Source organism: Streptomyces sp. NPDC002386, assembly GCF_053593175.1.
In genome coordinates this window covers 110,048-530,726 of sequence record NZ_JBSFBX010000003.1, presented here as the reverse complement: position 1 = coordinate 530,726, position 420,679 = coordinate 110,048, and the positions used below count along the sequence as shown (strand labels likewise).

380 protein-coding genes, 5 tRNA genes and 2 riboswitches (1 of these 387 only partly in view) are annotated in these 420,679 nt (G+C 72.2%); of the genes, 167 read left to right on the top strand and 218 right to left on the bottom strand.

Annotated elements, in window-relative coordinates; genetic code table 11:
* Nucleotides 1-409: 409 nt before the first annotated feature.
* Entirely contained in the window at nt 410-1,417 is a 1,008-nt protein-coding gene (locus tag ACWCPN_RS09545; protein ID WP_451203801.1) for a stage II sporulation protein M, read from the bottom strand.
* Between the two features lie 143 nt (nt 1,418-1,560).
* Here ACWCPN_RS09545 and ACWCPN_RS09540 point away from each other — a divergent pair, with 143 nt between their 5' ends.
* Nucleotides 1,561-2,586 carry an RDD family protein gene (locus tag ACWCPN_RS09540; RefSeq protein WP_451203799.1) on the top strand — a complete coding sequence of 342 codons (1,026 nt, stop codon included), beginning with the start codon at nt 1,561-1,563 and terminating at the stop codon, nt 2,584-2,586.
* A 15-nt stretch (nt 2,587-2,601) separates the two neighbouring features.
* Here ACWCPN_RS09540 and ACWCPN_RS09535 read toward each other — a convergent pair whose 3' ends face one another.
* From ACWCPN_RS09535 to ACWCPN_RS09500, 8 genes are all read right to left on the bottom strand, one after another.
* Nucleotides 2,602-3,213: a hypothetical protein gene (locus tag ACWCPN_RS09535; RefSeq protein WP_451203797.1), complete on the bottom strand. Its 612-nt coding sequence runs from the start codon at nt 3,211-3,213 to the stop codon at nt 2,602-2,604.
* A gap of 176 nt (nt 3,214-3,389) precedes the next feature.
* The gene (gene ahcY / locus ACWCPN_RS09530; RefSeq protein WP_451203795.1) at nt 3,390-4,847 is read right to left on the bottom strand and encodes an adenosylhomocysteinase; all 1,458 of its coding nucleotides are present in this window, start codon (nt 4,845-4,847) and stop codon (nt 3,390-3,392) included.
* Nucleotides 4,848-5,097: 250 nt separating this feature from the next.
* Nucleotides 5,098-6,078, bottom strand: coding sequence for a cation diffusion facilitator family transporter (locus tag ACWCPN_RS09525; RefSeq protein WP_451203793.1), 981 nt, complete (start codon nt 6,076-6,078; stop codon nt 5,098-5,100).
* A gap of 132 nt (nt 6,079-6,210) precedes the next feature.
* Nucleotides 6,211-7,362, bottom strand: coding sequence for a mannose-6-phosphate isomerase, class I (manA, locus tag ACWCPN_RS09520; protein WP_451203791.1), 1,152 nt, complete (start codon nt 7,360-7,362; stop codon nt 6,211-6,213).
* A 136-nt stretch (nt 7,363-7,498) separates the two neighbouring features.
* A complete protein-coding gene (locus ACWCPN_RS09515) occupies nt 7,499-8,626 on the bottom strand; it encodes an SIS domain-containing protein (RefSeq protein ID WP_451203789.1) in 1,128 nt (375 codons plus the stop codon).
* 111 nt (nt 8,627-8,737) lie between these two features.
* Nucleotides 8,738-8,908, bottom strand: a complete 171-nt coding sequence (locus ACWCPN_RS09510; protein ID WP_007382472.1) for a Trm112 family protein — start codon at nt 8,906-8,908, stop codon at nt 8,738-8,740.
* Between the two features lie 153 nt (nt 8,909-9,061).
* Nucleotides 9,062-10,426, bottom strand: a complete 1,365-nt coding sequence (locus ACWCPN_RS09505) for a phosphomannomutase/phosphoglucomutase (protein ID WP_451203787.1) — start codon at nt 10,424-10,426, stop codon at nt 9,062-9,064.
* 165 nt (nt 10,427-10,591) lie between these two features.
* Nucleotides 10,592-11,071, bottom strand: coding sequence for a DUF3499 domain-containing protein (locus ACWCPN_RS09500; RefSeq protein ID WP_451203785.1), 480 nt, complete (start codon nt 11,069-11,071; stop codon nt 10,592-10,594).
* Nucleotides 11,072-11,404: 333 nt separating this feature from the next.
* On the opposite strand from ACWCPN_RS09500, the gene ACWCPN_RS09495 reads away from it, so the two are divergent.
* Nucleotides 11,405-11,788, top strand: a complete 384-nt coding sequence (locus ACWCPN_RS09495; protein WP_199210780.1) for a metallopeptidase family protein — start codon at nt 11,405-11,407, stop codon at nt 11,786-11,788.
* A gap of 132 nt (nt 11,789-11,920) precedes the next feature.
* Here the strand turns inward: ACWCPN_RS09495 and ACWCPN_RS09490 are convergent, their stop codons facing one another.
* From ACWCPN_RS09490 to ACWCPN_RS09480, 3 genes are all read right to left on the bottom strand, one after another.
* Nucleotides 11,921-13,429, bottom strand: coding sequence for a DUF5719 family protein (locus tag ACWCPN_RS09490; protein ID WP_451203783.1), 1,509 nt, complete (start codon nt 13,427-13,429; stop codon nt 11,921-11,923).
* The gene (locus ACWCPN_RS09485) at nt 13,426-17,049 is read right to left on the bottom strand and encodes a glycosyltransferase (protein ID WP_451203781.1); all 3,624 of its coding nucleotides are present in this window, start codon (nt 17,047-17,049) and stop codon (nt 13,426-13,428) included. Before ACWCPN_RS09485 ends, ACWCPN_RS09490 begins: the two co-directional genes overlap by 4 nt.
* A gap of 213 nt (nt 17,050-17,262) precedes the next feature.
* Nucleotides 17,263-17,526 (bottom strand): WhiB family transcriptional regulator, encoded by a 264-nt coding sequence (locus ACWCPN_RS09480; protein ID WP_003975777.1) that lies wholly within the window; start codon nt 17,524-17,526, stop codon nt 17,263-17,265.
* 669 nt (nt 17,527-18,195) lie between these two features.
* On the opposite strand from ACWCPN_RS09480, the gene ACWCPN_RS09475 reads away from it, so the two are divergent.
* The 4 genes from ACWCPN_RS09475 (at nt 18,196) to ACWCPN_RS09460 (ending at nt 22,103) form a co-directional block, all read left to right on the top strand.
* Nucleotides 18,196-18,702, top strand: coding sequence for a cysteine dioxygenase (locus ACWCPN_RS09475; protein ID WP_451203779.1), 507 nt, complete (start codon nt 18,196-18,198; stop codon nt 18,700-18,702).
* A 33-nt stretch (nt 18,703-18,735) separates the two neighbouring features.
* The gene (cofD, locus tag ACWCPN_RS09470; protein ID WP_451203777.1) at nt 18,736-19,695 is read left to right on the top strand and encodes a 2-phospho-L-lactate transferase; all 960 of its coding nucleotides are present in this window, start codon (nt 18,736-18,738) and stop codon (nt 19,693-19,695) included.
* Nucleotides 19,692-20,999 (top strand): coenzyme F420-0:L-glutamate ligase, encoded by a 1,308-nt coding sequence (locus ACWCPN_RS09465; protein ID WP_451203776.1) that lies wholly within the window; start codon nt 19,692-19,694, stop codon nt 20,997-20,999. The genes cofD and ACWCPN_RS09465 overlap by 4 nt, the downstream gene beginning before the upstream one ends.
* Before the next feature lie 81 nt (nt 21,000-21,080).
* Nucleotides 21,081-22,103, top strand: a complete 1,023-nt coding sequence (locus ACWCPN_RS09460; protein WP_451203774.1) for a DNA-3-methyladenine glycosylase family protein — start codon at nt 21,081-21,083, stop codon at nt 22,101-22,103.
* 223 nt (nt 22,104-22,326) lie between these two features.
* Here ACWCPN_RS09460 and ACWCPN_RS09455 read toward each other — a convergent pair whose 3' ends face one another.
* Together ACWCPN_RS09455 and ACWCPN_RS09450 are read right to left on the bottom strand one after the other, a co-directional pair.
* Entirely contained in the window at nt 22,327-23,409 is a 1,083-nt protein-coding gene (locus tag ACWCPN_RS09455; protein ID WP_451203772.1) for a sugar phosphate nucleotidyltransferase, read from the bottom strand.
* Between the two features lie 170 nt (nt 23,410-23,579).
* On the bottom strand, nt 23,580-24,902 hold the full coding sequence (locus ACWCPN_RS09450; protein ID WP_451203770.1) for a peptidoglycan recognition protein family protein: 1,323 nt from the start codon (nt 24,900-24,902) through the stop codon (nt 23,580-23,582).
* A gap of 128 nt (nt 24,903-25,030) precedes the next feature.
* Here ACWCPN_RS09450 and ACWCPN_RS09445 point away from each other — a divergent pair, with 128 nt between their 5' ends.
* From ACWCPN_RS09445 to ACWCPN_RS09430, 4 genes are all read left to right on the top strand, one after another.
* The gene (locus ACWCPN_RS09445; protein WP_451203768.1) at nt 25,031-25,786 is read left to right on the top strand and encodes a TIGR03089 family protein; all 756 of its coding nucleotides are present in this window, start codon (nt 25,031-25,033) and stop codon (nt 25,784-25,786) included.
* A 151-nt stretch (nt 25,787-25,937) separates the two neighbouring features.
* A complete protein-coding gene (locus ACWCPN_RS09440) occupies nt 25,938-27,116 on the top strand; it encodes an LCP family protein (protein ID WP_451203766.1) in 1,179 nt (392 codons plus the stop codon).
* Between the two features lie 233 nt (nt 27,117-27,349).
* A complete protein-coding gene (locus ACWCPN_RS09435) occupies nt 27,350-29,119 on the top strand; it encodes an LCP family glycopolymer transferase (protein WP_451203764.1) in 1,770 nt (589 codons plus the stop codon).
* A gap of 186 nt (nt 29,120-29,305) precedes the next feature.
* Complete coding sequence (locus tag ACWCPN_RS09430; RefSeq protein ID WP_451203762.1) at nt 29,306-30,898, top strand: LCP family protein; 1,593 nt, start codon at nt 29,306-29,308, stop codon at nt 30,896-30,898.
* Between the two features lie 63 nt (nt 30,899-30,961).
* Here ACWCPN_RS09430 and ACWCPN_RS09425 read toward each other — a convergent pair whose 3' ends face one another.
* Entirely contained in the window at nt 30,962-31,990 is a 1,029-nt protein-coding gene (locus tag ACWCPN_RS09425; RefSeq protein WP_199210789.1) for a glycosyltransferase family 2 protein, read from the bottom strand.
* Between the two features lie 127 nt (nt 31,991-32,117).
* On the opposite strand from ACWCPN_RS09425, the gene ACWCPN_RS09420 reads away from it, so the two are divergent.
* Complete coding sequence (locus ACWCPN_RS09420) at nt 32,118-33,671, top strand: LCP family protein (RefSeq protein WP_451203760.1); 1,554 nt, start codon at nt 32,118-32,120, stop codon at nt 33,669-33,671.
* 97 nt (nt 33,672-33,768) lie between these two features.
* On the opposite strand, the gene ACWCPN_RS09415 is transcribed toward ACWCPN_RS09420, so the two are convergent.
* Nucleotides 33,769-34,317, bottom strand: a complete 549-nt coding sequence (locus ACWCPN_RS09415; RefSeq protein ID WP_392295410.1) for an acyl-CoA thioesterase — start codon at nt 34,315-34,317, stop codon at nt 33,769-33,771.
* Between the two features lie 119 nt (nt 34,318-34,436).
* Here ACWCPN_RS09415 and ACWCPN_RS09410 point away from each other — a divergent pair, with 119 nt between their 5' ends.
* Complete coding sequence (locus ACWCPN_RS09410; protein ID WP_451203758.1) at nt 34,437-35,729, top strand: LCP family protein; 1,293 nt, start codon at nt 34,437-34,439, stop codon at nt 35,727-35,729.
* Here ACWCPN_RS09410 and ACWCPN_RS09405 read toward each other — a convergent pair.
* The 3 genes from ACWCPN_RS09405 to ACWCPN_RS09395 form a co-directional block, all read right to left on the bottom strand.
* A complete protein-coding gene (locus ACWCPN_RS09405; RefSeq protein ID WP_451203756.1) occupies nt 35,726-36,544 on the bottom strand; it encodes a class I SAM-dependent methyltransferase in 819 nt (272 codons plus the stop codon). The genes ACWCPN_RS09410 and ACWCPN_RS09405 overlap by 4 nt on opposite strands.
* 71 nt (nt 36,545-36,615) lie before the next feature.
* Complete coding sequence (locus ACWCPN_RS09400; RefSeq protein WP_451203754.1) at nt 36,616-36,978, bottom strand: four-helix bundle copper-binding protein; 363 nt, start codon at nt 36,976-36,978, stop codon at nt 36,616-36,618.
* 161 nt (nt 36,979-37,139) lie between these two features.
* Nucleotides 37,140-38,297 carry an acyl-CoA dehydrogenase family protein gene (locus tag ACWCPN_RS09395; protein WP_451203753.1) on the bottom strand — a complete coding sequence of 386 codons (1,158 nt, stop codon included), beginning with the start codon at nt 38,295-38,297 and terminating at the stop codon, nt 37,140-37,142.
* A gap of 180 nt (nt 38,298-38,477) precedes the next feature.
* On the opposite strand from ACWCPN_RS09395, the gene ACWCPN_RS09390 reads away from it, so the two are divergent.
* Entirely contained in the window at nt 38,478-39,821 is a 1,344-nt protein-coding gene (locus ACWCPN_RS09390) for a UDP-glucose dehydrogenase family protein (protein ID WP_451203751.1), read from the top strand.
* A gap of 93 nt (nt 39,822-39,914) precedes the next feature.
* On the opposite strand, the gene ACWCPN_RS09385 is transcribed toward ACWCPN_RS09390, so the two are convergent.
* Entirely contained in the window at nt 39,915-40,448 is a 534-nt protein-coding gene (locus ACWCPN_RS09385) for a CGNR zinc finger domain-containing protein (protein WP_451203750.1), read from the bottom strand.
* Nucleotides 40,449-40,562: 114 nt separating this feature from the next.
* On the opposite strand from ACWCPN_RS09385, the gene ACWCPN_RS09380 reads away from it, so the two are divergent.
* Nucleotides 40,563-40,919: a VOC family protein gene (locus ACWCPN_RS09380; RefSeq protein WP_451203835.1), complete on the top strand. Its 357-nt coding sequence runs from the start codon at nt 40,563-40,565 to the stop codon at nt 40,917-40,919.
* A gap of 28 nt (nt 40,920-40,947) precedes the next feature.
* Nucleotides 40,948-41,361, top strand: a complete 414-nt coding sequence (locus ACWCPN_RS09375) for a VOC family protein (RefSeq protein ID WP_451203748.1) — start codon at nt 40,948-40,950, stop codon at nt 41,359-41,361.
* A gap of 50 nt (nt 41,362-41,411) precedes the next feature.
* On the opposite strand, the gene ACWCPN_RS09370 is transcribed toward ACWCPN_RS09375, so the two are convergent.
* From ACWCPN_RS09370 to ACWCPN_RS09355, 4 genes are all read right to left on the bottom strand, one after another.
* Entirely contained in the window at nt 41,412-42,527 is a 1,116-nt protein-coding gene (locus tag ACWCPN_RS09370) for a dipeptidase (protein WP_451203746.1), read from the bottom strand.
* A gap of 626 nt (nt 42,528-43,153) precedes the next feature.
* Nucleotides 43,154-44,341 carry a dipeptidase gene (locus ACWCPN_RS09365; protein ID WP_451203744.1) on the bottom strand — a complete coding sequence of 396 codons (1,188 nt, stop codon included), beginning with the start codon at nt 44,339-44,341 and terminating at the stop codon, nt 43,154-43,156.
* Nucleotides 44,342-44,346: 5 nt separating this feature from the next.
* Complete coding sequence (gene purE, locus ACWCPN_RS09360) at nt 44,347-44,871, bottom strand: 5-(carboxyamino)imidazole ribonucleotide mutase (RefSeq protein WP_451203742.1); 525 nt, start codon at nt 44,869-44,871, stop codon at nt 44,347-44,349.
* Nucleotides 44,868-46,028, bottom strand: a complete 1,161-nt coding sequence (locus ACWCPN_RS09355) for a 5-(carboxyamino)imidazole ribonucleotide synthase (protein WP_451203740.1) — start codon at nt 46,026-46,028, stop codon at nt 44,868-44,870. The genes purE and ACWCPN_RS09355 overlap by 4 nt, the downstream gene beginning before the upstream one ends.
* Before the next feature lie 182 nt (nt 46,029-46,210).
* Between ACWCPN_RS09355 and ACWCPN_RS09350 the strand changes: the two genes are divergently transcribed.
* Nucleotides 46,211-46,732, top strand: a complete 522-nt coding sequence (locus ACWCPN_RS09350) for a GtrA family protein (RefSeq protein WP_365125915.1) — start codon at nt 46,211-46,213, stop codon at nt 46,730-46,732.
* A 115-nt stretch (nt 46,733-46,847) separates the two neighbouring features.
* Here ACWCPN_RS09350 and ACWCPN_RS09345 read toward each other — a convergent pair whose 3' ends face one another.
* Nucleotides 46,848-48,119 carry an ATP-binding protein gene (locus ACWCPN_RS09345; RefSeq protein WP_365125917.1) on the bottom strand — a complete coding sequence of 424 codons (1,272 nt, stop codon included), beginning with the start codon at nt 48,117-48,119 and terminating at the stop codon, nt 46,848-46,850.
* 42 nt (nt 48,120-48,161) lie between these two features.
* Nucleotides 48,162-48,839 (bottom strand): response regulator transcription factor, encoded by a 678-nt coding sequence (locus ACWCPN_RS09340; RefSeq protein WP_143631351.1) that lies wholly within the window; start codon nt 48,837-48,839, stop codon nt 48,162-48,164.
* A 490-nt stretch (nt 48,840-49,329) separates the two neighbouring features.
* On the opposite strand from ACWCPN_RS09340, the gene ACWCPN_RS09335 reads away from it, so the two are divergent.
* Complete coding sequence (locus tag ACWCPN_RS09335; protein ID WP_199210799.1) at nt 49,330-50,868, top strand: peptide MFS transporter; 1,539 nt, start codon at nt 49,330-49,332, stop codon at nt 50,866-50,868.
* Nucleotides 50,869-50,953: 85 nt separating this feature from the next.
* On the opposite strand, the gene ACWCPN_RS09330 is transcribed toward ACWCPN_RS09335, so the two are convergent.
* The 3 genes from ACWCPN_RS09330 to ACWCPN_RS09320 all read right to left on the bottom strand — a co-directional run bounded on the left by ACWCPN_RS09330 (nt 50,954) and on the right by ACWCPN_RS09320 (nt 52,973).
* A complete protein-coding gene (locus ACWCPN_RS09330) occupies nt 50,954-51,313 on the bottom strand; it encodes a hypothetical protein (protein WP_365125920.1) in 360 nt (119 codons plus the stop codon).
* Between the two features lie 439 nt (nt 51,314-51,752).
* Nucleotides 51,753-52,313, bottom strand: coding sequence for an ATP-binding protein (locus ACWCPN_RS09325; protein WP_451203736.1), 561 nt, complete (start codon nt 52,311-52,313; stop codon nt 51,753-51,755).
* A gap of 282 nt (nt 52,314-52,595) precedes the next feature.
* On the bottom strand, nt 52,596-52,973 hold the full coding sequence (locus tag ACWCPN_RS09320; RefSeq protein WP_199210801.1) for an STAS domain-containing protein: 378 nt from the start codon (nt 52,971-52,973) through the stop codon (nt 52,596-52,598).
* Between the two features lie 248 nt (nt 52,974-53,221).
* Here ACWCPN_RS09320 and ACWCPN_RS09315 point away from each other — a divergent pair, with 248 nt between their 5' ends.
* Together ACWCPN_RS09315 and ACWCPN_RS09310 are read left to right on the top strand one after the other, a co-directional pair.
* Nucleotides 53,222-54,115, top strand: a complete 894-nt coding sequence (locus ACWCPN_RS09315) for an RNA polymerase sigma factor SigF (protein ID WP_451203734.1) — start codon at nt 53,222-53,224, stop codon at nt 54,113-54,115.
* Nucleotides 54,116-54,408: 293 nt separating this feature from the next.
* The gene (locus tag ACWCPN_RS09310) at nt 54,409-55,947 is read left to right on the top strand and encodes a ricin-type beta-trefoil lectin domain protein (RefSeq protein ID WP_451203732.1); all 1,539 of its coding nucleotides are present in this window, start codon (nt 54,409-54,411) and stop codon (nt 55,945-55,947) included.
* A 22-nt stretch (nt 55,948-55,969) separates the two neighbouring features.
* Here the strand turns inward: ACWCPN_RS09310 and hutI are convergent, their stop codons facing one another.
* From hutI to hutU, 4 genes are all read right to left on the bottom strand, one after another.
* The gene (hutI, locus tag ACWCPN_RS09305; RefSeq protein WP_451203730.1) at nt 55,970-57,178 is read right to left on the bottom strand and encodes an imidazolonepropionase; all 1,209 of its coding nucleotides are present in this window, start codon (nt 57,176-57,178) and stop codon (nt 55,970-55,972) included.
* Between the two features lie 53 nt (nt 57,179-57,231).
* The gene (locus tag ACWCPN_RS09300) at nt 57,232-58,584 is read right to left on the bottom strand and encodes a formimidoylglutamate deiminase (RefSeq protein ID WP_451203728.1); all 1,353 of its coding nucleotides are present in this window, start codon (nt 58,582-58,584) and stop codon (nt 57,232-57,234) included.
* Nucleotides 58,581-59,783, bottom strand: a complete 1,203-nt coding sequence (locus tag ACWCPN_RS09295; protein ID WP_451203833.1) for an allantoate amidohydrolase — start codon at nt 59,781-59,783, stop codon at nt 58,581-58,583. The genes ACWCPN_RS09300 and ACWCPN_RS09295 overlap by 4 nt, the downstream gene beginning before the upstream one ends.
* A gap of 107 nt (nt 59,784-59,890) precedes the next feature.
* Nucleotides 59,891-61,555 carry a urocanate hydratase gene (gene hutU / locus ACWCPN_RS09290; protein WP_451203726.1) on the bottom strand — a complete coding sequence of 555 codons (1,665 nt, stop codon included), beginning with the start codon at nt 61,553-61,555 and terminating at the stop codon, nt 59,891-59,893.
* Nucleotides 61,556-61,648: 93 nt separating this feature from the next.
* Between hutU and ACWCPN_RS09285 the strand changes: the two genes are divergently transcribed.
* The 5 genes from ACWCPN_RS09285 to ACWCPN_RS09265 all read left to right on the top strand — a co-directional run bounded on the left by ACWCPN_RS09285 (nt 61,649) and on the right by ACWCPN_RS09265 (nt 65,374).
* Complete coding sequence (locus tag ACWCPN_RS09285; RefSeq protein ID WP_451203724.1) at nt 61,649-63,070, top strand: diaminopimelate decarboxylase; 1,422 nt, start codon at nt 61,649-61,651, stop codon at nt 63,068-63,070.
* A 179-nt stretch (nt 63,071-63,249) separates the two neighbouring features.
* Nucleotides 63,250-63,639 (top strand): hypothetical protein, encoded by a 390-nt coding sequence (locus ACWCPN_RS09280; RefSeq protein ID WP_199210805.1) that lies wholly within the window; start codon nt 63,250-63,252, stop codon nt 63,637-63,639.
* A complete protein-coding gene (locus ACWCPN_RS09275; RefSeq protein ID WP_365125938.1) occupies nt 63,636-64,454 on the top strand; it encodes a transcriptional regulator in 819 nt (272 codons plus the stop codon). The genes ACWCPN_RS09280 and ACWCPN_RS09275 overlap by 4 nt, the downstream gene beginning before the upstream one ends.
* 34 nt (nt 64,455-64,488) lie before the next feature.
* Entirely contained in the window at nt 64,489-64,989 is a 501-nt protein-coding gene (locus tag ACWCPN_RS09270) for a roadblock/LC7 domain-containing protein (RefSeq protein WP_451203722.1), read from the top strand.
* Nucleotides 64,990-64,999: 10 nt separating this feature from the next.
* Complete coding sequence (locus ACWCPN_RS09265; protein WP_199210808.1) at nt 65,000-65,374, top strand: roadblock/LC7 domain-containing protein; 375 nt, start codon at nt 65,000-65,002, stop codon at nt 65,372-65,374.
* 20 nt (nt 65,375-65,394) lie between these two features.
* On the opposite strand, the gene ACWCPN_RS09260 is transcribed toward ACWCPN_RS09265, so the two are convergent.
* The gene (locus tag ACWCPN_RS09260) at nt 65,395-65,979 is read right to left on the bottom strand and encodes a hypothetical protein (RefSeq protein WP_451203720.1); all 585 of its coding nucleotides are present in this window, start codon (nt 65,977-65,979) and stop codon (nt 65,395-65,397) included.
* A gap of 97 nt (nt 65,980-66,076) precedes the next feature.
* Complete coding sequence (locus ACWCPN_RS09255) at nt 66,077-66,940, bottom strand: MurR/RpiR family transcriptional regulator (RefSeq protein ID WP_199210809.1); 864 nt, start codon at nt 66,938-66,940, stop codon at nt 66,077-66,079.
* Nucleotides 66,941-67,116: 176 nt separating this feature from the next.
* On the opposite strand from ACWCPN_RS09255, the gene ACWCPN_RS09250 reads away from it, so the two are divergent.
* On the top strand, nt 67,117-67,548 hold the full coding sequence (locus ACWCPN_RS09250) for a hypothetical protein (RefSeq protein ID WP_199210810.1): 432 nt from the start codon (nt 67,117-67,119) through the stop codon (nt 67,546-67,548).
* 426 nt (nt 67,549-67,974) lie between these two features.
* On the opposite strand, the gene ACWCPN_RS09245 is transcribed toward ACWCPN_RS09250, so the two are convergent.
* Nucleotides 67,975-69,366: a cystathionine beta-synthase gene (locus ACWCPN_RS09245; protein WP_199210811.1), complete on the bottom strand. Its 1,392-nt coding sequence runs from the start codon at nt 69,364-69,366 to the stop codon at nt 67,975-67,977.
* A 161-nt stretch (nt 69,367-69,527) separates the two neighbouring features.
* Between ACWCPN_RS09245 and ACWCPN_RS09240 the strand changes: the two genes are divergently transcribed.
* From ACWCPN_RS09240 to ACWCPN_RS09230, 3 genes are all read left to right on the top strand, one after another.
* The gene (locus ACWCPN_RS09240; RefSeq protein WP_451203718.1) at nt 69,528-70,547 is read left to right on the top strand and encodes an SGNH/GDSL hydrolase family protein; all 1,020 of its coding nucleotides are present in this window, start codon (nt 69,528-69,530) and stop codon (nt 70,545-70,547) included.
* Between the two features lie 209 nt (nt 70,548-70,756).
* A complete protein-coding gene (locus ACWCPN_RS09235) occupies nt 70,757-71,977 on the top strand; it encodes an acetyl-CoA C-acetyltransferase (protein WP_451203716.1) in 1,221 nt (406 codons plus the stop codon).
* Between the two features lie 282 nt (nt 71,978-72,259).
* Nucleotides 72,260-73,042 carry a hypothetical protein gene (locus tag ACWCPN_RS09230; RefSeq protein WP_451203831.1) on the top strand — a complete coding sequence of 261 codons (783 nt, stop codon included), beginning with the start codon at nt 72,260-72,262 and terminating at the stop codon, nt 73,040-73,042.
* 25 nt (nt 73,043-73,067) lie between these two features.
* Here ACWCPN_RS09230 and ACWCPN_RS09225 read toward each other — a convergent pair whose 3' ends face one another.
* Nucleotides 73,068-73,379: a hypothetical protein gene (locus tag ACWCPN_RS09225; RefSeq protein WP_199210814.1), complete on the bottom strand. Its 312-nt coding sequence runs from the start codon at nt 73,377-73,379 to the stop codon at nt 73,068-73,070.
* A gap of 99 nt (nt 73,380-73,478) precedes the next feature.
* Between ACWCPN_RS09225 and ACWCPN_RS09220 the strand changes: the two genes are divergently transcribed.
* Nucleotides 73,479-73,709 (top strand): DUF4287 domain-containing protein, encoded by a 231-nt coding sequence (locus ACWCPN_RS09220; protein WP_020940491.1) that lies wholly within the window; start codon nt 73,479-73,481, stop codon nt 73,707-73,709.
* 109 nt (nt 73,710-73,818) lie between these two features.
* Here ACWCPN_RS09220 and ACWCPN_RS09215 read toward each other — a convergent pair whose 3' ends face one another.
* From ACWCPN_RS09215 to ACWCPN_RS09205, 3 genes are all read right to left on the bottom strand, one after another.
* Nucleotides 73,819-74,664, bottom strand: a complete 846-nt coding sequence (locus ACWCPN_RS09215; protein WP_451203714.1) for a Bax inhibitor-1/YccA family protein — start codon at nt 74,662-74,664, stop codon at nt 73,819-73,821.
* A gap of 145 nt (nt 74,665-74,809) precedes the next feature.
* A complete protein-coding gene (locus ACWCPN_RS09210) occupies nt 74,810-75,985 on the bottom strand; it encodes a 4-hydroxybenzoate 3-monooxygenase (protein WP_451203712.1) in 1,176 nt (391 codons plus the stop codon).
* Between the two features lie 154 nt (nt 75,986-76,139).
* Nucleotides 76,140-76,226 (bottom strand) — tRNA-Leu (locus ACWCPN_RS09205).
* Between the two features lie 392 nt (nt 76,227-76,618).
* Here ACWCPN_RS09205 and ACWCPN_RS09200 point away from each other — a divergent pair.
* Both ACWCPN_RS09200 and ACWCPN_RS09195 read left to right on the top strand, forming a co-directional pair.
* Nucleotides 76,619-77,389, top strand: a complete 771-nt coding sequence (locus ACWCPN_RS09200; RefSeq protein ID WP_199210817.1) for an ABC transporter ATP-binding protein — start codon at nt 76,619-76,621, stop codon at nt 77,387-77,389.
* On the top strand, nt 77,389-79,917 hold the full coding sequence (locus tag ACWCPN_RS09195; protein WP_451203710.1) for an ABC transporter permease: 2,529 nt from the start codon (nt 77,389-77,391) through the stop codon (nt 79,915-79,917). The genes ACWCPN_RS09200 and ACWCPN_RS09195 overlap by 1 nt, the downstream gene beginning before the upstream one ends.
* A 66-nt stretch (nt 79,918-79,983) precedes the next feature.
* On the opposite strand, the gene ACWCPN_RS09190 is transcribed toward ACWCPN_RS09195, so the two are convergent.
* Both ACWCPN_RS09190 and ACWCPN_RS09185 read right to left on the bottom strand, forming a co-directional pair.
* The gene (locus tag ACWCPN_RS09190; protein ID WP_451203708.1) at nt 79,984-81,273 is read right to left on the bottom strand and encodes a class I SAM-dependent methyltransferase; all 1,290 of its coding nucleotides are present in this window, start codon (nt 81,271-81,273) and stop codon (nt 79,984-79,986) included.
* A gap of 211 nt (nt 81,274-81,484) precedes the next feature.
* The gene (locus ACWCPN_RS09185) at nt 81,485-82,867 is read right to left on the bottom strand and encodes an NAD(P)/FAD-dependent oxidoreductase (RefSeq protein ID WP_451203706.1); all 1,383 of its coding nucleotides are present in this window, start codon (nt 82,865-82,867) and stop codon (nt 81,485-81,487) included.
* 678 nt (nt 82,868-83,545) lie between these two features.
* Between ACWCPN_RS09185 and ACWCPN_RS09180 the strand changes: the two genes are divergently transcribed.
* On the top strand, nt 83,546-83,818 hold the full coding sequence (locus ACWCPN_RS09180) for a type II toxin-antitoxin system Phd/YefM family antitoxin (protein ID WP_451203704.1): 273 nt from the start codon (nt 83,546-83,548) through the stop codon (nt 83,816-83,818).
* On the top strand, nt 83,815-84,084 hold the full coding sequence (locus tag ACWCPN_RS09175) for a type II toxin-antitoxin system RelE family toxin (RefSeq protein ID WP_006143791.1): 270 nt from the start codon (nt 83,815-83,817) through the stop codon (nt 84,082-84,084). Before ACWCPN_RS09180 ends, ACWCPN_RS09175 begins: the two co-directional genes overlap by 4 nt.
* A 37-nt stretch (nt 84,085-84,121) precedes the next feature.
* Here the strand turns inward: ACWCPN_RS09175 and ACWCPN_RS09170 are convergent, their stop codons facing one another.
* The 14 genes from ACWCPN_RS09170 to ACWCPN_RS09105 all read right to left on the bottom strand — a co-directional run bounded on the left by ACWCPN_RS09170 (nt 84,122) and on the right by ACWCPN_RS09105 (nt 100,602).
* The gene (locus ACWCPN_RS09170; protein WP_451203702.1) at nt 84,122-85,075 is read right to left on the bottom strand and encodes a Ppx/GppA phosphatase family protein; all 954 of its coding nucleotides are present in this window, start codon (nt 85,073-85,075) and stop codon (nt 84,122-84,124) included.
* On the bottom strand, nt 85,072-85,611 hold the full coding sequence (locus ACWCPN_RS09165; RefSeq protein ID WP_358928876.1) for a DUF501 domain-containing protein: 540 nt from the start codon (nt 85,609-85,611) through the stop codon (nt 85,072-85,074). The genes ACWCPN_RS09170 and ACWCPN_RS09165 overlap by 4 nt, the downstream gene beginning before the upstream one ends.
* Before the next feature lie 82 nt (nt 85,612-85,693).
* Nucleotides 85,694-86,170 (bottom strand): FtsB family cell division protein, encoded by a 477-nt coding sequence (locus ACWCPN_RS09160; RefSeq protein ID WP_451203829.1) that lies wholly within the window; start codon nt 86,168-86,170, stop codon nt 85,694-85,696.
* Between the two features lie 122 nt (nt 86,171-86,292).
* The gene (gene eno, locus ACWCPN_RS09155) at nt 86,293-87,600 is read right to left on the bottom strand and encodes a phosphopyruvate hydratase (RefSeq protein ID WP_199210824.1); all 1,308 of its coding nucleotides are present in this window, start codon (nt 87,598-87,600) and stop codon (nt 86,293-86,295) included.
* A 338-nt stretch (nt 87,601-87,938) separates the two neighbouring features.
* Entirely contained in the window at nt 87,939-88,631 is a 693-nt protein-coding gene (locus ACWCPN_RS09150; RefSeq protein ID WP_451203700.1) for a transglycosylase family protein, read from the bottom strand.
* 4 nt (nt 88,632-88,635) lie between these two features.
* A riboswitch (cyclic di-AMP (ydaO/yuaA leader) is annotated at nt 88,636-88,809 on the bottom strand.
* A 176-nt stretch (nt 88,810-88,985) separates the two neighbouring features.
* Nucleotides 88,986-90,017, bottom strand: coding sequence for a transglycosylase family protein (locus ACWCPN_RS09145; RefSeq protein WP_451203698.1), 1,032 nt, complete (start codon nt 90,015-90,017; stop codon nt 88,986-88,988).
* A gap of 148 nt (nt 90,018-90,165) precedes the next feature.
* Nucleotides 90,166-91,455, bottom strand: a complete 1,290-nt coding sequence (locus ACWCPN_RS09140; protein WP_451203696.1) for a cytochrome P450 family protein — start codon at nt 91,453-91,455, stop codon at nt 90,166-90,168.
* Nucleotides 91,452-93,329, bottom strand: coding sequence for a sel1 repeat family protein (locus tag ACWCPN_RS09135; protein WP_451203694.1), 1,878 nt, complete (start codon nt 93,327-93,329; stop codon nt 91,452-91,454). Before ACWCPN_RS09135 ends, ACWCPN_RS09140 begins: the two co-directional genes overlap by 4 nt.
* An 82-nt stretch (nt 93,330-93,411) precedes the next feature.
* Entirely contained in the window at nt 93,412-94,380 is a 969-nt protein-coding gene (locus ACWCPN_RS09130) for a nucleoside triphosphate pyrophosphohydrolase (RefSeq protein ID WP_392295436.1), read from the bottom strand.
* Nucleotides 94,381-94,476: 96 nt separating this feature from the next.
* Nucleotides 94,477-95,124 carry a SurA N-terminal domain-containing protein gene (locus ACWCPN_RS09125; RefSeq protein WP_451203692.1) on the bottom strand — a complete coding sequence of 216 codons (648 nt, stop codon included), beginning with the start codon at nt 95,122-95,124 and terminating at the stop codon, nt 94,477-94,479.
* A gap of 147 nt (nt 95,125-95,271) precedes the next feature.
* Nucleotides 95,272-96,099 (bottom strand): glycoside hydrolase domain-containing protein, encoded by an 828-nt coding sequence (locus ACWCPN_RS09120; RefSeq protein ID WP_451203690.1) that lies wholly within the window; start codon nt 96,097-96,099, stop codon nt 95,272-95,274.
* Nucleotides 96,100-96,223: 124 nt separating this feature from the next.
* Entirely contained in the window at nt 96,224-97,717 is a 1,494-nt protein-coding gene (locus ACWCPN_RS09115) for a protein kinase domain-containing protein (protein ID WP_451203827.1), read from the bottom strand.
* 38 nt (nt 97,718-97,755) lie between these two features.
* Nucleotides 97,756-98,385 carry a hypothetical protein gene (locus ACWCPN_RS09110; RefSeq protein ID WP_451203688.1) on the bottom strand — a complete coding sequence of 210 codons (630 nt, stop codon included), beginning with the start codon at nt 98,383-98,385 and terminating at the stop codon, nt 97,756-97,758.
* A gap of 147 nt (nt 98,386-98,532) precedes the next feature.
* Nucleotides 98,533-100,602 carry an N-6 DNA methylase gene (locus ACWCPN_RS09105; protein ID WP_451203686.1) on the bottom strand — a complete coding sequence of 690 codons (2,070 nt, stop codon included), beginning with the start codon at nt 100,600-100,602 and terminating at the stop codon, nt 98,533-98,535.
* A gap of 188 nt (nt 100,603-100,790) precedes the next feature.
* Here ACWCPN_RS09105 and ACWCPN_RS09100 point away from each other — a divergent pair, with 188 nt between their 5' ends.
* Together ACWCPN_RS09100 and ACWCPN_RS09095 are read left to right on the top strand one after the other, a co-directional pair.
* Nucleotides 100,791-101,492 carry a hypothetical protein gene (locus ACWCPN_RS09100; protein WP_451203684.1) on the top strand — a complete coding sequence of 234 codons (702 nt, stop codon included), beginning with the start codon at nt 100,791-100,793 and terminating at the stop codon, nt 101,490-101,492.
* A 192-nt stretch (nt 101,493-101,684) separates the two neighbouring features.
* Nucleotides 101,685-102,437 (top strand): hypothetical protein, encoded by a 753-nt coding sequence (locus tag ACWCPN_RS09095; protein WP_451203682.1) that lies wholly within the window; start codon nt 101,685-101,687, stop codon nt 102,435-102,437.
* Between the two features lie 25 nt (nt 102,438-102,462).
* Here ACWCPN_RS09095 and ACWCPN_RS09090 read toward each other — a convergent pair whose 3' ends face one another.
* The 5 genes from ACWCPN_RS09090 to ACWCPN_RS09070 form a co-directional block, all read right to left on the bottom strand.
* Nucleotides 102,463-103,206, bottom strand: a complete 744-nt coding sequence (locus tag ACWCPN_RS09090; protein ID WP_451203680.1) for an N-acetyltransferase — start codon at nt 103,204-103,206, stop codon at nt 102,463-102,465.
* A gap of 49 nt (nt 103,207-103,255) precedes the next feature.
* Nucleotides 103,256-103,975, bottom strand: a complete 720-nt coding sequence (locus ACWCPN_RS09085; RefSeq protein WP_392403325.1) for an HNH endonuclease family protein — start codon at nt 103,973-103,975, stop codon at nt 103,256-103,258.
* Nucleotides 103,976-104,190: 215 nt separating this feature from the next.
* Nucleotides 104,191-107,724, bottom strand: coding sequence for a transcription-repair coupling factor (gene mfd, locus ACWCPN_RS09080; protein WP_451203678.1), 3,534 nt, complete (start codon nt 107,722-107,724; stop codon nt 104,191-104,193).
* A gap of 292 nt (nt 107,725-108,016) precedes the next feature.
* Nucleotides 108,017-110,596, bottom strand: coding sequence for an ABC transporter permease (locus ACWCPN_RS09075; RefSeq protein ID WP_451203676.1), 2,580 nt, complete (start codon nt 110,594-110,596; stop codon nt 108,017-108,019).
* The gene (locus ACWCPN_RS09070; protein WP_451203674.1) at nt 110,593-111,381 is read right to left on the bottom strand and encodes an ABC transporter ATP-binding protein; all 789 of its coding nucleotides are present in this window, start codon (nt 111,379-111,381) and stop codon (nt 110,593-110,595) included. Before ACWCPN_RS09070 ends, ACWCPN_RS09075 begins: the two co-directional genes overlap by 4 nt.
* Before the next feature lie 600 nt (nt 111,382-111,981).
* Between ACWCPN_RS09070 and ACWCPN_RS09065 the strand changes: the two genes are divergently transcribed.
* Nucleotides 111,982-112,389, top strand: a complete 408-nt coding sequence (locus ACWCPN_RS09065; protein ID WP_451203672.1) for a DUF485 domain-containing protein — start codon at nt 111,982-111,984, stop codon at nt 112,387-112,389.
* 53 nt (nt 112,390-112,442) lie between these two features.
* Nucleotides 112,443-114,023, top strand: a complete 1,581-nt coding sequence (locus tag ACWCPN_RS09060; RefSeq protein ID WP_451203825.1) for a sodium/solute symporter — start codon at nt 112,443-112,445, stop codon at nt 114,021-114,023.
* A gap of 30 nt (nt 114,024-114,053) precedes the next feature.
* On the opposite strand, the gene ACWCPN_RS09055 is transcribed toward ACWCPN_RS09060, so the two are convergent.
* From ACWCPN_RS09055 to ACWCPN_RS09045, 3 genes are all read right to left on the bottom strand, one after another.
* Complete coding sequence (locus ACWCPN_RS09055) at nt 114,054-114,989, bottom strand: cellulose-binding protein (RefSeq protein WP_451203670.1); 936 nt, start codon at nt 114,987-114,989, stop codon at nt 114,054-114,056.
* A 202-nt stretch (nt 114,990-115,191) separates the two neighbouring features.
* Complete coding sequence (locus ACWCPN_RS09050) at nt 115,192-118,095, bottom strand: SUKH-4 family immunity protein (protein ID WP_451203668.1); 2,904 nt, start codon at nt 118,093-118,095, stop codon at nt 115,192-115,194.
* Between the two features lie 10 nt (nt 118,096-118,105).
* A complete protein-coding gene (locus ACWCPN_RS09045; RefSeq protein WP_451203666.1) occupies nt 118,106-119,131 on the bottom strand; it encodes an SMI1/KNR4 family protein in 1,026 nt (341 codons plus the stop codon).
* 263 nt (nt 119,132-119,394) lie between these two features.
* Here ACWCPN_RS09045 and ACWCPN_RS09040 point away from each other — a divergent pair, with 263 nt between their 5' ends.
* Nucleotides 119,395-119,904, top strand: a complete 510-nt coding sequence (locus ACWCPN_RS09040; protein WP_451203664.1) for a YwqJ-related putative deaminase — start codon at nt 119,395-119,397, stop codon at nt 119,902-119,904.
* An 80-nt stretch (nt 119,905-119,984) separates the two neighbouring features.
* On the top strand, nt 119,985-120,515 hold the full coding sequence (locus tag ACWCPN_RS09035) for an SUKH-3 domain-containing protein (protein ID WP_451203662.1): 531 nt from the start codon (nt 119,985-119,987) through the stop codon (nt 120,513-120,515).
* A gap of 185 nt (nt 120,516-120,700) precedes the next feature.
* Here ACWCPN_RS09035 and ACWCPN_RS09030 read toward each other — a convergent pair whose 3' ends face one another.
* Nucleotides 120,701-122,002 (bottom strand): sensor histidine kinase, encoded by a 1,302-nt coding sequence (locus ACWCPN_RS09030; RefSeq protein ID WP_392295455.1) that lies wholly within the window; start codon nt 122,000-122,002, stop codon nt 120,701-120,703.
* Nucleotides 122,003-122,162: 160 nt separating this feature from the next.
* Here ACWCPN_RS09030 and ACWCPN_RS09025 point away from each other — a divergent pair, with 160 nt between their 5' ends.
* The 8 genes from ACWCPN_RS09025 to ACWCPN_RS08990 all read left to right on the top strand — a co-directional run bounded on the left by ACWCPN_RS09025 (nt 122,163) and on the right by ACWCPN_RS08990 (nt 128,710).
* Entirely contained in the window at nt 122,163-123,059 is an 897-nt protein-coding gene (locus tag ACWCPN_RS09025; protein ID WP_451203660.1) for a hypothetical protein, read from the top strand.
* 7 nt (nt 123,060-123,066) lie between these two features.
* A tRNA-Gln gene (locus tag ACWCPN_RS09020) sits at nt 123,067-123,142 on the top strand.
* A 131-nt stretch (nt 123,143-123,273) separates the two neighbouring features.
* Nucleotides 123,274-124,722 carry a bifunctional UDP-N-acetylglucosamine diphosphorylase/glucosamine-1-phosphate N-acetyltransferase GlmU gene (glmU, locus tag ACWCPN_RS09015; protein WP_451203658.1) on the top strand — a complete coding sequence of 483 codons (1,449 nt, stop codon included), beginning with the start codon at nt 123,274-123,276 and terminating at the stop codon, nt 124,720-124,722.
* A gap of 141 nt (nt 124,723-124,863) precedes the next feature.
* Nucleotides 124,864-125,844: a ribose-phosphate diphosphokinase gene (locus ACWCPN_RS09010; RefSeq protein WP_199210839.1), complete on the top strand. Its 981-nt coding sequence runs from the start codon at nt 124,864-124,866 to the stop codon at nt 125,842-125,844.
* 205 nt (nt 125,845-126,049) lie between these two features.
* On the top strand, nt 126,050-126,649 hold the full coding sequence (locus ACWCPN_RS09005) for a 50S ribosomal protein L25/general stress protein Ctc (RefSeq protein WP_199210840.1): 600 nt from the start codon (nt 126,050-126,052) through the stop codon (nt 126,647-126,649).
* A gap of 70 nt (nt 126,650-126,719) precedes the next feature.
* The gene (pth, locus tag ACWCPN_RS09000) at nt 126,720-127,322 is read left to right on the top strand and encodes an aminoacyl-tRNA hydrolase (RefSeq protein ID WP_365126031.1); all 603 of its coding nucleotides are present in this window, start codon (nt 126,720-126,722) and stop codon (nt 127,320-127,322) included.
* 52 nt (nt 127,323-127,374) lie between these two features.
* Entirely contained in the window at nt 127,375-127,878 is a 504-nt protein-coding gene (locus tag ACWCPN_RS08995; protein ID WP_365126034.1) for a hypothetical protein, read from the top strand.
* A 136-nt stretch (nt 127,879-128,014) separates the two neighbouring features.
* Nucleotides 128,015-128,710 carry an LPXTG cell wall anchor domain-containing protein gene (locus tag ACWCPN_RS08990; protein WP_451203655.1) on the top strand — a complete coding sequence of 232 codons (696 nt, stop codon included), beginning with the start codon at nt 128,015-128,017 and terminating at the stop codon, nt 128,708-128,710.
* Between the two features lie 81 nt (nt 128,711-128,791).
* Here ACWCPN_RS08990 and ppc read toward each other — a convergent pair whose 3' ends face one another.
* The gene (gene ppc, locus ACWCPN_RS08985; protein WP_451203653.1) at nt 128,792-131,524 is read right to left on the bottom strand and encodes a phosphoenolpyruvate carboxylase; all 2,733 of its coding nucleotides are present in this window, start codon (nt 131,522-131,524) and stop codon (nt 128,792-128,794) included.
* A 304-nt stretch (nt 131,525-131,828) separates the two neighbouring features.
* On the opposite strand from ppc, the gene ACWCPN_RS08980 reads away from it, so the two are divergent.
* Together ACWCPN_RS08980 and ACWCPN_RS08975 are read left to right on the top strand one after the other, a co-directional pair.
* Nucleotides 131,829-132,836: an acyl-CoA desaturase gene (locus ACWCPN_RS08980; RefSeq protein ID WP_451203651.1), complete on the top strand. Its 1,008-nt coding sequence runs from the start codon at nt 131,829-131,831 to the stop codon at nt 132,834-132,836.
* Nucleotides 132,833-133,510 carry a TetR/AcrR family transcriptional regulator gene (locus ACWCPN_RS08975; RefSeq protein WP_250399399.1) on the top strand — a complete coding sequence of 226 codons (678 nt, stop codon included), beginning with the start codon at nt 132,833-132,835 and terminating at the stop codon, nt 133,508-133,510. Before ACWCPN_RS08980 ends, ACWCPN_RS08975 begins: the two co-directional genes overlap by 4 nt.
* Here the strand turns inward: ACWCPN_RS08975 and ACWCPN_RS08970 are convergent.
* Nucleotides 133,507-133,890, bottom strand: coding sequence for a VOC family protein (locus ACWCPN_RS08970; RefSeq protein WP_451203649.1), 384 nt, complete (start codon nt 133,888-133,890; stop codon nt 133,507-133,509). The genes ACWCPN_RS08975 and ACWCPN_RS08970 overlap by 4 nt on opposite strands.
* 3 nt (nt 133,891-133,893) lie before the next feature.
* On the bottom strand, nt 133,894-134,706 hold the full coding sequence (locus ACWCPN_RS08965) for a trans-aconitate 2-methyltransferase (protein WP_451203823.1): 813 nt from the start codon (nt 134,704-134,706) through the stop codon (nt 133,894-133,896).
* Between the two features lie 89 nt (nt 134,707-134,795).
* On the opposite strand from ACWCPN_RS08965, the gene tamR reads away from it, so the two are divergent.
* Entirely contained in the window at nt 134,796-135,293 is a 498-nt protein-coding gene (gene tamR / locus ACWCPN_RS08960) for a MarR family transcriptional regulator TamR (protein WP_069780386.1), read from the top strand.
* Here the strand turns inward: tamR and ACWCPN_RS08955 are convergent.
* On the bottom strand, nt 135,252-136,019 hold the full coding sequence (locus ACWCPN_RS08955; RefSeq protein ID WP_451203647.1) for a LuxR C-terminal-related transcriptional regulator: 768 nt from the start codon (nt 136,017-136,019) through the stop codon (nt 135,252-135,254). The two genes, tamR and ACWCPN_RS08955, sit on opposite strands and share 42 nt — an antisense overlap.
* Nucleotides 136,020-136,282: 263 nt before the next feature.
* On the opposite strand from ACWCPN_RS08955, the gene ACWCPN_RS08950 reads away from it, so the two are divergent.
* Nucleotides 136,283-136,738 (top strand): GNAT family N-acetyltransferase, encoded by a 456-nt coding sequence (locus tag ACWCPN_RS08950; protein WP_451203645.1) that lies wholly within the window; start codon nt 136,283-136,285, stop codon nt 136,736-136,738.
* 180 nt (nt 136,739-136,918) lie between these two features.
* On the opposite strand, the gene ACWCPN_RS08945 is transcribed toward ACWCPN_RS08950, so the two are convergent.
* The 6 genes from ACWCPN_RS08945 to galT all read right to left on the bottom strand — a co-directional run bounded on the left by ACWCPN_RS08945 (nt 136,919) and on the right by galT (nt 142,356).
* The gene (locus ACWCPN_RS08945; RefSeq protein WP_451203643.1) at nt 136,919-137,581 is read right to left on the bottom strand and encodes a hypothetical protein; all 663 of its coding nucleotides are present in this window, start codon (nt 137,579-137,581) and stop codon (nt 136,919-136,921) included.
* Nucleotides 137,581-138,129 carry a hypothetical protein gene (locus tag ACWCPN_RS08940; protein ID WP_451203641.1) on the bottom strand — a complete coding sequence of 183 codons (549 nt, stop codon included), beginning with the start codon at nt 138,127-138,129 and terminating at the stop codon, nt 137,581-137,583. The genes ACWCPN_RS08945 and ACWCPN_RS08940 overlap by 1 nt, the downstream gene beginning before the upstream one ends.
* A 303-nt stretch (nt 138,130-138,432) precedes the next feature.
* Nucleotides 138,433-139,113 (bottom strand): adenosylcobinamide amidohydrolase, encoded by a 681-nt coding sequence (locus tag ACWCPN_RS08935; protein WP_451203639.1) that lies wholly within the window; start codon nt 139,111-139,113, stop codon nt 138,433-138,435.
* 68 nt (nt 139,114-139,181) lie between these two features.
* The gene (gene galK / locus ACWCPN_RS08930; protein WP_451203637.1) at nt 139,182-140,336 is read right to left on the bottom strand and encodes a galactokinase; all 1,155 of its coding nucleotides are present in this window, start codon (nt 140,334-140,336) and stop codon (nt 139,182-139,184) included.
* On the bottom strand, nt 140,336-141,298 hold the full coding sequence (gene galE / locus ACWCPN_RS08925) for a UDP-glucose 4-epimerase GalE (RefSeq protein WP_199210851.1): 963 nt from the start codon (nt 141,296-141,298) through the stop codon (nt 140,336-140,338). The genes galK and galE overlap by 1 nt, the downstream gene beginning before the upstream one ends.
* The gene (gene galT, locus ACWCPN_RS08920) at nt 141,295-142,356 is read right to left on the bottom strand and encodes a galactose-1-phosphate uridylyltransferase (protein WP_451203635.1); all 1,062 of its coding nucleotides are present in this window, start codon (nt 142,354-142,356) and stop codon (nt 141,295-141,297) included. The genes galE and galT overlap by 4 nt, the downstream gene beginning before the upstream one ends.
* Nucleotides 142,357-142,535: 179 nt before the next feature.
* Here galT and ACWCPN_RS08915 point away from each other — a divergent pair, with 179 nt between their 5' ends.
* Together ACWCPN_RS08915 and ACWCPN_RS08910 are read left to right on the top strand one after the other, a co-directional pair.
* On the top strand, nt 142,536-144,227 hold the full coding sequence (locus ACWCPN_RS08915) for a sodium:solute symporter family protein (RefSeq protein WP_451203633.1): 1,692 nt from the start codon (nt 142,536-142,538) through the stop codon (nt 144,225-144,227).
* Between the two features lie 21 nt (nt 144,228-144,248).
* On the top strand, nt 144,249-144,602 hold the full coding sequence (locus tag ACWCPN_RS08910; protein WP_451203631.1) for a hypothetical protein: 354 nt from the start codon (nt 144,249-144,251) through the stop codon (nt 144,600-144,602).
* Nucleotides 144,603-144,706: 104 nt separating this feature from the next.
* On the opposite strand, the gene ACWCPN_RS08905 is transcribed toward ACWCPN_RS08910, so the two are convergent.
* From ACWCPN_RS08905 to rsmI, 10 genes are all read right to left on the bottom strand, one after another.
* The gene (locus ACWCPN_RS08905) at nt 144,707-145,393 is read right to left on the bottom strand and encodes a helix-turn-helix transcriptional regulator (protein ID WP_365126067.1); all 687 of its coding nucleotides are present in this window, start codon (nt 145,391-145,393) and stop codon (nt 144,707-144,709) included.
* Between the two features lie 229 nt (nt 145,394-145,622).
* Complete coding sequence (locus ACWCPN_RS08900) at nt 145,623-147,557, bottom strand: outer membrane protein assembly factor BamB family protein (protein WP_451203629.1); 1,935 nt, start codon at nt 147,555-147,557, stop codon at nt 145,623-145,625.
* Nucleotides 147,558-147,624: 67 nt separating this feature from the next.
* Nucleotides 147,625-149,403 carry an outer membrane protein assembly factor BamB family protein gene (locus tag ACWCPN_RS08895; RefSeq protein ID WP_451203627.1) on the bottom strand — a complete coding sequence of 593 codons (1,779 nt, stop codon included), beginning with the start codon at nt 149,401-149,403 and terminating at the stop codon, nt 147,625-147,627.
* A gap of 269 nt (nt 149,404-149,672) precedes the next feature.
* Nucleotides 149,673-151,481: an ABC-F family ATP-binding cassette domain-containing protein gene (locus ACWCPN_RS08890; protein ID WP_451203625.1), complete on the bottom strand. Its 1,809-nt coding sequence runs from the start codon at nt 151,479-151,481 to the stop codon at nt 149,673-149,675.
* A gap of 94 nt (nt 151,482-151,575) precedes the next feature.
* Nucleotides 151,576-152,469: a 4-(cytidine 5'-diphospho)-2-C-methyl-D-erythritol kinase gene (locus ACWCPN_RS08885; RefSeq protein WP_451203623.1), complete on the bottom strand. Its 894-nt coding sequence runs from the start codon at nt 152,467-152,469 to the stop codon at nt 151,576-151,578.
* Nucleotides 152,466-153,371: a 16S rRNA (adenine(1518)-N(6)/adenine(1519)-N(6))-dimethyltransferase RsmA gene (gene rsmA, locus ACWCPN_RS08880; RefSeq protein ID WP_451203621.1), complete on the bottom strand. Its 906-nt coding sequence runs from the start codon at nt 153,369-153,371 to the stop codon at nt 152,466-152,468. The genes ACWCPN_RS08885 and rsmA overlap by 4 nt, the downstream gene beginning before the upstream one ends.
* Nucleotides 153,372-153,420: 49 nt before the next feature.
* The gene (locus ACWCPN_RS08875) at nt 153,421-154,791 is read right to left on the bottom strand and encodes a ubiquitin-like domain-containing protein (protein ID WP_451203619.1); all 1,371 of its coding nucleotides are present in this window, start codon (nt 154,789-154,791) and stop codon (nt 153,421-153,423) included.
* 130 nt (nt 154,792-154,921) lie between these two features.
* Nucleotides 154,922-155,800 (bottom strand): TatD family hydrolase, encoded by an 879-nt coding sequence (locus ACWCPN_RS08870; RefSeq protein ID WP_392295469.1) that lies wholly within the window; start codon nt 155,798-155,800, stop codon nt 154,922-154,924.
* A gap of 48 nt (nt 155,801-155,848) precedes the next feature.
* A complete protein-coding gene (locus ACWCPN_RS08865; RefSeq protein WP_451203617.1) occupies nt 155,849-156,247 on the bottom strand; it encodes a hypothetical protein in 399 nt (132 codons plus the stop codon).
* 360 nt (nt 156,248-156,607) lie between these two features.
* The gene (rsmI, locus tag ACWCPN_RS08860; RefSeq protein WP_451203615.1) at nt 156,608-157,459 is read right to left on the bottom strand and encodes a 16S rRNA (cytidine(1402)-2'-O)-methyltransferase; all 852 of its coding nucleotides are present in this window, start codon (nt 157,457-157,459) and stop codon (nt 156,608-156,610) included.
* Between the two features lie 106 nt (nt 157,460-157,565).
* On the opposite strand from rsmI, the gene ACWCPN_RS08855 reads away from it, so the two are divergent.
* On the top strand, nt 157,566-159,314 hold the full coding sequence (locus tag ACWCPN_RS08855; RefSeq protein ID WP_451203613.1) for a dolichyl-phosphate-mannose--protein mannosyltransferase: 1,749 nt from the start codon (nt 157,566-157,568) through the stop codon (nt 159,312-159,314).
* Between the two features lie 61 nt (nt 159,315-159,375).
* Here ACWCPN_RS08855 and ACWCPN_RS08850 read toward each other — a convergent pair whose 3' ends face one another.
* Both ACWCPN_RS08850 and ACWCPN_RS08845 read right to left on the bottom strand, forming a co-directional pair.
* Nucleotides 159,376-159,681, bottom strand: coding sequence for a hypothetical protein (locus ACWCPN_RS08850; RefSeq protein ID WP_451203611.1), 306 nt, complete (start codon nt 159,679-159,681; stop codon nt 159,376-159,378).
* The gene (locus ACWCPN_RS08845; RefSeq protein ID WP_451203609.1) at nt 159,681-160,007 is read right to left on the bottom strand and encodes a hypothetical protein; all 327 of its coding nucleotides are present in this window, start codon (nt 160,005-160,007) and stop codon (nt 159,681-159,683) included. The genes ACWCPN_RS08850 and ACWCPN_RS08845 overlap by 1 nt, the downstream gene beginning before the upstream one ends.
* Nucleotides 160,008-160,190: 183 nt before the next feature.
* On the opposite strand from ACWCPN_RS08845, the gene ACWCPN_RS08840 reads away from it, so the two are divergent.
* The 4 genes from ACWCPN_RS08840 to ACWCPN_RS08825 all read left to right on the top strand — a co-directional run bounded on the left by ACWCPN_RS08840 (nt 160,191) and on the right by ACWCPN_RS08825 (nt 164,570).
* Nucleotides 160,191-160,433, top strand: a complete 243-nt coding sequence (locus tag ACWCPN_RS08840; protein WP_199210861.1) for a winged helix-turn-helix domain-containing protein — start codon at nt 160,191-160,193, stop codon at nt 160,431-160,433.
* Between the two features lie 61 nt (nt 160,434-160,494).
* Nucleotides 160,495-161,028: a chloramphenicol phosphotransferase CPT gene (cpt, locus tag ACWCPN_RS08835; RefSeq protein ID WP_451203607.1), complete on the top strand. Its 534-nt coding sequence runs from the start codon at nt 160,495-160,497 to the stop codon at nt 161,026-161,028.
* Between the two features lie 160 nt (nt 161,029-161,188).
* Nucleotides 161,189-162,820: a penicillin-binding transpeptidase domain-containing protein gene (locus tag ACWCPN_RS08830; RefSeq protein WP_451203605.1), complete on the top strand. Its 1,632-nt coding sequence runs from the start codon at nt 161,189-161,191 to the stop codon at nt 162,818-162,820.
* Nucleotides 162,821-162,914: 94 nt separating this feature from the next.
* Complete coding sequence (locus tag ACWCPN_RS08825; RefSeq protein WP_451203603.1) at nt 162,915-164,570, top strand: penicillin-binding transpeptidase domain-containing protein; 1,656 nt, start codon at nt 162,915-162,917, stop codon at nt 164,568-164,570.
* Between the two features lie 73 nt (nt 164,571-164,643).
* Here ACWCPN_RS08825 and ACWCPN_RS08820 read toward each other — a convergent pair whose 3' ends face one another.
* Entirely contained in the window at nt 164,644-164,982 is a 339-nt protein-coding gene (locus ACWCPN_RS08820; protein WP_451203602.1) for an SsgA family sporulation/cell division regulator, read from the bottom strand.
* Nucleotides 164,983-165,130: 148 nt separating this feature from the next.
* Between ACWCPN_RS08820 and ACWCPN_RS08815 the strand changes: the two genes are divergently transcribed.
* From ACWCPN_RS08815 to ACWCPN_RS08785, 7 genes are all read left to right on the top strand, one after another.
* On the top strand, nt 165,131-166,183 hold the full coding sequence (locus tag ACWCPN_RS08815) for an energy-coupling factor ABC transporter permease (protein ID WP_451203600.1): 1,053 nt from the start codon (nt 165,131-165,133) through the stop codon (nt 166,181-166,183).
* 1 nt (nt 166,184) lies between these two features.
* Nucleotides 166,185-166,946 (top strand): cobalt ECF transporter T component CbiQ, encoded by a 762-nt coding sequence (gene cbiQ / locus ACWCPN_RS08810; RefSeq protein ID WP_392295478.1) that lies wholly within the window; start codon nt 166,185-166,187, stop codon nt 166,944-166,946.
* On the top strand, nt 166,934-167,698 hold the full coding sequence (locus ACWCPN_RS08805) for an energy-coupling factor ABC transporter ATP-binding protein (protein ID WP_451203597.1): 765 nt from the start codon (nt 166,934-166,936) through the stop codon (nt 167,696-167,698). Before cbiQ ends, ACWCPN_RS08805 begins: the two co-directional genes overlap by 13 nt.
* Nucleotides 167,695-168,171 (top strand): MarR family winged helix-turn-helix transcriptional regulator, encoded by a 477-nt coding sequence (locus ACWCPN_RS08800; protein WP_365126108.1) that lies wholly within the window; start codon nt 167,695-167,697, stop codon nt 168,169-168,171. The genes ACWCPN_RS08805 and ACWCPN_RS08800 overlap by 4 nt, the downstream gene beginning before the upstream one ends.
* Nucleotides 168,172-168,300: 129 nt before the next feature.
* The gene (locus ACWCPN_RS08795; RefSeq protein ID WP_451203595.1) at nt 168,301-168,771 is read left to right on the top strand and encodes an organic hydroperoxide resistance protein; all 471 of its coding nucleotides are present in this window, start codon (nt 168,301-168,303) and stop codon (nt 168,769-168,771) included.
* Nucleotides 168,772-168,890: 119 nt separating this feature from the next.
* Nucleotides 168,891-169,112 (top strand): hypothetical protein, encoded by a 222-nt coding sequence (locus ACWCPN_RS08790; RefSeq protein ID WP_451203593.1) that lies wholly within the window; start codon nt 168,891-168,893, stop codon nt 169,110-169,112.
* 120 nt (nt 169,113-169,232) lie between these two features.
* Nucleotides 169,233-170,402, top strand: a complete 1,170-nt coding sequence (locus ACWCPN_RS08785) for a serine hydrolase domain-containing protein (protein WP_451203821.1) — start codon at nt 169,233-169,235, stop codon at nt 170,400-170,402.
* Nucleotides 170,403-170,412: 10 nt separating this feature from the next.
* On the opposite strand, the gene ACWCPN_RS08780 is transcribed toward ACWCPN_RS08785, so the two are convergent.
* The 7 genes from ACWCPN_RS08780 to ACWCPN_RS08750 form a co-directional block, all read right to left on the bottom strand.
* Nucleotides 170,413-170,688 (bottom strand): DUF1876 domain-containing protein, encoded by a 276-nt coding sequence (locus tag ACWCPN_RS08780; protein WP_199210868.1) that lies wholly within the window; start codon nt 170,686-170,688, stop codon nt 170,413-170,415.
* Between the two features lie 63 nt (nt 170,689-170,751).
* A complete protein-coding gene (locus ACWCPN_RS08775; RefSeq protein ID WP_451203591.1) occupies nt 170,752-171,177 on the bottom strand; it encodes a PPOX class F420-dependent oxidoreductase in 426 nt (141 codons plus the stop codon).
* Nucleotides 171,178-171,222: 45 nt separating this feature from the next.
* Nucleotides 171,223-172,113 carry an NAD(P)-dependent oxidoreductase gene (locus ACWCPN_RS08770; protein ID WP_451203589.1) on the bottom strand — a complete coding sequence of 297 codons (891 nt, stop codon included), beginning with the start codon at nt 172,111-172,113 and terminating at the stop codon, nt 171,223-171,225.
* A gap of 99 nt (nt 172,114-172,212) precedes the next feature.
* Nucleotides 172,213-173,058 carry an EamA family transporter gene (locus tag ACWCPN_RS08765; protein ID WP_451203587.1) on the bottom strand — a complete coding sequence of 282 codons (846 nt, stop codon included), beginning with the start codon at nt 173,056-173,058 and terminating at the stop codon, nt 172,213-172,215.
* Nucleotides 173,055-173,567, bottom strand: a complete 513-nt coding sequence (locus ACWCPN_RS08760; protein WP_451203585.1) for a YbaK/EbsC family protein — start codon at nt 173,565-173,567, stop codon at nt 173,055-173,057. Before ACWCPN_RS08760 ends, ACWCPN_RS08765 begins: the two co-directional genes overlap by 4 nt.
* A gap of 150 nt (nt 173,568-173,717) precedes the next feature.
* On the bottom strand, nt 173,718-175,934 hold the full coding sequence (locus tag ACWCPN_RS08755) for an MMPL family transporter (RefSeq protein WP_451203583.1): 2,217 nt from the start codon (nt 175,932-175,934) through the stop codon (nt 173,718-173,720).
* A 122-nt stretch (nt 175,935-176,056) separates the two neighbouring features.
* Entirely contained in the window at nt 176,057-176,656 is a 600-nt protein-coding gene (locus ACWCPN_RS08750) for a TetR/AcrR family transcriptional regulator (protein ID WP_365126131.1), read from the bottom strand.
* Nucleotides 176,657-176,880: 224 nt separating this feature from the next.
* Between ACWCPN_RS08750 and ACWCPN_RS08745 the strand changes: the two genes are divergently transcribed.
* Entirely contained in the window at nt 176,881-180,483 is a 3,603-nt protein-coding gene (locus ACWCPN_RS08745; RefSeq protein WP_451203581.1) for a S41 family peptidase, read from the top strand.
* A gap of 161 nt (nt 180,484-180,644) precedes the next feature.
* Here the strand turns inward: ACWCPN_RS08745 and ACWCPN_RS08740 are convergent, their stop codons facing one another.
* From ACWCPN_RS08740 to ACWCPN_RS08725, 4 genes are all read right to left on the bottom strand, one after another.
* Nucleotides 180,645-180,920, bottom strand: a complete 276-nt coding sequence (locus ACWCPN_RS08740) for a hypothetical protein (protein WP_451203579.1) — start codon at nt 180,918-180,920, stop codon at nt 180,645-180,647.
* An 86-nt stretch (nt 180,921-181,006) separates the two neighbouring features.
* Nucleotides 181,007-181,891 (bottom strand): SDR family oxidoreductase, encoded by an 885-nt coding sequence (locus ACWCPN_RS08735; protein ID WP_451203577.1) that lies wholly within the window; start codon nt 181,889-181,891, stop codon nt 181,007-181,009.
* Nucleotides 181,888-182,841, bottom strand: coding sequence for an alpha/beta fold hydrolase (locus tag ACWCPN_RS08730; protein ID WP_199210875.1), 954 nt, complete (start codon nt 182,839-182,841; stop codon nt 181,888-181,890). Before ACWCPN_RS08730 ends, ACWCPN_RS08735 begins: the two co-directional genes overlap by 4 nt.
* Nucleotides 182,838-184,367, bottom strand: a complete 1,530-nt coding sequence (locus ACWCPN_RS08725; protein WP_451203575.1) for a flavin-containing monooxygenase — start codon at nt 184,365-184,367, stop codon at nt 182,838-182,840. Before ACWCPN_RS08725 ends, ACWCPN_RS08730 begins: the two co-directional genes overlap by 4 nt.
* A gap of 189 nt (nt 184,368-184,556) precedes the next feature.
* On the opposite strand from ACWCPN_RS08725, the gene ACWCPN_RS08720 reads away from it, so the two are divergent.
* Entirely contained in the window at nt 184,557-185,177 is a 621-nt protein-coding gene (locus tag ACWCPN_RS08720) for a MerR family transcriptional regulator (protein WP_199213551.1), read from the top strand.
* A 27-nt stretch (nt 185,178-185,204) separates the two neighbouring features.
* Here the strand turns inward: ACWCPN_RS08720 and ACWCPN_RS08715 are convergent, their stop codons facing one another.
* Nucleotides 185,205-186,017, bottom strand: a complete 813-nt coding sequence (locus ACWCPN_RS08715; RefSeq protein ID WP_451203574.1) for an exodeoxyribonuclease III — start codon at nt 186,015-186,017, stop codon at nt 185,205-185,207.
* Between the two features lie 67 nt (nt 186,018-186,084).
* Here ACWCPN_RS08715 and ACWCPN_RS08710 point away from each other — a divergent pair, with 67 nt between their 5' ends.
* A complete protein-coding gene (locus ACWCPN_RS08710) occupies nt 186,085-186,561 on the top strand; it encodes a GNAT family N-acetyltransferase (RefSeq protein WP_451203572.1) in 477 nt (158 codons plus the stop codon).
* A 49-nt stretch (nt 186,562-186,610) separates the two neighbouring features.
* On the opposite strand, the gene ACWCPN_RS08705 is transcribed toward ACWCPN_RS08710, so the two are convergent.
* The 7 genes from ACWCPN_RS08705 to galU all read right to left on the bottom strand — a co-directional run bounded on the left by ACWCPN_RS08705 (nt 186,611) and on the right by galU (nt 192,235).
* A tRNA-Ala gene (locus tag ACWCPN_RS08705) sits at nt 186,611-186,684 on the bottom strand.
* 93 nt (nt 186,685-186,777) lie between these two features.
* Nucleotides 186,778-188,034 carry a divisome protein SepX/GlpR gene (gene sepX / locus ACWCPN_RS08700; protein ID WP_451203570.1) on the bottom strand — a complete coding sequence of 419 codons (1,257 nt, stop codon included), beginning with the start codon at nt 188,032-188,034 and terminating at the stop codon, nt 186,778-186,780.
* Nucleotides 188,035-188,219: 185 nt separating this feature from the next.
* Nucleotides 188,220-188,846, bottom strand: coding sequence for a GNAT family N-acetyltransferase (locus tag ACWCPN_RS08695; RefSeq protein ID WP_392295491.1), 627 nt, complete (start codon nt 188,844-188,846; stop codon nt 188,220-188,222).
* Nucleotides 188,847-188,866: 20 nt separating this feature from the next.
* On the bottom strand, nt 188,867-189,382 hold the full coding sequence (locus ACWCPN_RS08690; protein WP_451203569.1) for a MogA/MoaB family molybdenum cofactor biosynthesis protein: 516 nt from the start codon (nt 189,380-189,382) through the stop codon (nt 188,867-188,869).
* Complete coding sequence (moaC, locus tag ACWCPN_RS08685; protein ID WP_451203567.1) at nt 189,379-189,891, bottom strand: cyclic pyranopterin monophosphate synthase MoaC; 513 nt, start codon at nt 189,889-189,891, stop codon at nt 189,379-189,381. The genes ACWCPN_RS08690 and moaC overlap by 4 nt, the downstream gene beginning before the upstream one ends.
* 113 nt (nt 189,892-190,004) lie before the next feature.
* The gene (glp, locus tag ACWCPN_RS08680) at nt 190,005-191,327 is read right to left on the bottom strand and encodes a molybdotransferase-like divisome protein Glp (RefSeq protein WP_451203565.1); all 1,323 of its coding nucleotides are present in this window, start codon (nt 191,325-191,327) and stop codon (nt 190,005-190,007) included.
* Complete coding sequence (gene galU / locus ACWCPN_RS08675) at nt 191,324-192,235, bottom strand: UTP--glucose-1-phosphate uridylyltransferase GalU (protein WP_365126149.1); 912 nt, start codon at nt 192,233-192,235, stop codon at nt 191,324-191,326. The genes glp and galU overlap by 4 nt, the downstream gene beginning before the upstream one ends.
* A 95-nt stretch (nt 192,236-192,330) precedes the next feature.
* Here galU and ACWCPN_RS08670 point away from each other — a divergent pair, with 95 nt between their 5' ends.
* The gene (locus ACWCPN_RS08670; protein WP_365126150.1) at nt 192,331-192,951 is read left to right on the top strand and encodes a 5-formyltetrahydrofolate cyclo-ligase; all 621 of its coding nucleotides are present in this window, start codon (nt 192,331-192,333) and stop codon (nt 192,949-192,951) included.
* A 70-nt stretch (nt 192,952-193,021) separates the two neighbouring features.
* Here the strand turns inward: ACWCPN_RS08670 and ACWCPN_RS08665 are convergent, their stop codons facing one another.
* On the bottom strand, nt 193,022-195,841 hold the full coding sequence (locus tag ACWCPN_RS08665; protein ID WP_451203562.1) for a penicillin acylase family protein: 2,820 nt from the start codon (nt 195,839-195,841) through the stop codon (nt 193,022-193,024).
* A 181-nt stretch (nt 195,842-196,022) separates the two neighbouring features.
* On the opposite strand from ACWCPN_RS08665, the gene ACWCPN_RS08660 reads away from it, so the two are divergent.
* The 6 genes from ACWCPN_RS08660 to ACWCPN_RS08635 all read left to right on the top strand — a co-directional run bounded on the left by ACWCPN_RS08660 (nt 196,023) and on the right by ACWCPN_RS08635 (nt 201,846).
* Complete coding sequence (locus tag ACWCPN_RS08660; protein ID WP_451203560.1) at nt 196,023-197,555, top strand: potassium/proton antiporter; 1,533 nt, start codon at nt 196,023-196,025, stop codon at nt 197,553-197,555.
* Between the two features lie 277 nt (nt 197,556-197,832).
* Entirely contained in the window at nt 197,833-199,131 is a 1,299-nt protein-coding gene (locus tag ACWCPN_RS08655; RefSeq protein ID WP_451203558.1) for an MFS transporter, read from the top strand.
* Between the two features lie 67 nt (nt 199,132-199,198).
* The gene (locus ACWCPN_RS08650; protein ID WP_451203556.1) at nt 199,199-199,510 is read left to right on the top strand and encodes an FmdB family zinc ribbon protein; all 312 of its coding nucleotides are present in this window, start codon (nt 199,199-199,201) and stop codon (nt 199,508-199,510) included.
* Between the two features lie 99 nt (nt 199,511-199,609).
* Complete coding sequence (locus ACWCPN_RS08645; protein WP_451203554.1) at nt 199,610-200,443, top strand: S-methyl-5'-thioadenosine phosphorylase; 834 nt, start codon at nt 199,610-199,612, stop codon at nt 200,441-200,443.
* A gap of 167 nt (nt 200,444-200,610) precedes the next feature.
* On the top strand, nt 200,611-201,228 hold the full coding sequence (locus tag ACWCPN_RS08640) for a hypothetical protein (protein ID WP_451203552.1): 618 nt from the start codon (nt 200,611-200,613) through the stop codon (nt 201,226-201,228).
* 189 nt (nt 201,229-201,417) lie between these two features.
* Nucleotides 201,418-201,846 carry an MscL family protein gene (locus ACWCPN_RS08635; protein WP_451203819.1) on the top strand — a complete coding sequence of 143 codons (429 nt, stop codon included), beginning with the start codon at nt 201,418-201,420 and terminating at the stop codon, nt 201,844-201,846.
* Nucleotides 201,847-201,925: 79 nt separating this feature from the next.
* On the opposite strand, the gene ACWCPN_RS08630 is transcribed toward ACWCPN_RS08635, so the two are convergent.
* A complete protein-coding gene (locus ACWCPN_RS08630) occupies nt 201,926-202,102 on the bottom strand; it encodes a hypothetical protein (RefSeq protein ID WP_451203550.1) in 177 nt (58 codons plus the stop codon).
* A gap of 91 nt (nt 202,103-202,193) precedes the next feature.
* On the opposite strand from ACWCPN_RS08630, the gene ACWCPN_RS08625 reads away from it, so the two are divergent.
* The 4 genes from ACWCPN_RS08625 (at nt 202,194) to ACWCPN_RS08610 (ending at nt 206,883) form a co-directional block, all read left to right on the top strand.
* A complete protein-coding gene (locus ACWCPN_RS08625; protein WP_451203548.1) occupies nt 202,194-203,432 on the top strand; it encodes a low temperature requirement protein A in 1,239 nt (412 codons plus the stop codon).
* Nucleotides 203,433-203,497: 65 nt separating this feature from the next.
* Entirely contained in the window at nt 203,498-204,541 is a 1,044-nt protein-coding gene (locus ACWCPN_RS08620) for a P1 family peptidase (protein ID WP_451203546.1), read from the top strand.
* 216 nt (nt 204,542-204,757) lie between these two features.
* Entirely contained in the window at nt 204,758-205,978 is a 1,221-nt protein-coding gene (locus tag ACWCPN_RS08615) for a L,D-transpeptidase (protein WP_451203544.1), read from the top strand.
* A gap of 158 nt (nt 205,979-206,136) precedes the next feature.
* Entirely contained in the window at nt 206,137-206,883 is a 747-nt protein-coding gene (locus ACWCPN_RS08610) for a DUF6227 family protein (RefSeq protein WP_199210892.1), read from the top strand.
* A 54-nt stretch (nt 206,884-206,937) separates the two neighbouring features.
* Here the strand turns inward: ACWCPN_RS08610 and ACWCPN_RS08605 are convergent, their stop codons facing one another.
* The 6 genes from ACWCPN_RS08605 to ACWCPN_RS08580 all read right to left on the bottom strand — a co-directional run bounded on the left by ACWCPN_RS08605 (nt 206,938) and on the right by ACWCPN_RS08580 (nt 213,192).
* Complete coding sequence (locus tag ACWCPN_RS08605; RefSeq protein ID WP_199210893.1) at nt 206,938-207,219, bottom strand: hypothetical protein; 282 nt, start codon at nt 207,217-207,219, stop codon at nt 206,938-206,940.
* Nucleotides 207,220-207,330: 111 nt separating this feature from the next.
* Nucleotides 207,331-209,445 (bottom strand): PTS fructose transporter subunit IIABC, encoded by a 2,115-nt coding sequence (locus ACWCPN_RS08600; protein WP_451203542.1) that lies wholly within the window; start codon nt 209,443-209,445, stop codon nt 207,331-207,333.
* Nucleotides 209,442-209,714 (bottom strand): hypothetical protein, encoded by a 273-nt coding sequence (locus ACWCPN_RS08595; protein WP_451203540.1) that lies wholly within the window; start codon nt 209,712-209,714, stop codon nt 209,442-209,444. The genes ACWCPN_RS08600 and ACWCPN_RS08595 overlap by 4 nt, the downstream gene beginning before the upstream one ends.
* Entirely contained in the window at nt 209,711-210,658 is a 948-nt protein-coding gene (gene pfkB / locus ACWCPN_RS08590; RefSeq protein WP_451203539.1) for a 1-phosphofructokinase, read from the bottom strand. The genes ACWCPN_RS08595 and pfkB overlap by 4 nt, the downstream gene beginning before the upstream one ends.
* Nucleotides 210,655-211,416, bottom strand: a complete 762-nt coding sequence (locus tag ACWCPN_RS08585) for a DeoR/GlpR family DNA-binding transcription regulator (RefSeq protein WP_451203537.1) — start codon at nt 211,414-211,416, stop codon at nt 210,655-210,657. The genes pfkB and ACWCPN_RS08585 overlap by 4 nt, the downstream gene beginning before the upstream one ends.
* Before the next feature lie 252 nt (nt 211,417-211,668).
* A complete protein-coding gene (locus ACWCPN_RS08580) occupies nt 211,669-213,192 on the bottom strand; it encodes an MFS transporter (protein ID WP_451203535.1) in 1,524 nt (507 codons plus the stop codon).
* 62 nt (nt 213,193-213,254) lie between these two features.
* Here ACWCPN_RS08580 and ACWCPN_RS08575 point away from each other — a divergent pair, with 62 nt between their 5' ends.
* Complete coding sequence (locus tag ACWCPN_RS08575; protein WP_451203533.1) at nt 213,255-214,229, top strand: helix-turn-helix transcriptional regulator; 975 nt, start codon at nt 213,255-213,257, stop codon at nt 214,227-214,229.
* Nucleotides 214,230-214,391: 162 nt separating this feature from the next.
* On the opposite strand, the gene ACWCPN_RS08570 is transcribed toward ACWCPN_RS08575, so the two are convergent.
* Complete coding sequence (locus tag ACWCPN_RS08570; protein ID WP_451203817.1) at nt 214,392-215,072, bottom strand: TetR/AcrR family transcriptional regulator; 681 nt, start codon at nt 215,070-215,072, stop codon at nt 214,392-214,394.
* 473 nt (nt 215,073-215,545) lie between these two features.
* Nucleotides 215,546-216,544: a sigma-70 family RNA polymerase sigma factor gene (locus ACWCPN_RS08565; protein ID WP_451203531.1), complete on the bottom strand. Its 999-nt coding sequence runs from the start codon at nt 216,542-216,544 to the stop codon at nt 215,546-215,548.
* Between the two features lie 207 nt (nt 216,545-216,751).
* Between ACWCPN_RS08565 and ACWCPN_RS08560 the strand changes: the two genes are divergently transcribed.
* Nucleotides 216,752-217,288: an N-acetyltransferase family protein gene (locus ACWCPN_RS08560; protein ID WP_451203529.1), complete on the top strand. Its 537-nt coding sequence runs from the start codon at nt 216,752-216,754 to the stop codon at nt 217,286-217,288.
* 19 nt (nt 217,289-217,307) lie between these two features.
* Here the strand turns inward: ACWCPN_RS08560 and ACWCPN_RS08555 are convergent, their stop codons facing one another.
* A complete protein-coding gene (locus ACWCPN_RS08555; protein WP_451203527.1) occupies nt 217,308-218,120 on the bottom strand; it encodes a dioxygenase family protein in 813 nt (270 codons plus the stop codon).
* 137 nt (nt 218,121-218,257) lie between these two features.
* Here ACWCPN_RS08555 and ACWCPN_RS08550 point away from each other — a divergent pair, with 137 nt between their 5' ends.
* Entirely contained in the window at nt 218,258-218,767 is a 510-nt protein-coding gene (locus ACWCPN_RS08550; RefSeq protein WP_451203525.1) for a MarR family winged helix-turn-helix transcriptional regulator, read from the top strand.
* Between the two features lie 40 nt (nt 218,768-218,807).
* Here the strand turns inward: ACWCPN_RS08550 and ACWCPN_RS08545 are convergent, their stop codons facing one another.
* Entirely contained in the window at nt 218,808-220,346 is a 1,539-nt protein-coding gene (locus tag ACWCPN_RS08545; RefSeq protein ID WP_451203523.1) for an MFS transporter, read from the bottom strand.
* 258 nt (nt 220,347-220,604) lie between these two features.
* The gene (locus ACWCPN_RS08540; protein WP_451203521.1) at nt 220,605-221,249 is read right to left on the bottom strand and encodes a TetR/AcrR family transcriptional regulator; all 645 of its coding nucleotides are present in this window, start codon (nt 221,247-221,249) and stop codon (nt 220,605-220,607) included.
* Between the two features lie 256 nt (nt 221,250-221,505).
* On the opposite strand from ACWCPN_RS08540, the gene ACWCPN_RS08535 reads away from it, so the two are divergent.
* From ACWCPN_RS08535 to ACWCPN_RS08520, 4 genes are all read left to right on the top strand, one after another.
* Nucleotides 221,506-222,783 (top strand): M6 family metalloprotease domain-containing protein, encoded by a 1,278-nt coding sequence (locus ACWCPN_RS08535; RefSeq protein WP_451203519.1) that lies wholly within the window; start codon nt 221,506-221,508, stop codon nt 222,781-222,783.
* Nucleotides 222,784-222,918: 135 nt separating this feature from the next.
* Nucleotides 222,919-224,580 carry an IclR family transcriptional regulator domain-containing protein gene (locus ACWCPN_RS08530; RefSeq protein WP_451203517.1) on the top strand — a complete coding sequence of 554 codons (1,662 nt, stop codon included), beginning with the start codon at nt 222,919-222,921 and terminating at the stop codon, nt 224,578-224,580.
* A gap of 45 nt (nt 224,581-224,625) precedes the next feature.
* Nucleotides 224,626-224,701: transfer RNA gene (locus ACWCPN_RS08525), tRNA-Arg, on the top strand.
* Nucleotides 224,702-224,785: 84 nt separating this feature from the next.
* Entirely contained in the window at nt 224,786-226,435 is a 1,650-nt protein-coding gene (locus ACWCPN_RS08520) for a tyrosine-type recombinase/integrase (protein ID WP_451203515.1), read from the top strand.
* Nucleotides 226,436-227,678: 1,243 nt separating this feature from the next.
* Here the strand turns inward: ACWCPN_RS08520 and ACWCPN_RS08515 are convergent.
* Complete coding sequence (locus tag ACWCPN_RS08515; RefSeq protein WP_451203513.1) at nt 227,679-228,524, bottom strand: hypothetical protein; 846 nt, start codon at nt 228,522-228,524, stop codon at nt 227,679-227,681.
* A 112-nt stretch (nt 228,525-228,636) separates the two neighbouring features.
* Here ACWCPN_RS08515 and ACWCPN_RS08510 point away from each other — a divergent pair, with 112 nt between their 5' ends.
* Nucleotides 228,637-229,431 (top strand): MSCRAMM family protein, encoded by a 795-nt coding sequence (locus tag ACWCPN_RS08510; RefSeq protein ID WP_451203511.1) that lies wholly within the window; start codon nt 228,637-228,639, stop codon nt 229,429-229,431.
* Between the two features lie 51 nt (nt 229,432-229,482).
* Here ACWCPN_RS08510 and ACWCPN_RS08505 read toward each other — a convergent pair whose 3' ends face one another.
* Together ACWCPN_RS08505 and ACWCPN_RS08500 are read right to left on the bottom strand one after the other, a co-directional pair.
* Nucleotides 229,483-230,352, bottom strand: coding sequence for an ABC transporter permease (locus ACWCPN_RS08505; RefSeq protein WP_451203509.1), 870 nt, complete (start codon nt 230,350-230,352; stop codon nt 229,483-229,485).
* Nucleotides 230,353-230,369: 17 nt separating this feature from the next.
* On the bottom strand, nt 230,370-230,729 hold the full coding sequence (locus ACWCPN_RS08500) for an antibiotic biosynthesis monooxygenase family protein (RefSeq protein WP_451203507.1): 360 nt from the start codon (nt 230,727-230,729) through the stop codon (nt 230,370-230,372).
* 277 nt (nt 230,730-231,006) lie between these two features.
* Here ACWCPN_RS08500 and ACWCPN_RS08495 point away from each other — a divergent pair, with 277 nt between their 5' ends.
* From ACWCPN_RS08495 to ACWCPN_RS08450, 10 genes are all read left to right on the top strand, one after another.
* Entirely contained in the window at nt 231,007-231,432 is a 426-nt protein-coding gene (locus tag ACWCPN_RS08495; protein ID WP_451203506.1) for a GntR family transcriptional regulator, read from the top strand.
* Entirely contained in the window at nt 231,410-232,327 is a 918-nt protein-coding gene (locus ACWCPN_RS08490; RefSeq protein WP_451203504.1) for an ABC transporter ATP-binding protein, read from the top strand. Before ACWCPN_RS08495 ends, ACWCPN_RS08490 begins: the two co-directional genes overlap by 23 nt.
* Entirely contained in the window at nt 232,324-233,235 is a 912-nt protein-coding gene (locus ACWCPN_RS08485; RefSeq protein WP_451203503.1) for a hypothetical protein, read from the top strand. Before ACWCPN_RS08490 ends, ACWCPN_RS08485 begins: the two co-directional genes overlap by 4 nt.
* Before the next feature lie 285 nt (nt 233,236-233,520).
* On the top strand, nt 233,521-234,087 hold the full coding sequence (locus tag ACWCPN_RS08480) for a hypothetical protein (protein WP_451203501.1): 567 nt from the start codon (nt 233,521-233,523) through the stop codon (nt 234,085-234,087).
* 94 nt (nt 234,088-234,181) lie between these two features.
* Nucleotides 234,182-234,541, top strand: coding sequence for a PadR family transcriptional regulator (locus ACWCPN_RS08475; RefSeq protein ID WP_365479392.1), 360 nt, complete (start codon nt 234,182-234,184; stop codon nt 234,539-234,541).
* Nucleotides 234,538-235,488 carry a hypothetical protein gene (locus ACWCPN_RS08470; RefSeq protein ID WP_451203499.1) on the top strand — a complete coding sequence of 317 codons (951 nt, stop codon included), beginning with the start codon at nt 234,538-234,540 and terminating at the stop codon, nt 235,486-235,488. The genes ACWCPN_RS08475 and ACWCPN_RS08470 overlap by 4 nt, the downstream gene beginning before the upstream one ends.
* A gap of 180 nt (nt 235,489-235,668) precedes the next feature.
* Nucleotides 235,669-237,561: an alkyl/aryl-sulfatase gene (locus ACWCPN_RS08465; RefSeq protein ID WP_451203497.1), complete on the top strand. Its 1,893-nt coding sequence runs from the start codon at nt 235,669-235,671 to the stop codon at nt 237,559-237,561.
* A 288-nt stretch (nt 237,562-237,849) separates the two neighbouring features.
* Nucleotides 237,850-239,553, top strand: a complete 1,704-nt coding sequence (locus ACWCPN_RS08460) for a SulP family inorganic anion transporter (RefSeq protein WP_451203495.1) — start codon at nt 237,850-237,852, stop codon at nt 239,551-239,553.
* A gap of 547 nt (nt 239,554-240,100) precedes the next feature.
* Nucleotides 240,101-240,176: transfer RNA gene (locus ACWCPN_RS08455), tRNA-Arg, on the top strand.
* Nucleotides 240,177-240,695: 519 nt separating this feature from the next.
* Complete coding sequence (locus ACWCPN_RS08450; protein WP_451203493.1) at nt 240,696-241,049, top strand: hypothetical protein; 354 nt, start codon at nt 240,696-240,698, stop codon at nt 241,047-241,049.
* A 90-nt stretch (nt 241,050-241,139) separates the two neighbouring features.
* Here the strand turns inward: ACWCPN_RS08450 and ACWCPN_RS08445 are convergent, their stop codons facing one another.
* The 3 genes from ACWCPN_RS08445 to ACWCPN_RS08435 form a co-directional block, all read right to left on the bottom strand.
* Nucleotides 241,140-242,423, bottom strand: a complete 1,284-nt coding sequence (locus ACWCPN_RS08445; RefSeq protein WP_451203491.1) for a cation:proton antiporter domain-containing protein — start codon at nt 242,421-242,423, stop codon at nt 241,140-241,142.
* A 172-nt stretch (nt 242,424-242,595) separates the two neighbouring features.
* Complete coding sequence (locus ACWCPN_RS08440) at nt 242,596-243,114, bottom strand: SRPBCC family protein (protein ID WP_451203489.1); 519 nt, start codon at nt 243,112-243,114, stop codon at nt 242,596-242,598.
* Between the two features lie 63 nt (nt 243,115-243,177).
* Nucleotides 243,178-243,519 carry a YidH family protein gene (locus ACWCPN_RS08435; protein ID WP_451203487.1) on the bottom strand — a complete coding sequence of 114 codons (342 nt, stop codon included), beginning with the start codon at nt 243,517-243,519 and terminating at the stop codon, nt 243,178-243,180.
* A 200-nt stretch (nt 243,520-243,719) separates the two neighbouring features.
* On the opposite strand from ACWCPN_RS08435, the gene ACWCPN_RS08430 reads away from it, so the two are divergent.
* Together ACWCPN_RS08430 and ACWCPN_RS08425 are read left to right on the top strand one after the other, a co-directional pair.
* Nucleotides 243,720-243,896: a hypothetical protein gene (locus ACWCPN_RS08430; RefSeq protein ID WP_451203485.1), complete on the top strand. Its 177-nt coding sequence runs from the start codon at nt 243,720-243,722 to the stop codon at nt 243,894-243,896.
* A gap of 9 nt (nt 243,897-243,905) precedes the next feature.
* Nucleotides 243,906-246,077: an arylsulfatase gene (locus tag ACWCPN_RS08425; RefSeq protein WP_451203815.1), complete on the top strand. Its 2,172-nt coding sequence runs from the start codon at nt 243,906-243,908 to the stop codon at nt 246,075-246,077.
* Nucleotides 246,078-246,094: 17 nt separating this feature from the next.
* On the opposite strand, the gene ACWCPN_RS08420 is transcribed toward ACWCPN_RS08425, so the two are convergent.
* Complete coding sequence (locus ACWCPN_RS08420; RefSeq protein WP_451203483.1) at nt 246,095-246,382, bottom strand: hypothetical protein; 288 nt, start codon at nt 246,380-246,382, stop codon at nt 246,095-246,097.
* Nucleotides 246,383-246,615: 233 nt separating this feature from the next.
* On the opposite strand from ACWCPN_RS08420, the gene ACWCPN_RS08415 reads away from it, so the two are divergent.
* A complete protein-coding gene (locus ACWCPN_RS08415; RefSeq protein ID WP_180685965.1) occupies nt 246,616-246,882 on the top strand; it encodes a hypothetical protein in 267 nt (88 codons plus the stop codon).
* Nucleotides 246,879-247,325, top strand: coding sequence for a hypothetical protein (locus ACWCPN_RS08410; protein WP_451203481.1), 447 nt, complete (start codon nt 246,879-246,881; stop codon nt 247,323-247,325). The genes ACWCPN_RS08415 and ACWCPN_RS08410 overlap by 4 nt, the downstream gene beginning before the upstream one ends.
* Before the next feature lie 587 nt (nt 247,326-247,912).
* Here the strand turns inward: ACWCPN_RS08410 and ACWCPN_RS08405 are convergent.
* The 3 genes from ACWCPN_RS08405 to ACWCPN_RS08395 are packed head-to-tail and all read right to left on the bottom strand — an operon-like array spanning nt 247,913 to nt 251,743.
* A complete protein-coding gene (locus ACWCPN_RS08405) occupies nt 247,913-249,181 on the bottom strand; it encodes an acyltransferase family protein (RefSeq protein WP_451203479.1) in 1,269 nt (422 codons plus the stop codon).
* Nucleotides 249,178-251,346 carry a bifunctional polysaccharide deacetylase/glycosyltransferase family 2 protein gene (locus ACWCPN_RS08400; protein WP_451203477.1) on the bottom strand — a complete coding sequence of 723 codons (2,169 nt, stop codon included), beginning with the start codon at nt 251,344-251,346 and terminating at the stop codon, nt 249,178-249,180. The genes ACWCPN_RS08405 and ACWCPN_RS08400 overlap by 4 nt, the downstream gene beginning before the upstream one ends.
* A gap of 25 nt (nt 251,347-251,371) precedes the next feature.
* Nucleotides 251,372-251,743, bottom strand: coding sequence for a hypothetical protein (locus tag ACWCPN_RS08395; protein WP_451203475.1), 372 nt, complete (start codon nt 251,741-251,743; stop codon nt 251,372-251,374).
* A 225-nt stretch (nt 251,744-251,968) separates the two neighbouring features.
* Between ACWCPN_RS08395 and ACWCPN_RS08390 the strand changes: the two genes are divergently transcribed.
* From ACWCPN_RS08390 to ACWCPN_RS08360, 7 genes are all read left to right on the top strand, one after another.
* The gene (locus ACWCPN_RS08390) at nt 251,969-252,979 is read left to right on the top strand and encodes a glycoside hydrolase family 26 protein (protein ID WP_451203473.1); all 1,011 of its coding nucleotides are present in this window, start codon (nt 251,969-251,971) and stop codon (nt 252,977-252,979) included.
* 109 nt (nt 252,980-253,088) lie between these two features.
* Nucleotides 253,089-254,714, top strand: a complete 1,626-nt coding sequence (locus tag ACWCPN_RS08385; RefSeq protein WP_451203471.1) for an outer membrane protein assembly factor BamB family protein — start codon at nt 253,089-253,091, stop codon at nt 254,712-254,714.
* 374 nt (nt 254,715-255,088) lie between these two features.
* On the top strand, nt 255,089-255,652 hold the full coding sequence (locus ACWCPN_RS08380) for a fasciclin domain-containing protein (protein WP_451203470.1): 564 nt from the start codon (nt 255,089-255,091) through the stop codon (nt 255,650-255,652).
* Nucleotides 255,653-255,830: 178 nt separating this feature from the next.
* A complete protein-coding gene (locus ACWCPN_RS08375; RefSeq protein ID WP_451203468.1) occupies nt 255,831-258,164 on the top strand; it encodes a heavy metal translocating P-type ATPase in 2,334 nt (777 codons plus the stop codon).
* Between the two features lie 266 nt (nt 258,165-258,430).
* A complete protein-coding gene (locus ACWCPN_RS08370) occupies nt 258,431-261,421 on the top strand; it encodes a glycosyl hydrolase (protein ID WP_451203466.1) in 2,991 nt (996 codons plus the stop codon).
* A 154-nt stretch (nt 261,422-261,575) separates the two neighbouring features.
* Nucleotides 261,576-262,475, top strand: a complete 900-nt coding sequence (locus tag ACWCPN_RS08365; protein WP_451203464.1) for a slipin family protein — start codon at nt 261,576-261,578, stop codon at nt 262,473-262,475.
* A gap of 48 nt (nt 262,476-262,523) precedes the next feature.
* Nucleotides 262,524-263,033 (top strand): glutathione peroxidase, encoded by a 510-nt coding sequence (locus ACWCPN_RS08360; protein ID WP_199210925.1) that lies wholly within the window; start codon nt 262,524-262,526, stop codon nt 263,031-263,033.
* 146 nt (nt 263,034-263,179) lie between these two features.
* Here ACWCPN_RS08360 and ACWCPN_RS08355 read toward each other — a convergent pair whose 3' ends face one another.
* The 3 genes from ACWCPN_RS08355 to ACWCPN_RS08345 all read right to left on the bottom strand — a co-directional run bounded on the left by ACWCPN_RS08355 (nt 263,180) and on the right by ACWCPN_RS08345 (nt 265,436).
* The gene (locus tag ACWCPN_RS08355) at nt 263,180-263,371 is read right to left on the bottom strand and encodes a DUF397 domain-containing protein (protein ID WP_199210926.1); all 192 of its coding nucleotides are present in this window, start codon (nt 263,369-263,371) and stop codon (nt 263,180-263,182) included.
* Nucleotides 263,372-263,560: 189 nt separating this feature from the next.
* Nucleotides 263,561-264,418 carry a helix-turn-helix domain-containing protein gene (locus ACWCPN_RS08350; RefSeq protein ID WP_451203462.1) on the bottom strand — a complete coding sequence of 286 codons (858 nt, stop codon included), beginning with the start codon at nt 264,416-264,418 and terminating at the stop codon, nt 263,561-263,563.
* Nucleotides 264,419-264,680: 262 nt separating this feature from the next.
* Nucleotides 264,681-265,436 (bottom strand): GOLPH3/VPS74 family protein, encoded by a 756-nt coding sequence (locus tag ACWCPN_RS08345; protein WP_451203460.1) that lies wholly within the window; start codon nt 265,434-265,436, stop codon nt 264,681-264,683.
* Between the two features lie 331 nt (nt 265,437-265,767).
* Here ACWCPN_RS08345 and ACWCPN_RS08340 point away from each other — a divergent pair, with 331 nt between their 5' ends.
* From ACWCPN_RS08340 to ACWCPN_RS08330, 3 genes are all read left to right on the top strand, one after another.
* Nucleotides 265,768-268,593, top strand: a complete 2,826-nt coding sequence (locus ACWCPN_RS08340) for a D-alanyl-D-alanine carboxypeptidase (protein ID WP_451203458.1) — start codon at nt 265,768-265,770, stop codon at nt 268,591-268,593.
* A 184-nt stretch (nt 268,594-268,777) separates the two neighbouring features.
* A complete protein-coding gene (locus tag ACWCPN_RS08335; protein ID WP_451203456.1) occupies nt 268,778-270,733 on the top strand; it encodes an MFS transporter in 1,956 nt (651 codons plus the stop codon).
* 191 nt (nt 270,734-270,924) lie between these two features.
* Nucleotides 270,925-272,484 (top strand): sodium:solute symporter family protein, encoded by a 1,560-nt coding sequence (locus ACWCPN_RS08330; protein ID WP_451203454.1) that lies wholly within the window; start codon nt 270,925-270,927, stop codon nt 272,482-272,484.
* Nucleotides 272,485-272,503: 19 nt separating this feature from the next.
* On the opposite strand, the gene ACWCPN_RS08325 is transcribed toward ACWCPN_RS08330, so the two are convergent.
* Entirely contained in the window at nt 272,504-273,619 is a 1,116-nt protein-coding gene (locus ACWCPN_RS08325) for an ADP-ribosylglycohydrolase family protein (RefSeq protein ID WP_365126244.1), read from the bottom strand.
* A gap of 267 nt (nt 273,620-273,886) precedes the next feature.
* Here ACWCPN_RS08325 and ACWCPN_RS08320 point away from each other — a divergent pair, with 267 nt between their 5' ends.
* A complete protein-coding gene (locus tag ACWCPN_RS08320; RefSeq protein ID WP_451203452.1) occupies nt 273,887-274,423 on the top strand; it encodes a DUF2165 domain-containing protein in 537 nt (178 codons plus the stop codon).
* Here the strand turns inward: ACWCPN_RS08320 and ACWCPN_RS08315 are convergent.
* The 6 genes from ACWCPN_RS08315 to ACWCPN_RS08290 form a co-directional block, all read right to left on the bottom strand.
* Complete coding sequence (locus ACWCPN_RS08315) at nt 274,416-274,979, bottom strand: hypothetical protein (protein WP_451203451.1); 564 nt, start codon at nt 274,977-274,979, stop codon at nt 274,416-274,418. The genes ACWCPN_RS08320 and ACWCPN_RS08315 overlap by 8 nt on opposite strands.
* Nucleotides 274,980-275,049: 70 nt before the next feature.
* On the bottom strand, nt 275,050-277,635 hold the full coding sequence (locus tag ACWCPN_RS08310; protein ID WP_451203449.1) for a bifunctional FO biosynthesis protein CofGH: 2,586 nt from the start codon (nt 277,633-277,635) through the stop codon (nt 275,050-275,052).
* Nucleotides 277,636-277,878: 243 nt separating this feature from the next.
* Complete coding sequence (locus ACWCPN_RS08305; RefSeq protein WP_451203447.1) at nt 277,879-278,274, bottom strand: hypothetical protein; 396 nt, start codon at nt 278,272-278,274, stop codon at nt 277,879-277,881.
* Nucleotides 278,275-278,302: 28 nt separating this feature from the next.
* A complete protein-coding gene (locus tag ACWCPN_RS08300; RefSeq protein WP_451203445.1) occupies nt 278,303-278,788 on the bottom strand; it encodes a protease inhibitor I42 family protein in 486 nt (161 codons plus the stop codon).
* Nucleotides 278,789-278,800: 12 nt separating this feature from the next.
* Nucleotides 278,801-280,381 carry a peptidoglycan-binding protein gene (locus ACWCPN_RS08295; RefSeq protein ID WP_451203444.1) on the bottom strand — a complete coding sequence of 527 codons (1,581 nt, stop codon included), beginning with the start codon at nt 280,379-280,381 and terminating at the stop codon, nt 278,801-278,803.
* Between the two features lie 11 nt (nt 280,382-280,392).
* The gene (locus ACWCPN_RS08290; protein WP_451203442.1) at nt 280,393-280,767 is read right to left on the bottom strand and encodes a hypothetical protein; all 375 of its coding nucleotides are present in this window, start codon (nt 280,765-280,767) and stop codon (nt 280,393-280,395) included.
* 151 nt (nt 280,768-280,918) lie between these two features.
* On the opposite strand from ACWCPN_RS08290, the gene ACWCPN_RS08285 reads away from it, so the two are divergent.
* From ACWCPN_RS08285 to ACWCPN_RS08275, 3 genes are all read left to right on the top strand, one after another.
* Nucleotides 280,919-281,314, top strand: coding sequence for a nitroreductase/quinone reductase family protein (locus ACWCPN_RS08285; RefSeq protein ID WP_451203440.1), 396 nt, complete (start codon nt 280,919-280,921; stop codon nt 281,312-281,314).
* A 185-nt stretch (nt 281,315-281,499) separates the two neighbouring features.
* Nucleotides 281,500-284,463, top strand: coding sequence for a BTAD domain-containing putative transcriptional regulator (locus tag ACWCPN_RS08280; RefSeq protein ID WP_451203438.1), 2,964 nt, complete (start codon nt 281,500-281,502; stop codon nt 284,461-284,463).
* Nucleotides 284,464-284,665: 202 nt separating this feature from the next.
* A complete protein-coding gene (locus tag ACWCPN_RS08275) occupies nt 284,666-284,854 on the top strand; it encodes a sigma-like protein (protein ID WP_451203436.1) in 189 nt (62 codons plus the stop codon).
* A 76-nt stretch (nt 284,855-284,930) separates the two neighbouring features.
* On the opposite strand, the gene ACWCPN_RS08270 is transcribed toward ACWCPN_RS08275, so the two are convergent.
* The 3 genes from ACWCPN_RS08270 to ACWCPN_RS08260 all read right to left on the bottom strand — a co-directional run bounded on the left by ACWCPN_RS08270 (nt 284,931) and on the right by ACWCPN_RS08260 (nt 288,851).
* On the bottom strand, nt 284,931-285,500 hold the full coding sequence (locus ACWCPN_RS08270) for a hypothetical protein (RefSeq protein ID WP_451203434.1): 570 nt from the start codon (nt 285,498-285,500) through the stop codon (nt 284,931-284,933).
* 82 nt (nt 285,501-285,582) lie between these two features.
* Nucleotides 285,583-287,925, bottom strand: coding sequence for an outer membrane protein assembly factor BamB family protein (locus ACWCPN_RS08265; RefSeq protein ID WP_451203432.1), 2,343 nt, complete (start codon nt 287,923-287,925; stop codon nt 285,583-285,585).
* A gap of 191 nt (nt 287,926-288,116) precedes the next feature.
* Nucleotides 288,117-288,851: a VOC family protein gene (locus tag ACWCPN_RS08260; RefSeq protein WP_451203430.1), complete on the bottom strand. Its 735-nt coding sequence runs from the start codon at nt 288,849-288,851 to the stop codon at nt 288,117-288,119.
* A 134-nt stretch (nt 288,852-288,985) separates the two neighbouring features.
* On the opposite strand from ACWCPN_RS08260, the gene ACWCPN_RS08255 reads away from it, so the two are divergent.
* The gene (locus tag ACWCPN_RS08255; protein WP_365126304.1) at nt 288,986-289,621 is read left to right on the top strand and encodes a TetR family transcriptional regulator; all 636 of its coding nucleotides are present in this window, start codon (nt 288,986-288,988) and stop codon (nt 289,619-289,621) included.
* A 128-nt stretch (nt 289,622-289,749) separates the two neighbouring features.
* On the opposite strand, the gene ACWCPN_RS08250 is transcribed toward ACWCPN_RS08255, so the two are convergent.
* Nucleotides 289,750-290,211 carry an Lrp/AsnC family transcriptional regulator gene (locus ACWCPN_RS08250; RefSeq protein WP_451203429.1) on the bottom strand — a complete coding sequence of 154 codons (462 nt, stop codon included), beginning with the start codon at nt 290,209-290,211 and terminating at the stop codon, nt 289,750-289,752.
* Between the two features lie 82 nt (nt 290,212-290,293).
* Here ACWCPN_RS08250 and ACWCPN_RS08245 point away from each other — a divergent pair, with 82 nt between their 5' ends.
* Together ACWCPN_RS08245 and ACWCPN_RS08240 are read left to right on the top strand one after the other, a co-directional pair.
* The gene (locus ACWCPN_RS08245) at nt 290,294-290,911 is read left to right on the top strand and encodes a LysE family translocator (protein WP_451203427.1); all 618 of its coding nucleotides are present in this window, start codon (nt 290,294-290,296) and stop codon (nt 290,909-290,911) included.
* A gap of 90 nt (nt 290,912-291,001) precedes the next feature.
* On the top strand, nt 291,002-291,670 hold the full coding sequence (locus tag ACWCPN_RS08240) for a pyridoxine/pyridoxamine 5'-phosphate oxidase (protein ID WP_451203425.1): 669 nt from the start codon (nt 291,002-291,004) through the stop codon (nt 291,668-291,670).
* A 22-nt stretch (nt 291,671-291,692) separates the two neighbouring features.
* Here ACWCPN_RS08240 and ACWCPN_RS08235 read toward each other — a convergent pair whose 3' ends face one another.
* A complete protein-coding gene (locus ACWCPN_RS08235) occupies nt 291,693-292,556 on the bottom strand; it encodes a GNAT family N-acetyltransferase (RefSeq protein WP_451203423.1) in 864 nt (287 codons plus the stop codon).
* 153 nt (nt 292,557-292,709) lie between these two features.
* Between ACWCPN_RS08235 and ACWCPN_RS08230 the strand changes: the two genes are divergently transcribed.
* Nucleotides 292,710-293,903 carry a flavin-containing monooxygenase gene (locus ACWCPN_RS08230; protein WP_451203421.1) on the top strand — a complete coding sequence of 398 codons (1,194 nt, stop codon included), beginning with the start codon at nt 292,710-292,712 and terminating at the stop codon, nt 293,901-293,903.
* Nucleotides 293,904-294,116: 213 nt separating this feature from the next.
* Here the strand turns inward: ACWCPN_RS08230 and ACWCPN_RS08225 are convergent, their stop codons facing one another.
* Both ACWCPN_RS08225 and ACWCPN_RS08220 read right to left on the bottom strand, forming a co-directional pair.
* Complete coding sequence (locus tag ACWCPN_RS08225; protein ID WP_451203419.1) at nt 294,117-295,028, bottom strand: hypothetical protein; 912 nt, start codon at nt 295,026-295,028, stop codon at nt 294,117-294,119.
* 63 nt (nt 295,029-295,091) lie between these two features.
* Entirely contained in the window at nt 295,092-296,405 is a 1,314-nt protein-coding gene (locus tag ACWCPN_RS08220; RefSeq protein WP_451203417.1) for an MFS transporter, read from the bottom strand.
* 71 nt (nt 296,406-296,476) lie between these two features.
* Here ACWCPN_RS08220 and ACWCPN_RS08215 point away from each other — a divergent pair, with 71 nt between their 5' ends.
* On the top strand, nt 296,477-297,472 hold the full coding sequence (locus ACWCPN_RS08215) for a GlxA family transcriptional regulator (RefSeq protein WP_451203415.1): 996 nt from the start codon (nt 296,477-296,479) through the stop codon (nt 297,470-297,472).
* A 312-nt stretch (nt 297,473-297,784) separates the two neighbouring features.
* On the opposite strand, the gene ACWCPN_RS08210 is transcribed toward ACWCPN_RS08215, so the two are convergent.
* From ACWCPN_RS08210 to ACWCPN_RS08200, 3 genes are all read right to left on the bottom strand, one after another.
* On the bottom strand, nt 297,785-298,342 hold the full coding sequence (locus ACWCPN_RS08210) for an ATP-binding protein (protein ID WP_451203813.1): 558 nt from the start codon (nt 298,340-298,342) through the stop codon (nt 297,785-297,787).
* Between the two features lie 583 nt (nt 298,343-298,925).
* Nucleotides 298,926-299,438, bottom strand: coding sequence for an EF-hand domain-containing protein (locus tag ACWCPN_RS08205; protein ID WP_365127130.1), 513 nt, complete (start codon nt 299,436-299,438; stop codon nt 298,926-298,928).
* Between the two features lie 180 nt (nt 299,439-299,618).
* Nucleotides 299,619-299,999, bottom strand: a complete 381-nt coding sequence (locus tag ACWCPN_RS08200) for an STAS domain-containing protein (RefSeq protein ID WP_451203413.1) — start codon at nt 299,997-299,999, stop codon at nt 299,619-299,621.
* 333 nt (nt 300,000-300,332) lie between these two features.
* Between ACWCPN_RS08200 and ACWCPN_RS08195 the strand changes: the two genes are divergently transcribed.
* Both ACWCPN_RS08195 and ACWCPN_RS08190 read left to right on the top strand, forming a co-directional pair.
* A complete protein-coding gene (locus ACWCPN_RS08195; protein WP_199210953.1) occupies nt 300,333-300,914 on the top strand; it encodes an RNA polymerase sigma factor in 582 nt (193 codons plus the stop codon).
* Nucleotides 300,911-302,176 (top strand): maleylpyruvate isomerase N-terminal domain-containing protein, encoded by a 1,266-nt coding sequence (locus ACWCPN_RS08190; protein ID WP_451203411.1) that lies wholly within the window; start codon nt 300,911-300,913, stop codon nt 302,174-302,176. Before ACWCPN_RS08195 ends, ACWCPN_RS08190 begins: the two co-directional genes overlap by 4 nt.
* A gap of 33 nt (nt 302,177-302,209) precedes the next feature.
* On the opposite strand, the gene purU is transcribed toward ACWCPN_RS08190, so the two are convergent.
* The gene (gene purU / locus ACWCPN_RS08185) at nt 302,210-303,091 is read right to left on the bottom strand and encodes a formyltetrahydrofolate deformylase (protein ID WP_451203409.1); all 882 of its coding nucleotides are present in this window, start codon (nt 303,089-303,091) and stop codon (nt 302,210-302,212) included.
* Nucleotides 303,092-303,202: 111 nt separating this feature from the next.
* A complete protein-coding gene (locus ACWCPN_RS08180) occupies nt 303,203-303,703 on the bottom strand; it encodes an SCO4402 family protein (protein ID WP_199210956.1) in 501 nt (166 codons plus the stop codon).
* A 117-nt stretch (nt 303,704-303,820) separates the two neighbouring features.
* Here ACWCPN_RS08180 and ACWCPN_RS08175 point away from each other — a divergent pair, with 117 nt between their 5' ends.
* Nucleotides 303,821-305,149, top strand: a complete 1,329-nt coding sequence (locus tag ACWCPN_RS08175; protein ID WP_451203407.1) for an ABC transporter substrate-binding protein — start codon at nt 303,821-303,823, stop codon at nt 305,147-305,149.
* 30 nt (nt 305,150-305,179) lie between these two features.
* On the opposite strand, the gene ACWCPN_RS08170 is transcribed toward ACWCPN_RS08175, so the two are convergent.
* Both ACWCPN_RS08170 and ACWCPN_RS08165 read right to left on the bottom strand, forming a co-directional pair.
* The gene (locus ACWCPN_RS08170) at nt 305,180-306,808 is read right to left on the bottom strand and encodes a hypothetical protein (protein WP_451203405.1); all 1,629 of its coding nucleotides are present in this window, start codon (nt 306,806-306,808) and stop codon (nt 305,180-305,182) included.
* A gap of 201 nt (nt 306,809-307,009) precedes the next feature.
* Nucleotides 307,010-308,395 carry a transcriptional regulator gene (locus tag ACWCPN_RS08165; RefSeq protein ID WP_365127141.1) on the bottom strand — a complete coding sequence of 462 codons (1,386 nt, stop codon included), beginning with the start codon at nt 308,393-308,395 and terminating at the stop codon, nt 307,010-307,012.
* Nucleotides 308,396-308,671: 276 nt separating this feature from the next.
* On the opposite strand from ACWCPN_RS08165, the gene ACWCPN_RS08160 reads away from it, so the two are divergent.
* From ACWCPN_RS08160 to ACWCPN_RS08150, 3 genes are read left to right on the top strand one after another with little or no spacing between them, the layout of a single operon-like run.
* On the top strand, nt 308,672-309,334 hold the full coding sequence (locus ACWCPN_RS08160) for a bifunctional DNA primase/polymerase (RefSeq protein WP_451203403.1): 663 nt from the start codon (nt 308,672-308,674) through the stop codon (nt 309,332-309,334).
* A 60-nt stretch (nt 309,335-309,394) separates the two neighbouring features.
* The gene (locus tag ACWCPN_RS08155) at nt 309,395-310,171 is read left to right on the top strand and encodes an ABC transporter ATP-binding protein (RefSeq protein WP_365127143.1); all 777 of its coding nucleotides are present in this window, start codon (nt 309,395-309,397) and stop codon (nt 310,169-310,171) included.
* The gene (locus tag ACWCPN_RS08150; protein ID WP_451203401.1) at nt 310,168-311,757 is read left to right on the top strand and encodes a transporter; all 1,590 of its coding nucleotides are present in this window, start codon (nt 310,168-310,170) and stop codon (nt 311,755-311,757) included. Before ACWCPN_RS08155 ends, ACWCPN_RS08150 begins: the two co-directional genes overlap by 4 nt.
* Nucleotides 311,758-311,769: 12 nt before the next feature.
* Here ACWCPN_RS08150 and ACWCPN_RS08145 read toward each other — a convergent pair whose 3' ends face one another.
* The gene (locus ACWCPN_RS08145; protein ID WP_199210959.1) at nt 311,770-312,630 is read right to left on the bottom strand and encodes an alpha/beta fold hydrolase; all 861 of its coding nucleotides are present in this window, start codon (nt 312,628-312,630) and stop codon (nt 311,770-311,772) included.
* 303 nt (nt 312,631-312,933) lie between these two features.
* Entirely contained in the window at nt 312,934-313,626 is a 693-nt protein-coding gene (locus ACWCPN_RS08140) for a metal-dependent transcriptional regulator (protein WP_020940714.1), read from the bottom strand.
* A gap of 236 nt (nt 313,627-313,862) precedes the next feature.
* Here ACWCPN_RS08140 and ACWCPN_RS08135 point away from each other — a divergent pair, with 236 nt between their 5' ends.
* Nucleotides 313,863-314,618: an SIS domain-containing protein gene (locus ACWCPN_RS08135; protein ID WP_451203399.1), complete on the top strand. Its 756-nt coding sequence runs from the start codon at nt 313,863-313,865 to the stop codon at nt 314,616-314,618.
* Nucleotides 314,619-314,633: 15 nt separating this feature from the next.
* On the opposite strand, the gene ACWCPN_RS08130 is transcribed toward ACWCPN_RS08135, so the two are convergent.
* The 3 genes from ACWCPN_RS08130 to pdxH form a co-directional block, all read right to left on the bottom strand.
* Entirely contained in the window at nt 314,634-316,082 is a 1,449-nt protein-coding gene (locus ACWCPN_RS08130) for a PAS domain-containing protein (RefSeq protein WP_451203397.1), read from the bottom strand.
* Between the two features lie 113 nt (nt 316,083-316,195).
* Nucleotides 316,196-316,651: a GNAT family N-acetyltransferase gene (locus ACWCPN_RS08125; protein WP_451203395.1), complete on the bottom strand. Its 456-nt coding sequence runs from the start codon at nt 316,649-316,651 to the stop codon at nt 316,196-316,198.
* 353 nt (nt 316,652-317,004) lie between these two features.
* Nucleotides 317,005-317,691 (bottom strand): pyridoxamine 5'-phosphate oxidase, encoded by a 687-nt coding sequence (pdxH, locus tag ACWCPN_RS08120; RefSeq protein WP_199210962.1) that lies wholly within the window; start codon nt 317,689-317,691, stop codon nt 317,005-317,007.
* Nucleotides 317,692-317,857: 166 nt separating this feature from the next.
* Between pdxH and ACWCPN_RS08115 the strand changes: the two genes are divergently transcribed.
* Nucleotides 317,858-318,958 (top strand): citrate synthase 2, encoded by a 1,101-nt coding sequence (locus ACWCPN_RS08115; RefSeq protein WP_392295346.1) that lies wholly within the window; start codon nt 317,858-317,860, stop codon nt 318,956-318,958.
* Between the two features lie 63 nt (nt 318,959-319,021).
* Here the strand turns inward: ACWCPN_RS08115 and ACWCPN_RS08110 are convergent, their stop codons facing one another.
* The 12 genes from ACWCPN_RS08110 to ACWCPN_RS08055 form a co-directional block, all read right to left on the bottom strand.
* Nucleotides 319,022-320,053, bottom strand: coding sequence for an isopenicillin N synthase family dioxygenase (locus ACWCPN_RS08110; protein WP_451203392.1), 1,032 nt, complete (start codon nt 320,051-320,053; stop codon nt 319,022-319,024).
* Nucleotides 320,054-320,493: 440 nt separating this feature from the next.
* Nucleotides 320,494-321,099: a TetR/AcrR family transcriptional regulator gene (locus tag ACWCPN_RS08105; RefSeq protein WP_199210964.1), complete on the bottom strand. Its 606-nt coding sequence runs from the start codon at nt 321,097-321,099 to the stop codon at nt 320,494-320,496.
* On the bottom strand, nt 321,087-321,824 hold the full coding sequence (locus ACWCPN_RS08100; protein ID WP_451203390.1) for an enoyl-CoA hydratase family protein: 738 nt from the start codon (nt 321,822-321,824) through the stop codon (nt 321,087-321,089). Before ACWCPN_RS08100 ends, ACWCPN_RS08105 begins: the two co-directional genes overlap by 13 nt.
* Nucleotides 321,821-323,389, bottom strand: a complete 1,569-nt coding sequence (locus ACWCPN_RS08095) for a 4-coumarate--CoA ligase family protein (protein WP_451203388.1) — start codon at nt 323,387-323,389, stop codon at nt 321,821-321,823. The genes ACWCPN_RS08100 and ACWCPN_RS08095 overlap by 4 nt, the downstream gene beginning before the upstream one ends.
* Nucleotides 323,390-323,417: 28 nt before the next feature.
* Nucleotides 323,418-324,608 carry an acyl-CoA dehydrogenase family protein gene (locus tag ACWCPN_RS08090; protein ID WP_392295343.1) on the bottom strand — a complete coding sequence of 397 codons (1,191 nt, stop codon included), beginning with the start codon at nt 324,606-324,608 and terminating at the stop codon, nt 323,418-323,420.
* The gene (locus ACWCPN_RS08085) at nt 324,605-326,461 is read right to left on the bottom strand and encodes an ATP-binding protein (RefSeq protein ID WP_451203386.1); all 1,857 of its coding nucleotides are present in this window, start codon (nt 326,459-326,461) and stop codon (nt 324,605-324,607) included. Before ACWCPN_RS08085 ends, ACWCPN_RS08090 begins: the two co-directional genes overlap by 4 nt.
* Before the next feature lie 5 nt (nt 326,462-326,466).
* Nucleotides 326,467-328,065 (bottom strand): acyl-CoA carboxylase subunit beta, encoded by a 1,599-nt coding sequence (locus ACWCPN_RS08080; RefSeq protein ID WP_451203384.1) that lies wholly within the window; start codon nt 328,063-328,065, stop codon nt 326,467-326,469.
* The gene (locus tag ACWCPN_RS08075) at nt 328,062-329,738 is read right to left on the bottom strand and encodes an acyclic terpene utilization AtuA family protein (protein ID WP_451203382.1); all 1,677 of its coding nucleotides are present in this window, start codon (nt 329,736-329,738) and stop codon (nt 328,062-328,064) included. The genes ACWCPN_RS08080 and ACWCPN_RS08075 overlap by 4 nt, the downstream gene beginning before the upstream one ends.
* The gene (locus ACWCPN_RS08070; RefSeq protein ID WP_451203380.1) at nt 329,735-330,529 is read right to left on the bottom strand and encodes a TIGR03084 family metal-binding protein; all 795 of its coding nucleotides are present in this window, start codon (nt 330,527-330,529) and stop codon (nt 329,735-329,737) included. Before ACWCPN_RS08070 ends, ACWCPN_RS08075 begins: the two co-directional genes overlap by 4 nt.
* Nucleotides 330,530-330,667: 138 nt before the next feature.
* Complete coding sequence (locus ACWCPN_RS08065; protein ID WP_451203378.1) at nt 330,668-331,615, bottom strand: EamA family transporter; 948 nt, start codon at nt 331,613-331,615, stop codon at nt 330,668-330,670.
* Between the two features lie 293 nt (nt 331,616-331,908).
* Nucleotides 331,909-332,673 (bottom strand): metallophosphoesterase family protein, encoded by a 765-nt coding sequence (locus ACWCPN_RS08060; protein ID WP_451203376.1) that lies wholly within the window; start codon nt 332,671-332,673, stop codon nt 331,909-331,911.
* Nucleotides 332,670-335,504, bottom strand: coding sequence for an FAD-binding and (Fe-S)-binding domain-containing protein (locus ACWCPN_RS08055; protein ID WP_451203375.1), 2,835 nt, complete (start codon nt 335,502-335,504; stop codon nt 332,670-332,672). Before ACWCPN_RS08055 ends, ACWCPN_RS08060 begins: the two co-directional genes overlap by 4 nt.
* A 156-nt stretch (nt 335,505-335,660) precedes the next feature.
* Between ACWCPN_RS08055 and serC the strand changes: the two genes are divergently transcribed.
* On the top strand, nt 335,661-336,779 hold the full coding sequence (gene serC, locus ACWCPN_RS08050) for a phosphoserine transaminase (protein WP_451203373.1): 1,119 nt from the start codon (nt 335,661-335,663) through the stop codon (nt 336,777-336,779).
* A 133-nt stretch (nt 336,780-336,912) separates the two neighbouring features.
* Here serC and ACWCPN_RS08045 read toward each other — a convergent pair whose 3' ends face one another.
* Complete coding sequence (locus tag ACWCPN_RS08045; protein WP_451203371.1) at nt 336,913-338,430, bottom strand: cellulase family glycosylhydrolase; 1,518 nt, start codon at nt 338,428-338,430, stop codon at nt 336,913-336,915.
* 148 nt (nt 338,431-338,578) lie between these two features.
* Nucleotides 338,579-339,544, bottom strand: a complete 966-nt coding sequence (locus ACWCPN_RS08040; protein ID WP_451203369.1) for a WD40 repeat domain-containing protein — start codon at nt 339,542-339,544, stop codon at nt 338,579-338,581.
* Between the two features lie 88 nt (nt 339,545-339,632).
* Here ACWCPN_RS08040 and ACWCPN_RS08035 point away from each other — a divergent pair, with 88 nt between their 5' ends.
* The 3 genes from ACWCPN_RS08035 to ACWCPN_RS08025 all read left to right on the top strand — a co-directional run bounded on the left by ACWCPN_RS08035 (nt 339,633) and on the right by ACWCPN_RS08025 (nt 342,043).
* Nucleotides 339,633-340,316 (top strand): GDSL-type esterase/lipase family protein, encoded by a 684-nt coding sequence (locus tag ACWCPN_RS08035; RefSeq protein ID WP_451203367.1) that lies wholly within the window; start codon nt 339,633-339,635, stop codon nt 340,314-340,316.
* 88 nt (nt 340,317-340,404) lie between these two features.
* Nucleotides 340,405-340,998: a Uma2 family endonuclease gene (locus ACWCPN_RS08030; RefSeq protein WP_451203365.1), complete on the top strand. Its 594-nt coding sequence runs from the start codon at nt 340,405-340,407 to the stop codon at nt 340,996-340,998.
* 52 nt (nt 340,999-341,050) lie between these two features.
* Nucleotides 341,051-342,043: an aldo/keto reductase gene (locus ACWCPN_RS08025; protein ID WP_451203363.1), complete on the top strand. Its 993-nt coding sequence runs from the start codon at nt 341,051-341,053 to the stop codon at nt 342,041-342,043.
* A 141-nt stretch (nt 342,044-342,184) separates the two neighbouring features.
* On the opposite strand, the gene thpR is transcribed toward ACWCPN_RS08025, so the two are convergent.
* Entirely contained in the window at nt 342,185-342,757 is a 573-nt protein-coding gene (gene thpR / locus ACWCPN_RS08020; RefSeq protein ID WP_451203361.1) for an RNA 2',3'-cyclic phosphodiesterase, read from the bottom strand.
* A 104-nt stretch (nt 342,758-342,861) separates the two neighbouring features.
* Here thpR and ACWCPN_RS08015 point away from each other — a divergent pair, with 104 nt between their 5' ends.
* Nucleotides 342,862-343,449, top strand: coding sequence for a Uma2 family endonuclease (locus tag ACWCPN_RS08015; RefSeq protein WP_451203359.1), 588 nt, complete (start codon nt 342,862-342,864; stop codon nt 343,447-343,449).
* Nucleotides 343,450-343,468: 19 nt separating this feature from the next.
* Here the strand turns inward: ACWCPN_RS08015 and ACWCPN_RS08010 are convergent, their stop codons facing one another.
* Both ACWCPN_RS08010 and ACWCPN_RS08005 read right to left on the bottom strand, forming a co-directional pair.
* Complete coding sequence (locus ACWCPN_RS08010) at nt 343,469-344,734, bottom strand: MFS transporter (RefSeq protein WP_199213558.1); 1,266 nt, start codon at nt 344,732-344,734, stop codon at nt 343,469-343,471.
* Between the two features lie 104 nt (nt 344,735-344,838).
* A complete protein-coding gene (locus ACWCPN_RS08005) occupies nt 344,839-345,276 on the bottom strand; it encodes a MarR family winged helix-turn-helix transcriptional regulator (RefSeq protein ID WP_199210975.1) in 438 nt (145 codons plus the stop codon).
* A gap of 154 nt (nt 345,277-345,430) precedes the next feature.
* Here ACWCPN_RS08005 and ACWCPN_RS08000 point away from each other — a divergent pair, with 154 nt between their 5' ends.
* Complete coding sequence (locus ACWCPN_RS08000) at nt 345,431-345,613, top strand: ribbon-helix-helix protein, CopG family (RefSeq protein ID WP_199210976.1); 183 nt, start codon at nt 345,431-345,433, stop codon at nt 345,611-345,613.
* A gap of 10 nt (nt 345,614-345,623) precedes the next feature.
* Here the strand turns inward: ACWCPN_RS08000 and ACWCPN_RS07995 are convergent, their stop codons facing one another.
* Entirely contained in the window at nt 345,624-347,075 is a 1,452-nt protein-coding gene (locus ACWCPN_RS07995; RefSeq protein ID WP_451203356.1) for an NCS2 family permease, read from the bottom strand.
* 149 nt (nt 347,076-347,224) lie between these two features.
* On the opposite strand from ACWCPN_RS07995, the gene ACWCPN_RS07990 reads away from it, so the two are divergent.
* On the top strand, nt 347,225-347,494 hold the full coding sequence (locus ACWCPN_RS07990) for a DUF2530 domain-containing protein (protein ID WP_199210977.1): 270 nt from the start codon (nt 347,225-347,227) through the stop codon (nt 347,492-347,494).
* 101 nt (nt 347,495-347,595) lie between these two features.
* Nucleotides 347,596-349,992 (top strand): HAD-IC family P-type ATPase, encoded by a 2,397-nt coding sequence (locus tag ACWCPN_RS07985; RefSeq protein WP_451203354.1) that lies wholly within the window; start codon nt 347,596-347,598, stop codon nt 349,990-349,992.
* Nucleotides 349,993-349,995: 3 nt separating this feature from the next.
* On the opposite strand, the gene ACWCPN_RS07980 is transcribed toward ACWCPN_RS07985, so the two are convergent.
* From ACWCPN_RS07980 to ACWCPN_RS07960, 5 genes are all read right to left on the bottom strand, one after another.
* On the bottom strand, nt 349,996-350,826 hold the full coding sequence (locus tag ACWCPN_RS07980) for a hypothetical protein (protein WP_451203352.1): 831 nt from the start codon (nt 350,824-350,826) through the stop codon (nt 349,996-349,998).
* A gap of 224 nt (nt 350,827-351,050) precedes the next feature.
* Nucleotides 351,051-351,914, bottom strand: coding sequence for a hypothetical protein (locus tag ACWCPN_RS07975; RefSeq protein ID WP_392295329.1), 864 nt, complete (start codon nt 351,912-351,914; stop codon nt 351,051-351,053).
* 147 nt (nt 351,915-352,061) lie between these two features.
* Nucleotides 352,062-355,220, bottom strand: coding sequence for a sacsin N-terminal ATP-binding-like domain-containing protein (locus tag ACWCPN_RS07970; protein WP_451203350.1), 3,159 nt, complete (start codon nt 355,218-355,220; stop codon nt 352,062-352,064).
* A 69-nt stretch (nt 355,221-355,289) separates the two neighbouring features.
* Nucleotides 355,290-355,544, bottom strand: a complete 255-nt coding sequence (locus tag ACWCPN_RS07965; protein WP_451203348.1) for a DUF397 domain-containing protein — start codon at nt 355,542-355,544, stop codon at nt 355,290-355,292.
* A complete protein-coding gene (locus ACWCPN_RS07960) occupies nt 355,541-356,386 on the bottom strand; it encodes a helix-turn-helix domain-containing protein (RefSeq protein ID WP_451203346.1) in 846 nt (281 codons plus the stop codon). Before ACWCPN_RS07960 ends, ACWCPN_RS07965 begins: the two co-directional genes overlap by 4 nt.
* Before the next feature lie 126 nt (nt 356,387-356,512).
* On the opposite strand from ACWCPN_RS07960, the gene ACWCPN_RS07955 reads away from it, so the two are divergent.
* The 3 genes from ACWCPN_RS07955 to ACWCPN_RS07945 all read left to right on the top strand — a co-directional run bounded on the left by ACWCPN_RS07955 (nt 356,513) and on the right by ACWCPN_RS07945 (nt 358,690).
* A complete protein-coding gene (locus ACWCPN_RS07955) occupies nt 356,513-357,040 on the top strand; it encodes an ATP-binding protein (protein WP_451203345.1) in 528 nt (175 codons plus the stop codon).
* 155 nt (nt 357,041-357,195) lie between these two features.
* Nucleotides 357,196-358,044: a helix-turn-helix domain-containing protein gene (locus ACWCPN_RS07950; RefSeq protein ID WP_451203343.1), complete on the top strand. Its 849-nt coding sequence runs from the start codon at nt 357,196-357,198 to the stop codon at nt 358,042-358,044.
* Between the two features lie 52 nt (nt 358,045-358,096).
* Nucleotides 358,097-358,690: a Uma2 family endonuclease gene (locus tag ACWCPN_RS07945; protein ID WP_451203342.1), complete on the top strand. Its 594-nt coding sequence runs from the start codon at nt 358,097-358,099 to the stop codon at nt 358,688-358,690.
* Nucleotides 358,691-358,715: 25 nt separating this feature from the next.
* Here the strand turns inward: ACWCPN_RS07945 and ACWCPN_RS07940 are convergent, their stop codons facing one another.
* Entirely contained in the window at nt 358,716-359,171 is a 456-nt protein-coding gene (locus ACWCPN_RS07940; protein WP_451203340.1) for a DUF3592 domain-containing protein, read from the bottom strand.
* A 25-nt stretch (nt 359,172-359,196) separates the two neighbouring features.
* Complete coding sequence (locus ACWCPN_RS07935; RefSeq protein WP_451203338.1) at nt 359,197-360,123, bottom strand: DUF3027 domain-containing protein; 927 nt, start codon at nt 360,121-360,123, stop codon at nt 359,197-359,199.
* A 405-nt stretch (nt 360,124-360,528) separates the two neighbouring features.
* Here ACWCPN_RS07935 and ACWCPN_RS07930 point away from each other — a divergent pair, with 405 nt between their 5' ends.
* From ACWCPN_RS07930 to ACWCPN_RS07915, 4 genes are all read left to right on the top strand, one after another.
* On the top strand, nt 360,529-361,932 hold the full coding sequence (locus ACWCPN_RS07930) for an MFS transporter (RefSeq protein WP_199210984.1): 1,404 nt from the start codon (nt 360,529-360,531) through the stop codon (nt 361,930-361,932).
* Between the two features lie 62 nt (nt 361,933-361,994).
* Nucleotides 361,995-362,495 carry a DUF2771 domain-containing protein gene (locus ACWCPN_RS07925; protein WP_199210985.1) on the top strand — a complete coding sequence of 167 codons (501 nt, stop codon included), beginning with the start codon at nt 361,995-361,997 and terminating at the stop codon, nt 362,493-362,495.
* Complete coding sequence (locus ACWCPN_RS07920) at nt 362,465-363,214, top strand: futalosine hydrolase (protein ID WP_451203335.1); 750 nt, start codon at nt 362,465-362,467, stop codon at nt 363,212-363,214. The genes ACWCPN_RS07925 and ACWCPN_RS07920 overlap by 31 nt, the downstream gene beginning before the upstream one ends.
* Nucleotides 363,204-364,049 (top strand): 1,4-dihydroxy-6-naphthoate synthase, encoded by an 846-nt coding sequence (locus tag ACWCPN_RS07915; protein WP_451203333.1) that lies wholly within the window; start codon nt 363,204-363,206, stop codon nt 364,047-364,049. Before ACWCPN_RS07920 ends, ACWCPN_RS07915 begins: the two co-directional genes overlap by 11 nt.
* A 48-nt stretch (nt 364,050-364,097) precedes the next feature.
* Here ACWCPN_RS07915 and ACWCPN_RS07910 read toward each other — a convergent pair whose 3' ends face one another.
* Nucleotides 364,098-364,481 (bottom strand): cold-shock protein, encoded by a 384-nt coding sequence (locus ACWCPN_RS07910; protein WP_199210987.1) that lies wholly within the window; start codon nt 364,479-364,481, stop codon nt 364,098-364,100.
* Nucleotides 364,482-364,644: 163 nt separating this feature from the next.
* Between ACWCPN_RS07910 and ACWCPN_RS07905 the strand changes: the two genes are divergently transcribed.
* Nucleotides 364,645-364,908 carry a hypothetical protein gene (locus ACWCPN_RS07905; RefSeq protein ID WP_199210988.1) on the top strand — a complete coding sequence of 88 codons (264 nt, stop codon included), beginning with the start codon at nt 364,645-364,647 and terminating at the stop codon, nt 364,906-364,908.
* On the opposite strand, the gene ACWCPN_RS07900 is transcribed toward ACWCPN_RS07905, so the two are convergent.
* Both ACWCPN_RS07900 and ACWCPN_RS07895 read right to left on the bottom strand, forming a co-directional pair.
* Nucleotides 364,872-365,510: an HAD family hydrolase gene (locus tag ACWCPN_RS07900; RefSeq protein WP_392295319.1), complete on the bottom strand. Its 639-nt coding sequence runs from the start codon at nt 365,508-365,510 to the stop codon at nt 364,872-364,874. The genes ACWCPN_RS07905 and ACWCPN_RS07900 overlap by 37 nt on opposite strands.
* Before the next feature lie 50 nt (nt 365,511-365,560).
* Nucleotides 365,561-366,598, bottom strand: a complete 1,038-nt coding sequence (locus tag ACWCPN_RS07895; protein ID WP_451203330.1) for a hypothetical protein — start codon at nt 366,596-366,598, stop codon at nt 365,561-365,563.
* A 123-nt stretch (nt 366,599-366,721) separates the two neighbouring features.
* On the opposite strand from ACWCPN_RS07895, the gene ACWCPN_RS07890 reads away from it, so the two are divergent.
* Nucleotides 366,722-369,253: a helicase C-terminal domain-containing protein gene (locus ACWCPN_RS07890; RefSeq protein ID WP_451203328.1), complete on the top strand. Its 2,532-nt coding sequence runs from the start codon at nt 366,722-366,724 to the stop codon at nt 369,251-369,253.
* Between the two features lie 158 nt (nt 369,254-369,411).
* Here the strand turns inward: ACWCPN_RS07890 and ACWCPN_RS07885 are convergent, their stop codons facing one another.
* The gene (locus ACWCPN_RS07885) at nt 369,412-369,975 is read right to left on the bottom strand and encodes a hypothetical protein (protein WP_451203326.1); all 564 of its coding nucleotides are present in this window, start codon (nt 369,973-369,975) and stop codon (nt 369,412-369,414) included.
* A 149-nt stretch (nt 369,976-370,124) separates the two neighbouring features.
* On the opposite strand from ACWCPN_RS07885, the gene ACWCPN_RS07880 reads away from it, so the two are divergent.
* Nucleotides 370,125-371,774, top strand: a complete 1,650-nt coding sequence (locus ACWCPN_RS07880) for a DNA repair helicase XPB (RefSeq protein WP_451203324.1) — start codon at nt 370,125-370,127, stop codon at nt 371,772-371,774.
* Here ACWCPN_RS07880 and ACWCPN_RS07875 read toward each other — a convergent pair.
* Nucleotides 371,726-372,919, bottom strand: a complete 1,194-nt coding sequence (locus ACWCPN_RS07875) for a glycosyltransferase 87 family protein (RefSeq protein ID WP_451203811.1) — start codon at nt 372,917-372,919, stop codon at nt 371,726-371,728. The genes ACWCPN_RS07880 and ACWCPN_RS07875 overlap by 49 nt on opposite strands.
* Nucleotides 372,920-372,973: 54 nt before the next feature.
* Nucleotides 372,974-373,156: a hypothetical protein gene (locus ACWCPN_RS07870; protein WP_365127352.1), complete on the bottom strand. Its 183-nt coding sequence runs from the start codon at nt 373,154-373,156 to the stop codon at nt 372,974-372,976.
* Between the two features lie 306 nt (nt 373,157-373,462).
* Between ACWCPN_RS07870 and ACWCPN_RS07865 the strand changes: the two genes are divergently transcribed.
* Nucleotides 373,463-375,541, top strand: coding sequence for a HelD family protein (locus tag ACWCPN_RS07865; RefSeq protein WP_451203322.1), 2,079 nt, complete (start codon nt 373,463-373,465; stop codon nt 375,539-375,541).
* Between the two features lie 244 nt (nt 375,542-375,785).
* On the opposite strand, the gene ACWCPN_RS07860 is transcribed toward ACWCPN_RS07865, so the two are convergent.
* A complete protein-coding gene (locus ACWCPN_RS07860; protein WP_451203320.1) occupies nt 375,786-375,977 on the bottom strand; it encodes a hypothetical protein in 192 nt (63 codons plus the stop codon).
* On the opposite strand from ACWCPN_RS07860, the gene ACWCPN_RS07855 reads away from it, so the two are divergent.
* On the top strand, nt 375,976-376,563 hold the full coding sequence (locus ACWCPN_RS07855; RefSeq protein WP_451203319.1) for an LppU/SCO3897 family protein: 588 nt from the start codon (nt 375,976-375,978) through the stop codon (nt 376,561-376,563). The two genes, ACWCPN_RS07860 and ACWCPN_RS07855, sit on opposite strands and share 2 nt — an antisense overlap.
* Before the next feature lie 50 nt (nt 376,564-376,613).
* Here ACWCPN_RS07855 and ACWCPN_RS07850 read toward each other — a convergent pair whose 3' ends face one another.
* Nucleotides 376,614-377,324, bottom strand: a complete 711-nt coding sequence (locus tag ACWCPN_RS07850) for a copper homeostasis protein CutC (RefSeq protein WP_451203317.1) — start codon at nt 377,322-377,324, stop codon at nt 376,614-376,616.
* Nucleotides 377,325-377,415: 91 nt separating this feature from the next.
* Entirely contained in the window at nt 377,416-378,093 is a 678-nt protein-coding gene (locus ACWCPN_RS07845) for a maleylpyruvate isomerase family mycothiol-dependent enzyme (protein ID WP_451203315.1), read from the bottom strand.
* A gap of 50 nt (nt 378,094-378,143) precedes the next feature.
* On the opposite strand from ACWCPN_RS07845, the gene ACWCPN_RS07840 reads away from it, so the two are divergent.
* Nucleotides 378,144-378,788 (top strand): HD domain-containing protein, encoded by a 645-nt coding sequence (locus tag ACWCPN_RS07840; RefSeq protein ID WP_451203313.1) that lies wholly within the window; start codon nt 378,144-378,146, stop codon nt 378,786-378,788.
* 65 nt (nt 378,789-378,853) lie between these two features.
* Nucleotides 378,854-379,930 carry a GNAT family N-acetyltransferase gene (locus ACWCPN_RS07835; protein WP_451203311.1) on the top strand — a complete coding sequence of 359 codons (1,077 nt, stop codon included), beginning with the start codon at nt 378,854-378,856 and terminating at the stop codon, nt 379,928-379,930.
* Here ACWCPN_RS07835 and ACWCPN_RS07830 read toward each other — a convergent pair.
* The gene (locus tag ACWCPN_RS07830) at nt 379,912-380,190 is read right to left on the bottom strand and encodes a DUF4031 domain-containing protein (RefSeq protein ID WP_451203309.1); all 279 of its coding nucleotides are present in this window, start codon (nt 380,188-380,190) and stop codon (nt 379,912-379,914) included. The two genes, ACWCPN_RS07835 and ACWCPN_RS07830, sit on opposite strands and share 19 nt — an antisense overlap.
* A gap of 7 nt (nt 380,191-380,197) precedes the next feature.
* Nucleotides 380,198-380,581 (bottom strand): hypothetical protein, encoded by a 384-nt coding sequence (locus ACWCPN_RS07825; RefSeq protein ID WP_451203307.1) that lies wholly within the window; start codon nt 380,579-380,581, stop codon nt 380,198-380,200.
* 56 nt (nt 380,582-380,637) lie between these two features.
* Here ACWCPN_RS07825 and ACWCPN_RS07820 point away from each other — a divergent pair, with 56 nt between their 5' ends.
* The 3 genes from ACWCPN_RS07820 (at nt 380,638) to ACWCPN_RS07810 (ending at nt 383,189) form a co-directional block, all read left to right on the top strand.
* Nucleotides 380,638-381,543: a MurR/RpiR family transcriptional regulator gene (locus ACWCPN_RS07820; RefSeq protein ID WP_365127371.1), complete on the top strand. Its 906-nt coding sequence runs from the start codon at nt 380,638-380,640 to the stop codon at nt 381,541-381,543.
* Nucleotides 381,544-381,577: 34 nt separating this feature from the next.
* Nucleotides 381,578-382,501, top strand: a complete 924-nt coding sequence (gene murQ / locus ACWCPN_RS07815) for an N-acetylmuramic acid 6-phosphate etherase (RefSeq protein ID WP_451203304.1) — start codon at nt 381,578-381,580, stop codon at nt 382,499-382,501.
* A 112-nt stretch (nt 382,502-382,613) separates the two neighbouring features.
* Nucleotides 382,614-383,189 carry a hypothetical protein gene (locus tag ACWCPN_RS07810; protein WP_365127375.1) on the top strand — a complete coding sequence of 192 codons (576 nt, stop codon included), beginning with the start codon at nt 382,614-382,616 and terminating at the stop codon, nt 383,187-383,189.
* Nucleotides 383,190-383,370: 181 nt separating this feature from the next.
* On the opposite strand, the gene ACWCPN_RS07805 is transcribed toward ACWCPN_RS07810, so the two are convergent.
* From ACWCPN_RS07805 to thrC, 5 genes are all read right to left on the bottom strand, one after another.
* Nucleotides 383,371-384,495, bottom strand: coding sequence for an NADH:flavin oxidoreductase (locus tag ACWCPN_RS07805; RefSeq protein ID WP_365127377.1), 1,125 nt, complete (start codon nt 384,493-384,495; stop codon nt 383,371-383,373).
* A gap of 205 nt (nt 384,496-384,700) precedes the next feature.
* The gene (gene groL / locus ACWCPN_RS07800) at nt 384,701-386,323 is read right to left on the bottom strand and encodes a chaperonin GroEL (protein WP_143630975.1); all 1,623 of its coding nucleotides are present in this window, start codon (nt 386,321-386,323) and stop codon (nt 384,701-384,703) included.
* 295 nt (nt 386,324-386,618) lie between these two features.
* On the bottom strand, nt 386,619-386,822 hold the full coding sequence (locus ACWCPN_RS07795; protein ID WP_004929928.1) for a cold-shock protein: 204 nt from the start codon (nt 386,820-386,822) through the stop codon (nt 386,619-386,621).
* Nucleotides 386,823-387,265: 443 nt separating this feature from the next.
* Nucleotides 387,266-387,541 (bottom strand): MoaD/ThiS family protein, encoded by a 276-nt coding sequence (locus ACWCPN_RS07790; RefSeq protein ID WP_365127380.1) that lies wholly within the window; start codon nt 387,539-387,541, stop codon nt 387,266-387,268.
* Nucleotides 387,538-388,821: a threonine synthase gene (gene thrC / locus ACWCPN_RS07785; protein ID WP_451203301.1), complete on the bottom strand. Its 1,284-nt coding sequence runs from the start codon at nt 388,819-388,821 to the stop codon at nt 387,538-387,540. The genes ACWCPN_RS07790 and thrC overlap by 4 nt, the downstream gene beginning before the upstream one ends.
* Nucleotides 388,822-388,838: 17 nt before the next feature.
* Nucleotides 388,839-388,980: riboswitch (SAM riboswitch) on the bottom strand.
* Between the two features lie 160 nt (nt 388,981-389,140).
* Here thrC and ACWCPN_RS07780 point away from each other — a divergent pair.
* Together ACWCPN_RS07780 and ACWCPN_RS07775 are read left to right on the top strand one after the other, a co-directional pair.
* Nucleotides 389,141-390,112 (top strand): glucosyl-3-phosphoglycerate synthase, encoded by a 972-nt coding sequence (locus ACWCPN_RS07780; protein ID WP_451203299.1) that lies wholly within the window; start codon nt 389,141-389,143, stop codon nt 390,110-390,112.
* A gap of 106 nt (nt 390,113-390,218) precedes the next feature.
* Nucleotides 390,219-391,637: an alpha,alpha-trehalose-phosphate synthase (UDP-forming) gene (locus ACWCPN_RS07775; RefSeq protein WP_451203297.1), complete on the top strand. Its 1,419-nt coding sequence runs from the start codon at nt 390,219-390,221 to the stop codon at nt 391,635-391,637.
* A 24-nt stretch (nt 391,638-391,661) separates the two neighbouring features.
* Here the strand turns inward: ACWCPN_RS07775 and otsB are convergent, their stop codons facing one another.
* The 3 genes from otsB to ACWCPN_RS07760 form a co-directional block, all read right to left on the bottom strand.
* Nucleotides 391,662-392,495: a trehalose-phosphatase gene (gene otsB / locus ACWCPN_RS07770; protein WP_365127384.1), complete on the bottom strand. Its 834-nt coding sequence runs from the start codon at nt 392,493-392,495 to the stop codon at nt 391,662-391,664.
* A 67-nt stretch (nt 392,496-392,562) separates the two neighbouring features.
* Entirely contained in the window at nt 392,563-392,790 is a 228-nt protein-coding gene (locus ACWCPN_RS07765; protein WP_199211006.1) for a DUF3263 domain-containing protein, read from the bottom strand.
* Between the two features lie 35 nt (nt 392,791-392,825).
* Nucleotides 392,826-394,094, bottom strand: coding sequence for an extracellular solute-binding protein (locus tag ACWCPN_RS07760; RefSeq protein ID WP_451203809.1), 1,269 nt, complete (start codon nt 394,092-394,094; stop codon nt 392,826-392,828).
* Nucleotides 394,095-394,203: 109 nt separating this feature from the next.
* Here ACWCPN_RS07760 and ACWCPN_RS07755 point away from each other — a divergent pair, with 109 nt between their 5' ends.
* The 3 genes from ACWCPN_RS07755 (at nt 394,204) to ACWCPN_RS07745 (ending at nt 397,374) form a co-directional block, all read left to right on the top strand.
* Nucleotides 394,204-395,157: an ROK family protein gene (locus ACWCPN_RS07755; protein WP_451203295.1), complete on the top strand. Its 954-nt coding sequence runs from the start codon at nt 394,204-394,206 to the stop codon at nt 395,155-395,157.
* Nucleotides 395,157-396,326, top strand: a complete 1,170-nt coding sequence (gene nagA / locus ACWCPN_RS07750; RefSeq protein ID WP_451203293.1) for an N-acetylglucosamine-6-phosphate deacetylase — start codon at nt 395,157-395,159, stop codon at nt 396,324-396,326. The genes ACWCPN_RS07755 and nagA overlap by 1 nt, the downstream gene beginning before the upstream one ends.
* A gap of 118 nt (nt 396,327-396,444) precedes the next feature.
* A complete protein-coding gene (locus tag ACWCPN_RS07745; protein ID WP_451203291.1) occupies nt 396,445-397,374 on the top strand; it encodes a 1-phosphofructokinase family hexose kinase in 930 nt (309 codons plus the stop codon).
* Nucleotides 397,375-397,447: 73 nt separating this feature from the next.
* Here ACWCPN_RS07745 and ACWCPN_RS07740 read toward each other — a convergent pair whose 3' ends face one another.
* Together ACWCPN_RS07740 and cdgB are read right to left on the bottom strand one after the other, a co-directional pair.
* Nucleotides 397,448-398,386 carry a carbohydrate-binding protein gene (locus tag ACWCPN_RS07740; protein ID WP_451203289.1) on the bottom strand — a complete coding sequence of 313 codons (939 nt, stop codon included), beginning with the start codon at nt 398,384-398,386 and terminating at the stop codon, nt 397,448-397,450.
* 118 nt (nt 398,387-398,504) lie between these two features.
* Nucleotides 398,505-400,163, bottom strand: coding sequence for a diguanylate cyclase CdgB (cdgB, locus tag ACWCPN_RS07735; RefSeq protein WP_451203287.1), 1,659 nt, complete (start codon nt 400,161-400,163; stop codon nt 398,505-398,507).
* 397 nt (nt 400,164-400,560) lie between these two features.
* On the opposite strand from cdgB, the gene ACWCPN_RS07730 reads away from it, so the two are divergent.
* Nucleotides 400,561-401,079, top strand: coding sequence for a flavin reductase family protein (locus ACWCPN_RS07730; protein ID WP_451203285.1), 519 nt, complete (start codon nt 400,561-400,563; stop codon nt 401,077-401,079).
* A gap of 26 nt (nt 401,080-401,105) precedes the next feature.
* Here the strand turns inward: ACWCPN_RS07730 and arfB are convergent, their stop codons facing one another.
* Nucleotides 401,106-401,543 carry an alternative ribosome rescue aminoacyl-tRNA hydrolase ArfB gene (gene arfB / locus ACWCPN_RS07725; protein WP_451203283.1) on the bottom strand — a complete coding sequence of 146 codons (438 nt, stop codon included), beginning with the start codon at nt 401,541-401,543 and terminating at the stop codon, nt 401,106-401,108.
* Nucleotides 401,544-401,713: 170 nt separating this feature from the next.
* On the opposite strand from arfB, the gene ACWCPN_RS07720 reads away from it, so the two are divergent.
* The 3 genes from ACWCPN_RS07720 to ACWCPN_RS07710 all read left to right on the top strand — a co-directional run bounded on the left by ACWCPN_RS07720 (nt 401,714) and on the right by ACWCPN_RS07710 (nt 405,252).
* Nucleotides 401,714-402,289 carry a TerD family protein gene (locus tag ACWCPN_RS07720; RefSeq protein ID WP_061918604.1) on the top strand — a complete coding sequence of 192 codons (576 nt, stop codon included), beginning with the start codon at nt 401,714-401,716 and terminating at the stop codon, nt 402,287-402,289.
* A gap of 129 nt (nt 402,290-402,418) precedes the next feature.
* Nucleotides 402,419-403,363, top strand: a complete 945-nt coding sequence (locus ACWCPN_RS07715; RefSeq protein WP_451203281.1) for a GNAT family N-acetyltransferase — start codon at nt 402,419-402,421, stop codon at nt 403,361-403,363.
* Nucleotides 403,364-403,695: 332 nt separating this feature from the next.
* Nucleotides 403,696-405,252, top strand: coding sequence for a M4 family metallopeptidase (locus ACWCPN_RS07710; RefSeq protein ID WP_451203807.1), 1,557 nt, complete (start codon nt 403,696-403,698; stop codon nt 405,250-405,252).
* Between the two features lie 36 nt (nt 405,253-405,288).
* On the opposite strand, the gene ACWCPN_RS07705 is transcribed toward ACWCPN_RS07710, so the two are convergent.
* Nucleotides 405,289-406,680 (bottom strand): M1 family metallopeptidase, encoded by a 1,392-nt coding sequence (locus ACWCPN_RS07705; protein WP_451203279.1) that lies wholly within the window; start codon nt 406,678-406,680, stop codon nt 405,289-405,291.
* Between the two features lie 71 nt (nt 406,681-406,751).
* On the opposite strand from ACWCPN_RS07705, the gene ACWCPN_RS07700 reads away from it, so the two are divergent.
* Nucleotides 406,752-407,252 (top strand): hypothetical protein, encoded by a 501-nt coding sequence (locus ACWCPN_RS07700; protein WP_365127616.1) that lies wholly within the window; start codon nt 406,752-406,754, stop codon nt 407,250-407,252.
* A gap of 4 nt (nt 407,253-407,256) precedes the next feature.
* On the opposite strand, the gene ACWCPN_RS07695 is transcribed toward ACWCPN_RS07700, so the two are convergent.
* Entirely contained in the window at nt 407,257-407,940 is a 684-nt protein-coding gene (locus ACWCPN_RS07695; protein WP_451203277.1) for a pentapeptide repeat-containing protein, read from the bottom strand.
* A gap of 117 nt (nt 407,941-408,057) precedes the next feature.
* Here ACWCPN_RS07695 and ACWCPN_RS07690 point away from each other — a divergent pair, with 117 nt between their 5' ends.
* The gene (locus ACWCPN_RS07690) at nt 408,058-409,572 is read left to right on the top strand and encodes a DHA2 family efflux MFS transporter permease subunit (RefSeq protein ID WP_451203275.1); all 1,515 of its coding nucleotides are present in this window, start codon (nt 408,058-408,060) and stop codon (nt 409,570-409,572) included.
* Here ACWCPN_RS07690 and ACWCPN_RS07685 read toward each other — a convergent pair.
* Genes ACWCPN_RS07685 through ACWCPN_RS07675 form a run of 3 tightly spaced genes read right to left on the bottom strand, consistent with a single transcriptional unit; the run spans nt 409,561 to nt 412,181 of the window.
* Nucleotides 409,561-410,043 carry an N-acetyltransferase family protein gene (locus tag ACWCPN_RS07685; protein ID WP_451203273.1) on the bottom strand — a complete coding sequence of 161 codons (483 nt, stop codon included), beginning with the start codon at nt 410,041-410,043 and terminating at the stop codon, nt 409,561-409,563. The two genes, ACWCPN_RS07690 and ACWCPN_RS07685, sit on opposite strands and share 12 nt — an antisense overlap.
* Nucleotides 410,044-410,085: 42 nt before the next feature.
* The gene (locus tag ACWCPN_RS07680; RefSeq protein WP_199211020.1) at nt 410,086-411,492 is read right to left on the bottom strand and encodes an FAD-dependent oxidoreductase; all 1,407 of its coding nucleotides are present in this window, start codon (nt 411,490-411,492) and stop codon (nt 410,086-410,088) included.
* The gene (locus ACWCPN_RS07675) at nt 411,489-412,181 is read right to left on the bottom strand and encodes a rhomboid-like protein (protein ID WP_451203271.1); all 693 of its coding nucleotides are present in this window, start codon (nt 412,179-412,181) and stop codon (nt 411,489-411,491) included. The genes ACWCPN_RS07680 and ACWCPN_RS07675 overlap by 4 nt, the downstream gene beginning before the upstream one ends.
* Nucleotides 412,182-412,455: 274 nt before the next feature.
* Here ACWCPN_RS07675 and ACWCPN_RS07670 point away from each other — a divergent pair, with 274 nt between their 5' ends.
* Both ACWCPN_RS07670 and ACWCPN_RS07665 read left to right on the top strand, forming a co-directional pair.
* Entirely contained in the window at nt 412,456-413,616 is a 1,161-nt protein-coding gene (locus ACWCPN_RS07670; protein WP_451203269.1) for a right-handed parallel beta-helix repeat-containing protein, read from the top strand.
* Nucleotides 413,617-413,675: 59 nt separating this feature from the next.
* Nucleotides 413,676-414,704, top strand: a complete 1,029-nt coding sequence (locus ACWCPN_RS07665; protein WP_451203267.1) for a methyltransferase — start codon at nt 413,676-413,678, stop codon at nt 414,702-414,704.
* Nucleotides 414,705-414,790: 86 nt separating this feature from the next.
* Here ACWCPN_RS07665 and ACWCPN_RS07660 read toward each other — a convergent pair whose 3' ends face one another.
* The 7 genes from ACWCPN_RS07660 to ACWCPN_RS07630 form a co-directional block, all read right to left on the bottom strand.
* Nucleotides 414,791-415,114: a TcmI family type II polyketide cyclase gene (locus ACWCPN_RS07660; protein WP_199211023.1), complete on the bottom strand. Its 324-nt coding sequence runs from the start codon at nt 415,112-415,114 to the stop codon at nt 414,791-414,793.
* Between the two features lie 20 nt (nt 415,115-415,134).
* Nucleotides 415,135-415,614, bottom strand: coding sequence for an SRPBCC family protein (locus ACWCPN_RS07655; protein ID WP_451203265.1), 480 nt, complete (start codon nt 415,612-415,614; stop codon nt 415,135-415,137).
* A gap of 1 nt (nt 415,615) precedes the next feature.
* The gene (locus ACWCPN_RS07650) at nt 415,616-415,870 is read right to left on the bottom strand and encodes an acyl carrier protein (RefSeq protein ID WP_199211025.1); all 255 of its coding nucleotides are present in this window, start codon (nt 415,868-415,870) and stop codon (nt 415,616-415,618) included.
* Nucleotides 415,871-415,891: 21 nt separating this feature from the next.
* The gene (locus tag ACWCPN_RS07645; protein WP_451203262.1) at nt 415,892-417,136 is read right to left on the bottom strand and encodes a ketosynthase chain-length factor; all 1,245 of its coding nucleotides are present in this window, start codon (nt 417,134-417,136) and stop codon (nt 415,892-415,894) included.
* A gap of 7 nt (nt 417,137-417,143) precedes the next feature.
* Nucleotides 417,144-418,403, bottom strand: a complete 1,260-nt coding sequence (locus ACWCPN_RS07640; protein ID WP_451203260.1) for a beta-ketoacyl-[acyl-carrier-protein] synthase family protein — start codon at nt 418,401-418,403, stop codon at nt 417,144-417,146.
* Entirely contained in the window at nt 418,400-418,840 is a 441-nt protein-coding gene (locus ACWCPN_RS07635) for a cupin domain-containing protein (protein WP_199211027.1), read from the bottom strand. The genes ACWCPN_RS07640 and ACWCPN_RS07635 overlap by 4 nt, the downstream gene beginning before the upstream one ends.
* A gap of 89 nt (nt 418,841-418,929) precedes the next feature.
* A complete protein-coding gene (locus ACWCPN_RS07630) occupies nt 418,930-420,015 on the bottom strand; it encodes a SchA/CurD-like domain-containing protein (protein ID WP_451203258.1) in 1,086 nt (361 codons plus the stop codon).
* 200 nt (nt 420,016-420,215) lie between these two features.
* Between ACWCPN_RS07630 and ACWCPN_RS07625 the strand changes: the two genes are divergently transcribed.
* A protein-coding gene (locus ACWCPN_RS07625) for an FAD-dependent oxidoreductase (protein WP_451203256.1) crosses the window boundary here: on the top strand, nt 420,216-420,679 show its 5' portion. 1,177 nt of this gene lie beyond the right edge of the window; the window shows 464 of its 1,641 coding nt (coding positions 1-464); the start codon lies at nt 420,216-420,218; its stop codon lies off the right edge, out of view.

Genomic DNA, 420,679 nt, shown 5'->3' with positions numbered 1-420,679 from the left:
GGCACGCTGTTGAGTTCTCAAGGAACGGTCGCTTCCTTTGTACTCACCCTCGCGGGCTTTCCTCCGGGCGCTTCCCTTCGTTCTTGCGTTTCCGACTCTATCAGATCTTTTCTCGACCCGATTTCCTCGGTGCTTTCCAGGTTCCCGCTTTCGCGTTTCCCTTTCCGGCGGTTCCGACTTTATCAGAAGTTTTCGGCCGGTCTGACCGGCTGCTCATTTCTGAGTAATTCGGAAGGGTGCTTCTCTGGGCCGCGTCCGCGACTCTCGGGAAGCTAGTAGATTCTAAACGATCAGCCCCGAGCCTGTCCAGCTCTAGGCAACTGTTCAAATCTACCTCCCCACTCCGTCCGTGTCAACGGCTCTTGCGGGGCGATGGAGAGACTAGCAGCTCAGAGGCCGTGGATGCACATCAGGCGGCCGTGGGCACGGTGGAGCTGCGCTCGGCCGCCTCGATGTCACCCGTCTCGCCGGCCCGCACCGCGCGGCCGCCTAGGACGAAGACGTACGCCAGGAATGCCAGCTCGGCCGCGATACCGATGCCGATACGCGCCCAGGTGGGCAGGCCCGACGGGGTGACGAAGCCTTCGATGGCGCCGGAGACGAAGAGGACGAGAGCGAGGCCGATCGCCATGCCGACCGCGGCCCGCCCCTCCTCGGCGAGCGCCACGCGGCGGCTGCGCGGCCCGGGGTCGATGACGGTCCAGCCGAGCCGCAGCCCCGTGCCGGCGGCGACGAAGACCGCGGTCAGTTCGAGCAGGCCGTGCGGAAGGATCAGTCCGAGGAACGTGTCGAGGCGGCCGGCGGACGACATCAGGCCTATGCCCACGCCCAGATTGAGCATGTTCTCGAAGAGGATGAAGAGCACGGGCAGACCCAGGAAGATCCCCAGGACCAGGCACATCGCCGCCGCCTGGGCGTTGTTCGTCCAGACCTGGGCGGCGAAGGACGCCGCGGGATGGCTCGAGTAGTAGGTCTCGTACTCGCCGCCGGGGCGGGTCAGCTCCCGCAGCTGGCTGGGGGCCGCGATGGTCGACTGCACCTCCGGGTGGGTGCCTATCCACCAGCCCAGAAGTATCGCGACGGCGGTGGAGACGAGCGCGGTGGGCACCCACCAGCGACGCGCGCGATAGACCGCGGCGGGGAATCCCCGCCCCAGGAAACGCGTGACGTCGCGCCATGACGCGCGGCGGGTGCCGGTCACGGCGCTGCGCGCGCGTGCCACCAGTTGGCTCAGCCGGCCCGTCAGCTGGGGGTCGGGAGCGCTGGACTGGATGAGGGAGAGGTGGGTGGCGGTGCGCTGGTAGAGGGAGACGAGCTCGTCCGCCTCGGCTCCGTCGAGACGGCGCCCACGGCGGAGCAGGGCGTCGAGGCGGTCCCATTCGGCGCGGTGCGCGGAGACGAAGACGTCCAGGTCCATGGGGTCCGCCTGCTCCTCGGCTGGTCGTCCACAGCTCGTCGTGGATCCTCTGAGTGCCGTCAGCTTGTCGTACTGCGGCGCGATGCGCCCTCAGCTTGGCAGACTTGCGGTTCACGGGGCAGGCCAGGGGAAGGACGACGGGCGTGAGTGAGCTGGTGACCGGCGAGGCGGTGGCGCTCGAATTGCGGCCCGCGAAGCTGCCGAGCAGGGCGTTGGCGGTGCTGCTCGACCTGGTCGTGGCCGTGCTCGTGTACATCGCCGCCACTCTGGCGCTGGTGGCGGCGACGTCCTCCCTCGACGAGGCCGCTCAGGTGGCTCTGTCGATCGCCACCTTCCTGCTGGTGCTGGTGGGCGGGCCGATCGCGGTGGAGACGCTCAGTCACGGCCGCTCGCTGGGAAAGGTCGTCTTCGGACTGCGGGTGGTTCGGGACGACGGTGGCCCGGTCCGGTTCCGGCACGCTCTGGTGCGGGGTGCCATCGGCGTGGTCGAGATCCTGATGACCTTCGGGGTGGTGGCCTGCATCGCCTCCCTGGTGTCGGCGCGGGGGCGGCGGCTCGGCGACGTGTTCGCGGGCACCCTGGTCGTGCGCGAACGGGTTCCCGCCGGGCAGGCGGGTCAGGTGCCTCCGCCGCCGCCGTGGCTCGCGGGGCGGTTCGCCGAGCTGGATCTGTCGGCCGTACCGGACGGGCTGTGGCTCGCGGTCCGGCAGTACCTGACGCGGATGGGGCAGCTGGATCCGCGGGTGTCCTGGGAGATGGCGCAGCGGCTCGCGGCGGACGTCGCGGCTCGTACGGGCGCGCCCGCGCCGCACGGCGAGCACCCGGCGGCGTTTCTGGCGGCCGTGGTCCAGGAACGGCAGTCCCGCGAGGCCCGGCAGGCGTTCGGCGCGGCCGGGTCCGCCGCGGCGGCGGGCTCGTCCTCCCCCTCTGCCTCCGGAGCGCCCACGGAGCCCGTGGGGTCCTCGGCGGTCGGCGGTGGTGCGTCCTCCGGCTTCCGGCCGCCGGCCGCGCAGCCGCCCGCGCCGAACACGTACCGGTACCCGGCCGATCAGTCCCCGGCCGGCGCTGAGCCGCGGGTTCCCGTCACGCCCTCCGCGCCGTCCGCCCCGGTGCGCCCGGACGAGCCGCCGGCCGACCGCCCCGCCACCGGATTCGCGCCGCCGGCCTGAGGCGCCCGCGTCCGCTCAGTCGAACAAGGACGGCGGTGACTGGAGGTCCTCCAGCTCGATCCCGGGCGCGGACAGGACCACGTCCCCGGCGATGTGCACGGTGTGCCTCTCGCCCGTGTCCAGGTCGGTGACCTGGTATTCGTCCACGGCCAGGGGCCCGTTGTCAGTGGCGTGTGCTTCGCTGTCCACCAAGGTCCAGGACTGGTCCAGGGTGCGGGGGGCGAGGACCGGGCCGGTGAAGGACACGAGGCGCACGCGGGTCGCCGTGGAGGGGGTGAGGCGCAGGAGACGGGCGGTGGCGACCAGGAACGCGGGGGACGTGCCGGTGAAGGCGTGGGCGCGCACATTGCCCTCGGTGGCCTCGGTTCCGGTGGCGTCGGTGCGGACCCAGGTGACGCCGTCGAGGGCGGCGCCTCGCACCTGCCAGCCACCCGCGTGCAGTTCGAGGCGGATGGGGCGGCCGAGGTCGTCCAGGGTGAGGTCGACCGAGCCGCGGTGGTCGCCGGCGGGGGTGGTCAGCTGGGAGACGTAGCGCCAGCCGGAGGGGCCGGGCGCGCACTGGAAGTGCTCTTCCGCGACGGGGGTGTGATCGTGCGGATCGTGGAGCGAATATCGGCCGCGTGGCATGGGGGTCCTGGGTCGTGACGGGCCGGCGGTCCGGCTGAGGCTGCTGGTCCGGTCCGGGGCCAAAGGGGCAGGCCCCCGGCACGGGGGTGCGGGGGCCTGCCTCTGCGGTTCTGCGGGCCTGCCGGCGGGGAGCGCGGCGGCGGGCCGGTGCGCTCCCCGGCGGGCGGGGCCGCGGATCAGTAGCGGTAGTGGTCCGACTTGTACGGGCCCTCGACCTCCACGCCGATGTAGGAGGCCTGCTCGGGGCGCAGCTTGGTGAGCTTCACGCCGAGCGCGTCCAGGTGGAGGCGGGCGACCTTCTCGTCGAGGTGCTTGGGCAGCACGTAGACACCGGTCGGGTACTCGTCGGGCTTGGTGTACAGCTCGATCTGGGCCAGGGTCTGGTCCGCGAAGGAGTTGGACATCACGAACGACGGGTGACCGGTGGCGTTGCCCAGGTTCAGCAGGCGGCCCTCGGACAGCACGATGATGACCTTGCCGTCGGGGAACTTCCAGGTGTGGACCTGGGGCTTGACCTCGTCCTTGACGATGCCCGGGATCTGGGCGAGGCCGGCCATGTCGATCTCGTTGTCGAAGTGACCGATGTTGCCGACGATCGCCTGGTGCTTCATCTTCGCCATGTCCGACGCGAGGATGATGTCCTTGTTGCCGGTGGTGGTGACGAAGATGTCAGCGGTCTCGACGACCTCGTCCAGGGTGGTGACCTGGTAGCCGTCCATCGCCGCCTGCAGGGCGCAGATCGGGTCGATCTCGGTGATGATCACGCGGGCGCCCTGGCCGCGCAGGGACTCCGCGCAGCCCTTGCCCACGTCGCCGTAGCCGCAGACGACGGCGGTCTTGCCGCCGATGAGGACGTCGGTGGCGCGGTTGATGCCGTCGACCAGGGAGTGGCGGCAGCCGTACTTGTTGTCGAACTTCGACTTGGTGACGGCGTCGTTGACGTTGATCGCCGGGAAGAGGAGGACACCGTCGCGCTGCATCTCGTACAGGCGGTGGACGCCGGTGGTGGTCTCCTCGGTGACGCCGCGGATCTCCGAGGCGAGCTGGGTCCACTTCTGGGGGTTCTCGCCCAGGGTGCGGTGCAGCAGCTGGAGGATGACGCGGTGCTCGTCGGACTCGGCGGTCTCCAGGCCGGGGACCTTGCCGTCCTTCTCGTACTCGACGCCCTTGTGGACGAGGAGGGTGGCGTCGCCGCCGTCGTCGAGGATCATGTTCGGGCCGCCGGTGGCGCTGTCAGGCCAGGTCAGCGCCTGCTCGGTGCACCACCAGTACTCCTCCAGGGTCTCGCCCTTCCAGGCGAAGACCGGGACGCCCTGCGGGTTGTCGGGCGTGCCGTTCGGGCCGACGGCGATGGCGGCGGCCGCGTGGTCCTGGGTGGAGAAGATGTTGCAGGAGGCCCAGCGGACCCGGGCGCCGAGGGCGACCAGGGTCTCGATGAGGACGGCGGTCTGCACGGTCATGTGCAGGGAGCCGGTGACGCGGGCGCCGGCGAGGGGCTGGGCCTCGGCGTATTCCTTGCGGATCGCCATCAGGCCCGGCATCTCGTGCTCGGCGAGGGTGATCTCCTTGCGGCCGAACTCGGCCAGGGAGAGGTCGGCGACCTTGAAGTCCTGTCGGTTGTCGACAGTCGTCATTGCGAGCTGCTCCTCGGGGTTGGGGCGAGGTGGGTACGGCTGGTCTGCGCGGCGACGGACACAGGGGTGCCCGAGAAGAGGACACAGGCATGCCCGCGTACGCGCAGCGCAGTCCGTCGGAGGCCCTCTCTCCCTCGGCCGGTCCGCTGCGGGACCGCCCGACCGCCATCAGCAGCGACGTCTGGCTCCGTCCCAAGCTACACCGGGAGACGGGGGAGCCCCCAGTCCGCCTTCGAAGAGTTCCCGTCAATCAGTGGCCGGCGGCGTGCGGGGTGGGGCCACCCGGGGTCGCCTCCGGGTCCGGGCCCTTGGCGGCCTCGGCCTCGCTGTAGATGTCGGGTTCCAGGTAGATCACGCGGGCGATGGGGACGGCGGCCCGGATGCGGGCCTCGGCCGCGTTGATGGCGTTGGCGATCTCGCCGGCCGTGTCGTCGTGCTGGACAGCGATCTTGGCGGCGACCAGCAGTTCCTCGGGGCCGAGGTGGAGCGTGCGCATGTGGATGACGCCGGTGACGGCGGCGCCGTCGACGATCGCGGCCTCGATCTTCTTGACGTCCTCGATGCCCGCGGACTCGCCGAGCAGCAGCGACTTGGTCTCGGCGGCGAGCACGAGGGCGATGCCGACCAGCAGGACACCGATACAGACGGTGCCGATGCCGTCCCAGACGCCGTTGCCGGTGATCAGTGCCAGGCCGACGCCGCCCAGGGCGAGGACCAGACCGATGAGCGCGCCGAAGTCCTCGAGGAGGACGACGGGCAGTTCGGGGGCCTTGGCGCGGCGGATGAACTGCGACCAGGACAGCCTTCCGCGCAGTTCGTTGGACTCCTTGATGGCCGTGCGGAAGGAGAAGCCCTCGGCGATGATCGCGAAGACCAGGACCCCCACCGGCCAGTACCAGTGCTCGACCGGGTGGGGATGGGTGATCTTCTCGTAGCCCTCGTAGATGGCGAACATGCCGCCGATGGAGAACAGGACGATCGAGACGAGGAACGCGTAGATGTAGCGCTCGCGGCCGTAGCCGAAGGGGTGCTGGGGGGTCGCCTCGCGCTGTGCCTTCTTGCCGCCGATGAGCAGCAGGAACTGGTTGCCGGAGTCGGCGAGCGAGTGGACACCCTCGGCGAGCATCGACGACGAGCCGCTGAACGCGAACGCCACGAACTTCGATGCCGCGATCGCGAGATTGGCACCGAGTGCCGCCACGATCGCCCTGGTACCGCCTGACGCGCTCATGTGTCCGCGTTGTCCCTTCGCCCTCGTCCGTCTACGCCGTCCAGGCGTGTACCCGTCTTTGCCCGTGCTTTGCCGGTGGGCCATTGTTGCAGCCCGTCCGGGTGGCGGCGCGTCAGGTGTCCACAGTCCCGGTCATACGATCACAGTGGCCCGGAAGACGGTGCCCGCACCGGACACCTCGGCCTTCTCCCCCGCCGGGACGAAGACCGACTGGCCGGGGGCCAGCTCGTGCTCACCGGCCTGGACGGACCCGGCCGTGCAGAGCAGGATCTGCGGGGTGTCGAGGGTGAGGTCGTGGGCGCTGCCGCCCTCGGACAGGGCGAACCGGGAGAGCCGGAACTCGTCGATCGGGGTCTCGTAGACCTCCTCGCCGTCCGGGGACGCCTCGGGGCGCAGCACGCCCGCGTCGCCCGCCTCGAAGCGGACGACGCGCAGCAGTTCGGGGACGTCGACGTGCTTGGGGGTCAGGCCGCAGCGCAGGACGTTGTCGGAGTTGGCCATGATCTCGACGCCGAGGCCGTCGAGGTAGGCGTGCGGGATGCCGGCGCCGAGGAACAGCGCCTCGCCGGGCTGCAGGCGGACGTGGTTGAGGAGCATGGCCGCGATGACGCCGGGGTCGCCCGGGTAGTGGTGGGCGAGGCCGGCGTAGGGCGCGTAGTCCCCGCCGAGGCGGGTGCAGGCGGCGGTGGCCTCGGCGACCGTGTGCGCCATTTCCTGCGGGTCGGCGGTGAGGACGGCGGTGAGGACCTCCCGCAGTGCCGCGTCCTCGGGGTGCGCGCGCAGCAGGTCGACGTACGGCTTCAGGGAGTCGACGCCGAGCCCGTCGAGCAGGGCGGCCGCCTCGGCCGGGGCGCGGAACCCGCACAGGCCGTCGAACTCGGTGAGCGCGCAGATCAGTTCGGGCTTGTGGTTGGCGTCCTTGTAGTTGCGGTGCGGGGCGTCGACGGGGATGCCGCGCCGCTCCTCGTCGGCGAAACCCTCCCTGGCCTGCTCCAGGTCGGGGTGCACCTGGAGGGAGAGGGGCGCGCCCGCGGCGAGGATCTTGAGCAGGAACGGCAGCCGCGGGCCGAACTTCGCGACCGCCGCGGCGCCCAGTTCCCGTTCCGGGCCGGCGTCGATCACCTCGACGAGCGTCCCGCGCGCCGTGCGCGAGGGAGCTCCCGGGTGGGCGCCCATCCACATCTCCGCCTGCGGTTCGCCGCTCGGTTCGACGCCGAGGAGGTGCGGGATGGCGGTGGTGGAACCCCAGGCGTAGGGGCGGACGGTGTTGTCGAGGCGGTCCATGTGGTTTCTCTGTCTCCGTACGTACGCTGCTCGGCCGGCGCCGGCACCGGGTGGTGCGCCGGTGCCGGCCGGTGTTCCGCTGGTGGGTCGCGGGCGGTCGGTCCGGGCGGGCCCGGGTGCGACGCCCTGAGCCAGATCAGGCCCCGGAAGCGAGCGCCAGGTAAACGGCGGCGAAATCCGTGACGGCGATCAGTTCCGCGAGGGTCTCCAGCTCGTCGCCCTCCTCGGGTTCGAGTTCGCTGATCGGCGTGTCGTGGCTGAGCGCCAGGTCGCGGGCGGCGGGGGCGGCGGTGAGGCCGCCGATCGGGCGGTCGCGGAGCAGCACCACGCGCGCGTGCAACGCGGGCGGCTCCTCCACTCGGTCGCGGAAGAAGTCGCCCGGGTCGGCGCTGGCCGCGAGCGGACCGGCCAGCAGGGCGCTGTGCGCGGCGAGCGCCTCGGGGAGCTCGGCGACGAGGGCGGGGCGGCCGGCGAGTTCGGCGAGGGCGGCGGCGAAACGGCGGCCGGCCGGACCGGTCCCGGGGCCCTCCGTCCACACGACGGGGAGCGCGTCGGCGAGTTCGGCGGCGAGGGTCTTGGCCGGGTTGCTGTACGCCGCGATGGCGGGGCCGCAGCGCTCGGCGATGTGGTCCAGGCGGTCGGCGACCTTCTCCAGGGCCTCCGGCGCCGCGCCGAGCAGGCCGATGCGGTCCAGCAGGGCGAGCAGCGGGGTGAACAGGGCCCAGAACACGCCCGGGGAGGACGCGGCGAGGGGTTCTTCCTGGTCGTAGGGCGCCGTCGCCATCGGTACGAACATTCCGTGCGCCGCGGCGATCGCCTCGGCGAGCGGGGTGCCGGCCGGGGCGACGGCGACGACCGAGCAGCCGCGGCGGTAGGCCTGCTCGGCGAGCAGGGAGAGGCTGGGTTCGGTGCCGTCCGGGGTGGCGATGAGCAGCAGGTCGACGGAGCCGACCCAGCCCGGGATCTCCCAGCGCAGGGCGCCGGCGGCGGGGGCGACGCCGGTGGGCGCCAGCCGGATGACGGGGCTGCCGGGGCCGGCCAGGGTGCCGAGCAGGTCGGCGGTCTGGGTGGCGGCGGCTCCGGGGCCCGCGATCAGCACGGCGCGGGGGCGGCCGTCGGGCTTGAGCTCGGCCACACCGGCCTCGGCGGCGTGCCGGACGGCGGTGCGTACGCGGGCGCCGGCCTCCGCCGCGCCGCGGAGGAGGCCGCGGCGGTCGGCGTCGGCGAGTCCCTCCGGACTGTCGAGCAGCGATTCGTCGAGCATGGGCGGCAGCCTCCGATCGCCGGGGTCCTGTGCGGGGTTCGAACGCGGGGTGGGCGCCTCGTCGGTGCGCGGCGGTGGCGCCGCGGTGCGTGCGGGGCGGGAGCGCCTCGGTTACGCGGGGCGGCGGGCCTCGTCGACGAGCAGGACCGGGATGCCGTCGCGGACCGGGTATGCCAGGCCGCAGTCCTGGCCGGTGCAGATCAGCTCGGTGTCCTGCTCCTTGAGGGGGGCGTGACAGGCGGGGCAGGCGAGGATCTCCAGGAGGCCGGCTTCGAGCGGCATGAGGGTGTCCCTTCGGGGGCGGAAGTTCAATTGCCGATGTGCTGGTCAGCGTACCGCTGGTGGCGGTGTCGGGCCGGGCCCGCGGGTGCGGCCGGGGGCGCGCTGCCCGCTGGACCCGGGTTCGCCCGCCCCGATGCGGGGCGGGCGGGTGGCTCAGGCCCTGATGATCGCCAGGGCCTCGTCGCGGATCCTGGTCATCGTCGCCTCGTCCTTGGCCTCCGCGTTCAGGCGCAGCAGCGGCTCCGTGTTGGACGGGCGGACGTTGAACCACCAGTCGGCGGCGGAGACCGTGAGGCCGTCGAGGTCGTCGAGGGTGATGCCGGGCCGGCCCTCGTAGGCGGCGCGGATCGCGGCGAGGCGGGCGGCCTGGTCGGCGACGGTGGAGTTGATCTCGCCGGAGCCCCGGTAGCGGTCGTACTGGGCGGTCAGGGCGGACAGGGGGCCGTCCTGACCGCCGAGGGCCGCGAGGACGTGGAGGGCGGCCAGCATGCCCGTGTCGGCGTTCCAGAAGTCCTTGAAGTAGTAGTGGGCGGAGTGCTCGCCGCCGAAGATCGCGCCGGAGCGGGCCATCTCGGCCTTGATGAAGGAGTGCCCGACGCGGGTGCGGACGGGGGTGCCGCCGTTCTCCCTCACCACCTCCGGGACGGTGCGGGACGTGATCAGGTTGTGGATGACGGTGCCCTCGCCGCCGGTGCGGGCCAGCTCGCGCGCCGCGACCAGGGCGGTGATCGCGGACGGGGAGACGGGGTCGCCGTTCTCGTCCACGACGAAGCAGCGGTCGGCGTCGCCGTCGAAGGCGATGCCGAGGTCGGCGCCCTCCGCCGGGACCCGCTTCTGCAGGTCCACGATGTTGGCCGGGTCGAGGGGGTTGGCCTCGTGGTTCGGGAAGGTGCCGTCCAGTTCGAAGTACATCGGCACGAGGGTCAGGGGCAGGCCGGCGAAGACCGTGGGGACCGTGTGGCCGCCCATGCCGTTGCCGGCGTCGACGACGACCTTCAGGGGGCGGACGGCGGTGAGGTCGACGAGGGAGCGCAGATAGGCCGCGTAGTCCTCCAACGTCTCGCGCGCGGTGAGGGTTCCCGGCTCGGCGGCCGGCTCCGGGGTGCCCGACTCCAGCCAGCGCTCGACGAGTTCGCGGATCTGGGCGAGGCCCGTGTCCTGACCGACCGGGGCGGCGCCCGCGCGGCACATCTTGATGCCGTTGTACTGCGCCGGGTTGTGGGAGGCCGTGAACATCGCGCCCGGGAGGTCGAGCGCCCCCGAGGCGTAGTACAGCTGGTCCGTCGAGCACAGGCCGATCTCGGTGACGTCCACCCCGCGTTCGGCGGCGCCGCGCGCGAAGGCGCGGGACAGGCCGGGGGACGAGGGGCGCATGTCGTGGCCGACGACGATGGCCGTCGCGTCCGTCACCTCGGCGAAGGCGGCGCCGAAGAGGGCGGCCAGCGGCTCGTCCCACTGGTCCGGGACCACTCCGCGTACGTCGTACGCCTTCACGATCTGCGACAGATCAGCAGTCACGGCCAACCCTCCTGAAGTCCTATGGGTGCCCACAAACTACCCGTCGGGGGTGAGTGGCAGGTGCGCGGACACCCGGCGGACGGGCAAGTGGGCGGCAAGGGGCGGGCAAGTCGGCGCGTGGGCCGCCCCGGTGGGTGCCGGATCGGTTCTCCGCGGAGCGGTGACTCAGTTGTCCGGCGAGCGCAGGATGCGCAGATGCCCGCGGCGGGCGACTTCCATGGGGTCCGGGGTACGGGCCCCGCCGCCGCCCGCCTCGGCCGCCCGCTGCTGGGGGCGGGCCGCCTCGCGCACGGCGTTGGCGAGGGCTTCGAGGTCGTCCCCGCTGGGCCGCGCGGGGGCGGAGCCGTCGAGGAGACGGACGACCTCCCAGCCGCGGGGCGCGGTGAGACGCTCGGAGTGCTCGGCGCACAGGTCGTAGCAGTGGGGTTCGGCGTAGGTGGCGAGCGGGCCGAGGACCGCGGTCGAGTCGGCGTAGACGTACGTCAGCGTCGCGACGGCGGGTCGGCCGCAGGCGGTGCGCGAACAGCGACGTACAGGGCTCACGACGATGGACGGTACCGCACTCTTGAGCGGGCCGCGACGACTCTCCTCCAGGTCACGCCACCGTGTCGAACTGTGAGACGCCCCACAGGCACCTCTCAACATGCCTTGCTGACCTGCGGGGACGGGACCGGGCGGGGTCATGGGCGAGGAGGCCTTGGGTCACGACTCGGCACAAACATCGTCAATTGCCTTGAGTCAACCGGTCTTGGAGGGTTACGGAAACTGGCCAGACCTTGGCTGGAATGTTCAACATCTGACAGGTCCGGTGACACGCGTCGTGCCGCGCCGGGGGGCACGGAGTGCCGGTGGCCGGTTGCCGCGTGGGGTCGGGCGGGCGGAGCGTGCGGGGACTAGGCTTCTGCGGTGATGGACAACCGTGTACCGCCCCGCGCCACCGGCCCCGGGCCCCGTCGCCGTGATCGCCACGGGCGGGGCATGCGTGGGCCGATCGCGCCGCCGCAGGTGCCGCTGGCGGCCAGCAGGGCCGAGGTGTTCGCGGACCTGGTGCAGGACTCCGTGGAGCGGCTCGAGCGGCGGTGGCCGCAGCTGGCGGACATGGACTTCCTGGTGCTCGAGGTGCCTCGGCTGGAGGGGCGGGGTACGGACGTCTGGGCCGACGAGGCCGTGCCGCTGGGCGGGATCATCCCTGCGCGGGACGGGCGGCGGGCCCGGGTCGTGGTGTACCGGCGACCGGTGGAGATCCGGACCAAGGGGCGGGACGAGCGGGCCGCGTTGGTGCACGAGGTCGTGGTGGAGCAGGTGGCGGAGCTGCTGGGGCTGACCCCGGAGACGGTCGACCCCCGGTACGGGGAGGACTGAGGCCCCCGGAGCCGGACGGGCCCGCCGGACCGGGCCTGTAGGGCCCCGCGTCGCAGCCCGCCCGGGAGCATGCGTGCCCGCGCGGCCGGGCGGCTCGGACGGCCGTGGCCGCGCGGGCGTGCGCGTCCCGGGTCACTTCTGGAGGAGGGACAGGTCCTCTTCCGTCCGGGGGACCGAGACCAGGCCTCGGTCGGTGGGGAGGGTCTGGACGGTGAAGGCGGGGACGCCGGCCGCCGTGGACGTGAGGGTGCGGGAGGCGTACAGCGGGCCTCCGGAGACCGGTTCCACCGTCAGGGCGTAGGTGCCCTTCAGACCGGACGGGACCAGGGCCGGGATGTCCTGCGTGGTCCCCGACTTGATCGTGACGGTCTTCGTGACCGGGGTGCCGCCCTCGCTGCCCGCCGACGCCGTGACCTTGACCGTGGTGGTGGCCGTGGGCGCGGTCAGGGAGAGGGTCGAGGTCTTGCCGCGGTTGTCGGCCGAGGTGGCCCGCTTGCCGACGGGGGCCGTGGCGGGGATGAAGGCCGTCTCCTGCTTGGCCCCCTTGCCCCGGACCACCCGGAGGGCCGCCACCACGGGTACGGACTGGTCGGTGGGCGTGAGCACCAGGGAGCCCGCCTCGCCACGGGTGACGTCGCCGAGGTCGGCCGCGGTCGTCATCCCGGCCTTGACGTGCAGGGTCTCGTTCCCGGCGGGGGTGATCAGGCCGTCGGGCGAGGCCAGGCGGACCTTGAGGTCCGCGTCGGCGTCACCGGGGGTGAAGGCGATCAGGCGGACATCGGTGGCGTCCTTGGGGATGCCGGGCAGGACCAGGCTGCCGGACGGATCGTCCGCCGCGGCCAGCCAGTCGCCGCCCACCTTGTCGTCCAGGGCCTGGACCGCCGCGCCGACCCGGCCGCTGCGCACGCTGACGTGCACGGCCAGATCGGTCTGCCGTTCGTCGGTGAGCGTGGAGAGCAGGATCGGCTCGCTCCCGTGCGGCGGGATCGTGAAGCCGTCCGTGACCGAGGACTTGATCGCGCCGTCCTTGCCGTACAGCTCGATGTCGACGACGGCGGCCGAGTCCTCGGGGTTGGTGAGGTGCACGTAGTCGGTGCGGTCGGCGGCCGTGCTGGCGCCCGGGAACCAGAACTCGGTGTCCGGGGCGGTGCAGTTGACGCCCTGCAGGCCGCGGCCCGTACCGGCGACCACCTCGGTGGTCTCCTGCACGGTCCAGCCGGGCGCGTACCTGCCGTCGGCGGTGCCGACCTGGGCGGGGGTGTCGGAGCCCGAGGTGTCGCCGGTGGCCGGGGCGCCGGGGTTCTTCGGCGTCAGGAGCGGCTTGGCGGGCTTCCGTTCGGCATCCCCGCCCTTCTTCGACCCGCTGGTGCCGTCCGCCGACTGCTCGGTGGCCGCCTGGAGTTGCGCCTTGCCGCCGCTCGCCGTGCCCTTCGTGACGGGCGTGAACGACGTGTACGAGGTGTCGGCGATGTCGGAGGAGCTGGGCGCGGGGCACAGCAGGCTGGTGCGCTCCACGGGCAGTTCGGCGGCGGCCCCGGCCGGGGCCGAGCCGGACGCGGACGGGGTGTCGAGCGCGGCGAAGGCGGTGACGGCGGCCAGCGCGGTCGTGCAGGCGATCAGGGACAGGGTGGTGCGGTTCACTGCTGGCTCCCGTCGGGGCGCTCGCTGCCGGTGCCGTACTGCTGCTGGGCCGGGTCGTAACCCTGCTGGTACGCCTGCTGGTCGTAGCCCTGCTGCTCGGCCGTGCCGCCGTGGGCGTAGGGGTCGTACTGGCCGTTCTGGTACGGGTCGGGCTGGTACGCCTGCTGGTCGTAGGCCTCGGCCGGGTACTGCCCGGCGTCCTGGTACTGGCCCGTGCCGTAGTGGGCGTAGTCGCTGCCCGCGTAGTCCCACTCGCCGTACGCCGGCTGCTGGGGGACGGCCGCCGGGACCTCCTGCGGAGGTGGCGGCATCTCGTCGGGGGCGGGCTGCTCCGGGACGGCCGCCTCCTCGGCCTGGGCGCGCAGCCGGCGGGCGCGGCGGCCCTCGCCGGCGGTGGCCTGGGCGGGCGGCGGCTGCTCCTCGGGCAGGTCGTCGTCGATGTCACGGCGACGGCCGGGCAGGGCGAGGACGATCAGGACGACGGCGAGCGCGCCCTGGGCCCACAGCCAGGCGGTGTGGGTGATCGGGTCGTCGTGCACGACGTCCAGCCGGCCGCCGCTGGAGGGCAGTTGGAAGCCCTGCGCCCAGCCGTCGACCGTGGTGGGCGTGAGCGGCTCGCCGTCCAGGGTGGCCGTCCAGCCGTCGGAGACCGCGTCGGCCAGGCGCAGGACCCGGCCGCCGGAGCCGGCGGGGACGGTGGTGTGGATCTCCACGGGCCCGGCGGCGACTGACCGGGCGGTACCGGTGCCGCCCGCGGGCACGATGGTGGCGCGGGAGACCTGCTGGTCGACGCGCCACAGGGCGCTGCCGTCCTGCTGGCTGAGCCGGCTCAGGCCGGGCGTGGCGTCCAGGACGCGGGTGATCTCGCGGGGCGCGCCCTTGTGGACGAGGACGTAGCGCACGGCGAAGCCGCCGAGCTGGCCCGCCTGGTCGGCGCCGGAGCCGGCGACGAGGTTGGCGACGACCTTGTCGAGCCTGGCGTTCTCCCCGTCGGTGGCGGCGAGTTCGGCGTCTCCCATACGGGCGCCGGAGCCGCGGACCAGGCTGTAGCGCACGTGTGCGGTGGAGTCGCTGTCCAGGACCAGGGTGCGGGCCTGGTCGCGGGTGGCGGCGTCCTCGGCGACGAACGCGGGGACCTGCACCGGGTCGCGGCGCTCCAGCGGGCCGTCGGCACCGCCGATCATCCAGCCGGCGGCGACGAGCAGCGGGCCCGCGGCCGAGGCGAAGGCGATCAGGGCGGCGACGGGCTGGCGCCAGCCGAAGCTCTGCTCGGCGACGCGCGCGCGTGCCCCGTCGGCGCCGAGCGCGGCGGCGGCCAGCAGCGCGATGCCGTAGACGAGGGTGGCCGGTCCGGCCCACGTGGAGTGGTTGGACAGGACGGCGAAGACGAGGCCCACCAGGGCGACCGCCCAGGCGGTCCGGATGCCCAGCTGACGTTCGGAGCGCAGCAGTGCGGCCAGGGCGGCGAGGACGATGCCGATGAGCATCAGGCCGTCGACGGTCCCGGGGCCGCCTGGGCCGGCGCCAAGCAGGTCGAGCGCGGAGGCGCTGGAGGCGCCGTACTCCAGGCCGGCCTCCGTGAAGAAGCCGGTCGGGAGCAGGGTCAGCGACCAGGGGGCGAGGATCAGCAGCGGGGTGCCGAGCTGGGCGAGGAAGCGCAGGCCGTGTGCGACGAGGTCGCCGCGGCGCAGGACCAGCACACCGACGCCGAGGATCAGCGCGATGGGCCAGACGATCGGGGTGAACGCGGTGGTGATGGTGAGCAGCAGCGCGTACGCCCAGGTCGCGCGCCAGCTTCCGCGCGCGCCGGAGGCATGGGTCAGGCCGCTCGCGGCGATGCCCGCGCGCGCGATGAGCGGCAGCAGCACGGCGAGGACGGCGGTGCCGATGCGGCCGCCGGCCAGGGCGCCGGTCGCGGCGGGCAGGAAGGCGTAGGCGATCGCGGCCCAGGCGCGCAGCAGGCGGGAGGTGACGAGGGGCCGGGAGGCGAAGTAGGCGGTGAGGCCGGCCAGCGGAACCGAGCAGACCAGCAGCACGGTGACGGCGAGGCCGGTGGAGCCGAAGAGGATCGAGGCGAGGGTCGCGACGACGGCGAGGTAGGGCGGTGCGGCGGCGGTGCCGCCGGCGCCCACGGGGTGCCAGGCGTCCAGGTAGCGGGACCAGAGGTCGCCGGCGCTCGCCGGGGCGGGCAGCAGGGCGCCGCCCGCGAGGGCGCCGCCGCCGAGCAGGGCGCGGCAGGCGACGAGGGAGACCAGGAGCAGGGCCAGGAAGAGCACCGGGCCGGGCCTGCGGGCGATCCGCTTCAGCCGGGCGAACTGCTCGATCTCCAGGAAGTCGGCGTCGTCACCGCCGGGCCCGGACTCCACGGCGCCGCCGTGCCGGCCGGCGGAGGAGGTCTCGCTGTCGGAGCCGCCGGAGAAGTTGCCCGCGACCTGCTCCACGGTGGCGCGGATGGTCGCCCCGGGCGGCGGGAAGAGCCGGCGCAGCTCGGTCCTGTCGATCCGGGAGGGGCCGCGGTGGCGCCGTCCGGCGAGGATCCGCTCGGGCCGCAGCAGGGTTCCCAGCAGACCGCGGATCTCGTCGACGGCCTGCCCGGGGACCTTGCCGACGAGGTAGGCGACGGTCCTCAGCAGGGTGCCGAGGACGAGCCGCAGCAGCACCCAGGGCAGCGCGGCCGTGCGGGTGTTGACGAGCAGGGTGTAGATGGCGCCGGCCTTGTCGACCTTGTGCGGGGAGGCGGCGGTGCGGCCCACGCAGTCGACGGTGCGGCGCTCGCGGGAGGCCGCCTCGGCGTGCCGTACGACCGCCTCGGGTGCGACGAGGACCCGGTGGCCGGCCGCGTGGGCCCGCCAGCACAGGTCGACGTCGTCGCGCATCAGGGGCAGCCGGCGGTCGAATCCGCCGAGCTGCTCGAAGACGTCGCGGCGGACGAGCATGCCGGCGGTGGAGACGGACAGCACGGTGCGGACGTGGTCGTGCTGGCCCTGGTCCTGTTCCCGGCGGTCCAGGCCGGTCCAGCGGCGGCCGGAGTTGGCGATGGAGACGCCGACCTCCAGCAGTTGCCTGCGGTCGTACCAGCCGCGCAGCTTGGGGCCGACGATCGCCACGTCGTCGCGGCCGAGTTCGAGTTCGTTGTCGACGACCCGGAGGAGCTGGGCGAGGGCGTCGGGTTCGGGGGCGCAGTCGTCGTGCAGCAGCCAGAGCCACTGGACGGGTTCGCCGTGCGGCAGTTCGGGCAGGTCGTAGGCGTCGTCGCGCCACGAGCGCGTGACCGGGTCCCAGCCGCTGGGGCGCCTGAGGTAGGGCAGCTCGTCGGGGGTGAGGAGGGGGGCGATGCGGCTCGCCTCCTCCACCGCCTGGCCGAAGCCGGTACGCCGGGCCAGGTGCAGCACGCGGTCGTCGCCGAGGGCGTCGGTGACCAGCTGGGCGGAGTCGTCCGCGCTGCCGGTGTCGGCCGCCACCGCGTTCTGGACGGGGCGCTCCTGGCCGAGCAGCCCGGCCAGCGCGTCGGGCAGCCAGCGGGCGCCGTCGTGGGAGACGAGGACCGCGGTCACCACATGACGCGGGAACTCAGGGTGGGCAGCCGGGTCTTGAGCTGCCGTATGGCTGTGCACGGACATCGAGGTACGGGCCCCGGTTCGATGGACTGCGGTGGACGCCTGTGCCCCGAGGGGACAGCGGGGCGTCTCGGACGAGCGACCACACTATCGGCTGACCATGACGACGGCCCGCCGCCTGTGGATAACCCACGAGCGACGGGCCGTTCGCGACGTATGCGGGGGCGCCGTCCGGCCGCTCGCCGGTGCGGCGGCCGAAGGGTGACCGGGCGCCGGTCAGACGGCGGCCTTCTTCAGCCGGCGGCGCTCACGCTCGGACAGACCGCCCCAGATGCCGAAGCGCTCGTCGTTGGCGAGGGCGTACTCGAGGCATTCGGAGCGCACCTCGCAGGCGAGGCAGACCTTCTTCGCCTCTCTGGTCGAGCCGCCCTTCTCGGGGAAGAAGGACTCGGGGTCGGTCTGGGCGCACAGTGCGCGCTCCTGCCAGCCGAGTTCCTCGTCCGCGTCGTCGACCAGCAGTTGCTGCACCAGCTCGGTCATGTGCGCCCCTCGTCTGTCTTCACGTCCCCGTGCGTAGCCGCTACCGATTTCGGCTGAACGACACGAGTGAAATTACAAGTGTGCTGCTCCGGGCGAGTCAAGCCGAGATCTGCTATTGAGCCCGTTATTCACTCTGCGGAACCAAGGCCATGCGGAAAGTGTTCAAATCGCCATAAACCCTGACACACAGAAAAAGGCCCGGAGGGGGCGACGGACCCGCACGGTTCCCTGTACGGAGAAGGACGCCCCCGCGTTCGATCCCGTTCCGGCGAGGCTCGAGCGCTCGGTTGTGCGCCATGTGTCCCGGGATCCGGGTGAACAAACCTTTCACCTGACAGATGAACCGGATGAGGTGAACCATGTCGCACTTTCCGGGCGTCGAGTTGACAGTCCGGGTGTCAGCCGCTGTCCTAGTGGGCATGCTCGCGAACTTGGCACCCGTCTCGACCCGCACCGCCGGGTCCCTCGGTGCCGCACGCGCGCGCTGTAGCTGTTGTTGCTGTCCCAGCTGTTGAGCCCATCGCGCTCCGGCTGCTCCCGAGTCCATCCCGGCTCGGCCGCGTTTCCCTGTCCCTGACCCTCATCCGGGACACCTCTCCTCGCCCGTGACCCGGGCGGACGCAGAGCGACACCCAGCCCCCACTCTCCGCCGAGGAACCCCCTCACCCGATGAACAGCGACAACGACCTCCAGATCGCCGGCGACATCCTCGAAGTCCCGCACCTGCTCCAGCCGCCGCGCGAGCACCCCGCCACCGTCGCCGAGTTCGTGGGCCTCGCCCGCGCCATCGCCGCCGACCGCTCCCAGTGGGCGCACCTCGTCCGCTACGACGCCACCACCCGCTGGTACCACCGGCTGCGCACCGGCCCCGGCTACGAGGTCTGGCTGCTGTCCTGGGTGCCCGGACAGGGCAGCGGTCCGCACGACCACGGCCGGTCCTCCGGTGTCCTCACCGTTCTGGAGGGGACGCTGACCGAGCGCACCGGACGGGGCACGCGCGCGCTGGCGGCCGGCGCCCAGCGGGTGTTCGCGCCCGGTTACGTGCACGACGTGGTGAACGACGCGCTGGAGCCCGCGGTGAGCCTGCACATCTACCACCCGGGCCTGACCGAGATGCCGATGCACGACTCCCCGCACTGCGAGGCACGGACCGGACCGCGTCCGGTGACTGCCTGACACGATGCCGTACCCGCCTGCGAGAATCGGCCCATGCGCATTGTGGTTCTGGCAGGCGGCATCGGTGGTGCCCGGTTCCTGCGCGGTCTGAAGCGGGCCGTGCCGGACGCGGACGTCACGGTCATCGGCAACACCGGCGACGACATCCACCTCTTCGGGCTGAAGGTCTGCCCGGACCTCGACACGGTGATGTACACGCTGGGCGGCGGCATCAACGAGGAGCAGGGCTGGGGGCGGACGGACGAGACGTTCCACCTCAAGGAGGAACTGGCGGCCTACGGGGTCGGCCCGGAGTGGTTCGGGCTCGGCGACCGGGACTTCGCCACCCACATCGTGCGGACGCAGATGCTGGGCGCCGGCTTCCCGCTGAGCGCGGTCACCGAGGCGCTCTGCGACCGCTGGAAGCCGGGGGTGCGACTGGTCCCGATGACCGACGACCGCGTGGAGACGCACGTGGCCGTGGAGATCGACGGCGAACGGAAGGCGATCCACTTCCAGGAGTACTGGGTGCGGCTGCGCGCCTCGGTCCCGGCCGAGGCGGTCGTGCCGGTCGGCGCCGAGCAGGCCAAGCCGGCACCGGGCGTCCTGGAGGCCATCGCGGAGGCGGACGTCATCCTCTTCCCGCCGTCCAACCCGGTCGTGTCCATCGGCACCATCCTGGCCGTGCCCGGCATCCGTGAGGCGATCGCGGAAGCGGGCGTGCCCGTGGTGGGCCTGTCCCCGATCGTCGGGGACGCGCCGGTGCGCGGGATGGCCGACAAGGTGCTCGCCGCCGTGGGTGTGGAGTCCACGGCCGCCGCGGTCGCCGAGCACTACGGCTCGGGACTGCTGGACGGCTGGCTGGTCGACACCGTCGACGCGGGCGTGGTGGAGCGGGTCGAGGCGGACGGGATCCGCTGCCGGGCCGTGCCGCTGATGATGACCGACGTGGACGCGGCCGCGCAGATGGCGCGGGAGGCGCTGGCACTGGCCGAGGAGGTGCGGGGAGCGTGAGCGGTCAGCGCCCGGAGTACCGGGTCTGGGCCCCGTCCGGGATCGCCGAGGTGCAGCCGGGCGACGACCTGGCCAAGCTGATCGCCGCCGCCGAACCCGGGCTGGCCGACGGGGACGTGCTGCTCGTCACGTCCAAGATCGTGTCGAAGGCGGAGGGCCGCGTCGTCCGGGCGGACGACCGCGAGTCCGCGATCGACGCGGAGACCGTGCGGGTGGTGGCCCGGCGCGGCCCCCTGCGCATCGTCGAGAACCGCCAGGGCCTGGTGATGGCGGCCGCCGGCGTCGACGCCTCCAACACCCCCTCCGGCACCGTGCTGCTGCTCCCCGAGGACCCGGACGCCTCGGCGCGCGCGATCCGCGACGGACTGCGCGACACCCTCGGCGTCCGGGTCGGTGTCGTCGTCACCGACACCTTCGGCCGGCCCTGGCGCTCGGGACTCACCGACGTCGCGATCGGCGCCGCCGGAGTGCGTGTGCTGGACGATCTGCGCGGGGGCACGGACGCGCACGGCAACCCGCTCAGCGCCACCGTCGTCGCCACCGCCGACGAACTGGCCGCCGCGGGCGACCTGGTCAAGGGCAAGGCCGCCGGACTCCCGCTCGCCGTGGTGCGCGGGCTGCCCCACGTGGTGGACGGCGAGGACGGCGAGGGTGCGCGGGCACTGGTGCGTACCGCGCGGGACGACATGTTCCGGCTCGGCACGTCCGAGGCCGTGCGGGAGGCCGTGACCCAGCGCCGTACCGTACGGGCCTTCACCGACGAGCCCGTGGACCCCGGGGCGGTCCGGCGCGCGGTGGCCGCCGCGGTCACCGCGCCCGCCCCGCACCACACCACGCCCTGGCGGTTCGTGCTGCTGGAGTCCCGGGAGTCGCGGGTACGGCTGCTCGACGCGATGCGGGACGCCTGGATCGCCGACCTGCGCCGGGACGGCAAGAGCGAGGAGTCCATCGCCAAGCGGGTCCGGCGCGGGGACGTGCTGCGCAACGCCCCCTACCTGGTCGTGCCGTGCCTGGTCATGGACGGCTCGCACACCTATGGGGACGCGCGGCGGGACGCCGCCGAGCGGGAGATGTTCGTGGTCGCGACGGGCGCCGGCGTGCAGAACCTCCTGGTCGCGCTGGCCGGCGAGCGGCTGGGCTCGGCCTGGGTGTCGTCGACGATGTTCTGCCGGGACACGGTGCGCGAGGTGCTGGGACTGCCCGCGGACTGGGACCCCATGGGGGCGGTGGCGGTCGGCCATCCGGCCGGGGAACCGCGGCCGCGGCCGGAGCGGGACGCGGAGTCCTTCATCGAGGTCCGGTGAGACCTGTGTGCGCGGTCGCCTCCGGCGCCCCCGGCGACCGCCTAGTCTCTTAGGACGGCCCCGGCACCCTAGGAACCACCAGTGGCAGGACGATTCGCTCCGCGTCCCACGCGTACGACCGTGCGCGGCGGGCACGTCGGCGTACCCGCCGGCGCCGCCGCGGGGATACCGCGGCAGGCCGCGGGGCCGGCGCGGGTGCGGCGCTGGACGCCGGAGGGACCGCTCGATCTCGGGCTGGTGCTGGGTCCGCTGCGGCGCGGGCCCGGGGATCCGACGTTCCGGACCACACCGGACGGCTCCGTGTGGCGGGCCGCCCTGACACCGGCCGGCCCGGGAACCCTGCGGGTGCGCGCGTACGGCGGTGAGGTGCTCGGTGAGGCGTGGGGACCGGGCGCGCCGTGGCTGCTGGAGCAGTTGCCGCTGCTGCTGGGTGCCGCCGACGATCCGGACGCTTTCGTACCCCGGCACCGGGTGGTGGCGCTGTCCCGGCACCGGCGGCCGGGGCTGCGGCTGACGCGGACCGGGCTCGTGCTGGAGTCGCTGATCCCGTCGGTGCTGGAGCAGAAGGTCACGACCGACGAGGCGTACCGGGCGTGGCGGCTGCTGGTGCGGAGGTTCGGGGAGCCGGCGCCCGGCCCCGCGGGCGCGTTCGAACGGCCGATGTGGGTGATGCCCCCGGCGCGGACGTGGGCGCTGATTCCCTCCTGGGAGTGGCACCGGGCCGGGGTCGACGACAAGCGTGCCTCGACGATCCTGCGGGCCGTGCGGGTCGCCGCGCGGCTCGAGCAGGCGGTGGGGATGCCGGCGGTGGAGGCCCGGGCGCGGCTGGAGGTCGTGCCGGGGATCGGGCCGTGGACGTCGGCCGAGGTGGTGCAGCGCAGTCATGGGGCGGCTGACGCGGTGACCGTCGGGGATCTGCATCTGCCGGGCATCGTGGGGTGGGTGCTGGGCCGGAACCGGGACGCCGACGACGCGGAGATGCTGCGGTTGCTGGAGCCGTATGCGGGGCAGCGGCATCGGGCGGCCCGGCTGATCCTGCTGAGTGGGCAGGGACCGGCGCGGCGGGCACCGAAGATGCCTCGGGTGGACATCGGGTTGCTCTAGGGGGTGTCTCCCCGATCTTCGTGGATCAGGCCGCGGCGTCCGGTGCGGTGCCTCGGCGTGCGGCCGATTCGCCCTCGTACCGGGCGTACGTGGGCGGTTCGGCCGTGCGGCGAGGTGCCGTGGCAGTCGTCGCGGACCCACGAAGATCGGGGAGACGCCCCCTGGGACGGGGTGTCATGGCGTGGGCCCGGTGCCCGCGGTCCGGACGCAGGTCCAGGGTCCGTCACTGGTCCGAGGAGAAGCGGAGGGCGGCCGGGGGGATGTGGGCGTCGCACCAGACGCGGACCCCTTCGCGGAGTTCGTTGTCGGAGCCGACCACGGCGCCGTCGCCGACGACCGCGCCGGTGAGGACGGAGCGCTCGCCCACCCGGGCACGGCTGCCGATGAGGGAGTCGGTGATGACGGCGCCGGGCTCGATGACCGCGCCGGGCAGGATCGTCGAGCCGGAGACCCGGGCGTCCTCGGCGACGAACGCGCCCTCGCCGACCACCGTGCCGCCGGTCAGCTTCGCGTTCGGGGCGACGACGGCCGTGGGCAGCACCAGCCGGTCGCCGCAGCGGCCGGGGACGGCCGGTGAGGGAGCCCGGCCCAGGACCAGGTCGGCGGAGCCCCGCACGAAGGCGGCGGGGGTACCGAGGTCGAGCCAGTACGTCGAGTCCACCATGCCCTGCAGATGGGCCCCGGCGGACAGCAGGTCCGGGAAGGTCTCGCGTTCCACCGAGACCGGGCGGCCCGCCGGGATGGTGTCGATCACCGAGCGGCGGAAGACGTACGCCCCCGCGTTGATCTGGTCGGTGACGATCTCCTCCGGCGTCTGCGGCTTCTCCAGGAAGGCGAGCACGCGGCCGGTGTCGTCGGTGGGGACCAGCCCGTAGGCGCGCGGGTCCGTCACCTTCGTCAGGTGCAGGGAGACGTCCGCGCCGGTCGACTCGTGGGTGTCGATCAGGGCCCGGATGTCCAGGCCGGTCAGGATGTCGCCGTTGAAGATCAGTACCGGGTCGTCGGACCCGGAGCGCAGACGCGAGGCCACGTTGCGGATGGCGCCGCCGGTGCCGAGCGGCTCCTCCTCGGTGACGTACTCGATGTGCAGGCCCAGCGCGGCGCCGTCGCCGAAGTAGGGCTCGAAGACCTCGGCGAGGTAGCTCGTGGCGAGGACGATGTGCTCCACGCCCGCCGCTCTCGCTCTCGCGAGCTGGTGCGTGAGGAACGGCACCCCGGCCGCCGGGACCATGGGCTTGGGCGTGTGCACCGTGAGCGGACGCAGCCGGGTGCCTTTGCCGCCGACCAGGAGGATCGCTTCTGTCACCTGTCGTCTCCGCTTCCGGCCGGGACCCGGCCGTACTTCTCGTTTCGGCCGGTCAGTGTATGCAGACCGGCCGGCGATGCCCTCGACGGCCGCGCGGTGTCGGGCGGGATCGGCGCCGGGATTCCCTCCACTGCGCGTGTCTCCCGGCGACGGTGCCCGCGTCCCGGGACTCAGCGGCCCTGGTACCGCGCGGCGCTGGACCGGGCCGAGCCGAGCTTGGCGTAGAGCCGCTTGCCCGGGCAGTCGGTGGCGAATCCGTCCCTGTGTCCGGAGATCACGTTCAGTCGTACGCTCTTCCCCTTCGGGTAGAGATTGCCACCGCCCGAGGTCAGGTATGTCTTTCCGCGCGGATTCGCGCCGTAGAGGCCGAGCTTCCACGCGGTGAGTTTGGCGACGCCCTTCACCGCGGCGGCGGCCGGCTTGCTCGAGCCGTAGCTGCCGATGACGGCGATGCCCATGCTGTTGCTGTTGAACCCGAGGGTGTGGGCGCCCAGCACCGCCTTCGTCACTCCCCCGGCGCGGCCCTCGTAGATGGTTCCGCACTTGTCGACGAGGAAGTTGTAGCCGATGTCCCGCCAGCCCATGCTCTTGACGTGGTAGCGGTAGATGCCGCGGATGACGGACGGGGCCTGGGAGCAGGAGTAGTTGTTGCCCGTGGCGGTGTGGTGCACGAAGGCGGCCTTGATCTTCTTCGTGTAGACGAACCCGCGCTCGCGCAGTGACTCGTCCGCACCCCAGCCCCGGCGTGTCACGATCCCGGGGCGGGGCCCGATGTAGGGCTTGACCCGGGGCGCTCCGTCGTCCGCCGCGTCCAGGTCGCCCTCGGCCCGCAGGCGGTCCAGTTCCCGCTCGGTGTCGCGCCGGTTCAGTGCGGGGAGGGCGGCGGGGCTGTCGGCCTGCGGTCCCTGGGCCGTCGTCAGGCCGCCGGGGTCGACGAGTTCCAGGTGCAGCCCGGACGGCAGCGGCGGGCTCGGGTCGCCGCCCCGGCCCCGGTCGGCGGCGGCCCGGCCCGGCACCGCCTCGGCGCGCACCCGCACGTCCACACCGTCCGAGTCGCCCACCCAGAGCGGCGCGGTGGCCCCGCGCACCCGCCCCGACGAGCGCTCGGCGGAGGCCGGGTCGGCGCCGTGGTCCTCGTTGTGCGTCTCGACGTCCTGCCAGCCGGACCACTTGCCGGACGCCGCCGACCGGGTCCGCACCTGCACCGAGCCGCGCAGCGCGGCGTCCGGGTCGTCCCAGATGACGCCGACGAGCGAGAAGTGCCGTACGCCGGTGCGGTACAGGCCCTGATCGGGGGCGGTACCGGGGGTGCGCTCCTGGTCGAGCGGGGCCAGCGGCAGCGACTGGGTGCTGCCCGGGACGGCGGTACCGGCCGGACTCCCCGGGCGCGGGGACGCGGCGGCCGCGGGCAGGGCCGCCGGGAGGACGAGGGCGGCCGCGCAGGTGACGCCGATCGAGGTGGCGCCGACCGAGAGGGTGAGGAATCCACGCATGCCCTTGATCCTGGACACGGCCGGCGCGGCCCGCCATCGGGGAACTGACGGTGCGTCGGCGGCCGTTGCGCCGAACCGGTGGTCCCGGCACTCGGTGCGGGCGACCGCCCCGGCGTACTCTTGCGCGGGTGAACGCCACCGATCGCACCCCTGCCGACCTGCTGCGTTCCGCGCTCGCCGCGGACGCCGGACGCCCCCTGGTGACCTTCTACGACGACGCCACGGGCGAACGCGTGGAACTGTCCGTGGCCACCTTCGCCAATTGGGTGGCCAAGACCGCGAACCTGCTGCAGGGCGACCTGGCCGCCGGCCCCGGTGACCGGGTCGCGCTGCTGTTGCCCGCCCACTGGCAGACGGCGGTGTGGCTGCTCGCCTGCTCGTCGGTGGGAGTGGTCGCGGACATGGCCGGCGACCCGGCCTCCGCCGATGTCGTGGTGAGCGGACCCGACACCCTGGAGGCGGCCCGGGCCTGCCGCGGCGAGCGGGTCGCGCTCGCGCTGCGTCCGCTCGGCGGGCGCTTCCCGCGGACGCCGGACGGATTCGTCGACTACGCCGTGGAGGCGCCGAGCCAGGGCGACCGGTTCGCGCCGTTCGCCCCGGTGGACCCCGAGGAGCCCGCGCTGATCGTCGCGGGCGCGGAGTTCAGCGGGGCCGAGGTGGTGGAGCGGGCGCTGTCCGAGGCGCCGTCGCTGGATCTGACGGGCCCCGGGTCCCGGCTGCTGTCGGGGCTGCCGTACGACACGTGGGAGGGGCTCAGCGCGGGGCTCTACGCGCCGCTGGCCGTCGGCGGGTCCGTGGTGCTGTGCCGGAACCTGGACCGGCTGGACGGCGAGGGGCTGGCCAAGCGGATCGAGAGCGAACGGGTGACCGCGTCCCGCCACTGAGCCCGCCGGACACGGCCCCCGCGCGGGCCCGGCCCGGCGCCGCGGCCATCACCCGAACGGAGTAGTAAAGGGCGGCTCCCCCGGTCCCGTCCCGCCATCGTCGTAGGAGCAGCACGTGACGCTCGTACGCCATGGAGGGGTGTGACCGGACGTGCCCGACAGCGCAGGCAAGCCCCTCGGCCCCGGCCTCGGGTCCTCGGCGGACGGGGAGGGCCTGGCACGACGGCACCGGCGGCGCTGGGTGTGGGGCACGGCGCTCGGGGTGACCGCGTTCCTGATGGCCTCGTCGGGGATCGGCTGGGTCGTCTACGCCAAGCTCAACGGCAACATCACCGCCGACGAGGCGGCCGCCGCCGAACTCGCCCGGTACGAGCGGGAGCGGCCCACCTCGCTGGTGCGGGGCGCGCAGAACATCCTGCTGATCGGCTCCGACACACGGGCCGGCCGGGGCAACCGGGAGTACGGGCGGGACGTGGGCAGCGAGCGGTCGGACACCACGATCCTGCTGCACCTGGCCGCCGACCGGCGCAGCGCCACCGCCGTCTCGCTGCCGCGGGACCTGATGGTGGACATCCCCGGCTGCCGCAGGGCGGACGGCAGCCGGAGCGAACCGGTGTTCGCGATGTTCAACCGGGCCTTCCAGGTGGGCGGATCGGCCTGCAGCGTCCGCACCGTCGAGAAGCTGACGGGCATCCGCGTCGACCATCACATGGTGGTCGACTTCAACGGGTTCAAGGAGATGGTGGACGCCGTCGACGGGGTGCGGGTGTGCCTGCGGGAGCCCATCGACGACGAGGCCGCCAAACTCAGGCTGCCGGCCGGGAAGGTGACGCTCGACGGGGAGCAGGCGCTCGGTTACGTACGGGCCCGCAAGTCGCTCGGCAACGGCAGCGACACCGACCGGATCGACCGGCAGCAGCAGTTCCTCGGCGCGCTCGTCAACAAGGTGCAGAGCAACGGCGTACTGCTGAACCCGGTGAAGCTCTACCCGCTGCTGGACGCGGCGACCTCCTCGCTCACCACCGATCCGGAACTGGCGAGTCTGCGCGGTTTGTACCAGCTGGTGCGCGGACTGCGCGACATCCCCACCGAACATGTCCAGTTCCTGACCGTGCCGCGGGAGTCGTACGTCTACGACGCGAATCGCGATCAACTGGTGGAGCCGGAGGCCGAGAAGCTGTTCGCGCGGCTGCGCGCGGACCAGCCGGTGGCGGTGAAGGCCGTCTCGCGGCAGGTTCCCGGCGGCGGCGGGGAAGAAAACCGTAAGAACGCCCCCTCCCCCACGCCCACCTTCCGCGGGAACACCGCCGACGAGCACTCCTGCGAGTAGGGCGCACGGCCGGGCCTACAAACTTTCCTTCAGAAATATGAGGGGGATTGCCCGGTTGTAGGAACGTGGAATTTGTCACCGCCGTGGCTCCACGCTGAACTGGGCGGATAGTGTGAGCGATCCGGTGCACCCGGCCGCGAGGTCTGTCCTGGGGTCGTGCACTGTTTTACCGAGACCCGAGCGCCTTTGAGGGGGAAGGCGCCGCGTGGCCCCGACGGAGGATTCGGACAACCGTGGACGCGCAAGGCCGTGGGCGGGCGGACAACATCGATCCCGCAGACCAGTGGGTGCTCAATCCGAACACCGGTGAATACGAACTGCGACTGAGCCCTTCCGCACCGCAGTCGGCGGTGCCCGGCCCGCGCAGAGCGGGTTCCCGGGCCTCCGGTGGCGCGGCGCGCGGGCGCGGCGACTCGGCGGCGGGCGGGACGCGCGAGATGCGTCAGGCGCGCGGCGCGGACGTACCGGCCCCGCGCCGGCGGCGGGGCGCCGAGCCCGAGCCCGAGCCGCCGCAGGGGCGGCGCAACCGGCGGCCGGTGAAGAAGAAGTCGACGGCGAAGAAGGCGCTGGCCTGGACCGCGGGCGGCACGGCGCTCGTCCTCGTCGCCGTCGGCACGGCCGGCTACCTCTACCTCAAGCACCTCGAGGGCAACGTCACCACGACGGAGACGAGCGCGGCCAAGGACGGCTTCAGCAAGGACGACGCCTTCAACATCCTGATCATCGGCACCGACAAGCGGACCGGTAAGGGCAACGGGGGCTACGGCGACAAGGGCAGCGTCGGCCACGCGGACACCAACATCCTGCTGCACGTCGCCAAGGACCGGACGAACGCCACCGCGCTGAGCATCCCGCGCGACCTGATCGTGGACGTCCCGGACTGCGAGACCATCCAGTCCGACGGCAGCAAGAAGGTCGTCGCCGGCACCAGCGACGTCCGGTTCAACACCAGCCTGGGACAGGACGGCCGGGACCCGGGCTGCACCATGAACACCGTGAAGGCGGTCACCGGGATCGTGCCGGACCACTTCATGATGGTCGACTTCAACGCGGTGAAGACGCTGACGACGGCGGTCGGCGGTGTCGACGTGTGCCTCAAGCACGCCGTGAAGGACGCGGATTCGCATCTCGACCTGCCCGCCGGCCCCTCGAAGGTCGCGGGCGAGCAGGCGCTGGCGTTCGTCCGCACCCGGCACAGCTGGGGCAACCAGGGCGACCTGGACCGCATCAAGGTGCAGCAGCAGTTCATGGGTTCGCTGATGCGCAAGATGTCCTCCGGCGACACGCTCACCAGCCCGACGAAGCTGCTGAAGCTGGCGGAGGCCGCCACCAAGGCGCTGACCGTCGACCAGGGCATCAACTCGGTGAGCACGCTCAAGGACGTCGCGCTGGAGCTGAAGAAGGTGCCGCCGAAGAACATCTCGTTCGTGACGGTGCCCGTCCTCGACAATCCGGCCGACGGTGTCGTCCACAAGACGGTGATCGTCGACCAGAACAAGGGCCCCGCGGTCTTCGACGCCATCAAGAACGACGTCTCCTTCACCGACGTGAAGAAGAAGCAGAAGGCGGCCAAGGCCAAGGCCAAGGACGAGGCGGCCGCCCGGCTGAAGGGCGCCAAGTCCGACCCCTCCGAGGTGCGGGTACGGATCCTCAACGGCGGCGCCGCGCAGGGCAGCGCCCAGGCCGAGCTCAACTGGCTGCAGAACAACGCGGGCGTGCTCAAGTCCGAGAACGGGGGCAACGCCCCCGCCGCGCTGAGCAGGACCACGCTCGAGTACGCGCCCGACCAGGCGGCCCAGGCACGCCGGCTCGCCGCCGTCATGGGCCTGTCCGGCTCGGCCCTGAAGCCCGGCAAGAGTGTGACCAACTCCCAGGGCCTGCCCGCGATGACGCTGACCCTGGGCAAGGACTTCAAGGGCGCGGGCGTCTCACTGACCGCACCGACGAAGGCGCCGGAGGTGGACGGGCAGTCCACCGCGGACAAGGTGGAGTGCGCTTCGTAGTCCGAGGTGCCCGCGGGGACCGTCGGCAGTCCGGGCGGTTCATGTTCCGCGCGGTCGACAGGTAACCCAACGGGTCCGTCGTGCGTCTAACCCGACGCGGGACGGACCCGTTGCATGGCGCAAGTGGGGGGCAGGGAGTTGTCGCAGAGCAGTGTGCGGGGGGAGCCTCCCGCGGTCGAGGACACGATGTCGCTCACTCCGCGGACGGAGGGCGCGCCGGAGGGGTCCGGACGGCATGGCGGGGGGCGGCGCCGTGGCGGCGGCCCGAAGACGGACCGGCGGCCGCGGCGCAGGCGCGCGCTGCGCTGGTCGGCGATCGTGCTGGCCGTGGTCATACTCGGCACCGCGGGGGCCGGTTATCTGTACTACGAGCACCTCAACGGCAATCTTCAGAAGGGCCGACGCAGCAACGCCGACGACTCCAAGGCGCAGCGGACCCGCCCGAACGCGGCCGGCCAGACACCGCTGAACATCCTGCTGATCGGCTCCGACAGCCGTAACTCCGACGCGAACGTGGCGCTCGGCGGCAGCAAGGACAACCGGGGGAACCCGCCGCTCGGCGACGTGCAGATGCTCGTCCACCTCTCCGCGGACCGCAAGAGCGCCGCGATGGTGAGCATCCCGCGGGACACCCGCGTCGACATCCCCAAGTGCGAGGACCCGAAGACCGGGAAGTCGTACCCGGCGACCAACGACATCATCAACACCTCGCTGGCCCGGGGCGGCGCCGGCTGCACGCTGGCCACCTGGGAGAACCTCACCGGGGTCTACATCGACCACTGGATGACGATCGACTTCGCCGGCGTGGTGCGCATGACGAACGCCATCGGCGGCGTCGAGGTCTGTGTGAACCAGAACGTCTGGGACCGCTCGACGCCCAGTCAGCGGGGCGGCTCGGGGCTGAAGCTGAAGGCCGGACGGAAGAAGATCAAGGGCGTGCAGGCCCTGCAGTGGCTGCGCACGCGGCACGCCTGGGGCAGCGACCTGATGCGGGCCCGCGCCCAGCACATGTACATGAACTCGATGATGCGGACGCTGCGGCAGCAGAGCGTCTTCACCGACACCGGCCGGCTGACGGACCTGGCCGAGGCGGCCACCAAGTCGCTGACGGTGTCGGAGGAGATCGGCACCGTCAAGAAGCTCTACGACCTCGGCATGGAGCTCAAGTCGGTGCCGGCCAACCGCATCACGTCGGTGACGATGCCCAACGTCGAGGACCCGGCGAACGGCCAGCACGTGGTGCCGGAGAAGACCGGCGCCGACAAGATGTGGCGGATGCTCCGCGACGACGTGCCCTTCGACAAGAACGGCGCGAAGGCGAAGAAGAAGGGCAAGGCCGAACCGGCCAGGACCCCTTCGACGGACGCGGCCAGGCTCGGGGTGCTGGTGCAGAACGCCACCCGGTCCTCGACCGAGGCCGCGGTGCAGGGCCGGGCGCGCGCGATCGGCCAGGTCCTCGTGCAGCACGGGTACGGCAGGGCGGACACCGACACCTCGGCGGCGAGCTCGGCGGACGAGACCGTCGTGCGCTACCCGAGCGCCGAACTGCAGGGCGACGCACAGGCCGTGGCCAAGTCGCTGGGCATCCCGGCGAGCCAGGTGGAGCGGTCGACCGACGTGTCCGGGGTCACGGTCGTCGTGGGCGCGGACTGGCGCACCGGCTCGCTCTATCCGAGGAAGTCGGCTCCGAAGGCGGGTGACGTGCCGGACAACGCCGACGCCATCAACGGCTCGGACACCTCCAAGTGCATGGACGTGTACAAGCCCTACCAGTGGTAGCCGCGGTGAGCGGATGAGAAGAGGGCCCCACCTCGGACAGGTGGGGCCCTCTTCGTGCCGTCGTCAGCGGGGTTCGAGCACCGCCGGACGCCGCGAGGCGATCACCCGCTTCGCCAGCGACCTGGGGCTGGTCAGGAAGCCCCAGCCCCACGTCATGTGCATGGTCGCCAGGGCCACCGGGATCCGCAGCCTTGCCTTGAGGGGCAGCCCCTTGCCCGCCGGGACCGAGCCCGCCAGGATCGCCGCCAGGTAGCCGCCGGGTATCACCAGGCCCCACGGGGTGAGCGCGGCGCCCACCACGAGACCCGCGGCGATGGCGCACACCGCGGTCGGCGGGGCGAGGTAACGCAGATTGATCGAGCCCTCGTGGTACCGGGCCACGACATGGCGCCAGCGGCCGTAGTCCTTGTACTGCTTGGCCAGGGCCTTCACGCTCGGCCGCGGCCGGTACGACACCCGCAGCTCCGGCGAGAACCAGATCAGGCCGCCCGCCTCACGGATGCGGAAGTTCAGCTCCCAGTCCTGGGCGCGGATGAACTCCTCGTTGTAGCCGCCCTGCTGCTCCAGGGCCTCGCGGCGGAACACCCCGAGGTAGACCGTCTCGGCGGGGCCCGCCTGGCCACCGGTGTGGAAGGCCGCGTTGCCGACGCCGATCTTCGAGGTCATGGCGGCGGCGACCGCGTGCTCCCAGTCGTTCTCGCCCTCGGCGTGCATGACACCGCCGACGTTCTGCGCGCCGGTCTCCTCCAGGAGCCGCACGGCGGTGGCGATGTAGTTCGGCGAGAGCATGCCGTGGCCGTCGACGCGGACCACGATCGGATGCCGGGAGGCCTTGATCGCCGCGTTGAGCGCGGCGGGGGTGCGGCCGGTCGGGTTCGGGACGGTGTGTACGCGGGGATGTTCCGCGACCAGCTCGGCGGCGATCTCGTCCGTACGGTCCGTGGACGGACCGAGGGCGATCACGACCTCCAGCTCGCCGGCGTACTCCTGCGCGAGGATCGCTTGGACGGCCCCGCGCAGATGCCGCTCCTCGTTGAGGACGGGCATGATCACAGACACGGCGGGGTGCCGCACGTCGGGCTTGGTGTTCATAGGGGGCTCACGTTACCGCGAACGGGGGACACCGGTGCGCGCCGCCGGGACCGATCGCCGGGCTGAGGATCGTATCGCCCTACCGTGCTCACGGATCCCACGTACGGCCGTCGTCCGGAGGTTCCCTTTGCCCAGCCCGCCTCGGTCCCCCTCCCCCGCCGCCAAGGGCGTGGGGGACGCCCCCAGGCCGCAGCGCCGGCCGCAGCCGTCCCCTCGCGTGCCCAGGCCGCCCGGGCCGCCCAGGCCCGGCCGGCCCACCGCGCGGGCGATGCGGCCCAGGCGGCCGCGCTGGGCCATGCGCGCGGTGACAACGCTGTCAGTGGTGGTCCTCGCCTCGGCCGGGATCGGCCACGCGGTCGTCACCAGCCTGGACGCGGGCATCACCCGGATCGACGCCTTCAAGGACATGAAGAACCGGCCCCGGGCGGGGCACGGCATGAACGTCCTGCTGGTCGGCACCGACGGCCGCGACAAGATCGGCGACCGGGAGCGGCGCGCCTACCACCTCGGTGGCCAGCCCTGCCACTGCACCGACACGATGATGATCGTGCACATCTCGCAGGACCGGGAGCGGGCGAGCGTGGTGAGCCTGCCCCGCGACTCCTACGCCGAGGTGCCCGCGCACACCGACACGGCCACCGGCCGGCAGCGCGCCGCGCACCCGGCCCGGCTGAACGCGGCCTACGCCGAGGGCGGCCCGCAGCTGACCATCGGCACCGTGGAGAACATGACCCACGTGAAGATCGACCACTATCTGGAGGTCGACTTCACCAGCTTCATGCGGACCGTGGACGTGCTCGGCGGCGTCCGGGTCTGTACCGCGACCCCGCTGAAGGACTCGTACACCGGACTCGACCTCGCTCCCGGCACCCACACCCTCATGGGCGGGCAGGCGCTGCAGTACGTCCGCGCCCGGCACGTCGACGGGGCGAGCGACCTGGGCCGGATGAAGCGGCAGCAGCGCTTCCTGGCCTCGCTGATCGACCGGGCCACCTCCTCGGGGGTGCTGCTGAACCCCATGCGGTTCCGCGACGTGACCCGGGCGGTGCTCGGCTCGGTCCGCGCCGACGTGGGCTTCGGCACCGACGAGCTGCTCGACCTCGGCCGGGCGATGCGGAACTTCTCCCCGTCCTCCTCGGAGTTCACCACCGTGCCCATCGGGCAGATGAACTACCAGGTCAAGGGGCTCGGCTCGACCCTGAAGTGGGACGACGCGGCGTCCGGCGGACTCTTCGCGGCGCTGCGCGAGGACAAGCCGCTCAGCGCGGAACGGCCGCGGCCCGCCGCCGGGCCGGTCCCTGTGGAGGTCGACCCGCGGCAGATCCGGGTCCAGGTGGAGAACGGCACCCGCACCGAGGGGGTCGCCAAACGGCTCGACGCGGCGCTCGCCGCGGCCGGCTTCGCCGCCACCCACCGGCCGGTCACCGCGGCCGTCCACGACGCCTCGCGCACGGTGATCTCCTACGACCCCCGCTGGGACCGCTCGGCCCGCTCCCTGGCCGCGGCCCTGCCCGGCAGCGAGCTGCGCGCGGTGCGCGGGCAGGGGCCGCTGATGAAGGTGACCACCGGGTCCGACTTCCTGGACGCCCGCAAGGTGCGCGCGGTGCGGACCGGCACCTCGCCGAGGCCGGAGCAGAACGTGGTGCGCGGCAACGAGGTGGTGTGCTCGCGGGGCACCTGACCCGCGAGCACCGGGCGGCGCGGGAGCGGTGACCGGCGCACCGGCGCGAGGGCGGCGGACCGCCCGCCGCCGGGCCGGGCGCCGGGCCCGCGCCGGGTCAGTCCTCGAAGCCCTCCGCCGCGCGCTTCTCGCGCAGCTCGCGGATCGCGCGGCGGCGGGCCAGGCGGTGGGTGCGGCGGATCTGCGCCTCCTGGTTGCGGCGGCGGTCGCGGTCGGTCTCCGGGACCACCTGAGGCACCCGGCGCGGCTTGCCGTCGGCGTCCACGGCCGCGAAGACCAGATAGGCCGAGCCCACCTGGGTGGCCGGGGCGGACTCGTTCCAGCGTTCGGCGAGCACCCGCACGCCGATCTCCATAGAGGTCCGGCCGGTCCAGTTGACCTGCGACTTCACATGCACCAGATCGCCCACGCGGACCGGCTCCAGGAACACCATCTCGTCCATGGACGCGGTGACGGCGGGACCGCCGGAGTGCCGGCCGGCCACGGCGCCCGCGGCGTCGTCGACCAGCTTCATGATCACCCCGCCGTGCACCGTCCCCAGCAGGTTGGTGTCGTTGTGGGTCATGATGTGGCTGAGCGTGGTGCGGGAAGCGGATGTGGGCTTGCCCGGGATGTCCGGATCCGCGTCCGGGGCCTGATCTGTCATGACCCCTACCTTATGACGAAGTGACATTCGCGGAATTTGTGTCAGCTTCGCAACAGCGGCGCCCTTATTTTCCGACAACCCTTGTGGGGCACACGGCCCCGACCTGCACACTGGGGCGCATGAATGACTGGCCCCAGGGATGGTCCGACGACAACCGAGGCCCGCGCTACGGACGCGGCAGCGGCGGCGCGCAGCCGGAAGGCGCCCGCGTCATGCGTCAGGTGCAGCGCGGCTCGGCGGTACCGCCCGGCCAGCGCCCGTACGGCACGCCCGGCCCGTCGGCGGGCTACGGCGCCGGGGTCCCGCAGCAGCCGTCGTACGTCGACGGCCAGGGATACGACGACTACGACAGCGGCTACAACACCGGCCAGGTCTACGGCGGTGGCGGCCCGGGCGGCCCCGACGACCCCTACGGCCGAGGCGCCCGCCCCGCCCCGAACTGGCGGCGGCGGATCAAGCTGACGGCCCTGACGCTGGTGACCGTGCTCATCGTCACATCCGTGGCGACCTACTTCTGGGCCGACTCCAAGCTGAACCGGGACGTCGACCTCTCCAAGGTCATCGACCGGCCCGAGACCGGCGAGGGCACGAACTACCTGATCGTCGGCTCCGACAGCCGCAAGGGCATGACGGCCGAGGACAAGAAGAAGCTGCACACCGGTTCGGCGCCGGGCCAGCGCACGGACTCGATGATGATCCTGCACGTCGGCGGCAACGGCGACACCCTGATCTCGCTGCCGCGCGACTCCGACGTGGCGATCCCCTCCTACAAGGGGTCGACGTCCGGGAAGGTCTACCCGAACCAGGGCCGCCACACGAAGCTGAACGCGGCCTACGCCGAGGACGGCCCGACGCTGCTGGTCCGCACCATCGAGTTCAACACCGGCCTGCACATCGACCACTACGTGGAGATCGGCTTCGGCGGCTTCGCGAAGATCGTGGACGCGGTGGGCGGTGTCGAGATGAACCTCGACCAGGGCTTCAAGGACAAGTGGTCGGGCGCCGACTTCAAGGCGGGCAAGCAGACCCTGAACGGCGAGCAGGCCCTGGCCTTCGTCCGCACCCGGCACGCCTTCGCGGCGAGCGACCTGCAGCGCACCAAGAACCAGCAGAAGTTCCTGTCCGCGCTGGCCCACCAGGTGGCCACCCCGTCGACGGTCCTCAACCCGTTCAAGTTCTACCCGACCATGGGCGCCGGCCTGGACTCCCTGACCGTCGACAAGGACATGAGCCTGTGGGACCTGGCGTCGATGTTCTGGGCGATGAAGGGCGTCAGCGGCGGTGACGGCAAGTCCATGAACATGCCGGTCTCCGGCTCCTCCGGCGGCAACCTCGTCTGGGACAAGGCGAAGGTGAAGACCCTCGTGGACGAGCTGAAGAACGACGAGACGGTGACCGTCTCCGGCAACTAGGCGGTCCCGGAGGCCAGCAGCGCGACATGGGGAAGGGCCAGCAGCCCTTCCCCGTTGTCGTACGGGGCGCACAGCCGCTCGTACGCACGCCGGATGCGGCCGGTGGTCTCCGCGTCCTGCGAGGTCACGACCAGGCCGACGGTGGCGACACCGCCGGCCGCGCCGCCCCACCACTCCTCGACGGTCGCCCGGTGGTCCCACTCCAGTTCCTCCGCCCCGGCGCCGCCGAAGCCGGCCTCCGTGAGCAGCCCGGCCAGGCCCCGCGGCGTCCGCTCGAAGTCCTCGTCCGGAGCGAGCCGGGGCAGGTACGACGGCGGTACGGCGCCGCCCGCCGCGCACGCGGCACCCAGCAGCTCCTGTCCGCCCCCGCGCCGGGCGCCCCACAGAGCCACCGCGATCCGTCCTCCCGGCCGCAGCACCCGGCGCAGCTCGGTGAGGGCGGTGCGCGGCCGGCCCACGTGGTTGAGCACGAAGTTGCCGACGACCGCGTCGAACTCATCGTCCGGGAAGGGCAGTTCGGGCAGCACCGCCACCTCGGCGGCCACCCCGCGCCGGCGCGCCTCGGCGGCCATCCCGGCATCGGCGTCCACGGCCCGCACCAGCGCGCCCCGCTCCGCCGCCGCCAGCGCGGCCGTGCCGGTCCCGGTGCCGACGTCGAGCACCCGGGTCCCCGCGCCGACGCCGGCGGCGTCCAGCAGGGTGGGCACGGTGTGGGCGCACAGGCGCCCGAAGCTCCTGGCGTACGCCTCGGTCCGCCCGGCCCACATGGTCCGTTCGGCGGCGTCGAAGGCCGCCGTCGCATCCGTCTCGGTCATGCGCCCACCCTGCCGCACAAAAGATCAAGGGCACCCGGAAGGTGCCCTTGATCACACGCGGGCGCGCGAGGTCACATCCGGGCGCCCGCCATCGTCCGGCACATCTCCGCACAGCGGCGGCACGCCTCGGCGCAGCGCATGAGCTGCTGGTCGTCCGGCATGGACATACACGCCTCGGCGCACATGTCACAGGCCTTGGCGCACATCGCGCACATCTCCTGGGCCATGGGCGAGCGGCGCATCATCATGTCGGAGCACATGCGCGTCATCTCGGAGCAGTCCATGAGCGCGCGCATGATCTGCATCTGGGGCTGGCCGCCCATGTGCATGCAGGAGCTCATGGCCTCCTCGCACATGGTGTGCGCCGTCATGCAGGCCTCGACGCAGTCCTGCATCTCCTTGCTCATCGGGGTCATGGTTCCGGGCTGGGTCATGGCTCCTCCTGGGAAGGCTGGGGCCCGGATCGGGCCCTGTGTGCTTCCGTCCTACGCCCACCCATCCCGGCCCGCATGTGACCGACCGGTCGTAAGGCGCCCCGCAACGCACGGAAGGCGCCCCGGGGGACGCCTTCCGAAGACCGTGGAACCGGGAACGGCTACGGCAGGTTCCTTGCCATCACGATCCGCTGAACCTGGTTCGTGCCTTCGTAGATCTGGGTGATCTTCGCGTCGCGCATCATGCGCTCCACCGGGTAGTCGCGGGTGTAGCCGTAGCCGCCGAGGAGCTGGACGGCGTCGGTGGTGACCTCCATCGCCGTGTCCGAGGCGAAGCACTTGGCCGCGGCACCCAGGTAGGTGAGGTCCGCGTCGCCGCGCTCGGAGGCGGCGGCGGCCTGGTAGGTGAGGGCGCGGGCCGCGGAGATCTTCATCGACATGTCCGCGAGCATGAACTGGATGCCCTGGAAATCGGCGATCGGCTTGCCGAACTGCTTGCGCTCCTGGACGTAGCCCTTGGCGTAGTCGAGGGCGCCCTGGGCGACACCGAGCGCCTGGGCGGCGATGGTGATGCGGGTGTGGTCCAGGGTCTTCATGGCGGTGGCGAAGCCGGTGCCCTCCTCGCCGATCATGCGGTCGGCGGGGATGCGGACGTTGTCGAAGTAGACCTCGCGGGTCGGGGAGCCCTTGATGCCGAGCTTCTTCTCCGGGGCGCCGAAGGAGACGCCCTCGTCCGACTTCTCGACGACGAACGCCGAGATGCCCTTGGAGCGCTTGCTCGGGTCGGTGACCGCCATCACCGTGTAGTACTCGGAGACGCCCGCGTTGGTGATCCAGCGCTTCACGCCGTTGAGGATCCAGTGGTCGCCGTCGCGGACCGCCCGGGTCTTCATGCCGGCCGCGTCCGAGCCCGCCTCCGGCTCGGAGAGGCAGTACGAGAACATGCCGTCGCCCTTGGCGAGCGGGGTCATGTACTTCTTCTTCAGCTCCTCGCCGCCGGAGAGGATCACCGGCAGGGAGCCCAGCTTGTTCACCGCGGGGATCAGGGAGGAGGAGACGCAGGCGCGGGCCACCTCCTCGATCACGATCACCGTGGCGAGGGCGTCGGCGCCCGCGCCGCCGTACTCCTCGGGTACGTGCACGGCGTGCAGGTCGTTCGCGACGAGCGCGTCGTGGGCCTCCTGGGGGAAGCGGGCCTCCTCGTCGACCGCCGCGGCGAACGGCGCGATCTTCGCCTCGACCAGCGAGCGGACGGCGTCCCGGAGCATGTCGTGCTCCTCGGACGGGCGGTACAGGTCGAAGTCAGCCGTTCCGGCCACGGTCTCTCACGCTCCAAAGACGCTGTGATACTGACGCTAATTACCGTTAAGTAACTCAAATTTTAGTGGGCCGCCCGTAACCCGCCTACGTGAGCTTGGCGACAGCGGGAAAATTGCCCGCCGGGCGGCCCGACTATGCTCAGGCACCGCACGACCGAGTCCCCGAGCTGGAGCGCACCCATGAGCCTGAAGATCACCGTGATCGGCACCGGCTATCTCGGCGCCACGCACGCCGCGGCCATGGCCGAGCTGGGCTTCGAGGTACTCGGGCTCGACGTGGTGCCCGAGAAGATCGCCATGCTGGAGCGCGGCGAGACCCCGATGTACGAGCCGGGACTCGAGGAGCTGCTGCGCAGGCACGTGACCGGCTTCGAGGGGTCCTCGGGGCGGCTGCGGTTCACCACGGACTGGGCCGAGGTGGCCGAGTTCGGCGACGTGCACTTCGTGTGCGTGAACACCCCGCAGCGGCACGGCGACTACGCGGCCGACATGTCGTACGTCGACGCGGCCGTCGCCTCGCTCGCCCCGCATCTGCACGGCCCGGCGCTGGTGGTCGGCAAGTCGACCGTGCCGGTGGGCTCGGCGGACCGGCTGGCCACCTATCTCGCGGAGCACGCGCCCGCCGGCGCGGACGCGGAGCTGGCCTGGAACCCCGAGTTCCTGCGCGAGGGCTTCGCGGTGCAGGACACGCTGCACCCGGACCGGATCGTGGTCGGCGTGCGCAGCGAGCGGGCGGAGAAGCTGCTGCGCGAGGTGTACGCGACGCCGGTCGGCGAGGGCGCCCCCTTCGTGGTGACGGACTTCCCGACGGCCGAGCTGGTGAAGACCGCGGCGAACTCGTTCCTCGCGACGAAGATCTCGTTCATCAACGCGATGGCGGAGGTCTGCGAGGCGGGCGGCGGTGACGTGGCGCAGCTCGCGGAGGCCATCGGGTACGACGACCGGATCGGGCGGAAGTTCCTGCGCGCCGGGATCGGGTTCGGCGGCGGCTGCCTGCCGAAGGACATCCGGGCGTTCATGGCGCGCGCCGGTGAGCTGGGCGCGGACCAGGCGCTGACCTTCCTGCGGGAGATCGACTCCATCAACATGCGCCGGCGGGGCCAGATGGTGGAGATGGCGCGGGAGGCGCTGGGCGGCGGCTCGTTCCTGGGCAAGCGGGTGGCGGTGCTGGGCGCCGCCTTCAAGCCCGACTCGGACGACGTACGGGACTCGCCGGCGCTGAACGTGGCCGGGCAGATCCATCTGCAGGGCGGTCAGGTGACCGTGTACGACCCGAAGGGCATGGCGAACGCCCGCAGGGTCTTCCCGACGCTGGGGTACGCGGACTCCGCGCTGGAGGCCGTCCGGGGCGCCGACGTGGTGCTGCACCTGACGGAGTGGCGGGAGTTCCGCGAGCTGGACCCGGCGGCGCTGGGCGAGGTGGCGGCGGCCCGGCTGATCCTGGACGGGCGCAACGCGCTGGACCCGGAGATGTGGCGGCGGGCCGGGTGGACGTACCGGGCGATGGGCCGTCCGACCGCGTAGCGCCGGCTCCCGAGTGCTCTCCGGGCGACGCCGGTTCGGCCGAGGCTCAGTCGGCCGAACCGGCGTCTTCCCGCATTCTGCCCCACCGGGAGGCTACGTGGCCGTCGAACTCTCTGTGGTGTACGGCTCCTTCGCCCGGTAGCGGCGCATCTTGGCGCGCGCTCCGCACACCTGCATGGAGCACCAGCGGCCGCGGCCGGCGGGGCTTCGGTCGTAGTACGCCCAGTGGCAGGTCTCGGCGGCGCAGGCCTTCAGCCGGGTCCAGGTGCCCGCCACGAGTGCCTGGGCGACGGCCGCCGCGACCCGGGAGAGCAGTGGGCCGGTGTCGGCGGGGGCGAGGCCCGCCGAGCCGTCGGCGGGGTCGACGGTGACGCGCAGGGCGGCGTGGGCCAGCAGTTCGCCGAGCGGGGTGACCGCGCGGTGCGGCGGGTGGCCGGCGTGGGCGAGCAGGGTGGCCCGCAGGGACTCGCGCAGGACTTGGGCGCCGGGCCGTTCGTCCTCGGTGAGCCCGAAGAGCCGCAGGCCGTCGGCCGTGTCGAGCGTGTCCCGGCCGCTTTCCACGTCGAGTGTGTTCACCAGGGACTCGATCAGCGCCAGGCCCTCCGGGGCGGGTGATCGCTCGGTCATGTCCGCCTTCCACCTCCGCAATCCGGTTGCGACGTTACCCGCCATGCGGGAGCATGCGGTAACCGTTACCGGATGACCGGCTTCAACGGTAACTCGGACGTCGTGGAGGAAGTCATGGCTCTCGCCAAGCTGGGTGTGGTCGTACTGGACTGCCCGGACCCGCACGCGCTCGCCGGTTTCTACGCCGAGGTGCTGGGCGGCACCCCCGAGGGGGACGTGGAGTGGGTGGACCTGAAGGTGCCGGGCGGGCAGGCGCTCGCCTTCCAGCGCGCACCGGGACACGTCCCGCCGCGCTGGCCGTCGCCGGAGGCCTCCCAGCAACTGCATCTGGACCTGGTGGTGGAGGACCTGGACGAGGCGGAGCGGGGTGTGCTGGCGCTGGGCGCGAAGCCGCTGGCCGAGCAGGGCGGGAAGGGCTTCCGGGTTTACTCGGACCCGGCCGGGCATCCGTTCTGTCTCTGCGCCTGCTGACACCGTCCGCCGACATCAGGGAGAACCCATGGCCGTCGCCCGTCTGCGCACCGTCGTGCTCGACTGCCCCGACCCGCACGCCCTGGCCGCGTTCTACGCGGCGGTGGCGGGAGGCACCCCGGAGGCCGAGAGCGACAGATGGGTCGTCCTGAGGGTCCCCGACGGGCCGCGGCTCTCCTTCCAGCGGGCCGAGGGGTTCACCCCGCCCCGGTGGCCGCACGCCGACCGGGACTCGCAGCAGTTCCACCTGGACTTCGACGCGGGGCCGACCTGGGCGGAGATCGACGCGGCCCACGAGAAGGTCCTCGCGCTGGGGGCCCGGCCGCTGGATCTGGAGGACCGCGAGAAGAAGGACTTCCAGGTGTACGCCGATCCGGCCGGGCATCCCTTCTGCCTGTGCCGGATCGAGCGGCCGGACGGGCTGGACCGAGCGGCGCCGTAAGGGCGGGCCGAAGGGCGCCGTAAGGGCGGGTTGAAGGGCGCCGGGCGGGTCTAGCCGTCCAGTTCGGTGATGCTCGCGGTCGACGGGCCCCTGCGGTGCTGCGCGGTCCTGGCGGCGAAGTCCGCCCTGCGCAGCACCCGCTGTACGTTCTGCCAGGTCAGCAGGGCCAGCTCGGACTCGGCCCAGCCGCGGCGGAGCAGCTCGGCGATCAGCTGGGGATAGCGGGAGGGGTCGGCCAGGCCGCGGGGGTGGGCGGCTCCGGTGTCATAGGTGCCGGACAGGCCCACGGACTCGGGACCGGCGACATCGCGCACGTGGTCGAGATGGTCGGCGACGTCCCGGACGGTCGGGCCGGTCTGCTCGGCGGTCATCGGCACCATGCACAGGCCGCCGGCCGCGCCCAGGCCGGCGAGCAGGTCGTCGGGCAGGTTGGCGGGGTGCGGGCGCAGGGCGCGGGCCGCCGAGCGGGTGCACAGCACCGGCGCCCGCGACAGCGCCAGGGTCCGGCGCGCGGTGGCGTCGGCGGCGCCGGAGAGGTCGGCGAGCACGCCGAGGCGGTTCATCTCGCGGACCACCTCCTCGCCGAACCGGGTCAGCCCCGCCGCGCCCGCCCAGTCGGTGCCCGTCAGGGTGAGGACGCGCAGGCCGAGGGTGTGCAGGAGACGCAGGATGCCCAGGGAGTCGCCGAGCGCGGCCGCCCCGGCCGGGCCCAGCACGACGGCGACGCGGCCGCAGTTGCGGGCGTCGATGACCTGCCCGGCGGTGAGCGCCGGACGCAGGCTCTCCGGGTGGGCGTCGATCACCGAGCGGGCGAACTCCAGCTGCTCCAGGGTGGCGCTCACCACCCGGTCCCCGCCGAGCCCCTCGGGCAGGTGCAGCGACCAGAACAGGGCGCCCACGCCGCCCGCGCGCATCCGGGGGACGTCGGTGTCCAGGGAGGTGTCGCCCAGCTCCAGTTCGTACCAGGGCAGCCGGCGCAGAGCCCGGGGCAGTCCGCTGTGCCCGTCGGCGACGGGGTGGTCGGCGAGCAGGACGCGGGCGTCCTCCAGGTGCTCGGTGCCCGGGCCGTCCGGTTCGTACGGTGCGGCCGGGAAGGTGCCGTCCGGCAGGCTGTCGCTCTCGCCGACCTCGGTCGTGGTGGGCGTGTCGTCCTGGAGGTCGGTCATGGCGGGCTCCGTACATCGTCGTGTGCGACGCCGGCCGTGAGCTGCGCGTGAGGTGACCGGCGTAGGGCCACCGTCCCACGGAGCTGGAGGATCTTTCCTGGTGAGTAAGGCGTTCGGGGGTACCCCTGCCCCTCCGGCCGGCTCCCTCCCGGACCGCCGGACGGCCACGCACCACCAGGCGGACGGAGCCACGCCGGACGGCGCCGAAGGGCCGCCGCAGGACCGGACGCGGTCGGCGGACACGGCCGACACGCACGACCAGGCGGGCGCAGTCACGCCGGACAGCGCCGACGGGCCCGCAGAAGAGCCCGCCGCAGGACCGGACGCGGTCGCGCTCGGCGGACCCGCCGGACGGCGGCCGCCCAGGGCGGCGGGCAGGGCGGAGCCGGCGAACGGGCCGGGCGGCGCCGTAGTACCGGCCGGACCGCAGGACGGACCGGGGCGCCGGCCGAGAGCTACCGACGGCCAGGCGGAATTACCGGCCGCACCCGACCACCGGGAGAGCCGTGCCGTCGGTCGCGTCCGTTCGCGGATGCGCCGGGTGGCCAGGACGGCCGACCCGGCGAACAGGCGGGACCGCCGGACGGACGGCCCGCCGGGCGGGCCCGCCGTCCGGCCGGCCGCCGTCAGGCCCCGGCGCCGTCCAGGGACTCGATCGTCGCTTTGGACGGGGTGCGGGTGGCCCGGAGGTCGCGGGCGACGTCCTCCGCCGCGCCCAGTACGCGCACCGCGTTCTGCCAGGTCAGCTTGGCCAGGTCGGGGCGGGACCAGCCGCGGTCGAGGAGTTCGGCGAGCAGGTTCGGATAGCCGGAGACGTCGTCCAGGCCGTCCGGGGTGAACGCCGTGCCGTCGTAGTCGCCGCCGATGCCGAGGTGGTCGATGCCCGCGACCTCGCGCATGTGGTCGAGGTGGTCGGCGACCGTGGACACCGTGGCGACCGGGCGCGGGGTGCTCTCCTCGAAGGCGCGGTGCACCTTCATGGCCTCAGCGGTGGTGTCGAGGTGGTGGAAGCCGTGGGCGCGCAGGTTCGCGTCCGCCGCCGCCGTCCAGTCGACCGCCGCCTGGAGCACGAACTTCGGCACGAACGTCACCATCGCCATGCCGCCGTTGGCGGGCAGCCGCTCCAGGACGTCGTCCGGGATGTTGCGCGGGTGGTCGCAGACGGCCCGGGAGGAGGAGTGCGAGAAGATCACCGGCGCGGTGGAGGTGTCCAGCGCGTCGCGCATGGTCGTCGCCGCCACGTGGGACAGGTCGACGAGCATGCCGAGCCGGTTCATCTCGCGCACGACCTCGTGGCCGAACGCCGACAGGCCGCCGACGTTCGGATCGTCGGTCGCGGAGTCCGCCCAGTCGTTGTTGTCGTTGTGGGTGAGCGTCATGTAGCGCACGCCGAGTGCGTACAGGCCGCGCAGGGTGCCGAGCGAGTTGGCGATGGAGTGACCGCCCTCTGCCCCCATCAGGGAGGCGATACGGCCGCCCTGCCGCGCCGCCTCCATGTCCGCCGCGGTCAGCGCGGGGGCCAGGTCGGCCGGATAGCGCTCGATCAGCTGCCGTACGCAGTCGATCTGCTCGAGCGTGGCGGGCACCGCGCCGGGCCGGTCCGACGGCACGAAGACCGACCAGTACTGTGCGCCGACGCCGCCGGCGCGCAGCCGGGGGAGGTCGGTGTGCAGGTGGGCGTTCTGGTCCGCGGCGATGTCCCGGGCGTCCAGGTCGTAGTTGACCTGGGCACGCAGGGCCCACGGCAGGTCGTTGTGGCCGTCGACCACCGGGAACTCACGCAGCAGCTCGCGGGCCTCGTCCAGGGAGGGCATGCGCGTCACTTCCCGAAGCCGAAGCCGCTGCCCGCGCCCTCGACCTTGGTCCGCAGGCGCTTGCCCTTCTCGGTGGCCTGGTCGTTGAGTTCCTGCTGGAAGTCGCGCATCCGCTGCAGCAGTTCCTCGTCGTGCGCGGCGAGCATGCGGGCCGCGAGCAGACCGGCGTTGCGGGCACCGGCGACGGAGACGGTGGCGACCGGGACGCCGGCCGGCATCTGCACGATCGACAGCAGGGAGTCCATGCCGTCGAGGTACTTCAGCGGGACCGGGACGCCGATGACCGGCAGCGGGGTGACGGAGGCGAGCATGCCGGGCAGGTGGGCGGCACCGCCGGCGCCGGCGATGATCGCCTTCAGGCCGCGGTCGGCCGCCTGCTCGCCGTACGTGATCATCTCGCGCGGCATGCGGTGGGCGGAGACGACGTCCACCTCGTAGGCGATCTCGAACTCGTCCAGCGCCTTGGCGGCGGCCTCCATGACGGGCCAGTCGGAGTCCGACCCCATGACGATGCCAACAACGGGGCTCATTCGGTGATGGTGCCTCTCAGGTAGCCGGCAGCGTGACGGGCGCGCTCCAGCACGTCGTCCAGGTCGTCGCCGTAGGTGTTGACGTGTCCGACCTTGCGGCCGGGCTTCACGTCCTTGCCGTACATGTGGATCTTGAGCTTGGGGTCGCGGGCCATGCAGTGCAAGTACGCGGAGTACATGTCCGGGTAGTCGCCGCCCAGGACGTTGACCATGACGGTCCACGGGGCGCGCGGGCGCGGGTCGCCGAGCGGGAGGTCGAGGACCGCGCGGACGTGGTTGGCGAACTGGGAGGTGACCGCGCCGTCCTGGGTCCAGTGGCCGGAGTTGTGCGGGCGCATCGCGAGTTCGTTGACGAGGATGCGGCCGTCGCGGGTCTGGAACAGCTCGACGGCGAGGTGGCCGACGACGCCGAGTTCCTTGGCGATGGTCAGGGCCATCTCCTCGGCCCGCAGCGCGAGGTCCTCGTCGAGGTCGGGGGCGGGCGCGATGACGGTGTCGCAGACGCCGTTCACCTGCTGCGACTCGACCACCGGGTACGCGACGGCCTGGCCGTGCGGGGAGCGTACGACGTTGGCGGCGAGCTCGCGGACGTAGTCGACCTTCTCCTCGGCGAGGACGGGCACGCCCGCGCGGAACGGGTCGGCGGCCTCCTCGACGGAGTCGACGACCCAGACGCCCTTGCCGTCGTAGCCGCCGCGGACGGTCTTCAGGACGACGGGGAAGCCGTCGCCCTCGGCGCCGTCGGCGAGGCCTTCGCGTGCGAAGGCGGCCACGTCCCGCGGGTCGCTCACGATGCGGTGCCGCGGGCACGGGATGCCGATCGCGTCGAGCTTCGCCCGCATCACGCCCTTGTCCTGGGCGTGCACGAGCGCGTCGGGCCCCGGGCGCACGGGGATGCCGTCCGCCTCCAGGGCTCTGAGGTGCTCGGTGGGTACATGTTCGTGATCGAAGGTGATCACATCGCACCCGCGCGCGAACTCACGCAGCGTGTCCAGGTCGCGATAGTCGCCGACGACGACATCGTTCACGACCTGTGCCGCGGAATCCTGAGGGGTGTCACTGAGGAGCTTGAACCTGATGCCCAACGGGATGCCGGCTTCGTGCGTCATACGCGCGAGCTGCCCCCCGCCGACCATGCCGACTACCGGGAACGTCACCCCCCTAGCGTATCGGCCACGCCGACCCGCCCGGCTTACCGGCCTCGCACCCGCTCTTACCCTGGGCTTTCCCGGATCTTTCCGACGCGTTCCCAAGCTGTGGCCTCGTCCGCAGGCGCCCGGGGTGCGGCCTGGATAGCATGGCTTGGCTGACGAAACCTACGGACGGGAGCTGCACAGCCATGGAACTACGTTCCTCGGGGCTGCAACGGCTCGTACGCGAGGTGGCCAAGTTCGGTGCCGTCGGCGGTGCCGGTGTCCTCGTCAACCTGGGCGTGTTCAACCTGGTCCGGCACGTCTCCGACCTGCCGGTGGTGCGCGCCAGCATCATCGCGACCGTCGTCGCCATCGCCTTCAACTACGTGGGGTTCCGTTACTGGACGTACCGGGACCGCGAGAAGAGCGGGCGCACCCGGGAGCTCACGCTGTTCCTGCTGTTCAGCGCGATCGGCCTGGTGATCGAGAACGGTGTGCTGTACCTGGCGACCTACGGCTTCGGCTGGGACAGCCCGCTGCAGAGCAACGTCTTCAAGTTCGTGGGCATCGGCGTCGCCACCCTGTTCCGCTTCTGGTCGTACCGGAGCTGGGTGTTCCGTGCCATGCCCGCCCGGGAGGCGGTGGCGGGCGCGGAGTCGATCCTGGCGCAGCAGCCCAAGAAGCCCGCGCCCGCGCAGGCGTCCGAGCCCCGCCAGCGCGTTCCGTAGCCAGCGCGTTCCGTAGCCGGTCGCGCGGCGGGCCGCCTGCCGCGGCCGGTCGCTCGTAGCCGGTTCCGCTGGACCGGCCGGTCCGCCCGTGGCCCGGTTCAGGCGGTGGCTGCCGCTAGCGGACCGTGGGCCCGCTCTCGTCCGGCTCGCGGGCCGGGGGCGTGCGGGACAGGAAGAGGCCGAACACCGGCGGCTGGGCCTGGAGCAGCTCCAGACGGCCCCCGTCGGCCTCGGCCAGGTCGCGGGCCACGGCCAGTCCGATGCCCGTGGAGTTGCGGCCGCTGATGGTGCGCTCGAAGATCCGCGCGCCGAGGTCGGCCGGGACGCCGGGCCCCTCGTCGGTGACCTCCACGACCGCCTGGTTGCCGGTGACCCGGGTGCGCAGGGCCACGGTCCCGCCGCCGTGCATGAGGGAGTTCTCGATCAGCGCGGCCAGCACCTGCGCGACCGCGCCGGGGGTGCCGACGGCGTTCAGGTGCCGCTTGCCGGAGGAGACCACGGCCCGGCCGGCGCTGCGGTAGGCGGGCCGCCACTCGGCGAGCTGCTGCTGGATGACCTCGTCGAGGTCGAAGGTGACGGCGGAGCCGGTGCGGGGGTCGCGGGCGTTGGTCAGCAGCCGCTGCACCACGTCGGTCAGCCGCTCGACCTGGGTCAGCGCGATCGTCGCCTCGTCCTTCACCGTGTCCGGGTCGTCGGTGAGGGTGATCTCCTCCAGCCGCATGGACAGCGCGGTCAGCGGCGTACGGAGCTGGTGGGAGGCGTCGGCGGCGAGGCGCCGCTCGGCGGTCAGCATGCGCCCGATCCGCTCGGCGGAGGAGTCCAGGACGTCGGCGACCCGGTCCAGCTCGGGGACGCCGTACCGCTTGTGCCGCGGGCGCGGGTCTCCGGAGCCGAGGCGTTCGGCGGTCTCGGCGAGGTCGGTCAGCGGGGAGGCGAGGCGGTTGGCCTGGCGGACGGCGAGCAGTACGGCGGCGACCACCGCGAGCAGCGCCACCAGCCCGATGATCAGCAGGGTGCGGCCGACCTCCCGGGTGACCGCGGAGCGCGGCTCCTGCACGGTGACCGTCTCGCCCTCCTCGCCCCGCTGCGTGGCGTGGATGACGTCGCCCTCGGGCTTGCTGCCGATCTCGATCGGGGTCCGGCCGGGGACGCTGATGACCGCGTACTGGTCCTTGCTGACCGGGTTGCGCAGGACCTCGGAGTTGACGTTCTCCTCCGCGAGGATGCGGCTGTCCACGATGCTCGCCAGCCGCACCGCCTCGGACTCGACCCGCTCCTGGGCGCTGCTGGTGATGGTCCGCGTCTCGACGATCACCAGGGAGACCCCGAACACGGCGATCACGACGAGGACGACGGCGAGGGTGGACTGGATGAGACGTCGGCGCATGTCCTCGTTACCTGAAGCGGTGCCGGTCCCCCGGTGGGGGGCTCAGCTCTTCTCGAAGCGGAATCCGACTCCGCGCACGGTGGCGATGTAGCGGGGGTTCGCCGCGTCGTCGCCGAGCTTCTTGCGCAGCCAGGAGATGTGCATGTCCAGGGTCTTGGTGGACGACCACCAGGTGGTGTCCCAGACCTCGCGCATGAGCTGGTCCCGGGTGACCACGCGTCCGGCGTCCCGCACCAGCACCCGCAGCAGGTCGAACTCCTTCGCGGTGAGCTGGAGTTCCTCCTCGCCCATCCAGGCGCGGTGCGACTCGACGTCGATGCGCACCCCGTGGGTGGCCGGGGGCTGCTGGGGCTCGGCGGCGCCGCGCCGCAGCAGGGCCCGTACCCGGGCGAGCAGTTCGGCGAGCCGGAAGGGCTTGGTGACGTAGTCGTCGGCGCCCGCGTCGAGGCCGACGACGGTGTCCACCTCGTCGGCGCGCGCGGTCAGGATGAGGATCGGCACGGACTGCCCGTCGGCACGCAGCCGGCGGGCGACCTCCAGGCCGTCCATACCGGGCAGGCCCAGGTCGAGCACGACCAGGTCGACACCGCCCTGGATGCCGGCGTCGAGTGCGGTGGGTCCGTCCTCGCGCACCTCGACCTCGTAACCTTCCCGGCGCAGTGCGCGGGCCAGCGGCTCCGAGATGGACGCGTCGTCCTCGGCGAGCAGTACACGGGTCATGAGGTGATGGTAGACCGCCCGCGCTCGGTGCCGGGGTGTGATCGCTTCCCGGGATTCTTACCTTGCCGGGCCAGTGGTACGAACCATTGCCTGAGGGATGCGATCGTAGAGGAGACCTTCGAATCAGGCCCCACGGTTCCCTCGACACCTGTGATCCGTGTCTCAAGTCCTTCCATATCCGGCACTGTCCTGACGTAAAGTGACGTGAACGCCTGTAGCACACCGGGGACCTTTGGCGGGCAGTTGTCGCTGAAGGTCTCTTTTGTGTGCGGGCTGACGAAGATCAGCCCTGAAAGGAATGACCTCTGGCCGGGCTCCGGACGCAGTGACGCGTACGGGGCGTGGATCCCGGTGGTCTCCGTCCGCCGCTCCGCGATCCGGAGCGGGCTCCCCCTGGGCGTGGGGGTGGACGAGCGACCCTGCCGGTGCCGGCCACCCCCCACCGGGCGCGCAACGCTCCATCGCGCGTCCCGACCAGCAAGGAACGACCATGGCGTCCAGCCTGACGAAGGACTCGGTCCGCCCGGGCACCCCCGGGTCCGAGAAGACCTTCTTCGGCCACCCCCGCGGACTGGCCACTCTCTTCATGACCGAGATGTGGGAGCGTTTCTCCTACTACGGCATGAAGGCCCTGCTCACCGTCTACCTGCTGTCCGGCGGCCCCGACGCCGGCAAGGGCAGCATGGGCGGCGGCCTGGCCATGGACGTGGCCACCACCACGGTGATCGTGTCCGTCTACTCGGCGATGGTGTACCTGCTCGCCATGCCCGGCGGCTGGCTCGGCGACCGCGTCTGGGGTCCGCGCAAGACGGTGGCCATCGCGGCTGTGACGATCATGTCCGGCCACATCGTGCTGGCCCTGCCCGGCGGTCAGGCCCCGTTCTTCGCCGGTCTGGCGCTGGTCGCGGCCGGTTCGGGTCTGCTCAAGGCCAACATCTCCACGATGGTGGGGCACCTGTACGACGGCCCGGACGACCCGCGCCGTGACGGTGGCTTCACGATCTTCTACATGGGCATCAACGCGGGCGCCTTCTTCGCCCCGCTGGCCATCGGCACCGTCGGCCAGGAGGTCAACTGGCACCTCGGCTTCGGCATGGCCGCGGTCGGCATGGCGGTCGGTCTGGCCGCGTTCCTGCTCGGCACCCGCCACCTGAACCCGCAGAGCAACGTCGTCCCGAAGCCGCTGAGCACCGAGGAGCGCTCCTCCTGGCTGCGCAAGGGCCTGACCTGGCTCATCATCGCGGCCGTGTTCTACGGCGTCGTGGGCTTCACCGGCCACTTCACCCTGAACTGGGCGATGATCCCGCTGACCGTCATCGGTCTGATCATCCCGGCCGGTGTGCTGATGCGCATCAAGCGGGACAAGGAGCTCTCGTCCACCGAGCAGTCGAAGATGACCGGCTACATCTGGTTCTTCGTCGCGGCCGCCGTGTTCTGGATGATCTACGACCAGGGCGCGTCCACCGTCCAGGCGTTCGGCGAGGGCAAGGCCTCCGGCGCGCTGCTGGGCTTCGACTTCCCGTCCTCCTGGTACCAGTCGCTGAACCCGCTGTTCATCATGGCGCTGGCCCCGGTCTTCGCCTGGGTCTGGATGTGGCTGAACCGCCAGGGCAAGGAGCCCAGCACCATCGTGAAGTTCTCGATGGGCCTGGTCCTGATCGGCGTGTCGTTCTTCTTCTTCCTGATCCCGCTGGGCATGGCCGCCAACGGCACCGCGGTCAGCCCGATGTGGCTGGTCGGCATCTACTTCATCCAGACCGTCGGTGAGCTGTGCCTGTCGCCGGTGGGCCTGTCGGTGACGACGAAGATGGCCCCGGCCAAGTACGCCAGCCAGATGATGGGCGTGTGGTTCCTCGCGGTCACCGCGGGCGACTCCATCACCAGCCTGCTGTCCAACCCGGCCATAGCCGGGGTCGACCTCGGCGGCACGGGCGCGGTCTTCGGGGAGGCGGCCCTCGCGGCCCTCGCCGGATTCGCGGTGTGGATGTACCGCCGGAAGGTGAAGTCGCTGATGGGCGACGTGCGCTGACGCACCCCCATACGCAAGGACGGAGGGCCGCCGCACATCGTGTGCGGCGGCCCTCCGTCGTTGTCCGGGTCCCCGGACCAGGTGGTCAGGACTTCGTCTCGACCGACCAGGACCGGGTGAAGCTGCTGAAGCCGCACATCACGGTGGACTTCTGACCCGGCTTCACCCAGGGCCCCCAGACGTACCACGGGATCTCGTGCGGGGTGCCCCGGCCGCGGACGACGTCGCAGACCAGCTTCACCCGGTGCCGGGCCACCTTCTTGCCCGACGCGGACTTCTTGCACGTGGACGTGGCCTTGGGCCGGCCCAGGTCGAGGTGGACCACGGCCGTGCACTTGTACTTGGCGCCGGCCGCCTCCGCGGTGCCCGCGGTGGCCAGGCCGGTCCCCGTCGCCATGAGGACGGCGGCGAGCGCGCCGCCCGCCACCTTCTTCCCCCAGATCATTTGCTCCTCTTTCCTCCGCCGGGCATCGCAGGCGATGGTCAATCGCTCAACTGCGGATTCGCCCGACGGGCAGCGTGCTTGTTCGCTTTGCTTGCACGAACGACGGGGACGCTATGCCGTATTTGATCTTGGAGGCAAATCACCTGGGGGGTTCTGAGCAAGATCTGAGGTGCGGGGCGCCTGGGCGCGGCAGGGGCGATCAGGAGAAGACCTGTGCCGGGGCGGCAACGCCGGCGGGCGGCCGGTGGGGATGCCGGTGACGCGAGCGGATCGCTCGGTGGCGTGACGGCGTCTTGGCGCGTGGCCGCGATCGGTGGGAGCGCCCGTGCCCCGCAGGGGATCGCTCGGTGGCCGTGCCGACGCGTCGGCACCGGGAGCGGGCCCGCGCGGGCGGGTGACGCCGGGACGGCCGCCGGAGCGGCCGACACCCTTCGGCGGTTTACGCGGGTGCGCCCAGTTCCGCCCACACGGTCTTGCCGTCGCGGCCGGGGACGCGGAGGACGCCCCAGTCCAGGCAGAGCCGCTGCACGATGAACATGCCGTGGCCGCCGGGGCGGCCGGCGCGGTGCGGGGTACGGGGGGCCGGCTGGCCGGTGCCCCGGTCGGAGACCTCCAGCCGGATCACCTTGTTGTCGCAGGCGAGGAGCAGCTCGTCCGGGCCCTCGGCGTGCAGACAGGCGTTGGTGACCAGCTCGGACACCACGAGCAGCACGTCCTCGGCGGCGGCACGCTGATCGGCGCCGGCCGCGGGCAGCCAGCCCCACGCGTACAGCGCCTGGCGGGTGAAGTCACGGGCGAGCGGGACGACGCCGCTCTCGCCGTCCAGGCGCAGCGTGCGTACCTGCCGCCCCCGCCCCGGGGGCGCACCCTCGGACGGCACGGACGGCGCGGCTGCCCCCGCGGGCGCGCCCGGCTCCGGCGCACCCCCTTCGGACGCCCCGGAAGCGCCGCTGGGCTCCGGGCCGCGGTCGCCCGGCGAGTAAGGCCGGGTGGTGCTCATCAGCGCTTCACCTCACCGATCCACCAGTTCACAGTTCAACATTCCGGCACCGGTCGGTGCCGGGCGGTCCGTACACAGTCCGCCCACGACTCCTCCGTCGTCCGTCCCTCGCACGTACGTCGCGCCCAGGCCGTTCATCGGTTCCCGGACGGCCCGGCGTGCCCGCGGTCGACGGCTTTCAGGATGACTCCTGCCCGACGGATCCGGCGGAACACCCCCCGTTTGGACATGAACGGTGCCCCGTACAGATATCGGGCGTCCGCGAGCGGCGGGAGCAAGGCTTCAGTCGGAGTCGCCGGCCAGTGCGGCCTCTACGGAGTCGTGGACGGTGAAGACCGCCTCGGCCCCGGTGATCTCGAATACGCGTGCCACCACCGGCAGCATGCCCGCCAGGTGGACGCCGCCGCCGGCGGCCTCCGCCTTGAGCCGCGCCCCGAGCAGAACGTTCAGTCCCGTGGAGTCGCAGAACTCAAGCCGCGAGCAATCCACCACGAGCCGTGAGAACCCCTTCTCCAGAAGGTCGTCGAGCGGCTCGCGCAGAAGATCGGCGGTGTGGTGGTCCAGTTCACCCGCAGGTGTAACTACGGCGCTGGGACCCTCTTCCCGCACCTCCACCAGAAGCCGGCCCGACTGTGCGCTGCCGACCGTCCCGTGGTCCATGCCGTCTCTCTCCCGAGGTCGTGGCTGCTGATGCCCTCGAACATTACGCCTTTCAATCGCACTCCGACACCCGAACAACCTCCCACAATCGGACATATCACTACAGAACGCACTTGCGACGTGCTCGGTGAAGCAGGTAGGGCTAGTAAGGACACACAGCCCTACAGCCGGCTTCGGAGGCGCCGCACACCGTACGTGCACGTTTTTTGGCTTCGGCAGCCATATGCCGAGAACGATGGAGGACACCCATGTCACCCCGGCTCGACGAATCGCATACCCCGATCGCGACGTCGACACCCCCACCGGAACTGGATCATCCCATCAATCCCCTCGAAGCGATCGAGGGACTCCCGGAGATCCCGCCCTTCGACGAGGTAGGCCCGGTCGACGCCCGGGCGCTGTCCCGGACGCTCTTCGAGCGCCTGGAGTCGCTCGAGGAGGGGACGCCCGACTACTCGTACGTGCGCAACACGCTCGTCGAGCTGAACCTCGCGCTGGTCAAGTTCGCCGCCTCCCGCTTCCGCTCCCGCAGCGAGCCGATGGAGGACATCATCCAGGTCGGCACCATCGGCCTGATCAAGGCGATCGACCGCTTCGAGCTCTCCCGCGGTGTGGAGTTCCCCACGTTCGCGATGCCGACCATCATCGGCGAGATCAAGCGCTTCTTCCGTGACACCTCCTGGTCCGTGCGGGTGCCGCGCCGGCTGCAGGAACTGCGGCTGGACCTGGCCAAGGCCGGGGACGAGCTGGCGCAGAAGCTGGACCGCGCCCCCACCGTGGCGGAACTCGCCGAGCGGCTCGGCATCTCCAACGACGAGGTCGTCGAGGGCATGGCCGCCTCCAACGCCTACACCGCCTCCTCCCTGGACGCCCAGCCCGAGGAGGACGACTCCGAGGGCGCCCTCGCGGACCGCATCGGGTACGAGGACCACGGGCTGGAAGGCATCGAGTACGTCGAGTCGCTGAAGCCGCTGATCGCCGAACTCCCCTCCAGGGATCGGAAGATCCTGTCACTGCGCTTCGTCGCGGGTATGACCCAGTCGGAGATCGGCGAGGAACTGGGCATCTCCCAGATGCACGTCTCCCGGCTGCTGTCGCGGACGCTCGTGCGGCTGCGCAAGGGGCTGACCGTCGAGGAGTGACCACCACCGAGGAGTGATCCCTTTGGTGCCGCGTGCCAGGCGGCCCGGCCCGTGACGGCCGGGCCGCTTCGCTGTTCACGGGACGGACCTCCCCGGATGGGGGGTACCCGGGGCCCCAGCCCTCAACCCGGCCCGCTCTCGGGTCGCTCTCCGGGATCCGCGCGCCCCCGTCATGCGCGAACCGTTACCGGGGTTACCCCGGGAAACGTCTTTCCCGATCAGTGTCGCTCCACCACCATGAGCCCCCAAACCGGCCGGTACGCCGGAGAGTTCGGGGGGACGGAGGGCACACGATGGCTCAGGGCGGCGAAGGGGCCGAGGCGGACACGGGACTCGCCGAGGCGCCGGACGCGCGGCTGACGGCACTGCTGCGCACCCCGTCCCCGACGGCCTTCCCGGCCCTTCAGGAACTGCGCCGCCGGCACCACCCGGCGGTCCTCGCCTACGCCCGGCTGTGCACCGCGAGCGAGTCGGCCGCCCGCAGGCTGGCGGCGGAGACCCTCACCGAGGCGGCCCGCGAGACGGCCCGCGGCCGGGAGCCCAACGTGCCCCTGCGCCATCAGCTCCTGCTGCTCACCGCCCGGCTGGCGGCCGCCTGGGCGGCCGACGAACGCTCCGCGGGCGTCGACGCGGGCCTGCTGCTGGTCCTGAACGCCGGCGGCCTGCCCGACGGACCCGTACCGCCACTCCTCCCGGCGTTCCAGACGCTCCCGTCCCGCACCCAGGGCCTGATCTGGTACGGCGTCCTCGAAGCGGAGCCCGCCGAGCGCACCGCCACCTGTCTGGGCCTGAGCCGCGTGGACGTGACCCATGACACCCCGCAGGCGCTGCAGGCGCTGGCCCAGGCCTGCCTGCGGCACCGTCTGGCCGGCTCGGACGACCCGCGCTGCGCCGACTTCCGCCGGCTGATCGAGGAGGCGGTACGGCCCGACGGCCCCCGGCGCAGCGCGGACCTGGACGCCCACCGCGCCCACTGCCCGCACTGCACGGCCGCCGTCGAGGAGCTGACCGCGCTGCGGGACGCCCCGCGGCAGACCCTGGCGGACGGCCTGCTCCCCTGGCACGGGACGGCGTACCTCCGGCCCGCCGGTCCGGTTCCCGCGCCCGGCCCGCGTGCCGCGCTCCGGAGCCGGCCGCCCGGGCGCCGCTACCTGCTGGCGTCGGCCGCGCTGGGTGTCGCCCTGGCCCCCCTGCTGGTCTTCCTGCTCTCCCCGTCCGAGGCCTCGGACCGGCACGCGACGGCGGCGACGCCCGCTCCCCCGCCGGTGACGGTGACGGCCACGGTCTCGCTGTCCCCGCCGGCCGCCCCGGCTCCGTCGCGCACCACCGAGTCGCCGTCGCCGTCACCGAGCAGGACTTCGCACCGCCCGGCCACCTCCCCGCCGCCCACCCGCGGCGCCCCGCCGCCGTCCCCGCCGCCCGCGCCGCCGGGCAGCTCCTTCGCCCAGGTGGTGAACCTGGCCACGGGCCGCTGCCTGGACATCCGGGACGGCGAGCTGTGGAAGGGCAACGACGTCGTCATGGCGCCCTGCGACTCCTCCGCCACCCAGCGCTGGCGGGTCGACGCGGATCCGGGCGTCCTGCGCTCGGCCGCCGACTCCGACTTCTGCCTGGACAGCCGCGGCGCGACCGACCGGGGCGTGGGCATCTGGGAGTGCGACTCGGTCTACGGCGGCAACGGCCGGAACCTCCGCTTCGGCGTCGACCCCGACGGCACCGTCCGCCCGGCGATCGACACCGGCACCGCGGTGACCCCGGACGGCGGCGACGGGGTCGTACTGCGGCCGCTGGACGGTGAGCGGGCGCAGCGGTGGCGGGCCGGGGCCGCCTGAGCGGCCCGCGCGGCCGCCCGGATCAGACCTCGCGCACGCCGCGCCGCCAGACACCGGCGGTCAGCGGCACGCCCGGCCGGTAGGCCAGGTGCACATGGCTGGGGGCGTCGAGCAGCAGCAGGTCGGCGCGGGCCCCCGGGGTGAGGCGGCCGATGTCCGTGCGGCGCAGGGCCGCCGCGCCGCCGGCCGTGGCCGACCAGACCGCCTCGTCCGGGGTCATCCCCATGTCCCGCACCGCGAGCGCGATGCAGAAGGGGACCGAGGAGGTGAACGACGAGCCCGGGTTGCAGTCCGTGGACAGGGCCACGGTGACGCCCGCGTCCAGCAGCCGCCGGGCGTCCGGCCACTCGGCGCGGGTGGAGAACTCGGCGCCGGGCAGCAGGGTGGCGACCGTGTCGCTGTGGGCGAGGGCGTCGACGTCCGCGTCGGTGAGGTGGGTGCAGTGGTCGGCACTGGCCGCGTCCAGCTCGACGGCGAGCTGGACACCGGGGCCGTAGGAGAGCTGGTTGGCGTGGACCCGGGGGTGCAGGCCCTTGTCCCGGCCCGCGGTGAGGATCGCGCGGGCCTGGTCGCCGTCGAAGGCGCCCTTCTCGCAGAAGACGTCGATCCAGCGGGCGTGCGGCGCGCAGGCGTCGAGCATCTCGCCGGTGACCAGGGCGACGTAGGCCGCCGGGTCGTCGGCGTGTTCGGGGGCGACGATGTGGGCGCCGAGGAACGTCACCTCGTCGGTGTGCCGGGCGGCGATGCGCAGGGCGCGGGCCTCGTCCTCGACGGTGAGGCCGTAGCCCGACTTCGTCTCGAAGGTGGTGGTGCCCTGGCGGAGGGCCTCGGTCAGGTAGCGGGTGAGGTTCGCCTCCAGCTCCGCGTCGGTGGCGGCGCGGGTGGCCGCGACCGTGGTGCGGATGCCGCCCGCGGTGTAGGAGCGGCCGGACATCCGGGCGTTGAACTCCTGGGTGCGGTCTCCGGCGAAGACCAGGTGGGAGTGGGAGTCCACGAAGCCCGGCAGCACCGCCCGGCCGCCCGCGTCGACCCGGTTGTCGGTGGCGGGTGCTTTCCTGGATTCACCGGTCCACGCGATGCGGTCGCCGTCGACGACGACGGCCGCGTCCTGGATCAGGCCGAGGGGGGAGCCTCCCCCACTCTCGAACTTGCTCGAGCGGGGGGACCCCGACCCCAGGGAGGGGTCGTTGGTGACCAGCGTGGCGATGTTGGTGATGACGGTGCTGCTCATGGTGTCCTCGTGGGTGGCCGGTCGGGGGTCGGCGGAATGCGGCGGCGCGGGCGTCAGCCGCGCAGGGCTTCGATCGCGTCGGCGAGCGCTCTCGGCACGTCCGGGACGAGGGCGTGGACCCCGTCCCGTACGACATGACGGCCGCCCACGACCGTGTGCCGCACGTCCGCCGCGGTCGCCGCGAATACGGCCGTCTCGGCGCCCAGCCGGGGCAGCGGCCCGGCCGTCCTGACCGAGTCGAGCGCGATCGTCGTCAGGTCGGCGAGCGCGCCCGCCTCGATGGCGCCGGCGTCCTGCCAGCCGAGGGCCGCGTGGCCGTCGGCGGTGGCGGCCCGCAGCAGGGCCGCGGCCGTCCAGTGGCCGCGGGTGCGGGTGCGCAGCCGCTCGTTCAGCTCCATCGCGCGCGCCTCTTCGAACAGGTCGATGACCGCGTGGCTGTCGGAGCCCAGGGAGAGCGGGGAGCCCGCCCGCTGCAGGGCGACGGCCGGTCCGATGCCGTCGGCGAGGTCGCGTTCGGTGGTGGGGCACATGCAGGTGCCGGTGCGCGAGCCGCCGAGCAGCGCGATGTCCTCGTCGGTGAGGTGGGTGTTGTGCACACCGGTGGTGCGCGGCCCGAGGACGCCGTGGTCGGCGAGCAGTTGGGTGGGGGTGCGGCCGTGCGCGGCCCGGCAGGCCTCGTTCTCGGCGGTCTGCTCGGACAGGTGCACGTGCAGCGGGGCCCGCCGCTCCTCGGCCCAGCGCGCCACGGTCGCCATCTGGTCCGCGGGCACGGCGCGTACGGAGTGGATCGCCGCCCCGATCCGCGCGTGGTCCCGTTCCTCGAGAAGCGAGGCTCGTTCGGCCCAGGCCTCCGCGCTGCCGTCGGAGAAGCGCAGTTGGTGGGTGTTGGGCGGTTCGCCGGCGTGCTCGTTCCGGATGGCGGAGGAGAGGTAGGCGGTGTCCAGGAGGGTGATGCGGACACCGGCGTCGGCCGCGGCCGCGATCAGTGCCTCGCCCATGGCGTTGGGCTCGGCGTAGGGGGTGCCGCCGGGGGCGTGGTGGACGTAGTGGAACTCGCCGACGCAGGTGACGCCGGCCAGGGCCATCTCCGCGTACACCGCGCGGGCGAGGGCGTGGTAGGTCTCCGGGGTCAGCCGGTCGGCGACGGAGTACATCACCTCGCGCCAGGTCCAGAAGGTGCCGCTGCCGACCTGGACCGTGCCTCGTAGCGCCCGGTGGAAGGCGTGCGAGTGGGCGTTCGCCAGGCCGGGCAGGGTCAGGCCGCGCAGCACCTCGACGCCGGGCGGCGGGGTGGGGACGCCGGTGCGGACGGTGGTGATCCGGCCGTCCGCGGCCGACACCGCCACGCCGGGCTCGACGTGGGTGCCGAGCCAGGCGTGCTCCAGCCAGTAGGTCGTGTCGGTCACGAGCAGGCCAGCCCTTCCAGTACGTCGGCGAGCGAGCGCACCCCGGCCAGGCAGTCGTCCTCGGCCGCGGACTCGGCCGGGGAGTGCGAGACGCCGGTGGGGTTGCGCACGAACAGCATGGCGGTCGGGATGCGGCCGGAGAGGATTCCCGCGTCGTGTCCGGCGCCGGTCCCCAGGACGGGCACCCTGAGGCCGGTGTCCTTGCCGAGGAGCCTGCCGAGTTCGTCGCGCAGCGCGTGGTCGAACTCGACCACCGGGGTGAAGGACTCGCGGACGACGTCCAGGTCGATGCCGTGGGCGTCGGCGTACTCGCGCGCGGCCTTCTCGACGCCGCCGACGACGGTGTCCAGCGTCGCCTGGTCGGCGGCCCGGGAGTCGAGCCAGCCGCGCACCAGGGAGGGGATGGCGTTGACGCCGTTGGGCTCGACGGCGATCTTGCCGAAGGTGGCGACGGCACCGGCGAGTTCGGCCTCGCGGCGGGCGGCGAGCACCGTCTCGGCGTACGACAGCATCGGGTCGCGCCGGTCCACCAGGCGGGTGGTGCCCGCGTGGTTGGCCTCGCCGCGGAAGTCGAAGCGCCAGCGGCCGTGCGGCCAGATGGCGCTGGCGATGCCGACCCGGTCGCCGGACAGGTCCAGCGCGCGGCCCTGTTCGACGTGGAGTTCCACGAAGGCGCTGATCCGGGCCAGCCGTTCCGGGTCGGCCCCGATGGCGTCGGGGTCGTACCCGGCGGCCTCCATGGCCCGCGGCAGGGTGATGCCGTCCGCGTCGGTGAGGCGGTGGGCCTGCTCGACGGTCAGTTCTCCGGCGGTGAGCCGGGAGCCGACACAGGCGAGACCGAACCGGGCGCCCTCCTCGTCGCCGAAGTTGACGATGGCGAGGGGCTTGGTGGGCCGCGCTCCCCTGGCGCGCAGTTCGTCGAGGGCCGCGAAGGAGGACACGACGCCGAGGGGGCCGTCGAAGGCGCCCCCGTCCGGCACCGAGTCCAGGTGCGATCCGGTGACCACGGCGTCCCCGGCGGCCGGGTCGCCCAGCCAGGCCCACTGGTTCCCGTTCCGGTCCACCTCGTGGGCCAGCCCGCGCGCCCGGGCCTGCTCCTCGAACCAGGCCCGGCACTCGCCGTCGGCCCCGCTCCAGGCGTACCGCCGGTACCCCCCGGAGTCGGGGTGCCGTCCGATGGGCAGCAGCTCCGCCCACATCTGCTGGAAGGAGGGCGCCCGGCGGGCGGCGGGCACGGCCGCGCCCGCACCCGGCGACGGCACCCCGGCCCCCGCCGAGGCGCCGCCGCCCCCGCCGCGAACGGAACTCACGCCTCGTCACCCTCACGCATCGGCACCCGGACCCCCCGCTCGTCCGCGACGGACTCCGCGATGTCGTAGCCGGCGTCCACGTGCCGGATGACGCCCATGCCGGGGTCGTTGGTGAGCACCCGCCGGATCTTCTCGCCGCCGAGCTTCGTGCCGTCGGCCACCGTCACCTGGCCGGCGTGGATGGAGCGCCCCATGCCCACGCCGCCGCCGTGGTGGAGGGAGACCCACGACGCGCCGGACGCCACGTTGACCATGGCGTTCAGCAGCGGCCAGTCGGCGATCGCGTCGGAGCCGTCGAGCATGGCCTCGGTCTCGCGGTACGGCGAGGCGACGGAGCCGCAGTCGAGGTGGTCGCGGCCGATGGCCAGCGGGGCGGCCAGCTCGCCGGAGGCCACCATGTCGTTGAAGCGCTCGCCTGCCTTGTCGCGCTCGCCGTAGCCGAGCCAGCAGATGCGCGCGGGCAGGCCCTGGAAGTGGACGCGCTCGCCGGCCATCTTGATCCAGCGGGCCAGGGACTCGTTCTCCGGGAAGAGGTCGAGGATCGCCTTGTCGGTCTTGGCGATGTCGGCGGGGTCGCCGGACAGGGCGGCCCAGCGGAACGGGCCCTTGCCCTCGCAGAACAGCGGCCGGATGTAGGCGGGGACGAAGCCGGGGAAGGCGAACGCGCGGTCGTAGCCGGCGAGCTGGGCCTCGCCGCGGATGGAGTTGCCGTAGTCGAAGACCTCGGCGCCGGCGTCCATGAAGCCGACCATGGCCTCCACGTGCTTCGCCATGGACTCACGGGCACGCGTGGTGAAGCCGGCCGGGTCCTTCGCGGCGGCGTCCGCCATGTCCTCGAAGGCGACGCCCACGGGCAGGTAGGCCAGCGGGTCGTGGGCGGAGGTCTGGTCGGTGACGATGTCGATCGGCGCGCCCATCGCGAGGAGCTGCGGGACCAGCTCGGCCGCGTTGCCGAGGACGCCGATGGACAGCGGGCGGCGGGCGTCGCGGGCCTCGGTGGCGAGCTGGAGCGCGTGGTCGAGGGAGTCGGCCCGGACGTCCAGGTACCGGTGCTCGATGCGGCGCTCGATGGCGCGCGGGTCGCAGTCGACGCAGATGGCGACGCCGTCGTTCATGGTCACGGCGAGGGGCTGGGCTCCGCCCATGCCGCCGAGGCCGGCGGTGAGGGTGATGGTCCCGGCGAGGGTGCCGCCGAACTTCTTCGCGGCGACGGCGGAGAAGGTCTCGTAGGTGCCCTGGAGGATGCCCTGGGTGCCGATGTAGATCCAGGACCCGGCGGTCATCTGGCCGTACATGGTCAGGCCGAGGGCCTCCAGGCGGCGGAACTCCTCCCAGTTGGCCCAGTCGCCGACGAGGTTGGAGTTGGCGATGAGGACGCGCGGGGCCCACTCGTGGGTCTGCATGACGCCGACCGGGCGGCCGGACTGGACCAGCATGGTCTCGTCCTGCTTGAGCGTGCGCAGCGTGCGCACCATGGCGTCGAAGGAGCGCCAGTCGCGGGCGGCCTTGCCGGTGCCGCCGTAGACGACGAGCTTGTCGGGGTGCTCGGCGACCTCGGGGTCGAGGTTGTTCTGGAGCATCCGCAGGGCGGCTTCCTGCTGCCATCCCAGGGTGCTCAGTTCCGTGCCGCGCGGTGCTCGTACGGGGCGGGGTCCCGACATCGCTGCCTCCTCCTGTTACTACGTCTATTCACATCCTGACGTTCTGAATAGAACTAGTCAACACCTCCCCGCGCTCACACCCGCGCGCCCCGGATGTTTGGCTGGAAGTACACGAACGCCGACAGGAGGGGAGAGGTCGTGGACCACGACACCGACGGCGAGGCCCGGGAGCGGGCCGCCCGGCGCGACGAGGCGGTACGCGCGGCGGTGGAGCAGGGACTGCTGGGGCCGGACGCGGCCGTGGTGGGGCTGCTGGACGTCACCGGCATCCGGGAGTCGGCGGCCGCGCTGCGCGCGGCCTTCGACGCGGCCGTGGCGCCGGGGACACCGGTGCTGCACGCCTTCGCGGTGAAGGCGAGCCCGCTGGTGCCGGTGCTGCGGCTGCTGCACGAGGCGGGCATCGGCGCCGAGGTGGCGAGCCCGGGCGAGCTGGCGCTGGCCCGGGCGGCCGGACTGCCGCCGCGGAACACGGTGCTCGACTCCCCCGCCAAGACGCCGGCCGAGCTGCGCGAGGCGCTGGAGCTGGGCGTCGCCGTGAACGCGGACAACCCGCAGGAGCTGGACCGGCTCGACGCGCTGGTCGGGCCGGCGGCCGCCCCCCGGTCACCGCTCGGCATCCGGGTCAACCCGCAGATCGGCGGCGGCTCCATCGGGGCGACCTCGACCGCGACCGAGACCTCGAAGTTCGGGGTGGCGCTGCGCGACGAGGGAGCCCGCGAGTGGGTCGTCCGGGCGTACGCGGACCGGCCGTGGCTGACCCGGCTGCACGCGCACACCGGCTCCCAGGGCATCCCGCTCTCCCTGCTGGCGCGGGGCGTGGCGGAGACGTACGCGCTGGCCGAGGAGATCAACGCGCGGATCGGGCGGCGGCAGATCGACACGCTCGACATCGGCGGCGGGCTGCCGGTCAACTTCGAGGGCGAGGCGACCGCGCCGACGTACGCCCAGTACGCGCGCACCCTCCGGGAGGAGGTGCCGGGGCTGTTCGGCGGGCGGTACGGGATCGTCACCGAGTTCGGGCGTTCGCTGCTGGCCAAGCACGGCACGGTGGTGGCCCGGGTGGAGTACGCGAAGAGCTCCGGCGGGCGGCGGATCGCGGTGACGCACGCGGGCGTGCAGGTGGCCACGCGCACGGTGTACGCGCCGGGGGCCTGGCCGCTGCGGATCGCCGCGTACGACACCAAGGGCCGGCCGAAGCCTGGCCCGGAGGTGACGCAGGACGTGGCGGGCCCGGCCTGCTTCTCGGGCGACCTGCTCGCCGAGGGGCGCGCCCTGCCCCTGCTGGAGCAGGGCGACTACGCGGCGGCGCTGGACACGGGCGCGTACTACTTCGCGCACCACTACGCCTACAACTCCCTCGCCCGGCCCGGGATCTACGGTTTCGCGCCGGACGGCTCCGGGGGCGTCGCCTTCGCGACCGTACGGGAGCCGCAGACGGTGGCGGAGGTAGTGGCCGAGTCCGGAGGGGCGCACGCGTCCGCGCTCACCACCCTGAGCGCGTCCGGGAGCCGTTGACACACTCCCGCGCTTCATCGAACAAATGGTCCAACCGGCGGGAAACAGCCGTCAGTTGACCCACCTTAGTACGCCGGGCGCACGTTCCAACGGAAAATGCCAAAGCCCTCACTCCCCACGTACACGTTGCGTAGTGTCTCTGTCACTCAACCGGAGTACAGGCGGGGAGGGGAACCGGCGTGCCCGGAATCGACGAGTGCCTACTGGATGCGATGCGGCTGCCCGGTGCCCGGGGAGCCGCGCTGGTGGACTGGACGAGCGGACTGGCCCTCGGATCCGTCGGGGAGGCCCCGGGCGGTGACCACGAGACGACGGCGGCCGAGGCCGCCGAACTGGCCAGGCTGGCCGCCGAGCACGGCGCCTTCACGGCCGGGGACGCCGAGGACGGACGCCCGCCCGTCGAGGACGTGATCATCAGCAACCGCGACAGCTACCACCTGTTGCGGTTCGTGGTCACGTCCTTCGACAGCAGCGTCTTCCTCCACCTGTGGCTGGGCCGCGAGGAGGGCAACCTGGCCCTGGCCCGCATCCGGCTGGGCGAGATGGCGGACCGGCTGGTGCTGGGATGACCATGGTCGGCACACCTCCGCCGCTGCCGGTGCGGGACAGATCGGCCGCGTCGGACCGGACCGCGGGCGCGCTGTCGCCGATGCTCAGGCGGCTCGCCGAGGAGCAGGCCACCGGCGTGCTCGTCCGGGAACACGGCACCCTGTACCTCGCGCGGGGCCGGGTCGTGCACGCCGAGAGCCCCCTCGCACCCGGCCTGAACGTCCTGCTCACCGCCCACGGCACCCTCGCGGCGGCCGCGTGGCAGCGGGCGGCCGAGCGGGCCGGCGGGCCGGCGGGCGCCGCCCGGCTGCTGCTCGACGCGGGGCTGCTGCCCTCGGGCGCGCTGGAGCTGTGCCATCTGGACGCGCTGTACGACGCCGGGTACTTCGCCCTGGCGCCGAGCAGCACCCCCGGCCGGTTCCGGTACGACGGCGCGCCCCGCATCGGCCCGCTGCCCTCGGTTCCGGTCATCGCGCTGGAACGCGAGACGCTGCGCCGCCGGCTGCTGCTGCACCGGCTGTGGCCGGACCCGGCCGCCGACAGCTCCCCGCTGATCCGCGCCGCCCCGGCCGCGGGTGCGCAGGTCACCCCGCGCCGGCGGGCCGTCCTGGACCGGGTGGACGGCATCCGTACGGCCCCGGAGATCGCCCGCGACCTGGGCAGGCAGGCGTTCCACACGCTGGTGGACGTACGCCGGCTCACAGCGGCCGGCCTGGTCCGGCCGGTGCCCACGGCACCCGACCCGCCCCCGCTCCCGCCGGCTCCCCCGCTCACGGTCACCGACCCCGACATCGCGCTGCTGAAGAGGCTCAGGGATGCGCTGGAGGCGCTTTGAACGGCACCACCCCGCCGCCGAGAGGAGAGAGCTGATGGTGCCCGAACACGACCTGGAGACCGTGCTGGACGAGCTGCGCCGGCTGCGCACCCGCGTCCCACAGCTCACCGGCGCCCTCACGGCCGGCGTCGACGGGCTCGTCGTCGCCCACGACACACCCGGCGTCGACCCGGAGGGTCTGGCCGCGCTCACCGCGGCCGCCCTCGGCGTGGCCGTCCGGGTCGCCGACGCCACCGGCAACGGCGGCTTCCGGGAGCTGATGGTGCGCGGCGAACACGGCTACGTCGCCACCTACGCGGCCGGCCGTACCGCCGTGCTGACCCTGCTCACCCGGGACCGGGTGAACGTCGGCCGGCTCCACCTGGAGGGCCGCCGGTCCGGCGCCCGTATCGGGGAACTGCTCGACGCCGCCGAGGCCGCCGCCCGGGCCGCGGCACCCACCGCACGGCCCGCCCGGACGACACCCGCACGTACTCGCACCACGCGCGCGCCACGCACCACGGCCACCGAAGCGCGCACCGCAACCGACAACTGAGAGGACCACCATGGCCAACACCGAGACCGCCCTGAAAGAGGCGCTGACCTCGATCGAGGGCGCCACCGGCGTCGCACTCGTCGACTACACCAGCGGCATGGCGCTGGGCACGATGGGCGGCGGCAAGACCTTCGACCTCAACGTGGCCGCCGCGGGCAACACGGACGTGATCCGCGCCAAGATGCGCACGATGGAGATGCTGGGCCTCAAGGCCGAGATCGACGACATCCTGATCACGCTGACGGACCAGTACCACCTGATCCGCCTGCTCAAGGGCCGCGGCGGGAACGGCCTGTTCCTCTACCTCGTCCTGGAGCAGAACCGCGCCAACCTGGCGATGGCCCGGCACCAGCTCAAGAGGATCGAGGAGGAGCTGGAGGTCTAGGCCCGCCGGGCCGCCCGAGGTCAGACCAGTGCCGCGGTACGGCGGCGGGACCCGCCGGGGGTCGCGTCGCCGGCCGCGACGCCCGTGGCGCGCAGGCCCTTCACGGCCGCGGCCGCAGGGCCGCCGCCCCACCGGTCGAGCCAGTCGACCCGCACCCACAGCAGCGTCTGTCCGGCCCGCTCCCGGCGCCCGAGCCACGCGGCCTTCAGCCTGAGCCCGGCGCCGGCCCCGGCCAGCAGCATGCCCCCGGCCGCGGGCAGCCCGAACGAGCTCCCGAGCGCCACCGCGAACGCCAGGAGCAGCCACCACCGGTGTCCCCGGCGCCAGTTGCGCACGGTCACCGCCCGGTCCTGCAGCACGTCGTACCTGCCCGCCCGGACGGCCCCACGGGCCGGCGCCGTGTAGCGCTTCCTGCGCACCAGTGCCACGACGGCCAGGGCGACCAGGAACAGCGCGGTCCCCGCCAGCACCCCGATCCGCCGCCCGGTCACCCCGGGCGGCAGTACTCCGATACCGGCGGCCACCACCCCGAACCACCACAGCGGTGCGGCACCCGCCCGTACGACGACGGCCACCCGGGCCAGTCCCTGCCCTCCGCGCGCCACGTCGGCCTCCCGTGTCACGTATGCGTGTCCACCCAGCACCTGGGTCCGGGCACGACGCTAACGGCACAACGTGAGACGAGTCTGAGAGCGCGTCGGGTCACTCCACGAACAGCCCCCGGGCGGCGGCGTTCGCGTCGAACTGCTCCAACCGGGCCTGGGCGTCCGGCAGATCGTCGCACAGGGCCTCCAGCAGCACCCGCCCGAGCAGCATCGGCGCGCACGCGGTGTCGAAGGCCAGCCCGGTGCCGACGGCGGCGGGCAGCAGCAGGTCGGAGTGGCGGGCGACGGGCGCGAACGCGGAGTCGGCGACCGTGACGACGGTCAGGCCCGCCTCCCGGGCGTAGGCGAGGGTGTCGACCACCTCGCGCGGATGCCGGGGCAGCGCGAAACACAGCAGGGCCGTGGCGCCCGCCCGGACGGCCGCGTCGATCCGGTCCTGGATCATCGTGCCGCCCTCGTTGAGCAGCCGGACGTCCGGATGGACCTTGGCGGCGAAGTACGCGAAGCCGTACGCCTGGGAGGCGGCGGCGCGCAGCCCGAGCACCGGCAGCGGGCGCGAGGCCGCCAGGATCCGGCCGGCCTTCTGCACCGGCCGGGGGTCGGCGAGCAGCTCGGCGAGGTGCCTCAGGTTCTCGATCTCGGCCTCTACGGCCTGCTGGTACTCGTTGTACGAGCCCGATCCGGCGGCGGCCTGCTCGGCGGGCACGACCTCGCGCAGGTGCCTGCGCAGCGCGGGGTAGCCGTCGAAGCCGAGGGCGACCGCGAACCGGGTCACCGAGGGCTGGCTGACCCCGGCCAGTTCGGCCAGCTCCACGCTGGACAGGAAGGGTACGTCCGCGGCCCGCCGCACCATGCTGTGCGCGATGCGCCGCTGGGTCGGCGTGAGCCGGTGCCCCTCGAAGAGCGCCTGCAGACGGGTCGCCGGGGTGTCCGTGACGTCCGTGCTCCGGTCGACGCTCATGCTGTGCTCCCCCTCCGGATGTGAACCCATGACCTATTCAGACATCTAGAACTCTGCATGACCCTATACAGCCGGGCAAGGTCCGTCTCGTGATCCGGCCCAGTCGGCCCCCCGGGCGGCGAAGAGGGGGGTTTACCCCAGTGCGCGGGGCACCGTCGCTCCCTACCGTGAAGCGCATGAGCGCACTGGACTCGCGGGACACCGACCTCAAGAAGGACCTGGACGCCACCGTACGGGCGCGCGGGGAACTGGGCGAGGAGTACGACTCCGCGCTCGTCGACTCGTTCCTGGAGAAGGTCGAGCAGCGGATCGACGACACCGTGGACCGCCGGGTACGGCGGCACCTGGCCGAGCAGCGGATGGCCGACGCGCGCGGCACCCGGCGGTCCGGGGCGGCCGGCTCGTGGGCGGAGCGCTACGCCCTCGCGATCGCGTCGCTGGTGCTGGCCGTCCCGCTGTCCGCGATCTCCGGCGCCCTCGCCGGGATGACCGGGATCGTGGCCACCTGGCTCGGGATCGTGGGTGTGAACGCGGCCCAGGCGGTGCGCCTCAACCCGGAGCTGATCACCGGCCGGCGCGACTCCGGGCGGTCCGCCCGGGACGACTGACACCCGGGCGGGAGTGAGGTCCGCGAAGAGCGGAGGCTCCGCGAGGAGCCGAGGCGCCGGGAAACGCCGAGGCCCCGGGAAGAGGCCGGGCCCGGGGAGGAGTTGTGCGCGGGGACCGCCGCACCCCCGTTTCCGGGGGGCGGGACGACGGCGGTCCCCGCGAAGGACGCGGGCCGGGTCAGGACCGGGCTTGCGCGTCCTGGGCGTCCATGGATGGTCCGGGAGCCGCTCCGGAGGTCCTTGGCGCCGCATGGCGCCGGCCCGGGCGGGGAGCCGCTCCCGCCCTGCCGACACCACCAATGTGCCTGACCCGTGTTAAGCGGGTGCTGCGCGCACGTGACACGCTCGTACCAGTTGCGGAACGGCTGGTCCGGCCCAAGTCACCCCCGGGTCGCCGCCGTTGCCGGCGGTTCACCGCGGGGTCGGCTACTTGTTGCCGCCCTTGGCCAGGAAGGCCAGCAGGTCCTGCCGGCTGACCACCCCGGTCGGCTTGCCCTCGACCAGGACGATCGCGGCGTCCGCGGAGCCCAGTACCGACATCAGGTCGCCGACCGGCTCGCCGGAGCCGACCTGGGGCAGCGGGGCGCTCATGTGCTTCTCCAGCGGGTCCTCCAGCGAGGCCCGCTGGGAGAACAGGGCGTCCAGCAGCTCGCGTTCCACCACGGAGCCGACGACCTCGGCGGCCATCACGTCCGGGTGTCCGGCGCCCGGCTTGACGACCGGCATCTGCGAGACGCCGTACTCGCGCAGCACCTCGATGGCCTCGCCGACGGTCTCCTCCGGGTGCATGTGCACCAGGGACGGGATGGTGCCGGCCACCTTGTCCTGCAGGACGTCGCCCACGCGGGCGCTGGGGCCCTCGTCCTCGAGGAAGCCGTAGTCGGCCATCCACTCGTCGTTGAAGATCTTCGAGAGGTAGCCGCGGCCGCTGTCCGGGAGGAGGACGACCACGACGTCGTCCGGGCCGAGCCGCTCGGCGACGCGCAGCGCGGCGACGACGGCCATGCCGCAGGAGCCGCCGACCAGCAGGCCCTCCTCCTTGGCCAGGCGGCGGGTCATCTGGAAGGCGTCCTTGTCGGAGACGGCCACGATCTCGTCGGCCACGGTCCGGTCGTACGCGGTCGGCCAGAAGTCCTCGCCGACACCCTCGATCAGGTACGGCCGGCCGGAGCCGCCGGAGTACACCGAGCCCTCGGGGTCGGCGCCGATGACCTTGACCGCGCCGTCGGAGGCGTCCTTCAGGTAGCGGCCGGTGCCGGAGATGGTGCCGCCGGTGCCGACGCCCGCCACGAAGTGGGTGATCCTCCCCTCGGTCTGCTCCCACAGCTCGGGGCCGGTCGAGTGATAGTGCGACAGGGGGTTGTTGGGGTTGGAGTACTGGTCCGGCTTCCAGGCGCCCGGGGTCTCGCGGACGAGGCGGTCGGAGACGTTGTAGTACGAGTCCGGGTGCTCGGGGTCCACGGCGGTCGGGCAGACCACGACCTCGGCGCCGTAGGCGCGCAGCACGTTGATCTTGTCGGTGGACACCTTGTCAGGGCAGACGAAGATGCACTTGTAGCCCTTCTGCTGGGCCACGATGGCCAGGCCCACGCCCGTGTTGCCGCTGGTCGGCTCGACGATCGTGCCGCCCGGCTTGAGCTCGCCGCTCTGCTCGGCCGCCTCGATCATGCGCAGGGCGATGCGGTCCTTCACGGAACCGCCCGGGTTGAAGTACTCCACCTTGGCCAGGACGGTCGCCTGGATGCCCTTGGTCACGTTGTTGAGCCTCACCAGCGGGGTGTTGCCGACGAGGCTGATCATCGAGTCGTGGAATCGCACCGTTGTCTCCGGTTGCTTGCAAAAACATTGGTCTTAGTGGTTCCGCCAGCCTACGGCCCCGCCGGTGGCCCCGGCCGGGCGTTCACTCCCTGTCGAGATTGGCACACGGGCTGTACGGGGCAAGGAGTGGGTGTACGGCTACGAGGAGGTGGCGGCGACGGATGACGAGCATGTCGAGGGCGAGAGTGGCCCGGCGGATCGCGGCCGGAGCGGCGTACGGCGGCGGCGGGGTGGGGCTCGTCGGAGCGGCGGCGGTCGGCCTGCTGCTGGCGGAGATGCAACTGGCCCGGCGCCATGTGGGCAACGGCACCACGGGCCGGGTGCCGGTGGCCGACGGGGTCTACGGCCACGCGTACGACCTCCCCGGTGAACCGCCGCTGCGGCTGGCCCTGCTCGGCGACTCCACGGCCGCGGGGCAGGGCGTGCACCGGGCGGGCCAGACGCCGGGGGCGCTGCTGGCGTCGGGGCTGGCCGCGGTGGCGGAACGGCCGGTGGAGCTGCGGAACGTGGCGTTGCCGGGCGCGCAGTCGGACGACCTGGACCGGCAGGTGGCGCTGATCCTGTCGGCAGCCGATCCCGTCCCGGACGTCTGCGTGATCATGATCGGCGCCAACGACGTGACCCACCGGATGCCGCCGACGCGTTCGGTGCGGCACCTGTCGGCGGCGGTTCGCCGGCTGCGCACGGCCGGCGCGGAGGTGGTCGTCGGCACGTGCCCCGACCTCGGCACCATCGAGCCGGTGCAGCAGCCGTTGCGCTGGCTGGCCCGCCGGACCTCGCGGCAGCTGGCGGCGGCGCAGACGATCGGGGCGGTGGAGCAGGGCGGGCGGACGGTGTCGCTGGGCGACCTGCTGGGACCCGAGTTCGAGGCGAATCCCCGGGAGCTGTTCGGCCCCGACAACTACCACCCCTCGGCGGAGGGGTACGCGACCGCGGCGATGGCGGTCCTGCCCACGGTGTGCGCGGCTCTCGGCCTGTGGCCGGCCGAGGAGGAGCGGCCGGACGCGTCCCGGCGCGAGGGCTTCCTGCCGGTGGCCCGGGCGGCCGCGGAGGCGGCCTCGGAGGCGGGCACCGAGGTCACGGCGGCGATGCCCACGGGCCCCCGCGGCCCCTGGGCCCTGCTCAAACGCCGCCGTCGGCGCCGCGTGAGCGAGGCCGAGCCGGCCCGGCCCTCGGTGTGAGCACCCGGTCCGGGCGCGTCCGGGCCGGCCGGCCCGGACGCCCGGGGAACCGCCACCCCACCCGCCCGCACCGTCCCGTCGGACCGCGGAGGCCAAAGCAAGCGCTTAGTAAATTGCGGCCAGTGTCACACCGCGACACCGGTGACCTGAACCATACGGCCGGGTAACTTCCCAACCGGCCCTGCCCAACTCCGTCCTCTGGAGCCGTGATGCCCGAAGCCGTCATCGTCTCGACCGCCCGCTCCCCCATCGGCCGCGCCTTCAAGGGCTCCCTCAAGGACCTGCGCCCGGACGACCTGACCGCCACGATCATCCAGGCGGCGCTGGCCAAGGTTCCCGAGCTGGACCCCAGGGACATCGACGACCTGATGCTCGGCTGTGGTCTGCCGGGCGGCGAGCAGGGCAACAACCTCGGCCGCATCGTGGCCGTGCAGATGGGCATGGACCACCTGCCCGGCTGCACGGTCACCCGCTACTGCTCGTCCTCGCTGCAGACCAGCCGCATGGCCCTGCACGCCATCAAGGCCGGCGAGGGCGACGTCTTCATCTCGGCCGGCGTCGAGATGGTGTCCCGCTTCACCAAGGGCAACTCCGACAGCCTGCCGGACACGCACAACCCGTTCTTCGCCGAGGCCGAGGCCCGGACCGCCGCCGTGGCCGCGCAGGAGGGCACCACCTGGCACGACCCGCGCGAGGACGGCCTCGTCCCGGACGCCTACATCGCGATGGGCCAGACCGCGGAGAACCTCGCCCGCTGGAAGGGCGTGACCCGCCAGGACATGGACGAGTTCGGCGTCCGCTCGCAGAACCTGGCCGAAGAGGCCCTCAAGAACGGCTTCTGGGAGCGCGAGATCACCCCGGTGACCCTGCCGGACGGCACGGTCGTCGCCAAGGACGACGGCCCGCGCGCCGGTGTCACCCTGGAGGGCGTGCAGGGCCTCAAGCCGGTGTTCCGCCCGGACGGACTCGTCACGGCCGCCAACTGCTGCCCGCTGAACGACGGCGCCGCCGCGGTCGTCATCATGTCCGACACCAAGGCCCGCGAGCTCGGCCTCACCCCGCTCGCCCGCATCGTCTCCACCGGCGTCTCCGGCCTCTCCCCGGAGATCATGGGCCTCGGTCCGGTCGAGGCGTCCCAGCAGGCGCTGCGCCGGGCGGGCCTGACCGTCGACGACATCGACCTCGTCGAGATCAACGAGGCCTTCGCCGCCCAGGTGATCCCCTCCTACCGCGATCTCGGCATCGACCTGGACAAGGTGAACGTCAACGGTGGCGCGATCGCCGTCGGCCACCCCTTCGGCATGACCGGCGCGCGCATCACCGGCACGCTGATCAACTCGCTCCAGTTCCACGACAAGCAGTTCGGCCTGGAGACGATGTGCGTCGGCGGTGGCCAGGGCATGGCGATGGTCATCGAGCGCCTGAGCTGACGCACCCTCGGTAGCGGGCGCGGCACCCTACGTCAGGCAGCGGCCCAGAACCCGGGAAAGCCCCGGGTTCTGGGCCGTTTTGTGATCCAATCTCCCTCAGGATGTGACCTACATCCCTCGCGGAGGCGTCCTTGCAGGTCAGCGCCGTGAGTCGGGAAACGGCACCACCAAAGACCTGTCCGTTTCGTGACGTTACGCACTGACAGCTGGTTAGTCCGCCCTTCAAGCTGATGTAGGAAGTCGGGGGTCGACTTTGAACCTGGGAGTACGTCAGTGAGCGCCATGCCTTTCGCCCTGCTGCTCACCACGGCCGCCACGGGCGCCGTGGGCGTCGCCGTTCTGCGGACCGTTCTGAAGCTGCGCCGTCAGCTCACCCGGCTGCAGGCGCAGCTCGCCGAGAACCAGGCCTCCGCCACGCGCGCGCTGCTGCCCGCCGCTCGCGCCGCCGACGCGGACGAGATACGCGCGGCCGTGGCCGAGGCGCTGGCAGAGGAGCGGGAGCGGGAACTGGCCGAGGCCCGCGCCTTCTGGGCCGCGCAGGAGGCCCGCGACGCCTCGGACGCGCCGTCCCTGCTGAACCTCACCGAGAACGATCTGTTCCTGCCCCGGCAGACCGACTTCGCGGGCCTCGAGTCGCTGGAGCCGGTCGCCGAGCCGGTGACGGAGACCGAGGAATTCTCCGGGGGCGAGTCCGCCGAACTGGCCGCGGCCCGCCGCCGCCATCCCTCGCACCCGGACTTCGTGCCGGTGCAGTCGCCGGTGGTGAACGACCACGAGCGCACGGTGACCGCCCTGGAGCAGCTCGCCGCCGACCAGGTCGAGCTGTCCGACGTCCGGCCCGGCCCCCTGGGCACCCTGGACGTCTACCTCTTCGCCGACGGCACCACCCTGTGCATGACCCCCGGCCACCGGGAGACGGCGGAGCGCCTGGCGGAGGCCGTCCGGGAAGGCGAGACGCCGTACCTGCTCGGCGGCTCGGGCATCTCCGGCGCCTACACGCTGACGTTCGCGTGCGGCGGCGACATGGTCTACATCCTGGCGGACCGGGTCATCGCGTCCCTGTGACGGCGGCGGAAGCCGTGGCGGTGCCTCAGACGCCGGCCCGCTTCCGCGCCTCCTCCACCAGCCCGACCGCCTCGCCGACCTCGTCGTCGGTGCGCAGCACCAGCGACAAGTCGTGCGCGGCCACCAGGATTTGGTCGGCGGCGGCGAACATGCCCGCGTCCGGCATGTCCCGGGGCTCGGCGTCCGGCTCCTCCACGCGCTGCGCCCACCGGGCCAACTCGTTGGCCAGCGCCAGCGCCTCCGCCGCGGCTCCGCGCTGGAGCCGACTCTGCGGAGCCGCCCGCAACCGGTCGGCGAAGTGATCCACTGCTCGGGTCAAGGGCGTCGTATCAACCACGGGCTGAGCGTAACGCGCCGCACTGTTGCCAATACGCGAACGCTCAGGCACGGTGACGTGAAGGACCGGCTTACATCCCCTTTGCATCCGGAGGCGCCGATGTCCCAACTCTTCTCCGAGGAGACCCACCGCAACCTGCTCGCCCGCATCCCCCATTGCACCGGTCGTGAAGTCTCCGACTGGCTGCGCACCGTCGAAGAAGGCCCCGCCCTGTTCCGCTTCGAGGAGAAGGTCAGCTGGCTCCGGCACGAGTACGACCTCGCGTACGGCCACGCCAAGGCGATCGTTCATGAGTACGACCTGAGGAGGGCCGCCCGCAAGCTGCTCTGAGCGCGCGGCGACCCGGACACGGCAAAGGGCCCCTGCGATCCGCCTGCGACGGATCCGGGGCCCTTTCCCACGACTTCACCCGGTCGGCGGCCCGCTGGGGCCGGCCGCGCTAGTCGTTGCTGCTGAAGATCGCCACCAGCCGCAGCATCTCGACGTAGATCCACACCAGGGTGAGGGTGAGTCCGAACGCGGCGAGCCAGGACTCGTTGCGCGGGGCGCCGTAGGCGATGCCGTCCTCGATCTGCTTGAAGTCCAGGGTGAGGAAGAAGGCGCCGAGCACGATGGCGATGATGCCGACGATCGCGCCGAGCGGGCCGAAGCTGCGCAGGCCGCCGTCCTCGGCGACGCCGAACGCGACCAGCAGCAGGTTGACCGCCATCACCAGGATGAAGGCCATGGCGATGGCCATGCCGATGCGGGCGTAGCGGGCCGTGACGCGGACCCAGCCGGCCTTGTAGACGAGCAGGGTCGCGGCCGAGACGGCCATGGTGCCGAGCACCGCCTGGAAGGGCGCGCCGCTCCAGCGGCTGTTGTACATCTCGCTGATGACACCCAGGAAGACGCCCTCGAAGGCCGCGTAGCCCAGGATCAGCGCGGGCGACGGAGTGCGCTTGAAGCTCTGCACCAGCGCCAGGACCATCGCGATGATGGCGGCGCCGAAGGCCAGGCCGTAGCTGGTCGTGGAGACCGGCAGCAGGATCCAGGCGAGGGCGGCGCCGACGGCGACCGTGCCGAGCGTGAGGGCCGAACGCATGACGACGTCGTCCATCGTCATCCGGCCGGTGGCGGCCGGGGCCTGCGGCGGGGCACCCTGCTGGAGGTCCTGCGGGGCATAGGGGTTCTGCGCGTACGGGTTGCCCTGTGCGTACCCGGCCTGCGCTGCGGTGTTGAAGCCGGCGTAGCCGTTGTCGCGGCTGAACCCCCGTCGCGAGAAGACCGGGTTACTGCTCCTCATTTCACTCCTCCATGGCCACCGTGCGCGGCCTTGGCTCAAGAGTAATGGATTGGCAAAAGAACGGCCGTACTACTTGAGGGGGATCTTTCCCCTGCGGTGTTGCCCAACACGCCGCGCGAACCCCTGATTCCCCCTGTGGAACCGCTCACTCCAGCGGGAAGCCGGTGTAGGCCTCGGCCAGATCGGTCTCGGCCGCGCGGGAGGAGGTGACGCGTTCCAGCGACGCCCGCTGGAGGCGGGCGTCGAAGGAGGTCGCGCCGGGGGCGCTGTGCAGCATCGTCGTCATGTCGTACGAGAACCGCTCGGCCTGCCAGATCCGGCGCAGACAGGTGGCGGAGTAGGCGTCCAGGAGTTCCGGCGACCCGGTCCGCCGTTCGTGGACGAGCGCCCGGGCGAACGTCACGACGTCGCCGACGGCGAGGTTCAGCCCCTTGGCACCGGTCGGCGGCACGATGTGGGCGGCGTCACCGGCCAGGAAGAGCCGGCCGTGGCGCATCGGCTCGTGCACGAAGGACCGCATGGGGGTGACCGACTTCTGGGTGATCGGACCGCGCTCCAGCTTCCATCCGTCGCCGGTCTCCAGGCGCCGGTCCAGTTCGGCCCAGATCTGCTCGTCACCCCACTGTCCGGCCTCGGTGCCGGCGGGCACCTGGAGGTAGAGGCGGGAGACGGAGGGCGACCGCATGGACAGCAGGGCGAAACCGCGGTCGTGCCGGGCGTAGACGAGCTCGTCGTGCGAGGGTGCGACGTCGGCGAGGACGCCGAGCCAGGCGTACGGGTAGGTCCGCTCGAACACCCGCGAGACCGCGGCGGGGAAGGCCTTGCGGGCCACGCCCCAAAATCCGTCGCACCCGACGACGTAGTCGCACTCCAGGACGTCCTCGCGCCCCTGGTACCGGAACGGCACCCGCGGCCGGCCGCCGCCCGCGCCCTCGACGGCCAGCGCCTCCGCCTCGAAGAGCAGCGGGCCTCCTTCGGCCAGCTGGAGGGCGATGAGGTCCTTGCACACCTCCGTCTGGGCGTAGACCGTCACGGACCGCCCGCCGGTGAGGCCGGGGAAGTCGACGCGGTGCCGGCGCCGGTCGAAGCGCAGTTCGATCCCGTCGTGCCGCAGCCCCTCGCGGTCCATCCGGTCACCGGCCCCGGCCTCCCGCAGCACGTCCACGGTGCCCTGCTCCAGGATTCCGGCCCGCTGCCGCTGCTCGACGTAGGCGCGGTCGCGGCTCTCCAGGACGACCGAGCCGATGCCGGCGCGGTGCAGCAGCCGTGCCAGAAGCAGCCCGGCCGGACCGGCTCCGATGATCCCGACGGTGGTGCGCATCGGTCGCTCCCTCTCCTCTGCCCCGCTCGCGTTCGCTTGGTGAAGTTTCTTTCACTCGGTTGCGCCGCGAGTCTCCGGCCGCACACATGCCGCTGTCAACGGTCACGGGGCAGAACGCGTGGGAAACAAGGGAGCGGGCCGGAAAGAAGAGGATTGGTGCCCGGAGCCGGACTTGAACCGGCACGCCCGCGAAGGGGCAGCGAGGTTTAAGCTCGCCGTGTCTGCATTCCACCATCCGGGCAGGCCATGGGCACCGCTGCGAGGCTCCGAGCCTATCGGGGAGCATCCCTCGAACAGACGATGCGATGACCCGATGTTGTCTTATTTTATTGATGTCTGAGGGTGCATCAGCACTCGGAACTCGCCATCCGCACTTGCCACCAGCGTGACGGGGCGTGGGTGCGCACGTACACGGAATGACGGAATTTCACCTACCGAACGAGGGCGCTCGTCCTGTTCCGGCCACCGCGCGCGTCAGGGTCCCCCGTCCTCCCCAGGTATGACGCGGAGCCGCTCCGTCCGACCGGAGTCGCCCCCTTGAACGGGAACAGCGGCTGACTACAGGCGCGCCGGCGGCCGGGACGATGGATCAAGTCCCCGAAACAGACGCCGTCCCGACAGGAGCACCCTCCCGTGACCACCACACCCACCGCCGGCCGGACCACGGCCGTGGCCGCACGCGCCACCGAGCTGTCCAAGATCTACGGGCAGGGTGAGACCCGGGTGGTCGCCCTGGACCGGGTCTCGGTCGACTTCCGGCAGGCGGAGTTCACCGCGATCATGGGACCGTCGGGTTCCGGCAAGTCCACGCTGATGCACTGCGTGGCGGGCCTGGACACCTTCTCCTCGGGGTCCGTGCGGATCGGCGAGACCGAGCTGGGGTCCCTGAAGGACAAGCAGCTCACCAAGCTCCGCCGGGACAAGATCGGCTTCATCTTCCAGGCGTTCAACCTGCTGCCGACGCTCACCGCGCTGGAGAACATCACCCTGCCGATGGACATCGCCGGGCGGAAGCCCGACAAGGCGTGGCTGGACCAGGTCATCCAGATGGTCGGGCTCTCCGGACGGCTGAGCCACCGGCCCGCCCAGCTCTCCGGCGGCCAGCAGCAGCGCGTGGCCGTGGCGCGCGCCCTCGCCTCCCGGCCCGAGATCATCTTCGGTGACGAGCCGACCGGAAACCTCGACTCGCGCTCCGGCGCCGAGGTGCTGGGCTTCCTGCGCAACTCGGTGCGCGAGCTGGGCCAGACGGTGGTCATGGTGACCCACGACCCGGTGGCGGCGGCGTACGCGGACCGGGTGGTCTTCCTCGCCGACGGCCGGATCGTCGACGAGATCCACGGCCCCACCGCCGACTCCGTCCTCGACCTCATGAAGCAGTTCGACGCGAAGGGCCGTACCAGCTGATGTTCCGCACCGCCCTGCGCAACGTCTCCGCGCACAAGGCCCGGCTCCTGATGACCGTGCTCGCCGTCATGCTCGGCGTGGCCTTCGTGTCCGGGACCCTCGTCTTCACCAACACCATCTCCGACGCCTACCAGAAGAGCTCCGCCAAGGGCTTCGACCAGGTCGACGTCGCCGTACGCCCCGAGTACCAGGACTCCAAGGGGGACCGGGTCGGCAAGACCCCCGAGCTGACCCAGGCCCTGCTCGACCGGGCCGCGAAGGCGCCCGGCGCCGCCTCCGCGACCGGTGTCGTGACCGGGTTCACCGCGATCGCCGGCAAGGACGGCAAGCTGCTCGGCGACGGCTGGCAGTCCGAGGGCGGCAACTACTCCGGCACCGAGGACGCCCGCTACCCCCTGGTCGCCGGCCACGCGCCCCGCGGCAGGGGCGAGGTGCTCATCGACGCCAGGACCGCCGAGCGGGCCGGCTACAAGGTCGGCGACACCGTCCGGCTCTCGGTGGACGGCCCCGTCCTCACCCCGCGCATCAGCGGCGTCTTCAGCACCGACGACGGCAACGTGGCCGCCGGCGGCAGCCTCGCCCTGTTCGACACGCCCACCGCGCAGGCCCTGTTCGGCAAGAAGGGCACGTACGACGAGATCGACGTGAAGGCGACGGCGGGAACCAGCCAGCGCGCGCTCAAGGCGTCCCTGGACAAGGCGCTGCCGGCACACCTGGTGGAGACCACCACGGGCCGGCGGCTCGCCGACGACCAGGCCGAGATGATTTCTTCCTCGATGAGCGGACTGAAGCAGAGCCTGCTGGTGTTCGCCGGCATCGCCCTGTTCGTCGGCACGTTCATCATCGCCAACACCTTCACCATGCTGGTCGCCCAGCGCACCAGGGAACTGGCCCTGCTGCGGGCGGTCGGCGCCTCCCGCCGGCAGGTCACCCGCTCGGTGCTGATCGAGGCGCTGGTGGTCGGCACGGTCGCCGGCGTGACCGGTCTGGCCGCGGGCATCGGCATCGGCGCGGGTCTGCGGTCGCTGCTGGGGTCGTTCGGCGCGAGCGTGCCCGACGGGCCGCTGGTGATCACACCGGGCACCGTGCTGACCGCCCTCGCCGTCGGCATCGTCATCACCGTGCTCGCCGCCTGGCTGCCGGGCCGCCGCGCGGCGAAGATCCCGCCGGTGGCGGCGATGAGCAGCGTGCACGCCAAGGCGACCACCAAGTCGCTGGTGCTGCGCAACACGCTCGGCGCGCTGTTCTCGGCGGCCGGCGTCGCCGTGGTCCTCGCGGCCACGACGATGGACACCGACTCGGCCCAGGGCCCGATGGGGCTCGGCGCGGTCCTGCTCATCATCGGCGTGTTCATCCTGACCCCGCTGCTGTCCCGCCCGCTCATCGCGGCGGCCGCGCCCGTGCTGCGCGTGTTCGGCGTCTCCGGCAAGCTGGCCCGCCAGAACTCGGTGCGCAACCCGCGCCGTACGGCGGCCACGGCGTCCGCGCTGATGATCGGCCTGACGCTGATCACCGGCATGACCGTGATGGCGGGCAGCCTGCAGACGTCGATCGACCGGATGGCCAGTTCGGCGATCCGCGCGGACTACGTCGTGTCGATGGCCAACCGCGGCCCGCTCTCCCCGGACGTGGCGCGCAGGCTCGCCGACGCGGACGGTGTCACCGCCAGCAGCCCGCTGCGCAACGGCGCCTCCCGGATCGGCGGCGAGACGGAGTACCTGACCGGCGTCGACGGTTCGGCGATCGGCAGGCTGACGGACCTGAAGGTGGACGACGGCTCCTTCACCGTGGGCGGCTCACGGATCGTCGTGGACAAGGACCGGGCCGAGGAGCACGGCTGGCGGGTCGGCTCCCGGTTCACCGCGCACTTCGAGGACGGCGCGGCGCGCGCCCTCACGGTCGCCGGGATCTACGAGGGCAACGACATGCTCAACGGGATCATGCTCGACAACAAGGTCCTCACCCCGCACCTGACCGACCCTGCCGACATGCAGGTGATGGTCAGGACCGAGGGCGGCGCGTCCGACGGCGCGAAGGACCGGCTGGAGAAGGCCCTCGGCTCCAACCCGGCGATCCGGGTCCAGGACAAGAAGGACATCTCCAACGACATCGCGAAGATGTTCACGCTGATGCTGAACATGGTCTACGGCCTGCTCGGCATGGCGGTGATCGTCGCGGTCCTCGGCGTCATCAACACCCTGGCCATGTCGGTCTTCGAGCGCTCCCAGGAGATCGGCATGCTGCGCGCGATCGGCCTGGACCGCAGGTCGGTCAAGCGGATGGTCCGCCTGGAGTCGCTGGTGATCTCCCTGTTCGGCGGAGTGCTCGGCATCGGCCTCGGGGTGTTCTTCGGCTGGGCGGCCGGCGAACTGCTGGGCACGAAGATGCCGACGTACGAACTGGTCCTGCCCTGGGGCCGGATGGCGCTCTTCCTGCTGCTGGCCGGGGTGGTCGGAGTGCTGGCCGCCCTGTGGCCGGCCCGGCGGGCGGCACGGCTGAACATGCTGGCGGCCATCAAGGCCGAGTAGCCGAAACGGACGACCGGGGCCCCGTTCCGCGTGCCGGAGCGGGGCCCCTCGTCGTGTCCCGGTGCGTCAGGTGTTCCAGGTGCGGGTGCGCAGGGGGAGCCCGGAGGCGCCCGAGTCGGCGGCGCGGACGGCCAGGACCTGGTTGACGCCGATGCGGTTGCGTTCGAAGGCCAGCGCGCTGGCGGCCATGTACAACAGCCAGACACGGGTCCGGCCGGGGCTGGTGAGGCGCATCGCGTGGTCCCGGTCGGCCTCCAGCCGGGTGACCCACTCGCGCAGGGTGCGGGCGTAGTGCTCGCGGATCGACTCCACGTCCCGGACCTCGAAACCGGCCCGCTCGAGCTGGGTGACGGTGGTGCCGACCGGGGCGAGTTCGCCGTCGGGGAAGACGTAGGCGTCGATGAACGCGTCGACCTCGTAAGAGGATTCGTCGCGCCGCGGGCGGCGGGCGATCTGGTGGTTGAGCAGCCGTCCGCCGGGCTTCAGCAGGGCGTACAGATCGCTCGCGTAGTCCAGGTAGCGCTCGGCGCCGACGTGTTCGGCCATGCCGATGGAGGAGATCGCGTCGTAGGGGCCGTCCGTGACGTCCCGGTAGTCCTGGACGCGGATCTCGACCCGGTCGGTCAGCCCTTCGTCCGCGACGCGCTTGCGGGCGTACGCCGCCTGCTCCTGGGAGAGGGTGACGCCGACGACGCGCACGCCGTGCTCCCGGGCCGCGTGGATGGCCATCGAGCCCCAGCCGCAGCCCACGTCCAGCAGCCGCTGCCCCTCCGTCAGGCCGAGCTTGGCGCAGACGAGTTCGAGCTTGTCCCGCTGGGCGGACTCCAGGGTGCCGCCGTCCTGCCAGTAGGCGCACGAGTAGACCATCGACGGGCCGAGGACGACCTCGTAGAAGTCGTTGCCGACGTCGTAGTGGTGGCTGATGGCCCGCCGGTCGCTGTGCCGCGTGTGCAGGTGCCGGCGTCTGCGGACCTCCTCGCGGGGCGGGGCGGGCGGGATCGGCGGCCCGGCGAGCCTCAACAGCTCGCGCCCGGCGGCCCGCACCTCGGGGTCGCGCAGCGCCTCGGCCAGGCCGCGGGCGTCCTCGTCGCGCTCCCACACCAGCCCCGCCATGACCTCGAGGACCCGGTAGAGGTCGCCCTCGACCTCCAGGTCTCCGGAGACCCAGGCCCGGGCCAGGCCCAACTCGCCGGGCTTGAAGAGCAGTCGGCGCAGGGCCCGGCGGTTGCGTACGACGAGGGCCGGGGCGCCCGGCGGCCCGTCCTGCGAACCGTCCCAGGCGCGGATCCGCACCGGTAGCGGTGCTCCCAGCAGCTGCTCGGCGAGATTCCTCAGCCGCGACGCGGCGTCGGCCATGGCGCACACCTCCAAGACGACGATCCCGGATGTCCGATACCACGTAAACACCGCGAGGCCTCCGGCGCAGTCCCGCAAAGGAGTTACAGGTGGGCGGACCCGCCCTGCCGGAGACCCGCCGGAACGCCCGAAGACCTCCCGCACCACGGATGGCGGGAGGTCTTCGGGATGGTCACGGCACCGGTTCGGCGACCGGCGGCACGACCGTGGGTCAGGAGGCCTTGGCCTTCTCGCCGGTCTTGCCGGCGGCGGCGACCGGGGCCGGCTTGGCGGCCTCGTAGAACTCCTCGCGCGGGTTCTCCATGGCGCCCAGGGAGACGACCTCGCGCTTGAGGAACATGCCGAGGGTCCAGTCGGCGAAGACGCGGATCTTGCGGTTCCAGGTCGGCATCGCCATGCCGTGGTAGCCACGGTGCATGTACCAGGCGAGGCGGCCCTTGAGCTTGATCTTCACCTTGCCCATGACGATCATCGCCACGCCCTTGTGCAGGCCGAGACCGGCCACCGCACCCTTGTTGGCGTGCTCGTACTCCTTCTGCGGGAAGCCCCGCATACCGGAGATCACGTTGTCGCCGAGGGCACGGGCCTGGCGCAGCGCGTGCTGGGCGTTCGGCGGGCACCAGGCGTTCTCGTTGCCCGCCTTGCGGCCGACGAGGTCCGGGACCTGGGCGTTGTCGCCGGCGGCCCAGATGTAGTCGGTGCCCTTGACCTGGAGCGTGGGCTCGCAGTCGACGTGGCCGCGCGGGCCGAGGGGCAGACCGAACCGGGCGAGGGCCGGGTTCGGCTTGACGCCGGCGGTCCAGACGATCGTGTTGGAGTCGACCTCGAGGCCGTTCTTCAGCACGACGTGGCCGTCCACGCAGGAGTCCATGGAGGTGGAGAGGTAGATCTCCACACCGCGGCTCTCCAGGTGCTCCTTGCCGTACTGGCCGAGCTTGGGGCCGACCTCGGGGAGGATCTTGTCGGCGGCGTCGACGAGGACGAACCGCATGTCCTCACGCGAGACGTTCTTGTAGTACTTGGCCGCGTCCCGGGCCATGTCCTCGACCTCGCCGATGGTCTCCGCGCCCGCGAAGCCACCGCCGATGAAGACGAAGGTGAGCGCCTTGCGGCGGATCTCCTCGTCGGTCGTGGAGTCGGCCTTGTCCAGCTGCTCCAGGACGTGGTTGCGCAGGCCGATGGACTCCTCGATGCCCTTCATGCCGATGCCCTGCTCGGCGAGGCCGGGGATCGGGAAGGTGCGGGAGACCGCGCCCATCGCGATGACCAGGTAGTCGAAGGGCAGCTCGTACGCCTCGCCCACGAGGGGGGCGATCGTGGCGACCTTGCGGTCCTGGTCGATGGTGGTGACCCGACCGGTGAGGACCTCCGCCTTCGGCAGGACGCGTCGCAGCGGGACGACGACGTGCCGAGGGGAGATGCTGCCGGCGGCGGCTTCGGGGAGGAAGGGCTGGTAGGTCATGTACGACCGGGGGTCGACGACCGTGACGGTCGCCTCGCCGTAGCGCATCTTCTTGAGGATGCGCCGAGCTGCGTACAGGCCTACGTACCCACCGCCTACTACGAGGATCCTGGGACGCTCCGTGGTGCTCATGGCATCGAGTATCCACCCGGCTCAGGGGGGCTGCTCGTGCGCCCCTTCACAAGCTCTTGCATGCCCTGTGCTAAACTCCGCGGCCCACGTGACACAGGTCATGTCACCGATCCGGAACCGTGGGGCGGTCTGACCCGTTGTCAAGGCCGCGTGAGCTGCCTCTCTGTCGATTCAAGGCGTCCGTGAGGAGCCGGAAACACCCTCGGAGCATCCTTCCCGGGCCCCCCGTGCGCCCATCATCTGAACATGTTCAAACGGCAGATGAACCCCCGGAAGGGCCAACCGGCCCTCTTTCCCGGCCGAACGGGACGGAATTCCTTGTGAAGAAGTTCACGAACTTTCCCGACGGGGTGTCGCCTCGGGCGCCGAACGGCTCGCTCACACGTTATCCGAGCTGCTCAACAGAGGCTACTCATCAGTAGCATCGAGGCCTGAAAGTGCCCCGGGAACGGGGTGTGGAACGGGGCCGACGGCGGGGACAGCCGGCGCCCACGGGCCGGAAGGCACGGCCGGGGCCGCACACCGCCCGCCGCCCGTGCCGCCGGTGCCGTCACCCTTCGGCGCCGGCCGTTACGGCGCCGCCCTCCGCCGCGCTGAAGGCGATGCCGTCGAGCATCGCTCACGACCGCTACTCCCGACAGGCGCCCACGTGTACACGCGCACGCGTACACTGGGCTCATGACCGAGAACACCGTGACCGTGCGGGAAGCCCGCGCCCGCCTCGCCGACCACATCAACCGGGCCGAGGAAGGCGTCCCGACCGTCATCACGCGCAATGGCGCCCCGGTGGCGGCCGTGGTTCCCATCTCGGACTTCGAAGCGCTGGAGGAAGCGGCCGACGTGATGCTGGCGCGTGAGGCCGAAGCTGCGCTGGCCGAGGGCGGCGCCACCGTGACCATGGCGGAACTGCTGGCGGACCTGTTCACCGAGCAGGACGGCGAGGCGGCGTGAAGTACGCCTTCCGGTTCACCACGGCGGCGCAACGACAGCTCCGTGCCATCAGCCGACCCGACGCCATGCGCATCCTGGCCGCGCTGACCGCACTCGGTGACGACCCGTACCGCCAGGACGCCGACGTCAAGAAGCTCACCGGCCCATCCGGGCTCTACCGGCTCCGGGTCGGAAGCTACCGGATCGCTTATCAAATCAACGACGGCGAGCTCGTCATCCTGGTCGTCAAGGTGGGCGACCGGCGGGACGTCTACCGCAACCTGTGACGCCCCGCCCGACACCCGTATCGCCGGGCATCTCCCCTCAACGTGCCTCGCCCGCCGCGTAATAAGCGATGCCGTCGAGGATGTCGTGCTCGCTGACGACGACCTCCTCGGCCCCGGTCCGCTCCATGATCGCGAGCAGCACGAGGGCGCCCGCGCCGATCACGTCGACCCGGCCCGGGTGCATGGAGGGGATCTCCGCGCGCTCGGCGTGCGTGGAGCGCAGCAGCGCGTCCGTGATCTCGCGGACGCGCTCCCGGGTGACGCGGGAGTGGTGGATGCGCGCGGAGTCGTACTCGGGCAGCTCCTGGGCGATCGCCGACACGGTGGTGACCGAGCCGGCGAGGCCGACCAGGGTGCGCGCCTCGCGCAGCGGGACGGTCCGCTCGGCGAGGTCGAGGGCGGCCTCGACGTCCGCCCTTATGGCGGCGATCCGCTCCTCGGTGGGCGGGTCGACGACCTTGCCCTCGTGCACCAGGTGCCGTTCCGTCATCCGCACGCAGCCCACGTCCACCGACCGCGCGGCCCGTACGTGGTCGTCGCCGACGACGAACTCGGTGGAGCCGCCGCCGATGTCCACGACGAGGTAGGGGCGGGGCAGGTCGTCGCGGCCCCTGAGCTCGTTGGTCGCGCCGGTGAAGGAGAACTCGGCCTCCTGCTCGCCGGTGATGACCTCGGGCTCGACGCCGAGGATGTCCACGACGCCGCGCACGAAGTCGTCCCGGTTCTCGGCGTCCCGGGAGGCGGAGGTGGCCACGAAGCGGATCCGCTCCGCGCCGTGCTCCTTGATGACCTCGGCGTACTCGCGGCAGGCGGCGAAGGTTCGCTCCAGCGCCTCGGGGGCGAGCCGGCCGGTGCGGTCGACGCCCTGGCCGAGCCGCACGATCGTCATCCGCCGGTCCAGCTCGACGAGTTCACCGGTCACGGGATCGGCGTCGGCGACCAGCAGGCGGATGGAGTTCGTACCGCAGTCGACGGCGGCCACGCGGGTCACTTCTCGTCCTCCCCGGCCGGCTCGCACGGCGTCACGCACGGTCCCTTGCTCCACCACTCGGGGAGCATCGCGATCGCCTCGTCGCCGAGCGGGTTCACCCCCGGTCCGGCGGCCAGCGAGTGGGCCACCAGCACGTGCAGGCACTTCACCCGGTCCGGCATGCCGCCGGCGCTCGGGAAGCCCGCCAGCACCTCGATCTCGTCCCGGCGGCGGATGTAGTCCTCGTGGGCGGCCCGGTAGGCGGCGGCCAGCTCCGGGTCGGTGCCGAGCCGCTCGGTCATCTCCTTCATGACGCCGTCCGCCTCCAGCGTGCCGATCGCCGAGTTGGCGCGCGGGCACGTCAGGTAGTACGTCGTCGGGAAGGGGGTGCCGTCGGGCAGCCGGGGCGCCGTCTCCACGACGTCGGGCTGACCACAGGGGCAGCGGTGCGCGATGGCCCGCAGGCCGCGCGGCGGGCGGCCCAGCTGCTGCTTGAAGGCCTCGACGTCCGCGTCGGTGGGCTCGGTGCGCGGAGTGGGCGGCGGAGGCGTTTCCATGACTGCTTTCAGGGTGGCTTTCTGTCGGTGGCCGGCCCGCGGGCCGGTTACTGGTGGCGGCCGGTGGCCGGCCGGGGTCCGGTCACTGGTCGGAGGCGTCGGCCTTGTCGACCCCGTCCCAGACGTTCGCGTACCAGGGCCGGTGGGCGGCCCCGAGGTCGGCGCGGGACTGCTTGGCCCCGCCCGGGTCGACGACGACGTAGCCGGTCTCCCCGGGCATCACGTAGTGCAGCCGGCGCCGGATCTGCTGCTCGGCGTAGGCGTCGTCCTGCCAGCGCGCCTTGAGGTCACGCAGCTGTTCGACGCGCTGCCGGGCCTGTCCCCGCTCCTGCTGGAGGTCGGAGATCTCGGCGCGCTGGGAGACGTACTGCCGCATCGGGTAGGCGAGGGCGACGATCAGCGAGCACAGCACCAGTGCCAGCAGGGCCGCGCGGCCGGTGAGCCGGGAGCGGCGGGCCTGCCGTTTGGTCTGGGAGCGGTAGACCCGGGCCGCGGTCTGCTCGCCGAGGGCGCGCAGTCTGGTGGTTGTGGAGAAACGGTCCCGGTCCTTGACGGCCATCTGGCTCTCCGCCTCCCCTTCCACGTGCGTACGTCCCCGCACACGGTACGGGACCGGGTACGGGGACGTACGTACGACTGGCTGATACCCGGGCCGTCCTGTCCGGATGGGCCCGGCGGGGGTCAGCCCTTGGAGACCTCGGTGTGACCGCGGAAGCGCGGGAAGGCGCTGCGGCCGGCGTACACCGCGGCGTCGTCGAGGATCTCCTCGATGCGCAGGAGCTGGTTGTACTTGGCGACGCGCTCGGAGCGGGCCGGGGCGCCGGTCTTGATCTGGCCGCAGTTGGTGGCGACGGCCAGGTCGGCGATGGTGACGTCCTCGGTCTCGCCGGAGCGGTGGGACATCATGCACTTGAAGCCGTTGCGCTGGGCTAGTTCGACGGCGTCCAGGGTCTCGGTGAGCGAGCCGATCTGGTTCACCTTGACCAGCAGGGCGTTGGCGGCGCCCTCGTCGATGCCGCGGGCGAGGCGCTCGGGGTTGGTGACGAACAGGTCGTCACCGACGAGCTGGACCTTGTCACCGAGCTTGTCGGTGATGATCTTCCAGCCGGCCCAGTCGTCCTCGAACAGCGGGTCCTCGATGGAGACGAGCGGGTAGGCCGCGACGAGCTCCTCGTAGTACTCCGTCATCTCGGCGGCGGAGCGCTCCTTGCCCTCGAAGAGGTACTTGCCGTCCTTGTAGAACTCGGAGGCGGCGACGTCGAGCGCGAGGGCGATCTGCTCGCCGGGCGTGTAGCCGGCTTCCTTGACGGCCTCGAGGATGAGGTCGAGGGCCTCGCGGTTGGAGCCGAGGTTCGGGGCGAAGCCGCCCTCGTCGCCGAGGCCGGTGGACAGGCCCTTGCTCTTCAGGACCTTCTTCAGGGTGTGGTAGACCTCGGTGCCCCAGCGCAGCGCCTCGGAGAAGGACTCCGCGCCGATCGGGGCGATCATGAACTCCTGGATGTCCACGTTGGAGTCGGCGTGCGAGCCGCCGTTCAGGATGTTCATCATCGGCACCGGCAGCAGGTGCGCGTTCGGGCCGCCCAGGTAGCGGAACAGCGGCAGGTCGCTGGCCTCGGACGCGGCGTGCGCGACGGCGAGGGAGACGCCGAGGATGGCGTTGGCGCCGAGCGAGCCCTTGTTGTCGGTGGCGTCCAGGTCGAACATGGCCTGATCGATCAGGCGCTGCTCGGTGGCGTCGTAGCCGACCAGCTCGGGGCCGATCTGCTCGATGACGGCGAGGACGGCCTTCTCGACGCCCTTGCCCTGGTAGCGGTTGGGGTCGCCGTCACGGAGCTCGATGGCCTCGAAGGCACCGGTGGAGGCACCGGACGGAACGGCGGCACGACCCGTGCTGCCGTCGTCGAGGCCGACCTCGACCTCGACCGTGGGGTTGCCTCGGGAGTCCAGGATTTCCCGGGCTACGACGACGTCGATGGACGGCACGAGCATCTCCTTCTTGGATGTGACGCTGGAAGTGCGGGGCGGGGTGCCTTACGGCTCTGCCTTGCGACTAGAGCCTAACCGTCCCAGGGGCGTCGGCCACCGACCGACCGTCCCGTGGACAGGGAGACGGTACCCATTGTTCCTGCCCGGAACAAAGGGGTTCGGGGGAGGTATCGCGAACCGGAACGGGAAGGGCCGGGAAAACACAGCCCCGCCCCGGTGCGTACGGGGGAACACGCACCGGGGCGGGGAGCCCGTGGGGGACGGGGGGAACGGCCCTCACTCGGCCTTCGGCTTGGGGGACGGCCTCGTGAGGGCACTGTGGTTCCGGTCGGAGCCAGGTGTCACTTCAGGTGCAGCTGCTGGCCCGGGTAGATGAGGTCGGCGTCCTCGACGATGTCCTTGTTCAGCTTGAACAGCTGCTGCCAGCCGCCGTCGACCTTGTGCTTCGCGGCGATGGTGCCGAGCGTGTCGCCCTTGACCACCTTGTACTCGCCGTCGCCCTTCTTGACCTTCTTGCCGGTCGGCGTGGTGACGGTCTTCTTCGCGCCGGCGGCCGGACGCTCGCTGGAGCGGGAGGCGGCCTGCTGGTCGGTGGAGCGGGAGGCGGCGCTGCCCGAGGAGGTGCTCTGCGAGGAGCCGCTCGGGGCGGAGCCGTTGTTGGGGGTGCTCGACAGGCCCGTGCCGCACACCGGCCATGCGCCCTTGCCCTGGGCGGCGAGGACCTTCTCGGCGACGGCTATCTGCTGGGCCTTGGAGGCCTGGTTGGCCTGCCCGGCGTACTGGGTGCCGCCGTAGGCGGCCCAGGTGGAGGCGGAGAACTGCAGACCGCCGTAGTAGCCGTTGCCGGTGTTGATGGACCAGTTGCCACCGGACTCGCACTGGGCGACGGCGTCCCACTCGGAGGTGGTGGCGGCGGAGGCGTTGCCGGCCGCCATCAGCGGGGCGGCGACGGCGGCACCGGTGACACCGGCGAGCGCGATGGCACGGGTGGCCTTGGACGGACGACGGTGCTTGCCCTTGGTGGAGAACAGCATGAATGGATCCCCTCACCGACGCCTGCGAGGTGAGCTGTCGGGTTCGGGCCGGTTGAGTTGCCCGGCCGCGGGCCCGCTTTCACGGGCCGCGGCTCCACCCCTAGCCGGTTCCGGCGCGAATCGCCGGTTCCGGCACTTACCTTGGGTCCCCCGCTCCTGCCTACGGCGCTTTACGCGACGACTGTTCCCGGACGGCCGCTGGCAGGATTCGGCGTTGCGACAGCCGGGGCTCGTGGTGACGAGCGGTCATGACCGTAGACAGGCGATCGAGGGAATTTCAAAGACGATCAGGGCTTCTGAGACTCATCCCACACTTTCACCGAAACGGACATCAGTGATCAATTCGGGCGTCAACTACCGCTGCTTTTGGCCCGTTTCGCTACCGACTTCCAGGGTCTGACCGGCGGAGACGCGGTTCGGGTCGGTACCGATGGCCTTCTTGTTCAGGGCGTAGAGCTCATGCCATCCGCCGTCCACGTCAAGGGAGTCGGCGATGGAGGCGAGGGTGTCACCCTCGCGCACGGTGTAGGTGTCCGCTCCGCGCGAGGCGTGCTTGCCCGACGACGTGACCTCCTGACCGTTTGTCACGCTTTCGTCCGCGATGTCGCCGCGGTGACGTCCACCACTGCCGAGCGCCCCGGTGTCGACCAGGCTCCAAGAACCGCCGGTCTGCCATGAATTGTCCGAGTCCTCCACGGTGGGATCCGTGGTCGCGGACCCACTCCCCTGCGACTCCTCGGTGCGCAGAGAAGCGGATTTGTCGGACTTGGGGGTTTCCGGGTCCTTGTCCGACTTCTCTGTGCCGGCGTCCTCGCCCGCGTCCGAGGACGGCTTGCCGGCCGAGTCCGAGGAGGACTCGGGCGAGGCGGATGAATCCGGCAGACCGGACGAGTCGGAGTCATCGGCGGAATCCGACGGGTCCGTGGAGCCGGTGGCGCCGCCCGACCCGCCGTGGTCCGAGTCGGACTTCCCGGAGCCTCCGACGCCCGTGTCGACGTCCAGGGAACCGGAGTCGGCGGTCAGGCCGGAGAGCAGGGCGCACGTGGTCCAGGGCGTGGTGCCCTTGTCCGCGAGGATCCTCTCGGCGACGGCGATCTGCTGCGAGCGGCTGGCCTGGTCGGCGGTGGGGGCGTACTTGGTGCCGCCGTAGGCGGCCCAGTCGTCCTGGGGGATCTGCAGCCCGCCGTAGTACCCGTTGCCCGTGTCGGCGCTCCAGGAGCCGCCGCTCTCGCACTCGGCGACCTTGTCCCAGGTGGTTCCGTCGGCCGCGTTGGCGCTCGCGGCGCCGAGGAGCGGGATGGCGATGGCGGAGCCGGTCACTCCGGCCGCGACGAGAAGAGCCGGAGCCTGACGGGGGCGACGGTGACGACCGTTCCCGGAGAGCATGCGGAAGCCTTTCGTGCGACAGCGGGACCGGCGCGGCGCCCAACGCTCGGGCCGCGCTGATGGGTGAACGTATAGGCATACGATCACTTGTCACAAGTTCATGCCGCACAGATCACGTGAAGATCACAGAGTTGAACGTCCTTCATGTTCAAGGTTGTACGACCTGCTCCGCGACCGGGGTGAACTCCACGGGCAGGGTGCGCAGCCCGCGCATGATGAGGCCGCCGCGCCAGCGCAGATCGGCCGGATCGGCCGCGAGCCGCAGGTCGGGGAGGCGGGTGAGGAGCGTGGCGAGCGCGGTGCGGCCCTCCAGGCGGGCCAGCGGGGCGCCGAGGCAGTAGTGGATGCCGTGGCCGTAGCCGAGGTGCTGGTTGTCCCCGCGGGCGAGATCGAGGACGTCGGGGTCGGCGAACCGCTCCGGGTCCCGGTCCGCGGCGGCGAGGACGACGAGCACCGGGTCCCCGGCCGCGATGTGCTGCCCGCCGAGCGTGAGCGGCTCGGTGGCGAACCGCCAGGTGGCCAGCTCGACCGGGCCGTCGAAGCGCAGCAGTTCCTCGATCCCGGTCTCGAGCAGGCCCTGTTCGCCGCGGGCCAGGGAGTCCTGCAGCCGGTGACGCTGCCCGGGGTGGGTGAGCAGGGCGTAGGTGCCGTTGCCGATGAGGTTGACGGTCGTCTCGAAACCGGCGAACAGCAGGATGAAGGCCATCGCGGCGGCCTCGTTCTCGGTGAGGTGCTCGCCGTGGTCGGAGGCGCGGATGAGGCCGGAGATCAGGTCCTCGCCCGGGGTGGGCTCGGCCGGCAGCGCCGCACGCTTGCGGTGGATCAGCTCGGCGAGGTAGCCGCGCATCTTCTTCACCGACCGGGCGACGCCGCCCCGCGGTCCTCCGCCGTGCCTGATCATCATCCCGGCCCAGTCGCGGAAGTCGTCCTGGTCCTCGCGCGGGACGCCGAGCAGGTCGCAGATGGCGTAGATGGGCAGCGGGAAGGCGAACTCGTGGATGAGGTCGGCGGAGCCCGTCCGCGCGAACCGGTCGATGAGGTCGTCGGTCAGCTCCTGCACCCGGGGCGCGAACTCGGCGACCCGGCGGGGTGTGAACGCCTTGCTGACCAGCCGGCGCAGCCTGGTGTGGTCCGGCGGGTCGATGTTCAGCAGGTGTGTCATCAGCTCGGCCTTGCGCTCGCCCGGGATACCGGTCTTGCCCTTGGCGTGCGCGGGCTCGTCGTGGTGCGCGGGGTTCTTGCTCAGCCGCTGGTCGGCGAGGGCCTGCCGGGCGTCGGCGTACCGGGTGACCAGCCAGGCCTCGACCCCGCTGGGCAGCCGCGTCCGGCGCACCGGCTCGTGCTCGCGCAGCCAGGCGTAGGCGGGGTAGGGATCGGCGGCGAACTCCCAGGTGAACAGTTCGGGTGCGGTGCTGGGCGGGGCGGGCTGGTCGGTCACTCCCCGACGGTATCGGTCGCGGAAGCCAGCTCGTGCCTGGCCATCGCGTGCCCGTCGGCGGCGGCCCGCCGGATCCAGTGGTCGGCCCACTGGCGCAGCGCGCGGGCGAGGGCGTACGCGGCGTTGGTGTCACCGTGCTCGGCGGCCTCCCTCAGACAGGGCACGGCCTTCTCGTACTCCCCCGCCTCGACGAGCATGTCGCCCAGCATCGCGTTCACGTCCCGCACCAGTTGCTCGCTCGGCAGGCCCGCGGCCACCGCCCTCTCGAGCCAGGTGACGCAGCCGTCCCGGTCCTCCCGGATCTCCGCCATGACGCCGAGCAGGAACATGGCTCCGCCGTCGCCCTCCTCCGCCCTGCCGGACAGCTCCCGGTCCGCCGCCCGGGCCACGGCGTCGACGACGTCGGCCCCCTCCGTCCCGGCGACGCTCATCACCTCGAGCCAGACGTACACCGGTATGTCCGCGTACGCCTCGTCGGCCTCGAGGTCCGCCCGCAGTGATCCGTGGACCTCGTAGGCGTCGGCGTCCTCGGGGTCCTGGACCAGCAGGCCGGTCAGACCCAGCCGGGGTGCGGCCGCCCAGGCCAGGCCCTCCTCCCGGGTCTCCCAGTCCTTCTCGTGCTCCTGCCACTGCTCCGGAGGCACGTCGGCGAAGTACGCGGCCACCATCTCGCCCAGCACGTCGGCCGGCAGCGGCCCGGTGAGACCGCACCGCGCGGCGTCGGCCGCCGCGCGGACCAGGAAGTGACCGGCGGGGTGCGCGCCGGCTCGGCGCGCCCGCCGCCACTCGTCCCACAGTTCGGGACCGACCGCCAGGTACTCGGTCACCGTCAGCCGGCCGCGGCTGTCCCGGGCGCCGGCCAGCCGGGGATCGTCCACGGTCTCCAGCGCCGCCAGCTCGCGCGGGCTCCACTCCCGGGCGAGTTCGACCGTCTCGGCCCGGCCCAGCACCCGGGCCGCCCGTCCGCCGCCGAACCGGTGCGCGTCGTAGGCCTCGTCGTCCATCGTCGCGACGACCGGCACGCCGAGGGCGGCGAGCTGGGCCGGCAGCCCCGCGTCCAGCCCGTGTTCGCCCAGGTGGCCGTCCAGGTCGTCCAGCCACAGGACGTACGAGCCCGGGCGCTCGCGCAGCACCCCGGGCAGCGCGCGCAGGTCCGTTCCCGGTGCGGGCGCGTACACGCGTGTCTCCTCCGGCAGGACGCCGCGGACCGCCTGCCACGCCGTGCGGCTCTTGCCGGACCGCGGCTCGCCGGTCACCACGACAAGACCGCCCCGGCGCAGCAGCCGGACCAGCCGGTGGTCGGCGTCCCGGCCGACGTACGGGGGCAGTTCGTCGCCCCTGCCGAGGCGCTGGGCCCGGTGGACGCCCAGGGCGATGCAGTCGGCCGTGCCGGTCCGCGGCCAGGTCCCGGGGTCGGGGAGGGCGGCACCGCCGGGATGGGTTCCGTAGGTGTTGTGCTGGACCCCGATGACGGGGGCGTGGAACGTGCTCCGGCTGAAGTCGACGTGATCGCCGGCGGGGACGGCCGGGGCCGGAACGGCGGTGACCGGGGGCTGCGGCTGCGGCTGCGGCTGTGCGCGGAGCCTGCACTCCTTCACCATCTCGACGAGTTCGACCGTCGCCCGTCCGTCGTCGTCCTGGGCGAGCACGGCCCCGACGCGCCTGCTCCACCGGTCGTGCGCCGCCGTCCGGGTGTCGGACGGCGCGCTGTTGCTGTGGAAACCGCGGACCAGCAGGGCGTACCCGGGCTGCCCGTGGCGCTCGAACCACGCCGCGAACACCTCCACGGCCCTTGCGTCGCCGGGCCGCTTCCACAGCCAGTCGACGAGGACATCCGCCCCCTCGGCCGCCATCTCCTCCAACTGCTGTTCCACTCGTGCCCCCTGGCCGTCCGTGCGTGCCCTGGGGCAACGGTACTGACCTGAGGCGCCGTCACCGAGTGGCTCGGCGGAGGTGTCAGCTCTCGGCCGCCCGTATCGCGTCCCGGTACACCCGGGCCGCCGCCCGCAGCGCCGCCTCCGGGTCCACTCCGTCGGCCTCCGCGCCAACCGCCAGGGCCAGCAGTTCGTAGCCGACGCCCTCGCCCTCGGGCAGCGGCACCCGAAGGCCCGCCGTGCGGGTGCGGGAGGCGAGCTTGGCGGCGAGGGCGAGGCCGGGCTGGCCTAGGGGGACGCCCTCGGTGACGGAGGTGCGCCGCTTCTCCTCGGCCTTGGTGCGCAGCCAGTGCTCCTTGACGTCCTCCGGGGTCTCGGCCGTCTCGTCGCCGAAGACGTGCGGGTGGCGGTGGATCAGCTTGGCGACGATGCCGCCGGCCACGTCGTCGACGGAGAACGGGGCCTCCGGGTCCTCCTCGGCGATGCGGGAGTGGAAGACGACCTGGAGCAGGACGTCGCCCAGTTCCTCGCGCAGTTCCTCCCGGTCGCCGGCCTCGATCGCCTCGACCAGTTCGTACGCCTCCTCGATCCCGTACTTCGCCAGTCCCAGGTGGGTCTGCCGGGACGACCAGGGGCATTCGACGCGGATGCGGTCCATGACCTGGACGAGGTCGAGGAGCCGGGCGCCGGGCAGGTCGTAGGAGGCGGGCAGCAGCTCCAGCTCCGGCATCCGGAACCGCCCGGAACCGGCGAGGCGGGCGAGCCCGTCGGTGAGGGCGGGCTCCCCCTCCCCCGTGGCCACGACCACCACCGTCCGCCCGCCCGCGCAGGCGTCGACCAGTTCCTGCGCGGTGGGCGACGCCTCCGCCACGGATATCCCGGCCTCCCGCAGATAGGGGAGCTGCGGATGGGCGCCGTCCGCGCACAGCACGGCGTCGGCGGCGCGCAGCGCCTGCCAGGCAGGCCAGGACAGCAGGCCGGGCGCGACACGGTGGCTGGTGGTGAGCAGGACGATGCGGCCGGGGCCGGCTTCGGGACTGGTTGCGTTCACGATCCGAACGTAACCCACGCCCGGAAAGGACGGGATCGGTTGTCCACAGGGCGGGGACGACGTGTGATCGTACGACCGACCACCGGTAGCCGACCGCTACGCCGGCTGCTGCGCCGCCGTCGCCGTGACCTCCCGCACCCAGGGCGTCCTGGCGTCCACGCGGCCGCTCTTCTGCACGTCCCAGGCGCCGTAGCGCGGGTTGAGGTCGACGTGGAGTTCCTGGGAGGCCCGGGACAGGGCCTTCCAGAACGCGGGCTGCGTGGTGTCGGTGCCGAGCTTCGCGGCGAGCTTCTGCGCCTCGAGCTGGAGCCGGAGGTTGTCGTCCAGGCGGCCGGGCGCGATGCCGTACTTCTGCAGCCAGGCGGTCTCCAGGCCCTTGGTGCCGCCGGCCTGCCGCTCCAGGCCGGCCCGCATCCCGGAGACCTCCTTGCGGGTGACCGAGATCCCCGCGTCCCGCGCGGCGCGATGCAGCACCTGGTCCAGGACCATGTTGTGCAGGGTGTCGCGGGTCAGGCTGCCGGTGGAGGCGAGGACCTGCTGGTACTGGGCCTCGTCCGGCACCACCGACCGCTGCGCCCGGCGTACCTCGTTGACCCGGCCCTCGAGCTGGGCGACGGTGATCCGCTCCCCTCCGACGACCGCGGCGGCGCCCGGGTGCGACTGGCTTCCGCAGGCGGTGAGTGCGGGTGCCGCGGCGGCGATCGCGGCGGAGAGGAGGAGCGCGGTGCGACGGCGGCGGTGCAAGGAGACCTCCAGGGGGAGCTTGTGCGGCGGTGCACAAAGTCTTGCGGTGATCGATGTTAGGCAGTGGGCAGCCTGTGGCCAACCCATTCGACCAACGATTCGCACGCGCTTCGGGCACCGCCGCGCCTCCCCGGGCCGGGGCACGGGTCAGCCGGTGATGGCCACCGGCGCGTCCCAGGCGTCACGGTCGACGGTGAGCGTGACGCCGCCGTGCGACTCCTTGCTGTTGACCATGTACTGGTGGGCGCGGCTGTGGTCGGTGAACTGGGTTGAACCCCAGGGCCAGTCGGCGGTCGTGGTGTTCTGCTTGTCCCACAGCGCGTACCAGAGGTTGCCCGGCAGGTCGGTCTTGTCGCTCGCGGTCGCGACGGCCTTGGCGCTGGAGCTGGTGAAGCCGTAGTAGCCGGCGCGGTACGTCTTGACGCGCAGTTCCTTGTCGAACGCGCGGACGTAGGTGAGCACGGCGTCGTTGCACGACTTGTTCGTGACGTCGTACGGCTCCATGTCCAGGTAGATCGCGCTGCCGGCCTTCATGCCGAGCGCGGCGGCCTTGGCCACGGCGTCGTTGGCGTCGCTGGTGCCGAGGGTGGCGGCGGTGGACGCGGTGAGCTTCTCCGGGTTGGAGCCGGTCTGACAGGGCGGCTGGGCGCCGACGTAGATCGGGACGAGCTTCCAGCCGAGGCCGCTGACGTACGTCACCCACGAGGACGTCAGGTTGGGCTGGGCGCAGCCGCGGTTCCTGCCGCCCACGTAGACGGCGGCGGCGCCGTAGAAGCCGGTGTGCCAGGCCTTCATCGTCGCCTTGGAGGGCGCGGTGCAGGTGTCGAAGGCGCGGCCGGTGAACGTCCTCTGCGCGGGCCAGGCCGTGGCGGCCATCGAGGTCTGCGCGGCGAGACCCGCGCCCGCGAGGGCGGCCGTGCCCGCCACGGCCCACGTGATGTACCTGCGCCTCTTGGACTGCCGATGACCTGCCATGGAAACCCCACCCCTGCTCAAAAGTGCGTGGCGAAAACGAACCGCAACCTATCCCGCGCCGATCATGCGTTCGGGAAACGCAACCCCTTGTAGAGCACAAGAATCCCCCAGGCGACGGCAAAGACTAGCCGCGCACCTGCCCCAGCCATTGCAGGGTCCGGCGGATCTCCGCGGCCATCGGGTCGCCGGGGCCGCGGAAGCGCTCGACGTCCACCAGCAGCCGCGCCAGCGTGTCGTGGGCGGCCGGCCGGTCGCCGACGGCGAGCAGCAGGTGGCCGATGCGGCGGCGCACGTCGTGGGCGAGCTGCGGATCGCCGGAGACGTACTGGTTCTCGTAGTACGGCAGCAGCGCCCGGTACTCGGCGAGCGCCGCCGCCGGTTCGCCGAGCTGCTCCAGGCACTGGGCGGCCTCGTAACGGAAGCGCAGGGACTGCGGGTCGGCCTGCCCGGCCTCGGCGGCGCGCTCGTCGGCGAGGCGGCGCAGTTCGGGCAGCGCGCGCCGGTACTGGCCGTCGTCCAGCAGGGTGGCCGCGTACTGCCTGCGCAGGGTGCGCACCACCGGGGAGCGCTCGCCGTGCTGTTCGGCCGCGGCGGGCAGGATCGCGCCGAGTATGTCCACGGCCTGGGTGATGCGGCCCTCCCCGAGCAGGCGCTTGACCTCGTCGACGGCGGCGGCGACATCGGGCTTCTCGGCGACGGGCGGCGCGGGCGCGACGGGGGCGGGCTGCGGCGCGGGCGTGCGCGCGCGGTCCGGCCAGGGAGCGTGCGGACGCAGGAAGGGGCGCGTCGGATCCAGCGGAGCCCCGGTGGGCATGCCGCGCGCGGGCAGCAGCAGCGCCAGGTGCTCGTACACCTCCTGCGCGGAGTCCGGCCGGTGCTGGGGGTCCTTCGCGAGCAGGCGCAGGACGAGCGACTCCAGCGCCTCGGGCACCTCGGGACGGAGGCGGCGCACCGGCACCGGCGGCTCGTACAGGTGCCGGTGCAGCACGCCGAGCGCGGTCGAGCCGGCGAACGGCACGTCGCCGCTGAGCAGTTCGTGCATCAGCACCCCGAGCGCGTACAGGTCGGTGTACGGGCCGACCGCGCCGCCCATGGCCTGCTCGGGCGCCATGTAGGCGGGCGAGCCGATCGGGGAGCCGGTGTGGGTGAGACGGGTGGTGTCGGTGTCCATGACGGAGGCCACGCCCAGGTCGAGGACGGTGACCGTGCCGTCCTGCTTCACCATGACGTTCCGCGGTTTGAGGTCGCGGTGCACGATCGGCACGGCGTGCACCGCGCTCAGCACGGCGCAGAGCTGCGCGGCCACCGCCACCGCCCACTGCCAGGGGTACGGGTCGTGCTCGGCGAGGTGGTCGGAGAGGTCGGCGCCGTCGACGTACTGCATGACGAGGAACAGCTCCTCGCCCTCGCTGCCCGCGTCGTGCACCGTGACCAGGCCCGGGTGGTCGACCTGCGCGGTCACCCGGCACTCGCGCACGAAACGGCGGCGCAGCTCGTCCGCCTCCTGCCCGGCCACCTTGTCCGGGCGCAGCAGCTTCACCGCCACCCGCCGGTCCAGCCGCTGGTCGTACGCCGTCCACACCTGGCCCATGCCGCCCTGGCCGATGAGCGTGGACAGTTCGTAGCGGCCGGCGACGACGCGTCCCGCCGCCACGCTCACCGTCCGCCCTCGTGGCCGGCGTCCCGCACGCCGTCGCCGTCGTGGTGGCCGTCGTGCTTGCGCAGGTAGTCGCTCAGCTCGTCCAGTTCGGCGCGCACCTGGTCGATGCGGGCGGGCGCGGGGCGCTGCGGCGGCGGGGCGACCGGCGGGGGCTGCGGCACGGGTGTGTGGTGCGCCGGGGGCGGCGCGGGCACCGGGGTCTGCCGCATGGCCGTCGCGTGGAACGGCGTCGCCGGTCCCGGGTACCCGTAGCCGGACACCGTCCCGTTCACGTGCGTCTGGCGCAGCCGCTGGAAGTGGCGGATCTCCGCGACCAGGTAGTACACGGTGATGACCACCAGGCCGCCCAGCAGCAGCGTCATGCCCAGGTAGCCGCCGGGGGTGTGGACCTCCTCACCGGGTTCGCTGCCCACCAGGACGATGGCGAGGAAGTCCGCCGCCAGTCCGGCCACGAACAGGCCCCAGTCCAGCGACCTGCGGGTGACGGCGGCCAGCCGCAGCAGCATCGCCCAGGCCAGGAAGCCGGCGCTGAGGACACCGAACGCCACCAGCAGCACCCGCACGAGGACCAGCCACGCGTTGTGCGGCGGCTGCTTCACCGGCTGTGCGTAGCCGTGGCCTTGCATGGCTGCTCCTGATGCCTGAAATGGGCGTGCCTGTCCGCCCGGTGTGCTCCGCCGGGCTGACACCACTCGTGCGATGGTCGCTTCGAGCATATGGCCCGGCACGGACAAGCGGTCCGGGTTGTACCGAACCGTTGTCCGGGAGCACCGTCAATCCGGCGCGACGGTGCCGTCCGTGAGCCCGTCGTACATCCCGCGCACCAGCCGCTCCCCGAGCCGGCTCGCGTGCCGCACGGCCCGCTCGAACTCGTCGAGGGCGCGGAACCGCGCGCCGTAGCGCCGCTGTTCGTCGAACGGGAGCCGGGGGAGCTGGAGGCGGCGCACGTCCAGGCGGGTGGCCGTGGAGGCATAGCTGCTGGCCTGGCGGTGGTTGGCCGTCCCGCGCAGGAAACCGGCGAGGAACCACGGGTCCAGCGCCGCCGGATCGGGCCGCAGCAGCACCAGGTTGCGGCCCAGGGCGGCGCCCCGCGTCGCCTCGCCGATCACCCGGGCCACCGAGCCGCCGCCGAGCACCGGCACGACCACGTCGCCCGGTTCCGTCAGCACGGCCTCCTCGTCGCTCTCCGGCAGCGACCCGGAGGGCGCCGTTCCGGCGAGCACGTCGTGGTCGGTGAGGACGGGCACGCGCGCGCGGCCGCCGGTGCCGCCGGTGCGCAGCACCAGCGTGCCTCCGCGCGCGAGTTCACCGACGGTGGTGAGCGGCCAGCGCGCGGGGGGCGCCGGTTCGACGGGGGGCGGGGTGAGATCGGCGGTCAGCCGCAGTGTCTCGCCGAGGCGCTCGCGTACCGACATGAGCTGCTCCGCGCCGTCGGCGGCCGCCGCGGGCGGCAGATGGCGGGCGGGGGCCAGGTCCACGTCGTCGTCGAGGAGTTCGATGACCGGCACGGACCGGGCCAGCCCGGGCCGCTCCGTCAGCCGCCCGGCGCGTTCGAAGGCGCGCCAGGCGTCGAGCACGGCCTCCCGCACCGCCTGCCAGTCGGGGCCGCCGCGCGCCTCGCCGGCGAACCGTCCGGTGTCGGCGAGCAGCACCTCGGGGGCCGCGGGCGTCCGGTCGGGGCGGCGCAGCACCCAGACGTGGAGCGGGATGTTGTACGGCGGCGCCGCCCCGACCGGCAGCGCGACGACGGCGCGCAGCGCGCCCCGGCGCAGCAGGTCGGCGCGGATCCGGCGCCCGGAGCGGCGGGAGGCGGCGGCCGGCGGCATGAGCAGTACGGCGGTGCCGCCGTCGGTGAGCCGGGCCAGCGCGTGCTGCACCCAGGCCAGTTCGGACTCGGTGCGGGCCGGGAAGCCGTACTCCCAGCGGGCGTCGTAGGCGAGTTCGTCGTGGCCCCAGTTGCGCTCGTTGAACGGCGGGTGGCACAGCACGGCCTCGGCGCGCAGCTCCGGGTGGGCGTCGGCGCGCAGGGTGTCACCGGCGGCGGCGTGCACGGCGGCGCGGGACTGCAGCCGCAGGCGCAGGGCGGTGAGGGCCGCGAGGTCGGGGGCTCCGTCCTGGGCGTACAGCTCCTGGTCGGGGCGGCTGTCGACGGCGCGCAGCAGGGCGCCGGTGCCGCAGGCCGGGTCGAGGACGGTGCGGGCGGGGCCCGCGAGGTCGGCCATCAGCCGGGCGAGTTCGGCCGGGGTGAGCGTGTACTGGCGCGGGTTGGCGTCCAGATGGCGGCCCAGCAGGAACTCGAAGGTCTGCCGCGCCCCCGTCTCGGCGGCCAGTTCGGCGGCGCCGCGCAGGAGGGGGACGGAGGGGAGGAGCTGGGGGCCGGTCGGGGTACGCAGCGCGGGGGTGTGAGCGACGGGCGGGGTGTGAGCGTGGGTGCCGGTGTTCACGGCGGGCGGTGTGTTCACACCCAGCACCTGTTCCAGCGCGCCCGGCAGCATCGCGGCCAGGCGCTCGTCGGAGCCGGCGCTCACGTCCAGCCAGACGGTGGGCCGCTCATGGATGAGCAGCAGCGCGCAGCCGGCGTGCACCAGCGCGGTGACCGGACCATCGGGATGCCCGGCGAGCTGCTGCCAGACGCGTTCGCGCAGCGGGACCTCGGCGAGTTTGCCCTGGTCGCGCAGCCATGCCTCCACCTCGGCGAGTGCGAAGGACGGGCTGGTCTCGGTGCCGCCGACCGGCTTCGGGAAGTCGGCGTGCCGGCGGCGCCAGTTGCTGACGGCGGCTCGGCCCACTCCGGCGAGCCGCGCGATACCGGCGGCGGTCACCTCTGTCGCGTTGTCCTGCACCGGCCACGCTCCCCTCGTCCCGTTGTGCGGCGAGCATACCGGCGTACACAGGATCCAGGCATTCACGACGTGTATCGACTCACGTCTGTGAACCGTGTTGACTCGGTTCACAGGCTCTGATCTTATTGACCCAGCGAACGAGCGGCCAGCCGGAGGGGGCGGTCGCCGCATCGGGGAGGGGTTCCGTCATGGGTATGAAGGGCAAGATCGCGCTGGGCGCCGTCGTCGGGGTCGTCGTCATCGCCGCCGTGTCCGCCAACGCCGACGACGGCAAGGGCGGCGGATCCGGCAGCGGCAAGGACACCTCGGCGTCCGCCGCGCACCGGCCCGGCTCGAAGCAGGGCACGGGTGCCGGGAAGGACTCGGGAGGCAAGGCGGCGGCGAGGAAGAAGGCCGCCTTCGACGGGGACGGCGAGTTCCAGGTCGGCTCCGACATCAAGCCCGGCACCTACCGCACGACCGGCAACACCGACGGCATGTGCTACTGGGAGCGGGCCAAGGACGCCTCGGGCGAGATGGACTCCATCCTGGCCAACGACAACGTCTCGGGCACGAGCTACGTCACCGTCAAGGCCGGTGACAAGCTGTTCAAGTCGAACGGCTGCGCGGACTGGGAGGCCGTCGCCGCGAAGGCGAAGGGCTCGCCCGCGTCCTCCATGGACGGCGACGGCGGCATGTTCAAGGTCGGCAGCGACATCGCGCCGGGCACCTACAAGTCGGCCGGCAACAGCGACGACTCCTGCTACTGGGAGCGCACCAAGGACGCCGAGCACGGGCTCGACTCGATCATCGCCAACAACAACGTGAAGGGCACGGCCGTCGTCACCATCGGCGCCGGTGACGCCTACTTCAAGACGACCGGCTGCGGGAACTGGAAGAAGACGGCCTGACCGCCCCGTTCACCGCCGCCGCACCGCACCGCCACCGCACCCCCAACCGCGCCACGCCCGCGACCGCACCCCCAACCGCGCCACGCACCGCGACCGCTCCGCGCACCGCGCCCGCACCGCACCTCACACACCACCACGCACCGCTCCACTCCTCACCACATCTCACCCCACTTCTCTCAGCAAGGAACTGTCATGCGCCGAACCGCACTTGCCGCCCTCTGCCTGATCGCCGCGGCCACCGCGGGAATCACCGGCTGTCTGCCGGGGCAGGACAAGGCGGACAGCAAGCCGAAGGGCCCGTTCGCCGGGCTGAGCGGCGGCGAGATCGCCGACCGCGCGCTGAAGGCCACCACCGGGGCCTCGTCGCTCCGGATGAAGGGCGACGTCGCCGACGACGAGAGCACGGGCACCATCGGGCTCGACATGGCCCTGGACAAGAAGGGCGAGTGCGCCGGCACGATGAGCATGGGCGGCCAGGGCAAGGCCGACCTGGTCAAGACCGGCAGCACCGTCTACATGAAGTACGACGAGGCGTTCCTGCGCGCCCAGAGCAAGGGCGAGTCCAGGGCCGACACCGACGCGGCCGTGGACATGCTGGCCGGCAAGTGGACCAAGATGGCGGTGAAGGGTCAGGACGCCAAGGACATCGCGGGCTTCTGCGACCTGAACTCGGTGCTGGCCGGCGCGGGTGACGTCAGCTCCGACGCCACCCGCGGGCAGACCACCACCGTCGACGGCACCCCGGCGATCGTGCTGCACGAGAAGGACGGCAAGGACCGCTACACGCTGTACGTGGCGACCGAGGGCAAGCCGTACCTGCTCAAGGTCGACAGCGCGCCCGGCGCCAAGGAGCCGGTGCACCTGTCCTTCGGCGACTTCGACCAGCCGGTGCCGGCGCGCAAGCCCGCCGGGAAGGTCATCGACCTGGACGCCCTGGGCGGCTGAGAGCGGGCCGGGGCCCGGCGCCGGGTCAGAGCGGGTGACGCATCCACACGTTGGGTTCGACGTAGACGGCGTACCCGCGCTCCGGTTCGCAGTGGACCGGGACCAGCGCGCCGGGCACCTCGACGTCCCCCCGGGTGTCGAAGGGCAGCCCGGTCCAGCGGCGCCACTCCTCGAGGGAGGCGCCGACGGTCATGGACGCCGGGGCGACGGAGTCGACGGTGGCACCGGCGCGGGCGTGCACCCGCAGCCACGGGTCCTCCGGCAGACCGTCCGGGCGGACCCGGTGGGCGTACTCGGCGATCGGGGTGCGCGGTTCGCGGTGCTTGGCGCTGGGGCGGACGGGGGCTACGACCTCTCGGAAGCCGCGGGCGCGGGCGTTGTCCCGCATCGCCGAGAGCATGACGGCCGACAGGCCGTGCCCCTGGGCGTGCGGGGCGATGACCACGGAGATCGCGCTGACCGTGTCGGGGCGGGTGCCGCGGCGCAGGTCGGCGAAGGCCCACAGCAGGACCTGGTCCCAGCCGCGGGCGGGCAGGGTGCCCCGGCCCTCGGCGGCGAGGGAGAAGGGGACGCTGAAGGCGTGTGCGACGACCTCGCCGCGCTCGTCCTCGGCGAACAGCGCGTACTCGGGCAGTTCGGTGGGGATGCGGCCGTAGTGGGCGTTGCCCACGGGGTCGCTGGTCACGAACTCCGGCCAGGTGTCGGCCATCTCGAACACCGCCGGGAGCCGGTCGGGCCGCTCGGCGACGCTGCTCACCCTCACGTCCATGCGGGTCACCGTAGGCGGTGCGGACCGCCCCGGGAAACCGAATTGCCGCTCACCGGGCCTTGAAGCGCTCCGGGGCGTTCGTGGGATTGCCGCCCGTGGGCAGCTTCTGGTCCGGGCAGGTGGCGAGCACCTTCTTCATCGCGGCCTTCTCGGCGGCGGTGACCCACAGGCCGTACTTCTTCTTCACCGCCACCTGGGCGGCGACGTAGACGCAGCGGTAGCCCTTGTCGGGCGGCAGCCAGGTGGCCGTGTCGCCGTCGCCCTTGCCGCGGTTGGTGCCCGCGTCGACCGCCAGGAGGTTGAGCGGGTCGTTGGCCAGGGCTATGCGCTTGCCGGGCTCCCAGTACTTGGCGCCCTTCTGCCAGGCGTCCGAGAGGGCGACGAGGTGGTCGATGTCGACCTGGCTGCGGCCGCGCCGGTAGGTGATGACCTTGCCGGAGTAGGGGTCGGGCTTCAGCAGGCCGTAGGAGACCTTGCAGTCCCCGTCGGTGTACTTCACCTGCTCCAGGTCGCGCTTGAGGATGTCGTCGCGCGTGTCGCAGGAGTTGGAGTCGGTGTCGGCCCAGGCGGAGCCGAAGCGCTCGCGCGAGTAACCGGTCTTGGGGGCCCGGCCCTTGACGGTCAGCGAGTCGGCGGCGGACAGGGCCGCTCCCCCGTGCGCCTTCTCCACGGGGCCCGGGGCCCCGCCGATCGGGTCGCTCTTGCAGCCGGCCACGGACACCGCCACGACGACCGCCGCGGCGACCGCCCCGCCCCTCAGACGCGTCACGGTGCGTTCCCCTCGCTCGCCCTGTCCGCCCTGTGCGCGGGCGGCTCGTGTCGGCGTCCACCGTAACGGGCGTACGGCGCACAGCAGATGGGGCTCAAAGGGGCGATCGGTCCGCAATCGGGATGATCACCGCGAAATTCCGTGCTCCGCCGTCGGCGGCCGCGGCACGGCTGCGGGGCGGGAGGGTCCGCCCTCCCGCCCCGCACCCGCGACTGCTACGACCCCAGGACCGAGGCGAGGAACTCGCCGACCCAGCCCAGCAGTTCGCGGCCGACGAGCGGCTTGCCGCCGACCTTCGCGGTCTTCGGCCGGGGGACGAGGACCTGGTGCGCGGCCGGCTTGATGACCGTGCCCGGGTACAGCCGCTTGAGCCTGAGCTCCTGCGACTCGCGCAGCTCCACCGGCGCGAAGCGGATGTTGTTGCCCTGCAGGACGATCTCGCCGACGCCGCACGCCCGCGCGAGCATCCGCAGCCCGGCCACCAGCAGCAGGTTCTCCACCGGCTCGGGCAGCTTGCCGTAGCGGTCGGTGAGCTCCTCGCGGACGGCCTTGACGTCCTCCTCCGAGTTGGCGGAGGCGATGGCGCGGTACGCCTGCAGGCGCAGCCGCTCGCCGGGGGCGTAGTCGTGCGGGACGTGCGCGTCGACGGGCAGCTCGATCTTGACCTCGAGCGGCGGCTCCTCCTCGATCTCGCCGGTCTCGAGCTGCCGCCGGTAGTCGGCGACGGCCTCGCCGACCATGCGGACGTACAGGTCGAAGCCGACGCCCGCGATGTGCCCGGACTGCTCGCCGCCGAGGAGGTTTCCGGCGCCGCGGATCTCCAGGTCCTTCATGGCGACGTACATGCCCGCGCCCATCTCGGTGTGCTGGGCGATGGTGGCCAGGCGCTCGTGCGCGGTCTCCGTCAGCGGCTTCTCCGGCGGGTACAGGAAGTAGGCGTATCCGCGATCCCGTCCCCGGCCGACGCGGCCGCGGAGCTGGTGGAGCTGGGACAGGCCGAAGTTGTCGCCGCGCTCGACGATGAGGGTGTTGGCGTTGGAGATGTCGATGCCGGACTCGACGATCGTGGTCGACACCAGCACGTCGAACTTCTTCTCCCAGAAGTCGACGACCACCTGTTCCAGCGCGGTCTCCGACATCTGGCCGTGCGCGGTGGCGATCCGCGCCTCGGGGACGATCTCGCGCAGACGGGCCGCGGCCCGGTCGATGGACTCGACCCGGTTGTGGATGTAGAAGACCTGGCCCTCGCGCAGCAGTTCACGGCGTACGGCGGCGCCGATCTGCTTCTCCTCGTACGGCCCGACGAAGGTGAGGACGGGGTGCCGCTCCTCGGGCGGGGTGGTGATGGTGGACATCTCGCGGATGCCGGTGACCGCCATCTCCAGGGTGCGCGGGATCGGGGTGGCGGACATGGTCAGGACGTCGACGTTGGCGCGGAGCTTCTTCAGCTGCTCCTTGTGCTCGACGCCGAAGCGCTGCTCCTCGTCCACGATGACCAGGCCGAGGTCCTTGAACTTGGTCTCGGAGGCGAACAGGCGGTGGGTGCCGATGACGACGTCCACCGAGCCCTCCTTCAGGCCCTCCAGGACGGCCTTGGCCTCGGTGTCGGTCTGGAAGCGGGAGAGGGCCTTCACGCTGACCGGGAACTGCGCGTACCGCTCGGAGAACGTCCCGAAGTGCTGCTGGACCAGCAGGGTGGTGGGGACGAGCACGGCGACCTGCTTGCCGTCCTGTACGGCCTTGAAGGCGGCCCGCACGGCGATCTCGGTCTTGCCGTAGCCGACGTCGCCGCAGATCAGGCGGTCCATGGGGACCGTCTTCTCCATGTCCTCCTTGACCTCGGCGATGGTGGTGAGCTGGTCGGGGGTCTCCGCGTAGGGGAAGGCGTCCTCCAGCTCGCGCTGCCACGGCGAGTCGGCGCCGAAGGCGTGGCCGGGGGCGGCCATGCGGGCGCTGTAGAGCTTGATCAGGTCGGCGGCGATCTCCTTGACGGCCTTCTTCGCGCGCGCCTTGGTCTTGGTCCAGTCGGCGCCGCCCAGGCGGTGCAGGGTGGGCGCCTCGCCGCCGACGTACTTGGTGATCTGCTCGAGCTGGTCGGTGGGGATGTAGAGGCGGTCACCGGGCTGGCCGCGCTTGGCGGGGGCGTACTCCACGACCAGGTACTCGCGGGTGGCGCCCTGCACGGTGCGCTGCACCATCTCGATGTAGCGGCCGACGCCGTGCTGCTCGTGGACGATGTAGTCGCCCGCCTCCAGGGTGAGCGGGTCGATCGTCTTGCGGCGCCGGGCCGGCATCCGGGCGCCGTCGCGGCCGGAGGCCTTCTGGCCGGAGAGGTCGGTCTCGGTGAGGACGGCCAGCTTCAGCGCCGGGTCCACGAAGCCGTAGTCGATGCAGCCGCAGGAGACGTGCACCACGGAGGGGCTCAGCTCGCCGAGGTCGGCGTGCAGGCGGGCGGCGATGCCCTCGCCGCCGAGCACCTCGACGGTGCGGGCGGCCGGGCCGTGGCCCTCGGTGACGAACACGGTGCGCCAGCCGTCGGCGAGCCAGCCCTTGGTGTCGGCGAGGGCCCGCGCGGTGTCGCCGCGGTAGGTCTCGGTGGCGTGCATGCCGAGCTTGAGGGTGTCCGCGTCGAGCTGCTCGTCGGCCGCGAACGGCGACACCGACCACCACATCATGTTCAGCTCGCGCGCGCGGTCGCGGACGTCGGCGATGGACCACAGGGAGGCCGCGCCGACGTCGATGGGCGCCTCGCCTCCGCCCGCCGTCGCGGCCCAGGAGGCCTGCAGGAACTCCTGGGAGGTGGCGACGAGGTCGGCGGCGCGGGTGCGGACCCGCTCCGGGTCGCAGACGACGGCCATGGCGCCGCCGGGGAGCACGTCGAGCAGCAGCTCCATGTCGTCGACCAGGACGGGGGCGAGGGACTCCATGCCCTCGACCGCGATGCCCTCGGCGATCTTGTTCAGCAGTTCACCCAGCTCCGGGTGCTCCTCGGCGAGGGCACGCGCGCGCGAGCGCACCTCGTCGGTGAGCAGCAGCTCGCGGCAGGGCGGGGCCCACAGACCGTGCTCGGCGACCTCCAGGGAGCGCTGGTCGGCGACCTTGAAATAGCGGATCTCCTCGACGTCGTCGCCCCAGAACTCGACGCGCAGGGGGTGTTCCTCGGTGGGCGGGAACACGTCCAGGATGCCGCCGCGCACCGCGAACTCGCCGCGCTTCTCGACCAGCTCCACGCGTGCGTAGGCGGCGGCCGCGAGGGCTTCGACGACCTCGTTCAGGTCGGCGCTCCGGCCCGTTCTCAGGGACACCGGCTCCAGGTCGCCGAGGCCCTTGACCTGCGGCTGGAGCACGGAGCGCACGGGGGCGACGACGACGGAGACGGGCCCGGTCTCGGGGTCGTCGGTGCTGGGGTGGGCGAGGCGGCGCAGTACGGCGAGGCGGCGGCCGACGGTGTCGCTGCGCGGGCTGAGCCGCTCGTGGGGCAGCGTCTCCCAGGAGGGGTACTCCGCGACCGTCTGCGGGGGCAGCAGGGTGCGCAGGGCGGCGGCCAGGTCCTCGGCCTCCCGTCCGGTGGCGGTGACCGCGAGCACCGGCCGGCCGGCCTCCCGGGCCAGGGCGGCGACCGCGAAGGGGCGGGCCGCGGGGGGACCGACCAGGTCTACGTGCATGCGGTTGCCGTCCGCCGCCGCCTCGATCGCTTCGGCGAGGGCGGGGTCCTTGACTACGGCGTCGAGCAGACCGTGCAGGCTCATGGAGAGGCTTTCCGTCCGGGTATGGGCAACGCGAACCACCCGACACGCGGGGCGGGCCGGGGGTTCCCAGGGTACGTCGCCCGGGCCCCGGTCACCCGGTGGAGTGAACACGCCGCCCCGCCGAGGGGCGCGGAGCCGGCTTGGAGACACCGTGGAGACACGGAAGGCCCGCAGCCGGACGCGGCGGTACGAGTCCGTGACCGTGCCCGCGTGGCAGCGCCCGGCGCCGAGAAGTCCCCCGTGACTTCTCGGCGCCGGGCCCCCGTGCCCCCGTGTCCCCCGTCCGGGGTGGCTACTCGGTCGCGATCGCGTTCAGCACGTTCATCCGGCCCGCCCGGAACGCCGGGATCAGGGCGGCGAACAGGCCCACGAAGGCGGAGGCGACGAAGACCGTGATGATCGTCGGCCAGGGGATCTCCAGGACCTTCAGGCCCTCCAGCGCCAGCAGCTTCTGCGCGGTCGCACCCCAGCCCATGCCCAGGCCGAGGCCGAGCAGGGCGCCGAAGACCGCGATCACCACGGACTCCAGGCGGATCATGCGGCGCAGCTGGCGGCGGGAGAGGCCGATGGCCCGCATCAGGCCGATCTCCCGGGTCCGCTCGACCACCGACAGGGCCAGGGTGTTCACCACACCGAGGACGGCGACGATGATCGCGAGCGCCAGCAGGCCGTAGATCATGTTGAGCAGCTGGCCGATCTGGTCCTTCAGCGCCTGCTTGTAGTCGGTCTGGTCGCGGACGGTGTACTGCGGGTACTGGTGCAGGGCCGACCGCAGTCCCTTGTAGGCGGCGTCCTGCCGGCCGTCCTCGGCGCTGGCGAAGACGAGCTGGTCGAGCGGCATCCGGTCGGCCGGCACGTACTTGGCGAGCGTGGCGATGGACGTGTACTTGGCGCCCTGGTCGATCACCTCGTCGCTGCTGGTGATCGCGCGGACCGTGAGGCGGGCGGCGGACCCGTCCTTGAAGGCGACGCCGATCCTCGAACCGATGTGGATGCCGTGGGCCTTGGCGAACTTCTCGTGGACCGACATCGAGTCGGGCAGGTAGGCGTCCTTGAGATCACCGGCGACGGTCTTCTTGCGCAGGTCGGTCGCATACGTCGGATCGGCCGCGGTGATGTCGGTGTCCTTGAGCGTCTCGCCGTCGGGGGTGGTGAAGACCGCCTTGGTCGGCCGGTACTCGGTGATCCGCGCCAGGCCCGGCGTCGCCTTGATGGCCCGCACCGCCTGCGGGACGACCGGCGCCCCGTTGTCGTTCTGGATGATGAAGTCCGTGCCGACGGTCTTGTCGAGCTGGTCGGTGGCGGAGGCCACCATGGAGGAGCCGACGACCGACAGGCAGGCCACCAGGGCCAGGCCGATCATCAGGGCGGCGCCGGTGGCGCCGGTGCGGCGCGGGTTGCGCAGCGCGTTGCGCTCGGCCATCCGGCCGACCGGGCCGAAGATCCGCAGCAGGACCGCGCCGAGCACCCGGACCAGACCGCCGGCCAGCAGCGGGCCGATGACGACGAAGCCGATCAGCGTCAGCACCACGCCGAGGCCCAGCCAGCCGGAGCCGCCCTTGGCCTGGTCCGCGGAGGCGGCCGCGTACAGGCTCGCGGCGCCGGCCCCGGTCAGGGCCAGGCCGACGACGGCCCGCACGATCCCGGCCTTGGCGTCGGCCGGGGCGCTCGCGTCACGCAGCGCGGCCATCGGGGAGACCTTGCCGGCGCGCCGGGCGGGCAGGTAGGCGGACAGGACGGTGACGACCACACCGAGCAGCAGGCCGAGGGCGGGGGTGGTCCAGGCGACGGTCAGGTCGTCGGTGGACAGGTGCATGCCCATCTGGCCCATCAGCTTCATCAGGCCGACCGCGATGCCGACGCCCGCGCCGACACCGAGCACCGACCCGATCACGCCGAGCAGCAGCGCCTCGATCAGCACGGACCGGTTGACCTGGCCGCGCGAGGAGCCGATGGCCCGCATCAGGCCGATCTCGCGGGTGCGCTGGGCGACCAGCATCGAGAAGGTGTTGATGATGAGGAAGATGCCGACGAGGAAGGCGATCCCGGCGAAGCCGAGCATCGCGTACTTCATGACGTTCAGGAAGCTCTGGACGCTCTTCTGGTTGGCGTCGGCGACCTCCTTGGCGGTCTGCACCCGGTAGCCGTGGCCGAGCGCGGCGCTGACGTCGCGCTTCAGCCGTGCGTCGCTGACGCCCTTGTCGGCGGTGACGTTGACGTTGGTGTACACGCCGGTCCGGCCGACCAGGGTCTGCTGGGCGGTCTTCGTGTCCAGGTAGAAGATGGCCGCGCCGGGGTTGGTGACGGTGAAGGCGGCGATGCCGGACACCCGCGCGTGGTGGGTGCCGACGGCGGTGATGATCCCGATCTCGTCGCCGAGCTTCAGGTGGTGCTTGTCGACGGTGTCCGCGTCGACCATGACCTGACCGGGGCCCTTGGGCGCCGCTCCGGACGTGATCTTCATGGTGCGGGCGTCGTTGCCGTTCCAGCTTCCGACGATGGTCGGGGCGCCGCTGGTGGGCGAGAGCTTGTCCAGGTCGTGGTCGACGACGGTGACCGAGGTGGAGAACACCGTCCCCTCGGCCTTCGCGACGCCCCGGGCCCCGCGCACCTCGTCGACCACGGCGGCCGGCATGACCGGCGGCTTGCCGGTGTTGGAGGTGGTCTCACCGGTGTCGGAGGAGCCCTTGGCGCTGACCTGCACGTCCGAGGAGGTGGTCTGGAACAGCTTGTCGAAGGTGGTGTTCATCGTGTCCGTGAACACCAGCGTCCCGCACACGAAGGCCACCGACAGCAGCACCGCGATCGCCGACAGCGCCATCCGGCCCTTGTGGGCGAAGAAGTTGCGCATCGAGGTCTTGAGCACGGTCATGACGTGCGCCCCCGGGCGTCGAAGTCCTTCATGCGGTCCAGGACCTGCTCGGCCGTCGGCTGGTGCATCTCGTCGACGATCCGGCCGTCGGCGAGGTAGAGGACGCGGTCGGCGTAGGAGGCGGCGACGGGGTCGTGGGTGACCATCACGATGGTCTGCCCGAGTTCGGTGACGGAGCGGCGCAGGAAGCCCAGCACCTCGGCACCCGCGCGGGAGTCGAGGTTTCCGGTCGGCTCGTCACCGAAGATGATCTCCGGGCGGGCGGCGAGCGCGCGGGCCACCGCGACGCGCTGCTGCTGGCCGCCGGAGAGCTGGGTGGGCCGGTGCTTGAGCCGGTCGGCCAGCCCGACGGTCTCCACGACCTGGTCCAGCCACGCCCGGTCCGGCTTGCGGCCGGCGATGTCCATGGGGAGCGTGATGTTCTCGAGCGCGTTCAGCGTGGGCAGCAGGTTGAACGCCTGGAAGATGAACCCGATGCGGTCCCGGCGCAGCTTGGTGAGCTTCTTGTCCTTCAGGCCGGTGATCTCGGTCTCGTCCAGGTGGATCTGACCGCTCGTCACCGTGTCCAGGCCGGCGAGACAGTGCATGAGGGTGGACTTGCCGGACCCCGAGGGGCCCATGATCGCGGTGAACTGGCCGCGGGCGATGTCCACGTCGACGTGGTCCAGCGCGACGACACGGGTCTCGCCGGACCCGTACGCCTTGACGACCTGCCGGGCTCGCGCGGCGACGGCCGTAGGCCCTCCAGTGCCCCCGTGCCTGGGAATGGTCACAGCCGATGTCACGGTACGTCTCCTATGTCGGTCGACAGGTCGGTGGTGCGCCCCGGTCGCGGTGCGCCTGTTCCGGGTACGACGCCGAGTCTGGCGTGCGGCGGACGTGCCGCGCGCTGGTGCGAAGCCCCCTGTTGTGCGGGGGAAAACCCCACCCCCGCCGGTTCGGTCAGCCGCCCCCCGGCGGCGTAAAGCCAGGTTAAGGACGACGGTGGGCCCTCCTCGTCCTCCGCCGGGACGAACCCTCCCCGACCCGAAGTACGGAGATACCCCTAGGGGTCGTCCACCGTCGGGTGGAGACCCGCTCGGGGTTCGCTCCACCCTCCGCCCCGGAAAGGCTCCACCCTCCCGTCGCGTCAGGTTCAAGTGGCCGGGGCGCGGAACGGCCTCACACCGGCGGGCGGTACGGGCGCGGCCTCGCGAACGCCCTGGTTAACGCGGGTAACAACACGGGCGGGACACGGTTCGGTGGAGGAAGCGCATACCGACCGGCCAGTTCGGTGAAAAGCCCGCGCGGCCGTGACCCCGCGAGTAGCGTGCGTGACTCCGTTTCCACCCCCTACCTCCCTGCGGTCCGCCGCCACGGACCCGAGCCACGCAAGGAGCCCCGGGATGTCCTACGACCCGCCGCACTCCCCGTCGTACCCCACCTACCCCTGGCAGCCGGTACCCCCCGAACCGCCCCGCCCGCAGCGCGCCCCGGCCCGCGAACCCCTCGGGCACCACAGCGACCTGCGCGTGCTGCGCGGCGCCTACCGCTGGCAGCGCCGCACCGCGACCCTCACCGCACTCGGCTACTTCACGCTCTTCCTCGTGCTGTCCGCGTACGCCCCGGACGTCATGACGCGGGACATCGCCGACGGCATCCCGGCCGGCCTGCTGCTCGCCCTGCTCCAACTCCCGGTCACCTGGCTGGCGATCGCCCTGTACGAGCACACCGCGCGCCGCCATGTCGACCCGCTCGCCGACCGCATCCGCAAGGAGGCCGAGCTGGACGCGCGGCGGGGAGCGCTGCGGTGACCGCCCGCGCCCTCCCGGCGGACCTCTCCGGCTTCAGCGGCTCCGCCCAGGCCATGTCGCTGGTCGCGTTCTCCGCCGTGGCCACCCTCACCCTGCTGCTGTGCGTGATGACCGGCCCGGACCGGGACGACCTCGACGAGTTCTACACCGGCTACGGCACCCTGTCCCCGCTGCGCAACGGCCTGGCCATCGCCGGGGACTACATCTCCGCGGCGACCGTCCTCGGCACCGGCGGAGTGATCGCCCTGTGCGGTTACGACGGTGTCGTGCTCGCCCTCAGCACCGCCCTGTCGCTGCTGCTGCTGATGTTCCTGCTGGCCGAACCGCTGCGCAACGCGGGCCGGTTCACCATGGGCGACGCGCTGGCCCGCCGGATGCCCGGCCGCGCCGTGCGGATCACGGCCTGCGTGGTGACGATCGCCTCGCTGCTGCCGCTGATGCTGGTGCAGCTCGCCGGGACCGGACAGCTCATCGCGTTCCTCCTGGGCTTCTCCAACGAGTCCCTCAAGACCGGCTGCGTCGTGGGACTCGGCGCGCTGATGATCGCCTACGCGGCGATCGGCGGCATGAAGGGCACCGCGCTCATCCAGATCCTGAAGATCGTGATGCTGCTCGGCTCCGGCGCCGTCGTCGCCGTACTGATCCTGCACCGCTTCGACTGGGACCCGGGCGCCCTGTTCCAGGCGGCGGCACGGCAGAGCGGCGCCGGTCCGGCCTTCCTGCACTCCGGGCTGCAGTTCGCCGGGCACTCGAACGCCCGCCTGGACATGATCACCTCCGAGCTGACCATCGTCCTCGGCGGCGCCTGCCTGCCCCACATCACCATGCGCATGTACACCGCCTCCAGCGCCCGCCAGGTGCGCCGGTCGCTGTCCTGGGCGGTGTCGCTCGTGGCGCTGTTCGTGCTGGTCATCACGGTGATCGGATTCGGCGCCACGGCCCTGGTCGGCCGCACGGCGATCGCGGCGGCCGACCAGCAGGGCAACACCGCCTATCTGCTGGGCTCCCGGGCGGTGTTCGGCGTGGACGTCTCCACGACGGAGAGCTTCCTGTTCACCCTGGTCACCACGGCGCTCTTCCTGACCCTGCTCGCCTCGGTCGCCGGGATGATCCTCGCCTGCGCCAACTCCCTGGCCCACGACGTGTTCGCCGCCCGGGTGCAGGAGATGCCGGCCCGCCGGGAGATGGCCCTGGCCCGCCTCTCCGCGCTCGCCATCGGGGTGCCCACGATCCTGCTGGCCACCCTGGTGCAGCACCACAGCCTGCAGCCGCTGGTGACGCTCTCCTTCTGCCTCGGCGCCTCCGCGCTCGCGCCCGCCCTCGTCTACAGCCTCTTCTGGCGCCGCTACACCCGCGCCGGCCTCATGGGCACCCTGCTCGGGGGCTCGCTGGCCGTGCTGCTGCTCATGCCGGGCACCAACCTCGTCTCCGGTTCGCCCGTCTCGGCCTTCCCGGGCGCCGACTTCAACTGGTTCCCGTTCACCACGACCGGCATCGTCTCCATCCCGGCCGGCTTCTTCTTCGGCTGGCTGGGCACGGTCGTCTCCGGCCGCCGCAAGGCGGAGGAACAGCGGCGCCAGTACGAGGCGGTGGAGGGCTGGATCCTGGCGGGCGCGGTCCGCAGGGGCGGCTGAGCCGGGGCGGCGCGGCGCCGAACCACCGCGTCAGGGGGTGTCCTCCGGCTCACGCAGCCCGGAGCCGGACGGCACCCCCTGCTCCTGCTCCACCCTGCCGGTCAGGGTGACGAGGCTGTTGCGCACGGAGTCCATGTGCGTCTGGACCTCGTCCCACATCTCGCTGTGCTCGCGCAGTACCCGCTCGGTCTCCTGGGCGATGCGCTTCTCCTCCGTGTGCGCCTCGTCGACGATCTCGACGGCGCGCACCCGCGCCCGCTCCTCGCAGCGGCGCGCGGCCTCCTCGGCCTCACCGAGCGCCCGCTCCGCCTCGGCGACCCGGGCCTCCGCGCCGGCGATCCGCTCGGCCTGGCAGGCCTCCAGCGCGACCAGCCGCTCGGCCTCCTCGCGCTCCACCGCCGCCAGCCGCTCCGACTGCTCGCCGGCCTGCTCGGCGGAGAGTCCGTCGATGCGCTCGCGCACCTCACGCAGGGCGGCGAGCGCCTCCGCGCGCCGCTCCTTCACCCCGCGCCGTGCGCCGATCCGCACTTCGTCGGCCTCCGCGCGCGCGGCGAGGACGATCCGGCGGGCGTGCTCCACGGCCTCCTCGCGCAAGACGTCCGCCGCCTCCCGCGCGGCCTGGTGCACCTCCGAGGCGTACGCCTCGGCCTCCATGATCTCGTCCTGCGCCGCCTGCCGCGCACCCTCGCGAACCTCCGCCGCCTCCCGCAGCACCAGTTGGTACAGCTGCGCGGCCCGCTCCCCCAGCGACTCGTACGTCTGCGGCACCAGTTCCCCGACGGTCTCGCGCAGCCGCGCCGCCTCCGCCTCCATGTCCTTGGCGAGCACGGTCAGCCGCGCGGCGCGCTCCCACGCGGCGTCCCGGTCCTGCGACAGCGCCTCCAGATACGCGTCGACCTGATCGGGGCGGTAGCCGCGCCCCCGGACGGTCTCGAGGCCGTACGGCGTCGTCGATGCGCTGCTCACCCTGGGAGCCCCTCTCCGCCGGACATACACGACATAATGATTTCGCGCATATCCTGCTAGACAGGACGTAAGTATGCATAACGCGACACTCCGCAGAGATGTCACGGGCGAGATCTCACGTGCCGGCGCGCGGAAAGCACTCAGGCCCTCCACGCACACGCGTGGAGGGCCTTGAGGTTGAGGGGGCCTCAGCGGGCGCGGGCTACAGCAGCCCGTCCCACATCTGCTCCAGCAGCACCGACCACCAGCTCTCCGGCGACCCCAGCGCCGCCGGGTCCAGCGCGGCCAGCTGCGCCTGGAAGTCGACCGTCCAGCGGCCCGCCTGCTCCTGGTTGAGCCCGTGCCGCAGCCGCCACATCCGCCCCAGCAGCGCCAGGCACCGCGCGAACTCCGGCAGACCGGTGTTCACGAACTGCGGCGGCACCGGAGCGCCGCCCGGCCCGGCCTCCACCGGAACGGCCACGATGTTCGCCGTCCCGTACTGCACACACACCGCCCGGCCGAAGTCCGTACCCATCACCAGGTACGACCCCGCGTCCGGGGCCGGCTGCACACCGCGCTCCGCCGCCAGCTCCGCCAGCGTCGGCACCGGACGGCCCGGCTGGGCCTGCGCCCAGAAGAACGGCCCCAGGTCCACCGGGAGTCCGGCCACCACCAGCGTGTGCGCCACGACCGGCGGCACACCCTGCCGCGACACCGCCTGCTGCTCGAACCTGAAGACGCCCGGCCCGAACACCGCCGCCAGTTCCTGCCCGATCGCCTCCGGCGGGACCGGCGGCGCCGGCTGCACCGGCGGCAGCGGCGCCCGCACCGGAGCCGGCCGGGCCGGGCCGTCGGCGACCTGGTGCAGCTCGCCCTGGTGCGCCAGCAACTGCTGCATGCCCTGCTGCCGGCTCGCGTGGTCCGTGCCGTACGGCGCGATGCTCGTGATCCGCGCCTGCGGCCACTGCTCCCGGATCATCCGCGCGCAGTACGCCCCCGGCAGCTCACACGACTCCAGCTCCGTGTGCAGCTCCAGCACCTGGTCCGGCGGCACGTTCATCGCCCGCAGCTCATGGAAGATCTGCCACTCCGGATGCGGCGTGCCCGGCGCCGAACGCCGGATCAGCTGCTGCTCCGAACCGTCCTGCGCGCGGTAGCGCAGCACCGCCTGGTACCCCGGACCCACCGTCGGCTGCCCCTGCTGCGGATAGCCGTACGCGGGAGGCTGCCCGGGAAGCGGACCACCCGGCGGCGGCATCGCACCCGGAGGCATCGCGCCCGGAGGCATCGCCCCCGGGTGCATCGGCTGCGGAGGCATCGGCTGCTGCGGCGGCTGCGGGGCACCCATCGGCCCCGGAACGCCCGGGGCACCCGGAGCGCCCGGCGGCATACCGGGCGGGCCGGCCGCGGGCGGCGGCGCTCCCGGGCCGCCCACGGGCGGCGCCGCCAGCACGGTCTCCGCGTGGTGCACCGCGCCACGCCCACCACCGGGGGCACCAGGGGCGGCGGGCACGCCGGGAACGCCCGGGGCGCCCGGCGGCTGGGGCGCACCGGGGGCGGGAGGCATCGGCATGCCCGGGGTGGCCAGCATCGTGGCCGCGTGGGGGGCGTCGCCCGGCGGCGTACCGCCGGGGACACCCGGCGCACCGGGCGGCTGGGGAGCAGCCGGAGCACCGGGAGCACCGGGGCCCTCGGGGCCGAGCGCCGACACGAGCTGCGTCGGCACGTACCCGCCCGCGGGCCCACCCGGCGCGGGCGGCGGGGGCGTGCCCCCCGGACGCGCGCCCGGCGCACCCGGGGCACCCGGCGGCGGAGGCGGCGCGCCCAGCCCGGCGCGCGGCTTGCGCGGCGGCGGCGCGGCCTTGCTGGTCGCCGCGTCCGCGATGTCCCCGGCGTTCGGCGCGAGCGGCCGCTCCGGACAGGCCGGCGGCTGCGGCGCGTCCGGCATCGCACCCGGCGCCTGCGGATGGCCGTACACCGGCGCGCCCGGAGGCGGCGGAGGCGTGGCGCCCGGAGGCGGCGGGGTGGCACCCGGCCCGGGCGGCGGGGGCGTACCCGGTGCCGCCGGCGGCTGCGGATGGCCGTACGACGGCATGCCCGGAGGCGGGACGGCACCCGGTCCGGCTCCCGGCGCGCCAGGGGCGGCGGGCGGAGTACCGGGCGCACCCGGCGGAACGTCAGGGGCTCCCTGCCGGCCCGGTGCGCCCAGCGCCGGCGCGACCGCCGTGGGCGGCAGCGCGCTGCCGCCGGACATCAGCGCCGTCTTGGCGTCCGGCGCGGCGGCCGGCGGCCGCGGCGCGTCGCCGTCCGGCTCGCCCAGCGGCGGCGCGAACACCGTTGCCGGCAAGGGCACCGAACGGTCCTCGCCGGAATCCGCGTTGGTGTCGGTACCCGCCCACGGCGTGGCCCCGACGGGTGCCTCCGGCGCGCTCGGCACGCCGGGCGCGCTCGGCGCCACGGGCCCACCGGCAGGCGCGCTCGGCTGACCGGGCACGCCCGCGCCCGGCGTGGCGCCCGCCCCGGCGGCCGGCCACGAGGCACCGCTGCCGGAGCCGGCCGCCGGCGGAACCGCGTCCGAGGGCCCCGCAGCCGGCACCCCGGCCTGCGTCTCGGCGAGCGCCCCGCCGACCGCACCCGAACCGGCGGCGACAGCCGAACCGGCGACAGCACCCGAACCGGCGGCGCCAGCACCGGAATCCGCGGCGCCGGCCGCGGTCCCGGACGACTCACCCGACCGGCGGTCCGGAATGCCCATCTTGTCCGCCGCCTCCTGCAACCACTCCGGCGGCGTCAGCAGGAACGACGTCTGATTCAGGTCCACCCGGGCCGGAGCCTGCGCCGGCACCGCGTCCCGCACCTCGTCGACGCGCCCGTACTCCTCCTCGTACCGGCGGATCACCTCACCCACCGGCAGCGCCGGCCACAGCGTCGCCTCACCGCTGTCCCGGGCGATGACGAGACGCTGCCCGCCCGCATCCGACCGCGGCCCCTCGGCACGGTCCTCGCCCCACACCACGAAGCCCAGCTCGAACTCCCGCACCCGCACCTCCCGATGCTGGTACGCGGGCACGTCACCGTTGATCCATTCCTCGGCGCGCTCCTGCGCCTGCGCAAAGGTCACCATCGCTCGCAGCTCACTCCCCCACCGGCACGGAAGACACCGGGACGGCACGCGCGAAACCGCCGTCCACCATCAGGCTCGCCACCGTCTCCAACTCCGGCGGATTGCCCGCCAGCCGGGAGAGGAACGCGTCGAAGTCGTCACCGCACGACAGCAGCAACCGCTCCACCCGCTCCGCGGGCGGCCACGAGGCATCCACGTCCCGTGCGTCGTCGTACGCGCAGAACCACACCGAACCGACCCGTTCGCCACGCACCTTCACCGCGAGCAGACCGCCCTGCACGAAACCGACGCCCAGGTAGTCCTTCGTCAGGTGGTCGCGCAGGCACTTGTTGACGTACACCAGGTCGTTGACGGCGGCCTCGTCCCGCACCGTGAAGAACGGCTGGTCCAGCAACAGCCCCAGCTCGGCGTCCAGCGCCGCGCCCACCGGCGCGCAGCCGCCCGCCGCCTTCAGGAACGAGCGGTACGCGCCCGGAAGGCGGTACCCCAGTTCCTCCTCGACGGCCTGCACCTGCGACTCCGTCACCGCCACGCCCGACTTCGGCAGCCCGAAGTGCGCCGGACGCGTCTCCTGCAACGGCCGCGTACCGCGCTTGCCGTGGTCCACCCGGGCCGTCGCCACCCCGCCGTGATGCCGCAGCAGCGCCTTCACGTCGACCGGGACCAGCTCCAACCGCCGCGAACCCGCGACGTGATGCCACGTCCAGCCGTGCGGCGTCGCCACGTCCGGCACCGTGTCCCACAACTCGTGCCCCGTCGCGGCCAGTGCCGCGTTCGCCGACACGTAGTCCGTCAGCCGGAGCTCGTCGACCCCGAAACCCTCCGGCGGATCGGCGATCTCCGCCGCCGCGCGCGCGTACGCCGAGAAATCCGGGTAACCATGCTCATCGACCCGTACCCCTCTCGGGTGACGTGCCGCCCGAACCGGATCCGGGAAGTGCACGACCTGCCCGGCATAAGCCGCGTTCGGCGGCGCGGCTTGTCCCCCAGCCTGGCGGCTGGGCGGTGCCCCCAGCCCGAGCCGACCTGTCGTCATGGCGGTTGCCCCCTGCGGCGTTCTCTCTGGCCTGAACGGCGGTGTCGATCGCGGATGCCGACAGCCTAAGCGGTACGGGCACACCGGTCACCGGCCCGCCGCCCCACCCCGCAACATCCCGCCTCCACTTCCGTGACCAGCCGTCATCCCAGCGTGACGGCACCACCCGACCCGGGCGTGTCGCGCCGCCCCAGCTTCCGCACCAGGCACGGCATTTGGCACTCTGTGTCCTTCGGGGCACTCCCCGGGGAGGGAAAACGCACATGAACGCGACGCAGACCGGAGGAGCCGAGGTGCGGGCGGGCGACCCGCGCATCGGCTGGAGCGGCACCCACGCGCCCGCCGCCCCCGCCCTCCACCACCGCCGCGACGGCATCCTCCCCACGATCGCCGCCGCCCTCTCCGTCCGCGGCACCACCCTCACGGGCACCGCCGCCCGCGGCGACCAGCCACCAGCCCTGCACCCCCTCGTACAGGACTTCCTCGACACCCTCACCAGCGCCCAGCGCGACCGCTTCACCGGACGCTGCGCCGAGACCATCCTCATCTCCCGGCACATCACCGCCGCCGACGCGGCCCGCAGCAGGCGCGCCGCCCGCAAGCCCATGACGAACGGCGAAGCCCGCAAAGTCCTCAAGCAGGCCAAACTCACCACCCGCCGTATACGCGAGGACGGCGACCCGCTCCACGGCAACTTCGCCACCCCCTGCCGCGCCTGCACCGCCCTGAGCGCCCACTTCGGCGTCCGCGTCGTCGACCCCGCCGACGACTGAACCCTCGCCGGCCCCGCACCGCGGGGCCGGCGAGAACGCCCCGCACCACCCGCACAGCACGCACGACGATCGAAGGGCAGATGCACCCCGACCGCAGCTCCTCCCCCAGTCTCGGCTTCGCTCGACCGGGGGGACCCCCATCCCGCTTCCCCGTCCCCGTCGACGCCGCCCTGCGCGCCGCCGGCTGGCAGCCCGGGCGCTGGGACATAAAGCAAGCGGAGTTCTGGGCCGACACCCTGCGCGAGCACACCTCACCCGCCGGGCACCGGCACACCGTCTTCCCGGCGGCCGTGGAGGCGTGGGCCGAGTTCGGCGGACTGCGCATCGTCCCCACCGGCCCCGGCCGCCGGGTCGCCCCCGCGACCCTGCACCTCGACCCCCTGCACGGCCTCCACCTCGCCCGAACCCTCGGCGACCTCGGCCGCGCCCTCGGCACCGAGGTCAGCCCCCTCGGCGAGGAGACCGACACCTCCGCGCTCCTCGCCATCGACACCGAGGGCCGCGTCTACGCCCTCGACCACACCGGCGACTGGTACCTCGGCCCCGACATCGACCAGGCCCTGTCGACCCTCGTCGCCGGCGCCGAACCCGCCCGCCTCACCACGGCCTGACCCGGCCCGGCACCCGCCTCAGCCGGGGAACAGGGACACCCTCACCCCGCCGGCACCCGCGGGCATCCCCCCACGACCGTCGGCCCGACACGACCACCCCACCCGGCACCGTCCCCCGCCGCGGCATCACCACCGCCCGACACCGCCGGGCACCGGCCGCCCCTCGGTCGAGAACGGCGCCACCCTCACACCGCCGGAATCACCGCCGACACCCGGAAGCCCCCCACGTCCGTCGGCCCCGACACGAACACCCCGCCCAGCGCCAGCACCCGCTCCCGCATCCCCAGCAGGCCGTTGCCGCCCGACGGCAGTCCAGCCGCCGACGCGGACCCCGGCTCCGGCGGCGGTCCGTTCTCCACCTGCATCGCGATCTCCCCGCCCCGGTGCGCGAGCCGCACGTACGTCTTCGCGCCCCCCGCGTGCTTGTGCACGTTCGTCAGCGCCTCCTGCACCACCCGGTACGCCGTCTGCTCCACCTCCGCCGCGTACGAGCGCGCCTCCCCCTCCACCGACAGGTCGACCACCATCCCCGCCGCGGCCGACTGCCCCACCAGCTCCTCCAGCTCCGACAGACACGGCCCCTCCTCCTCGGCCGCCCCCGAAGCCGCCCGCGCCGCGGCCACCCCGACCGCCGCCAACGGCACCGCCGCCGCCCTGCGCCCCGCGTCCTCCCCGGCCCGCAGCACCCCGAGCATCTCGCGCAGCTCGGTCAGCGCCTGCCGGCCCATGTCCCCCACGAGCGCGGCGTTCCGCACCGCCTTCTCCGGGTCCTTCCGCGCCACCGCCTGCAACGCCGCCGCGTGCACCACCATCAGACTCACCCGGTGCGCGACCACGTCGTGCATCTCCCGGGCGATCCGCGTCCGCTCCTCGTTGCGCGCCCACTGGGCCCGCTCCTCCGCCCGCTCCGCGAGCAACTGGAGCTCCCGCTCCAGCGAGTCCGCCCGCTCCCGCAGGCTCTCCATCAGCCGGCGCCGCGCGCCGACGTACAGACCGAGCAGCAGCGGCGGGGCCGTCAGCCCCAGCGACGTCGTGATCGAGGCGAACGGCACGAACCAGTCGCCCAGCGTCAGATCACCCCGCGCCATGTCCTGGCGCACCCGCACGAACGTCACGATCATCGTGCCCACCAGCGACATCCCCGCCAGTGCCACGATGATCCGCCGCGGCAGCTCGCACGCCGCCAGCGTGTACAGCCCGACGATGCCCATCAGGAAGCCCATCTGGGCCGGCGTGATCGCGATCGCGACCAGCACGACGGCGATCGGCCACTTCCTGCGCACCAGCAGCACGGAGCCGGCGATCAACCCGAACACGATCCCCACCGACACCGGGACACCCGCGTCCCGGGCGAACGGAATCCCCTCCGCGCCGCACTCCACCGCCGACACCAGCGCGAGACTCCCGTCGAGCACCGCACTGCGCCACCTGGCCCACCACCACGGGCCGGTCAGGGCCCTGGTGTGCTCTTCCCCCGTCGTGGTCATGCCTCCAGCCTACGGGCGGCGGCCGTGCCATTTCCGGTGACTTTCACCTACCTCCACACACCACACCCCGTAATCGAATGACACCTGAACCCCCCGGAATCCCTCGAACAGCTGAACCCCGCCCGTTCGACCCCGGAGCCGGTCATTCCGCCCGGACGGTATGCCAATGACACATTCATCGAGCAGGAACGGCAGGTACGAGGACTTCGAAACGTTGCGGAAGCGAGCGATCGCGCTGCGCCGGGAGGGGCACAGCCTCCGACAGATCCGCGACGAGCTGAAGGTCTTCAACAACGACATCCTCAACCGGCTCGTGAAGGGCGAACCGCCCCCGGAATGGACGAAACGCCCGAACGCCAAGGACGACCTCCGGGAGAAGGCGCGGGAACTGCGCCTCAAGGGATGGACGTACGACCGGATCCAGGTCGCGCTGGGCTGCTCCAGGAGTTCGGTGTCGCTATGGGTACGCGACCTGCCGAGGCCGGCTCCGCGCTACACACCGGAGGAGCAACAGGAACTGATGCGCACTGGACTGGCACGCAGATACGCAGCCGTGGACCGCGAGCGTGAAGCAACGAAGCGGGCCGCAGCCGACTCGGTCGGCAAGCTGTCCGAACGGGATCTGTTCCTGACAGGCGTCGCTCTCTACTGGGCCGAGGGTGCAAAGGACAAGCCGTATGCCCGGCGCGAGAACGTGCAGTTCGTCAACAGCGATCCAGGCGTGATCCGGGTCTATCTGGCCTGGCTGGATCTGCTCGGCGTGGAGCCCGACCGGCGCCGGTACCGTCTCATGATCCACGCGACAGGTGACGGCGAGGGCGCCATCCAGTACTGGGCCGACCTCGTGGGCGTGGAAGCCGACACCTTCCAGCGGACGACCATCAAGAAGCACAACCCGAAGACCGTCCGCAAGAACGTGGGCGAGAACTACCGGGGCTGCCTTGTGATCAATGTTCTGCAGGGGGCAGAGCTGTACCGTCGCATCGACGGCTGGTGGAGAGGCATCGTGAAGGGTGTCTCCGGGATCACGCCACCACCCTCCTCGGGTATGGTCTGAGACGCTGTCCCCCGTGGTGTAACTGGCAGCACACTGGTTTTTGGTACCAGCAGGACAAGGTTCGAATCCTTGCGGGGGAGCCACAGCACACACGGTCCAGGTTCGGGCCCTGACCGGTGACAGCACCGTCAGGGCCCGCACTCATATCCGCCCCAACGCGCCCCGGTATCCTGCGGCTGTCACCCCCACCCATCCAGAGCCGAAGGGCAACCCCGTGAGCGCCATTCGCCCGGCAGCCGTCGTCGTTCTTGCAGCGGGTGAGGGCACCCGTATGAAGTCGGCCACACCGAAGGTCCTGCACCAGATCTGCGGCCGTTCCCTCGTGGGCCATGTGCTGGCCGCCGCCCGTGAGTTGGATCCGGCGAACCTGGTCGTCGTCGTGGGGCACGCCCGTGAGCAGGTCACCGCGCACCTGGGCGAGATCGACCCCGGCGTCCGCACGGCCGTGCAGGAGCAGCAGAACGGCACCGGGCACGCGGTGCGGATGGGCCTGGAGGAGCTGGGCGGCCCGGTCGACGGGACCGTGGTCGTGGTGTGCGGGGACACCCCACTGCTGACCGCGGACACGCTGCGGCGGCTCGCGGAGACCCACGCCGCCGACGGCAACGCCGTGACGGTCCTGACCGCGGAGGTCCCGGACGCCACCGGTTACGGCCGGATCGTGCGTGACGAGGCGTCGGGTGCCGTGACGGCGATCGTGGAGCACAAGGACGCCTCGGAGGCCCAGCGGTCGATCCGCGAGATCAACAGCGGGGTCTTCGCGTTCGACGGGCGGCTGCTGGCGGACGCGCTGAAGAAGGTGCGGACGAACAACAGCCAGGGCGAGGAGTACCTGACGGACGTGCTCGGCATCCTGCGCGAGGCGGGGCACCGGGTCGGCGCGTCGGTGGCGGGCGACCACCGGGAGATCGCGGGGATCAACAACCGGGTGCAGCTCGCGGAGGCGCGCCGCACCCTGAACGACCGTCTGCTGACGCGGGCGATGCTGGACGGCGTGACGGTGGTGGACCCGGCGTCGACGTGGGTGGACGTGACGGTGACGTTCGAGCGGGACTCGGTGGTGTATCCGAACACGCTGCTGTCGGGTGCGACGCTGATCGGTGAGGGCGCCGAGGTGGGTCCGAACAGCCGGCTGAACGACACCCGGGTCGGCGCGGGGGCGCGGGTGGACAACACGGTGTCGGACGGCGCGCGGATCGGCGCGGGGGCGTCCGTGGGCCCGTACGCGTATCTGCGGCCCGGTACGCGGCTCGGCGCGAAGGCCAAGATCGGTACGTACGTGGAGACGAAGAACTCGTCGATCGGCGAGGGCACGAAGGTTCCGCATCTGTCGTACGTCGGTGACGCGACCATCGGTGACTTCTCGAACATCGGTGCGGCGAGTGTGTTCGTGAACTACGACGGGGAGAGCAAGCACCACACGACGGTCGGGTCGCACTGCAAGACCGGTTCGGACAACATGTTTGTGGCTCCTGTCACGGTCGGGGACGGTGCGTACACCGCCGCCGGGTCCGTGATCACGAAGGACGTGCCGCCCGGTTCGCTGGCCGTGGCCCGTGGTCAGCAGCGGAATATCGAGGGTTGGGTGGCTCGCAAGCGTCCCGGGAGCGCGGCCGCGAAGGCGGCCGAGGCGGCGTCCCGGCAGGGCCCTGACGAGGACTGACGGGAAACGAGCGCGTCGAAGACGGCGTACCGTGATAAGTGGACAACCGCACCCCTACCAGCTGATTCGGCCTCTCGCGCCGAGCCGAGTGGTGGCTTGAGCAGCCGGCTGGCTTTTAGAGACCTCTGAGGAGACTGTGCTGTGACCGGGATCAAGACGACCGGCGAGAAGAAGATGATGTTCTTCTCCGGCCGCGCCCACCCCGAGCTTGCCGAGGAGGTCGCCCAGCAGCTGGGTGTCGGGGTTGTCCCGACGAAGGCCTTCGACTTCGCCAATGGCGAGATCTATGTGCGCTACCAGGAGTCGGCGCGGGGCGCCGACTGCTTCCTGATCCAGAGCCACACGGCGCCGATCAACAAGTGGATCATGGAGCAGCTCATCATGATCGACGCGTTGAAGCGCGCGTCGGCCCGTTCCATCACGGTGATCGTGCCGTTCTACGGTTACGCGCGGCAGGACAAGAAGCACCGGGGCCGTGAACCGATCTCGGCGCGTCTGATCGCGGATCTGATGAAGACCGCGGGCGCGGACCGGATCCTGACCGTGGATCTGCACACGGACCAGATCCAGGGCTTCTTCGACGGTCCGGTGGACCACCTGTTCGCGCTGCCGCTGCTGGCGGACTACGTGGGCGGCAAGGTGGACCGGGAGAAGCTGACCGTCGTGTCGCCGGACGCCGGCCGGGTGCGGGTGGCGGACCGCTGGTGCGACCGGCTGGGCGCGCCCCTCGCCATCGTGCACAAGCGCCGGGACAAGGACGTGGCCAACCAGGTCACGGTGCACGAGGTCGTCGGTGACGTGAAGGGCCGCATCTGCGTTCTGGTGGACGACATGATCGACACCGGTGGCACGATCTGCGCCGCGGCGGACGCGCTGTTCGCGCACGGTGCGGAGGACGTCATCGTGACGGCGACGCACGGTGTGCTGTCGGGTCCGGCGGCGGACCGGCTGAAGAACTCGCGGGTGAGCGAGTTCGTGTTCACGAACACGCTGCCGACGCCGGGCGAGCTGTCCGGGGACCTGGACAAGATCAAGGTTCTGTCGATCGCTCCGACGATCGCGAGCGCGGTGCGTGAGGTCTTCGAGGACGGGTCGGTTACCAGCCTCTTCGACGAGCAGTGAGGTTTCTGCAACCCACCGCGGTGAGCTAGCCGAAGATCCTTTTGGAGGCGGCCTCCCCTGCCGAGTAGACTGCTGCAGTTGCTCGGCGAGGGAGGCCGTTCCCGTTTCCACGGGGTACGGCTGTCCGTTATCGACGCGCTCTTCGTAGCAGGCCGTTCGTGGCCGGGTGACCACGTCCGTCTCTGTCTTTCGAGGAGTGATCAGCATGTCCGAGGTGAAGCTCACCGCCGCCACGCGCAGCGAGTTCGGCAAGGGTGCCGCCCGTCGTATCCGTCGTGACAACAAGGTCCCGGGTGTCCTGTACGGCCACGGTTCCGAGCCGCTGCACCTGACCCTGCCGGGCCACGAGCTGCTGCTGGCGCTGCGTACGCCGAACGTCCTGATCTCGCTGGACATCGACGGCAAGACCAACGAGCTGGCGATCCCGAAGTCCGTGCAGCGCGACCCGATCAAGGGCTTCCTGGAGCACGTCGACCTGCTGCTGGTCAAGCGCGGCGAGAAGGTCACGGTCGAGATCCCGGTGCAGACCGAGGGCGAGCTGGCCCCGGGCGGCAACCTGCTCGAGCACGTGCTGAACGCGCTCCCGGTCGAGGCCGAGGCCACGCACATCCCCGAGGCCGTCACCGTCTCCGTCGAGGGCCTGGAGGCCGGTGCCTCCATCCACGCCAAGGACATCACGCTGCCGTCCGGCGTGACCCTGGCCGTCGAGGAGGACGCGGTCGTCCTTCAGGTCCTGGCCGCGCAGGCCGAGGAGGCCCCGGAGGGCGAGGAGACCGAAGGCGCCGAAGAGGTCGCCGAGGCCTGATCCTCGTAGTCGTCGTTTCGTCAGCCGCTGTTCCCCGAGGGGGACGGCGGCTGGCGCGTATCAAGGAGACATGGACGTGAGCACTCCCGCAGAGGGCCCCTGGCTGATCGTGGGGCTCGGCAATCCCGGGCCGGAGTACGCGATGAACCGGCACAACGTCGGTTTCATGGTGGTGGACCTGCTCGCCGGGCGGATCGGGGGGAAGTTCAAGCGGGCGGGCAAGGCGCAGGCGCAGGTGCTGGAGGGGCGGATCGGTCCGATGGGGCCGGCGAACCGCCGGGTGATCCTGGCGAAGCCGATGTCGTTCATGAATCTGTCGGGCGGCCCGGTGAACGCGCTGCGGGACTTCTACAAGGTGCCGCCGGCGAACGTCGTGGCGGTGCACGACGAACTCGACATCGACTACGGGGTGCTGCGGCTGAAGCTGGGCGGCGGCGACAACGGGCACAACGGTCTGAAGTCGATGACGAAGGCGATGAGCGCGGACTACCACCGGGTGCGGTTCGGGATCGGCCGGCCGCCGGGGCGGATGCAGGTGGCGGACTTCGTGCTGAAGGACTTCTCGTCGTCGGAGCGCAAGGAGCTGGACTACTTCGTGGACCGGGCGGCCGACGCGGTGGAGTGCCTGGTGACGGAGGGGCTCGAGCGGGCGCAGAGCACCTACAACTCCTGACTTGTCCGGTCTTGGCTCCCAACGGAGTTGACCGGCAGTAGGGGTATGGCCAATGATCCCCGCCATGCCCGCCTCAGCCACCACTGCCCGCCAGGCCTCCGTGACCGCGCTGCGGTTCGGGCGGGTCGCGGCGATGGGCGCCGTAGCCGTGCTGATCCTGTTCGCCGGGGTGTGGGGGTCCTGGGGGACCGCGCAGCACGTGATGCTGACCAAGGGGCGCGAGCGGGGCACGATCCGGGTCACCGGCTGCGCGGAGGACGTCTGCTCCGGCCCGTTCACGCCGGCCTCCGCCGGGGCCGGGGCACGCGCGCGCGTGGAGATCGCGCGGACGGTCGCGGTGCGCAAGGGCCGGACGTACGACGTGGTGGTGAAGCCGGGGTCGGCCGACGTGGTGCGGTCGGGTCCCGCGGGTGTGCTGTACGCGTGGGTGCCGTTCGGCGGGGCGCTGCTGCTGGCGTCGGTCGTGGTGGCGGGCGGCATGCGGTGGATCCGGGTGGCGTGGGCGCTGGCCGGAGCGGGTGCGGCGCTGCTGACTGCGGCGTTCGTGTCACTGTGACTTGGTTGGGCCGTTCTTCACATGTGTAGGGGCCCTGTGTGTTGTCCGTTCGTGATTGACCAGGCGTCGGGCCGGGCCGGAAGCTGAACCGCCCCCTCCACATCTTCCCGTCCCTGTCGCGTAGATGGACTGCCCTATGCCCACCCCCACCCGCGTCGGCGTTCTGACCGCCGTCGCCTCGGCGGCGCTGTTCGCCGTCCCCACCGCCGCTCACGCCACCGCTCCCGGTGACAACGGCACCGTAAAGATCCACGATGCCCGGACCGGCGAGGAACCGCGCCGCAACGAACCGCACGTGTGCACCTTCTACCTGGACGCCTTCGGCTTCGACGGCGTGCAGCGGGTCGACTGGCACATCGAGGCCTGGGCGCCGACGGCGTCCGTGAAGGGCGCGACCGTGAAGTCCGGCGCGCTCACGCTGGACGCCGGCGGTCATGGCCGTACGGAGGATCTGTCGCTGCCGGACGGCCACTACAAGCTGTTCTGGAACTTCGAGGGCGAGAAGGGCGCGGCGAAGCACAAGGTGTTCTGGACGGACTGCGCGGGCTCCGAGGGGGGCGCGGGCGCGCCGTCCGGTTCGGCGTCGGCGTCCGCTCCGGTGCCGGGCTCCTCGTCGGCCGCTTCGCCGTCGTCCTCGTCCGGCTCGGTGCCGGGTGCGCCGGCGTCCGGCTCGCCGTCCCCGGCGGTGTCCTCGTCGCCGTCCGCCCAGGGTGCCGCCGGCGACCTGGCAAAGACGGGCAACGGCGCTCCGGTGGGCCTGTTGTCGGCCGCCGCCGCGGCGCTGGTCGGCGCGGGCGGCTATCTGGTGGCCCGGCGGGTGCGGCGCGGCTGAGACCGCCGAGACCACGGTGAACGGACGGGTGCCCCCGCGGTCGTGCGACCGCGGGGGCACCCGTGTGTGCGGTGGGGGCGGTCAGCCGGTGTTGCGCAGGCCCGCGGCCACGCCGTTGACGGTGAGGAGCAGGGCGCGGGCGAGCAGCGGGTCGGCGGCGGCGCCCTCGGCGGCCGCGTCGCGCTGCCGCTTGAGCAGGGTGACCTGGAGGTAGGAGATGGGATCGAGGTAGGCGTCGCGGATGGAGAAGGTCTGCTTGAGGGCGGGGGCGGCGTCGAGGAGTTCGTCCTCGCCGGTGATCTTCAGGACCTCGCGGACGGTGAGTTCGTGTTCGGCCTTGATGGTGTCGAACACGTGCTTGAGCTCGTCGGGGACGAGGGTGTCGACGTAGTGCTGGGCGATCCGCAGGTCGGTCTTGGCCAGGGTCATCTCGACGTTGGAGATGAAGTTGCGGAAGAAGTGCCACTGCTCGTGCATCTCGTCCAGGACGGTGTCCAGGCCGCTCTCGCGCAGGGCCTTCAGGCCGGAGCCGACGCCGAACCAGCCGGGGACGATCTGCCGGGACTGGGTCCAGCCGAACACCCACGGGATGGCGCGCAGGCCGTCGAGCGAGACGCCGGAGCCGGGGCGGCGGGAGGGCCGGGAGCCCAGGTGCAGGTCGGCGAGCTGGTCCACCGGCGTGGACGCGAGGAAGTACGTCGGCAGGTCGGGGTCCTCGACCAGGCGGCGGTAGGCGCCGTGGGCGGCGTCGGAGACGACGTCCATGGCGGCGTCCCAGCGGGCGAGGGCCTCGTCGGACTGGCGGGGCGCGGTGTGCAGGGCGGAGGCCTGCAGGGTGGCGGCGACGGTCAGTTCGAGGTTCTCGCGGGCGAGGGAGGGGATGAGGTACTTGTCGGAGATGACCTCGCCCTGTTCGGTGACCTTGATCTCGCCCTCGAGGGTGCCCCAGGGCTGGGCGAGGATGGCGTCGTGGGAGGGGCCGCCGCCGCGGCCGACGGTGCCGCCGCGGCCGTGGAAGAGGCGCAGCCGCACGCCGTAGCGGTGGGCGACGTCGCGCAGCCGGCGCTGGGCGCGGTGGATCTCCCACTGGCTGGTGGTGATGCCGCCGAACTTCGAGGAGTCGGAGTAGCCGAGCATGACCTCCTGGACGTCGCCGCGCAGCGCGACCAGGCGCCGGTAGGACGGGTCGGAGAGCATGTCCTCGAGGATGGTGTCGGCGGCGCGCAGCTCGTCGGTGGTCTCCAGCAGCGGCACGATGCCGATCTTCGCCCAGCCGGCGTGCAGGTCGACGAGGCCCGCCTCGCGGGCGAGGACGGCGGCGGCGAAGACGTCGTCGGCGCCCTGGCACATGGAGATGATGTAGGACTCGATGACCTCGGGTCCGAAGACCTCCAGGGCCTTCTTCACGGTCTGGAAGACGCCGAGGGTCTTGGCGCCGGCGGCGTCGACGGGGGCCGGGACGGGCGCGAGGGGCCTGCGGGAGCGCAGTTCCTTGGCGAGGAGCCGGGCCCGGTAGTCGCGGGGCATGTCGGCGTAGCGCCAGGACTCCTCGCCGAGGCGGTCGAAGAGCTGGCCGAGGGCGTGGTGGTGGGCGTCGGCGTGTTCGCGGACGTCCATGGTGGCGAGCTGGAGGCCGAAGGCGGCGAGGGTGCGGATGGTGCGGGCGAGGCGGCCGTCGGCGAAGAGGCCGCCGCGGTGCTCGCGCAGCGAGGTCTGGATGATGCGGAGGTCCGCGAGCAGCTCGCCGGTGCCGAGGTAGTCGCGGCCGTCCTGGTGGGGGGTGCCCTTGGCGAGGCGCTGCTTGGTGTTCTCCAGCTTCTGCCGGATGCAGGTGGCCTTGAGCCGGTAGGGCTCCTCGGCGTTGAGGCGCTTGTAGCGGGGGCTGATCTCGGGAAGCTGTTCGAGGTCGGCGTTCAGCGACTCCAGCAGTTCCTCGGTGGCTCCGGCGTAGCGGATGGAGTTGGAGAGCAGGCCGCGCAGTTCGTCGATCATCTCCAGGGCGTCGTTGATGCCGTGCTCGTGCTGGAGGATGAGGACGTCCCAGGTGACCTGGGGGGTGACGTTGGGGTTGCCGTCGCGGTCGCCGCCGATCCAGGTGCCGAAGGTGAGCGGGCGGGTGGCGTCGGGCAGCCTGACGCCGACGCGCTCGAGTTCGGCGGTGAGGTCCTCGAGGACGTCGCCGACGGCGTCGGCGTGCAGTTCGTCGAGGTAGTAGATGGCGTTGCGGGCCTCGTCGGCGGGTTCGGGACGGACGACGCGCAGTTCGTCGGTCTGCCAGACGAGGTCGATGTTCTCGGCGAGGCGGATGTCGTGGCGGCGGCGGTCGGAGTCGAGGACGGGGGTGTCCAGGAGCGCGGCGACGCGCCGGAGCTTGTTGAGCACGGACCGGCGCGCGGCCTCGGTGGGGTGCGCCGTGAACACGGGGCGGACGTTGAGGTGCTCGACGGTCTGCCGCAGGTGCTCGGGGTCGGCGTCCTTGAGGCGGTCCGCGGTACGGGCGAGGAGGCCGCCCTCGGCGGCGCGGCGGGCGCGCAGCTCGCGGCCGCGGTGGACCTGCTCGGTGACGTTGGCCAGGTGGAAGTAGGTGGAGAAGGCGCGGACCAGCTTGGCGGCGGTCTCCAGTTCGGTGCCGCGCAGCAGCTCGGCGGCGGCCTCGCCGTCCTCCCGGGTGAGGCGGCGGACCTTCTCCACCAGGTCGAGGAGTTCGGGGCCTTCCTGACGTACGAGGGTCTCGCCCAGGAGGTCACCCAGCCGGCGGATGTCGGCGCGCAGCTCGCTGCTGGTCGTGGTGGTCTGGTCGTCGGCACTGCTCACAGGTGCGGCTCCTTGCAGTGTTGAAGCTCGTCTGGAGGGAACCCGGACGTCCGCCCACCGCGCGGCGGGTGCCGCATACGGGCCGAGGGGTCCGGGAAGGAATCAGAGCGGACCGCGCTGTCCGACCGACTTCAAGGATAGGTGTCCCCTCGGACGCGCAGGCTCTCGGGCTCTTGCCGCCGGACGGCACGCTGACATACTTACGATGCCGTAGGTTACGGAACCGTAGGGAAGGTCGCTCGATCCCCCGCCGGTTCCGGCGGCCCGGCATCTGCCTCGACCCTAGACCCCACAGGGGACTCGCATGACCTCTAGTTCCGATGTGATCGACGAAGCCCGTAAGGCCAACGACACCTCCATCTCCTCCGCCACGCTGGGCGGCGAGCAGAAGCGCTCGATCGAGCAGATCACGCTGCTCCTGTTCATCACGGTGCCGTTCCTGGCACTGGTGGCGGCCGTGCCGCTGGCCTGGGGCTGGGGGGTGAGCTGGCTCGATCTGGGCCTGCTGGTGTTCTTCTACTTCCTGGGGTGCCACGGCATCACGATCGGTTTCCACCGGTACTTCACCCATGGCTCCTTCAAGGCGAAGCGGCCCCTGCGGATCGCGCTGGCGATCATGGGGTCCCTGGCGGTCGAGGGGCCGCTGGTGCGCTGGGTGGCGGACCACCGAAGGCACCACAAGTTCTCCGACGCGGAGGGTGACCCGCACTCGCCGTGGCGGTTCGGGGAGACGGTCCCGGCGTTGATCAAGGGCCTGTGGTGGGCGCACATCGCCTGGATGTTCGACGAGGAGCAGACGCCGCAGGAGAAGTACGCGCCGGACCTGATCAAGGACCCGGCGCTGCGGGCGATCTCCCGCCAGTTCGTGCTGTGGACCGTCGTGTCGCTGGCGCTGCCCCCGCTGATCGGCGGCCTGGTGACCATGTCCTGGTGGGGCGCGTTCACCGCGTTCTTCTGGGGTTCACTCGTCCGGGTGGCACTGCTGCATCACGTGACGTGGTCGATCAACTCGATCTGTCACGCGGTGGGCAAGCGGCCGTTCAAGTCGCGGGACCGCTCGGGCAACGTGTGGTGGCTGGCGGTCCTGTCGTGCGGGGAGTCCTGGCACAACCTGCACCACGCCGACCCGACCTCGGCGCGGCACGGGGTGATGCGCGGCCAGGTCGACTCCTCGGCGCGGTTCATCCGCTGGTTCGAGCTGCTCGGCTGGGCGTACGACGTGCGCTGGCCGTCACGCTCGCGTATCGATTCGCGGCGCGACACCGGTGAAGGAGACTCCCGGCTCCGGAAGGAAGCAGCCGAGGCGGCATGATTGACGCCGTGGCGACCGACTCCAGCAGCACTCCGAGCAACGACAAGCAGCGGCGGACCCGCCGGACCCGGATGACCGGCGCCGAGCGCCGCCAGCAGCTGCTGGAGATCGGTCGCACCCTGTTCGCGGCGAAGGGCTTCGAGGGCACGTCGGTGGAGGAGATCGCGGCGAAGGCCGGGGTGTCCAAGCCGGTGGTGTACGAGCACTTCGGCGGCAAGGAGGGCCTGTACGCGGTGGTGGTCGACCGTGAGATGCGGCGGCTGCTGGACATGGTGACCGGCTCGCTGACCGCGGGGCATCCGCGTGAGCTGTGCGAGCAGGCGGCCTTCGCGCTCCTGGACTACATCGAGGAGTACACGGACGGTTTCCGCATCCTGGTCCGCGACTCCCCCATCCCCCAGTCGACGGGGTCCTTCGCCTCCCTCATCTCGGACATCGCCACCCAGGTGGAGGACATCCTGGGCCGCGAGTTCAAGTCCCGCGGCTTCGACCCGAAGCTGGCCCCGCTGTACGCCCAGGCGCTGGTCGGCATGGTCGCGCTGACCGGCCAGTGGTGGCTGGACGTGCGCCGGCCGAAGAAGGCGGAGGTCGCGGCGCACCTGGTCAACCTGGCCTGGCACGGCCTGGACGGCCTGGAGCAGAAGCCGCGGCTGATAGGGCACCGGAAGGCCTAGGGGGCGTCCGGCGCCGGGTCCCGGCAGGGCTCCAGGAACTCGAGCCGGTTGCCCGCCGGGTCCGCGGAGAAGAAGCGCCGGTGGCCTGGCAGGTCGCCGTCCCAGACGACCGGCGCTCCGTGAGCGGTGAGCCGGGCCGCGCAGGCGTCGATGTCCGTGACCCGCAGCCCCGGGTGGGCCTGCTGGGCGGGTCGGAAGTCGTCCTCGGCACCCAGGTGCAGATGGACCTCCCCCGCCCGGAACCAGCAGCCGCCGCGCGCGGCGAGCACCGGCGGCTTGGGGATCTCCGTCATACCGAGGACACCGGCGTGGAAGGCCCGCATGGTGTCCTCGGAGCCGGGCGGGACGGCGAGCTGGACGTGGTCGAGCGCGACGAGCATGTCTCACTCCCCCTTCACGGCGACGGCGAACAGCCGGCGGAAAGGCAGGACCGTGCCGTACGGGGTGCTCGGGTAGGCCGCGCGGAGCAGGTCGCGGTACTCGGCGACGAAGGCGTCGCGGGCCTCGGGGTCGCCGGCGAGCACGGTCAGGGCGGGGCGCAGGCCGGTGCCCTTGACCCAGTCGAGGACGGGGTCCTCGCCGGTCAGGACGTGCTGGTACGTCGTCTGCCACACGTCGGTCGCGCAGCCGAGGCGGGCCAGGCGGTCCAGGTAGGCGCCGGGGGTGTGCACGGAGTCCTCGGAGCGCAGGACGTCGCCGAGGAGGGGCTTCCAGCGGGGGCCGGCGGCGAGTTCGCGCATCAGGGCGTGCAGCGGGGCGTCGATGTTGTCGGGGACCTGGAAGGCGAAGGTGCCGCCCGGCCTCAGACCCGCGATCCAGTCGGCGAAGCGGTCGGCGTGGCCCGGCACCCAGTGCAGGGTGGCGTTGGAGACGATCAGGTCGTGGGGCTCGCCGGGCGTCCAGGTGCGGACGTCGGCGTGGGCGAAGTCGAGCCGGCCGCCGCCGGCCGTGGGGCCCTCGTGGTCGACGTGCGCCTTGTCGAGCATCGCGGGCGAGTTGTCGTAGCCCGTGATGTGCGCGGTGGGCCAGCGTCCGGCGAGCAGGGTGGTGGCGTTGCCGGGGCCGCAGCCGAGGTCGGCGACGCGGGGCCGGGGGGAGGGGAGGTCCGGGACGCGGGCGAGGAGGTCGACGAAGGGGCGGGCGCGGTGGCCGGCGTGGCGGAGGTACTGGGCGGGGTCCCAGCCGGGGGTCGTCATGCCGTTCACTCTCCCGAGAATATTGTCTCGATGTCAAGAGACTCGACATCAAGAGACTTCATGTCGACACAACCACTACACTGATCTCCATGGAGGACGAGGTCGATCGGCTGGTCGCAGCGTGGCGCCGGGAGCGCCCGGACCTCGACGTGGAGCCGCTCGAGGTACTCAGCCGGGTGAGCCGGCTGGCCCGGCACCTGGACCGTGCGCGCCGGCTCGCTTTTGCCGAACATCAGCTCGAACCCTGGGAGTTCGACGTGCTGACCGCGCTGCGGCGCGCGGGAACCCCCTACCAGCTCTCGCCCGGACAGCTGCTGACCCAGACCCTGGTCACATCGGGCACGATGACCAACCGGATCGACCGGCTCGCCAAGAAGGGCCTGGTGGAACGGCTGCCCGACCCCAGCGACCGGCGGGGCGTGCTGGTCCGGCTGACCGACACCGGCCGGGACCGCGCGGACCAGGCACTGGCGGGCCTGCTGGAGCAGGAGCGGGCGATCCTCGCCGAACTCTCCCGCGCCCAGCGCGCCGAACTCGCCGGACTGCTACGCCAGTTGACCGCCCCGTTCGACAACATCCCCGGCTAGGTCGGCCGGGCCCACGCCCGCCCTGCGGGCGAGGGCCACGGCGGCGAGCGTCGAGTGGACGCCCAGCTTGCCGAGAACGTTCTGCATGTGGGTGCGCACGGTGTGCGGGGAGAGGAACAGCCGCTCGGCCACGGCCTTGCGGCCCAGCCCCGCGACCATGCACCGCAGCACTTCCCGCTCCCTGGGGGTCAGCGACTCCACCAGCCGCTCGCTCTCGGTGCGGTGCTTGCGGGCGGCCGTCAGCTCCTTCAGGACGCCGGTGAGCAGGGCGGGCGGCAGATGCGTCTCCTCGCGCAGCACGCCCCGGATCACCGTCAGCAGCCGGGACAGCGAGCAGTCCTTGGCGACCCAGCCGGAGGCGCCGGCCTGCAGGGCGAGGGCGGCCCGGCGGGGATCGTCCTTCTCGGCGAGGACCACCGTCCGCACCCCCGGCTGCGCCGAGCGGACGCCCGCGACCAGCGAGATCCCGTCGACCAGCCCCTCCTCGTCGCCGTCGTGCACGGGCACGGCCGGGCGGACGCCGGGCAGGCTGCCGCCGAGGTCGGCGTCCACGAGGAGGACGTCGTAACGGCGGCCCTCGGCGGCCGCGCGCTCCAGGCAGCGCAGCGCGGCCGGGCCGCTGCCCGCGGCGAAGACGTCGACGTCGGGCTCGGCGGCCAGCGCGGCCGCGAGCGACTCGGCGAAGATACGGTGGTCGTCGACGACCAGCACTCGGATGCGAACCACGAAACCCCCTTCCCCAGGCTCCGCGTGGAGCAGGGGACGACCAAGGTCCGGAGAACGACGACGCGCGCGGACCCGGCACCTGTGATGAAAAACGCCGACCGCACGGCCATCGCCGTTGCGGACACTGCTACCCCCACCGCGGGCGCCGTACCCGTCTGTCTCGCCCCCTGATCAGCACCGGCCCCCACCGGCGTTGCTCCACAGAGTACGGATGCGGGCACGCGGCGGAAGTCGAATCGCAGAACTGGCCGTCCGGCGCGTTTATGGTGTGCCGCATGTTTCGTATTGAGGCGGAAGTCGACAGAGCCCGACGTGATCTGCTCCGCTCCCGGCTGCGGGACACCAACACGGCGGCATCCCCCGTCCTCGCGGCCCTGCGTGGAACCCCCGGCGAGCGGGACGTCCCGCTGCACGTGTGGGCGCTGGACGAGTCCGGGGAACTGGCCGCCGGCCTGGTCGGCCACACCTGGGCGACCTGGCTGCACGTCACCTACCTGTGGGTCGACGCCCGCCACCGCGGCGCGGGCCTCGGCTCCCGGCTGCTGTCCCACGCCGAACACCTCGCCCGCACCGACCGCGCCTGCACCACCGCCCGCCTGGAGACCTGGGACTTCCAGGCCCCGGACTTCTACAAGAAACAGGGCTACGACGTGGTGTGCGTGATCCCCGACTACCCGCCGGGCCTCACGGAGTACACCCTGACTAAGCGGCTCGGCTGACGCACGGCGACGGGAGCCGGAAGGCCGAAAAGCGGCCAGGACCGCGGCTGCGCCCGACGCGGACCAACTCGTACCCCACCGCGTACGCAATCCGCTCGGCCCCCTCCTGCGCGGACGCCCCACCACTGAACTCGACCCGCCCCCGCCCGTCGAAACCAGACCGGACATCGTCGTCCCTCATCAGCGCTTCTCGTACCGGGGCAGCTCCTTGGGGAAGCTGCGGGGGGGCTTGCACTCGGCGGTCTTGTAGGCGTGCTCGGTGAGCCGGTAGGCGAAGTCGGTCAAAGCCTGCCGCAAGGACATGCCCGTGGCCTTGGCACGGCCGCGGATCCGGGTCTCGCCGACGACCGCGAAGGGCTGCTGGGCATCGTCTTCGCGGAGGCCGGGCAGAGCGCAGGGTACGTACACCGAAGACGTGTCCGCACCGGCATCGATCTGGACCAGAGCTTCCACGCCGTCCGCCGAGACGCGGATGATCCGATGCTGCGCTCCAGAACCTCGATAGTAGTCGAGCCATTGTTCGCGGGAGACGGACTGGACCCGCACTTCCCCGGAGAGGGACACGTCATCACTGGTGGTGACGTCACACCAAACGATGAGGCTTTCCCCTGCTCCCTGGCTGTCGGAGTCACTGTCGGCCGACTGCGCCGGAGGCAGAACCTGTTTGACCACGTCCCGCCGCAAAGTACCGTCGCACATTGCGTCCGGCAGTAGATACAGGCCTTTGTTCAGAAATAGCCATCCAGCGCCACAGAAAACCGCGAGAGTCACAAAGAACAGAAATATGACCCTCACATTCTTCCATGCATAGGATTGCTTTCCAGCCTCCTGCGAATCCTCCACTAGGGACGCTCCTTCGTGTGACTCAAATACTCACTGCTGGCGTCCCAGCCCGCGTTCACAGCATTGCGAACGACATCATTGGCATCATCCTCGGGCAGCTTCACATGATGCCGAGCGAGCGCATCCTCAGTCGACCACTGCGTCTGCTGGTTGACTGAGTCGCGCATCGCATACAAATCTTTGGCGCTCATGTACAGCCCTTGATCCTTCGCGCTGTGCATCTCCTGGGCCTCGACAAGCGTTCTGGTCTGCTCGCTCCACCGCTGCGTCACATGCTCCAGCGCGCCACCCAGGGCGAATCCGGCGCCCTTGAGTCCGCCCGATGCCGCCTCGGAGGCGGCGCGGGCATGTCCGCTGTAGGTGGTGAAGTCGTCGAACAGGTCATGCGCCGCCTTGCCGACGGCCTCGAGATCCTTGTGCTCCGCCACAAGATCTCCCGCGGTGCTGCCGCCGCCTCCCCGATCAGCCGGATACTGATTGAGCTGCATCCGTGTGGAATGCCGATCGGCCGCCTGGGCCTTCAGCTGCTCCCACTCCTCCCACGCCATGTGTCTCCCCCGTGTTTCCTGTGCACCGCAAGGTGCCGCGTCGGCCATGCACGTTACCGGGCACCAAGTGCGGCACGCGGCTGCGTACTTCAGCGCTGAGCTCCAGTGGCCGAAAGTCAGCCGTTACGGGCCTGTGCGGCGATCCGTGTCCTCGGCGCTGTATCGGAGCAGGCCGGTGATGTCGATCGTCCAGGCGCTCAGGTCCGCGGAAACGGTGACCTGATGGCCGTACGGAAGGCGCGGCCGGATTCCTGGCGACTCGAATACGAACGGTGGGTTCCCATCCGGCGGCAGTCGCCGGCGTCACCCGGTCGTGACGGCCTCGCCCACCGCCCGGTGCACCGCTCGGGCCAGGCGGGCGCCCCAGAGGGAGCGGGGACCGGCGAAGGGGTGGACGGTCTCGCCGGGGGCCGGGGTGCGGGTGGCCAGGCAGATGGCGTCCGTGGGGGTGCCGGAGCAGTCGTGGCCGGCGTCGAGGAGGGCCTGGACCTTGGCTTCGGTGGCGGTCGCGACCGCGTTGACCAGGGCGGCGTCGGTCAGTGCCACGGGGAGGGCGGCGATGATGTTGATGGTGCCCGGCTGCGCGGGCAGGGCGGTGCCCTCCGCGGGGGAGGCGGCCCAGCCGCGCACGCTGATGCCGGCCGTCACGACCGCCTCCGCCCCGCCGTCCTGCGCGCGGCCGGGGCGGGAGACGTCCGCCGCCGTCATCAGCCCGACGCCCGGTCCGGCCGCACCAACCCCGGCGGCCAGTTCGGCCAGGTGCCGGTCCGGGTCGGTACGCCGGTAGCCGTGCGCCACCTGGGCGTTGAGGACCCAGTCACGCTCCCCGATACCGCCGCCGAGCACGGCGCTGCTGATCATCCGCCACCCCGGACCCGCCCGCCAGAGCAGGGCGTGCAGCCGCTCACCGTCCTCGAAGCGGGTCAGCAGCCGCGCGGTGCGCGGTCCGGCGGTCGTGGTGGAAGGGGGGAGGACGGCGGTCACCGGTTCTTCGCTCCTTGGGGTGAGAACCGGCCGATCGTATCCGGGCCGGTCCCCGCCCCGTCCGGCCGTCAGCCCAGCCTGCGCGCCCCCTGCGAGGGCACCGCCTCGAAGACCCGCGGGGCCGTGAAGCCGGCCGCGGCGAAGGCCTCGCGGACCGCCTTCGTCACCGTGTCCACGTCCGCCGCCTCCGCCAGGACGATCGCCGAGCCGCCGAAGCCGCCGCCGGTCATCCGGGCGCCCAGGGCGCCCGCGGCGAGGGCCGTGTCGACGACCAGGTCCAGCTCCGGGCAGGAGATGCGGAAGTCGTCGCGCAGGGAGGCGTGCCCCTCGGTGAGGACCGGGCCGATGGCGCGGGTCTCGCCGGAGCGCAGCAGGCCGATGGTCCGCTCGACCCGCTCGTCCTCGGTCACCACGTGCCGGACCAGGCGGATCACCTCCGCGTCGTCACCGAGGCGGGCGAGGGCGGCGTCCAGGTCGGCGTAGGGGATGTCGCGCAGGGCGTCCACGCCGAGCAGGGCGGCGCCCCTCTCGCAGCCGGCCCGGCGCTTGCCGTACTCGCCGCCGCTGTGCGCGTGCTTGACCTGGGTGTCGACCACCAGCAGGCGCAGGCCCTCGGCGGCCAGGTCGAAGGGGATCTGCCGCTGGGACAGGTCACGGGTGTCGAGGAACAGGGCGTGGCCCTGCTCGCAGCACGCCGAGGCCGTCTGGTCCATGATCCCGGTGGGCGCGCCGACGTAGACGTTCTCGGCGCGCTGGCACAGCCGGGCCAGCTGCCACCGCTGCAGGCCGAGGTCGTACAGGTCGTTCAGCGCCAGGGCGACGACGACCTCCAGGGCGGCGGAGGAGGACAGTCCGGCGCCGGTGGGGACCGTGGAGGCGAGGTGGACGTCGGCGCCGGTGACCGGGTGGCCGGCCTCGCGCAGCGCCCAGACGACGCCCGCCGGGTACGCCGTCCAGTTCCGGTCGCTCTGCGGGGCGAGGGTGTCCAGCGTCAGCTCGACGGCCTCACCCCCGATGTCCGCCGAGTGCAGGCGCAGCACGCCGTCGGTGCGGCGGGAGACCGCGGCCGTGGCCTGGTGCGGCAGGGCGAACGGCATCACGAAGCCGTCGTTGTAGTCGGTGTGCTCGCCGATGAGGTTGACCCGGCCGGGCGCCGCCCACACCCCTTCCGGGGCGGCGCCGTACAGCTCGGTGAAACGCCCGGTGACCTGCTCTGCCCCCACTACCGCTCCCTCGAGATGTGCTGTGCGAACTCCCAGGCGTCCGCGACGATCCCCGCGAGGTCCGCGCGGGACGGGTTCCAGCCCAGCTTCTCGCGGGCCGTGTCCGCCGAGGCCACCAGGACCGCTGGGTCGCCGCCGCGGCGCGGCGCGACGACCTCGGGGATCGGGTGTCCGGTGACCTTGCGGACGGTCTCCACGACCTCGCGGACGGAGAATCCGCTGCCGTTGCCGAGGTTGCAGATCAGGTGCTCGCCCGCCCGGGCCGCGTCGAGGGCCAGCAGATGGGCCTCGGCGAGGTCCGCGACGTGGATGTAGTCGCGGACGCAGGTGCCGTCCGGGGTCGGGTAGTCGTCGCCGTAGACGGAGATCGCCTCGCGGCGGCCCTGGGCGACCTGGAGGACCAGCGGGATCAGGTGCGACTCGGGGTCGTGGCGTTCGCCCTGGGTGCCGTAGGCGCCGGCCACGTTGAAGTACCGCAGGGACACCGCGGCCAGGCCGTGGGCGTTCGCCTCGCTGGTGATCATGTGGTCGACGGCGAGCTTGGTGGCGCCGTAGGGGTTGGTCGGCCTGGTCGGGGCGGTCTCCACGATCGGGACCTGCTCCGGCTCGCCGTAGGTGGCCGCCGTGGAGGAGAAGACCAGCTTGCCCACGCCCGCGTCGCGCATCGCGCCGAGCAGGGCCAGGCTGCCGGCGACGTTGTTCTCCCAGTACTTCTCCGGCTTCACCACCGACTCGCCGACCTGCGAGGAGGCGGCGAAGTGCAGTACGCCGTCGTAGGAGGGGTCGAGCCACTTCGCGGCGTCCCGGATGTCGCCCTCGACGAACGCGGCCCCGGCGGGCACGCCCGCGCGGAAGCCGGTGGAGAGGTTGTCGAGGACGGTGACCTCGTGGCCGGCTTCCAGCAGGTGCTGGGCCACGACACTGCCGACGTACCCCGCCCCACCCGTCACCAGGTACTTCATGAACTCGCTACCTCTCGCAGTCGCTCGGCCGCGGTTTCCGGCGGCACGTCGTTGATGAACACGTTCATGCCGGACTCGGAACCCGCGAGGAACTTCAGCTTGCCGGAAGTGCGGCGAATGGTGAAAAGCTCGAGGTGCAGCGCGAAGTCGTCCCGCGTCACGCCGTCGAACTCCTCCAGCCCGCCGAACGGGGCCTGGTGCCAGGCCGCGATGTACGGCGTCGGAGGTTCACCCTCGCCGAAGATCCGGTCGAAGCGCTTCAAGAGTTCCAGATAGACCTGGGGGAACTCTGTGCGGGCCGCCTCGTCGAGGGCGAGCAGGTCGGGCACGCGCCGCTTGGGGTACAGGTGGACCTCGTACGGCCAGTGCGCCGCGTAGGGGACGAAGGCCGCCCAGTGTTCACCCTCAAGGACGACCCGCCCGCCGGCGAGTTCCCGGGCCAGGACGTCGTCGAACAGGTTCTGTCCGCCGGTGGCCTCCTTGTGGGCGGCGAGCGAGCGGAGCATCAGCGCGGTGCGCGGCGTGGTGAAGGGGTAGGCGTAGATCTGTCCGTGCGGGTGCTGAAGGGTCACGCCGATCTCGGCACCCCGGTTCTCGAAACAGAACACCTGCTCGACGGAGGGCAGATGCGACAGCTCGGAGGTGCGGTCCGTCCAGGCGTCCAGCACCAGCCGCGCCTGGTCCTCGGCGAGGCCGGCGAAGGAGGCGTCGTGGTCGGAGGTGAAGCAGACCACCTCGCAGCGGCCGGAGTCGCCGGCGAGCGAGGGGAAGCGGTTCTCGAAGACGACCACGTCGTACGAGGAGTCGGGGATCTCGCTGAGCCGCTCGCCCCGGGTCGGGCACAGGGGGCACTGGTCGGCCGGCGGGTGGTAGGTGCGGCCCTGGCGGTGCGAGGCGACGGCGACCGAGTCGCCGAGCAGCGGGTCGCGGCGGATCTCGGAGGTGGTGACCGTGGCGTCCAGCGGGCGGCGGTCGGCGGCGTCCCGCACGGTGTCGTCCCGGAGGTCGTAGTAGATCAGCTCACGACCGTCGGCCAACCGGGTCGAGGTCTTCTTCACGCCGGACTCCTTCTCGTCCCGGACCCAATCACTCAACACAATCAAACATAACAGATCACAACCCGACAACAGCTCGCACGATCACAATCAAACAAAGAACACCATCGGAAGTGTTCAATTGCTGAACACAGAGGCGTAGGTTCCGCTCTGGATCAGTTCGCGCGACGAAGCGAGTTCTCATGCAAACCCCCACATACGCCCCCACCTATCTGGCGGCGGAGCTACGGCTCCCCACCAACTGGCTGGACTACACGATCCTGGCGATCTACTTCATCGTCGTTCTCGGCATCGGCTTCGCGGCCCGCCGGTCCGTCAAGACCAGCCTCGACTTCTTCCTCTCCGGACGTTCGCTGCCCGCCTGGATCACCGGCCTCGCCTTCATCTCGGCGAACCTGGCGGCCACCGAGATCCTGGGCATGGCCGCCAACAGCGCCCAGTACGGCGCGTACACCGTGCACTGGTACTGGATCGGCGCCATCCCCGCCATGGTCTTCCTGGGCCTGGTGATGATGCCCTTCTACTACGGCAGCAAGGTCCGCTCGGTCCCCGAGTTCCTGCTGCTGCGCTTCGACAGGGCCGCCCATCTGCTCAGTTCGATCCTGTTCGCCTTCGCCGCCATCCTGATCGCGGGCGTCAACCTCTACGCCCTCGCGATCGTGGTGGAGGCCCTGCTCGGCTGGCCGCAGTGGGTCGCCATCGTGGTCGCCGGCGCCTTCGTGCTCGCGTACATCACGCTCGGTGGTCTGTCCTCGGCGATCTACAACGAGGTGCTCCAGTTCTTCGTGATCCTGGCCGCCCTCATCCCGATCACCGTCCTCGGCCTGAAGAAGGTCGGCGGCTGGGGCGGACTGACCGACAAGCTCACCGCCGCGCACGGGCAGAACTTCACCACCGCCTGGGGCGGCACCGGCATCGGCAGCTCCAACCCGCTGGGCGCCAACTGGCTGACCATCGTGCTCGGCCTCGGCTTCGTGCTCTCCTTCGGCTACTGGACCACCAACTTCGCCGAGGTCCAGCGCGCCCTGTCCGCGAAGAACCTCTCGGCGGGGCAGCGGACGCCGCTGATCGCCGCCTACCCGAAGATCTTCATCGTCTTCCTGGTGATGATCCCCGGCCTGGTCGCCGCCGCGGTCGTCCCGAACTTCGGCACCTCGGCCTCCGGCTACCAGTACAACGACGCCATCCCCTACCTGATGCAGGAGCTGCTGCCCAACGGCGTGCTCGGCATCGCGGTCACCGGTCTGCTGGCCGCCTTCATGGCGGGCATGGCGGCGAACGTGTCGTCGTTCAACACGGTGTTCACCACCGACATCTGGGAGAAGTACGTGGTGCCGGGCCGCGACGACGCGTACTACGTCCGCTTCGGCCGCCTGATCACCGTCGTCGGTGTGTGCGCCTCCGTCGGCACGGCGTTCCTGGCGTCCTCGTTCTCGAACATCATGTCGTACCTGCAGACGCTGTTCTCCTTCTTCAACGTGCCGATGTTCGTCGTCTTCATCGTCGGCATGTTCTGGAAGCGCGCGTCCGCCAAGTCCGGCTTCTGGGGGCTGCTCGCCGGCACCGTGACCGCGATGGTCAACTACTTCGTCTTCTACAAGAAGGGCATCATCTCCCTTCCCACCGACCAGGGCGCGAACTTCGTCTCCGCGATCGCCGGCTTCGTCGCCGGTGCGATCGTCATGTTCGCCGTGTCCCTGTTCACCAAGCCGAAGCCGGCGCAGGAGCTGCAGGGCCTGGTCTACGGCACCCGCTCCCCCGGCATGGCCGAGCCGTCCGCCCCGGGCGACGACGCCTGGTACCGCAAGCCTGCCCTGCTGGGCTGGGGCGCGGTCGTGATCGCCGCCGCCTGCTACATCCCGTTCTCGTTCTGACGCGGGAGGACCGAGGAAATCATGAGCGAACAGCCTGGACAGCCCGACCACCCCGGCCGGCACCACCACTACACCGAGGACGACCTCTCGCGAGACGTCACCGACCTCGAGACCAAGTCGGCGACCGCCGCCCGCATCTTCGACCTGCGCCGCATCATCGGCGGCCTGTTCGTCGTCTACGGCGTCATCGTCACGATCGTCGGCATCACCGATTCGCAGTCCGCCATCGACAAGGCCCAGGGCGTCAACATCAACCTCTGGACCGGGATCGGCATGCTGCTGCTGGGCGTCTTCTTCCTGGCCTGGCTGAAGCTGCGGCCCACTCCGCCGCCGCTTCCTCCGAAGGGGCTGCCGGAGGAGAAGGAGTCGGCGTAATCGCCGAACCCGTCCGCGGACGCGTGGGGACTGGTCGCGCAGTCCCCCGCGCCACCGGGCGGCCAACCCCGCCCGTCAGCCCACCCCGCCCGGCCGCCGGGCGCCTAGGCGGGGTCGGCGTCCAGGTACGGACCCGCCCGGTCCAGCAGGCCGGTGCGGGCGGCCAGGGCCGCCGCCTCCAGGCGGGAGCCCACACCCAGCTTCATCAGTACGCGCTGCACATGCGTGCGCGCGGTGCTCGGTGCGATGCCCATGCCGGCCGCGATCACCCGGGTGTCCTCCCCGTCGGCGACCCGGACCAGCACCTCCACCTCGCGGGGCGTCAGCATCTCCAGCAGTCGCTGGCCCTCGTCGTCCGGCTGGGCCGCCGGGTTCAGCAGCTCGGCGAAGGCCCCTTGCAGGAGCTGCGGCGCCACCGCCGCCTCACCGGCCCGCGCCTTCATGATCGCCCGCTCGACACCCTCGATGCGCTCGTCGTGCCGTACGTAGCCGGAGGCTCCCGCCGCGAACGCGGCCGCGATGCCCCGCGGTGACGGCACCGGGCCCAGCACCACGACCGCCACCTGCGGCCGCTCCCGCTTGATCTTCGCCACCGGGTCGAAGGCCCCCGGCTCGGCCGGCGCCGCCGTGCCCAGCAGGCACACCTCGGGCGCCCGTGAGATCACCAGGTCCGCAGCGCCCGCGGCCGGCGCCGCCGAGGCGAGCACCCGGTGTCCGCGCAGCTTCAGTGCCGACGCCAGCGCCTCCGCGAGCAGGCGATGGTCGTCGACGACCATGAGCCGCACTCCCATTGAGCAACCCCCCAGCCCTCCCCATGGATGCCCCACTATGGACGCCCACCGGTCCTCCACGACAGAGGGCCCCCCGGCACCCCGCCCTTCATGCCCCCGGAAGCTACACGCTTGTTCGACGTCGCGCTGCCCCTATGAAGGAGAAGTGCCCCGGATAGTGAAATCCGGGGCACTCCCTGGTAATCCCTCGCATTCGCCCCGGCGCCCGCGTGCGCGCCGGGGCGGACGGTCAGCCGCCCGCGCCGAACGCGAGCAGCAGGTACTCCTTGCCGTACGTGGTCTTGTGCGCGTACACGGCCGACATGTAGAGCCGGCCCTGCCCGTACAGGATCTCCGCGTACTCCGGCAGCATCGTCGTCTCGGCCCGGCGCACGTCCTCGGTGGCCGGGTTCTCCAGCAGCGTGGTCGCCTTGAAGGACGGTCCGCCGAGGGTGACGATCTGGCCGCCCTTGTTGTACGGCGGGTGCTTGTAGGCGATCAGGTTGCCGCCGTCCATGCGCAGCGGGGAGAGCGTGTAGCCGTCGCCCGCCTCGGCGCGCTGGCCGGTCTGCTTGCCGGTGGCGAGGTCGAAGACGACGATCTCGTTGGTCTTGCTGTAGTCGCCGTCGCCGTCGTGCTCCTCGGTCGGCACGTACAGCCTGCCGTTGCCGGCGACGACCTCCCGGCAGTCCTCGACGCGGGTGATGCTGTCGCAGCGGCCGGAGTAGGTGTCGGAGGGCGCGGAGATCCGGGTGAGCAGCTTGCCGGTCTTGTTGTCGATGGAGAAGTAGTCCGAGATGCCACTGCCGTCGTCGGCGCTGTCACCGACGTCGGCGGCCACCACCAGCGGATCGGTGGAGACGATGCCGGCGTACTCGATGCCCGCGGTCATCTTGTAGTCGGAGATGACCTTCCCGGACGTCGGGTCGATGGTCTGGATGTGGAGCTGGCGCTCGCCGTAGCTGCCGCACTTGCGCACCGCGACCAGCTTGGGGCCGCCGCCGTAGCCGGCGTCCTCGCAGGTGTCCTCCGGCTTGGGCTGCCAGAGCACCTTGCCGGTGCCGATGTCGAACGCGGCGCCGCCGTTGCTGCCGCCGACCGCGACGGTGTGCTGAGAGACCGTCACGTTCTGCAGGTTGGCCGTGTAGTCACCGTTCTTGACCGTCTTGGTCCAGATCCTGGTGCCCTTGTCGAGGTCGATGGCGGCGACCTGGCTGCAGCCCTCGCTGGAGCCCTTCTTGGGCATCTTCGGCTGGAAGACGACCGCGGTCTTGTTGTCCTCGGTGACGTGCTTGCTGGCCGTGCACACCGGGCCGGGCAGCTTGAGGGTCCACATCTTGGTGCCCGCGGCGGGGTTGTAACCGACGATCTCGGCGACACCGCTCTTGGCGTACACCGAGTTGGTCAGCCAGGAGCCCGAGGTGACGACGGTGTCCTTCGTCTGGGGCATGTCGACCTGGAAGAGCAGCTTGGACGCGGGGTCCGCCGGCACCTTCTCCTTGCTGCCGGAGGACGTGCCGCCGGAGGTGTCGTCCTTGCCGTTCGTCCCGCCCTTGCCGCCGCTGGAGCTGGCGGTCTCGTCCTTCTTGCCGTCGCCGCCGGAGGACTTGGCGTACCAGATGCCGCCGCCGACGATCAGCGCGATGGCGACGACCGCGGCGACGATGATGACCATGGCGGTGTTGTTCCGGCCGCCTCCGCCGGGCTGTCCGGGCTGCGCCGGCATCGGCACGGTGGGTCCGCCCGGGTATCCGTAACCCGGCTGCTGCCCGTACGGGCCCATGGGCTGGGTCGGCTGCGCGTACGGGTTCGGCTGCGCGCCGGGGTAGCCGTAGCCGGGCTGCGGCTGGGGCGGCTGCGGGGCCTGGGACGGGGGCGCCTGCGGGAAGCCGTAACCGGGCTGCGGGGCCTGCGGGTAGCCGTAGCCCGGCTGGGGCTGGGGCGGCTGCGGGGCCTGGGGTGCCGGGGGCTGCTGCGGGTAGCCGTAGCCGGGCTGCGGGCCCTTCTGCAGGCCGGGGGGCGTCTGGGGCGCCGGCGCAGTCGCGGGGCCCTGCGGGGTCTCCGGGGTGGCCGGGGTTCCCGGGTCGGCGGGAGTCTCCGGGCCGGCGGGCGGCTGGTCCTGGGGCGGACCGAAACCACCCTGCGGCGGGGGCTGGTTCGGCGGGGGCGGGGGCGGCTGGGTCATGACGGGGGTACCTCGGTGAAGCGGTCGGGGCCTGACGGCGAGGGGACGGTGGGAGAAGGGCCGGGTCTCACTTGCCGAAGGCCATCATCAGCTTCTCCTTGGAGTCGTCGTTGCCGGACAGCCGGGTGGTGGAGATGTAGAAGCGCCCGTCGGTCCAGCTCACGGCACCGTCGTAGAAGCCGTTCTCGATCTGGGCCGTGCCCGCCGGGTTCTGCAGCAGCTTGGTCGTCGGGTGCGAACCGCCGGTGGTGGGCACGGACACGATCTGGCCGCCCGCGTCGTAGGACGGGTCCACGTAGGCGATGAGCTTGCCGTTCTCCGCCGTCAGCGGGGACATCGACTCGTCCGCCGGCGACTTCACACGCCACTTCTCCTTGCCGTCGGCCAGACCGATGGCGACGATCTCGTTGGCACCGCTGGTGGCGCTCGTGGGCAGGTAGAGCGTGTCGGCGTCGACGGCCACGCCCTGGCAGCCCTGCAGGTCGCGTTCGAGGATCGCCCAGCCGCACTGCGGCGCGAACTTCTCGTTCACCTTGACCTCGGAGCGGAACTTGCCGTCCTTGGTGAAGGTGGAGATGTTCCAGGCCTTCTTGCTCTCGTTGGTCAGATAGACCACCAGCGGCTCCAGCGAGTAGGTCCGCGCGACCCGCCAGCCCTTCTTGACCGGCTGCGTCCACCTGACCTTGCCGGTGGCCGGGTCGAGTTCCTGGATCTCCTCGTGCGCGTTGCTGCCGCCCGCGTTGCAGGAGGCCACCTGGACCAGCCGCCCCGTGCCGCCCGCGAACGCGGTCGGGAAGCAGGCGTCGCCGTACTTCTTCTTGTCGTACAGCTTCTTGCCGCTGTCCAGGTCGTACGCCGTGCCCGACTGCGAGCGGCCCACCATCAGCGTCTTGTCGCTGACGCTCAGTTCGACGCTGATCGCGCTGTCGAACAGGGCGCCGTCGGCGACCTCGGTGCTCCAGCCCTTCTTGCCGGTGGCCAGGTCGACCTGCTGGAGCTGGTTGCACTTGGCGCGGTCGCTGACGCCGCTCATGTAGGCCACGACGATCTTGTCGTCGGCCGACTTCCGCGGGGTGACCGAGCAGATCTTCTGCGGGAAGGTGATCGGGGCCCAGGTGGGGTTGCCGTCACCGACGTTGTAGGCGAAGAGCTGCTTGTACGCCGCCTTCACCGCGGTCTTGCCGGTGATCCACATGCCGGGTGCGTCGGCGCCGGAGCCGGGGGCGTCGGGTGCCGTCTTGTACCAGAGCACCTTCGCCTCGCCGGGCTTGCGGCCCTCGTTGAGGTTCTCCGGGTCGGAGCCGCCGTCACCGCTGCCGTCGCCGGGGTTGACCGGCGCGTCGGAGGCGGACTTCTTGCCGTCGTCGCTCTGCTGGGCGACCGGCTTCTTGCCGTTGTCGTCACCGCCGCTGGTGACGGCGTAGACGGTGCCGCCGATCACCAGCAGCGCGGCCGCCGCGGCACCGATGATCAGCGCGGTCTTCTTCCCGCCGGCGGACGGCTGCGGCCCGCCGTAGGGGGCACCGCCGGGGGCGCCGGGGTACTGGGGCGGCTGCTGCGGGTAGCCGTAGCCGGGCTGCGGGGCGTACGGGCCGGCCTGCTGGGGCTGCCCGTAGGGGCCCGGGGCGCCGGGCGCGGGCGCGCCGTAGGGGCCGGGCTGGGCGTAGGGGCCGGGCTGCTGGGGATAGCCGTAGCCGGGCTGGGGCTGAGGAGGCTGGGCCGGTGCCTGCGGCGGCTGGGCCGGCGGAGGCGGCGGCTGCGGGGCCCCGAATCCACCGCCCTGCGGCGGTTGGTCCTGCGGTGCTCCGAAGCCGCCCTGCGGCGGCTGGTTGGGCGGCTGAGTCATCAGCGCTCTTCCCCCTCGTTCACTGATTTTTAGCCACGCCCCGAGGTTCGCTCACGGACCCAGGTCGTACTCATACGGTTCTCAGACGGCTCTTTCTATCACCCGGCACCGACAGCCCAGGGGCCTGGATCCACGCCTGTTCCCAAGGGAGAACCGGGCTGTGATGCCGCCGTTACGCGCCTTCACGCCCTCTTCACGCGGCGCGCGCAACAACGGCGCGCGCGGCACTTTCACGCCGCGCGCGCCGAAGAAGTGCGCCTGCCTGCGGGTTACGCGTCCTCGGCCAGTTCCAGCCAGCGCAGCTCCAGCTCCTCGCGCTCGCCCGCCAGGTCGCGCAGCTCGGCGTCCAGTTCGGCGACCTTGGCGAAGTCGGTGGCGTGCTCGGCGATCCGCGCGTGCAGCTTGGACTCCTTCTCGGAGACCTTGTCCAACTGGCGCTCGATCTTCTGGAGTTCCTTCTTGGCGGCGCGCTGGTCGGCGGCGCTCTTCTCCTGCGTGGCCGGCTTGGGCGCCGCGGCGGAGGCCTGGGCGGCGACCGCCTCCTCCATGCGCAGGCGCCGCTCCAGGTACTCGTCGATGCCGCGCGGCAGCATCCGCAGGGCGCCGTCGCCGAGGAGCGCGAACACCCGGTCCGTGGTGCGCTCGACGAAGAACCGGTCGTGGGAGATGACGATCATCGATCCCGGCCAGCCGTCGAGGACGTCCTCGAGCTGGGTGAGGGTCTCGATGTCGAGGTCGTTGGTGGGCTCGTCGAGGAAGAGGACGTTGGGCTCGTCCATGAGCAGGCGCAGGAGCTGGAGGCGGCGCCGCTCACCGCCCGACAGGTCCCCGACCGGCGTCCACTGCTTCTCCTTGCCGAAGCCGAAGGTCTCGCAGAGCTGACCCGCGGTCATCTCGCGTCCCTTGCCGAGGTCGACGCGCTCGCGGACCCGCTGCACGGCCTCCAGGACCCGCCAGGTGGGGTCGAGTTCGGCGACCTCCTGGGAGAGGTAGGCGAGCTTGACGGTCCGGCCGACGGCGACCCGCCCGCCGGCGGGCTGGGTCTCGCCCTCGGAGCGCGCGGCCTCGGCCATGGCCCGCAGCAGCGAGGTCTTGCCGGCGCCGTTGACGCCCACCAGTCCGATGCGGTCGCCGGGGCCGAGCTGCCAGGTGATGTGCTTGAGCAGGACCTTGGGGCCCGCCTGCACGGTGACGTCCTCGAGGTCGAAGACGGTCTTGCCCAGCCGTGAGGAGGCGAACTTCATCAGCTCGCTGCTGTCGCGGGGCGGCGGCACGTCCGCGATCAGCTCGTTGGCGGCCTCCACGCGGAACCGCGGCTTGGAGGTGCGGGCGGGCGCTCCGCGCCGCAGCCAGGCCAGCTCCTTGCGGATCAGGTTCTGCCGCTTGACCTCCTCGGTGGCGGCGATCCGCTCGCGCTCCGCGCGCGCGAAGACGTAGTCGGAGTAGCCGCCCTCGTACTCGTACACGTCGCCGCGCTGCACGTCCCACATGCGGGTGCAGACCTGGTCGAGGAACCACCGGTCGTGGGTGACGCACACCAGCGCCGAGCGCCGGTCGCGCAGGTGCTGGGCGAGCCAGGCGATGCCCTCGACGTCGAGGTGGTTGGTGGGCTCGTCGAGGACGAGGAGGTCCTGTTCCTCGATGAGCAGCTTGGCCAGGGCGATACGGCGCCGCTCGCCACCGGAGAGCGGTCCGATGACGGTGTCCAGCCCCTTGGGGAAGCCCGGCAGGTCGAGCCCGCCGAACAGTCCGGTCAGCACGTCGCGCACCTTGGCGTTGCCGGCCCACTCGTGGTCGGCCATGTCGCCGATGACCTCGTGGCGGACGGTGGCGGCCGGGTCCAGGGAGTCGTGCTGGGTGAGCACCCCGATCCGCAGCCCGCCGGAGTGCGTCACGCGTCCGGAGTCGGCCTCCTCCACCTTGGCCAGCATCCGGATGAGGGTGGTCTTGCCGTCGCCGTTGCGCCCGACGACCCCGATCCGGTCCCCTTCGGACACACCGAGCGAGACGCCGTCCAGCAGGGCACGGGTGCCGTAGACCTTGCTGACGTTCTCGACATTGACCAGGTTGACGGCCATTTCACTCCTGTGCGCGGGACTGTCTCGACACGCGGCCGCGCCGCCTGTCAGCCTTCTAGCCTAGGGCCTGTCGGGAGGGTGGCGGGGGGCGGTCTCAGAGCACCGTCGCCCCGGGTGCCGGTCCGGCCGCCGTCCGTACCGTGCGGCACGTGCCCGAGGCGCGCAGTGCGCCCGCGACCTTCTCCGCGGAGCCCGCGTCGCGGGTGAGGAACGCCGTCGTCGGGCCGGATCCGGAGACCAGCGTGGCCAGTGCGCCGGCGCCGCGTCCTGCCCGCAGGGTGTCGGCCAGCTCGGGGAAGAGGGACAGGGCGGCCGGCTGGAGGTCGTTGGTGAGGGAGGCGGCCAGGGCCTCGGTGTCGCCCTTGGCCAGCGCCTCCAGCAACTCCGGCCGGGCCACCGGCTCGGGGATCTCGCGTCCTTCCGCGAGCCGGTCGAACTCGCGGAACACCGCCGGCGTCGACAGGCCGCGCCCGGCCATCGCGAACACCCAGTGGAAGGTGCCGCCGGTCTCCAGGACCGTCAGCCGTTCGCCGCGCCCGACACCGAGGGCGGCGCCCCCGACCAGGCTGAACGGCACGTCGCTGCCCAGTTCGGCGCAGACGGCGAGCAGCTCGGCGCGCGAGGCGCCGGTGCCCCACAGCGTGTTGCAGGCGAGCAGCGCGCCCGCGCCGTCCGCGCTGCCGCCCGCCATGCCGCCGGCGACCGGGATGTCCTTGGCGATGTGGATGTGCACGGCCGGCTCGATGCCCCGGCGCCCGGCGAGCGCGATCGCCGCGCGCGCGGCGAGGTTGGTGCGGTCCAGCGGGACCTGGTCCGCGTCCGGCCCCTCGCAGGTCACGCGGAGCTCGTCGGCGGGGGTGACGGTGACCTCGTCGTACAGGCCGACCGCGAGGAAGACGTTGGCGAGGTCGTGGAATCCGTCGGGGCGGGCGGCGCCCACCCCGAGCTGGACGTTGACCTTGGCGGGGACGCGGACGGTGACGCTCACGTGCCGGACTCCTCGTGCGGGGCCGCGGGGGCCGTTCCCCTCGCCGGCGCGGCCTCGGCGATCCGCGCGAACTCCTCCACCGTCAGCGACTCGCCCCGCGCCTGCGGCGAGACCCCGGCCGCGACCAGCGCGGCCTCGGCGGCCGCCGCGGAGCCCGCCCAGCCGGCGAGCGCGGCCCGCAGGGTCTTGCGGCGCTGCGCGAACGCCGCGTCGACGACCGCGAAGACCTCCTTCTTGGAGGCCGTCGTCCTGATCGGCTCGGTCCGCCGGACCAGCGACACCAGTCCGCTGTCGACGTTCGGCGCGGGCCAGAAGACGTTGCGCCCGATGGCACCGGCCCGCTTGACCTCGGCGTACCAGTTGGCCTTCACGGAGGGCACGCCGTACACCTTGGAGCCGGGCGCGGCGGCCAGCCGGTCGGCGACCTCGGCCTGCACCATCACCAGCGTCCGCTCGATGCCGGGGAAGGTGTCGAGCATGTGCAGCAGCACGGGGACGGCGACGTTGTACGGCAGGTTCGCCACCAGGGCCGTCGGGGCGGGGCCGGGCAGCTCGGTGACGTGCATGGCGTCGGAGTGGACGAGGGCGAACCGGTCGGCGCGCTCCGGCATGCGGGCGGCGATGGTCGCGGGGAGGGCGGCGGCGAGCACGTCGTCGATCTCGACGGCGGTGACCCGGTCGGCGGCCTCCAGCAGCGCGAGGGTGAGGGAGCCGAGCCCCGGGCCGACCTCGACGACCACGTCCTCGGGGCGGACCCCGGCGGTGCGGACGATACGGCGGACCGTGTTGGCGTCGATCACGAAGTTCTGGCCGCGCTGCTTGGTGGGACGGACACCGAGCGCGGCCGCGAGCTCGCGGATGTCGGCGGGGCCGAGGAGGGAGTCGGAGGTGGGGCTGGTCACGGGACAAGGGTACGGGGCCGCCGGGACCCCCTCGCCCGGCTCCCCGTCCTCACCGGTGGTGCAGGCGCGGGCCGCAGTGCGGCCAGGGGCTGGCGCCGCGGCGCACGTACAGCTTCTTCGCGCGGTTCGTCTGCTCCGCGGCCGTCGCGTCCTGCGGGCGCCCGCTGCCGCCGAGGCTGCGCCAGGTGCTCGTGTCGAACTGGTAGAGCCCGCCGTACGTGCCCGACGGGTCGACCGCGTTGGGCCGGCCGCCGGACTCGCAGGCGGCGAGGGCGCGCCAGTTCAGGCCGTCGGCCCCCCGGCCGGAGGCCGGACGGGCCTTGGTGCCGATCTTCACGACCTGGGTGCGGGGCCGGCGCACCACCTCCGAGGACTCCCGGCGCGCCTTCTCCCGGACGCCGTTGACGGTGCGCAGGTAGTAGGTGACCTGCCGCAGCCCCGGGCGCCCGGGCCGCTGGACGACCTCGGTGCCGCGGAACAGGGAGGAGTCCTTCACCCGCTTCACATGGAACGGGATCCGCTCCTCGCGCACCTCGCGGAAGCCGTGCACCCGCAGCACGGTCACCGTCTGCCCGTCGCGCGGGAAGCTCTCCGGCGGGACCGAGGTGGTGTCCTGGCCGCGCAGCGCGATGCCGGCCTCCTCGACGGCCTCCCGGACGGTGGCCGCGTTGGTACGGATGGTGCGGGCGCGGCCGTCCGCCATGACCGTGACGGCGCGCTCGGTGCGCACGTCCAGCTCCAGTCCGGCGCGGCCGATGGTCCGGGAGCGCGAGGACGACAGGTACGCGCCCTCGGCCCGCACCCCCAGCTCGCGCAGCGCCCCGTCCACGGTGGGGGACGTCGTCCACACCCGGCGCTCCTGGCCGTCCAGCTTGAGCCGTACCGGGCGTCCGTAGCGCACCGCGACCTCGTCGCCGCTGGCGAGGGCCGTGCCGGGGGCGGGCGCGATCATGTCGTGTCCGCCGACCCGCAGCCCCTCCTCGGCGAGCAGCCCGGAGACGTCGTCGGCGAAGGTGTGCAGGGTGCGCTGGCGGCCGTCGACGCTCAGCTCGACCGCCTTGTCCTCGGCGACGAAGGCGGTGGTGCCGCCGGCGAGGAACGCGACGACCAGCGCCTGCGGCAGCAGCCGGCGCACGGCGGAGTCCGGCCGCTCACCGAAGCGCCGCCGGCGCCGCCGGGCCGCCCGCCGGCCGCCCGGCACGGGCGCCTCGGGCTCCTGGTGCACCGCTCCCGCCTCGTCACTCACCGTCATGGACAGGGTGGGCGTGCGGGACGGTGGCGGCTCGCTGACGAAGTACGCCTCGGCCTCGTAGGCGGGCCGGTAGGTGTCCTTGCTCACGCCGGACGGCAGTGTCTCCGCCGTGTGGACTGAGGCGTCATGGCCGTAGGGGCCGTACGTCTCGTGCTGCGATCTGCTCACGCCGACACGCTCCAGAGGCCAGAGGGGTCCGGTTCGGGCCCACAGAACCTAGCGGAGCGTTCGTCACTCTCCAAAGCGACGCGACTACGTACTGTCGCAGTTCCGAACGTACACGCGGTTGTCCGGGTGATCAGTAACCGAACGCGCGAGCGGTGTTCGCACCCAGGGCCGTGGCCAGCGCGTCCTCGTCGATGCCGCGCACGGCGGCCATCGCGCGCACCGTGACGGGGACGAGGTACGGCGCGTTGGGCCGGCCCCGGTACGGCGCGGGGGTCAGGAAGGGGGCGTCGGTCTCCACGAGGACCAGTTCCAGCGGGGCGACGGCGAGGGCGTCGCGCAGGTTCTGGGCGTTCTTGAAGGTGACGTTGCCGGCGAACGACATGTAGTAGCCCTCGCGGGCGCAGATCTCCGCCATCTCGGCGTCGCCGGAGTAGCAGTGGAAGACGGTGCGCTCGGGGGCGCCCTCCTCCCGCAGCACGCGCAGGACGTCGGCGTGCGCGTCCCGGTCGTGGATGACGAGGGCCTTGCCGTGCCGCTTGGCGATCTCGATGTGGGCGCGGAAGGACCGCTCCTGCGCCTCCTTGCCCTCCGGCCCGGTGCGGAAGTGGTCGAGCCCCGTCTCGCCGACGCCCTTGACCTGGGGCAGCGCGGCGAGCCGGTCGATCTCGGCGAGCGCGTCGTCCAGCGCCGCGTCGCCGCCCGGCTCACGGGCGCCCTGCCGCGACCAGCCGTCGGGGTCGCCGTGGACGATGCGCGGGGCCTCGTTGGGGTGCAGGGCGACCGTGGCGTGGACGCCGGCGTGGGCCGCGGCGGTCTCCGCGGCCCACTGGGAGCCCTTGATGTCGCAGCCGACCTGGACGACCGTCGTCACACCCACCGACGCGGCCTTGGCGAGGCCCTCCTCGACCGTGCCCGACTGCATGTCGAGGTGGGTGTGGGAGTCGGCCACGGGCACCCGCAGCGGCGGCGGGAGCGGCGGTGCCGCGTTCTTGTCGGCGTTCGAAGGCATGCCCCGATCCTACGAAAGGGGCATGCCGGGGCGGCCGGGGCCGTCGGCTCAGCTCGCCCTGCGCTGGAAGGGGTGGAGGAGATCGGACAGGTGCCAGTGGTGCGGCTCGGCGGCCTGCCCCGGCACCTGGGGCGCCTCGACGGGGCCCGCCGGGGGCACCCGGCGGCCCTGGGCCGCACCGCGCACCGAGGAGACCTGCCCGGCGCGCATGATCCGCACGACGTGACCGTCGCAGTTGTGGCAGGCGGGGCGGCTCAGCGGGGACGGCACGACCCGGCCCTCGGCCACGTACATCACGTACTCCTGGCCGTCGCCGTCCAGGTGGTGCTCTATCTCGTACGACTGCTCCCAGCCGAACCCGCACCTCATACAGGCGAAGGCGTACGACTCGTGAACGACGGCGGTGGCGGTGCCGCGAAGGCCGGTCCGTCCTGCGATCTCACTCATGCCGGCTCCAGTTGTCCGCTGGACAGGCACCCCGGCGCGGGTTCCCCCCGCGGGTCCGGGGTGCGGGACGGGTGCGTCCCCGCGACCAGTGGACGCCCTCAGCGGCGCGAACGCATCAGGCCTGTCGAGTGTTGGAGGCGTTTTGGACTCTCCTTGCCGAAACGGGCCCGGACGGGCGTTTCGGCCTTTGCCTTGCGTGCCGCCCCTTTGCCGCGCGTTGGGGCGCGCGCTCAGCGGAGAAGAGGCCTGCTCAGAGGGTGAGTGCGCCCCTGAACGCCCCCTGTACGGACGGCTCCCGGGGCCGCTCCCGCCGGACGGCTCCCGGGGCCGCTCCCGCCGGACGGCCCCGCCCTTCCTCGGCTAGACGGCCCCGTCCTTCTTCGCGGCGACCACGGCGTCGAACACCACCCTCTTGGGCAGCCCGGCCTCCACCGCCACCGCCGCGATCGCCTCCTTGCGCCGCTCCCCGGCCTCCTCACGGATGCGCACCCGGCGGACCAGTTCCCCGGCGTCGAGTTCCTCCGGGCCGGTCTCGGCGGCGCCCTCCACCACGACGGTGATCTCCCCGCGGACCCCCTCGGCGGCCCACTCGGCCAGCTCGGCCAGCGGGCCGCGCCGCACCTCCTCGTAGGTCTTGGTCAGCTCGCGGCAGACGGCGGCCCGCCGCTCCGCGCCGAACACCTCGGCCATCGCGGCGAGCGTGTCGTCGAGCCGGTGCGGGGCCTCGAAGTAGACGAGCGTGCGCCGCTCACCGGCCACCTCGCGCAGCCGGGAGAGCCGCTCGCCCGCCTTGCGCGGCAGGAAGCCCTCGAAGCAGAACCGGTCGACGGGCAGCCCGGACAGGGCGAGGGCGGTGAGCACGGCGGACGGACCCGGTACGGCGGTGACCTTGATGTCCTCCTCCACCGCCGCGGCGACCAGCCGGTATCCCGGGTCGGAGACCGACGGCATGCCCGCGTCCGTCACCAGCAGCACGCGCGCGCCGCCGAGCAGCTCCTGGACCAGCTCGGGCGTGCGGGCGGACTCGTTGCCCTCGAAGTACGACACGACGCGGCCCCTGGGCGTGACGCCCAGCGCCTGGGTGAGCCGGCGCAGCCGCCGGGTGTCCTCGGCGGCGACGAGGTCGGCGCCGGCCAGCTCCTCGGCCAGCCGGGGCGGCGCGTCCGCGATGTCGCCGATGGGGGTACCTGCGAGGACAAGGGTTCCAGTCACGCCCCCCATCCTCGCAGGGACCGCGGGGCGGTCGGGAGGACGACCGTGTCCCGACCGGTACCGCCATGCACGGGACTCACACAGAACGTTTCCCTACGATGGCGCGGTGACCAGTACCGCGTCCTCCATGGACCTCCGGCCGGGCCAGGCACCGCACGACCAGCGGCCGACCTGGCAGCAGCGGCTGCGCCGATTCGGGTACGCACCGGCGGGGGACGCGCCCGCGGGCGACGTGCGTGACCGGCTGGTTCCGCCGTACAACGAGCCGAGCCCCCGCCTGTGGCAGGTGCTGGGCGTGCCGCCGGTCCTGGCCGAGCGGCTCACCCGCTGGTCGGGCTGGGGCGGGCCGCTGCTGGTGACGCTGATGGCGGGCCTGATGCGGTTCTGGCACCTGGGCAGCCCGCGTGCGGTGATATTCGACGAGACGTACTACGCCAAGGACGCCTGGGCGCTCGTCCACCGGGGTTTCGAGGTCAACTGGGACAAGAACGCCAACGACGCGGTGCTCCAGACGCACGGGCATCTCGCGATCCCCACGGACGCGGCGTACGTCGTGCACCCGCCGGTCGGCAAGTACGTCATCGGCCTGGGCGAGCTGGTGTTCGGGTTCGACCCGTTCGGCTGGCGGTTCATGACGGCCCTGCTGGGGACGCTCTCCGTGCTGCTGCTGTGCCGGATCGGGCGCCGGATGTTCCGCTCGACGTTCCTCGGCTGCCTGGCGGGCGCGCTGATGGCGGTGGACGGCCTGCACTTCGTGATGAGCCGCACGTCGCTGCTGGACGGCGTGCTGATGTTCTTCGTGGTGGCCGCGTTCGGCTGCCTGGTCGTCGACCGGGACAGGTCGCGCGCGAGGCTGGCGGCCGCGCTCCCGGTCGACGCGGACGGCCGGGCCCGCCCGGACGCGGACGTGGCCGACACGCTCCGCCTCGGCCTGCGGCCCTGGCGCTGGGGCGCGGGGCTGATGCTGGGTCTGGCCATCGGCACCAAGTGGAACGGCCTGTACATCCTGGCCGCGTTCTGTGTGCTGGCGGTGCTGTGGGACGTCGGCGCGCGCAAGGTGGCCGGCGCCCGCCACCCGTACCTGGCGGCGCTGAAGCACGACACGGGCATCACGTTCCTCGCGACCGTCCCGGTGGCGATCGGCGTGTACCTGCTCTCCTGGCTCGGCTGGATCCTGTCCCCGACCGACGGCACCGGCGGCTACTTCCGCAACTGGGCGGCGACCGACGGCAGGGGCGGCCACTGGACCTTCCTGCCGGACTGGCTGCGCAGCCTGTGGCACTACGAGCACGAGGTCTACAAGTTCCACGTCGGCCTGTCGACGCCGCACACCTACCAGTCCAACCCGTGGAGCTGGCTGGTCCTGGGCCGCCCGGTCTCGTACTTCTACGAGTCCCCGGCCCCCGGCGCCGACGGCTGCCCGGCCGGCGCGGGCGGGAAGTGCGCCCGCGAGGTCCTGGCCATCGGCACCCCCGTCCTGTGGTGGGCGGGCATCGCCGCCCTCCTGTACGTCCTCTGGCGCTGGGCGTTCCGCCGCGACTGGCGGGCGGGCGCGATCGCCTGCGGCATCGCGGCCGGCTATCTGCCCTGGTTCATGTACCAGGAGCGGACGATCTTCCTCTTCTACGCGGTCGTCTTCCTCCCCTTCCTCTGCCTGGCCCTGGCCATGCTCATCGGCGCCGTCATCGGCCCCCCGGGCTCGACGGACACCCGCCGCCTGATCGGCGCCTCGTCGGCGGGCGTACTGGTGCTGCTGATCGCCTGGAACTTCGTCTACTTCTGGCCGCTGTACACAGGGACGGCGATCCCGATCGACGACTGGCGGTCGCGGATGTGGCTGGATACGTGGGTGTAGCCGGTCGGAGGAGACCCGGGGGCACGGCAGCACGCCGCGCCCCCGCGGCCCTCGTGGACCGTCAGCCACCGCCGGTGTCGCCCGGCGAGGGAAGGCGGCGGCCGCGGGACTCGGCCACGCGTAGTGCGTCGGCCAGGCACTCCGAGAGCCGGATCGCGGTGTAGCGGACCTCGACGTTCGGGGACAGGGGGTCACCGAGCAGCTTCCGGGCCGCGACCAGTACCTCCAGGCCTTCGGACAGTTGCAGATCCTCCGTTTCGTCGGCCAGCCGTGAGAGGTAGCCGCCCTCGCTCGCGTTGGCGAGGAAACAGGGCTTGCCCTCCGGTGACGACCAGGGGAGCAGTCTGAGCGTGGTGCGTGCGTCCATCAGGCCGCCGTCCTCTCCGCGCCGATCACGTGTTGGTCGAGGTCGATGCCGAAGTCGGCGGCGAGGACGAGGGTGCGGCGGCGATGCCGTTGACGTGCCCTTTCCTGCTCGTGGGCCGTGAGGTAGGGGCGGACGAGCCGGGACTCGGAGCCGTCCAGAGGGAGGTGCAGGCAGTACGGCGAGCGGTGGGCGGGGAGGCAGAGGGAGTCGTTGGGGCGCCTGGGCGGGGGCTGGAGAGGGCGGGGGCCGCCGGCTCGGTGGGATCCGGTGCCCGGGCCGAGGAGAATGGCCAGCCAATGGGTGAGGCGGCGGATAAGGTCGTGCATGTCGGCGCTCCTGGTAAGCGTTGGCCGCGCCCCGGGAGGTCTAGCCACCTCGCCGGGGTCTTGTCATTACTGACGATAGCGATAACCGCGTCCCCCTGCACCCTACTCCGTCCTACCGCGTCCCGACGCGTCGTACAGCGTCCTGCCACTGCGCGATGCGTCGCAGTGCTTCACCGTTGAGCCATGACTGAGCTGCCGCGCTACGAGTACGTGAAGCTTGCGGATGCCATCGCCGCCGAGATCGCCTCCGGCAAACTGCCGCAGGGCGCGGCGCTGCCCGGTGAGCGTGCGATGACCGAGCTGTACGGCGTGAGCATCGGCACCGTGCGGCGGGCCGTCGTCGAGCTGCGCAAGCGCGGCCTGGTCGCGACCCTGCCCGCGAAGGGGACGTACGTCATCGCGACCCCTGAGCCGACCACCGACTGAGAGCGCCATCGCCCCCCGATATTCCGTTTCGCCCCCGCCCCCATCCCCCTACCGTGACCCCGTGACGACTCAGGTGATCGTGCTCAACGGTGGATCCAGTTCGGGTAAGTCCGGGATCGTCCGGTGCCTTCAGGCGGTGTTGCCCGGGGCGTGGCTGGCGTTCGGGACGGACACGTTCGTCGACGCGCTGCCGGGGTCGATGCGGGCCGGGGACGGCGGGATCGAGTTCGGGGCGGACGGCGAGGTGGTCGTCGGCGCGGAGTTCCGGACGCTGGAGGCCGCGTGGATCGAGGGGATCACCGCGATGGTCCGGGCGGGTGCGCGGGTCGTCGTGGACGAGGTGTTCCTCGGCGGGGCGGAGTCCCAGGCGCGGTGGCGGAAGGCGCTGGACGGGCTCGGGGTGCTGTGGGTGGGGGTGCGGTGCGATGCCGGTGTGGCCGCGGGGCGCGAGGTCGCGCGGGGTGACCGGGTCACCGGTATGGCCGCTTCGCAGGCGGAGCTCGTGCATCAGGGGGTGACGTACGACCTGGAGGTGGACACCGCGCACGCCGAGTCGATGGAGTGTGCGCGAACCATTGCCGCACATGTCGGGTGATCGGCCGGACGGCTACGTCTCTCTTCGGACAACAATCGGCAACGCCGCTCACAACAGCCCCACAACCGCTTACAGTTCCGCTGCGACCTGCTTTTGAACGCGTTCAGGAGACTCCGGGCGCGGCAGGTCCCCACGGGGAAACGGGGAGAGGACGCGCCTGATGCGCAGCGGAGTGAAGGCCGGGGTCATAGGCGGCGTGTGCGCGGTGATGCTGGGCGGTGCCGGCTACGGCGCCTACAACATCCTGGCCGCGCTGAACGGCGACGGCGGGACGGGGGGCGCGGCCGCCGTCCGGACCGGGCCGCCCAGCCGGGACGAGGTGAAGGACACCACGGGGAAGTTCTTCGCCGCGTGGGAGAAGGGGGACGCCGGCGCGGCGGCCTCGTACACCAACTTTCCCGAGGCCGCCCGGGAGTTGCTGACGGCGTACCGGAGCGACGCGCACCTCACCAAGGTGCACATCAAGCCCGGCGCGGTCACCGGCGCGACCGTGCCGTTCACGGTCCGGACAACGGTGTCATACCAAGGGAAGTCCCAACCGCTCGGCTACCGGAGCACGTTGACCGTGGTGCGCGGCGAGACCTCGCACCGCGCGCTGGTCGACTGGCAGCCCTCCGTCGTGCACCCGCGGCTGCGCAAGGGCGACACCCTCGCGACCGGTGAGTCCGCGGCGCCCGAGATCGAGGCCGAGGACCGCGACGGGCGGGTGCTGTCGAAGGAGAAGTACCCCTCGCTCGGCCCGGTCCTGGACGAGCTGCGCAAGCGCTACGGCGACACGACGGACGGCCGGCCCGGCGTCGAACTGGTGATACGCCACCAGGGAACCGGCGAGGAGAGCCCGGCCGACACCACCCTGCTCACCCTTGCCAAGGGCAGACCCGGCAAGCTGCGCACCACGCTCAGCGCGAGCGCGCAGGCGGCGGCGGAGACGGCGGTGCGGAAGTACGCGGACGCGTCCGTCGTGGCCGTGAAGCCCAGCACCGGCGAGATCCTGGCCGTCGCCAACAACCGTACGGACGGCTTCGACGCGGCCCTGCTGGGCGAGCGGCCGCCCGGCTCCACCATGAAGATCATCAGCGCGGCGGCCCTCATCGACACCGGTCTGACCAGTGCGAACGGCAAGGCTCCCTGCCCGCCGACCGCCGTCTGGCAGAGCCAGACGTTCCACAACCTCAAGAACCTGCCCCCCAACGAGAACGCCACCCTCTCGGAGAGCTTCGCCCGCTCCTGCAACACGGCGTTCGTGAAGTTCGCCGACGACCTCGGGGTGGACGCCCTCACCAAGGAGGCGCAGGACCGGTTCGGGCTCGGGCGCGACGACTGGAAGATCGGCGTGCCGTCGTTCGACGGCCGGGTGCCCGCCTCCGGCGGCCCGGACTCCGCGGCCAACCTGATCGGCCAGGGCCAGGTGCAGATGAGCCCGCTGAACATGGCCTCCGTCACGGCGACCGCGATGACCGGAGCCTTCCGCCAGCCGGTGATCGTGCCGCTGGCCCTGGACCACCGCGAGCCGGCCCGCGCCCGCGGGCTGTCGCGGAGCACCGTCCAGCAGCTCCGCGCGATGATGAACCGCACCGCGACCAGCGGCACGGCGGCCACCGTCATGTCCGGGCTCGGCGGGAGCATCGGCGCGAAGACGGGTTCGGCCGAGTCCGACGGACAGGCGAAGTCGGACAGTTGGTTCGCCGGGTACCGCAACGACATGGCCTCCGCCGCGATGGTCCAGGACGGCGGGCACGGCGTCGACGCGGCCGGGCCTATTGTCGCAAGCGTGCTACGGAGCGCGGGCTGACGTCACCCGCGCGGCCGGGGACTTTAGGCTGGTCGGCGTCGTTGGGGTGAGCGGGCCGTGGGAACGCCGGTGAAGGCGTGGAGGAACTGAGGCTGTGGGCAAGAGAAGGCGCGTCGCCGAGCGGCGGAAGAACAGACCGGTGATGCTCGGCGGGATGATCGCCGTGGTCGTCGGCGGTGCCGGGCTCGGCGTCTACGCGCTGTACGGCGGCGGGGCGGCGGCCGACGACCGGCCGTCCGGCCCGACCGTCAAGACGGGCCCGCTCAGCGCCGCCGAGGTACGCACGGCCTCCACCCGTTTCCTCACCGCCTGGCAGCACGGCAGGGTGACCGAGGCCGCGGCCGCCACCGACGACCCCTCCGCCGCGGCCGAGCTGCTCACCGGCACCACCGAGGACGCCCACCTGAAGGACGTCACGCTCACCGCCGGCAGGGCCGCCGGTGCCAAGGTGCCGTTCTCCGTCAAGGCGACGGTGTCGTACAAGAGCACCGGCAAGCCGCTCGGCTACGACAGCTCGCTCACGGTCGTACGGCGCAAGAGCGACGGCAGACCACTGGTCGGCTGGCACTCCTCGGTCGTTCACCCGGATCTCAAGGACGGCGACCGGCTCGTCACCGGCGCGTCCGGCACCCCGCCGGTGACGGCGCTGGACCGGGACGGCGCGGAGCTGACGGCCGCGAAGTTCCCCTCGCTGGGCACCGTGCTGGACGGCCTGCGCGAGAAGTACGGCAAGACGGCGGGCGGCAGGGCCGGCGTGGAGCTGCGCGTGGTGCGCGGCAAGGCGTCCAAGGCGGCCGAGCTGTCCGACAAGACGCTGCTGGAGCTGAGCAAGGGCACGCCGGGGACCGTACGCACCACGCTCGACCCGGCCCTGCAGGCGACGGCCGAGCAGCAGGTCGGCAAGCGGGACAAGGCCTCGGTGGTGGTCGTGCGGCCCTCGACCGGGGAGATCCTCGCGGTCGCCAACAGCGGGCACGGCTTCAACACCGCCTTCCAGGGCTCCCTGGCGCCCGGGTCCACGATGAAGGTCGTCACCTCGTCGCTGCTGATCGACAAGGGCCTGGCCTCGGTGGACAAGAAGCACCCGTGCCCGAAGACGTTCACCTACGGCGGCTGGAAGTTCCACAACGACGACGACTTCGAGATCAAGGGCGGCACGTTCAAGGCGAGCTTCGCCCGCTCCTGCAACACCGCCTTCATCAGCCAGGCGAAGAAGCTGGAGAACGGCGATCTGACCAGGCAGGCCCAGCAGGTCTTCGGCCTGTCCATGAACAACTGGGCGATCGGTGTGCCGACCTTCGACGGCTCGGTGCCGGTGCAGTCGGCGGCGCAGATGGCCGCGTCGCTGATCGGGCAGGGCGGGGTGCGCATGAACCCGCTGAACATGGCGTCGGTCGCCGCGACGGTGCAGTCGGGCGGCTTCCACCAGCCCTACCTGGTCTCCCCGTCGGTCGACCACCGCAAGCTGGCCACCGCGTCCCGCACCCTGTCGGGCGGGACGCTGTCGCAGCTGCGGGAGCTGATGCGGTACACGGCGGCCTACGGCACCGCCGCCGAGGCCATGTCCGGCCTCGGCCCCGACTACGGCGCGAAGACCGGTTCGGCCGAGGTCGACGGGCAGAAGAAGCCCAACGGCTGGTTCACCGCGTACCGGGGCGACCTCGCGGCCGCCGGTGTGGTGCAGGCGGGCGGCCACGGCGGCGACACGGCCGGGCCGATCGTCGCGGCGCTGCTGAAGCAGGGGAGCTGAGCCCCTCGGCCGTCGCCGGCCCGGCTCCGGCTCCGGCTCCGGCTCCGGCTCCGGCTCCGGCTCCGGCTCCGGGTCAGTTCACCACCGGCTCGGCCCGGTAGGTCCGGCGCAGGAATCTGATCAGCGCCTTCGACTCGAACTGCACCACCGAGACACCGCCGTCGGTGTGGAACTCGACCACGGCCTGGACGCGTCCGCACGGCCACACCCGCACGTCGCCGCTCTCGGCCGGCGCGGTCAGTCCCTGTTCGAGCAGGTCGCGGGAGAAGGTCCACTCGTGCGTGCCGGGCAGGTCGACGTGCACCGCCCGCGGATCACTGTCGGGGTCGTAGCGCAGCACGACGGGTACGGCCCCCGGATCCTCCTCGTCCGTGACGATATGGGCGCGCGCGTACTGTTCGACTACAGACATCGGACCGCCCTCTCACGCTCAGTCACATAAGCGGAAGCTATACATCCGCTTCTCCTCTAATGTCCCATATTTTCCGATTTGCACCTCCGCGAGATGGAGACGACGTCTCTCTTGCAAACCATTCGCAACAAGGCCCTAAACTCGTAGGGTGCACGTACCTGACGGATTCATCAACGCCCCTGTCTCCGCCGTCACCGGGGTGGTCGCCGCCGGCGCCATCGCGGTGAGCCTGCGGGGTGCCCGCCGTGAACTCGACGAGCGCACCGCTCCGCTGGCCGGCTTGGTGGCCGCGTTCATCTTCGCCGTACAGATGCTCAACTTCCCCGTGGCGGCCGGAACAAGCGGTCATCTGCTGGGCGGCGCGCTCGCCGCGATACTCGTCGGCCCCTTCACGGGGGTGCTGTGCGTGTCCGTTGTGCTGCTCATGCAGGGTGTGCTGTTCGCGGACGGCGGGCTCACCGCGCTCGGCGTGAACATCACCGATATGGCGATCGTCACCACGGTCGTGTCCTACGCCCTCTTCCGCGGGCTGCTCGCCGTGCTGCCCCGCAAGCGGCGCTCGGTCACCGTCGCCTCCTTCGTCGCCGCGCTGGTGTCGGTACCGGCCGCCGCCGTCGCCTTCACGCTCATGTACGCCGTGGGCGGCACCACCGACGTCTCCATCGGCAAGGTGGCCACCGCGATGATCGGCGTCCATGTGCTGATCGGCATCGGCGAGGCCGTGATCACCGCCCTCACCGTGGGTGCCGTGATCGCCGTGCGCCCGGACCTGGTGCACGGCGCGCGCGGGCTGCGACAGCGTCTGCGGCTGCGGGTGAACGGCGAGCTGGTGGACGCCCCCGCGCCGGCCGCCCCCGTGGCGGCACGCACCTCCCGGCGCACCCTGTGGCTGACCGGTCTGGTCACCTCGCTGGTCCTCGCCGGCTTCGTGAGCTTCTACGCCTCCGCGAACCCCGACGGCCTGGAGAAGGTCGCGCACGACCAGGGCATCGACAAGAAGACCGGCAAGCACGCCGCCTCCGACTCCCCGCTCGCCGACTACGGCGTCCGGGACGTCGCCGACGCCCGGCTGTCCGGCGGCCTCGCGGGCGTGATCGGCGTCGGGGTCACCGTCGTCGCCGGCAGCACGGTGTTCTGGGCGGTGCGCAGGCGCCGCGACACGGACGTCTCCCCGGCGTCCACCGCGAGCACGGGCGCCTGACGTGGGAGCGGGACACGCGCACCGGCTCTACCGGCACGGGCACTCGCCCGTGCACGCCCTGCCGCCGCACACCAAACTGGCGGCCGCCTTCGCCTTCGTGGTCGTCGTGGTCTCGACCCCGCGGGAGGCGATGTGGGCGTTCGCGGTCTACGCCGTGCTGCTCGCCCTCGTCGCGCGCCTGGCGCGCGTGCCCGCCGGATTCCTGCTGAAGCGGCTGCTGATCGAGGTGCCGTTCGTGGCCTTCGCGGTGCTCATGCCCTTCGTGGCGGAGGGCGAGCGGGTGCAGGTGCTCGGCCTGTCGCTGAGCGTCAACGGGCTGTGGGGCGCCTGGAACGTGCTCGCCAAGGGCACCCTGGGCGTCGCCGCCTCCGTGCTGCTCGCCGCCACCACCGAGCTGCGCGAACTGCTGCTCGGGCTGCAGCGGCTGAAGCTGCCGCCGCTGCTCGTGCAGATCGCCTCGTTCATGATCCGCTACGGCGACGTCATCACCGACGAGATGCGCCGGATGCGGATCGCCCGTGAGTCGCGCGGCTTCGAGGCGCGGGGCGTACGGCACTGGGGTGTGCTCGCCAAGTCGGCGGGCGCGTTGTTCATCCGTTCCTACGAGCGCGGGGAGCGGGTGCACCTGGCCATGGTCAGCCGGGGGTACGCCGGCTCGATGCCGGTCATCGACGAGGTGACCGCGTCCCGGGCCGAGTGGCGTCACGCCCTCACCCTCCCCTGCGCCGCCCTCGTCGTCTGTCTGCTGGGATGGGTCCTGTGACTGCATCTGCCTCGCTGGAGGTCTCCGGCCTCGCCTTCGCCTACCCCGACGGCCACCAGGCCCTGTTCGGCGTGGACTTCTCCGTCGCGCGCGGTGAACGCGTCGCGCTGCTCGGCCCGAACGGCGCCGGCAAGACCACCCTCGTGCTGCATCTGAACGGCATCCTCGGCGGCGGCACCGGCACGGTGACCGTGGCCGGGATGCCGGTCGGCAAGCGGCACATGGCCGAGATCCGGCAGAGGGTCGGCATCGTCTTCCAGGATCCGGACGACCAGCTCTTCATGCCGACGGTGCGCGAGGACGTGGCGTTCGGCCCGGCGGCCGCGGGGATCAGGGGCGCCGCGCTGGAGGAGCGGGTGCGCACCGCCCTGGACCTGGTCGGGATGGGGGACTTCGCCGACCGGCCGCCGCACCATCTGTCGTTCGGGCAGCGCCGCCGGGTGGCGGTCGCGACCGTGCTCGCGATGGAGCCGGAGATCCTGGTCCTGGACGAGCCGTCGTCCAACCTGGACCCGGCCTCCCGGCGGGAACTCGCCGACATCCTGCGCTCGCTGGACGTCACCGTGCTGATGGTCACGCACGATCTGCCGTACGCCCTGGAGCTGTGCCCGCGCTCGCTGGTCCTCAGCGAGGGCGTGATCGCGGCGGACGGTCCGACCGGCGAACTGCTCTCCGACGACGCGCTGATGCGCGCGCACCGCCTGGAGCTGCCCTTCGGCTTCGACCCGAGGTCCGTGACAATGGGCGCGTGACGCGTCAAGACGACCAAGACGACAACGGGGCCGCCGGGTCGCTGCTGCTGGACGACCAGCTGTGCTTCGCGCTCTACGCCGCACAGCGCGCCGTGACCGCCGCGTACCGTCCGCTCCTCGACGACCTCGGGCTCACCTACCCCCAGTACCTCGTGCTGCTGGTCCTGTGGGAACGCGGCGAGACCAGCGTGAAGGAGCTGGCGGGCGCCCTGCGCCTGGACTACGGCACCGTCTCCCCGCTGCTGAAGCGGCTGGCGGCGGCCGGTCTGGTGCGCCGGGAGCGGGCGGCCGGCGACGAGCGCTCGGTACTCGTGGCGTGCACCGGGCGCGGCGAGCAGCTCAGGGAGCGCGCGGCGCGCGTGCCCGGCGCCCTGCTCACCGCCACGGGGCTCGGCGCCGAGGACACCGCGCTGCTGCGCGAGGCGCTGTGGAGGCTGACCGAGCGCGTGGACGCGGCGGCCGGACGGCGCTGATTCCCGGGCGGTCGCGGGCCGCCCCGGGGGTTACCCGCGGTCGCGGCCCCTGCCGCAGGCCACCGACCTACCGGCCGGTACCTTGTGCGCGATGTACTTGTGCGCCACTTGTCCCGGGGGAGGCCGATCATGACCGACACCAACGCGGTCGACGCTGCCGTCGACACCGCACCCGACACCCGCCCGACGAAGATCATGTACGTCGCCGAGGCCACCGCCCACGGCGGCCGCGAGGGGTACGTCACCAGCCAGGACGGCCGTATCCAGCTCAAGGTGGCGATGCCCCCGGAGCTGGGCGGGGCCGGCGACGGCACCAACCCCGAGCAGCTCTTCGCGGCGGGCTACAGCTCCTGCTTCCACAACGCGCTGATCCTGGTCGGCAACCGGGCCGGCTACGACCTGACCGGCTCCACGGTGGCCGCGAAGGTCGGCATCGGCCCCAACAAGCACCGCGGCTACGGCCTCGCGGTCGCCCTCAGCGTCTCCCTGCCCGTGCTGGACCGCGAGGTCGCGACGGAACTGGTGGACGCGGCCCACGAGGTCTGCCCGTACTCGAACGCCACCCGCGGCAACATCGATGTGACCATCATGCTGGGTTGACGCGCCGGAGCCCTTCACGGCCGGGTCCGTTGGTCCGACCGGCCCGCCGCGGATGCGCGGCCCCGGCCCCGCGCCGAGGCTGGCACCGACAACCGTTGCGCGCTCCCCGGGAGGCAGCCGTGCCCGTCAGCTTCGATCTCGACAAGGTGCTGGACAAGCAGTACGAGAACGCCCCGCTGGACCAGGTCCTGGCCGCCCCCATGGCCGGGCTGCAGGGACTGACCGGCAAGCACGGCGAAGCCCTGTCCGCCCTCGGGATCACCACCATCGGCGACCTCGGCCGGAACAAGTACGTCCGCTGGGCGGTCGCCCTGGCCGACCTGCACGACCGCGCCCACTGATCCGTCCGCCGGCCCCGCGCTGAGAGCCACCTCACGTCCGCGCCCGCGCCGCCGAGGAATCGCGGCCACCCGATCCGTTGTTGCAGGCACTGTCGCAGGCGATCGGAAGGGACGGCGTTGGTGGACGTGCACGGCACTGTGGCCGAGGGCTTCGAGCCGGTCAGGCAGGCGTTCGCCGCCAACTTCGAGACGCTCGGGGAGCGGGGCGCGGCCGTCGCCGTGTACCGGGACGGGCGGAAGGTCGTCGACCTCTGGGGCGGCACCAGGGACGTGGACGGCACCGCCCCCTGGGTGCCCGGCACCGCGCAGGTGGTGCGCTCGGCGACCAAGGGCGTCGCCGCCGCCGCGCTCCTGCTGCTGCACCAGCGCGGTGAGCTGGACCTGGACGCCCCGGTCGGCGCGTACTGGCCGGAGTACAAGGCGGCCGGCAAGGAGCGCACCCTCGTCCGGCACCTGCTGGCGCACCGCGCCGGCGTCCCGGTGCTGGACCGCCCGCTGACCCCCGAGGAGGCGGCCGACCCCGACCTCGGCGCGGCGGCCGTCGCCGCCCAGGCCCCGATGTGGGAGCCGGGCACCGACCACGGCTACCACGCGCAGACCTACAGCTGGCTCACCGGCGAGCTGATCCGTCGGATCACCGGGCGGCCGGTCGGCGCCTGGATCGCCGAGGAGATCGCCGCGCCCACCGGCGCGGAGCTGTGGCTCGGACTGCCGCAGGCGGAGCAGGCGCGCGTCGGCCGGGTCGGCCCCGTGGAGACACCGCAGGCGTCCGGCACGCTGCGGACCCGCCCCAAGCGGGCCGTGTCCGAGGCCTACGCCGACCCCGGCTCGCTCACCCGCCGCGCCTTCGCCGCCATCACCCCGCTGCCGGATGAGAACGCGCCCGCCTACCGCGCCGCGGCCCTGCCCGCCTCCAACGGCATCGCCACCGCCGACGGCCTGGCCCGCTTCTACGCCTCGCTCATCGGCGAGGTGGACGGCGGCACCCGGCTGTTCACCCCGGCGACCGTGGCACTGGCCCGCGCCGAGCAGTCGGCCGGGCCGGACCGGGTCCTCGTGGTGGGCACCCGGTTCGGCCTCGGCCCCATGCTGCACGGCAGCGCCTCGCCGCTGCTGTCGCCCGGCTCCTTCGGCCATCCGGGCCGCGGCGGCGCCCTCGCCTTCGCCGACCCGGGAAGCGGCGTCGCCTTCGGCTACGTCACCAACGGCTTCCGCAAGAGCGTGACGGCGGACCCGAGGGCGCAGGCGCTGGTCCGGGCGGTGCGCGCGGGGCTGGCGGCGCTCGGGTAGTCCGCCCGCGTCACACGTGGATCGGGTGCGAGGTCCGCCCGGACTCCGCGTCGATCTCGTTGTGCGCCTTGCTCAGCAACTGCATCGCCAGGTCGTTCAAAGCGCGCGCGCCCGCTATCTCCTCGCCCACGCGGGGCTGGTTGGAGTCGACGTTGTGCCGGCTGGCGTGCCCGTGCGACCGCACCTCGCTGCCGTCGGGCAGACGCACCAGAGCGGCCGCCCTGGTGTGCGTGTCGTCTTCCTTGAACTCCAGCTCGACGTGCCATCCCACCGTGGTGTTCATCATGTCGGCCACCTCCGGAACCGGTGATTCCCGCTGGTTCCAGGGTGCTCCCGCACGGGCGGAACGTCACGTGGAGGCCTGGTCGCTGTCCTTGAAATCGCCCCAGCCGTGCCAGCGCTCGACCTCGACGTACGCGCTGACCCTCGGCCGCGACCGCTCCGGGTAGGGCTTGCCGGTGTAGTGCTCGGACAGCCGGTCGATGTCGGCCAGGCCCTCGTCGGCCCGCAGTTCGGCGACCCGCCCGATCAGCGTGACGTGGCTGTACCAGTCGCCGCCGGCGAGGACGGTGAGACTGACGCGCGGATCGCGGCGCAGGTGGCGCAGCCGGACCCGGCCCTCGTCCAGGTTGACCAGGACCCGGCCGTCGTCCTGCCACAGGTACCAGGTGGCGGTGGTGACGGGCGTCCCGTCGGAGCGCACGGTGGCCATGACACAGGGGTTGGGACGGCGCAGCAGTTCCTGGGCCTCGGACGGCAGCGGGGGTTTCGACACTGGGCTCTCCTCGGTCTCGCTCGGTCTCGGTCGTGAATCCGGTGCTCAGCCCGCGGACTTCTCGTCGAAGCTGGCGAAGTAGGCGGCGGCCATGTCCTCGTCGGCGTGGCCCTGGGCGGCCGCGCGCGCGAACCGCTCCGCGGCCGCGGCGGCGACGTCGAGCCGTACCCCGCCCCGCTCGCCGGCCTCGACGATGAGCCGGGCGTCCTTCTCCGCGGTGCCCACCGCGAAGGAGGCGGGCGTCAGCTTCCCGTCCAGCACCAGGTTGGACTTGGCGCGCAGGTACCCCATGTCGAGCGGGCCGCCCTCGATCAGGCCGAAGAACTCGTGCGGGTCCACGTCGAGCGCCTTGGCGAGGGCCAGTGCCTCGCCGGCCGCCGCGGTGACCGCGAGGACCCAGCTGTTGGCGACCAGCTTCAGCCGGCTGGCGCTGCCCGTGGCGCCGTCGTCGCCGGTCCACACGGTCCGGACGCCGACCGCGCCGAAGACGGGCGCGAGCGTCTCCCGGCCCTCCTCCGGCCCGGCGGCCAGCACGGTGAGCTGACCGGCCTCGGCGGGCTGGCGGGTACCGAGGACGGGGGCGTCGTAGAACACCAGCCCGTGCTCGGCGGCGAATCCGGCGAGGTCGGCGACGAGTCCGGTGCCGGCGGTGGTGCACTGCGCCCAGACGGCGCCGGAGCGCAGCGCCGGCGCGGCCTCGCGCATCACGTCCAGGGCGGTGTTGCCGTCGTACAGCATGGTCAGGACGACGTCGGCGCCCTCGACGGCCTCGGCGGGGGTGCCGGTGACCCGGATCCCGTCGGCGGCCAGCGGCTCGGCCTTCTCCCTGGTGCGGTTCCAGGCCCGGACGCCGAGTCCGGCGCGGGCGATGTTGCGGGCCATCGCGGCACCCATGATGCCGGTGCCCAGAACGGCGACGGTCGGCTTGTCGGTCATGGACGGCTCCCTGTCGTACGGTTCGTGTCCCCGGGGTTCTTGTCCTCGTGGTCCCACGTCATCTTCCACGGGTGTCCACCCGGGGCCGTTCCTTTCGCCCTACCCGGCGTGCAGCATCAGCCCGATGCCCACGACCAGCAGACCCGCCGCCGCGATCCGGGGCGCGCCGAAGCGTTCCTTGAAGAACACCGCGCCGATGGCCGCGCCGACGATGATCGAGGACTCGCGCAGGGCCGCGATGGGCGCCAGCTCGGCCCGGGTCTGCGCCCACAGCACGAGGGCGTACGCGGCCACGGACAGCGCGGCGCCGAACAGGCCGAGGGCCGCGTACGGGCGGAGCTGCCGGACGATGTCGCCCCGCACGCGCGCGTACATGTACGCCGGGATGGCGAGCCCCTGGACGGCCATCAGCCAGCCGATGTAGCCGAGGGGCGTCCCGGAAGCCCGTACGCCGAGGCCGTCGATCACCGTGTACGCGGCGATCGCCAGGCCGGTCGCCAGGGCGGCGCCGATCGCGGCCCAGTCGGGCCGGTGACCGCGCAGGCCCCACAGGCTGACGCCGGTGAGCCCGACGCAGGACACGGCGATCCCGGCCGCCGCCCACATGCCGGGGACCTCGTTCGCGAACACCGCCGCCAGCACGGTCACCACGAGCGGCGCGGTGCCGCGGGCGATCGGATAGGCCTGGCCGAAGTCGCCGAGCCGGAAGGAGGTCATCAGCAGGGCGTAGTACGCGATGTGCACGGCCGCCGAGACGAGCAGGTACGGCCAGGCGGGCCCGGCCGGGAACGGCGCCACCAACGCCATGACGAGCCCGATCAGCAGGCCGCCACCGGAGATCAGGGTGAAGCCGACGAGCTTGTCGGTGATCCGGTGGGCGATGGCGTTCCAGCTCGCGTGCGTGACCGCGGCGAGCAGCACCGCCGCGGTGACCAGGGGCGTCACGCGGCCTGCTCGCGCACGTCCACGATGTCGGCGCCCGCGTGGGAGACGAGCGCCTTCGGCTCGATCGGGAAGACGGTGTGCGGGTTCCCGGCGGCCGCCCACACCACCTCGTGGGCGAGCAGCGAGCGGTCGGCGAGGACCCGGGTGCGGGTGCGGTGCCCGAAGGGCGGCACGCCGCCGATGGCGTACCCGGTGGTCTCGCGGACCAGGCCGGCGTCGGCCCGGGTGACCTCGCGGACCCCCAGTTCCTCGCGCACCCGCTCCACGTCCACGCGCGAGGCCCCGTCCATCAGCACCAGGACCGGCACCCCGTCCGCCGCGAAGACCAGCGACTTGCAGATCTGGCTCAGTTCGCACCCGACCGCGGCGGCGGCCTCGGCGGCGGTGCGGGTGCCCTCGGGGAAGCGGCGGGCCCGGACGAGCACCTCGTCGAGGCCGAGGGCGCGGACGGCCTCGACGAAACGCGGGTGGGCTCCGGATTCTTCGGCGTCAGTGGCGGCTGTCGTCATGCGGAGCACGCTAGCGGTGCCTGTAGGGGGCACGCGAACGGGTTACCGCGGGGCCGGTCTCCCCGCCCGCGGCGGCGGACGGGGAGAAGCCGGTGAGGGCAGCCCCGTCCCCACGGATCCCTCACCGGCTGGTCTTCATCGAGCGGTACGTCAGGCGCGTACCAGCTCCTTCTCCGCGTCGGGGTCGGTCCGGCGGTCCGCGTCGGTGCGCAGTCCGTCGCCCTCGACGTTCACGTTGGGCAGCGCCCGGTCCAGCCACTTCGGCAGCCACCAGGCCCGCTTGCCGAGCAGTGCGAGCACCGCCGGGACGACGGCCATGCGGACGATGAACGCGTCGAAGAAGACGGCGACGGCGAGACCGAAGCCGATCATCTTCACCATCGACTCGCTGGAGCCGATGAAGCCGGAGAACACGGCGATCATGATGACGGCGGCGGCCGTGACCACGCGCGCCCCGTGCTTGAAGCCGGTGACGACGGCCTGCTGGGGCTTCTCCCCGTGGACGTACGCCTCGCGCATCCGGGTCACGAGGAACACCTCGTAGTCCATGGCGAGTCCGAAGACCACGCCGACCATGAAGATCGGCATCATCGACATGACCGGGCCGGTCTCCTCCACGTTCATCAGGCCCGACAGCCAGCCCCACTGGAAGACCGCGACCACGGCGCCCAGGGCGGCCATCACGCTGAGCAGGAAGCCGAGGGCCGCCTTCAGCGGGACGAGGATCGAGCGGAAGACCACGATCAGCAGCAGGAACGCGAGACCGACCACGAGGGCGAGGTACGGCAGCAGGGCGTCGTTCAGCTTCTGCGAGACGTCGATGTTCATCGCCGTGGAGCCGGTGACCAGGACCGTCGCGTCGGTCGCGGAGGTGATGTCCGCGCCCTTGTCACGGATGGCGTGCACCAGGTCCTCGGTGGTGGCCGACGACGGCTTGGAGTCGGGGACGACGGTGATCGTCGCGGTGTCGCCCGTCTTGTTGGGCGTGGCCGGGGTGACCGTGACGACGTCCTTCAGGCCCTTGATCTCGTCGCCGACCTTGGTGAAGGCCGCCTTGGGGTGGTCGCTGCCCTTGGCGTCGACCACGACCATCAGGGGGCCGTTGAAGCCGGGGCCGAAGCCCTCGGAGAGGAGGTCGTAGGCGCGGCGCTGGGTGGTGGAGACCGGCTGGGAGCCGTCGTCGGGCAGGCCCAGTTCCAGGGAGGCGGCCGGAATGGCGGCCGCGCCGAGGCCGATCACACCGAGCAGCAGCACGGCGACCGGGCGCCGCACGACGAAGCTGGCCCAGCGGGTGCCCATGTTCGGGCGGCCCGGCCTCTTCGGCGTCCGGCCCCCGCCGAGGAGCTTGCTCTTCTCGCCGGCCGGCTTGATCCGGCGGCCCGCGTAGCCGAGCAGCGCCGGGATCAGGGTGAGCGCGATGAGGACCGCGATGGCGACCGTGCCGGCGGCGGCGACGCCCATCTTGGTCAGCATCGGGATGTTGACCACGGAGAGGCCGACGAGGGCGATGACGACGGTGAGTCCGGCGAAGACCACCGCCGAGCCCGCGGTGCCGACGGCCCGGCCGGCCGCCTCCTCGCGCTCGCGGCCCTCCGCGAGTTCGGCGCGGTAGCGGGAGACGATGAACAGGGCGTAGTCGATGCCGACGGCGAGGCCGATCATCGAGGCCAGGGTGGAGGTGGTCGAGCCCAGGTCCAGGGCGCTTGCCAGCGCGGTGATCGTGGAGACGCCGATGCCGACGCCGATGATCGCGGTCAGCAGCGGGAACCCGGCCGCGAGCAGCGAGCCGAAGGTGATGACGAGGACGACCGCGGCGATCGCGATGCCGATGACCTCGCTGGAGCCGGTCTCGGGGGTCGCGGTCAGCGCGTCACCGCCGATCTCGACCGTCAGCCCGGCGTCCCGCGCGTCCTGTCCGGCGTCCTTCAGGGCGTCCTTGGCGGAGTCCTCCAGCTCCATGCCGGAGACCTTGTACTTCACCGACGCGTAGGCGATGGTGCCGTCCTTGCTGACGGCGTGCCCGGCGTACGGATCGGCGACGGAGGCGACCTCGGAGCCGCTCTGCAGCTCCTTCACCGTCTTGCGGACGGTGGCCTTGTTCGCCTTGTCCGTCATCTTCTCGCCGTCCGGCGCCTTGAAGACGACGCGCGCGGTGGCGCCGTCGGCGCTCATCCCGGGGTAGCGCTGTTCCAGCAGGTCGAAGGCCTTCTGGGCCTCCGTACCGGGGATGGAGAAGGAGGTGCTGCCGGCGGGCGGCGCGGAGGCGGCGCCCACCCCGGCGAGGGTGAGCAGCGCGACCCATACGAGGGCGACGAAGTGCCGTCGCCGGAAGGCGAGCCGGCCGAGTTTGTAGAGGAACGTGGCCACGAGGGCGTACTCCCGGTCAGGTCGTGGGTTCAGCTGGGCAGGGGCGATCAGCCCGACGACGTGAGCGGTGACGTCAGATGGTGGGCTTGCTGGGGAGAGCGATCAGGGGATGATCAGCGTGATCAGGAGGTGGTGACGCCGAGGGCGGGGAGGACCACGGCGTCGATGTACGAGGTGAGGAAGGCCCGGGTGGGCGGCTGGTCGTCGAGCAGCGCCCGGGTGGCGAAGCCGCCGACCATCATGTGCAGCAGGAAGTCGAGCGCGGGACAGTCCGGGCGGACCTCGCCCCGGTCGATCGCACGCCGGATCACCTGGTGGAAGCCGGACATCTCCGGCTCCACGAGCTGGGCCCGGAAGGCCTCGCGCAGATCCGGGTTGTTGTGCATCGCCATGGCGACGCCCCGCATGAGCGCCGAGTTCTGCTCGATGGTGCAGTCGTCCTCGAGCAGCACCAGGGCGTGCAGGTCGCCCCGGAGCGTGCCCGTGTCGATCTCACCGATCCGGTCGGGCTTGCCGTGCCGGATGGCCTTCACGACCAGTTCGGCCTTGCCGCCCCACTGGCGGTAGAGCGTGGCCTTGCTGGACCGGGTGCGGGCGGCTACGGCGTCCATGGTGAGGGCGTCGTAGCCGACTTCGCGGAGCAGGTCGAGCACGGCCTCGTACAACTCGGCCTCGCGTTCGGGCGTGATCCGACTGCGACGCGCGGTGACGGCCTCGGTCATGTCTCTCACCTTCCCGATGCGGCTGCCCGCTTGGAACGACACGGTTTCGTACACGACGAATGTACCCCGGCCACAAGCGAAACGAAACGGTTTCGTTCGTGTGCTGGGTCACGCCTGTCGGATCCGCATAAGGCCGCCCCGGGCCGGCTCCGGTCCGGTGCCGGCCCGGCTGTCACCCCGCCCCGGTCCGCTTCCGGTTGCTGGGCCCCCTCCCCCGGAAAAGCATGGGGAGGGTGAGCTATCTGCGCCTGCCCCACCTCAACGGCGACCTGCTGTGCTTCGTGGCCGAGGACGATCTCTGGCTGGCCCGCCTGGACTCCCCGGACCGGGCCTGGCGGCTGACCGTGGACCGGGCCAAGGCCGGGCACCCCCGCTTCTCGCCCGACGGCCGCCTCATCGCCTACGCCTCCTGGCGCGGCCTCGTGCCCGAGATCCACCTCGCCGGAGTGGACGGCGGACCGGCGCGGCAGCTCACGTACTGGGGCAGCGCCGACACCCAGGTGTGCGGCTGGACCCCGGACGGCGACATCCTCGCCGTGACCTCCCACGGCGAGCCCTTCTCGTACTTCACCTGGGCCTACAAGCTGACCACGGACGGCGCGCCCGGCCGCAAACTCCCCTGGGGCCCGGTCTCCGACATCCAGACCGCCGACATCGCCGGTGAGCGCAGGAGCCTGCTACTCACCGGCACCCCGCCGCACGAACCGGCCTCCTGGAAGCGGTACCGGGGCGGCGCCATGGGCCGGCTCTGGCTGCACGGGCAGCGGCTGCTGCCGGACATCGGCGGGCACCTGGACTCCCCCATGTTCGTCGCGGGCCGGATCGCCTTCCTCTCCGACCACGAGGGCGTCGGCAACCTCTACTCCTGCGCCTACGACGGCTCCGACCTGCGCCGCCACTCCGACCACGACGCCTTCTACGCCCGGCACGCCTCCAGCGACGGCACCCGGGTGGTCTACCAGTGCGCGGGCGAGCTGTGGCTCGTGGAGGACTTCGCCCCGGACGCCGTACCGCGCAGGCTCGCCGTCCGGCTCGGCGGCCAGCGCGCGGGGCGCCGCCGGCACCAGGTGCCCGCCGCCCAGAACGTGGACGGCATCTCCGTGGACGAGACCGGGCGGGCCAGCGCGGTCGTCGTCCGGGGCAGCCTGTACTGGCTCACCCACCGGGACGGCCCGTCCCGCACGATCACGGACACGCCCGGGGTCCGGGTCCGGCTGCCGGAGATGCTCGGCTCCACCGGGCAGGTGGCGTACGTGACGGACGCCGAGGGCGAGGACGCCGTCGAGATCGCCCGCCTCCCCCGCGCCTCCGGCGTCCGCGCCACGCGCCGGCTGGGCCAGGGCGAGCTGGGACGGGTCCTGGAGATGGTCTCCGACCCGCTGGGCGAACGGCTGGCCGTCGCCTCCCACGACGGACGGCTGCTGCTGATCGACGTCACGGAGGAGGAGGGCGACGAGGAAACGGAAGGGGGCGCCGCCGAGGGATCGGCGGGTTCCGGGAACGCGGGTCCCGAGGGATCGGCGGGACCCGGGAGCGCGGGCTCCGAGGGTTCGGCGGGCTCCGGGGACGCGGGGGACCCCGTCAGGTCGACGGACTCCGGGGATGCGGCGGACACCGGGGACGCGGCGGGCTCCAAGGGCGCGGCAGACCCCGGGAAGGCGGTGGACCGCGAGGGGTCGGCGGACATCAGGGGCGCAGAGGGATCCGGGAGCGCGGGCCCCGAAGGATCGGCGGACTCCAGGGACGCGGCGGACGCGGCGGACACGAAGGGCGCGGCGGGCTCCGGGGACGGGGCGGTGCCGGACGGCCGGGTCACCGAGCTGATCCGGTCCGCCAACGGGCCCGTCCGCGACCTCGCCTTCTCCCCCGACGGGTCCTGGATCACCTGGTCCCATCCGGGAATCGGCCGCTCGCTGCGGCAGATCAAGCTGGCCCGCATCAAGGACCGGCACATCGTGGACGTCACCAACGGCCGCTTCGAGGACGAGAACCCCGTCTTCACCCGCGACGGCCGCTACCTGGCCTTCTTGTCCTGGCGGGGCTTCGACCCGGTGTACGACGTCCACACCGGCGACCTGTCCTTCCCCCTGGGCTGCCGCCCGTACCTGGTGCCGCTCTCCTCGGCGACCCCCTCCCCGTTCGCCCTGAACCCCGAGGGCCGCCCGGCCGCCGGGGGGCTCGACCCCCTGGAGAACGGGGGCGGCGGGGAGACCGGCGCGGTGATCGTGGAGGTGGAGGGCCTGGAGAACCGGGTGACCCCGTTCCCGGTCGTCGCCTCCAAGTACTCGGCGCTGTACCCGGTGGCCGGCGGGGGCCTGGTCTGGCTGCGCTGGCCCATCTCCGGGGCGCTCGGCGAGACCTTCGCCAACCCGGCCGACATCAGCGGCCGCCCGACGCTCGAGTACTTCAACATCGCCAAGGCCAAGAAGTCCGAACTGGTCGACCACCTGGACTGGTTCGCGGTGAGCGGGGACGCGACCCGGCTGATGGTGGTCGACGAGGGCGACCTGCGGGCGGTGCCGTCGACCGAACCCGGCGACGGCGACACGACCGTCTGGATCGACCTGCGCCGCATCGTGCACCACGTCGATCCGCCCGCCGAGTGGCGCCAGGCCTACGACGAGGCCGGCCGCCTCATCCGCGCGTACTTCTGGGACCCCGGAATGTGCGGCATCGACTGGGACGGAGTGCTCGACCAGTACCGGCCCCTGGTCGAACAGGTCGCGTCCCCCGACGACTTCGCCGATCTGCTGCGCGAGGTCCTCGGCGAACTGGGCACCTCGCACGCCTACGTCACCGCGGCCCGCCGCAACGAGGGGCCGCCCCACTACCAGCGCTGGCAGGGCCTGCTCGGCGCCAACCTGGTCGAGCGGGACGGCGGCTGGGCCGTCAAACGCATCCTGCCCGGCGACTCCTCCGACTCCAAGGCCCGCTCGCCGCTGGCCGGCACGGGCATCCGGGAGGGCGCCGTGCTGACCCACGTGGACGGCCGGCCCGTCGATCCGGTGACCGGTCCGTACCCGCTGCTCGCGGGCTCGGGCGGGACGACGACGGAGCTGACGTTCACCCCGCCGCCGGGCGAGCCGGGGCGGGCCCGGCGGGTCGCCATCGCGCCGCTCATCGACGAGCGGCCGCTGCGCTACCAGGACTGGGTGGCCAAACGCCGGGAGGTCGTCCGGGAGTTGAGCGGCGGCCGGTGCGGGTATCTGCACATCCCCGACATGGGCGGCTCCGGCTGGGCCCAGTTCAACCGGGACCTGCGCATGGAGGTGTCCCGGCCGGCGCTGATCGTGGACGTGCGCGGCAACGCGGGCGGGCACATCAGCGAACTCGTCATCGAGACCCTGAGCCGCACGATCCTCGGCTGGGACCTGACCCGCAACGCGCAGCCGGTGTCGTACACCTCGAACGCGCCCCGCGGCCCGATCGTGGCCCTGGCCGACGAGGCGACCTCCTCCGACGGCGACATGATCACCGCCGCCTTCAAGCTGCTCAAGCTGGGTCCGGTCGTCGGCCAGCGCACCTGGGGCGGCGTGGTCGGCATGACCGGCAGGCACCGGCTCGGGGACGGCACGGTGATCACGGTCCCGATGAACGCGGCCTGGTTCGACGCCTACGGCTGGTCCGTGGAGAACCACGGCGTCACCCCGGACCTGGAGGTCCTGCGCACCCCGCTCGACTGGGCCGAGGGCCGCCACGCCCAGATGGACGACGCGATCCAACTGGCTCTGGAACTCCTCCAGACCAACCCGGCAGCCCAGCCCCCCGACTACACCGGCGTCCCCTACACCCCCCGCCCCCAACTCCCCCCGAGGCCCACCAGCTGACCAGCCAGGGGCGCTTCAGGGGCGCGGGCAACTGCGCGACAAGCCCCCACCCAACCGCACCCGAAGACGCACCCGACGACACCCCAGACACACAGCGAGGTGCCCCCCGAACGAATCGGAGGGCACCCCGGGCTGCCGATCAGGCCGAAGCCGGCGCAGCGTTACGCGTCGTAGTCGGCGTCGAAGCGGTCGTCCATCTCCCGCTCCGACTCCCCGATGTCGCGCATGTTCTGACGGCCCCGCTCGGGCTGCTGGTGGCCTCGCTGGCCCTGCCCGTGCTGACCCTGCTGCTGCCCGTGCTGACCCTGCTGCTGGCCACGCTGGCCGGCCTTCTCACGGGTGGCCTGACCGGCCTTCTCCCGGGACTGGCCGACCTTCTCGCGGGCCTGGTCCTGCCAGTCGTTGGTCTTCTCGCTGAACTGGTCCTTCATACCCATGTGGGTTCACTCCCGAAGTGGGTGGGGGTTGGCCCCCGCTGGGGCCTCGACCAGATTCACACGGCCCAACACGCTGCGCATGTCGATCAGTTACGCTGCGTAGCACGGGCCGCCTCATCGGCCTCCCCACCTGCGCCGACGAGTCCGGAACGCATCCCCTGGAGCCGGGGCGCGAACCGCCGCATCTCCCGCTGGCCGACCGTCCCGATGAGCGCCGGCAGATAGCCGCGCACCCCCTGCATGCCGCGCAGCCACCACTGCCCGTACACGTGCGCCGAGCGCCGCTCGACACCGGCGACGATCCGGTCCACCGCCGGACCCAGCGGATAGGTCTTGTTCGACGGCCACGGCAGCCGCTGCCTGAGTTCCCGCATCACGTCGTCCTGGTCGGCGCCGCGCACCATGTCGGTGTCGGTCCAGGACAGGTAGCCGACGCCCACCCGGACACCCTGGTGGCCGACCTCGGCCCGCAGACTGTGCGCGTACGCCTCCACACCCGACTTGGAGGCGCAGTACGCCGACATCATCGGCGCCGGGGTGATCGCGGCGAGCGAGGCGATCTGGAGCAGATAGCCCCGGCTCTCGACCAGCACCGGCAGGAACGCGCGGGCCGTGACCGCCGAACCGATCAGGTTCACCTCGATCACCCGCCGCCAGGCCTCCGGATCGGAGTCGATGAAGGGCCCCCCGGTCGCCACACCGGCGTTGGCGACGACGATGTCGACCTTGCCGAAGCGCGCCTTCACCTCCTGCGCCACCCGGCCCATCGCCTCGTGGTCGGTGACGTCGGCGTACCAGTGCGCGCTCTCGCTGTGCAGCCGCCCGGAGACCTCCTTGAGCGCGTCCTCCTCCAGGCCGACCAGCGCGACCCTGGCACCGCGCGCGGAGAGCTTGCGGGCGAGCAACTCGCCGACGCCGCGCGCCGCTCCGGTGACGACGGCGACCTGTCCTTCGAGGCTGACCCTGCTCATGCGCCCTCCTTGATCTGCTGCGTGACGGTGGCACGGGAGACGGCGTCCCCCGTGACGTGGGTGGTGACGAGCTCCCGGATCTTCCCGGTCACCCGCTCCGGAGCCTCGACGGGAGACATGTGGCCGACGCCCGGCAGCTCGGTGAGACCCAGGCACCGGGGCAGCGCGGCGACCAGCGCGTGGGCGTGCGCCACGGGCGTGAGCCGGTCTGCGGCGCCGTGCAGCACGGCGGTGGGCACACGCAACTCCCGCACCCCGTGGTCGAGATCGAGCGCCGCGAGCATGCCCGCCCAGGCGTGGCGCACGGTCCGCGGGCAGGCGTGCACGATGCGCGCGCACGCCTCCACCATGTGCGGGGCCGAACCGGCGCCCATGGTGCCGTACTTGAGGACCCGCATCGCCGGCGGCGTGACCGGCCCGAGCGGGGCGCGCGAGCTGAGCACGCGTCCGGTGAGCCAGGTGCGGACCCGGCCGGCCCGCAGGGGCACCACGCGCGCCTCGGCGACCAGCCGGGAGCTGCCGGTGCTGCACAGCAGGACGGCGGCGGCGTGTTCCCGGAACCGGGGACGCGCGGAGGCGGCCATGACCGTCATCCCGCCCATGGAGTGGCCGACCACGAGTGCCTTCTCCCCCGGCGCGAGGGTCTGGGCGAGCACCGCCTCGAGGTCGTCCGCGAGCGCCTCGGTGGTGCAGGCGTGGCTCGCCGGACTGCGCCCGTGCCCCCGCTGGTCGTAGGCGACGACCCGGTGGTCGGCCGCCAGTTCCCGGATCTGTGCCGCCCAGAACGCGGTCGAGCAGGTCCAGCCGTGGGCGAGCACGACCGGCGGCGCGTCCTCGGGACCGTGCACCTCGGCGTGCAGCCGGGCACCGTCGGCGGAGACCACGGTGAGGGTGCGGGCCGGCACCGGCGGGGCGTACGGGCCGGAGGCCACCGCGGTGATCCGGCTCATACGGCGGCCCCGCTCTGCTGTCCCGCCACCGGACCGGACTCGGCGGCCAGGGCGCCGGGCCGCCGGACGACCTCGTACTCGGCCAGGTCCACCCGCCGGGTCGCGCGCCGGAACTCCGCCGTCGTATCGGGCCAGATGGTGGTGTTGCGGCCGCTCGGGTCGAGGTACCAGCTCGTGCAGCCGCCGGTGTTCCACACGGTCCGCTTCATCCGCTCCTGGACCTCGTGGTTCCAGGCGTCGACGGCCGCGGGCCGCGCGTCCAGGGCGGTACGCCCTCCGAGCACGTCGAGCTGGCGCAGGTAGTCGGCCATGTAGTTGAGCTGGGACTCGATCATGAGGATCATCGAGGAGTTGCCGAGGCCGGTGTTGGGCCCGATGATCGTCATCCAGTTCGGGAACCCGGCGGCCGAGGCGCCGCGCAGCGCCCGCATGCCGCCCTTCCAGGTCTCGGCGAGCGTCACGCCCTCGGCTCCGACCACCCGCTCGGCGATGGGCATGTCCGTGACGTGGAAGCCCGTGCCGAAGATGATCGCGTCGACCTCCGCCTCGCTGCCGTCGGCCGCGACGACGGTGGAGCCGCGGATCTCGCTGAGCCCGCTCGCGACGACGTCCACGTTGGGCCGGGCCAGCGCCGGGTAGTACTCGCTGGACAGCAGGATCCGCTTGCAGCCGATGCGGTAGTCGGGGGTGAGCTTGGCGCGCAGCGCCGGGTCCTTCACCGCGCGGGCCATGTTGCGCCTGGCGAGCCGCTCGACCAGGCCGAGTTCGTCGGGGTGCTTGGTGAACGCCTGCACCTGGAGCTCCCGGATGCCCCACAGCAGTCCGCGCCTGAGCCGGGTGGTGAAGGGCAGCGCCTGGTGCAGCCGGCGTTCGGCCGCGCTGATGGCGCGGTCCATGCGCGGCATCACCCACGGCGGGGTGCGCTGGAAGAGGGTGAGCCGGCCGACCTGGCGCTGGATGGCGGGCACGATCTGGATGGCGGAGGCGCCGGTGCCGACCATGGCGACACGCTTGCCGCGCAGGTCGTAGTCGTGGTCCCAGCGGGCCGAGTGGAACACCTTGCCGGGGAAGGACTCGAGCCCGGGGATCTCGGGCGTCTTCGGGTCGGACAGCGGCCCGGTGGCGGAGACGACCACGTCGGCGGTGAGCGTGCCCCCCGCGGTCTCGATCTCCCACCGCAGCCGCTCGCCGTCCCAGCGCATCAGCTTCACCTCGGCGCCGAAGCGGATGTGCGGGCGCAGCCCGAAGACGTCGGTCACGTGCTCCAGATAGGCGCGGATGTGCTCCTGCCCGGAGAAGGTGCGCGGCCAGTCGGGGTTGGGCGCGAAGGAGAAGGAGTACAGATGGGAGGGCACGTCACAGGCGCACCCGGGGTAGCTGTTGTCCCGCCAGGTGCCGCCGACGCCGTCGGCCCGCTCCAGGACGACGAAGTCGGTGATCCCCTCGCGGCGCAGCCGCACCGCGGCCCCCAGTCCGCCGAACCCGGACCCGATCACCGCCACCCGTACATGCTCGTGCTCGGCCATCCCGAAGCCTCCACGCATCGCCTTGGACTCTGCCAGTGAACACTGGCGCAATGGGACTGTAGAGCAGCGGCGTACCGAGCGGTAGGGGGTGAGAAAGGGAAAGTTACCGGCGGTACAACATAGGCTGCGACCGTGACGGACGACGGCGGACACGAGGTCGGGCAGGACGGCGGGGCACGCGAGTACCGCATGGAGGAACTGGCCCGCCTGGCCGGCATCACCGTGCGCACGCTGCGCTTCTACCGCGAACGCAAGCTGATCCCGCCACCCCGCCGGGAGGGCCGCATCGCCTGGTACGACGACCACCACCTGGCCCGGCTGCGCACCATCGCGGCGCTCCTGGAACGCGGCCACACCCTCACCGGCATCGCGGAACTCGCGGAGGCCCTCGACCAGGGCCGCGACGTCGCCGACCTGCTCGGCGTCGGCACCCCCACCGAGGAGGAGCCGGTCCGCCTCACCCCCGAGGAACTCGCCGCCCGCTTCGAGGGCGAGGTCACCCCGGAGAACCTGGCCGCCGCCATGGACCTGGGCTATCTGGGCACCGACGGCGACGAGATCGTCCACATCAGCCGCCGCCTGCTGGACGTCTCCTCCGCCCTGGTCCGCGAGGGCATACCCCTGGCGGAGGTCCTGGCGGCCGGCGAACGCGTCCGCGAACACGCCGACGCCCTGGCCGCCCTCTTCACCGACATGATCCTCCGCCACGCCCCCGAGGAGGACCTCCACCGCCTGCGCCCCCTGGCCCGCAGCGTGGTGGAGGCGGAACTCTCACTGGCCCTGGACCGGCGGATCAGCAAGCGGGGCTGAGCCGGCCGGCAGGGGCCGTCAGGGCCCTCAGGAGCCCTGGAGGTCGTACACGACGGTCACCGGCGCGTGGTCGCTCCACCGCTCGGCGTGGGTCGCCGCGCGCTCGACGAACCCCTTGACCGCCCGGTCCGCGAGCCCCCGCGTGGCCAGGTGGTAGTCGATCCGCCATCCGGTGTCGTTGTCGAAGGCCCGCCCCCGGTACGACCACCAGGTGTACGGGCCCTCCACGTCCGGGTGCAGGGCGCGTACGACGTCCACGTAGCCGCCGTCCTCGGCGGTGAGGACCCGGGTGAGCCAGTCCCGCTCCTCGGGGAGGAAGCCCGAGTTCCTGGTGTTGCCGCGCCAGTTCTTCAGGTCGGCCCGCTGGTGGGCGATGTTCCAGTCACCGCAGACCACCACGTGCCGCCCGTCGGCGGCGGCCCGCTCGCGCAGCCCCTTGAGGTGGACCAGGAACTCGTCCATGAACCGGACCTTCTCGTCCTGGCGCTCGGTGCCGACCTCGCCGGAAGGGAGGTAGAGGGAGGCGACGGTGACGCCGGGCAGGTCGGCCTCCACGTAGCGCCCGCTGCCGTCGAACTCCTCCGAGCCGAAGCCGATACGGACGCGGTCGGGTTCGCGGCGCGTGTACAGCGAGACGCCCGCGCGGCCCTTGGCGGCGGCCGGGGCGTGCACGACGTGCCAGCCGTCGGGCTGCCGGACCTCCTCGGGCAGCTGGTGCGGCTCGGCGCGCACCTCCTGCAGGCAGACGACGTCCGCGGAGGTCCGGGCGAGCCACTCCACGAAGCCCTTCTTGGCGGCGGCCCGCAGTCCGTTCACATTCACCGAGGTCACAGTCAGCACCCGGGCACGATACCGGCACACTGGTCGAGGTCAGTTTTTCCCTATGCATAGAAGTACGATGCCCAGCATGAATATACGTCGTGTTCGTTTCGACCACCCCGACGCCGTCAAGCTCAACGACGTCGTCCAGGAGGAGTACCACCTGCGCTACGGCGACGGCGGCGACGCCACGGTGCTCGACGCCACCGACTTCGACCCGCCCCGGGGCGCTTACCTGATCGGGTACGACGAGCACGACCGGCCGGTCGCCACGGGCGGCTGGCGCAGCCAGGACAGCAACGGCGAGGGCAACGAGAACGGCGACGCCGAGCTCAAGCGCATGTTCGTCGTCGAGGGGATGCGCGGCCTGGGCCTCGCCCGCCGCATCCTCGCGGCCCTGGAGGAGGACGCGCGCACGGCCGGCCGCGTCCGCATGGTCCTGGAGACGGGCACCAAGCAGCCGGAGGCCGTCGCCCTGTACACGTCGAGCGGTTACGAGCCCTGCGCCAAGTTCGGCTACTACCGCCACTACGAGGAGAGCCTCTGCTACGCGAAGCGGCTGTGAAAACGATGAAGCCCCAGTCGACTTTCGCCGACTGGGGCTTCATGCTGCGTGGACCTGAGGGGATTTGAACCCCTGGCCCCCTCGATGCGAACGAGGTGCGCTACCGGACTGCGCCACAGGCCCTTGCAACGAGTGAAACTCTAGCATCCCCGTCGGGGTGCTTGGAAATCCGTTCCCTGACTGGTCAGGGGCGGGCTTCCAGGGGCGTGCCGGCTGTCACTCGTTGGCCGCGCGCGGGCGGTCGCCGTCCTCGTACTGGTCGAAGAGCGGGGTGCGTCCGCGTTCGCGCGTCCGGCGTGCGGAGGCCGTGCCGCGCGAGCGGGACCGGGCGGGCGGAACCGAGTCACCGCGACCCTCGGCCGGCTCGCGCTCGGCGGCCTGCCGGTCCGCCTCGGCGTCGGGTGCGTGGCCGTCCTGCTCCGGGACGAGGGGGCCCGAGCGCGCCGAGCTCCAGGTGTCGGGCGCGCCGAGGTCGACGTCGGAGGTGGCCCGGGGCGCGACGGGTGCGGTCACGTACGTGGGCAGCGGCACGGGTACCGGGTCCCAGCTGTCCCCGTGGCCGGGCCGGCGCTGCCGCTCGCGCTGCTGGTCGACCCATTCGGCGTGGTCGGTCTGCTCGACGAGGGCGCGGCGGTCGGCGGCGAGGGCGGACATACCGGTGTCGGTCCCGGTCGCGGGCTCCTCGTCGGGTTCGCCGGCCGCCGGCTCCGCGTCGACGGACGCGCGCCGCCGGGGCTGGCGCTCGCGCAGGCTGCGGGCGGCGTCCTCGGCGCGGCGGCGGTCCATGTGGTAGGCGAACCGGCGGCGCTCCTGCGCGCGCAGGTACCCGATGTAGCCGCTGAGCATGAGCGCGGGTACGCCGGGTGCCCAGAGGAAGGCGAGGCCGCCGACGGCGGCGACGATGGCGCCCGCGGTGAAGGCGATGAAGAGCATCACGGTGGTGCGCCGGCGGCGCGCGAGCACCTTCGAGCGCCGGGCACGCGCTGCGGCCGCCTGGGCCGAGGCGGTGTTCCGCGGGGCGGGCACCCGGGCCTGCGCGGGCACGGACACGGAGCCGGTCGTGGACGCGGACTTCGGCGCGGGTGTGGATCTGGACGTGACGGAGGACGACTTGGGCGCCGGGATGCCGGGCTTCTCGGGCGCCGGTCCGGCCGGGGCCGCCTGCTCCGGTTCGACGTCGGCACGTACCTGACGGCGGGTCGGAGGCATGGCGAAGGACCGGACGTCCACCGAGTCGGTGACGGCGTCCGGTTCACCGGTGTCCGGCTCCCCCTCCTCGGCGGAGCGCGCCCGCAGGTCCTTGGCGTACCGGCGCTCCATGCCCGCCCGTCCGGACAGCAGCCGGATGGCGGTGCTGAAGCGTTCCGTCGGACGGGCCTCGTTCAGCTCGTCCTGCCTACGGAGCCACATCGGCACCAAGTAGGCGGCCCAGGCCCCGACGATGACTGCGTAGATGAGGCCGCTGCTGCTCACGTCTCACACGGTAGAGGGGTTTGCGTGAGGCCATCCGCCAATTGGGCCGGTGTGTCGCACGATCCGGCTGATATTTCGAGCTTTTTTTGCGACCGATGCGATCAGCGGACCACAGGAAGTCGCGAATTGAATGTGCCGAGACGGTCGCCGTGCGATCAATTTCGAACACATATTCCATTTCGGGGTCAGGCGGGATTCCGGGGAGTGTTCTCCCGCCGCGCCCGCTCGGATCGTGCCCGCTGCCAGCGCGCGAGCAGACCGTCGGGCACCTCCTCCGCCGTGAGCGCGTAGACGAGATGGTCGCGCCAGGCCCCGTCGATGTGCAGATAACGCGGCCGCAGCCCCTCCTCGCGGAATCCGAGTTTCTCCACGACCCGGCGGCTGGGCCGGTTCTCGGGGCGAATGCAGACCTCCACGCGGTGCAGACCGACGCTACGGAAACAGTGGTCGACCGCGAGCGCGACCGCCGTGGGCATCACCCCGCGCCCGGCCACCCCCTCGTCCACCCAGTAGCCGACGTGACCCGAGCACATCGACCCCCAGGTGATCCCGGCGACCGTCAACTGCCCGACGAGCTGCCCCTGGTACTCGATGACGAACGGCAGCATCCGGCCCGCGTTGGCCTCGGACCTGAGGTGCCTGACCATCTGCCGGTAGGTCGGCCGGTGGGTGATCGGACCGCTGGGCGTGGGCGGCGGGATGGTCGCCTCCCAGGGGCGCAGCCAGTCGCGGTTGCGCCGGTTGACCTCGCGCCAGACCCGCTGGTCGCGCAGCTTTATCGGCCGGAGGACGACATCGCCGTCCGCCAGCACGACGGGCCAGGACGGGCTGTTCAGCTCGCACCCCCAGGGCCGGCCCCGGGTCTGGGGTGGTCGCCGCCGCGGATCTGGTCGACGGCGTGGACCAGCAGCGGTTCCAGGACGGCGAGGCCGTCCCGCACCCCGCCGCTGGAGCCCGGCAGGTTGACGATCAGCGTCCCCCGCGCCACCCCGGCCAGTCCGCGGGAGAGCGCGGCGGTGGGCACCTTCTCCCGTCCGAACGCCCGGATCGCCTCGGCGATGCCCGGCACCTCCCGGTCGATCACCTGCCGGGTCGCCTCGGGCGTGCGGTCGGTGGGCGAGATGCCGGTGCCGCCGGTGGTGACCACCACGTCGTAACCGGCCGCCACGGCCTCCCGCAGCGCCTCCGCCACCGGGTCCCCGTCGGGCACGACCCGCGGGCCGTCGACGGCGAACCCGAGGCCCGCGAGGCCCTCGGCGACCAGGGGGCCGCCCTTGTCCTCGTAGACCCCGGCGGCGGCCCGGTTGGAGGCGGTGACGACCAGCGCGCGGTACGGCCCGGCGCTCATGCCCGGCTCCAGTCGCCCGACTTGCCGCCCGTCTTCTCCTCGACCCGTACGTCCGTGATGACCGCTCCCTTGTCGACCGCCTTGACCATGTCGATCACGGTGAGCGCGGCGACCGTCACCGCGGTGAGGGCCTCCATCTCGACGCCCGTGCGGTCCGTCGTCCTGACGGTGGCCTCGATCCGCACGGCGTCGTCCGCGACCGACAGGTCCAGTTTCACACCGGACACCGACAACGGGTGGCACAGCGGGATGAGGTCCGGGGTGCGCTTGGCGCCCATGATGCCCGCGATGCGCGCGGTGGCCAGGGCGTCGCCCTTGGGGACGCCCTCTCCGCGCAGCAGCTCGACCACCCGGGGTGACACCAGGACCCGGCCGCTCGCGCGAGCGGTGCGGGCGGTCACGTCCTTGCCGGACACGTCGACCATGCGGGCCGCGCCCGCCGAGTCGATGTGCGTCAGTCGGTCCTGTGCGGCGGCTCCGGGGGTGTCCCCCCGGGATGGCTCAGTCATGCTGTGTGGCGCTCCCGGTCCGGGCCCGTGGCGGTGCGGTGCGCGGGCCTGCTGTGCGCGACACGGTACCGCCAAGCCGGGCCGGGCACCGGGCCAGGCCCCCCGGGGGCGGCTCAGCCGAGCAGCACGACCTCCACCTCGGTGCCCGGCTCGACGGACTCCACGTCCTCGGGGACGACGATCAGCGCGTCGGCGTGCGCCAGGGCCGCGACCAGGTGGGATCCGGCGCCGCCCACCGGGCGCACCGTGCCGTCGGCGTGGCTGCCGCGCAGGAACTGCCGTCGTCCCTTGGGGGAGCGCAGCGGCCCGTCCGCGGTCAGGGTGGCCCTCACGCGGGGCCGGTGGACGTCCTCCAGGCCCATCAGGGTGCGGATGGCGGGGCGGACGAACAGCTCGAAGGAGACGTACGACGAGACCGGGTTGCCGGGCAGGGCCAGCAGGGGGGTGTGGTCGGGGCCGATGGAGCCGAAGCCCTGGGGTTTCCCGGGCTGCATGGCGAGCTTGCGGAACTCCACCCCGCTGCCCGGCTCGTCCTCGTCCCCGGCGTACGACAGCGCCTCCTTGACGACGTCGTACGCGCCGACGCTCACCCCGCCCGTGGTGACCATCAGGTCGGCGCGGACGAGCTGGTCCTCGATGGTGGTCCGGAGGATGTCGGCGTCGTCGGCGACGGCGCCGACCCGGTAGGCGATGGCGCCCGCGTCCCGGGCGGCCGCGGTGAGGGCGAAGCTGTTGGAGTCGTAGATCTGGCCGTTCGCCAGTGCCTCGCCGGGCTGGACGAGTTCGCTGCCCGTGGACATCACGACCACGCGCGGGCGAGGGCGCACCCGCACCGTGCCGCGGCCGACGGCGGCGAGCAGCGCGAGCTGCGGCGGGCCGAGGACCGTCCCGGCCTCCAGGGCCAGGTCGCCGGCCTTCACGTCGCTGCCCTTGGCCCGCACGTGCGCGCGCGCCTCGGCGGGGCGGTGCACGCGCACCTGCCCCTCGGCGCCCTCCGGTGCCAGGCTGCGCGACCGCATCCCGGTGACGGGCCCCTCGCCGAGCCCGCCGTCGGTCCATTCGACGGGTACGACGGCCTCGACGCCGGGCGGCAGCGGTGCGCCGGTCATGATGCGGGCGGCCTGGCCGGGCCCGACCCGCACCGGCTCGCCCGCGCCCGCCGCGACGTCGCCGACGACCTCGAGGACGGCCGGGAACTCCTCACTGGCGCCCGCGATGTCCGCGACCCGTACCGCGTACCCGTCCATGGAGCTGTTGTCGAACGGCGGCAGGGAGACCGGAACCGTGACGTCCTCCACCAGGACGCAGCCCTGGGCTTCGAGCAGTTGCAGCTCGATGGGTTCGAGGGGGCGGACGCCGGCGAGGATGTCGTCCAGGTGGTCGTCCACCGACCACAGGTCGTCCGGGCCGGCGGGGCGGGTCGCGGCGCTGCTCAACGTTGCTGCATCTCCTCGGCTACGTAACTGCGGAGCCAGGTCCGGAAGTCCGGGCCCAGATCCTCACGTTCGCACGCCAGTCTGACAATGGCACGCAGGTAGTCGCCACGGTCGCCGGTGTCGTAACGGCGGCCCTGGAAGACGACGCCGTGCACCGGGCCGCCGACCTTCTCGTCCTCGGTGAGCTGCTGGAGGGCGTCGGTGAGCTGGATCTCGCCGCCGCGGCCGGGCTCGGTCTTGCGGAGTATGTCGAAGACGTGCGGGTCGAGCACGTAGCGGCCGATGACCGCGTAGTGGGAGGGGGCGTCGGCCGGGTCCGGCTTCTCGACCAGCCCGGTCACCTTGACCACGTCGCTGTCGGGGGTGCTCTCCACGGCCGCGCAGCCGTAGAGGTGGATCTGCTCGGGCGCGACCTCCATGAGGGCGATGACGCTGCCGCCGTGCTGCTCCTGGATCTCGATCATGCGCTGGAGCAGCGGGTCGCGGGGGTCGATCAGGTCGTCGCCGAGGAGCACCGCGAAGGGCTCGTGGCCGACGTGCGGGGCCGCGCACAGCACGGCGTGGCCGAGGCCCCTGGGGTCGCCCTGGCGCACGTAGTGCATGGTGGCCAGGTCGCTGGACTCCTGCACCTTGGCGAGCCGCTCGGCGTCGCCCTTCTTCTCGAGCGCCGATTCGAGCTCGTAGTTGCGGTCGAAGTGGTCCTCGAGCGGACGCTTGTTGCGTCCGGTGATCATGAGAACGTCGTCGAGCCCCGCCGACACGGCCTCCTCGACCACGTACTGGATCGCCGGCTTGTCCACTACCGGCAGCATCTCCTTGGGAGTGGCCTTGGTGGCCGGCAGGAACCGGGTGCCGAGGCCTGCTGCGGGGATGACAGCCTTGCTGATCCTGGGGTGCGACTGAGTCATGTCCGCAACCTTATCCGGTGCCTTTGCAAGGAATCTGAGGCTCCGGTCACTTGGCACTCATATGAGCACATTGGGAAAGGGGTGCGGGACGACCAGTGGAACACGACGGACGCACGGCCGAGCCTGACAAGCGAACGTTGCGGCGGGAGTTCCTCGCGGTGAGGAACAGGTTGCCGGAGGATGTCGTCCGGGATGCGGGCGAGGCCCTGGCCGGGCGCGCTCTGGAGCTGCCCGAACTGGCGGCTGCGGGCACGGTGGCGGCCTACGTCTCCGTCGGCCCGGAGCCGGGCACGGCGGCCCTGCTGGACGCCTTGCGCGCGCGAGGCGTGCGCGTCCTGCTCCCCGTCCTCCTGCCGGACAACGATCTGGACTGGGGGGAGTACACCGGCGCGGACCGCCTCGCGCGGATCCAACATGGCGGAAAAATGGCCCTGTTCGAGCCCTCCGGCGAGCGTCTCGGCCCGGCCGCCGTGACCGGCGCGGACGTCGTCCTGCTGCCCGGGCTCGCGGTCGACGCGCGCGGGATGCGCCTGGGCCGCGGCGGTGGGTCGTACGACCGGGTGCTCGCGCGCCTGGAGCGGGCGGGTGCGGGGCCCGCGCTCGTGGTGCTGCTGTACGACACGGAGGTCGTCGAGCGGGTCCCGGCGCAGGCCCACGACCGGCCGGTGCACGCGGTGGTGACCCCTTCGGGCGTGCGCCGCTTCACCGGGGCCTGAGCGGGGCGCGAACGCCGGACGGCCCTCCGCGCGCGTGTGGAGGGCCGTCCGGCGTTCGTGCGTCAGGGGGTCACGGCCTGAGGACGAGGGTGTCGCTCGTGCTCTTGCCGACCGCCCCGTCCGAGTAGGCCCAGGGCAGCAGTTCGCCCTTGGCCCACTTGCCCGTCTGGTCCGTGTAGTGGGCGCTGAAGGCGTGCCCGGAGGCGCCGGTCAGGTTGATCCACCTGGACTTGTCCAGGTCGGCGAGGTTGACCACCATCCGCATGGACGGCACCCACACGACGTTGTAACCGCCGGCGGCGTTCCAGCCGGAGGCGTTGACGGTGGCCTCGCCGCCGCTGAGCTTCCAGGGGCCGCGGTTGAGGATGTACTGCAGTGCCTTGGGGCCCCCGGTGCCGAGCGTCTGGTTCTTCAGGAACAGGCGGTGCAGCCGGCCCCAGCTCCAGGTGTCGATGTCCTTGCCGAGCTTGGAGGTCAGCTCCCAGCGGGCGTCGATCATGGCGCGGGCGAACAGGGAGTCGCGGTCGGTGGCCGCCGGGCGGGTGCCCCGCTCGGGCGTCTTCCACCAGTCGCTGTCCGGCTTGTCCATCAGCGTGCGCACGACCTCGAACCAGCGGTCGCCGCCGTCCGGCTGCGCCTGGTCGGCGTCGCGCTCACCGCACTCGCGGACCTTGCCGTCGTCGTCGACCGGCCCGGTGCTGTCCGCCTTGTCGACCCACAGGCACTGGCCCTTGACGCGCAGCTCCTTGGGGAGCTTGTTGCCGAAGGCGAGCTTGAGGACGTTGCGCCAGACGGCGTTGAAGTAGGCGGCGGCGGCCGAGTCGGCGTCCTGGGTGTAGTCCCAGCCCTCCAGCAGCTTCTGGGCGTCGCGGACGGACTTGTCGTCCAGGTTGATCTTCAGCAGCTTGGGCACCAGCAGCTTGGCGATCTCGCTGCTGTTGTCCATCTGCATCTGCCGCATGTCGTCGGTGGAGATCTTCCCGCCGTCCTTGATCTTGGACTCGATCAGGTCGGTGATGCGCTGGCTGCGGGTGCCGTAGCCCCAGTCGGTGGTCAGCGTGTAGGGGTACTTGTCCTTGTCGACCACGGCCTGGTTGGCGGTGACGATGTAGCCGCGCTCGGGGTCGTACTCGTAGGGCAGCTCGTCGTCCTTGATGAAGCCGGTCCAGCGGTACTTGGCGTCCCAGCCGGGCACCGGGACGGAGCCGTCCGCGGCCGAGGTGCGGGTGGGGATCTTCCCGGGCAGCGTGTAGCCGATGTGGTTCTTGGTGTCGGCGTAGATCAGGTTCTGCGAGGGCACGTCGAACAGGGCGGCCGCGGACCGGAAGTCGCTCCAGCCGGCCGCCTTGTCGAGGGCGAACACGGCGTCCATCGAGGTGCCCGGGTCCAGTGCGGTCCACCGCAGGGCGATGCCGTAGCCGTCGCCGCGGTCGGGGGCCGCGGTGTTGACGCCGGCCCGCCGGCCGACCTGGACGAGTTCGTCGTCGCGGTCGGACAGCAGGGGCATGCCGTCGGCGGTCTGGCGCACGACGATCTTCTTGGCCTCCCCGCCGGCGACCTTGATGGTCTCCTCGCGGGTCTTGAAGGGCCGCACCTTGCCGTCGTACAGGTAGCCGTCGCCGGAGACCTTCTCCAGGTACAGGTCGCTGACGTCGACACCGGAGTTGGTCATGCCCCAGGCGATGTCCGCGTTGTGGCCGATGATCACACCGGGCATGCCGGCGAACGTGTAGCCGGTGACGTCGTACTGGCACTGGGCGGAGACGCTGCGGCAGTGCAGACCCATCTGGTACCAGACGGACGGCAGCGACGCCGACAGGTGCGGGTCGTTGGCGAGCAGCGGCTTCCTGGTGATCGTGTGCTTGCCGGAGACCACCCAGGAGTTGGAGCCGATGCCCTGGCCGTTCACGCCGACGGCGGCGGGGACGTCGTCGAGGACCTTGTAGAGGCCGGCGAGCTGACTGGTGAGGGCCGAGCCGGCCGTGCTCTGGGTGCCCGTCGTTCCGGTGCCGGTGCCCGTGCCGCCCGTCGTGCCCTGCGAACCGGTCGTGCCCGTCGTGCCCTGGGATCCGTTCGCGGCGCCGCCCTGCTGGAAGGTCCTGGACAGCTCGCCGTACTGCCCCTCCTGCACGATCGGCTTGTTGCGGCCGTAGGGGTACTCCGGGTAGAGGTCCGCCATCTGCTGCGGGTCCAGGCGGCTGGTCATCAGCGCGCGGTCGATCTCGTCCTGCATGTTGCCGCGCAGGTCCCAGGCCATGGCCTTCAGCCAGGAGACGGAGTCGACGGGGGTCCACTCGACGGGCCTGTAGTCGTTGCTGAAGCCCAGGGCGGCGTACTCGAGGGAGATCTCCGCGCCGTCCTTGCCCTTGAGGTAGGCGTTGACACCCTTGGCGTAGGCCTGGAGGTACTTCTTGGTGGAAGCCGACAGCTTGGTGTCGTACTCCTGCCGGGCGACCCGGTCCCAGCCGAGCGTGCGCAGGAACTCGTCGTTCTTCACCTGGCTCTTGCCGAACATCTCCGACAGGCGTCCGGAGGTCAGGTGGCGGCGCACGTCCATCTCGTAGAACCGGTCCTGCGCCTGGACGTAGCCCTGCGCCATGAACAGGTCCTCGTCGGAGGAGGCGTAGACCTGCGGGATGCCGTTGCCGTCGCGTTTGACGTCGACGGGGCCGGAGAGGCCGTCGAGCGTGATCGAGCCCTTGGTCTGCGGGAAGGAGGCCCGGACCGTACTGATCGACCAGTACGACCCGTAGGCGATGCCGCCGATGATGGCCAGGACGAGCACCAGCACGAGGAGCCGGGCTTTGCGCCCCTTCTTCCTCCCGGTCGGGCTGGGCGCGACACCCGTCGTGGCGGTGTCACCCGTTGTGGCGGTGGTGTTGGGGGGCATCGCTGTCCTTGCTGTCCTAACGCGAGCGGCAGGCGGTCCTGGAGTGCTGGAGCAACCATAGGCGCAGGGCCCTGTCGCGCTTGACGCGGAGTCGGGAACCGGCACGCACGGGCGTTCGATCTTGCCTCGGCAAGCGTCAAGAAAGCGTCAAGAGTTAGGTAAGGTAACGAAGTAACCGGAGATGCAAGGGGAGGAACCGCCGCTGAACGTCCACCACCTCAACCAGCTCCTGCTCGTCTGCTCCGTCGTCCTCCTCGTCGCCGTCGCGGCCGTCCGGATCTCCTCGCGCAGCGGGCTCCCCAGCCTGCTCGTCTACCTCGGCATCGGCGTCGTCATGGGCCAGGACGGCCTCGGCCACGTGGGCTTCAACAGCGCCGCGCTGACCCAGGTCATCGGGTACGCGGCCCTGGTCGTGATCCTCGCCGAGGGCGGTCTGGGCACGAAGTGGAAGGAGATCCGGCCGGTTCTGGCCTCGGCCTCCGTGCTGGCCCTGGTGGGCGTCGGGATCAGCGTCGGGGTCACGGCGGCGGGCGCGCACTACCTGGTGGGGCTGGACTGGCGGACGGCGCTGATCATCGGCGCGGTGGTGTCGTCGACGGACGCGGCGGCGGTCTTCTCGGTGCTGCGGCGCATCCCGCTGCCCGCGCGCGTGACGGGCACGCTGGAGGCGGAGTCCGGTTTCAACGACGCCCCGGTGGTCATCCTGGTCGTCGCCTTCGCCGCGACCGGTCCGGTCGAGCACTGGTACGTCCTGGTCGGCGAGATCGCGCTGGAACTGGCCATCGGCGCCGCCCTGGGCCTCGCGGTGGGCTGGTTCGGCTCCTGGGGCCTGCGGCACGTCGCGCTGCCCGCCTCCGGCCTCTACCCGATCGCCGTCATGGCGATCGCCGTCACCGCGTACGCGGCCGGTGCGCTGGCCCACGGCAGCGGCTTCCTCGCCGTCTACCTGGCCTCGATGATGCTGGGCAACGCGCGGCTGCCGCACTGGCCCGCCACCCGCGGCTTCGCCGAGGGGCTCGGCTGGATCGCCCAGATCGGCATGTTCGTCCTGCTCGGTCTGCTCGTCACCCCGCACGAGCTGGGCGACGACGTCTGGCCGGCGCTGGTCATCGGACTGGTGCTGACCATGGTGGCCCGGCCGCTGAGCGTGGTGGCCAGCCTGACCCCGTTCCGGGTGCCGTGGTCGGAGCAGGCGCTGATGTCGTGGGCGGGGCTGCGCGGCGCCGTGCCCATCATCCTGGCGACCATTCCGATGGTGACGGGGGTCGGCGGCAGCCGTCGCATCTTCAACATCGTCTTCGTGCTGGTCGTCGTCTACACCCTCGTCCAGGGACCGACCCTGCCCTGGCTGGCGCGCAAGCTGCGGCTGGGCGAGCAGGGCGAGGCCTCGGACCTCGGCATCGAGTCGGCGCCCCTGGAGCGGCTGCGCGGCCATCTGCTGTCCCTCGTGATCACCGAGGGCTCCCGGATGCACGGCGTCGAGGTCAGTGAGCTGCGGATGCCGCCGGGCGCCGCCGTCACGCTCGTCGTCCGCGAGGAGAAATCGTTCGTCCCGCTGCCCACGACGGTGCTGCGGCACGGGGACGAACTCCTCGTGGTCGCCACCGACCCGGTACGGGACGCGGCGGAACGGCGGCTGCGCGCGGTCGCGCAGGGCGGCAAGCTGGCGGACTGGCTGGGCGCGGGCGGTGCCGGGACGGGCGGCTCCCGTTAAGTGGAGGTTTCGCACCCTTCACACCGCCCGGAATCCCAGGTGACAGTCCCCGTGGTGCTCGTTTTCACAGGTCCGCGATGCGGTGATCCCTGTACGATGAAGGCGCACCCTGATCGAACCAACTCTGCCTGACGCAGAGCTGGCGCGACCGTATGGCGGCCGGGTCGCCCCCACACATCGGGCACCGGTATCTACCGCAGTTCCGCGCAAGAGGACAGCTCTCGGCGCCCGGACCCGTACGGGACGCGCGCTACCAGGCGGCAGAAAGGCACGGGCCGTGGGATCCACGGTCACCACCTCCGACCCGGAGAAGACCTCGCCGGCGCCGCCCCGCCCCGGATACGGCCAACTGCTGCGCACCCGCGGCGCCTGGACGTTCCTGCTCCCCGGCTTCGCGGCACGCCAGCCGTTCGCGATGCTCACCATCTCCATCGTGCTGCTGGTGCAGCACACCACCGGCTCGTACGGTGCCGCCGGCGCCGCCGCGGCCGCCACCGGCGTCTCCATGGCGCTGTTCGCCCCCTACAGCGGCCGCCTCGCCGACCGCTACGGGCAGCGTGCCGTCCTCGTCCCCGGTGTCCTGGTGCACACGCTGTCGGGGCTGACCCTGACGGCGCTCGCGCTGGCACACGCCCCGCTGTGGGCGCTGTTCGTGGCGGCCGTGCCGACCGGCGCCTCGGTGCCGCAGGTCGGCCCGATGGTGCGGGCGCGCTGGGGCGTGAAGCTCCAGGGCTCGCCCCTGATGACCACGGCGGCGGCCTTCGAGTCCGTCACCGACGAGCTGACCTTCGTCTTCGGTCCGCTGCTGGCGACCGCGCTGTGCACGGCCGTCACCCCGTCCGCGGGTCTGGTGACCGAGGCCGCGCTGACCCTCGTCGGCGGCCTGCTGTTCGCCGCGAGCAGGAGCACCCAGCCGCCGGTGAGCACCGAGAGCGGGCACGCGCGCGTGCGGCACGACTCCGCCCTGCGCGTCCCCGGCGTGCGCGTGCTGGTCGTGACGTTCCTGGGCATCGGGGCGGTCTTCGGCGGCATGCAGGTGTCGCTGGCCGCGTTCACCGAGTCGATCGGCGAGCCCGGCCTGAACGGCGTCCTGTACGGCGTCTTCGCCGCGGGCAACATGCTCTCCGGCATCGTCTGCGGCGCCGTCGCCTGGAAGGCCGCGCCGCAGCGCCGACTGGTCCTCGGCTACGCCGGGCTCGCGCTGACCGCGTCGGCGCTGTGGACGGCGCACTCGGTGCCGCTGCTGGCCGGGCTCGGCCTGCTGGTCGGCATGTGCATCGCACCGTCCCTGATCACCGGCTACACCCTGGTCGAGGGACTGGTCCCGGCCGAGGCCCGGACCGAGGCGTTCACCTGGCTGACCGGCGCCGTCGCGCTCGGCCAGGCGGCGGCGGTCACGGTCGCCGGCCAGCTGGAGGACCGGCTGTGGGACGGTGCCGGATTCCTGGTGCCGATGGCCGGTACGGTGCTCGCGCTGGTCACTCTGGTGGCCCTGCGTTCACGGCTGGCCGCCCGCTCGCAGAGCCGCACGGTCGCACGTGGCGTCGGTCACCGCGTCCCCGTGACGGTGGACTGATCCCCGGGAATACGTCACTATGGACCGTCGTTAGCACTCATCGAGTGAGAGTGCCAGGAGGAAGACAGTGCCGACCTACCAGTACCAGTGCACCGAGTGCGGCGAGGGCCTCGAGGCGGTGCAGAAGTTCACCGACGACGCCCTGACCGAGTGCCCCGGCTGCGGTGGCCGCCTGAAGAAGGTGTTCTCCGCCGTCGGCATCGTCTTCAAGGGCTCCGGCTTCTACCGCAACGATTCCCGCGGCTCCTCGTCGAGCAGCAGCCCGGCGGCGAAGCCGTCCTCGGCCGGCTCCTCGTCCGACGCGAAGTCGCCCTCGACGGCGTCCTCGTCGTCCTCGACGACCTCGTCGTCCGGCTCCACCAGCACCTCCGCGGCCTGAGCACCCGCTCCCGGGCCCTGCCGTCACGCGACGGCGGGGCCTTCGGCGTACCCCGGCACCGGCCCCACGGCCCCGTCCCGGGCAGCTAATCTGCTCGTCATGGCGAACGCAGAGATCGGCGTAATCGGCGGCTCGGGCTTCTACTCGTTCCTCGAGGACGTGACCGAGGTCCAGGTCGACACCCCCTACGGGCAGCCCAGCGACTCCCTCTTCCTCGGTGAGCTGGCCGGCCGGCGGGTCGCCTTCCTGCCCCGGCACGGCCGCGGCCACCATCTGCCGCCGCACCGCATCAACTACCGGGCCAACCTCTGGGCACTGCGCTCGGTCGGCGTCCGCCAGGTGCTCGGCCCCTGCGCGGTGGGCGGGCTGCGCCCCGAGTACGGACCGGGCACCCTGCTCGTGCCGGACCAGTTCGTCGACCGTACGAAGTCCAGGACGCAGACCTTCTTCGACGGGCTGCCGCTGCCCGACGGCACGGTGCCCAACGTGGTGCACGTGTCCATGGCCGACCCGTACTGCCCCGCCGGGCGGGCCGCCGCGCTCAAGGCGGCACGCGGCCGGGACTGGGAGCCGGTGGACGGCGGCACGCTGGTCGTGGTCGAGGGGCCGCGCTTCTCGACCCGCGCCGAGTCGCTGTGGCACCGGGCGCAGGGCTGGTCGGTGGTGGGCATGACCGGCCATCCGGAGGCGGCGCTCGCCCGTGAACTGGAGCTCTGCTACACGTCGCTGACCCTGGTCACCGATCTGGACGCGGGCGCCGAGAGCGGCGAGGGCGTCTCGCACGAGGAGGTGCTCGAGGTGTTCGCGGCCAACGTGGACCGGCTGCGGGACGTGCTGTTCGACGCGGTGGCGGCACTGCCGGAGACCGGGGCGCGGGACTGTCTGTGCGTGAACGCGCTGGGCGGGATGAATCCGGGGTTCGACCTGCCGTGAGCCGGCCGGTGGTCGCCGGCGGACTGCCGCGTCCAACGGCGACCACCCCATCGGGTGGGCGAGTTGTCCACAGTCCGCCGGCCGTCCACCGGCGCCGACGGCGTTCGGCCCGAGGCGTCATCGTGGCACCGCAAGCCGATCTCCCTCGTCGCCGGCGGTGATTTCCCATGGCCCTGACCTCCTCGCACCCCGCGTCCTGCGCGTACCCCCCTTCTTCCGCGCCCTCTTCCCCGCCCTCCCCCGCCCCGCCGGCCGTCCGGCTGCCCCGTCCGCTGGGCACCGACGCCCCGGCGACCTGTGAGGTGCCGCCCTTCGCCCCGGTACGGGTGCGCGGCGGGCGGTACGGGCTGGAGCGGCTGGTACGGCGACGCGGGCAGGCCCTGGCGGCCGGACTCGTCGTCACCGCTGCCGCGCTGGTGGCGGCGGGCCCCCGGACCTCGGGCGAGCCGCACCGGGCCGACCGGGCCCGCGGGCATCCGGTCACCCGTCCCGTGCGGGCCCCTCGGGCGGCGGACCTGGTGACGGCGCCGGTGCGGATCGCCGACGCCGCCACCGTGCGGCTGCTGCGGCCGGGCGACCGGGTCGACGTGATCGCCGCCGAGGACGCGTCGGCCGGGGGCGCCGCCCGGGTGCTGGTGCGCGGCGCGCGGGTGACGAGGGTCCCCGAGCCCCTGCCGGGGGCGGCCGAGAGCGGGGCCCTGGTCGTGCTGTCGGTGCCGCGGTCCGCCGCGGCGGGGCTCGTGGGCGCGAGCGCCACCGCGCGGCTGGCGGTGACCCTGTGCTGAGCCGCGCGGCCCATTACACCTTCAGTCGGTTCTCCCGACATCGGGACAAGCTGCGGAATTGGACACGGGGACCCCACCCTGCCGTAGGTTGCGGAGCGTTTCGTTCCGCGTCCTGTGCACGTGAGGAGTGCCCCCGAGGTGATCAAGAAGAAGGAACCCACCGTCTGGCAGGGCTTCAAGGCCTTCCTGATGCGCGGGAACGTCGTCGACCTGGCGGTGGCGGTGGTCATCGGCGCCGCCTTCACGAACATCGTGAACTCGGTGGTGAAGGGGCTCATCAACCCGCTGGTCGGAGCGATCGGCACGAAGAACCTGGATCACTACAGCCTCTGCCTGAAGGATCCGCCGTGCGTGGTGAACGCGGACGGGTCGGTGAAGAGCGGTGTGCCGATCATGTGGGGCTCGGTCGCCGGGGCCACGCTCAGCTTCGTGATCACGGCCGGGGTGGTCTACTTCCTGATGGTCCTGCCGATGGCGAAGTACCTGGCGCGGCAGGAGGCCCGGAAGAAGGCGCGCGAGGGTACGCACGAGGTCATCGAGGTGACCGAGCTGGCGGTCCTCAAGGAGATCCGCGACACGCTGGTCGCGCAGCGCACGGCCGACCACGACAAGCGCTGACCGCACCGGGCGGGGCCGCTCCCGCGCCCGCGGGGCTCCGTCCGAAGACCCGGGCGGTGGCGCCGCCGCGCCCCGCGGTTCAGATGTGGTGGGGCGGCTTCTCGTCGAGGAAGCGCCTCAGGTCGCCGGCGCTGTCACCGTCCGGGCGCTCGCCCCACCCGTGGTCGGTGTCGTCCGAACTCTGCCGGTTCAGCGGGTCGTCGAAGTCCAGCGCGGCCTTCGGGTCACGCTGCTCGGGCTCGGGGGCGGTGCTCATGTCTCAAGGGTACGGCCCCGGCCCACCGCCCTCCCGGGCTCGTGAATCCCTTCACAAGATTTCGTCCCTGTTTTCTGCTGTCCTGGAAGACATGACGTCGAGTTCCGCTCCGTCGCCCGCCTCGCCGGGCGCACAGCAGTCCCCGGGGCTCCTGCGGCGGCTCACCGCGCGCGGGCGCGACGAGGCCCACCGGGTCTCCTCTCCGCTGGAGCTCTTCTTCGATCTGTGTTTCGTCGTGGCCATCGCCCAGGCGGGTGCCCAGCTCGTGCACACGGGGGCCGCCGGGCACGTGGCCGAGGGGATCCTGAACTACGCGATGGTCTTCTTCGCCATCTGGTGGGCCTGGATGAACTTCTCGTGGTTCGCCTCGGCGTACGACAACGACGACGCGCTCTACCGGGTCGTCACCCTGGTGCAGATCGCGGGTGTGCTGGTGCTGGCCGCGGGCGTGGCCCCGGCGTTCGAGCGCCACGACTACCTGGTGGTCTGGCTCGGCTACGTGATCATGCGGCTGGCGATGGCCGCGCAGTGGCTCAGAGCGGCCGGATCGGCCGAGGGGGCGGAGCGGACCACCGCGCTCAGATACGCCGGCGGTGTGCTCCTGTGCCAGGTCGGCTGGCTCGGCCTGGTGCTGCTGCCCCAACCGGCCCGGCCCTGGGTGTTCCTGGTGATGGCGGTCGCGGAGCTGTGCGTGCCGGTCTACGCGGAGAAGGCCCACGAGACGTCCTGGCACGCGCACCACATCGCCGAGCGGTACGGCCTGTTCACCATCATCGTGCTCGGCGAGACGGTCGCCGCGGCCACGGTGGCCGTGAAGTCGGCGGTGGAGGAGCACGACGCGCTGAGTGAGCTGCTGCCGATCGCGGCGGGCGGTCTGCTGATCGTCTTCTCCGCCTGGTGGATCTACTTCGTGGTGCCCGTCCACAGCCATCTGCGGTCCAACACCCAGGCGTTCCTCTGGGGGTACGGCCACTACCTGATCTTCGCCTCGGCCGCCGCGATCGGCGCCGGGCTGGAGGTGTCGGTGGAGCAGACGGTCGGCAGGACGCAGATCTCCACGCTGTCGGCGTCGGCGGCCGTGACCCTGCCGACGGCGCTGTACCTGCTGACCGTGTGGGCGCTGCACTCGCGGCACTTCAAGTCCGGCATCCGCCGGCAACTGGTGCTTCCGGTCACGGCGCTGCTGGTGATCTGCTGCACCTTCCTGGGCGAGTGGGCGGTGCTCGCGGCGGGGCTGGTGTCGGCGGCCTCGGTGGCGACCGGGGTGACCCTGACCGCGCGCCGGGCCTCGCGCGCGCGGCGCTCGGGCGCTGACGTCCCGGCCGCCTGACCTCCCCTCACCCGGACTCCGCCGACGCCCTCCCGGCCGGGCCGGGGTGGGCCACACTGGCCCGCATGACAGTCGACGCTCTGACGGATGTCGCCGGGCTGCGGGTGGGACACGCCACCCGCAACGGGGACGGCTGGCTCACCGGCACCACGGTCGTGCTCGCACCCGAGGGAGGTGCCGTGGCCGCCGTGGACGTGCGCGGCGGCGGCCCCGGTACCAAGGAGACCGACGCCCTCGATCCGCGCAACGTGGTGCAGCGGGTGGACGCCGTCGTGCTGACCGGCGGCAGCGCGTACGGGCTCGACGCGGCGTCCGGGGTGATGGCCTGGCTGGAGGAGCGTGGGCGCGGGGTTCGCGTGGGGGCCGATCCGGCGCACGTGGTGCCGGTGGTGCCCGCCGCGTGCGTCTTCGACCTGGGCCGGGGCGGGAACTTCCGCGCCCGCCCGGACGCGGCGACGGGACGCGCGGCAGTGGAGGCCGCGGCGGCGGGCGCCCCGGGCGCACGGGTGCCGGAGGGGTCCGTCGGTGCCGGTACGGGTGCCGTGGCGGGCGGGCTCAGGGGCGGGGTGGGCACCGCGAGCACGGTCCTGGAGTCCGGGGTGACCGTGGCCGCGCTGGTGGTCGTGAACTCCGTCGGGTCCGTCGCGGACCCCGGAACCGGCGCTCTCTACGGGGAGTTGTTCCAGGGGCGGGTGGAGTACCCGGAGGCGCGGGTGCACGAGGCCGCCCGCCGGCGGCTCGCCGAGGTGGCGGCGCGGAACGCTCCCCCGCCGCTCAACACGACGCTCGCGGTGGTGGCGACCGACGCCGACCTGGGCAAGGCGCAGGCGCAGAAGCTGGCGGGCACGGCGCACGACGGCATCGCGCGCGCCGTGCGGCCGGTGCACCTGCTGCACGACGGCGACACGGTGTTCGCGCTGGCGACGGGCGCCCGCCCGCTCGGCGGCGGGCATCCGCTGGAGCTGAACGACGTCCTCGCCGCCGGTGCGGACCTGGTGACGCGCGCGATCGTCCGGGCCGTGCGCGCCGCCGAGCCGTTCTCGGGGCCGGGTGGAGTGTGGCCGTCGTACGCGGAGTTGTACGGCGGACGGCCGGCGCCGGACGCGTAGCGGCGCGGCCGGACGTACCGGCGGCGCGGCGGGACCTACCGGTGGCGCGGCCCGACGTACCGGCGGCGGGGCCGGGAGCGTGACTCCCGGATGCGGATTGTCGCGGTTCTGTCACCAGACGACGTCAACGGGCACCGGCGGGAACCTCACCGGCGCCGGGGGCCTCTTTTCCCACGCACTGGAGCGGATCAAGCACACACGAACTGGGAGCAGCCCGTGAGAACGCCGGACATCGCAACGCGGCGCGTACTGGGGGCCTGTGCCGCCCTGGTGGTCGGCGCCCTCACCCTGACGGCCTGCGGCGGCGACGCCAGCGCCACCGGCGAGGACGGCAAGAACGGCAAGGGATCGGCCAGGAACTCCAGCGCCGACATCGTGATCTCGGCCAAGGACGGCTCGACGGGCGCGTCCATCAACGCCACCGGGGTCAAGGTCGGCGACGGCAGGCTGACCGACGTCAAGATGACCGTGGCGGGGTCCGGCCAGGCGGTGCCGGGGACGATCTCGGCGGACGGCCACAGCTGGAAGCCGAAGCAGCAGCTCGAGCGCGGCACGAAGTACCGGATAGCGGCGACCGCGAAGGACGGCGAGGGGCGCACCGCGGCGGCCAACTCCATCTTCACCACCGTCTCCTCGTCGAACAGCTTCATCGGCACCTACACGCCGGACGACGGGACCACGGTGGGCGCGGGCATGCCGGTGTCCTTCACCTTCGACAAGTCGATCACCGACCGGAAGGCCGTGCAGTCGCACATCGCGGTCTCCTCCAGCAGCGGCCAGCAGGTCGTCGGGCACTGGTTCGGGGACCGCCGGCTGGACTTCCGGCCCCAGGAGTACTGGAAGGCCGGCTCCAGGGTCACGATGAAGATCGACCTGGACGGGGTGCAGGGCGCCAGCGGCGTCTACGGCGTGCAGAAGAAGACGGTGACCTTCACCGTCGGGCGCTCGCAGGTCTCGACGGTGGACGTCAACACCCAGACCATGACCGTGGTGCGGGACGGCCGGACGGTCAAGACCCTGCCGATCTCCGCGGGCAGCCCGCAGCACACCACCTACAACGGGCAGATGGTGATCTCCGAGAAGTTCGTGCAGACCCGGATGAACGGCTCGACGGTCGGCTTCGGCGGGGAGTACGACATCTCCGACGTGCCGCACGCGATGCGGCTGACCTCGTCGGGCACGTTCATCCACGGCAACTACTGGTACAACAAGGGCAACCCGCCGTTCGGCCGGGAGGGCACCAGCCACGGCTGCGTGGGCCTCGCGGACGTGCAGGGCGCGCAGGGCGACACCACGGCCAAGTGGTTCTACGACAACTCGCTCGTCGGGGACGTCGTGGTCGTGAAGAACTCCCCCGACAAGACGGTGGCGCCGGACAACGGCCTCAACGGCTGGAACCTGTCGTGGAGCGACTGGACCGCGGGAAGTGCCGCGTGACCGGCGGCTTTTGACGTGATGTGGGGCCGCGCGGGAACTTTTCGCGCGGCCCCCGCGTTTTCCCCGCATACGTTTTCTCGGATCGGGGGACACGATGTCCGACCGAGGGGCTACGGTATGCACCCACCAGGTGACATGCAGCAACGCCGGGAGAAACCTTGAGCGTTCCGTACGAGACGGCAGCGTACGAACCAGCCGAGTCGCCCGAGTCTCCGGAGGAGCACCTCGCGCGACTCCTCGGCCGTGCCCTGAACTCCTTCGAGCTGCCCGACGAGGCGCTCCGGCTGCTCGAGTGCGCCCTGGCGCACGACAGCTCCCTGCACTCCGCCCACCACAGCGCGGGCCTGCACCGGGAGACCTACCGGCACACCTGGCTGCTCGCCGACGGCTCGGCGGTGACCCTGTGGGAGCTGGTGCACAACACCGCGCCGGGCGGTGAGGCGCAGCACGAGGTGTACGTCGACGAGGAGGAGCTGCACACCGCCACCGGCCGGCTCGCGCTGCCTCCGGACGCGCCGGACTTCGAACTGCCCGTGGTGACCCAGCTCTCCGCGATACCCGAGCCCCGGCACGTGTACGCCCCGGACGACACGGCGGACCACGCCCGCCGGCTGCTGCGCCGCGCGGAGAACCCCGACCGGCCGGGAGCGGAGGTGGCGGCCCTGCTGGCGACGGCGTCCGCGCACCAGATCACCCAGGCGTTCGGACGGCCCGGGCGGGCCGGACGGGCGGGGCTGAGCTTCGCCCTGTACGAGCACGCGTTCCTGCTGCCGGACGGCGGCGAGGTCTCCCTGTGGGAGGTCGAGCACACGGCGACCCCCGACGGGCGGCACATGTGCGAGGTCTACACGTCCCAGGACGCGGCCCGGGACGCCATGGAGCGGCGGGCGGCACGACAGGTCTGAGGCCCGGTCACCCGACGGGACGAGGCCCGGCGGTCCGGACTCGCACGCGGCTTTTCAGCGGCCGCCGAGTTGCCGTACCAGGCCGGCGAAGGCGTCCTGTTCCTCCGGGGTCAGCTCGACGGACTCCCTCGACGGCCCGGCCTGCGGCTGGTCGGGAAGGGCGGGGAGAACCGGGAGGACCGGAAGCACGGGGAGAGCGGCGGCCCGGCGACGTCCGGCGGCGGCCTCGACACGGAAGCGGCGCAGCAGGCGCATCACGATGACGGCCCAGACGACGCCCGCGGCGGTGAGGGCGGCCGCGCCGGTCAGCTGGAGTGTCGAGACGTGCTCAGGCATGCCCCCCAGTAGACACCACGGTCCGGGACTTTGGTCCCGGACCGTGACGTATCTCGCAGGTGCCATGAACAACTCACAGCGCACCAAAGGGACAAGAGGTGCGGCTCCCCGTCAGGCGGCGACCGCGTGCTTGTTCCCCGGTGCGCCCGTGGCGGCACCGGTGGCGGGCCCGTCGGCCGCGGTCCCGGGGACCGGCCGGCGCATGCCCTTGAGGACGACGACCAGGGCCGTGGTGACGAGGACGCCGGCCGCGATGGCGATCAGGTAGAGGAACGGGTTGCCGATCAGCGGGACCACGAAGATGCCGCCGTGCGGGGCGCGCAGGGTGGCGCCGAAGGTCATCGACAGGGCGCCGGTGAGCGCGCCGCCCACCATGGCCGACGGGATGACCCGCAGCGGGTCGGCGGCGGCGAACGGGATCGCGCCCTCGGAGATGAAGGAGGCGCCCAGCACCCAGGCGGCCTTGCCGTTCTCGCGCTCGGTCTGGGTGAAGAGCCTGCCGCGCACGGTCGTGGCCAGGGCCATCGCCAGCGGCGGGACCATGCCGGCGGCCATCACCGCTGCCATGATCTTCATCGCGGAGTCGCTCGGGGCGGCGACCGCGATGCCGGCGGTGGCGAAGGTGTAGGCCACCTTGTTCACCGGACCGCCCAGGTCGAAGCACATCATCAGGCCGAGCAGACCGCCGAGCAGGATGGCGTTGGTGCCGGTGAGGCCGTTCAGCCAGTCGGTCATGCCCTTCTGCGCAGCGGCGATGGGTTTGCCGATGACGACGAACATCAGGAACCCGACGATCGCCGAGGAGATCAGCGGGATCACCACCACCGGCATGATGCCGCGCAGCGCCGCCGGGATGCGGACCCGCTGGATCGCCATCACCACCCCACCGGCGACCAGACCGGCCGCGAGTCCGCCGAGGAAGCCCGCGTTGATCGTCAGCGCGATGGAGCCGCCCACGAAGCCGGGGACGAGACCGGGGCGGTCCGCCATGCCGTAGGCGATGTAGCCGGCCAGGACCGGGACGAGGAACGCGAACGCCACTCCGCCGATCTGGAACAGAAGGGCGCCCCAGCTGTCGGCCTGGGTCCACACGAAGTGGTCCATCACCGAGGGCGCCTTGTTGATCTTGTAGCCGCCGATCGCGAAGCCGAGGGCGATCAGCAGACCGCCCGCGGCGACGAACGGGACCATGTAGCTGACACCGCTCATCAGCCATTTGCGGAGCTTGGTGCCGTAGCCCTCGCGCGAGTCACCGGAGCGCTCGACCGGTGTGCCCGCGGCGGCGGCCGCGGTGGCCTCGCCGCGCGCGGCCTTCTCCCGTACCTCGGTGATGAGTTCGCCGGGCCGGTTGATGCCCGCCTTCACACCGACGTCGACGGTCGGCTTGCCCGCGAAGCGGGCCTTGTCGCGTACGGGGACGTCGTGCGCGAAGATCACGCCGTCCGCCGCCGCGATCACCTCCGGGTCCAGCCGGGTGAAGCCGGCCGAGCCCTGCGTCTCGACGCTCACCTCGGCGCCGGCCTCGCGGCCGGCGTTCTCCAGCGACTCCGCCGCCATGTAGGTGTGGGCGATGCCGGTCGGGCAGGAGGTGACGGCGACGATGCGGAAGGGCCGCTCGTCCGGGGCGGATCCGGCGTCCGCGGCCCGGCCGGAGCCGGGTTCCGCGGTGGCCGCCGGGGCAGGTCCGCCGGCGTCCGACGGCTCCGGCGTGCTGCCCGCCGCGGCGTCGGCGGAGGCCGCCCCCGACGCCGCGGCGGTGTTCTCGGGGGCGCCGTCGGCCGGCGCCTCCTCCCCGCGGATGAGCGCCGCCGCCGTGCCCGCGGCGCCCGCGGACCGCAGCGCGTCGGTGAACTCGGCGTTCATCAGCTGCCGGGCCAGTGACGACAGGATCGTCAGATGGGCGTCGTCGGCGCCGGCCGGGGCGGCGATCAGGAAGATCAGGTCGGCGGGTCCGTCCGCCGCACCGAAGTCGATGCCCTCGGCGCTGCGGCCGAAGGCGAGGGTCGGCTCGGTGACATGGGTACTGCGGCAGTGCGGGATGCCGATGCCGCCGTCGAGGCCGGTGGGCATCTGCGCCTCGCGGGCGGCCACGTCGGCGAGGAAGCCGTCCAGGTCGGTCACCCGGCCCAGGGCCACCATGCGCTCGGCGAGTGCGCGCGCCGCCGCTTCCTTGGTGTCGGCGGACAGGTCGAGATCGACCAGGTCCGCGGTGATCATGTCGCTCATCGCGGGCTCCAATGCACGCGTATCGCCCGGGGGACGGGGTGGGCGGGGGTGGGGACGGAGGTGGGGACGGGGATGCGCTCGGGGAAGGCTTCGGGGCGGGTGGAACCGGGGCCGGGCGGCCCCTGCCGCCGGGGGCCGCTCACGAAGGGCGCCGGGGCGCCCCGCCGTTCGGGCTCGGGCGGAGTGGGGAGGTCCGGGCGGGCGGGCCGCGGGCTGCCGCCCAGGTGCCTGCCGCCGGGGCGGGTGCCGCGCAGCGCCAGGGAGGTCATGACACCGGCTCCGTGAGTTCGCGGTCGACGGGGATGTCGGCCGTGACCGTGACCGCCGCCGGGTCCAGGTCGGCGGGGGCCGGCATGACGCTGCCCGGGAGCTGTACGGCGGCGGCGCCATGGGCGACGGCGGAGGCGAGGGCGCGGGGGCCGCCGCCGCCGGCGATCAGGAAACCGGCGAGGGAGGAGTCACCGGCGCCCACGTTGCTGCGGACGGTGCGCACCCGCGCGCTGCCGAACCAGGCGCCCGTGCCGTCCACCAGCAGCTGTCCGTCGGCGCCCAGGCTCGCGAGCACGGCGCCCGCGCCCATCCCGCGCAGTTCCTCGGCGGCCTTCAGGGCGTCGCCCACGGTCGCCAGGGGGCGCGCGACTGCTTCCGAGAGCTCCTCGGCGTTGGGCTTCACCACGTCGGGCCGGGCGCGCAGCGCCTCCTGCAGCGCACGCCCCGAGGTGTCCAGAGCGATGCGCGCGCCCCCGGCGTGCGCCCGGGTGACGACCTCGGCGTACCAGGAAGGCGCGAGCCCCCGGGGCAGGCTGCCGCAGCACGCGATCCAGTCGGCTTCGCGCGACTGCTCGCGGACGGTGTCCAGGAGCAGTTCCTGCTCGGCGGGCGAGAGGTCCGGGCCCGGCGCGTTGATCTTCGTCAGCACCCCGTCCGCCTCCGCCAGCGCGATGTTGGAACGGGTGGCCCCGGCGACCGGGACCGGCGCGACCTCGATGCCCCGGCCGGCGAGCAGCTCGGCGACGAGCGCGCCCGGCGCACCGCCCAGGGGCAGGACGGCGACCGTGCGCCGCCCGGCGGCCGCCACGGCGCGTGAGACGTTGACGCCCTTGCCGCCGGGGTCCATGCGCTCGCCGCTGGCCCGGATGACCTCGCCCCGCTCCAGGGAGGGGACCTCGTAGGTGCGGTCGAGGGACGGGTTGGGGGTGACGGTGAGGATCATGCGCGCACCACTTCCGTGCCGCCGCGCTCGATGACGGCGGCGTCTTCCTGGCTCAGTCCGTTGTCGGTGATCAGCAGGTCCACGTCGCTCAGGCCGCCGAAGCGGGCGAAGTGCTCCTGACCGTGCTTGGCGGAGTCGGCGAGGAGGACCACGCGGCGCGCGGCGGCGACGGCCGCGCGCTTGACCGCGGCCTCGGCGAGGTCGGGCGTGGTCAGGCCGTGCTCGGCGGAGAAGCCGTTGGCGGCGACGAAGAGGACGTCCGCGCGGATCTCGCCGTACGCGCGCAGCGCCCAGGCGTCCACGGCGGCCCGCGTGCGGTGCCGCACCCGTCCGCCGATCAGGTGGAGCTGGATGCCGGGGTGGTCGGCGAGGCGGGCGGCGATGGGCAGGCTGTGCGTGACGACGGTGAGGGCGGTCTCCAGCGGGATCGCCGCGGCCAGCCGGGCCACCGTCGTGCCGGCGTCGAGGATCAGCGTGCCCCCGGCGGGCAGTTCGGCGAGGGCCGCCTTGGCGATGCGGTCCTTCTCGTCGGCCGCGGTGGACTCGCGCTCGGTGAGGTCCGGCTCGAAGTCGAGGCGGCCGACGGGGATGGCTCCGCCGTGCACCCGGCGGACGAGACCGGCCCGGTCGAGAGCCTTCAGATCGCGGCGGATCGTCTCCGCCGTCACCTGGAACTCCTCGGCCAGCGACAGCACGTCCACCCGGCCGCCGTCGCGGGCGAGCCGGAGGATCTCCTGCTGTCGCTCCGGTGCGTACATGCCCGTTTACCTCCACCTCATGCCTGAAAGTGTTGTTTCACTGCGAGGCTACGCCCGGGATTCCGGAAAGTAAACAGGTTCGGGCATGACTCGGGCATGAACGGACTTCGAGCTCCGTCCGTCACGGCTCGTTCCACCGCGGACCGAGGCAGACGGAGGCGGACCGGGGAGGCCCGGCGGCCCGGACACGGCGCAGGGCCCGGCACCTCCCCGGTGCCGGGCCCTTCCTCGCCGCCCGCCAGGGCCACCCGCTCAGGCCGCCAGCTCGGGCTCCTTCTCCGCCGCCGGGGCGCCGGCGGAACCCTCCACGTGCTGCGCCGGGCGCTTCGGCAGGGCGGACATCAGCAGGAAGATCGCGCCCAGGATCCCGGCGACCCACCACAGGGCGTGCTGGAAGCCGTTCACGAAGGCGGGGCCCACCTGGGCCGGGGTCAGCCGGTCGCCGATCACCCCGAAGAAGACGACCGACACCAGGCCGAGGCCCAGCGCGTTGCCCATCTGCTGCACGGTGTTGATCAGTCCGGAGGCCGACCCGGCGTGCTCACGCGGCACCTCCGAGAGCACCGCGTCCGTCAGCGGAGCGACGATCAGCCCCATGCCGGCGCCCATCACGACCAGCGGCAGCGCCATCTGCCAGGAGGCGATGGAGAGGCCGTAGCGGTGCGACTCCCAGATGTAGAGGAGCACGCCGGCGGCCATCAACAGCGCACCCGACCGCAGCACCTTGCGGCCGAACCGCGGGACCAGCTTCTGCACCGACATCCCCGCCGCCGTGGACACCGCGAGCGAGAACGGCACCCCGGTCAGGCCCGCCCGCAGCGGGCTCCAGCCCAGGCCGATCTGCATGTACAGCGTCCAGACCAGGAAGAAGATGCCGAGCGCGACACCGAAGACGGTCTGCACGGCGATACCGGCGGCGAAGCTCTTCACCCGGAACAGGGACAGCTCGATCAGGGGCGAGCCGTCGCGGGCGGCCTTGCGGCGCTCGTAGGCCACGAGCGCCGCGAACACACCGAGCGCGCCGGCCATGCACACGTAGCCCCACAGCGGCCAGCCCAGCTCACGGCCGCGGGTCAGCGGGTAGAGCAGCATCAGCAGGCCGAGCGTCACCAGGGCGACGCCGACGAGGTCCAGCTTCAGCGCCTTGGGCGCCCTGGACTCGGTGATGAAGCGGCGGCCCAGGAGGAAGGCGACGACGCCGACCGGCAGGTTGATCAGGAAGATCGGCCGCCACTCGAGGCCGAACAGGTTCCACTCGGTCAGCAGGGCGCCGAGCAGCGGGCCGGAGACCGCGCCGAGGCCGACGACCGCGCCGAACAGGCCGAAGACCTTGCCGCGCTCATGGGCGGGGAAGGTGGCGTGCACGATCGACAGGACCTGCGGCACCATCAGGGCCGCCATGCCGCCCTGCAGGATGCGGGAGGCGACCAGCATCTCCGGGTTGGCGGCGAAGCCGCACAGGGCGGAGGCCAGGGTGAAGCCGCCGATGCCGAGGAGGAACAGCTTCCGGCGCCCGTGGATGTCGCCGAGCCGGCCGCCGGTGATCAGGCCCGCCGCGAAGGCCAGGGCGTAGCCGGCCGTAATCCACTGGATCTGGCCGAGCGAGGCGCCCGCGTCCTTCTGGATCGAGGGGATCGCGATGTTGACGATCGTGACGTCGACGAGGTCCATGAAGGCCGCCGCCATCACGATCGCCAGCGCGAACCAGCGGCGGCGGTCGGCCGACGGCCGGGCCGGGGCCCGGCCGGCACTGAGGGTCTGTTCCGTGGAGGTCATGCATCCAAGCTAGGACCCCAATAGGTCAGATCGTGTCCTAGTTCTGCGGCATGCTCATCAGCATGACGACGGACACCCCGGCCCGGCTCCTCCAGCTCCTGTCCCTCCTGCAGACACCGCGCGAGTGGCCGGGCGGTGAGCTGGCCGACCGGCTCGGTGTGTCCCGCCGCACCGTGCGGCGCGACATCGACCGGCTGCGGGAGCTGGGCTATCCGGTGCAGGCGACCCAGGGCTCCGACGGCGGGTACCGGCTGGTCGCGGGGAAGGCCATGCCGCCGCTGGTGCTGGACGACGAGGAGGCGGTGGCGATCGCGGTCGGACTGCGGGCCGGGGCCGGGCACGCGGTGGAGGGGGTGGACGAGGCCTCGGTGCGGGCGCTCGCGAAGCTGGAGCAGGTGCTGCCGGCCCGGCTGCGCCACCGGGTCTCCACACTGCAGGCCGCGACGACGCCGCTCACCAGTGGGGACGGGGCGAGCATCGCGCCGGAGACGCTGACGGTGATGGCGTCGACGGTGGCGGGGCGGGAGCGGCTGCGGTTCGCCTACCGGGACAAGGAGGGCGGCGAGTCGCGACGGCTGACGGAGCCGCACCGGCTGGTCTCGACGGGACGGCGGTGGTACCTCGTCGCGTACGACCTGGGGCGGGAGGACTGGCGCACGTTCCGCGTGGACCGGGTCCGGGAGCCGTTCGCGACCGGTGTCCGGTTCGCTCCGCGGGAGCTGCCGGAGGGGGACGCTGCGGAGTACCTGCGGCGCTCGATCCGGCGACGGGGGCAGGACACGTACGCGTTCGAGGTGTGGTTCGCCGGGGCGGTGGGGGAGGTCGCCGCGCGGGTGCCCGGGTGGGTCGGGGTGCCGGAGGCGGATGGCGGCGGGGGGTGTGTGCTGCGGGGGACGAGCGGGGAGCCGGTGGAGTCGCTGGCCGTGCGGCTGGCGATGGTGGGATGTGAGTTCCTGGTTCGGGGGCCCGAGGAACTCGTCTCCTGTGTGCGGGAGTTGGGCGGGCGGTTGAGTCGGGCGGGGGCGGGGGGAGCGTAAGGGCGCCGGCGGGCGGGGCTCTTGGGCGCCCGGTACCGGGCGGGGCGGGGCGGGGGGACGCTTGCCCGCGCCTGCGGGGCGCCTCCCCCGTCCCCGCCCGTGCCGCCCCCGGCGGCACGCATGCTCGCAGCCGGGGGCCGATACCCGCGGCTCGGGGTGACGTCAGGAACCGGGTGACGGGGAGGTCTCCGGCCAGGCGTAGTTCTCCAGGGCCGTCAGGTTCCGGAGGGCCAGGGTCGCGGGGCCGTCGGGGCCGGTGGGCGGGTAGGTGGTGGTGGCCCAGGACTCGACGGCCACGCGGATCGCCGCTCCGGCCACCGCCGCCGTGAGACGCAGGTGCGGCGGGACCGCCGGCGGCCGGGCAACGTCGTCCTCGGCGGACTCCGCCCGCTCCGCGGAATCCCGGTGAGCCCCGGAGGCCGCGGCCTCCCCGGAGTCCGCGGGCGCCAGCCGTTCCGCCAGGGTCTCCGCGAGCGCGGACTCCGACATCCGGCAGACCTCCGCCCACACCTTCCCGAGCGCGGGGCTCGCGTCGGCCAGCCGGATCAGGGTGCGGACCCATTCCCACGAGGCCGCCGACACGCCCACTCCGGGGCTGAGCGTGTACTCGACCGCATGCCGGAGGGCCTCCGGCACGGAGAGGCCGGGCGGGGCGTCGCGGACCGCCTGGATGCACAGCTCGGCGCCCGCCGCGTACAGCGGCGCCACCGCCTCCTCCTTGGAGGCGAAGTAGCGGTAGAAGGTGCGCGGGGCGATGCCCGCGGCCTGGGCGATGTCCTCGGCGCGCGTGCCTCGCAGGCCCTGGCGCACGAAGAGCGCGGCCGCCGCGCGGGCGATCTCCATGCGGGTCTCGGCCTTGCGGCGTTCGGTCAGGGACATCGGGGCCGTGGCGGAAACAGGCTGGTGGGCGGTGTTACCGGTGGTGCTGGGGGTGCTCACCTCGGCAGGCTATGCCGGTATGGCAGAATCTGCCATTCGAGCGGGCCACCCCGGGGTTCAGGTACGGGGTGGCCCGCCGTTCCGGCATGAGGCCGGGCCCCGGCGCCTGGGGGGGTAGGCGCCGGGGCCCGGCTCGGGAACGTTCCGACGCCGGGGGGGGTGGCGCGGAACGTGGCTCACGCACCGGGCATCCGGTCGATGCCCGACGTGCGTCATGTGGGGGTGGGTACTACGGCTGGGAGTGCGGCCCCTCGGTGCAAGTCCAACTCCTGGGCCCGCAATGGTTTTTCCCTCGGGCCCGGGAGTTGAAGCGACGGTACCGCGCCATGTTTGCGCCGTCTTTCGCCACCGGGTGTGCGCGGTCGTACGCCGGCCGGTCAGGCCGCCGCGTCGAAGCCGGTGCCACGGGCGAGCTTCTTCAGTTCGAGCAGCGCGTGCTTCTCGATCTGACGGATGCGCTCGCGGGTCAGGCCGTGCTCCTTGCCGACCTCGGTCAGCGTGCGCTCGCGGCCGTCCTCGATGCCGTACCGCATCTTGATGATGGAGGCCGTGCGCTGGTCCAGGCGGCCGATCAGGTCGTCCAGTTCCTCGCTGCGCAGGAGCGTGAGGACCGACTGCTCCGGGGAGACCGCCGAGGTGTCCTCCAGCAGGTCGCCGAACTGGGTCTCGCCCTCGTCGTCCACCGGCATGTTCAGCGAGACCGGGTCACGGGACCAGTCGAGCACGTCGGTCACGCGCTCCGGCGTCGAGCCCAGCTCGGCGGCGATCTCCGCGGGCTCCGGATCGCGCCCGTGCTCGCGGTTGAACTCGCGCTGGACACGGCGGATACGGCCCAGCTCCTCCACCAGGTGGACGGGGAGCCGGATCGTGCGGGACTGGTCGGCTATCGAGCGGGTGATGGCCTGGCGGATCCACCAGGTGGCGTACGTCGAGAACTTGAAGCCCTTGCGGTAGTCGAACTTCTCGACGGCGCGCACCAGACCGGCGTTGCCCTCCTGGATCAGGTCCAGCAGCGGCAGGCCGCTGCGCGGGTAGCGCCGGGCCACCGCCACGACCAGGCGGAGGTTGGAGCGGATGAAGACGTCCTTGGCGCGCTCACCGGCGTCGACCAGGGCCTGCAGCTCCTCGCGGGTGGCGTCCGACTTCGACTCCTCCTCGCCGTCGAGGACCTGCCGCGCGAACACACCCGCCTCGATGGTCTGGGACAGCTCGACCTCCTTGGCCGCGTCGAGCAGCGGCGTACGCGCGATCTCGTCGAGGTACATGCCGACCAGGTCGCGATCGGCGATCTCGCCGGCGTGGGCGCGGACACTGCCTGCCGAGTCGGCCGTCTCGCCGGTGGCGGACTTACGACGGGCGACGGCACGGGTTGCCATGCGTGCTCCCTTGCGATGGTGGGCTGGCGGGTGATCCTTCGGACGCTCGACATCGAACGGTTTCGCCCCGCGGATCCGACTCCTTGGGACTCTCCTCGTGTGCCCCGCATCCGAGGGAAACAACGACTGGAATCCGGACAGAATTCCCACACCGACCCTCAATTTTTCTGATCATGCAGTACCCTGTCGGCCACACGGGGAGGCGCAATGCCGTCGGCACACACAGAGGTGCAGGTCAGGCCGGGGGTCGAGGGGGATCTCGATGCCCTCACGGAGATCTACAACCACTATGTGCGTGAGACAGCGATCACATTCGACACGGCCGTCTTCACCGCGGAAGAGCGCCGCCCTTGGCTGCTCTCCCACCCGGAAGACGGCCCGTACCGCCTGATGGTTGCCACGGCGGCGGACTCACAGCGGATTCTGGGGTACGCCACATCCAGCCCTTACCGCGCGAAGCCCGCCTACTCCACCTCCGTGGAGACCACCGTGTACGTCGCCCCGGGGGCCGGCCGCGGCGGCATCGGCAGCCTGCTCTACGGCGCCCTCTTCGAGGCGCTGGCCGGCGAGGACCTGCACCGCGCCTACGCGGGCATCGCGCTGCCGAACGAGGCCTCGCGGCGGCTGCACGCCCGCTTCGGTTTCCGGCACGTCGGCACCTACCGGGAGGTGGGCCGCAAGTTCGGCCGCTACTGGGACGTGGCCTGGTACGAGAAGGACCTCGGGCAGGCCCCCCTCGGATAGCCGGCCCCCGGGGACGCGCTCACCCGAACTGCAGCGACCGCTTCGCCAGCCCCATCCAGAACCCGTCGATCACCGACTTCTGCGCGTCGAGTCCGCCGCCCGCCTCGGCCGCGCCCATGGTCACGAAGAGCGGGGCGAAGTGCTCGGTGCGCGGGTGGGCGTAACGGCCGGCCGGGGCCTTGCGGAGGAAGTCCAGCAGGATGTCCCAGTCGCGGGCCTCCAGGGCCCGGCGGCCCCAGTCGTCGAACTCGGCGGACCAGGCCGGCACGCCGCCGCCGGTGTGCCGCAGGGCGGCGAGGTTGTGGGTGAAGAAACCGGAGCCGACGATCAGCACGCCCTCGTCGCGCAGCGGGGCGAGCTTGCGGCCGATGTCCATCAGCCGGACCGGGTCGAGGGTCGGCATGGAGATCTGCAGGACGGGGATGTCGGCGTCCGGGAACATCTCGACGAGCGGCACGTAGGCGCCGTGGTCGAGGCCGCGGTCGGGGATGTCCTGGACCGGGACACCGGGGGCGCGCAGCAGCTTGCGAACGGATGCGGCCAGCTCGGGCGCGCCGGGGGCGGCGTACCGGACCCGGTAGTAGTGCTCGGGGAAGCCCCAGAAGTCGTAGACGAGGGGGACGGTCTCGACGGCGCCGAGGGCGAGCGGGGCCTCCTCCCAGTGGGCGGAGACCATGAGGATCGCCTTGGGGCGCGGCAGGCCGGCCGACCAGGCGGCGAGCTGGCCCGGCCAGACGGGGTCGTCGGCGAGCGGCGGGGCGCCGTGGCTGAGGTAGAGGGCGGGCATGCGCTCCCGCCCGGCAGCGGACGTCTCCTGCGGTGCGGCGGACATGACGGCGGCTCCCGGTGCTCGGTCACTGTGAGACACACCCGCCCAGGCACGAAAGGTGCTTTAAGTCTCAAGCTTTCGGCTCCACCCTACGCCCGACTTGTTCAAGTTTCAAGGAGATGCCTCGTACAGTGGGACACATGAACACGGCAACGGACTCCGCCGGCCGGCACCGCTGGCTCACCGACGAGGAGCAGCGCGTCTGGCGCGCCTACCTGCACGCCACCACCCTGCTGGAGGACCACCTGGACCGGCAGCTCCAGCGCGACGCGGGCATGCCGCACATCTACTACGGGCTCCTCGTCAGCCTCGCCGAGGCCCCGCGCCGCCGGCTGCGGATGACCGAACTGGCGATGAAGTCCAAGATCACGCGCTCCCGGCTCTCCCACGCCATCGCCCGGCTGGAGAAGAACGGCTGGGTCCGCCGTGAGGACTGCCCCTCCGACAAGCGCGGCCAGTTCGCGGTGCTCACCGACGAGGGCGCCGAGGTGCTGGGGCGGACCGCGCCGGGCCATGTCGCCGCCGTACGCCAGGCGCTGTTCGAGCGGCTGAGCCCGCAACAGCAGAAGGCCCTCGGCGAGATCATGGAGATCGTCGCCGAGGGCCTTCAGCCCGACGAAGCGGGTGCGGACCTTCCCTGGCTCCGCTGACCCACCGTGCACAGCGCCCGGTGGGTCACCGAACGGCCGGTCAGTGGGCCACCACCGGCACCGGAATCTCGTCCTCGACGCCCTCGCCGGAGGCGACCGGGGTGGAGCCCGGGCGGCCGGCGTTGACGAAGGTGAAGGCGATCAGCGCGGCGAGGGCCAGGATGCCGACAGCGAAGCCGATCGCCGTGCTGTAGCCGTGCACCATGCCCTGCAGGCCCACGAGCTGCTGCTGCGGCTTGGTGGCCGCACCGGCGATGTGGTCCTTGATGTACGAGGTCTTCGCGGACGCCGCGATGGTGTTCAGCAGGGCGGTGCCGATCGCGCCGCCCACCTGCTGCGAGGTGTTGACCATCGCGGAGGCGACACCGGCGTCCCGGGGCTCGACGCCCGAGGTGGCCAGGGACATGGCCGGCATGAACGCCGTACCCATGCCGAGGCCGAGCAGCACCATCGCGGGCAGCAGCAGCGTCGCGTACGACGAGCCGATCTCCATCTGCGTCAGCAGCAGCATGCCGAACCCGGCGACCAGGAAGCCGGGGCCCATCAGCAGCCGGGCCGGGACGCGGGTCATCAGCCGGGTGCCGATCTGGGTGGAGCCGGTGATCATGCCCGCCACCATCGGCAGGAACGCGAAACCGGTCTTGACCGGCGAGTAGCCCTTCACGACCTGCAGGTAGTAGGTCAGGAAGAGGAACAGGCCGAACATGCCGATGATCGCGAGACCGAGGGAGAGGTAGATGCCACCGCGGTTGCGGTCGGTGACCACGCGCAGCGGCAGCAGCGGGGCCTTGACCCGGGACTCGACCAGCACGAAGGCGAGGAGCAGCAGCGCGGACGCGACGAACATCGCGACGGTCACGATGTCGCCCCAGCCGTCGGACTCGGCGCGGGTGAAACCGTAGACGAGCGCGAACAGGCCCAGGCTGGAGAGGATCACGCCGGGGACGTCGAGCGGGGAGCGGTTGCGGCCGCCCTCCGGCTCACGGATGACGAACCAGGCGCCGAGCGCGGCGACGACGGCGAACGGGACGTTCACGAAGAAGGTCCAGCGCCAGTCCAGGTACTCGGTGAGGAAACCGCCGAGGATCAGGCCGACGGCGCCACCGCCACCGGCGATCGCGCCGTAGATGCCGAACGCCTTGGCGCGCTCCTTGGCGTCGGTGAACATCACGGCGAGCAGGGAGAGCGCGGCCGGGGCGAGCAGGGCGCCGAAGACACCCTGCAGGGCGCGGGCGCCGAACATCATCGTGCCGGTGGTGGCGGCACCGCCGAGCGCGGAGGCGGCGGCGAAACCGCCGAGGCCCAGCACGAAGGCGCGCTTGCGGCCCCACAGGTCGGCGACGCGGCCGCCGAAGAGCAGCAGACCGCCGAAGGCGAGGGCGTAGGCGGTGACGACCCACTGCCGGTTGCCGTCGGATATGCCGAGGTCGGTCTGGGCGGAGGGCAGCGCGATGTTCACGATGGTGGCGTCGAGGACGACCATCAGCTGGGCGAGCGCGATGAAGACGAGCGCTTTCCAGCGGTTGGCGTCACCGCTCGGTGCGGTGGCGCCGGGAGCCTTGAGGGCTGTTTCGGACATGGAGGTACCCACTTCGGGACTTCGTGACGGAAAAAGACGTAGGTATCGGGCGGCGCGTCGGCATCTGCGGCGACGGCCGGAAGCTCGGTTCCGGCGCGGTGCGGTGCCGGCGGCGCCACACGCGCTCGGGGTGCTGGGAGTGCTGAGTGCGGTGAGTGCTGTAGGTGTGGTGAGTCAGGACCGGCGCGCGGCCCGGTACCGATAGGTCGGGCCGACGGGTCCGGCTGCCCGGTCCGAGTGACCAGCCGGACGGTGCGGTCAGACTCTGCGGAGGTCCTCCATGGTCACGGCCGTGCCCGGCAGGACGGAGCGGGCCGGAGACCGCAGACCGTCCAGGAACAACTGAAGATGACGGTGTGCGAATCGGTCGACGCTGCAGCAGTCCGTGCCGGCCGGCGGCCGACTGAGCTGGGCGACGGCGACCATCAGGTCACCGACACCCACGTCGGTACGGAGCAGCCCGGCCGCCTTGGCCCGGTCCATGAGGTCCTCGACGATGCGCTCGACGCGTTCCCGGGCCGCCTCGAGATCGGGGTGGTGCTGGTCGAACGTGCTGGTGACCATCGGGCACAGGGCGCTGATCCGCTCGTCCGCGGCGGCGTGCACGAAGCGCTCCAGCGCCTCGAACGCGTCGCCGCCCTCGGACAGCGCCTGTTCGGCGACCCGTACGGTCCGGTCGAGGACCGAGCAGACGACCTCGCGGACGAGGGCGTCGCGGTCCGGGAAGTTGCGGTACACCGTGGCGTTGCCGACGCCGGCCCGGCGGGCGATCTCGTCGAACGGCACGTCCGGGCCGTGCTCGACGAACATCTCCCGGGCGGCGGTGACGATCCGCTCCCGGTTGCGCAGGGCGTCGGCGCGGGGCCGGGGCGCCTTGCGCGGCGCGGAGAGGGCGGTCTGCACGGTGTACTCCTGGTCTGAGTGGCTGGCGATCCGGGGAATCGCTCCCCGTTTCGCGCGGACACAGGTCTAAACGGGGAACGCGTCCCCGGTTATTTCCCGCACGCCGAAAACTTCTCCGTGACCTGGCTCACACCTTCCGCTCCCGCGATTCCCACGATCGGCTGCCCCAGCGCGCGCCCTCCGGCCCGTCGACCCAGGGTGATCACAAGGGTGCAGTCGCCGCTTGCGCGGCTGCCGTGGAGCGGGAGGTCCATGCATGCAGCCGCCGTCGCCACGCCGCCGCATACGCCCGCGCCGGGCGGCCGCCCTGGCCTCGGTGACCGTCCTGACCCTCGCGGTCAGCACCTCGGCCGGGACCGGTCAGCTGACGGCGTCCTCCACCGCCGGGCCCACCGGCCTGGTCCGCTCCTCCGCCCTCTCCCCCTGCATGATCCGCGGCGGCATGGACGTGCAGATGACGGAAGGCGTCCCCACCCCGGTCGGCTACTCCCGCTCCACCGGCACGGTCCGCGCCCTGACCCTGATGATCGACTTCTCCGACGCGCCCGGGCAGGGCAGCGCCCAGGACCGCTTCCACGAGTTCTTCCCGCAGACCCAGGAATGGTTCCGCACGGCGTCCTACGGCCGGCTCGACTACCGCCCCGAGACCCCGATATCCGGCTGGCTGCGCATGCCGAAACCGTTCAGGGCGTACGGCATAGAGCGCGGCGCCCCCTTCGACCCCGGCTACCGTCAGCTCGTGCAGGACATGGTGGCCGCCGCCGACCCCGACGTGGACTTCCGCTCGTACGACCTGCTGAACGTGCTGGTCACCCCCAACGCCGGCCCCTCCGCCCTCGACACGGTGCTGTCCGTGACCTTCGCCGGCAACTCCGACGCCCCGGTCGCCGACGGCGTCGTCGTCGCCAACGCGTCCTTCGTCTACTCCCGCCAGGACGACGGCTCCGGCTCCTACGGCCGCACCGGCTATCGGGTGCTCCCCCACGAGAACGGCCACACCTTCGGGCTGCCCGACCTCTACACCCAGGAGGGCGGCTCGGCGGTGGGCCACTGGGACATCATGAGCGAGGACTGGGGCGTCAACAACGACCTCCTCGGCTGGCACAAGTGGAAACTGGGCTGGCTGGACGGCACCCAGGTCGGCTGCGCGACCCGCCCCGGCCACACCGAATACACGCTGACACCGCTGTACCGGCCGGGCGGCGGCAAGCTGGTCCTCATACCGATAGACCGGCGCAGCGCCTACGCACTGGAGCTGCGCGCGCCGGGGGGCAACGACGAGGCGGTGTGCGAGCCGGGCATCCTCATATACAAGGTCGACGCCACCGTGGACACCGGGCGCGGCCCGATCACGGTCTACGACGCCCACCGTCACAGCGGCGGCTGCACCCGCAGCCCCAACGTCCAGGCGGAACTCTCCGACGCCCCGTTCACCACCGGCGAGTCCTTCAAGGACCCGGGCCACGGGATAACGGTCGAGATGAAGGCGACGGGCCGCGACGGGGAGTTCAAGGTGGGGGTCACCCGGAGGTAGCCGGGAGCGGCCTGTGAGAGGTCGGCGAGCGGCCGGTGAGCGGCCGCGACACGTTGCGGGCCGGGCACCGCACCGGGCGGTCTACCGTAGGCGTTCCCGCAGCACACCGCCGTACCGGACCGGAGAACCGACCCGATGCCCACGAGAACCGCCCTGGACCAGGATGCCGTGCCCGGCCCGCCGGCCGAGGCGGTCGCGCCGCTCATGCGCGGGATCGCCGTGCTGCGGCAACTGACCGAGGCCGGCGGGACCCTCAGCCCGAGCGCGCTGGAACGGGCCACCGGACTCGCCCGCTCCACGGTCGACCGGATCACCGCCACCCTGGCCCGCATGGGATACGTCCGCCCCGACGGCCGGGACGTCGTCCTCACCCCCCGCGTGATGGAGCTGGGCAACGCCTACCTGGCCGCGCTGCGCCTGCCCGCCCTGCTCGACGCCCGCGCGGACGCCCTCGCCGACGAACTGGACGAGTCGGTGTCCCTCGCGGTCGCCGACCTCGACGGCGTCCGCTTCATCCACCAGGCGACCCGCCGCCGCGCGATGTCCGTGAGCTTCCGCATCGGCGACCTGCTGCCGGCCGAACGCACCGCGCCGGGAGCGCTGTTCGCGGCCGAGTGGGACCAAGTCGACTGGACGCGCTGGCGAACCCGGCTGTCGGCCGACCCGACGAACGCGGCTTTCCCCGCCGTCCCCCCTCAACCTGCGATCCCGTCAACGGACTTGACGGCCTCGGTGGACTCGACGGACTCGGCGGACTCCACGCACTTCGGGGCGAGGGTGGCGCAGGCCCGCCGGGATGGCTGGGCGCTGGACGACCAGTTGATCGAGCCGGGCCTCGTCGCGGTGTCCGTGCCGGTGCGGGACCCCGCGACCGGCCGGGTGGCGTGCGTGGCGAGCGTCGTCAGCCACACCAGCCGGCACACGGCGGCCGACCTGCGCACCACCCTGCTGCCGCGCCTGCGCGCGGCGGTGGCGGCCATGGAGGCCGACCTGCGCCAGGCGCCCCCGCCGGAACCCGGCCCGGCACCCTCGGGCCTGGCGGCCTGGACCACGGCGTCCAAGCACGAACTGGGCCGCGAGTTCATCGAGTCCCTGGCCCGGGGTCTGACCGTACTGACCGCCTTCGGCGAGGGCCGCTCGGCACTGCCGCTGACCGAAGTGGCCCGGGCGACCGGCCTGGCCCGGGCCACGGCCCGGCGGGCACTGATCACCTACGAGCACCTGGGCCTGGTGACCACCGGACCCGACCCCCGCACCTTCACCCTCACCCCGCGCGTCCTGGACCTGGGCTTCCCGGCGCTCTCCCGCACCACACTCCCCCGCCTGGCCACGCCCCACCTCAGGGCCCTCACCGACCGCCTCCACGAGCCGACGGCACTGGCGGTCCTGGCACCCGGCACCGGAACGGAGATCCAGTACACGGCCGGCGCGGGCGCGAGCCGGGTACTGACGGTGGACATCGCGGTCGGCGCCCGCCTCCCGGCCGCCGGCACCTCCCTGGGCCGCGTCCTGCTCGCGGACACCGAAGGCCCCCTGCCCCCCGACCTCGCGGAGATCCGCGCCCGGGGCTACGCCCTGGCCGACGAGGAACTGGAATCAGGGCTGCGCTCCATCGCCGTACCGGTACGCGACCGGACCGGCCGGGCGGTCGCCGCGGTGAACGTGGCCACGCACGCGGCCCGCCGCACCCTCCAGAACTGCGTGACGGACCTGCTCCCCGCCCTCCGCGCCACCGCCGACCACATCCAGACCGACCTCCACACCGCCTCCCGCTTCACCCACGTCCCCCCGTCCTGATCCACGGCCCCGCCCTGATCCGGTACCCTGTGGACCGAGTACAGCGCCTTCGTAGCTCAGGGGATAGAGCACCGCTCTCCTAAAGCGGGTGTCGCAGGTTCGAATCCTGCCGGGGGCACCAGGTCTGACCAGCGCGTTTACCTCTCTGAGGTAGGCGCGCTGTTCGTCGTAGCCATGGCATTAACCATGAATAGGTTCCAGAACCATGGCGAACAGCAAGAGCAAGCGACGTCAGCGCGGCAGCATCCGCCCCAACGGGGCAGGCTTCCAGGTCCGGGTCTACGCCGGGCGCGACCCGCTCACGAAGAAGGACATCTACCTCCACGAGCAGGCCGAGACGGAGACCGAGGCCGAGAAGGTCCGCACGAAGCTCCTGCACCAGGTCGACGAGAAGCGCCACCCCAAGACGCAGGTGACCCTGTCCTTCCTGCTCGATCGCTGGCTCGGCGTCGCCGAACTCGACGAGACGTCGTACGAACGGGCCGAGGGCATCATCCGCAACTACCTCAAGCCCACGTTCGGCGACCTCAAGGCGGGCAAGTTGACAGCCGAGATGCTGGAGCTCTTCTACGCCCGCCTCCGCCAGTGCCAGGAACAGTGCGAAGGCCGGCGCAACGGCAAGACCGACCCCAAGACGAAGCAGAAGCACCTCTGCGAGCCACTCGCCCCGAACTCCGTCCGCAAGATTCACTTCATCCTGCGCCCGGCCCTCAACCGCGGCCTGCGCTGGGGATACGTGACGACGAACGTGGCGGCCCTCGCCGAGCCGCCATCCCAACCCAAGCCGAACCCCGACCCGCCCACTCCCGATGAGGCAGCCCTAGTTCTGAACACTGCCTGGCAGCGGGACCTGGAGTGGGGAACGTTCCTGTTCATGACGATGGTCACCGGCTCACGCCGCGGCGAGATGTGCGCTCTGCGCTGGTCGGACATCAGCCTCGACCGCCTCGAACTCTTCGTGAAGCACTCCAACAACGGTCGCAGGATCAAGGACACCAAGACCCACCAGCGCCGTAAGCAGGCCATCGACGTGATCACGCGTTCCGTCCTGGCCGCCCACCGGGCCCGAGCCGAGGATCGCTGCAAAGCGCTCGGCGGCGAACTCGCCCGTGATGCCTTCGTATTCTCCGGCGAAGCCGACAGCACCGCCCCGCTCGTGCCGTCGAGCGTCAGCCAGCGTTACCGCCGCCTCGCGGAGAAACTGAAGATCCATACCCACCGCCTGAAGGACCTCCGTGCGTACAACGTGACCGAGCTCCTGGGCGCCGGTGCCGACGTACGAACGGTCGCCGGCCGCGTCGGGCACGGCGGCGGAGGTGCGACCACGCTCAAGTACTACGCGGCCTTCCTGGCCACCTCCGACCGCCAGGCCGTCACCGCCTTCGCCAAGCAGCTCCCGGTGCCGGAAGGGCTACTCGCCGAACAGCCGGTCACCACCGTCGTCAACGGGCTCCGTCTGCTCTGCGAGTGCGGCAACGAATCGCTGTGGGCGATGCTCGTGGTCACCGAGGACGGCGCCGAGGCCCTGTGCGGCCAGTGCGAGGCAGCCGTGCAGGCCCGCCCGGACACGGCCGTGGGCCCCATCGGCAAGACCATCAAAGCCGAGGCCGCCCCGCCGTGTGAGCTCGCTCCCTGGGAAGTGATCGCACAGGAACTCGCGGACGCCATCAAGGACGGCACGATGCTCCCCGGCGAGGACGTCCCCACGGTCGGCGACATCGCGCAGGCCCACGGCGTCTCGGTCGGTACCGCGCACCGGGCCTTCACCCAGCTGAAGAAGGACGGCCTGATCGAGGTCAGCCGGGGCCGCCGAGCCGTCGTCCGCCAGTTCCAGGCGACAGCCGGTGTCGCATAGGGTCCGTGCTCTCCACGCTCTCCCCTGCACGAGTTGAGGCCCGTACCGTAGGCCACGGGACTCGCTACGGATGGCGTGTGCCGACCCCGCGCACCCCTGACCCGGGCGATAGCGCAAGTAGGCTGCCGGCATGGCTGATGTGGTTTTCCATGTGCGGCATTCCTGTGGGCACAGCATCTATTGGGATGACGGGGCCTTCGGCGCGATGGCGTCGGGCCATCCGTGCCTGTGGTGTGGGGGCGGGACGGGCACAGCGCCTCGCCCTCCGAAGGGCGTCCGGGTAGTACATCCGAGCGGAAGCAGTACGGGGCACGTCCGACTGGACAAGGATGGATGCTGCCCCAAGTGTGAGCGCCCCGGCGACTTGCGGGGCGCCCAGCACATGACAAGGAACGCGTGCTGCCAGGGAACTACTCCGACCGCCTAGAACTTGATCTACCCAGACGGCACGGCCACCCGCACCGGAGACGGGATCCGGCCCGCGCGCCTGCGATGGGCTGGCAAAGCCGCGAGAACGAAGCCTGCCCTCTGCCCTTCGATCCTTTGAGGGTGACGATTGAGTAACGGCCCGTCAAGTCCTGTACGGTCAGTGCTGCTTGCCCGGGGGCGGCCTATCCAGGCCCCTCGCGCGAGGGCCCGGCATCCGGCCGGTCCCCCGACGTCCGGGAGGACGAGATGGGCAAGCGGAGGAAGCCGCAGGTGGACTGGCGGGCGGTACGGGAACGTATCCGCCTCTGGCTCGGGCCGGTGGCATCCGCCGCGTACTGGACGGCACGCACGATCCGGGAATTCGTCTGGTCCCGGTCGTGACGATGCCCCGGCTCATAACCGGTGAGCCGGGGCATCTCGCCCAGTAGCGGTATGAGCGCCCTCCGCCCTGTCCGGCGGGGGGCGCTCCCCATCCTGGGACCGTCGTATCTACCCTCCCACAGGGCGCACAGTCCGTACTACTCCGTCATGGTGCGTACAAGTCACAGGGCGGCGTGCTGGGGCGGCCAAATCCCGAGCCGTCTGACTGGCCCTGGCACTGACTGACTCCCGCTGCCGCGCATAACCAGCACTCGCTACTGACCGTTCCGCTCCTCCTCAGAGGTCAGCGAGGCTAGCCGGAACACCAAGATCAACTATTGGTGATTTTCGGACTCACCCCAGTACCCCGTCAGGCAGTTGGTGCGTTCACAGCCTGCTGGGGTGTGAGACTGGTGAGCTCGCATATTGAGGTGCCTCGTATCTCGGGCGGCCGTCACTCTGCGTCAACCGCAGATGCGAGCTCACCAGCCACGAGGCCGTAGAAGAAGGGCGAGGGCCCGTCGATTCCCGCCCGCTCCAGGAACAGCCCCTCGTAGTGCTGCAGCAGCTCCATGCCGAAGTCGACCTCCGGGGCCGTCCCGTCTTCTTTAAAACTGCTGAGAAGAAGCTGCGTCCAGCGCTGCTCGGTAGCCGACCACACCACCAGGTGCGTGGGCGCGAAGAACACCCACATGGCGTCGATCTCGTCTGGCAGCGTTGGGGCAGTCAGGGTGTGCGCGATCAGCGGGTCGAGACATTCCACGTAGGGCCGGTCGAAGAAGTGGGAGACGATGAACACCACCCGGGCCCTGTCGGGCGAGGACTTGTACCGCAACTGCTTCGCAGCCTTGGCGATCATCGGCTGGGCCGCCTCGACAACATTGTTCGCTGACACGAACGTTGACCAATGAGTGCCTGGCTCCTCACCTCGTTCCAGTGCCCGCGAGGCCGCTGCGTCGTGCTCGCGGAAGTCACCGGGTATCGACTTCACCTCGAAGTCGGCGAACTCGATACCGTTGCGGCCAAGCAGCGACGACAGCGCGTCGCCGTCGGAGTCCGCCACGCGGTAGACGAGATCCACGCCGCCGTGGACGTCTACGGCGGCCGGCACGATGCCGAGATAGGCAGTCGTCAGCATCGCCGCGAGATGCTCGCCTGCGGCGAGCTTCAGCTTCTTCAGGTTGTCCGCCGGTACGTGCGCCGGCAGTGCCTCTGTCGCCCAGTCCATCACTTCGTAGGTGATGGCGTGGACGTGGGTGCCGATGGCTCCGTCGAGGCTCTTGGCGCTGTCGTCGGTCATGGGCGTGAGTGTGGCAGCACCGTGACGCGGTCGCGATGGGTTTCGGAGAACGGGGACGTACTACTGGCAGGAGACGGCCGCGCCCGACGGCTATGACCTGCCCGACCCCGCGGTGTTCGGCCCGCTGGTCCTCACCGATGACAACGTCGACACCGGCGTCTCCGTGACCGCGAACGACACCAAGACTCCCGTGACCCCCGGCGAGGGCCGGGTGCGGGTGAGGAAGGTCGACGCCGACACCGGTGCCCCCTTGCGTGGTGCGGAGTTCCAGCTGTGGCGGGAGACCAACGGCACCGCCGGCCTGCAGACCACCGGTATCAACCCTGACACCAAGGTCGGTGATCCGTGTGTGACGGGTGCGGCCAGCACCTGCGGGGAGACCGTCCCGACGGGGACGTACTACTGGCAGGAAACGGCCGCTCCCGACGGCTATGACCTGCCTAATCCTGCCGTGTTCGGTCCGCTGGTTCTCACCGACGACAATGTCGACACCGGCGTCTCCGTCACCGCGGAGGACACCAAGACGCCAGAGGACCACGATGGCTCACTCCATCTGAAGAAGTCCGACACCAAGACCGGGCGACCGCTGGCAGGCGCTGTGTTCGAACTGTGGAAGGAGTCGAACGGCCGGCCCGGGCTGCAGACGAACGGCCGCACCCCGGACACCCTGACGGGCACCAAATGCACCACGGACCGCAGGGGCACCTGTGACTTCGACCCCCTCGCGTACGGCACGTACTACCTGCGCGAGACCGCCGTCCCGGACGGCTACGCCCTCCCCGACAACCCGGTGACCGGCCCGTACGTCATCTTCGGCGCCCACGAGGACGTCACGGTCAAGGTCAAGAACAAGCGCGACTGCACGGCAGGCTACGGCGACAAGTGCCACGGGTACGGCAACTCCTGACCTGTCCGGTGACACGACCTCTCCCGGATGGATGTAGCTCGGGAGCAGCCTTCAGCACCTGACCGAAGACGCGGCGATCTCCTGGCGGCGCTGGATGGTCCACACCGAGAAGAAGGCGCCGACGACCAGAGCGGAGATGGCGTACAGGAAGCCGCGGAGCAGCGTCATGGTGCTGGACTCGGCGGTGTAACCGGGCGAGGCGGCGAACGCACCCGCCTGGTCGACGGTCTGCGTGCCCAGCCGCTTGTCGATCGCAGAGACATCGGCGGAGGAGTCGAGTTGCAGGGCCACGGCGGTTGCCTGTCCGGCTGCGGCGGCCGGGATCTCGCCGGGCAGGCCGTAGTGCAGCTTCTGCCACAACGGCAGCGGCGCGTAGACGGCGCCGACGTGGCCGAAGGAGGCGTGGCCGATCGTGCCGACGACGGTCAGCGGGGTGCCGGCCTGGCCGACGGTGAGCCGGTCACCGACGCGGACACCTTCTTTGACGATGTCCTGGCTGATCAGGACGCCGTTGGCGGACGACTTGGACAAGGGCTTGCCCGAGGTCGGGGAAGGGGCGAGGAAGCCCTCGGGCTCCGCTCCGAAGACCGCCAGGTCCAGCTGCTTGGCCCGGGAGCCGGTCAGCTGGGCGTGGACCAGTTGTTGTCCCAGCGGCTCGGCCTTGCGTACGTCCGGCTGCGCGGCCCGCCGCTGCCACGTGGCCTTGGTGACGATGGAGCGGGAGAACAGCTCGCCGGAGGCTGACTTGTCGAATGCCAGATGCGTCGCCGGGAGTCCGCGCAGGGCGGAGACGCCGGAGTCCGCGAGACCTGAGGCGGGGCCGGACAGGATGACACCGAGGACCGCGATCATCGCGACCACGGCACCGATGAGAGCGAAGCGACCACGGGCGAACCGCAGGTCGCGTAGGGCGAGCAACACGTGGATACCCGCTCTGCTCAGGCGCCGACGGCGACGACGGTCTCGAAGGACTCGATCGCACCCGCCATGTCCGGTGAGGAGGACTGGTGCGCCGCACGGAAGGACGGCGACTGCATCCAGGCGCTGAAGGCGTCCTTGGAGGTGAAGTCCATCACCGCCACGTACACGCCTCCCTCGTTCTGCGACCGCAGCAGACGGGCCGAGAGAAGGCCCTCCACACCGGCCAGGTACTGGCCCATGCTCGCCCCGAACTGGTCCTCGAACCCGTCGGCAGCCGCCGCCGGAACGGGATCCGGTTCATCACAGTGAACATCTCTGACATCACTCCACGGATCGGATACAGAGCCGGCATCACTTGCCGACACTCGCGTCAGCATCAAGCACTTTCCCGACGCAACTGTCAGCATGTTGCGCGGCGCGATCCTGTCGGCGTCCGCCCTCCGTGCCCCGCCGGCGTCCAGCCGAAGATGTGGCTGACGACCGGCGCGCCTTCGGCCATCGGCTATTTCGTGAGCGCCGCGACCCGGGAAGGGCGCGCCTCCTGGTGTCCCGGTCCGCAGAGTCGGACCTCGCGCCTCCCCCCGATTCGATCGCCGAACCCGGCTTGACGTGCACGGATCTTTCAATGCACTATTCAAGTAGTTCATTAGTTCAATGGGGGTTGGGGTCGTGGGATTCGATTTCCGGATCGATCGGCGCGGCGGTATCCCCGCGTACGTGCAGATCGTCCAGCAGGTCCAGCAAGCGATGCGTCTGGGGCTGCTGGAGCCGGGCGACCGGCTGCCGACCGCCCGTGCCGTGGTCGAGGCCACGGCGCTCAACCCCAACACCGTGCTCAAGGCGTATCGCGAGCTGGAGTCCCAGGGCCTGGTCGAAACCCGGCGCAGGCATGGGACGTTCGTGACCGGCACGCTCGGCGCATCCACCGCCGACTCCCCCTGGCGTGCCGAACTCGCCGACGTCGCCTCACGGGCCCGCGCCGCCGGGTTGGAGCGCGATGACCTGACAGCACTGTTCGGTGCCGTACTCGAAGATCTCTACGTGTCGAAGGAACCCGATGTCGCATCCCCCCAGCCCTGACGCGGCACTCGCCGCCGTGGGTGTCACCAAGCGGTACCGGCGCAGGGGCTCGGACGTGCTCGACGAATGCAGTTTTCGCATACCCGCCGGAGTGGTGTGCGCCCTCGTCGGACCCAACGGCGCGGGCAAGTCCACCCTGCTGGAACTGGCCGCCGGCCTGCAGCGGCCCACCGCGGGCGCCATCGAAGTGTTTGGTGGCATGCCGCGTGTCGGTCACCCCCGCGTGGCCTATCTCGCCCAGCACCGGCCGATGTTCACGCGGTTCACGGTCGATGAGACGCTACGCCTCGGTGCCCGTCTCAACGGCGACAACTGGGACGCGGAACTGGCCGAGCGTGTCGCCGCCCCCGCCCGATTCCACAAGAGCGACCGTATCGGCGACCTGTCGGGCGGCGAGCGCACCCGTGTCGCGTTGGCTCTCGCCCTCGGCAAGCGGGCGGACCTGCTCCTGCTCGACGAACCCATGGCGGACCTCGACGTCGTGGCCCGCCAGGAGCTGATGGGCCTGCTTCTGGCGCATGTGGCCGACACAGGCGCCACGGTGGTGATGTCCTCCCACATCATCAGTGAGCTCGCGGACGCCTGCGACCACCTGCTGGTGCTCGATCAGGGCGCGACCCGATTGTGCGGCGACATCGACGAGCTCACCGCCTCGCACGCTGTCGTCACCCTTCCGGGACCGGTGGAGCAGTTGGCCGGGCACACCGTGATCGAGTCCCGACCGGCCGGCCGCGGCATCAGCGTGCTGATCCGGCCTTCCGGCGCTCCACTGTCCGCGGAATGGGAGGTGAGGACGCCCTCGCTGGAGGAACTTATCCTCGCCCATCTGGCCACCGGCGAAGTCCCCCGAACGACTCCCTCCGCCTCACTGCTCACCAAGGAATCCGCCGCATGAGCCCCGCCCCCGCCATAGCCTCCGGACTGAAGTCCCCCCTCCCGGGCGGCCGTCTGCCGCTCGTGCGGACTGCCCTTCGGCAGTACTGGATCCCCCTCGCGATCCTCCTGGTCCTGGCCGCACGCACCGGAGCGGAACTGGTGTACCACTACGACGGCTGGGCCGACGCGGTGGCGCTGCGCGACCATGTCGGCAGCCACGCCTACCACTTCGGGCGTTACGTCGACGACGCCCACAACAAGACCGCGAAGCTGCTGTCCGACAACAGCTCGATCGTCTTCCGGCCCGCCCTCTGGTCCGCGGCGCTTGCCGGCCTCCTGACGGCCCGGGAGTGGGAGAGCCGCCTTGTCACCCTGGTCCTGACCCAGTCCGTCACGCCTCGGCGCTGGTTCACCACCCGCTGGGCCACGCTCGCGGCGCTCCTCGTCCTGCTGACCCTGCCGCTCGTCGTCCTGTACCAGCGCAGCGCCGTCCACGCCTATCGGCTCGACCTGCTGGTCCACGGCGCCGACCAGCAGACCGCCTACTTCACCGTCGGGCCCGTCACCCTCGCATACGTCGTGCTCGGCGTCGCCGCCGGAGCCTGGACGGGGACTGTGCTGCGCCGTTCCTGGCTCGCCGTCGTCGCCGCCCCCGCTCTCACCTGGCTGCTCGCCGCCCTCTTGGTCCGCTCACGAGCGGTCCTGCTGGCCGACCCCTGGATTTTCTCCAAGGTTCACGGCTTCCACCCCGGCGGCGTGCTCGGCCTGCAGTTCGACGACCTGCTCCCGCAGGACTCCTACCTCATCAACTCCCTTGATTCCGGGGACTACTGGGGCTATCAGATCGCCTCCAGCGTGCTCGTCCTGGCGCTCGCCGCCCTGCTTGTCGCTGCTGCCCTGCGCGTTCTGCGCCGCCGCACCGCGTAGTTTCCCGGGTGGCGCCGGCCTCGTCGCGCCGTTTCCCGCGCCGGGACGACCTGGCGGATCCGGTACAGCCCTTCGCGGCTGGGTCCGCCGGGCGCACCTCGCCCCCGCGGCCAGCGCGCCGCCTGCGCGCTGGCATGGCGCCGTAATCCCACCGCCTCCGGTCCCTGGGCCACACCCCCCGCACGTCCGTAAGAGCCTGCCGCCCGGTAACAGCTCACTGCGAGACACGCGGTGCTTTGCCCTGCCCTCAGCACGTCACTCGATCCTGCTCCGAGAGGAACCTCCGTGAATCCCTCCGACCACGAAACGCGTCATCACGCCGACGCCGTCGACGGCCACTTGGCTGCGAGGAAGCCTTCCGCCTGGTCCAGTCCTCGCCGGATCGTGTGGCTTCTGGTGGCGGGCAGTCTGCTGAGCTTCGTGAACCAGCTCTCCTCCTCCGATGAGGTGCACGACGTTCTCAACCTCCCCGTTGTCCTCCTGACCGGCGGCGGCATTCTGGCCATGTGCCTCTCGCCGTGGTGGAGCCGCAGCCAGAAGTGGACCGCCGCCGCCTGGCTGCTGGTGCCCAACTGGCTCGCCGCACTGCTGGCCTCGGCGATCGACAGCCACGCCGCCCACTGGGCGCTGACCCTGGCAGCGGTCGGCATCCGCGCCGGCGCCATCCGGTGGCTGTGGCTCTTCCGCACCCCGCCCGCCCCCGACCACGAGTGGTTCCAACTTCCGCGCTGGGCACGCGTCCTGTGTTGGAGCGCCGTGATCCTGGCCGTCGTGTTCGAAGCCGTCCTGTGGGGCATGTCGCTCGAATTCGTCCAGAACAGCGGCATCAAGAGCGGCAGCCTCACCCCCTGACGTCCTCCGGTTCGGTCGTCCCTTCCTCGTGGCTGCCAAGAATGATCACCGAATCCACCCTTCGATAGTCAGTCATGCGATATATATAACGCTCATGACTAACAGGGATGGCCGGCAGCCGATGCGGGAGCCGACGCTGCTGCTGATGGCCGCACTGGCCGACGCACCCCGGCACGGGTACGCACTGATCGCCGAGGTCGCGCAGATGTCGCAGGGCCGGGTACGTCTGCGGGCAGGCACGTTGTACGGGGCGCTGGACCGACTGCTGGAGGAAGGGCTGGTGCGGGTGGAACGCGAAGAGGTCGTCGACGGCCGGGCCCGGCGCGTGTACGCGCTCACCCCGTCCGGCACGACAGTGCTGGACGCCGAGGTGCAGCGGATGGAGGAGGTGGCCCGCGAGGCGCGCCGCCGACTGGGACGCCTCGCGGGCGGCGCCCAGGGGGTGACGGGATGAGCACCGTACTCCTGCGCCTGGCTGTCCGGCTCCACCCCGCCCCCTACCGAGCCGAGATGGGCGAAGAGTTGGAGGACGCGGCGCTCGCCGCCTCCGCCGGTCGAGGCCGGGCCGCGCACATGGCGGAGGCAGCCTCGCTGGCCGCGCACGGGCTGCGGCTGCGGGCGGGGCTCGGCGCCGAGAGCGCCCGTGGCAAAGCACTTGCCGGCCTCGTCCCCCTTGCCCTGGCACTGAGCATCGCCGGAGATCTGGCGTTCAGGATCCTCCAGGCCGACATGTTCCGGCGCGTGCTGAGCTGGGACCAGATGGAGCAGGCCTTCGGCATCTACCAGGCGCTGGCCGGCGTCGCCCTCGCGGCGCTCGCACTGACCGCCCTGCTGGCCGGACGGATCCCAGCGGCCAGAGGCCTGGGAACGGCCGCCGCGGCAGCCACCGCATGGTCGGGGGCCGTGGCCGTGTCGCACGCGCACCAGGGCTCCGCGTCGTGGCTGCTCGCCGGGACCGCAGGGCCGCTCCTGGCCTGCGCGTTGTTGTGGGTGGCCCCGCTGCACCTGACCCCCGGACCGGGCGACCGTACGGCCTGGTCGGTCGCGGCCGCGGCTCTTCTGGCGCTGGTGGTGCTGAACAAGGTTCCCGGCTCGAACGTCTGGGGCGTGACGGACCTGGCCATGCTGCTTGCTGCGGGTCTCGCGGCCCCACGAAGCCGCCCGGCGGCCTGGGCCGGACTGGTCGCCCTGCTGCCGCTCTATCCCATCGCCGCCTTCCAGCTGTCCCAGCAGACGGGCCTGGTCTTCACCACACGGATCGAGGCAGGCGTCGTGCTGGCATGCGTGGCCGCCGTGCTGGCGTTCTGCACCCGGGGCAGGACTACACCGCGGTCCGGACACCGGGCTCCGGGCGGTGACGGCCCGCACGCGGACCCCAACGACGGTCCGCTCCCGTCCTGAGACTCGATGTTCACGGCAGGTGGCCCGCCGCGGACACGGTGGGGTGAGCGGCGGCCCTTACGTGGAAGCAGTGTCCACAGGTGTGTGCCGAAGGGCCTCTGCCTGTGCAGCAGATTGCGAGGATCCCCCCTTGGCCGCACTGCACATGCGCTGCCGGACACCCGTTGGCAGCATGGCGCCATGGCAACGACACCGAAGCCCGCGACGCCAACTGTTGTCAGTCAGCAGCATGAGGTTCTGGACCGCCTTCCGTTCTCCGACCGACAGGACTTCGAGGACGCGGTCCGCGGGCTGATCGCCCGTCGTGAACCGAACGCCGTCGAAGCGGATGGCGGTGGCGTGTTGTGGGACAACGACACCTACGGCTTCCTCGACGGTGACGCGCCGGACACCGTGAACCCGAGCTTGTGGCGGCAGTCGAAGCTCGCCTCTATCGATGGCCTGTTCGAGGTCGTCCCGGGCATCTACCAGGTGCGCGGGCAGGACCTGTCGAACACGTCGTTCATCGAGGGCGACGAGGGCGTGATCGTCATCGACACTTTGCTGTCGGTCGAGACGGGCGCGGCTGCGCTCGCCCTGTACCGGGAACACCGCGGCGACCGCCCGGTGAAGGCGATCGTCTACACCCACTCGCACGCTGATCACTACGGAGGCGCCAAGGGCTTCGTCTCCGCCGATGACGTGGATTCCGGGCGGGTGCGGGTCTTCGCTCCCGAGGGCTTCGTGGAACACGCGGTCTCGGAGAACGTCTACGCCGGTGTGGCGATGAACCGCCGCGCCGCCTACATGTACGGCGCTGCCCTGGCCCGCGGCCCGCGGGGCCAGGTGGGATCTGGCCTCGGACAGACGATCTCCACCGGAGAGGTCTCGTTTCTGCCGCCCACGGACACGATCTCCGAGACGGGGCACCAGGAGATCGTCGACGGCGTCCGGATGGTCTTCCAGATGGCGCCCGGCACCGAGGCACCGTCGGAGATGCTCATCTACCTGCCGGACTTCAAGGCGCTGTGCGCCGCGGAGGACGCCACCCACAACCTGCACAATCTGCTTACGCTGCGTGGTGCAGTGGTGCGCGATCCCCACGCCTGGTCGCATTACCTCACCGAGACCATCGACCTGTTCGGCGACGACGTCGACGTCGTGTTCGCTTCGCACCACTGGCCCACCTGGGGAAACGAGCGGGTCCTGAAATTCCTGGGGAACCAGCGCGACCTCTACGGCTATCTGCACGACCAGACCCTGCGCATGCTGAACAAGGGCCTGACCGGCCCCGAGATCGCAGAGGCGATCACCCTGCCGCCGGTGCTGGAGAGTGCCTGGAACGCACGCGGCTACTACGGATCGGTGAGTCACAACGTCAAGGCGATCTATCAGCGCTACCTCGGCTGGTTCGACGGCAACCCCGCTCATCTGTGGGAACACCCGCCGGTGGAGAAGGCCAAGCGCTACCTCGAGCTCGGCGGCGGCTCGGACGCCGTCGTCGCCAGGGCCCGCGAGGCATTCGACGCCGGCGACTTCCGCTGGGCTGCGGAACTCGGCAATCACGTTGTCTTCGCCCAGCCCGACCATGCCGCGGCCCGTGAACTGCTGGCCGACACGTACGAGCAGCTCGGCTACGGTTCCGAGAACGGGACGTGGCGCGACTTCTACCTCTCCGGGGCCACGGAACTGCGTGACGGCCAGTTCGGGACACCGACGGAGACCAACGCGCCCGACGTCATCGCCCATCTCTCCCCAGAGATGCTTTTCGACGCCCTCGCCATCCAGGTGAACGGCCCAAAGGCATGGGACGAGAATCTCTCGATCGACGTCGTGCTCACTGACACCGATACCCGCTATCGGCTGCGGCTGGCCAACGGGCTGCTCGTCTACAGTTCGGCACCGCAACGCGGTGCCGCCGAAGCGACGATCACCGGGACGAAGAAGATGCTGCCGGTACTCGCCTCGGGCGCCGTGTCCCCGGAGAAACTCGCTGAAACGGGCATCCAGGTCAGCGGTGACACCTCCGTGCTCGGCCGCCTGACAGCCGTGCTCGACCCGGGCGACAAGAACTTCGCCATCGTCACCCCCTGAATGCGGGCCCACCCTCAGAGCCGCTCAAGAGGCCTTCGCGCCGAGTTTGGGCAGTCTGCCGTAAGGGATGGCCTCCGCTCACCGCGACGGGACCGCAGCTGGGGGCAGCCGGTGTCCCAGCAGATGTGCAACGGAATCCTCGCTCCGCCGTTCTCCTCGACCATCTCGACCATCTCGGCGAGCCGGACCCGGACTTGACCATCGTGACCCCCTGACACCGCAGGACTTGGCCGCCGTCTCCACCCGCGCACCACGGTCCGTACCATCCGCGAAGGAGGCGGGCACGGCGTGCGACGGCTTCCCCGCGGCTCCACCGGGCTCACCCGGCCGACGCGGTCGGACCTGGGCGCGGGCTTTGTCACCGGGCTGTTCTCCATCCCCGAGGGCATGGCGTACGCCTCCATCGCCGGCTTCAACCCGATCGCCGGCCTGTACGCGGGTATCGCGCCCGCGATCGTCGGTTCGCTGACCGCTCGCACGGTCCTGATGGTCACCACGCTCACCAGTGCCATCGCCCTCACCTCGCAGAGCGTTGTGAAGGAAGTGGGCCTGGACCCCGCCGCCCCCGGGACCATCGCCACACTCACCGTGATGGCGGGCGTGGTCATGGTCCTGATGGGGGTGCTGCGGCTCGGGGCGGTGATGAGCTTCGTCTCCAACGCCGTGATGACCGGCTTCGCCACCGGCATCGCGCTGCAGATCATCACCGGCACTCTCAAGGACGCCACCGGCTACCGGCCACAGGGCCACAATCGGCTGTACCAGCTCGGCGACTGGCTCGTGCACATCGGTGACTGGCAGCTCGCGGCGACGCTGGTCTCCATCGCCACCATCGCCGTCTGGGTCCTCTGCAGCCGGGTGCGGCGGCTGGCACCGGTGGCACTGCTGATCGCCATGGTCGTGGTCAGTGTCGCCGTCGCCGTCCTCGGCACGGACGTCGAGCTGGTCCGCGACATCGCGCACATCCCGGCCTCCCTGCCCGGTGTGTCCCTGCCCGACCTGTCGGCCGTACCGCACCTGGTCGGCGGGTCCGTCGCCGTCGCACTGGTCGCGCTGGCACAGGCGGCCGGCATCGCCTCGTCCGTGCCGAACCCCGACGGCTCGCGGTCCTCGGTGAACGGCGACTTCACCGCGCAGGGGCTGGCCAACCTCGCCGGGGGTCTCCTCCAGTCGCTGCCGGCGGGCGGGTCCCTGTCGCGCACCGGCGTGGCTGTTTCCTCGGGAGCACGCACCCGCTGGGCGGGCGTCTTCTCCGGAGTCCTGCTGGCCCTGGTGGTCCTCATCTGCGCCCCCTTGGCCGAGCGCATTCCGATGCCGGTCATCGGTGGGCTGATCCTGGTCGTAGGCGGGGAGCTGATCTGGGGCAGACGTCACGACATCCTGCTGGTCCTGCGGACGTCGCGGCTGTCCTCGGCCGCCATGGTGCTGACCTTCCTCGCCACCACGCAGCTGCCGCTGCAGCAGGCCATCGTGCTCGGCGCGGTCGTCTCGCTGCTGCTGTACTGCGTCCAGGCGGCCCGCCAGGCCCGATTCCTCGCCCTCACCCGCGACACCGCGGGCCGGTGGCACTTTGCCGACCCGCCCGACCGCCTGCCGCCGGGCGAGGTGACAGTCCTCTACTACGGCGGCGTCAGCCTCTTCGCCGAACTCCCCGGCATCGAAAGGGCACTTCCCCTCACCACGAAAGCCCGTCACGCGGTGCTGATCCTCGTGGTGCGGGGGGCACCGGACGTTCCCTCCTCATCCATGGTGAAGGCGATCCGCCGCTACGCCGGACAGCTGAGCGAGGAAGGGGGACGGCTGATCCTCGCCGGCGTCACACCGGGCCTGGCCCACGTCCTGCGCGTGACCGGCATCGACCGTGACCTCGGAGAGGGCGGCCTGGTCCCCGCACAGGAAGTGGTCTTCGAGCCCCTGGACAGAGCCTTGGCCGACGCCCACGCCTGGATCGCGGACCGGTCCAGTGGGGCGGCTGAGGAGAACGGTGTATGAGCAACACTGCCGCAGGCCGATGCCCGAGGTCGGCGGAGCTGCTTTGGGCTGGAGCTGCTTTGGCGCGAGTGATCATGACCCCGTAAGCGTCCGGCGTGTCAGGCAGTCGTGGACCTGCCCGGTGAAGCACGCCGTTGGGGCCATGATCTTCGAGGCTCGCGCCAAAGCGGCTGCCGAAAACCGTGGAGCCGACCACCCCACCCCCGACGTACCTCTTCTCCCGCCTCAGCTGGCTGACTGCTCTGAGCAGGGCGGAGACACGAGCGCAGGCCCGGCCGGGGCTGGGCCGCGCGCGGGGAGCGGAGCGAGCCGGCTTGATGAGCTAGAGAAATCCGTAACTCTGGTCTGCCTGAAGCCGTGTTCCGTCTCTAGGTCTGCTGCACGACCGGGTAACGGGCGAGGTCAGGATGTCACCCGATCGTCCAGGAGACCCCCTGATAGGCCACACCACGGAACCTCCGAGGTAGCCGTGTTTCTAGCCCTGAACCACAGACGAAACCTGCACTCACAGACACTCCAGGTGTCATCATGAAGACGAAAGATGCAGGTAGGAGCCACTGGCTACAGGCCCTGTTGCTCTCCTAAAGCGGGTGTCGCAGGTTCGAATCCTGCCGGGGGCACCAGTTCAAAGGCCCCTCACCTACGGAAATCCGTAGGTGAGGGGCCTTTGACATCCACTGCTGACATCAACGAGGGCAGTCAGTGGCCCAGGATCTCCATCACGACGCGGGGCGCGACACCGGCCGCTGTGAGGAGGGTGGCCGGATCGGCCGTGCACCGCCCTTCAGGGAGTCCGGCTCCGTGGCTGGGCCTGAGCTCTGTTTGCCGACTTAAACTCCGAAAGTGGCCCATGAACGAGGCCGGGTTGGCCCTTGGCTCGACGCTGGCCACGGACAAGGCTCGTACACGTGCGGCAGAACCGCAGCACAGGGCACATCCCGTCCGGCAGATGCCCACAACTGGGTCACGATCGCAGCGCTCACTCGTCGACGAGCACGGGCAGCGCTGACGGCACCGGGCTGGGACTCGCTTTCACACGATGCGGCAACGCCTGGGACCGCGCCGCACGTCCACATCCTTGAGCGCGGTCATGCTTCTCGCGCGTCTTCGCTGCGCGAGGCAATGGAATCAGAGGTATCACCATGCAAGCACAGCGAACCAAGCGCCTTTTCGCGGTCTCCGCGGCCGGCTTTCTGATGGCTGGCGGCGCCGCGATCGGCATGGCCGGAACCGCTGCGGCGGCTCCTCCCGCTCATGCGTCCTCCTACTCGCACCACTTCGACCGCGACTGCGATGACGGGTGGAACAACAGGTGGGACGACGGGTGCGACAACTACGGCGGGTACGACCACGGCGGCTACGACCACGGCGGCTACGACCACGGCAATGACCGGGGCGGCGACCACGGCGGCTACGACCACGGCGGGTACGGCCACGGCGGTGACCGCGGCGGCGACCATGGTGGTGGCCGAGGCGGTGACCACGGTCGCAACTGATCGGGCTCGGTGAAGGAGCGGTGTGCGTCTCGTCCTCGGGACGCACACCGCGCTCTTTTCCCGCACACCACGCCTTCCGGGCTGCTCGTTCTACTCCCTGCGCCGGCCCGGGGCCGGCGCGCGCCGGATGAGGCGCCGTTCGGGAATCTCGGCCAGAGCGGCTGGTGGCGGCGCCGTTCCGGGCGGCGCGGCGAGCCGGGAGCCGTAGCGCCTGGCCAGCGGGTCCGCGCTGATCCCGTGGGCCACGACGCTGAGCAGCACCGTGAACGCGATCGTCGCGACGGCCGGCCGCACCGCAGGCCCGGCCAGGTCTTCCAGCGCAAGCAGCCCGAAGACGACCGACGCCAACCCGCGTGGCCCGAACCAGCCCACGAACAGCACGGCAGGCCGGCCAAGGCCCGCCCCGGCCAGCGCGATCCACACGGGCAGCATCCGGACCACCGTCAGGCTGAGCACCGCGTACAGCACCGTCTGCCAGGTCAGGGCGCCCAGCGCGGGCGCGACCGCGACCACCCCGAAGACCAGCCACACCAGCAGCGACAGCAAGGCACCGGTTTCCTCGAGGAAGGGAACCAGTTTCGCCGTCGGGGCGCCCGCGGCGGTGAACGCAAGGCCGCCGACGAACGCCGCGATGAACCCGTTGCCGTCCAGCGCCACCGACGTGGCGTAGCAGCACAGCGCCAGGCCGAGCACCGCAGCGCCCACGAAGCCTTCAGCCACCCGGCCCCGGCCGCAACCCACCTTGCTCAGCAGGCCACCGCCACCGCCGACCACGACCCCGACCAGCAGACCCAACGCCAGCGCGGCCACCGCCTGCCCGGGCCCGGTGGCGCCGATGTGCTCGGCAGTGGACGCCCCCGCGATGGCGACCAGCACGACCGGGGTCGCGATGCCGTCGTTGAGTCCGCTCTCGACGTTGAGCAGCCGCCTGATCCTGACCGGAACCGCCCGGTTGGCCATCACCGGAGCACCCAGCGCCGCATCCGTGGGCGCCAGGGCCGCGCCGACGAGCAGGGCAAGCGGGATACTCGCCGTCCCCGGCAGGAAGAACGCGGCCAGCGTGCCGAGGCCGATGGACAGCGGCAGTCCGATGAGCAGCAGCCGCAGGCACAGCCCCAGATCGGCCCGCAGCTCACGCAGCCCGACCCGGGACGCGTCGGAGAACAGCACCAGCGCCAGCGTCGCCTCGGCCAGTACCTTCACCACCTCCCCACTGGGAGTGATCCCCAGCGGCGCCAGCGGACCGTGGGTCAGCAGCACGCCCACGGCGGTGAACACGATGGGCGCGGTCATGTCGAAGCGTTCCAGCCGCGCCGACAGCATCCCCCACGCGAAGACCAGCCCGGCGATGATCGCCAGATCCGCGACCGTCACGGCATCACCTCGCCTCGGCCACGGCGGCGTCGGCTGAAAGGCGCCGAGTTGGCGAGCGGTCGGGACCGGGTTCGTCTCCGCACCCGGCGATGCGTCGAACCGCGAGGAACCGGATGCCGTGAGCGGTCCGTCGCCGGTCCGGAGCAGCCGAACCGGGGCGCTCCGATCCCGGTCATGCCGGCCGCCTCCCCCGGCCATTGGCACCGGCGGCGCACAGGCTTTCGAGGCGATGCGCCGAGTCACGGAACAGCTTGTCGATGTGGCGCCGTCCCGCCCGGAGAAGCAGGCGTACGAACGGTCCGCCGTCAATGGCGAGCGTCCAGTCGACCCTGGTTCTCGTATCGGTGAGCGGCGTCAGCGTCCACTGCTCCATCAGAGCGGAGACGCCCGGCACGTTGGCTTCGTGGACCCGGTAGGCGAAGCGCTCCTCCGGGGCCCAGACGATGACCTGCTCGCGTGCTCGTACGAGTCGGTACAGGCGGAAGGAGCGCATGCTGCCCACACCGTAGGGCGGCGGTCCCTCGTAGTGGACGTCGTCGGCGGGCGCGAACCAGCGGGGCCAGTTGTCGGGACGGGCGGCGATCTGGTCGAAGAGGGCGGCGGCCGGTGCCCGCAGTTCGCCGGTACAGCTTTGCCGGAAGGGGGCGTTCCCCAGGAAGGCGAGATCCTCGGGTCGCAGTCGGTATGTCATGGTCCGCGAAGTCCTCTTGTGATCGGGCAGGTTGGGACGTTCATGCGTCGGCGGTCCTGGTGGTCAGACCAGGACGAGGAGGGCGATCAGGGCGAGGAAGGTGACGGCGCCGGCAGTGACGATGGCGGTGAAGCCGACAGGGGCGAAGAGGCCGGCATCGAGTTGACGGTCGACAGCCCGGTAGCGCCAGGTGCCGTAGGCGGCCACCAGGAGACCGGCGACGAGAAGGATCACTCCCGCGGCGACGGCCCGCTCACCACGGTCAGGGGCGAACTTGGCGATCGCTATGCCGAGTGAGGAGACGCTGATACCGGTGCGCAGCCAGGCCAGGTAGGTGCGTTCGTTGGCCAGGTGGTCGCGGGCGGTGCTGCCGGTGTTGGGGCGCGGTTTGCCGGTGCCTTTCATGCCTCCTCCCGCAGTGGCAGAGGTGGCCTGATGTTCTTAGTGTGGAGGGTGTGCCGCCGTACCGCAGCCAGGTGCCGCAGGCAGCGGGGCCGGCCCGGTCGATCGCCTCATTCGGCGACACCTTCACCAATGCCTCGGAGGATCCGGGGAAGAGTGCCGACCCATGACGCTGTGCGCCGGCCGGCGGGACGGAGGGCCTCATGTCGCAGCCGTCGTGGAGGGAGTACCGGCCGGGGGCGGCGTTTCCGGGTGTGATCGGACGGACCGCCGAGGAGTCGCAGCCCGCGTGGCCGCAGCCGCTGCGGGCGACGCCGGGCGCACCGAACGTCATGTTCATCGTGCTGGACGACACCGGGTACGGGCAACTGGGGTGCTAAGGCAGTCCGATCGCCACGCCCAACCTGGACTCCCTGGCCCAAGGCGGGTTGCTGTACAGCAACATGCACACGACGGCCCTGTGCTCACCGTCGCGCTCGTGCATCATCACCGGACGCAACCACCACGCGAACGGGATGGCCGGCGTCACCGAGATGTCCACCGGTTTCCCGGGGTACAACGGGCAGATTCCGTTCGAGAACGGCTTCCTCTCGGAAATGCTGCTCCAGCACGGCTACAACACCTACATGGTCGGCAAGTGGCATCTGATGCCCTCCGAGCAGGAGTCGGCGGCCGGCCCGTACGACCGCTGGCCGCTGGGGCGCGGCTTCGAGCGGTTCTACGGCTTCCTGGGCGGCGACACCAGCCAGTGGTATCCGGAACTGGTCCACGACAACCACCAGATCGAGCCGCCGGCCACACCGGAACAGGGCTACCACCTGACCCCCGACCTGGTGGACAAGGCGATGGCGTTCGTCGCCGACGCCAAGCAGGTCGCCCCGGACAAGCCGTTCTTCCTGAACCTGTCCACCGGCGCGACCCACGCCCCTCACCACGTGCCCAAGGAGTGGGCGGACCGCTACCGGGGCCGGTTCGACGAGGGCTGGGACGCCTACCGCGAGGCCGCCTTCGCCCGGCAGAAGGAGCTCGGCGTCGCTCCCGCGGACGCCCGGCTCTCCCGCCACGATCCGGACGTGCCCGAGTGGGACTCGCTGAGCCCGGACGCACGGCGCCTGGCGGCACGGATGATGGAGGTCTACGCGGGATTCCTCAGCCACACCGATCACCACATCGGGCGGCTGCTCGCCTTTCTCAAGGAGATCGGCGAGTTCGACAACACTCTGATCATGATGGTGTCCGACAACGGCGCCAGCCCGGAGGGCGGCGTCACCGGCACCGCCAACGAGGCACAGTTCTTCAACAACGCCCCCGAGCCGCTGGAGGACAGCCTGCGCTCCATCGACGACCTCGGCGGGCCCACCACCTTCAACCACTACCCCTGGGGCTGGACGTGGGCCGGCAACACCCCCTTCAGAAGGTGGAAGCGGGAGACCTACCGCGGCGGCGCCAGCGACCCGTTCCTGGTCCACTGGCCCGAGGGCATCGGAGCACGCGGGGAGATCCGCACCCAGTACGCGCACCTCATCGACATGGTCCCCACGGTGCTCGACGCCCTGGGCATCGAGCCGCCGTCCACCATCCGGGGAGTGACCCAGTCGCCGCTGCACGGCGTGAGCTTCGCCCACACCTTCGACGACGCCGACGCACCGGGCAACCACCACACGCAGTACTTCGAGATGATCGGGCACCGTGCCATCGACCACGACGGCTGGCGAGCGGTGTGCCCGTGGCCGGGCCCTTCGTTCGCCGAGTCCGGCCGCCCGTTCGGCACCCCGATCACCGTGCAGGACCTCACCGACCTGGACGCCCATCACTGGGAGCTCTACCACGTGGACGAGGACTTCGCCGAGACCCGCGACCTGTCCGCCGAGCAGCGCGACAAGCTGGTGGAGATGGTCGCCCTGTGGTACGTCGAGGCCGGCAAGTACAACGTGCTGCCCATCGACGGCAGCGCCGTACAGCGGATGATGACCCAGCGCCCGCAGATCACCGAGGCCCGCACCAGCTACACCTTCCGCCCCGGCACCCAGAGCCTGCCGAGCGCGGTCACCCCGCGCGTGCTCAACCGCCCGCACAGTGTCACCGTCGACGCCGACCTCCCGGCGGGCGCCGAAGGCGTACTGGTCTGCCAGGGCACCGACGCCGGCGGCTGGACCCTGTTCATCAAGGACGGCCGACTGCACTACACCCACAACTACGTCCGCCGCGCCCTGCACCGTCTGACCGGCGCGGACCCTGTCCCGGAGGGCCGTCACGAGCTGCGGTTCGAGTTCGAACCCACCGGCAAGCCCGACATCCAGCACGGCAAGGGCACCCCCGGCAAAGCCCAGCTCTACATCGACCGTCAGCTGGCGGCCGAGACGGAGTTCCCCCTCACCACCCCGGTCATGTTCAACCCCGGCGGCCTGACGTGCGGCCGCAACCCGGGCTCCGCCGTGGACCCGGCCTACACCTCACCGTTCCCGTTCACCGGCACCCTGCACAGCGTGACGGTCGACCTGTCCGGAGAGCTGATCACCGATATGGACAGCGAGATGCGCATGCACATGGCCCGGCAGTAGGGCGGGGCCGCGAAGGCTCAGCCGGCGTCGTCCAGGAGCAGGCCCAGCTGAATATCCAGCCACGCCTGCTCCTGCCGCCATCTCTCGGCGGCGCTGACCAGGTGCCGACTCAGGGCCCGGACCGTCAGTGACCGCCACGGGCGGCCGTTCAGGAGAGCCGCCAGCGCGGCCACACGCTCGTCCGCTCCGGGAAGGGGCGGACGAGCGTCCACGCGGTCCATGGCCGCCAGCGCGCGGCGGCACAGCGCCTCGGGGCGGAGCGACTGCCACGCGTAGGGCGCCAGCGCCTCACATACCGAGGTCACACGGACGTCGTCCCTGGCAACCAGCCACACCATTCCGCTCGCCCCTTCCGCCCGAACGAAACCGGGCAAAACACTCATCATTCGCACCCATGGTAGGCAGCCGGCCCGCCGAATCCACCGGGCGGTGACCTACCTCACGAAGAACGTCGACCGCGCCTGCGACGCGTGAGTGCGGTAACAGTCCGCCACATTGCGAGCGGGTCACACCACACCGCGCGTGGCATACTCAAAGTATGGCAACCCGGAAGATCACCATCACCGTGCCGGAAGAGCTGGTGGAATCGATCAAGGAACGCGTCGACGCGCGCGGCGTGTCCGGCTACATCGCGGCCGCCGCCGCTCATCAGGACGCCATGGACCGACTGCGCGAGTTGGCCGAACGCCTCGAAGAAGAGCACGGCGCCGTGACGGACGACGAGCAGCAAGCAGCACTGGACCGCATCGCCGCCATCGACGGCTGGCATGACGAGCAGCGATCACATTCGGACGAGGCCGCGTGAGCCGCGCCACCCGAGCGAAGCTGCACCGGCCGCGACAGCGCGTCTTCGTGTTCGACTCCGAGGCTCTCTCCAAGGCGGTTCAGGGCGATCGGGAGATGGCTGCGCTGATCAAGACGGCTCCACGGCTCGACATCCCGATCCTCACCTCTGCGCTCACGACCTTGGAGGCATGGGACCCTCGCGAAACGTCGAGGCAGGCACTGTGGAACTGGACGCTGTCCCGGATCCGCATCGCGCACACGGACGACCAGGTGATCGCCATGGCCCGGGACATGCTGAAGGCGGCCGGCCTGCATGGACACAAGTACGCCATCGACGCCGTCCTGGCAGCTGTGGCCGGACGGGAAGCCGCGCAGGGAGCCCAGGCAACCGTCTTCACCTCCGACACCGACGACATGAGTCAACTCCTCGCGGGACACTCCGTGCGAGTCGAGAAGGTCTGACGAGAAGCCGCTCGCGCCTCACCCCGACCACTCGCCAGTTCCCCGAGCAACCCGGGTACTCGTCGGACGACGCAGTGACCGCGTTCGTTCAGCCGGTTCAGGTGACGAAAGCCCCATCACGTCAGCATGAAACGCCCGTGGTCACCCGGCATGGACGAAGCAGGGTCTTGCCTACACGCCGCTGCCACCGAAAGGCAGTTCACCCGGTGGCGAACACTCCGGCAGGCACCATGCGCGCGAGCGAGCGAAGAGCGCCGGGGGCACACGCATCACTTCGCCTCCCTGGGGTTTCTTCCCCATGGAGGCGTCCTATCCGGCCTCGGACTCCTCGTCCGGGGCCGTTTGCTTGAGCGTTCGATTCACGTCATCCGCTCGCGAACCGCGATCGCGGCACCTGGGTTCAGTGCCCGAGATGTCGCACGGCCGACCGCGGCAGCCGACTCCGCTGACCGCCTGCCCGGTCAGCCGGGCATTACGGGGGACAGGAAGACCTCCGTGCGGTGTGTTCCTGGACAGCTCCACCACATCGGAGGTCTTCGCCATGATCAAGGCCCCGGCTCCGTTGACAAGGCTCGTGATCAATACAGCTAGCGGCCGCGTCGGCGGCCCTTGGCGCGGCGGGGGTAGGGGAAGAGGCGGGGGCGGCGTTTGGCGGCCACGTCCTCTATCCAGCCGAAGAGCAGGATCGCCAGGCAGATCAGCGGGACGGCGATCACCAGCGGAGTCCAGTGGCTCGACAGCAGCCACTGCGCGTGGTCGTAAAAGAAGGCGTTGCTCCACAGCGGGTCGATCAGCGGCTCGGTCAGCACGAGGGCGAAGGCGTGCCACAGGTAGACGGTGACCGCGCGGGAGTTGAGCAGGCTGATCACGCCGTTGAACCGCTCCAGCGGTTTGGGCCACTGCTCCCAGGAGGGGCTCAGGTGGAGCAGCAGCAGCACCGCGCCGAACGACCAGATCGCCTGGGCGACCGGTACCGCCTCCAGGTCGTGCCCGAGCCGGGGGTTGTCCACCGGCGACCGCAGCAGCCACCAGCAGCCGAACATGAGCACCAGCGGTGCGACGGACGGCACGACGTACTGCGGGATCCTGCGGAGCAGCCCCTCCTGGTGGGCCATGCCGAGCAGCCAGCAGGCGCCGAAGGTGGTGAAGTCGGTGGCGGCCTGCATCAGCCGGCCGGCCTGGTCGACCAGGCCGGAGTTGATGAAGAACGCCAGCACCAGCGGCACCAGCAGGGTGACCCAGGGCTGCCTGCGCATCGCCTTGAGCATGAGCGGCGACAGCAGCACGTACCAGAGGTAGGCGCGCAGGTACCACAGCGGCACACAGATCTGTTCGGCCCAGGAACTCGGCAGGTGCCCGCCGAAGGTGTGCAGCGAGGCCCCGAAGGGCGGCTCGCTGAGCGGCAGGACCCAGTAGGCCAGCTCGCCCCACCACCAGCCGGGGTGACCGTCGTAACGGGGGCCCCAGCCCGCCAGCAGCATCAGCGGCACCACGACCGCGCCGAACAGCCACATCGGCGGCAGCAGACGGCGCAGCCGGCCCCGGATCACGCTGAGCGCCGGCCGCTTGAGGGACCGCGCCATCAGCGACCCGGCCAGCGCGAACATGACGCCCATGGAGGGGAAGACGATCGGCAGCCAGGTCCAGCCGAAGTTGTGATAGACCACGACGCGGACCAGGGCGAGCGCGCGCAGCAGGTCGAGGTAGCGGTCGCGGCCGGGCTTGGGCGCGGGGGCCGGGGCGGCCTCGGTCTCCGGGCCGCGCTGCGTGGGGATCATGCCGGGGGCCATCACCCGCAGGGCGACGGTGTCGGAGGAGTCCCGGATGCCGAAGGCGCCTGGTTCGGCGGTGCTCATGAGGACATCGCCCCCGTCGTGACGTCGAGCCCGACCTCACCGGTGCGCTTCAGCTTCTGCCAGCGCAACCGGCCCCCGGTCAGAGCGGTGATGGCGGACTGCAGCAGCACCATGTACATGAGCACCCGGTAGACCACCTGCTGGGCCGGCAGCGTGATCAGGTGCCAGGCCTTCTCCCGGTCCAGGTGGAAGGACCACCAGGCGCACACGGCCTGCAGGGCCATCACCGCGAACCAGGCGGCCAGGGTCTTGTACGCGTCGACGAAGACCACGCCGTAGACCATGCCGATGTCGATGGCGGGCGCGAGCAGCGGGGTGACCACCATGAACAGGGCGACGAACGGCAGGCCGACCCGGCCGAAGTGGCCGGCGGGGCCGCGCTCCAGCAGCGAGTGCCGGTGTTTCCACATCGCCTGCATGGTGCCGTAGCTCCAGCGGTAGCGCTGCGACCACAGCTGCTTCATGCTGACGGGCGCCTCGGTCCAGGCGCGGGCGTTCTCGGAGTAGACGACCTTCCAGCCGGCCCGGTGCAGGGCCATCGTCACGTCGGTGTCCTCGGCGAGCGTGTCGTCGCTCATGCCGCCCGCCTGCTCCAGCGCCGAACGGCGGAAGCCGCCCACGGCGCCGGGGATGGTCGGCATGCAGTTGAGCACGTCGTACATGCGGCGGTCGAGGTTGAAGCCCATCACGTACTCGATGTGCTGCCAGGCGCCGATCAGGGTGTCGCGGTTGCCGACCTTGGCGTTGCCGGCCACCGCGCCGACGCGCGGGTCGCCGAAGGGCTGCACCAGCTCACGCACGGTGGACGGTTCGAAGACCGTGTCGCCGTCCATCATGACGATCAGGTCGTACGAGGCGGCGGCCACACCGGTGTTGAGGGCGGTCGGCTTGCCGCTGTTCGGCTGCTGGATCAGCCGGACCATCGGCAGGTCGAGTTCCCGCACGATGGCGGCCGTGTCGTCGCTCGATCCGTCGTCGACCACGATCACTTCGATGGGGTGGTCGCTCGCGGCCAGGGAGAGCAGGGTGTTGGTGATGCACTCCTGCTCGTTGTACGCGGGCACCACCACGGTGACCGGTTCGGTGACCGGATCGCCCCAGGAGAAGCCCGGTTTGCGGGTGCGCCGCACGTGGACGGCGGAGAGCACCAGCATCAGCGCGAACCGCGCCATGACCAGCACGCCGACGACCGCGAGCAGGGCGACCAGCCACGGCATCAGCTCCACCGAGAAGGTGGTGCACCACAGGAACGCCTTGCCGACCCAGAGGTTGTAGCTGGTGACCCTGGTGTTGGCGGAGCCGGTGCCGAGCGCCTCGCCGGTGGTCTTGAAGGTGTAGCCCTGGGCCTTGAGCTTCTCGATGATGATCGGCAGCGCGGCCAGCGTCTGCGCCCGGTCGCCGCCCGCGTCGTGCAGCAGGATCATCTCGCCCTGGCCGGGGAGGTCGGGCATGGCGGACTTGACGATGGCGTCGACGCCGGGGCGCTTCCAGTCGTCGGTGTCCTTGTTGATGAAGGCGGTCAGGTACCCCTCGGACCCGGCCTGCTTCGTCACCGGCCACGACCAGTCGTCCAGCGCGTCCACGGTGGAGGAGTAGGGCGGGCGGAACAGGCTGGAGTGGATGCCGGCGACACCGGCCAGCGCGAGCTGGGTCTCGCCCAGCTCCCAGGTGAGCCGGGTGCCGGAGTGCAGCGCGAGGTCGGGGTGGGTGAAGGTGTGCAGGCCGATCTCGTGGCCGCCGGCCACGATCTGCCGGATCAGCGACGGGTTGCGGGTGACCATCGAGCCGGTGACGAAGAAGTCGGCGCGGACGTTCTCGTCCTTCAGCACCTTGAGGATCTTCGGCGTCCACTGGGCGGACGGCCCGTCGTCGAAGCTGAGGACGACGGTCCTGTCCGGGATCGTGTAGCTGACCGGCTTGCCGTTCCTGCCGCCGCGCGCGTCGACGACGGGGCCGCCCTCCAGCACGCTGGTCGGGACGGTGGCCTTGTCCACCGAGACGGCGATGCGCTCGTCGTGGAAGACCTCGTTGTTCTCCATGCCCCGGAGCACCATCAGCGCCAGCAGGGTCGCCAGTACGGTCACCGGCAGGAAGAAGCGCAGGGGAGGTGCGGCGAGCCGGCGCGGCCGCGCGATGGACTGCCGGGGGCGTTGGTGGCGGGACATGGACTTCCTGGTCGGTCGCGTCTGGCTACTGCGCGGTGACGGTCACGGGGTCCGACGCCGCCGTACCGGCGGTCGTCGTCGCGGTGACCGGCGCGGTGGCGTCGGGTGTGGTCGCCGGGGCGGTGGTGCCCGCCGCGGGCTCGGTGACGCCGGGGGCCGCGGGCAGCGGCGCGTTCAGGTACTGGCTGGGCGGCGTGGTGTCCGCGGTGCCGGGGACGGTGAGGGCGGGCGCCTGGGACTGGGTTCCGACCAGGCCGGAGATCATCGCCACCACGCATCCGGTGCAGAGGATGCCCACCAGCCAGCCGAGACCGCGCAGCCGGCGGCCGCGCTGGCCGGTCTGGTCGACGAAGACGGGAGCCGGCTCGACCTCTGTGGAGGCACTGGTCATCGACACCCGTGGCCTTCCTTCATCGTGTTACGTCTGCGAGTTCGGCGATACCGAAAGCAGTGAAGAGTGGGAGAAAGTAATGAACTCGGGGAGGAAAGGGACATCGACCGACCCGCTCCCGATCATGCAACTAGATTAATATGGAGGTTCAGTGAATGTCACGAGGGTCTCGTAGAGTGCCGGTGACGTAGCTTGCCTCAGCTCGCCCCTTGCCCGATCGGACGTTCACGCATGGCCATATCCCGCCGCCGCGGCCACCTGACGGCCGCCGTGCTCCTCGTGGCCGCCGTCTCGTTCCTGGCGAACGGCTGCGGCGGCGCGGGAGGCGGGGACGACGCCGGGGCGGCCAAGTCCGAAGGGGCGGCGGCGCGTTTCGAGGTCTCGTCCATGCTCAAGCCGTCCGGCCGCGCGCTGGGCGTCGTCGACGACAAGACGCCCTGGCAGTACGGCATCGTCAAGACCTTCACCAAGGAGGCCGGGCGGGCCCCCGACATCCGCGAGTACTACAGCTCCTGGGGCGACGACTTCGACACGGAGGGCAACACCTTCCTGTGGAAGCAGGGCCAACTGCCCATGATGGAGCTGGTGCCCACCGACGCCTCGCTCGCCGGCATCGCCAAGGGCCGGGACGACGCCTACGTCCGCCGGCTGGCCGGTCAGATCGCCGCCTACGACGGCCCGTTGGCCCTCTCCTTCGCCGGCGAGATGAACGGTCCGTGGAACTCCTGGGGACCCGAGCACGCCAAGCCCGCCGACTTCGTCGCGGCGTGGAAGCGGGTGCACGGCATCTTCGCCGCGCAGGGCGTCACCAACGTGATCTGGGTGTGGACCCCGCACGTGGTCGACTCCGGCACCACCGCCGAGCTGCGCCCCTACTACCCGGGCGACGCCTACGTCGACTGGGTCGGCCTCATCGGCTACTACGGGCCGATCGACGGCGTCGCCTTCTCCAGCCTCTTCACCCCCACCCTGCGCCGGATCGAGGACTTCTCCGGCAAGCCGGTGCTGATCGCGGAGACCGGGGTGGCGCAGAGCGAGGGCAAGGAGGCGCACATCCGTGACCTGTTCCGGGGCGCCGCGAAGGCCGGCGTGATCGGGCTCGTCTGGTACGACCAGCGCAAGGACTGGCCGGGCGGCCATCAGTTGATGGACTGGCGGATCAGCACCTCGCGGGGTGCGCTGGCCGCGTTCCAGGTGGAGTCGGCCCGCAGCGGCTTCGGCCATTCGTTCAAGAGCGGCTGATCCAGGGCGAGCAGGGGAATCCAGCCGCGAGCCGGCGAGGAACGACATTTACCACGGCGCATCACCGCGGCTGGCGCAAGCGGATGCCCGAACAGGGGAGATCACGGAGATGACGACGGAATCGTCGCCGGGGCAGGGGGCTCCGCAGGAGGACCACGGGTGGGCCTTCCGGCCCCGCGGGTCCGCTCCCGGCCCGCGGCCGTACCGGGAACAGCGGACCGGTCCGGCCGCCTCGTGGGACGGCCTGCCGCCGGCCGAGCCGTACGGCGGGTCCTCCGGCACGCGGTGGGACAGCACCATGCCGCTGCGGTTCCCCGAGCCCCGCGACGGCGCCCACGAGGCCGTGCCCGAGCCGGGCCGCCGGACACCCCCGCACACCCCGCGCGGCGGTTCGGCGGACCGGATGCCCGGCCACCCGTCGGCGGCGGACGCCGTTCCCGGCGCGGCCGCCCTCCACCGGCCCGAGCCGGCCGTCGCGCAGCCGCGGTCCCCTGCGGGCGCGGGCGGCGACCGGCCCCGCAGGAGCAGGGGAGCGGGGAGGGTCGCGCTCGTCCTCGCCGTCCTCGTCGCCGCCGCCGGGGCCGCCTCCGTCATGCTCAAGCAGGAGGACGCCGCCGCCGTCGCCTCGAAGAACCTGACCCAGGCGTGGCGGATACCGGCGCCCGCCGCCGACGACGCGCTGATCGGCAGCTGGCTCACCGGCGAACTGGTCGTCCGGGGCAGCAGCCGGGGCGGCCTGCGCGCCTACGACCTCAGCGACGGCAAGCAGGTGTGGCGCGCCGCGTCCGTCGCCGCCAAGCGCGGCACCGTCCCCTGCGCGATGTCCCCGACGCTCAGCGCCCAGGGCATCGGCACGGTCGCCTTCGGTACGGACGCGAGCACGTGCACCCGGCTGGCCGGTGTCGACGCGGCCACCGGCAGGATCCTCTGGTCCATGCCGCTGACCAGCGCCGAGCACCCCACGGCGGTGGCCGCCACGACCTATCTGCAGGGCCGTGTCGCCACCGTCGTCAGCGCGAACTTCCTCGGCGGTGTGGACGTCCGCACCGGCAGGCGCGTGTGGGGCTACAAGGCCCGCGGCCACTACTGCAACGCCTACAACTGGGGCGCCGACGGCGTCGTGCTGGTCGACGACTTCTGCCTCGACCGGAAGTCCAGGTTCACGCTCAGCGCGTACGACGGCAGGACCGGGAAGGTGATCTGGCGCAAGCCCGAGAAGGCCCACTCGGACGTGACGCACATCCTGTCCGGCTCGCCGCTGGTCGCCGCCGTCCACACGGCCCGCCAGGACGCCGTGCGGGTGCTCGGCACCACCGGGACCGGCCGCAGACTGGCCGTGGGCGACGACGAACTCACGGCCGGCAACGCCAGCGGCGCCGACCACTCCGCCCGGCTCTACGGCCGCGTCCTGGTCACCCCGGCCTCGGCCGCCGGCAGCACGGTGATCGACGGCTTCGACACCACCACCGGCGCCAAGCTCTGGACCCACCGCTCCGCCGCGCTCGCCGTGCCCGCGTCCGGCACGGACGGCAAGGTGTACGCCGTCACCACGTCCGGCGCCCCGCAGCTCATCGCCATCGATCCGGTCACCGGTCGCGCCACCCCGGTCGCGGGGCTGCCGGCGGGGACCGGCAAGCGGAGCTTCACCTCCGGCACGGTGTACGTCACCCCGGACGGCGGCGTGCTGGAGCTCGACGCCCTCGGATCGAACGGCGGCGTGCGGCTGTACCGGTAGGGCCACGGCCGTCACCGGCCTGGCGCGGCACACCCGCGGCGGCGGTCGCCGGGTTCGTCCGCGGGGGCGGGGGCGGCCACGGTGAAAGGCACCGTTCCGGGCCGCCCCCGCCCAGAACCCGCCGCGCACCCGCCGTACGGCACCGGAGTGGCGCGACCGCGCTCCCCGACGCCCAAGTCCGGGCGCCCGCGCTCAAGATGCGGGCATCCGTGTCTGCTGGGATGCTCGCTGAGTGGCCGGGTGACGATGGCCCCAGGCAGGGCCGTGGCGCGGCAGTCGCCCCACCCCGCCCGCGGAAACGAGGACGTCCGCAGTCCCAGCCTCCGCAGTCCTCACGCCTCCACGGGAGGAAGGTCGCGATGATGTTCACCCGCATGCGTACAGCAAAGGCCGCCGCGGCAGCCGTGCTCGCCGTCCCGCTCACCCTCGGCGGGATGGCGTCCCAGAGTCACGCGCAGGACGCGTCCCCCAGCCCGTCGGGGACCTTCGGTTCCGGCTGTTCGGCGCTCTCGCAGAAGGCCGACACCGCCAAGGACAAGGTCGTCGACGCCGCGTCCGCGTACCCGCAGCTCAGCCAGCTGGTCTCGGCCGCGGTCAGGGCGAAGCTGACCGACACCCTGAACGGCAAGCCCCAGATCACCGTCTTCGCCCCCAACGACGACGCCTTCAAGAACGTCACCGCGTCGCAGCTCGCCTCGCTCCTCAGCAACGAGGGGCAGCTCAAGAAGGTGCTGACCTACCACGTCGTGGACAAGCAGATCACGCCGAGCGAGCTCTCCGACGGCTCCTTCACCACGGTGGAGGGCGGCAAGCTGACCACGTCCGGCTCGGGCAGCGACTTCAAGGTCAACGGCAAGGCGAACATCGTCTGCGGCAACATCAAGGCCGCGAACGCCACCATCTACGTCATCGACCAGGTCCTCCAGCCCCCGTCCTGACCCCTCCGCACGCGCGCGGCCCCTTCCGTCCGGCCGACGGGAGGGCCCGCGCGCTGCGGGCGCCTGCTGTCCGGCCCTGGGTCAGGGCCGGACAGCCCCTGTCGGGGCGGCCGGTGGCGCGGTGTGATGGACCGGGGCCGACCCGACGGCCGCCGCGCCGGACGCACCGAGGCACGCCATGAACCACCACCCCGCCCGCACCGGACGGCCGCACCGCCTGGCCGCGGTGGCCGCCCCGGCACGGGTCGAACCCGTCCTCCTGGCCGTCACCGCGGCGGCCCTGACCGCCGGCGGCATCGCCTGGCTGGCCGGTGCGGCCGGGCTCGCCGACCTCCTCTGGGCGCTCGGGACCCTGGCGGCCGTCGTGCCCGCGGCGGCATGGGTGCTGGCCGCCCTGCGGCACGGACGCACGGGTGTGGACCTCATCGCCGTGCTCGCGCTCGGCGGCACCCTGGCCGTCCACGAGTACCTGGCCGGCGCCCTGATCGCGCTGATGCTCGCCACCGGCCGCACCCTGGAGGCCGCGGCACAGCGGCGCGCCTCCCACGACCTGCGTGCCCTGCTGGAGCACGCGCCGCGATCCGCCCGCCGGCGCACCGGGGCCGAGGTGGCCGCGGTGCCGACGGACGAGATCGCCGCCGGGGACCTCCTCGTCGTCGGGCCGGGCGAGGTGGTCCCGGTCGACGGGCGCCTGGAGGACGTCGCCGCCGTACTCGACGAGTCCGTCCTCACCGGTGAGTCGGCGCAGGTCGAACGCGCGCGGGGCGAGCCGGTGCGCAGCGGCGTGGTCAACGCGGGCGGCGCCTTCGAGCTGCGCGCCACCGCCACCGAGCAGGACAGCACCTACGCCGGGATCGTGCGCCTGGCCCGGCAGGCCGGGGCCGAGTCCGCGCCGGTGGTCCGGCTGGCCGACCGCTACGCGGCCTGGTTCCTGCCCCTCTCCCTGCTGGTGGCGGGGCTGGCCTGGCTGGTCAGCGGCTCCGCCGTGCGGGCCGTCGCCGTCCTCGTGGTCGCCACCCCCTGCCCGCTGCTGCTGGCCGCCCCGGTCGCCGTGGTCTCCGGGCTGTCCCGCGCCTCCCGCCTCGGCGTCGTCATACGCGACGGCGGCGCGCTGGAGAACCTAGGCCGCGCCCGCACCCTGCTGCTCGACAAGACCGGCACCCTCACCCGCGGCCGTCCCCGCGTCCTCGACGTCACCGCCGCCCCCGGCTCCAGGCCCGCCGAGGTCCTCCGGCTCGCGGCCTCCGTCGACCAGTACTCGCCCCACGTCCTCGCCCGGGCCATCGTCGACACGGCCCGGGAGCGCAGGCTGGGGCTGTCGGTTCCCGCCGGCGTCACCGAGGAGCCCGGCCGGGGTGCGACCGGCACCGTGGAGGGGCACCGGGTCTGCGTCGGCCGTGTCGGCCCCGAGCTGGCGCGGCCGCCCTGGGCGAAGGCGGTCGAGAACCGCGCCCTCCTCGACGGAGCCGCCGTCGCCTGGCTCACCGTCGACGGGCACCTGGCCGGTGCGCTGCTCCTGCGCGACCCGCTGCGCCCCGACGCGCCCCGGACCCTGCGCCATCTGCGGGCGGCGGGCATCGACCGGCTGCTGATGCTCACCGGCGACCGCGCCGCGCCCGCCCACGAGGCGGCCGCCGTCCTCGGCCTGGACGGCGTGCGCGCCGAACTGGGCCCGGCCGACAAGGTCGCCGTCGTGCGCGCCGAACGCGAGCGCGCCGTCACCGTGATGGTCGGCGACGGCGTCAACGACGCCCCGGCGCTCGCCGCCGCCGACATCGGCGTCGCCATGGGCGCCCGTGGCTCCACGGCCTCCTCCGAGGCCGCCGACATCGTGCTGACCACCGACCGCGTCGACCGCCTCGCCGACGCCGTCGGCATCGCCCAGCGCGCCCGGCGCATCGCGGTGCAGAGCGCCCTCGGCGGCATGCTGATGTCCCTGGCCGCCATGGCCGCGGCCGCCGCCGGCCTGCTCCCGCCCGCCCCCGGCGCCCTGCTCCAGGAGCTCATCGACGTCGCCGTCATCCTCAACGCCCTGCGCGCCCTGCGCGTCGACCAGGCCGTGCGGCCGCCCCTGACGCCCGCCGCCGAGACCCTCATCCACCGTTTCGCCGCCGAGCACGACGACCTCCAGGACGTCCTGGAATCCGTGCGCGACGCCGCCGACCGCCTCTCCGGCGATCCCGGCCCCGAGGCCCTGGCGGCCGTCGAGGAGACCCACCGGCTGCTCACCGAGCGGCTGCTCCCGCACGAGTACGCCGAGGAGCACCAGCTCTACCCCGCCCTCGCCCCCACCCTCGGCGGGCCCGAGGCGACCGCCACCATGAGCCGCGCCCACACCGAGATCGAGCGCCTGTCCCGCCGCGTCGCAACTCATCTGCAACTCGCCCACGCCGACGGCGGCCTGGCCCCCGGGCAGCTCGACGACCTGCGGTCCTGCCTCTACGGTCTCAACACCGTGCTGCGTCTGCACTTCACCCAGGAGGAGGAGAACTACTTCTCCCTGGCGCCGTGACCGGTGGCGGCCCGGCCGGATTCCGACCGGTGCGGGAGGGGCGCGCGGTGACGGCCGGTCGAACGATCATTGCGCTTTGTATTGACGGTGCCTCAGGCCGACCCTAGCCTTCCGTGCTTGAGAGCGCTCTCAAGCCACTGGGTTCCGGGCTCTCAGCCACAACGGCCTGCGATATGAAAGGCCGCTCGCGCCACTCGCTCAACGGCTCGCCGCACCTGCCGGTCCGGGCCGTCCGTTCGCCTCACCCCCGTGCTGAAGGGTGCCCCATGTCAAGAGACAGTGCTCAGCCGCCGAGAGCGGTGCCGTGGTCGTCGCCCTGGCGGCGGGCCGCGGTGTTCGTGGCCCTCGCCGCCCTCCTGGGGGCGGTCCTCACCGTGCTCGACTCCGCCAAGGCCGGCGCCGACACCGTGGGTGCGGGCAGTTACACCACCACGGCACCCGGACCGCTGCCGTCCGGCTGCGCGGACCTGTCCACCAACCCCCGCCACTGGGTGACCTCCAACGCCCCCGCCGGCGCCGTCCCCACCAACGACTGGTGGTCGTCGATCCTGTGGAAGCGCACCAACTGCGCCTACGGGGAGCCCCTGTTCGCCCAGCCGCTCGGCTTCCGGGCCGGTTCGGAGGGCCTCGGCGTCTCGTACAGCACGAAGCCGACGATCTCCGGCAGCGGCAAGGGCGTGGGCGAGTACCACTTCGAGTACAAGGAGGACTTCACCGCCGGCGTCTCGGGTCTGGCCGCCTCCGAGGTGAAGGTCGACGACTGGAGCGACTGGACCGTCAGCCCGTACCTCAGCGACGGCGCGCACTCCCTGCGGGCGACGATCGGCTCCGGCCTGCCGTTCGCCTACTTCCGCGCCCGGGGCGGTGACGCGCGGATCAAGGCCGCCTCCGGCGCGACGGTGGACGTGTGGTCCCACTCCGGCCCGACGCTGGGCTATTCGGTCGACGGCCACGACTACGTCGCCTTCGCCCCGGCCGGCGCGACCTGGTCGGTCAACGGGTCCACCTTCACCTCCTCGCTCGCGGGCAAGGACTACTTCTCGGTCGCCGTGCTGCCGACGACGCCGTCCACCTCGGCCGCCGACCGCACCGCGCTCGCGGAGGCGTACGCCGAGTACGCCTACGACCCGGTCACCGGCACGGCCGTGTCCTACCGGTACGACGAGGCGAAGAGCACCGTCACCACCACGTACCGCTTCACCACCGACGCCCTGGAGGGATCGGCGACCGGGACGGTCGCGGCCCTGCTGCCGCACCAGTGGCGCCATCTGTCCGGCGGCGGCAGCCCGCTGCCCCGGACCTACGTCTCCTCCCGCGGCCCGCTCAAGGTGCTCACCGGTGTCACGTCCTTCAGCACGACGATGGACTTCCACGGGGTGCTGCCCGAGATACCGGCGGTCGCCGACAGTTCCGGCGCCGACGCCGCGACCCTGCGGGACTACCTGAACGCCGAGAAGGCCGACCCGACCCGGCAGGTGAGCGACGACACCTACTGGACCGGCAAGGGGCTCGGACGTGCCGCGCGTCTGGCGGAGATCGCCGACCAGACCGGCGACACCGAGGTGCGCGACGCCGCTCTGTCCGCCATCAGGTCGAAGCTCACGGACTGGTTCACCGCCTCACCGGGCAAGACGGGCCACCAGTTCTACTACGACGGCAAGTGGGGCACGCTGATCGGCTATCCGGCCTCCTACGGGTCCGACCAGGAGCTGAACGACCACCACTTCCACTACGGCTACTACATCGCGGCCGCCGCGACCCTCGCAAAGTTCGACCCCACCTGGGCCGACGCCGACCACTACGGCGGGATGGTCGACCTGCTCATCCGGGACGCCGACAACTACGACCGATCCGACGGGCGCTTCCCGTTCCTGCGGGACTTCGACATCTACGCGGGCCACGACTGGGCCTCCGGCCACGGCTCGTTCGCCGCGGGCAACAACCAGGAGTCCTCCTCGGAGGGGATGAACTTCGACAACGCCCTCATCCAGTGGGGCGTCGCCACCGGGAACAAGGCCGTCCGCGACGCCGGCATCTACATGTACACCACCCAGGCCGCCGCGATCGAGGACTACTGGTTCGACGTCCACGACCAGGTCTACCCGGAGGGCTTCCAGCACAAGGGGGTCGGCATGGTGTGGAGCAACGGCGGCGCCTACTCGACCTGGTTCTCCAGCGCCCCCGAGCAGATCCAGGGCATCAACCTGCTCCCGGTGACCGGCGGACACCTCTACCTGGGCGACAACCCCGCCTACGTCAGGGCCAACTACCAGGAGATGCTCGACCAGGCCGGCCGGACCCAGCCGGGGATCTGGCCCGACATCTGGTACGAGTACCGGGCCCTGGGCGACGGTGACGCGGCCCTGGCCGACTTCCGCGCCCACAGCTCCCTCACCTCCGAGGAGGGCGAGAGCAAGGCCCACACCTTCCACTGGATCCGCAACGTCGCCGCCCTCGGCACCGTGGACACCGGGGTCACCGCCGACTCCCCGCTGAGCGCCGTGTTCGTCAAGAGCGGCGACCGCACCTACGTCGCCGCCAACACCACGGCCACGGACAGCACCGTGCACTTCTCCGACGGCACGACCGTGCGGGTGCCCGCCGGGAAGACGGTCACGACCGGCGCGTACACGTGGAGCGGCGGCAGCGCGCCGGGCGGCACGGGTCCCACTCCCACGCCGACCCCCACGCCCACGCCGACCCCCACGCCCACGCCGACCCCCACTCCCACGGATACCGCGACGACCTCGCCGAGCCCGACGCCTTCGCCCACCGGCGGGAGCGGTTCGTCGCCCACGCTCTACCCGGGGGCGGACGGGACACTGACCGGTAGCGCGGGTACGGCGGGCTCCGTGACCCTGGCCTCGGCCGACGGCGTCAACCACGACGGCACCCCCTACAAGCCGGTCACCTTCACCGCCACCGGTCTCGACCTCGAGTACGGCAACGGCCAGACCCGGTTCGACCTCGCCGTCGACGCCCAGAACGCCGTCGGCAACGGACCCCAGGCACAGGTGTCCTACGACTGCACCGGCGACGGCACCTGGGACCGTGTGGAGACCTACCGGTACTTCGCCACCGACCCGGTCAACGGCTGGGAGCACTACACCGACGGAGCCGGAACCAGCTCGACCAGCGGCACGGCGTGCGACCTGCGGAAGGGGACCGTGCAGGTGAAGGTCTGGAACGCCATCGGCAACGCCTCCACCGTCCTCGGCACCGGGGAGCGGTCGGTACTGCGGCTGCCCTACAGCTGACGCACCACGCGCCGGTGGTGACGGGGTGACCCGCCGCCACCGGCGTCGCGTCGGCCCGCATTCTTGACGGTTTCATGACGCGGGGCGCCGCACCCTTCGGCGCCGGGCCGGTGTCCTAGCCGGTGTCTCTGCCTGAAGTGAGGATTGGAGTGCCATGGAAGGCACCGCCGTCGCAGTGGTCGTGGTGGCCGCTCTGCTGCTGATCGTGCTGAAGAGCGGGATGCGCGTCGTCAACCAGGTGGAGCGTGGCGTGGTGTTCCGGTGGGGCAAGGCCCTGCCGGCGCACCGGCAGCCGGGCATCACCTTCCTCATTCCGTTCGCCGACCGGATGCGCAAGGTGAACGTGCAGGTCGCGACCATGCCGGTGCCCACCCAGGAGGGCATCACGCGGGACAACGTGTCGGTGAAGGTCGACGCCGTCGTGTACTTCCGGGTGACGGATCCGGTGCGTGCCGCCATCGAGGTGCAGGACTACGTCTTCGCCGTCGGGCAGGTCGCCCAGTCCTCCCTGCGGTCCATCATCGGCAAGAGCGACCTGGACGATCTGCTCAGTGACCGGGAGCGGCTGCACGAGGGGCTGGCGCTGATGATCGACAGTCCGGCCGCCGGGTGGGGCATCCACATCGACCGGGTCGAGATCAAGGACGTGCAGCTTCCCGAGTCGCTGAAGCGGTCCATGTCGCGGCAGGCCGAGGCCGAGCGGGAGCGCCGGGCCCGGGTCATCACGGCCGACGGTGAGTTCCAGGCGGCGCAGCAGCTCGCCAACGCCTCGCGGATCATGTCCGACACCCCGGAGGCCATGCAGCTACGGCTGCTGCAGACGGTCGTGGAGGTGGCCGCCGAGAAGAACTCCACGCTGGTCATGCCGTTCCCGGTGGAGCTGCTGCGGTACTTCGACCGGACCGTGCAGAAGATCGACGCCGAGATCGGGGAGAAGGGGCAGGGACGGCGCGCCGTTCCGGATGCCCCGGACGTTCCGGATGTTCCGGATGTTCCGGAGCAGCGGTCCCCGGAAGGGGAGCGGCCGGCGCCGGAGGGTGTGGAGCAGGCCTGAGCCGCCCGGGCGGGCGGGTGGTCCGGCGGCGCGGGCTAGCATCCGGGCATGACTGCTACTGACCACAACGGTTCCGTGCTGGACATCGAGATCGGAGCGCTCCAGGGCGGCTCCGCCAATCTGCCGGGCTACGCCGGCCAGGCCGTGCTCATCGTGAACGTGGCCTCCAAGTGCGGGCTGACCCCGCAGTACACGGGTCTGGAGCGGTTGCAGGAGCGCTACGCCGAGCAGGGCTTCACCGTGCTCGGCGTGCCCTGCAACCAGTTCCTCGGGCAGGAGCCCGGCTCCGCCGAGGAGATCGCCGAGTTCTGCTCGGCCACGTACGGGGTGACCTTCCCGCTGACCGAGAAGGTCGAGGTGAACGGGGAGGGGCGACACGCGCTGTACGAGCGCCTCGTCGGTTTCGAGGACGGCGAGGGGCACAGCGGGGACATCCGCTGGAACTTCGAGAAGTTCCTGATCGGCCGGGACGGACAGGTCGTCGCCCGGTTCTCGCCGCAGACCGAGCCGGAGGCGGCCGAGGTCGTCGCGGCGATCGAGGGCCAGCTCGGCCGGTAGTACCGGAAGAAGGACTCGATGGGCGCGCCGCTCGGGTGCGTAGAGCCCTCTCGGCAAGGACGGCGACTGGTCGAGAGGGCTCTGTGAGCGACGCCTGTGCAGCCGTCGTCGAGCGACGGCTATGCGCGAGGGGCAGCGAGAGCCCCCTAGGCCTTGACCGAGGCGACGAAGACGTTCCACGCCTCGGTGGGGAAGGCCAGGATCGGGCCGTCGGTGACCTTGGAGTCGCGTACGGCGAGTTCCGCGGTGGTGGGCGACTTGACCTCGACGCAGGCGCCGTTGCCCGCGGAATAGGAAGACTTCATCCACGTCTCCGAAGCGCCCTGAATCAGTGCCATGTCCACTCCTGTTGCCAGTTGCTGTAGTGCGGTTCGCGCCAACCTGGTCGTCTGATTGGCGTGATCGACGCTACCGGGCAACTGCCGCCCGCGGAGTAGTCGTTCACTCAAGCGGATGGCATATTCCAGGCGAGCCTTCCGCTGGAGTGAACCAATGGTGTACGATCCCGCGCTTTTGTGGAGCACGGCTCAGTCCGCGTACTCCTTCGCCATCTTCGCGATGAGTTGCCGGGACTGTTCCACATTGAGGGACTGCGCCCGCAGATGTTCGTACATCACGGCGTACTTCTGCACGTCCTGCGCCTTCTCCAGGTACAGGTCGCTGGTGACGCCCTCCAGGTAGACCACGCTCGAGTCGGCGGCGTCGGTGAACTCCAGGATCGCGTACTGGCCGTTGAGCCCGGGATGGGCGCCCACCTCGAACGGCAGCACCTGCACGGTGACGTGCGGGAGCTGGGACATCTCGATGAGGTGCTCGAGCTGTTCGCGCATCACCAGCCGGCTGCCGACGACCCGGCGCAGCGCCGCCTCGTCCAGCACCACCCACAGCCGCAGGGCGTTGCCCTCGGCGGTGATACGTTCCTGTCGCCGCATGCGGACCTGCACGCGCTTCTCGATCTCGGCCGTCGACGTCTCCGGCAACGCGCCCTGAACCAGGGCCTCCGCGTAGGCGCGGGTCTGCAACAGGCCGGTCACGAGCTGGGGTTCGTACACCCGCAGCGACTCGGCGTCGGTCTCCAGGCCGATGTACACGCTGTACGGGATGTCCCCGAACGTGTGCCACCAGCCCTGCTGGCGGGAGTCACGGGCCATCTCCATCAGCGAGTCGACGATCCGCTGGTCCTCGACCTCGTACACCCCGCACAGATCGCGGACGTCGCGCTGACTGATGCTTCTGCGGCCGTTCTCCAGCCGGCTGATCTTCGACTGCGACACGAGCAGCCGCTCCGCCACCTCTTCTGCCGTCATGCCCTTGAGCTCGCGGAGCCTGCGCAGCTCCTGGCCCAGCCGGCGCCGTCTGACGGTGGGATTGACACTGGACGCCACGGGACGTGCACCTCCGGCTGCCTGCCTGTACTGACCACTTTGTGTATCTGCTGTTGAGCAGACTGCCACCAAGGTGCTTACCACCGCTGGGAAACGGTGGATATGCAGCGCGTACGCACCGATTCGGGCACGGAGCGGCCCGCCGGACACGGCCGAGCGGGGCGGGGAGACCACACGGATCTCACCGCCCCGCTCGAACCAGCGGCTCCCGTAACGGGTTTCGGGGACTGCGTACCGGTGTCGTGGGAACCGGCGGTGCGGCTCAGTGGGTCACGGCGCGTGCCATGGACCCGCGGTGCGGCTGCATCGGAACCCCGCGCGCGGGTTCCGCCGCGCCCCTGGCTCCGGGCCCCGCCGGGCGTCCGGCCGCGGCCGGACCGCGCCGTGGCTGGGCCACCGCGCCGTTCTGCACGTCCATCACGGCATGCGCCACCAGCCCGCCCATGGGGTCGTGCCGGATCAGGTCCCGCAGCCGGGAGCGGGAGGATCGTCCCTCGTTCCCCGGATACAGGTGCTTGCCGAGCCCGACCGCGTGCGCCAGCGCGGCGAGCGCCGCGGTCCGCGGGTCCGGCGGTACGCCGGTGCGGATCGCGTTGTCCAGCCGGGCTCGGATCTCCCGGCTGATGGCGGTGTCCGTCGCCTGGTAGCGCGTCGTCGGCAACACCCCGCACATCTGGCCCGGTACGGCGGCGACCATGCCGCACCGCTCCAGGTGCGAGAGATAGACCTGGCGGAGCCCCAATCGCGGCCCGCCGATCCAGTGGACGGCCCGCACGGGAGCGCCACGCCTTCGCAGCAACTCCAACGCGCAGTCCAAAGTCGGATCTCCAGTCGGCCGTGGCACCACCACGGCGATACGATCCCCGTCTGGGGCTATCCGTCCGGCCAGCGCCAGCTCCACTAGCTGTGCTCCGGCCAGACCGAGGTCGAGCGACTGCGGCTGCGCAGTGGTACCCGTGGCCGGGTCCAGTGCGAGCAGCAGAAGCTCCTCCGGAATTGTTCTGCGGCTCCTGCCCATCCATGCCTCCCCGCGTGGATGAATGACAGGGTGACCCCTCTCACATTGGTCTGTCGAGGGCGCGTGACCGGTTCGTAAGGGAACCGGTAGGTATGTCGTTCTCGTCTACCGCAGGGGCCAAGTCCTCACACAGGACACTGGTACATGGTTCGGACAGGGCGCGCGAGTGTGCGTGCGGCGCATGGAGGAGGCATCGGTGGCGGGCGAGTCCCCCGACAGGTCGAAGCAGCGCGAGTCGTCGGCGGAACCGACGTCGGGGAGCGAGGGTTCGGTTCCCGAGGCACGCGATCCGCGTCTCGCGGTGTCCCGAGAAAAGGATTCCTCGGGCGCCGTGGACACGGCGACGAAGATCCTTTCGATGCGGGACGTGAAGGCCGCCGCCGACTCGGAGCCGTCCGAGCCCCGGACCCCCGAGGGGGACCAGGACTCCGACCTCCGCGAGGCGGTCTCGGCCTGGATCCGCTCGGCCAAGAACCCGGAGACGGAGTCCGGGTCCGGCTCTGACGCGGACGAGGACACCGGAAAGGACGGGGCGTCGGCCACGACGAGCGCCGAGGCGAAGCCCGGCGCGGGCGCGAAGTCCGACGCGGACGCCAAGCCCGGTACGGAGGCGAAGTCCGGTACGGACGCGAAGTCCGGTACGGACGCAGACGTGAAGTCCGGCGCGGGCGTGAACTCCGGCGCAGACACGAAGTCCGGCGCGGGCTCGGAGACGAAGTCGGGCGCGGAGTCCGAGTCGGGCGCGGGGCCGGAGTCCGAGACCCGCAGCGGGGCCGAGGCCGCCGCGGGTTCGGGAGCGAAGTCCGGCGGGACCGGCACCGAAGCCGGCGGGAAGACCGCCAAGGGCGCGGACGCCGGCTCGAAGGCGGACGCGGGCTCGGACCGGAAGCCGGCCACCGACGCGGAGGCGGCCAAGGGCGACGACGGCCCGAAGGCCGGCACGGACGCGGCCGGGGAGGACGCCGACTCGGACACCGAGCCCGGCACCGGCACGGGCCGCGAGGCCGACCGGAAGGCCGACACGGGCTCGGAAGCGAAGACGGACGCCGACACCGGCGCGAAGGCCGCCCGCGACTCCCGCACCGGCACCACCTCCGCGGACCGCGACACGGGCCGCGGCGCCGACCGGAAGGCCGACACGGCCTCGGACGCGAAGACGGACGCCGACACCGGCGCGAAGGCCGCCGGCGGCTCCCGCACGGGCGGCACTTCCGCGAACCCCGACGCGGGCTCGGGTGTCGAGGCGGAGGCCGACGGCGGTAAGGGCGCCGTCAAGGCCTCGGACGCGTCTTCCGCGAAGGCGGGGGCCGACGGCGGGGCGAAGGGCCCGGAGACGGCTCCCAAGGGCGCGGACGGCGGTTCCGGGGCGAAGGCACCGGACGCGAAGGCGGCCAAGGTCGCCGGGGCGAAGGCCGCGGCTGCCGCCGCCCGGGCGGCGAAGGCCGCGGCGGAGGCCGGTGGGGCGAAGGCCGCCGCGGAGGCGACCGACCCGAAGGACGCCGCGGAGACCGGCGGCCCGAAGGACGCCGACGGGGAGGGCGCCCCGCAGGGGCCACCCGCGGCCGACGACGAGAGCCGCACGGCTGGTGCGGGCGGGAAGACCTCGGCCGCCGAGGGCGCAGCCGAGGCGAAGGGCGTCGACCAGCCCACCACCGCCTTCAAGGCCGTACGCCCGAAGAAGCCCCAGGTCGACCAGCCCACCACCATGCTCAAGCTCGGCACGGCCAAGCCGAAGCCCGAGGGCGGGACCAAGCCCCCCGCCCCCGAAGCGGAGCGCACCAGCAAGTTCGTACCGCTGCGCGACTCCGAGGTCGCCGCGCCCACCAGCGCCCTCCCGCAGGTCGGCCCCGAGCGCACCACCCAGCAGCCGCTCCCGCCCAAGCCCCCGCTGGACCTGCTCGCGGAGCTGACGAACACGCCCCCGCCGCCGGAGACCCCGGTCCGCACGCTGGTCCGCCGGGTCAAGATCTGGACGCCGCTGGTCATCCTGCTGGCGATCGTCTTCGCGGTCGTACAGGCGATGCGCCCGCTCCCCCAGCCCACCCTGGACCTCACCGCGAAGGACTCCTACACCTTCGACGGCGCCAGGACGGACATCCCGTGGCCGGCCCAGGGCCAGGCCGCGCTGGACGTCCAGGGCATCGGCACGTTCGGCTCCTCGGGCACCCAGAAGCCCGTGCCGATCGCGAGCGTCGCCAAGGTGATGACGGCGTACATCATCCTGCGCGACCACCCGCTGAAGAGCGGCGCCGACGGCCCGAAGATCAAGATCGACCAGGCGGCCCAGGACCAGTCGAAGGCGGGCCAGGAGTCCACGGTCGACGTCACGGCCGGCGACAGCATCTCCCAGCGCGAGGCCCTGGAGAGCATCCTCATCGCCTCCGCGAACAACGTGGCCCGGCTGCTCGCGCGCTGGGACGTCGGTTCGGAGAAGGAGTTCGTCGCGAAGATGAACTCCACCGCCAAGGGCCTCGGCATGACCGACACCACGTACACCGACCCCTCCGGTCTGACCAACTCGACGGTGAGCACGGCCGTGGACCAGGTGAAGCTGGCCAAGGCCGCGATGGAGGAGCCGGCGTTCCGCGAGGTCGCGGCGATGATGTCGTACGACGACTACAAGGGTGTCAACCACTCCAACTGGAACCACCTGGTCGGCCACAACAACGTCGTCGGCATCAAGACCGGTACCACCACCTCCGCCCTCGGCAACCTGGTCTTCGCGGCCAAGCAGGAGGTCGGCGGTGAGACGCGGACCATCGTCGGCGCGGTGGTCCGCCAGCCCGCGGGCGGTTCGGACAACACCATCCTCAGCGGGGCGCTGGACGCGGCCGACAAGCTGATCCGCTCCGCGCAGGGCGCGCTGAAGTCGGCGACGGTGCTGAAGAAGGGCGACGTCGTCGGTTACGTGGACGACGGGCTCGGCGGCCGTACGCCGGTGGTGGCCACGAAGGACGTCGCCGCGGCCGGCTGGTCGGGCCTGAAGGTGAAGCTCTCCTTCGCGTCCGACGTCGTACCGCACACCGCGAAGGCCGGTACCAAGGTCGGCACGCTGACCGTGGGAGACGGCGGGGCCGGCGCGGTGAAGGTGCCGGTCGCCCTGCGGAAGGACCTGGCCGAGCCCGGCCTCACGGACAAGCTGACCCGCATCGGCTGAGCCGGCCCCTGGCCTGACCTGGCACGCACCCCGTCGACGGAGCCCCGCGGCGGGGTGCGTGCTAGCGTCACGAAACGGGGCAGGTCGACGGTCGGGGAACGAGACCGCGAACTGAACGGGAAACGGCCGGGAACACGAGGGACACGGCCGAGAACAGAAGACGGGACACGGGGAGTGCCTTCAGGTGGCCACAACCGAGCGGACACGCTCCGACGACGCCGATCCGGACCCGGGATCCGGCCCGCGAATACGTCCGTCCGCGACTGACACGGACGGTCGTCACGCCGGCCGCGCGGACAGCCGTCCCGCGGACCGCGCCGACGGTCGTCGCGACGACGGCGTGGCCCGTCATCACGGCGACCACGCGGGTGGCCCCGCCCCGGCGCGGCAGAGCCTGCTGCTGATCCGCCTGCGCCTCGCCGCCGAGCCCCTCAGGCAGCGGTTCCTGAGCCACCCGGTGCTGTCCGTCACCGTCCTCTCGGCCGCCCTGCACGTCATCTGGTTCTTCACGTTCGCGAACAGCGGCGGCGACCTCGCGGCCCAGGACGCCTGGGCGGAGTTCGTCGGCCGGCACCCGGACTCGGCGTACAACCTGGCCTGGTACGGCGGCATGCACCCGGTGTCGTACAGCGTCGTGTCGCCGTATCTGATGTCGGTGCTCGGCGTCCGGACCACGATGATGCTCGCCGGAACGGTCTCGGCGGGCCTGCTGACGCTGGTCCTGCTGCGCAGCCGGGTGGTGCGGAACCCGCTGTGGGCCTCGCTCGCCGGGGTCCTCGCGTTCGTCTGCAACGCCGTGTCCGGACGGGTGACCTTCGGACTCGGCACCATGTTCGCGCTGGGCTCGGTCGCCGCCGTGTTCTGCTGGCCCCACCGCTGGCGCTTCAAACGCTGGGCGAAGGCCCTGGTGGCCGCCCCGCTGGCCGCGCTCGCCACGATGTCCTCGCCGGTCGCGGGGCTGTTCGTGGGCCTGGTCGCGGTCGCGCTGTTCCTGCAGAAGCGGCGGCCCGGCGCCTGGGCGCTGGGGCTCGCGCCGTCGGCGGTGGTCGCCGTCTCGGCGTGGCTGTTCCCGTTCTCCGGCACGCAGCCGATGACGTTCGGCTCGGTGGTGATGCCGCTGCTGTACGGGCTGCTGTGCCTGTTCCTGGTGCCCAAGGAGTGGATCACCGTCCGGCTGACGGCGGGCGTCTACAGCCTGGCCGTGGTGCTGGTGTGGCTGATCAGCTCGCAGATCGGCTCGAACATCTCCCGGCTGCCGATGCTGTTCGCCGGTGTGACGCTGGTCGCCGCGCTGCCCTACACGGTGCCGCGCTCACGCAAGTGGTACGTGACCGTGCTGGCGTTCCTCGGCTTCGCCGGCTGGATCGGCTTCAAGTCGGTCGACGACATCGTGCACACGACCCCGGCCGCTTCCTGGGCCCGTGAGCTGGCCCCGCTGGTCAACCAGTTGCAGAACGTCGGCGCCGAGAAGGGCCGCGTCGAGGTGGTCCCAGCGCGCTCGCACCGGGAGGCCTCCGCGCTCGCGCCGTACGTGAACCTGGCGCGCGGCTGGAACCGGCAGGCCGACATGGAGCGCAACCCGCTCTTCTACGACGACACGCTCAACTCGGCGAACTACCACGAGTGGCTCCAGCGGTGGGCCGTGCACTTCGTGGTGCTGCCGAAGGACAACCCGGACGGCAACGGCGGCGGCGAGCGCGAGCGGACCCTGCTGCGGCGCGGGATGCCGTATCTGCGGCAGATCTGGGGCGACGCCAACTGGCAGCTGTTCGCGGTGACCGACCCGGCGCCGCTCGCCGAGCCCGACGCCGTGGTGGACCGGGCCGAGCAGGGCGAGATGACCCTCCAGGTGCGCAAGCCCGGGCGGATCCTCATACGGATTCCGTACTCGCCGTGGCTGAGCGTCGTCGACGGCGAGGGGAAGAGCCTGAAGCCGCCGCAGGAGACGGACGCCTCCAAGCACCGGGACGAGGGCACACCGAAGACGTACGAGAACGTCAACGGGTGTCTGACGGAGACGGCGGAGGACGCCAAGGGCGACCGGTGGACGGTGCTGCTCGCGCCGAGGGCCGGGACGTACCACCTGGCGGCGCCGTACCAGCTGCCGCGCGGCACTCCCTGCCCCGACGAGCTGAAGTAGGTTCCAGGGCCCCCGCGCCGCGTCAGGCCGGGGGCCCTCAAAACACCCATCCTTGTTCAAGTACGTGAACAAGGATCATCAGCGCGAACCTTTTTACTCTCTCTTGACGTTCCCGTTCCTTGCCGTGCGTACACCTCCGAAACCAGAGTTCACATGCCTGACCCTGCACGCGGAACTCTGGAAGGGGACACATGAACGGTCTCGACTGGGCCGTGCTGATCGGCTACTTCGGGGTGATGGTCGCGATCGGCGTCTGGTCGCACAAGCGTGTGGACAACGTCTCCGACTTCTTCACCGCCGGCGGCAAGATGCCGTGGTGGCTCTCCGGCATCTCGCACCACATGTCGGGCTACAGCGCGGTGATGTTCACGGGGTACGCGGGCATCGCCTACACCTACGGCGTCACCTCGTTCATCACCTGGTCCTTCCCGATCGCGCTCGGCATCGCCATCGGTGCCAGGCTGTTCGCGCCGCGCATCAACCGGCTCCGGTCCCGGCTCCATGTGGCCTCGCCGCTGGAGTACCTGAAGAACCGCTACAACCTCTCCACCCAGCAGGCGCTCGCCTGGTCGGGCATGCTGCTGAAGATCGTGGACGTGGGCGCCAAGTGGGCCGCGATCGCGACCCTGCTGTCCGTGTTCACGGGTGTGTCCCTGAACCAGGGCATCCTCATCACCGGCGCGATCACCGCCGTCTACTGCACGATCGGCGGCCTGTGGGCGGACGCGCTGACCGAACTCGGCCAGTTCGTCATCCAGTTGCTGGCCGGCGTCTCGATGTTCGTCGCGGTCGTGCTGAAGCTGCACGACAAGGACATCGGCTTCCTCGGCGCCTGGGACGAGCCCGCGCTGCACGGCCACGGCAAGCCGCTGGTCGGCCCGTACGGCACGGTGTTCCTGCTCGCCTTCCTGTTCATCAAGCTCTTCGAGTACAACGGCGGCATGCTCAACCAGGCCCAGCGCTACATGGCGACGGGCAGCGCGCGGGAGGCCACGCGGTCGGCGCGGCTGTCGGCGGTGCTCTGGCTGGTGTGGCCGGTGGTGCTGTTCTTCCCCATGTGGATGTCCCCGCTGCTGGTCCACGCGCAGAAGCCGGACGGCTCGGACTCCTACGCCCTGATGACCGAGCAGTTGCTGCCGCACGGACTGCTGGGCCTGGTCATCGTCGGCTTCTTCTCGCACACCATGGCCATGTGCTCCTCCGACGCCAACGCGATCGCGGCCGTGTTCACCCGGGACGTGGCGCCGGTGCTGTCGGAGCGGGCCCGGGCGTGGGGCGAGCGGTCGGGGCTGATCGCGGCCCGGGTGACGACCGTCGCCTTCCTCGGCCTGTCCATGGCGGTGGCGACCCAGGTCAACTCCCCCGCCTTCAAGGACATCATCACGGTTGTCATCAAGTGGGTGGCGGGCCTGATGGGACCGATCGCGATCCCGATGATGCTGGGTCTGCTCCGCCCGTTCCGCCGCTCCGGCCCGACGGCGGCCCTCACCAGCTGGGCGGCGGGCCTGCTGGCCTTCTGGCTGGTGAACTACCCGGTCAACTGGGCGGTCGACGGCGGAGTCCCGCTGCAGTACCAGGTCTCCATCCCGCTCGCGGTCTCCCTCGTGCTGTACGTCCTGGTCGGATACCTGAAGCCCGAGGACACCCCGGAGCGGCTGGCGGTCATCGAGAAGGTCAACACGGACGACGACGCGGCGGCGGCCGTGCCGGTGCCCGCGAGCGCCGGGGACGACGTGGTGGGAGCGCCGTAGCGGGGGGCGCCGGGACGGCTCAGGCCCGGGGGTAGCGGGCCAGCCAGCCCGGCGCGGACCCGGCGGGGCCGTGCAGGGCGGGGCCCTGGGTCATCTCCATGGCGAAGTCGTCGGCCAGCTCCAGCACGGTCGGGCGGCCCTCCAGCTCGGCGAGCCAGGCCGGCGGCAGGGCCGTCTCGCCGTGGAGGGCGCCGAGCAGGCCGCCGGTCAGGGCGCCCGCGGCGGCCGAGGGCCCGCTCTGGTTGACCGCCAGGCACAGGCCGTGGCGTACGTCCTCCCCCACCAGGGCGCAGTAGACGGCGGCGGCGAGCAGTCCGTCGGCGGTACCGTCGCCGGCCAGCTCCTCCACCCGGCCCGGGCCGGGCAGCCCCTGCCGTACCGCGCCGAGGGCGTGCTGGAGGGCGTCGGCGACGGGCTGGTGGCCGGGGCGCGCGGCGAGCAGGGCGAGGGCGCGCTGCACGGCGGCGTCCAGGCTCTCGCCGCGGGCGAGGCCGTGCACGATGACCGCGTACGCGCCCGCCGACAGGTAGGCGATGGGGTGCCCGTGGGTCTGGGCGGCGCACTCCACGGCGAGCTGCGCCACGAGCTGGGGCTCCCAGCCGACGAGGAGGCCGAAGGGCGCCGAGCGGGCGACGGCCTCCGGGCCCAGTTCGCCCGGGTTCTTCGGGGTGTCCAGGGTGCCCATGGTCTCGTCGCCGAGGCCCAGGAGCAGGGCCCGGGTCGGGTCCCGGCGGGCGTACAGCCACTCCTCGCGGGCGAGCCAGCCGTCGTCCTTGCGGCGCTCGTCGGGTCCCCAGTCCCGCTGGGTGGCCGCCCAGCGCAGATACGCCCGGTGCAGATCGGTCGGCGGGTGCCAGGCGCCGGTGTCGCGGCGCACCTGGGCCCGTATCAGCCCGTCCACCGTGAAGAGGGTGAGCTGGGTGTGGTGGGTGACCGAGCCGCGTCTGCCGTGCCCGAAGGCGAGGTCGAGCAGGCCCTCCCCGCCGTACGCGGCCCGGATCTCGTCCAGGTCGAGCGCGTCGGCGGGCCCGCCGAGCGCGTCGCCGACGGCCACGCCGAGCAGGGCGCCGCGTACCCGGCTGCGGAAGTCCTGCTGCTCGGCGCGCCCCCAGACGGCGCCGGACGTCGCCTCCATGCAGGCCTCCTCGGCACCGTCCGTTCGTACGACGCCCAGCACTGTAATCGACCGGGGACGGCCTGTTCACTGGGGCGAATCGGTCCCGCCCGGTCATTCCCGTACAGCTGTGAGCACTTGCACGCCGTCCGGGGAGGCAGTCGGCGGGCGGACCCGCGGGGCCCGTGCGCACCGGCGCTTCCGGAGGCGTGAACTCGGCCTGAACCAGACCGGATTCTGGCGCGATGCGCAGGGGAGATCTGGTCTGCCGACGGGGAGAATCCAGCCATGACCACCACCCCCACCTCAGCAGCCACCGCCACCACGCGCGCCTCCGGTTCCGGTGCACACCTGGCCGCCGGCGTCCTCACCGGCGTCGTCGCCCTCTACATCGCACTCGTCGCACTGGGGAACATCACCGACTTCGGGACCAACCAGCAGTTCGTACGGCATGTGCTGGCGATGGACACGACGTTCAAGGACGACAGCCTGATGTGGCGGGCGATCACCAGCACGGCACTCCAGGACACCGCCTATGTGGCGATCATCGCCTGGGAGACGGTGGCGGCGCTGGTGCTGATAGCGGGCACCTTCCTGTGGGCGCGACGGGACCACGACCGGGCCCGGCGGTTCTCCGCCTACGGGCTGCTGATGCTCGTGCTGCTCTTCGGCGCCGGGTTCGTCGCCATCGGCGGCGAGTGGTTCGCCATGTGGCAGTCGAAGACCTGGAACGGGCTGGACGCGGCGACCCGGGTCCTCGTGCTCACCGGGGTCGCGCTGATCGTGAACCTCCTGCCGGACCGACGGCGGGACGGCGCTAGCTGACCACGGTCACCTTGGCGCCCGTGTCCCCGAAGGACCACAGGGCGGCGCCGTCCTGCTTGTGCATGCGTATGCCGCCGAGTTTCTGACCGCCGGCCGGCGGGGGCGAGGAGCCGTCGAGGGCGTTTGAGAAGGCTATGTTCACGCCCTCCACCTTGGTGAAGTACATCACGTGCTCGATCTCGACGCCGTCCGAGCCCTTGAGGGACTGGGTGCGCAGGGTGACCGAGTAGCGGCCGGGCGGCGGGCTCACCGTGCCCGGCCACACCGTGAAGGTGCGGGCCGCGTGTCCGGTCGCGTCGACCAGCCACACCCGCTTCGCGCCGACGGAGTAGACGATCCGGCGGCCCGACCCGGACCCGTCGGGCAGGGCGGGCGGGGCCGACGGCTTCGGGTCCGCGGACGCGTGCGGGCGCGGCGACGCCGACGCGCCGGGCCTGACCGCCGAGGCCGTGGGGTGCGGGCCGTGCTCGGCCTGCACGCCAAGGGCGACGACGGCCGCGGTCGCCGCCACCGTCAGACCGGAGACCCAGGCCCACGAGGGCAGTCGGGCAGCCACGGGTACGCATCTCCTCCGCTATGGATCCCCTTGTCGGAACCGGGGTCGGATCATCGTACTCAGTCCGCTCTCAGTCCAGGACCGGCAGCAGGTCGGGCAGGTGGCCGTCGGAGGCCTCGGCCGCCCGCCGCCGCTCCTCGGGCACCTCGCCGTACAGGGTCGTGCGCGGCTTCGCCGGCCGGCCGGCCGCCTCCGCCACGGCGATCAGGTCGCGGACCGACTTGTACGAGCCGTAGGAGGAGCCGGCCATACGGGAGATCGTCTCCTCCATGAGCGTGCCGCCCAGGTCGTTCGCGCCGGAGCGGAGCATCTCGGCGGCACCCTCGGCGCCCAGTTTCACCCAGCTCGTCTGGATGTTGGGGATCCAGGGGTGCAGCAGCAGCCGCGCCATCGCGGTCACCGCCCGGTTGTCCCGGGTGGAGGGGCCCGGCCTGGCGATGCCCGCCAGGTACACGGGCGCGTTGGTGTGGATGAAGGGCAGGGTGACGAACTCCGTGAAGCCGCCCGTCGCCCGCTGGATCCCGGCCAGGGTGCGCAGGTGGCCGAGCCAGTGGCGGGGCTGGTCCACGTGGCCGTACATCATCGTGGAGGACGACCGGATGCCCAGCTCGTGGGCGGTCGTGATCACCTCGGTCCAGGTGGCCGTGGGCAGTTTGCCCTTGGTGAGCACCCAGCGGACCTCGTCGTCCAGGATCTCCGCCGCCGTGCCGGGGATGGAGTCCAGGCCCGCCTCCTTGGCGGCGGCCAGCCACTCGCGGATCGGCATGCCCGTCCGGGTAGCGCCGTTGACCACCTCCATCGGCGAGAACGCGTGGACGTGCATGCCGGGGACGCGCTCCTTCACCGCCCTGGCGATGTCGAAGTAGGCGGTGCCCGGCAGGTCCGGGTGGATGCCGCCCTGCATGCACACCTCGACCGCGCCCACCTCCCACGCCTGCTGGGCCCGGTCGGCGACCTGCTCCAGGGAGAGCGTGTAGGCGTCGGCGTCGGTACGGCGCTGGGCGAACGCGCAGAAGCGGCAGCCGGTGTAACAGACGTTGGTGAAGTTGATGTTGCGGGTGACGATGTACGTCACGTCGTCACCCACCGCCGACCTGCGCACGTCGTCGGCGACCCGGCACAGCGCGTCCAGCGCCGGGCCGTCCGCGTGGAACAGGGCCAGGGCCTCGGCGTCGGTCAGGCGGGTCGGGTCGTCGGCGGCCGTGCGCAGCGCCTGCCGTACGTCGGTGTCGATGCGCTCCGGCGCCATGCCGGGGGCGGCCGCCTCGCGCAGCTCCTGCCAGTCGCCGTACACCTCGTCGAAGTCGGCGCGCCGGTCGGCGGTACGGCCCTCGGTGTCGATCGCGGTGTGCAGGTCGGTACGGCCGGTGGCGGTGAACGCCTCCTCCGGCTCCTGCCAGGGACGCCCCTCGACCACCGCGTCCGGCAGCGCGAGTCCGGTCTCCGGATCGGCGAGCGCGCCGACGTGCGGGCGCAGCCGCGGGTCCAGCCAGGGTTCGCCGCGGCGGACGAACTCCGGGTAGACGCAGAGGCGTTCGCGCATCTCGAAGCCGGCGGCCCGGGACTTCGCGGCGAGTTCCTCGATCTGCGGCCAGGGGCGCTCGGGGTTGACGTGGTCGATGGTCAGGGGCGACACCCCGCCCCAGTCGTCGATGCCGGCGCCGATCAGCCGCCCGTACTCGCTGTCGACGAGGTTGGGCGGGGCCTGCAGACAGGCCGAGGGGCCCATGATGTGCCGGGCCACGGCCACCGTGGCGACCAGGTCGTCGAGTTCGGCGTCCGGCATGCCGCGCATCGCCGTGTCCGGCTTGGCGCGGAAGTTCTGGATGATCAGTTCCTGGATGCCGTGGTACGCCCGGGAGACCTTGCGCAGCGCGAACAGGGACTCGGCCCGCTCCTCGTAGGTCTCCCCGATGCCGATCAGCAGGCCTGAGGTGAACGGGACGGAGGAGCGTCCGGCGTCCTCCAGCACCCTGAGCCGTACGGCGGGTTCCTTGTCCGGGGAGCCGTGGTGGGGGCCGCCGGGCTCGGACCAGAGCCGGGTGGCCGTCGTCTCCAGCATCATGCCCATCGAGGGGGCGACGGGCTTCAGGCGCTGGAAGTCCGTCCAGGTCATGACGCCCGGGTTGAGATGGGGCAGCAGGCCCGTCTCCTCCAGGATGCGGATGGAGACGGCCCGCACGTAGGCGATGGTGTCGTCGTAGCCGTGCGCGTCCAGCCACTCGCGCGCCTCGGGCCAGCGGTCCTCCGGCTTGTCGCCGAGGGTGATGAGGGCTTCCTTGCAGCCGAGGGCGGCGCCCTTGCGGGCGATGTCCAGCACCTCGTCGGGGGACATGAACATCCCGTGGCCCGCGCGGCGCAGCTTGCCGGGGACGGTGACGAAGGTGCAGTAGTGGCACTTGTCGCGGCACAGCCGGGTCAGGGGGACGAAGACGCTCTTCGAGTAGGTGATGACGCCGGGACGGCCGGCCGCCTCTAGGCCCGCGTCACGTACCCGGGCGGCGGACGCGGCGAGACCGGTGAGCGCCTCGCCGCGTGCCTGGAGCAGCACCGCCGCCTCGGCGACGTCGAGGGCGACGCCGTCCCGGGCACGTTTGAGGGCGCGACGCATGGAGTTCTCGGTGGGACCGGTTCCGGAGGACGCGGAAGTCGTCATCCCTTGAGCATACGTTCGGGGTGATCAACGCACGGGGCCCGCCGCCGCTGCCCCGGGCGCGCTCGCCAACACCGCCCCTCGCGGCGCTACTTGATCTGCTCCGCCGCCCACTCGGCCCACTCCTGCCGCATCGCGCCGAAGCGCGGGCCGTGCTCCAGGGCGATGCGGCCGTGGACGGAGAGGTTGTCGTCGTCCCGGTCGACGGAGTCGGCCGCGGACCCGCGAAGATCGGGGAGACGCCCCCTAGGGCCTCCCGCTCCGGGCCCGGGTGTCCCGGCGCAGGCCGATGATCTCGGCGACCGTGTCCAGCCAGCGGGCGGTGCGCTCCTCGCCCTCCGGGGTGTCCGCGACCCGCGCCGCCGTCTCCAGCCAGTCGAGCAGCAGTACGGACGCCTCGCGGGACGGCAGCGGCTCGGTCAGCTCCGCGGCGCACCGCAGGCCGCCGGCGCGGACGATCTCGGCGACGTAGGCCACCGAACGCGCCACCACGCCCAGCCGGTCCAGGGTGACGGCGGCCGCGACGGCGCCGTCACCGCACAGCGCGGCGCGGAACGCGTCCTGGGTGAGGCCGTAGCGGAGCAGGACGGCCACGTCGGTGGTGGCGAGGACCTCGTCGTCGGTGCGGGGTGCGGAGGGCATGGGCGGCGCTTTCCGGTTCTGGGGTGGGTCAGCGGACCGTGATCGTGTAGACGAAGAACGCCGGCCTGTCGTCCGGGGTGCCCGTCGCCGTCGGGTACGGGCTCGACGAGGCGGTACCGGAGCCGGAGGCGCTCGGGTACGGGTAGGCCGTCTCGGTGCCGCTGTGGCAGCTTCCCATCGGGCAGTGCAGGAGCTTCACGGTGGTCCTGCCGGGCTCGAGCGCCGTGAAGTCGAAGAACTGGGTGCCGTCGCCGCCGCCGATGAGACCGCCGCCGCCCTCCTCGTCCTCGCGCTTGCCGCGGTACTTCAGCACGTGCCCGTCCGGCCGGGGCCCGGCCAGGTACCAGTTCTGCCCGAGCGCGGGGTTCGCGGGGACCTTCAGGGTGAACTCGTCCCCGGCGTCCACCGTGACGGCGCGCTTCTCGGTGCCGTACTCGTCGGCCCCGCCCGAGGAGCCGCAGCCGGCCAGGGCGAGGACTCCGGCCGCGGCCAGGGGGATCAGTGCGGTGCGCATGTTCACGGTTGCTCAGTCCTGCTGGATGTAGACGCGGTTGACATTGCCCTTGTGCGCGGCCGAGTACCGGTCGTCCGCCGCGGCGCTGAGGTCCCCCTTGACGAAGTCCTCCTCGCTGACCCAGGTGGTGGTGCCCCAGGGGTTGTAGATCTGGAGCCTGTCCCCCTCCTGGCCGATGATCATCATGCTGTGGCCGTGCCAGTCGTCGTTGTCGTCGTACCGCTCGATGTTGATGGGCACGGGCTTGCCCTCGGCGACGGACCGCTCGATGTCGGGCAGCACGTCCCGCCGGTCGTCCTCGCCGCCCATGTCCTGGCTCTCGTAGTGGTCGCCGGTGTGCGGACTGAGCTCCTTCTCGGAGATCTCCACCTGCCCGTCCGAGTCCATGCCGGCCGGCTTGCGGTCCCACAGCCAGCCCGAGTTGTCGCCGTCGCCCTCCTCGTGCAGCCGCAACTGCTCGTCGGTCAGGCGCTCACGGAAGTGGTCCGGGTCGTCGTCGGTGCCGTCGGGACCGCCGGTCAGCTCCAGGGCGTAGACCGGGTCGACGATGGCCCGCGCGGTGACCGTGGAGGAGGGCACGCAGGTCTCGCCGTCCTGGTCCCACAGCCTGCCGTCGAAGTCCTGGTTCTCCTGGCCCGTGGCCGACGGGCCATTGCCCGTCGAGACCGGCGCGAGGTGCTCCCGCAGCCAGACCGCGTCCCGGCCGTGGATCTTGCCGCCGAACTCCTCGACCTCGTCGACGGAGTACCCGGCCGCCAGGGCCTTCATGAGGTACGCCTTCTCCTGCGGCGTCGAGGCGTCGGCCAGCAGCCGGTCCATCCGGGCCCGGTCGGCGGCCGGGAGCCGGTCCATGGCGTGGCCGGAGCGTTCGAGGTCGTTGGCCGTGAGGATCTCGTTCAGCTCCGGGTCGCCGCCCACGTTGCCGACGTCGGCCAGGGCCAGCCGGTCCGCCGCCGTCAGCCCGTTCGTGTCCAGTTTCCCGGCCCGTGCCTCCGACGCCCACTTGTTGAGGTCCCGGGCAGCGGCGCGGGCGGCGTCGTCGGCCGCGTCCGCCGCCTTGAGCAGCAGGCCGGCGCCGGCGGAGGCGACCGAGCGGGCCTTCAGCCGGGTGCTCTCCTCCTCGTCGTCCTCGTGCCAGTCGTCGAAGAAACCGTCCCTGCCGCCGAGCATCGTGCGGGCCGAGTGCAGCTTGGTCCGTCCGTCACGGTCCTGGACCCGCGCGTCCTTGACGGCGTCGGCGAGGCTCAGCAGCGCCTTGGCGCCGCCCTCGAACGCCTCGGCCATCTGCCGGGCGTCCCGCGAGGCGGCGGACACCACGTCGGAGGCGAGGACGCTCGTCCGGCCGACCCACACCTCCGGCAGGCCCTTGCGGGCCACCTTGTCGACACGGTCCCGCACGTCGTTGGCCTTCTCGACCTGACCGCGGTACGTCCTGGCCAGCGACTCCAGCGTCGCGTGGTCGCCCATCGGGGGCGACACCGCGAGGGCGTCGTCGATCGCGTCGATCAGGTCGTTCTTGCTGCCGGCCGAGGAGATGCTCCTGGCCAGGCCCGCGAGCCGCTTGCGGCGGTCGGTGGTGCCCTCCGTCGTCATCGCGCGCCCCCTCAGTAACCCGACAGCGCCGACGGGCGGGCGGCGTGTGCGGGCATGGCGGTGACGCGGCCGTCGGCCACGGGCACGCTGCGGACACCGGTGTCCACCAGTGCGTCGCTTCCGTCGTAGGCGCCCTTGGCGAGCCGGACCTTGTCCGCCAGTTCGTGCAGCGCCGACTCCAGGGTGCGGGCCTCCGCCTCCCAGGCGGCGGCGTACGCGTTGAAGGCCGTGGCCGCGTCGGGGCCGCCGAGGGCGTCGTCCGTGTAGCAGAGGCCGGGGGCGATCACCTTGCGGATCTTCCCGGTGCCGTCGCCCGCCCCGTCCAGTTCCTTCGCCTGTCCGGACACACCGGACCTGACCGTGTAGCCGTCCGCAGACGCGCCCATCGAGCTCCCCCGTTGCGATGGTTCATGACCGCGGGGGAGGCTAACACGCGTCAGTCACAGGAAAGTCCAGGTGTCACAGGGCCCGCACGCGGTCGGCGCACCGTCCGTGCGGGGTCCCTCGGGGCCGTCGGAGAGCAGGAGATCCAGGGACATGCCAGAGCGTGCGGACCTCAAGCAGCGCGTCGTCACCCGGTTCCAGCGGTATCTCGCCAATCCGCTCAACCGGCGCCTGCCCTTCCAGACCCTGCTGGAGACCACCGGCCGCGTGAGCGGTGAGCCGCGGCGGACGCCGGTGGGCGGGCGCCGGACCGGTGAATCCTTCTGGATGGTCTCGGAGTTCGGCTACAGGTCGCAGTACGTGCGCAACATCCAGGCCGACCCGCACGTCCGGGTCCGTGTCGCCGGCCGCTGGCACCACGGCACCGCCCATCTGCTGCCCGACGACGACGCCGTGGCCCGCCTGCGCTCGCTGCCCCGCTTCAACAGCGCGGCGGTACGGGCGTTCGGCACGCATCTGCTGACGGTGCGGGTGGACCTCGCGGACTGAGCGCGACCGCCCCCGGCCCGCGGTCAACCGAAGGACCGGCCCTCCATCTGAGGAGACCGTGTGCAGACCATGTGGACCCAGGTGTACCGGTCTGTGATCGGCGTCTCCCGCTGCTGACGCAACCGCCCCGAACAAGGCAAACTGACGGGGTTGTTCGGGATGACAGGTCCTAGGGGGTCGAACGCATGGACGGTGGGCCGCGAGTGCCTGAGCAGCGGCGTCCCGGCTCCGCGGCCGTCGCGGAACCGGAGGCGACGCGATTCGGGGTGCTCGGTCCGGTGCGGGCCTGGCGCGGCGCGGAGACGCTGAACACCGGCTCACCTCAGCAGCGCGCCCTGCTGGCCGCCCTGCTGCTGCGCGAGGGCCGCACGGCGACGGCCGCGGAACTCATCGACGCGCTCTGGAGCACCGAGCCACCGTCCCAGGCGCTGGCGGCGGTGCGCACGTACGCCTCCCGGCTCCGCAAGGTCCTCGGGCCCGGCGTCCTGGTGAGCGAGTCGGGCGGATACGCGGTACGGGGCCTCGGCGAGGGCGCGCTGGACCTGGCGACGGCGCAGGAACTGGCGACGGAGGCGGACAAGGCGCGCGGTACCGGGGACCTGAGGAGTGCCCGGGAGGCGCTGGGCCGCGCCCTGGCCCTGTGGGACGGCGAGCCGCTGGCGGGCGTCCCCGGGCCGTACGCGGAGGCACAGCGGGTGCGTCTGGAGGAGTGGCGGCTGCAACTCCTGGAGTCCCGGCTGGACATGGACCTGGAGCAGGGCTGCCACGCCGAGGCGGTCTCGGAACTGACCGCCCTGACGGCCGCGCATCCGCTGCGTGAACGCCTGCGCGAGCTGCTGATGCTGGCGCTGTACCGCAGCGGGCGCCAGGCGGAGGCCCTCGCGGTCTACGCGGACACCCGCCGGCTGCTCGACGAGGAACTGGGCGTCGAACCGCGCCCCGGCCTGCGGGAACTCCAGCAGCGCATCCTCCAGGCGGACCCGGCCCTGGCCGAGCCGTCCGCCCCGGCCGCGGAGCCCGCCGTGGTGGCGGTCCGCCCGGCACAGCTCCCGGCCTCGGTGCCCGACTTCACCGGCCGCGCGGCCTTCGTGGACGAGCTGAGCGAGGTGCTGGCGTCGGCGTCCGAGGCGGAGGGCCGGGTGATGGCCGTCTCCGCGCTGGCCGGGATCGGCGGCGTGGGCAAGACGACACTGGCGGTGCACGTCGCGCACCGGGCGCGTTCCGCCTTCCCCGACGGCCAGTTGTACGTGGACCTGCAGGGCGCCGGCCCGCGCTCCGCCGAGCCGGAGACGGTGCTGGGCTCGTTCCTCCGGGCGCTGGGCACGGCGGACTCCGCGATCCCGGACAGCCTGGAGGAGCGGGCGGCCCTGTACCGCTCGGTGCTCGACGGGCGCCGGGTCCTGCTGCTGCTGGACAACGCGAAGGACGCGGCCCAGGTGCGGCCCCTGCTGCCGGGCACGGAGGGCTGCGCGGCGCTCGTCACCTCCCGGGTGCGGATGGTGGATCTGGCCGGCGCCCATCTGGTGGACCTGGACGTCATGTCCCCCGACGAGGCCCTGGCCCTCTTCACGAAGATCGTCGGCGACGAGCGGGTGACGGCGGAGCGGGAGGCCGCGCTGGACGTGGTCGCGGCGTGCGGCTTCCTGCCCCTGGCGATCCGTATCGCCGCGTCCCGCCTGGCGGCGCGCCGCACCTGGACGGTCTCGGTCCTCGCCGCCAAGCTGGCGGACGAGCGGCGCCGGCTGGACGAGCTGCAGGCGGGTGACCTGGCGGTCAAGGCCACTTTCGAGCTGGGCTACGGCCAGCTGGAGCCGGCCCAGGCCCGGGCGTTCCGTCTGCTGGGCCTCGCCGACGGTCCCGACATGTCCCTGGCGGCGGCGGCAGCGGTCCTCGACCTTCCCCCGGAGGACACGGAGGACCTGCTGGAGTCCCTGGTCGACACCTCGCTCCTGGAATCCGCGGCCCCCGGCCGCTACCGCTTCCACGACCTGGTCCGCCTCTACGCCCGCTCCTGCGCGGAACGGGACGAGCAGCCGCCGAGCGAGCGGGAGGCGGCGATGTCGCGGTTGCTGGACTTCTATCTGGCCACGGCGGCCGGGGTCTACGCGCTCGAGCGGCCGGGGGATCGGACCGTCGCCCATCTCGAGCGGACCCGGTACGACGGTCAGCGGTTCTCCGACGCCTCGGAGGCGACGGACTGGCTGCACGCGGAAGCGGAACCCCTTCTCGCCTGCGTCCAGCAGTCGCTGCGGCCCGCGACGCTGCGCCGCGCCGTCGACCTCCTGCTGACCACCATAGATCTGGCGGAGTCCGGGGCCGGCTCCCGGCGGTACGAGACGACCGCCATCGCGGCGTGTGACGCGGCCGCGGCCGCCGGGGACCAGCACGCCGAGACGCGGTCGCGCATCACGTTGGCCCAAGTCCTCAGTCAGGCGGGCCGGTTCGAGGAGGCGGAGCAGGAGGCCAAGAGGGCGGATCTGCTCAACGAGGCCGCCAACGATCCCTGGTCCAGCAGCACCGCCCCCAATCAGCTGGGCATCATCGCCATCTGCCGCTCCCTGTACGCCGACGCGGAGGGCTACCTCCTGAGGGCGGTGAGGGCCTTCCAGAACGACGAGAACAAGCCCGGCGAGGCGAGCGCGGTCTGCAACCTCTCGCGCTCACTGGCGTCGATGGGCCGCGGCGCACAGGCCATCGAGCTCGCCCAGCGCGGGATCAAGATCTACGACGAGCTCGGCATGTCCGTGCGCCTCGCCAACGCGCGTTACGCCTCGGGAATCGTCTTCACGCAGGCCGGCAGGCTGCCGGACGCCTTGGAACAGCTCGAGAAGGCGCTGCGCATCTTCGTGGAGAGCCGTCAGCGTCTCTGGGAGGGCACCACGCACTTCCGCATCGCGCAGGTACATCTGGCAGCACGCCGTCCGGCCCAGGCGGCCCAGCACGCCGAGCAGGCACTGGCGATCGGCTGCATCGGCGGCGACTGGATGCGGGCCAACGCCCTGACCATTCTGGGCAAGGCGCTGGAGGCCATCGGGCAGCCGGACCGGGCCCGCGCCTGCTGGCTCGACGCTCTGCGGATCTACGAGGCGACGGCTTCGTCCGAAGCGGACGAGGTCCGGATGCTGCTCACTCCACTCGCAGCCGCCTAGGCGGTTGCCGGGAGCGTTCATCGAACGTTTATGGGCCGCTGCCACTCTTTTCCAAGCGATCCGCCGTGTCGGGGGGCAGACGGATCTCCTGGGCCTCACGGCTACTCTGAGGCCTCCGGAACGCCCGTTCGGCAGCCCTCGGGGGAGTTGCCGAACGGGTGGGCCCACCCAGCGAGTCATCTGTCTATCGGGGAGTCCCGCCATGAGCGAAGCCAAGAAGGCCGAGGAGATCACCACCCTGGACCAGCACGCTCCTGCGCCGCCCAAGGCGGTCGAGGAGATCACCACGCTGGACCAGCACGCACCGGCCCCGCCCAAGGCGGCCGAGGAGATCACCACGCTGGACCAGCACGCACCGGCCCCGCCGGCGCTGGACCTGAACGGCAAGTAGACCTGACTCCCAGCGGGGGAACGGCCGCGGCGGCGCGGAGGGGGAGCCGTCGCGGCCGAGGTGTGTCCGGGGGGCGTCAGCCCACCGGCCGCGCCACCGGGTTCGCCTTGCAGTGGCGGACCCCGAGGACGAGTCCGTCGTCCCGGTCCCCGAGGCTGTTGACGAGTTCCACCTCGGCGCGGGCCGTGCCCTTGGCCGGGACGGTGACCGTCGTGGTGTTGTCGGCGACGGCCGAGCCCCGCTCGTCGTCGAACTCGACCCGTACGGTGAAGTAGCCCTGGACGGCGTTGGGGTTGGTGACCTCGACGGTCGCGTACGGGGCCTTCCGCGTCGCGCAGCTCACGAGCCTCGCCCTCGCGGCCTTCAGGGACGGCGTCGGACTGGGCGTGCCGTAGGTTCCGCCGCGGCTGCCGGACGTGCTTCCCCCGGTGGTGTTGCCGTAGTAGTCGTCGTCGTAGTCGTGGTAGCGGCCGGAGCCGGTCTTCCCGACGCCCGACGAGGAGTCGTGGTCCTGGCTGGAGCTGCTGCAGCCGCCTCCGCCGGAGTGGCCGCGCCCGTGCCCGTGCCGGCCCGTGAAGCCGGTCAGGGCGAGCACCACCAGCGCCGACACCGCCGCGAGCCTGAGTGTGTGACCACGTCGTTGCATACCGTCACCCTATCGGCCGACTGTCACGGCCATGTCACCGCACGGCCGCCGTCCCGTACCCGGGCGGCGGCCGTCCCGCGCGTCACGTGGTCCGCGCCGTGCCGGTCCCCTTCTCCGCGTCCAGCGCGTACACGCACCGGTCCTTGCTGCACGCGTACACCACCCCGTCCCGGACGACCGGGGAGCCGGTGATCTCACCGCCGGTGGCGAGCTTCCAGCGCAGACGGCCGTCGTCGGACTTGAGGGTGTACAGGAGGTGGTCGGTGGAGCCGAAGTGGATGCGGCCCTCGGCGACCACGGGGGTGCCCACGACGTCCCCGCCGGACTGGAAGCGCCACTTGGGGGTGCCGGTGACGGCGTCCAGGGTGTACAGCCCCTTGCCGCTGCCCACGTGCACATGGCCGGCCGCCACCAGGACCGGCTCGACGGAGGAGCGGGACTCGGTGGCGATGCGCCAGCGGTCGCGGCCGTCGGTGGCGTCCAGGGCGTAGACCGTGCCGAGGTAGTCGGCGAGGTAGACGCCGCCGCCGGTGACGGCGGGGCCGGGCGCGAAGGCGGGCGGGCAGAGGAAGACCGCGGGGGCCTCGAAGTGCCAGCGCACCAGACCGCTCGCCACCTCGATCGCGAGGACCCGGGTGCCGGCGGAGACGTACACGTAGCCGTCGGGTGCCGGGGTGATGCGGACCGGTACACCGCCGCAGGAGGCCGCGTCGCCGATCGGGTACGACCAGCGCTCCTCGCCGGTACGGGCCTCCAGGGCGCGCAGCCGGGCGTCCTGCCAGACGTAGACGGTGCCGTCATGGACGGCGGGGCCGGCCTCCGGGGACTCGAAGTCGGTCTGGCAGCCGCTGATCTCCCACAGCTTCCGGCCGTTCGCCGCCTCCCAGCCCTGGGCGCCGCCGCCCCGGGTGCCGGTGACGACCGTGCCGTGGTCGGCGTGCAGGGAGTACACCCAGGCGTCCGTGTTCACCCGCCACAGGTCGCCGCCCTCACGGGCGTCCAGCGCGAACAGGGTGGGTCCGTCGGAGGCGTGGATCCGGCCGTCCGCGACCGCCATGGACCAGGCCACGTCCCGCGTCTTGAAGCGGCGGCGGCCGGTGGCCACGTCCAGCGCGTGCACTTCGAAGGACGTGACGTAGACCAGCTCGCCGTCGACCGACGGGGTGCCCCAGACGTCGTTGGACATGCGGAAGCGCCAGGGGCGCCAGCCGTTCGCCGTCTCCGGGGGCACGGCCGGGACGGGCGGCACGGCGGGGTCGGCGCCGGCGACGCCCTGGCGGGGCCGGGACCAGCCGGCGACGAGGCCGGCCTCCGGCGGGGGCGCCTTGACGGCGGCGGCGCGGGCGTCGGCGACGCGCGGGCCGGGGCCGATGGGCACGGCCGCGCCCGCCAGCCGGACCGGTCCGGTGTCGGGGGCCCCGGCCGCCGCGGAGGCCGGGACGGCGGGGTCGTAGGACGGCGGCGGGGGCACGGCCGCCCGGCCGCCGCTGCGCGGGCCGGGGGCGGTGGGGGCCGGCTTGGCGGTGGGGCGGCCGCCGCGGCGGGTCTCGATGAGGCCGACCGCCTTCTCGGGCAGCCAGGCGGAGGCGGTACCGCTGTCGTCGGAGCCGGAGCCGAACAGGTGCGGGGCGAGCTGGGCCTGGAGGTCCGCGGGGTTGGGCCGGCCGGTGGCCTCCATCTGCATGCAGGACTCGATCAGCGGACGCAGCTCGTCCGGCAGGCCGGTGAGGTCCGGGCCCTCGCGGAGCAGCATGAACACCGTCTCGACCGGGTTGGCGCCGTGGAAGGGCGGGTGGCCGGTGGCGGCGAAGACCAGCATCGAACCGAGCGAGAAGACGTCGCTGGCGCCGGTGACGCTGCGGGAGTCCTTCGCCTGCTCGGGAGACATGTAGGCGGGGGTGCCGACGGCGACGTTGGTCATCGTCAGGCGGGTGTTGGAGACACCGGAGGCGATGCCGAAGTCGATCACCCGGGGGCCGTCCTCGACGACGAGGACGTTGGACGGCTTCAGGTCGCGGTGGACCAGGCCCGCGCCGTGGATGGACTGCAGGGCCTCGGCCACGCCCGCCGCCAGCCAGCGCACCGCCTGCGCCGGGAGCGGGCCGCACTCGTTCACTATCTCCTCGAGGGAGGGCGCGGGGACGTAGGCGGTCGCGAGCCAGGGCACGGCGGCGCGGGGGTCGGCGTCCACCACGGCGGCCGTGTAGAAGCCGGAGACCGCGCGGGCCGCCTCCACCTCGCGGGTGAAGCGGACCCGGAAGAGCTGGTCCTCGGCCAGCTCGGTGCGGACCGTCTTGATCGCCACGCGCCGGCCGGACGCCGAGCGTGCCAGATAGACCAGCCCCATGCCGCCGGCGCCCAGCCGGCCCAGCACCTCGAACGGCCCGATCCGCCGCGGATCGTGCTGTGTCAGCTGATCCACCACTTGCCTGCCACCTCCCCGTACGAGCCGCGCCACCCACATATGTACGCGACCGAAGTGCAGCGTCTCACCACCGCACCGCCATGGCGGCACGCACCCTGATTCTTCCTGGCCGGGCGACCGGTTGCGAACCCGGTGACGAATCGGGGTGTCTCATGCCGAATAAGGTCATTTCATCGTCGCGGCACTCTGCCTCACCGCTCCAGCAGGGCGAACGACGCCCCCTGATTGTCGGTGACGACGGCCACTCGTCCGTACGACGTCTCGAAGGGCGGTTTCTGCACCCGGCCGCCGAGCCGCCGCACGGCGCCGAGGGCGTCGTCAAGGCCGGTGACGCGGAAGTGGACCAGGAAGTGCGGGGGCATCTCGGCCGGGAAGACCTCGGTGACGTCCGCACGGCCGAAGTCGGGTTCGGTTTCGGTGCCGAACAGGGCGTCGTGGAAGAGGTCGCCGTAGAAGGTGTTGGCGGCGGCCGTGTCCCGGGCGTACAGCTCGGCCCAGACGAACGTGTTCGGCTCGCGGCGCCGGCCGAAGCCGGAGTGGGCGCCGGGCTGCCACAGGGCGAACACCGCGCCCTCGGGGTCGGTCACGAGGGCGGCGGTGCCGAGGTCACCCACCGGGAACGGGGCCATCACCACCTGCCCGCCGGCCTCGACGATCCGCCGGCCGAGGGCCCGGGCGTTTGAGGTGGCGAAGGAGACGGTCCACACCGTGGGCATGCGGCCGTCGGTCTTGGGGGCCAGCGAGGCGACGCGGTCGCCGTTCAGCAGCGCCCACACCGAGGAGCCGTAGGACTCCTCGAAGTCCCACCCGAAGAGCTCGCCGTAGAACCGCTTGCCCGCCTCGACGTCGGGCAGCTCGGCGTCCACCCAGCAGGGGACGCCCTCGGGGTACGCCTCTTCGTTCGCGGATGCCCTGTTTTCGGCCATGCCGTCAAAGTAGCGGGGTCGCGCGCAGCCCGCAGACCAGCCACACCATGCCCGTTTCCCCCGTGCACCCCATTTGCAGTCGGCCGAATCGCGCTCAGATCACCCGTCGGTAAGCTGACGACATGACAGGACAAGTGCGTACCGTCGACGGCCGCGTGGCCGGCAGACGTGGGCAGGCGACCCGGCAGAAGCTGCTCGACTGCCTCAGCGAGATGCTCAGCTCCTCCCCCTACCGGGACGTCAAGGTCATCGATGTCGCCCGGAAGGCAGGCACCTCGCCCGCGACCTTCTACCAGTACTTCCCGGACGTCGAAGGGGCCGTGCTGGAGATCGCCGAGCACATGGCGGCCGAGGGCGCCGGGCTGACGGAACTGCTCGAGGGACGCTCCTGGGCCGGCAAGTCCGGCTGGCAGACCGCGCAGGAACTCGTCGACGGCTTCCTGGAGTTCTGGCGGCGCAACGACGCCATCCTGCGCGTGATCGACCTCGGCGCGGCCGAGGGGGACAAACGGTTCTACAAGATCCGCATGAAGATCCTCAACTCGGTGAACGGCTCCCTCGCGGAGTCGATCGGCGAACTGCAGGCCAAGGGCCGGGTGGACAAGGACGTGAACCCGGCGGCGATCGCGGGCTCGCTGGTCACGATGCTCGCCTCGGTCGCCGCGCACCAGAAGGGCTTCTCCTCCTGGGGCGTCAAGCAGGCCGAACTCAAGCCCAATCTCGCGCTGTTGGTCCACCTGGGCGTGACCGGCAAGAAGCCGAGCCGATAGCGGACGCACCTTCGTCCGGATTCCAGGTCCTGTCTGGCAGGCGGTGGCTCACCCGAGTGGGCCACCGCCTGCTTTTTCACGGGTCCGGGTCCGCATCGGCTCCAGCGCTTCGGGGACGGGCTCGCGCGCTAGCCCCGCCCAGCCGGCAGCGGCCGGTCCCGGACCACGTGCTTCATCACGAGTGTCGAGGTGAGCCGCTGCACCCCGGGCAGGGTCGCCAGGCGTTCGTCGTACAGCCGCTGGAAGGCGGCGAGGTCGGCGGTGGCCACCCGGAGCAGGTAGTCGGGCTCGCCGAACAGCCGCTGGGCGTCCAGGACATGGTCCAGCTCGCCGACCGCCCGCTCGAACTCGGCGACGGTGTCGCGATCCTCCTGCCGCATCGAGACGAAGACCAGCGCCTCGAAGTTCAGCCCGAGCGCGCCCGCGTCCACCACCGCCCGGTAGCCCTGGATGGCGCCGGAGCGCTCCAGCTCGCGCAGCCGCCGGTGGCAGGGCGAGACGCTCAGGCGCACCCGGGCGGCCAGCTCGGTCACGGTCAGCCGCCCGTCCTGCTGGAGCTCGGCAAGGATTTTCCGGTCAACGTCGTCCATGAGCAATATTCTCCCTCAGTGAAGGCGATGCCGAGCAAACATCAGGAACACTTTCGGTCCATTCACGCCTAATGTCGCCGGTATGGAACCGGGCCTGCTCTTCTCCTTCCTCGCCGTCGACCTGCTGCTGGTGTGCGTGCCGGGCGCCGACTGGGCGTACGTGATCGCGACCGCCCTGCGCGGCGGCCGGGTACCGCGCGCGGTGGCGGGTCTGGTCTGCGGGTACGCCCTGCACACGGTCCTGGCGACGGCGGGCCTCGCGGTCCTGGTGGCGGGCTCGCCCCGGTTGCTGACGGCCCTGACGGTGGTGGGCGCGGGCTATCTGCTGTGGCTGGGCTGGGGGGTGCTGCGCCGCCCGGCCGTGCCGGACGCGGACGCCGGCCCGCCGGCCGAGGGGAGGCTCTTCCCGCGGGGTGCGACGATCAGCGGCCTCAACCCCAAGGGCCTGCTGCTCTACCTGTCCGTACTCCCCCAGTTCCTCACCCTCACCGGCGACCGGCTGCCCGTGCCCGCGCAGACGGCGGCGCTGGGCCTGCTCCACATGGCGTGCTGCGCGGCCGTCTACCTCACCGTCGGCGCGCTCGCCCGCGTCCTGCTGGCCGCCCGCCCGGCCGCGGCCCGCGCGGTCACCCGTACCTCGGGTGCGGCGATGCTCGGCATCGGAGCGCTGCTGCTGGTGGAGCGGCTGGCGACGCTCTGAGGGCCGGCGGCCCACCGGTGGCGGCGGCGCTGGGCCGGAAGGGGTGCGTCCGGGGTGAATACGGCCGCCGTCGGCGGCCATACTCGCCCCATGGCACAGAAGGATCTCCACGACATGCTGCGGTCCCTGCGGGTCTGGGCCCCCGGGGCCACCGAGTTGCGCCCCTTCGACCCGGACACGGCTCCCCCGACGCCGCTGCCCCTGTTCACGAGCTGGTTCGCGGAGGCGGTGGAGGCCGGGCAGCCGGAGCCGCACACGATGTCGCTGGCCACGACGGACGAGGAGGGCCGGCCCGACGTGCGCATCGTCATGATGCACGGCGCCGACGCGGACGGCTGGTCCTTCGGGAGCCACTCGACGAGCCGCAAGGGCCGCGCCCTGGACGCCCACCCCTACGCGGCCCTGGCCTTCTACTGGCCGGCGCTGGGCCGCCAGGTGCGGGTGCGCGGCACGGTGGCGTCGGCCCCGTCGCACGAGAGCCTGGCGGACCTGCACGCGCGCTCGACGGGCGCGCTGGCGGCGGCCCTGACCGGCCGGCAGAGCGAGGACCTGTCCTCGCTGGAGGAGCTGCGGCAGGTCTCGGAGGCGGCCTGGGCGAGGGCCCGCGAGAACCCGTCCGAGCCCTCCCCCACCTGGACCCTGTACCGGCTGCGGCCGGAGGCGGTGGAGTTCTTCCAGGGCGACCCCGACCGCCGTCACGTACGCCTCGAGTACCGGCGTACGGAGTTCGGCTGGAGCAAGAACCTCCTGTGGCCGTGACCCCCCTCGTTCAGGGACGCGTTCAGTCCCCGAACGCCCACACCGCGAAGTCCGCCACGCCCCGGTATCCGATCCGCTGGTAGAGACGGTTGCTGGTCGGGTTGGCGAGGTCGGTGAAGAGCAGTACGTGGGCCACCCCGGCCGCCACGGCGGTGCGGCTCACCTCCGCCGTCACCGCGCCCGCGTAGCCGTGGCCGCGCAGGTGCGCCGGCGTGTACACCGGGGCCACCCGGACCTGGCCCGCCGTCTCCGGGGTCGCGCCCGCCATGGAGACGGGCGTGCCGTCGGGGGTCTCCCAGAGGGTGAGGCCGCCGCGGGCGACGCGGGCGTCGGCCCAGGGACCCGCGCCCTGGCCGGCGCTCTGCCCGACCGCGTCCTTGAACTCGTCGTACCAGCGCATCAGCAGGTCCCGGTCCGCCGGACCGGCCACCCGGGCCCGGCCTGCGGGGGGCGGCTGCGGGGCACTCGGCTCGGCCAGCTCGTAGAGCCGCTGACGCCGCTCGATCCGGGCCGGCGTGCCGGTTCGCCGCCGCCAGGCCGCGGAGAAGGCCGCCGCCGCGCCGCGTTCGCCGGAGACGCCGGCGAGCGGGTGGCCCGCGTCGGCCAGGCGGGCCGCCAGCGCCTCGGCGCCGTCCGGGCCGATCGGCGTGAGGTGGAGCGGGAACGGGGGTGTGTGGAGCAACGCGGCGCGGATGCCGTGCTCCGTGTCCCGCAGCACGCCGAACAGCGGGGCCTCCTCGCCGTACAGGTGCAGGCCCCGGCCGCGCAGCGCGTCCAGCACCGTCAGCGGGACCGTGTGCAGGGCCGGGCGGGAGTGCAGGAAGCCTGCCGCGCGGGCCGTGAACTCGTCCGGGTCGTGGGTCAGTTGCCAGTCGTCAGGGCGCATGCGCCCATGATCCGGCCCGGCCGTCCGGCCGGGCCGCCGGGAGCGCCCCCGGCCACCGGCCCCGCTCACTTTGCCCGCACGCGTGATCAATCCGCAACCAATTCCGGTCTTGACCGAGACCCATCAACCTGGTGTGTGATTACGCTCGCGCTCATGGCCGACTCCCGTCCCTCTTCCGCGCGCCTCTCCGCGACCCCCGCCGACCGTCCCGTCTACGTCATAGGCGCCGGCCCCGGTGGACTGGCCGCCGCGCACGCGCTGCGGGCGCGCGGGGTACGGGCCGTGGTGCTGGAGAAGTCGGACCGGGTGGGCGCCTCCTGGCGGCAGCACTACGACCGCCTGCACCTGCACACCACCCGGCGCCTGTCGGCCCTGCCGGGCCTCGCGATCCCCCGCAGGTTCGGGCGCTGGGTGTCCCGGGACGACGTGGTCCGGTACCTGGAGAAGTACGCCGAGCACCACGAGCTGGAGATCGTCACCGGCGTGGAGGTGTTCCGCGTCGAGCGCGCCGGGGACGGCGGCGGCTGGGTGCTGCACGCCTCCGGCGGGCGGGAGCTGGCCGGCAGCGCGGTGGTCGTCGCCACCGGCCACAACCACACCCCGCGGGTGCCCGACTGGCCTGGACTGGACGGCTACGGCGGGGAGTTCCTGCACGCCGGGCGGTACCGCGACGCGCGGCCGTACGCGGGCCGGGACGTGCTGGTCGTGGGCATCGGCAACACCGGTGCCGAGATAGCCGTCGACCTGGTGGAGGGCGGCGCCGCGCGGGTGCGCCTGGCCGTGCGCACGGCCCCGCACATCGTGCGCCGCTCGACCGCCGGATGGGCCGCCCAGTACACGGGCGTGCTGGTCCGGCGGCTGCCGGTGCCGCTCGTGGACCGGCTCGCGCGGGCCCTGGGCAGGTTCATCACGCCTGATCTCGCCGCCCACGGGCTGCCGCGCCCCGCGAGCGGGCTGTACAGCAGGGTGCGCGAGGGCGCGATCCCCGTGCAGGACGTCGGGATCGTCGAGGCGGTGCGCGGCGGGAAGGTGGAGATCGTCGCGGCCGTCGAGGGGTTCGAGGACGGAAAGGTGGTCCTCTCCGACGGCGGCCGCCTCACGCCGGACGCCGTGATCGCGGCCACCGGGTACGAGCGGGCGCTGGACGGGCTGGTCGGGCACCTGGGTGTGCTGGACGGCCGCGGCAGGCCCGTGGTGCACGGTGCCCGCACGCCGGACGGGGCTCCCGGCCTGTACTTCACCGGGTTCACCAATCCGATCAGCGGCATGTTCCGGGAGCTGGCGATCGACGCGGAGCGGATCGCCAGGGCGGTGGCCAGGGCGCTCGCGGCGGGCGCCCGGCGGTGACCTCCGCGCTCGGGCGCCCCTGGGTCGTGTCCGCAAAGTCGCGTCGTTCGCCCGCAGGGCGGGCGTCGCGGCGTCCGGTGCGTACTCTCGGCGTGCCGGCCGGACGCCCTCGTACCGGGTGTACTCGGGCTTCCGGCCGGTGCGGCGAGAGTGCGTGCCGGGCGCCGCGACGCAGGCGCGACTTCGCGGACACGACCTAGCACCGGCCCGGGGTCAGCCCGTCCGCTTCAGGACGCACAGCCGCCCCGCGTCCGGGTCGCCGAACAGGACGTACAGCTCGGGGTCCTTCCCGGTGCCGCCGAAGGACCAGTCGGTGTCCTCGCCGCAGTCGCCGTCGAGCCGCAGCAGGATGCCGTCGCGGCCCAGGTCGTCCCGGTGGTGCGGCTTCCAGGTGCCGGCGCCCGCGCACTTGACGTACTCGTGGTCGATCCAGTCGTAGTCCAGGGGCTCGGCCGGCAGCCGCACCGCCGTCGCCCGCCCGTCGGGGCTCAGCCGCAGTTCCGCCCCGCCGTCACCGTGCCAGACCCCGGCGAGCCGGGCGGTGGTGAGCTCCGGGGGCTCGTACCGCTCGACGACGCCCGTCTCGGTGGCGACGAACCCGCCGCCCAGAGCGGCGAGGAGGAGGACCGCCGAGGCGGCCGCCGCGCGCCACCACACGCCCCACTGACGCCAGGCGCGCCTGCGGGCGCACCCGACCCAGAGGGTGGGCAGGACGCCCAGGGCCGTCAGGACCGGGACGGACGTGGTGAGGGACCACAGCGGTGCCGTCACACCGCCCCAGAGGACGGCCGGGGCGAGCGGCGTCACGAGGTGCCGGAGCCAGGCGGGGCCGCCCAGGTGACGGCCGGCCAGCCGGGCGAGGACCACCGCCGGCAGGGTGAGGACGAAGGTCAGCGCCATGCCGAGCAGCGGCAGCAGCACCGGCGCGAAGAGGAGGACGCAGACCACGCCGAGAGCCCCGACGGAGCCCGCTCCGTAGTCGTCCTGCACCGTGCTGGCGACGATCCACCACAGCAGCCCCGCCGCCGGGAGCTGCGCCCCGCCCATCGCGGCCGCCGCGCTCAGGTCGGCAGCCGTCCAGTACCCGTTCCCGCCGGGTCTTCCCGGTGTCTCTTCCCGCCCCATGGGCGGGAGCCTACGGAAGTCCCCGACCGGCCCTCACCGGCGCCCTCGCCGTCGGGTGTCGACTCAGACCGCCGGCGCCGGTACCGGTGCCGGGACCGCCGGGCGGCGGCGGATGACCAGGGCCATCAGGGCCGCCACCGCGCACAGGGTGCCGGAGGCGTACCAGACCATGTTGTAGGAGCCGAAGACGTCACGTGCGACGCCGCCGAGATAGGCGACCAGGGCCGCGCCGACCTGGTGGGAGGCGAGCACCCAGCCGAAGACGATGGCGCTGTCCTCGCCGTACTGCTCCCGGCACAGCGCGAGGGTGGGCGGGACGGTGGCCACCCAGTCGAGGCCGTAGAAGACGATGAAGAAGACCATCGGAGGGTGCACGGACGGGCCGAGCAGCATCGGCAGGAACAGCAGCGAGACACCGCGCAGGGCGTAGTAGACGGCGAGCAGCCGGCGCGGTTCGAAGCGGTCGGTGAACCAGCCGGAGGCGATCGTGCCGACGACGTCGAACACCCCGACGACCGCCAGCAGCGAGGCCGCCGCCGTGACCGGCATGCCGTGGTCGTGGGCCGCGGGCACGAAGTGCGTCTGGATCAGGCCGTTGGTGGAGGCGCCGCAGATCGCGAAGGTGCCGGCCAGCAGCCAGAACGGGCCCGTGCGGGCGGCGGAGGCGAGGACGCCGAGCGTGCGGCGGGCGGCACCGGTGACCGGGGGCGGCTTCGGCACGAACGTCTCGGCGCCGTAGGGCTTCAGGCCCACGTCGGCCGGGTGGTCGCGCAGCAGGATCCACACGAACGGGACCACGGCGAGGGCGGCCAGGGCCACCGTGACGGCCGCCGGGTGCCAGCCGTGCTCCTCCACCGTCCAGGACAGCACCGGCAGGAAGATGAGCTGGCCGGAGGCGGAGGCCGCGGTGAGGATGCCGCTGACCAAGCCGCGCCGCTCGGTGAACCAGCGGTTGGTGACGGTGGCGGCGAACGCCAGCGCCATCGAGCCGCTGCCGAGGCCGACCAGCAGGCCCCAGCACAGCATGAGCTGCCAGGGAGCCGTCATCCAGACGGTCAGGCCCGACCCGATCGCGATCACGGTGAGCGCGACGGCCACCACCCGGCGGATGCCGAAGCGGTCCATCAGGGCGGCGGCGAAGGGCGCGGTGAGCCCGTAGAGCGCCAGGTTCACGGAGACGGCCGCGCCGATGGTGCCGCGCGACCAGCCGAACTCCTGGTGCAGCGGGTCGATCAGGAGACCGGGCAGGGAACGGAAGGCCGCCGCGCCGATGATCGTGACGAACGTGACGGCGGCGACGTACCAGGCGCGGTGCACCCGGCGGCGCCGGGCGGGCGGGGCCTGGAGGGGAGCGGCGGCTTCGGTTGTCTGAGTCACGTCATAGAGCGTCCTGGACCCGGTGGCGCACAACGAGTGGCCCGAAGGACAGCATTCGCTAGGATCGGGCCATGACCGTTGGCGAGGAGTTCCGCCCGCACCGCATCGTCGTCCTGGCCCTGGACGGCCTGCTCCCCTTCGAGCTCGGCATCCCGCACCGGATCTTCGGCCGCCCCAAGGACGCCGCGGGCCGGCCGCTGTACGAGGTGGTGACCTGCTCGGTCCGGCCGCCGGGCCCGGTCGACACGGACGCCGACTTCTCGGTGCACGTCCCGCACGGCCCCGAGGCGCTGGAGACGGCCGACACGGTGATCGTCCCGGCGTCCTACGAGCTCGGCCCGCTCTACGACGAGGGCAGGCTGACCGACGAGCTGGCCGCCGCGCTCGCCCGCATCCGCCCCGGCACCCGCCTCGCCTCCATCTGCACCGGGGTGTACGTCCTCGCCGCCGCGGGCCTCCTCGACGGCCGGCCGGCGACCACGCACTGGGCCGACGCCGAGCGGTTCCAGCGGCTGTTCCCGAAGATCGACGTCGACGCGGACGTGCTGTTCATCGACGACGGCGACGTGCTGACCTCGGCCGGGGTGGCCGCCGGGATCGACCTGTGCCTGCACATGGTGCGCCGCGACCACGGCACGGCCGTCGCCAACGAGGTGGCCCGCCGCACGGTCGTACCGCCGCACCGCGACGGCGGCCAGGCCCAGTACATCGAACGCCCCGTACCCGATCTGCAGCTCGCCACGACCACCGCGGCCCGCGCCTGGGCCCTCGGCCGGCTGCACGAGCCGATCCAGCTCCGCGACATGGCCGCGCAGGAGTCCATGTCGGTGCGCACCTTCACCCGCCGGTTCCGGGAGGAGGTCGGCGTCAGCCCCGGCCAGTGGCTCACGCAGCAGCGCGTGGAACGCGCCCGGCATCTGCTGGAGTCCAGCGAGCTGTCGGTCGACCAGGTGGCCCGGGACGCCGGCTTCGGCACGGCCCAGTCGATGCGCCAGCACCTGCAGCAGGCGCTCGGGGTGACGCCGACGGCGTACCGGCGGACGTTCCGCACCGGCTCGCTGCGCTGAGCCGTCCACAGCCTGTGGAGAAAGGTGAGCGGTGCGGGCGCTTCCCGCTCCGCGCCGCCCACGGGGACCGGTGGCCCGGACGCCGGACGGCGGCACGCCCCCGCCCACGGCCTCGCGCCGCCGTCCGGTGCGACCCGCGCTCGGCGGGGACCCGGCGCCCCGGGCCCTCGCCGTCCCCTCACGGCGAATCGTCGTCCACCAGCCTGATCACCCGGTGATGCGCCGTCAACACGGCCGGGAAGAAAGGCGGTTCACGCCTGGTTCGCGGTGACCGCGCACGGATGCGGCCGGGGCGCACCCGGGCGCCGGACGCTACACCGCCTCGAAGGCGAAGTCCTCGTACGCGGACAGGCCGCCCCCGTACGCCGATCCCGCGCCCTGCCGGGACTGCGAGCAGCGGTCCAGTTCGCACCAGATGCTCTTGCCGGAGCCCTCGGGGTGCCAGCCCCAGCGGTCGGCCAGGCAGTCGACGAGCGCCAGACCGCGGCCGCCGGTGGCGTCACCGCCGGCGCAGCGCGGGACGGGTGCGCGGGAGCTGGTGTCGGCCACCTCGAGCCGTACGGTGGCCGAGGCGTCCGGCTCCGCGGCGCCCGCCGGGCCGGTGGCCTCCGTCGCACCGGCACCCGTCTCCACCGCCGTGCTCGCCGCCGCGCCGGTCCTCGCGCCCGGCGGCCTCCCCGGCAGGGAGAGCCGCAGCACGGCCGGACGGCCGGTGTGCACCACGGCGTTGGTCACCAACTCGGAGACCAGCAGGACCAGCGTCTCGGCCAACGGCTCGTCGGCCCCTATCCCGAGCCCGGAGAGCCGCGACCGCGCCCATCTCCTGGCCCGCCCCACCTCCGCGGGGTCGGGCCGGATCTCCAGCTGCACTTGAAGCACCTGCACCGCTCACACCATCCGAACCGGCGGACACATGGCCCCGCGCCACACGAACGCCGCGACACAATCCGCGACGCGCACCACGACGAGGGCCACGATCGTAGCCATTTTCTGCATGGCCAGGACAACGGCCAGAGCAAGGCTCACGGAACGTGATTCCCTTACGAGACAGCATGGTTGACGTACAGTCACCCCAACAAGCGCTTCGGGCATATTCCAGCGCGAAGGAGTACGCGTGCGGCATACTGTGCGACGCGCTCGCCGGGAAGTCGAACAGGCGGGTGAACGGGCGGGGAATCGGGCCCGTACCGCCCCGCGAGCAGCGGCGCGCACCGCGCGGTCCGGGGGCGACCCGGGCGCACAGACGGCTCGGCACGTACTCGCGGCCACTCGCATCCCACACAAGGTACCCGAGGGGACGCGTGACTCCGGGACGTGACGAGTCACGTCAAGGACACAAGCCGATATCAACGCTCTGTGACGTCGATTCGCCACGATCCGCGACATCGTGGGCCAAGGATCGCCCGAACTGGATGCGCGCCCAGGCGGGTTGCACGGCGACCGCCGCCCGGCGTCACTCGGGAACGGTGAAGTACCGCGCGAAGGCCGGGACGATCTCCGGCTCACCGACCCTGCCGTCGCCGTCCGCGTCGAGGGCGGTGGCGGCCGCCCGGGCGACGTCCTCCGGGACGCGCAGCACGCGCAGCACGCGAATGGTGTCGGGGACGGTGGCGCGCCCGTCCGCGTCCGGGTCCGCGACGGCCAGGGCCGCGTGCAGGAAGGGCCGTGCGATCTCGGCGAAGCGGTCGGGGTTGTCGCGCAGGCGCTTGACCGCGCCGGTGACGAACTCCTCGCGGGTGATGCGCTGGTCGCCGTCCCGGTCGGCGATGCCCGCCATGCCCTGCCAGAACGCCTCCGCTCCGGCGTAGAGCGCCTGTCCGCGGTCGGAGCGGGCGGGTACGGCGAACTCGGCGAGCAGGGCCTTGGCCGCCGCGCTGAAGTCCTCGCGGTCGATGTAGCCGTTGCCGTCCTGGTCGAAGCCGGCGAACCGGGCGGCGATCCTGCGCTCGTACTCGGTGCTGACCATGTCTGTTCGGGCCGCCTTCGTGTCGACGTGGAGGGTGATCCGGCTGGGAGCGTACGTCGCGGGCGGTGGACGGGTGACGGAAAGGCGGCAGTTGTGCCAAGACCGGGGGAATTTCGCGACAACCCTGTGGCGGCGGCCGCGTGATGTGCTCGGGCCGGGAGGACCGGTCCCATGACGGGCTCAGGCGGACAGCGGGTCGGCCTCGTCGCTGACGGCGGACTCGACGTCGGGACGGACGTCGAAGAGGCGGCGGACGCCGAGCGCGCCCAGGACCCGGTTGACGTGCGAGCCGTCCTCCGCACCCCGGTCCGGCAGGATCAGCCGCAGCCGGCCCTGGCAGGAGCGGATCAGCCGGCGGGCGGCGATGAGCACGCCGACGCCGCTGGAGTCGCAGAAGAAGACCTCCGAGAGGTCCAGGACAAGACTGTGGTGGCCCTCGGCCACCACGTCGTGCACCCGCTGGCGCAGCACCGGCGAGGTCATGAGGTCAAGCTCCCCGCCGACCCGGAGCACGGTCCATCCGTCCCGTTCGACGCCGGTCACCCTGAATGTCACGGCCACGCCCCTCCGCTCGCCGGTTCGCGGAACCGCCTGGAAACGGAAGCAGTTCCTACGTTTCTTTCCGGGCGGCTGCCCAGCGGCCGTTCCCTGAAACTTGGAGTCGCAAACGGCACACGATCGACAAGGGTCTTGTTTCAGTCACTATCGATCCTGTTCGATCGTACTTGGGCGCCGATTGAGTGAAGGATGTGTGAAGAGGGCACTATCACCTGCGACACCTCGGGGGGCGCACATTGACACAAAGGGGCGTGCGTTGTCGGAGGTGCCGACTACATTCGAGACGACGGTGCAGACACGCTGGACCTGTCGGACGAGGGCGAGGGGAGGGGCGACATGGCGCAGAAGGACGTACCGCCCCGCTGGGACCGCAAGATGCAGCAGCGGCTCGCCCGCGGTGAGGCCGCGGCCCTCGGCGAGCTGTACGACCGCTTCGCCTCCCTCGTGCACAGCCTCGCCCACCGGGTCCTCGGCGACGAACGGGCCGCGGACCGGGTCACCCGCGAGGTCTTCGCCCACGTCTGGGAACACCCCGACTCCTACGACCCCAAACAGGGCCCGCTGCGCTCCTGGGTGGCCCAGGTGACCCAACGGCTGGCCGTGCAGCGGCTGCGCGCCACCGAGTCCGCCGCGCTGACGCCGGGCGAGAGCGGCTCCGCGGAGGAGCTGGAGAGCCTGGAGAGCAAGGTGCGCCGCGCCTCGGTCGCGGCCCGCGCCGACTACATCGTCCACTCGATGCCCGCTCCGCTGCGCGCCGCGCTCGAACTGGCCTACTTCCAGCGGCGCGACTACCGGCAGGCCGCCGCCGACCTCGGCGTGACCGAGGACGAGGCCCGCCGGCGGCTCCGCCTCGGCCTCCAGCTGCTGTCCACCGCGCACGACGCCGGCACCCCGCGGGGATACGGAGGTGCGGTGTGAACGGCCCCGAGGGCTCCGCGGCGCACGACGGGGCCGACGGCGACCGCCGGCCCCGTATCCCGCCGCCCCGCGCCTCCGTCGAGGACAGCGGGCTGCCCCTGCCCGACCTCGTCGACCCCGGGGAAACCGCTGCCGTGCCGCTCGACCTGTCGCACGACGTCCTGAAGTCGCTCCTGGGCGCCTGGGCCCTGGCGGCCTGCTCGGCGGCGGAGACCGCGGCCGTGGAGGAGCACCTCGGCGACTGCGGGGCCTGCGCGGACGAGGCCCGCCGGCTGCGCGAGGCGGTCGAACTGCTGCACCGGCCGGAGAGCCTCGACCTGGACCCGGCCCTGCGCACCCGCGTGCTGGACACCTGCCTGAACCGCCGTCCGCCACGCATCCCGGTGCCCGGGTGGGCGGCCCCCTACGACGCCGAGACCGCCCGGCTGGACGCGCTGCTGCAGGACTTCGGGGACGCCGAGTGGCACGCGCCGGTGCGGCTGCGGTGGTTCGAGGCCGACGAGGCGACGAGCCGCCGCACCACCGTCGCCGGGGTGATCGCCCATCTGCTGTCGGTGGACGGGCTGGTCGCGGTGGCGCTCGGGCTGGACGACCCGCTCGCGGAGGCCGTAGGCGGTGAACAGGCCGCGGCGGGACCGGCGGCGCGCACCGACGCGTTCTGGAGCACCTCGCACTTCCCGCCGACCCGGTCCGTGCGGGCCCCCTGGCGGGACCAGAGCCACCGGCTGGTGCGGACGGTGTCCTTCACCGGCGGCAGCGCCGGCGGACTGAGCGTGCCGTACGGCGACTTCGAGCTGCCGCTGCACGACGCGATGCTGGACCGGGCCTTCGAGTGCTGGGTGCACGCGGAGGACATCGCGGAGGCGGTGGACTACCCCTACGAGCCGCCCGCGCCGCGGCATCTGCACCGGATGATCGACCTGGCGGCCCGGATGCTGCCGGTGGCGCTGGCCGAGCGGCGCCGGGCGGGACTGTCCGTGACGGGCCGGCCGCCCCGACTGGTGCCGGCCGGGGAGCCGGGGCGCAGCCTGCGGCTGGAGATCGAGGGCGCGGCCGGCGGGGAGTGGCTGATCCCGCTGGACTCGCCGGGCGCGGTGGGCTCCGTCGAGTTCGAGGTGGCCCATGTCGCCCTGGACGGCGTGGAGTTCTGCCGCCTGGCCGCCGGCCATGTACCCCCGGAGGAGGCCGCGGCGGGGCAGGTGGGCGACCGCGAGGCGATCCGGGACGTCCTGTTCGCCGCGGCGGGGCTGAGCCGGATGTGAGCCTGCCGCCCGGCATTCCGGACGGCGCGCCCCCTAGGCGAACACCACCGTCCGGCGGCCGTTGAGCAGGATCCTGCGCTCCGCGTGCCACTTCACCGCGCGCGCCAGCGCCTGGCACTCCACGTCGCGGCCGACGGCGACCAGGCCCTCCGGGGTGACGTCGTGACCCACCCGCTCGACCTCCTGCTCGATGATCGGGCCCTCGTCGAGGTCGGCGGTGACGTAGTGGGCGGTGGCCCCGATCACCTTCACGCCCCGCGCGTGCGCCTGGTGGTACGGCTTCGCGCCCTTGAAGCTCGGCAGGAACGAGTGGTGGATGTTGATGATCCGGCCGCTGAGCTGCTTGCACAGGTCGTCGGAGAGGACCTGCATGTAGCGGGCGAGGACGACGAGTTCGACGTGCTCCTCGCGGACGATCTCCAGCAGCCGCGCCTCGCCCTCGGCCTTGGTCTCCTTCGTCACCGGGATGTGGTGGAAGGGGATGTTGTAGGAGCCCACCAGCTCCTCGAAGTCGGTGTGGTTGGAGACCACGGCCGCGATCTCCACCGGCAGCGCCCCGATGCGCGCCCGGAACAGCAGGTCGTTCAGGCAGTGCCCGAACCTGCTGACCATCAGCACGATGCGCATCTTCTCGTCGGCCCGGTTGATCTGCCAGTCCATGTGGAAGGAGTCACCGATCGCCGTGAAGCTCGCCCGCAGCTTCTCCACGGTCACCGGCGCCTCGGCCGAGAAGTGGACGCGCATGAAGAACAGGCCCGTGTCGTGGTCGCCGAACTGCTGGCTGTCCTCGATGTTGCAGCCGGTCATGAACAGGTAGCTCGACACGGCGTGCACGATGCCCTGCTTGTCCGGGCAGGAGAGGGTGAGGACGTACTGGTCGGCCGGGTCGGCGGCGCGGGCGGGCTGCTCGTTCATGCACCACAGGTTCCCACACCGCCCGTCCGCGGCGGGCGGTCGTCCCGCAGGGCGGGACGGGGCGGGGGCGGTCCCCGGTACCGGAGGCGGCCCGCGACGGCCCGCTGCCGCCTACGCGGTCCTCGTCATGATCCGCAGGACCTCCAGGCTGCGCGGGGTCGTGTCCGGGTCGTCGCCGTCACTGGCCGCGAGACGCAGGTGAGCGTCCCGTGCCGCCCGCACCGCCTCCGGCCACGCGTGGTGGTCGAGGTAGGCGGAGACCGGCGCGTCCGGGCCGACCTGGTGCATGATCCGCAGCACCCGCAGCACGGCCGTGTCGACCAGTGCCGCCTCCTGGGAGTCGCGGAATATCGTGCCGACGTACTTCTCCGCCGACCAGTTGTCCAGCCAGGTGTCCTCCACCAGCCGGTACACGGCGTCGGTGACGTCGCCGTATCCGTCCACGCCGGCCAGCCAGACGTCCTGCTGGAACACCGGGTCGGAGAGCATGTGCAGCGCGGAGCGCACATTGCTGCGCCAGCGCCACCACGGCATGTCGTTCAGTGGCATGCCGCCCATGGTGGAGGAGCGACGGCCGCGACGGGAAGAGTTCTCCGAACCTTGCACGGTCATCGATCGTACGTTCCCCACCACACCCGTCACACCGGCCCCCCGAATTCACCTCGGCGTCACCTTTCATTGACCGAGGGTCACTCTCGGGTTAGTGGTGTGAGGGAATCGTGCGTGTCCATGACCGGCAGGCGACGCTTCCGCAGCACCTTCCCCCTCTCCTTCTCCCGGCCCGTCAGAGCGACCCTGCTCTCCGCGGGCGCCCTGGCCGCGGTCGCGTCGCTCACCACCGGATGCGGGGTCGTCCCCGGTGCCACGGGGGGCTCCGGGGACGACCCGATCAAGGTGATGACGTGGGCGCCGCAGAACACGGACGCCACCAACAAGCCGGGCATGCCCGCGATGGCCCGCGCCTACGGCAAGTGGATCAACAGCCACGGCGGCATCAACGGCCGCAGGCTCGAGATCCTGACCTGCAACGACCACAACGACAGCGTGGGCGCGGCGAAGTGCGCCCGGCGCGCGGCCGCCGAGGACGTGGTCGCCGTCGTCGGCTCCTACAGCCAGTACGTCGACTCCTACCTCGCCCCGCTGGAGAGCGCGGGCATCCCCTACATCGGCGGCTACGGCATCAGCAACGACGAGTTCACCGGCCAGATGTCGTACCCGGTCAACGGGGGTCAGCCCGCCCTGCTGGCCGGCCTCGGCCGGGCGCTGGCCGCCGCCTGCGGCCGGGTCGCGCTGGTGCGTCCGGACAGCATCGCCGGCGACCAGCTCCCCACCCTGCTGGACTCGGGTCTGAAGGAGGGCGGGCACGCCGCGACCGGCGACCAGCTCGCCGCCGAGAACGCCACCGAGTACGACTCCCAGGCGGAGCAGGCCCTGCGGTCCGCGACCCAGGACGTGACGAGGAAGGGGTGTGTGGTGCCCGCGCTCGGGGACCGCACCGGCACGTTCATGGACTCCTTCCGGCGGGCCCGCGACGCGTTCCCGGCGGTGCGCACGGCGACCGTGATGGGCAGCGTCGACCAGAGCGTGATCAACGCGACGGGCGGTGCGTCGAGCCCCTACGAGGGGGCGTACATCACCGGCTGGTACCCGGTGACGTCCGACCCGCGGTGGGATCCGATGAAGAAGGTCATCAACGAGGAGGCCTTCGGCGACAACCGCATCGACCCCGCGGACGCCGGGGTGCAGACCACCTGGATCGCCTACACCGTGCTGAAGGCCGTGCTGGAGCGGATCGGCGGCGGCGAGGTGAGCTCCGACAGCGTGCGGCACACCCTCAACAAGGGCCTGAAGGTGTACACCGGCGGCCTCACCCCGACCCTGCACTGGCCCTACGAGGGCAAGCTCGCCGGTCTCGGCCTGCCCCGGCTGGTCAACGCGGACGTGACCCTCCAGGTGGTCCAGGACGGCAAGCTCGTCGAGGCGAAGAGGACCGCGGGCTCGGGATTCGACGGAATCACCGACATGACGAGCACGCTCCAGGAAGCGGACCTCGTCTGACCCGGCCCGCGGCGCGGTGCCCCGGCCGACTCAGAGCTGGGTGGGCTGGCGCTGGGTCAGGCCGTACTTCTTCGCGATGGTGTTCCACAGCGCCGCCGCCCTGACCTTCTGGGCGCTCGCGGTGCCGCTCTCCCGGTTGCCGGCCTGCGTCTGGCCGGTGATCCGGGCGTGGCCCTTGTGGCAGCCCTTCCTGCCGCCGACCTGGTCCGCCCAGGCCGCGTAGTTGTTGTCGGCGGCGGCCGAGGCCTGCCAGGCCTTGGTGAGGGCGGCGGTCAGCTCGGCGTTGGCCGGCAGCTTGTCGACCGAGAGCTTGCCCAGCCGGGTCACCAGGCCGTTGCGCTGCTTGGCGGCGTTGCGCAGGTCGGTGGCGGCCTGGCCGAGGTTGTTGCACTGCTTGACGTTCGCCACCGCCTGGATCACCGAGGCCCGGCTGCTGCCGCTGTCGGCGAGCAGCTTGTCCAGGGCGATCGCCTGCTGTTCGGCCGGGTCGGCGGACTCGGCCGCCGAGGGCGAGTCCTGGGTGGCCGGGGCGGAGGCGGCGACCGTCTTGTTGTCGGTGCCCTTGTCCCCTCCCCCGCTGCTGAGCAGCGCGCCGGCGCCCACGCCGAGCACCACGATGCCGACGCCGACGGCGGCGATCAGGGCCACCCGCGAGCGCCCCCCGCCCTCGTGGCGGTCGTCGTCCAGGGGCGGCTCGTACGCGGGCTGCGCCGGTCCGGGGTAGGCGTTCGGCTGCTGGACGCGCGGCATCTGCTGCGTGGACCCGGCCGGGCCGGAACCGCCCGGGCCGCTGCGGAAGAGGTTGTCGAACTCGGCGGGCGGCTGCCGCTCACCGCCGTGCGCCTGGGCGGCGTAGGGCGGGATGTACTGCGTGGCGTCCGCGTCGGAGTGGGCGGCCGGCGCGGGGGGCTGCTGGGCCCGGCCGAGGTACCGGGTCTCCTCGCCGGCCGACTCGGGCGGCAGCGCACCCGGCGTCACCGGCGGGATGTACTGGGTCGCGCCCTCGTCGGCGGGAGAACCCTGGGCGGGCGGTATGTGCGGTATGTACTGGGTGGCACCCTCGTCCGCGTGCGCCGCGGGGACCGGCGGTATGTACTGGGTCGCGCCGTCGGCGGCCGGGGGCAGCGGGGCGCCCTGCGCCGGGTACCCCTCCGGCGCGGCGGGCGGCAGCGGCGCCGAGGGGGCGGGCTGCGCCGGGTACTGCTGGTAGGCGTCGGGCGTGCCGTAGCCGGGCTGCGGGGCCGCGCCGTACGAGGACTGCGGGCTCTGGCCGTACCCGGGCCGGCCGCCGTCGTACGAGGGCTGCGCGCCGTCCGGGCCGTAGCCCTGGGCCTGGCCGTACCCCTGGTCGTACGACGGGGCGGGCGCGCCCTCGGGAGGCAGCGGGCCGGGGCCGCCGGCGGGCTGCTGATGCTGCTGCTGTTCCGGGGTGCCCCACTGCTGGGCGGCCGCGGGCGGCCAGCCCTGGTCCTGCTGATGCTGATGCTGCTGCCGGTCGGGGCCCCAGGCGCCGCCCCAGGCCTGGCCGCCCGCGGGCGCCACCGGGGCGGGCGCGCCCGTCATGCCCGGCAGCAGGGGCTCGCCTCCGTCGGAGGGCAGCACGATGCCTTCGTGCGCGGGCTGCGCCGAGGGCTCCTCGCCCTGTCCACTCTGCGTCACCGGGACTCCTACGAATGGGGGACCTTCGGAATCGTCGGCTCACGCTACCGGGTCCCCGGAGCCGGGTGCCACGCAGCTCAGGACGCGACCTCCTTCCCTGTGACAGCGGTAACAAAACCGCCCCGCGGCACGCTGTATATGGCAACCATCGTGCGTCCCGGTGCCGTTCGCCGTGCGTTCACGTGCCCGCGGGGCTGCCGTTCAGGCGGCGGGCTGGAGGTCGAGGCGGGCTCCGAACTCCCTGACCACCGCTTCGTCCCGGAAGGGTTCCAGTCGCTGCTGCAGGTCCTCCAGGTATTCGGCGCCCCGGTTGGAGCGGAGCGTCTCCAGCAGTTCCACCGCCTTCAGGCCGGTGCCGCAGGCCTGCTCGATCTCGCGCTGCTGCACCTGGGCCGTGGCGAGCAGCACGTAGCCGATGGCGCGGCGCCTGGCCCGGGTCTCGGGGTGGCCGGCCAGCGACTGCTCGGCGTACCGGGCCGCCGTCTGGGCCTGGCCGAGGTCGCGGTGGCAGTGCGCCAGCTCGTCGGCCAGATAGGCCTCGTCGAAGTGCGCGATCCACGGCGGGTCGTCCCCGGAGGCCGCGTCCGCGCGCTCCATCGAGCCGATCGCCCGGTCCTCCGCCGCCTGTGCCGCGCGGAGGTCGCCGAGCAGGGCGTGTCCGCGCGCCTCGGCGGCGTGGAACATCGCCTCCGCGCGCGGGGTCACCCGGCCGCGCGCCCCCTCCTGTGCGGCGCGCGCGAGCTGGGAGATCTCACGCGGGTTGCCGAGCTCCGCGGCCAGGTGGCTCATGGAGGCGGCGAGGACGTAGCCGCCGTAGCCGCGGTCGCCGGCCGCCTGGGCCAGCCGCAGGGACTGGATGTAGTAGCGCTGGGCCAGGCCGGGCTGCCCGGTGTCGACCGCCATGTAGCCGGCCAGCTCGGTGAGCCGGGCCACGGTCGCGAAGAGCTCCCGCCCGACCGCCTCCCGGTACGACCCGGCGAGCAGTCCGGAGACGACGCTGTTGAGGTAGTGCACGACCACCGGGCGCACGTGCCCGCTGCCGTACTGGTGGTCGAGGTCCGTCAGCGCCTGGGTCATGGACCGTACCGCCGCCACGTCGGACAGGCCCACGCGCGGGCCCGCCTGCCGGGACACCTGGGGGTCCGGCGCGGAGATCAGCCAGTCGCGGCTGGGCTCGACCAGCGCGGAGGCGGCGACGGAGGAGCCGGACAGGAAGTCCCGCCGGCCCACGTCGCTGCGCCACAGCTCGCAGACCTGCTCGATGGCCCCCAGTACCGTCGGCGAGAACTGGAGACCGACCCCCGAGGCGAGGTTCTTGCCGTTGGCCATGCCGATCTCGTCGATCGTGACCGTACGGCCGAGCTTGCGCCCGAGCGCCTCCGCGATGATCGCCGGGGCCCGGCCCCGCGGCTGCTGGCCGCGCAGCCAGCGGGCCACGGACGTCTTGTCGTAGCGCAGGTCGAGACCGTGCTCGGCGCCGCACATGTTGACCCGCCGGGCCAGTCCGGCGTTGGAACACCCCGCTTCCTGGATGAGTGCCTGCAGCCGTTCGTTCGGCTGCCTCGCCACGAGAGGCCTTGCGGCCATGCGCTACCCCCTGCGAACCCCTGGAGCGTGAAGATCCGGCCGGAGGGTTCCGGCCGAGAGGATCACTGCCCAGCTGACATACCGTCAATGCGTGACATGTGCGGTTTGCCGGGGTAACGGCGGATGCCACCCCCCTCCCTGGCTACCCAGCTCCCGACCCGGTTCCTCCCGCGCGCCCCCACCCGTGCACCCATGCGCCCCAAATGCGAAAAGGATGCTCCTCCCCCGCGCGCGTTCCGGCCGTAACCCGAGGTGAGCGCGGGAGTTGAGTGGTGCGTGGAAGAGACGATCGCGGGCACCCAATCCGCCCAGATTCCGCAGCAGCGCGGGCAGTCGCTGCTGGAGACCGCCGTACGCTACGCCGAGGAGCGGCACTGGGACGTGTTCCCGGGCACCTGGCTGGAATCCGTCGGCGGAGTGCAGCACTGCTCGTGCGGCGACGCCTCCTGCCCCGCGCCGGGTGCGCACCCCGCGCGCCCCGACTGGGCGGCCCAGGCGACCGGCAGCGCGACCGTGGCCCGGCGGATGTGGCAGCAGCAGCCGGCGGCGTCGATCCTGCTGCCCACGGGCCTCACCTTCGACGCGGTGTCCGTCCCGGAGAGCGCCGGGTTCCTGGCGCTGGCCCGGATGGAGCGGATGGAGCTGACCCTCGGGCCGGTGACGCTGACCCCGGACCGGCGGATGCAGTTCCTCGTGCTGCCCGGCGCGGCCGCCAAGGTCCCCGAGCTGGTGCGGAAGCTGGGCTGGTCGCCGGCCTCGCTGGATCTGGCGGTGCTGGGCGAGGGGAACTACGTCGCCGCTCCCCCCACCCGGTTCGGTTCCCGGGGCGCCGTGCAGTGGGCCTGCCGTCCGACCCCCGCGAACCGGTGGCTGCCGGACGCCGAGGAGCTGATCCCGCCGCTGGCCTACGCGTGCGGCCGGGACCGCCGGGACCACTGACGCCCCGCGCGGCGGACACTCGCACACCTGGGGAGGCCGGCGGCGCCGTAGCCTTCCTGCATGACCGAAGCTGCGGTGTGTGTACGGGGGCTCTGGAAGCGATTCGGGCAGCAGGTTGCCGTCGGGGGCATCGATCTCGACCTGCCCGCCGGGAAGTTCGTCGGGCTGGTCGGGCCGAACGGCGCCGGGAAGACCACCACCCTGTCCATGGTGACCGGGCTGCTGCGCCCCGATCAGGGCTCCGTCGAGGTCGTCGGGCACGACGTGTGGCGCGACCCGGTGGCCGTCAAGGCGCGGATCGGCGTACTGCCCGAGGGGCTAAGGCTGTTCGAGCGGCTGTCGGGGCGCGAGCTGCTCGGGTACTCGGGGCGACTGCGGGGGCTGTCCGGCGCCGAGGCCGACGAACGGGCGGCGCAACTGCTGGACGTGCTCGACCTCGCCGGGGCGCAGCACAAGCTCGTCGTCGACTACTCGACCGGCATGCGCAAGAAGATCGGTCTCGCGGCCGCTCTCCTCCACAATCCCGAGGTCGTCTTCCTCGACGAACCGTTCGAGGGGGTCGACCCGGTGTCCGCGCAGACGATCCGGGGCGTGCTCGAGCGGTACACGGCCTCCGGCGCCACCGTGGTGTTCTCCTCCCATGTCATGGAGCTGGTCGAGTCGCTGTGCGACTGGGTGGCCGTCATGGCGGCGGGCCGCATCCGCGCGACCGGAACGCTGGCCGAGGTGCGCGGGGAACACCCCACGCTGCAGGCGGCCTTCCTGGAGCTGGTGGGGGCGCGCGGCCGGGACTCCGCGTCCCGGCTGGACTGGCTGGGCGGTGGGGCGACCCGATGACGAGCACCACCTCCGTCGTCGTACGGCTGAAGCTGTCGCTGCTGCGCAACGGGCTGCGGCAGTCGGCGGGCCGGCGGGCCGCGTTCGTCGCCTCGGCCGTCGTCGCGCTGCTGTTCGCCCTGCTGCAACTGCTGGGCCTGCTCGCCCTGCGCGGGCACGCGCACGCCGAGGCCGTCGCCGTGCCCGGCACCGCCGTGCTGGCGCTGGGCTGGGCCGTGATGCCGCTGTTCTTCCCCGGCGGTGACGAGACCCTGGACCCCACCAGGCTGGTGATGCTGCCGCTGCGGCCGGGTCCGCTGATGCGGGCCCTGCTGGCGGCCTCCCTGGTCGGCGTCGGGCCCCTGTTCACGCTGCTGGTCCTGGCCGGATGCGCGCTGTCGGTGGCGCACGGGAGCGCCGGGTACCTCGTCGCGGTGATCGCCGTCGTCCTCGCACTGCTGGTCTGCGTGGCGCTCGCCCGGGCCGTCGCCGCCGCCAACGTGCGGCTGCTGACCAGCCGGAAGGGGCGCGATCTCGCCGTGCTCAGCGGGCTGGTGATCGCCGTCGGAGCCCAGCTCGTCAACTTCGGCGCGCAGCGTTTGGGTTCGGCCGGACTCGGGCCGCTGCGGCCGGTCGCGGACGTGCTGTCGTGGGTGCCGCCGGCCTCCGCGGTGGGCGCGGTGCGCTCGGCGAGCGAGGGGTCGTACGGCGTCGCGGGCGGCCAACTGCTGCTCACTCTGCTCGCGTTGGCGCTGCTGGTCGCCGGGTGGGCGCGGAGTCTGAACCGGCTGATGACCGCGCCGGACGGATCCACCCTGCAGGACCCGGACGCCGGCGCCGCGGACCGCGCCTCCTCGGGCGGGCTGGGCCGGCTGCTGCCCGGCGGGCGCACGGGTCCGGTCATGGAGCGCGCCCTGCGCTACGTCTGGCGCGACCCGAAGACCAAGTCGGCCTGGGTGACCTCACTGGCCATCGGGCTGATCGTGCCGGTCTTCAACGCCGTCCAGGGCACCGGTTCGGTCTACTTCGCGTGCTTCGCCGCCGGGATGCTCGGCATCCAGATGTACAACCAGTTCGGTCAGGACACCTCCGCGTTCTGGATGGTGGCCATGACGATCTCCTCGCCGCGCGACGCCTACGCCGAACTGCGCGGACGGGCACTGGCCCTGCTGGTGATCACCCTGCCGTACGCGGCGCTCGTCACCGTGCTGACCACCGCGCTGCTGGGTGCCTGGGACCGGCTGCCCGAGGTGCTGGGCCTGTCCCTGGCCCTGCTGGGCGCCATGCTGGCGACCGGCGCCTGGACCTCGGCCGGGTTCCCGTACTCCATCCCGCAGGAGGGCCACAAGAACGTGGCGCCCGGGCAGGCGGGACTCGCCTGGATCTCGGTCTTCGGCGGCATGGTCGCCTCCGCCCTGCTCTGCTCCCCCGTCATCGCGGTGACGATCTGGCTGAACGTCAGCGCGGGCGGGGACGCGTGGAGCTGGGTGCTGCTGCCGCTGGGAGCGGCCTACGGGGCGGGGATCGCCCTCGGGGGCCTCAGGCTGGCCGCACCGCGCACGGCGGCCCGCCTGCCGGAGATCCTGACGGCGGTGAGCAAGGGATGACGGTGAGGAGGGTCAGCCCGCCGCGAGGCGCTTGAGGAACGGTTCGACCGCCGCTCGCCAGGCCACCGGCTGGTCGTAGTGGACGAGGTGGCCGGCGTCGGCGACCTCCGCGTACTCGCCGAGCGGCAGCACACGCACCATTTCCTGCGCCTCGGCCCGCCCCAGCTCCCCGTCGAGACCGCGCACCACGAGCGTGGGGCAGCGCACCTGGGCCAGCTCCTCCCAGTGGGCGTCGTACACCCAGCTCTCCCGGGTGCGGAGCATCTGGTCGGGTTCGAAGACGGGGCGCCAGCCGTCGGCGGACTCGTGCATCACCTCGGCGTAGAACTCGCCGCGCGAGGGGTTGGGCCGCTCCACCCAGGGATCGTCCTCGCCGAACCACTTGCGGACGTCGGCGAGGGTGGCGAAGGGGACGGGCCAGGAGCGGAACCACTCGGCCCATTCCCGCTGCGAGGCGGCGCCGAGCGCGGAGGCCCGCATGTCGCAGACGACCAGGCCGCGCACCAGGTCCGGGCGGCGGGCGGCGAGCTGCCAGGCGGTCAGGGCGCCCATGGCGTGGCCGACGAGGACGGCGGGGCCGAGACCGAGCTGCTCCAGGGCCGCCTCGGCGTCGTCGACGTAGGCCTCCCGGCCGTACGCGGCCTGTGGGGGCTTGTCGCTGCGGCCGTGACCGCGCTGGTCGAGGGCGACCGCGCGGTGGCGCTCGGCGAGCCAGCGGGCGGTGGACGCCCAGTGCGAGGCGCGGCCCATCAGGCCGTGCAGTAACAGCACGCCCGGGGCACCGGGCTCCGCCTCCGGTTTCGGAGGGTCCGCGTACTCCCAGGCGGCCAGGCGCACCCCGCCCGTTCCCGTCACGTCGATACGTCGTGCCATCGGCCTGGTACCCCCCAGCTCCGCCTGCCTCGTACCGGTGTACTGCCGTTCTCGCCGTCCGTCGTCCCTGCCGCCGCAGACTATCGAATGCCTTTTCGAAAATACGTCCTCTGCTGACAACACCCCTCATTCGAGTGACGCCTCCCGAGGAATGATCGCCGCCGCCGAGGGGATCTTTCTGGCGGGAGGCGGACCACTCGGGGAAAAGCGGTCCGAGGGGAATGACCCTGGGAGCTCGGGGCTCCGGGTCAGCAACAGGGGAGGACAGGCCCCGGCGCCGCGAGGCGCCGGGGCCCTCCCGTGTCAGCGCTTGGCGACGAACACGTGCGAGGCGACGTCCGCCTCCAGCTCGGCCGCCTCACCGCCGCTGCCGACGAGCACACCGCCCGCCGACTCCGTCACGCTCACCACCGAACCGGGCTGCACACCCGCACGGCGCAACGTGTACATGAGCTGCGCGTCCGTCTGGATCGGCTCGCCGATGCGCCGGACCACCACCGTCTTGCCGTCCGTCCCCGCGTCCAGGTCGGCCAGCGACACCATGCCCTCGTCCAGGAACGGGTCAGCCCCGTCCTTCTCGCCCAGCTCCTCCAGGCCCGGGATCGGATTGCCGTACGGCGACTCGGTGGGATGCCGCAGCAGCTCGAGCACTCGGCGCTCCACGGCCTCGCTCATCACGTGCTCCCAGCGGCACGCCTCCGCGTGCACCTGCTCCCACTCCAGGCCGATCACGTCGACCAGGAGACACTCCGCGAGCCGGTGCTTGCGCATCACGCGCGTGGCCAGCCGGCGCCCCTCGTCCGTGAGCTCCAGATGCCGGTCGCTGGCCACGGACACCAGACCGTCGCGCTCCATGCGGGCCACGGTCTGGCTCACCGTCGGCCCGCTCTGGTCCAGCCGCTCCGCGATGCGGGCGCGCATGGGGACGACGCCTTCCTCTTCGAGCTCGAGGATGGTGCGGAGATACATCTCCGTGGTGTCGATCAGTCCGGACATACGTGCCCCTCGATTACCTCTGCCGGAACCTGCCCGGCGCGTGCGCTGGCCCTGGCTTCAATTCTGCCGGATACCACTGACAACCGTGCCGCACCGACCAAACGAACAGCCCGCGCCCGTGACCCGCGCCGGCACCCGTCGGGCACCAGTGCCCCCACGACCCCCCGCCGTATTGACACCGCACTGGTCCAGACCGCACCGTGATCCGCGACACAGACGCTGCGAAGGGGCACCGCATGAGCGACGGCACACCCGCCGACCTGTTCTTCGACGCCGCCATCGGCCTGCTGCAACGAGTCCGCGAGGAGGAGTCCGGGGCGATCACCGCCGCGGCCACCCTGCTCGCCGACACCGTGGCGTCCGGCGGCCGCCTGTTCGCGTTCGGCGCCGGCCACTCCTCGCTGGCCGCCCAGGACGTCGTCTACCGGGCCGGCGGACTCGCGCTCATGAACCTGCTCACCGTCCCCGGGGTCGTCGGCGTCGACGTCACCCCGGCCACCCTCGGCTCCGCCCTGGAACGCGTCGACGGCCTCGCGAGCGCCGTCCTGGACACGTCCCCCCTCCGCGCCGGCGACGCCCTCGTGATCGTCTCCCTCTCCGGCCGCAACGCCCTGCCCGTGGAGATGGCCACCGGCGCCCGCGCCCGCGGTGTGAAGGTCATCGGCGTCACCTCGGTCGCGTACGCCTCCGAGACCACCTCCCGGCACTCCTCCGGCACCTTCCTGAAGGACCACTGCGACATCGTCCTGGACTCGAAGATCACCGTCGGCGACGCGGAACTCACCCTCGACACCATCCCGGCGCCCTTCGCCCCGGCCTCGACCGTGGTCACCACCGCCCTGATGCAGGCCGTCGTCGCCACCGCCGCGGCCACCCTCGCCGACCGCGGCATCGAACCCCCGCTGCTGCGCTCCGGCAACGTCGACGGCGGCCACGACTGGAACGCCCGCGTCATGACCGAGTACGGCGACCGCATCTTCTACCGGCACTGACACCGGGGCACCGGACTACTCCCCGGCCCGCGGCGCCCGCACCGCCTCCGCGAGGTCCAGCGCCGCCCCCATCCGCGCCGCCACGTCCTCCGCGTAGGCCGCGTCCGACCGCTCGAAGCGGCTCCGGGCGCCCCCGCGCAGGAAGGTGACCACGCCCAGCGTCCGGCCCCGGCTGCGCAGCACCGCGCACAGTCCGTGCACCGCGTCCTCGGGCCACTGCCGGGCCAGCGCCCAGTCCCGCGCCCGCTCGGCCGGCACCGACCCCGCGTCCGCGCGCACGGTGCCGGCCCGCTCGACGCACTGCAGCGCCGGATGCCCCTCCTCGTAGCGCAGCGGCAGCCCGGCCGCACCCGTGAGCAGGCTCGGGCCGGGCGCCCCGGCGGGCGACGCGGCGAGCCGCACCAGCCGCACCGGAACCGATTCGTCGCCCTCCGCGCGCGGAGGGCCGGCCAGGCGGTCGAGCAGCGCGTGGTCGGCGAACCCGGCCAGCGCGAAGTCCAGATGGACGGTGGCCGCCTCCGCCGGGTCCTCGCACTCCGCGGCGGCCCGGGCGGCCCGGTGGAGCTGGTTGGAGCGGAAGCGCAGCAGGGACGCCTCCTGCTCGCCCTGCTTGGCCTCGGTGACGTCCAGGAAGAGCCAGCCCACGCCCAGCGGCACCGGCTCCTCCGCGAGCGGCGAGGCCAGCCGCACGAACCCGCTGCGCCAGCAGCGCCGCCGCTCGCCCTCGGGCCCGCGCACCGTGACCCACATCTCGGCGGGCGCGGGCGGCGCGCCCTCGGCCAGCACATGGGTGAGGGCGCTCTCCAGCTCCTCCACCCCCTGCGCGAGCAGCTCGCCCAGCGGCCGACCCAGCGCCGACGTCCGCCCGATGCCCAGCGCCCGCGCCGCGTGCCCGTTGACGACGGCCGGCCGCAGATCGGCGTCCACGAGGACCACACCCCAGGACGCGTCCTCGAACAGCGCCTCGCTCAGCGCGATAGACCGCTCCAGGTCGATCTGCGCGTGCACCTCGCTGAAGGCGCAGTACACCCCCGCCGGCTTCCCGTCCGGGCCGCGCACGGCGGCCGACTGGGTCCGCACCAGCACCCGTCCGCCGTCCTTGGTCACCAGCGCGAACTCGTGCACCTGCCGGCCGGGCGCGTGCATGGCCGACATCAGGCGCTCCTGGACCTCCTCGGCGTCCGCGCTGCGCACCGCCCAGCCGGCGAACCCGTGCCGCCCGACCGCCTCGGCCACCGTCCAGCCCAGGATGCGCTCCGCCTCCCGGTTCCAGTGCGTCACCACACCGTCGGCGTCGAAGGCGCACAGTGCCGCGTCCATGCCGTCCAGCAGCGCGGCGAGCAGATCGGACCCGCCGGACTCGTCAGGACAGTCGGCACCGTCCGGCCCGTGCGGGCCGCCGCCCCGCTCGGGCTCGTCGGGGCCCAGCTCGTCGGTGGTCCCACTCCGCCGGGAAGCACTCACCTGGACCCCCTGGACGCTGCGTCCGCACACGCACGGCGCTCGGTTCGCTCATTGGCCTTCATTCAACTCGAACGTGACACAGCCCACATCCTGTTCCCGCAAGATTGCCGCAATCATTGCCCGTCCGACGCCGTGAGCCGCAGGTCCACCCACTCGTCCGTCTCACCGTCGAGCACGTACCGGTCGACCTCCACGAACCCGCGCCGCCCGGCGAACCGCAGCCCGTCCTCGTTCACCGCCAGCACACACGTCTCGACGGCCCGCGCCCCCAGCCCGCGCGCGTGCGCCAGCCCGTCCTCGTAGATCGCCGCCCCGAAGCCGCGGCACCGGAACGCGGGCAGCACCCGCGCGATCACGGTCGACACCGCCTCGTCCCCGGCCGGCGGCCGAACGGTGGAACACCCGACCAGTTCCTCGCCGAGGTAGGCGTTCACCAGCCGGTACCGCCCCGCCCGCGTCCGCGCCCCCGCGAGCGACATGGCGGCGGGCGGCACCACCGCGTTGTGCACGTACCGCCACTGTTCGAGCATGCCGTCGCCGTTCACGGCCCGAATCCGAAGATCACCCATGTCCGGCAAGCTAGGGGCATCCCTCGGGCCCGTCCATCACATTCGGCCCGCCGGCCGAGGTACGCGGAAAATCCCTTGAGCATCCTTGGATCGCTTCCTAGGCTGGCTCATACGTGAGAAAGGAGGTGATCGGGTAAATGATTGAAACCCGGACGCGCGAGGTGGCTGCGGGCTAGCGGCCTGCCACCACACCATGTGCGGTGCCGGACCAGCGTGTGCGAGACGCACGCAGCCGGCCGAATCCAACGCAGTCACCCGACCCGCGAGCTCGCCGGTACGTCCGGCCGGCTTCGCCGCCGTCAGGCGGTGGAACCGAGCTCGCGGGTCGTCTGCGTTCCCGCCCCCTGGCGGGGTCAGGGGCTCAGGCGCTCCAGGGTCCAGGAGCCGTCGGGGCGGCAGGTGTAGCGCAGGCGGTCGTGGAGGCGGTTCTCGCGGCCCTGCCAGAACTCGACCGTCTCCGGGGCGACGCGGAAGCCGCCCCAGTGCGGCGGGACCGGGATGTCCTCGTCCTCCGGGTGGCGTGCGTCCAGCTCGGCGTAGGCCGTCTCCAGTTCGGCGCGGGACGCGATCACGGAGGACTGGGCGCTGGCCCAGGCGCCCAGCCGGGAGCCGCGCGGGCGGGTCCGGAAGTAGGCGGCGGTCTCCTCCCGGCCGGTGCGGCGGGCGATGCCGGTGACGATGACCTGGCGGGCGATCGGGTGCCAGGGGAAGAGCAGCGACACATAGGGGCTGGCGGCGAGTTCGCGGCCCTTGCGGGAGTCGTAGTTGGTGTAGAAGACGAAGCCGTCGGTGTCGAACTGCTTCATCAGGACCGTGCGGGAGCTGGGGCGGCCCGCCGCGTCCGCGGTGGAGACGACCATCGCGTTGGGTTCGTAGAGCGTGCCGTGCAGGGCCGCCCGCGCGGCGTCCTCGAACCAGCCGGTGAACTGGTCCATCGGGTGCGCCGGGAGGTCCTTCTCGTCGAGGCCCGCGGCGCGGTACTGCTTGCGCATGGCGGCGGGGTCCAGCAGCGGGTCGGGGCTGGGGTCGCGGTCGGTCACGCGGTCATCCTGCCGTATCGAACGCGCGTGGCACTCAGTGTCGCGTGGGCTCCCCAACTGTGGCACTCGGGGTTATGGTGCAGGTTCCGCCGCGGTTTGGGTGACCACCGGCCGAACGGGGCATCACCGGGGTGACCGCCGCCGACATTCACGAGGGAGCCGCCTGATGTCCGATTTCGTACCCGGACTCGAAGGGGTCGTCGCGTTCGAGACGGAGATCGCCGAACCCGACAAGGAAGGCGGTGCCCTGCGGTACCGGGGCGTCGACATCGAGGACCTGGTCGGGCACGTCTCCTTCGGGAACGTGTGGGGTCTGCTGGTCGACGGTGCCTTCAATCCCGGTCTGCCGCCGGCCGAGCCGTTCCCGATCCCGGTGCACTCCGGTGACATCCGGGTGGACGTGCAGTCGGCGCTGGCCATGCTGGCCCCCGTCTGGGGTCTGAAACCGCTGCTGGACATCGACGTGGCGCAGGCCCGCGCGGACCTGGCGCGGGCCGCGGTGATGGCGCTGTCGTACGTCGCGCAGTCGGCGCGCGGGCAGGGGCTGCCGATGGTGCCGCAGCGGGAGATCGACAAGGCGAATTCGGTGGTCGAGCGGTTCATGATCCGCTGGCGGGGCGAGCCCGACCCGAAGCACGTGGCCGCCGTGGACGCCTACTGGACGTCGGCCGCCGAGCACGGCATGAACGCGTCCACCTTCACCGCCCGGGTCATCGCCTCCACGGGCGCGGACGTCGCGGCGGCGCTGTCGGGTGCCGTCGGTGCGATGTCCGGGCCGCTGCACGGCGGCGCGCCCTCGCGGGTGCTCGGGATGATCGAGGAGATCGAGCGCACCGGGGACGCGGAGGCGTACGTCAAGGGGGCCCTGGACCGCGGTGAGCGGCTGATGGGCTTCGGGCACCGGGTGTACCGGGCTGAGGACCCGCGCGCGCGGGTGCTGCGGCGTACCGCGCGGGAGCTGGGGGCGCCGAGGTTCGAGATCGCGGAGGCGCTGGAGAAGGCCGCGCTGGAGGAGCTGCACAACCGGCGGCCGGACCGGGTGCTGGCGACGAACGTGGAGTTCTGGGCGGCGATCATGCTGGACTTCGCGGAGGTCCCGGCGCACATGTTCACGTCGATGTTCACGTGCGCGCGGACGGCCGGGTGGTCGGCGCACATCCTGGAGCAGAAGCGGACCGGGCGGCTGGTGCGGCCGTCGGCGACGTACGTGGGGCCGGGGTCGCGCAGTCCGCGGGACATCGAGGGGTACGCGGACATCGCCCACTGAGGGAGCCGTCGAGGGGCGCGGGCGGCGGCACTTGTGCGGCCGCCCGCGCGCCCGCGGCGCGGGTCACGCCGGGGTCAGCAGGTCACCGTGGTGCCGCTCGGCCGCCAGCGGGTGGGCCCGGAGCTTGCCCTTGAGTTCGTTGTAGCCGTACTCGGCGTAGAGCGGGTTGGCCGGGTCGGTGGTGACGCCGGGGGCCGCGGGGGCGTGCGGGAAGGGCAGCGGCTCGATCCTGGCGTCCAGGCGGGGGTTGTAGAAGAACGGGACGGAGAAGCGCTCGGTCGCTCCGGGCGGGCTGACCACGCGGTGGTTGGTGGCGAGCAGGTAGCCGTTGGTGGCCACCTCCAGGAGTTCGCCCAGGTTGACGACGAAGGCGCCCTCGATCGGCGGGACGTCGTGGAAGCGGCCGTCCGCGCGCTGGACCTGGAGGCCGCCGACGGTGTCCTGCAGGAGCAGGGTGAGGAAGCCGTAGTCCTTGTGGGCGCCGACGCCCTGGTCGGTGCCGTCGCCGGCGCTGCCGGGGTAGCGGACGAGCTTGAGGTGCGGGTGGGCGTGTTCGCCGAAGACGGGGTCGTAGAAGCCGGCGGGGGCGCCGATGGCGGTCAGCAGTTCGCGCAGCAGGCGCTGGGCGACGGTGCTCAGCCGGTCGATCCAGGCGAGGGCGGCGGTGCGCAGTTCGGGCAGGGCGGCGGGCCACTGGTTGGGGCCCTGCAGCCACCAGTACCGCGGTTCGCCGGGGCCGGGGACGTGGGCGGGACGTTCGGCGCCTATGTCGAGCTGGTCGCGCCAGTCGCGGGCGCCGGCGGTGCGTTCGTCGCCGGTGCGGGTGTAGCCGCGGAAGTGCGGGGAGCCCACGTTGTCGAGGGCGAGGCGGTCGGCCTCGGGGAGGTCGAAGAAGGCGCGCATGGCGGTCAGCAGCGCGTCGGTCTCCGCCGGGGTCACGCCGTGTCCGACGAGCTGGAAGAAGCCGACGTCGTGGGCGGCGCTGTGCAGCTGGGCGTGGAGCAGGGCCCGGGCCTGGGGGCCGCGGTCGGCGGCGGAGAGGTCGATGATGGGGAGCTGGGCGTACGACGGGGTCGTCGAGGTGTGCGTCGTCATGGGGTGCGTCCGCGGGGTGTACGGGGCACGGGCGGCCGCCGGGGGTGTGGCGGCCCCCGGGTGCCGGAAAGAGTGAGAAGGCTCGAAGGGGCTGGATCAGGCGGAGAAGCGCCGACAGCCCATGCTCGTGACGCGCACGTAGTCCACGTGGCGGCGTCGGACGAGCATCGGAAGCATGGCGCAAGGGTACTGCGGCTCGCGGGATACGCCTGTGGCCCGGGTCACTGCGCCCGGTGCGTGGCGGGCGGGGTCGGAGCTTGCCCCGGAGGGGGACCAGCCGGTGCCCGCCCAGTCTTCCGGCGAGCCGGGCGACGTCCAGCATCCTGGCGAGCCGGGCGCGGAAGTCCGCGGTGAACTCGGGGCGGTTCCAGGATTCGAGGCCGAGGTGGCCGAGGGCGTAGTGGTCGTCGCCCCGGCCGCCGCTTGCCTCTGACAGCGGCTCAGTCCAGGGCCGTGTCCACGAGTGCCGCCCACTGCGCGACGACGCGTTCGCGGCGGGCGGTGTCGTCGGTGAGGAGGTTGGCGAGGCCGAGGCCGCGGGCCATGTCGAGCAGGCCCTGGACGGTTTCGCGGACCCCGGGGCGGGACTCGTCGGCGCCGAGGAGTTCGACGGCGATGCGGTGGGACTCGCGGCCGACGCGGGCCTCCAGTTCGGTGACGCGCGCGCGGAGCTGGTCCTCGTCGCTGGCGGCGACCCACAGGTGCAGGGCGGCGCGGAAGAGGGGGCCGGTGTAGAGGCCGACGACGGCGGAGACGACGGCGCGCCGGTCGGCGGGGCCGTCGGGGAAGAGTTCGCGCAGGGCGGTGGAGCGTTGCTCGGCGACGTACTCGACGGCGGCCGTGAACAGGTCCTCGCGAGTGGGGAAGTGGTGCTGGGCGGCGCCCCGGGAGACGCCTGCGCGTTCGGCCACGACGGCGACCGTGGAGCCCGCCCAGCCGTGTTCGGCGAGGCAGGCCACGGCGGCCTCCAGGAGCCGCTGCCGGGTGGCCCGGCTGCGGTCCTGTTTGGGTACGCGGTCGCGTTCCGCCGTACTCACACCACCCATGCCGCATCCCGTCTTTCCAGGAAGGCCGTCATCCCCTCCCGGGCCTCGGGCGAGGAGAACAGCCGGGCCGAGAGCGCGGTCAGGTCGGCCGCGTCCCGGTCGAAGGTCTCCAGCACCCTAGCCGTGAGCAGCCGTTTCGTCTCGGCCAGGGCCTGGGACGAGGAGCGGCGCAGGCCGTCCAGGACGGGGGCGAGGGCCTCGTCGACGTCGTCGGCGGCCGCGGTGAGCAGGCCGAGCCGTACGGCTTCGGCCGGGTCGAAGCGTTCGCCGGTGAGGTAGTAGCGGGCCAGGGCGCGCGGGTCGGCGCGGGGCATCACGGGCAGGGAGATCACCGCCGGGGCGACGCCGATGCGGACCTCGGTGAAGGCGAAGGTGGCGGTGGTGGCGGCGGCGGTGATGTCGCAGGCGGCGAGGAGGCCGAGGCCGCCGGCCCGGACGTGTCCGGTGACCCGGGCGACGACGGGCCTGGGCAGCTCGACGATCTGCCGCAGCAGGTCCACCAGGGCGTCCGGGTGCGGAGGGTCGCGCAGGTCGGCCCCGGCGCAGAAGGTGGTGCCGGTGTGGGTGAGGACGACGGCGCGTACGCCGGGGTCCTCGGCACAGTCGGCGAGTGCGCCGGAGAGCGCCTCGACGAGGGCGGCGGAGAGTGCGTTGCGGGTGTCGGTGGCGTCGAGGCTGAGGGTTTCGACGCCACGCGCGCGCGTGCGTGAGACGAGGGTGCTCAAGGCAGCTCCCGGAGCTGTCGGCGGAGGATCTTCCCGGAGGCGGCGCGGGGCACGGTGTCGATGAAGGTGACGCGGCGGACGCGTTTGTAGGGGGCGACGCGTTCGGCGACGTGCAGCATGACCTCGTTCTCGCCGAGGTCCGCGGCGGTGGGCTGGCGGACGACGAAGGCGTGCGGGATCTCGTTGCCGTCGTCGTTGTGGGCGCCGATGACGGCGGCGTCGGCGATGCCGGGGTGGGTGAGCAGCAGTGCCTCCAGTTCGGCCGGGGCCACCTGGAAGCCCTTGTACTTGATGAGTTCCTTCATCCGGTCGACGACGAAGAGCCAGCCGTCGTCGTCGACGTGCCCGACGTCCCCGGTGTGCAGCCAGCCGTCGGGGTCGATCATGGCGGCGGTGGCGTCGGGGCGGCCGAGGTAGCCCTTCATGACCTGCGGGCCGCGGATCAGGATCTCGCCGGGTTCGCCGGTGCCGAGGTCCTTGGCGGGGTCGTCGAGGGAGACGATGCGCATCTCGGTGCCGGCGATGAGGCGGCCGACGGTACCGGCGGGCGCGTGGTGCAGGGCGTCGAGCGGGACGACGTGGGTGCCGGGCGACAGTTCGGTCATGCCGTAGGCCTGGCCGATCGGGGGCAGGCCGAGGCGTTCGGAGCAGGCGGCGGCGAGTCGCGCGTCGAGGGGGGCGGCGGCGCTGATGACGTGCCTGAGGGAGGAGAGGTCGTAGCGGGCGACCGCCGGGTGCTTGGCGAGGGCGAGGACGATCGGCGGGGCGACGTACAGCCCGGTGATGCGGTGGGTCTCGATGGCGGCGAGGAAGGTCTCGAGGTCGAAGCGGGGCAGGACGACGACGGTGGCGCCCTTGCGCAGGGGGGCGTTCATGAGGGCGGTGAGGCCGTAGATGTGGAAGAACGGCAGTACGGCGAGGATGCGGTCGCCGGGTCCGGCCGGGACGGGGGCCTCGAGCTGGGCCAGGTTGGTGGCGATCTGCCGGTGGGTGAGCATCACGCCCTTGGGGACGCCGGTGGTGCCGGAGGAGTACGGCAGGGCGGCGACGTCCTCGGCCGGGTCGAAGCCGATCTCCGGCTCGGGGGCGGTGGTGGCGAGCATGTCGATCAGCGAGCGGTGCCCGGGCGCGCTGTCGCAGACGAATATCTCCCTTACGCCGCCCGCGAGTTCGGCGGCGCGGCGGGCGGTCCCGAGCAGCGGTGAGATGGTGACGATCCAGCGGGCGGCGCAGTCGGCGAGCTGCTTGGCGAACTCCTCGGGGGTGGCGAGCGGGTGCACCGTGGTGACGGAGGCGCCCGCTCGCGTGGCCGCGTAGAAGGCGGTGGGGAAGGCGATCGTGTTGGGGCTGTGCAGGGCGAGGACGTCGCCCTTGCGGACACCGGCGTCGGCGAGGGCGGCGGCGATCCGCCGGTGGAACCGGTCCACCTGCTCGTACGTGAGGGTGGTGCCGTCCGTGCCGTCGATGAGGGCGGCGTGGTCGCCGTAGCCGGCGGCGGGGCCCAGAACGACGTCGTGGATGGGGAGTTCTACGGGCGGGACGTCTGCGTACTCGCTGCGGAACACGGTTCCTCCAAGCGGCCGCCGCTGCGGCCTAGTACGACTTGGGCAGGCCCAGGGTCTGGTGGGAGACGTAGTTGAGAATCATCTCCCGGCTCACCGGTGCGATACGAGACACGCGCGAGGCCGTTATCAGTGAGGCGAGGCCGAACTCGCGCGTGAGGCCGTTGCCGCCGAGGGTGTGCACGGACTGGTCGACGGCCTTCACGCAGGCCTCGGCGGCCGCGTACTTGGCCATGTTGGCGGCCTCGCCCGCGCCGATGTCGTCGCCGGCGTCGTAGAGGTGGGCCGCCTTCTGCATCATGAGCCGGGCCAGTTCCAGTTCGATGTGCGCCTGGGCGAGGGGGTGCGCGATGGCCTGGTGGGCGCCGATGGGGGCCTTCCAGACGGTGCGTTCGCGGGCGTACTCGACCGCCCTGGCGAGCGCGTACCGGCCCATGCCGATCGCGAACGCCGCCGTCATGATCCGCTCGGGGTTGAGCCCGGCGAAGAGCTGGAGCAGACCGGCGTCCTCTCCCCCACTGCCGAAAGCGTGGGAGGGGCCCCCACCGACCAGTGCTTCCGCGGGCAGCCGTACGTCGTCCAGGACGAGTTCCCACTGCTTCTCGGCGGCGTTGAGTTCCATGTCGATGGGGTGCCGCTGGAAGCCCTCGGCGTCCGGGGGGACGATGAACAGGCAGGGCTTGAGGCGTCCGGTGCGGGCGTCCTCGGTGCGGCCGACGATCAGCACGGCGTCGGCCATGTCGACGCCGGAGATGAAGACCTTGCGGCCGGTGAGGAGCCAGTCGGCGCCGTCCTTGCGGGCCGTGGTGGTGATGCGGTGGGAGTTGGAGCCGGCGTCGGGCTCGGTGATGCCGAAGGCCATGAGGCGGGTGCCGTCGGCGAGTCCGGGGAGCCAGGCCCGCTTCTGCTCCTCCGTGCCGAAGCGGGAGATCACCGTTCCGCAGATGGCCGGGGAGACGACGAGCATGAGGAGCGGGGAGCCGGCCGCGCCCAGTTCCTCCAGGACGATGGAGAGTTCGGTGATGCCGCCGCCTCCGCCCCCGTACTCCTCGGGGAGGTTGACGCCGAGGTAGCCGAGTTTGCCGGCCTCCGCCCACAGTTCGGTGGGGTGACGCCCCGCGGCCAGGGTCCGGGCGATGTAGTCGCGGCCGTACCGCTTGCCGAGGGCGGCCACCGCGGCGCGCAGGGCCTTGTGCTCTTCGGACTCGATGAGAGTGCTCATGGTGTCTCCTGGAGTTCGTGTACGACCGCCAGCAGCGTTCCTGGCTCCACCTGCCGGCCCGTCGTGGCGTGCAGGGCGGTGAGCGTGCCCGTGACGGGCGCCGAGATCTGGTGCTGCATCTTCATCGCCTCCAGCCAGATCAGTGGCTGGCCGGCCCGTACCGTCGCGCCCTCGGTCAGCCCGTCGGCGACCCGGACGACCGTGCCCGGCATCGGCGCGAGCAGGGAGCCGGGGGCGAGCTGGGCCGCCGGGTCCGGGAAGCGGGGCAGGACGGTGAGCGCGATGGAGTTCACGTACACCCGGTCCGATCCGTACCGCGCCACCTCGAACCGGCGCTGGACGCCGTCCGCTTCGAGTACGACCAGGCCCGCGTCGGCGTGCACCACCCGGACCCCGTCGGCGGTGGGTCCCTGCCGGGTGTGCCGGTAGTGGACCTCGTGCTCCTCGCCGGCCATCTCGTACCGCTTGGTCTGCGGCTGCGAGGGCACGTTGCGCCAGCCGCCGAAGCGGGAGCGGCCGTGGGCGTCGGCGAGGGCCGCGGCCAGCGGGGCGAGCGGGTCGGGGGCCGGGGCGGTGAGGGCGGCGAGGTGGCGGTCGTAGAAGCCGGTGTCCATGCGGGCGGCGGTGAACTCGGGGTGGCGCAGGGAGTTCAGCAGCAGGTCGCGGTTGGTGACCGGGCCGTGCAGCGCGGCGCGTTCCAGGGCGCCGGCGAGCCTGCGGACCGCCTCCGCGCGCGTGGGGGCGTGGGCGACGACCTTGGCGAGCATCGGGTCGTAGTGGACGCCGATGGTGTCGCCGTCGGTGTAACCGGTGTCGAGGCGGACCCCGGCGGGTACGGCGAGGCGGTGCAGGGTGCCGGTCTGGGGGGCCCAGTCGCGGGCGGGGTCCTCGGCGTACAGACGGACCTCGACGGCGTGCCCGCGCGCGCGTGGCGGCTCGCTCGCCAGCGGGTGGCCCTCGGCGACGCGGATCTGCTCGGCCACCAGGTCGACACCGAACACCGCCTCGGTGACCGGGTGTTCCACCTGGAGGCGGGTGTTCATCTCCAGGAAGTGCGCGCGGCCGTCGGCGACCAGGAACTCCACGGTGCCGGCGCCGACGTAGGAGACCGCGCGCGCGGCGCGCACGGCGAGCGTGCGCAGTTCCTCCTGGAGTCCCGCGCTCAGTCCGGGCGCCGGGGCCTCCTCGATCACCTTCTGATGGCGGCGCTGGAGGGAGCAGTCGCGGGTGCCGAGCGTCCACACCGTGCCGTGGGTGTCGGCGAGGATCTGCACCTCGACGTGGCGGCCGCGTTCGAGGTAGGGCTCGGTGAAGACCTCTCCGTCGCCGAAGGCGCTCGCGGCCTCGGCGCGCGCTCCCTCCAGCGCGTCCGGCAGGTCCGCCAGCCGGCGCACGATCCGCATTCCGCGGCCGCCGCCGCCCGCGGCCGCCTTCACCAGGACCGGCAGGTCGGCCTCGGTGACCTCGCCGAGGGGCGCGACGCCCATCAGCTCCTTGGCGCGCGTCTTGGACGCCATCGCCTCGATCGCCTCCGGGGGCGGCCCGATCCAGACGAGTCCGGCGTCGAGGACGGCCCGGGCGAACGCGGGGTTCTCGGAGAGAAAGCCGTAGCCGGGGTGGACGGCGTCCGCACCGGCGGCCAGGGCGGCCTTCACGATCAGGTCGCCGCGCAGATAGGTCTCGGCGGGCGTCGCGCCCGGCAGCCGTACGGCGGTGTCGGCCACGCGCGCGTGGAGCGCGGTCTCGTCCGCGTCCGAGTGCACCGCGACCGTGCGGATGCCGAGTTCGCCGCAGGTGCGGAAGATCCGGCAGGCGATCTCGCCGCGGTTGGCGACCAGCAGAGTCGAAATCATGAGCCTCACATCCGGAAGACGCCGAAGCCGCCGCGCGCGCCCTCGTAGGGGGCGGTGTGGATGGCGGACAGGCACAGGCCGAGAACGGTGCGGGTGTCGCGCGGGTCGATGACGCCGTCGTCGTACAGCCGCCCGGACAGGAACATCGGCAGCGACTCGGACTCGATCTGCTGCTCCACCATGGCGCGCAGGGCGGCGTCCGCGTCGTCGTCGTACGGCCGGCCCTTCGCCGCCGCCGACTGCCGGGCGACGATGGAGAGGACGCCCGCGAGCTGCTGGGGGCCCATGACGGCCGACTTGGCGCTGGGCCAGGCGAACAGGAAGCGCGGGTCGTAGGCGCGGCCGCACATGCCGTAGTGCCCGGCGCCGTACGACGCGCCCATGAGGACGGACAGGTGGGGCACGCGGCTGTTGCTGACCGCGTTGATCATCATGGCGCCGTGCTTGATGATGCCGCCCTGCTCGTACTCCCTGCCGACCATGTAGCCCGTGGTGTTGTGCAGGAAGAGCAGCGGGACGTCGCGCTGGTTGGCGAGCTGGATGAACTGGGCGGCCTTCTGCGACTCGGCGCTGAACAGCACGCCCTGGGCGTTGGCCAGGATGCCGACCGGGTAGCCGTGCAGCGTGGCCCAGCCGGTCGTCAGGCTCGTCCCGTACAGCGGCTTGAACTCGTCGAAGTCGGAGCCGTCGACGAGCCGGGCGATGACCTCGCGGGGGTCGAAGGGGGTTTTCAGGTCGCCGGGCACGATGCCCAGCAGCTCCTCGTCGTCGTACTCGGGTGGTGGCGCGAAGGGGGGATCGGGGTGGGCCTTGCGGTGGTTGAGGCGGGCGACGACCCGGCGGGCCTGCCGGAGCGCGTCCCGCTCGTCGACCGCGAAGTGGTCGGCGAGGCCCGACACGCGCGCGTGCATCTCGGCGCCGCCGAGGGACTCGTCGTCGCTCTCCTCACCGGTCGCCATCTTCACCAGCGGCGGGCCGCCGAGGAACACCTTGGCGCGTTCCTTGACCATGATCACGTGGTCGGACATGCCGGGTACGTAGGCGCCGCCGGCGGTGGAGTTGCCGAAGACGACGGCCACGGTCGGGATGCCGGCCGCGGAGAGCCTGGTGAGGTCCCGGAAGATGGCGCCTCCGGGGATGAAGATCTCCTTCTGGGACGGCAGGTCCGCACCGCCGGACTCCACCAGGCTGATGCAGGGCAGCCGGTTGGCGAGGGCGATGTCGTTGGCGCGCAGCGCCTTCCTCAGGCTCCATGGATTGCTGGCGCCGCCGCGCACGGTCGGGTCGTTGGCGGTGATCAGGCACTCCACGCCCTCGACCACGCCGATGCCGGTGACCAGCGAGGCGCCCACCGTGTAGTCGCTGCCCCAGCCGGCGAGCGGGGACAGTTCGAGGAACGGGGTGTCCGGGTCGAGGAGGAGTTCGATGCGCTCGCGGGCGAGCAGCTTGCCGCGCTCGCGGTGCCGCTGGACGTACTTCTCGCCGCCGCCCGCGAGCGCCTTGGCGTGCTCCGCCTCCAGGTCGGCGAGCTTGGCGAGCATGGCCTCGCGGTTGGCCAGGTAGTCGGGGCCGCCAGGGTCGACGGCGGAGGGCAGGACGGTCACAGCAGGGCCTCCGGGATGTCCAGGTGGCGGGAGCGCAGCCATTCGCCGAGGGCCTTGGCCTGCGGGTCGAAGCGGGCCTGCGCGGCGACTCCGGCGCCGAGGATGCCGGTCACGACGAAGTTGAGGGCGCGCAGGTTGGGCAGCACGTGCCGGGTGACGGGCAGGTCCCGGCTCTCGGGGATCAGCTCCCGGAACCGGTCGGCGGTCAGCTCGTGGACGAGCCACCGGAAGGCCCCGTCCGAGCGCGCCCACACGCCGACGTTCGCGTTCCCGCCCTTGTCGCCGCTGCGGGCCCCGGCGACCAGGCCGAGGGGCGCCCGGCGGACCGGCCCGGGCGGCGGCGGCTCGGGCAGGGCGGGTTCCGGTACGGCCTCCAGTGCGGCCGTCTCCCCGGCGGGTGCCACGAGGACACGGCTGCCGTCGTGGAGGACGGCCACATGGTCGACGGCACCATGGGGCACGTACACGTCCTCGAAGACTCCATAGGGTGCGCCCTTCCCCGGTGGGGCGAGCACATGGAAGCCGGGGTAGCTGGCCAGTGCCAGCTCCACGGCTGCCCCGCTCAGGGCGCGTCCCACGAGCCGCTGGTCCGGGTCGCGGACGACCAGGCGCAGCAGGGCGCTCGCCGTCTCCTCGGTGTCCGCGTCGGCGCGGTCGGTGCGCACGAGGTCCCAGCGGACCTCCCGGGGCGGTGACTTGGCGAGGGCGTCGGTGAGCTGTCCGCGCACGAGGGCGGCCTTGGCCTCGATGTCGAGTCCGGTGAGGACGAAGACGACCTCGTTGCGGAAGCCGCCGAGCCGGTTGAGCCCGACCTTGAGCGTCGGCGGCGGCGCCTCCCCGCGCACCCCCTCGATCCGCACCCGGTCCGGCCCGTCCTGGCTCAGCCGCACGGTGTCCAGCCGGGCGGTGACGTCCGGCCCGGCGTACCGGCCGCCTGCCGTCTCGTACAGCAGTTGGGCGGTGACCGTGCCGACGTCGACGAGGCCGCCGGTGCCGGGGTGCTTGGTGACGACGCTGCTGCCGTCGGCGTGGATCTCGGCGAGCGGGAAGCCGGGGCGGCGTACGTCGCCCTCCCCGAAGAAGGCGTAGTTGCCGCCGGTGGCCTGCGTCCCGCACTCCAGCACATGCCCGGCGACGACGGCACCGGCGAGCCGGTCGTACTCCCCGGGCCGCCAGCCGAAGTGGGCGGCGGCGGGCCCGGTGACCAGCGCCGCGTCCGTCACCCGTCCGGTGACGACGACGTCCGCGCCCGCCCGCAGGCACTCGGCGATCCCGAAGCCGCCGAGGTAGGCGTGGGCGGCCAGGGTGCCGGGGTGGGCGGCGGCGAGGTCGTCGCCCTCGACATGGGCGACCCGCACCGGTATGCCGAGCCGCTCGCTCAACTCGCGGATCCGTTCCGCGAGTCCGGCCGGGTTCAGGCCGCCGGCGTTGGTGACGATCCGCACCCCGCGCTCGTGGGCGAGGCCGAGGCAGTCCTCCAGCTGGCGCAGGAAGGTGCGGGCGTACCCGGCGGAAGGGTCCTTCAGGCGGTCGCGGCCGAGGATGAGCATGGTGAGTTCGGCGAGGTAGTCACCGGTGAGGACGTCGACCTCGCCGCCGGTGAGCATCTCGCGCAGCGCGTCGAGGCGGTCGCCGTAGAAGCCGGAGAAGTTGCCGATGCGCAGCGGGTTCACCGGGTGCCCTCCCGCGGCGGGCGGCCGGTGCCGGGCGGGCCCGCGAAGGCCTGGGCGATGCCGAGCCAGCGGTCGGCGTCCGGCCCGTCGGCGCGCAGGTCGAGGTCGGAGCGGTGGGCCCGCTGGGTGACCAGCAGGCAGAAGTCCGGCGCGGGCCCGGTGACGCGCTGGGCGGCGTCCTCCGGCCCGTACACCCACAGGTCTCCGGAGGGCGCCCGGAGTTCGACGCGGAACTCGTCGGCGGGCGGGGTGAGTCCGTGGACCAGATGGGCGAAGTCGCGGGTCCGCACCCCGAGCCGCGCCACGTGCCGGAGCCGGTCGGTGGGCGGGCGGTCCACGCCGAGGGCGTCGGCGATGTCCAGCCCATGGGCCCAGGTCTCCATGAGGCGGGCGGTGGCCATGGAGGCGGCCGACATGGGCGGCCCGTACCAGGGGAACCGGCTCCCCGCCGGCGCGGCGCGCAGGGCCTGTTGGAGCTGGTCCCGCCCGGCACGCCACCCCGCCAGCAGCTCCGCGCACGGCAGCCGGGCGCCTTCCTCCGCGCCCTCGTCCACGAACGAGCCTGGGGCGGTCAGCGCCTTGTCGACCAGAGCCTGGAAGGCCCCGGCGTCGGTGACGGCCAGCAGGGCCGAGCGGTCGGTCCAGGCGAGGTGCGCGATCTGGTGGGCGACGGTCCAGCCGGGCGCGGGAGTGGGCCGCGCCCACTGCTCCGGTCTCAAGTCCGCGACCAGCAGGTCGAGTTCGTCGCTTTCGGCACGCAGGTCGTCGATGACGGGCGTCGGGTCGGCCATGAGGGGGAGCATGGCAGCGGGCCCAGAAACAATCAAGCATGCTTGCATTAATTTCCGCGGGACGCCCGCCCGCCGCAAGGGCCGCGCGAAGCCGCCCGGCTGGACTCCGGAGCGCGGGCCGCGCCCGTCGTGCGACGGTCAGACCTCGGGGGCCGGCGCCGGGACCTTGCCCCGCCCGACCTGGGACCGCACCGCGCCGATGGTCGCCGCGATCACCAGGGCGATGGCGGCGGCCTCCGTGGCGGAGAGCGCCTGGCCGAGCACCAGGAAGCCCGCCGTGGCCGCGATGGCCGGCTCCAGGCTCATGAGGATGGCGAAGGTGTGGGCGGGCAGGCGGCGCAGCGCCAGGAGTTCGAGGGTGTAGGGCAGCACCGAGGAGAGCAGCGCGACCGCCGCGCCGAGGGCGACGGTGGTGGGGTTCAGCAGACGGCTGCCCGCCTCGGCGATGCCGATGGGGAGGAAGAGCAGGGCGGCGACCGCCATCGCCAACGCCAGGCCGTCCGCCTGCGGGAAGCGGCGGCCGGTGCGGGCGCTGAAGACTATGTAGGTCGCCCACATGGCGCCGGCACCCAGGGCGAAAGCGACACCTATGGGGTCCAGATCGCTGAAGCCCCCGCCGCCGAGGAGGAAGACGCCCGCCAGGGCGAGCGCCGCCCACAACGCGTTGATCGCCCGGCGGGACGCCAGCACGGACAGCGCCAGCGGGCCGAGGACCTCCAGGGTGACCGCGGGGCCCAGCGGAATGCGGGCGACCGCCTCGTAGAAGAGGCCGTTCATCCCGCCCATGGCGACACCGAAGGCGATCACGGTGCCCCAGTCGGTGCGCGAGTGACCGCGCAGCCGGGGTCGGCAGACCACCAGCAGCACCACGGCCGCGGCGAGGAGCCGCAGGGTGACGACGCCGAGCGCGCCGGCCCTCGGGATCAGGGTCACCGCGACCGCCGCGCCGAACTGCACCGAGATCCCGCCGGCCAGCACCAGACCGACCGGCCCGAGCGAGCCGAACGGACCGGACCGACGCGGTGCGCCCTCCGGGGATGCCGGTACCTGCTGGGTCGCGGGGGCGGTGTGGCTGGAGGTGCTCACGGGCGGTCCTGGGGCTGGCTGGGATCAGATACGTTCATCTCGGTGTACTTCCGAGTCCAGGGTAATGGACTTGGTCAGGAGTGTGAAGCCGTTTTGAGGCTGTCCCGGATACTGGGACGCCGCGCGCCGCGGCACTCGCCGACGGGACGCGTGGGCGAGTCGCCTCCCCTTGCCATCGTGCTCCGACCGGCCGGAAAGCGCGCGTGCGCGCGGCCGGAAATGCCCCTGAACAGGGCCCTGTCACGGCGGTCGTGACGGGCCGCCCCGCGAAGGGCCCGCGCCGGGTACCGGGCTCATCCGCCGTCCTTCGGCCCCCACGCCGCCAGCACCTCCGTGTCCGTGGCCCGGGCATGCAGGAAGTAGTCCGCCCAGTCGGCGATGTCCGGGTAGGCGCACTCCCGGGTCAGGCGGGCGATCGCCGCGGGTATGTCGTACGGCGTCGTGCGCAGGTCCACTCCGGGGCCCAGGAAGCACCAGTGGGCACCCGGGCGGCCGTAAGGCATGCCCACGCTGCCGGGGTTGACCACAAGCCTGCCGTGGGCCAGGCGGACATAGGGCATGTGGGTGTGGCCGCAGACGACCGTGCCGATGTCGGGGGCGAGGCCGCCGAGGACCTCCGCCCAGCGTTCGGGGGCGGAGTCGACCAGCACGATCTCCTCGTCGTCGCGTGGAGTGGCGTGGCAGAACATGACCCTGCCGAGGCCCCGGACGCGCAGGGTGAGGGTGCCGGCGAGCGTGGCGAGGAAGTCCACCTGGTCCTCGCGGAGCGCCCGCGCCGCGAACGGGCCGATGGGGTCGGGTATCCCGGTGCGCTCGCCGCGCCGGTACTCCACCAGCTCCCGGTCCGCGTTGCCGCCGAGCCACAGCACCCGGTCGCCCTGGGCCCGCAGCAGGTCCAGTACCTCGGCCGGCTGCGGGCCCGCCGTGATGTCCCCGGTCAGGACGATCCGGTCGGCGGCCACCACCTCGGGCTCCGCGAGCACGGCCTCGAGGGCGGGGAGTACGCCGTGGATGTCGGAGAGGACCGCCACGCGGCCGTGTTCCGCTTCCGCCGTCACTTCGCGGCCTCCGTCCCCGCGTCCAGTCCGTCCCGCGCGTCCAGCGCGTCCGCCAGCACCTCCGCCAGGTGCCGCCCCCGCACCCCGGCAAGCTGCTCCAGCTGGGTACGGCACGAGAAGCCGTCCGCCAGGATCACCGTCCCCTCGGCCGCCGCCCGCACCGACGGCAGGAGCTGTTCCTCCGCGCAGGCCCGGGAGACCTCGAAGTGGCCCTTCTCGAAGCCGAAGTCGCCCGCGAGGCCGCAGCAGCCGCCGCTCAGCTCGCCGGTCAGGCCCGCGGACTCGCGCAGCGCGCGGTCGGAGCCGTCACCGAGGACCGCGTGCTGGTGGCAGTGGGTCTGCCCGGCGACGGGACGGCCGACTGCGGGCGGGGTCCAGTCGGGAGCGTGCCGCCGCAGCGTCTCGGCGAAGGTGAGGACCGCCGCCGACAGCCGGGCCGCACGCGGGTCGTCCGGCAGGAGTCCGGGGAGGTCGGCGCGGAGGGCCGCGGCGCAGCTCGGTTCCAGGACGACGACGGGGGTGCCCCGGCGCAGCACCGGTTCCATCAGGTCCAGGGTGCGGCGCAGCACTGCCCGGGCCCGGTCGAGCTGGCCGGTGGAGACGTAGGTCAGGCCGCAGCAGACCCCGCCGGCCGGCCGGGACGGCGGCGGTACCGCTCTGAGCCCGGCGGCCTCCAGCACCCGCACGGCCGCCTGTCCGACCGAGGGCGATAGATGCTCGGTGAAGGTGTCGGGCCACAGCACGACCAGGTCCCCCGTGCTCCGCCGCTCGCGCCGCCGCCACCAGCGGCTGAACGTCAGCGGCGCCAGCCGGGGGATGTCCCGCTCCGGTGCGATCCCGGCCAGTCGCTTGCCGATCCGGGCCGGCAGCCGCAGCGAGGCGAGCCGGTTGAGCAGCCGCGCCGTGCCGGTCCTCGCCGCCCAGCGCAGCCACACCGGCAGCCGGCCCATGCTGTAGTGGGCGGCCGGCCGGCGACGGCCCCGGTAGTGGTGGTGCAGGAACTCCGCCTTGTAGGTGGCCATGTCGACACCGACCGGGCAGTCCGAGCGGCAGCCCTTGCAGGACAGGCACAGGTCCAGCGCGTCCCGGACCTCGGTGGAGCGCCAGCCGTCGGTGACCAGTTCGCCCGCGAGCATCTCGTGCAGCAGCCGGGCCCGGCCCCGGGTGGAGTGCTCCTCCTCGCCGGTCGCCCGGAACGAGGGGCACATCACGGCGGGCCCCGACGCCGTGGTCGTACGGCACTTGGCGACGCCGACGCAGCGGCGGACGGCGGCCCGGAAGTCGCCGCCGTCGGCCGGGTAGCCGAAGGCCACGTCCACCGGGCGGCGGGGCAGCACGGAGAAGCGGAGGTTCGCGTCCAGCGGGTCCGGGCGGACCAGCATCCCGGGGTTGAGCAGGTCGTCGGGGTCCCAGACCCCCTTGGCCCGTTCGAAGAGCCGCACCGTCTCCTCGCCGTACATCCGCGGCAGCAGTTCCGCGCGGGCCTGGCCGTCGCCGTGCTCCCCGGACAGGGAGCCGCCGTGGGCCACCACCAGGTCGGCGAGATCGACGGAGAAGTGCCGGAAGCGGCCCACGCCCGCCTCGGTGAGCAGGTCGAAGTCGATGCGGACGTGGATGCAGCCGTCGCCGAAGTGGCCGTACGGAGTGCCGCGCAGACCGTGGGAGGACAGCAGGGCGCGGAAGTCCCGCAGATAGGCGCCGAGCCGGTCCGGCGGCACCGCGCAGTCCTCCCAGCCCGGCCAGGCCTCCCTGCCGTCCGGCATCCGGGTGGCGGTACCGCTCGCGTCCTCGCGGACGCGCCACAGCGCCCGCTGCGCCGCCGGGTCGGTGACCACGAGCGAGTCGAGGACGTCGGCCGCGCGGGCGATCGCCTCCGCACGCGCGCGTGCCTCGGCCGCCGTGCCGCCGCCGGTCTCCACGAACAGCCAGGCGTCCCCCCTGGGCAGCGCGGCCGGGTCGGGCACCAGATCGGCGGCCATGCCCTCCACCGTCAGCGGCCCGAACGGGAGCAGGCCCGGCGCGGCCTCGGCGGCCGCGCTCTCGTCGCCGTACCCGAGCACCGCCAGGGCACGGGCGCGCGGAGCCTCCACCAGCCGCACGACCGCCTCCGTCAGGATGCCGAGGGTGCCCTCGGAGCCGCAGAAGGAGCGGGCGACGTCGGCGCCGTTCTCGGGCAGCAGGGCGTCCAGCGCGTATCCGGAGATACGGCGGGGCAGTTCGGGGAAGCCGGTGCGCAGCCGGGCCAGGTCGCCCGCCACCAGCTCGCGCAGCCCGTCCGGCGCCCCGGCCCAGTCCCGCCCGAGCCGCAGCCGCCGCCCGCGCGCGGTGACGACGGACAGCTCGCGCACACTGTCCGCCGTGGTGCCCCAGGCGACCGAGTGGGAGCCGCACGAGTTGTTGCCGATCATCCCGCCCAGCGTGCACCGGCTGTGCGTGGCGGGATCGGGGCCGAACCGCAGACCGTGCGGGGCGGCGGCCTCCTGGAGGCGGTCGAGGACGAGCCCGGGCTGGACCACGGCCGTGCGCGTGCCGGGGTCCAGCTCCAGGAGTCCGTTCATGTGCCGGGTGAAGTCCAGCACCACGCCCGTGCCCGTCGCCTGTCCCGCGATCGAGGTGCCCCCGCCGCGCGCCACCACCGGCACCCCGCGCGCCCGGCACACCTCCAGCGCGGCCGCGACGTCCGCCGCGTCCCGCGGGGCCACCACCCCCGCCGGCACACGCCGGTAGTTGGACGCGTCCATGGTCACGAGCGCCCGGGAGGTGGTGTCGAAGCCGACCTCGCCCCGGACGGCACCGCGCAGTTCCGCCGCAAGACCCGAGAGATCCGTCATGCGTCCAGGATGCATCCGCTCACGCACAGTCACCGAAAGTTTTCCACAGCCGCACCCGATGCGTCGTACAACCGCACAAGTCCATGACCCGGCGGACTCGTCTCATCGGACGGACACGGTTCCGTACCGTTTCGCGTAGCGGATACCCTCCGAAGCGTGGCCGACATCCAGATCCCCGCTGACATCAAGCCCGCCGACGGACGCTTCGGCGCTGGCCCCTCCAAGGTGCGGACCGAGGCGCTGGACGCCCTCGCCGCCACTGGCACGTCCCTCCTGGGTACCTCCCACCGCCAGGCGCCCGTGAAGAACCTGGTCGGCAAGGTACGCGAGGGCATCTCCGAGCTGTTCTCCCTCCCCGAGGGCTACGAGGTCGTCCTCGGCAACGGCGGCTCGACCGCCTTCTGGGACATCGCCACCCACGGACTGATCGAGAACAAGTCCCAGCACCTCACCTTCGGCGAGTTCTCCTCGAAGTTCGCCAAGGCCGCCAAGCTCGCCCCCTGGCTGGCCGACCCCACCGTCGTCGCCGCCGACCCGGGCACCCACCCCGAGGCGCACGCCGAGGCGGGCGCCGACGTCTACGCGTTCACCCACAACGAGACCTCCACCGGTGTCGCCATGCCGATCAGGCGCGTGGCCGGCGCCGACGAGGGCGCGCTCGTCCTGGTGGACGCCACCTCCGGCGCGGGCGGCCTCCCGGTCGACATCGCCGAGACGGACGTCTACTACTTCGCCCCGCAGAAGTCCTTCGCCTCCGACGGCGGCCTGTGGATCGGCGTCTTCTCCCCGGCGGCGATCGAGCGCGCCGAGCGCGTCCACGCCTCCGGCCGGCACGTCCCGGAGTTCTTCAGCCTGCCGACGGCGATCGACAACTCCCGCAAGAACCAGACGTACAACACCCCGGCCCTCGCCACCCTCTTCCTGCTGAACGAGCAGCTCGAGTGGATCAACGGCCAGGGCGGCCTGGACTGGTCGACGGCCCGCACCAAGGACTCCTCGACCCGCCTGTACGGCTGGGCGGAGGAGTCCAAGTACGCCACCCCGTTCGTCACCGACCCGGCCAAGCGCTCGCAGGTCATCGGCACCATCGACTTCTCCGACGAGATCGACGCGGCCGCCGTCGCCAAGGTGCTGCGCGCCAACGGCGTGGTGGACACCGAGCCGTACCGCAAGCTCGGCCGCAACCAGCTCCGTATCGCGATGTTCCCGGCGATCGACCCGGCGGACGTCGAGGCGCTGACGAAGTGCGTGGACTACGTGATCGAGAAGCTCTGACCCTCCGGGTACGAGCGGGAGGGCGTCCGGCGCTGGTCGCACCGGGCGCCCTCTTCTCATGCCGCCGTCCGGGCGGCCGCTTCACACCGCGGCCCGGGCGGCCGCTGACGCACCGCCGTACGTGCCTGGCCGTTCACGTCGCCGTACAGGTCAGCGACGGCACGGACCCGCCGCCGGGCGCGCCGCCGAAGCCGAAGCTCGTGGAACCGGCCACCGGCACACCGCCGTTGTGAGCGGCGTTCACCGCCGTGACACCGGAGCCGCTCTGCGTGTAGCCGGCGTTCCACATGGACGTGATCTGCTGTGAGCCGCTCCACGTCCACGTCACCTTCCAGGACTTGAGGGCGGCGGTGCCGGTGTTCGTCACCGTCACCTGGGCGTTGAAGCCGCTCCCCCAGTCGCTGCTGACGGCGTAGGAGGCGCCGCAGGCCGCGGACGTGCCGCCTCCGCCACCCCCGCCGTCGCCACCGCTCCCGCCCCCGGTGCCCGGGAACAGCGGCGCCTTCACGCTCGCGAGGTACCCGTCCTTCACCGTGTCCACGGTCGACCAGTCGTCCTTCAGGATCCCGCCCGTGTCACCGGAGTTGGGGTTCCACGACCAGAAGGTCCACTGGAAGGCGTCCGCGCCGTACGTCGACGTCGGCCGGAGGTAACTCACCAGCGCCGCGAGCCACTTCTGGTCCACGGACGACTGCAGGGTGGTGCCGAACTCGCCCACCCACACCGGCGCGATGTTCTGCTTGAAGATGTAGCCCCAGTACTTGTCCCAGATCCCGGGCATGTTGGCGGGGAACGACGGATCGCTGAACCAGCTCTGCTGGGCCACGCTGGTGGCGTAGTCGTGGGCCGAGTACACGACGCGGCCGGCCACGTCGAGGCGGACCGGGTACTGTCCGACGCCCATCAGGTTGCCGCCCCACCAGCCGGACACGCCGTTGTACGTCTGCACGCCCTCGACGAAGACCAGCAGGGCGGGGTTGACGGAGAGCACGGCGTTGCCGCCCCGCTCGGCCGCGAGCCGCCAGTCGGTGGCCTGGTCGCCGCAGCCCCAGCAGGCGGGGTCGTGCGGCTCGTTGTGCAGGTCGATGCCGATGACCGTGTCCTGGCCCTTGTAACGGGCCGCCAGCGCCTTCAGGTCCGCGATCCAGGTCGACTCGGGCACGGAGGCGGTGTACCAGAGGGCCGACTGACCGCCGGAGTCGGGCCGGTGGCGGTCGAGGATGACCTTCAGACCGTCCTGGCCCGCGTACGCCACGATCCGGTCCATGACCTGGAGCGAGGTCAGGCCCTGCAGATCCGCGTTCTTGCCGCCGGAGAAGTCGATGCTCTCGGGCATCGTGCCGGACTTGAGGACGTCGTCGCTGTAGGGCAGCCGGATGGTGTTGTAGCCCAGCGACCTCATCTGGTCGATCATGCTCTTGTAGTCGCGTGACCAGAGCCCGTGCACCACGTGGTTGCCGGTCTCGAAGCCGAACCAGTTGATCCCCGCGACGCGCACCGGCTGCCCGGCCGCGTCCAGGATCTGCCGGCCGCTGGTGTGCCAGTAGCCGGCTCCGGGGGCGGCGGCCGCGTGCGCCGAGTGCGCGCCCGCCAGGGGCAGCAGGAGCGCCGCGGCGGCCGCGCACAGCGCTCTTCGCAAGCTGCGGAACATGTGCCTTGGTTCCTCTCGGGAGGCACGGCCCCGGAACAGGATGGGAGCGCTCCCATGCACCGCGCACCTCAAGGAAACTGGGCCGCCATGGCCACGTCAAGATGTCCGGCGGGCCGACTCCTCCGCGCGGGGGCGGCGAGGGCGGCGCTCAGCCGCGCCGGCGCAGCAGCCGCAGTCCGAGCAGGACGACCGCGCCCACGCCGACGACGGCGGCCCCGACCTTGAGGCGCCCGCCGCTGCCGCCGGTCCCGTCGGACGCCGAACCGCCGTTGCCGGAAGGGGAGTCGCCGGAGTGGTCGCCCGGCGCGTCCTGCGCCTGGACCGAGCTGCCCGCGCCCTCGCTGCCGTACATCAGCCTGGTCCCGTCGGTGGAGTACGTCAGCGACTCGCCCTGCCCCTGGAGGGGTACGTCGAGCCGGCCCTCCCGCTTGATCCGCCCGCCGTTCCAGTCGTAGTAGATCCCGCCGAAGTACCCGCGCACCGCCAGCTGCCGGCCGTCCGGGGAGAGGGCGGCGTCGGTGGCCCACAGGTCGACCGGGGCGACGGGCCGGAAGATGTTCGCCCCGGAGGTGGAGAGCGTCGCGGGCCCCTCGAACAGGTGCCCGCCGTCCTCCTTCTTGTCGATGATGTACACCCGCCCGGTCTTCGGGTGGACCAGCAGCGACTCGGCGTCGCGCGGCCCGTCGGAGTACTTCACCACGTACTGCTTCGCCGTGACCGTCTGGTCCTTGAGCACCTTCGGCTCGGGCAGCCGGTAGATCCACACGTACGGCCATCTGCCGCCGAAGTTGTCCCCGATGTCGCCGACGTAGATCTCGTCGTGCGGGCCGATGGAGATGGACTCCACGTCGCGCGGGGAGCCGATGCCGCGCAGGGTCACGGTCGCGACGGTGTTGCCGGTCGCGCTGTCCACGGCGTAGATGTACGGCCCGTCGTCGCTGTCGTTGTGCGTCCAGTAGATGCCGGGGTGCAGCCGGGAGGCGGCCAGGCCGCTGGACTCGGTGATCCTCGGGTCCTTGATGGTGAACCCCCGGTCACCGTCGGCGGCGTGGGCGGGCAGCGCGCAGGCACCCGCGAGCAGGGCCCCGGCAAGCAGGGCGAACGGTCGACGCATGCCCCAAGCCTGCCATTCGGCCCGTGGGTCCGGTGGACGTGTCGGGCCTCACATCCCACCGCCCGCGGTGATCGTCCATCATGAGCGGGTGCTCAGGTTCATGCCCGTGGGGGACTCGATGACGATCGGGAGCGCGGGCGAACACACCTGGCGTTACCGTCTGTGGCGGCACCTCTGCGATGCGCACGGCGGCCCGTTCACCTTCGTCGGCCCGCGCGAGGAGCTGTACGACAAGGTGGCCGAGGCGCCGGTGTCGTACGCGTACGCGGAACCGGACTTCCCCCGGGCCCATCTGGCCGGCTGGGGCGAGGGCTGGCTGCACATGGCGCCGCTGATAGGCGAGGCGGTGCGCCGGCACCGGGCCGACGTGCTGCTGGTCTCCCTGGGCCTGATCGACCTCGGCTTCTACACCAACGCCGAGCAGACGACGGAGAACGTGCGGGCGTTCGTCACCGGCGCACGCGAGGCCCGGCCCGGCGTCCGCATGGTGCTGCTGCCGGTGATCCCGAACGTCCGCGCCCAGGCGGACGAGGACTTCGCGGCCCAGGTCGACCGGTTCAACGAGCTGCTCGCCAAGACGGTGGCCGACCTGGCCGAGCCCCGCTCCCCGCTGCTGCTGGCCTCGCCGCCCGAGGCGTACGACATCGACGCGGACACCTACGACGGCACGCACCCCAACGCGAGCGGCGAGCACCGGATCGCGCAGGCGTTCGCCGCGGCGATGTGGGAGGCCTGGGGGATCGGACGGGCGTACGCGGCCGGAACGGCTTGACCTGATTCCGCCGCTTCCCCGTCACCGTGCGTATCGTTGAACCGCGCGGCTGCTTCTGTCCGTGGGGCAGCCGGGGAGGAGCGCCACGATGACCATCCTCGAAGACAGGATCGCGATGGCCGACGCCGACGCCAACACCCAGCGTCTGGACGACTGGTTCGAGCGCCTGGAGCGGATGCCCGTCCCCGAAGGATTCCGGGTCGAGATCGTCGGGGGCAACGTCTTCATGACGCCGCAGCGAAACACACACTGGCAGATCATTCGCGCGTTCCTCTGGGCTCTCGATGACAGGTTCGGGAGGGACGTCAAGGTGTTCTCGGACGTCCGGATCGACTTCCCGGGGCACGAGAACGGCTTCTGCCCCGACGTCGCCCTGCTCAAGGACTCGGCGAAGCCTGACGACACGGGCCACTGGCGTTATCAGGACGTCGAGTTCGTCGCGGAGGTGGTCTCGCAGGGCACCGCCGCCAACGACTACGGCCCCAAGAGGACCGCCTACGCGACCGCCGAAGTCCCGGTCTACGTCATCGCCGACCCCTACCAGGGGCGCTGTCTCATCCACACCGACCCCAAGGACGGCGACTACGCCGAGCCGGTGAGAGTGGACTTCGGCACCGACATCGACCTGACCGGCACGGTGGTCGACCTCGTCGTGAAGACGGACGCCTTCCCCCGCGACTAGCCGGCCGGCCGCCCTTGCTTCGAGCGCACTCCAGGCCGTTGGCTAGGACACCATGAAGTACACGCAGCTAGGACGCACGGGACTCAAGGTCAGCCGACTCGTCCTCGGCACCATGAACTTCGGCCCGCAGACCGACGAGGCGGACAGCCACGCCATCATGGACGCGGCGCTGGACGCGGGCATCAACTTCTTCGACACGGCCAACGTCTACGGCTGGGGCGAGAACAAGGGCCGTACCGAATCGATCATCGGCAACTGGTTCGCCAAGGGCGGCGAGCGCCGGGACAAGGTCGTGCTGGCCACCAAGGTGTACGGCAACATGGGCGCCGACGGCGCCGCCTGGCCCAACCACGACAAGCTCTCCGCGGTCAACATCCGGCGCGCGGTGGACGCCAGCCTGAAGCGGCTGCGGACCGACCACATCGACCTGTACCAGTTCCACCACGTCGACCGGAACACTCCCTTCGAGGAGATCTGGCAGGCGATCGACGTGCTGGTCCAGCAGGGCAAGATCCTCTACGCCGGCTCCTCCAACTTCCCCGGCTACAAGATCGCCCAGGCCAACGAGATCGCCGCCCGGCGCGGCGGCACCATCGGCCTGGTCAGCGAGCAGTGCCTGTACAACCTCGCCGAGCGCCGCGCCGAGATGGAGGTCATCCCGGCCGCGCAGGAGTACGGCCTCGGCGTCATCCCCTGGTCGCCGCTGCACGGCGGCCTGCTGGGCGGAGTCATCAAGAAGGAGGTGCAGGGCGGACGCCGTGCCTCCGGGCGGGCCGCCGACACCCTCGCCGACCCCACCGCCCGCGCGCAGATCCAGTCCTACGAGGACCTGCTCGACAAGCACGGCCTGGAGCCCGGCGAGACCGCCCTGGCCTGGCTGCTCTCCCGGCCCGGCGTCACCGGCCCGATCGTCGGACCGCGCACCGCCGAGCAGCTCGAGTCGGCTCTCAGGGCCGTGGAGCTGGAGCTGAGCGAGGAGCTGCTGACCGCCCTGGACGAGGTCTTCCCGGGCCCGGGCCCCTCCCCGGAGGCCTTCGCCTGGTGAGCGACGCCGGCCGCTGATCGCCTCCGCGGCCGCGCCCAGGCCTCACCTGCCGAGCGCGGCCGCCAGGGCGACGACGGCGAACATCAGCACGAGCACAAAGGCCATGATCCGGTTACGGGTCTTCGGGTCCACGTATCGAGGTTAACCGGCCGCGCCCAGTGCCCAGCGGGCGACCGCCTCGTAGCGGGGCTGCTCGCCGGGCACGCCGGACTTCGGCAGGTTGCTGCGGACGAGGACCAGCTCGTCCACCGTCCAGGTGCGGCTCGCGAGGTCGTGCAGCGCCGCCACGTAGGGCCGTACGTCCACCGTGGACCGGCTGCGGGCCACCGTCAGGTGCGCCTGGTAGCGGCGGTGCTCCCCCATCTCGATGCCGCTCCTGCGCGCCGCCGCCTCCGCGCGCCCGGCCAGCAGCCCCAGGGCGCGCAGATCGCCGTCGGCGCCCGCCCACAGGGCCTTCCCGCGCCCGAACTGGCCACCGCCGCGCAGCGCCAGCGGAAAGGCCGGCGTACGGCCCGCCGCGCGCTCAAGACGCGTGCGCAGCTCCGGCACCAGCGCCTCGTCGACCTCGCCGTAGAAGGCGAGCGTGAAGTGCCAGCCGGGACGGCCGGTCCAGCGCAGCCCGTCCGCGCCGGGCAGCTCCCGCAGCGCCGCCACCTCCCGGGCGAGCGCGTCGGCGACGTCGTCCGGGGGCAGCAGGGCGGCGAAGAGTCTCATGCCGCCAGTCTCCCGCGCACGCCCCGGCGTGTCCGGATGACCGTGCGTATCGTTGTACCGCGCGGCCGTGATCGCTCGTGGGGCGGCCGGGGAGGAACGCCACGATGACCGTCCTCGAAGACAGGATCGCGATGGCCGAGAGCGACAACACGACCACGCTCGACGAGATGTTCGAGCGGCTCGAGAAGATGCCCGTCCCCGCGGGTTACAAGGTCGAGATCGTCGAGGGGACCGTCTTCACGTCGCCGCAGCGGGACACCCACTGGGAGATCATCCTGGACTTCGTCGAACAATTGCGCACCAAGTACCCGCGCAAGCGCGTGAAGTCCGATGTGCGCATCGACTACCCGGGGCATCTGAACGGGTTCGCGACCGACGTGACGGTAATGGCGGAGGGCGCCGCGAGGACCGAGGACGGCCGCTGGGACTGCGGGGACGTCGAGTTCGTCGCCGAGGTCATCTCCCGGGGCACCGCCGCCAACGACTACGGGCCCAAGAAGGCCGCCTATGCCGAGGCAGGGGTTCCCGTCTACGTCATCGCCGACCCCTACCGGGGTGAGTGCCATGTCTTCACCCACCCCAGGGACGGCAGGTACGCCCTCGAGGTGAAGGCCGACTTCGGGGAGGAGCTGGACCTCACGGGCACCCTTCTCGGTCTCGTCCTCAAGACCGGCGAGTTCCCCCGCGACTGAGTCCCGCTCCTCCCGCCCGTCAGGCCGCCGGGGCCAGTTGCTCCCTGGGGACGAAGCGGACCTGGGGGTGGCCGCGGTGCCAGCCGACCGAGAGGCGCAGGCCGCCTATGCGGGCCAGGACCAGGCCGATCGTGGCGGCGGCCACGGCCGAGATCACCCCGCCGAGGGCGAAGCCGACCCGGGCGCCGTAGGTGTCCGTGATCCAGCCGACGACCGGTGCGCCCAGCGGTGTACCGCCCATGAAGACCATCATGAACAGGGCCATCACCCGCCCGCGCATGGCCGGGTCGGTGGCCATCTGCACCGCCGTGTTCGCCGTGACGTTGACCGTCAGGCCGAAGACCCCGATCGGGACCATGAGCAGCGCGAACAGCCAGTAGGACGGGGCCAGCGCGGCCACCGTCTCCAGCGTGCCGAAGGCCAGCGCGGCGGCGATCAGCAGCCGCAGCCGGGCCGTGCCGCGGCGGGCCGCCAGCAGGGCGCCGCCGAGGGATCCGACGGCCATCAGGGTGTTGAAGAGGCTGTAGGCGCCGGCACCGGCGTGGAAGACGTCGTCCGCGTAGGCCGACAGCCACACCGGGAAGTTGAAGCCGAAGGTGCCGATGAATCCGACGAGGACGATCGGCCAGATGAGCTCGGGACGCCCGGCGACGTACCGCAGGCCCTCCCGGAGCTGGCCCTTGCCGCGCGGCGCGCGCTCGACGACGTGCAGTTCGCGCGAGCGCATCAGCAGCAGACCGGCGATGGGTGCGGCGAAGGACAGGCCGTTGGCGAGGAACGCCCAGCCGGTGCCCACACCGGTGATCATGAGACCCGCGACGGCGGGGCCGACCAGCCGGGCGGACTGGAAGTTCGCGGAGTTCAGGCTGACCGCGTTCTGGAGCTGGCCGGGGCCGACCATCTCGGAGACGAAGGACTGCCGGGCCGGGTTGTCGACCACGGTGGCGAGTCCGACGGCGAACGCGGCGACGTAGACGTGCCAGACCTGGACGTGGCCGGAGAGGGTCAGGAAGGCGAGCGCGAGGCCGGTCATGGCCATCGCCGCCTGGGTGACCAGGAGGGTGGGCCGCTTGGGCAGCCGGTCGACCAGGACGCCGCCGTACAGGCCGAACAGCAGCATCGGCAGGAACTGCAGGGCCGTGGTGATGCCGACGGCCGCGGAGGAACCGGTGAGACTGAGCACCAGCCAGTCCTGGGCGATGCGCTGCATCCAGGTGCCGGTGTTGGAGACGACCTGGCCGGCGAAGAACAGCCGGTAGTTCCGGACCTTCAGCGAGCTGAACATCGAGGACTGGCGGGCGGTGGGGGTAGTAGTGATCGGTGCGGGGGCGGAAGCTGCTCCGGATCCCGTACTCAAAAGGGTTCGCCTCCTCCTGGGCTGGTGACGGCTTACAGGTGCGCGAGCTTCTCCAGCACCGGCGCGGCGGCGCGGAGTTTGGCCCACTCGTCCTCGTCGAGGGCGTCGACCAGGCCGGCCAGGAACGCGTTGCGCTTGCGGCGGCTCTCCTCGAGCATCGCCTCGGCCTGCTCGGTCCTGGTGACGACCTTCTGGCGACGGTCCTCGGGGTGCGGTTCGAGCCGGACGAGCCCCTTGCCCTCCAGCAGCGCGACGATGCGGGTCATCGACGGCGGCTGCACGTGCTCCTTGCGGGCGAGTTCGCCCGGCGTGGCGGTGCCACAACGGGAGAGGGTGCCCAGCACCGACATCTCGGTGGGGCTCAGCGACTCGTCGACCCGCTGGTGCTTGAGCCGACGGGACAGCCGCATCACGGCGGAGCGCAGGGAGTTCACGGCGGCGGCGTCGTCGCCATGGTTGAGGTCCGGCATGGTCATTAGCTTAACTCATTACCCTCGCTAAGGACCACCGGAGAGGGGACGCGGGCCCGTGATGCCCGCCACTTGCCCCATTGATCACCCATAAGAGTGAGTCGTTTCCGAAAAGTGACGCATGGGACGGCCTGATGTGGCGACCCTCGTACTCATGGGGACCACTGTGCTGAGCCTGCGGATAGACGGGGAGCTGCTCGAACGGCTCCGGCACCACGCGGCGAGAAGAGGAATGAGCGTGCAGGACTATGTGGTCCGCACGCTCATTCGGGACGACTTCGACGAGCGGTTCCAGACCGCCGTCGAGGAGACGGAGAAGTTCTACGGCGTCACCTGACGCCCACGCCTCAGGTGAGGCCCAGGGCCGGCATCAGGTAGTAGAAGGCGAACACCGCGGCGACGACGTACATCGCGACCGGCACCTCGCGGAACCGCCCGGCGGCCAGGCGCAGCACCACGAAGGTGATGAAGCCCATGCCGATGCCGTTGGTGATCGAGTAGGTGAACGGCATCATCATCATGGTCACGAAGGCCGGGATGGCGATGGTGTAGTCCGCCCAGTCGATCTCCTTGACGGAGTTCGAGAGGATCAGGAAGCCCACCGCGACCAGGGCAGGCGTGGCCGCCTGGGACGGGACCATGGTGGCGACCGGGGTGAGGAAGAGGGCCACCGCGAAGAGGGCGCCCGTGACGACGTTCGCGAAACCCGTGCGCGCGCCCTCGCCGACACCGGCCGTGGACTCCACGAACGCGGTGGTGGCCGAGGAGGAGCTGGCGCCGCCCGCCGCGACCGCGATGCCGTCGACGAAGAGGACCTTGTTGATGCCGGGCATGTAGCCCTGGGCGTCGGTCAGCTTGGCCTCGTCGCCGATGCCCATGATCGTGCCCATCGCGTCGAAGAAGCACGACAGCAGGACCGTGAAGACGAAGAGGATGCCGGTCAGCACGCCGACCTTGGCGAAGCCGCCGAAGAGGCTGAACTGGCCGACCAGGCCGAAGTCGGGGGTGGCCACCGGGTTGCCGGGCCACTTCGGGACCGTCAGGCCCCAGGCGGAGACGTGGGCGACCGAGTTGACGATCAGCGCGAGGACGGTCATCCCGACGATGGAGATCAGGATCGCGCCCGGCACCTTGCGGACGATCAGCGCGAAGGTGAGCAGCGCGCCCAGGACGAAGATCAGCACGGGCCAGCCGTTGAGGTGACCGCCGACGCCGAGCTGGAGCGGGACGGTGGTCTGCGCGGCGTCCGGCATACGGGTGACGAAGCCGGAGTCGACCAGGCCGATCAGCATGATGAACAGGCCGATACCGATCGAGATCGCCTTGCGCAGACCGAACGGAACGGCGTTCATCACGCGCTCACGCAGTCCGGTGGCGACCAGCAGCATGACCACGAAGCCGGCCAGCACGACCATGCCCATGGCGTCCGGCCAGGTCATCCGGGGGGCGAGCTGGAGCGCGACGACGGAGTTCACACCGAGACCGGCGGCGAGCGCGATCGGCACGTTGCCGATGACGCCCATCAGCAGCGTGGTGAACGCGGCCGTCAGCGCCGTCGCGGTCACCAGCTGGCCGTTGTCCAGGTGGTGCCCGTACATGTCCTTCGCGCTGCCGAGGATGATCGGGTTCAGCACGATGATGTACGCCATCGCGAAGAAGGTGGCGAGACCGCCCCGGATCTCGCGGCCGAGCGTGCTGCCGCGCTCGGAGATCCGGAAGTAGCGGTCGAGAGCGCCGTAGGCGGGAGTGCCGCCCGGCTGCTCCGGGGCGGGGACCTTGGCAGGAGCCGAGGTGGACATGAGGACCTCATCACCAGCGGGGTTCCCCCGAGCCCCGTTGGAGTTTCATACGAACAGAAGTGGCCAAAGACAAACGGTTTCAGTATGAACGTATGAGAGATAAAGCGCCATCTCCGCGCGTAGACCTGATCGCCTCGTAAGCTGTCCCCATGACGAAGTGGACCCCGAAGCACGAGGCACCGGAGCCCCTGGAGGGGCCCGTGGTCGCCACCATCACCGGCGGCACGATCGTGTGGTTCGTCCTCTTCCTGGTCCAGCTCCCCTTCTACGGCTGGTTCGACGACCACGGGCACCTGTGGTGGCTGTGGACCTGCCTGGCCGGCGGCGGTCTCGGCCTGATCGGCGTCTGGTACGTGCGCCGGCGCGACGCGGCGATCAAGCGGGACGCGGCGCTGAAGGCGGCCACCGCGGGCAGGTAGCGGCCGCGCCCTCCGACCGGCGCGGGACGCCCCTCCTCCCCAGGTCGGATCTTCCCCCACTCGGCAGGTGAAGCCGCAGATCCGCACGTACCGTCGAATGCATGACGCACATCGACGCGGGGGCCGAACTCGACCCGGTGCACCCGGTGGCTCTGCCGGGGGCCCGGTCGGCGGGTCTGACCGGGGCGGAGGTCGCCGAACGCGTCGCGCGGGGCGAGATCAACGACGTCCCGGTGCGCAGCAGCCGCTCGATGGGCGAGATCGTCCGCGCGAACGTCTTCACCCGGTTCAACGCGATCATCGGTGTGCTGTGGCTGGTCATGCTGTTCGTCGCGCCGATCCAGGACAGCCTCTTCGGCTTCGTGATCCTCGCCAACACCGGTATCGGGATCGTGCAGGAGTGGCGGGCCAAGCAGACCCTCGACTCGCTCGCCGTGATCGGCGAGGCCCGGCCCACCGTCCGGCGCGACGGGACCGCCGTGGAAGTGGCCACGAGCGAGATCGTCCTCGACGACCTCGTGGAGACGGGCCCCGGCGACAAGATCGTCGTGGACGGGGTGTGCGCGGAGGCCGACGGCCTGGAGATCGACGAGTCGCTGCTCACCGGTGAGGCCGACCCGGTGCTCAAACGGCCCGGCGACCAGGTCATGTCCGGCAGCTTCGTCGTGGCCGGCGGCGGCGCGTTCCGGGCGACGAAGGTGGGCCGGGAGGCGTACGCCGCCCAGCTCGCCGAGGAGGCGTCCCGGTTCACGCTCGTCCACTCCGAGCTGCGCTCCGGCATCTCCACGATCCTGAAGTACGTGACCTGGATGATGGTCCCGGCCGCGACCGGTCTGGTCATCACCCAGTTGGTGGTGAAGAACGACAACCTCAAGGCCGCGGTCGCCCGTACGGTCGGCGGCATCGTCCCGATGGTCCCGGAGGGGCTGGTGCTGCTCACCTCCGTGGCCTTCGCCATCGGGGTCATCCGGCTCGGGCGCAAGCAGTGCCTGGTGCAGGAGCTGCCCGCCATCGAGGGTCTGGCCCGCGTGGACACGGTCTGCCTGGACAAGACCGGCACGCTGACCGAGGGCGGGATGGACGTCACCGAGCTGCGGGCGCTGAACGGGGCCGACGAGCCGTACGTGCGCAAGGTGCTCGGGGCCCTCGGCGAGTCCGACCCGCGCCCCAACGCCTCCCTCCAGGCGATCATCGACGCCTACCCGGACAGCGAGGAGTGGCGCTGCGTCGAGTCGCTGCCCTTCTCCTCCGCCCGCAAGTACAGCGGCGCCGCCTTCAGCGAGGGCGACGGCGAGGCCAGCACCTGGCTGCTGGGCGCCCCCGACGTGCTGCTCCCCGAGGACGACCCCGCCCTGTCCGAGACCGAGCGCCTGAACGAGCAGGGGCTGCGGGTCCTGCTGCTGGCCCGGGCCACCCGCGACCTGGACGACCCCGAGCCGGCCCGCGGCGCCCGCCCGACGGCGCTGGTCGTGCTGGAGCAGCGGCTGCGTCCCGACGCCGGCGACACCCTGCGCTACTTCGCCGACCAGCGGGTCCACGCGAAGGTCATCTCGGGTGACAACGCGGTGTCCGTCGGCGCGGTCGCGGCCAAGCTGGGGCTGTCCGGCACGGCGGTGGACGCGCGCCGGATGCCCGCCGACCGGCAGGGCATGGCGGAGGCGCTGGACGAGGGGACCGTCTTCGGCCGGGTCACCCCGCAGCAGAAGCGGGACATGGTCGGCGCGCTCCAGTCGGGCGGGCACACGGTCGCGATGACCGGGGACGGCGTGAACGACGTGCTGGCACTGAAGGACGCCGACATCGGCGTCTCCATGGGTTCGGGCTCGGAGGCGACCCGGGCGGTGGCGCAGATCGTGCTGCTGAACAACAGCTTCGCCACGCTGCCCTCGGTGGTCGCCGAGGGCCGCCGGGTGATCGGCAACATCACGCGCGTGGCGACGCTGTTCCTGGTCAAGACGGTGTACTCGGTGCTGCTGGCGCTGCTGGTGGTGTGCTGGCAGGTGGAGTACCCGTTCCTGCCGCGTCACCTGACCCTGCTGTCCACCCTCACCATCGGCGTCCCGGCCTTCTTCCTGGCCCTGGCCCCGAACAAGGAGCGGGCCCGTCCCCATTTCGTCCGCAGGGTCATGCGGTACGCGGTGCCCGGCGGGGTGGTGGCGGGAGCGGCGACCTTCGCGACGTATCTGCTGGCCCGGCACTACTACACCGGCGCGGGCTCCCTGGAGGCGGAGACCAGCGCGGCCACCCTGACGCTGTTCCTGGTCTCGATGTGGGTCCTGGCAATCATCGCCCGTCCGTACACCTGGTGGCGGATCGCCCTGGTGGCCGCGATGGGCGCGGCCTTCCTGCTGGTCCTCGTGGTACCGGCCCTGCAGGAGTTCTTCGCCCTCAAGCTGGTGGGCGTCACCATGCCGTGGACGGCGGTGGCCGTCGCGGCGGTGGCGGCGGCCGCCCTGGAGTTCCTGTGGAAATGGGTCGGCCGCCGCTTCCCTGCCTGAGGCCTACTTCACGTCGACGTAGTCACCCGTGGCGCTGACCGCCGGGGTGGTCGAGGTGCCCGCGAAGCTGAAGCGCCAGTAGCCGTCGTAGGAGGCCGTGGTGGTGGTCTTCAGGTTGCCGGTCGAGTCGGTGTAGACCGTCTTGACGGTGGTGTACGTGCTGGTGCCCGCCTTGCGGAACTGCAGCTTGACCGGCTGGCCGGTGTAGCCGTGGTACAGGTGGTCCTCCCAGTTGGCCCGGGAGAGCTTGCCCGTGACCGTGAGGGTCTTGCCCTTGTAGACCGGCTCCGGGGAGGCGTTCACGGTGAGCTTGGAGTAGCGCTGGACCAGGGTGGTGCCGAGGCCGTCCTGGTCCTTGTAACCAACCTTGCTCATGTCCGGGCTGTCCGGGTTCTGCCCGTTGAAGGCGATGGCCTCGGCGGCCACGTTCCAGCTGCCGGCGCCCACGTTCGTCAGATCGCCGTCGGCCGGGTGGATGTCGATCGTGCCGGTGCAGGTGGCGGTGGTCGCCGAGGTGGCGGTGCAGGTCGCCGGGTTGTCGCCGTACAGCTCGGCGTCCGGGTCGGCGAAGGCGCCGCGGTAGAGGAACGCGTCGGTGTAGAAGTCCTGCGCGGTGATGTCGACGTCGGCGCCGTGGGTCAGCGTGTAGCTGTACTCGGTGCTGACCTCGTTGGTGGTGCCGACCTTGATCGCCTTGGCGATCGTGACGCTGGAGAAGCTCGCGTCGAGGGTGTACGGCGTGCCGCTCGGCGTGGCCGCGTGCGCGGCCGGGACGACGAGAGCGGAGAGGGCCAGGGCGCCGGAGACGGCGGCCACGGTGGCACGTATGCGCATGTGCGGTTCCCTTGGAGGGAGAAGTGATCGTGAAGTCGGCTGACTCACGCGATCAGATCCGCGACCCGGGGCGCTGGTTGTACGGCGAGGGTGCCTTCCGGCCAGATTTTGGAACCCGATTGCCCGCCCGTTACCCAGGTGGGACGCCCTCTTGGCACAAGTGGGAGGAAACGTTCCGGCCCCGGAAACGGCGGGTTTCCGGGGCCGGGGTGGTGCGGTGTCGCTTACCGAACGTCGACGTAGTCACCCGTGGCGTTGACGGCCGGGGTGGTGGTGCCGCCCGCGTAGGAGAAGCGGTAGTAGCCGTCGGCCGTGGCCGTGGTGGTGGTCTTCAGGCTGCCCGTGGAGTCGGACGTGATGGTCTTCAGCGTGGTGTAGGTGCTGGAGCTCTTCTTGCGGTACTGCAGCTTCACCGACTGCTTGGTGTAGCCGTGGTACTCGTTGTCCTCCCAGTTGGCGCGGGAGAGCTTGCCGGTGACCGTGATGGTCTTGCCCTTGGTGACCGGCTCCGGGGAGGCGTTGACGGTGAGCTTGGAGTAGCGCTGGACCTTGGTGGTGGCCAGGTCGTCGCCCTCGGAACCGGCGTCGCTGCTGTACTGGACGGCGATCGCACCGACCTTCCAGGTGCCGGCGTCGATGTTGAGCAGCTCGCCGTCGGCCGGGTGGATGTCGACGAGGCCCGTGCAGTTGGCGGTCGTCGCCGAGGTGGCGGTGCAGGTCGCCGGCGCCTCGCCCATCAGGAAGCCGCCCGTGGACGGCTTGTAGAGGAACGGGCCGTTGTCGAAGTCGGTGGAGCCGACGACGTAGCTGTCGCCGTGCGTCAGCGTGTAGGTGACCGTGGCGGCGACGTGGTTGCTGATGCCGACCTTGATCGCGGAGGCGATCTTGACGTTCGAGAAGGTGACGCCCAGGTCCGCGGGCTCGGCGGCGGAGCTGAAAGCGCTGTTGCCGGACTTGGCGTGCGAGTGGACCTTCGCGACCGCGGCCTTGTAGGACGGGGCGGCGTCGGCGGCCTGCGCGGCCGGCACGACGAAGGCGGAGAGGGCCAGGGCGCCGGTGACGGCGGCCACGGTGGCACGTATGCGCATGCGTTCCCCTGTGTGGAGAGGGTGGGCACCGAAGTGCCCAAAATGATCGTGGAGTCAGTCGACTCGCTGATCAGACCCGCCACCCAGGGGAACGGTTGTAGGAAAGTTGAAGGTTTTGCGAGTGAGTTACGAAGTCGGCGCCGAACCTCAGTCGAACCAGCGGTCCCGCGCCAGCTCCTCCGTCCTGGACGGGTCCTCCAGCAGGGCCGCGACCTCGAAGCGGCGGGGCCACTGGCCGGCCGCCCAGGCGAGGCCCGCCGCGACACCCTCCAGGGTGGCCGCGTGCGGCGTGCCGTCGTCGGTGAGGCGCCAGTCGATCTCGACGCCGTCCACGACCAGCTCCTCGTGCTCCACATAGGTGCCGGGCGTGCGCGGACCGAGCAGCACCCGCACCGCGTCCGGTACGTCGTGCTCGGAGCCCTCTGAGTCGACCGACCCCGTGACGGACTCGCTCAGCCGCCGCACCTGGAACAGCTCGGCCAGCTCGGCCGCCCGGGCCGGGCGGACCGGCAGCAGCGGCACGCCGGAGGTGAAGGGGAGCAGGTCCGGGGAGTCCACGACCACCGCGTCGGCCGCGTCCACCACCTCGACCCGGCCGTCCACGACGGCCCGCAGCTCGTCCGGCAGGGTCACCTGGTCCGGGTCCAGTTCGGCCAGCGCGCCGTAGAGGCCGTGCAGTTGGGCCGGGCTGACGGACCGCTCTGGGTCGGACAGGCGGTCCAGCAGTTCGGCGGCGCCGCCGGGCTCGTCCAGCAGGGCGGCGACGGAGGTCCGTACGCCCAGCGCACGCAGCACCTGCTCGTCCTCGAAGCCGGTCGCGTCGGCCTCGTCGTACAGGCCGCGCAGGAGCGGGTCGCCGCCGGCCGCGAGCAGGCCCGCCGGGCGGCGCCCGTCGAGCACCGGGTGCCCGCGCAGCCACCACGCGGTGTAGGGGCGTACGACCTCGTGGGTGCCGTCGGGCAGCAGGACGCGCACCTGCTGGGTGAGGGCGTCGCGCAGCGGGGGCTGCGCGAGCAGCGCGAGCGCCTGCGGCCACTTGTCGTCGTCCACCAGGTCGAGGTCGCGGACGGCGACCAGCTCGGTGGCGACCGGCGGCACGGGCGTGTCCGGGAAGCGGTCGAGGATGTCCTCGCTCCACACGTCCACGGCGTCCAGCAGGCCCGCGTCGTCGGGCTCGGCGAAGTCGCCCTCGCGGGGCTCCAGTTCGTCGGGGTCGAGGACGACGTCCGTGGCGCGGACGAGCGCGAAGTTCGCGAGCACACCGCAGGCGGTGAGCGGCTGCTCGCCCCACTTGTCGGCCAGGTCCCGGTCGACGGCCGCCAGTTCGTCCTCGCGGATCACGCGGGCGAACGGGCTGCCGGGCAGGACCAGTTCGCCGGCCGGGGCGAGTTCGCCGTCCTCGTCAGGCAGCGCGAGCGCGCCCAGCCAGGGCTCGTCACCGGGTTCGAGGGCGGCGTCGCGGACGAGCGCGAGGACGGTGTCGGCCAGTTCCTCCGCGTCCGGCGCGTCCTCCTCCCACAGCGCCCCGCCCTCGTCGTCCAGCGAGGCCGCCACCGCGGCCCGCACCTGCGGGGTGGTCAGCACCGCGCGCGGGGTCGCGGGCAGCGCGCCCAGCTTCTCCAGCAACGGGTGGACCGCGTCCTCGTGGGCGACCTTCAGCCCGAGGCGGCCGAGCACGTCCGGGTCCAGGCCGGCGGTGTCGGGGCTGGGCAGCAGCACCTGCCGGGGCCCGATGGTGGTGCGCCCTCCCCCGGAACCGAAAGCCTGGGAGGTGCCCCCGGCCAGCGGCACCGGCAGTCCGGAGAGCCGGTCGGGGTCGACCCCGGCGAGACTGTCGTAGAGCCGCCACCACCAGCCGGGCTCCTTCTCCAGACCGGCGAGCCGGTCGACGGCGTCGGCGAGGGGCAGCCGGGCGATCCCGAGCGTGCGCAGTTCCACCCGGCGCTCCAGCCCGGCGGGCAGCAAGGTGGGCAGCACCTCGGCGAGGACCCGCACGGTGTCCGCCCCGGCGCCCTCCACGATCTCGGCGTCCCTCGGCCGCAGCGCCTCGGGCAGGTCTTCGTCCTCCGCGCGGTCGGCGGCCGGGGGCAGGAAGGCGGTACGCGGCAGCCGCTCCAGGATCGCCTGGCGCAGCGCGCCGTCCAGCTCGCCCTTGCCCAGCGGTCCCGGCACCAGGTCGATGACGCCGTCGGTCACCGGGCGCCACTCGGCGAGCAGTTCGGTGTACGCGTCCGCCGCCCGCTGCACCAGGAAGTCGGTCAGCGGGCCGGGCGCGGCGTGCCGGCGGGTGGTGTCCAGCGGGAAGGACGCGATGAGCAGTGCGGGAACGCCGAGGGGTTCGTCGCTGGGGGTCGGGGCGTGCACCACGCCCGCGGTGCGCGGCCGGACCGGGCGCCCCTGGTCGTCCTCCGGCACGGCCCAGGTCACCGACCAGTGCGGGCGCAGGCGCTCCTCCACCGGCCGGTCGGCGAGCAGTTCGGCGGCGAGCGGCCCGTGCGCGGCGACGGTGCGCCAGCGGGTGACGCCGTCCCGCGAGTCCTCCACGACGGTGACGGCGTCCTCGGAACGGCGGCGCAGGGTGCGCGGGGCACCGCCGTCAATCTCGACCACCACCTCCTCCAGCCCGGGCAGGGCGAGGAGCAGGGCGTCGTCCACGGCGTCGAGGAGGCGTTCGGCCAGGTCGGCCGCGGCTGTGTCACGCAGCGGCAGGATGACGGCGGTGTCGTACGGGTCCGGGGCGGAGCCCTCGGCGGCGAACGGGAGCCGCAGCAGCGGCACGTGCCCGTCCCGGCGCCGGACCTCGTCCCCGAGTCCGGGGCTGTGCCGGGCGGTGTCGGCGGCCAGTTCCCGTGCCTCTGCCAGCGACCAGCGGACCCCGCCGTGCCGGCCGACGATCGCCGGCTCGTCGGTGACGGACAGTACGGCGGCGAAGCCCACGCCGAACCGGCCGACGGCACCGTGGGCGTCACCGAGGTCCCGCTTGGCGGACGCGCGCAGGGTGGACAGCGACTCGACGCCGGTGGCGTCCAGCCCGGCGCCGGTGTTGGCGGCGACCAGGACGCCGTCGCGGAGAGTGAGACGCAGCCGCCCCGGCACCTTCGCCCGGGCGGCGGCGTCGGCGGCGTTCTGGGCCAGCTCGATGACGAGCCGGTCCCGGTAGCCGCCGAGGACCAGGTCCTCCTCGGCGTTGGCGTCCTCGCGGAACCGGGCGGGGCTGGTGGCCCAGGCGTCGAGGACACCGCGGCGAAGACGGGCGGTGCCGAAGGGGTCGGCGCCCTCGGTCGCCGGCCGCACGTACTTGCTCACGTTCACTCTCCTCGTCTGCGTGAGGACGAAGGTACAGCCCCGTGAGCGGGTGGCCGTCCGGCCCCGGCGTCAGCGGTGGGAGGCGTACGCGACGAAACTCGCCCAGGTGGCGGGGGTTACGGTCAGCAGGGGGCCGTCGTCCTGCTTGGAGTCGCGTATGTGGACGGTGGAGGGTGTGGGAGCCACTTCGACGCAGGAGTCACCCTCGCTGCCGCTGCTGTAGCTGCTCTTGAACCAGTCCAGGGCAACTTCGACGCAGGAGTCACCCTCGCTGCTGCTGCTGTAGCTGCTCTTGAACCACGCCAGATCGGTAGTGCGGATCATGTTGCCCCCAGCAGTTTCTCGATGAAGGTCGTCGACTCACGCGGTGTGAGCGCCTGCGCGCGAATGATGCCGTACCGCAGCTCAAGGATACGGAGCTGCCTCGGCTCGCCGACCGGTCGGCCGTTGGCCACCACGGGGGAGCGCCCCACCGCCGAGCCGTCGGCGAACTTCAGCACCTCGATTCCGCCGGCCAATCCAGCGTGCTCCTCGCGGTCCATCGGCATCACCTGAAGTTCGACCTGGCGCAACTCGGCCACGACCATGAGCTGTTCGAGCTGGCGGCGCAGCACCTCCCGGCCTCCCAGCGGACGGCGGAGCGTCCACTCCTCCAGCACGAAGCTGATCTCCGGTGACGGCTCGCGCTCGAAGACGGACTTCCGGGCCACGCGTGCGGCGATGAACCGCTCGATCTCGTCACCGCTGTACGCCGGACGCCGCATCTCCAGCAGCGCACGCGCGTACTCCGGCGTCTGCAACAGCCCGTGAACGTTCAAGGGGTCGTAGAGCTGGAGCTCGACCGCCTTCGCCTCGAGCTGCGCCAGCTCCCGCACCCGCTTCGGATACCGGACCTTGGCCACGTCCTCCTTCATCGCGGCGAGCAGCCCGCCCGCGCTCAGCACCTCGTCCGCCTTGTCCAGGAACTCCGGGCGCGGGATCCGCCTGCCGCTCTCGACCTTGTAGACCATGTCCTCGCCGTAGCCCACGACCCGGCCGAACTCGGCGGCGCGCAGGCCCACCGCCTCGCGACGCAGCCTGAGCTGGCGGCCCACGGTGGTGATGACGGCGACTCCCCAGTCGTCGTCCGGGTCGACCTCCCAGCCCGGTTCCTCTTCCTCGCCCATGGCGCGCCGCCTTCCCGTCCCCGCCGTCCCGACAGACCGGACACCACCGGACAAGGCCCGGACAGTGACTCTACGTACCGACGTCGTCACTGTTCACGGTAGGCGCACGCCGCCACGCTGAGTGACGTGAATCTGCAAATCTCCACCCGTGTCCCGAACTTCAGCGTGCGGCTCTCCCCCACGCCGCGCGGCGCCCGTCTGGCCCGGCTGCTCGCCACGGAGCAACTCAGCTCCTGGGGTCTGCCGTTGGATCCCGCGGCGCTGATCGTGGCCGAGCTGGCGGCGAACGCGGCCACGCACGGACGGGTGACCGGCCGGGACTTCCGGCTGACGCTCTACGCCGTCGCGGACGTCCTGCGGATCGAGGTGACGGACACCCGCGGCGACCGGCTCCCCCGCGTCGGGAACGCAGATCCGGACGGCGAGTCGGGGCGCGGGTTACTGCTGGTCGACGCCCTGGCCGACCGCTGGGGCGTGACGCCGGGCCTCACACCACGCAAGACGGTGTGGGCGGAGATCGTGCTGCCACCGCGACCCGGGAACTCGTGCTCCGGTCCGAGGGGCGCCCATTCCCAAAGGACCACGAGGGAGAAAGAACCCGCCCAAGCCCCACCCCTCCCGCCCGCCACGGCGCACGCTCACTCGCCAGGGTGAACATCGCCAACGCGGCTGGCGTGGCGCCCGGTTGATCGCTCTACGCTCGGCGCAGCAAGCAGGGCAAATTTGGTGAACCGGCAAAAATAACGGCCCCCGGCCGGGACTAGCGATCCCGATCGAGGGCCTGACCACCAAGGAACAGCACCTTCCCGATGGATACCCAGAACCGTAGCGCGCCCCCGCGCGCCCAGTCCCGAGTTGTCGCCAAGAACCACCCGAACCGGCGGTCGGCCGCCGGCGGGCTGATCCACGACAACACCCGGCACTCCGCCCGCTTCACCGTGGTCGGCAACCACCTGGCCCAGCACCCCGAGCTGTCCGGTCTCGCCATCGGGCTCGGGGTGCACATCCAGTCGCTGCCCGCGGGGTCCCGGGTCGACATCAGGACCCTGACCGCCCGCTTCCCCGAGGGCGCGGTCCGGATCGCCGCCGCGCTGCGGGAGTTGGAGGCCCACGGATACCTGCGGCGCGAGCGCAGGCGCGGGGCGGACGGCCGTATCGTCACGCGCACGGTCTCCTGCAACCAGCCGGGAGGCGACGGGGACGGCCCCTCGACGCCGCCGCCCCGGAAGAAGAAGGCCGCGAGCAGGGCGCTGCCGCCCGTGCCGCGCCCGGCCCAGCCGTCCCCCGCCCTGGTCCGGCAGGCCGTGGACCTGCTCGCGGACCTCCGCCGCCACGACTCCCGCCTGCTGCTGTCGGCCCAGGACACCGCCCATCTGGCGCCGGGAGTCGCCGCCTGGCTGGAACGGGACGCGACGCCCTCGGCCGTACGGCACGCGCTGACCACGGGCCTTCCGGACGAGCCCCTGTGCCGCCCGGCCGCCCTGCTGGCCCACCGCCTGACGGCCGGGTTGCCGGCACCGCCCCCGTTCCGCGCCCCGACGCCCCCACCGGCGGTCCGGCACCCGCTGCAGAACTGCGAGGGCTGCGACCGCGCCTTCCGCTCCGCGGCCCCGGGACTCTGCTCCACCTGCCGCCCCGACCCACCAGAGGCCGCCTAGCATGAAAGCGACGATCCTTGCCCCTGGGCACAGACGACGAGGAGCGAGCGCCATGACCATCGCACCGGACAGCGAGCGACGGGGTGCCGACCACGTCTACCGGGCCATGCGTGACCTCATCGAGTCGATGGACGACACCATTCCCGGCAAGTTCGAGATCACCAAGGAAGGGATCGTCCACGACATGATGGCGCCCGTCAGGCCGCACGAACTCACCGTGCTGCGGCTTCGGAAACGCCTGGAGAAGGTGATGCCCGAGGAGATCGTGGCCCACACCGGTGAACCGGACGTGGAGGACGAGCCGGAAGGCATCATGCGGCGCCCCGACGTCATGGTGATCGCAGAGGCCGACATGGAGGGGGGCGGGTCGTTCGACCCGCGCACGCTGATCGCCGCGATCGAGGTCGCATCGCGTTCCAACCCGGACAACGACTGGGTCGGCAAGACGCGCGACTACCCGCTCCTCGGCATCCCGGTCTACGCGATCTTCGACCCCCGCACCGGCACCGGCACCGTCCTCACCGACATCCACTCCACCCCCGACGGGCCGCGCTACGCGACCCGCAAGGACTTCGTCTACGGCGAGGACGTCACCATCGCCGACTGGACCATCTCGTCGGAGAACCTGCCGCTCTACGGCGACTGACCCGCGCCGGGCCCGCGACCGGAACTCAGCGGGAGCGGCGCCGTGTCACCAGGGCGACGGTCGTGCCGACGCCGGCGAAGACCAGGCCGATGCCGCCGAAGATCAGCGGCAGCAGCCACAGCGAGGCGAAGCCCTTGATCCGCGCGTCGTCCGGGGAGCCGGCGTCGTAGAGGACCTCGACGTGCTCACCCTTCTCGTACGACGGCGGATTGGAGCCGAAGGAACTCCGGAACGTCCGCCGCTCGCCGTCGGCCGAGGTGAACGCGACCACCGGGTACGCCACGGGTCCGTCGTGCGCCCGCTTCCTGCGGGAGCCGCTGTGGTCCTCGCGCCACTCCAGCGCGACCACCGTGCCCCGGGCGTGCTTCGCCCCGGACAGGAACGAGACCGACACGCCCGTCAGGATCAGCCCGACGATCAGGAACAGCGAACCGAACGCGATCGCCCCGAACGTGATCCACCGGACGGCACGCCCGCGCACCCCCACCCGCACGACGCCCCCGTTCTCAGGAGTGGCCGAGGTCCGCGGTCTCCGCGTCACCCGCCTCCGGGACCGAGCCCGAGTCGCGGGCCGGGCGGAGCGGGAAGACGTCGATCCGGGTCTCGTCGACGACCGGCGGCGGCGGCTGCGGGGTCTTCGGCATGACGGCCGCCTCGGAGTGGCCGCCGCAGCCGTAGGACAGGGAGACCACCCGGCCGTCGGCCGGGGAGAACTCGTTCGCGCAGACACCGAAGGCCTGGCCGAGCGAGCCGCCGATCGGGGTGAGGAACCCGCAGCTCACACAGGTGGCCGGAGCCGCCTGGGCCATCGGGGTCTGGGAGCCGAACGACTCCTCCCAGCGGTCGGCCGCGACATGCAGGCCGTAGCGGGAGAGCACCCGCGCGCGCCGCATGCCCAGTTCCTCCGCCACCGAGGCGATCGAGCCGCGGACGGGCGTCGTGGACTGGACGGCCGGAGCGCCGGGAGAGACCTCCGCGTCCTCGGCCTCCGCCAGTTCCGCCATCTCCCCGGACACGATCGAGTTCGGCGGGGGCTCCTCCTCGCCCGTGTAGCCGGGCTCCAGGCGCAGGTCCTCCTGGTCGGTGGGGAGCAGGTCACCGGGGCCGAGGTCGCCGGGGCGCAGGCGCTCGCTCCACGGCACCCACTCGGGGGCCAGGAGGGCGTCGGGGCCGGGGAGCAGGACCACCTCGTCCAAGGTCACGATCTTGGCACGGGAGGCCCGGGCGACCGTCGCGGCCCAGCGCCAGCCCCGGTAGCCCATCTCCTTGCACTCGAAGAAGTGCGTGACAACACGGTCGCCCTCCGACACCAGGCCGACGTGCTCGCCCACCACTCCGGGTGCGGCGGCCTCCTCGGCGGCGGCGCGGGCGAGGTCGACTGCCTCGGCGCACAGACGGTCGGGGGTGCGGCTTCGCGTTGTCGCTGCGCTCACAGGTATCGCTTCTCTCCTACGCCGTCTGCAATGAGTGCGGCTGCCTCCGGCGGTTGGGGGGACGGAGCGGACCTGGGGGCCGCATCGACGTCCGCATCCGATCGCGCTCGGGCGCACCTCTGCCATCCATTCTGCGTTATGGCTGAGATACGCACGCTACCCGGTCGTCGGTGGTCGGGGACAGTCCGCCGCTGCCCGGCGATGTTTCCCGACCGGCCGCGCGTGCCGGTTGGCCGAGAACCGGCCCCGGCGAACGGCCCGGATGGCCGAAAAACGACCGGTCCGGGAGCCGGTGTCCGTCATGGGGTGTTCGGGTGGCGGGCCGCCCGGCGCCCGGCTGCCGCCGACGGGCCGGCCGACTCGCTTGAATTCAAACCGCACTATCGGGCGGGGTCTCGGGGCACTATGAACGACGTGGCAGCCACGGACAGGGGCAGCGTTCGGGGTGGCGGTTCGGGCCGGGTCGGCGGTGCCGTCCGCGCGGTCGGCCGTGCCCTGCACTTTCCCGTGACCGGCACCGCGCGCGGCATCCGCAAGGTCACGCACGCGCACGGCGCGGGCGAGTCGGGCCTCGGCAAGCTGATCGAGCTGCACGCGGTGAACGGCGCCGGGGACGTCATGATCACGGTCGCCCTCGCGTCGACGGTGTTCTTCTCGGTGCCGACCGACGAGGCCCGCGGGCGTGTCGCGCTCTATCTGGCCATCACCATGGCCCCGTTCACCGTGCTGGCACCCGTCATCGGGCCCCTGCTGGACCGGCTGCCGCACGGCCGCCGGGCCGCGATGGCCGGGGCGATGCTGGCCCGGGCGCTGCTGGCGCTGATCATCTCGGGGGCCGTGGCGAGCGGAAGCCTGGAGCTGTATCCCGCGGCACTGGGCGTGCTCGTCGCGTCCAAGGCCTACGGAGTGGTCCGCAGCGCGGTCGTGCCCCGGCTGCTGCCACCCGCCTTCTCCCTGGTGAAGGCGAACTCCCGGGTCACCCTGGCCGGTCTGCTGGCCACCGGCGTGGCCGCACCCATCGGGGCGGGCCTGCACGCGCTCGGCGATCCCTGGCCGCTGTACGGCGCGTTCGTGATCTTCGTCGCAGGGACGTTCCTGTCCTTCTCGCTGCCGCCCAAGGTCGACTCCGCCAAGGGCGAGGACGTGGCACTGCTCGCGGCCGACGAACAGCATCTGCACGGGCCGCGGCGCAAGCAGCAGACCAAGCGGCCGGGGCTGCGGACCGTCGGGCCCGCCGTCACGCACGCCCTGGCCGCCAACGCCGCGCTGCGCTGCCTGTCCGGCTTCCTGATCTTCTTCCTCGCCTTCCTGCTGCGCGAGCACCCGCTGACCGGTGAGAGCGCGGCGGTCTCCCTGGGCATAGTCGGCGTCTCGGCCGGGGCGGGCAACGCGCTCGGCACGGCGGTGGGCGCCTGGCTGAAGTCCAAGGCGCCCGAGATCATCATCGTGACGGTCGTCGCGGTGGCGCTCGGCACGGCCGTCGTGGCCGCCGTGTTCTTCGGGGCGTTCCTCGTGGCCTGCCTGGCCGCCGTCGCCGGGTTCGCCCAGGCGCTGGCCAAGCTGTCGCTGGACGCGCTGATCCAGCGGGACGTGCCGGAGCAGGTGCGCACCTCGGCGTTCGCCCGGTCCGAGACACTGCTGCAGATGGCGTGGGTGTTCGGCGGCGCGGTGGGCATCGTGATGCCGCTCAACGGCACCCTGGGCCTCGCCGTGGCCGCCGCGTTCGTGGCCGTCGGCTGGCTGGGCACGCTGCGCGGGCTGCTCGCCTCGGCCCGGCACGGCGGCCGGACCAGGGCGCGAGTGGCGTAACGAACCGGGCACGCCGTACCCCACGTGGGCGGACGGCTACAGGTGCCCGATAGCCTTCGGCCATGACCACGCTGCCCCGCGGCGAAGCCGCTGATGTAACACGTGCTGTGCGACGCCGCCGCGCCGTCGCCGCCGCCGGCGCCGTTACCGCCGGACTGCTCGTCCTGTCGGCCTGCGACAAGCCGACGCCCGTCGCGACCGTCACCGTTGGCCGGAACTCGGTCAACTCGGAGGCGCTCTGCTACAACGACGGCAAGGCGCTGGACGCCAAGTCGGTGGCGAAGTGCGCGAAGAACGCCAAGGACGTCAAGTCCATCGAGGTGGGCCAGGACCAGGAGGTCCGCTTCGGCGTCGACCCGAAGATCGCGGACGCCGGCTGGACGATCCTGGTGAACGGCAACCCGTTCTCCGAGTCCAGCCACCTGACCACCCGCACCCTCCCGTACAACGCGTTCTTCAACCAGCAGTACGGCACCCAGGGCGACACCAACACCGTGTCCGTCCAGATGGGCGCCAACCCGCCCAAGGGCCTGTGGTCCTTCAAGGTGAAGAAGGCGGACTGACCACGCCTTCCGCCCGCTTCCTCGTCGCCACCGCCGTCCCGGCCGAACGGGACGCGGTGGCGGGCGCGTTCCCCGGCGAGACCGTCGCGGTGCGGCTGCCGGGCGCCGGACTCGTGCGGGTCCCGGGCGGCCACGACCTGCTGGCCGCGGGTGTCGGACCGGCCCTCGCCGCCGCCTCCACGGCCACCGCGCTGACCGCCGCGGCACTCGCCGGGACGCCCTACGACCTCGTGGTGTCCGCCGGGATCGGCGGCGGCTTCCCGCCCGAGGCGCCGCTCGGCTCGCTCGTCGTCGCCGACGAGATCACGGTGGCCGATCTGGGCGCCCAGACCGCCGACGGCTTCCTCCCGGTCACCGAACTCGGCTTCGGAACCGTCACCCACCGGCCGCCGGAATCACTCGTACGAGGAATTTCCCAGGCCGCCGGCGCACGCGCCGGCACCGTCCTCACCGTCTCCACCGTGACCGGCACCGCCGCCCGCGCCGCCGAGCTGCGCGCCCGTCACCCCCGGGCCCTCGCCGAGGGCATGGAAGGGTTCGGCGTGGCGGAGGCGGCCACCGCGCACGGCGTGCCCGTGCTGGAGATCCGCGCGGTGTCCAACCCGGTCGGCCCGCGCGACCGCGCCGCCTGGCGCATCGGTGAAGCCCTCGCCGCCCTCACCGAGGGCTTCGGGAAGCTCACGCCCGTACTGGAGAGTTGGAACCCGCATGACCGCTGAGCTGCAGATCGCGTACTCGCCCTGCCCGAACGACACCTTCGTCTTCGACGCCCTCGCGCACGGCCGCGTCCCCGGCGCACCGGCGCTGGACGTGACCTTCGCCGACATCGACATCACCAACGGCATGGCCGAGCGCGGCGAGTTCGACGTGCTGAAGGTGTCGTACGCGGTGCTGCCGTACGTCCTGGAGGAGTACGCGCTGCTGCCGTGCGGCGGGGCGCTGGGCCGGGGCTGCGGTCCGCTGGTGCTGACCCGCGAGGAGGGTGCGGACCTGACGGGCCGTACGGTCGCGGTGCCGAGCGAGAAGTCCACCGCCTACCTGCTGTTCCGGCTGTGGGCCGCGGACACCCTGTCCGGTGGTGTCGGCGAGATCGTCGTCATGCCGTTCCACGAGATCATGCCGGCCGTGCGGGACGGCAAGGTCGACGCGGGGCTCGTCATCCACGAGGCGCGCTTCACCTACCAGAACTACGGGCTGCACAAGCTCGCCGACATGGGCGAGCACTGGGAGCGCACGACCGGGCTGCCGATCCCGCTGGGCGCGATCATCGCCAAGCGGTCGCTGGGCGCGGACACGCTCGGCCGGCTCGCCGAGTCCGTGCGCGCCTCCGTGCAGGCCGCCTGGGACGACCCGCAGGCGTCCCGGCCGTACGTGATGGAGCACGCCCAGGAGATGGACCCGGCCGTCGCGGACCAGCACATCGGGCTCTACGTGAACGAGTTCACCGCCGCCCTCGGCGAGGACGGCTACGCGGCGATCCGCGGGCTGCTCACCCGCGCGGCGGCCGAGGGGCTCGTACCGCCCCTCGGTCCGGACGCGCTCGCGTTCCCCTAGGGGGCGTGCCGCGGGACCGGGGTCCGCTCGGCAGGCCCCGGGTCCGGGTCAGACGTCGAGCTGGTCGGCGACCGCGCGCAGCAGGCCGGCGATCTTCTTGCCGGAGGTCTTCTCCGGGTAGCGGCCCCGCTCCAGGCCCGGCGTGATGTTCTCCAGCAGGGTCGTCAGGTCCTGCACGATCGAGGCCAGCTCGTCGGGCTTCCTGCGCTGGGCCGCCGCGACCGAGGGCGCCGGGTCGAGCACGGTCACCGAGAGCGCCTGGTCGCCGCGCTGACCGGCGACGACACCGAACTCCACCCGCTGTCCCGGCTTGAGCGCATCCACTCCGGCGGGAAGAACCGAGGAATGGACGAAGACGTCACCGCCGTCGTCGCGGGAGAGAAAGCCGAAGCCCTTCTCACTGTTGAACCACTTGACCTTGCCGGTGGGCACGTCTGTCCTCGTCCTCGTACTCGTCGGGAAAACTGCTCGGAAAAGGCTTCTGACAGCAGAGAGCGGGTCGACCATGACCCGCCGCAACCAAGGCTAATGGTGTTCGGGCGGGTGACAAGACGTCCCCCGGTTGTTCTCTCGCGCTGGGAACTACCCTGGTCCGGTGCGTGACAAAACCCAACCGAATTCCGCCGGACCCGGTGACCGACTGATCCGCGCCGGTGTCATCGTGTTCTTCGTCGGAGCACTGGCCACTCTCGTCACCGTGGCCCCGCTGCTCCTCGGCACCAAGCCCTTCCCGACGTTCATGTTCGGCTTGAGCATGCTCATGGCCGTCGGCTTCCTGATCGCCGGCGCGGGGATACTGCGCTCCGTCGCCGCCGGGCGCCGTCAGGCCAGGGAGGCCGCCCCGGGCGCCTCGCGGTAGCCGGCCAGCCAGGCGGGGAACGCGGCGAGGTCGTCGAGCACGACGTCCGCCCCGGCGGCGCGCAGTTCGTCCCCGTCGCAGGGGCCGGTGGCCACGGCCACGGACAGCGCGCCCGCCGTACGGGCGCCGCGGACGTCACCCACGTGGTCGCCGACGTACACCCGCGCGCCGTGCTCGCGCAGGGCCCGCGCCTTCTGTTCGGCCCACAGGTCCCCGACCACCACGTCCGGTTCCAGGCCCAGGTGGGCGAGGTGCAGCTTGGCGTTCGGCTCGTACTTCGCCGTGACCACCATCGTCCGCCCGCCGGCCGCCCGCACCGCCTCCATCGCCTGCCGGGCCCCGGCCATGGCGGGGGTCGTGGTGATCGCGGTCGTCGGGTACATCTCCCGGTACAGGGCGGCCATCGCGGCGACGTGCTCCGCCGGGAACCAGTTGATCAGCTCCTCCGCGAGCGGCGGGCCCAGCCGGGTCACCGCGAGGTCGGCGTCGATGTACGTGCCCGTCCGCTCCGACAGCGCGAGGTAGCAGGCGCGGATGCCGGGGCGGGAGTCTATGAGGGTCATGTCCAGGTCGAAGCCGACGGTGAGAGTCATGGGCGTCATTGTGCCCGGGCGGGCCCGGCCGTTCGGGTGCGGGTGCGGGCCGCGGTTCCTCAGCGGGAGCGCTGGGAGCGCCAGACCAGGTACAGGGCCGAGGCCACTGCCGCGCCCCGGACCACCCAGGGCCAGGTCTGGGTGAGGGCGTCGTTCATGTGGCCCCGGGCGATGGGGTCGCCCCAGCGGCCGGTGTTCCTGCCCCACAGCCAGACCAGGCCCGCCACCGCCGCCGAGCCGGGCAGCACCAGTACCGCCCACTTGGTCTCGGCCGGGGTCAGGCGCCGGGAGCCGTAGGCGATCAGCCAGCCGAGGAGCAGGGCGAACCAGTTGCCGAGCACGGCGCCCGCGACCAGCGCGGCGGCGGCCAGCAGCAGGAGCGGGTTGGTCCAGCCGGCGGCCCGGCGGGGAAGCGGGAGCAGGCGGCGGCGCGCGGGGGCCGGGGCCTCCTCGACCGCCTCCCGCGTCTCCTTCGCCTCCTGTGCCTCCTGTGCCTCCTGCGAGGCGGGGCGGTCCGTCTCCCCCGGGTCCTTCGGGGGGCGTTTGAGCAGGTCGGGGATTTCCACACCGCCCACGAAGCCCGGTACGGCGTCACCGGCCGCGGTGCCGAACGGGCTGTCGTCCACCCTCCCCCAGTCTCGAACACGCTCGCCCGGGGGCACCCCCATCCAGTCCGGCCGCGTCGCGCTGTCCCCCAGCTCGTGCGCGGCGGCCAGGTGCGGCGGTGAGGCGCCCGGGCGCGGGGCGGGCGGCTCCGGTTCGGCGGGGCGCGGCCGCGGTACGACCCGGCGCAGCCCCTTGCGCCGCTCCTCCGTTTCCGGCTCGCGCTGCACGGGCACGGCGGTGACCGGCGGCTGCGGGGCCGCCGCGGTGCCGCCCGCGGCCTCGACCACCTCGTCCGGCGTGCCGAGCCGGTCCAGGATGCGGCGCACGGCGGCCGGACTGTCCACCGGCGTCCGGGCCCGGTGCCGGTCGATCTCGTCCCGCAGTCGCGACACCAGCCGCATCCGGGTGGACGACGGCAACTGCCGTTGCTGAGCCACGTCCCCGACGCGGCTCAGATACTCGTAGACGACCTGATCACTCTCGATCCCCACGGAACCCCTCCGGGGCGACGCCGATGAAACCCCTTGCCGATGAAACCCGTTGAGGAAGGTAGCGCAGACCGGCGTCGAACAGCCCGCCCGGCGTTCGGCACGGCACCCGCTAACGTGGGTCAGATGAGCCCCGAGGCCAACTCAGCCCCCCGTTCCCTCGCCGAATCGCTTCGCATGAGGGACGACGCCTCGCTGGCCGCGCTGCTGCGCAGCCGCCCCGATCTCATCACCCCCGTCCCCACCGACCTCACCCAGCTGGCCACCCGCGCCGGCACCCGCGCCTCGGTGCTGCGCGCGCTGGAACGGCTGGACCGGTTCGCCCTGCAGACGGCCGAGGCACTGGCGGTGGCCCCGGATCCGGCGTCGTACGGAACGCTGCTCGGCCTCATGGCGGGGGACGCGGGTGACGCCGCCGTGGCGGCCGCGCTGCCCCGCGCCGTCGCCGTCCTGCGCGAACAGGCACTGGTGTGGGGCGACGACGACCGGCTGCGGCTGGTGCGCACCGCGCAGGAGCTGCTGGCGCCCTCCGCGCAGCACCCCTCGCCCACCGGGCTCGGCCCGAGCGTGCAGGAGGCCACCTCGGGCATGTCGCCGGGGCGGATCCAGGAGATCGTCACCTGCGCCGGGCTGCCCTCCACGCACGACTCGGTCTCCGCGGTGACGGCGCTGACCGCCCTGTTCACCGACCGCCGGAAGATGTCCAAGCTGCTCGCCCAGGCGCCGGACGCCTCGCTGGAGGTGCTGTCCCGGCTGGTGTGGGGTCCGCCGTACGGTCAGGTCACCCCGGACCCGGCGACGCATCTGCGCTGGCTGCTGGACCGCGGCCTGCTGCTGCCGACCGCGCCCGGGACCGTGGTGCTGCCCCGCGAGGTGGCGCTGCACCTGCGCGAGGGCCGCGCCCACCGCGCGCCCGAGCCGCGGCCGCCCGCCGTGGAGCCGGCCGCCACGCACGGGGCGCAGGTGGTGGACGCCACCGCGGCCGCACAGGCGTACACCGCGCTGGCCACGGTCGAGGAGCTGCTGAAGGACTGGGACGAGGGCGGCCCCGCCGTACTGCGGGCCGGCGGTCTCAGCGTGCGGGACCTGAAGCGGACCGCCGTCGCCCTCGACGTGTCCGAGCCGGTCGCCGCGTTCTGGACCGAGCTGGCCTACGCGGCCGGGCTGCTCGCCTCCGACGGCGAGGCCGACGAGCGGTACGCGGCCACGCCCGCCCACGACGAATGGCTGGAACAGCCCCCCGCCGAACGCTGGGCCCGGCTGGCCCACGCCTGGCTGACGGCCACCCGGACGCCGGGGCTGATCGGCGGACGGGACGCCAAGGACCGTACGTTGTCCGCACTGGGCCCGGGACTCGACCGGTCCGCCGCGCCCGAGGTACGGCACCGGGTGCTGACCCTGCTGGCCGGGCTCCCGGCGGGCGCGGCGCCGTCGGCCGAGGCGATCCTGGCCCGGCTGCGCTGGGAGCGGCCGCTGCGCGGTCCCCGGCCGGGCGACGACGAGGATCTGCGTTCCCGGCTCGCCCGCTGGACCCTCGCCGAGGCGGAACTGCTCGGGATCACCGGGCGCGGTGCGCTGGCCGCGCACGGCCGGGCGCTGCTGGGCTCGGCCGCGGCCGAGCAGGCGGCGTCGGGGGCGGAGTCCTCCGGTCCCGGTGACAAGCTGCCCGTCCACCACCGCCCGGCCGCCCCGGCCGAGCCGCTGACCGCCGCCGAGCAGGCCGTCGCCGCCGGCGCCGCCGCCCGGCTCCTAGCACCGCTGCTGCCCGAGCCCCTGGACCACGTGCTGCTCCAGGCCGACCTCACGGCGGTGGCCCCGGGCCCGCTGCGGCGGCCGCTCGCCGAGACGCTCGGGGTCCTCGCGGACGTCGAGTCCAAGGGCGGGGCGACCGTCTACCGCTTCACCCCGGCCTCGGTGCGCCGCGCGCTGGACGCCGGGCGGACCGCCACCGACCTGCACGCCTTCCTCACCGCGCACTCCCGTACACCGGTCCCGCAGCCGCTGGCCTACCTCGTCGACGACGTGGCCCGCAGGCACGGCCATCTGCGGGTGGGCGCGGCCTCCGCGTACGTGCGCTGCGACGACGACGCCGTGCTGAACGAGATCCTGGCCGACAAGCGGTCGGCCGCCCTGCGGCTGCGGCGGCTGGCGCCGACCGTCCTCGCCACCCAGGCGGACCCGGCGGCGCTGCTGGAGGGGCTGCGCGCGATGGGGTACGCGCCGGCGGCGGAGTCCGCCGAGGGGGACGTGCTCATCGCCCGCGCCCACGCCCGCCGCACCCCGCCGCGCACGGCGCCCGAGCCGGTGCCGGACGGCCCGCCGCCGCCGGACGCCACGCTGCTCACGGCGGCGATCCGGGCGATCCGGGCGGGCGACCTGGCCGCCACCGCCCCACGCAGGACCACCGGCGCCACTCCGGCCCCGGGCGAGCTGCCGCGCACCGGCTCCGCCGAGACCCTGGCCACCGTGCAGGCCGCCGTGCTGACCGGCGAGGCCCTGTGGATCGGCTACGTCAACGCCGAGGGCAGCGCCAGCCAGCGGGTGATCGCCCCGATCCGGGTCGAGGGCGGCTTCGTCACGGCCTACGACCACACGGCCGACGAGGTACGCACCTACCCCCTGCACCGCATCACGGGCGTCGCCGAACTGGAGGAGTGACCGCGGGAGCCCTCACGGGCACCCCGGCGCGAGGCGCGGACGAGCGGCGACCTCCGGGACACCGGGCCGCACCGGGTCACCGGCACCGGTGCCCGCATCGGCCGGGCGGTCGAGGCGGGCCTCATCCCAAGGGGCCGGCCGATCGGCGAAGCAGCCGGTCAGCAGGTCCGTACCGGTGCGTTCGCGGGCAGGCCGAAGTGGGTGCGGGCGGTGGCCTCCAGGGTGCTGGTCGGCGGCGAGTCGTCAGCGGCCGTCTCCCGGTCGAAGTGGGCGTCCACCCACTGGGCGTAGCCCGCGCCGTCCGGTGGGCGCTGCGCGGAGACCACGCGGTAGCCGCCGGCGGCACCCGTGTCGCGCCGCAGCCGCAGCACCTGGGGGCCCTGGGCGCCGCCGCACTCCAGCAGCGCGCCCGCCCGCACCCCGTACTCCAGGCACAGCGTGCTCACTCCCGCCCGTACCAGGCCGTCCCGCTCCTCCAGGTCCTGTGCCTGCGCCCGGCAGAACCACCGCGCCCGGAACCCGGGCACCGCCTCCCCGTAGCCGCCACCGCGGGAATCGGCCACCAGCCGGGCCTCGATCACAGGCCGCACCGCGCTCCACAGCCGCTCGTCGACCCCCGCCCGCCCGCGAGCGCCGTCGGCGCCCGGCCCCATCGCCCACACCCCGGTCGCCACCAGCACCCCCGTGGCCGCCAGACCGGTCCCCCACCTGCCCACCGTCATCACCCCGACCTCCTCACCGGGCCGCGCCCCCGCGCCGCACCCGCACGTGAAGACCCGCGGCGGGCGCCGGGGGTTGCGGGCGACCCCGCCGCGATCACCCGCCAGTAGGGCACACTGGACGTTTGGCCGTGCGGAAGGGAAGTGCGTAGGTGAACGGACCGCTTATCGTCCAGTCGGACAAAACCCTGCTCCTGGAAGTCGACCACGAGCGGGCCGACGAGTGCCGTCGGGCCATCGCGCCCTTCGCCGAGCTGGAGCGGGCCCCGGAGCACATCCACACCTACCGGGTCACCCCGCTCGGCCTGTGGAACGCGCGGGCCGCGGGGCACGACGCCGAGCAGGTCGTGGACGCGCTGGTGCAGTACAGCCGCTACCCGGTGCCGCACGCGCTGCTCGTGGACATCGCCGAGACGATGGACCGGTACGGCCGCCTCACCCTCTCCAAGCACCCCGCGCACGGGCTCGTGCTCACGACCACCGACCGCCCGGTGCTGGAGGAGGTGCTGAAGTCCAAGCGGGTCACCCCGCTGGTCGGCTCCCGCATCGACCCGGACACCGTCGTCGTGCACCCCTCCGAGCGCGGGCAGATCAAGCAGACCCTGCTGAAGCTGGGCTGGCCGGCCGAGGACCTCGCCGGGTACGTGGACGGCGAGGCGCACCCGATCGAGCTGCTGGAGGACACCTGGGCGCTGCGCCCGTACCAGAAGCAGGCCGTGGAGAACTTCTGGCACGGCGGCAGCGGTGTGGTCGTGCTGCCCTGCGGCGCCGGGAAGACGCTGGTCGGCGCCGGATCGATGGCCCAGGCCAAGTCCACCACCCTGATCCTGGTCACCAACACCGTCTCGGCCCGGCAGTGGAAGCACGAGCTGGTGAAGCGGACCTCACTGACCGAGGACGAGATCGGCGAGTACAGCGGGACCAGGAAGGAGATCCGCCCGGTCACCATCGCCACCTACCAGGTGCTGACGACCCGGCGGAAGGGCGTCTACCCGCACCTGGAGCTGTTCGACTCCCGGGACTGGGGGCTCATCGTGTACGACGAGGTGCACCTGCTGCCCGCCCCCGTCTTCAAGTTCACCGCCGACCTCCAGGCACGCCGGCGGCTGGGACTCACCGCGACCCTGGTGCGCGAGGACGGCCGCGAGTCCGACGTGTTCTCGCTCATCGGGCCCAAGCGGTTCGACGCGCCCTGGAAGGAGATCGAGGCGCAGGGCTACATCGCGCCGGCCGACTGCGTCGAGGTCCGCGTCAACCTGACCGAATCCGAGCGGCTGGCGTACGCGACCGCCGAGACGGAGGAGAAGTACCGCTTCTGCGCCACCACCGCGACCAAGCGGAAGGTCACGGAGGCGATCGTGCGCCGGTTCGCCGGGCAGCAGATCCTCGTGATCGGCCAGTACATCGACCAGCTCGACGAGCTGGGCGAGCACCTGGACGCCCCGGTCATCAAGGGCGAGACCTCCAACGCGCAGCGCGAGAAGCTCTTCGACGCCTTCCGTGAGGGCGAGATCAGCGTGCTGGTCGTCTCCAAGGTCGCCAACTTCTCCATCGACCTGCCCGAGGCCACGGTCGCCATCCAGGTCTCCGGCACCTTCGGCTCCCGCCAGGAGGAGGCCCAGCGCCTCGGCCGCGTCCTGCGTCCCAAGGCCGACGGCCACCAGGCCCACTTCTACTCGGTCGTCGCCCGCGACACGATCGACCAGGACTTCGCCGCCCACCGCCAGCGGTTCCTGGCGGAGCAGGGCTACTCCTACCGGATCGTCGACGCCGACGAGATCCTGGCCGAGGGCACCGGCTGAGCGGAGGTCAGCGCCGCGCCCGCCAGTAGCGCGAGCCCCAGCAGCGGGTAGGGCGAGGCCAGTGGCTGCTGCCACCAGGGCAGGCGCAGATCGCCCTCGCCCTGGTGGGGCACCAGCCAGAGTGTGCGGGCGGTGAAGACGGCCGCCGTCGCGGCCGCGAGGCGCGGCCGGCCGTCGGCCAGCAGCACCGCGAGCAGGGGCACGCACCACACCCAGTGGTGGGACCAGCTGATCGGGGAGACCAGCAGGGCCGTGAGCGCGGTCAGGAGGATGCCGTGGCGGTCCTGCCGGGCGCGGGCAGCCAGACACAGGCCCGCCGCGCCCACGGCCGCCGCCGTGAGGATCCAGCAGGCCCCCGGCGCCGGGTCGTGCAGCGCGCGGGCGATCAGCCCCTGCAGGGACTGGTTGTCCACGATCCACGCCTTGCCCACCCGGCCGGTCTCGTAGAGCCGCCGCGTCCAGTACTCGACGCTCGCGGCGGGGAGCAGCAGGGTGCCGAGCACGACGGTCGCGGTGAAGGCGGCCGTCGCCGTGGCCGCCTCGCGGGTGCGGCCCCTCAGCAGCAGGTAGGCGATGAAGATCGCCGGGGTGAGTTTGACGCCGGTCGCGAGGCCCAGGGCCAGGCCCTTCCCCCGGGCGCCCGGGGGGCGGGTCAGGTCCCACAGGACCAGGCAGGTGACGGCGAGGTTGATCTGGCCGAAGAGGAGGGTCTGGAAGACCGGTTCGAGCCAGAGAGCCAGGGCGGTGGCCGCGCAGAGCAGGGGCGGGGGCAGGGGCAGGTGGGGTGGCGGGGACCGGTGCGGTGGCAGCGGTCGCGGGTGGGAGGCGAGCCGGGCGGAGAGGGAGACGAGTCCGGCGAGCAGGAGCGCGTTGCCCGCCAGGAAGACCGCCTTCAGGGCCGCCACCGGAATCCAGGTCGTCGGGACGAACAGGGCCGCGGCGAAGGGCGGATAGGTCGCCGGCAGCCGCCAGGGGGTCGCCGTGAGGCCGTACAGGTCGCCGCCGTGGGAGGCGGCGGCGCCCTCGGCCCGGTAGACCAGCAGATCGGCCATCGGGGCGCCTTGCAGCAGGCACAGGGCGGCGAAGGAGCAGAGAGAGACCGCCAGCAGAAGCGGGGGCAGCAACGAGGGGAGACGAGGTGGCAGGGCAGGGAGGAGGGGCTTCACCGTCCGTTTCCGCACGGAGACGACCCTATGCCGTCATTTACGGCGTACGCCCGCCTCCTCGCCGTACTCGCCGAGGATCACGACGCCGAACGCGGCCTCCGCGAACACCTTGACGGCGCGCAGGGCGTTGCCGAGTGGGTGGTGGTGAGGGCCGTCCATGGCCGTGGCGCCGGACGGGGGACGGACAGGGGCTGGAGATATGGTCGCTGCGCTCATGTCTCCATGGTGGAACTTCCGGCGCGTGTCCGGAATCGGTCTCCGGGTCCAATTCCGGAGACCGCGCACAGTCCTCCGGGTGGAGCGCTCCCCTACTCCGGGCGGCCCCCTTCCCTTAGGGGGCAGGAATGCGGGGCGGTCGAAATCCATTGGCCCCGGAACCCCGCCCTCACTTAAAATCTCCGCTCTTGCCCGCCTCCCTCTCGGAGCGCCGCCGCCCGGCCGGAAACCGGACGGCACCGTCGCCGGCCCGAAACCGACGGCATTCGTCGTAGCCACGCAGCAGGCCCATCCGGAGGCACTCCCTTGTCCACGCCCGCCCACGAACAGCTCGACGGCCCACTCGACGGCCCGCCCGGCGACCCCCTGGCCCGAGAGCGCTCCCACCTGGCCTCGTCCCGCTCCGCCCTGCGCGCCATGCGCGAGGACGTCGAGGCGCTGGACATCAGCGACGTCACCGCGAACTGGGTCAACGCCGCGGTGCTCGCGCACCAGATCGACGAGCGCATCAAGGCGCTGGCCGACCTCAAGGACACCCCGCTGTTCTTCGGCCGGCTCGACTACCTGCACGCTCCGGGGGCCTCGCAGGCCGAGGGCGCGGAGGGCGAGCAGTTCTACATCGGGCGGCGGCATGTCCACGACGCCGGCGGCGACCCGATGGTCATCGACTGGCGTGCCCCGGTCTCGCAGCCGTTCTACCGCGCGTCCAAGAAGAACCCGATGGACATCGCGCTGCGCCGCCGCTTCGGCTACACCGGCGGCGACCTCACCGCGTACGAGGACGAGCACCTGTCCGACCCGGCCGAGGCGGCCACCACCAGCAAGCTGCTCCAGCAGGAGATCGAGCGGCCGCGTGTGGGTCCGATGCGCGACATCGTGGCCACCATCCAGCCCGAGCAGGACGAGATCGTCCGCAGCGGGCTCGGCGGGACCGTCTGCGTACAGGGAGGGCCGGGCACCGGGAAGACGGCCGTCGGCCTGCACCGGGTCGCCTACCTCCTCTACGCCCACCGGGAACGGCTCGCGCGCACCGGCACGCTGGTCATCGGACCGAACCGGTCCTTCCTGCACTACATCGAGCAGGTCCTGCCGGCGCTCGGCGAGCTGAGCGTGCAGCAGGCGACCGTCGACGACCTGGTCGCCCAGGTGGAGGTGCGCGGCACGGACGACGCGGCCGCCGCCGTGATCAAGGGCGACGCCCGGCTGGCCGAGGTGCTGCGCCGGGCCCTGTACTCCCACGTGAGCATGCCCACCGAGCCGATCGTGGTGGTGCGTGGCTCACGTCGCTGGCGGATCCCGGCGTACGAACTGGAGGAGCTGGTACGCGAGTTGCTGGACCGCGACATCCGCTACGGCGCCGCCCGCGAGGCCCTGCCGCAGCGGATCGCGCACGCGGTGCTGGTGCAGATGGAGCGGGCCGGGGAGGCGCCGGACGACCGGGTGCAGGACGCGGTCGCCCGCAACAGCGCCGTCAAGGCCGCCGTGAAGGCGGTCTGGCCGGCCGTGGAACCGGCGAAGCTCGTCCTGCGGCTGCTGAGCGACGCCGCCTTCCTCGCCGAGCACGCCGAGGGAGTCCTGGACGAGGACGAGCAGAAGACGATCCTGTGGGCCAAGCCGGTGCGCGGCGTGAAGTCGGCGAAGTGGTCGGCGGCGGACGCGGTGCTGATCGACGAGGCGACCGACCTGATCCAGCGCACGCACTCGCTGGGCCATGTCGTGCTGGACGAGGCGCAGGACCTCTCCCCCATGCAGTACCGGGCCGTCGGGCGCCGCTGCACCACCGGCAGCGCGACCGTCCTCGGCGATCTGGCGCAGGGCACCACGCCGTGGGCGACCCGCAGCTGGGACGAGGCGCTGGCCCATCTCGGCAAGCGGGAGGGGGTCATCGAGGAGCTGACGGCCGGTTTCCGCGTCCCCACGGACGTCATCACGTACGCCTCCCGGCTGCTTCCGCACATCGCTCCGGGCCTCACCCCGGTCGCCTCGGTCCGGGAGAACCCGGGCTTCTTCGAGGTCCGCACGATCGCCGAACCCGCCGAGGTGGTCGCCGCCTGCGAGGAGTCGCTGCGGTACGAGGGCTCGACGGGGCTGATCGCCGCGGACGCCCGCGTCCCGGTCCTCGCCGAGGCGCTGGCCGCGGCCGGGATCGCGCATCTCGCCCCGGGCGAGGAGACCACCCGCGAGACCCGGCTCACGCTGGTACCGGCCTCGCTCGCCAAGGGCCTGGAGTACGACTACGTCGTCCTCGACGAACCCCGGGCGGTGGTGGACGGCGAACCGGACGAGCGCACCGGACTGCGCCGCCTGTACGTGGCCCTGACCCGTGCGGTGTCCGGCCTGACCGTGACGCACACCGCCCCGCTGCCGGGGCAGCTCGCCGACTAGGCTCCCGTGACGTCCCGCTCCGTCACGTCCCCCCGGAAGGCCCCCAGTTGAGCACCCCACCGCCGCCGCACCCCGCCCACCAGCAGGCGCCGGGGCCGTACCCACAGGGGCCGGGACCGTACGGGCAGCCCGCCGGGCCGCACCCGCAGGGGCCGGGACCGTACGGGCAGCCCGCCGGGCCGCACCCGCAGGGGCCGGGACCGTACGGGCAGCCGTCCGGGCCCTACGCGCAGCCCGCCGGGCCCTACGCGCAGCCGCAGCCGGCGCCCGGGGCGTACCAGCCGGGCCCCGGGGCGTACCGGCAGGCGCAGGGGCCGTACCCGCAGGCGCCCGCGCCGTACCCGGGCGTAGGACCGGCGGCGGGGTGCCAGGTGTGCGGGGCGGCTCCCGCGGCGCCGGTGACGGTCCGCGGCCACCAGGGCATGCTGGTGGTCATGCGGTTCCTGCGCCGCCAGGGCGTGTTCTGCCACCCCTGCGCGCTGGCCCTCTTCCGGGACATGCAGGCGGACACCCTGATCATGGGCTGGTGGGGCCCGCTGTCGGTGTTCATCACACCCGTCACCCTGCTGGCCAACCTCGGCGCCCTGTCCGGCATCCGGCGGATCCCGGCACCGGTCGCGCCCGGACCGCGGCCGCCGCTGGACCCGGGCAAGCCGGTGTTCCGGCGCCCGGCCGGCATCCTCGCCCTCGTCCCGCTCGCCCTCCTGGGCCTGCTGGTCCTGGCCGTCACGGCCCTCGCCGTCATCGGCCTCGTCACCGGGCCGAGCGACGGCGGGAGCGACGACGGCACGGGCACCGGGAGCTCCGGCGTGGTCCTGACGGCCGGCTCGTGCGCCCGCAACGAGGCCTCCTGGCCGGCGCAGGACCTGAAGCCCGTGGACTGCGGCTCACCGGCGGCCCGGTACCGCGTCATCGACCCGAAGAGCGGCTCCTGCGCGTCCGGGGACTACGCCGCCTACGCGCGGTACAGCGACGACGGCACCTCCTTCTGCCTGCGCCCGCTGAAGGGCCCGGCGTCCTAGGGGGCGTCTCCCCGATCTTCGTGGGTCCACGAGGATCGGGGAGACCCCCCCTAGGAGCGGGCCAGGGCCACGTCCTCGTCGAGCACCGAGCGCCACTGCTCGACCGCGCCCGCCGATACGGGCCCGAGCCATCCGCCGGGGCGGGCCGCCCCGCCGATGTGGAACGCCTCGATCCCGGCGGCGCGGAGCCGCGGCACATGGTCGAGGCGCAGTCCGCCGCCCACCATGATCTGCTGCTCGTAGCCCGGCTTTCCGCCGAGCGCCGCCTCGGCGACCAGCGTGGGCAGCCCCTCGTCCACGCCCGTGGCGGCTCCGGCCGTGAGGTACGTGTCCAGGCCGGGCAGGCCGGCGATCCGGCGGCGCAGGGCGTCGCGGTCGGCGGTGCGGTCGATCGCCCGGTGGAAGGTCCAGCGGCAGCCGTCCAACGCGGCCACCAGCCGCTCCACGGCGGCCAGGTCCACCCCGCCCGCCCGGTCGAGGAACCCGAGCACGAACTGGTCGGCGCCCGCGTCCCGCATCTCGTGCGCGACGCGGACCAGCCGGTCCACGTCACCGGCCGCGAAGCCGTCCGCCAGCCGCAGCATCACGCGCAGGTCGATGTCGACGGCGGCCCGGATCCCGGCGACGGCGGCGGCCGGCGGGGTGAGTCCGTCGGCCGCCATGTCGGTGACCAGCTCGAGGCGGTCCGCGCCTCCGGCCTGGGCGGCGACCGCGTCCTCGACGTCGAGGGCGATCACCTCCAGGACTGCACGCTTGCTCATGGCACCCCATTCATCGGCGGTATGCGTCGGCGGTTCATCGACGGCTACAGGTCTAGTCCAATCCAAGACTACGCCGATCCGGGGACGCCCTTCAGCCGAAGATGTTCAGCTCCCCCTCCCGCGCCCCCGCCAGCTCGTACCCCGCGCCGGAGACCGGCCGCCCGGAGTACAGCCGTACGAGGGTGGGCGCGTCACCGATGTACCGGGCGGGCGGGGCGTCCCCGGCCACGGCGCCCAGCCGCAGCGGCTCGTCCAGGTCGTCGAGGTCGGCGTGCAGCGACAGGTGCTCCTTCTCACGGGTGACGTGGGCCAGCAGCGCCAGCGCGTCCGGCAGCGCGCCGCCCGCGTACGCCCCGGGCTCGCCCAGTGCCTCCCGCACGTCCCCCGCGTGCACCCACTCCCCGAGCGCGATCACGTCCAGCACCCCGCCGGCCTTGGCGATCACCGGTCCCGCCTCGGCCATCCCGCGCTCCAGCTCGTCCACGATCCGGGCGTTCGTCCACCCGGCGCGTTCGGCGATGTCCCGGTCGTTGGACGCGGGCGAGAACACGCCCTCCTCGAACCGGCCCTGCACCACCCGCGTCAACGCGGCGGAACAGTGCGCCAGCACGTCCCGCACCGTCCACCCCGGACACGCGGCGGCCGGCGACGCGAAGTCCGCGTCCGCGCGCGCCCGCAACAGCGGTATCAGCACCTCGCTCTCGGCGCTCAGCAGGCGGCCGGGCAGCTCGGGGTCTCGTACGTCGTGCACATCCGCAGGAGTCGTCATGAATGTCACGCTAGGGGGCCGACCGGCACACGTCACGGAACAATGGGGGTATGGCCGACCTCGACGCCCTGCGTGCCCGATTCGCCCGCGCCCTGGAAGGAGCCCGCGGCCCCGGCGGCGGCCCCGATCCCACCCCGTACGCCGACAACCTCCTGGGCCGCTGGCAGGAGCCGCGGCGCCGCTACCACACACTGACCCACCTCACCGCGGTCCTGGACCACGTCGACACGCTGGAGAAGTACGCGGCCGACCCGGACGCGGTCCGCCTCGCGGCCTGGTTCCACGACGCGGTCTACCTGCCCGACCGCTCCGAGAACGAGGAGCGCTCCGCGTCCCTGGCCGAACGGGCCCTGCCCGAGGCGGGGGTGCCGGCACCGAGAACGGCCGAGGTCGCCCGCCTGGTCCGCCTCACCGTCACCCACGACCCCGCGGCCGACGACCCCGACGGGCAGGTCCTCTGCGACGCGGACCTGGCGGTCCTCGCCTCGTCCCCGTCGGCGTACGCCCACTACACGGCCGAGGTCCGCGAGGAGTACCACTTCGTCCCCGGCGAGACCTTCCGCGCGGGCCGAGCCGCCGTCCTGCGCCAACTCCTCGACCTGCCCAGCCTGTTCCGCACCCCGTACGGCCGCGAGCACTGGGAACGCACGGCTCGCTACAACCTCACGGGCGAACTGGAACTGCTGTCGGGCTGAGGAGCTTCGCGGCACAACCGGAAATACTGTCGCCCACCGACGACCGCACCCCTAGGGTTCGCCCCATGCGACCTATAAACGGGGAAGACGTGACGAAGGCCGTCGAGGGGTGCCTGGCGGTGCTGGAGCCTGTGGCGGGGCGGGACTGGGAGGGGGTACGGGCGGCCGGGCTGGAGTGGAGCTGCCGGCGGACCGTGGAGCACGTCGCGAGCGATCTGATCGCCTACGCGGGGCAGTTGGCCGGCCGGCCGCGGGACTCCTACGTCCCGTTCGACATCACGCTCGACGAGGGCACCGACAACGCCGGTCTGCTGGACGTCGTGCGGGCGACGGGCGTGCTGCTCGCCGCCGCCGTCCGGACCACCCCGCCGAACGTCCGCGCCTTCCACCCCTACCCGTTCCGCAGCGCCGACCGCGAGGGCTTCGCCGCGATGGGTGTCGCCGAGGTGGTGCTGCACACGCATGACGTCGCCCGGGCACTCGGCGTCGAGTACACGCCGCGCGAGGGTCTCGCCGAGGCCGTGCTGGACTGGCTCTTCCCGCATGTGCAACCCGGCCCCGCGGCCTGGCCGACCCTGCTGTGGGCGACCGGCCGGGGTGAGCTGCCGGGGCGGGCGCCGGTCACCGAGTGGCGCTGGCGCAACAACCTCGTCGTCCCCGCCGAGCGGCTCGACCTCGTCGGGCTGCGGCCGGCCGTCGCGCGCGATCTCCGGCTGGGCGGTGACGGAGGCCTGGACTGGATCGAGGGCGGGCCCTTCGAGGGCACGCGGGAGGCCGCCGGCTTCCTGGTGAAGGCGTACGAAGGCGGCGTGCACCGGCCGGAGTTCGGGGTCTTCGCCCTCGTACGGAAGGAGGACGGCCGCGCGGTCGGTGGCATCGGCTTCCACAGCGCGCCGGACGAGGACGGCCGGGTGGAGATCGGCTACGACCTGGTGGAGGGCGCCCGCGGGCAGGGCTACGCCACCGAGGCCGTGCGCGCGCTGGCGGACTGGGCGCTGGCCCGGGACGACGTCGCCGCCCTGTTCGCGACCGTGGAGCGGGAGAACACCGCCTCCCAGGCCGTGCTGGCCAGGGCCGGCTTCACCCGGGTGAGCGAGGAGGACGGCAGCGGCGCCGAGCTGGCCTACGAACTGCGGCGCTGAGCGAGCCCCTTGGGCCGGCGCAGCCCGGACGCACGCAGCAGCCGCACCACCTCGCGGCTGCTGACCTGCACCGCCCCGGCGGCCACCGCGTCCGCGTACCGGTGCGACGGAAGGTCGTAGTGGTCGCGCTCGAAGGCCCGCCGGGGCACCTCCAACACCGCGGCGAACAAGTGCAGTTCGTCGTAGGAGGTGTCGCTGACCAGGTGCGACCACATACGGCCGTGACCCGGCCAGGCAGGCGGGTCGATGTAGACGGTCACGGGCGCCTCACGAGGACTGCGTCCCGCCCATGGCCCGCCCCAGCGACCCCACCGAGGCGACCTGGACACCCGCCTGGTGGCACACCCAGTGCGGGTCGGGCCCCAGTTCCGGTTCCACGTCCAGGGCGTGCGGGTCGCCCGAGCCGCACACCGGGCACAACGGCCAGCGGCCGTACCGCTCCAGCAGCGCGTCCTGCACGTCCTGCGCGACCAGCCCGGGCAGGAAGGGCGCGCCCTCCGGCCACTGCTCGACCCACCAGCGCCGTTCGGCGACGGAGTCCTCCACCAGTGAGACCACGTCGGCCTCGGCGACCCGGCCCGCGATCAGGTCGGCGAGCACCAGGGCGCGGGCGGCGTGCAGCGCCTGCTCCAGCGGGGTGAACGACTCCATGGTCCCCATTGTGCGCACTCTTGACCGCGAGACCGAAACGAAAATATCTTTCAGAGGTGACCCAGGACGTGAAGGAAATTTTCGGCGGTCCGGGCGGCTCCCTCGCCGCGAAGGTGCGCACCCTCGCCCCCTCCATGACCCGCTCCATGCAGCGCGTCGCCGAGGCCGTCGCGGGCGATCCGGCCGGCTGCGCCGCCCTCACGGTCACCGGCCTCGCCGAACTGACCGGCACCAGCGAGGCCACGGTCGTCCGCACCGCCCGCCTGCTCGGCTATCCCGGCTACCGCGATCTGCGCCTCGCCCTCGCCGGCCTGGCCGCCCAGCAGCAGTCGGGCCGCGCGCCCGCGATCACGACGGACATAGCGGTGGACGATCCCATCGCCGACGTCGTGGCCAAGCTCGCCTACGAGGAGCAGCAGACCCTCGCGGACACCGCCGCAGGGCTCGACACCGCGCAGCTCGGCGCGGCCGTCGCCGCCCTCGCGGGCGCCCGCCGCACGGACGTGTACGGGATCGGCGCCTCCGGTCTCGTCGCCCAGGACCTCACCCAGAAGCTGCTGCGGATAGGGCTCATAGCCCACGCGCACAGCGATCCGCATCTCGCCGTGACCAACGCGGTGCAACTGCGCTCGGGTGACGTGGCGATCGCCATCACCCACTCGGGTTCCACCGGCGACGTCATCGAGCCGCTCCGGGTCGCGTTCGACCGCGGGGCGACCACCGTCGCCATCACCGGCAGGCCCGACTCGCCGGTGACGCAGTACGCCGACCACGTGCTGACGACGTCCACGTCACGGGAGACGGAGCTGCGGCCCGCCGCGATGTCCTCCCGGACGAGTCAGCTGCTGGTGGTGGACTGCCTGTTCGTCGGGGTGGCACAGCGGACGTACGAGAGCGCGGCGCCCGCGCTGGCCGCGTCCTACGAGGCGCTGGCGCACCGGCACCGCTCCACCCCCAGGTGAGTGCAAGCACGCGAATCGGAGAGAGCCACCCCCCATGACCTCCCATGACCTGCGCAACGAGCTGGAGTCCCTCACCACCGAAGCCTTCCGGCCGGAACTCGCGGAGATCGACCGGCTGCCCACCCTCGACATCGCACGCCTCATGAACGGCGAGGACGCGGGCGTGCCCGCCGCGGTCGCCGCGCGGCTGCCGCAGATCGCCGCCGCCATCGACGCCGTGGCCGAGCGCATGGCCCGCGGCGGGCGCCTGGTCTACGCCGGCGCGGGCACCGCCGGGCGGCTCGGCGTCCTCGACGCCTCCGAGTGCCCGCCCACCTTCAACACCGAGCCCGGTCAGGTCGCCGGCCTGATCGCGGGCGGCCCCGAGGCGATGGTCACCTCGGTCGAGGGCGCCGAGGACTCGGCGGGACTGGCGCGCGAGGACCTCGACGCGCTGAAGATCCGCCCCGAGGACAGCGTGGTCGGCGTCTCCGCCTCCGGCCGCACCCCGTACGCCGTCGGCGCGGTCGAGCACGCCCGCGCGCTCGGCGCCCTGACCGTCGGCCTGTCCTGCAACGAGCACAGCCCGCTCGCGGCCGCCGCCGAGCACGGCATCGAGGTCATCGTCGGGCCCGAACTGCTCACCGGCTCCACCCGGTTGAAGGCCGGCACGGCCCAGAAGCTGGTGCTCAACATGCTGTCGACGATCACCATGATCCGGCTGGGGAAGACGTACGGGAACCTGATGGTCGACGTCCGGGCCTCCAACGCCAAGCTGCGGGCCCGCTCCCGCCGCATCGTGTCCCTGGCCACCGGGGCCCCCGACGAGGAGATCGAGCGGGCGCTCACCGAGGCCGGCGGCGAGGTGAAGAACGCGATCCTGATCGTCCTCGCCGGTGTCGACGGCCCCACGGCCGCCCGCCGCCTGGCGGACTCCGCCGGCCATCTGCGCGCGGCGCTGGGGGCGACGGCGACCTGACCGGAGCCCCGGAGGGGGCGTGGAGCCGCCGCCGGGGCGTTACCGTCGAACTGCCGGCCCCGGCCGGCACCACCCTGGACCCGGAAGAAGCCGAAGGACTGCGCGGACCGACATGAACCACGCCCAGCTCACCGCCCTCGGACGTGCTCTCAGAGTGCTCGGGGAGCACGGGGACACCCTGTCCGCCGACACCCCGGACGCCCGGCTGCACGAGGTCAAGGCCGATCTGCGGCGCGCCCTGGACCTGCTCGACGAGACCGTGGGGGCGGGGGCGCCCAGCACCCGGTGTCCCGAGCATCCGCACGGGCCCGTCGACAAGAGCGCGCCCGATCTGTGCCTGCTGTGCGAGACCCGCCGACGGGCCGCACGGCGCTCGGAGTACCAGGGCGGGGGCCGGGCGCAGGCCGGGGAGGCGTCGGGAGGCGCGCCCTCGCGCTACGGCGTCCGCGCCGACCGCCCCCAGCCGCAGCAGCGGTGGCTGCCGGAGGCGTGGAACGGCCGGGAGTGGCAGCTCTGCGGCACGCCCCGGCGGGACCGGCGGGAGGCCGAGGCGTATCTCGCCGCCCAGCGCCGCGGGTCCCGGCCGGCGATGGCGTACCGGCTGGTGCACGAGTTCACCGACTACGAGGTGCTGCGCGTGTGGGGGACGCCCGTCCAGGTCGACATCGAGCCGATGGGCAACCTCTAGCGCTGCGACCGGAAAGGTTCACCGGCTCGCGACGCCCGGCACGGCACCTCGCCGCGTTGTCGCATCACCCGAGTACATCCGGTACGCGGGCCATGCTCCGCCTTGCGATGCACCGCACCGGACGCCGCGAGCTTCCCGGCAAACCTTTCCGGCCACAGCACTGGGCGTCCCCGCGCGCACCTCAGCTGAGGGTCTGCAGCGCCGCCGCGTCGTACGGCTTCAGCTCGTCGAAGCGGTCGCCGAGCACCTTCGCCGCCCACTCGGGGTCCTGGAGCAGGGCGCGGCCGACGGCGACCATGTCGAACTCCTCGTCCTCCAGGCGGTCCAGCAGGTTGTCGATGCCCTTGACCGGGGAGCCCTCGCCCTGGAAGGCGCTGATGAAGTCGCCGTCGAGGCCGACCGAGCCGACGCTGATGACCGGCTTGCCGGTGAGCTTCTTCGTCCAGCCGGCGAGGTTCAGGTCGGAGCCCTCGAACTCGGGGAGCCAGTAGCGGCGGGTGGAGGCGTGGAAGACGTCGACGCCGGCGGCGACCAGCGGGGCGAGGATCGCCTCCAGCTCCTCGGGGGTCTCGGCGAGACGGGCGTCGTAGGCTTCCTGCTTCCACTGCGAGAAGCGGAAGATGACCGGGAAGTCCGGGGAGACCGCGGCGCGGACGGCCGCCACGATCTGCGCGGCGAAGGTGGTCCGGGCGACCGGGTCGCCGCCGTAGGCGTCGGTGCGGCGGTTGGTGCCCTCCCACAGGAACTGGTCGAGCAGGTAGCCGTGGGCGCCGTGCAGCTCCACGCCGTCGAAGCCGATGCGCTCGGCGTCGGCCGCGGCCCGGGCGAACGCCTCGATGACGGCGTCGATGTCGTCCTGGGTCATGGGGGTGGCGTCGTCGGTGCCGTCCACGCGCAGGCCGGAGGGGCCGTGGGAGGGGGCGTCCGGGTGCGGGTTCTGGCCCTGCTTGCGGACCGTGCCGATGTGCCAGAGCTGCGGCACGATGGTGCCGCCCGCCTGGTGCACCGCCTCGACGACCTTGGCCCAGCCGGCGAGCTGCTCCTCGCCGTGGAACCGCGGCACACGGCTGCTGCCGCCGGCCGACTCGTGGCCGACGTAGGTGCCCTCGGTGACGATGAGGCCGACACCCGCGGCGGCGCGCCGGGCGTAGTACGACACCACGTCGTCGCCGGGGACGCCGCCCGGGGAGAACATCCGGGTCATCGGCGCCATCACGATGCGGTTCGGCACGGTGAGGCCGCCCAGCGTGATCGGGCGGGAGAGGATCTGGGCCGCGCGGGAGGCGGGGGGCGGCGTGACGGTCACGTGGGGACTCCTCGGGAACGACTCGATAGACCGGTTGGTATGTGCGCACGCATTGTTGCAGCTCCTTAAGGAACCTCCCAGCGACTGTCGCACATTCCGCTCGCGGCCGGGGAGTCCTGTGACCCCTGACACGCCCGAGGGCGGTACCCCCTGCCTTGCGACAGGGGGTACCGCCCTCGGAAAGGACAGGCCGATCCGCGCGGGATCAGAAGTCCATGTCACCGCCCGGCATGCCGCCCGGAGCGGCCGCGGCGGCCTTCTCCGGCTTGTCGGCGATGACGGCCTCGGTGGTGAGGAACAGCGCGGCGATGGAGGCGGCGTTCTGCAGCGCGGAACGGGTCACCTTCGCCGGGTCGATGATGCCCTCGGCGACCAGGTCGACGTACTCGCCGGTCGCGGCGTTCAGGCCGTGGCCCGGGGTCAGGTTGCGCACCTTCTCCACCACGACACCGCCCTCGAGGCCGGCGTTGACGGCGATCTGCTTCAGCGGGGCCTCGAGCGCGAGCTTCACGGCCTGGGCGCCGGTCGCCTCGTCACCCTCGAGCTCCAGCTTCTCGAAGACCTGGGAGGCCTGCAGCAGGGCCACGCCACCACCGGCGACGATGCCCTCCTCGACGGCGGCCTTCGCGTTGCGGACGGCGTCCTCGATGCGGTGCTTGCGCTCCTTGAGCTCCACCTCGGTGGCGGCACCGGCCTTGATGACCGCGACACCGCCGGCGAGCTTCGCCAGGCGCTCCTGCAGCTTCTCGCGGTCGTAGTCCGAGTCGCTGTTCTCGATCTCGGCGCGGATCTGGTTCACGCGGCCGTTGACCTGCTCCGAGGAGCCGGCACCGTCGACGATGGTGGTCTCGTCCTTGGTGATGACGACCTTGCGGGCGCGGCCCAGGAGGTCCAGGGTCGCGTTCTCCAGCTTGAGGCCGACCTCCTCGGAGATGACCTCGCCGCCCGTGAGGATGGCGATGTCGCCGAGCATGGCCTTGCGGCGGTCGCCGAAGCCCGGGGCCTTGACGGCGACGGACTTGAAGGTGCCGCGGATCTTGTTGACCACCAGGGTCGACAGGGCCTCGCCCTCGACGTCCTCGGCGATGATCAGCAGCGGCTTGCCCGACTGCATGACCTTCTCCAGCAGCGGGAGCAGGTCCTTGACGGAGCCGATCTTGGAGTTGGCGATGAGGATGTACGGGTCCTCGAGCGACGCCTCCATGCGCTCCATGTCGGTCGCGAAGTAGGCGGAGATGTAGCCCTTGTCGAAGCGCATGCCCTCGGTGAGCTCGAGCTCGAGACCGAAGGTGTTGCTCTCCTCGACGGTGATGACGCCTTCCTTGCCGACCTTGTCCATGGCCTCGGCGATCAGCTCGCCGATCTGGGTGTCGGCGGCGGAGATGGACGCGGTGGAGGCGATCTGCTCCTTGGTCTCGACGTCCTTCGCCTGCTCCAGCAGGGCGGCGGAGACGGCCTCGACGGCCTTCTCGATACCGCGCTTCAGGGCCATCGGGTTGGCGCCGGCGGCGACGTTGCGCAGGCCTTCCTTGACCAGGGCCTGGGCGAGCACGGTCGCGGTGGTCGTACCGTCACCGGCGACGTCGTCCGTCTTCTTGGCGACTTCCTTGACCAGCTCGGCGCCGATCTTCTCGTACGGGTCCTCGAGCTCGATCTCCTTGGCGATGGAGACACCATCGTTGGTGATCGTGGGGGCGCCCCACTTCTTCTCGAGGACGACGTTGCGGCCCTTGGGGCCGAGCGTCACCTTGACGGCGTCCGCGAGCTGGTTCATGCCGCGCTCGAGGCCGCGCCGCGCCTCCTCGTCGAACGCGATGATCTTGGCCATGTGAAGTGGTCCCTCCAGGACTGGGGGTGATTCCTTCGGACCGCGCCCGCGCCCGCGACGGACGGCTCGCCGGCCGCGTGGTTCCTTGCCCCACTTGGCCTGCGGGCCTCACCGACCCGGTCCTCACTGTCACTCTCACCTTCAGAGTGCTAACGCAATGATTAGCACTCGGCATGGTCGAGTGCAAGCGCCTCCCGGGGTACGGGCGCCGTCGTCAGCCACCCGCGAACAGGGCCCGGGCGCGGCGAAGGGCCCGCACCCTGTGCGAGGTGCGGGCCCTTCGTACAAGAAACGTTCAGGCGCTGAGGCGAACCATGTCGGCCTGCGGGCCCTTCTGGCCCTGCGAGATCTCGAACTCCACCCGCTGGCCCTCTTCAAGGGTGCGGTAGCCGTCCATCTGAATGGCGCTGTAGTGGACGAATACGTCCGCACCACCGTCGACCGCGATGAAGCCGTACCCCTTCTCCGCGTTGAACCACTTGACGGTGCCCTGAGCCATGCCTAACTCCCCTATTACTGGCCCTTGCACAGATCCGCACTTCGCGGACCCGGGTCAGACCTCACCCCCCATTGGACGGGGGCGTGCGCCGGAACGCGTCGACCGCCGCTGAATGTATCTGCCCAACTGCCGTCTGCAACAGGTCAATCGGACGAGAAATATGGACGCGAACGGTCCGGAATGTAGCGTGAATTCGCCCGAATTCAGGGCAAGTCGGGCCCCATAAAATGCGCAAAAGCCGCAGAAAGCACCCACACTTTGGCTACTTCTTGTCGGGTGCACCGCGGTGAATCCAAGACTCCCGAACCGCGGTCCGGGAGCGGGTTCCCCAACTCTACCGCGCTCAATCACACAGAATGGCCCCCTCCGTTTCTCTCACGGGGGAGGCCATTCGATGAACAATCGGTAACCGGAGTTACCGAAGGTAATGATCGGTCATTCTGTCAGCCGCCGGCGACGGCCGGAATGATGGAGACACCGGCGCCGTCCGGAGTCGCGGTCTGCAGCCCCTGCTCGAAACGGACATCGTCGTCGTTGACGTACACATTGACGAAACGGCGCAGCTTGCCCTGGTCGTCCAGCACCCGGGCGGCGATCCCGGTGTGGTTCGCCTCCAGGTTCTCGATGACCTCGGCGAGGTTCGCGCCCTCGGCGGCGACCTCGGCCTGCCCGCCGGTGTAGGTGCGCAGGATGGTGGGGATGCGAACGGTCACGCTCATGCGAGGCCAGCCTCTCGGAAGGAGTCCAGGTTCGGGCGGATGGTGGCGGTCAGCCCGGTGCCGGCCACCGCGTCGAGGGTCTTGAGGCCGTCGCCGGTGTTGAGGACGACCGTGGTCTTCGCCGGGTTCAGCACGCCCTCCTTGAGCAGCTTGCGGGTGACGCCGACGGTCACGCCGCCGGCCGTCTCCGCGAAGATGCCCTCGGTCCGGGCCAGCAGCTTGATCGCGTCCACGACCTCCGCGTCCGTCACGTCCTCCACCGCTCCGCCGGTGCGGCGGGCGATGTCCAGGACGTACGGCCCGTCGGCCGGGTTGCCGATGGCGAGGGACTTGGCGATGGTGTCCGGCTTCTGCGGCCGTACGACGTCGTGGCCCGCCTTGTACGCGGTCGACACCGGCGAGCAGCCCTCGGCCTGGGCACCGAAGATCTTGTACGGCCGGTCCTCGACCAGGCCGAGCCTGATCAGCTCCTGGAGACCCTTGTCGATCTTCGTGAGCTGGGAGCCGGAGGCGATCGGGACCACGATCTGGTCCGGCAGCCGCCAGCCGAGCTGCTCGCAGACCTCGTACGCCAGGGTCTTGGAGCCCTCCGCGTAGTACGGCCGCAGGTTTACGTTGACGAAGCCCCAGCCCTCGCCGGCCGGGTCGCCGATCAGCTCGGAGCAGAACCGGTTCACGTCGTCGTAGTTGCCCTCGATGCCGACGAGCTCGCCGCCGTAGATCGCGGCCATGACGACCTTGCCCTGCTCCAGGTCGTGCGGGATGAACACGCAGGAGCGGAGGCCGGCCCGGGCGGCGGCGGCGCCGACCGCGCCGGCGAGGTTGCCGGTGGAGGAGCAGGACAGGGTGGTGAAGCCGAAGGCGCGGGCGGCCTCCAGGGCCTGGGCGACGACGCGGTCCTTGAAGGAGTGCGTGGGGTTGCCGGAGTCGTCCTTCACGTACAGGCCGCCGGTGACGCCCAGCTCGCGGGCCAGGTTGTCGGCCTTGACGAGCTTGGTCCAGCCCGGGTTCAGGTTCGGCTTGTCGGCCACGTCGGCGGGGACGGGCAGCAGCGGCGCGTAGCGCCAGATGTTCGCGGGACCCGCCTCGATGCGCCGGCGCAGCTCTTCGGCGTCGTAGGCGGAGAAGTCGTAGGCGATCTCCAGCGGGCCGAAACACTCCTCGCACGCGAAGACCGGTCCGAGGGGTACCCGGTGGCCGCACTCGCGACAGCTCAGGGCAGCGGCGGGGCCGAGATCGACGGCGGGATTGCTGGTGCTTGCAACTGTCTGCACAGCCATGGAGGCGAGGCCCTTTCTCCTCATCTTCCTCACGACGCATCTCGCCGTGAGACGGATTTGGCACCTTCCCTGGCCGGGAGCCTCGCGCGAAACGAGTGCGGCTCAGGGGGGTTGCCGGGGCTTCATCGGGCCGTGTCCCTCTGCCCCTCTGGATGAGCGGTATTCGGTTGTGAACGCCGGGAGACCCCCGACATGCGATGGTCATCGGCGTTGTTCAAGACTGTAACCGACGGCCGGGACAGTTGAGATAGTCGTCCGAACCGCGAGATGCATCACCCCCCTCAACAGGTGTGATCACGACAGTGAGGAGCCGCAGACCGTGCTGGAAGAAGTCGAGCGCTGGCTGGCCACCCGCTCCTGGTCCGTGGCCGACCGCCCGCTGCACGGAGTCCTGGCCGCCAAGCAGCGCACCGGGCAGTCCGTCTCCGTCGTCCTGCCCGCGCTCAACGAGGAGGAGACGGTCGGCGACATCGTCGCCGTCATCCGTCACGACCTCGTGCGGCAGGCTCCGCTGGTCGACGAGATCGTCGTCGTCGACTCCGGCTCCACCGACCGCACCGCTCAGGTCGCCGCCGCGGCGGGCGCCCGGGTGGTGCACCGCGACAGCGTCCTGCCGCGCATACCGGCCGTCCCCGGCAAGGGCGAGGTGCTGTGGCGCTCGCTGCTGGCGACGAGCGGGGACATCGTCTGTTTCGTCGACGCCGACCTGAGGGAGTTCTCCTCCGACTTCGTCCTCGGCATCGTCGGCCCGCTGCTCACCGACCCGGACGTCGACCTGGTCAAGGCGATGTACGACCGCCCGCTCACCGTGCCCGGCGGGCGCGCCTCCGGCCCGGCCGCCGCCGGGCAGGGCGGCCGGGTCACCGAGCTGATGGCCCGCCCGCTGCTGAACATGCACTGGCCGCAGCTCGCCGGCTTCGTGCAGCCGCTGGGCGGGGAGTACGCGGCCCGCCGCTCGCTGCTGGAGCAGCTTCCGTTCCCGGTGGGCTACGGTGTGGAGCTGGGCATGCTGGTGGACGCGCTGCACCTGGTGGGGCTGGACGCGCTGGCCCAGGTGGACGTGGGGGTGCGCAGGCACCGGCACCAGGACGGGCAGGCGCTCGGCCGGATGGCCGCGGCCATCTACCGCACCGCCCAGCTCCGGCTGGCCCGCGGCCACCTCGTACGGCCCTCGCTCACCCAGTTCGAACGGGGCGAGGACGGGTTCGAGCCGCGCACCTACCCGGTGGACACCGAGGAGCGGCCGCCGATGGTGGAGATCGCCGAGTACGCGCACCGCAAGGTGGCCTGAGCCACGGGCGTGCGGCGCGTTGAACGCGGAAGAACGGCTGTATACAGCCCCCTTCCGGGGCGGAGCGTACGTTTGAGCGTTTCCGGGCCGGGCTAGGTTGAGAATCATGGCTTCAACGCAGGGTGCTGAGGTGCTGGTCGCGTCCAACCGCGGCCCGGTTTCGTACGAGGTGCTCGAGGACGGCTCGCTGAGCGCCAGACGGGGCGGGGGCGGGCTGGTCTCGGGGCTGTCGGCCATCGGGCCGGACCACGACGCGGTGTGGGTCTGCGCCGCGCTCGGCGACGGCGACCGGGAGGCGGTACGGCGGGCGGGCGGAGGTCCGCTGCCGGCCGAGGACACCGGCGAGCAGCGGGTGCGGATGCTCGACATCGACGCGACCGTGTTCGCCGACGCCTACAACGGCATCGCCAACTCGGCGCTCTGGTTCGTCCACCACATGCTGTACCAGACCCCGCTGGAGCCGGTCTTCGACGCGGAGTTCCGCCGCCAGTGGGCCTCGTACCAGGCGTACAACCGGGCGTTCGCCGAGGCGCTGGCGCAGGAGGCGGCCGAGGGAGCCGCGGTGCTCATCCAGGACTACCACCTGGCCCTCGCCCCGCGGATGCTCCGCCAGCTCCGCCCCGACCTGCGCATCGGCCACTTCTCGCACACCCCGTGGGCCCCGCCGGACTACTTCCGGCTGCTGCCCGACGACATCGCCGCCGAGCTGCTGACCGGCATCCTCGGTGCGGACCGGGCGGCGTTCCTGACCAGGCGCTGGGCGGACGCGTTCACCGACTGCTGCCACGCGGTGCTCGGCCCCGGCATCCCGTCCGGGACCCGGATCGGGGTGCACGGGCTCGGCGCGGACGCGGACTTCCTGCGCGAGCGGGCGCACCGGCCGGACGTGGACGAGCGGATGGCGGCGCTGCGCGCGGAGATCGGCGAGGGGCGCCGGACCGTCGTCCGGGTGGACCGCACCGAGCTGTCCAAGAACATCGTGCGCGGACTGCTCGCGTACCGGCAGCTCCTGGAGGCCCGCCCCGAGTGGCGCGAGCGGGTGGTGCACCTCGCGTTCGCCTACCCCTCGCGGCAGGACCTCGCGGTCTACCGCGACTACACGGCCGAGGTGCAGAGGGTCGCGGACGAGATCAACTCCCGTTTCGGGACGCCCGGCTGGACGCCGGTGGTGCTGCACGTCAAGGACGACTTCGCCCGCTCCCTGGCCGCCTACCGGCTCGCGGACGTGGCCCTGGTCAACCCGATCCGGGACGGCATGAACCTGGTCGCCAAGGAGGTGCCGGTCGTCTCCGACGAGGGGTGCGCGCTGGTGCTGTCGCGGGAGGCCGGGGCCTACGAGGAGCTGGGCGAGGACGCGATCGTGGTCAACCCGTACGACGTGGTGGGCACGGCGGACGCGCTGCACACCGCGCTGAGCCTGCCGCCGGGCGAGCGGGCGGAGCGGTCCAAGCGGCTGGCCGCCGCCGCCACCGCGCTGCCGCCGGCGCGGTGGTTCCTGGACCAGCTCGACGCGCTGACCGGCTGACGGCCACCGGCCGGGCGGGCCGGGTCAGCCGAGCCGCGCGGCCAGCGCGCGCAGCAGCGCGACGACGCCCTCGGGGCCGTCGACCACCAGGTCGGCGCGTTCGGCCAGTTCCGTGACCTCGGTGCTGCCGCTGCAGACCAGCAGGCCGGGGACGCCCTCGGAGCGGAGCTCCTCGACGGCCGCGAAGGCGGGCAGGTCGCCGAGGTCGTCGCCCGCGTAGAGGACCGATCCGGCGGCGGTGCGGCGCACGTGGTCGAGGAGGGCGACACCCTTGTCCATGCCGGGCGGGCGCAGTTCCAGGACCAGCCGGCCGGGTTCGACGATCAGGCCGTGCCGGGCGGCGAGTTCGGTGAGGGGTCCGCGCAGGGCCTCGAAGGCGGCCTGCGGGTCGTCGGCGCGGCGGGTGTGCACGGCGACGGCCCGGCCCTTGTCCTCGGTCCAGGTGCCGTGGCCGGCGCCGGCGCGCTCCAGCAGGCCGGGCAGTTCGGCGCGGACCGCGGCCACACCGGGGTGCGGCGGGGGCGCGGTGACCTCGCCGGTCGCGGCGTCCCAGCGCTCGGCGCCGTAGTGGCCGAGGACGGTGAGGTGTTCCAGGCCGGGCACGTCCGCGAAGCCGCCGTACCGCACCGCGACCTCGGCGGGCCGGCCGGTGACCACGGCGACGGAGGCCACCTCGGGGGCGAGCCCGGCGAGCGCCGGAACGGCGTCGGGGTGGGCGCGGGCCTGCTCGGGGTCGGCGACGATCGGGGCGAGGGTGCCGTCGAAGTCGAGTCCGATCACCGCCGCGCGGGGCTTGGCCAGCAGGGTGTGCAGTCCGTCGCGGCCCGCCTGGGTCGCCGGGGTCGGCAGGAGGTCCATACAGGGACACTATCCGGCGCGGGCCCGGGTCACTCCTGGAGCGTCTCCCCCGGCCGGCGCGGGCGGTTCAGCGCTCCGCGCGGCGGGCCTCGCGCACCCGGCGCAGGCGGTTCACCGTGACCGGGTCGGCGGCGAGCGCCCGCGCGTCGTCCAGGAGGGCGTTGAGGAGCTGGTAGTAGCGCACCGGGGTGAGACCCAGCTCCTCGCGGATGGCCCGTTCCTTCGCGCCGGGGCCGGCGAAGCCCCGGCGTTCCAGCGCGAGGACGGCCCTTTCACGGCTGCCCAGTTCCTCCATGGGGCCACCGTAGCGCCGGGCACCGACAGCCGGCCTCAGTTCACGTCGGCGCTGTCCGCGGCGGACGCCGTCGACTGGAGCCGGGACAGCACGTCGGCGGGGCTGCCGCCGGGGGTGACCGCCTGGCCGATGTTCTTCTTCACGGCCGCGCTGACCGAGGCCCAGGAGGTCTTGCCGACCGGGTAGAGCTGGGAGAGCGGCAGCTCGTCGAGGAAGGGACGCAGGGCCTTGTCGCCGGCCGCGTCCGAGTCGGACATCACGCCGGACGCGGAGTCGGTGACCGGCAGCAGCCCGTACTCGCGGGAGAAGGCCAGGACGTTCTTCTTCTCGTAGACGAAGTCGAGGAAGTCGCCGATCTCGCGGGCGTGCCCGTTCTGCTTGAAGCCCATCATCCAGTCGGCGACGCCCATGGAGGCCTTGGCCCGGCCGGTGCGGCCCGGCATCGGGACGGTGCCGAACTTCACGCCCTTCCTGGCGGCCTGCTGGATCAGCGTGGGGTGGCCGTTGAGCATGCCGACCTGGCCGTCGGCGAAGGCGGCGAAGGCGTCCGCGCGGTTCAGCTTGCCGGGGGCGACCGGGCCGGTCAGGCCCTTGCCGACCAGGTCGTCCTTGAGCCAGGTGAAGGTCTCCACGTTCTTCGCGGAGTCGATGCTGTAGGCGCCGATGTCGTCGGTGTAGCCGTCGCCGCCGCCCAGCAGCCACTGCATGGTCTCGGCCTGGGCCTCCTCGGGGCCGAGCGGCAGCGCGTAGGGGTACTTCACGCCCTTGTCCTTGAGCGCGCGGGCGTCCGCCGCCAGTTCGTCCCAGGTGGTGGGCGGGGTGATGCCGGCCTGGCTGAACAGCGTCTTGTTGTAGAAGAGCACCCGGGTGGAGGCCGCGAAGGGTATGCCGTACTGCACGTGCTTCCACTGGCCGGCGTCGGAGAGCGCGGAGGGGAAGTCGGCCTGGGTGCGGATGGAGAGCAGGTCGGAGGCCTGGTACAGCCTGCCCGCGGCCGCGTAGTCGGCGTAGGCGCCGATCTGGGCCAGGTCGGGGGCGTGCCCGGCGTCGACCATCTCCTTGACCTTGCGGTCGACGTCGTTCCAGGAGTAGACGCTGACCTCGACCTTCACTCCGTGCTTGGCCTCGTACTCCTCGGCCAGCTCGTCCCAGTACTTCTTGGAGCCGTTCGCCGACGAGTCGCCGTAGTCGGCCGCGACGAGTCTGAGGGTCACGTCGGAGTCCGTGCTCCCGCAGCCGCCGAGGACCGCCGTCATGCCCAGTGCGGACACCACCGCGATCGTTCCTGCCGTACGCCGACGCACCCTCAAAGCCCCAACCCTGCTGTCTGACCGTTCAATATGTGGACGCATAAGGTCTACACCACGTGAGTGGACTAGACCTCTTGTGGGTCCGGGGGTCACACTGTCCCCCGTGAGACATGTCATCGCCCTGGACGTGGGCGGTACCGGGATGAAGGCCGCCCTCGTCGGTGACGACGGCGAGCTTCTGCACCGCGCCCGCCGGGCGACGGGACGCGAGCGCGGGCCGGACGCGGTGGTCGGCACGATCCTCGGTTTCGCCGCCGAACTGCGCGCGTACGGCGTCGAGGCCTTCGGCGAGCCGGCCGCGGCGGCCGGCGTCGCGGTGCCGGGCATCGTCGACGACGAGCACGGGATCGCCGTGTACGCCGCCAACCTCGGCTGGCGCGACGTCCCGCTGCGCGACCTGCTCGCCGAGCGGCTCGGCGTCCCCGTGGCACTCGGCCACGACGTGCGCACCGGCGGGCTCGCCGAGGGGCGGATCGGCGCGGGCAAGGGCGCCGACCGGTTCCTGTTCGTGCCGCTGGGCACCGGGATCGCGGGCGCCATCGGCGTGGACGGCCGGGTGGAGGCGGGCGCGCACGGGTTCGCCGGCGAGATCGGGCACATCGTCGTACGGCCCGGCGGCACCCCGTGCCCCTGCGGGCAGCACGGCTGCCTGGAGCGGTACGCCTCCGCGTCCGCGGTCAGCGAGGCATGGGCCGCGGCCTGCGGGGACCCGGAGGCGGACGCGGCCGACTGCGCCAAGGCCGTCGCGTCCGGCGACCCGAACGCCGTCCGGGTGTGGCAGGAGGCGGTGGACGCGCTCGCCGACGGACTGGTCACCGCGCTCACCCTGCTGGACCCGCGCACGCTGATCATCGGTGGCGGTCTGGCCGAGGCGGGGGAAGTGTTGTTCCAGCCGCTGCGGGACGCCGTCCGGCGCCGGGTCACCTTCCAGAAACTGCCGTCCATCGTCCCCGCCGCCCTCGGCGACACCGCCGGCTGCCTGGGCGCGGGACTTCTCGCCCGGGATCTCCTCGACTCCACCGGCCCCACGACCGACCCCTCGGAGGTAACCGCCTGATGGCTCCCAGCTTGGTTCTCGCAGGTGCTCGGGTGGTGCTGCCCACCGGGGTGGTGGACGAAGGACACGTGACCGTGGAGGGCACGAGGATCACCGCGGCCGGCGCGCCGGACCCCGGGGGCGCGACGGCCCCGGCCGGTGCCGAGGTGATCGACGTGAGCGGTCACTGGCTGGTCCCGGGCTTCGTGGACATCCACAACCACGGCGGCGGCGGGGCGTCCTTCTCCGGCTCGGCCGAGGAGATCCTCACCGCCGTGCGCACCCACCGGCGGCACGGCACCACGACGCTGGTCGCCTCCACCGTCACCGACGAGATGGACCTGCTGGTCCGGCAGGCCGGGCTGCTGAGCGAACTGGCCGAGCAGGGCGACATCGCGGGCATCCACTTCGAGGGACCCTTCATCTCGCCCTGCCGCAAGGGCGCGCACTCCGAGGAACTGCTGCGCGACCCGGAGCCGGCCGAGGTGCGCAAGCTGATCGACGCCGGGCGCGGCCGGGCGAGGATGGTCACGCTCGCGACGGAACTGCCGGGCGGCATCGACTCCGTACGGCTGCTCTCCGAGCACGGGGTGATCGCGGCGATCGGGCACACGGACGCCACCTACGAGCAGGCCGTCGCGGCCATCGACGCGGGCGCCACGGTCGCCACCCACCTCTTCAACGCCATGCCCGCCCTGGGCCACCGCTCCCCCGGCCCGATCGCCGCCCTGCTGGAGGACGAGCGGGTCACCGTCGAGCTGATCAACGACGGCACCCATCTCCACCCGGCCGCGCTGGAGCTGGCGTTCCATCACGCGGGCGCCGACCGGGTCGCGTTCATCACCGACGCGATGGACGCGGCCGGCATCGGCGACGGCCGCTACATGCTCGGCCCGCTGGAGGTCGAGGTCAGCGAGGGCGTGGCCCGGCTGGTGCACGGCGGTTCGATCGCCGGATCCACGCTGACCCTGGACCGCGCGTTCAAGCGGGCCGTGACGGTCGACGGGCTGCCGGTGCGCGACGCCGTCACCGCCCTGTCCGTCAACCCGGCCCGCCTGCTGGGCCTGTCCGACCGCATCGGCTCCCTGGAGCCCGGCAAGGACGCCGACCTGGTGCTGCTGGACGCGGACTTCGACCTCAAGGGCGTGCTGCGCCAGGGGGAATGGGTCGTCGCGCCCCAACTGCCCTGATCCGTCCATGCGTCGAGAGACGGTGACCGACCTCGCACTGGGCCGGCCGCCGTCTCTTTGGCATGATCGGGTCCCCGCCAACCGATGGCGCGACGGACTTCGAGGGAGGTCGGACCTGGTGATCCTCACGGTCACGCTGAACACCGCTCTCGACATCACCTACCGCGTACGGTCGCTGCGGCCGCACACCTCGCACCGCGTCTCCCAGGTCCTCGAACGGCCGGGCGGCAAAGGCGTGAACGTGGCCCGGGTCCTGGCCGCCCTCGGCCACGAGGTGACGGCCACCGGCTTCGCGGGCGGCGCCACCGGACTGGTGCTGCGCGAACGCCTCGCGCAGCACCCCGGAGTGACGGACGCGCTGGTGCCGGTCGCGGGGGCCACCCGGCGCACGGTCGCCGTCGTGGACGAGCGGACCGGCGACACCACCCAGCTCAACGAGCCCGGCCCGCAGATCACCCCGGCCGAGTGGGGCGCCTTCCAGGACCGGTACGCCGAACTGCTCGGCCGTGCCTCGGCGGTGGCGCTGTCCGGCAGTCTGCCGCCGGGCGTGCCGGTCGGCGCGTACGCGGGGCTGATACGCGCGGCCCGCGCCCATGCCGTCCCCGTGCTGCTGGACGCCGGCGGAGAGCCGCTGCGCCGCGGGGTGGCGGCCCGCCCCGACATCATCAAGCCGAACTCCGAGGAGCTGGCCGAGCTCACCGGCTCCCACGAGCCGTTGCGCGCCACCCAGGACGCCCGCCGCCGCGGCGCCCACGCGGTGGTCGCCTCCCTCGGCCCGGACGGCCTGCTCGCGGCCACCCCCGAGGGCCGCTGGCGCGCCACCCCGCCCGCCCGCGTCCACGGCAACCCGACCGGTGCGGGCGACTCGGTAGTGGCGGCCCTGCTGTCGGGCCTGGTGGAGCGACTGCCCTGGCCGGACCGCCTGGCCCGCGCGGCGGCCCTGTCGGCGGCGACGGTACGGGCGCCCGGCGCGGGCGAGTTCGACCCCGGGACCTATGCGGAGCTGCTGGAGCGGGTCGCGGTGACTGGGGTGGTCAGCGCGGCGTGAGAGGCCGGGCCCGGACGGGAGGTCCGAGGGCCTGTCAAACGCCGCGCGGCAGGCGCAAATCGTCAGACAGGCCTTAGCCCTTGACCTGGCCCTTCTTGATCCAGAGCTGGTCGATCAGGGCGTCGCACTTGTCGCCGGGCTGGCAGGAGATGGAGACCGTGTTGTGGCCCTTGTCGAGGGTGGGCCACACGAAGGTCGTGGTCCAGCCCTTGGAGAAGTCGCCGTCGTTGGTGTGCGTGTAGTTCTTCAGCGGCAGCTTGCTGCCGAACGGCTTGCCGTTGACGGTGACCGTCATCGCCTGGTCCTCGCCGACCACGCTGAAGTGCGCGAAGAGGGTGTAGGCCCCCTGCTCGGGAACGTTGTCGAACGTCCAGGTGACCGAGGACCCGACGCTGTTCAGGCCGCCCACGTAGGTGCCGCCGGCCGCCTGGGCGCCCTTGACGTCCGAGGCCTTGGCGGCGTTGCCGGCGAGCTGGAGGGCGGCGGCGTCCGTCTTCGGCAGTTCGCCGGCCGGTGCCGAGGCGCTGTTCGACGGGCTGGGGTTGCTGCTCTGGGACTGGGCCGGGGAGGCGTCCGCCTGGTTGCCCGACTTGTCGTCGTCCGTGTTGCCGTTGATCATCGCCACACCGATGCCGATGACGACCGCGGCGACCACCGCGATCGCGCCGATCAGCAGGCCCTTGGTGTTCGGGCCGCGGCGCCCGCCGCCACCGGCGGGCGGCATGGGCTGCCTGCTGGTCTGGGCGCCGCCGGGCAGCGTCTCGGGGGCCTGGTAGTGGGCGTTCGGCTGGCCGTAGGCACCCTGCTGCGGGACCGGGGGCTGCTGCTGGCCGTAGGGGGCCTGCGGCTGCGCGTACTGGCGCTCACCGACCGTGCGCACTCTGCTGACCGAGTTCGGATAGCCGTAGCCACCCGACGGCGGCTGGGCTCCTCGGGCCTGGCCGTCGGCGTACAGGTAGCCGAACGGGTCGTCGTCCTCGGGCGTGCTCGCGCCGTTGTCGCCGGGCGTCATCCCTTGGTACTCCTCAACAGGTGCGGGTGGATGCGATACGGGTGTGGAATGGCGAGCCTACCCGCTCCCACTGGGCCAAACGGGTGACTCGTATCGCATCACTTCACTGACCTGCGATTCATCCGGCACGCCGGTGCTGTTTGGGACGAGATCGTTTCTCTACGTACATCCGTTCGTCGGCGGACTTCAACACTTCGTCCGCCGTCATGCCGCAGTGCGCCCAGCCGATGCCGAAGCTCGCGCCCACCCGGACGGCCCGGCCCTCGGCGCGGATGGGCTGGATGATCTCGTTGCGCAGCCGTACGGCGAGGTCCTGGGCGTCGGCCTTGCCGAGGCCGTCGGCGAGGATCACGAACTCGTCGCCGCCGAGCCGGGCGACCGTGTCGCCGTCGCGCACCCCGCGGGTCAGCCGACGGGCGACCTCGATGAGCACCGCGTCACCCGCGTTGTGGCCGAACCTGTCGTTGATCGACTTGAAGCCGTCCAGGTCGCAGAAGAGGACCGCGAGGCCCTTGGCGCCGTCGTCGTGGCCGTCCTCGGGGGCGACGGTGTGGACGTGGTGGTCGTAGCCGTCGAACGCCTCCACGCCCTGCGCGAAGTCGAAGCCGTGCCCGGGCGGGGCGTCGAAGGCGGGGTGGCCGTAGGCCGCGTCCAGGGACTCCATGGCGCCGGCGTGGGACGGGCGGTGGCACAGGCGCGCGGAGAGCCGGGAGCGCAGCTCGGCGGAGTTCGGCAGTCCGGTGAGGGAGTCGTGGGAGGCGCGGTGGGCGAGCTGGAGCTCGCGGCGCTTGCGCTCCTCGATGTCCTCGACGTGGGTCAGCAGGAAGCGGGGCCCGTCGGCGGCGTCGGCGACCACGCTGTTGCGCAGGCTCACCCAGACGTAGCTGCCGTCGCGGCGGCCCAGCCGGAGCTCGGCCCGGCCGCCCTCGGCGGACGTCCGGAGCAGGGTGCCGATGTCCTCGGGGTGGACCAGGTCGGAGAAGGAGTAGCGGCGCATCGCGGAGGCGGGGCGGCCGAGCAGCCGGCACAGCGCGTCGTTGGTGCGCAGGATGCGGCCGTGCTGGTCGCCGCCCATCTCGGCGATGGCCATGCCGGAGGGCGCGTACTCGAAGGCCTGCCGGAAGCTCTCCTCGCTCGCCCTGAGCGCCTGCTGCTCGCGTTCGAGGCGGACCAGGGCGCGCTGCATGTTGGAACGCAGACGCGCGTTGCTGATCGCGATGGCGGCCTGGAAGGCGTACATCTGCAGGGCCTCGCGGCCCCAGGCGCCCGGGTGACGCCCGTTGCGCGGCCGGTCGACGGATATGACGCCGAGCAGCTCGCCGGAGGAGCCGCCGCCCTGTGCGCCGGGCGTGTACATCGGGGCGAAGAGGCGGTCGGAGGGGTGCCACTCGTCCTCGAAGCGCGGGGCGGGACCGTCGGTGTACCACTGCGGGACGTCGTCGTCGTCCAGCACCCAGCCCTCGGTGTGGGGTATGAACACGAGGTCGCCCCACTGCTCGCCCATGCCCAGCCGCCGGTCCCAGGAGTCGCGGGAGCCGACCCGGCCGGTGATCAGGGCCTCGGCGGCGGAGTTGCCGGAGAAGGCGGCGATGACGAGATCCCCGTCGGGGCGGACGAGATTGACGCACGCCAGCTCGTACCCGAGGGCGCTGACCGCGCCGTCGGCGACCGTCTGCAGTGTGTCCGCCAGGCTGCGCGCCGTGTTCATGTCGGCCATGACCTGGTGCAGCTGCCGCAGGGACGCAAGGCGGACATACGGTTCCGACTCGGTCTCCATGCTCGCCCTCCCCCCGAGACCTCGCAGCGAATCAAGGGCTGTGTCCGGCGCTTCCTTACAGTGCTTCCCGTCGTCTCTCAGTGGTCTTCAGCCACTGAATCACAGCGCGCTCCCCACTCGGTACACAGGGTCAACAATATCTGTCCCTTGTGACTCAAGTCACAGGGGAACGTGAACAATTGAGTGGAGTTTCTGCGTTTTCCCTGTGCGTTTACTGAACGCAAGCTTTGTCGTTGTGTGCACATGATGCACGAACCGTCACTCCGTGGTCCCCCGGTCCTAGGACCCGGCTGGGACCGGGGCCCGATGCGGCCCGTCCGGGGCGGAGATTAGCGTTCATGCCGTGCTGAACACCTCCTCCCCCACCGCCGCAGCAGTCACCGGGCATGCTGAGGGGGTGAGCAACGACGAGTTCCGGGCCGCCATGTCCCGGCTGGCCGCGGGCGTGGTCCTGGTGACCGCGCAGGAACCGCCGCTGGACCCCGACGACCCTGCCGCGCCTGCCGGCGAGGACGTCGGCATGACCGCCACCGCCTTCATGTCCGTCTCGCTGGACCCGCCGCTGGTGATGGTCAGCCTGCGCGAGGGCTCGCGCATGGACGACCTGCTCGACGAACAGCCGCTGTGGGCGGTCTCGGTGCTCGCCGAGAGCCAGCGCCACATCGCCGGCCGCTTCGCCATGAAGGGCCGGATCAGCGACCGCCTGCTCTTCCAGGACCTGCCGCGGGTGCGCGGCGAGGTCACCGGCGCCCCGCTGGTGGACGGCGCGCTGGCCACCCTGGAGTGCCGCACCGAGCAGCGGGTGCCGGCGGGCGACCACACCCTCGTCATCGGCCGGGTGCTGACCGCCCGGGCCCCGGGCGCCGAGGGCGGCCCGCTGATGTACTACCGCGGCCGTTACCGCCAGTTGGGCTGACGACCGCCGCGGCCGGGGGGGGGTACCTAGCCCCAGTCCCGCCCCGAGCGGCCGCGCTTGCGCTCCGAGCGCTGCTTCTTCTCACGCAGCCGGCGCTCGTTGATGCCGCGGGGGATGCGGGTGGGGCGGCGGGGCTTGGGCGGGGGCGCGGTGGCCTCGGCGAGGAGGGCGGCGAGGCGTACGGCGGCGGCCTCGCGGTTGCGCCACTGGGAGCGGTGCTCGGAGGACCGTACGACGACCACGCCGTCCACCAGCCGACCGGCCAGCCGGCGCAGCGCCCGCTCCTTCCACACCGGCGGCAGCGCCTCGGTGCGCGCCAGGTCGAAGCGCAGCTCGACCTGCGAGTCGCTGGTGTTGACGTGCTGCCCGCCCGGCCCCGAGGACCTGGAGAAACGCCACATCAGCTCGGCCTCGGGCAGCGAGACCGAACCGCGGATGACATGGGGACCGGACATGCCTTCCATGTTCCCGGCCCGGCCGGTCCCACGTCACCCGGTTTTCGCCGGTGACGGCCACATGGGTAAAAAAGGTAAAGGGACCCGGAACCACCGGTACCCCCCTCGACGTTCTCCCCGGTGACGGTAGCTTCGTCGGCACAGATGCGCACGAATAACTAGGGAAGGGACTCCCAATCATGGCTGTAAGCCTGTCCAAGGGTGGCAACGTCTCGCTCACCAAGGAGGCTCCGGGCCTGACCGCCGTCACCGTGGGCCTCGGCTGGGACGTCCGCACCACCACCGGCACGGACTTCGACCTGGACGCCTCCGCCATCGCGGTCAACACGCAGGGCAAGGTCTACTCGGACGCCCACTTCGTCTTCTTCAACAACAAGCAGACGCCGGACAACTCCATCGTCCACACCGGTGACAACCGCACCGGCGAGGGCGCCGGCGACGACGAGGCGATCAACGTCAACCTGGCCGCGCTCCCGGCCGACGTCGACAAGATCGTCTTCCCGGTCTCCATCTACGACGCCGAGAACCGCGGCCAGAACTTCGGCCAGGTCCGCAACGCCTACATCCGCATCGTCAACCAGGCCGGCGGCGCCGAGATCGCCCGCTACGACCTCTCCGAGGACGCCGCCACCGAGACGGCCATGGTCTTCGGCGAGCTGTACCGCAACGGCGCGGAGTGGAAGTTCCGCGCGGTCGGCCAGGGTTACGCCTCGGGCCTGGTGGGCATCGCCCAGGACTTCGGTGTGAACGTCTGACGCACGGCGCGCCGAGCGGAAGCCCCCTGTCCCCGGCCCGGCCCGCGGGCAGGGGGCTTCCCCGCGCCCGCCCGCGGGCACCCGGGAATCCGGCGGAGACGCCGGCACCCCGCGCGATACGTTGCCCGCGTGATCCTCGAACCCCTCGCCCTCACCGCCGATCATGACCTCCCCGCCCCGCTGCTCACCGAGCTGACGGCGCTCTACGCCTCCAACCGCGCCTTCCACGCGCTCAGCGGCGACTTCCCCGACCCGGACGACGTCCGGAGCGAGCAGGTGGCGGCGGCGCTGGCCGACGAACTGGCCCAGCCGGACGCCGAGGTGCTGCTGGCCCGGTCCGAGGGACGTCTGGTCGCGGTCGTGATCACGCTGACCCACCACCCCGACCCGGCCGACCCCGACCCGTGGATCGGGCTGCTGATGGTGGACGCGGCCGAACAGGGCAAGGGCCATGGCCGCCGGGTCGCCACGGCGGTCGAGGAGCGCTTCCGGGCCGCCGGCCGCCGGGCCCTGCGCCTGGCCGTCCTGGACAACAACCCCGAAGCGCTGGCCTTCTGGACCGCCCTCGGCTACGAGGTCGTCGACCACCGCCCCGACCACGCCCTCGGCCGCCCCTGCGCCGTGCTGCGCAAGGTGCTGCGGACACCCCGGCAGGCCGCCCGGGTCGCCGTCGTGGACCCGGACGGCGCGGTGCTGCTCTTCCGGTACGACAACGTCGAGGTCGGCGTCCACTGGGCGCTGCCGGGCGGCGGCCTGGAGCCGGGCGAGACCCCCCGCGAGGGCGCCCTGCGGGAACTGGCCGAGGAGACCGGCTGGACCGACCTGCTGCCGGGCCCGCTGCTGTGCACCTGGGAGCACGACTTCACGCACACGGGCGTGCCCGTCCACCAGCACGAGCACGTCTACGTCACCCACGGTCCGCGCCGGGAGCCGGGCGGCCCCGGTCTGGCCGCCGCGCACGCCGCCGACGGCATCCTCACCTGGCGCTGGTGGAACAGGCCGGAACTGGCCGAGGAGCCGGAGCCGGTCTGGCCGCCCGGCCTCGCCCGGCTGCTGGACGAGTGGGAGGGCTGAGGGCGCGGTGGACCGGCCGGCCCGCGAGGTGTGACGCCTGAGGCCTCAAATCCGCTGTGGAATTGACGAGTTGAGTACTCGGCACCCGTCCGGATAACGGTTCCGGAGAAACGTTATTTGGAAACGAACACGTAAAGTCTTGTCGGCGCTCTGTCAAATCGGGGCTTACCGGTGTCACTCTCTCCGCACCCGCCGCAGTTGTACGTCCCCTGTGCCCCAACTGTGTCTCCGGCCCCACCGGAGGCCAGCCATAAGGAGATCGAGTGACTCAGCACCCCAGCGCCTCCCGCAGGACCGCCGTGCGCGCCGCCGCGCTGGCCGGCTCGGCGGCGATGGTCGTCCTCGCGCTGCAGAACGGCTCCGCCACCGCCGCCCCCACGCACACCCCCGGCGCCACGGCCGTCCCGCTCAGCGCCCCGGCCCGTGCCGCCGCCATCGAGACGGCCCAGCGGCACGCCGGTACCGCGGCCCACGAGCTCGGGCTCGGCGCGAAGGAGAAGCTGGTCGTCCGGGACGTGGTCAAGGACGCGAACGGCACCGTCCACACCCGTTACGAGCGGACGTACGCGGGTCTTCCCGTGCTCGGCGGTGACCTGGTCACCCACGTGGCGAAGAACGGCTCGCTCGAGGGCGTCAGCAAGGCGGCCAAGGCCCGCATATCCGTGCCGACCACCACGGCCGCCGTCTCCGCCACGAGCGCGAAGAAGACCGCCCTCAAGGCCGCGGACACCGCGAAGGCCACCGCGTCGTCCTCCCGCAAGGTGGTCTGGGCGGCCGGCGCCAAGCCGGTCCTCGCCTACGAGTCCGTCGTCAAGGGCGTCCAGCACGACGGCACCCCGAGCGAACTGCACGTCGTCACGGACGCGCGGACCGGCAAGAAGATCTACTCCTACGAGGCGATCGACACCGGCACGGGCACCAGCCAGTACAGCGGCACGGTCACCATCGGCACCACCGCCTCCGCCTCCGGCGGCTACGACCTGATCGACGGCGGCCGCGGCGGTCACAAGACCTACGACCTGAACGGCGGCACCAGCGGCACCGGCACCCTCTTCCACGACGCCGACGACGTCTGGGGCAACGGTACCGTCTCCAACCGCCAGACCGCGGCCGTGGACGCCGCCTACGGCGCCGCCGTCACCTGGGACTTCTACAAGGCCGCCTTCAACCGCAACGGCATCGCGGGCGACGGCAGGGCCGCCTACTCCCGCGTCCACTACGGCAACGCCTACGTCAACGCCTTCTGGGACGACAGCTGCTTCTGCATGACCTACGGCGACGGCTCCGGCAACGCGGACCCGCTGACCTCGCTCGACGTGGCCGGCCACGAGATGAGCCACGGTCTGACCGCGGCCACGGCCAAGCTCAACTACCGGGGCGAGTCCGGCGGTCTGAACGAGGCCACCAGCGACATCATGGGCACCTCGGTGGAGTTCTTCGCGAACAACTCCTCCGACCCCGGTGACTACCTCATCGGCGAGAAGATCGACATCAACGGCAACGGCACCCCGCTGCGCTACATGGACAAGCCCAGCAAGGACGGCGGCTCCGCCGACTACTGGTCGAAGTCCGTCGGCCGTCTGGACGTGCACTACTCGTCCGGTGTCGCCAACCACTTCTTCTACCTGCTGTCCGAGGGCAGCGGCGCGAAGACGGTCAACGGGGTGTCCTACAACTCCCCGACGTACGACGGTTCCACGGTCACCGGGATCGGCCGGGACAAGGCGATCCAGATCTGGTACAAGGCCCTGAGCACGTACTTCACCTCGACCACCAACTACGCGGGCGCCCGCACCGGCACCCTGCAGGCGGCGGCCGCCCTGTACGGCTCGGGCAGCGCGGAGTACAACGCGGTGGCGGCGGCCTGGAAGGCCGTCAACGTCAACTAGTCCCGCGCGGCGGGTCCCAGGCAGCCGGGCCGTCCGTCACGGGCGGTCCGGTTTGCCGTCTCCGTAGAGCCAGTCCCGCCAGATCTCACCGAAGTCCTTGTCCGGGGCCTTCCGCTCCACGAACGCGGTGAACCGGGCGGTGTCGGCGGTGCCGTGGCGGTGCGCGGCGGCCCAGCCCTGGAGGATGTCGTAGAAGGTGTCGTCGCCGACCTTCCGGCGGATCTTCTGCAGCACCATCGCGCCGCGCTCGTAGACCGGGGTCCCGGAGACCTGCGCGGCGCCGGCGGGCCTCGCCGGCGGGAACTCCCAGACCGCGTCGTCGTCGCCGTCGTACAGGTCGTCGAAGGTCTGCTGGGCGCTCTTGCCGCCGTGGTCCTCCTGGTACAGCCACTCCGCGTACGTCGCGAAGCCCTCGTTGAGCCACATGTCCCGCCAGCTCCTCGGGGTGACCGAGTCGCCGTACCACTGGTGGGCGAGTTCGTGGACGAGCGTGCCGGTGTCGGGGGCGCCGGGGAAGACGGGGCGGGTCTGGGTCTCCAGGGCGTACTGGGCGTCGCCCGGGCGGTCGACGACCGCCCCGGCGGAGGAGAAGGGGTACGGCCCGAAGTTGTACTCCTCCCACGCGAGGATCTCCGGGATCTTCGCCAGCACGTCCTTGCTCGCCTTCGCCTGCCCGGGGTCGACGGCGGTGAGGACCGGCAGGCCGTGCGGCCCGGTGGTGCGGCCGATGTCGTAGTGGCCGACGGCGACGGTGGCCACGTAGCTCGCCATCGGCTCGGCGGTGTGCCAGGAGTACGTCGTCCGGCCGCCCTTGCTGGTACGGCCGGTCAGCTCCCCGTTGGAGACGGCCTGCAGGCCGTCGGGGACGGTGACCGTGATGTCGTACGCCGCCTTGTCCGAGGGGTGGTGGTTGCCGGGGAACCACGCCATCGAGCCGACCGGCTCGCCCAGGCCGAGCGCGCCGTCGGCAGTGGGCAGCCAGCCCTCCTTGGACCCGTCGGGGTCGGTGAGGGTCCGCGGGGTGCCGGAGTAGCGGACGGTGGCGGTGAAGGTCTCGCCGTCGCGGAGGTCGTCGTGGGGGCGGACGGTGAGTTCCTGGCCGGCGCGGTTCCAGCGGGCCTCCTCACCCTCGACGGTGACCGAGCCGACGTCCAGTCCGTCGAGGTCGAGGTCGAAGGCGGTCAGGTCCTGGGTGGCGCGGGCGGTGATCACGGCCCTGCCGGTGAGCCGGCGGGTGTCCGGGGTGTAGTCGAGGGTCAGGGCGTAGTGGGTGACGTCGTAGCCGCCGTTGCCCGCCTTCGGGAAGTAGGGGTCGTGCACGCCCGAGCCGCCCGGGGTGCCGCGGACACCGCCGTCGCACGCGGTGCCGGTGAGCGCGAGCGCGAGGAGGGCCGCGACGGCCGGGACAAGGCGTGCGGATCTGGACATGTCAGTGATCCTACGGCGGCGGCGCGGACCGGAGCGGGGGTGCCGTGGCGGGGCGTGACACCATCTCCTGCGTGCTCGACATCGGCTACGCCCTCTCCAACCGCTTCCCGGACCCGCCGCAGACCGACTACCGCCACGCGGACGTCCACACGCTGCGACACGACCTGTTCTGCGGGGACGTCTATCTCGCGGACACGAAGTCGGACCGGGAGCTGTCCACAGCCTGGGGATGGGTGCCGGTGCTGGACTTCGCGTGGGCGCTGTGCGACATCGTGGAGCGGCTGGACCGGGACCCGATGGGCTCGCGTGCCTCCCGTCCCCAGCACGCGGAACTGGACTTCACCGAGTCCACCGACCGGATGCTCTTCGAGCGCCGTTTCGGCTGGGTGGACATCGAGGCCGACTGGATGCCCGCCGAGGAGGCCCCGCTGACCTTCTCCCACGCCGAACTGCGCCGGGAGTCGCGCGACTTCCTGCACGACCTGATCGCCGACCTCGGCGATCTGCACGAGGACCTGGCGGAGAACCCGGCGATCTGGACCCTGCAGGCCCGCTTCCCCCGCGTGTCCTGAGCCCTCAGTCCTCCACCCTGATCCCCAGCTCGCCCGCGAGCACCGGAGCCAGGTCCAGCAGCTGCCCCGTGCTGATCACCGCCCCCGCCAGCCGGTCCAGGCCCCGGACGATCTCCAGCGGGGCGGCCCCGCGCAGGTCGACGTCCCTCAGCGTCGCGCCGCCGAAGTCCGCCTCCTTCAGGGCGCAGCCGGTGAACTCCACCCGCTCCAGACGGGCCCCGGCGAAGTCCGGCTCGACCAGGACGCAGGAGTCGAAGACCACGTCCCTGAGCCGGGCCTCGCGCAGGTTCAGGAAGTCGATCTTGCCGCCGCGGATCACGACCCGCTCCAGCACGGCACCGTGCAGCTGGGTGCCGCCGAGCCGGGGGTCGAGCAGCTCCACGTCCCGGAACGAGGCCTCGGCGAGGTCCGTGCCGACACCCCGCAGGCCGCGCAGGACCGAGTCCAGCACGCGCGCCCGGCGCAGTACCGCCTCGTCCACCGCGCAGTCCGTCAGCGCGCAGTCCATGAAGCGGGCGCCGGCGCCGTCCTGCCCGGTGAGGTCCGCCGCCCTGAACTCGAGACCGTCGTAGTCCCCGTCCGGCTCCAGTCCGCCGCCGTTCCAGGGCTCCAGAGGCGGCAGCCGCACTTCCGGCCGCCGTGCGCCCTTCACCCGTGTGCCGTCCGCGCCCGTCGCTCTCCTCGCCATGTCCCCCATGCTGCACCGCGCCACTGACAATCGGGCTGACCTGCGGGAACCGGTACCGCGCGGCGGGTCGCGGCACAAGCGGATGCGATGCACACCGATTCATGGTGTTCTGACCAGATGGATATCGGCCGAAAGGGTGAGGCCCCGCCGGCGTCCGCCGGCGCCGCACAAGCCGATCCCCACCGCTGGTGGGGCCTGGTCGTCATCGCCCTCGCCCAGCTGATGGTGGTGCTGGACGCGACGATCGTGAACATCGCGCTGCCCTCCGCCCAGCACGACCTGAACATGTCCGACGCCGACCGGCAGTGGGTGATCACCGCCTACACGCTGGCCTTCGGCGGGCTCCTGCTGCTGGGCGGCCGGGTCGCCGACCTCGTGGGCCGAAAACGCACCTTCGTCGTCGGGCTCGTCGGCTTCGCGGCCGCCTCCGCGCTCGGCGGCGCGGCCACCAGCTCCGGCATGCTCTTCGGCGCCCGCGCCCTCCAGGGCGTCTTCGCCGCCCTGCTCGCCCCCTCCGCGCTGAGCCTGCTGACCACGACCTTCACCGACCCGCGCGAGCGGGGCCGGGCCTTCGGCATCTACGGCGCCCTGGCCGGCAGCGGCTCGGCCATCGGGTTCATCGTCGGCGGCCTGCTCACCGAGTACCTGAACTGGCGCTGGTGCCTGTACGTCAACGTGCCCATCGCCGTCGTCGCGGTGCTCGGCGCCTTCGCCCTGCTGCACGACCGCCCGGGCCACCGCGAGGCCCGGCTCGACGTGCCCGGCGTACTGCTCGGCTGCGGCGGGCTCGTCGCGATCGTCTACGGCTTCGCCGAGGCCGAGCCGCGCGGCTGGACCGACCCGCTGGTGATCGCCCTGTTCGCGTCCGGCGCGGTGCTGCTCGCGGTGTTCGTCTGGTGGCAGACCCGGGCACCGAGCCCGCTGCTCCCGCTGCACATCGTCCGGGACCGCAACCGCGCCGGCTGCTTCCTGACCATGATGCTCGCGGTGATCGGCATGTTCGGGCTGTTCCTGTTCATGACCTACTACCTGCAGGTCATCCTCGGCTACTCGCCGGTCCGGGCGGGCCTCGCGTTCCTGCCGCTGACCGCCGCGATCATCATCGGCTCCACCCAGATCTCGGCCCGGCTGCTGCAGCGGGTGGCCCCGCGCATGCTCATGGTGCCCGGCATGCTGCTGGCCGCGTCCGGGCTGCTGCTCCTGACCCGGATGACCGTCGGCTCCTCCTACACCGGCGAGATCCTGCCCGCGCTCATCCTCATGGGCCTCGGCATGGGCCTGACCTTCATGCCGGTGTTCGCCACCGCCACCGCCGGTGTGGCCCCGCGCGACGCCGGCGTCACCTCCGCGACCGTCAACACCTCCCAGCAGGTGGGCGGCTCGATCGGCACGGCCCTGCTCAACACGATCGCCACCACCAGCAGCGCCGCCTACATCACCGCCCACCTGCGCGGTCCCGCCACCAAGGCCGCCGTCGTCCCCGCGGGCGTGGTGCACGGCTACACGGTGGCGATCTGGTGGGCGGCGGGCGTGATGCTGCTGGCCGGGCTGGTGGCGGGTCTGATGGTGACCGCCCGGGCCCCGGGCCACGGGGCACCGGCCGAGACACCGGTGCCGGAGTCAGTGGGCTGAGCGGCCCAGTTCCGCCAGCGGCCCGTCGGTGAGCCGGTACACCGTCCACTCGTCCTGCGGGCGCGCGCCGAGGGCCTCGTAGAAGCCGATCGCGGGCCGGTTCCAGTCGAGCACCGACCACTCCAGGCGCTCGTAGCCGCGCTCGACGCAGATGCGCGCCAGCTCGGTCAGCAGCGCCCGGCCGTGCCCGCCGCCCCGGGCGGAGGGACGGACGTAGAGGTCCTCCAGGTGGATGCCGTGCACACCGCGCCAGGTGGAGAAGTTCAGGAACCACAGGGCGAAGCCGACGCTCTCCCCGGTTCCGTCGTCCACGGCCATGTGCGCGAACGCCGCAGGCCGCTCCCCGAACAGCGCCTCGCGCAAATGCTCCTCGGTCGCCCGCGCCTCCTGCGGGGCCTTCTCGTACTCGGCCAGCTCACGGATCAGGGCGTGGACGACGGGGACGTCGGCGGGGGTCGCGGAGCGAATCATGAGGGTGAGGCTAACCGGGCGCGTCCGGCCCGGTCACGCCGGTCAGCTCCGGCCCGCCACCCGGTCGGCCACCCGTGCCAGCCGGGAGGAACCGGCGCCCGGGCGGAGCAGTTCGCGCCGGTCGGCGGCGCGGTAGGTGGCGTACATGCCGTGCACGCCGAGCCAGCGGAAGGGTTCCGGCTCCCACCTGCGGACCTTGTGGTTCACCCAGGGCAGCTCCGTCAGCCCGGTGCGGCCGGCCTGGCCCGAGTCCTGCTGCACGAGGTCGCGCAGGGTGCGGGCGGCCAGGTTGGCGGTGGCGACGCCCGAGCCGACGTAGCCGCCCGCCCAGCCGAGCCCGGTGGCCCGGTCCAGGGTGACCGTGGCACACCAGTCGCGCGGGACGCCGAGCACACCGGACCAGGCGTGCTCGACGCGCACACCCGCGAGGGCCGGGAAGAAGCGGGTCAGGATCTCCCGCAGGGCCTCGACCGTCGCGTCCTGGGTGCGGCCGTCGTTGTCGGTGCGCGAGCCGAAGCGGTACGGCACCCCGCGCCCGCCCAGCGCGATCCGGCCGTCGGCGGTGCGCTGCGCGTACATGTAGGCGTGCGCCATGTCGCCCAGCGTCTCGCGGCCGTCCCAGCCGATCGCCGCCCACTGCTCGTCGGTGAGCGGCTCGGTGGCGATCATCGAGGAGTTCATCGGCAGCCACGTCCGCCGCTGGCCCCTGAGCGAGGCGGTGAAGCCCTCCGTGCAGCGCAGCACGTAGGACGCACGGACCGTGCCGTACGGGGTCACGGCGTGCTTGGGCCGGATCTCGGTGACCGGGGTCGACTCGTGGATGACCACCCCCAGCGCCTCGGCGGCCGCCGCGAGCCCCTTGACCAGCTTCACCGGGTGCAGCCGGGCGCCGTGCGGGGTCCAGCTCGAACCCACCGCGCCGGCCACCCGGATCCGCTCGGCCGTCTGCCGGGCCCCGTACAGCTCGCGGTCCTTCTCGCCGTACGACAGCTCGTGCTCGTGGAAGGCCCGCAGCCGCGCCAGCTGGGCGGGGGTGGTCGCCACTTCCAGCACCCCGCCCTTGTGGACACCGGCGTCGATGCCCTCCGCCTCGGTGACGGCGACCACCTCGGCCACGGTGTCGTTCATCGCCCGCTGCAGGCGTACGGCGGCCTCGTGCCCGTGCAGCTTCGCGTACCGGTCGCGGCCCGCGATCCCGTTGTAGAGCCAGCCGCCGTTGCGGCCGGAGGCGCCGTATCCGCAGAACTTCTGCTCCAGGACGGTGATCCGCAGGAAGGGGGCGGCCTTCTTCAGGTAGTACGCGGTCCACAGCCCCGTGTAGCCGCCGCCGACGACGACGACGTCGGCCGAGGCGTCCCCGGACAGCGGCTCCCGCACCGCGGGGAGGCCGTCGTCCGCGTACCAGAAGGAGATCCCACCGTTGACGACACTGGTTGCCGAGCTGCTCATGGCCGGGACGTTAACCCCTGGGAGCGGCCGGTGTCTCCTTCGGATTCCGTGCTTCTCCGCGGCGCTCGTCCCCGGTCCCCGACCAGCGGGCGGCACGCGAGACCGACCAGGACGGACAGGAAGTGCCCGACGTCGGTGAAGGTACGGCTCGCGACCAGCGGCACGGTGTAGAAGGCGAGCAGCCCCGCGAGGTACAGGTACCGCCAGGGCGCCGCGATCCGGTAGGTGAGCAGGGCCATCACCCCGGCCAGCGCGTAACTCACGCCGATGTCGAGGGAGTTGACGGCCGAGTTCGGGGCGTGGCCGTCGTGGATCGCCTGCAGCAGGGCCAGCTCGCTGATCAGCGTGGCGAGCACGTGCGCGGCGACGCACACCGCGAGCCAGCGCAGGGTGCCGAGCCAGCGCTCGGCCTGGGCGTGGAAGACGGTGTACAGCGCGGCGTACGGCAGCCAGTGCCCGCTGTCGATCCACATCGCGCTGGTGATCAGCACCCGCACGGGGTTCTGCGACAGCTCGTGGATGTTGGTCGAGCGCTGCCGCAGGAAGTCCTGCTCGAACGCCGGTGACATGTGGTGCAGGGCGACGGTGGTGAAGAACAGGATCGTCAGCCAGACGTAGGTGCCCGGGGCGCTGCGCACATAGGCCGCGGCCGCCCGGAGCCCTCGCCGTGCGCGGATGACCCGGTTCACAACCGACAGTATGGTCGCCGGCCGGTTCGGGGCGCCTGGTGAGCCCGGGTACCGGTCCCGTCCGGCCCGGCGGTGGACCGCCCCCGCCGCTTCGCCCGATGGGCCGTCCGGGTGACGCCGCGGGGCGGTGACCCGCGAGGCCGAACGGGTCGCCGCGGGCCCCGGACCAGCGGCCGCCACGCCCGGTTCCGGTCCGCCGCCCGCACCGCTCCTGACACGCCGCCGGATGGCCTATACGGCCATATAAGGATAAAACAGCCATACCGTACGCGATATGAAGAGATGCCACATCGCATATCTCGCGTGCACCGCCGCCCTCGTCGGCACCGCCCTCGGCGCCGCCCCCGCGGTGGCCGCCCACTCGACCCTGGTGGTCCGCCCCGGCGAGTCGATCCAGAAGGCGGTCGACGCCGCCAGGGCCGGCGACACCGTTCTCGTGCTGGCCGGCACCTACCACGAGAGCGTGACGATCCGCACCGCCCACGTGACCCTGCGGGGCGTGGGTTCCGGGACGGTCATCGAGCCCGCCAAGAAGGCCAAGAAGGCCAAGAAGAAGGCCGCCGGGGCGAGCACCGGGAAGGCCGCGAAGAAGGCCACGAAGAAGTCTTCGAAGAAGGCCTCCCCGAAGCCCGCCAAGAAGGTCGCGAAGAGCTGCGCCGAGGGCGGCAACGGCATCTGTGTGCTCGGCACCAAGACGAAGGACGTCAAGGGCGTCACCGTCGCCGACCTGAAGGTGACCAAGTTCAGCCGCACCGGGGTGTTCGGCATGGCCACCGACGGACTGACCGTGCGCGGGGTGAACGCCGCGAACAACGGCGTCTGGGGCATCGCCGAGGAGCGGTCGGTGCGCAGCCTGCTGCGGGACAACTACGCGCACGGCAACGGTGACGCGGGCGTGTTCCTCGCCAACACCATCCAGGAGGAGGCCGGCGCCTACGACGCCAAGCAGACCCTGGTGTCGCACAACCGGCTGGAGGGCAACCGGATCGGCGTCACCGTACGCCGGCTGCGGAACCTGACCGTCGCCCGCAACTACGTCTCCGGCAACTGCGCCGGGGTGTTCGTCGTCGGTGACGAGAACAAGCCCAAGGCCGGTCACCTGGACGTCACCGCCAACCAGGTCGTCGCGAACAACAAGTCCTGCGCGAAGACCGAGCGGCTGCCCGCCCTGAAGGGCTCCGGCATCGTCCTGACGGGCACCGAGCAGGCCCGGGTGTCCCGCAACTGGGTCGCCGGCAACTCCGGCAAGTCCCCGCTGTCCGGCGGCATCGTCCTGTTCAAGAGCTTCGTGGGCGTGGCCGGCACGAACAACCGCGTCGACGGCAACGTCCTCTCGGAGAACTCCCCCGCCGACCTGGTGAGCACCGAGACCGGCAAGACCAACTCCTTCGAGCGCAACTCCTGCCGGGCTTCGAAGCCCGCGGGCCTGTGCTGACCGCACGGGCGCTGCCACTGCTGGACCGACGAAGGCCACGGAAAGAGAGAGGGCGGCAGATGACGTCCGCTGAAACAGCACCACCGCCTCCCATGCGGCTGCGCGAACTCGTGTTCGGCGCGGCCTGTGCCGCCGCCGTCCGCGCCGCCGCCCGGCTGGGCGTCGCCGACGCCCTCGACGACACACCGATGACCGCCGAGGACCTCGCCGCGGCGGTCAAGACCGAACCCAAGCCGCTGCGCCGGCTGCTGCGGGCCCTGTCCTGCTACGACGTCTTCACCGAGCGGCCGGACGGCACCTTCGCGCACACCGGGATGTCCCGGCTGCTGCGCGAGGACGACCCCAACAGCCTGCGCGCCATCGCCCTGTGGTGCACGGAGCCGTGGACCTGGGACGCCTGGCCCAAGCTGGACGAGGCCGTGCGCACCGGCGACAACGTCGTGGAGGGCCTGTACGGCAAGGAGTTCTTCACCTACCTCAACGAGGACGCCCCGGAGTCCGCGGACGTCTTCAACCGCGCCATGACCCGCTCCAGCGAGCAGTCCGCGCGCGAGGTGGCGGCCCTGCTCGACCTGTCCGGGGCCAAGTCGGTCGCGGACATCGGCGGCGGCCAGGGGCACGTCGTGGCCTGCCTGCTGGACAAGTACCCGGCGATGCGCGGCAGCCTGCTCGACCTGCCCCGGGTGGTGGAGAACGCCCTGCCGCGGCTGCGCGAGGGCGGCGACCTCGCCGACCGCGCGCGGATCGTGCCCGGCGACGTCCGGGACGCCATCCCGGTCCAGGCCGACGTCTACATCATCAAGAACATCCTGGAGTGGGACGACGAGAGCACGTCCCGCACGCTGCGCAACGTCGTCGAGGCGGGCGGCCCGGGCACCCGGGTCGTCGTCATCGAGAACCTGGTGGACGACACCCCCTCGATGCGCTTCAGCACCGCGATGGACCTGCTGCTGCTCCTCAACGTCGGCGGGGCCAAGCACACCACCGACTCCATGGTGGGCCGGCTGACCTCGGCGGGCCTGAAGGTGGGCGACATCCGCCCGGTCAACCCGTACCTGCACGCGTTCGACTGCCACGTGCCCGCTTGACGGACACGACGGCACAGGCCACCGGCCGCCGGGCCCGCGACGCTGCGGGCCCGGCGGCCGGTGGCCGTCCGGGGGTGCCGTACGGCTCAGTCGCGCTCCCAGACGTAGAAGCGCTGTGCCATCGCGTCCTTGGGGGACCGCCAGGTCTCCGGGTCGTACGCGCTGACGTACGCCGTCAGGCGCTCGCTGATGTCACGGAACTCGGGGTGGCCGGTCACCTTGGCGATGGCGGGCCCGGGGTCGCGCTCGGACTCGACGAGGTGCATGTACACGTCGCCGAACTGGAAGAGGCTGCGCCGCACCACACCGACGAGGTGGGGCAGCTCTCCCCGGTCGGACTCCTCGAACACCTTGGCGATGTCCGGGGCGGAGCCCGGGGCCATGCGCGCGACGATCAGTGCCTGGTGCATGGTCTCGGTCCTTCCTCCGGCTAGTCGGCCAGGGCGGGCGCGGGGCGCCGTCCGGCGGCCGCCTTCTCGATCTTCTCCCGGATGAGGGCCATCTGGACCTTGGAGTTCCGGTTGATGTTGTCGGTCATCCAGTCGTCGTCGACCGGGGCGTCCGGCTTCATCGCGAAGTCCTGCGTCCAGACCATCCGGGTGCCGGCCGGGACCTCCTCGTACTCCCAGAGGATGTCCATGTGGGCGAACGGGCCGGTCTCGACCCGGCGGGCCTTCACGGTGCGGGTCTTGCGGTCGGGCTCGCGCTCGGAGACCCAGCTCCAGACGGTGCCGTTCTCGTCCGGGTGCATGGTCAGCCGGAACGTCGTCTTCCGCCCCTCCTGGGAGAGGATCTCGACGGACGCGTACTCGCTGAAGAGCTGCGGCCACTTCTCCAGGTCGTTGGTCATGTCCCAGACCAGGTCGAGCGGCGCGGCGACGGTGATCTCGTTCTGGGTGTGTCCTGCCATCTCAGGCTCCTGCCATCAAGGTGCTGTTGACGAGGTTGAGGAACTGCTGGGGTGTCTTGCAGCGCTCCGCGTCGACCGGCATCGGGGTGCCGTGCGTGTTCTCCAGCTCGCCGACGATGCCGAGCAGGCCGAGCGAGTCGACGCCGAGGACGTCGAAGCCGGTGTCCGGCATGTCCTGGAGCTGCTGCGGGCTGACGGTGACCCCGGCAGCCTTCTTCATCAGCGCGGCGAGTTCTTCCACGGTGATCTGAGGCATTGCTCTCCTCCTTTGCTGTCCTCACTGTCCGGCGCCGTGCCGGAGCACGAGCGCCGAGTTCGACCCCATGAGTCCGCGGCTGAGCACCAGCGCCGTACGCAGCTCGGCGACGCGGGCGCGGCCGGTCACGAGGTCGAGGTCGTGGCAGACGTCGGCGACGTTGGGGGTGGGTGGGATCAGGCCGTGCTCCATCGCGAGCACCGCCGCGGCGGTGTCCAGCACCGGGGCCGCGCAGTAGCCCCGGCCGATGCCGGTCTTCGGCGCGGTGACCGGGACCCGGGTGCCGTGCGCGCCGAGGGCGTCGGCGAGCGCGAGGGCCTCGGCCCGGTCCGCCTCCGGCACCCCGAGGGCGTCGGCGAAGACGACGTCGACCTCCTCGGGAGCACAGCCGGCCTCGTCCAGCGCCAGCCGGACGGCCTGCGCCAGACCGTCCCGGGACCGGTCCCAGCGGGAGGCACCGGTGAAGGTCGCCGCGTGGCCCGCGACGTAGGCCCGCACGTCCGCGCCGCGCTCGCGGGCCGACGTCTCCGCCTCCACCACGAGCATGGCGCCGCCCTCGGCCGGCACGAAGCCGCAGGCGGTCTCCGTGAACGGGCGGTAGGCGCGGGACGGGTCGGTCTCGGTGCTCAGCTCCTCGTAACCGAGCTGGCAGACCACCGAGTACGGCGCCAGCGGCGCCTCGGTGGAACCGGCCACCATCACGTCGGTGCCGCGCCGCACCGCCCGGGCGGCGTGCGCGAGGGCGTCCAGACCGCCCGCCTCGTCGGAGGCGACGACCGAGCAGGGGCCCTTGAACTTCCGGCGGATGGAGATCTGGCCGGTGCTCGCGGCGTAGAACCAGGCGATGGACTGGTACGGGCCGACGAACCGGCTGCCCTTGCCCCAGAGCTGCTGGAGCTCGCGCTGGCCGAACTCACCGCCGCCGGAACCGGCCGCGGTGACCACCCCGATGGAGTACGGCTCCCCGGAGGTGTCGGCCTGGCCCAGCCGGGCGTCCTCCAGCGCGAAGTCGGCGGCGGCCAGGGCGAAGTGGGTGAACCGGTCGGTCTGGACGAGGAACCGCTCGTCGATGGTCGCCGCCGGTTCGAAGCCGCGGACCTCGCCGGCCACCTTCAGCGGAAGGTGCTCACAGCCCTCGCGGGTGACCCGGTCGAGGACGCTGAGGCCTTCCTGGGTGGCCTTCCAGAACGTGTCGGTGCTGGTTCCGTTGGGCGCGACCACCCCGATGCCGGTGACGGCCGCGCGCCGTTCATGCGGAGCACTCATCGTGTCCTCACTCCCTGGAACGGGTCAGGACCACCGCGGACTGGAAGCCGCCGAACCCGCTGCCCACGGACAGGACGCTGTTCAGCTTCCGGTCGCGGGCGACGCGCGGGACGTAGTCCAGGTCGCACTCGGGGTCGGGGATCTCGTAGTTCGCGGTCGGGGGTACGACCTGCTTGGCGAGGGCCAGCACACACGCGACCACCTCGATCGCCCCGATCGCCCCGAGGGAGTGCCCCACCATCGACTTGATGGAGCTCATGGGGGTGTCGTAGGCGTGGTGGCCGAGCGCCCGCTTCACGGCCGCCGTCTCGTGGCGGTCGTTCTGCCGGGTGCCGGAGCCGTGGGCGTTGACGTAGTCGATCGCCGTGGGGTCCAGCCGGGCGTGGCCGAGGGCCATGTCGATCGCCCGGGCCATCTCCAGGCCCTCGCTGGTCAGGCCGGTCATGTGATAGGCGTTGCCGAAGGTGGCGTAGCCGCCCAGTTCGCAGTAGACGTGTGCGCCGCGGGCCCGGGCGTGCTCCAGCTCCTCCAGGACGAGCACCGCGCCGCCCTCGCCCATGACGAACCCGTTACGGTTGTTGTCGAAGGGCCGGGAGGCGTGCGCGGGGTCGTCGTTGTTCGGGGAGGTGGCCTTGATCGCGTCGAAGCAGGCCATGGTGATCGGGGAGATCGGCGAGTCCGACGCACCGGCTATGCAGATGTCGGCCCGGCCCTCCTCGACGGTGTGGAAGGCGTATCCGACGGCGTCCAGGCCCGAGGTGCAGCCGGTGGAGACGGTCTGCACCGGCCCCTGGGCGCCGAAACGTTCCGCCACCGCGGAGGCGACCGTGCTCGGCGAGAACGCCCGGTGCAGATGCGACTCCGCCTCCCGGTGGTCGACGTCCCAGCGCTCACCGCGGTGGCTGACCAGGACGTAGTCGTGCTCCAGCCGGGTCGTGCCGCCGACCGCCGTGCCCAGCGAGACACCCACCCGCCACGGGTCCTCGGCCGACAGGTCGATCCCTGAGTCCCGGACCGCCTCCTGCCCGGCGACCAGGGCGAACTGGATGTACCGGTCCGCCCGCGCGGCCTGCTCGTCGTCCAGGCCGTGCGCCGCCGGGTCGAAGTCGCACTCGGCGGCTATCCGCGACCGCAGCCCCGAGGGATCGAAGAAGGTGATGCCCCGCGTCGCGGTCCGGCCGTTGGCAAGCAGATCCCAGAAAGCCGGTACGCCGATACCACCCGGAGCCACGATGCCTATGCCAGTGACCGCCACGCGCCGGGTCATGACCGGACCTGACCTCGGTCGTGGGCGGCACCCGCCGCGGCCGGCTCCGTGACCACCGCGGCGGCCCCGATGATCTCCGTCTCCTCGGTGTCGACGTGCCCGAGCTGCGGACGCGGCGCCAGCGGACCCAGGTGGAAGACGATCCGCGCCTCGACGTTCCCGACGTTGCGGAAGCGGTGCCGCATGTGTGCCGGGATCATCAGGCCCTGCTCGGGCCGCAGCGTGTGCGGCTCGTCGTCCAGGTCCACCTCGAGCTGACCGCAGACGACGTAGACGAACTCCTCGGAGTACGGGTGGTAGTGCTCACCGATGCGGTCACCGGGCTGCACGATGGCCACGCCCATGAAGCCGCTGGTGGAGCCGACCGTGGCAGGGGTGAGCATGGCGCGCAGGTCGCCGCCTCGCCGGACGTTGGGCTCGACCTCACTGAGGTCCACGATTTTGGGACGGGGTTTGATGGACAACGTTTCCTCCGGTGTCTGTGCCGCGTACGGCGCTGGGTGCTGGTAGGAGCCGCCGAGCCGGATCAGGCGTCGGGCGAACGGCGGTCGGTGATCAGGTCCATGCCCGCGGCCTCGGCGTCCAGCAGCTCGCGCACCTCGGCGGCCGCCCGCGCCGGCAGCGGCACCGCGTCGGCACCGTGCTCGGGCCGGACGTCGACCAGCCGCACCACGACGTCGTCACGCTGGAACACCGTGCTGCGCAGCACCGGGCTCGCCGGGTCGTCCGCGTACTCCGAGTCGGCCTGCGCGAGCAGCTCCGCCAGCCGCATCCCGCGGCCCGGCCGGGCCGCGTAGTACAGGGCCTGGCGCAGCCCGTCCTGGTGGTCGCCCGCGCTCACGTGGTGCACGGCCGGCAGCGCCGCACGGGTGAAGAACATCCGGGCCGACTCCTGGTCGTCGAGGTCCCGGTCCTGCTCCAGATACGGGTTGATCGCCTCCTCCACGGCCCGCACCTCGGGCTGCCGGGCCACGTGCCGCAGCGCCGCGAGCAGGTCACCGCGCACCTCGATGGCCCGCACCACGCGGTTGCCGTGCATGAACAGCGAGGTCCGGCACAGCCGCGTGGTGTCGTCCACCCGGGCCTCGGGCGAGGCGTAGTCCGAGAGGATCTCCGCGACCTTCTTCTCGCTGCCGGGCTTCACGGTGAAGGTCAGCGCGTGCCGGATCACACCGTCGCCGATGCGCGGGTGGGCCTGCAGCCGGCGCTGACCCGGCTCGGCCTGCGGCGCGGCGCCGCCGGTCTCACGGACCACGTGGAAGCGCAGCGACCGGGTGTCACGGACGCAGCTGTGCAGCGGCTCCACCATCCGCACGTGCTCCTCGCTGTTCACCCAGGTGAGGAACGGCGGCGCACTCTCCCACTCGCTCGTGATGAGCCACTGGGACGGGTTCTCGATCGACTGGCAGAGCTGGTCGCTCACGTGTCCCGGCACCGACGCGACCTGGTTGCACAGCTGCTCGTAGGCCTCCAGGAACTGATGCTGCGCTCCGTCGTTCACATCGACCAGCAGCACCACCCGGAGCCGCGAGCCGTCGAAGACGGACTGCGAGACACGCTTCGACACCTCACGGGCCGGCGTTGCTGAAGGACGTTCAGACGTCGTGGTCATCCTGTACACATCTCCTTCGCGGGGCAGAGTCGACGCCGCGCGACTGACGCGACGGCAGCGTTCCTTGATCCTGTGCCGGACCCCTCACGCCCGCGACTCGTATGAACCACGTGGGTGATTGGGCACGCGGAGCCACCGCCACCGGGCAAGAACACACACAGGCCACCCGCTCGCGCACCCCCCTGCCTCTGGAGGCTTCGATGCATCAGAAAGCCGACCACCGGGTCCCCGTCCTCATCGTGGGCGGCTCCCTGGTGGGCCTGTCCACGTCCGTCTTCCTGGGCCGTCTCGGTGTCCGGCACATGCTCGTGGAGCGGCACTCCGGCACCTCCATCCACCCACGCGGACGCGGCAACAACGTCCGCACGATGGAGCTCCTCCGGGTGGCCGGCATCGAACCGGACATCAAGGCGGCGGCCTCACTCCTCGCCGACAACCACGGCATCCTGCAGACGCCCACCCTTGTGGGTGACGCGGGCGAATGGCTCTTCAAGCACATCGACCCCGGCGGCGGGCTCGCCCGGTTCAGCCCCACCGGCTGGTGCCTGTGCAGCCAGAACGACCTCGAACCCGTCCTCGTCGACAGCGCCCGCGAACTCGGCGGCGATCTGCGCTACTTCCACCGGATGGAGTCCTTCGAACAGGACGCCGACGGAGTGACGGC

Excerpts from the sequence above, each read along its gene's own strand:
- ACWCPN_RS08430 (WP_451203485.1), top strand. The coding sequence starts at position 243,720 with ATGTCGCAGCCGTCGTGGAGGGAGTACCGGCCGGGGGCGGCGTTTCCG.
- ACWCPN_RS09415 (WP_392295410.1), bottom strand. The coding sequence starts at position 34,317 with ATGACAGATCAGGCCCCGGACGCGGATCCGGACATCCCGGGCAAGCCC.
- ACWCPN_RS09325 (WP_451203736.1), bottom strand. The coding sequence starts at position 52,313 with ATGAGCACCACCCGGCCTTACTCGCCGGGCGACCGCGGCCCGGAGCCC.
- ACWCPN_RS08490 (WP_451203504.1), top strand. The coding sequence starts at position 231,410 with ATGTCGCATCCCCCCAGCCCTGACGCGGCACTCGCCGCCGTGGGTGTC.
- ACWCPN_RS08840 (WP_199210861.1), top strand. The coding sequence starts at position 160,191 with ATGACTGAGCTGCCGCGCTACGAGTACGTGAAGCTTGCGGATGCCATC.
- ACWCPN_RS07670 (WP_451203269.1), top strand. The coding sequence starts at position 412,456 with ATGAAGAGATGCCACATCGCATATCTCGCGTGCACCGCCGCCCTCGTC.
- ACWCPN_RS08300 (WP_451203445.1), bottom strand. The coding sequence starts at position 278,788 with ATGCGCACCGCACTGATCCCCCTGGCCGCGGCCGGAGTCCTCGCCCTG.
- ACWCPN_RS08990 (WP_451203655.1), top strand. The coding sequence starts at position 128,015 with ATGCCCACCCCCACCCGCGTCGGCGTTCTGACCGCCGTCGCCTCGGCG.
- ACWCPN_RS08630 (WP_451203550.1), bottom strand. The coding sequence starts at position 202,102 with ATGAGCACCGCCCCCGAGCCCGAGCAGCGTGACCCGAAGGCCGCGCTG.
- ACWCPN_RS08180 (WP_199210956.1), bottom strand. The coding sequence starts at position 303,703 with ATGACCGTGCAAGGTTCGGAGAACTCTTCCCGTCGCGGCCGTCGCTCC.
- ACWCPN_RS08910 (WP_451203631.1), top strand. The coding sequence starts at position 144,249 with ATGAGCGAACAGCCTGGACAGCCCGACCACCCCGGCCGGCACCACCAC.
- ACWCPN_RS09110 (WP_451203688.1), bottom strand. The coding sequence starts at position 98,385 with ATGCAAGGCCACGGCTACGCACAGCCGGTGAAGCAGCCGCCGCACAAC.
- ACWCPN_RS08535 (WP_451203519.1), top strand. The coding sequence starts at position 221,506 with ATGCAGCCGCCGTCGCCACGCCGCCGCATACGCCCGCGCCGGGCGGCC.
- ACWCPN_RS09400 (WP_451203754.1), bottom strand. The coding sequence starts at position 36,978 with ATGACCCAGCCCGGAACCATGACCCCGATGAGCAAGGAGATGCAGGAC.
- ACWCPN_RS09365 (WP_451203744.1), bottom strand. The coding sequence starts at position 44,341 with ATGCCCTCCCTGGACGAGGCCCGCGAGCTGCTGCGTGAGTTCCCGGTG.
- ACWCPN_RS08285 (WP_451203440.1), top strand. The coding sequence starts at position 280,919 with ATGCCAGAGCGTGCGGACCTCAAGCAGCGCGTCGTCACCCGGTTCCAG.
- ACWCPN_RS08515 (WP_451203513.1), bottom strand. The coding sequence starts at position 228,524 with ATGACCGACGACAGCGCCAAGAGCCTCGACGGAGCCATCGGCACCCAC.
- ACWCPN_RS07720 (WP_061918604.1), top strand. The coding sequence starts at position 401,714 with ATGGCTGTAAGCCTGTCCAAGGGTGGCAACGTCTCGCTCACCAAGGAG.
- ACWCPN_RS09255 (WP_199210809.1), bottom strand. The coding sequence starts at position 66,940 with ATGAGCGTCGACCGGAGCACGGACGTCACGGACACCCCGGCGACCCGT.
- ACWCPN_RS08370 (WP_451203466.1), top strand. The coding sequence starts at position 258,431 with ATGTCAAGAGACAGTGCTCAGCCGCCGAGAGCGGTGCCGTGGTCGTCG.
- ACWCPN_RS09525 (WP_451203793.1), bottom strand. The coding sequence starts at position 6,078 with ATGAGCGCGTCAGGCGGTACCAGGGCGATCGTGGCGGCACTCGGTGCC.
- ACWCPN_RS07985 (WP_451203354.1), top strand. The coding sequence starts at position 347,596 with ATGACGCACATCGACGCGGGGGCCGAACTCGACCCGGTGCACCCGGTG.
- ACWCPN_RS07870 (WP_365127352.1), bottom strand. The coding sequence starts at position 373,156 with ATGAGCGCAGCGACCATATCTCCAGCCCCTGTCCGTCCCCCGTCCGGC.
- ACWCPN_RS09180 (WP_451203704.1), top strand. The coding sequence starts at position 83,546 with ATGACCGAGAACACCGTGACCGTGCGGGAAGCCCGCGCCCGCCTCGCC.
- ACWCPN_RS07960 (WP_451203346.1), bottom strand. The coding sequence starts at position 356,386 with ATGGGCGAGGAAGAGGAACCGGGCTGGGAGGTCGACCCGGACGACGAC.
- ACWCPN_RS08320 (WP_451203452.1), top strand. The coding sequence starts at position 273,887 with ATGACCACCACCCCCACCTCAGCAGCCACCGCCACCACGCGCGCCTCC.
- ACWCPN_RS08620 (WP_451203546.1), top strand. The coding sequence starts at position 203,498 with ATGACAGTCGACGCTCTGACGGATGTCGCCGGGCTGCGGGTGGGACAC.
- ACWCPN_RS08105 (WP_199210964.1), bottom strand. The coding sequence starts at position 321,099 with ATGGGTGGTGTGAGTACGGCGGAACGCGACCGCGTACCCAAACAGGAC.
- ACWCPN_RS09385 (WP_451203750.1), bottom strand. The coding sequence starts at position 40,448 with ATGACCGAGCGATCACCCGCCCCGGAGGGCCTGGCGCTGATCGAGTCC.
- groL (WP_143630975.1), bottom strand. The coding sequence starts at position 386,323 with ATGGCCAAGATCATCGCGTTCGACGAGGAGGCGCGGCGCGGCCTCGAG.
- ACWCPN_RS09270 (WP_451203722.1), top strand. The coding sequence starts at position 64,489 with ATGGTGCCCGAACACGACCTGGAGACCGTGCTGGACGAGCTGCGCCGG.
- ACWCPN_RS09485 (WP_451203781.1), bottom strand. The coding sequence starts at position 17,049 with ATGTCCGTGCACAGCCATACGGCAGCTCAAGACCCGGCTGCCCACCCT.
- ACWCPN_RS09045 (WP_451203666.1), bottom strand. The coding sequence starts at position 119,131 with ATGACGACAGGTCGGCTCGGGCTGGGGGCACCGCCCAGCCGCCAGGCT.
- ACWCPN_RS08090 (WP_392295343.1), bottom strand. The coding sequence starts at position 324,608 with ATGAGCACTCTCATCGAGTCCGAAGAGCACAAGGCCCTGCGCGCCGCG.
- ACWCPN_RS07845 (WP_451203315.1), bottom strand. The coding sequence starts at position 378,093 with ATGACGACTCCTGCGGATGTGCACGACGTACGAGACCCCGAGCTGCCC.
- ACWCPN_RS08205 (WP_365127130.1), bottom strand. The coding sequence starts at position 299,438 with ATGGTCAGCACCGAGTACGAGCGCAGGATCGCCGCCCGGTTCGCCGGC.
- ACWCPN_RS09210 (WP_451203712.1), bottom strand. The coding sequence starts at position 75,985 with ATGCGCACCACCGTCGGGATCATCGGAGCCGGTCCGGCCGGGCTGCTT.
- ACWCPN_RS08295 (WP_451203444.1), bottom strand. The coding sequence starts at position 280,381 with ATGACGACGGAGGGCACCACCGACCGCCGCAAGCGGCTCGCGGGCCTG.
- ACWCPN_RS07890 (WP_451203328.1), top strand. The coding sequence starts at position 366,722 with ATGAGCCCCGAGGCCAACTCAGCCCCCCGTTCCCTCGCCGAATCGCTT.
- ACWCPN_RS09380 (WP_451203835.1), top strand. The coding sequence starts at position 40,563 with ATGGCTCTCGCCAAGCTGGGTGTGGTCGTACTGGACTGCCCGGACCCG.
- ACWCPN_RS09500 (WP_451203785.1), bottom strand. The coding sequence starts at position 11,071 with ATGTTGAGAGGTGCCTGTGGGGCGTCTCACAGTTCGACACGGTGGCGT.
- ACWCPN_RS09350 (WP_365125915.1), top strand. The coding sequence starts at position 46,211 with ATGGAACTACGTTCCTCGGGGCTGCAACGGCTCGTACGCGAGGTGGCC.
- ACWCPN_RS08085 (WP_451203386.1), bottom strand. The coding sequence starts at position 326,461 with ATGATTTCGACTCTGCTGGTCGCCAACCGCGGCGAGATCGCCTGCCGG.
- ACWCPN_RS08745 (WP_451203581.1), top strand. The coding sequence starts at position 176,881 with ATGGGGAGGGTGAGCTATCTGCGCCTGCCCCACCTCAACGGCGACCTG.
- ACWCPN_RS08545 (WP_451203523.1), bottom strand. The coding sequence starts at position 220,346 with ATGTCCGAAACAGCCCTCAAGGCTCCCGGCGCCACCGCACCGAGCGGT.
- ACWCPN_RS08415 (WP_180685965.1), top strand. The coding sequence starts at position 246,616 with ATGGCAACCCGGAAGATCACCATCACCGTGCCGGAAGAGCTGGTGGAA.
- ACWCPN_RS07775 (WP_451203297.1), top strand. The coding sequence starts at position 390,219 with ATGGCTTCAACGCAGGGTGCTGAGGTGCTGGTCGCGTCCAACCGCGGC.
- ACWCPN_RS07925 (WP_199210985.1), top strand. The coding sequence starts at position 361,995 with ATGACCACGCTGCCCCGCGGCGAAGCCGCTGATGTAACACGTGCTGTG.
- ACWCPN_RS08890 (WP_451203625.1), bottom strand. The coding sequence starts at position 151,481 with ATGGCCGTCAACCTGGTCAATGTCGAGAACGTCAGCAAGGTCTACGGC.
- ACWCPN_RS07930 (WP_199210984.1), top strand. The coding sequence starts at position 360,529 with ATGAACGACGTGGCAGCCACGGACAGGGGCAGCGTTCGGGGTGGCGGT.
- ACWCPN_RS08150 (WP_451203401.1), top strand. The coding sequence starts at position 310,168 with ATGACGAGCACCACCTCCGTCGTCGTACGGCTGAAGCTGTCGCTGCTG.
- ACWCPN_RS08260 (WP_451203430.1), bottom strand. The coding sequence starts at position 288,851 with ATGGCCGAAAACAGGGCATCCGCGAACGAAGAGGCGTACCCCGAGGGC.
- ACWCPN_RS08900 (WP_451203629.1), bottom strand. The coding sequence starts at position 147,557 with ATGACCCAGCCGCCCCCGCCCCCGCCGAACCAGCCCCCGCCGCAGGGT.
- ACWCPN_RS08600 (WP_451203542.1), bottom strand. The coding sequence starts at position 209,445 with ATGAGCGACATGATCACCGCGGACCTGGTCGATCTCGACCTGTCCGCC.
- ACWCPN_RS08495 (WP_451203506.1), top strand. The coding sequence starts at position 231,007 with ATGGGGGTTGGGGTCGTGGGATTCGATTTCCGGATCGATCGGCGCGGC.
- ACWCPN_RS07705 (WP_451203279.1), bottom strand. The coding sequence starts at position 406,680 with ATGTCCAGATCCGCACGCCTTGTCCCGGCCGTCGCGGCCCTCCTCGCG.
- ACWCPN_RS09060 (WP_451203825.1), top strand. The coding sequence starts at position 112,443 with ATGTCGCTGGTCGCGTTCTCCGCCGTGGCCACCCTCACCCTGCTGCTG.
- ACWCPN_RS07810 (WP_365127375.1), top strand. The coding sequence starts at position 382,614 with ATGAACCACGCCCAGCTCACCGCCCTCGGACGTGCTCTCAGAGTGCTC.
- ACWCPN_RS08375 (WP_451203468.1), top strand. The coding sequence starts at position 255,831 with ATGAACCACCACCCCGCCCGCACCGGACGGCCGCACCGCCTGGCCGCG.
- arfB (WP_451203283.1), bottom strand. The coding sequence starts at position 401,543 with ATGGAAGGCATGTCCGGTCCCCATGTCATCCGCGGTTCGGTCTCGCTG.
- ACWCPN_RS08625 (WP_451203548.1), top strand. The coding sequence starts at position 202,194 with ATGACGTCGAGTTCCGCTCCGTCGCCCGCCTCGCCGGGCGCACAGCAG.
- ACWCPN_RS08585 (WP_451203537.1), bottom strand. The coding sequence starts at position 211,416 with ATGTACGCACCGGAGCGACAGCAGGAGATCCTCCGGCTCGCCCGCGAC.
- hutI (WP_451203730.1), bottom strand. The coding sequence starts at position 57,178 with ATGAGCAGCACCGTCATCACCAACATCGCCACGCTGGTCACCAACGAC.
- thrC (WP_451203301.1), bottom strand. The coding sequence starts at position 388,821 with ATGGCTGTGCAGACAGTTGCAAGCACCAGCAATCCCGCCGTCGATCTC.
- moaC (WP_451203567.1), bottom strand. The coding sequence starts at position 189,891 with ATGACTGAGCCATCCCGGGGGGACACCCCCGGAGCCGCCGCACAGGAC.
- ACWCPN_RS09510 (WP_007382472.1), bottom strand. The coding sequence starts at position 8,908 with ATGCCGCTCGAAGCCGGCCTCCTGGAGATCCTCGCCTGCCCCGCCTGT.
- ACWCPN_RS09035 (WP_451203662.1), top strand. The coding sequence starts at position 119,985 with ATGCACCCCGACCGCAGCTCCTCCCCCAGTCTCGGCTTCGCTCGACCG.
- eno (WP_199210824.1), bottom strand. The coding sequence starts at position 87,600 with ATGCTCGTGCCGTCCATCGACGTCGTCGTAGCCCGGGAAATCCTGGAC.
- nagA (WP_451203293.1), top strand. The coding sequence starts at position 395,157 with ATGGCTCCCAGCTTGGTTCTCGCAGGTGCTCGGGTGGTGCTGCCCACC.
- ACWCPN_RS08720 (WP_199213551.1), top strand. The coding sequence starts at position 184,557 with ATGGAGGAACTGGCCCGCCTGGCCGGCATCACCGTGCGCACGCTGCGC.
- ACWCPN_RS08360 (WP_199210925.1), top strand. The coding sequence starts at position 262,524 with ATGACTGCTACTGACCACAACGGTTCCGTGCTGGACATCGAGATCGGA.
- ACWCPN_RS09250 (WP_199210810.1), top strand. The coding sequence starts at position 67,117 with ATGAGCGCACTGGACTCGCGGGACACCGACCTCAAGAAGGACCTGGAC.
- pfkB (WP_451203539.1), bottom strand. The coding sequence starts at position 210,658 with ATGATCCTCACCGTCACCCCCAACCCGTCCCTCGACCGCACCTACGAG.
- murQ (WP_451203304.1), top strand. The coding sequence starts at position 381,578 with ATGACCTCCCATGACCTGCGCAACGAGCTGGAGTCCCTCACCACCGAA.
- ACWCPN_RS09475 (WP_451203779.1), top strand. The coding sequence starts at position 18,196 with ATGAACAGCGACAACGACCTCCAGATCGCCGGCGACATCCTCGAAGTC.
- ACWCPN_RS08970 (WP_451203649.1), bottom strand. The coding sequence starts at position 133,890 with ATGCTCGTCGCGCTCGACCACGTCCAGCTCGCCGTCCCGCCCGGCTCC.
- purU (WP_451203409.1), bottom strand. The coding sequence starts at position 303,091 with ATGAACGAGCAGCCCGCCCGCGCCGCCGACCCGGCCGACCAGTACGTC.
- ACWCPN_RS08345 (WP_451203460.1), bottom strand. The coding sequence starts at position 265,436 with ATGGGCAGGAGCCGCAGAACAATTCCGGAGGAGCTTCTGCTGCTCGCA.
- hutU (WP_451203726.1), bottom strand. The coding sequence starts at position 61,555 with ATGTCGGGACCCCGCCCCGTACGAGCACCGCGCGGCACGGAACTGAGC.
- ACWCPN_RS07980 (WP_451203352.1), bottom strand. The coding sequence starts at position 350,826 with ATGCGCATACGTGCCACCGTGGCCGCCGTCTCCGGCGCCCTGGCCCTC.
- ACWCPN_RS08580 (WP_451203535.1), bottom strand. The coding sequence starts at position 213,192 with ATGACCTCCACGGAACAGACCCTCAGTGCCGGCCGGGCCCCGGCCCGG.
- ACWCPN_RS07740 (WP_451203289.1), bottom strand. The coding sequence starts at position 398,386 with ATGACGCCCGGCGACAACGGCGCGAGCACGCCCGAGGACGACGACCCG.
- ACWCPN_RS07660 (WP_199211023.1), bottom strand. The coding sequence starts at position 415,114 with ATGCACCAGGCACTGATCGTCGCGCGCATGGCCCCGGGCTCCGCCCCG.
- ACWCPN_RS07710 (WP_451203807.1), top strand. The coding sequence starts at position 403,696 with ATGGTCGTCCTCGCGCTGCAGAACGGCTCCGCCACCGCCGCCCCCACG.
- ACWCPN_RS08355 (WP_199210926.1), bottom strand. The coding sequence starts at position 263,371 with ATGGCACTGATTCAGGGCGCTTCGGAGACGTGGATGAAGTCTTCCTAT.
- ahcY (WP_451203795.1), bottom strand. The coding sequence starts at position 4,847 with ATGACGACTGTCGACAACCGACAGGACTTCAAGGTCGCCGACCTCTCC.
- ACWCPN_RS07655 (WP_451203265.1), bottom strand. The coding sequence starts at position 415,614 with ATGGCAGGACACACCCAGAACGAGATCACCGTCGCCGCGCCGCTCGAC.
- ACWCPN_RS09480 (WP_003975777.1), bottom strand. The coding sequence starts at position 17,526 with ATGACCGAGCTGGTGCAGCAACTGCTGGTCGACGACGCGGACGAGGAA.
- ACWCPN_RS08115 (WP_392295346.1), top strand. The coding sequence starts at position 317,858 with ATGTCCGATTTCGTACCCGGACTCGAAGGGGTCGTCGCGTTCGAGACG.
- ACWCPN_RS08760 (WP_451203585.1), bottom strand. The coding sequence starts at position 173,567 with ATGACGACAGCCGCCACTGACGCCGAAGAATCCGGAGCCCACCCGCGT.
- ACWCPN_RS08165 (WP_365127141.1), bottom strand. The coding sequence starts at position 308,395 with ATGGCCGCAAGGCCTCTCGTGGCGAGGCAGCCGAACGAACGGCTGCAG.
- ACWCPN_RS08975 (WP_250399399.1), top strand. The coding sequence starts at position 132,833 with ATGATTGACGCCGTGGCGACCGACTCCAGCAGCACTCCGAGCAACGAC.
- ACWCPN_RS08155 (WP_365127143.1), top strand. The coding sequence starts at position 309,395 with ATGACCGAAGCTGCGGTGTGTGTACGGGGGCTCTGGAAGCGATTCGGG.
- ACWCPN_RS09450 (WP_451203770.1), bottom strand. The coding sequence starts at position 24,902 with ATGCGTGGATTCCTCACCCTCTCGGTCGGCGCCACCTCGATCGGCGTC.
- ACWCPN_RS07850 (WP_451203317.1), bottom strand. The coding sequence starts at position 377,324 with ATGAGCAAGCGTGCAGTCCTGGAGGTGATCGCCCTCGACGTCGAGGAC.
- ACWCPN_RS09165 (WP_358928876.1), bottom strand. The coding sequence starts at position 85,611 with ATGGAAACGCCTCCGCCGCCCACTCCGCGCACCGAGCCCACCGACGCG.
- ACWCPN_RS09145 (WP_451203698.1), bottom strand. The coding sequence starts at position 90,017 with ATGCTCTCCGGGAACGGTCGTCACCGTCGCCCCCGTCAGGCTCCGGCT.
- ACWCPN_RS08305 (WP_451203447.1), bottom strand. The coding sequence starts at position 278,274 with ATGCCCTCCGCACCCCGCACCGACGACGAGGTCCTCGCCACCACCGAC.
- ACWCPN_RS09340 (WP_143631351.1), bottom strand. The coding sequence starts at position 48,839 with ATGACCCGTGTACTGCTCGCCGAGGACGACGCGTCCATCTCGGAGCCG.
- ACWCPN_RS07765 (WP_199211006.1), bottom strand. The coding sequence starts at position 392,790 with ATGGAGGAACTGGGCAGCCGTGAAAGGGCCGTCCTCGCGCTGGAACGC.
- ACWCPN_RS09320 (WP_199210801.1), bottom strand. The coding sequence starts at position 52,973 with ATGGACCACGGGACGGTCGGCAGCGCACAGTCGGGCCGGCTTCTGGTG.
- ACWCPN_RS08690 (WP_451203569.1), bottom strand. The coding sequence starts at position 189,382 with ATGAGCGCCGGGCCGTACCGCGCGCTGGTCGTCACCGCCTCCAACCGG.
- ACWCPN_RS07790 (WP_365127380.1), bottom strand. The coding sequence starts at position 387,541 with ATGAGCGTGACCGTTCGCATCCCCACCATCCTGCGCACCTACACCGGC.
- ACWCPN_RS08500 (WP_451203507.1), bottom strand. The coding sequence starts at position 230,729 with ATGCTGACGCGAGTGTCGGCAAGTGATGCCGGCTCTGTATCCGATCCG.
- ACWCPN_RS09160 (WP_451203829.1), bottom strand. The coding sequence starts at position 86,170 with ATGGCCGTCAAGGACCGGGACCGTTTCTCCACAACCACCAGACTGCGC.
- ACWCPN_RS09370 (WP_451203746.1), bottom strand. The coding sequence starts at position 42,527 with ATGACCGACCTCCAGGACGACACGCCCACCACGACCGAGGTCGGCGAG.
- cofD (WP_451203777.1), top strand. The coding sequence starts at position 18,736 with ATGCGCATTGTGGTTCTGGCAGGCGGCATCGGTGGTGCCCGGTTCCTG.
- ACWCPN_RS09240 (WP_451203718.1), top strand. The coding sequence starts at position 69,528 with ATGACGAGCATGTCGAGGGCGAGAGTGGCCCGGCGGATCGCGGCCGGA.
- ACWCPN_RS08820 (WP_451203602.1), bottom strand. The coding sequence starts at position 164,982 with ATGTCTGTAGTCGAACAGTACGCGCGCGCCCATATCGTCACGGACGAG.
- ACWCPN_RS08870 (WP_392295469.1), bottom strand. The coding sequence starts at position 155,800 with ATGCCTTCGAACGCCGACAAGAACGCGGCACCGCCGCTCCCGCCGCCG.
- ACWCPN_RS08805 (WP_451203597.1), top strand. The coding sequence starts at position 166,934 with ATGGGTCCTGTGACTGCATCTGCCTCGCTGGAGGTCTCCGGCCTCGCC.
- ACWCPN_RS07950 (WP_451203343.1), top strand. The coding sequence starts at position 357,196 with ATGGATACCCAGAACCGTAGCGCGCCCCCGCGCGCCCAGTCCCGAGTT.
- ACWCPN_RS08570 (WP_451203817.1), bottom strand. The coding sequence starts at position 215,072 with ATGGAGATCGCCCGCGCGGCGGCCGCGCTCTTCGTGCGCCAGGGCCTG.
- ACWCPN_RS08270 (WP_451203434.1), bottom strand. The coding sequence starts at position 285,500 with ATGCAACGACGTGGTCACACACTCAGGCTCGCGGCGGTGTCGGCGCTG.
- ACWCPN_RS09120 (WP_451203690.1), bottom strand. The coding sequence starts at position 96,099 with ATGGCAGGTCATCGGCAGTCCAAGAGGCGCAGGTACATCACGTGGGCC.
- ACWCPN_RS08195 (WP_199210953.1), top strand. The coding sequence starts at position 300,333 with ATGGCGCAGAAGGACGTACCGCCCCGCTGGGACCGCAAGATGCAGCAG.
- ACWCPN_RS08995 (WP_365126034.1), top strand. The coding sequence starts at position 127,375 with ATGATCCCCGCCATGCCCGCCTCAGCCACCACTGCCCGCCAGGCCTCC.
- otsB (WP_365127384.1), bottom strand. The coding sequence starts at position 392,495 with ATGGACCTCCTGCCGACCCCGGCGACCCAGGCGGGCCGCGACGGACTG.
- ACWCPN_RS08485 (WP_451203503.1), top strand. The coding sequence starts at position 232,324 with ATGAGCCCCGCCCCCGCCATAGCCTCCGGACTGAAGTCCCCCCTCCCG.
- ACWCPN_RS07640 (WP_451203260.1), bottom strand. The coding sequence starts at position 418,403 with ATGACCCGGCGCGTGGCGGTCACTGGCATAGGCATCGTGGCTCCGGGT.
- thpR (WP_451203361.1), bottom strand. The coding sequence starts at position 342,757 with ATGAGACTCTTCGCCGCCCTGCTGCCCCCGGACGACGTCGCCGACGCG.
- ACWCPN_RS08740 (WP_451203579.1), bottom strand. The coding sequence starts at position 180,920 with ATGGGTATGAAGGACCAGTTCAGCGAGAAGACCAACGACTGGCAGGAC.
- ACWCPN_RS07965 (WP_451203348.1), bottom strand. The coding sequence starts at position 355,544 with ATGATCCGCACTACCGATCTGGCGTGGTTCAAGAGCAGCTACAGCAGC.
- ACWCPN_RS09345 (WP_365125917.1), bottom strand. The coding sequence starts at position 48,119 with ATGCGCCGACGTCTCATCCAGTCCACCCTCGCCGTCGTCCTCGTCGTG.
- ACWCPN_RS07680 (WP_199211020.1), bottom strand. The coding sequence starts at position 411,492 with ATGAGCAGCTCGGCAACCAGTGTCGTCAACGGTGGGATCTCCTTCTGG.
- ACWCPN_RS08520 (WP_451203515.1), top strand. The coding sequence starts at position 224,786 with ATGGCGAACAGCAAGAGCAAGCGACGTCAGCGCGGCAGCATCCGCCCC.
- ACWCPN_RS08225 (WP_451203419.1), bottom strand. The coding sequence starts at position 295,028 with ATGGGGCGGGAAGAGACACCGGGAAGACCCGGCGGGAACGGGTACTGG.
- ACWCPN_RS08905 (WP_365126067.1), bottom strand. The coding sequence starts at position 145,393 with ATGGGAGTGCGGCTCATGGTCGTCGACGACCATCGCCTGCTCGCGGAG.
- ACWCPN_RS08245 (WP_451203427.1), top strand. The coding sequence starts at position 290,294 with ATGGAACCGGGCCTGCTCTTCTCCTTCCTCGCCGTCGACCTGCTGCTG.
- ACWCPN_RS09425 (WP_199210789.1), bottom strand. The coding sequence starts at position 31,990 with ATGAACACCAAGCCCGACGTGCGGCACCCCGCCGTGTCTGTGATCATG.
- ACWCPN_RS08025 (WP_451203363.1), top strand. The coding sequence starts at position 341,051 with ATGAAGTACACGCAGCTAGGACGCACGGGACTCAAGGTCAGCCGACTC.
- ACWCPN_RS09535 (WP_451203797.1), bottom strand. The coding sequence starts at position 3,213 with ATGCCACGCGGCCGATATTCGCTCCACGATCCGCACGATCACACCCCC.
- ACWCPN_RS08145 (WP_199210959.1), bottom strand. The coding sequence starts at position 312,630 with ATGGCACGACGTATCGACGTGACGGGAACGGGCGGGGTGCGCCTGGCC.
- ACWCPN_RS07685 (WP_451203273.1), bottom strand. The coding sequence starts at position 410,043 with ATGATTCGCTCCGCGACCCCCGCCGACGTCCCCGTCGTCCACGCCCTG.
- ACWCPN_RS08965 (WP_451203823.1), bottom strand. The coding sequence starts at position 134,706 with ATGACGACCCCCGGCTGGGACCCCGCCCAGTACCTCCGCCACGCCGGC.
- ACWCPN_RS09185 (WP_451203706.1), bottom strand. The coding sequence starts at position 82,867 with ATGAGCACCACGGAGCGTCCCAGGATCCTCGTAGTAGGCGGTGGGTAC.
- ACWCPN_RS08735 (WP_451203577.1), bottom strand. The coding sequence starts at position 181,891 with ATGAGCAGGGTCAGCCTCGAAGGACAGGTCGCCGTCGTCACCGGAGCG.
- ACWCPN_RS08950 (WP_451203645.1), top strand. The coding sequence starts at position 136,283 with ATGGTGTGCCGCATGTTTCGTATTGAGGCGGAAGTCGACAGAGCCCGA.
- ACWCPN_RS07855 (WP_451203319.1), top strand. The coding sequence starts at position 375,976 with ATGCGGTTCCTGCGCCGCCAGGGCGTGTTCTGCCACCCCTGCGCGCTG.
- ACWCPN_RS08645 (WP_451203554.1), top strand. The coding sequence starts at position 199,610 with ATGGCGAACGCAGAGATCGGCGTAATCGGCGGCTCGGGCTTCTACTCG.
- ACWCPN_RS09025 (WP_451203660.1), top strand. The coding sequence starts at position 122,163 with ATGCCAATGACACATTCATCGAGCAGGAACGGCAGGTACGAGGACTTC.
- ACWCPN_RS08380 (WP_451203470.1), top strand. The coding sequence starts at position 255,089 with ATGCGTACAGCAAAGGCCGCCGCGGCAGCCGTGCTCGCCGTCCCGCTC.
- ACWCPN_RS09190 (WP_451203708.1), bottom strand. The coding sequence starts at position 81,273 with ATGGCCGACGCCGCGTCGCGGCTGAGGAATCTCGCCGAGCAGCTGCTG.
- ACWCPN_RS09275 (WP_365125938.1), top strand. The coding sequence starts at position 63,636 with ATGACCATGGTCGGCACACCTCCGCCGCTGCCGGTGCGGGACAGATCG.
- ACWCPN_RS08070 (WP_451203380.1), bottom strand. The coding sequence starts at position 330,529 with ATGGCCGACCCGACGCCCGTCATCGACGACCTGCGTGCCGAAAGCGAC.
- cdgB (WP_451203287.1), bottom strand. The coding sequence starts at position 400,163 with ATGGAGACCGAGTCGGAACCGTATGTCCGCCTTGCGTCCCTGCGGCAG.
- ACWCPN_RS09295 (WP_451203833.1), bottom strand. The coding sequence starts at position 59,783 with ATGTGGGCGGAGCTGCTGCCCATCGGACGGCACCCCGACTCCGGGGGG.
- ACWCPN_RS08015 (WP_451203359.1), top strand. The coding sequence starts at position 342,862 with ATGACCGTCCTCGAAGACAGGATCGCGATGGCCGAGAGCGACAACACG.
- ACWCPN_RS07695 (WP_451203277.1), bottom strand. The coding sequence starts at position 407,940 with ATGGCGAGGAGAGCGACGGGCGCGGACGGCACACGGGTGAAGGGCGCA.
- ACWCPN_RS07885 (WP_451203326.1), bottom strand. The coding sequence starts at position 369,975 with ATGACGGTGGGCAGGTGGGGGACCGGTCTGGCGGCCACGGGGGTGCTG.
- ACWCPN_RS09495 (WP_199210780.1), top strand. The coding sequence starts at position 11,405 with ATGCGTGGGCCGATCGCGCCGCCGCAGGTGCCGCTGGCGGCCAGCAGG.
- ACWCPN_RS08795 (WP_451203595.1), top strand. The coding sequence starts at position 168,301 with ATGACCGACACCAACGCGGTCGACGCTGCCGTCGACACCGCACCCGAC.
- ACWCPN_RS09005 (WP_199210840.1), top strand. The coding sequence starts at position 126,050 with ATGTCCGAGGTGAAGCTCACCGCCGCCACGCGCAGCGAGTTCGGCAAG.
- ACWCPN_RS09375 (WP_451203748.1), top strand. The coding sequence starts at position 40,948 with ATGGCCGTCGCCCGTCTGCGCACCGTCGTGCTCGACTGCCCCGACCCG.
- ACWCPN_RS08470 (WP_451203499.1), top strand. The coding sequence starts at position 234,538 with ATGAGCACCGTACTCCTGCGCCTGGCTGTCCGGCTCCACCCCGCCCCC.
- ACWCPN_RS08010 (WP_199213558.1), bottom strand. The coding sequence starts at position 344,734 with ATGTTCAGCTCGCTGAAGGTCCGGAACTACCGGCTGTTCTTCGCCGGC.
- ACWCPN_RS08030 (WP_451203365.1), top strand. The coding sequence starts at position 340,405 with ATGACCATCCTCGAAGACAGGATCGCGATGGCCGACGCCGACGCCAAC.
- ACWCPN_RS08275 (WP_451203436.1), top strand. The coding sequence starts at position 284,666 with ATGAGCGAAGCCAAGAAGGCCGAGGAGATCACCACCCTGGACCAGCAC.
- ACWCPN_RS08040 (WP_451203369.1), bottom strand. The coding sequence starts at position 339,544 with ATGCGTCGACCGTTCGCCCTGCTTGCCGGGGCCCTGCTCGCGGGTGCC.
- ACWCPN_RS08730 (WP_199210875.1), bottom strand. The coding sequence starts at position 182,841 with ATGAGCCGGATCACCGCGGTGGCCTCCGGCCCGTACGCCCCGCCGGTG.
- ACWCPN_RS08725 (WP_451203575.1), bottom strand. The coding sequence starts at position 184,367 with ATGGCCGAGCACGAGCATGTACGGGTGGCGGTGATCGGGTCCGGGTTC.
- ACWCPN_RS09390 (WP_451203751.1), top strand. The coding sequence starts at position 38,478 with ATGAGCCTGAAGATCACCGTGATCGGCACCGGCTATCTCGGCGCCACG.
- galU (WP_365126149.1), bottom strand. The coding sequence starts at position 192,235 with ATGACTCAGTCGCACCCCAGGATCAGCAAGGCTGTCATCCCCGCAGCA.
- ACWCPN_RS08465 (WP_451203497.1), top strand. The coding sequence starts at position 235,669 with ATGGCAACGACACCGAAGCCCGCGACGCCAACTGTTGTCAGTCAGCAG.
- ACWCPN_RS07995 (WP_451203356.1), bottom strand. The coding sequence starts at position 347,075 with ATGTCCACCTCGGCTCCTGCCAAGGTCCCCGCCCCGGAGCAGCCGGGC.
- ACWCPN_RS08710 (WP_451203572.1), top strand. The coding sequence starts at position 186,085 with ATGAATATACGTCGTGTTCGTTTCGACCACCCCGACGCCGTCAAGCTC.
- ACWCPN_RS09030 (WP_392295455.1), bottom strand. The coding sequence starts at position 122,002 with ATGACCACGACGGGGGAAGAGCACACCAGGGCCCTGACCGGCCCGTGG.
- ACWCPN_RS08280 (WP_451203438.1), top strand. The coding sequence starts at position 281,500 with ATGGACGGTGGGCCGCGAGTGCCTGAGCAGCGGCGTCCCGGCTCCGCG.
- ACWCPN_RS09065 (WP_451203672.1), top strand. The coding sequence starts at position 111,982 with ATGTCCTACGACCCGCCGCACTCCCCGTCGTACCCCACCTACCCCTGG.
- ACWCPN_RS08565 (WP_451203531.1), bottom strand. The coding sequence starts at position 216,544 with ATGGCAACCCGTGCCGTCGCCCGTCGTAAGTCCGCCACCGGCGAGACG.
- ACWCPN_RS07915 (WP_451203333.1), top strand. The coding sequence starts at position 363,204 with ATGACCGCTGAGCTGCAGATCGCGTACTCGCCCTGCCCGAACGACACC.
- ACWCPN_RS09315 (WP_451203734.1), top strand. The coding sequence starts at position 53,222 with ATGTCACCCCGGCTCGACGAATCGCATACCCCGATCGCGACGTCGACA.
- ACWCPN_RS09335 (WP_199210799.1), top strand. The coding sequence starts at position 49,330 with ATGGCGTCCAGCCTGACGAAGGACTCGGTCCGCCCGGGCACCCCCGGG.
- ACWCPN_RS08125 (WP_451203395.1), bottom strand. The coding sequence starts at position 316,651 with ATGGGTGATCTTCGGATTCGGGCCGTGAACGGCGACGGCATGCTCGAA.
- ACWCPN_RS09405 (WP_451203756.1), bottom strand. The coding sequence starts at position 36,544 with ATGACCGAGACGGATGCGACGGCGGCCTTCGACGCCGCCGAACGGACC.
- ACWCPN_RS08915 (WP_451203633.1), top strand. The coding sequence starts at position 142,536 with ATGCAAACCCCCACATACGCCCCCACCTATCTGGCGGCGGAGCTACGG.
- ACWCPN_RS08550 (WP_451203525.1), top strand. The coding sequence starts at position 218,258 with ATGAACACGGCAACGGACTCCGCCGGCCGGCACCGCTGGCTCACCGAC.
- ACWCPN_RS08660 (WP_451203560.1), top strand. The coding sequence starts at position 196,023 with ATGCAAGGGGAGGAACCGCCGCTGAACGTCCACCACCTCAACCAGCTC.
- tamR (WP_069780386.1), top strand. The coding sequence starts at position 134,796 with ATGGAGGACGAGGTCGATCGGCTGGTCGCAGCGTGGCGCCGGGAGCGC.
- ACWCPN_RS08250 (WP_451203429.1), bottom strand. The coding sequence starts at position 290,211 with ATGGACGACGTTGACCGGAAAATCCTTGCCGAGCTCCAGCAGGACGGG.
- ACWCPN_RS08435 (WP_451203487.1), bottom strand. The coding sequence starts at position 243,519 with ATGAAAGGCACCGGCAAACCGCGCCCCAACACCGGCAGCACCGCCCGC.
- ACWCPN_RS08230 (WP_451203421.1), top strand. The coding sequence starts at position 292,710 with ATGGCCGACTCCCGTCCCTCTTCCGCGCGCCTCTCCGCGACCCCCGCC.
- ACWCPN_RS09330 (WP_365125920.1), bottom strand. The coding sequence starts at position 51,313 with ATGATCTGGGGGAAGAAGGTGGCGGGCGGCGCGCTCGCCGCCGTCCTC.
- ACWCPN_RS07860 (WP_451203320.1), bottom strand. The coding sequence starts at position 375,977 with ATGACCACCAGCATGCCCTGGTGGCCGCGGACCGTCACCGGCGCCGCG.
- ACWCPN_RS08530 (WP_451203517.1), top strand. The coding sequence starts at position 222,919 with ATGCCCACGAGAACCGCCCTGGACCAGGATGCCGTGCCCGGCCCGCCG.
- ACWCPN_RS08770 (WP_451203589.1), bottom strand. The coding sequence starts at position 172,113 with ATGACCGACAAGCCGACCGTCGCCGTTCTGGGCACCGGCATCATGGGT.
- ACWCPN_RS09285 (WP_451203724.1), top strand. The coding sequence starts at position 61,649 with ATGTTTGGCTGGAAGTACACGAACGCCGACAGGAGGGGAGAGGTCGTG.
- ACWCPN_RS08595 (WP_451203540.1), bottom strand. The coding sequence starts at position 209,714 with ATGACCTCCCTGGCGCTGCGCGGCACCCGCCCCGGCGGCAGGCACCTG.
- ACWCPN_RS09095 (WP_451203682.1), top strand. The coding sequence starts at position 101,685 with ATGCGCCGAACCGCACTTGCCGCCCTCTGCCTGATCGCCGCGGCCACC.
- ACWCPN_RS08575 (WP_451203533.1), top strand. The coding sequence starts at position 213,255 with ATGACGACGGACACCCCGGCCCGGCTCCTCCAGCTCCTGTCCCTCCTG.
- ACWCPN_RS08450 (WP_451203493.1), top strand. The coding sequence starts at position 240,696 with ATGCAAGCACAGCGAACCAAGCGCCTTTTCGCGGTCTCCGCGGCCGGC.
- purE (WP_451203742.1), bottom strand. The coding sequence starts at position 44,871 with ATGAGCCCCGTTGTTGGCATCGTCATGGGGTCGGACTCCGACTGGCCC.
- ACWCPN_RS08605 (WP_199210893.1), bottom strand. The coding sequence starts at position 207,219 with ATGCCTGAGCACGTCTCGACACTCCAGCTGACCGGCGCGGCCGCCCTC.
- ACWCPN_RS08640 (WP_451203552.1), top strand. The coding sequence starts at position 200,611 with ATGGCCCTGACCTCCTCGCACCCCGCGTCCTGCGCGTACCCCCCTTCT.
- ACWCPN_RS07835 (WP_451203311.1), top strand. The coding sequence starts at position 378,854 with ATGCGACCTATAAACGGGGAAGACGTGACGAAGGCCGTCGAGGGGTGC.
- ACWCPN_RS08475 (WP_365479392.1), top strand. The coding sequence starts at position 234,182 with ATGACTAACAGGGATGGCCGGCAGCCGATGCGGGAGCCGACGCTGCTG.
- ACWCPN_RS09310 (WP_451203732.1), top strand. The coding sequence starts at position 54,409 with ATGGCTCAGGGCGGCGAAGGGGCCGAGGCGGACACGGGACTCGCCGAG.
- ACWCPN_RS09050 (WP_451203668.1), bottom strand. The coding sequence starts at position 118,095 with ATGGTGACCTTTGCGCAGGCGCAGGAGCGCGCCGAGGAATGGATCAAC.
- ACWCPN_RS08750 (WP_365126131.1), bottom strand. The coding sequence starts at position 176,656 with ATGACCGAGGCCGTCACCGCGCGTCGCAGTCGGATCACGCCCGAACGC.
- ACWCPN_RS09235 (WP_451203716.1), top strand. The coding sequence starts at position 70,757 with ATGCCCGAAGCCGTCATCGTCTCGACCGCCCGCTCCCCCATCGGCCGC.
- ACWCPN_RS08850 (WP_451203611.1), bottom strand. The coding sequence starts at position 159,681 with ATGGACGCACGCACCACGCTCAGACTGCTCCCCTGGTCGTCACCGGAG.
- ACWCPN_RS07825 (WP_451203307.1), bottom strand. The coding sequence starts at position 380,581 with ATGGAGTCGTTCACCCCGCTGGAGCAGGCGCTGCACGCCGCCCGCGCC.
- ACWCPN_RS07840 (WP_451203313.1), top strand. The coding sequence starts at position 378,144 with ATGGCCGACCTCGACGCCCTGCGTGCCCGATTCGCCCGCGCCCTGGAA.
- galE (WP_199210851.1), bottom strand. The coding sequence starts at position 141,298 with ATGAAGTACCTGGTGACGGGTGGGGCGGGGTACGTCGGCAGTGTCGTG.
- ACWCPN_RS08830 (WP_451203605.1), top strand. The coding sequence starts at position 161,189 with ATGCGCAGCGGAGTGAAGGCCGGGGTCATAGGCGGCGTGTGCGCGGTG.
- ACWCPN_RS08865 (WP_451203617.1), bottom strand. The coding sequence starts at position 156,247 with ATGAGTGAGATCGCAGGACGGACCGGCCTTCGCGGCACCGCCACCGCC.
- ACWCPN_RS08055 (WP_451203375.1), bottom strand. The coding sequence starts at position 335,504 with ATGACGGATCTCTCGGGTCTTGCGGCGGAACTGCGCGGTGCCGTCCGG.
- ACWCPN_RS08665 (WP_451203562.1), bottom strand. The coding sequence starts at position 195,841 with ATGCCCCCCAACACCACCGCCACAACGGGTGACACCGCCACGACGGGT.
- ACWCPN_RS08135 (WP_451203399.1), top strand. The coding sequence starts at position 313,863 with ATGAGCGACGGCACACCCGCCGACCTGTTCTTCGACGCCGCCATCGGC.
- ACWCPN_RS08000 (WP_199210976.1), top strand. The coding sequence starts at position 345,431 with ATGGGGACCACTGTGCTGAGCCTGCGGATAGACGGGGAGCTGCTCGAA.
- ACWCPN_RS08005 (WP_199210975.1), bottom strand. The coding sequence starts at position 345,276 with ATGCCGGACCTCAACCATGGCGACGACGCCGCCGCCGTGAACTCCCTG.
- ACWCPN_RS09150 (WP_451203700.1), bottom strand. The coding sequence starts at position 88,631 with ATGCTGTTCTCCACCAAGGGCAAGCACCGTCGTCCGTCCAAGGCCACC.
- ACWCPN_RS08175 (WP_451203407.1), top strand. The coding sequence starts at position 303,821 with ATGACCGGCAGGCGACGCTTCCGCAGCACCTTCCCCCTCTCCTTCTCC.
- ACWCPN_RS09410 (WP_451203758.1), top strand. The coding sequence starts at position 34,437 with ATGAATGACTGGCCCCAGGGATGGTCCGACGACAACCGAGGCCCGCGC.
- ACWCPN_RS08235 (WP_451203423.1), bottom strand. The coding sequence starts at position 292,556 with ATGCGCCCTGACGACTGGCAACTGACCCACGACCCGGACGAGTTCACG.
- ACWCPN_RS08240 (WP_451203425.1), top strand. The coding sequence starts at position 291,002 with ATGGCACAGAAGGATCTCCACGACATGCTGCGGTCCCTGCGGGTCTGG.
- ACWCPN_RS08940 (WP_451203641.1), bottom strand. The coding sequence starts at position 138,129 with ATGGCGTGGGAGGAGTGGGAGCAGCTGAAGGCCCAGGCGGCCGATCGG.
- ACWCPN_RS08215 (WP_451203415.1), top strand. The coding sequence starts at position 296,477 with ATGACCGTTGGCGAGGAGTTCCGCCCGCACCGCATCGTCGTCCTGGCC.
- ACWCPN_RS08780 (WP_199210868.1), bottom strand. The coding sequence starts at position 170,688 with ATGATGAACACCACGGTGGGATGGCACGTCGAGCTGGAGTTCAAGGAA.
- ACWCPN_RS08140 (WP_020940714.1), bottom strand. The coding sequence starts at position 313,626 with ATGTCCGGACTGATCGACACCACGGAGATGTATCTCCGCACCATCCTC.
- ACWCPN_RS09230 (WP_451203831.1), top strand. The coding sequence starts at position 72,260 with ATGCCTTTCGCCCTGCTGCTCACCACGGCCGCCACGGGCGCCGTGGGC.
- ACWCPN_RS08405 (WP_451203479.1), bottom strand. The coding sequence starts at position 249,181 with ATGAGCACCGCCGAACCAGGCGCCTTCGGCATCCGGGACTCCTCCGAC.
- ACWCPN_RS09515 (WP_451203789.1), bottom strand. The coding sequence starts at position 8,626 with ATGCTCGACGAATCGCTGCTCGACAGTCCGGAGGGACTCGCCGACGCC.
- ACWCPN_RS09215 (WP_451203714.1), bottom strand. The coding sequence starts at position 74,664 with ATGAGGAGCAGTAACCCGGTCTTCTCGCGACGGGGGTTCAGCCGCGAC.
- ACWCPN_RS09090 (WP_451203680.1), bottom strand. The coding sequence starts at position 103,206 with ATGGACGTGAGGGTGAGCAGCGTCGCCGAGCGGCCCGACCGGCTCCCG.
- ACWCPN_RS07795 (WP_004929928.1), bottom strand. The coding sequence starts at position 386,822 with ATGGCTCAGGGCACCGTCAAGTGGTTCAACGCGGAGAAGGGGTACGGC.
- ACWCPN_RS08390 (WP_451203473.1), top strand. The coding sequence starts at position 251,969 with ATGGCCATATCCCGCCGCCGCGGCCACCTGACGGCCGCCGTGCTCCTC.
- ACWCPN_RS08440 (WP_451203489.1), bottom strand. The coding sequence starts at position 243,114 with ATGACATACCGACTGCGACCCGAGGATCTCGCCTTCCTGGGGAACGCC.
- ACWCPN_RS09195 (WP_451203710.1), top strand. The coding sequence starts at position 77,389 with ATGTTCCGCACCGCCCTGCGCAACGTCTCCGCGCACAAGGCCCGGCTC.
- ACWCPN_RS09100 (WP_451203684.1), top strand. The coding sequence starts at position 100,791 with ATGGGTATGAAGGGCAAGATCGCGCTGGGCGCCGTCGTCGGGGTCGTC.
- ACWCPN_RS08045 (WP_451203371.1), bottom strand. The coding sequence starts at position 338,430 with ATGTTCCGCAGCTTGCGAAGAGCGCTGTGCGCGGCCGCCGCGGCGCTC.
- ACWCPN_RS08635 (WP_451203819.1), top strand. The coding sequence starts at position 201,418 with ATGCGCGGGAACGTCGTCGACCTGGCGGTGGCGGTGGTCATCGGCGCC.
- pth (WP_365126031.1), top strand. The coding sequence starts at position 126,720 with ATGGACGTGAGCACTCCCGCAGAGGGCCCCTGGCTGATCGTGGGGCTC.
- ACWCPN_RS09040 (WP_451203664.1), top strand. The coding sequence starts at position 119,395 with ATGAACGCGACGCAGACCGGAGGAGCCGAGGTGCGGGCGGGCGACCCG.
- ACWCPN_RS08400 (WP_451203477.1), bottom strand. The coding sequence starts at position 251,346 with ATGTCCCGCCACCAACGCCCCCGGCAGTCCATCGCGCGGCCGCGCCGG.
- ACWCPN_RS08310 (WP_451203449.1), bottom strand. The coding sequence starts at position 277,635 with ATGACGACTTCCGCGTCCTCCGGAACCGGTCCCACCGAGAACTCCATG.
- ACWCPN_RS08385 (WP_451203471.1), top strand. The coding sequence starts at position 253,089 with ATGACGACGGAATCGTCGCCGGGGCAGGGGGCTCCGCAGGAGGACCAC.
- ACWCPN_RS07990 (WP_199210977.1), top strand. The coding sequence starts at position 347,225 with ATGACGAAGTGGACCCCGAAGCACGAGGCACCGGAGCCCCTGGAGGGG.
- ACWCPN_RS09430 (WP_451203762.1), top strand. The coding sequence starts at position 29,306 with ATGTCGCTCACTCCGCGGACGGAGGGCGCGCCGGAGGGGTCCGGACGG.
- ACWCPN_RS07665 (WP_451203267.1), top strand. The coding sequence starts at position 413,676 with ATGACGTCCGCTGAAACAGCACCACCGCCTCCCATGCGGCTGCGCGAA.
- ACWCPN_RS08560 (WP_451203529.1), top strand. The coding sequence starts at position 216,752 with ATGCCGTCGGCACACACAGAGGTGCAGGTCAGGCCGGGGGTCGAGGGG.
- ACWCPN_RS08895 (WP_451203627.1), bottom strand. The coding sequence starts at position 149,403 with ATGACTCAGCCGCCCAACCAGCCGCCGCAGGGCGGCTTCGGAGCACCG.
- ACWCPN_RS07945 (WP_451203342.1), top strand. The coding sequence starts at position 358,097 with ATGACCATCGCACCGGACAGCGAGCGACGGGGTGCCGACCACGTCTAC.
- ACWCPN_RS08365 (WP_451203464.1), top strand. The coding sequence starts at position 261,576 with ATGGAAGGCACCGCCGTCGCAGTGGTCGTGGTGGCCGCTCTGCTGCTG.
- ACWCPN_RS08845 (WP_451203609.1), bottom strand. The coding sequence starts at position 160,007 with ATGCACGACCTTATCCGCCGCCTCACCCATTGGCTGGCCATTCTCCTC.
- ACWCPN_RS08330 (WP_451203454.1), top strand. The coding sequence starts at position 270,925 with ATGAACGGTCTCGACTGGGCCGTGCTGATCGGCTACTTCGGGGTGATG.
- ACWCPN_RS08325 (WP_365126244.1), bottom strand. The coding sequence starts at position 273,619 with ATGGAGGCGACGTCCGGCGCCGTCTGGGGGCGCGCCGAGCAGCAGGAC.
- ACWCPN_RS08555 (WP_451203527.1), bottom strand. The coding sequence starts at position 218,120 with ATGTCCGCCGCACCGCAGGAGACGTCCGCTGCCGGGCGGGAGCGCATG.
- ACWCPN_RS08980 (WP_451203651.1), top strand. The coding sequence starts at position 131,829 with ATGACCTCTAGTTCCGATGTGATCGACGAAGCCCGTAAGGCCAACGAC.
- ACWCPN_RS09075 (WP_451203676.1), bottom strand. The coding sequence starts at position 110,596 with ATGACCGTGCTCAAGACCTCGATGCGCAACTTCTTCGCCCACAAGGGC.
- ACWCPN_RS07690 (WP_451203275.1), top strand. The coding sequence starts at position 408,058 with ATGGATATCGGCCGAAAGGGTGAGGCCCCGCCGGCGTCCGCCGGCGCC.
- ACWCPN_RS08110 (WP_451203392.1), bottom strand. The coding sequence starts at position 320,053 with ATGACGACGCACACCTCGACGACCCCGTCGTACGCCCAGCTCCCCATC.
- ACWCPN_RS07630 (WP_451203258.1), bottom strand. The coding sequence starts at position 420,015 with ATGACCACGACGTCTGAACGTCCTTCAGCAACGCCGGCCCGTGAGGTG.
- ACWCPN_RS07900 (WP_392295319.1), bottom strand. The coding sequence starts at position 365,510 with ATGACGCCCATGACTCTCACCGTCGGCTTCGACCTGGACATGACCCTC.
- ACWCPN_RS09220 (WP_020940491.1), top strand. The coding sequence starts at position 73,479 with ATGTCCCAACTCTTCTCCGAGGAGACCCACCGCAACCTGCTCGCCCGC.
- ACWCPN_RS07645 (WP_451203262.1), bottom strand. The coding sequence starts at position 417,136 with ATGAGTGCTCCGCATGAACGGCGCGCGGCCGTCACCGGCATCGGGGTG.
- mfd (WP_451203678.1), bottom strand. The coding sequence starts at position 107,724 with ATGAGCCTGCACGGTCTGCTCGACGCCGTAGTCAAGGACCCCGCCCTC.
- ACWCPN_RS09265 (WP_199210808.1), top strand. The coding sequence starts at position 65,000 with ATGGCCAACACCGAGACCGCCCTGAAAGAGGCGCTGACCTCGATCGAG.
- ACWCPN_RS09545 (WP_451203801.1), bottom strand. The coding sequence starts at position 1,417 with ATGGACCTGGACGTCTTCGTCTCCGCGCACCGCGCCGAATGGGACCGC.
- manA (WP_451203791.1), bottom strand. The coding sequence starts at position 7,362 with ATGGACCGCCTCGACAACACCGTCCGCCCCTACGCCTGGGGTTCCACC.
- ACWCPN_RS07975 (WP_392295329.1), bottom strand. The coding sequence starts at position 351,914 with ATGCGCATACGTGCCACCGTGGCCGCCGTCACCGGCGCCCTGGCCCTC.
- ACWCPN_RS07650 (WP_199211025.1), bottom strand. The coding sequence starts at position 415,870 with ATGCCTCAGATCACCGTGGAAGAACTCGCCGCGCTGATGAAGAAGGCT.
- ACWCPN_RS08290 (WP_451203442.1), bottom strand. The coding sequence starts at position 280,767 with ATGGGCGCGTCTGCGGACGGCTACACGGTCAGGTCCGGTGTGTCCGGA.